Source organism: Streptomyces griseosporeus (genome assembly GCF_014656055.1).
Taxonomy (GTDB): Bacteria; Actinomycetota; Actinomycetes; order Streptomycetales; family Streptomycetaceae; genus Streptomyces; species Streptomyces griseosporeus.
On record NZ_BNBR01000005.1, the window covers coordinates 1 to 455,552 of the forward strand.

398 protein-coding genes, 19 tRNA genes, 1 other RNA gene, 8 pseudogenes and 2 riboswitches (1 of these 428 running past the window's edge) are annotated in these 455,552 nt (G+C 72.4%); of the genes and pseudogenes, 235 read left to right on the forward strand and 191 right to left on the reverse strand.

Going from position 1 to position 455,552, the window contains the following annotated elements; translation table 11 throughout:
• Positions 1–698: 698 nt before the first annotated feature.
• On the reverse strand, positions 699–1,253 hold the full coding sequence (locus IE308_RS23025) for a MarR family winged helix-turn-helix transcriptional regulator (protein ID WP_190219410.1): 555 nt from the start codon (positions 1,251–1,253) through the stop codon (positions 699–701).
• 134 nt (positions 1,254–1,387) lie between these two features.
• On the opposite strand from IE308_RS23025, the gene IE308_RS23030 reads away from it, so the two are divergent.
• A complete protein-coding gene (locus tag IE308_RS23030; protein ID WP_190219815.1) occupies positions 1,388–2,647 on the forward strand; it encodes an MFS transporter in 1,260 nt (419 codons plus the stop codon).
• A gap of 413 nt (positions 2,648–3,060) precedes the next feature.
• Here the strand turns inward: IE308_RS23030 and IE308_RS23035 are convergent, their stop codons facing one another.
• Together IE308_RS23035 and IE308_RS23040 are read right to left on the reverse strand one after the other, a co-directional pair.
• The gene (locus IE308_RS23035; protein WP_110629016.1) at positions 3,061–4,701 is read right to left on the reverse strand and encodes an ATP-binding SpoIIE family protein phosphatase; all 1,641 of its coding nucleotides are present in this window, start codon (positions 4,699–4,701) and stop codon (positions 3,061–3,063) included.
• Between the two features lie 374 nt (positions 4,702–5,075).
• On the reverse strand, positions 5,076–6,476 hold the full coding sequence (locus tag IE308_RS23040; RefSeq protein ID WP_110629017.1) for an NAD(P)/FAD-dependent oxidoreductase: 1,401 nt from the start codon (positions 6,474–6,476) through the stop codon (positions 5,076–5,078).
• A gap of 374 nt (positions 6,477–6,850) precedes the next feature.
• On the opposite strand from IE308_RS23040, the gene IE308_RS23045 reads away from it, so the two are divergent.
• The gene (locus IE308_RS23045) at positions 6,851–7,627 is read left to right on the forward strand and encodes a TetR/AcrR family transcriptional regulator (RefSeq protein WP_110629018.1); all 777 of its coding nucleotides are present in this window, start codon (positions 6,851–6,853) and stop codon (positions 7,625–7,627) included.
• 292 nt (positions 7,628–7,919) lie between these two features.
• The gene (locus IE308_RS23050) at positions 7,920–9,752 is read left to right on the forward strand and encodes a sigma-70 family RNA polymerase sigma factor (protein WP_190219411.1); all 1,833 of its coding nucleotides are present in this window, start codon (positions 7,920–7,922) and stop codon (positions 9,750–9,752) included.
• On the opposite strand, the gene IE308_RS23055 is transcribed toward IE308_RS23050, so the two are convergent.
• Both IE308_RS23055 and IE308_RS23060 read right to left on the reverse strand, forming a co-directional pair.
• Positions 9,739–13,047, reverse strand: coding sequence for an ATP-binding protein (locus tag IE308_RS23055; protein WP_190219412.1), 3,309 nt, complete (start codon positions 13,045–13,047; stop codon positions 9,739–9,741). The two genes, IE308_RS23050 and IE308_RS23055, sit on opposite strands and share 14 nt — an antisense overlap.
• Before the next feature lie 779 nt (positions 13,048–13,826).
• The gene (locus IE308_RS23060; RefSeq protein WP_190219413.1) at positions 13,827–15,914 is read right to left on the reverse strand and encodes an asparagine synthase-related protein; all 2,088 of its coding nucleotides are present in this window, start codon (positions 15,912–15,914) and stop codon (positions 13,827–13,829) included.
• Positions 15,915–16,592: 678 nt separating this feature from the next.
• Between IE308_RS23060 and IE308_RS23065 the strand changes: the two genes are divergently transcribed.
• From IE308_RS23065 to IE308_RS23080, 4 genes are all read left to right on the forward strand, one after another.
• Positions 16,593–18,014 (forward strand): NsdA family TPR-like regulatory protein, encoded by a 1,422-nt coding sequence (locus IE308_RS23065; protein ID WP_110629022.1) that lies wholly within the window; start codon positions 16,593–16,595, stop codon positions 18,012–18,014.
• A 74-nt stretch (positions 18,015–18,088) separates the two neighbouring features.
• Positions 18,089–19,318 carry an L-2-hydroxyglutarate dehydrogenase gene (lhgD, locus tag IE308_RS23070; protein WP_190219414.1) on the forward strand — a complete coding sequence of 410 codons (1,230 nt, stop codon included), beginning with the start codon at positions 18,089–18,091 and terminating at the stop codon, positions 19,316–19,318.
• Between the two features lie 56 nt (positions 19,319–19,374).
• Positions 19,375–20,232 (forward strand): tRNA (guanosine(46)-N7)-methyltransferase TrmB, encoded by an 858-nt coding sequence (gene trmB / locus IE308_RS23075; protein ID WP_190219415.1) that lies wholly within the window; start codon positions 19,375–19,377, stop codon positions 20,230–20,232.
• Between the two features lie 96 nt (positions 20,233–20,328).
• On the forward strand, positions 20,329–21,750 hold the full coding sequence (locus IE308_RS23080; protein WP_190219416.1) for a PrsW family intramembrane metalloprotease: 1,422 nt from the start codon (positions 20,329–20,331) through the stop codon (positions 21,748–21,750).
• Positions 21,751–21,813: 63 nt separating this feature from the next.
• Here the strand turns inward: IE308_RS23080 and IE308_RS23085 are convergent, their stop codons facing one another.
• The 6 genes and pseudogenes from IE308_RS23085 to IE308_RS23110 form a co-directional block, all read right to left on the reverse strand.
• Positions 21,814–22,758: an aldo/keto reductase gene (locus tag IE308_RS23085; RefSeq protein ID WP_190219417.1), complete on the reverse strand. Its 945-nt coding sequence runs from the start codon at positions 22,756–22,758 to the stop codon at positions 21,814–21,816.
• Between the two features lie 237 nt (positions 22,759–22,995).
• Positions 22,996–24,045 carry a M23 family metallopeptidase gene (locus IE308_RS23090; RefSeq protein ID WP_110629026.1) on the reverse strand — a complete coding sequence of 350 codons (1,050 nt, stop codon included), beginning with the start codon at positions 24,043–24,045 and terminating at the stop codon, positions 22,996–22,998.
• An 11-nt stretch (positions 24,046–24,056) separates the two neighbouring features.
• Positions 24,057–24,216: riboswitch (cyclic di-AMP (ydaO/yuaA leader) on the reverse strand.
• A 230-nt stretch (positions 24,217–24,446) separates the two neighbouring features.
• On the reverse strand, positions 24,447–25,601 hold the full coding sequence (locus tag IE308_RS23095; protein ID WP_190219418.1) for a PP2C family protein-serine/threonine phosphatase: 1,155 nt from the start codon (positions 25,599–25,601) through the stop codon (positions 24,447–24,449).
• A gap of 247 nt (positions 25,602–25,848) precedes the next feature.
• A tRNA-Met gene (locus tag IE308_RS23100) sits at positions 25,849–25,922 on the reverse strand.
• A gap of 90 nt (positions 25,923–26,012) precedes the next feature.
• Positions 26,013–26,654, reverse strand: a pseudogene (locus IE308_RS23105) (GTP cyclohydrolase II); the annotation flags it as partial.
• A 138-nt stretch (positions 26,655–26,792) separates the two neighbouring features.
• The gene (locus tag IE308_RS23110) at positions 26,793–27,314 is read right to left on the reverse strand and encodes a MarR family winged helix-turn-helix transcriptional regulator (protein ID WP_190219419.1); all 522 of its coding nucleotides are present in this window, start codon (positions 27,312–27,314) and stop codon (positions 26,793–26,795) included.
• Positions 27,315–27,396: 82 nt separating this feature from the next.
• Here IE308_RS23110 and IE308_RS23115 point away from each other — a divergent pair, with 82 nt between their 5' ends.
• Entirely contained in the window at positions 27,397–28,533 is a 1,137-nt protein-coding gene (locus tag IE308_RS23115) for a dihydrofolate reductase family protein (RefSeq protein ID WP_190219420.1), read from the forward strand.
• 91 nt (positions 28,534–28,624) lie between these two features.
• Here the strand turns inward: IE308_RS23115 and IE308_RS23120 are convergent, their stop codons facing one another.
• The 9 genes from IE308_RS23120 to IE308_RS23160 form a co-directional block, all read right to left on the reverse strand.
• A complete protein-coding gene (locus tag IE308_RS23120) occupies positions 28,625–29,821 on the reverse strand; it encodes an FtsX-like permease family protein (RefSeq protein ID WP_190219421.1) in 1,197 nt (398 codons plus the stop codon).
• On the reverse strand, positions 29,818–30,516 hold the full coding sequence (locus tag IE308_RS23125) for an ABC transporter ATP-binding protein (RefSeq protein ID WP_190219422.1): 699 nt from the start codon (positions 30,514–30,516) through the stop codon (positions 29,818–29,820). The genes IE308_RS23120 and IE308_RS23125 overlap by 4 nt, the downstream gene beginning before the upstream one ends.
• Before the next feature lie 54 nt (positions 30,517–30,570).
• Complete coding sequence (locus IE308_RS23130; protein WP_229909011.1) at positions 30,571–32,229, reverse strand: hypothetical protein; 1,659 nt, start codon at positions 32,227–32,229, stop codon at positions 30,571–30,573.
• A gap of 70 nt (positions 32,230–32,299) precedes the next feature.
• The gene (locus IE308_RS23135) at positions 32,300–32,764 is read right to left on the reverse strand and encodes a hypothetical protein (protein ID WP_190219423.1); all 465 of its coding nucleotides are present in this window, start codon (positions 32,762–32,764) and stop codon (positions 32,300–32,302) included.
• 317 nt (positions 32,765–33,081) lie between these two features.
• A tRNA-Lys gene (locus IE308_RS23140) sits at positions 33,082–33,154 on the reverse strand.
• 118 nt (positions 33,155–33,272) lie between these two features.
• Positions 33,273–34,826 carry an amino acid permease gene (locus IE308_RS23145; RefSeq protein WP_190219424.1) on the reverse strand — a complete coding sequence of 518 codons (1,554 nt, stop codon included), beginning with the start codon at positions 34,824–34,826 and terminating at the stop codon, positions 33,273–33,275.
• Positions 34,827–34,883: 57 nt separating this feature from the next.
• Entirely contained in the window at positions 34,884–37,715 is a 2,832-nt protein-coding gene (locus IE308_RS23150; protein ID WP_190219425.1) for an FG-GAP-like repeat-containing protein, read from the reverse strand.
• A gap of 485 nt (positions 37,716–38,200) precedes the next feature.
• Positions 38,201–40,405: a DEAD/DEAH box helicase gene (locus IE308_RS23155; RefSeq protein ID WP_190219426.1), complete on the reverse strand. Its 2,205-nt coding sequence runs from the start codon at positions 40,403–40,405 to the stop codon at positions 38,201–38,203.
• 869 nt (positions 40,406–41,274) lie between these two features.
• On the reverse strand, positions 41,275–41,625 hold the full coding sequence (locus IE308_RS23160; protein ID WP_110629035.1) for a metallopeptidase family protein: 351 nt from the start codon (positions 41,623–41,625) through the stop codon (positions 41,275–41,277).
• Between the two features lie 122 nt (positions 41,626–41,747).
• Between IE308_RS23160 and IE308_RS23165 the strand changes: the two genes are divergently transcribed.
• The 4 genes from IE308_RS23165 to IE308_RS23180 all read left to right on the forward strand — a co-directional run bounded on the left by IE308_RS23165 (position 41,748) and on the right by IE308_RS23180 (position 43,675).
• Entirely contained in the window at positions 41,748–43,298 is a 1,551-nt protein-coding gene (locus IE308_RS23165; RefSeq protein WP_190219427.1) for a metallophosphoesterase family protein, read from the forward strand.
• Between the two features lie 92 nt (positions 43,299–43,390).
• Positions 43,391–43,463 (forward strand) — tRNA-Glu (locus tag IE308_RS23170).
• Between the two features lie 38 nt (positions 43,464–43,501).
• A tRNA-Asp gene (locus IE308_RS23175) sits at positions 43,502–43,576 on the forward strand.
• A 25-nt stretch (positions 43,577–43,601) separates the two neighbouring features.
• Positions 43,602–43,675: transfer RNA gene (locus IE308_RS23180), tRNA-Phe, on the forward strand.
• A gap of 153 nt (positions 43,676–43,828) precedes the next feature.
• On the opposite strand, the gene IE308_RS23185 is transcribed toward IE308_RS23180, so the two are convergent.
• Positions 43,829–45,001: an RNA-guided endonuclease InsQ/TnpB family protein gene (locus IE308_RS23185; RefSeq protein ID WP_190219428.1), complete on the reverse strand. Its 1,173-nt coding sequence runs from the start codon at positions 44,999–45,001 to the stop codon at positions 43,829–43,831.
• A 231-nt stretch (positions 45,002–45,232) separates the two neighbouring features.
• Here IE308_RS23185 and IE308_RS23190 point away from each other — a divergent pair, with 231 nt between their 5' ends.
• From IE308_RS23190 to IE308_RS23205, 4 genes are all read left to right on the forward strand, one after another.
• On the forward strand, positions 45,233–45,490 hold the full coding sequence (locus tag IE308_RS23190; protein ID WP_373314570.1) for a hypothetical protein: 258 nt from the start codon (positions 45,233–45,235) through the stop codon (positions 45,488–45,490).
• A 94-nt stretch (positions 45,491–45,584) separates the two neighbouring features.
• Positions 45,585–49,529 (forward strand): ATP-dependent RNA helicase HrpA, encoded by a 3,945-nt coding sequence (hrpA, locus tag IE308_RS23195; RefSeq protein ID WP_190219429.1) that lies wholly within the window; start codon positions 45,585–45,587, stop codon positions 49,527–49,529.
• A 92-nt stretch (positions 49,530–49,621) separates the two neighbouring features.
• Positions 49,622–49,696, forward strand: a tRNA-Asp gene (locus tag IE308_RS23200).
• Positions 49,697–49,892: 196 nt separating this feature from the next.
• The gene (locus IE308_RS23205; RefSeq protein ID WP_190219870.1) at positions 49,893–50,129 is read left to right on the forward strand and encodes a DUF6274 family protein; all 237 of its coding nucleotides are present in this window, start codon (positions 49,893–49,895) and stop codon (positions 50,127–50,129) included.
• A gap of 360 nt (positions 50,130–50,489) precedes the next feature.
• Here the strand turns inward: IE308_RS23205 and bldC are convergent, their stop codons facing one another.
• Together bldC and IE308_RS23215 are read right to left on the reverse strand one after the other, a co-directional pair.
• The gene (gene bldC, locus IE308_RS23210; protein ID WP_016905998.1) at positions 50,490–50,696 is read right to left on the reverse strand and encodes a developmental transcriptional regulator BldC; all 207 of its coding nucleotides are present in this window, start codon (positions 50,694–50,696) and stop codon (positions 50,490–50,492) included.
• A 554-nt stretch (positions 50,697–51,250) separates the two neighbouring features.
• Positions 51,251–52,093: a DUF8083 family protein gene (locus IE308_RS23215; protein WP_190219430.1), complete on the reverse strand. Its 843-nt coding sequence runs from the start codon at positions 52,091–52,093 to the stop codon at positions 51,251–51,253.
• 222 nt (positions 52,094–52,315) lie between these two features.
• Between IE308_RS23215 and IE308_RS23220 the strand changes: the two genes are divergently transcribed.
• Both IE308_RS23220 and IE308_RS23225 read left to right on the forward strand, forming a co-directional pair.
• The gene (locus IE308_RS23220; protein ID WP_190219431.1) at positions 52,316–53,416 is read left to right on the forward strand and encodes a Leu/Phe/Val dehydrogenase; all 1,101 of its coding nucleotides are present in this window, start codon (positions 52,316–52,318) and stop codon (positions 53,414–53,416) included.
• 279 nt (positions 53,417–53,695) lie between these two features.
• Positions 53,696–53,947: a DUF3073 domain-containing protein gene (locus IE308_RS23225; RefSeq protein WP_110629042.1), complete on the forward strand. Its 252-nt coding sequence runs from the start codon at positions 53,696–53,698 to the stop codon at positions 53,945–53,947.
• Between the two features lie 87 nt (positions 53,948–54,034).
• Here the strand turns inward: IE308_RS23225 and purM are convergent, their stop codons facing one another.
• From purM to purS, 8 genes are all read right to left on the reverse strand, one after another.
• Positions 54,035–55,099, reverse strand: coding sequence for a phosphoribosylformylglycinamidine cyclo-ligase (gene purM / locus IE308_RS23230; protein WP_190219432.1), 1,065 nt, complete (start codon positions 55,097–55,099; stop codon positions 54,035–54,037).
• A gap of 45 nt (positions 55,100–55,144) precedes the next feature.
• Positions 55,145–56,674, reverse strand: coding sequence for an amidophosphoribosyltransferase (gene purF, locus IE308_RS23235; RefSeq protein WP_190219433.1), 1,530 nt, complete (start codon positions 56,672–56,674; stop codon positions 55,145–55,147).
• 61 nt (positions 56,675–56,735) lie between these two features.
• Positions 56,736–57,197 carry an META domain-containing protein gene (locus IE308_RS23240; RefSeq protein ID WP_190219434.1) on the reverse strand — a complete coding sequence of 154 codons (462 nt, stop codon included), beginning with the start codon at positions 57,195–57,197 and terminating at the stop codon, positions 56,736–56,738.
• Positions 57,198–57,232: 35 nt separating this feature from the next.
• The gene (locus tag IE308_RS23245) at positions 57,233–58,030 is read right to left on the reverse strand and encodes a maleylpyruvate isomerase family mycothiol-dependent enzyme (RefSeq protein ID WP_190219435.1); all 798 of its coding nucleotides are present in this window, start codon (positions 58,028–58,030) and stop codon (positions 57,233–57,235) included.
• Between the two features lie 51 nt (positions 58,031–58,081).
• Positions 58,082–59,341, reverse strand: coding sequence for a hypothetical protein (locus IE308_RS23250; RefSeq protein WP_190219436.1), 1,260 nt, complete (start codon positions 59,339–59,341; stop codon positions 58,082–58,084).
• Between the two features lie 142 nt (positions 59,342–59,483).
• Complete coding sequence (gene purL, locus IE308_RS23255) at positions 59,484–61,742, reverse strand: phosphoribosylformylglycinamidine synthase subunit PurL (protein ID WP_110629048.1); 2,259 nt, start codon at positions 61,740–61,742, stop codon at positions 59,484–59,486.
• Positions 61,739–62,419, reverse strand: a complete 681-nt coding sequence (gene purQ, locus IE308_RS23260; RefSeq protein ID WP_110629049.1) for a phosphoribosylformylglycinamidine synthase subunit PurQ — start codon at positions 62,417–62,419, stop codon at positions 61,739–61,741. The genes purL and purQ overlap by 4 nt, the downstream gene beginning before the upstream one ends.
• A complete protein-coding gene (gene purS / locus IE308_RS23265; protein WP_103783996.1) occupies positions 62,416–62,679 on the reverse strand; it encodes a phosphoribosylformylglycinamidine synthase subunit PurS in 264 nt (87 codons plus the stop codon). Before purS ends, purQ begins: the two co-directional genes overlap by 4 nt.
• Before the next feature lie 268 nt (positions 62,680–62,947).
• On the opposite strand from purS, the gene IE308_RS23270 reads away from it, so the two are divergent.
• From IE308_RS23270 to IE308_RS23305, 8 genes are all read left to right on the forward strand, one after another.
• A complete protein-coding gene (locus IE308_RS23270; protein ID WP_110629051.1) occupies positions 62,948–63,265 on the forward strand; it encodes a histone-like nucleoid-structuring protein Lsr2 in 318 nt (105 codons plus the stop codon).
• Positions 63,266–63,399: 134 nt separating this feature from the next.
• Positions 63,400–63,471 (forward strand) — tRNA-Gly (locus IE308_RS23275).
• Positions 63,472–63,591: 120 nt separating this feature from the next.
• Positions 63,592–63,664: transfer RNA gene (locus IE308_RS23280), tRNA-Gly, on the forward strand.
• Positions 63,665–63,818: 154 nt separating this feature from the next.
• The gene (locus IE308_RS23285) at positions 63,819–64,784 is read left to right on the forward strand and encodes an ABC transporter ATP-binding protein (protein WP_190219437.1); all 966 of its coding nucleotides are present in this window, start codon (positions 63,819–63,821) and stop codon (positions 64,782–64,784) included.
• On the forward strand, positions 64,781–65,569 hold the full coding sequence (locus IE308_RS23290; RefSeq protein ID WP_190219438.1) for an ABC transporter permease: 789 nt from the start codon (positions 64,781–64,783) through the stop codon (positions 65,567–65,569). The genes IE308_RS23285 and IE308_RS23290 overlap by 4 nt, the downstream gene beginning before the upstream one ends.
• Before the next feature lie 30 nt (positions 65,570–65,599).
• Positions 65,600–66,979: a sensor histidine kinase gene (locus IE308_RS23295; protein ID WP_190219439.1), complete on the forward strand. Its 1,380-nt coding sequence runs from the start codon at positions 65,600–65,602 to the stop codon at positions 66,977–66,979.
• A complete protein-coding gene (locus IE308_RS23300) occupies positions 66,976–67,584 on the forward strand; it encodes a response regulator transcription factor (protein ID WP_110629055.1) in 609 nt (202 codons plus the stop codon). Before IE308_RS23295 ends, IE308_RS23300 begins: the two co-directional genes overlap by 4 nt.
• Before the next feature lie 23 nt (positions 67,585–67,607).
• Positions 67,608–67,683 (forward strand) — tRNA-Gly (locus tag IE308_RS23305).
• Positions 67,684–67,798: 115 nt separating this feature from the next.
• Here the strand turns inward: IE308_RS23305 and IE308_RS23310 are convergent.
• From IE308_RS23310 to ffs, 6 genes are all read right to left on the reverse strand, one after another.
• Positions 67,799–68,698 carry a phosphoribosylaminoimidazolesuccinocarboxamide synthase gene (locus IE308_RS23310; RefSeq protein WP_110629056.1) on the reverse strand — a complete coding sequence of 300 codons (900 nt, stop codon included), beginning with the start codon at positions 68,696–68,698 and terminating at the stop codon, positions 67,799–67,801.
• A 98-nt stretch (positions 68,699–68,796) separates the two neighbouring features.
• A complete protein-coding gene (locus IE308_RS23315; RefSeq protein ID WP_190219440.1) occupies positions 68,797–70,308 on the reverse strand; it encodes a N,N-dimethylformamidase beta subunit family domain-containing protein in 1,512 nt (503 codons plus the stop codon).
• A 162-nt stretch (positions 70,309–70,470) separates the two neighbouring features.
• Positions 70,471–72,261, reverse strand: a complete 1,791-nt coding sequence (locus tag IE308_RS23320) for a hypothetical protein (protein ID WP_190219441.1) — start codon at positions 72,259–72,261, stop codon at positions 70,471–70,473.
• A 330-nt stretch (positions 72,262–72,591) separates the two neighbouring features.
• Entirely contained in the window at positions 72,592–73,845 is a 1,254-nt protein-coding gene (purD, locus tag IE308_RS23325; RefSeq protein WP_190219442.1) for a phosphoribosylamine--glycine ligase, read from the reverse strand.
• Positions 73,846–73,953: 108 nt separating this feature from the next.
• The gene (locus IE308_RS23330; RefSeq protein WP_190219443.1) at positions 73,954–76,422 is read right to left on the reverse strand and encodes a DNA polymerase III subunit gamma and tau; all 2,469 of its coding nucleotides are present in this window, start codon (positions 76,420–76,422) and stop codon (positions 73,954–73,956) included.
• Positions 76,423–76,478: 56 nt separating this feature from the next.
• An RNA gene (ffs, locus tag IE308_RS23335) (signal recognition particle sRNA small type) lies at positions 76,479–76,577 on the reverse strand.
• 72 nt (positions 76,578–76,649) lie between these two features.
• Here ffs and IE308_RS23340 point away from each other — a divergent pair.
• A tRNA-Ser gene (locus IE308_RS23340) sits at positions 76,650–76,737 on the forward strand.
• 62 nt (positions 76,738–76,799) lie between these two features.
• On the opposite strand, the gene IE308_RS23345 is transcribed toward IE308_RS23340, so the two are convergent.
• The 8 genes from IE308_RS23345 to IE308_RS23380 all read right to left on the reverse strand — a co-directional run bounded on the left by IE308_RS23345 (position 76,800) and on the right by IE308_RS23380 (position 85,230).
• Positions 76,800–77,198 carry a hypothetical protein gene (locus IE308_RS23345; protein WP_190219444.1) on the reverse strand — a complete coding sequence of 133 codons (399 nt, stop codon included), beginning with the start codon at positions 77,196–77,198 and terminating at the stop codon, positions 76,800–76,802.
• 124 nt (positions 77,199–77,322) lie between these two features.
• Positions 77,323–77,964 carry a response regulator gene (locus IE308_RS23350; protein ID WP_190219445.1) on the reverse strand — a complete coding sequence of 214 codons (642 nt, stop codon included), beginning with the start codon at positions 77,962–77,964 and terminating at the stop codon, positions 77,323–77,325.
• Positions 77,961–79,187 (reverse strand): sensor histidine kinase, encoded by a 1,227-nt coding sequence (locus IE308_RS23355; protein ID WP_190219446.1) that lies wholly within the window; start codon positions 79,185–79,187, stop codon positions 77,961–77,963. Before IE308_RS23355 ends, IE308_RS23350 begins: the two co-directional genes overlap by 4 nt.
• 110 nt (positions 79,188–79,297) lie before the next feature.
• On the reverse strand, positions 79,298–81,166 hold the full coding sequence (locus IE308_RS23360; protein ID WP_190219817.1) for a copper resistance CopC/CopD family protein: 1,869 nt from the start codon (positions 81,164–81,166) through the stop codon (positions 79,298–79,300).
• A gap of 105 nt (positions 81,167–81,271) precedes the next feature.
• The gene (locus tag IE308_RS23365) at positions 81,272–82,033 is read right to left on the reverse strand and encodes an SDR family NAD(P)-dependent oxidoreductase (protein WP_190219447.1); all 762 of its coding nucleotides are present in this window, start codon (positions 82,031–82,033) and stop codon (positions 81,272–81,274) included.
• Positions 82,030–82,503, reverse strand: coding sequence for a cupin domain-containing protein (locus tag IE308_RS23370; protein WP_110629084.1), 474 nt, complete (start codon positions 82,501–82,503; stop codon positions 82,030–82,032). Before IE308_RS23370 ends, IE308_RS23365 begins: the two co-directional genes overlap by 4 nt.
• The gene (locus tag IE308_RS23375) at positions 82,500–83,123 is read right to left on the reverse strand and encodes a GNAT family N-acetyltransferase (protein WP_190219448.1); all 624 of its coding nucleotides are present in this window, start codon (positions 83,121–83,123) and stop codon (positions 82,500–82,502) included. The genes IE308_RS23370 and IE308_RS23375 overlap by 4 nt, the downstream gene beginning before the upstream one ends.
• Positions 83,116–85,230, reverse strand: a complete 2,115-nt coding sequence (locus IE308_RS23380) for a penicillin acylase family protein (protein ID WP_190219449.1) — start codon at positions 85,228–85,230, stop codon at positions 83,116–83,118. Before IE308_RS23380 ends, IE308_RS23375 begins: the two co-directional genes overlap by 8 nt.
• A gap of 95 nt (positions 85,231–85,325) precedes the next feature.
• Between IE308_RS23380 and IE308_RS23385 the strand changes: the two genes are divergently transcribed.
• The 5 genes from IE308_RS23385 to IE308_RS37265 all read left to right on the forward strand — a co-directional run bounded on the left by IE308_RS23385 (position 85,326) and on the right by IE308_RS37265 (position 88,034).
• Complete coding sequence (locus IE308_RS23385) at positions 85,326–86,051, forward strand: siderophore-interacting protein (RefSeq protein ID WP_190219450.1); 726 nt, start codon at positions 85,326–85,328, stop codon at positions 86,049–86,051.
• Between the two features lie 24 nt (positions 86,052–86,075).
• Positions 86,076–86,660, forward strand: a complete 585-nt coding sequence (locus tag IE308_RS23390) for an HhH-GPD-type base excision DNA repair protein (protein ID WP_190219451.1) — start codon at positions 86,076–86,078, stop codon at positions 86,658–86,660.
• A gap of 99 nt (positions 86,661–86,759) precedes the next feature.
• On the forward strand, positions 86,760–87,434 hold the full coding sequence (locus IE308_RS23395) for an HdeD family acid-resistance protein (protein ID WP_190219452.1): 675 nt from the start codon (positions 86,760–86,762) through the stop codon (positions 87,432–87,434).
• Between the two features lie 86 nt (positions 87,435–87,520).
• Positions 87,521–87,859 carry a hypothetical protein gene (locus IE308_RS23400; protein ID WP_190219453.1) on the forward strand — a complete coding sequence of 113 codons (339 nt, stop codon included), beginning with the start codon at positions 87,521–87,523 and terminating at the stop codon, positions 87,857–87,859.
• A gap of 52 nt (positions 87,860–87,911) precedes the next feature.
• Positions 87,912–88,034, forward strand: a complete 123-nt coding sequence (locus tag IE308_RS37265) for a hypothetical protein (protein ID WP_268256491.1) — start codon at positions 87,912–87,914, stop codon at positions 88,032–88,034.
• Between the two features lie 56 nt (positions 88,035–88,090).
• On the opposite strand, the gene IE308_RS23405 is transcribed toward IE308_RS37265, so the two are convergent.
• Positions 88,091–89,677 carry a helicase HerA-like domain-containing protein gene (locus tag IE308_RS23405; RefSeq protein ID WP_190219454.1) on the reverse strand — a complete coding sequence of 529 codons (1,587 nt, stop codon included), beginning with the start codon at positions 89,675–89,677 and terminating at the stop codon, positions 88,091–88,093.
• Positions 89,678–89,783: 106 nt separating this feature from the next.
• Between IE308_RS23405 and IE308_RS23410 the strand changes: the two genes are divergently transcribed.
• Together IE308_RS23410 and IE308_RS23415 are read left to right on the forward strand one after the other, a co-directional pair.
• Positions 89,784–90,080 (forward strand): type II toxin-antitoxin system VapB family antitoxin, encoded by a 297-nt coding sequence (locus IE308_RS23410; protein ID WP_004943146.1) that lies wholly within the window; start codon positions 89,784–89,786, stop codon positions 90,078–90,080.
• Between the two features lie 149 nt (positions 90,081–90,229).
• Positions 90,230–90,850 carry a LytR C-terminal domain-containing protein gene (locus IE308_RS23415; RefSeq protein WP_190219818.1) on the forward strand — a complete coding sequence of 207 codons (621 nt, stop codon included), beginning with the start codon at positions 90,230–90,232 and terminating at the stop codon, positions 90,848–90,850.
• Positions 90,851–90,874: 24 nt separating this feature from the next.
• On the opposite strand, the gene upp is transcribed toward IE308_RS23415, so the two are convergent.
• Positions 90,875–91,510, reverse strand: coding sequence for a uracil phosphoribosyltransferase (gene upp, locus IE308_RS23420; RefSeq protein WP_110636695.1), 636 nt, complete (start codon positions 91,508–91,510; stop codon positions 90,875–90,877).
• Positions 91,511–91,649: 139 nt separating this feature from the next.
• Here upp and IE308_RS23425 point away from each other — a divergent pair, with 139 nt between their 5' ends.
• The 4 genes from IE308_RS23425 (at position 91,650) to IE308_RS23440 (ending at position 93,331) form a co-directional block, all read left to right on the forward strand.
• A complete protein-coding gene (locus IE308_RS23425; RefSeq protein ID WP_110636700.1) occupies positions 91,650–91,871 on the forward strand; it encodes a hypothetical protein in 222 nt (73 codons plus the stop codon).
• 289 nt (positions 91,872–92,160) lie between these two features.
• The gene (locus IE308_RS23430) at positions 92,161–92,700 is read left to right on the forward strand and encodes a tRNA adenosine deaminase-associated protein (protein ID WP_190219819.1); all 540 of its coding nucleotides are present in this window, start codon (positions 92,161–92,163) and stop codon (positions 92,698–92,700) included.
• A gap of 59 nt (positions 92,701–92,759) precedes the next feature.
• Positions 92,760–93,191: a tRNA adenosine(34) deaminase TadA gene (gene tadA, locus IE308_RS23435; protein WP_229909014.1), complete on the forward strand. Its 432-nt coding sequence runs from the start codon at positions 92,760–92,762 to the stop codon at positions 93,189–93,191.
• 55 nt (positions 93,192–93,246) lie between these two features.
• Positions 93,247–93,331: transfer RNA gene (locus tag IE308_RS23440), tRNA-Ser, on the forward strand.
• Positions 93,332–93,403: 72 nt separating this feature from the next.
• Here the strand turns inward: IE308_RS23440 and IE308_RS23445 are convergent.
• Complete coding sequence (locus tag IE308_RS23445; protein WP_190219455.1) at positions 93,404–93,757, reverse strand: MmcQ/YjbR family DNA-binding protein; 354 nt, start codon at positions 93,755–93,757, stop codon at positions 93,404–93,406.
• A gap of 136 nt (positions 93,758–93,893) precedes the next feature.
• Here IE308_RS23445 and IE308_RS23450 point away from each other — a divergent pair, with 136 nt between their 5' ends.
• From IE308_RS23450 to IE308_RS23470, 4 genes are all read left to right on the forward strand, one after another.
• Positions 93,894–94,073 carry a hypothetical protein gene (locus IE308_RS23450; protein ID WP_110629096.1) on the forward strand — a complete coding sequence of 60 codons (180 nt, stop codon included), beginning with the start codon at positions 93,894–93,896 and terminating at the stop codon, positions 94,071–94,073.
• A 19-nt stretch (positions 94,074–94,092) separates the two neighbouring features.
• The gene (locus tag IE308_RS23455) at positions 94,093–94,386 is read left to right on the forward strand and encodes a Dabb family protein (RefSeq protein WP_110629097.1); all 294 of its coding nucleotides are present in this window, start codon (positions 94,093–94,095) and stop codon (positions 94,384–94,386) included.
• Between the two features lie 179 nt (positions 94,387–94,565).
• Positions 94,566–95,396: an RNA polymerase sigma factor SigF gene (locus IE308_RS23460; RefSeq protein WP_110629098.1), complete on the forward strand. Its 831-nt coding sequence runs from the start codon at positions 94,566–94,568 to the stop codon at positions 95,394–95,396.
• Between the two features lie 246 nt (positions 95,397–95,642).
• The gene (locus IE308_RS23470) at positions 95,643–96,695 is read left to right on the forward strand and encodes an RNA polymerase sigma factor SigF (RefSeq protein WP_229909015.1); all 1,053 of its coding nucleotides are present in this window, start codon (positions 95,643–95,645) and stop codon (positions 96,693–96,695) included.
• 451 nt (positions 96,696–97,146) lie between these two features.
• Here IE308_RS23470 and IE308_RS23475 read toward each other — a convergent pair whose 3' ends face one another.
• On the reverse strand, positions 97,147–97,338 hold the full coding sequence (locus tag IE308_RS23475) for a hypothetical protein (RefSeq protein WP_110629100.1): 192 nt from the start codon (positions 97,336–97,338) through the stop codon (positions 97,147–97,149).
• Positions 97,339–97,532: 194 nt separating this feature from the next.
• Here IE308_RS23475 and IE308_RS23480 point away from each other — a divergent pair, with 194 nt between their 5' ends.
• The 4 genes from IE308_RS23480 to IE308_RS23495 all read left to right on the forward strand — a co-directional run bounded on the left by IE308_RS23480 (position 97,533) and on the right by IE308_RS23495 (position 102,013).
• Positions 97,533–98,030: a MarR family winged helix-turn-helix transcriptional regulator gene (locus tag IE308_RS23480; RefSeq protein WP_110629101.1), complete on the forward strand. Its 498-nt coding sequence runs from the start codon at positions 97,533–97,535 to the stop codon at positions 98,028–98,030.
• 97 nt (positions 98,031–98,127) lie between these two features.
• Positions 98,128–100,545 (forward strand): MFS transporter, encoded by a 2,418-nt coding sequence (locus IE308_RS23485; RefSeq protein WP_506005320.1) that lies wholly within the window; start codon positions 98,128–98,130, stop codon positions 100,543–100,545.
• A gap of 123 nt (positions 100,546–100,668) precedes the next feature.
• Positions 100,669–101,490: a YceI family protein gene (locus IE308_RS23490; RefSeq protein WP_190219457.1), complete on the forward strand. Its 822-nt coding sequence runs from the start codon at positions 100,669–100,671 to the stop codon at positions 101,488–101,490.
• A 49-nt stretch (positions 101,491–101,539) separates the two neighbouring features.
• Positions 101,540–102,013, forward strand: a complete 474-nt coding sequence (locus IE308_RS23495) for a PPOX class F420-dependent oxidoreductase (RefSeq protein WP_110629104.1) — start codon at positions 101,540–101,542, stop codon at positions 102,011–102,013.
• On the opposite strand, the gene IE308_RS23500 is transcribed toward IE308_RS23495, so the two are convergent.
• The 8 genes from IE308_RS23500 to IE308_RS23535 form a co-directional block, all read right to left on the reverse strand.
• On the reverse strand, positions 102,010–102,777 hold the full coding sequence (locus IE308_RS23500; RefSeq protein WP_190219458.1) for a TetR/AcrR family transcriptional regulator: 768 nt from the start codon (positions 102,775–102,777) through the stop codon (positions 102,010–102,012). The genes IE308_RS23495 and IE308_RS23500 overlap by 4 nt on opposite strands.
• 189 nt (positions 102,778–102,966) lie before the next feature.
• Positions 102,967–105,177 carry an ArnT family glycosyltransferase gene (locus IE308_RS23505; RefSeq protein ID WP_190219459.1) on the reverse strand — a complete coding sequence of 737 codons (2,211 nt, stop codon included), beginning with the start codon at positions 105,175–105,177 and terminating at the stop codon, positions 102,967–102,969.
• Positions 105,174–106,622 (reverse strand): bifunctional glycosyltransferase family 2/GtrA family protein, encoded by a 1,449-nt coding sequence (locus tag IE308_RS23510; protein ID WP_190219460.1) that lies wholly within the window; start codon positions 106,620–106,622, stop codon positions 105,174–105,176. Before IE308_RS23510 ends, IE308_RS23505 begins: the two co-directional genes overlap by 4 nt.
• 14 nt (positions 106,623–106,636) lie before the next feature.
• Positions 106,637–108,286 carry a sensor histidine kinase gene (locus IE308_RS23515; protein ID WP_190219461.1) on the reverse strand — a complete coding sequence of 550 codons (1,650 nt, stop codon included), beginning with the start codon at positions 108,284–108,286 and terminating at the stop codon, positions 106,637–106,639.
• The gene (locus IE308_RS23520; RefSeq protein ID WP_190219462.1) at positions 108,283–109,023 is read right to left on the reverse strand and encodes a response regulator transcription factor; all 741 of its coding nucleotides are present in this window, start codon (positions 109,021–109,023) and stop codon (positions 108,283–108,285) included. Before IE308_RS23520 ends, IE308_RS23515 begins: the two co-directional genes overlap by 4 nt.
• Before the next feature lie 159 nt (positions 109,024–109,182).
• On the reverse strand, positions 109,183–109,611 hold the full coding sequence (locus IE308_RS23525; RefSeq protein ID WP_229909016.1) for an antibiotic biosynthesis monooxygenase family protein: 429 nt from the start codon (positions 109,609–109,611) through the stop codon (positions 109,183–109,185).
• A 172-nt stretch (positions 109,612–109,783) separates the two neighbouring features.
• Complete coding sequence (locus IE308_RS23530; protein WP_190219463.1) at positions 109,784–110,743, reverse strand: DUF2797 domain-containing protein; 960 nt, start codon at positions 110,741–110,743, stop codon at positions 109,784–109,786.
• 174 nt (positions 110,744–110,917) lie between these two features.
• Positions 110,918–111,631 (reverse strand): BRO-N domain-containing protein, encoded by a 714-nt coding sequence (locus tag IE308_RS23535; protein WP_190219464.1) that lies wholly within the window; start codon positions 111,629–111,631, stop codon positions 110,918–110,920.
• A gap of 159 nt (positions 111,632–111,790) precedes the next feature.
• Here IE308_RS23535 and IE308_RS23540 point away from each other — a divergent pair, with 159 nt between their 5' ends.
• Entirely contained in the window at positions 111,791–112,282 is a 492-nt protein-coding gene (locus IE308_RS23540) for a MarR family winged helix-turn-helix transcriptional regulator (RefSeq protein ID WP_110629112.1), read from the forward strand.
• 123 nt (positions 112,283–112,405) lie between these two features.
• Positions 112,406–113,878, forward strand: a complete 1,473-nt coding sequence (locus IE308_RS23545; protein WP_190219465.1) for an MFS transporter — start codon at positions 112,406–112,408, stop codon at positions 113,876–113,878.
• Positions 113,879–113,946: 68 nt separating this feature from the next.
• Here the strand turns inward: IE308_RS23545 and IE308_RS23550 are convergent, their stop codons facing one another.
• The 4 genes from IE308_RS23550 to IE308_RS23565 all read right to left on the reverse strand — a co-directional run bounded on the left by IE308_RS23550 (position 113,947) and on the right by IE308_RS23565 (position 115,205).
• Positions 113,947–114,264, reverse strand: coding sequence for a hypothetical protein (locus tag IE308_RS23550; RefSeq protein WP_110629114.1), 318 nt, complete (start codon positions 114,262–114,264; stop codon positions 113,947–113,949).
• A 107-nt stretch (positions 114,265–114,371) separates the two neighbouring features.
• Positions 114,372–114,704: a hypothetical protein gene (locus IE308_RS23555; protein ID WP_229909017.1), complete on the reverse strand. Its 333-nt coding sequence runs from the start codon at positions 114,702–114,704 to the stop codon at positions 114,372–114,374.
• Positions 114,705–114,825: 121 nt separating this feature from the next.
• Positions 114,826–114,898: transfer RNA gene (locus IE308_RS23560), tRNA-Arg, on the reverse strand.
• A gap of 216 nt (positions 114,899–115,114) precedes the next feature.
• A tRNA-Ser gene (locus IE308_RS23565) sits at positions 115,115–115,205 on the reverse strand.
• A gap of 172 nt (positions 115,206–115,377) precedes the next feature.
• Here IE308_RS23565 and IE308_RS23570 point away from each other — a divergent pair.
• Together IE308_RS23570 and IE308_RS23575 are read left to right on the forward strand one after the other, a co-directional pair.
• On the forward strand, positions 115,378–115,929 hold the full coding sequence (locus IE308_RS23570; RefSeq protein ID WP_190219466.1) for an SSI family serine proteinase inhibitor: 552 nt from the start codon (positions 115,378–115,380) through the stop codon (positions 115,927–115,929).
• 324 nt (positions 115,930–116,253) lie between these two features.
• Positions 116,254–120,885 (forward strand): PAS domain-containing protein, encoded by a 4,632-nt coding sequence (locus IE308_RS23575; protein ID WP_190219467.1) that lies wholly within the window; start codon positions 116,254–116,256, stop codon positions 120,883–120,885.
• A 15-nt stretch (positions 120,886–120,900) separates the two neighbouring features.
• On the opposite strand, the gene IE308_RS23580 is transcribed toward IE308_RS23575, so the two are convergent.
• A complete protein-coding gene (locus tag IE308_RS23580; RefSeq protein ID WP_190219468.1) occupies positions 120,901–121,479 on the reverse strand; it encodes a TetR/AcrR family transcriptional regulator in 579 nt (192 codons plus the stop codon).
• A gap of 174 nt (positions 121,480–121,653) precedes the next feature.
• Between IE308_RS23580 and IE308_RS23585 the strand changes: the two genes are divergently transcribed.
• Together IE308_RS23585 and IE308_RS23590 are read left to right on the forward strand one after the other, a co-directional pair.
• Positions 121,654–122,826: an MFS transporter gene (locus tag IE308_RS23585; protein ID WP_229909121.1), complete on the forward strand. Its 1,173-nt coding sequence runs from the start codon at positions 121,654–121,656 to the stop codon at positions 122,824–122,826.
• Positions 122,827–122,953: 127 nt separating this feature from the next.
• A complete protein-coding gene (locus tag IE308_RS23590; protein ID WP_190219469.1) occupies positions 122,954–123,844 on the forward strand; it encodes a prohibitin family protein in 891 nt (296 codons plus the stop codon).
• A 163-nt stretch (positions 123,845–124,007) separates the two neighbouring features.
• On the opposite strand, the gene IE308_RS23595 is transcribed toward IE308_RS23590, so the two are convergent.
• The 3 genes from IE308_RS23595 to IE308_RS23605 form a co-directional block, all read right to left on the reverse strand.
• On the reverse strand, positions 124,008–125,675 hold the full coding sequence (locus tag IE308_RS23595) for a long-chain fatty acid--CoA ligase (protein ID WP_190219470.1): 1,668 nt from the start codon (positions 125,673–125,675) through the stop codon (positions 124,008–124,010).
• A 114-nt stretch (positions 125,676–125,789) separates the two neighbouring features.
• On the reverse strand, positions 125,790–126,347 hold the full coding sequence (locus IE308_RS23600; protein ID WP_110629121.1) for a SigE family RNA polymerase sigma factor: 558 nt from the start codon (positions 126,345–126,347) through the stop codon (positions 125,790–125,792).
• Between the two features lie 296 nt (positions 126,348–126,643).
• Positions 126,644–126,970, reverse strand: coding sequence for a hypothetical protein (locus IE308_RS23605; RefSeq protein ID WP_190219471.1), 327 nt, complete (start codon positions 126,968–126,970; stop codon positions 126,644–126,646).
• Positions 126,971–127,346: 376 nt separating this feature from the next.
• On the opposite strand from IE308_RS23605, the gene IE308_RS23610 reads away from it, so the two are divergent.
• Positions 127,347–128,213, forward strand: coding sequence for a bifunctional DNA primase/polymerase (locus IE308_RS23610; RefSeq protein ID WP_190219472.1), 867 nt, complete (start codon positions 127,347–127,349; stop codon positions 128,211–128,213).
• A 104-nt stretch (positions 128,214–128,317) separates the two neighbouring features.
• A complete protein-coding gene (locus tag IE308_RS23615; protein WP_190219473.1) occupies positions 128,318–129,262 on the forward strand; it encodes a PD40 domain-containing protein in 945 nt (314 codons plus the stop codon).
• Positions 129,263–129,334: 72 nt separating this feature from the next.
• Here IE308_RS23615 and IE308_RS23620 read toward each other — a convergent pair.
• Positions 129,335–129,419: transfer RNA gene (locus IE308_RS23620), tRNA-Ser, on the reverse strand.
• Between the two features lie 43 nt (positions 129,420–129,462).
• Complete coding sequence (locus tag IE308_RS23625) at positions 129,463–130,941, reverse strand: S1C family serine protease (RefSeq protein WP_190219474.1); 1,479 nt, start codon at positions 130,939–130,941, stop codon at positions 129,463–129,465.
• 268 nt (positions 130,942–131,209) lie between these two features.
• Between IE308_RS23625 and IE308_RS23630 the strand changes: the two genes are divergently transcribed.
• The 3 genes from IE308_RS23630 (at position 131,210) to IE308_RS23640 (ending at position 133,906) form a co-directional block, all read left to right on the forward strand.
• Entirely contained in the window at positions 131,210–132,037 is an 828-nt protein-coding gene (locus IE308_RS23630; protein WP_190219475.1) for a glycerophosphodiester phosphodiesterase, read from the forward strand.
• A gap of 93 nt (positions 132,038–132,130) precedes the next feature.
• Complete coding sequence (locus IE308_RS23635; RefSeq protein ID WP_110629127.1) at positions 132,131–132,769, forward strand: ATP-binding protein; 639 nt, start codon at positions 132,131–132,133, stop codon at positions 132,767–132,769.
• 171 nt (positions 132,770–132,940) lie between these two features.
• Positions 132,941–133,906 (forward strand): DUF5926 family protein, encoded by a 966-nt coding sequence (locus IE308_RS23640; RefSeq protein ID WP_190219476.1) that lies wholly within the window; start codon positions 132,941–132,943, stop codon positions 133,904–133,906.
• Positions 133,907–134,209: 303 nt separating this feature from the next.
• Here the strand turns inward: IE308_RS23640 and IE308_RS23645 are convergent, their stop codons facing one another.
• Together IE308_RS23645 and IE308_RS23650 are read right to left on the reverse strand one after the other, a co-directional pair.
• Complete coding sequence (locus IE308_RS23645) at positions 134,210–134,857, reverse strand: hypothetical protein (protein ID WP_190219477.1); 648 nt, start codon at positions 134,855–134,857, stop codon at positions 134,210–134,212.
• 57 nt (positions 134,858–134,914) lie between these two features.
• Positions 134,915–135,580, reverse strand: a complete 666-nt coding sequence (locus tag IE308_RS23650) for a bifunctional DNA primase/polymerase (protein ID WP_110629130.1) — start codon at positions 135,578–135,580, stop codon at positions 134,915–134,917.
• A 535-nt stretch (positions 135,581–136,115) separates the two neighbouring features.
• Here IE308_RS23650 and IE308_RS23655 point away from each other — a divergent pair.
• From IE308_RS23655 to IE308_RS23680, 6 genes are all read left to right on the forward strand, one after another.
• Positions 136,116–137,627 carry a PP2C family protein-serine/threonine phosphatase gene (locus IE308_RS23655; protein WP_190219478.1) on the forward strand — a complete coding sequence of 504 codons (1,512 nt, stop codon included), beginning with the start codon at positions 136,116–136,118 and terminating at the stop codon, positions 137,625–137,627.
• 93 nt (positions 137,628–137,720) lie between these two features.
• The gene (locus IE308_RS23660) at positions 137,721–139,181 is read left to right on the forward strand and encodes an aminopeptidase P family protein (RefSeq protein WP_190219479.1); all 1,461 of its coding nucleotides are present in this window, start codon (positions 137,721–137,723) and stop codon (positions 139,179–139,181) included.
• Between the two features lie 111 nt (positions 139,182–139,292).
• Entirely contained in the window at positions 139,293–140,657 is a 1,365-nt protein-coding gene (pdxR, locus tag IE308_RS23665) for a MocR-like pyridoxine biosynthesis transcription factor PdxR (RefSeq protein ID WP_190219480.1), read from the forward strand.
• A gap of 66 nt (positions 140,658–140,723) precedes the next feature.
• Positions 140,724–141,032, forward strand: coding sequence for a trypco2 family protein (locus IE308_RS23670; protein WP_110629133.1), 309 nt, complete (start codon positions 140,724–140,726; stop codon positions 141,030–141,032).
• 22 nt (positions 141,033–141,054) lie between these two features.
• Positions 141,055–145,209, forward strand: coding sequence for a trypsin-like peptidase domain-containing protein (locus IE308_RS23675; protein ID WP_190219481.1), 4,155 nt, complete (start codon positions 141,055–141,057; stop codon positions 145,207–145,209).
• Positions 145,206–145,658, forward strand: coding sequence for a DUF4913 domain-containing protein (locus IE308_RS23680; RefSeq protein WP_190219482.1), 453 nt, complete (start codon positions 145,206–145,208; stop codon positions 145,656–145,658). The genes IE308_RS23675 and IE308_RS23680 overlap by 4 nt, the downstream gene beginning before the upstream one ends.
• A 22-nt stretch (positions 145,659–145,680) precedes the next feature.
• Here IE308_RS23680 and IE308_RS23685 read toward each other — a convergent pair whose 3' ends face one another.
• Positions 145,681–146,133, reverse strand: a complete 453-nt coding sequence (locus tag IE308_RS23685) for an ATP-binding protein (RefSeq protein WP_190219483.1) — start codon at positions 146,131–146,133, stop codon at positions 145,681–145,683.
• 243 nt (positions 146,134–146,376) lie between these two features.
• Between IE308_RS23685 and IE308_RS23690 the strand changes: the two genes are divergently transcribed.
• The 9 genes from IE308_RS23690 to IE308_RS23730 all read left to right on the forward strand — a co-directional run bounded on the left by IE308_RS23690 (position 146,377) and on the right by IE308_RS23730 (position 156,385).
• Positions 146,377–147,210 carry a hypothetical protein gene (locus IE308_RS23690; RefSeq protein ID WP_110629137.1) on the forward strand — a complete coding sequence of 278 codons (834 nt, stop codon included), beginning with the start codon at positions 146,377–146,379 and terminating at the stop codon, positions 147,208–147,210.
• A gap of 164 nt (positions 147,211–147,374) precedes the next feature.
• The gene (locus IE308_RS23695) at positions 147,375–148,121 is read left to right on the forward strand and encodes a YcnI family copper-binding membrane protein (RefSeq protein WP_190219484.1); all 747 of its coding nucleotides are present in this window, start codon (positions 147,375–147,377) and stop codon (positions 148,119–148,121) included.
• A 97-nt stretch (positions 148,122–148,218) separates the two neighbouring features.
• Positions 148,219–148,872 carry an SCO family protein gene (locus tag IE308_RS23700; protein WP_110636709.1) on the forward strand — a complete coding sequence of 218 codons (654 nt, stop codon included), beginning with the start codon at positions 148,219–148,221 and terminating at the stop codon, positions 148,870–148,872.
• The gene (locus IE308_RS23705; protein WP_373314574.1) at positions 148,869–149,336 is read left to right on the forward strand and encodes a copper chaperone PCu(A)C; all 468 of its coding nucleotides are present in this window, start codon (positions 148,869–148,871) and stop codon (positions 149,334–149,336) included. Before IE308_RS23700 ends, IE308_RS23705 begins: the two co-directional genes overlap by 4 nt.
• 14 nt (positions 149,337–149,350) lie before the next feature.
• A complete protein-coding gene (locus IE308_RS23710; RefSeq protein ID WP_190219485.1) occupies positions 149,351–151,408 on the forward strand; it encodes a copper resistance CopC/CopD family protein in 2,058 nt (685 codons plus the stop codon).
• Positions 151,409–151,416: 8 nt separating this feature from the next.
• Positions 151,417–152,691 carry an iron uptake transporter deferrochelatase/peroxidase subunit gene (efeB, locus tag IE308_RS23715; RefSeq protein ID WP_190219486.1) on the forward strand — a complete coding sequence of 425 codons (1,275 nt, stop codon included), beginning with the start codon at positions 151,417–151,419 and terminating at the stop codon, positions 152,689–152,691.
• 103 nt (positions 152,692–152,794) lie between these two features.
• Entirely contained in the window at positions 152,795–153,730 is a 936-nt protein-coding gene (gene pheA / locus IE308_RS23720; RefSeq protein WP_110629142.1) for a prephenate dehydratase, read from the forward strand.
• A 583-nt stretch (positions 153,731–154,313) separates the two neighbouring features.
• Entirely contained in the window at positions 154,314–155,591 is a 1,278-nt protein-coding gene (serS, locus tag IE308_RS23725) for a serine--tRNA ligase (RefSeq protein WP_110629143.1), read from the forward strand.
• Positions 155,588–156,385, forward strand: a complete 798-nt coding sequence (locus IE308_RS23730; RefSeq protein ID WP_110629144.1) for an HAD family hydrolase — start codon at positions 155,588–155,590, stop codon at positions 156,383–156,385. The genes serS and IE308_RS23730 overlap by 4 nt, the downstream gene beginning before the upstream one ends.
• A gap of 194 nt (positions 156,386–156,579) precedes the next feature.
• Here the strand turns inward: IE308_RS23730 and IE308_RS23735 are convergent.
• The 5 genes from IE308_RS23735 to IE308_RS23755 all read right to left on the reverse strand — a co-directional run bounded on the left by IE308_RS23735 (position 156,580) and on the right by IE308_RS23755 (position 160,471).
• A tRNA-Ser gene (locus IE308_RS23735) sits at positions 156,580–156,664 on the reverse strand.
• 296 nt (positions 156,665–156,960) lie between these two features.
• Entirely contained in the window at positions 156,961–157,680 is a 720-nt protein-coding gene (locus IE308_RS23740; protein WP_110629145.1) for an ABC transporter permease subunit, read from the reverse strand.
• Positions 157,681–157,690: 10 nt separating this feature from the next.
• Positions 157,691–158,602 carry an ABC transporter ATP-binding protein gene (locus tag IE308_RS23745; protein WP_190219487.1) on the reverse strand — a complete coding sequence of 304 codons (912 nt, stop codon included), beginning with the start codon at positions 158,600–158,602 and terminating at the stop codon, positions 157,691–157,693.
• Positions 158,599–159,507 (reverse strand): ABC transporter permease subunit, encoded by a 909-nt coding sequence (locus IE308_RS23750; RefSeq protein ID WP_190219488.1) that lies wholly within the window; start codon positions 159,505–159,507, stop codon positions 158,599–158,601. Before IE308_RS23750 ends, IE308_RS23745 begins: the two co-directional genes overlap by 4 nt.
• Positions 159,497–160,471 carry an ABC transporter ATP-binding protein gene (locus IE308_RS23755; RefSeq protein ID WP_110636712.1) on the reverse strand — a complete coding sequence of 325 codons (975 nt, stop codon included), beginning with the start codon at positions 160,469–160,471 and terminating at the stop codon, positions 159,497–159,499. Before IE308_RS23755 ends, IE308_RS23750 begins: the two co-directional genes overlap by 11 nt.
• Positions 160,472–160,743: 272 nt before the next feature.
• Between IE308_RS23755 and IE308_RS23760 the strand changes: the two genes are divergently transcribed.
• From IE308_RS23760 to IE308_RS23785, 6 genes are all read left to right on the forward strand, one after another.
• Positions 160,744–161,589 (forward strand): M24 family metallopeptidase, encoded by an 846-nt coding sequence (locus tag IE308_RS23760; protein ID WP_190219489.1) that lies wholly within the window; start codon positions 160,744–160,746, stop codon positions 161,587–161,589.
• A gap of 37 nt (positions 161,590–161,626) precedes the next feature.
• A complete protein-coding gene (locus IE308_RS23765) occupies positions 161,627–163,381 on the forward strand; it encodes an SDR family oxidoreductase (protein ID WP_190219490.1) in 1,755 nt (584 codons plus the stop codon).
• Positions 163,382–163,565: 184 nt separating this feature from the next.
• Positions 163,566–164,114, forward strand: a complete 549-nt coding sequence (locus tag IE308_RS23770; RefSeq protein WP_190219491.1) for an RNA 2'-phosphotransferase — start codon at positions 163,566–163,568, stop codon at positions 164,112–164,114.
• Positions 164,115–164,170: 56 nt separating this feature from the next.
• Positions 164,171–164,617 carry a hypothetical protein gene (locus tag IE308_RS23775; RefSeq protein ID WP_110629151.1) on the forward strand — a complete coding sequence of 149 codons (447 nt, stop codon included), beginning with the start codon at positions 164,171–164,173 and terminating at the stop codon, positions 164,615–164,617.
• Between the two features lie 92 nt (positions 164,618–164,709).
• Positions 164,710–165,612, forward strand: coding sequence for an LLM class flavin-dependent oxidoreductase (locus IE308_RS23780; protein ID WP_190219492.1), 903 nt, complete (start codon positions 164,710–164,712; stop codon positions 165,610–165,612).
• 76 nt (positions 165,613–165,688) lie between these two features.
• Entirely contained in the window at positions 165,689–166,576 is an 888-nt protein-coding gene (locus IE308_RS23785) for an HAD hydrolase family protein (RefSeq protein ID WP_190219493.1), read from the forward strand.
• A gap of 25 nt (positions 166,577–166,601) precedes the next feature.
• Here IE308_RS23785 and IE308_RS23790 read toward each other — a convergent pair whose 3' ends face one another.
• The 4 genes from IE308_RS23790 to IE308_RS23805 form a co-directional block, all read right to left on the reverse strand.
• Positions 166,602–167,669, reverse strand: coding sequence for a M23 family metallopeptidase (locus IE308_RS23790; RefSeq protein WP_190219494.1), 1,068 nt, complete (start codon positions 167,667–167,669; stop codon positions 166,602–166,604).
• A 128-nt stretch (positions 167,670–167,797) separates the two neighbouring features.
• Entirely contained in the window at positions 167,798–171,328 is a 3,531-nt protein-coding gene (gene cydD / locus IE308_RS23795) for a thiol reductant ABC exporter subunit CydD (RefSeq protein WP_190219495.1), read from the reverse strand.
• 60 nt (positions 171,329–171,388) lie between these two features.
• Positions 171,389–172,393, reverse strand: coding sequence for a cytochrome d ubiquinol oxidase subunit II (cydB, locus tag IE308_RS23800; protein ID WP_190219496.1), 1,005 nt, complete (start codon positions 172,391–172,393; stop codon positions 171,389–171,391).
• 20 nt (positions 172,394–172,413) lie between these two features.
• Positions 172,414–173,922 carry a cytochrome ubiquinol oxidase subunit I gene (locus IE308_RS23805; protein ID WP_190219497.1) on the reverse strand — a complete coding sequence of 503 codons (1,509 nt, stop codon included), beginning with the start codon at positions 173,920–173,922 and terminating at the stop codon, positions 172,414–172,416.
• A gap of 209 nt (positions 173,923–174,131) precedes the next feature.
• On the opposite strand from IE308_RS23805, the gene IE308_RS23810 reads away from it, so the two are divergent.
• The gene (locus IE308_RS23810; protein ID WP_190219498.1) at positions 174,132–174,521 is read left to right on the forward strand and encodes a cyclophilin-like fold protein; all 390 of its coding nucleotides are present in this window, start codon (positions 174,132–174,134) and stop codon (positions 174,519–174,521) included.
• A gap of 116 nt (positions 174,522–174,637) precedes the next feature.
• Here the strand turns inward: IE308_RS23810 and hisC are convergent, their stop codons facing one another.
• The gene (gene hisC, locus IE308_RS23815; RefSeq protein ID WP_190219499.1) at positions 174,638–175,717 is read right to left on the reverse strand and encodes a histidinol-phosphate transaminase; all 1,080 of its coding nucleotides are present in this window, start codon (positions 175,715–175,717) and stop codon (positions 174,638–174,640) included.
• 505 nt (positions 175,718–176,222) lie between these two features.
• Between hisC and IE308_RS23820 the strand changes: the two genes are divergently transcribed.
• From IE308_RS23820 to IE308_RS23830, 3 genes are all read left to right on the forward strand, one after another.
• On the forward strand, positions 176,223–177,332 hold the full coding sequence (locus tag IE308_RS23820) for a LacI family DNA-binding transcriptional regulator (RefSeq protein ID WP_110629160.1): 1,110 nt from the start codon (positions 176,223–176,225) through the stop codon (positions 177,330–177,332).
• 311 nt (positions 177,333–177,643) lie between these two features.
• The gene (locus IE308_RS23825; protein WP_268256492.1) at positions 177,644–178,750 is read left to right on the forward strand and encodes a metallophosphoesterase; all 1,107 of its coding nucleotides are present in this window, start codon (positions 177,644–177,646) and stop codon (positions 178,748–178,750) included.
• 193 nt (positions 178,751–178,943) lie between these two features.
• On the forward strand, positions 178,944–179,816 hold the full coding sequence (locus IE308_RS23830; RefSeq protein WP_190219501.1) for a hypothetical protein: 873 nt from the start codon (positions 178,944–178,946) through the stop codon (positions 179,814–179,816).
• Between the two features lie 143 nt (positions 179,817–179,959).
• Here IE308_RS23830 and thiC read toward each other — a convergent pair whose 3' ends face one another.
• Positions 179,960–181,744, reverse strand: coding sequence for a phosphomethylpyrimidine synthase ThiC (thiC, locus tag IE308_RS23835; protein ID WP_229909018.1), 1,785 nt, complete (start codon positions 181,742–181,744; stop codon positions 179,960–179,962).
• Positions 181,745–182,003: 259 nt separating this feature from the next.
• Between thiC and IE308_RS23840 the strand changes: the two genes are divergently transcribed.
• Positions 182,004–183,374, forward strand: coding sequence for a YibE/F family protein (locus IE308_RS23840; RefSeq protein WP_190219825.1), 1,371 nt, complete (start codon positions 182,004–182,006; stop codon positions 183,372–183,374).
• Between the two features lie 122 nt (positions 183,375–183,496).
• Here the strand turns inward: IE308_RS23840 and IE308_RS23845 are convergent, their stop codons facing one another.
• The 4 genes from IE308_RS23845 to IE308_RS23860 all read right to left on the reverse strand — a co-directional run bounded on the left by IE308_RS23845 (position 183,497) and on the right by IE308_RS23860 (position 185,825).
• Entirely contained in the window at positions 183,497–183,943 is a 447-nt protein-coding gene (locus tag IE308_RS23845) for an SsgA family sporulation/cell division regulator (protein WP_190219502.1), read from the reverse strand.
• A 96-nt stretch (positions 183,944–184,039) separates the two neighbouring features.
• The gene (locus IE308_RS23850; protein ID WP_190219503.1) at positions 184,040–184,903 is read right to left on the reverse strand and encodes an IclR family transcriptional regulator; all 864 of its coding nucleotides are present in this window, start codon (positions 184,901–184,903) and stop codon (positions 184,040–184,042) included.
• Between the two features lie 221 nt (positions 184,904–185,124).
• Positions 185,125–185,337 (reverse strand): DUF5326 family protein, encoded by a 213-nt coding sequence (locus IE308_RS23855; protein WP_110629165.1) that lies wholly within the window; start codon positions 185,335–185,337, stop codon positions 185,125–185,127.
• A gap of 170 nt (positions 185,338–185,507) precedes the next feature.
• Positions 185,508–185,825, reverse strand: a complete 318-nt coding sequence (locus IE308_RS23860; RefSeq protein WP_190219826.1) for a cupin domain-containing protein — start codon at positions 185,823–185,825, stop codon at positions 185,508–185,510.
• Positions 185,826–185,884: 59 nt separating this feature from the next.
• Here IE308_RS23860 and IE308_RS23865 point away from each other — a divergent pair, with 59 nt between their 5' ends.
• The 8 genes from IE308_RS23865 (at position 185,885) to IE308_RS23900 (ending at position 191,692) form a co-directional block, all read left to right on the forward strand.
• Positions 185,885–186,262 (forward strand): phage holin family protein, encoded by a 378-nt coding sequence (locus tag IE308_RS23865; RefSeq protein ID WP_190219504.1) that lies wholly within the window; start codon positions 185,885–185,887, stop codon positions 186,260–186,262.
• A gap of 5 nt (positions 186,263–186,267) precedes the next feature.
• Complete coding sequence (locus tag IE308_RS23870) at positions 186,268–186,759, forward strand: low molecular weight protein-tyrosine-phosphatase (RefSeq protein ID WP_190219505.1); 492 nt, start codon at positions 186,268–186,270, stop codon at positions 186,757–186,759.
• Positions 186,756–187,910 (forward strand): cystathionine gamma-lyase, encoded by a 1,155-nt coding sequence (locus IE308_RS23875; RefSeq protein WP_190219506.1) that lies wholly within the window; start codon positions 186,756–186,758, stop codon positions 187,908–187,910. Before IE308_RS23870 ends, IE308_RS23875 begins: the two co-directional genes overlap by 4 nt.
• Before the next feature lie 231 nt (positions 187,911–188,141).
• Positions 188,142–189,047 (forward strand): LysR family transcriptional regulator, encoded by a 906-nt coding sequence (locus IE308_RS23880; protein WP_190219507.1) that lies wholly within the window; start codon positions 188,142–188,144, stop codon positions 189,045–189,047.
• A 99-nt stretch (positions 189,048–189,146) separates the two neighbouring features.
• Positions 189,147–189,629, forward strand: a complete 483-nt coding sequence (locus IE308_RS23885) for an NUDIX domain-containing protein (protein ID WP_110629171.1) — start codon at positions 189,147–189,149, stop codon at positions 189,627–189,629.
• Between the two features lie 162 nt (positions 189,630–189,791).
• On the forward strand, positions 189,792–190,658 hold the full coding sequence (locus IE308_RS23890) for a GNAT family N-acetyltransferase (RefSeq protein ID WP_190219508.1): 867 nt from the start codon (positions 189,792–189,794) through the stop codon (positions 190,656–190,658).
• Between the two features lie 98 nt (positions 190,659–190,756).
• The gene (locus tag IE308_RS23895; protein WP_190219509.1) at positions 190,757–191,230 is read left to right on the forward strand and encodes a MarR family winged helix-turn-helix transcriptional regulator; all 474 of its coding nucleotides are present in this window, start codon (positions 190,757–190,759) and stop codon (positions 191,228–191,230) included.
• A 9-nt stretch (positions 191,231–191,239) separates the two neighbouring features.
• Positions 191,240–191,692 carry a GNAT family N-acetyltransferase gene (locus tag IE308_RS23900; protein WP_190219510.1) on the forward strand — a complete coding sequence of 151 codons (453 nt, stop codon included), beginning with the start codon at positions 191,240–191,242 and terminating at the stop codon, positions 191,690–191,692.
• Positions 191,693–191,759: 67 nt separating this feature from the next.
• On the opposite strand, the gene IE308_RS23905 is transcribed toward IE308_RS23900, so the two are convergent.
• A complete protein-coding gene (locus IE308_RS23905) occupies positions 191,760–193,145 on the reverse strand; it encodes a serine hydrolase domain-containing protein (protein ID WP_190219511.1) in 1,386 nt (461 codons plus the stop codon).
• A 91-nt stretch (positions 193,146–193,236) separates the two neighbouring features.
• Entirely contained in the window at positions 193,237–194,715 is a 1,479-nt protein-coding gene (gene dnaB / locus IE308_RS23910; protein ID WP_190219512.1) for a replicative DNA helicase, read from the reverse strand.
• A gap of 459 nt (positions 194,716–195,174) precedes the next feature.
• Here dnaB and IE308_RS23915 point away from each other — a divergent pair, with 459 nt between their 5' ends.
• Complete coding sequence (locus IE308_RS23915) at positions 195,175–196,512, forward strand: MATE family efflux transporter (protein WP_190219513.1); 1,338 nt, start codon at positions 195,175–195,177, stop codon at positions 196,510–196,512.
• A gap of 139 nt (positions 196,513–196,651) precedes the next feature.
• Here the strand turns inward: IE308_RS23915 and rplI are convergent, their stop codons facing one another.
• The 4 genes from rplI to rpsF form a co-directional block, all read right to left on the reverse strand.
• Complete coding sequence (rplI, locus tag IE308_RS23920) at positions 196,652–197,098, reverse strand: 50S ribosomal protein L9 (RefSeq protein ID WP_110629178.1); 447 nt, start codon at positions 197,096–197,098, stop codon at positions 196,652–196,654.
• An 18-nt stretch (positions 197,099–197,116) separates the two neighbouring features.
• Positions 197,117–197,353, reverse strand: a complete 237-nt coding sequence (gene rpsR, locus IE308_RS23925) for a 30S ribosomal protein S18 (protein ID WP_003949403.1) — start codon at positions 197,351–197,353, stop codon at positions 197,117–197,119.
• An 81-nt stretch (positions 197,354–197,434) separates the two neighbouring features.
• Positions 197,435–198,019, reverse strand: coding sequence for a single-stranded DNA-binding protein (locus tag IE308_RS23930; protein WP_110629179.1), 585 nt, complete (start codon positions 198,017–198,019; stop codon positions 197,435–197,437).
• 80 nt (positions 198,020–198,099) lie between these two features.
• On the reverse strand, positions 198,100–198,390 hold the full coding sequence (rpsF, locus tag IE308_RS23935; protein WP_003956532.1) for a 30S ribosomal protein S6: 291 nt from the start codon (positions 198,388–198,390) through the stop codon (positions 198,100–198,102).
• Positions 198,391–198,666: 276 nt separating this feature from the next.
• Between rpsF and IE308_RS23940 the strand changes: the two genes are divergently transcribed.
• The 3 genes from IE308_RS23940 (at position 198,667) to IE308_RS23950 (ending at position 201,421) form a co-directional block, all read left to right on the forward strand.
• On the forward strand, positions 198,667–198,978 hold the full coding sequence (locus IE308_RS23940) for a hypothetical protein (RefSeq protein WP_110629180.1): 312 nt from the start codon (positions 198,667–198,669) through the stop codon (positions 198,976–198,978).
• Positions 198,979–199,211: 233 nt separating this feature from the next.
• Positions 199,212–200,330, forward strand: coding sequence for a peptidoglycan bridge formation glycyltransferase FemX (femX, locus tag IE308_RS23945; protein ID WP_110629181.1), 1,119 nt, complete (start codon positions 199,212–199,214; stop codon positions 200,328–200,330).
• 59 nt (positions 200,331–200,389) lie between these two features.
• Positions 200,390–201,421, forward strand: a complete 1,032-nt coding sequence (locus tag IE308_RS23950; RefSeq protein WP_190219514.1) for an alanine racemase — start codon at positions 200,390–200,392, stop codon at positions 201,419–201,421.
• Between the two features lie 91 nt (positions 201,422–201,512).
• On the opposite strand, the gene IE308_RS23955 is transcribed toward IE308_RS23950, so the two are convergent.
• On the reverse strand, positions 201,513–203,039 hold the full coding sequence (locus tag IE308_RS23955; protein WP_373314575.1) for a glycosyltransferase family 87 protein: 1,527 nt from the start codon (positions 203,037–203,039) through the stop codon (positions 201,513–201,515).
• Between the two features lie 146 nt (positions 203,040–203,185).
• Positions 203,186–205,825 carry a transglycosylase domain-containing protein gene (locus IE308_RS23960; RefSeq protein ID WP_190219516.1) on the reverse strand — a complete coding sequence of 880 codons (2,640 nt, stop codon included), beginning with the start codon at positions 205,823–205,825 and terminating at the stop codon, positions 203,186–203,188.
• 362 nt (positions 205,826–206,187) lie between these two features.
• Here IE308_RS23960 and IE308_RS23965 point away from each other — a divergent pair, with 362 nt between their 5' ends.
• From IE308_RS23965 to IE308_RS23980, 4 genes are all read left to right on the forward strand, one after another.
• Complete coding sequence (locus IE308_RS23965) at positions 206,188–206,865, forward strand: PadR family transcriptional regulator (RefSeq protein WP_110629185.1); 678 nt, start codon at positions 206,188–206,190, stop codon at positions 206,863–206,865.
• A 44-nt stretch (positions 206,866–206,909) separates the two neighbouring features.
• Complete coding sequence (locus IE308_RS23970; protein WP_110629186.1) at positions 206,910–207,992, forward strand: inositol-3-phosphate synthase; 1,083 nt, start codon at positions 206,910–206,912, stop codon at positions 207,990–207,992.
• 85 nt (positions 207,993–208,077) lie between these two features.
• The gene (locus IE308_RS23975; RefSeq protein WP_190219517.1) at positions 208,078–209,340 is read left to right on the forward strand and encodes an MFS transporter; all 1,263 of its coding nucleotides are present in this window, start codon (positions 208,078–208,080) and stop codon (positions 209,338–209,340) included.
• Between the two features lie 117 nt (positions 209,341–209,457).
• Positions 209,458–209,973: an LppU/SCO3897 family protein gene (locus IE308_RS23980; RefSeq protein WP_190219518.1), complete on the forward strand. Its 516-nt coding sequence runs from the start codon at positions 209,458–209,460 to the stop codon at positions 209,971–209,973.
• A gap of 115 nt (positions 209,974–210,088) precedes the next feature.
• Here the strand turns inward: IE308_RS23980 and IE308_RS23985 are convergent, their stop codons facing one another.
• Positions 210,089–211,531, reverse strand: coding sequence for a CCA tRNA nucleotidyltransferase (locus IE308_RS23985; protein WP_190219519.1), 1,443 nt, complete (start codon positions 211,529–211,531; stop codon positions 210,089–210,091).
• 257 nt (positions 211,532–211,788) lie between these two features.
• Here IE308_RS23985 and IE308_RS23990 point away from each other — a divergent pair, with 257 nt between their 5' ends.
• The 7 genes from IE308_RS23990 to trxA all read left to right on the forward strand — a co-directional run bounded on the left by IE308_RS23990 (position 211,789) and on the right by trxA (position 221,536).
• Complete coding sequence (locus IE308_RS23990; protein WP_190219520.1) at positions 211,789–214,179, forward strand: DUF6049 family protein; 2,391 nt, start codon at positions 211,789–211,791, stop codon at positions 214,177–214,179.
• 44 nt (positions 214,180–214,223) lie between these two features.
• The gene (gene murJ, locus IE308_RS23995) at positions 214,224–216,503 is read left to right on the forward strand and encodes a murein biosynthesis integral membrane protein MurJ (protein ID WP_190219521.1); all 2,280 of its coding nucleotides are present in this window, start codon (positions 214,224–214,226) and stop codon (positions 216,501–216,503) included.
• 137 nt (positions 216,504–216,640) lie between these two features.
• Complete coding sequence (locus IE308_RS24000) at positions 216,641–218,356, forward strand: protein kinase family protein (protein WP_190219522.1); 1,716 nt, start codon at positions 216,641–216,643, stop codon at positions 218,354–218,356.
• Positions 218,357–218,382: 26 nt separating this feature from the next.
• Positions 218,383–219,108, forward strand: a complete 726-nt coding sequence (gene sigM, locus IE308_RS24005) for an RNA polymerase sigma factor SigM (protein WP_190219523.1) — start codon at positions 218,383–218,385, stop codon at positions 219,106–219,108.
• Positions 219,105–220,016, forward strand: coding sequence for an anti-sigma factor family protein (locus IE308_RS24010; RefSeq protein WP_190219524.1), 912 nt, complete (start codon positions 219,105–219,107; stop codon positions 220,014–220,016). The genes sigM and IE308_RS24010 overlap by 4 nt, the downstream gene beginning before the upstream one ends.
• Positions 220,017–220,186: 170 nt before the next feature.
• Positions 220,187–221,158 (forward strand): thioredoxin-disulfide reductase, encoded by a 972-nt coding sequence (gene trxB, locus IE308_RS24015; protein ID WP_190219525.1) that lies wholly within the window; start codon positions 220,187–220,189, stop codon positions 221,156–221,158.
• A 45-nt stretch (positions 221,159–221,203) separates the two neighbouring features.
• Entirely contained in the window at positions 221,204–221,536 is a 333-nt protein-coding gene (gene trxA / locus IE308_RS24020; protein WP_110629196.1) for a thioredoxin, read from the forward strand.
• Positions 221,537–221,588: 52 nt separating this feature from the next.
• Here trxA and IE308_RS24025 read toward each other — a convergent pair whose 3' ends face one another.
• The 9 genes from IE308_RS24025 to rpmH all read right to left on the reverse strand — a co-directional run bounded on the left by IE308_RS24025 (position 221,589) and on the right by rpmH (position 228,345).
• Positions 221,589–222,206 carry a GNAT family N-acetyltransferase gene (locus IE308_RS24025; protein WP_110629197.1) on the reverse strand — a complete coding sequence of 206 codons (618 nt, stop codon included), beginning with the start codon at positions 222,204–222,206 and terminating at the stop codon, positions 221,589–221,591.
• A gap of 157 nt (positions 222,207–222,363) precedes the next feature.
• Positions 222,364–223,452, reverse strand: a complete 1,089-nt coding sequence (locus IE308_RS24030) for a ParB/RepB/Spo0J family partition protein (RefSeq protein WP_190219526.1) — start codon at positions 223,450–223,452, stop codon at positions 222,364–222,366.
• A complete protein-coding gene (locus IE308_RS24035; RefSeq protein ID WP_110636722.1) occupies positions 223,449–224,522 on the reverse strand; it encodes a ParA family protein in 1,074 nt (357 codons plus the stop codon). The genes IE308_RS24030 and IE308_RS24035 overlap by 4 nt, the downstream gene beginning before the upstream one ends.
• Before the next feature lie 284 nt (positions 224,523–224,806).
• Positions 224,807–225,523, reverse strand: a complete 717-nt coding sequence (gene rsmG, locus IE308_RS24040; RefSeq protein WP_190219527.1) for a 16S rRNA (guanine(527)-N(7))-methyltransferase RsmG — start codon at positions 225,521–225,523, stop codon at positions 224,807–224,809.
• A 117-nt stretch (positions 225,524–225,640) separates the two neighbouring features.
• Positions 225,641–226,147 (reverse strand): Jag family protein, encoded by a 507-nt coding sequence (locus IE308_RS24045; protein WP_110629200.1) that lies wholly within the window; start codon positions 226,145–226,147, stop codon positions 225,641–225,643.
• Between the two features lie 15 nt (positions 226,148–226,162).
• On the reverse strand, positions 226,163–227,461 hold the full coding sequence (gene yidC / locus IE308_RS24050) for a membrane protein insertase YidC (RefSeq protein WP_110629201.1): 1,299 nt from the start codon (positions 227,459–227,461) through the stop codon (positions 226,163–226,165).
• A gap of 3 nt (positions 227,462–227,464) precedes the next feature.
• Positions 227,465–227,818, reverse strand: coding sequence for a membrane protein insertion efficiency factor YidD (yidD, locus tag IE308_RS24055; RefSeq protein WP_110629202.1), 354 nt, complete (start codon positions 227,816–227,818; stop codon positions 227,465–227,467).
• Positions 227,815–228,186 (reverse strand): ribonuclease P protein component, encoded by a 372-nt coding sequence (gene rnpA, locus IE308_RS24060; RefSeq protein ID WP_110629203.1) that lies wholly within the window; start codon positions 228,184–228,186, stop codon positions 227,815–227,817. The genes yidD and rnpA overlap by 4 nt, the downstream gene beginning before the upstream one ends.
• 21 nt (positions 228,187–228,207) lie before the next feature.
• Positions 228,208–228,345 (reverse strand): 50S ribosomal protein L34, encoded by a 138-nt coding sequence (gene rpmH / locus IE308_RS24065; protein WP_003956500.1) that lies wholly within the window; start codon positions 228,343–228,345, stop codon positions 228,208–228,210.
• Between the two features lie 374 nt (positions 228,346–228,719).
• On the opposite strand from rpmH, the pseudogene IE308_RS37605 reads away from it, so the two are divergent.
• The 10 genes and pseudogenes from IE308_RS37605 to IE308_RS24110 all read left to right on the forward strand — a co-directional run.
• A pseudogene (locus IE308_RS37605) lies at positions 228,720–229,157 on the forward strand (chromosomal replication initiator protein DnaA); the annotation flags it as partial.
• An 84-nt stretch (positions 229,158–229,241) separates the two neighbouring features.
• Positions 229,242–230,786, forward strand: a pseudogene (dnaA, locus tag IE308_RS24070) (chromosomal replication initiator protein DnaA); the annotation flags it as partial.
• 861 nt (positions 230,787–231,647) lie between these two features.
• Entirely contained in the window at positions 231,648–232,778 is a 1,131-nt protein-coding gene (dnaN, locus tag IE308_RS24075; protein ID WP_110629205.1) for a DNA polymerase III subunit beta, read from the forward strand.
• Positions 232,779–232,977: 199 nt separating this feature from the next.
• Positions 232,978–233,853, forward strand: a complete 876-nt coding sequence (gnd, locus tag IE308_RS24080; RefSeq protein ID WP_110629206.1) for a phosphogluconate dehydrogenase (NAD(+)-dependent, decarboxylating) — start codon at positions 232,978–232,980, stop codon at positions 233,851–233,853.
• Positions 233,854–233,893: 40 nt separating this feature from the next.
• The gene (gene recF / locus IE308_RS24085) at positions 233,894–235,015 is read left to right on the forward strand and encodes a DNA replication/repair protein RecF (protein ID WP_190219529.1); all 1,122 of its coding nucleotides are present in this window, start codon (positions 233,894–233,896) and stop codon (positions 235,013–235,015) included.
• On the forward strand, positions 235,012–235,605 hold the full coding sequence (locus tag IE308_RS24090; RefSeq protein ID WP_190219530.1) for a DciA family protein: 594 nt from the start codon (positions 235,012–235,014) through the stop codon (positions 235,603–235,605). The genes recF and IE308_RS24090 overlap by 4 nt, the downstream gene beginning before the upstream one ends.
• A 353-nt stretch (positions 235,606–235,958) precedes the next feature.
• A complete protein-coding gene (gyrB, locus tag IE308_RS24095; protein ID WP_110629209.1) occupies positions 235,959–238,046 on the forward strand; it encodes a DNA topoisomerase (ATP-hydrolyzing) subunit B in 2,088 nt (695 codons plus the stop codon).
• 42 nt (positions 238,047–238,088) lie between these two features.
• On the forward strand, positions 238,089–240,686 hold the full coding sequence (gene gyrA, locus IE308_RS24100; RefSeq protein WP_110629210.1) for a DNA gyrase subunit A: 2,598 nt from the start codon (positions 238,089–238,091) through the stop codon (positions 240,684–240,686).
• A 19-nt stretch (positions 240,687–240,705) separates the two neighbouring features.
• On the forward strand, positions 240,706–241,422 hold the full coding sequence (locus IE308_RS24105) for a DUF3566 domain-containing protein (protein ID WP_190219531.1): 717 nt from the start codon (positions 240,706–240,708) through the stop codon (positions 241,420–241,422).
• 99 nt (positions 241,423–241,521) lie between these two features.
• Positions 241,522–241,595 (forward strand) — tRNA-Ile (locus IE308_RS24110).
• Between the two features lie 46 nt (positions 241,596–241,641).
• On the opposite strand, the gene IE308_RS24115 is transcribed toward IE308_RS24110, so the two are convergent.
• Together IE308_RS24115 and IE308_RS24120 are read right to left on the reverse strand one after the other, a co-directional pair.
• Entirely contained in the window at positions 241,642–243,231 is a 1,590-nt protein-coding gene (locus tag IE308_RS24115) for a hypothetical protein (protein WP_190219532.1), read from the reverse strand.
• Positions 243,232–243,451: 220 nt separating this feature from the next.
• A complete protein-coding gene (locus IE308_RS24120; protein WP_229909021.1) occupies positions 243,452–243,856 on the reverse strand; it encodes a DUF6344 domain-containing protein in 405 nt (134 codons plus the stop codon).
• 306 nt (positions 243,857–244,162) lie between these two features.
• Between IE308_RS24120 and IE308_RS37030 the strand changes: the two genes are divergently transcribed.
• A complete protein-coding gene (locus IE308_RS37030; protein WP_003999697.1) occupies positions 244,163–244,291 on the forward strand; it encodes a DLW-39 family protein in 129 nt (42 codons plus the stop codon).
• 88 nt (positions 244,292–244,379) lie between these two features.
• A complete protein-coding gene (locus tag IE308_RS24130; RefSeq protein ID WP_229909022.1) occupies positions 244,380–245,774 on the forward strand; it encodes a hypothetical protein in 1,395 nt (464 codons plus the stop codon).
• Here IE308_RS24130 and IE308_RS24135 read toward each other — a convergent pair.
• Positions 245,738–247,090 carry a serine/threonine-protein kinase gene (locus IE308_RS24135; RefSeq protein ID WP_190219533.1) on the reverse strand — a complete coding sequence of 451 codons (1,353 nt, stop codon included), beginning with the start codon at positions 247,088–247,090 and terminating at the stop codon, positions 245,738–245,740. The genes IE308_RS24130 and IE308_RS24135 overlap by 37 nt on opposite strands.
• A 59-nt stretch (positions 247,091–247,149) precedes the next feature.
• Positions 247,150–247,698 carry a helix-turn-helix domain-containing protein gene (locus IE308_RS24140; protein WP_110629215.1) on the reverse strand — a complete coding sequence of 183 codons (549 nt, stop codon included), beginning with the start codon at positions 247,696–247,698 and terminating at the stop codon, positions 247,150–247,152.
• Between the two features lie 183 nt (positions 247,699–247,881).
• Between IE308_RS24140 and IE308_RS24145 the strand changes: the two genes are divergently transcribed.
• Positions 247,882–247,954, forward strand: a tRNA-Ala gene (locus IE308_RS24145).
• 135 nt (positions 247,955–248,089) lie between these two features.
• Here the strand turns inward: IE308_RS24145 and IE308_RS24150 are convergent.
• Positions 248,090–248,827 (reverse strand): DUF4232 domain-containing protein, encoded by a 738-nt coding sequence (locus tag IE308_RS24150; protein ID WP_190219534.1) that lies wholly within the window; start codon positions 248,825–248,827, stop codon positions 248,090–248,092.
• Between the two features lie 136 nt (positions 248,828–248,963).
• Here IE308_RS24150 and IE308_RS24155 point away from each other — a divergent pair, with 136 nt between their 5' ends.
• Together IE308_RS24155 and IE308_RS37035 are read left to right on the forward strand one after the other, a co-directional pair.
• Positions 248,964–250,343 (forward strand): helix-turn-helix domain-containing protein, encoded by a 1,380-nt coding sequence (locus IE308_RS24155; protein WP_444545359.1) that lies wholly within the window; start codon positions 248,964–248,966, stop codon positions 250,341–250,343.
• 172 nt (positions 250,344–250,515) lie between these two features.
• On the forward strand, positions 250,516–251,220 hold the full coding sequence (locus tag IE308_RS37035; protein WP_229909023.1) for a helix-turn-helix transcriptional regulator: 705 nt from the start codon (positions 250,516–250,518) through the stop codon (positions 251,218–251,220).
• 52 nt (positions 251,221–251,272) lie between these two features.
• Here IE308_RS37035 and IE308_RS24165 read toward each other — a convergent pair whose 3' ends face one another.
• Positions 251,273–252,208: a UbiA family prenyltransferase gene (locus IE308_RS24165; protein ID WP_190219535.1), complete on the reverse strand. Its 936-nt coding sequence runs from the start codon at positions 252,206–252,208 to the stop codon at positions 251,273–251,275.
• 191 nt (positions 252,209–252,399) lie between these two features.
• Between IE308_RS24165 and IE308_RS24170 the strand changes: the two genes are divergently transcribed.
• On the forward strand, positions 252,400–253,866 hold the full coding sequence (locus IE308_RS24170) for an FAD-dependent monooxygenase (protein ID WP_190219536.1): 1,467 nt from the start codon (positions 252,400–252,402) through the stop codon (positions 253,864–253,866).
• 52 nt (positions 253,867–253,918) lie between these two features.
• The gene (locus IE308_RS24175) at positions 253,919–254,311 is read left to right on the forward strand and encodes a PPOX class F420-dependent oxidoreductase (RefSeq protein ID WP_190219537.1); all 393 of its coding nucleotides are present in this window, start codon (positions 253,919–253,921) and stop codon (positions 254,309–254,311) included.
• Here IE308_RS24175 and IE308_RS24180 read toward each other — a convergent pair.
• Positions 254,298–254,837, reverse strand: coding sequence for a cysteine hydrolase family protein (locus IE308_RS24180; RefSeq protein WP_190219538.1), 540 nt, complete (start codon positions 254,835–254,837; stop codon positions 254,298–254,300). The genes IE308_RS24175 and IE308_RS24180 overlap by 14 nt on opposite strands.
• Positions 254,838–254,981: 144 nt before the next feature.
• On the opposite strand from IE308_RS24180, the gene IE308_RS24185 reads away from it, so the two are divergent.
• The 18 genes from IE308_RS24185 to IE308_RS24270 all read left to right on the forward strand — a co-directional run bounded on the left by IE308_RS24185 (position 254,982) and on the right by IE308_RS24270 (position 269,599).
• Positions 254,982–256,190 (forward strand): serine hydrolase domain-containing protein, encoded by a 1,209-nt coding sequence (locus IE308_RS24185; RefSeq protein ID WP_190219539.1) that lies wholly within the window; start codon positions 254,982–254,984, stop codon positions 256,188–256,190.
• Positions 256,191–256,204: 14 nt separating this feature from the next.
• A complete protein-coding gene (locus IE308_RS24190; protein ID WP_110629223.1) occupies positions 256,205–256,618 on the forward strand; it encodes an acyl-CoA thioesterase in 414 nt (137 codons plus the stop codon).
• A gap of 69 nt (positions 256,619–256,687) precedes the next feature.
• Positions 256,688–258,115, forward strand: coding sequence for an MFS transporter (locus tag IE308_RS24195; protein WP_190219540.1), 1,428 nt, complete (start codon positions 256,688–256,690; stop codon positions 258,113–258,115).
• 54 nt (positions 258,116–258,169) lie between these two features.
• The gene (locus IE308_RS24200) at positions 258,170–259,207 is read left to right on the forward strand and encodes a beta-ketoacyl-[acyl-carrier-protein] synthase family protein (protein ID WP_190219541.1); all 1,038 of its coding nucleotides are present in this window, start codon (positions 258,170–258,172) and stop codon (positions 259,205–259,207) included.
• 91 nt (positions 259,208–259,298) lie between these two features.
• A complete protein-coding gene (locus IE308_RS24205) occupies positions 259,299–259,580 on the forward strand; it encodes an acyl carrier protein (protein ID WP_110629226.1) in 282 nt (93 codons plus the stop codon).
• On the forward strand, positions 259,577–260,830 hold the full coding sequence (locus tag IE308_RS24210; protein ID WP_190219542.1) for a beta-ketoacyl-[acyl-carrier-protein] synthase family protein: 1,254 nt from the start codon (positions 259,577–259,579) through the stop codon (positions 260,828–260,830). The genes IE308_RS24205 and IE308_RS24210 overlap by 4 nt, the downstream gene beginning before the upstream one ends.
• Positions 260,827–261,957: a beta-ketoacyl synthase N-terminal-like domain-containing protein gene (locus IE308_RS24215; RefSeq protein WP_190219543.1), complete on the forward strand. Its 1,131-nt coding sequence runs from the start codon at positions 260,827–260,829 to the stop codon at positions 261,955–261,957. The genes IE308_RS24210 and IE308_RS24215 overlap by 4 nt, the downstream gene beginning before the upstream one ends.
• Positions 261,954–262,925 carry an AfsA-related hotdog domain-containing protein gene (locus tag IE308_RS24220; protein ID WP_190219544.1) on the forward strand — a complete coding sequence of 324 codons (972 nt, stop codon included), beginning with the start codon at positions 261,954–261,956 and terminating at the stop codon, positions 262,923–262,925. The genes IE308_RS24215 and IE308_RS24220 overlap by 4 nt, the downstream gene beginning before the upstream one ends.
• Entirely contained in the window at positions 262,925–263,623 is a 699-nt protein-coding gene (locus IE308_RS24225) for an HAD family hydrolase (protein ID WP_190219545.1), read from the forward strand. Before IE308_RS24220 ends, IE308_RS24225 begins: the two co-directional genes overlap by 1 nt.
• A complete protein-coding gene (locus tag IE308_RS24230; RefSeq protein WP_190219546.1) occupies positions 263,620–264,330 on the forward strand; it encodes an SDR family oxidoreductase in 711 nt (236 codons plus the stop codon). The genes IE308_RS24225 and IE308_RS24230 overlap by 4 nt, the downstream gene beginning before the upstream one ends.
• Positions 264,330–264,734, forward strand: a complete 405-nt coding sequence (locus tag IE308_RS24235; RefSeq protein ID WP_190219547.1) for a 3-hydroxyacyl-ACP dehydratase FabZ family protein — start codon at positions 264,330–264,332, stop codon at positions 264,732–264,734. The genes IE308_RS24230 and IE308_RS24235 overlap by 1 nt, the downstream gene beginning before the upstream one ends.
• Entirely contained in the window at positions 264,731–265,204 is a 474-nt protein-coding gene (locus IE308_RS24240) for a 3-hydroxyacyl-ACP dehydratase FabZ family protein (RefSeq protein WP_190219548.1), read from the forward strand. Before IE308_RS24235 ends, IE308_RS24240 begins: the two co-directional genes overlap by 4 nt.
• A gap of 127 nt (positions 265,205–265,331) precedes the next feature.
• On the forward strand, positions 265,332–266,294 hold the full coding sequence (locus IE308_RS24245) for an ACP S-malonyltransferase (protein ID WP_229909024.1): 963 nt from the start codon (positions 265,332–265,334) through the stop codon (positions 266,292–266,294).
• Positions 266,295–266,343: 49 nt separating this feature from the next.
• On the forward strand, positions 266,344–267,888 hold the full coding sequence (locus IE308_RS24250) for an acyl-CoA carboxylase subunit beta (RefSeq protein ID WP_110629234.1): 1,545 nt from the start codon (positions 266,344–266,346) through the stop codon (positions 267,886–267,888).
• Positions 267,889–267,919: 31 nt separating this feature from the next.
• On the forward strand, positions 267,920–268,117 hold the full coding sequence (locus IE308_RS24255) for an acyl-CoA carboxylase subunit epsilon (RefSeq protein ID WP_229909025.1): 198 nt from the start codon (positions 267,920–267,922) through the stop codon (positions 268,115–268,117).
• Positions 268,118–268,145: 28 nt separating this feature from the next.
• Positions 268,146–268,286 (forward strand): hypothetical protein, encoded by a 141-nt coding sequence (locus IE308_RS24260; RefSeq protein ID WP_190219549.1) that lies wholly within the window; start codon positions 268,146–268,148, stop codon positions 268,284–268,286.
• Between the two features lie 6 nt (positions 268,287–268,292).
• Positions 268,293–269,036 (forward strand): 4'-phosphopantetheinyl transferase family protein, encoded by a 744-nt coding sequence (locus IE308_RS24265; RefSeq protein WP_229909026.1) that lies wholly within the window; start codon positions 268,293–268,295, stop codon positions 269,034–269,036.
• A 41-nt stretch (positions 269,037–269,077) separates the two neighbouring features.
• Positions 269,078–269,599: an SRPBCC family protein gene (locus tag IE308_RS24270; RefSeq protein ID WP_110629235.1), complete on the forward strand. Its 522-nt coding sequence runs from the start codon at positions 269,078–269,080 to the stop codon at positions 269,597–269,599.
• A gap of 26 nt (positions 269,600–269,625) precedes the next feature.
• Here IE308_RS24270 and IE308_RS24275 read toward each other — a convergent pair whose 3' ends face one another.
• Both IE308_RS24275 and IE308_RS24280 read right to left on the reverse strand, forming a co-directional pair.
• A complete protein-coding gene (locus IE308_RS24275; RefSeq protein ID WP_190219550.1) occupies positions 269,626–270,450 on the reverse strand; it encodes an NshR family nosiheptide/thiostrepton resistance 23S rRNA methyltransferase in 825 nt (274 codons plus the stop codon).
• Positions 270,451–270,508: 58 nt separating this feature from the next.
• Positions 270,509–271,210, reverse strand: a complete 702-nt coding sequence (locus IE308_RS24280; RefSeq protein ID WP_110629236.1) for a DUF5324 family protein — start codon at positions 271,208–271,210, stop codon at positions 270,509–270,511.
• 252 nt (positions 271,211–271,462) lie between these two features.
• On the opposite strand from IE308_RS24280, the gene IE308_RS24285 reads away from it, so the two are divergent.
• Together IE308_RS24285 and IE308_RS24290 are read left to right on the forward strand one after the other, a co-directional pair.
• Positions 271,463–271,996, forward strand: coding sequence for a peptidylprolyl isomerase (locus IE308_RS24285; protein ID WP_190219551.1), 534 nt, complete (start codon positions 271,463–271,465; stop codon positions 271,994–271,996).
• Positions 271,997–272,101: 105 nt separating this feature from the next.
• Positions 272,102–272,989, forward strand: coding sequence for a rhomboid family intramembrane serine protease (locus IE308_RS24290; protein WP_190219552.1), 888 nt, complete (start codon positions 272,102–272,104; stop codon positions 272,987–272,989).
• 247 nt (positions 272,990–273,236) lie between these two features.
• On the opposite strand, the gene crgA is transcribed toward IE308_RS24290, so the two are convergent.
• The gene (gene crgA / locus IE308_RS24295) at positions 273,237–273,491 is read right to left on the reverse strand and encodes a cell division protein CrgA (protein WP_110629239.1); all 255 of its coding nucleotides are present in this window, start codon (positions 273,489–273,491) and stop codon (positions 273,237–273,239) included.
• Positions 273,492–273,613: 122 nt separating this feature from the next.
• On the opposite strand from crgA, the gene IE308_RS24300 reads away from it, so the two are divergent.
• The 5 genes and pseudogenes from IE308_RS24300 to IE308_RS24320 all read left to right on the forward strand — a co-directional run bounded on the left by IE308_RS24300 (position 273,614) and on the right by IE308_RS24320 (position 277,143).
• Entirely contained in the window at positions 273,614–274,393 is a 780-nt protein-coding gene (locus tag IE308_RS24300) for a DUF881 domain-containing protein (protein ID WP_110629240.1), read from the forward strand.
• 68 nt (positions 274,394–274,461) lie between these two features.
• Positions 274,462–274,658: pseudogene (locus IE308_RS24305) on the forward strand (hypothetical protein).
• Positions 274,655–275,293, forward strand: coding sequence for an aminodeoxychorismate/anthranilate synthase component II (locus IE308_RS24310; RefSeq protein WP_110629242.1), 639 nt, complete (start codon positions 274,655–274,657; stop codon positions 275,291–275,293). Before IE308_RS24305 ends, IE308_RS24310 begins: the two are co-directional and overlap by 4 nt.
• Positions 275,290–276,384, forward strand: a complete 1,095-nt coding sequence (locus IE308_RS24315) for a class E sortase (RefSeq protein WP_190219553.1) — start codon at positions 275,290–275,292, stop codon at positions 276,382–276,384. The genes IE308_RS24310 and IE308_RS24315 overlap by 4 nt, the downstream gene beginning before the upstream one ends.
• A gap of 12 nt (positions 276,385–276,396) precedes the next feature.
• Positions 276,397–277,143: a class E sortase gene (locus tag IE308_RS24320; RefSeq protein WP_229909027.1), complete on the forward strand. Its 747-nt coding sequence runs from the start codon at positions 276,397–276,399 to the stop codon at positions 277,141–277,143.
• Positions 277,144–277,213: 70 nt separating this feature from the next.
• Here IE308_RS24320 and pknB read toward each other — a convergent pair whose 3' ends face one another.
• The 6 genes from pknB to IE308_RS24350 form a co-directional block, all read right to left on the reverse strand.
• Entirely contained in the window at positions 277,214–279,199 is a 1,986-nt protein-coding gene (gene pknB / locus IE308_RS24325) for a Stk1 family PASTA domain-containing Ser/Thr kinase (RefSeq protein ID WP_190219554.1), read from the reverse strand.
• A 169-nt stretch (positions 279,200–279,368) separates the two neighbouring features.
• Positions 279,369–280,853 carry a peptidoglycan D,D-transpeptidase FtsI family protein gene (locus IE308_RS24330; RefSeq protein ID WP_110629246.1) on the reverse strand — a complete coding sequence of 495 codons (1,485 nt, stop codon included), beginning with the start codon at positions 280,851–280,853 and terminating at the stop codon, positions 279,369–279,371.
• Positions 280,850–282,289: an FtsW/RodA/SpoVE family cell cycle protein gene (locus IE308_RS24335; RefSeq protein ID WP_110629247.1), complete on the reverse strand. Its 1,440-nt coding sequence runs from the start codon at positions 282,287–282,289 to the stop codon at positions 280,850–280,852. Before IE308_RS24335 ends, IE308_RS24330 begins: the two co-directional genes overlap by 4 nt.
• Positions 282,290–282,316: 27 nt before the next feature.
• Positions 282,317–283,855, reverse strand: a complete 1,539-nt coding sequence (locus tag IE308_RS24340; RefSeq protein WP_190219555.1) for a Stp1/IreP family PP2C-type Ser/Thr phosphatase — start codon at positions 283,853–283,855, stop codon at positions 282,317–282,319.
• Positions 283,856–283,995: 140 nt separating this feature from the next.
• On the reverse strand, positions 283,996–284,523 hold the full coding sequence (locus IE308_RS24345; protein ID WP_110629249.1) for an FHA domain-containing protein FhaB/FipA: 528 nt from the start codon (positions 284,521–284,523) through the stop codon (positions 283,996–283,998).
• Positions 284,524–284,533: 10 nt separating this feature from the next.
• Positions 284,534–285,397, reverse strand: a complete 864-nt coding sequence (locus IE308_RS24350; RefSeq protein WP_110629250.1) for an FHA domain-containing protein — start codon at positions 285,395–285,397, stop codon at positions 284,534–284,536.
• Between the two features lie 420 nt (positions 285,398–285,817).
• Between IE308_RS24350 and IE308_RS24355 the strand changes: the two genes are divergently transcribed.
• Positions 285,818–285,904 (forward strand) — tRNA-Leu (locus IE308_RS24355).
• A gap of 93 nt (positions 285,905–285,997) precedes the next feature.
• On the opposite strand, the gene IE308_RS24360 is transcribed toward IE308_RS24355, so the two are convergent.
• Positions 285,998–286,489: a YbaK/EbsC family protein gene (locus tag IE308_RS24360; RefSeq protein ID WP_110629251.1), complete on the reverse strand. Its 492-nt coding sequence runs from the start codon at positions 286,487–286,489 to the stop codon at positions 285,998–286,000.
• A 198-nt stretch (positions 286,490–286,687) separates the two neighbouring features.
• Here IE308_RS24360 and IE308_RS24365 point away from each other — a divergent pair, with 198 nt between their 5' ends.
• From IE308_RS24365 to IE308_RS24390, 6 genes are all read left to right on the forward strand, one after another.
• Complete coding sequence (locus tag IE308_RS24365; RefSeq protein WP_190219556.1) at positions 286,688–288,109, forward strand: DUF2252 domain-containing protein; 1,422 nt, start codon at positions 286,688–286,690, stop codon at positions 288,107–288,109.
• A gap of 43 nt (positions 288,110–288,152) precedes the next feature.
• Positions 288,153–288,983 (forward strand): hypothetical protein, encoded by an 831-nt coding sequence (locus IE308_RS24370; protein WP_190219557.1) that lies wholly within the window; start codon positions 288,153–288,155, stop codon positions 288,981–288,983.
• 95 nt (positions 288,984–289,078) lie between these two features.
• A complete protein-coding gene (locus tag IE308_RS24375) occupies positions 289,079–289,408 on the forward strand; it encodes a rhodanese-like domain-containing protein (RefSeq protein ID WP_110629254.1) in 330 nt (109 codons plus the stop codon).
• Positions 289,409–289,509: 101 nt separating this feature from the next.
• Positions 289,510–290,343 (forward strand): DUF5819 family protein, encoded by an 834-nt coding sequence (locus IE308_RS24380; protein ID WP_229909028.1) that lies wholly within the window; start codon positions 289,510–289,512, stop codon positions 290,341–290,343.
• The gene (locus tag IE308_RS24385; protein ID WP_190219558.1) at positions 290,340–291,554 is read left to right on the forward strand and encodes an HTTM domain-containing protein; all 1,215 of its coding nucleotides are present in this window, start codon (positions 290,340–290,342) and stop codon (positions 291,552–291,554) included. The genes IE308_RS24380 and IE308_RS24385 overlap by 4 nt, the downstream gene beginning before the upstream one ends.
• Before the next feature lie 50 nt (positions 291,555–291,604).
• Positions 291,605–292,381 (forward strand): TrmH family RNA methyltransferase, encoded by a 777-nt coding sequence (locus IE308_RS24390; protein ID WP_190219559.1) that lies wholly within the window; start codon positions 291,605–291,607, stop codon positions 292,379–292,381.
• A gap of 2 nt (positions 292,382–292,383) precedes the next feature.
• Here the strand turns inward: IE308_RS24390 and paaN are convergent, their stop codons facing one another.
• Positions 292,384–294,075 (reverse strand): phenylacetic acid degradation protein PaaN, encoded by a 1,692-nt coding sequence (gene paaN / locus IE308_RS24395; RefSeq protein WP_190219560.1) that lies wholly within the window; start codon positions 294,073–294,075, stop codon positions 292,384–292,386.
• 159 nt (positions 294,076–294,234) lie between these two features.
• Between paaN and IE308_RS24400 the strand changes: the two genes are divergently transcribed.
• From IE308_RS24400 to IE308_RS24410, 3 genes are all read left to right on the forward strand, one after another.
• Positions 294,235–295,749, forward strand: a complete 1,515-nt coding sequence (locus IE308_RS24400; RefSeq protein ID WP_190219561.1) for a 3-hydroxyacyl-CoA dehydrogenase — start codon at positions 294,235–294,237, stop codon at positions 295,747–295,749.
• On the forward strand, positions 295,746–296,336 hold the full coding sequence (locus tag IE308_RS24405) for a TetR/AcrR family transcriptional regulator (protein ID WP_110629258.1): 591 nt from the start codon (positions 295,746–295,748) through the stop codon (positions 296,334–296,336). Before IE308_RS24400 ends, IE308_RS24405 begins: the two co-directional genes overlap by 4 nt.
• 119 nt (positions 296,337–296,455) lie before the next feature.
• Entirely contained in the window at positions 296,456–296,599 is a 144-nt protein-coding gene (locus IE308_RS24410; protein ID WP_190219562.1) for a hypothetical protein, read from the forward strand.
• 157 nt (positions 296,600–296,756) lie between these two features.
• Here IE308_RS24410 and IE308_RS24415 read toward each other — a convergent pair whose 3' ends face one another.
• Positions 296,757–297,242, reverse strand: a complete 486-nt coding sequence (locus IE308_RS24415) for an Lrp/AsnC family transcriptional regulator (protein ID WP_110629260.1) — start codon at positions 297,240–297,242, stop codon at positions 296,757–296,759.
• A 187-nt stretch (positions 297,243–297,429) separates the two neighbouring features.
• Here IE308_RS24415 and pdhA (IE308_RS24420) point away from each other — a divergent pair, with 187 nt between their 5' ends.
• The 5 genes from pdhA (IE308_RS24420) (at position 297,430) to IE308_RS24440 (ending at position 303,542) form a co-directional block, all read left to right on the forward strand.
• Positions 297,430–298,575 carry a pyruvate dehydrogenase (acetyl-transferring) E1 component subunit alpha gene (gene pdhA, locus IE308_RS24420; RefSeq protein ID WP_190219563.1) on the forward strand — a complete coding sequence of 382 codons (1,146 nt, stop codon included), beginning with the start codon at positions 297,430–297,432 and terminating at the stop codon, positions 298,573–298,575.
• Complete coding sequence (locus IE308_RS24425) at positions 298,572–299,576, forward strand: alpha-ketoacid dehydrogenase subunit beta (protein WP_110629262.1); 1,005 nt, start codon at positions 298,572–298,574, stop codon at positions 299,574–299,576. Before pdhA (IE308_RS24420) ends, IE308_RS24425 begins: the two co-directional genes overlap by 4 nt.
• Positions 299,576–301,108 (forward strand): dihydrolipoamide acetyltransferase family protein, encoded by a 1,533-nt coding sequence (locus IE308_RS24430; protein WP_190219564.1) that lies wholly within the window; start codon positions 299,576–299,578, stop codon positions 301,106–301,108. Before IE308_RS24425 ends, IE308_RS24430 begins: the two co-directional genes overlap by 1 nt.
• Positions 301,109–301,227: 119 nt before the next feature.
• The gene (locus tag IE308_RS24435; RefSeq protein ID WP_190219565.1) at positions 301,228–302,157 is read left to right on the forward strand and encodes an NTP transferase domain-containing protein; all 930 of its coding nucleotides are present in this window, start codon (positions 301,228–301,230) and stop codon (positions 302,155–302,157) included.
• Positions 302,154–303,542 carry a molybdopterin molybdotransferase MoeA gene (locus tag IE308_RS24440; RefSeq protein WP_190219566.1) on the forward strand — a complete coding sequence of 463 codons (1,389 nt, stop codon included), beginning with the start codon at positions 302,154–302,156 and terminating at the stop codon, positions 303,540–303,542. Before IE308_RS24435 ends, IE308_RS24440 begins: the two co-directional genes overlap by 4 nt.
• A 34-nt stretch (positions 303,543–303,576) precedes the next feature.
• Here the strand turns inward: IE308_RS24440 and IE308_RS24445 are convergent, their stop codons facing one another.
• Positions 303,577–304,692: a potassium channel family protein gene (locus IE308_RS24445; protein WP_229909029.1), complete on the reverse strand. Its 1,116-nt coding sequence runs from the start codon at positions 304,690–304,692 to the stop codon at positions 303,577–303,579.
• 85 nt (positions 304,693–304,777) lie between these two features.
• Here IE308_RS24445 and IE308_RS24450 point away from each other — a divergent pair.
• A pseudogene (locus IE308_RS24450) lies at positions 304,778–305,455 on the forward strand (potassium channel family protein); the annotation flags it as partial.
• 72 nt (positions 305,456–305,527) lie between these two features.
• On the opposite strand, the gene IE308_RS24455 reads toward IE308_RS24450, so the two are convergent.
• Both IE308_RS24455 and IE308_RS24460 read right to left on the reverse strand, forming a co-directional pair.
• Positions 305,528–306,376 (reverse strand): ABC transporter permease, encoded by an 849-nt coding sequence (locus IE308_RS24455; protein WP_190219568.1) that lies wholly within the window; start codon positions 306,374–306,376, stop codon positions 305,528–305,530.
• Entirely contained in the window at positions 306,373–307,368 is a 996-nt protein-coding gene (locus IE308_RS24460) for an ATP-binding cassette domain-containing protein (protein ID WP_190219569.1), read from the reverse strand. Before IE308_RS24460 ends, IE308_RS24455 begins: the two co-directional genes overlap by 4 nt.
• 180 nt (positions 307,369–307,548) lie before the next feature.
• On the opposite strand from IE308_RS24460, the gene IE308_RS24465 reads away from it, so the two are divergent.
• Entirely contained in the window at positions 307,549–308,529 is a 981-nt protein-coding gene (locus IE308_RS24465) for an NAD(P)H-quinone oxidoreductase (RefSeq protein WP_190219570.1), read from the forward strand.
• Between the two features lie 29 nt (positions 308,530–308,558).
• Here IE308_RS24465 and IE308_RS24470 read toward each other — a convergent pair whose 3' ends face one another.
• On the reverse strand, positions 308,559–309,350 hold the full coding sequence (locus tag IE308_RS24470; protein ID WP_190219571.1) for a hypothetical protein: 792 nt from the start codon (positions 309,348–309,350) through the stop codon (positions 308,559–308,561).
• A gap of 162 nt (positions 309,351–309,512) precedes the next feature.
• Here IE308_RS24470 and IE308_RS24475 point away from each other — a divergent pair, with 162 nt between their 5' ends.
• Complete coding sequence (locus IE308_RS24475) at positions 309,513–310,058, forward strand: bacterial proteasome activator family protein (RefSeq protein ID WP_190219572.1); 546 nt, start codon at positions 309,513–309,515, stop codon at positions 310,056–310,058.
• A gap of 84 nt (positions 310,059–310,142) precedes the next feature.
• Here the strand turns inward: IE308_RS24475 and IE308_RS24480 are convergent, their stop codons facing one another.
• The gene (locus IE308_RS24480; protein ID WP_190219573.1) at positions 310,143–311,783 is read right to left on the reverse strand and encodes a protein kinase domain-containing protein; all 1,641 of its coding nucleotides are present in this window, start codon (positions 311,781–311,783) and stop codon (positions 310,143–310,145) included.
• A gap of 336 nt (positions 311,784–312,119) precedes the next feature.
• Between IE308_RS24480 and IE308_RS24485 the strand changes: the two genes are divergently transcribed.
• On the forward strand, positions 312,120–313,709 hold the full coding sequence (locus IE308_RS24485) for a protein kinase domain-containing protein (protein ID WP_190219574.1): 1,590 nt from the start codon (positions 312,120–312,122) through the stop codon (positions 313,707–313,709).
• 39 nt (positions 313,710–313,748) lie between these two features.
• On the opposite strand, the gene IE308_RS24490 is transcribed toward IE308_RS24485, so the two are convergent.
• Positions 313,749–314,765: a phosphotransferase gene (locus IE308_RS24490; protein WP_110636749.1), complete on the reverse strand. Its 1,017-nt coding sequence runs from the start codon at positions 314,763–314,765 to the stop codon at positions 313,749–313,751.
• A 540-nt stretch (positions 314,766–315,305) separates the two neighbouring features.
• On the opposite strand from IE308_RS24490, the gene pdhA (IE308_RS24495) reads away from it, so the two are divergent.
• From pdhA (IE308_RS24495) to IE308_RS24505, 3 genes are read left to right on the forward strand one after another with little or no spacing between them, the layout of a single operon-like run.
• On the forward strand, positions 315,306–316,484 hold the full coding sequence (gene pdhA, locus IE308_RS24495) for a pyruvate dehydrogenase (acetyl-transferring) E1 component subunit alpha (RefSeq protein WP_110629273.1): 1,179 nt from the start codon (positions 315,306–315,308) through the stop codon (positions 316,482–316,484).
• 2 nt (positions 316,485–316,486) lie between these two features.
• On the forward strand, positions 316,487–317,467 hold the full coding sequence (locus IE308_RS24500; RefSeq protein WP_110629274.1) for an alpha-ketoacid dehydrogenase subunit beta: 981 nt from the start codon (positions 316,487–316,489) through the stop codon (positions 317,465–317,467).
• A gap of 10 nt (positions 317,468–317,477) precedes the next feature.
• Entirely contained in the window at positions 317,478–318,884 is a 1,407-nt protein-coding gene (locus IE308_RS24505) for a dihydrolipoamide acetyltransferase family protein (protein WP_190219575.1), read from the forward strand.
• Positions 318,885–318,959: 75 nt separating this feature from the next.
• Here the strand turns inward: IE308_RS24505 and IE308_RS24510 are convergent, their stop codons facing one another.
• A complete protein-coding gene (locus IE308_RS24510) occupies positions 318,960–319,859 on the reverse strand; it encodes a D-alanyl-D-alanine carboxypeptidase family protein (RefSeq protein WP_110629276.1) in 900 nt (299 codons plus the stop codon).
• Between the two features lie 233 nt (positions 319,860–320,092).
• Between IE308_RS24510 and IE308_RS24515 the strand changes: the two genes are divergently transcribed.
• Positions 320,093–320,776, forward strand: a complete 684-nt coding sequence (locus IE308_RS24515; protein ID WP_190219576.1) for a GntR family transcriptional regulator — start codon at positions 320,093–320,095, stop codon at positions 320,774–320,776.
• Positions 320,773–322,098 carry an MFS transporter gene (locus IE308_RS24520; RefSeq protein WP_190219577.1) on the forward strand — a complete coding sequence of 442 codons (1,326 nt, stop codon included), beginning with the start codon at positions 320,773–320,775 and terminating at the stop codon, positions 322,096–322,098. Before IE308_RS24515 ends, IE308_RS24520 begins: the two co-directional genes overlap by 4 nt.
• A gap of 71 nt (positions 322,099–322,169) precedes the next feature.
• On the opposite strand, the gene IE308_RS24525 is transcribed toward IE308_RS24520, so the two are convergent.
• Positions 322,170–322,994 carry a maleylpyruvate isomerase family mycothiol-dependent enzyme gene (locus tag IE308_RS24525; RefSeq protein ID WP_190219578.1) on the reverse strand — a complete coding sequence of 275 codons (825 nt, stop codon included), beginning with the start codon at positions 322,992–322,994 and terminating at the stop codon, positions 322,170–322,172.
• A 204-nt stretch (positions 322,995–323,198) separates the two neighbouring features.
• Here IE308_RS24525 and IE308_RS24530 point away from each other — a divergent pair, with 204 nt between their 5' ends.
• A complete protein-coding gene (locus IE308_RS24530) occupies positions 323,199–323,996 on the forward strand; it encodes a carbon-nitrogen family hydrolase (protein ID WP_190219579.1) in 798 nt (265 codons plus the stop codon).
• A gap of 120 nt (positions 323,997–324,116) precedes the next feature.
• Here IE308_RS24530 and IE308_RS24535 read toward each other — a convergent pair whose 3' ends face one another.
• Together IE308_RS24535 and IE308_RS24540 are read right to left on the reverse strand one after the other, a co-directional pair.
• Complete coding sequence (locus IE308_RS24535) at positions 324,117–324,611, reverse strand: LURP-one-related/scramblase family protein (RefSeq protein WP_190219580.1); 495 nt, start codon at positions 324,609–324,611, stop codon at positions 324,117–324,119.
• Complete coding sequence (locus IE308_RS24540) at positions 324,608–325,612, reverse strand: GlxA family transcriptional regulator (RefSeq protein WP_190219581.1); 1,005 nt, start codon at positions 325,610–325,612, stop codon at positions 324,608–324,610. The genes IE308_RS24535 and IE308_RS24540 overlap by 4 nt, the downstream gene beginning before the upstream one ends.
• A gap of 51 nt (positions 325,613–325,663) precedes the next feature.
• On the opposite strand from IE308_RS24540, the gene IE308_RS24545 reads away from it, so the two are divergent.
• Together IE308_RS24545 and IE308_RS24550 are read left to right on the forward strand one after the other, a co-directional pair.
• Positions 325,664–326,080 (forward strand): cupin domain-containing protein, encoded by a 417-nt coding sequence (locus tag IE308_RS24545; protein ID WP_110629283.1) that lies wholly within the window; start codon positions 325,664–325,666, stop codon positions 326,078–326,080.
• Positions 326,081–326,164: 84 nt separating this feature from the next.
• Entirely contained in the window at positions 326,165–327,283 is a 1,119-nt protein-coding gene (locus IE308_RS24550) for a serine/threonine-protein kinase (RefSeq protein ID WP_190219582.1), read from the forward strand.
• A gap of 17 nt (positions 327,284–327,300) precedes the next feature.
• Here IE308_RS24550 and IE308_RS24555 read toward each other — a convergent pair whose 3' ends face one another.
• On the reverse strand, positions 327,301–327,678 hold the full coding sequence (locus tag IE308_RS24555; protein WP_110629285.1) for a hypothetical protein: 378 nt from the start codon (positions 327,676–327,678) through the stop codon (positions 327,301–327,303).
• Positions 327,679–327,916: 238 nt separating this feature from the next.
• Here IE308_RS24555 and IE308_RS24560 point away from each other — a divergent pair, with 238 nt between their 5' ends.
• Positions 327,917–329,761, forward strand: coding sequence for an NHL domain-containing thioredoxin family protein (locus tag IE308_RS24560; RefSeq protein ID WP_190219583.1), 1,845 nt, complete (start codon positions 327,917–327,919; stop codon positions 329,759–329,761).
• Here the strand turns inward: IE308_RS24560 and IE308_RS24565 are convergent.
• The 3 genes from IE308_RS24565 to IE308_RS24575 form a co-directional block, all read right to left on the reverse strand.
• On the reverse strand, positions 329,749–330,006 hold the full coding sequence (locus IE308_RS24565) for a DUF6458 family protein (protein WP_190219584.1): 258 nt from the start codon (positions 330,004–330,006) through the stop codon (positions 329,749–329,751). The two genes, IE308_RS24560 and IE308_RS24565, sit on opposite strands and share 13 nt — an antisense overlap.
• Before the next feature lie 82 nt (positions 330,007–330,088).
• Positions 330,089–331,384 carry a M18 family aminopeptidase gene (locus IE308_RS24570; protein WP_110629288.1) on the reverse strand — a complete coding sequence of 432 codons (1,296 nt, stop codon included), beginning with the start codon at positions 331,382–331,384 and terminating at the stop codon, positions 330,089–330,091.
• Positions 331,385–331,459: 75 nt separating this feature from the next.
• Positions 331,460–333,286 (reverse strand): acyl-CoA dehydrogenase, encoded by a 1,827-nt coding sequence (locus tag IE308_RS24575; protein ID WP_110629289.1) that lies wholly within the window; start codon positions 333,284–333,286, stop codon positions 331,460–331,462.
• 149 nt (positions 333,287–333,435) lie between these two features.
• On the opposite strand from IE308_RS24575, the gene IE308_RS24580 reads away from it, so the two are divergent.
• The 5 genes from IE308_RS24580 (at position 333,436) to IE308_RS24600 (ending at position 337,986) form a co-directional block, all read left to right on the forward strand.
• Positions 333,436–333,900 (forward strand): SseB family protein, encoded by a 465-nt coding sequence (locus IE308_RS24580; protein ID WP_110629290.1) that lies wholly within the window; start codon positions 333,436–333,438, stop codon positions 333,898–333,900.
• Between the two features lie 87 nt (positions 333,901–333,987).
• On the forward strand, positions 333,988–334,815 hold the full coding sequence (locus tag IE308_RS24585) for a DUF3592 domain-containing protein (protein WP_190219585.1): 828 nt from the start codon (positions 333,988–333,990) through the stop codon (positions 334,813–334,815).
• 120 nt (positions 334,816–334,935) lie between these two features.
• Positions 334,936–335,913 (forward strand): pirin family protein, encoded by a 978-nt coding sequence (locus tag IE308_RS24590; RefSeq protein ID WP_110629292.1) that lies wholly within the window; start codon positions 334,936–334,938, stop codon positions 335,911–335,913.
• Between the two features lie 88 nt (positions 335,914–336,001).
• Positions 336,002–337,033, forward strand: a complete 1,032-nt coding sequence (locus IE308_RS24595; RefSeq protein ID WP_190219586.1) for an AI-2E family transporter — start codon at positions 336,002–336,004, stop codon at positions 337,031–337,033.
• A 269-nt stretch (positions 337,034–337,302) separates the two neighbouring features.
• Entirely contained in the window at positions 337,303–337,986 is a 684-nt protein-coding gene (locus IE308_RS24600) for a hypothetical protein (protein ID WP_190219587.1), read from the forward strand.
• A gap of 88 nt (positions 337,987–338,074) precedes the next feature.
• Here IE308_RS24600 and IE308_RS24605 read toward each other — a convergent pair whose 3' ends face one another.
• Complete coding sequence (locus tag IE308_RS24605; RefSeq protein ID WP_110629295.1) at positions 338,075–340,192, reverse strand: SpoIIE family protein phosphatase; 2,118 nt, start codon at positions 340,190–340,192, stop codon at positions 338,075–338,077.
• Positions 340,193–340,378: 186 nt separating this feature from the next.
• Here IE308_RS24605 and aspS point away from each other — a divergent pair, with 186 nt between their 5' ends.
• The gene (gene aspS / locus IE308_RS24610; RefSeq protein ID WP_110629296.1) at positions 340,379–342,142 is read left to right on the forward strand and encodes an aspartate--tRNA ligase; all 1,764 of its coding nucleotides are present in this window, start codon (positions 340,379–340,381) and stop codon (positions 342,140–342,142) included.
• Between the two features lie 128 nt (positions 342,143–342,270).
• Positions 342,271–343,233, forward strand: coding sequence for an intradiol ring-cleavage dioxygenase (locus IE308_RS24615; protein ID WP_190219588.1), 963 nt, complete (start codon positions 342,271–342,273; stop codon positions 343,231–343,233).
• Here the strand turns inward: IE308_RS24615 and IE308_RS24620 are convergent.
• The 8 genes from IE308_RS24620 to IE308_RS24655 form a co-directional block, all read right to left on the reverse strand.
• On the reverse strand, positions 343,230–343,931 hold the full coding sequence (locus IE308_RS24620) for a hypothetical protein (RefSeq protein WP_190219589.1): 702 nt from the start codon (positions 343,929–343,931) through the stop codon (positions 343,230–343,232). The genes IE308_RS24615 and IE308_RS24620 overlap by 4 nt on opposite strands.
• Positions 343,932–344,014: 83 nt before the next feature.
• On the reverse strand, positions 344,015–344,626 hold the full coding sequence (locus IE308_RS24625; protein ID WP_190219590.1) for a Uma2 family endonuclease: 612 nt from the start codon (positions 344,624–344,626) through the stop codon (positions 344,015–344,017).
• 49 nt (positions 344,627–344,675) lie between these two features.
• The gene (locus tag IE308_RS24630) at positions 344,676–345,542 is read right to left on the reverse strand and encodes a helix-turn-helix domain-containing protein (RefSeq protein WP_190219591.1); all 867 of its coding nucleotides are present in this window, start codon (positions 345,540–345,542) and stop codon (positions 344,676–344,678) included.
• Positions 345,543–346,047: 505 nt separating this feature from the next.
• Positions 346,048–347,766: a methionine--tRNA ligase gene (gene metG, locus IE308_RS24635; protein ID WP_190219592.1), complete on the reverse strand. Its 1,719-nt coding sequence runs from the start codon at positions 347,764–347,766 to the stop codon at positions 346,048–346,050.
• A gap of 126 nt (positions 347,767–347,892) precedes the next feature.
• Positions 347,893–349,530, reverse strand: a complete 1,638-nt coding sequence (locus IE308_RS24640; RefSeq protein ID WP_190219593.1) for a VWA domain-containing protein — start codon at positions 349,528–349,530, stop codon at positions 347,893–347,895.
• A 282-nt stretch (positions 349,531–349,812) separates the two neighbouring features.
• Positions 349,813–350,820: an endonuclease/exonuclease/phosphatase family protein gene (locus tag IE308_RS24645; protein WP_190219594.1), complete on the reverse strand. Its 1,008-nt coding sequence runs from the start codon at positions 350,818–350,820 to the stop codon at positions 349,813–349,815.
• Positions 350,821–350,898: 78 nt separating this feature from the next.
• On the reverse strand, positions 350,899–351,822 hold the full coding sequence (locus IE308_RS24650; RefSeq protein WP_190219595.1) for a sugar nucleotide-binding protein: 924 nt from the start codon (positions 351,820–351,822) through the stop codon (positions 350,899–350,901).
• A 34-nt stretch (positions 351,823–351,856) separates the two neighbouring features.
• A complete protein-coding gene (locus IE308_RS24655; RefSeq protein WP_190219596.1) occupies positions 351,857–352,645 on the reverse strand; it encodes an alpha/beta fold hydrolase in 789 nt (262 codons plus the stop codon).
• A gap of 97 nt (positions 352,646–352,742) precedes the next feature.
• On the opposite strand from IE308_RS24655, the gene IE308_RS24660 reads away from it, so the two are divergent.
• The gene (locus IE308_RS24660) at positions 352,743–354,074 is read left to right on the forward strand and encodes an aminotransferase-like domain-containing protein (RefSeq protein WP_190219597.1); all 1,332 of its coding nucleotides are present in this window, start codon (positions 352,743–352,745) and stop codon (positions 354,072–354,074) included.
• On the opposite strand, the gene IE308_RS24665 is transcribed toward IE308_RS24660, so the two are convergent.
• Entirely contained in the window at positions 353,980–354,897 is a 918-nt protein-coding gene (locus IE308_RS24665; RefSeq protein ID WP_190219598.1) for a hypothetical protein, read from the reverse strand. The two genes, IE308_RS24660 and IE308_RS24665, sit on opposite strands and share 95 nt — an antisense overlap.
• A 221-nt stretch (positions 354,898–355,118) precedes the next feature.
• Between IE308_RS24665 and IE308_RS24670 the strand changes: the two genes are divergently transcribed.
• Positions 355,119–355,631, forward strand: coding sequence for an SH3 domain-containing protein (locus IE308_RS24670; RefSeq protein WP_190219599.1), 513 nt, complete (start codon positions 355,119–355,121; stop codon positions 355,629–355,631).
• Positions 355,632–355,748: 117 nt separating this feature from the next.
• Here IE308_RS24670 and IE308_RS24675 read toward each other — a convergent pair whose 3' ends face one another.
• A complete protein-coding gene (locus tag IE308_RS24675) occupies positions 355,749–356,261 on the reverse strand; it encodes a hypothetical protein (RefSeq protein WP_373314579.1) in 513 nt (170 codons plus the stop codon).
• 236 nt (positions 356,262–356,497) lie between these two features.
• Between IE308_RS24675 and IE308_RS24680 the strand changes: the two genes are divergently transcribed.
• From IE308_RS24680 to IE308_RS24695, 4 genes are all read left to right on the forward strand, one after another.
• Complete coding sequence (locus tag IE308_RS24680) at positions 356,498–357,676, forward strand: PP2C family protein-serine/threonine phosphatase (RefSeq protein ID WP_373314596.1); 1,179 nt, start codon at positions 356,498–356,500, stop codon at positions 357,674–357,676.
• 128 nt (positions 357,677–357,804) lie between these two features.
• Complete coding sequence (locus tag IE308_RS24685) at positions 357,805–358,110, forward strand: effector-associated constant component EACC1 (RefSeq protein ID WP_229909031.1); 306 nt, start codon at positions 357,805–357,807, stop codon at positions 358,108–358,110.
• Positions 358,111–358,114: 4 nt separating this feature from the next.
• Positions 358,115–360,751: a caspase family protein gene (locus IE308_RS24690; protein WP_190219600.1), complete on the forward strand. Its 2,637-nt coding sequence runs from the start codon at positions 358,115–358,117 to the stop codon at positions 360,749–360,751.
• Positions 360,752–360,768: 17 nt separating this feature from the next.
• Positions 360,769–362,151, forward strand: a complete 1,383-nt coding sequence (locus IE308_RS24695; protein ID WP_229909032.1) for an extracellular solute-binding protein — start codon at positions 360,769–360,771, stop codon at positions 362,149–362,151.
• Positions 362,152–362,207: 56 nt separating this feature from the next.
• Here IE308_RS24695 and IE308_RS24700 read toward each other — a convergent pair whose 3' ends face one another.
• A complete protein-coding gene (locus IE308_RS24700; RefSeq protein ID WP_190219601.1) occupies positions 362,208–362,357 on the reverse strand; it encodes a hypothetical protein in 150 nt (49 codons plus the stop codon).
• Between the two features lie 153 nt (positions 362,358–362,510).
• Here IE308_RS24700 and IE308_RS24705 point away from each other — a divergent pair, with 153 nt between their 5' ends.
• Positions 362,511–363,854 carry a helix-turn-helix domain-containing protein gene (locus IE308_RS24705; protein WP_190219602.1) on the forward strand — a complete coding sequence of 448 codons (1,344 nt, stop codon included), beginning with the start codon at positions 362,511–362,513 and terminating at the stop codon, positions 363,852–363,854.
• A gap of 16 nt (positions 363,855–363,870) precedes the next feature.
• Here the strand turns inward: IE308_RS24705 and IE308_RS24710 are convergent, their stop codons facing one another.
• Complete coding sequence (locus IE308_RS24710; protein ID WP_190219603.1) at positions 363,871–364,641, reverse strand: hypothetical protein; 771 nt, start codon at positions 364,639–364,641, stop codon at positions 363,871–363,873.
• 487 nt (positions 364,642–365,128) lie between these two features.
• On the opposite strand from IE308_RS24710, the gene IE308_RS24715 reads away from it, so the two are divergent.
• Complete coding sequence (locus IE308_RS24715; protein ID WP_190219604.1) at positions 365,129–366,100, forward strand: nucleoside hydrolase; 972 nt, start codon at positions 365,129–365,131, stop codon at positions 366,098–366,100.
• Between the two features lie 184 nt (positions 366,101–366,284).
• Here IE308_RS24715 and nicT read toward each other — a convergent pair whose 3' ends face one another.
• From nicT to IE308_RS24730, 3 genes are all read right to left on the reverse strand, one after another.
• Positions 366,285–367,415 carry a Nickel transporter NicT gene (gene nicT, locus IE308_RS24720; protein WP_110636761.1) on the reverse strand — a complete coding sequence of 377 codons (1,131 nt, stop codon included), beginning with the start codon at positions 367,413–367,415 and terminating at the stop codon, positions 366,285–366,287.
• A gap of 28 nt (positions 367,416–367,443) precedes the next feature.
• A riboswitch (cobalamin riboswitch) is annotated at positions 367,444–367,634 on the reverse strand.
• Between the two features lie 124 nt (positions 367,635–367,758).
• Positions 367,759–368,691 carry an LAETG motif-containing sortase-dependent surface protein gene (locus IE308_RS24725; protein ID WP_190219605.1) on the reverse strand — a complete coding sequence of 311 codons (933 nt, stop codon included), beginning with the start codon at positions 368,689–368,691 and terminating at the stop codon, positions 367,759–367,761.
• A gap of 219 nt (positions 368,692–368,910) precedes the next feature.
• Positions 368,911–369,675, reverse strand: a complete 765-nt coding sequence (locus IE308_RS24730) for a DUF4142 domain-containing protein (protein WP_229909033.1) — start codon at positions 369,673–369,675, stop codon at positions 368,911–368,913.
• Between the two features lie 279 nt (positions 369,676–369,954).
• Here IE308_RS24730 and IE308_RS24735 point away from each other — a divergent pair, with 279 nt between their 5' ends.
• The 9 genes from IE308_RS24735 (at position 369,955) to IE308_RS24775 (ending at position 379,198) form a co-directional block, all read left to right on the forward strand.
• Positions 369,955–370,707, forward strand: a complete 753-nt coding sequence (locus IE308_RS24735; protein WP_190219606.1) for an Ig-like domain-containing protein — start codon at positions 369,955–369,957, stop codon at positions 370,705–370,707.
• 118 nt (positions 370,708–370,825) lie between these two features.
• Complete coding sequence (locus IE308_RS24740) at positions 370,826–371,542, forward strand: DUF6445 family protein (protein WP_190219607.1); 717 nt, start codon at positions 370,826–370,828, stop codon at positions 371,540–371,542.
• A gap of 208 nt (positions 371,543–371,750) precedes the next feature.
• Entirely contained in the window at positions 371,751–374,066 is a 2,316-nt protein-coding gene (locus tag IE308_RS24745; RefSeq protein ID WP_190219608.1) for an ATP-binding protein, read from the forward strand.
• A 339-nt stretch (positions 374,067–374,405) separates the two neighbouring features.
• The gene (locus tag IE308_RS24750; protein WP_190219609.1) at positions 374,406–375,302 is read left to right on the forward strand and encodes a M23 family metallopeptidase; all 897 of its coding nucleotides are present in this window, start codon (positions 374,406–374,408) and stop codon (positions 375,300–375,302) included.
• A 92-nt stretch (positions 375,303–375,394) separates the two neighbouring features.
• The gene (locus tag IE308_RS24755; RefSeq protein ID WP_110636770.1) at positions 375,395–375,583 is read left to right on the forward strand and encodes a hypothetical protein; all 189 of its coding nucleotides are present in this window, start codon (positions 375,395–375,397) and stop codon (positions 375,581–375,583) included.
• Between the two features lie 24 nt (positions 375,584–375,607).
• Positions 375,608–376,312, forward strand: a complete 705-nt coding sequence (locus IE308_RS24760; protein WP_190219610.1) for a hypothetical protein — start codon at positions 375,608–375,610, stop codon at positions 376,310–376,312.
• Entirely contained in the window at positions 376,309–377,223 is a 915-nt protein-coding gene (locus IE308_RS24765; protein ID WP_190219611.1) for a DUF6895 family protein, read from the forward strand. The genes IE308_RS24760 and IE308_RS24765 overlap by 4 nt, the downstream gene beginning before the upstream one ends.
• Complete coding sequence (locus tag IE308_RS24770) at positions 377,220–378,137, forward strand: DUF6895 family protein (RefSeq protein ID WP_190219612.1); 918 nt, start codon at positions 377,220–377,222, stop codon at positions 378,135–378,137. Before IE308_RS24765 ends, IE308_RS24770 begins: the two co-directional genes overlap by 4 nt.
• Positions 378,134–379,198 carry a serine hydrolase domain-containing protein gene (locus IE308_RS24775; RefSeq protein ID WP_190219613.1) on the forward strand — a complete coding sequence of 355 codons (1,065 nt, stop codon included), beginning with the start codon at positions 378,134–378,136 and terminating at the stop codon, positions 379,196–379,198. The genes IE308_RS24770 and IE308_RS24775 overlap by 4 nt, the downstream gene beginning before the upstream one ends.
• A gap of 31 nt (positions 379,199–379,229) precedes the next feature.
• Here the strand turns inward: IE308_RS24775 and IE308_RS24780 are convergent, their stop codons facing one another.
• The 3 genes from IE308_RS24780 to IE308_RS24790 all read right to left on the reverse strand — a co-directional run bounded on the left by IE308_RS24780 (position 379,230) and on the right by IE308_RS24790 (position 382,882).
• Positions 379,230–380,615, reverse strand: coding sequence for a carbohydrate-binding protein (locus tag IE308_RS24780; protein ID WP_190219614.1), 1,386 nt, complete (start codon positions 380,613–380,615; stop codon positions 379,230–379,232).
• Positions 380,616–380,761: 146 nt separating this feature from the next.
• Complete coding sequence (locus IE308_RS24785) at positions 380,762–382,402, reverse strand: alkaline phosphatase D family protein (RefSeq protein WP_190219615.1); 1,641 nt, start codon at positions 382,400–382,402, stop codon at positions 380,762–380,764.
• A 36-nt stretch (positions 382,403–382,438) separates the two neighbouring features.
• Positions 382,439–382,882: an ATP-binding protein gene (locus IE308_RS24790; RefSeq protein WP_229909034.1), complete on the reverse strand. Its 444-nt coding sequence runs from the start codon at positions 382,880–382,882 to the stop codon at positions 382,439–382,441.
• Between the two features lie 112 nt (positions 382,883–382,994).
• On the opposite strand from IE308_RS24790, the gene IE308_RS24795 reads away from it, so the two are divergent.
• Positions 382,995–383,831: a helix-turn-helix domain-containing protein gene (locus IE308_RS24795; protein WP_229909035.1), complete on the forward strand. Its 837-nt coding sequence runs from the start codon at positions 382,995–382,997 to the stop codon at positions 383,829–383,831.
• Positions 383,828–384,070 (forward strand): DUF397 domain-containing protein, encoded by a 243-nt coding sequence (locus IE308_RS24800; protein WP_190219616.1) that lies wholly within the window; start codon positions 383,828–383,830, stop codon positions 384,068–384,070. The genes IE308_RS24795 and IE308_RS24800 overlap by 4 nt, the downstream gene beginning before the upstream one ends.
• Here IE308_RS24800 and IE308_RS24805 read toward each other — a convergent pair.
• Entirely contained in the window at positions 384,057–385,589 is a 1,533-nt protein-coding gene (locus tag IE308_RS24805; RefSeq protein ID WP_190219617.1) for a glycosyltransferase, read from the reverse strand. The genes IE308_RS24800 and IE308_RS24805 overlap by 14 nt on opposite strands.
• 81 nt (positions 385,590–385,670) lie before the next feature.
• Here IE308_RS24805 and IE308_RS24810 point away from each other — a divergent pair, with 81 nt between their 5' ends.
• From IE308_RS24810 to IE308_RS24825, 4 genes are read left to right on the forward strand one after another with little or no spacing between them, the layout of a single operon-like run.
• Complete coding sequence (locus IE308_RS24810) at positions 385,671–386,078, forward strand: GntR family transcriptional regulator (RefSeq protein WP_110629325.1); 408 nt, start codon at positions 385,671–385,673, stop codon at positions 386,076–386,078.
• Positions 386,075–386,974 carry an ABC transporter ATP-binding protein gene (locus IE308_RS24815; protein ID WP_190219618.1) on the forward strand — a complete coding sequence of 300 codons (900 nt, stop codon included), beginning with the start codon at positions 386,075–386,077 and terminating at the stop codon, positions 386,972–386,974. The genes IE308_RS24810 and IE308_RS24815 overlap by 4 nt, the downstream gene beginning before the upstream one ends.
• Positions 386,971–387,927 carry an ABC transporter permease gene (locus tag IE308_RS24820; protein WP_190219619.1) on the forward strand — a complete coding sequence of 319 codons (957 nt, stop codon included), beginning with the start codon at positions 386,971–386,973 and terminating at the stop codon, positions 387,925–387,927. The genes IE308_RS24815 and IE308_RS24820 overlap by 4 nt, the downstream gene beginning before the upstream one ends.
• A gap of 45 nt (positions 387,928–387,972) precedes the next feature.
• The gene (locus IE308_RS24825) at positions 387,973–388,770 is read left to right on the forward strand and encodes a class I SAM-dependent methyltransferase (RefSeq protein WP_190219620.1); all 798 of its coding nucleotides are present in this window, start codon (positions 387,973–387,975) and stop codon (positions 388,768–388,770) included.
• Positions 388,771–388,794: 24 nt separating this feature from the next.
• On the opposite strand, the gene IE308_RS24830 is transcribed toward IE308_RS24825, so the two are convergent.
• Together IE308_RS24830 and IE308_RS24835 are read right to left on the reverse strand one after the other, a co-directional pair.
• Positions 388,795–389,769: a phage baseplate protein gene (locus IE308_RS24830; RefSeq protein ID WP_110629329.1), complete on the reverse strand. Its 975-nt coding sequence runs from the start codon at positions 389,767–389,769 to the stop codon at positions 388,795–388,797.
• Between the two features lie 116 nt (positions 389,770–389,885).
• Positions 389,886–391,463, reverse strand: a complete 1,578-nt coding sequence (locus IE308_RS24835; protein ID WP_190219621.1) for a right-handed parallel beta-helix repeat-containing protein — start codon at positions 391,461–391,463, stop codon at positions 389,886–389,888.
• A gap of 244 nt (positions 391,464–391,707) precedes the next feature.
• On the opposite strand from IE308_RS24835, the gene IE308_RS24840 reads away from it, so the two are divergent.
• The 3 genes and pseudogenes from IE308_RS24840 (at position 391,708) to IE308_RS24850 (ending at position 395,837) form a co-directional block, all read left to right on the forward strand.
• Positions 391,708–393,375, forward strand: a complete 1,668-nt coding sequence (locus IE308_RS24840; RefSeq protein ID WP_190219622.1) for a hypothetical protein — start codon at positions 391,708–391,710, stop codon at positions 393,373–393,375.
• Positions 393,376–393,412: 37 nt separating this feature from the next.
• Entirely contained in the window at positions 393,413–394,627 is a 1,215-nt protein-coding gene (locus IE308_RS24845; RefSeq protein WP_190219623.1) for an AAA family ATPase, read from the forward strand.
• Positions 394,624–395,837, forward strand: a pseudogene (locus IE308_RS24850) (vWA domain-containing protein). The gene IE308_RS24845 and the pseudogene IE308_RS24850 overlap by 4 nt, the downstream one beginning before the upstream one ends.
• 22 nt (positions 395,838–395,859) lie before the next feature.
• Here the strand turns inward: IE308_RS24850 and IE308_RS24855 are convergent.
• Positions 395,860–396,081, reverse strand: a complete 222-nt coding sequence (locus IE308_RS24855) for a response regulator transcription factor (protein WP_110629333.1) — start codon at positions 396,079–396,081, stop codon at positions 395,860–395,862.
• Positions 396,082–396,290: 209 nt separating this feature from the next.
• Between IE308_RS24855 and IE308_RS24860 the strand changes: the two genes are divergently transcribed.
• The 4 genes from IE308_RS24860 (at position 396,291) to IE308_RS24875 (ending at position 398,662) form a co-directional block, all read left to right on the forward strand.
• On the forward strand, positions 396,291–396,671 hold the full coding sequence (locus IE308_RS24860; protein ID WP_190219624.1) for a hypothetical protein: 381 nt from the start codon (positions 396,291–396,293) through the stop codon (positions 396,669–396,671).
• A 352-nt stretch (positions 396,672–397,023) separates the two neighbouring features.
• Positions 397,024–397,701 (forward strand): hypothetical protein, encoded by a 678-nt coding sequence (locus tag IE308_RS24865; RefSeq protein ID WP_190219625.1) that lies wholly within the window; start codon positions 397,024–397,026, stop codon positions 397,699–397,701.
• 166 nt (positions 397,702–397,867) lie between these two features.
• Positions 397,868–398,242: a MerR family transcriptional regulator gene (locus tag IE308_RS24870; RefSeq protein ID WP_110629335.1), complete on the forward strand. Its 375-nt coding sequence runs from the start codon at positions 397,868–397,870 to the stop codon at positions 398,240–398,242.
• A 216-nt stretch (positions 398,243–398,458) separates the two neighbouring features.
• The gene (locus IE308_RS24875) at positions 398,459–398,662 is read left to right on the forward strand and encodes a cold-shock protein (protein ID WP_110629336.1); all 204 of its coding nucleotides are present in this window, start codon (positions 398,459–398,461) and stop codon (positions 398,660–398,662) included.
• Positions 398,663–398,737: 75 nt separating this feature from the next.
• On the opposite strand, the gene IE308_RS24880 is transcribed toward IE308_RS24875, so the two are convergent.
• The 5 genes from IE308_RS24880 to IE308_RS24900 all read right to left on the reverse strand — a co-directional run bounded on the left by IE308_RS24880 (position 398,738) and on the right by IE308_RS24900 (position 403,753).
• Positions 398,738–399,649: a TauD/TfdA dioxygenase family protein gene (locus IE308_RS24880; RefSeq protein ID WP_190219626.1), complete on the reverse strand. Its 912-nt coding sequence runs from the start codon at positions 399,647–399,649 to the stop codon at positions 398,738–398,740.
• A gap of 64 nt (positions 399,650–399,713) precedes the next feature.
• Positions 399,714–400,523, reverse strand: a complete 810-nt coding sequence (locus tag IE308_RS24885; protein WP_190219627.1) for an ABC transporter ATP-binding protein — start codon at positions 400,521–400,523, stop codon at positions 399,714–399,716.
• Complete coding sequence (locus IE308_RS24890; RefSeq protein ID WP_190219628.1) at positions 400,510–401,562, reverse strand: taurine ABC transporter substrate-binding protein; 1,053 nt, start codon at positions 401,560–401,562, stop codon at positions 400,510–400,512. Before IE308_RS24890 ends, IE308_RS24885 begins: the two co-directional genes overlap by 14 nt.
• Before the next feature lie 71 nt (positions 401,563–401,633).
• Positions 401,634–402,521 (reverse strand): ABC transporter permease, encoded by an 888-nt coding sequence (locus tag IE308_RS24895; RefSeq protein WP_229909036.1) that lies wholly within the window; start codon positions 402,519–402,521, stop codon positions 401,634–401,636.
• Positions 402,522–402,892: 371 nt separating this feature from the next.
• The gene (locus tag IE308_RS24900) at positions 402,893–403,753 is read right to left on the reverse strand and encodes a helix-turn-helix transcriptional regulator (RefSeq protein WP_190219629.1); all 861 of its coding nucleotides are present in this window, start codon (positions 403,751–403,753) and stop codon (positions 402,893–402,895) included.
• A gap of 154 nt (positions 403,754–403,907) precedes the next feature.
• Between IE308_RS24900 and IE308_RS24905 the strand changes: the two genes are divergently transcribed.
• Positions 403,908–404,972 carry an aldo/keto reductase gene (locus IE308_RS24905; RefSeq protein ID WP_190219630.1) on the forward strand — a complete coding sequence of 355 codons (1,065 nt, stop codon included), beginning with the start codon at positions 403,908–403,910 and terminating at the stop codon, positions 404,970–404,972.
• Entirely contained in the window at positions 404,972–405,271 is a 300-nt protein-coding gene (locus IE308_RS24910) for a putative quinol monooxygenase (protein WP_229909037.1), read from the forward strand. Before IE308_RS24905 ends, IE308_RS24910 begins: the two co-directional genes overlap by 1 nt.
• Positions 405,272–405,287: 16 nt before the next feature.
• On the opposite strand, the gene IE308_RS24915 is transcribed toward IE308_RS24910, so the two are convergent.
• Entirely contained in the window at positions 405,288–408,491 is a 3,204-nt protein-coding gene (locus tag IE308_RS24915; protein ID WP_229909038.1) for an FG-GAP-like repeat-containing protein, read from the reverse strand.
• Between the two features lie 384 nt (positions 408,492–408,875).
• Between IE308_RS24915 and IE308_RS24920 the strand changes: the two genes are divergently transcribed.
• Complete coding sequence (locus tag IE308_RS24920) at positions 408,876–411,026, forward strand: peptidoglycan recognition protein family protein (RefSeq protein WP_190219632.1); 2,151 nt, start codon at positions 408,876–408,878, stop codon at positions 411,024–411,026.
• Here IE308_RS24920 and IE308_RS24925 read toward each other — a convergent pair.
• Entirely contained in the window at positions 411,019–412,308 is a 1,290-nt protein-coding gene (locus tag IE308_RS24925; RefSeq protein WP_229909039.1) for an RNA-guided endonuclease InsQ/TnpB family protein, read from the reverse strand. The genes IE308_RS24920 and IE308_RS24925 overlap by 8 nt on opposite strands.
• A gap of 283 nt (positions 412,309–412,591) precedes the next feature.
• Here IE308_RS24925 and IE308_RS24930 point away from each other — a divergent pair, with 283 nt between their 5' ends.
• Positions 412,592–413,689 (forward strand): right-handed parallel beta-helix repeat-containing protein, encoded by a 1,098-nt coding sequence (locus IE308_RS24930; RefSeq protein ID WP_190219633.1) that lies wholly within the window; start codon positions 412,592–412,594, stop codon positions 413,687–413,689.
• Between the two features lie 14 nt (positions 413,690–413,703).
• On the forward strand, positions 413,704–414,756 hold the full coding sequence (locus IE308_RS24935; protein WP_229909040.1) for a methyltransferase: 1,053 nt from the start codon (positions 413,704–413,706) through the stop codon (positions 414,754–414,756).
• 96 nt (positions 414,757–414,852) lie between these two features.
• Here the strand turns inward: IE308_RS24935 and IE308_RS24940 are convergent, their stop codons facing one another.
• From IE308_RS24940 to IE308_RS24985, 10 genes are all read right to left on the reverse strand, one after another.
• Positions 414,853–415,185 carry a TcmI family type II polyketide cyclase gene (locus tag IE308_RS24940; protein WP_110629344.1) on the reverse strand — a complete coding sequence of 111 codons (333 nt, stop codon included), beginning with the start codon at positions 415,183–415,185 and terminating at the stop codon, positions 414,853–414,855.
• Between the two features lie 19 nt (positions 415,186–415,204).
• Positions 415,205–415,684 carry an SRPBCC family protein gene (locus IE308_RS24945; protein WP_190219634.1) on the reverse strand — a complete coding sequence of 160 codons (480 nt, stop codon included), beginning with the start codon at positions 415,682–415,684 and terminating at the stop codon, positions 415,205–415,207.
• Position 415,685: 1 nt separating this feature from the next.
• Complete coding sequence (locus IE308_RS24950) at positions 415,686–415,943, reverse strand: acyl carrier protein (RefSeq protein WP_110629346.1); 258 nt, start codon at positions 415,941–415,943, stop codon at positions 415,686–415,688.
• Between the two features lie 30 nt (positions 415,944–415,973).
• Positions 415,974–417,224: a beta-ketoacyl synthase N-terminal-like domain-containing protein gene (locus tag IE308_RS24955; RefSeq protein WP_190219635.1), complete on the reverse strand. Its 1,251-nt coding sequence runs from the start codon at positions 417,222–417,224 to the stop codon at positions 415,974–415,976.
• Complete coding sequence (locus IE308_RS24960; protein ID WP_190219636.1) at positions 417,221–418,489, reverse strand: beta-ketoacyl-[acyl-carrier-protein] synthase family protein; 1,269 nt, start codon at positions 418,487–418,489, stop codon at positions 417,221–417,223. Before IE308_RS24960 ends, IE308_RS24955 begins: the two co-directional genes overlap by 4 nt.
• On the reverse strand, positions 418,486–418,905 hold the full coding sequence (locus IE308_RS24965; protein ID WP_190219637.1) for a cupin domain-containing protein: 420 nt from the start codon (positions 418,903–418,905) through the stop codon (positions 418,486–418,488). The genes IE308_RS24960 and IE308_RS24965 overlap by 4 nt, the downstream gene beginning before the upstream one ends.
• Before the next feature lie 53 nt (positions 418,906–418,958).
• The gene (locus tag IE308_RS24970) at positions 418,959–420,083 is read right to left on the reverse strand and encodes a SchA/CurD-like domain-containing protein (RefSeq protein WP_110629350.1); all 1,125 of its coding nucleotides are present in this window, start codon (positions 420,081–420,083) and stop codon (positions 418,959–418,961) included.
• Between the two features lie 167 nt (positions 420,084–420,250).
• Positions 420,251–420,940 carry a class F sortase gene (locus IE308_RS24975; protein ID WP_110629351.1) on the reverse strand — a complete coding sequence of 230 codons (690 nt, stop codon included), beginning with the start codon at positions 420,938–420,940 and terminating at the stop codon, positions 420,251–420,253.
• A gap of 147 nt (positions 420,941–421,087) precedes the next feature.
• Complete coding sequence (locus tag IE308_RS24980) at positions 421,088–421,606, reverse strand: hypothetical protein (protein WP_110629352.1); 519 nt, start codon at positions 421,604–421,606, stop codon at positions 421,088–421,090.
• 205 nt (positions 421,607–421,811) lie between these two features.
• Positions 421,812–423,512, reverse strand: a complete 1,701-nt coding sequence (locus tag IE308_RS24985) for an FAD-dependent oxidoreductase (RefSeq protein ID WP_190219638.1) — start codon at positions 423,510–423,512, stop codon at positions 421,812–421,814.
• 234 nt (positions 423,513–423,746) lie between these two features.
• On the opposite strand from IE308_RS24985, the gene IE308_RS24990 reads away from it, so the two are divergent.
• Together IE308_RS24990 and IE308_RS24995 are read left to right on the forward strand one after the other, a co-directional pair.
• On the forward strand, positions 423,747–424,691 hold the full coding sequence (locus IE308_RS24990) for an RNA polymerase sigma-70 factor (protein ID WP_190219639.1): 945 nt from the start codon (positions 423,747–423,749) through the stop codon (positions 424,689–424,691).
• Between the two features lie 136 nt (positions 424,692–424,827).
• Positions 424,828–426,039 carry an NAD(P)/FAD-dependent oxidoreductase gene (locus IE308_RS24995; protein WP_110629355.1) on the forward strand — a complete coding sequence of 404 codons (1,212 nt, stop codon included), beginning with the start codon at positions 424,828–424,830 and terminating at the stop codon, positions 426,037–426,039.
• A gap of 72 nt (positions 426,040–426,111) precedes the next feature.
• Here IE308_RS24995 and IE308_RS25000 read toward each other — a convergent pair whose 3' ends face one another.
• Complete coding sequence (locus IE308_RS25000) at positions 426,112–427,503, reverse strand: hypothetical protein (protein ID WP_190219841.1); 1,392 nt, start codon at positions 427,501–427,503, stop codon at positions 426,112–426,114.
• Between the two features lie 109 nt (positions 427,504–427,612).
• Positions 427,613–428,296 carry a TetR/AcrR family transcriptional regulator gene (locus IE308_RS25005; RefSeq protein WP_190219640.1) on the reverse strand — a complete coding sequence of 228 codons (684 nt, stop codon included), beginning with the start codon at positions 428,294–428,296 and terminating at the stop codon, positions 427,613–427,615.
• A 97-nt stretch (positions 428,297–428,393) separates the two neighbouring features.
• Here IE308_RS25005 and IE308_RS25010 point away from each other — a divergent pair, with 97 nt between their 5' ends.
• The 3 genes from IE308_RS25010 (at position 428,394) to IE308_RS25020 (ending at position 431,056) form a co-directional block, all read left to right on the forward strand.
• Positions 428,394–428,792 (forward strand): VOC family protein, encoded by a 399-nt coding sequence (locus IE308_RS25010; RefSeq protein WP_190219641.1) that lies wholly within the window; start codon positions 428,394–428,396, stop codon positions 428,790–428,792.
• 105 nt (positions 428,793–428,897) lie between these two features.
• Positions 428,898–429,833 (forward strand): zinc-binding dehydrogenase, encoded by a 936-nt coding sequence (locus IE308_RS25015; RefSeq protein WP_190219642.1) that lies wholly within the window; start codon positions 428,898–428,900, stop codon positions 429,831–429,833.
• Positions 429,830–431,056, forward strand: a complete 1,227-nt coding sequence (locus tag IE308_RS25020) for an alpha/beta hydrolase family protein (RefSeq protein WP_229909041.1) — start codon at positions 429,830–429,832, stop codon at positions 431,054–431,056. Before IE308_RS25015 ends, IE308_RS25020 begins: the two co-directional genes overlap by 4 nt.
• Before the next feature lie 33 nt (positions 431,057–431,089).
• Here IE308_RS25020 and IE308_RS25025 read toward each other — a convergent pair whose 3' ends face one another.
• Positions 431,090–431,566, reverse strand: coding sequence for an SgcJ/EcaC family oxidoreductase (locus tag IE308_RS25025; RefSeq protein ID WP_229909042.1), 477 nt, complete (start codon positions 431,564–431,566; stop codon positions 431,090–431,092).
• A 91-nt stretch (positions 431,567–431,657) separates the two neighbouring features.
• Here IE308_RS25025 and IE308_RS25030 point away from each other — a divergent pair, with 91 nt between their 5' ends.
• A complete protein-coding gene (locus tag IE308_RS25030; protein WP_308440125.1) occupies positions 431,658–432,110 on the forward strand; it encodes a MarR family winged helix-turn-helix transcriptional regulator in 453 nt (150 codons plus the stop codon).
• Positions 432,111–432,126: 16 nt separating this feature from the next.
• Here IE308_RS25030 and IE308_RS25035 read toward each other — a convergent pair whose 3' ends face one another.
• Genes IE308_RS25035 through IE308_RS25045 form a run of 3 tightly spaced genes read right to left on the reverse strand, consistent with a single transcriptional unit; the run spans position 432,127 to position 436,177 of the window.
• A complete protein-coding gene (locus tag IE308_RS25035) occupies positions 432,127–432,777 on the reverse strand; it encodes a response regulator (protein ID WP_190219643.1) in 651 nt (216 codons plus the stop codon).
• A complete protein-coding gene (locus IE308_RS25040; RefSeq protein ID WP_190219644.1) occupies positions 432,774–433,973 on the reverse strand; it encodes a sensor histidine kinase in 1,200 nt (399 codons plus the stop codon). Before IE308_RS25040 ends, IE308_RS25035 begins: the two co-directional genes overlap by 4 nt.
• A gap of 5 nt (positions 433,974–433,978) precedes the next feature.
• Positions 433,979–436,177: an MMPL family transporter gene (locus IE308_RS25045; RefSeq protein WP_190219645.1), complete on the reverse strand. Its 2,199-nt coding sequence runs from the start codon at positions 436,175–436,177 to the stop codon at positions 433,979–433,981.
• A gap of 98 nt (positions 436,178–436,275) precedes the next feature.
• Here IE308_RS25045 and IE308_RS25050 point away from each other — a divergent pair, with 98 nt between their 5' ends.
• Positions 436,276–436,650: a GvpU-like protein gene (locus IE308_RS25050; RefSeq protein WP_190219646.1), complete on the forward strand. Its 375-nt coding sequence runs from the start codon at positions 436,276–436,278 to the stop codon at positions 436,648–436,650.
• 91 nt (positions 436,651–436,741) lie between these two features.
• Here the strand turns inward: IE308_RS25050 and IE308_RS25055 are convergent, their stop codons facing one another.
• The 7 genes from IE308_RS25055 to IE308_RS25085 all read right to left on the reverse strand — a co-directional run bounded on the left by IE308_RS25055 (position 436,742) and on the right by IE308_RS25085 (position 442,297).
• On the reverse strand, positions 436,742–438,274 hold the full coding sequence (locus IE308_RS25055) for a DEAD/DEAH box helicase (RefSeq protein ID WP_229909043.1): 1,533 nt from the start codon (positions 438,272–438,274) through the stop codon (positions 436,742–436,744).
• Positions 438,275–438,496: 222 nt separating this feature from the next.
• Entirely contained in the window at positions 438,497–438,700 is a 204-nt protein-coding gene (locus IE308_RS25060; protein WP_110629364.1) for a cold-shock protein, read from the reverse strand.
• Between the two features lie 559 nt (positions 438,701–439,259).
• Positions 439,260–439,481 carry a hypothetical protein gene (locus IE308_RS25065; protein WP_110629365.1) on the reverse strand — a complete coding sequence of 74 codons (222 nt, stop codon included), beginning with the start codon at positions 439,479–439,481 and terminating at the stop codon, positions 439,260–439,262.
• Positions 439,482–439,484: 3 nt separating this feature from the next.
• Entirely contained in the window at positions 439,485–440,015 is a 531-nt protein-coding gene (locus IE308_RS25070) for an STAS domain-containing protein (protein ID WP_190219647.1), read from the reverse strand.
• 133 nt (positions 440,016–440,148) lie between these two features.
• Positions 440,149–440,994 (reverse strand): RNA polymerase sigma factor SigF, encoded by an 846-nt coding sequence (locus IE308_RS25075; RefSeq protein WP_190219648.1) that lies wholly within the window; start codon positions 440,992–440,994, stop codon positions 440,149–440,151.
• A gap of 81 nt (positions 440,995–441,075) precedes the next feature.
• Entirely contained in the window at positions 441,076–441,525 is a 450-nt protein-coding gene (locus IE308_RS25080) for an ATP-binding protein (protein ID WP_110629368.1), read from the reverse strand.
• Between the two features lie 283 nt (positions 441,526–441,808).
• Positions 441,809–442,297: a MarR family transcriptional regulator gene (locus IE308_RS25085; RefSeq protein WP_229909044.1), complete on the reverse strand. Its 489-nt coding sequence runs from the start codon at positions 442,295–442,297 to the stop codon at positions 441,809–441,811.
• 128 nt (positions 442,298–442,425) lie between these two features.
• Here IE308_RS25085 and IE308_RS25090 point away from each other — a divergent pair, with 128 nt between their 5' ends.
• The 6 genes and pseudogenes from IE308_RS25090 to IE308_RS25115 form a co-directional block, all read left to right on the forward strand.
• Positions 442,426–443,586, forward strand: coding sequence for a PP2C family protein-serine/threonine phosphatase (locus IE308_RS25090; RefSeq protein WP_190219649.1), 1,161 nt, complete (start codon positions 442,426–442,428; stop codon positions 443,584–443,586).
• A 156-nt stretch (positions 443,587–443,742) separates the two neighbouring features.
• Entirely contained in the window at positions 443,743–444,633 is an 891-nt protein-coding gene (locus IE308_RS25095; RefSeq protein ID WP_190219650.1) for an STAS domain-containing protein, read from the forward strand.
• Positions 444,630–445,001, forward strand: a pseudogene (locus IE308_RS25100) (STAS domain-containing protein); the annotation flags it as partial. The gene IE308_RS25095 and the pseudogene IE308_RS25100, both read left to right, overlap by 4 nt.
• A 359-nt stretch (positions 445,002–445,360) precedes the next feature.
• Positions 445,361–445,831 (forward strand): anti-sigma regulatory factor, encoded by a 471-nt coding sequence (locus tag IE308_RS25105; protein ID WP_110629372.1) that lies wholly within the window; start codon positions 445,361–445,363, stop codon positions 445,829–445,831.
• Entirely contained in the window at positions 445,828–446,928 is a 1,101-nt protein-coding gene (locus IE308_RS25110) for an ATP-binding SpoIIE family protein phosphatase (protein WP_190219651.1), read from the forward strand. The genes IE308_RS25105 and IE308_RS25110 overlap by 4 nt, the downstream gene beginning before the upstream one ends.
• Positions 446,929–447,595: 667 nt before the next feature.
• Positions 447,596–449,086: pseudogene (locus IE308_RS25115) on the forward strand (PP2C family protein-serine/threonine phosphatase); the annotation flags it as partial.
• Between the two features lie 4 nt (positions 449,087–449,090).
• Here the strand turns inward: IE308_RS25115 and IE308_RS25120 are convergent.
• Positions 449,091–449,609, reverse strand: a complete 519-nt coding sequence (locus IE308_RS25120) for a MarR family winged helix-turn-helix transcriptional regulator (RefSeq protein ID WP_190219652.1) — start codon at positions 449,607–449,609, stop codon at positions 449,091–449,093.
• 385 nt (positions 449,610–449,994) lie between these two features.
• Between IE308_RS25120 and IE308_RS25125 the strand changes: the two genes are divergently transcribed.
• The 3 genes from IE308_RS25125 to IE308_RS25135 all read left to right on the forward strand — a co-directional run bounded on the left by IE308_RS25125 (position 449,995) and on the right by IE308_RS25135 (position 454,376).
• Positions 449,995–451,332: an MFS transporter gene (locus IE308_RS25125; RefSeq protein ID WP_190219846.1), complete on the forward strand. Its 1,338-nt coding sequence runs from the start codon at positions 449,995–449,997 to the stop codon at positions 451,330–451,332.
• Between the two features lie 202 nt (positions 451,333–451,534).
• Complete coding sequence (locus IE308_RS25130; protein WP_190219653.1) at positions 451,535–453,097, forward strand: ATP-binding protein; 1,563 nt, start codon at positions 451,535–451,537, stop codon at positions 453,095–453,097.
• Between the two features lie 7 nt (positions 453,098–453,104).
• Complete coding sequence (locus IE308_RS25135) at positions 453,105–454,376, forward strand: ATP-binding protein (RefSeq protein ID WP_190219654.1); 1,272 nt, start codon at positions 453,105–453,107, stop codon at positions 454,374–454,376.
• A 45-nt stretch (positions 454,377–454,421) separates the two neighbouring features.
• Here the strand turns inward: IE308_RS25135 and IE308_RS25140 are convergent.
• A tRNA-Gly gene (locus IE308_RS25140) sits at positions 454,422–454,495 on the reverse strand.
• Between the two features lie 539 nt (positions 454,496–455,034).
• Between IE308_RS25140 and dcd the strand changes: the two genes are divergently transcribed.
• Positions 455,035–455,552: the 5' portion of a dCTP deaminase gene (dcd, locus tag IE308_RS25145; RefSeq protein WP_110629378.1), read on the forward strand. 58 nt of this gene lie beyond the right edge of the window; only the first 518 of its 576 coding nucleotides appear in the window; it begins with the start codon at positions 455,035–455,037; its stop codon lies beyond the right edge, outside the window.

Genomic DNA, 455,552 nt, shown 5'->3' on the forward strand with positions numbered 1-455,552 from the left:
AGCACGCCGCCAGCGTTCGTCCTGAGCCAGGATCAAACTCTCCGTGAATGTTTACCGGTAATCCGGTCGACACCACGAGAGCGGAACAGTCAGGCGGAATAGGCCCGACCGTTCACAGCGTCCTCGCTGTGTTTTTTCAAAGGAACCTCGACCATCGGAAACCCGATGGACGGGGTATCAACATATCTGGCGTTGACTTTTGGCACGCTGTTGAGTTCTCAAGGAACGGTCGCTTCCTTTGTACTCACCCTCTCGGGCTTTCCTCCGGGCGCTTCCCTTCGGTCTTGCGTTTCCGACTCTATCAGATCTTTTCTCGATCCGATTTCCTCGGTGCTTTCCAGGTTCCCGCTCTCGCGTTTCCCTTTCCGGCGGTTCCGACTCTATCAGATCCTTTCGGCGTCTGATTCCCAGTCAGAGGGGCTTGTCCTCCCGGCTGTTGGGCCGTTCCGACGTGTCCAACCTTAGCGGATCCGCTCGGCGATGCCCAATCGGGCTACCGAGTCCCTATTCGAATTGAATTCGGGCAAGCCGAAATCAACCCCGTCAGGAGATCTTGCCAATGGTTGTGTGCCGCAGTGCGGCGGAAGGTGCTGTCGCAGAACCGTTACGGCTCCGCGGCAACCCGAAGAACCTTACGGATCGGACCGGGGCGTGTCAAGCGGCCCCTGTCAACATCTTTTGGGCACCGCCGGTCGACGTCAGTCGAGGTCGGTGAGACGGCCGCCGGCGTCGGGCTGGGCGTGCTCCACGCGGCGCAGGAGACGGGTGAGGACCTCGCCGAGGGCGGTGCGCTCTGCGGGGGTGAGGTCCTGGAGGAGGTCCTCCTCGAAGACGGTGGCGAGGCGCATGGCCTCCAGCCACTTCTCGCGGCCCTCGGGGGTCAGCTCCACGATCACGCGCACGCGGTTGGACTCGTCGCGCTCCCGCGTGACCAGGCCCTCGCCGACCATGCGGTCGATGCGGTGGGTCATCGCGGCCGGCGTGAGGCCGAGGCGCTTGGCGAGATCGCTCGGGCCCATGCGGTAGGGAGCGCCGGAGAGGACGAGGGCCTTGAGGACCTCCCACTCGGCGTTGCTGATGCCGAGGGCGGCGGTCTGGCGGCCGTAGGCGACGTTCATACGGCGGTTCAGCCGGGACAGTGCCGACACGATCTTCTCGACCTGTGGGTCGAGGTCCTGGAACTCGCGCTGGTACGCGGCGATCTGCTCTTCGAGTGTCGGCTCGGCGCCGAGTGTGCCGGGGGAGTCGCCCATGGCCGAAGTATCGCACGACCCTCCTTTGCGTTGAAGTCCTTCACTATGTACTCTTTAGATTCGAAGTTTAGCTTCGAAGTCTTCATACCTAACTAGTGAGAGAGGTGAACGTGACCAGGGCGATGGGCGCAGCGATGCGCCGGATCCACGTGGGCAACGCACTCAGCGCGTTCGGGCTCGGCTTCACGGTCCCCTACCTGTACGTCTATGTGGCGCAGGTGCGGGGCCTTGGTGCCATGACAGCGGGGACGGTCCTCGCCGTCTTCGCCGTGGCCGCGCTGATCGTGCTGCCGTTCGCCGGGCGGGCCATCGTCCGGCGGGGCCCGCTGCCGGTCCTGCTCGCCGCCCTGGTCACGGCCGCCGTGGGGGCGCTGAGCCTGGGGCTCGCGGGCAGCGCCGTAACCGTGCTGGGGTCGGCCGCGCTGCTCGGGGCGGGGCAGGCCGTGATGCAGCCGGCGCTGGCGACGATGATCGTGGACTGCTCGACCGCCGACACGCGGTCGCGGGCCTTCGCGATGCAGTTCTTCCTGCAGAACCTCGGGCTCGGCGTCGGTGGACTGATCGGCGGGCACCTGGTGGACACGACGCGGGTGTCGTCGTTCACGCTGCTGTTCGCGATCGAGGCGGCGATGTTCCTGCTGCTGGTCGTGGTGATGACGACGGTGCGGATGCCGCACTCGCCGCGCTTCGAGGAGGCGCCGGGGCGGTCGGCCAAGGGGAGCTGGAAGCAGCTGCTGGGCAACCGGGCCATGGTGCAGCTGTGCGTGCTCGGCTTTGTCCTCTTCTTCGCCTGCTACGGACAGTTCGAGTCCGGGCTGAGCGCCTACGGCGTCGAGGCCGCCGGGATCTCCACGTCCGCGCTGGGCTCGGCGCTCGCCGCGAACACCGGGATGATCGTGATCGCGCAGTTCGTGGTGCTGCGGTTCGTGGAGCGACGCCGCCGTACGCGCGTGATCGCGGCCGTGGGGCTGATCTGGGCCGTGGCGTGGCTGGCGGCGGGGTACGCGGGGCTGGGGCACGGGAGCCGGGAGATGGCGACGGCTGCCTTCGTCTCCACGTACGCGCTGTTCGGGCTGGGTGAAGCGATGCTGTCGCCGACGGTGGCTCCGCTGGTGGCGGACCTCGCGCCGGAGGGGATGGCGGGGCAGTACAACTCGGCCTTCGCCCTGGTGAAGCAGTTGGCGCTGGCCGTGGGGCCGGCGGTGGGCGGGCCGATGGGTGCCTCGCTGCACGCGCCGTACATCGTGACGTTCCTGCTGTTCTCGCTGGGGATCAGTGTCCTTGCGATGCGGTTGGGGCGGGGGCTGACGGTGGCACAGGACCAGCCGTGGTCCGCCCGCAGCCGCGTCGTCACCCGAGGCGGCACGACCCCGATCCCAGCCGAGGCCAGCTGAGCCCCCATTGCAACGCACCCGGCGCTGCAGCTGGGCGGGGGCGGGCGGCGCGACCCGGCGTTGGCGGGGTGCCGCTGCGCCCACCCGTGCCGCCCCAGCGGCACGACTGCCCGCAGCTAAGTCGGCGGGGCGGCCCGGTGCGGCTGCCCGCAGCTCAGCCGATGACGCGGTGCAGCCGCCCGCGGCGAGCAGGGGACGTGTCGGGGGGTGTCCGCCCGCAGCGGGCGCCGGAAAAAGAGGGTGCCAATTTGACCGTACCCAGCGGCGCACCGAGGACGGATACCCCCCGGCGCGGCCCCGACCCACCCCCCACCGGAAGGCGCTAGACCAGCCACCCACGCACCCGCGCGGGCCGCCGCAGGCATATAGGGGCGCGGGGAACTGCGCGACCAGCCGACCACCCACCCGCACCCTCACGACGGCAGAGCGAACTCGCACCACACCGCCTTCCCACCCCCCGGCGTCCTCCGCGACCCCCAGTTGGACGCGATCGTCGCCACGATCGCGATCCCCCGCCCCGACTCGTCCCCCGGCTCCGCCCGCCGCCGCCGCGGCAGGTGGTCGTCCCCGTCCGTGACCTCGATGATCAGCCTCCGGTCGGTGCGCCGCAGCCGCAACCGCATGGGCGGCGTCCCGTGCTGCAGCGAGTTCGCGACCAGCTCGCTCGCCGCCAGCACCCCCAGATCATGCAGTTCCACAGGGAACCGCCAGCTGGTCAGCACGCCGGAGGCGAACGCACGGGCGCGCGGTGCCGCCTCCACCCCGCCCAGAAGCTCCAGCGCGGCGTTCCGGAACAGCTCCCCGTCGGCCCCCGTACGGGCCGGATGCTGCAGCACCAGCACCGCCACGTCGTCGTCGTGGTCGGCGGTGACCCCGGCCGAGCGGACCAGCCGGTCGCAGACGACCTGCGGTGTGCCCGTGGCCCCGGCGAGGGCGCGTTCCAGCGCGGCGATGCCTTCGTCGAGGTCCTCGTTGCGCCGCTCGACCAGTCCGTCGGTGTACAGCACGGCTGTCGAGCCGGGCCCGAGCGGCACCGATCCGGACGCGTGCATCCAGCCACCGGTGCCGAGCGGAGGCCCGGTGGGCTCGTCGGCGCGCAGCACCGTGCCGTTCTCGTCGCGGACGAGGATCGGCAGATGCCCGGCGGAGGCGTACATCAGCCGTCCCTCGTTCGGGTCGTGGATGGCGTAGACGCAGGTGGCGATCTGGTTGGCGTCGATCTCCGTGGCGAGGCCGTCCAGCAGTTGCAGTACCTCGTGCGGCGGCAGGTCCAGCCGGGCGTAGGCGCGCACGGCCGTCCGCAGCTGCCCCATGACGGCCGCGGCGCGCACCCCGCGGCCCATGACGTCGCCGATGACCAGCGCCGTACGTCCGCCGCCGAGGGTGATGACGTCGTACCAGTCGCCGCCGACGGCGGCTTCGGTGCCGCCGGGCTGGTAGGTGGCGGCGATGCGCAGGTCGTCGGGTTGTTCGAGTTCCTGCGGGAGCAGGGAGCGCTGGAGGGTGACCGCGGTCTCGCGCTGGCGGCGTTCGCTGGCGCGCAGTCGTTCGGCGGCTTCGGCGTGGTCGGTGACGTCGGTGGCGAAGACGAGGACTCCGGGGCCGGCGCCGGCGTCTTCGGCGACGGGGGTGCAGGTGAAGGTGTAGGAGCGTCCGTCGGTGGCCTTGCGGGACTTCAGGGTGCGCGGCTTGCCGCTGCGGAGCACCTGGTCGAGCAGCGGCAGCAGGCCGAGTTCCTTCAGTTCGGGGAGGGCCTCGGCGGCGGGCCGGCCGACGGGTCGTGCGCCGAAGGCCGCCGCGTAGGCGTCGTTGATGTGGGCGAGGCGGTGGTCGGGGCCGTGGACGAGGGCGACGAGGGCCGGTACGCGGTCGAGGACTCCGCGGACGGGGAGTTCGTCGACGGCGGGGACCGGCGACGTGTCCTCGGTGATCGGTTGGGTGCGGGCCGCGGGCACCGCGCCGTCGCTCCGCCGGTCCGTGGTGACCGGCTCGGTCCGCGCCGCGGCGCGGCGCTGTGTTCCGGGGAGCCGGGCGCTCCAGCGCGTGAAGTTCACGAATCCTTGCCTCGTGTAGTCGTCGTCGGCCGGCTCCGGGGCCCGGCGTGGGCGCCGGGGTGTGCTCCGGCGGGGGCTCCGGCGTGGGCGCCGGCCGGGGCTTGAACGGCCCGGCGGCGGTGGCCGCACATTGTTGCAGCACCCGGGACATGCAGCACTGGAAAGAAGCGCACTTGGGAACAGCCTCTGGGTTCGCGGACGGGGGGCGGCCCGCCCGGGCTCGGGGACCAGTCTGGCAGGGTGGCCGTCCGGCCCGGCGGGCGCCGGATGCCGTGCGGCCGGGGACCTGGCCGGCGTCCGTACGCCACCGGCCGGTGGGCCGGCAGCCGGTACCCGTCAGACGCCGGGGCGGCCGGTGGAGTTCCTGGGTCCGGTCAGGACGACCCCTTCGGGTCGTCCCTCGGACCGGTCTTCGGATTGTCCGATCCGCCTGAAGGCTTTCCACCGGCAGCCAGTTCGAACTCCGCACGGGGATGTTCGAGCGAGCCGAGGGAGACGATCTCCCTCTTGAAGAGTCCCGCGAGGGTCCACTCGGCCAGCACGCGCGCCTTGCGGTTGAACGTGGGGATGCGGCTGAGGTGGTAGGTGCGGTGCATGAACCACGCCGGGTAGCCCTTGAGCTTGCGGCCGTAGACGTGGGCGACGCCCTTGTGGAAGCCGAGGGAGGCGACCGAGCCGGCGTACTTGTGGGAGTACGACTGGAGGGGCTCGCCGCGCAGGGAGCGGGTGATGTTGTCGGCGAGGACCTTGGCCTGGCGCACGGCGTGCTGGGCGTTGGGCGCGGTCGTGGCTCCGGGCTCGGAGGCGGTGACGTCGGGGACGGCGGCGGCGTCTCCGGCGGCCCACGCGTGCGTGGTGCCCTCGACGGTCAGCTGCGGGGTGCAGCGCAGGCGGCCCCGGGCGTCGAGCGGCAGGTCGGTCGCAGCGAGCACCGGATGGGGTTTGACGCCGGCGGTCCACACGACCGTACGGGTGGGGAAGCGGGCGCCGTCGCTGAGGACGGCGACGCGGTTGAGGCAGGACTCCAGGCGGGTGTTCAGGCGTACGTCGATGTTGCGGCGGCGCAGCTCGGAGACGGTGTAGCGGCCGAGGTCGGCGCCGACCTCGGGGAGGATGCGGTCAGAGGCCTCGACGAGGATCCACTTCATGTCCTCGGGGCGGACGTTGTGGTAGTAGCGCGCGGCGTAGCGGGCCATGTCCTCCAGCTCGCCGAGGGCCTCCACTCCGGCGAAGCCGCCGCCGACGAAGACGAAGGTGAGGGCGGCGTCGCGGATCTCGGGGTCGCGGGTGGAGGAGGCGATGTCCATCTGTTCGACGACGTGGTTGCGCAGGCCGATGGCCTCCTCGACGGTCTTGAAGCCGATGCCGTGGTCGGCAAGGCCGGGGACGGGGAGGGTGCGCGCGATGGAGCCGGGGGCGAGAACCAGCTCGTCGTAGGCCAGGTGCTCGGGCGGCAGGCCCTTCTCGGTGGTGGCGAGGGTGGCGACGGTGGCGGTGCGGGCGGCGTGGTCGACGGCGGTGGCCTCGCCGATGACGATGCGGCAGTCGGGCAGGACGCGGCGCAGCGGTACGACGACGTGGCGCGGGGAGATGTTGCCGGCCGCGGCCTCCGGGAGGAACGGCTGATAGGTCATGTACGGGTCGGGCGTGACGACCGTGATCTCGGCGGTGCCCTCCTTCAGCTCCCGTTTCAGGCTCCGCTGGAGGCGCAGGGCCGTGTACATCCCGACGTAGCCGCCGCCGACAACGAGAATGCGCGCACGTTCCTTCACCATCCCATGACGCACCCGGCGCTGCTGTTTGTCCACAGCCCCGACAATTTGTGTGACCGCGTGCCGGGGATGCGCGGAGTTGGCCGAAACGTCGGAGTGCGGGGAAGGTGTGCAGGTCAGGGGTGTGCGCCGGGGTGCGGGGAGGGGGGCAAAGAGGACGTATGCGCCGCGTACTCCGATCGGGGGGCGCTCCGTGCGGAACCTGCCCCTTCTGAATTGACTCCCTCTCAACTATGTTCGTGTGTCGACGGGGTGTAGGGGGAGGCGCTCATCGGGTCCGCGACGGGCGGGCCCGGGCACGCGAGGCTTGTTCCGCACGCCTGGCATTTCCAAGGGGAGAGTCTCCGGGGGGAGACGTCATTACCGGGGGATCGTTTATGCACATTCAGGACTCTCATTGGTCGTCCGCGTCCGCCCTCGCCACGGGCGGCGGGACACCGATAGCGGCGGCGGGCAACGGACGCGGGGACAGTGCGCGGTCGACACCGCTGCGGGTGGACGCCCAGCGCAATCTGGAGCATGTGCTGCGGGCGGCGCGCGAGGTCTTCGGCGAGCTGGGGTACGGCGCGCCGATGGAGGACGTGGCACGCCGCGCCCGCGTGGGTGTGGGCACGGTGTACCGGCGCTTCCCGAGCAAGGACGTCCTGGTGCGGCGGATAGCCGAGGAGGAGACCTCTCGGCTGACCGACCAGGCGCGGGCGGCTCTGGGCCAGGAGGACGAGCCGTGGTCGGCGCTGTCGCGCTTCCTGCGCACGTCGGTCGCGTCGGGCGCGGGGCGGCTGCTGCCGCCGCAGATACTGCGCGTCGGGGTCGCCGAGGAGCAGACCGGCTCCGCGACGGGCGCGGCGGGCGACGAGGCGCGGGTGCCGCAGCAGCGGAGCCAGCCGGGCGGCGGCGAGCTGCGCTTGGTGCCCGACCAGGGCGCGCCGGCACCGCAGGACGACGCGGGGTCGGCGGAGCTGCTGGAGGTCGTGGGCCAGCTGGTGGAGCGGGCGCGGGCGGCGGGTGAGCTGCGGCCGGACGTGTCGGTGGCGGACGTCCTGCTGGTGATCGCGACGGCGGCGCCCTCGCTGCCGGACGCGGCACAGCAGGCGGCGGCGTCGGCGCGGCTGCTGGACATCCTGCTGGAGGGGCTGCGCTCGCGGCCCGCGTGAGCGTCCCGTGACGGGGTCCGTGACCGGTGATGTCCGGACGAGGTGACGGTGGGGTGTGGGCGGGCTCGCGGCCCGCACCCGACCGCGTCCGCGGTGTCCCCGCCCGCACCCCGACTCTCATCTCCGGGGAGTCAGTTGGTCCTTCCCCGTTCGAGTGAGGGTTAGTACTGAGTTCCGGTGGATCCCCTCGGACGAGTGGATGAGACACTCCGCCGGCTCCTGGCCGAAAGCCGGTGTGGCACTCTGACCCGGTGGTCGGGACGGGTCGGGCAGGCGGCGGGGGCAGAACGCGATGAGCTCTGACGGGGGCGAGAAGTCACTCGGTGACAGCGCGGAGACCGCGGAGACCGGCGACCTGGCCTCACCGCAGGTGCCGGCCCAGCGAGAGTGGCGTGCGGACAGCGTGCTGCCACCGCCGCGCGACATACCGCCGTCCGACGCGGACCTCATCGGGCGGATGCGCTCGGGCGACGACAGCGCGTACGAGGAGCTGTACCGGCGGCACGCCGAGGCCGTCCGCCGCTACGCCCGCACCTGCTGCCGGGACGCCGACACCGCCGACGACCTCACCGCCGAGGTCTTCGCCCGCATGCTGCAGGCGGTACGCGGCGGCTCCGGCCCCGAGTACGCCGTACGCGCCTATCTGCTCACCTCCGTCCGGCGGGTCGCCGCGCACTGGACCCAGTCGGCGCGGCGCGAGCAGCTCGTCGACGACTTCGCCCTGTTCGCCGCGCAGGCCGCGCGCTCGTCGGAGATGTCCGACGACGACACGCTCGAACTGGGCGCGGACGTGCGGGCCATGCACGAGGCCGAGCAGTCCATGGCGATGCAGGCATTCCGGTCGCTGCCGGAGCGGTGGCAGGCCGTGCTGTGGCACACCGAGATCGAGGACGAGTCGCCCAGCGAGGTCGCGGTCCTGTTCGGGCTCGACGCCAACGGCACGCGCGTGCTCGCCAGCCGGGCGCGTGAGGGCCTGAAGCAGGCCTACCTCCAGGCCCATGTCTCCACCACCCTCGCCGGCGACGAGGAGTGCGCCCGCTGGGCCGACCAGCTCGGCGGCTGGGCCCGCCGCAAGCTGCGCACCCGCGCCGAGCGGGGCCTGCGCAAGCACCTGGAGGAGTGCGCCCGGTGCCGGCTGGCCGCCAGCCAGATCGAGGAGGTCGCCGGCTCCATCCCCGCCGTGGTGCCGGTCGCCGTCATCGGCTGGTTCGGTGCCGCCGGGTACGCCAAGGCGCTCGGGCTCATCGCGGGCGGTGCCGGGGCCGGGGCGGCGGGTGCCGCGGGTGCCGCCGCGGCGGCCGGCGGCTCGTCCGGCGGTGCGGGCGGCGGAGCGGTGGCCTCGGAGGGGCTGGGCGCGCCGGTGAAGGCCGGTGTCGCCGCGGGTGTGGTCGCGGTGGCCGCCGCCGCGGTGGCGCTCGCGCTGGCCGGCAGCGACAGCACGCCGAAGAAGCCGGTGGCCGCCCCGCCGTCGTCCGCGCCCGTGGTCCGGCCGGCACCGCCGGCGCCGACGCCCACCCCGACCCCGACGCCGCCCCCGCCCGCGCCGGTGGTGCTGAAGCCGACCCCCACGCCCACGCCGACCCCCAGCCCGACACCGAAGCCGAAGCCGACCCCCACACCGACACCGACGCCGACGCCCACCCCCACGCCGAGCCCGACCCCGACCCCGACGCCCACTCCCCCTCCGGCGCCGGTCGTCTACCAGGTCAGCGAGCTGTCGTACGACGTCGGCGGCGACGGCACCGCGCCGGAGATCCGGCTCGCCGAGAGCAGCTGGGTGTGGCAGCGGTACGGGCTGTCCGTCGCCGACAAGACGTACACGCGCGGCGTCACCGTGCACGGAGACTCCTCCGTCACCGTCGACCTCAACCGCTCCTGCACCTCCTACGACGCCCTCGTCGGCGTCGACGACATGACGCTGAAGCTCGGCAAGGTCTCCTTCTCCGTCTACGCCGACGGCGAGCGGCTGTGGCAGTCGGGGACGGTCAAGGGCGGGGACGCGGCCGTGCCCGTACATGTCGACGTCACCGGCCGCCAGACCGTACGGCTGGTGGTCGAACCGCACAACCACCTCGACACCGTGGCCCTCGGCGACTGGGTGGAGTCGCGGTTCACCTGCTCCTGACCGGGACGGGGTGGTCGCGCACCACCTCGTCCAGCTCGCGGGCGACGGCGTCCGCGGTGAGGGACGCGCCCCGGGCGTACTCGGCGTCGTAGCGCTCCCGCCCGAGGGCGGCGCGGGCGGCGGCCTCGGCGCGCTCGGCGCCCGCGCGCTCGGGCATGGGGCGGGGATGGCCGCCGCGCAGCCGGGTCGCCGCGCCCAGCAGCCGGGCCGCGCGGACGCCGTCGCCGAGGTCGGCGAGCAGGGTCGCGGCGATGTCCACGGGCGCGGAGACGACCGTCTCGGCGCACCGCTTGTCCACCGCCTCGCGGAAGGCGACGACCAGGACCGGCAGGGCGTGCGCCGGACCGGACTCGGCGGCCTCGACCAGGGCGCCCACCCCGTGCGTCCACACCGTGAACTGCGGGGGCGGCGCGGAGCGCGCCATCTCCGACCTGACCTGCTCGTACAGCTCCCGCGCGCGGGCGACGTCCTTGTCGTCCAGGGCCATCTGGGCGCGCATCAGCAGCAGGAACGCCTTGGCGTCCGCCACGCCGTACCGGTCGATGGCGGCGGCCGACTCGTCCAGGGCGGCCCGCGCGGCCGTACGGTCGCCCGCGCGGTAGGCGATCTCGCCGAGCCGGGCGAGGAGGAAGGGCGACTCGGCGTACGCGCCGACCTCGTAGGCGAGGCGGAGCGCCTCCCGGTACTCCCGCTCGGCCTCCGTGAAGCGGCCGCGGGCCATGGCGGCCTCACCGGCCGCGCTGCACGCCTGGGCGCGCATCCAGCGGTCGCCGACGCGGCGGCTGTACGTGCGCAGCTCGGCGAGGTCGTCGTCGATGCCCTCCATGCCGCCCGGGGAGTCGACGATCATGTGGGCGCGGATCATCAGGGCGACGCCGATCTCCCAGTCGCCACCGTGGGCGCGGCAGTGGGCGAGAGCACGGTCGGTGACCGCGCGCAGGTCGGGACCCTCGCCCGGGTAGTAGGCGGTCAGCGGCCAGACGATGCCCGGCATGCGGGCCGCGTGGGGGCCGCCGCGCGCGTAGTGGCCCCGCACCCGGTCGACGTACCGCTGCAGGCGCTCCTCGGCCGGAAGGGAGCTGATCAGGGCCAGCTCGCTGCGGTAGAAGAGGTGCAGCATCCGCAGGTCCATGCGCAGGGCGTGGCGCGGGTGGCGGACCTCGCCGTCCGCAGCGGCGAGGAAGGCCTCCACGATGTCGGACGCGTCCTGATGGTCGCCCGAAGGCCCGTCGTGGTCGATGCCCTCCTCCCCGGCGTCCAGGGCGATGCCGAGCCGCAGGGCGCGGGTGACCCAGGCGAGGCCCTCGCGGCGGTAGTTGCGCAGCCACCAGAACCAGCCCATGGCGACGCACAGCGCCCCGGCCTCCTCCTCGTCGCCGGCGGTCAGGGACCGGTGCAGGGCCGCGCGGATGTTGTCCAGCTCGGTCTCCAGGCGGGCGATCCACGGCAGTTGCTCCCTCGACCGCAGCCGGGGCTCGGCCTCCTCCAGCAGGGCGCGCACCCAGGCGCGGTGGCGGCGCTCGGCGGCGGCGCGCAGCCCGGGGACCTCGGCGGCGCGCTCGACGGCGTACTCGTGGATGGTCTCCAGCATGCGGTAGCGCATGCCGGGGGTGCCGTCCTGCCCGTACGGGGACGTGTACGGGGAGGCGACGACCAGGGACTTGTCGACGAGCGCGCCGACGAGGTCGGCGACCGGGCCGGTGCACACGGCCTCCGCCGCCGCGAGGTCCCAGCCGCCCGCGAAGACGGACAGCTCGCGCAGCGCGGTCCGCTCCGCCTCGTCGAGCAGGTCCCAGGACCAGTCGACGACGGCGCGCAGGGTCTGCTGGCGGGGCAGCACCGTGCGGCTTCCGGAGGTGAGGAGGCGGAAGCGGTCGTCGAGGCGGTCGGCGATCTGCCGGGGGGTCAGCAGCCGCAGCCGGGCGGCCGCCAGCTCGATGGCGAGCGGCAGCCCGTCGAGGCGCCGGCAGATCTCCGCGACGGCCTCCTCGTCGCGGAGCACGTCACCGGCGTCGGGACGGACGGCGGCGGCGCGCTCCGTGAAGAGGCGGTGCGCCTGGTCGGGCTGGAGAGGTTCGACGGGGCGCACGGACTCGCCGGGGACACCCAGGGGTTCACGGCTGGTGGCGAGGATCGTGAGCCCCGGGCAGCGGGTCAGGAGCGTCTCGGCGAGGTCGGCTGCCGCGCCGATGACGTGCTCGCAGTTGTCAAGGATCAGGAGTTGGCTGCGCGGGGCGCAGTACTCGACGAGCAGGGCCACCGGGTCGTCCTGCGGGAGCGCCAGCTCGCTGGCCAGCAGCACGGTCTCGCGCAGACCGAGCGCGTTGACCACCGCGCCCGGCACCGCCTCCGGCCGGTCGAGCGGCGCCAGCTCGACGAGCCATGCCTGGGGGACGCCGGCCGCGGCCTCCTCGGCGAGGCGGGTCTTCCCCGATCCGCCCGGACCGGTGAGCGTGACGAGGCGGGCCCTGTGCAGTTCGGAACGGATGGCGGCGAGTTCGGGTTCCCGGCCGACGAAGGAAGTGAGCCGGGGCCGGAGATTGCCGGTACGGACGGGCGGCCGGCTCGGCGCCGGCGACTCCTCCTGCCTCAGCAACTCGGCATGCAGCGCGCGAAGCTCAGACCCCGGATCAGCCCCCAGCCCCTCGGCAAGAGTGCGGCGGACGCTCTCGTACGCGGCGAGCGCGTCCGCCGTCCGGCCGGTGTCCCGCAGGGCGCGCAGGAGCAGCACGTGCAGGGGTTCGTCGTACGGGTGCGCCGCGGTCAGCTCCGTCAGCTCCGGTACGACGTCGTGGGCGCGGCCCAGCCGCAGATACGCCTCGGCGCGCGCCCGGGACGCCTCCAGGCGCAGCGCCTCGGGGCGGGCGGCGGCGGTGCGGTCGGGGAGGTCGGCGAGGGCGGGGCCGTGCCAGAGAGCGAGGGCCTGGTCGAGGGTGCGGGCGGCGGTGGCGGGGTCGTCGCGGGCGATGGCGGTGCCCTGGCGCACGAGCCGCTCGAACACGTGCAGGTCGACGTCGTCTTCGGTCGCGGCGAGCCGGTAGCCGCCCGGTTCGGAGGCGACGGCGTCCCTGCCGAGGGTGCGGCGGAGCCTTGCGACGAGCGCCTGCAGCGCGGCGGGGGCGTCCTGGGGCGGGTCGTCCGCCCAGACCTCCGCGATCAGCGTCTCCGGGGCGGTGACGCGGCCCGGCCGCAGGGCGAGGGCGGCGAGCAGCGCCCGCAGGCGGGGGCCGCCGGTGTTCACGGCGTGGCCGTGCTCGTCCTCTGCCTGGGTGACGCCCAGAATTCTGTACCGCACCGGGTCATTGTCGCTGGGGGTGGGGGGAGGGGCACGGGGGTTCGATACGGCGGTTTCTCTGACGGGTCGTTCGTCACGGTACGGCACTGCAGCACCGACCTGGACCGACGCACCCGGCGCTGGTGCGGGCCGGGGGTGGGTGGCGCAGCCCGGCGCTAGCGGGGTGCCGCTGCGCCCACCCGTGCCGCCCCAGCGGCACGACTGCCCGCAGCTACGCAGGGATACGGCCCGGCGGTGCGGCTGCCCGCGGCTACGCAGGCCTGCGGCCCTTGTACCGCCGTTGCTGGGTGGGCGCCGGCCCAGCGGTGCGGCCGCCCGCAGCTACGCAGGGAGACGGCCCGGCGGTGCGGCTCCCGCGGCCACGCAGGCCGACGGCCCTCGTACCACCGCTGCCGGGTCGGCGCCGACCCAGCGGTGGGGCTGCCTGCTACCCCAGCGGGGCGGCCCTGCCGCAGCCGCGGCGGCCGGTAGACGCGTACGGCGGGAAGGGGACGTGTCGGGGGGTGTCCGCCCGCAGCGGGCGCCGAAAAGTGGCGGCACGAATTTGACCGTACGCAGCGGCGCACCGAGGACGGATACCCCCCGGCGCGGCCCCGACCCACCCACCAGCACAACGCGCTACACCAGCCACCCACCCACCGAAACGGGCCGCCGCAGGCATTCAGGGGCGCGGGGAACTGCGCGAGCAACCACCCACCCACCCGCACCGGCCGCCGCAGGCACGCCGCGGGGAACTGCGCGAGCAACCACCCACCCACCCGCAGGCGAAGCACAACCCCTCAAACCAGCCTCCGCACCGCCTCCACCTCCGCCACCCCCCGAGCAATCCCCGCCGGCACAGCCCGCGCCCGCGCCGGCGTCCCCGTCCAGCACGTCCCCCGTCGCGCCAGCAGTCGCCGCAGCCACAGCTCCAGGGAGACCAGATCCGCCAGCCCGTCCAGCGGCAACGGCTCCCCCGCCGCCGCCCCCCGCACCGCCTTGCGCACGACCCGCGCCTCCACCAGCCCCGCCTCCGCGAGCAGCGGCGTGTCGAAGAGGTCCAGCAGCGAGTCGGCAGACACCCGCAGCCCCGTCCGCGCGGCCGCGGCCGAGGGCGCGTGGGAGGGGGCGCCCCACCCGGGCGGCAACTCGGTGACCCCGGCCCCCTTCAGCACCGTACGGAGGATCTCCGCCCGCGCCCCGGGCCGCACCCGCAGCGTCTCCGGCAGGGCCCGGCACGCCCGGACGACCTGGTTGTCGAGGAACGGCGCGTGCAGCCGCTGCGAGCGGATCTCCGCCGCCTGTTCCAGGATCCGCAGGTCGGCCGCATGCCGCGCCAGCGCCGCACGCGCGCGGTAGTCACCCGGCCGCTGCCCTGGCCCGACGCCCGACCGCGCCGACGCCTGCTGAAGGCGAACCGATACTTCAGCGAGCGCCTCTCCGGTCAGCCAGCGCGCCGCGGGCCCGGGTCTGGCCCAGGTGAGCGCCGCGAGGGAGGCCCCGACCGCACCGCCGGGCTCGTCGAACCGCTGGTGCAGCAGCCGCTCGGCCAGCACCTCCAGTCCGGCCCGGTAGGGCGTGCGGGCGAGCCGGCGTGCGGCGGCGTACACGCGCGCGGGGACGAGCACGGAGCCGTCGGCCTTGGCGAGCGCGGCGACGGGCCGGACCAGGTGCCGCCGCTTGCGGTCCATCAACAGGTCGGCGAGGCGCGCCGGGTGGGCGTCGAGGACCTGCCGGGCGCCGGAGCCGATGAAGTGGTCGGCGCTGCCGGACATCAGCCGCGCGCGGTGCCGGGCGGCCGTCACCAGGGAGGGCCCGGGCTCGTCGGTGAGCGGCCCGTCCAGGTCGGCGTACGGCAGGACCTCCTCGCCGCCGGTGACGACGACGTGGTGCAGCCGGGGGTTGGCGGCGAGCGCGCCGGCCCGCTCCAGCTCGGCCTCCCGCCCGCTGACGGCGAGGTCGTTGAAGGTGACGGCCAGCAGGCGTTCCCCGGCGCCGGTGCCGTGCCCGAGCAGCGTCCCCGGCATGCCGGGCAGGCCTGCGGCGAGCAGGGCCAGGGTGCCCGAGGCGGGCCCGCCGGAGAGGTCGGCGCCGATACCGGGAACCGGCATCCCGCGCGCCGCGCGGCGTTCGGCGGGTCCCATCCCCGGCACCGGCCCGGGGTCGATGTCCGGCACGTGCCGTGGCGCGGACAGCCGGGCGCGCACCGCCTCGACGAGCGCGTCGCGCACACCGTCCACGGCGCTGTCCGGGTCGGCCGGGGGCGCCGCGACCGCGAGGGAGGCGACGGGCTCGTACCCGGCGATCTCGCGCGCCCCGGCGCGCAGGATCAGCGCATGCCCCGGCGGAATGCGCTGCACGCCGGCGTACGGGGTGGAGTCCTGGACGGCGGCCGGCACGTCGGGGGCGGCGAGCAGTGCGGCGAGGTGTCCGAAGTCGAGGTTGGCCTCGATGAGGTCGGCGAGGGGCAGCGCGGCGGTGGCGTAGGCGGTGCCGCCCGCCCACGGGGTGTAGAACACCGGGCGCGCGCCGGCGAGGTCGCCGCAGACGGTGACGCGGCGGCCGACCTGGACGACGGCGGTGTAACTGCCGGGCCAGGCGGTCAGATGGCGCAGGGCGCCGCCGCGCGCGGCGAACAGGGCGACGCGCAGCTGTTCGTCGCTGGCGCCGCACAGCCCGAGGACGGCGATGCGGGTCTCGGGGTCGGCCTGGACGACGCGGACCTCGTCGGGCCGCCAGTCGCCGACCGCCCACAGCGGGTCGGGGTCGCCCCACAACAGGTGGGAGCCGACCGGGTGCACGGTCTCGCCGTCGTATCCGGTGGCGCCGGCGGAGCCGATCTCGGCGGCCCTCGCGGCGGTGCTGCTCCATCCCACCAACCACCGCATCGACGCCTCCACAGGTTGTGGACAACCCTGCACCGTAGGAACGGTTCACATGCTGCCACGAAGAACGCGTCTCAGAGAGGCGGCGGAGCCGCTCGCGCGTCGGCGGGTCCGCCCGCGCACCGAAGCCCCGGCGATACGAATGCGCCCCCGATACGCTCCCCCAGAACGCCCTGTGCGCCCTCAACTCCCGTGGTGGGAGCGGGTATCGGGCCTCGCAACAGGGGGTCGACTTTCGGCCAAATCGGCGGCCGGTGACGTTCGCCGGTACGCGCGCGCGTGCGGCACGCACACGCTCCGTACACATCTGGCGAGGGCTCAACGGAGGCCGGAACGCGCGCAGTCCGGGAGACGTGGCCGCCTCCCGGACCGTTCCGCCGCCCGCGGGGATGAAGGCGGCGGTGTCCCCCAGCCCACTGGATCCAGTACAGCGGGCCGACCCACGCACCGCCCATGGAACCGCTCCCCCGATGGCCGGAGAAGAGCGCACGCACGGGCGCACGGCCACACACCGGGAGCGCGCCGCAACGGTGCGTGCAGGGCCCCGTACTTCCGTACGGGCCACAATCCCGCCATCCGGAACAAAGCCCCTTAACGCTTGGGATCCGGCGAACTACGCTGGGTTTACGAATGCCGCATGGTTATGCCAGCGCGGCAGCCGTCTGTGTCGAGGGGTGGCGCATGTCCAGGGAGCAACGCGGGCCGAACGAAAAACTCGGCGCCGTTCTCGCCCTCGCGGGAATCAGCAACGCAGGACTCGCCCGGCGCGTCAACGACCTTGGCGCCCAGCGGGGACTGACTCTTCGCTACGACAAGACGTCGGTGGCGCGCTGGGTGTCGAAGGGCATGGTGCCGCAGGGTGCGGCGCCGCACCTCATCGCCGCGGCCATCGGCCAGAAGCTCGGCCGTCCCGTGCCGCTGCACGAGATCGGCCTGGCGGACGCGGACCCCGCGCCCGAAGTGGGCCTGGCCTTCCCGCGCGACGTCGGGCAGGCGGTGCGGTCGGCGACCGAGCTGTACCGCCTCGACCTCGCCGGGCGCCGCGCCGGCTCCGGCGGCATCTGGCAGTCGCTCGCCGGGTCGTTCGCAGTGAGCGCATACGCAACGCCCGCCTCGCGCTGGCTGATAACCCCGGCCGACAGCTCGGTGGCGCGCGAGGCCGGCCCGGCGGAAGGCTCCGGCGCACCGATCAAAGTCGGCCACAGCGATGTGCAGAAGCTGCGGGAGGCCGCAGAGGACGCCAGGCGCTGGGACTCCAAGTACGGGGGCGGCGACTGGCGTTCGTCGATGGTGCCGGAGTGTCTGCGCGTGGAGGCCGCGCCGCTGCTGCTCGGCTCCTACTCCGACGAGGTCGGCCGGGCCCTGTTCGGCGCCGCGGCCGAACTGACCCGGCTGGCCGGGTGGATGGCGTTCGACACGGGCCAGCAGGAGGCCGCGCAGCGGTACTACATCCAGGCGCTGCGGCTCGCCCGCGCGGCGGCCGACGTCCCGCTCGGCGGGTACGTGCTGGCGTCGATGTCCCTGCAGGCGACCTACCGCGGCTTCGGCGACGAGGGCGTCGACCTGGCGCAGGCCGCGCTGGAGCGCAACCGGGGCCTGGCCACCGCGCGGACGATGAGCTTCTTCCGCCTCGTCGAGGCACGCGCGCACGCCCGCGCGGGGGACGCGCAGGCGGCCGGCGCGGCACTGAAGGCGGCCGAGAGCTGGCTGGAGCGCGCCCGGCCCGGCGACAACGACCCGTCCTGGCTCGGCTTCTACTCCTACGACCGGTTCGCCGCGGACGCCGCCGAGTGCTACCGCGACCTGAAGGCACCCCGGCAGGTGCGCCGCTTCACCGAGCAGGCCCTGTCGAAGCCGACGGAGGAGTTCGTCCGCTCGCACGGGCTGCGGCTGGTCGTCTCCGCGGTCGCCGAGCTGGAGTCCGGCAACCTGGACGCGGCCTGCGAGCAGGGCGTGCGGGCGGTGGAGGTCGCGGGCCGCATCTCGTCGGCGCGCACCACGGAGTACGTGAAGGACCTCCTGCACCGGCTGGAGCCGTACGGCGACGAGCCGCGGGTGGTGGAGCTGCGGGAGCGGGCGAGGCCCCTGCTGGCCCCGGCCTAGCCGGGCACGCCCCCGGGCGGGGCGCCGCCTCCCGCCGCGTTTGAAGGCGATGTCAGTGGCGCAGTGCACTATCGATGCGGGAGGTGGTGCACGTGCGGCAGCAGGGCGCGTACGACGGGGACGTGCTGGTCGTCGGCGGCGGCATCGTCGGGCTGTCCACCGCGTACGCGATCACGCGCGCCGCGCCGGGCACCCGGGTGACGGTGCTGGAGAAGGAGCCGGGCCCGGCCCGGCACCAGACGGGCCGCAACAGCGGCGTCATCCACAGCGGGATCTACTACCGGCCGGGCTCGCTGAAGGCGCGGTACGCGGTGCGGGGCGCCGCCGAGATGGTCAAGTTCTGCGCGGAGTACGGCATCGCGCACGCCGTCACCGGCAAGCTGATCGTCGCCACCGACCGGGACGAGCTGCCCCGCCTGCACGCCCTGGTCCAGCGCGGCCGGGAGAACGGCATACCGGTGCGGGAGCTGGGCGCCGCGCAGATCGCGGAGTACGAGCCGGAGGTGCGCGGCCTGGCCGCGATCCACGTCGGCACGACCGGGATCTGCGACTACACGGCCGTGGCCCGGCAGCTCGCCGAGGCCTCCGGCGCGGACATCCGGTACGGGGCGCGGGTCGTGCGGATCGACCGGCGGCCGGAGCGGGGTGTCGCCGTGCGGCTCGCGGACGGCGACATCGTCCGCGCGCGGGTGCTGGTGAACTGCGCGGGGCTGTACTGCGACGAGATCGCGCGGCTGACCGGGGACGACCCACAGGTGCGGATCGTGCCGTTCCGCGGCGAGTACTACGAGCTGGCGCGGCCCGAGCTGGTGCGGGGCCTGGTGTACCCGGTGCCGGACCCGGCGTTCCCGTTCCTCGGGGTGCATCTGACCCGCGGCATCGACGGCGGCGTGCACCTCGGGCCGAACGCGGTGCCGGCACTGGCCCGGGAGGGGTACGGCTGGGGGGTCGTACGGCCGCGGGAGGCGCTTGCGACGGCGGCGTGGCCGGGCTCGTGGCGCATCGCGCGGCGGCACTGGCGGTACGGCGCCGGGGAGCTGCGCCGGTCGCTGTCCAAGGGGGCGTTCACGGAGGCGGTGCGGCGCATGCTGCCGGCGGTGCGGGAGGGGGACCTGGTACCGGCGCCGGCGGGGGTGCGGGCGCAGGCCGTGCTGCGGGACGGCACGCTGGTCGACGACTTCCTGATCAAGGAGGGGCCCCGCACAGTCCATGTGCTGAACGCGCCCTCACCTGCGGCGACGGCGTCGCTGCCGATCGGCAGGGAGGTCGCGCGCAGGGCGCTGGCGGCCCTGGGGGCGGCATGAGGGGCGGCGGCGGGCGTCTCCGCGCGGCGGACGTTCGCCGTAAAATCGATCCCACTGTGTCTGATTCCCTGAGCACCCCCGACGCCCCCCAGCCCGCCACCGGCGGTGAGTGGTCCTCCCATCACCCCGGTGTGTCCGTGCGGCACACCCGGGCCAAGGGGGAGCCGCGGTTCCCGGACGGGCCGAAGGCCGATCCGGCCGGGTCGCACTTCGAGCGGCGGATCCGCAGCTTCCAGCCGCGGCGCAGCCGGGTGACGGCCGGGCAGGCGGACGCGCTGCAGCGGCTGTGGCCCAAGTGGGGGCTCGACATCGACGGGCAGCGCACCCTGGACCTGCCGGAGCTGTTCGGGAACGACAACCCGGTCGTGCTGGAGATCGGCTTCGGCATGGGCGAGGCCACCGCGCAGATGGCGGCGGCCGACCCGGGGACGAACATCCTCGCCGTGGACGTGCACACCCCCGGCCAGGGCAATCTGCTGAATCTCGCCGACCAGGGCGGCATGGCGAACGTCCGGGTCGCCAACGGCGACGCGATCATCCTGCTGCGCGAGATGCTCACCCCGGACTCGCTCGACGGGCTGCGCGTCTTCTTCCCCGACCCCTGGCCGAAGAAGCGGCACCACAAGCGGCGGCTCATCCAGCCGGAGTTCCTCACGCTCGCCGCGACCCGGCTGAAGCCGGGGGCGATCGTGCACTGCGCCACCGACTGGGAGCCGTACGCCGAGCAGATGCTCGAGGTGCTCACCGCGCACCCGGACTTCGAGAACACGCAGCCCGGCGGCGGTTTCGCGCCACGGCCCGAGTTCCGGCCGCTGACCCGTTTCGAGGGGCAGGGCCTGGACAAGGGACATGTCGTGAACGACTTGCTCTTCCGTCGCGTACAGCACCACAACCACCCTCCCACCAGCGCCTGACCGCCCGCGCGTGCCCCGCGCGTGCCGCCCGTGCCCCGGGCCGGCGGCGCGATACGCCGTCACGGGCGGCGTACCTACCTCGTTAGGGTCGATGCCGTGGCCAGCCATCTCCCGCACCCGACGCAACCGCCGTACCCGCCGTACCCGCCGCACCCCGGCGAGGGCGCCGGGCCGGCCGGCGGGGCGTTGCGGCACGCGCACTGGTGGCAGCGCAGCTGGGTCCGTTACGGGGCGCTGATCACCCTGCTGGCGCTGTCCGGGCTGGTCATCCTGGCGCTGGTGCGGGAACAGACCGGCACGGAGGGCTTCCTGGTCGGTCTCGGGCTGGCCGTGCTGCCGGTGCCGCTGCTCATCGCCGCGTTCCGCTGGCTGGACCGGGTGGAGCCGGGCCCCTGGCGGAACCTGGTGTTCGCGTTCGCCTGGGGGGCGTGCGCGGCGGCACTCATAGCCATCGTCGCGAACAGCTTCGCGACCAGATGGATAGCGACCTCCACCGCCGACCCCGTCGGCGCGGACACCCTCGGCGCCACGGTCGTCGCGCCGATCGTGGAGGAGTCCGCCAAGGCCGCCGCGGTCCTGCTCCTCTTCCTCTTCCGGCGGCGGGACTTCACCGGGCTCGTCGACGGCGTGGTGATCGCGGGGATCACCGCCACCGGCTTCGCCTTCACCGAGAACATCCTCTACCTGGGCACCGCCTTCGGCACCGACCAGGACACCGGCTACAGCGGCATCGCCTCCGTCACCGCGGCGACCTTCTTCGTGCGCATCGTCATGTCGCCGTTCGCGCACCCCCTGTTCACGGTGCTGACCGGCATCGGCTTCGGCGTCGCCGCGCTCTCCGGCGAGCGCCAGCACGTGCGGCGCGTCCTGCTCCCGCTGTCCGGACTGCTCCTGGCGATGGGCATGCACGCCCTGTGGAACGGCTCGGCGACCTTCGGCCCGCTCGGCTTCTTCGCCGTGTACGGCGCGTTCATGGTGCCCGCGTTCGGGCTGCTGACCTGGCTGGTGATCTGGACCCGGCAGCGCGAGCTGCGCACGGTCCGCGAGGAACTGCCCGCGTACGTGGTGGCCGGCTGGCTGACCCCGGGCGAGCCGTACGCGCTGGGCTCGATGAAGGCCCGGCGGATGGCCCGCGAGTACGCGCGGCGGCACCTGGGCAAGCCGGCCGCGCGGGCGGTGGCGCAGTACGAGGCGTTCGCGACGTCCCTGGCGTTCCTGCGGCACCGGGGGCGGCGCGGGCGGGCGAGCGCCGACTTCGTCGTACGGGAGCGGGAGCTGCTGCACGAGCTGTGGGCGCGGCGGGACGTGGCCCGCCCGGCGCTGGAGTACGCGGCCCGGGCGGCCGCACCGGCGTGGCCGGCGATGCCGTACGCCTACGGGCCGGTGCAGTGGGCCGGGCAGGGCCCGGGACACGCGCCCGGACACGGCCCGGTCCAGATGCCCGCGGGGCCCGTGCACGGGCCGGCGCACGGGCCGGCGATGCCGTACCACCCCGCGTACAACCCGTACCGGATGTAGCCGGGAGCGGTCCGGAGGCGGGTCGGGGCGCTCCGGCACCGCCGAATCTTTCGGGTACGGCGGTTACGCCGACGCCTCCGTCAGCCGCGTCAGCTCCGCGTCCGTCAGCGTCAGTTCCGCCACCCCCAGCAGCGCCGGCAGCTGCTCGACCGTACGGGCGGAGGCGATGGGCGCGGCGACCGTGGGCCGGGCGGCGAGCCAGGCGAGGGCCACGGTGGCGACCGGGGCGTCATGGGCCTCGGCGATCTCGTCGAGGGCGGCGAGGACCTTGCGTCCGCGCTCGGTCTCCAGGTGCCGCGCGGCACCGCCCGCCCGCGCGCTCCGCACCGTCGTACCGGGGCGGTACTTGCCGGTGAGGAAGCCGGAGGCCAGCGCGTAGTACGGCACGGCGGACAGGCCCTCGCGGTCGGCGAGGTCCTGCAGGGCGCCCTCGTAGGTGTCGCGGGAGACCAGGTTGTAGTGCGGCTGGAGGGCGACGTACCGGGCGAGGCCCTCGCGGTCGGAGAACTCCAGTGACTCCCGCAGACGCTCCGCGGAGATGTTGGAGGCGGCGATCTGCCGCACCTTGCCGGCCTTCACCAGCTCGTCGAGGGCGCCGATGATCTCCTCGACCGGCACCTCGGGCTTGTCGTAGTGGGTGTAGTACAGGTCGATGTGGTCGGTGCCCAGGCGGCGCAGCGAGGCGTCGGCGGCGGCCTTGATGTTGGCGGCGCTCAGGCCCTGGAACTCGGGGTGCTGGCTGACCTTGGTCGCGACGATCACCTCGGAGCGGTTGCCGCGGGCCTTGAGCCACTTGCCGAGGATGGTCTCGGACTCCCCGCCCCGGTTGCCGTCGGCCCACGCCGAGTAGACGTCGGCGGTGTCGACGAAGTTGCCGCCGGCGGCGGTGTAGGCGTCGAGGACGGCGAAGGAGGCCGCCTCGTCGGCGGTCCAGCCGAAGACGTTGCCGCCGAGGGCGAGCGGGAAGACCTCGAGGTCGGAGGAGCCGAGCTTGCGCAGAGAAGTCATGCTCCCTTACAACCCGCGCGCCCCGGGCGTGCATTCCTCGCGCACGGGTACAAGGGAAGAACTCCCGGCGGCACGAGGAACCGGCAGCCCTGACGTCGGGGGGTTGCCGTCAGGACCGCCGGGGATCGCGGAGCCGTGCTCGGGCGGGAGGGCTGGGACGCCCTCAGATCGAGGGCTGGGACACCCTCATGTCGAGGGCCGGGACACCCTCATGTCGAGGGCCGGGACACCCTCCGGTCAGGGAGTGAGGCCCTTGTCGCGCAGCCACGCCATCGGGTCGATGCCGCCGGCCTGGCCGTCGGGGTGGACCTCCAGGTGCAGGTGCGGCCCGGTGACGTTGCCGGTGGCGCCCACGCGGCCGATGACATCGCCGGTGGCGACCTTCTGGCCGACGCTGACGCTGATCGACGACTGGTGGCAGAACCACAGCTCGGTGCCGTCGTCGAGGGTGAGGATCGTGCGGTAGCCGTAGGAGCCGGCCCAGCCCGCCTCGGTGATGGTGCCGGTGTGGACGGCCTTGATGAGCGTGCCGGTGGGGGCGGCGAAGTCCAGGCCGGTGTGGTAGCCGGAGGACCACATCGAGCCGGCCTGCCCGAAGGTGGAGGTGATGGTGTACGAGGAGGTCGGCAGCGTGTACTGGCGGGCCAGTTCGGCGAGCCGCTCGGCCTCGGCCTTCTTCGCGGCCTCCTCCTCCGCCGCCTTCTTCGCGGCGGCGGCCTCCTCGGCGGCCTTCTTCTCGGCCGCGGCGGCCGCCTCCTGCGCCTGCTTGGCGAGGGCGGCCTCGGTCGCGGCCTGCGCCTTGGTGTCGACCTGGACCTGCTGCTGCTCGGCCTGGGCCATGATCCGGGTGCGCAGCGCCTCACCGGCGTCGGCGGTGGTGGCGGTGCCGGTGTCCTCGCTGTCGGCGGCGACGGCGGTGCCGCCGATGTCGCTGAGCGGGGTGGCGGCGGTCTCGGCGGCGGGCTCGTCGTCGGAGATCAGGGAGCCGACGTTGGGCAGGTCGGGCAGCGAGATGGAGACGGGCGGCTTGCCGGTCTGCGCGCTGGCCATGCCGCCCGCGCCGACGGCGGCGATGACGCCGACGCCGAGGACGGTGGAGCTGCGGGCGAGTCCGCCGCGCTGCTTGGCGACGCGGTGCCGGCCGCGGACGGGACGGATGGACTCCTCGGTGGGGTTCCATTCCTCCCACGGGCCCTCGTCGGTGCGGTAGCTGCCGTAGCCGAAGGTCTCGGGTTGCTGCTGGCTCGGCATGGACGGGGCTGCGGGGGCAGGCCGGTTGGACGCCACGCGGGCGTACTCCTTTCCTTCCGTCTCGCCTACCGGGTTAGCTGACGGGTTCGGAGCAGGAAGGTCTCCTACGCGCGTACACGGGAGCCGTCGAAGGACGGCGGCATACGCGCGATTCACCCCAGAAACGGTGGTTCCCCGGTTCCCAATGGGATTCGGCGCGTGAGCACGGAGCCGCCTCTTGTGACGGCTGGGACGACCGCGCTGCGTTATCGAACGTTAATAGACCCGGAGGTCGGATTCCAAGCCGTTCGGCTTGATCATTAACTTTTCCGGCCAGGACTTACGTGCCATGACGGTCGCAAACCGGGCGAGTTGACCCCGCCTCAGACACGGCCCGTGAACTGACGGTGTGTCAGTTGTTATGCGCAGGGCGGTTGTCCGTGCACACACAGTGACCCTCACGGTCGTCGTACGGCGAGCAGCGCCATGTCGTCGGTCAGGTGACCACCCGAGTGCCGGCGTACGTCCCGGGAGACGGCGGCGAGCAGGGCGCGCGGGTCGCGGAAGGTGCGGCCCTCCAGCCGCTCCTCCAGGTCATAGAACCGGCCGTGCGGGTCGCGGGTCTCGGTGACGCCGTCGGTGTACAGCAGCAGGGTGGCACCGCCGGGGAAGTCGGCCCGGTCGGCGTGGTCGGGCCAGGCGCCGAGTTCGGCCATCCCGAGCGGCAGCGCGGGCCGGCTGGACAGCAGCGGCCGTACCGTGCCGTCGGCGTACAGCAGCAGGGGCGGCGGATGGCCGCGGTTGAGGACGCGTACGGTGCCGTCGCCGTGCGGAAGCTCGGCGAGGACGGCGGTGGTGAACCCCTCGAAGGCGTCGATGCCGTCCCGCCGGGTGCCCTCGCGGGCCAGCGCCCGCTCCAGCCGCTGGGCGACCGCCTCCAGCGTGGCCTCCTGCTCGGCGGCCTCCCGGAACGCGCCGATCACCACGGCCACGGCGGCCACCGCGCCCATGCCCTTGCCGCGCACGTCCCCGACGACGAGCCGGACGCCGTGCGGGCTGTCCTGCACCGTGTACAGGTCGCCGCCGATGAAGGCGTCGGCCTGGGCGGCCTCGTACCGCGCCGCGATCTGGAAGCCGCCGATGCGCTCGGCGGGCTCGGGCAGGACGGCGCGCTGCGCGGCCTCGGCGATCTCGCGGGCGGAGGCGAGCTGCTCGCTGCTGCGCCGCACCAGGGAGTTGATCAGCACGGCGAGCACGGACACGGTCGAGACGGTGACCGTCTCCGTGATCGCGTCGGCCTCGCCGATGATGCCGAGCCGGAGGTGGACGAGGACGACGAGGACGACGGTGACGACGCCGGTGAGGATGGTGCCGCGGCGCGAGTAGAGCGGCGCGGCGACCAGGGGCGCGGCGGTGAAGAAGGGGGCCGCGGTGAACGCCGACGGGGTGGTGGAGTCGTAGACGGCACCGGCGACGAGCAGCAGCGCGGGGAGCAGCCGTACGAACGTACGGGCGTAGGAGATGCGCCGGCCCTCGTGCTCGGCGGGCGGCGGGGCGTGCGGGGGCGGGCCGGGGACGGCGGGATCGGTGCCGGGCGGCCCATCGTCCGTCATGTCATCAGGCCGCACGCTCGTCTCCATGGATTCCGTCCCGTCCGTCCAGGGTTCCGGGAGCGGGGGCGGGAGGCGAGCGGGGAGGGCCGAGCGGATGACGGACGCGGGGCGCTCAGGACGCGACCGTCCCGGTCAGGCGAAACAAACCGAGGACCGTAAAAAACACCCGAGGGCCGTAAAAACAACCGAGGACCGCAAAAACAACCGAGGGCCGGAAACCTTTCGGTTTCCGGCCCTCGGCCTTCAGTAGCGGGGACAGGATTTGAACCTGCGACCTCTGGGTTATGAGCCCAGCGAGCTACCGAGCTGCTCCACCCCGCGTCGTTGTGACTCCAGTGTACGCCATGCGCGGGACTGGTCGCGAACGGGTTGAATCAGGGGCGCGGCGACGGGCTGCGGGACCTGGCCGGACAGGCCGGTGAGCGGCAGGTCGGCGAGCGGCAGGGTGTGCTGGGTCTGGAGGACCTTGGCGCGCAGGTAGCGGACGTTGTGCGGGGTGGTGAAGACGCCGGTCGGAACGCGGTCGCGCACGTCGATGCCGAGGCCGCGGAGCTGGTCGGCCTTGTCGGGGTTGTTGGAGAGCAGGTCGAGCCGGTCGATGCCGAGGGCGCGGAGCATCTGGGCCGCCGCGGTGTAGTCGCGGGCGTCCTCGGGCAGGCCGAGGGCGGCGTTGGCCTCGTAGGTGTCGAGGCCCTGGTCCTGGAGGGCGTACGCGTCGAGCTTGTTGTAGAGGCCGATGCCGCGGCCCTCCTGGCGGAGGTAGAGCAGGACGCCGCCGTGGTCGGCGATGCGTTCGACGGCCTCGCGGAGCTGGGGGCCGCAGTCGCAGCGGGCGGAGCCGAAGACGTCGCCGGTCAGGCACTCGGAGTGGAGCCGCACGAGGGGGACGGCGCCGTCGGGCTCCCCGAGGACGACGGCGAGGTGTTCCTGCCCGTCGACGAGGCCGTGGAAGGTGACGAGGTCGGCGTCGACGCGGTAGCCGTCGGCGAAGCGCAGCGGGACCCGGACGCGGGCGCGCGGCGTGGCGGCGGGGACATCGAGGGGGTCGGCCATGCGGGTTCTCCGGCTTCCGTGTCGTCCTGCTTCTGCTGCGGACTCGCCTGCTTCAGATTTGAAGCAGATCCATGGAAAGCACCCTACTCATGCTTCAAAGTTGAAGCAATGAATGAGAGGAAGCTCACGAACGGGAGTTCAGGAACAGGGGGGCGGCGAGGACCGGCGCCGCCAGGGCACGTCATCGGCGGCCGGCCGGGCCCCGTCCTCCCCCTCCAGCGCCCGCGTGATCCGCCCGCAGATCTCCTCCAGCTGCCCGACCTGCTCCTCGCTCAGATGGTCGAAGAGCGCGGCGCGTACGGTTTCCACATGGCCGGGAGCCGCCCGCTCCACCTCGGCCATGCCCTCGTCGGTCAGTACGGCGATGCTGCCCCGCTTGTCCGACCGGCAGCTCTCGCGCCGCACCAGACCGTCCTTCTCCAGCCGGTTCACGGCGTAGGTGAGCCGGCTGCGGGTGATCTTCAGCGCTTCGGCGAGGTCGGTCATCCGCAGCTGCCGTCCGGGTGCCTCGGAGAGGGTGGCGAGGATGGAGTAGTACAGGTGTGGCATGCCGGCGTCCTGCTGGAGCTGCCGGTCCAGCGCGTCCTCCAGGAGGTGCGTCGCGGCGATGTACGCGCGCCAGGCGCGCTGCTCCTCGGGCGTGAGCCAGCGGGTCGTCATGCCGCCAGTGTAAGTTTGTTTCAAACTTGAACCAAGCCCGGCCAAGTCACCGCCTCTGTAGCCCTGTGAGTGGAGCGCGCCGATGCCGTACCCGTACGTCCTGCTGTCCGCCGCCGTCTCCCTCGACGGCTACCTGGACGACACCGGCCCCGAGCGCCTGCTGCTCTCGAGCCCGGCCGACTTCGACCGGGTCGACGAGGTGCGCGCGTTGGTCGACGCCATCCTGATCGGCGCCGGCACGATCCGCGCCGACAACCCGCGCCTGCTGGTCAACTCGGCCGAGCGACGCGCCGCCCGGATCGCGGCGGGCCGCCCCGAGTACCCCCTGAAGATCACCGTCTCGGCCTCCGGCGACCTGGACCCGACGGCGAACTTCTGGCACACAGGCGGCCAGAAGCTCCTCTGTACGACGGACCAGGGCGCCGAACGGGCCGCCCGCACCGGCATCACCGACCACGCGGACGTCGTCCCCCTCGGCGCCGAGCTGGACTGGCGCCGCCTGCTGGAACACCTGCACGACGTGCGGGGCGTACGGCGGCTGATGGTCGAGGGCGGCGGCACGATCCACACCCAACTGCTGCTGGAGGAACTGGCCGACGAACTCCACCTCGTCCTCGCCCCCCTCCTCGTCGGCGACCCGAAGGCCCCCCGCCTCTTCGGCCCCGGCGCCTACCAGACGGGCCGCCTGCGCCTGCTGGAGACCCGGCGGATCGAGGACGTCGTCCTCACGCGCTACGTACCGACCGCCCCCGGAAAGGCCGACCGGGTCACCCCCGCCGACCGCCACTGGCTCGCCCTCGCCTGCGACCTGGCCGCCCTGTGCCCGCCCTCCGACACCGCCTTCAGCGTGGGCGCGGTGGTCGTCGCCGCCGACGGCACGGAACTGGCCCGCGGCCACTCCCGGGAGGCCGGCGACCCGGTGGTCCACGCCGAGGAGGCGGCCCTGGCGAAGATCGCCCCCGACGACCCCCGCCTGCCGTCCGCCACCGTCTACAGCAGCCTGGAACCCTGCGCCCACCGCGCCTCCCGCCCCCTGCCCTGCGCCCGCCTGATCCTGGCGGCCGGCGTCCGCCGCGTCGTGACGGCCTGGCGCGAACCGGACACCTTCGTACCCTCGGCCGACGGCACCGGAACACTGACCGCCGAGGGCGCGGAGGTCGTCGTACTCCCGGAGTACGAGGAGCGGGCGAAGGCACCGAACGGGCATCTGCTGGGCTGAGAACCGGGCAGCCCGACAGGTGGGATCCCGGACCGCGCTTCCCCGGGCCTCTGCCGGACCGCGCTTCCCGGGACCGAAGTTCCCGGATCGTTCAGCCGTGTGCTCGTGCGGTGAGGTAGGGGTCCTGGCGAAGGACTTCGCGGCTGCCCAGCAGCGTGCCGGCCGCCAGGCCGACCGCAGGCAGCACGAGCGCCGCGAAGGCCCAGGCCGGCCCCGGCAGGGCGTCCGAGAGGGTGATCGGCAGTCCGAGCGCATCGCTGAGCGGGCGGGCCAGGGCGAGGGAGACGGCGGTGCCGACGGCGACGCCGGCCACGCCTGCGGCGGCGCCGGTGAGGGCGGCTTCGCCGAGCAGGACCCGGCGCAGCTCGGGCCGGCCGGAACCGAGGATGCGCAGCACGGCGAACTGGCCGATCCTCGCCCGCGTGCTGTCCGCGGCCCGGACCATGCCGAGCCCGGCAGCGGCCAGGGCGAGGACGAGCACCCCGACGCGCATGCCGAGATCCGCGGCGCCGAACAGACCCGGCAGCGAGCGGACCCGGTCGGACACCGGAGAGGCCGAGAACCCGTCGGCCTGCAACGCCTCGGTGACACCGGCCACCTGTTTCTGGTGCGCCACCACGACGACGGCGGACTGCGCCCCTCCCCTGTCACGGAACACGCCGGGATCCTGGCCCGCCCGGGCCGCGGCCAGCAGGGCGGCCGTGCCCTCGGCGAGGTAGGCCACGCCCGGCCCGTCGGCCTGCCAGGCGGGGTCGTACAGGGCGGCGACCTTCAGGGTGATCGCGGCGGTCGTCCCGGACGCGGCCCCTGTCGCCTTGGTGTACCCGAAGGTGACAGACCTGCCGAGCAGGGGTGTGAAGTCGGTTCCCTGCGCTGAGGCGGGCAGGACGACCTCGTCCGTGCCCAGCTCCGCGGGGATCCTGCCGCGGGTGACCGGCAGGTCGTCAGCCGGGGTCAGGGTATGGCTGGTCAGGTCGTACGTCCCGTCCTCCTTGGCGTACAGCACGGACGAATAGTCGGCGACGACGCGACGGACGCCCGGCACGCTGCCGGCCGTACGCAGGGCCGCGGTGGTCAGCGGGCGGACCGAGGCATCCCCCTCGAAGGACGAGAGCTCGATCTGGGTGAGTCCGCCCGACCTCAGCACGTCCCGCTCGACGGCCCCCGCGGCCCCCGCCGCCACACCGGCGGAGGTGGTCAGCAAGGCGGCCAGCACAGTGAGGGTCGGCAACGCCCGGCGCAGGGAACGTCCGTCGCGCTTCCAGGTGTGCAGGCTCCAACCGCTCATCCCAGGTTCTCCTTGCGCGCGTTCTCCTTCGGCGTCGCTGACAGCACTCCCCCGTCCAGCAGGAACCGCCGGTCGCAGGTCGAGGCGATCGCCGCGTCATGGGTGACGAGCAGCACGGCCGCGCCCCGGTCGGCGCAGGAACGCAGTGAGGTCATGACGGCCTGGGCGGTCGCGGGGTCGAGGCCGGAGGTCGGTTCGTCGGCCAGGATGAGCACCGGCTGCTTGACGGCTGCTCGCGCGACGGCGATCCGTTGCCGCTGACCGCCGGAGAGTTCGGTCACCGGGGAGTCGGCCAGGTCCTTCATTCCGAGGTCGCCGAGCAGGTCACGGGCCGTCGTCCGGTGCCGGCCGAGACGAGGCCCGAAGGCGGCGGCGACGTTCTCCCAGGCGTTGAGGAACGGCAGCAGCCCCAGGTCCTGCAGGACGATGCCGATCGAGCGGCGCCGCAGAAGGTCACGCTCGGCAGGGGTCAGCGAGCGGGTGTCCGTCCCGGTGATGTGCAGGGTGCCCGCGGTGGGCGAGAGGATCAGTCCGAGGAGGGCGAGCAGTGTGCTCTTGCCCGACCCCGACGGGCCCTCGACGGTGGCCGTCTCCCCCGCTTCGAGGGTGAGGTCCGCGCGCGTCAGGCCGCTGCCGGACGCGTAGCGGAAGGACAGGCCCTCGGCTGCGGCCGCGGGCGGGGAGGCGGTGTTCATGGGGCGTGGGTCCTTCCGGGCGGGAGGGGAGACTGCGGGCCGGGTCGGGGCGGTTCAGGCAAGGAGGTAGTACGCGGCTCTGGTGCCGTCGGCGGTGGCGGCGCCGCCCGGGGAGGTGGCGTACAGGTCCGGATGCCGGGCATCGCGGTAGCGCTCCAGCAGGCGGGGGATGGCGTCCCACAGCGACTGCGGGATGTTCTGGGCGGAGGCGAGGGCCGCCTGGACCGCGTCGGACGCGGTCAGCAGGTCGCCGTCCTCCAGCGCCTTCCGTGCCCGGGCGGCGAGATCGGCTCCCATGGTGAGCCTCTCCGCCTGAGCGGCACAGCCCGCGTCGGCCAGAACCACCACGACACGCAGCGCACGCGGGGAGAGCGTGCCGGCCCTTTCCTCCGGCAAGTCGACGGATGTGCGCGGGCAGCCCAGGCCGAACTCCGCACGCGCCGCCATGGCGCCGTACCAGGAACGCTGGTTGCCGGTGTTGAGCCGGGCCGGTACCTCGAGTCGCGCCGCCTCCTTCGCGCCTTTGTCGGCCTGTGGCCCGCATGCCAGGGCTAGGCGGTGGCAGGCCATGGCGAGCAGGATCCGGTCGGAGGGCTCGATGGCGGGGTCCCGGCCCAGGCGCCGCAGGCTCTTCTTCAGCCAGGCGGGGGTGCGGTCCTGCTGCGCGGCGGCGGTGAGGGCACGGGCGGCGTTGTACGTGGCGGTGAGCGTGCCCAGTTGGGCCGGTGACTTGTCGACGAGTCCGTCGGCCCGGATGTCGCCCCGTGGGGCGGGCAGTTGTCGCGACGCCTCCGGGCCGGCCTGTCCGTGCTCGGCCAGATGCGCGGGGGAGGTGAGCGCACGGCGGACCATCCAGCGGGTCTGGGGGTCGGAGTCGCGCAGTGAGGGCAGCAGGCACGCGCGGGTCCGCTCCGGCACTTGGCCGCGCAACAGGGCCAGTGCGGCCCGTTGCAGGGGGTCCAGCCGCTCACAGTCAGCGTCGCCGAGGAGCGCGCCGGCGTCCCGCAGGGCCCGCGTCGCCTGGGCCCGGACGCCGACGGCCCGCAGTGCGTCGACGGCGTTCAGCACCGGTACGGCTTCGGCGGTGCGCGCCGTGTCCGCCGCGAGACGGTCCAGGCGGGCGCGGTCCACCTCGTGGTCACGGTCCAGGCAGGTCAGCGTCTGCAGGAAGGCGGCCCGCGTGGCGAGCGAGGTCGGCGGATCGTCCCCGGGATCCGGGGCCCGCAGATAGGCGAGGGCCTCGCTCTCCGCCTCCTCCCGGATCCCGGCCCGCTCCAAAACCTGTGCGGCGTCGGCAGCGACGACCGCATCGGGCTCTTTGGCCGCCCCCAGCGCGAGACACACGTAGTACGCCCGCCAGGCAGGGGTGTCGAGTCCATCGGTACGGGCGAGATCCGCCAGCGCGTCGGCACGGACCGCGGGAAGCGCGTCGACGCGGTGCCCGACGGAGAGCGCTGCCTCCAGGCGCCCGTACGCCGTGGGATACAGCGCCGGATCGTGTCCGACCTCGGTACGGGTCGCGCGGACCAGGTCGTTCGCCCCGCGCAGGGCGTCAAGTTGCTCTGCCAGGGCGCCGCCGGGCGGGGTGGGCCGGTCCACCGACCCGCCGTTGGTCATCACGACGCCCAGGGCCGCCGCGGCGATCGCCACCGCACCGGCCGTCATCAGGCGGCCTCTGCGGCCCGGCCGCTCAGGGCGAAGGCTGAGATTCATACGGTTCCTCGAGCACTGGGCGCGGCGAGGCCGCCCCCACAGGCGTCGTCCCGCCACGACGGTCCGCCGTTCAGTCGTTGGCGCACGCCGAAGCGAACGCCTTGACCCCGGACTTGAAGGCTCCGCCGTCGGAGCAGGTGGTGATGCTGGTGTTGAGCGAACCGCCCGGATCGGCGATGCCACTGATGTCGGCGATCCACGTGTTCTCGTTGGTCCAGGACACCTGGCGGGAGTTCTCGCTGACGTACGTCCCGCTGGGGCTCAGGGAGAGCGTGGCCTGCCAGCCGTTGGCCTTCACCGTGGCCGTATTGGTGATCTTGCTGACGTTGTACGCCTTGCGGCCCTTCATGACCTTGGTGGACGTCTTGAACGAGCACTTGTCTGCGTAGACGTTGCAGTGCCAGGCGTTGACCACGACCTTCGCGCGCGTGCCGGGCAGCGGCGTCGACGCGGTGTCCGAGATCGCCATGGTCGGCATTGCCGATCCCGCCACCAGAACCGTGACGAGCCCGGCGGTCAGCAAGGTCTTCTTCACTTGTCTCTCCCCGTATCCATGGCAGCGACACCCGGGTCGCATGTCCCCCAGCAAGGACTGCTGACCCTAAATGCCGAGCCAAGCACGGAGAGTGACCAAAAAGTGCGCGTCGACGGCGGTCCGGACGGCCGCGATCACAGAAGCGAGACGTTACGCCTTCGCCGGTCATGCCCGGCACGGACCGCTGGAAGGCTCCGATCCAGCCACCCGGGAGCCGTCCCGGTTCACTCGTAAGCAGGTACCGGACTTACCGCGCCGCCCCGGAAACGACACAGCGCCCGAGCCGACCGAAGTCGGCCCGGGCGCCGGGTGGAGCGTAGGCCCTGTGGGACTCGAACCCACAACCAATGGATTAAAAGTCCACTGCTCTGCCAATTGAGCTAAGGGCCCAGGCGATGTTGCCTCCCCGAGCATAGCCGGACGAGGCCGTGTCGCCGATCGGGTATCGGGGACACGGCCCGTCGGATGCCCGGAAGGCGGAGGAAAGACGGGGAAGGCGGTGTACGGGTCAGGAATCCGCCGGTTCAGGTGTTCCGCGGGCCGCCTCCCGGGACCTCGCGCGGGCGGGGTCGGGGTGGAGGAACCAGTGGCGGGCCGACGTCAGCCACCAGGCTCCGGCGAAGGCGAGGACGGCCAGGACGGCGACCGGGGCGTAGTTGAACGTCTCCCAGGTGACCGGGGATACCTGGGGGAGCATGAACAGCACGGTGATGGCCGCGACCCAGGCCACCGACACCACCCCGACCACTCCCGACCAGCGGCCCAGGTGCCAGGGCCCCCGTTCGAAGGACGCGCCCTTGCGCACCCGCAGCAGGGTCGGGACGACGTACGCGATGTAGAGGCCGATGACCGCGATGGAGGTCACGGCCGCGTACGCCGTGACGTTGATCAGGTAGGGCAGGCCGAGGGCCAGCGCGCCGCCCGCGGCCAGCCAGACCGCCGCGACGGGCGTGCGGGTGCGGGGGCTGACCGTGTGCCAGACGCGGGAGAAGGGGAGCGCGCCGTCGCGTGAGAAGGCGTAGATCATGCGGCTGTTGGCGGTGACCGACGCCATGCCGCAGAACAGCTGCGCGCCGATCACGACGAGCAGGAGCAGCTTGCCGGCCGTGGCGCCCAGGGCGTCCAGCAGGATCTGCGCGGGCGGCGCGCCCGTCGGGGACGCGAGGGCGCCGTCGTAGGACTGGATGGCGAACGTGAAGCCGAGCAGGAGGACGAACCCGGCGATCCACGACGTCCAGATGGAACGGACGATGCCGCGCGGGCCGGCGGTCGCCGCGTCGTGCGTCTCCTCGGTCATGTGGGCGGAGGCGTCGTAGCCGGTGAAGGTGTACTGCGCCATGAGCAGGCCGAGGAGGACGACGTACGGGCCGCTGCCCCAGCCCGTGTTGTTCACGAACTCGCCGAACACGAAGGACGCGGACTGGTGGTGGTCGGGGACGAGGGCGAGCGCGCCGACGATGACGGCGACGCCGAGGACGTGCCACCACACGCTGACGCTGTTGAGGAGGGCCACGATCCGCACGCCGAAGGTGTTCAGCAGGCCGTGCAGGAGCAGGATCGCGGCGAAGAGGAGGATCGTGCGGCCGGGGGTGACCCGGAACCCGAACTGCAGGTTCAGGTACGCCCCCAGGAAGCTCGCCGCGCCGAAGTCGATGCCGGCGGTCACGGCGACCTGCCCGAGGACGTTGAACCAGCCCGTGAACCACGCCCACGCGGCGGCGCTGCGCGGCGGTGCCAGCCGGTGCGCCCAGAAGTACAGGCCGGCCGAGGTCGGGTACGCCGAGCAGATCTCGGCCATCGACAGGCCGACGAAGAGGGTCATCAGGCCGACCGCCACCCAGCCCCAGGTGATCACGGCGGGGCCGCCGGTGTTCATGCCGAAGAGGTAGAGGGTCAGGCAGCCCGACAGGACCGAGATGATCGTAAAGGAGACCGCGTAGTTGGCGAACGCGGACATACGGCGGGCCAGCACCTGGGTGTAGCCGAGCTGGGCCAGCCGTTCCTCGTCGGACAGACCTGAAGGTGGACCGCTCGCGTCGCGACTGCTCGCATCCTTTGTCATGCCCCCAGCGATTCCCTCGCCGGGGGCGTGACATGCGTCACAGTCTGGCCAACGCGGCTAGAACAGGCCCTTGTACCCCTGCCAACCGGTCCCGATCTGGACCCGGGCGCCGAAGGAGCCCCGCCCGTTCCCGGCGTTGCAGAAGAGGTTGCCGGCGCTGTCCCGCTCGACCAGGTCGTCCCGGCCGTCACCGGTGATGTCGCCGACCCCGACGATGGCGTTGTAGCCGTTGCCCCACTTGGTGAAGACCTGGACGCGGTCCTTCAACAGGCCGTTGCCGAGGCCGTCGTACCGCCACAGCGTGCCCGCCCTGTCGCGGGCGAGGACGTCGCCGCGGCCGTCGCCGGTCAGGTCCCCGGCGCCGACGACGTGCGTGTAGCCCGTCCACGCGGTGCGGATCGTCCTCGGCCAGGCCAGCGTGCCGTCGCTCTTCGCCGCGAAGAGGTGGATGTCACCCGTGGAGGACTTCCTGGCCAGCAGATCGGGCCGGCCGTCCCCGGTCAGGTCCCCGGGCGAGGTCAGCACGTTGTACTGCCCGTACCCCGTACCGATCTTCACGTACGGCATCGTCGGCGCGGGCGCCTTGCCGCACGGCACCTTGTAGCCGCGCAGCGAGCCGTCGGGCATGCGGACGAGGACGTCGCTGCAGAAGTCGCCGTTGAGGTCCCCGAAGGGAACGGCGACGGTGGACGTGGACCAGCCGCCGGCGGTCACCTTCCAGCCGAAGGTCCCTGCCCCGGTGCCCTGCTGGAAGGTGAGGCCGCCGGAGGAGTTGAGGGTGAGGAGGTCGCCTATGCCGTCGGGCAGGGACGAGCCGCCGACGTGATCGCGCCACACCGCCGTGCCGCCTGTGAGGCGTACCGTGCCGGACTGCACCAGAGCGCTGCCCTGGCCGTCCTGCGGCTGGGCCGTGAGCCTCCAGGTGTAGGAGCCGTTGGGCAGAAGCGCACCAGCCGCGTCGCGGCCGTCCCACGTCGTGGCGATCGAGTAGACGGCCGCACCGCCCGCACGGGTGGCCACCGCGCGGCCCGTGGCGCGGTCGAGGATCTCCACCTTCCAGGAGGCGGCCGGCTCGGACAGCCACCACTCGGCGCGCCAGGGAACGGGCGTCGCGTCCGAGTCCACCACCGAGGACACATACCGGTACGGGGAGCCCAGCGGCGCCACCGGCCGGCCGGTCCGCAGCACGCGCACGATCTGGTCCGGCCGGTGGAACGCGAGATCACCGGTGCGAGGATCGAACGCCGACATCACGTTGCCCGCGGCGGACCACTGCCGGACCGCCGTCCCGGACTGCAACCCGTAGACGGCCAGTTCCTCCGGGGACGACTCGACGAGGACGCCGTCGCCGAGATGCACCTGCCCGCTGTCGGGGACCGGGGTGTTCCGCTTCGACTGGAGGTCGTAGACACCCGAGACGTACGGGGTGTTCGTCACGTAGCACCGCCAGTACAGCCACCGGCCGACGGATTGCAGGTCGATCACCTGACGGCACGCGTCGCCCACCCGGAACGACGTCAGCGCCGCCCCGGTACGGGCGTCCTCGGCGGTCACCCGGTCGCCGTCCGACGTCCACAGGGTCGTTCCCCAGATCGTGCCGAGCCGGTACGGCTCCTTGTGCACGACCCGTCCGGAGTCGATGTCGACGACGCGCAGCTCCTTGCTGCCGCCCACTGGCGTTCCCGCCACCAGCAGCAGGTTCTCGGAGACCCCCACGATCCGGCTCTGGTCCGCGCTGTCGTTGTAGGAGTCCTGGAGCCCCGTCTCCACCGGGGTACCGGGGAATGTCCCGCCCTTGCCGACGACGTACATCTCGGGCCGCCACTGATCGCCGACACGCGTCATCCCGCGGTACACGGTCCGGCCGTCTCCCGTGGCATACAGCTCGGGGCACAGCGGCTCGATGCTGCTGCACTCGTGGTACGGGACGTTCAGTCCGCCCACCTGCGACCGATCGCCGTATCCCGGCCCGTCCGCGGTGAGGGGGCGCACATACCCATACGTGGCGCCGTCGCCGTACTCCAGGGTCCGCACCGTGCCGTGATCCACCGTCAGCCGCTGCACCAGCATCGGCACCGGCGGGAGGCGGAGCACACGCCGGGTGTACGGACTGCCGTCCGGCCCGGCGGTGATGGACTGGTAGCCGTAGTCCTCCGCGGACTGGCCGCCGACGATCTGGACGCCCCCGTCCGGCCTCACGGCGACCTGGTCCACGGCCGCCCGGGCCAGAAGCGTCCTCTCCTGGGAACCGTCGAAGGGGACGGCCACGACCTTCCACACCGAGGCCGAGTCGGACCGCTGCCCGAGCGTGGCGTCGTAGCGCCCCACGACGAGGGCATCGCCGACCACGCCCAGGATCCTCGCGCCGTCCTTCAGACTGACCTGGACCTCTCGCACCGGCGCGTCGAACCGGCCCTGCTCATAGAGGCGTACGCCCCCTGCCTGCGGAGTGACCAGATGAAACGCGGTCACCGCCGAGTTGGCGTACACCGTGCCGAGCGGCAGAGGCGTGGCCTCGGCCGTCTCGAAATCGATCCAGGCGAACTGGACGGAGGGCTGCTCGGGCACAGACACGCGCAGGAGAGCCCCGTGTACGCCGGCATCGGGATTGCCGTGGAAGTAGGCACCGTCAGGGAAGCCCGTGACACGGCGGTCCACCGTCGTCCCGTTCTCACCGGTCAGCAGATGCAGCTCGCTGTAGGTGAACCCGTCCGGACGCTTCCCGCCGAGGGCCAGCACCGTGCTTCCGACGGTCTTGTCGTACCTCTGACCGACCGGGACAGTGACCTTGGTGGTCTCGTCGGTGGCCATGTTCCGCAGCAGGACGTCGCCGGTACCGCTCACGGGCGGCATCGCCACCACGTCCGATGCCGCGCCGTAGTAGCCCATCCGGCCATAAGGCTCTGTGCCTGGAAACGTGCGCGTCGAACCGTCCGCCCCCGTCCACACCATCCCCGTGGCGCGGACGTAGTGCAGAAACCCGGACGAGCCGGCGGTCGAGAGCCTCCCGTCACGTGGCGTCACCTGCATGGTCGCAGGGATGGTGATCTCGCTGTACGTCCCCGGGTCGGCCGACGCCACCCCCGGGGCCGCAGGTCCGATGAACTGCGGCAGAGACACCGCTGCGACAACGGCGACGCCCCTTAGACGTCTGAACGCACGACGAACCGTTTGACGAGCCAAGAAGACCCTCCCCGGAGAAAGAGACGGACCGGACTCTCCCGCCCTGCGGGTCCCCGGCCCCCCGGCCGCCCCGTCCGTCTCGCAAGTCGGCTGATCTTACAGGGTCTTCACAGGTGCGCCGACGCCCGGAAACGGCGAAGCGCCGTGACCCCGAACAGGGTCACGGCGCTTCGCACTGCTACGCCTTCGCGTCAGCCGTTGCGCTTCCAGCGCGGCTTGTCCTCGCGGCGCCCGAAGGAGCCGCCACCGCGGTGGTCGTCACGGCGGCCGTACGGACGCTCGTGGCCGCCGGAGCGGAAGCCGGGACGGTCGTCACGGCGGTCGCGGTTGAACGGACGGTCGCCGGCGCGGTGACCACCACGGTCGTCACGGCGGAAGCCACCCCGGTCGTCGCGACGCTCGAAACCGCCACGGTCGTCACGGCGCTCGAAACCGCCACGGGCACCACGGTCGCCGTCACGACGGTCGGTACGGTCGTCACGGCGGAAACCGCCCCGGTCGTCACGACGCTCGAAACCGCCACGGGCACCGGACGCGCCACGGTCGTCGCGGCGGAAACCGCCACGGTCGTCACGGCGGTCGTCACGACGCTCGAAACCGCCACGGGCACCACGGTCACCGGCACCACGGTCGTCGCGGCGGAAGCCACCACGGTCGTCACGGCGGTCGTCACGACGCTCGAAACCGCCCCGCGCGCCACGGTCACCGTCACGACGGTCGTCGCGGCGGAAGCCGCCACGGTCGTCACGGTCCCGGCGGAAACCGCCACGGTCCCCGCCCCGGTCACGGTCGCGGTCACCCCGGTTGAACGGACGCCGCTCGTCACGGTCACCCCGCTCCGCACGGTCCACGTCCGCCGCGGCCGGCTGCTCCGGCACCGAGATCTCCACGGCCTCCGCCGCCGCCTCGGCAGCCGCCTCGACCGCCACGACCGGGTCCTCGCCCCGCTCCCGCGCGACCCGCGCGACCAGCCGGTCGGCCTCCTCGCGCAGCTCGGCGGCGCGACGCTGCGCGCGCTCCAGCTGCTTGGCGAGCTGGGCCACCTCACGCTCGGCCTGCGTGGCGGCGTTGCCCGCCGACTCGGCCTGCACCTCGGTCATCGAACGGGCGCCGGTGATCTCGGCGACCTCCGGGTCGAAGGCCGCGCCGCCCTGGATGATGTGCCGGGCCGCGTCGACGCCGGCGTCCTCCATCAGGCGGAAGATCTGACGCCGCTGGTGCGGCAGGGACAGGGAGACGACCGTGCCGGTACGGCCCGCGCGGGCGGTACGGCCGGCGCGGTGCAGGTAGTCCTTGTGGTCACCGGCCGGGTCCACGTTCAGCACCAGGTCGATGCCGTCGACGTGGATACCGCGGGCGGCGACGTCGGTGGCGACCAGGACGTTGACGTAACCGTCCTTGAAGTCCGCCAGCGTCCGGGTACGGGCGCCCTGGGTCATGCCGCCGTGCAGCGCGTCCGCCTTCACGCCCGCGTCGCGCAGCTGCTCGGCGACACGGTCGGCGCCCAGCTGGGTGCGGACGAAGATGATGGTGCGGCCCTTGCGGGAGGCGATCGCCGCGGTGACCGGCGCCTTGTCCTTCGGCTTCACGATCAGGATGTGGTGCGACATGGTCGTCACCGCGCCCTGCGCCGCGTCCACCTCGTGGCTGACCGGGTCGTTCAGGTAGCGGTCGACCAGGGTCTTGATCTCGTTCTCCATGGTCGCGGAGAACAGCATCCGCTGACCGCCGGCCGGGACCTGGTCGAGCAGCTCGGTGACCTCGGGCAGGAAGCCCAGGTCGGACATCTGGTCGGCCTCGTCCAGGACGGCGACCTCGACGTCCTCCAGGGAGCAGGCGCCGCGGTTGATGATGTCGCGCAGCCGGCCCGGCGTGGCGACGAGGACGTCGACGCCGCGCTCCAGGGCGTAGATCTGGTTGCCCATCGACGTACCGCCGCAGACGACCTTCATCTTCAGGCCGAGCTGGTCGCCGTACGGCTGGAGCGCGTCCGCGACCTGCATCGCCAGCTCACGGGTCGGCGTGAGGATGACCGCGCGCGGACGGTGCTTCTCGGTGCGGCCGCCGGCCAGCCGGGCCAGCGTCGGCAGACCGAAGGAGAGGGTCTTGCCGGAGCCGGTACGGCCACGGCCCAGGATGTCCTTGCCGGCCAGGGCGTCCGGGATGGTCGCGGCCTGGATCGGGAAGGGGGTGGTCACGCCGTTCTGCGCGAGCTTGCGCACGACGCCCTCGGGCAGACCGAGGTCGGCGAAGGTGATCTCGGGGGTCTCCTCGACGCCCGCGGCCTCGGCGGCCTCGGACTCGAAGCCCTCGACCGTCTCGACGGCCTCGACGGCCTCGACGGCCTCGGTGGTCTCCGCGACCTCGACGACGTGATCAGTGCTGGAAATGGACATGCGTAAGCGAAACCTTCCGGAGTCTCGTCGGCACGCGCCCGTCAACTCCGTGTTCGCATTACGACCGCCTCGATGCGGTTCCGCCACGGCAAAGGAGAGTACGCGCCACACGGCGCGCTCTGCGTTGGCGCCGGGCAAATGGGATCAAACGATCTACCACCATACGCACCCACCACCCCTGAACGCAAACCGGCCCCCTGACCAGCAGCGAAGCACCCACCCCGGAGCAGCTCACACGCCGTGAACGTCACGCCGGCGCCCCCGCCGCCGGAGCCGGCTCCCGCTCGGTCAGCTGCGGCCCCGGCTCCCCGTGCGCCGACGACGACGGCTCGGCGGACGGCGCCGGCGGCGACACCGACGGCTCCGGAGAAGCCGGCGGGGGCGGCGGCTCCGGCGACGGCTCCGCCTTCGTCGGCGACGGCTCCGCCCGGGTCGGCGACGGCACCCCCGGCCGCGGCGACCCGCCCGGCCGCGCCACGGCCGACGCACTCGCGCTCACCCGCGCCGACGGCGACACCGACGGGGACGCCGACTCCCCGCCCTTGGCATCCTCACCGTCCGCCCCACGCCCGTGCGCGTGCCCGCCCCGGCCCCCGGCACCCCCCGACCCGACCGCACCACCCGCGTCCGCCGGCCCGCCGTCGGGCTCCGCACCGCCCCGCTCCCCCGCCGAGTGCGACGGCCGGGCCTGGCTGCCGTCGTCCCCCACACTCATACAGCCGGCGGCCGCGGCGACGGCCATGACCGTGGCGGCCAGGCGGACGGGTACGTACAAGGGGCGCACGAGCCACCTCCGGGAGTGAGAAAGAGTCGACGTGCCCAACTCCCGCCGCCCGCAAGAGGACACGCGCCCCGCGTTCACACCCCCGTCAGCCGTACCCCAGCGCGTGCAGCCGCGCGTCGTCGATCCCGAAGTGATGCGCGATCTCGTGCACCACGGTGACCTCCGTCTCCGCGACGACGTCCTCCCGCGTCTCGCACATGCGCAGCGTCGGACCCCGGTAGATCGTGATCCGGTCCGGCAGCACACCCGCGTACCACTCCCCGCGCTCCGTGAGCGGAGTCCCCTCGTACAGCCCGAGCAGCTCCGGATCGTCGGCGGGCGGTTCGTCCTCGACGAACACCGCCACGTTGTCCATCAGCCGCGTCAGCTCCGGCGGGATCCGGTCCAGCGCCTCGGCGACCAGCTCCTCGAACTCCTCGCGCGTCATCTCCAGCACACCGCCATTGTCCGGTACTCAACCGCCGTACGAGCCGCAACAGCCGTACAGAGACATACAGAGACATACGGCCGTCCGCATCCCCACGCATGCCCCCACACCCACCCGGGCATACGGCACCAATGGCCCGCGTCCCCGTCGCAGCCCGGAACCGCATGACCGCACTACGCAAGCCCCGCACGACAGGCAAGGCAGGCAGGACACTCACCCTCACCCCACGCCCCCACCCCCTCGCCCACGCCGGCGGACTCGTCGCCGTCGTCCTGCTGGGCGCCTGGCTCGGCCTGCTCATCGTCGGCAACGTGCGCGTCCCCGTCGGCCCCATGGACACGACGATGACGCTACGGCCCTCCCTCACCGGCGGCACGAAGATCAACGTCTCCCCGCTCGGCGCCCTCCACCTCGACAGCCACGTCGCCCCGGTCCGCCTCGACGTCAACGTCGACCAGCTCGACCCCACCCGCTCCCAGGCCCTCGTCGACCACCCCGAACGCCTCGCCGGCCTCCAGGACGAGGTCACCCGGGACGTCGAACACGGCACCCTCGACCTCGCCCTGCGCTCCTGCGCCGCCGTCGTCACCGGCGCCACGGCCCTCGGCCTCGCCGTCTACCGCCGCCCACGCCCGGCCCTCGCCGCAGGAGGCCTGGCCCTCACCCTCCTCGCAGCGTCCGGAGCGACGGCGTACGCCACCTGGAACCCCAAGTCCGTCCTCGAACCCCGCTTCTCCGGCCTGCTCTCCTCCGCCCCCTCCCTCGTCGGCAACGCCCGCAGCATCGTCACGGAATTCGACGTCTACCAGAAGGAACTCGCCCGCCTGGTCACGAACGTGACCAAGCTGTACGACGTCACCTCCACCCTCCCCGCCTACCGCCCCGACCCCACCACCATCCGCGTCCTGCACGTCTCCGACATCCACCTCAACCCGGCCAGCTGGAAGATCATCGGCTCGCTCGTCCAGCAGTACGACGTCAACGTCATCGTCGACTCCGGCGACACCATGGACCACGGCACCGCCGCCGAGAACGGCTTCCTCGACCCCATCCCCGACCTGGGCGCCCCCTACGTCTGGGTACGCGGCAACCACGACTCCGCCCTCACCCAGCGCTACCTCCAGGGCCTGAAGAACGTGCACGTCCTCGACGACGGCCACGCCGTCACCGTCGCCGGAGTGCGCTTCGCCGGCATCGGCGACCCCCAGTACACCCCCGACCGCTCCACCGTCCCCGGCGGCGACGCGGCGAACGAACTGGCCGGACTGCGCCTGGCCTCCGCCCTGCGCGACCAGAAAGCGGCCGGCACCCCCGTGGACATCGCCGTCGCCCACGAACCGGCGGCCGCCCGCCAGACCGACGGCGAAGTCCCCCTCGTCCTCGCGGGCCACATCCACCACGAGGACATGGAGGTCATGGAGCACGGCACCCGCCTGCGCGTCGAGGGCTCCACCGGCGGCAGCGGACTGCGCGCGGTGGAGGGCAAGCACCCCGACCCGATCGAGGCGTCGATCCTCTACCTCGACCGCGACACCCGCCGCCTCCAGGCCTGGGACGAGATCCGCCTGGGCGGCCTCGGCCTGACAACAGCCGAGGTCAGCCGCCACCTGGTCCAGGAGAACCAGCCCGGCGCGACCCCCTCGCCAAGCCCTTCCTCCCCCTCCCCGAGCCCCTCACCCTGACCGCCCCCGTAAACCGTTTTGGCGATACCTCCCGCCATCCCATATGCTTCTCACGTCCCCGACGCGCTGAGAAGCGCCCAGGCGGGCCGATAGCCCTCATCGTCTAGCGGCCTAGGACGCCGCCCTTTCAAGGCGGTAGCACGGGTTCGAATCCCGTTGGGGGCACGCGTGACCGTGTGCGACACTGTCGTACACAACAGCTTGGTCCTGTGGAGCAGTTTGGAGTGCTCGCCACCCTGTCAAGGTGGAGGCCGCGGGTTCAAATCCCGTCAGGACCGCGAAGGCCTTGCAAAAGGCCTTTACGGCTGGGTAGCTCAGTTGGTACGAGCGTCCGACTGAAAATCGGAAGGTCGCCGGTTCGACCCCGGCCCCAGCCACAGCAAAGGCCCCGATCTTCGGATCGGGGCCTTGTTGTTTGTGTGTGGTGGGTCATGCTCGCGTACGAGCGATCGCGTCCGCTAGCCGAGAGCTGGCTCTCCGGCTTGCAGCTCGCCTGCGCCGATGGCTTCGGCGGGGCGGCGCATCCAGCCCTACGCGAGAAGCGTGAGGGCAGGGACCTGTGACTCGGCCCCGCGGGCCCACGTCGCCCAGCCGCGCCGGCCGATGACGTGGGACGCGTTCAGGTCCGCGTGCTCAACGAAGCCGCAGTTCCTGCAAGTGAAGATGGCCTGGCTGGGCCGGTTGCGTTTGTCGATGTGGTGGCAGCGGGAGCACTCCTGGCTGGTGTACGCCGGACTGACATGCACCAGGGGTACTCCGGCCCGGCGCGCCTTGTAGGTGATGAAGGCGGCTAGCTGGCCGAAGGCCCAGGAGTTGATCGTGACGCGTTGGGGCTTTTTCAGCCGGGCCCGTTCGCGGATGCCGCTCAGGTTTTCGAGGGCGATGCCGCGGCCGGTGCGTTGAGCCTCCGCCACGATGTGCTTGCTGATCTTGTGGTTGATGTCTCGGGTGCGTCGGGCTTCCTTGCCGGCGTGCCGTTTGGCCCGGCGTTTCGCGGACCGTGTGCCTTTCTTCTGGAGCCGGCTGCGCAGGGTGCGGTCGTTTTCGCGGGTGCGGTTGAGGCGGCGTCCGCTGTGGCGGTTGCCGGTGGAGGTGGTGGCGATGTTGGCGATGCCGAGGTCGACGCCGATGAAGCCGCTGGGGGCGGGGTTCTCAGGGGCTTCGGGGATGTCGAGGGTGGCGAGCAGGTACCAGCTGCCGTTGTGGTGGGTCAGGTCGGATTCGCCCTGGCGGTATTGGGCGAGCAGTCGCAGTTGGTCGTCCTGGCCGGTGTAGGGGAGGCGTTTGATGCGGCCTGTGACGGTCCAGATGGAGACGGTCCGCTGTGGTGTCTGCCAGGAGAGCATGCGGTCGTCGTAGGGCTGGGCGGCGTCGGCGCGGAAGGTGATGGGTTTGCTGGTGGCCTGGTGGTGTCGGCGTGATCCGGGACGTCCCAGGTTTCCGGCTTTGAGGTTGCCTTTGAGGGCGGTGTAGGCGTCGCTGGTCTTTTTGATGCAGTGCTGGGCTGCCTGGGCGCCGAGTCGCCATGTTTGCTTGATGCCGGTGTAGGTGAGGGTGCGCAGTTCGCGGTTGTTGGTGGTGCCGGTGGTGAAGGCGACGGCGGATACCTCGTTGGCGGCCGCGTTGCAGGCGTGCAGGGTTGCGTGCAGTGCCGAGGCCTGTTCTGGCGTGGGCAGCAGTTTGACCCGTACGACGATCTTCACGAACGAGGACTCTAGGTTCGGACTGGCGTTCTCCCGATGGTTATGCCGTTTGTTCACCTTTTTGAGTGATGTGATCGATCCGGTGTTCGGCGTGCACGGGGAACTGTTCGGCCCGGTAGTTTGGCGGCCGTTGTCGGACGGGGATCGGGGGACGTCGTGGGGCGTAGTGAGGCTCGGGGTGGACGGGGCGGGGACGTCGAGCGGCAGCGGGCTCGATATGGGCTGCTGGCTGTGCTCGGGAGCAATCTGGCGATCGTGGTGGTCGCGGTGTTCGGGGTGTGGCAGCTCGGTGGGGACAAGGCGGTGATCGTGGGCGTGTTGACCACTGCGTTCACCGCGATCAGTGGGGTGACCACGGCGTATCTGGGGATCAAGGCCGTGTCCAACACCGCGCAGAACATCGCGCTCGGTAGCGGGCCGGGGCGGCCTCAGGGAGTCGGGGTCGACGCGGTGCCGGCTCAGCGGGGGCCTGAGGCGTCGGGCGGCTGAGGGCTGAGGCGTCGGGCGGCTGAGGGGTGAGCGGCTGAGGGGTGGGCAAAAGCGTTCGCCAGGGATTTGGCGGGGATGAGATCCTGGATTGCGTATGTCTACGCACCCTGCCCCCGCCCTCGGCGCCCTCGCCCCCCGTCTGACCGAGTTGTCGTTGCGTGATGCGCATCGGCTCGGGCGGAGGCTCGAAGGTGCGCGCAAGATCCGTAAGCCGGAGGCGCGTGCCGCCGTTCTCGCCGAGATCGAGGCGGAGATCGCCAAGGGCGAGGAGCGGATGAGTGCCCGGCGTGGCCGGGTTCCGGCCGTGTCCTATCCGGAGCAGTTGCCGGTCAGCCAGAGGAAGGACGCGATCGCGGAGGCCATCCGTGATCATCAGGTCGTCATCGTCGCTGGTGAGACCGGGTCCGGGAAGACCACGCAGATTCCCAAGATCTGTCTGGAGCTGGGGCGCGGTGTGCGCGGGATGATCGGGCACACGCAGCCTCGGCGGATCGCCGCGCGTACGGTCGCGGAGCGGGTCGCGGAGGAGTTGCGGACGCCTCTCGGGGAGGCGGTCGGCTGGAAGGTGCGGTTCACCGATCAGGTGGACCCGGAGGCCACGTTCATCAAGCTGATGACGGACGGCATCCTGCTCGCCGAGATCCAGACCGACCGTGAGCTGCGCGCCTACGACACGATCATCATCGACGAGGCGCACGAGCGGTCCCTGAACATCGATTTCCTGCTCGGGTATCTCGCCCAGCTGCTGCCCAAGCGGCCGGACCTGAAGGTCGTCATCACCTCGGCGACGATCGATCCGGAGCGTTTCTCGCGGCATTTCGGGGACGCGCCGATCATCGAGGTGAGCGGTCGGACGTATCCGGTGGAGGTGCGGTACCGGCCGCTGCTGGAGGAGGACGGGGACGACGCCGACCGGGACCAGATCACGGCGATCTGCGATGCCGTGGAGGAGCTGCAGGCGGAGGGGCCGGGGGACATTCTCGTGTTCCTCTCCGGTGAGCGGGAGATCCGGGACACGGCGGACGCGCTGAACAAGAAGCAGTACCGGTTCACGGAGGTGCTGCCGCTGTACGCGCGGTTGTCGCACGCGGAGCAGCACCGGGTGTTCCAGCCGCACACGGGGCGGCGGATCGTGCTGGCGACGAACGTGGCGGAGACGTCGCTGACCGTCCCGGGTATCAAGTACGTCATCGACCCGGGTTTCGCCCGGATCAGCCGGTACAGCCATCGCACCAAGGTGCAGCGGCTGCCGATCGAGCCGGTGTCGCAGGCGAGCGCCAACCAGCGCAAGGGCCGCTGCGGGCGGACGAGCGACGGTATCTGTATCCGGCTGTACAGCGAGGAGGACTTCCTCGCGCGGCCGGAGTTCACGGATGCCGAGATCCTGCGCACCAATCTGGCCTCGGTGATCCTGCAGATGACCGCCGCCGGTCTCGGTGACATCGAGAAGTTCCCCTTCATCGATCCGCCGGACCACCGCAACATCCGCGACGGTGTGCAGTTGCTGCAGGAGCTGGGCGCGCTGGATCCGGCGCAGAAGGACCCGCGCAAGCGGCTCACCGACACCGGCCGGAAGCTGGCGCAGCTGCCCGTGGACCCGCGGCTGGCCCGGATGGTGCTGGAGGCCGACCGGAACGGCTGTGTGCGTGAGGTCATGGTGATAGCCGCCGCGCTGTCCATCCAGGATCCGCGGGAGCGTCCGGCCGAGAAGCAGACGCAGGCGGATCAGCAGCACGCCCGGTTCAAGGACGAGACGAGCGACTTCCTCGCGTATCTGAATCTGTGGCGGTACGTCCGGGAGCAGCAGAAGGAGCGCGGGTCGAGTTCCTTCCGGCGGATGTGCAAGCAGGAGTATCTGAACTTCCTGCGGATCCGTGAGTGGCAGGACATCTATACGCAGCTGCGGACCGTCGCCAAGCAGATGGGCATCCATCTGAACGAGGACGACGCCCCGGCCGACCGGGTGCATGTGTCCCTCCTGGCCGGTCTGCTGTCCCACATCGGGATGAAGGACGTCAAGGACGGCAACAAGAACGAGTACCTGGGTGCCCGCAACGCCAAGTTCGCGATCTTCCCGGGTTCGGCGCTGTTCAGGAAGCAGCCGAAGTTCGTGATGTCGGCGGAGCTGGTGGAGACGTCGCGGCTGTGGGCGCGGGTCAACGCGAAGATCGAGCCGGAGTGGGTGGAGCCGCTCGCGCAGCACCTGGTGAAGCGGACGTATTCGGAGCCGCACTGGGAGAAGGACCAGGCCGCGGTGATGGCGTACGAGAAGGTGACGCTGTACGGCGTGCCGATCGTGGCGCAGCGGAAGGTGAACTACGGGCGGATCGACCCGGAGGTCAGCCGTGAGCTGTTCATCCGGAACGCGCTGGTGGAGGGTGACTGGCGGACGCACCACAAGTTCTTCGCGGACAACCGCCGGCTGCTGAGCGAGGTGGAGGAGCTCGAGCACCGGGCGCGGCGGCGGGACATCGTCGTGGACGACGAGACGCTGTTCGACTTCTACGACCAGCGGGTGCCCGAACACGTCGTGTCGGGTGCGCACTTCGACTCCTGGTGGAAGCGGAAGCGGCAGGAGCAGCCGGAGTTCCTGGACTTCGAGCGGGAGATGCTGATCCGTGAGTCGGCGGAGGCGGTCACCAAGGCCGACTATCCGGACTCGTGGCGGCAGGGGCAGCTGAAGTTCCGGGTGACGTACCAGTTCGAGCCGGGTGCGGACGCGGACGGTGTGACGGTCCATGTTCCGTTGCAGGTGCTGAACCAGGTCACGGACGAGGGGTTCGACTGGCAGATCCCGGGGTTGCGGGAGGAGCTGGTCACGGAGCTGATCCGGTCGCTGCCGAAGCCGATCCGGCGTAACTATGTGCCGGCGCCGAACTTCGCCAAGCGGTTCCTGGACGCGGCGGTGCCGCTGCGGGAGCCGCTCACGACGGCCATGGCGCGTGAGCTGAAGCGGATGGTGGGGGTGCCGTTCGAGGCGGAGGACTTCGACTGGGCGAAGGTCCCCGACCATTTGAAGATCACGTTCCGGATCGTCGACGAGCGGCGCCGGAAGCTGGCGGAGGACAAGGACCTGGAGGCGCTGAAGCTGCGGCTGAAGCCGAAGGCGCGCAAGGCGCTGTCGCAGGCGGCCGCGGCGACGGCGTCCCGGGAGGGCGGGGAGTCGCTGGAGCGCCGGGGGCTGACCGACTGGACGATCGGCACGCTGACGCGGGTCTTCGAGACGCGTCGGGCCGGTCAGCCGGTGAAGGCGTACCCGGCGCTGGTCGACGACGGCGACACGGTCTCCGTACGGCTCTTCGACACGGAGGCCGAGCAGGCGGAGGCGATGTGGAAGGGCACGCGGCGGCTGATCCTGCGGAACATCCCGGTCAACCCCGCGAAGTTCGCGTCCGAGAAGCTGACGAACGCGCAGAAGCTCGCTCTGTCGGCGAATCCGCACGGTTCGATCCAGGCGTTGTTCGACGACTGCGCGATGGCGGCGGCGGACAAGCTGATCGGTGACTTCGGCGGGCCGGCGTGGGACGAGGAGTCGTACCGGAAGCTGTACGACAAGGTGCGTGCGGAGATCGTCGACACGACCGTGCGGACGGTGGGGGCGGTGCAGCAGGTGCTGGCGGCCTGGCAGGCCTGTGAGCGCCGTCTGAAGGCCGTACGCAGCCCGGCGCTGCTGCCGAACCTGACGGATGTGCGGCAGCAGCTGGACGCGCTGGTGAAGCCGGGCTTCGTGACGGAGGCGGGGATCGGGCGGCTGCCGCATCTGATGCGGTATCTGGTCGCGGCGGACCGGCGGCTGCAGCAGATGCCGACGGGCGTCCAGCGGGACACCACCCGCATGGAGAAGGTCCGGGAGATGCAGGACGAGTACGCGTGGCTGCTGGAGCAGCTGCCGCCGGGGCGGCCGGTGCCGCAGCAGGTGCTGGACATCCGCTGGATGATCGAGGAGCTGCGGGTCAGCTATTTCGCGCACGCGCTGGGTACGGCGTATCCCGTGTCGGACAAGCGGATCGTGAAGGCGATCGACGCGGCCGCGCCGTGATCATGTCGGCACGGAGGGTGAGTTCGACCAGGGGGCTCACCCTCCTGTACAGTCCTTCTCGCAGCGCAACGCAGGAAAGCGCCGCAGCTCCTGGTCCTGTGGAGCAGTTTGGAGTGCTCGCCACCCTGTCAAGGTGGAGGCCGCGGGTTCAAATCCCGTCAGGACCGCAGTGAGAGAGCCCGGATCGGATGATCCGGGCTCTCTTTGTGTGTGCGGCGCTGTCAGGGCGTGTGGAGGGGCGTCAGGGCACGTGGCGCGCCGTGGATGCGCCCCCGGTGGCGTCGGGCCGTCTTGACGGCGTCACATTCGCCCAGTACCCCAGAAGCAGGGCCCGCTCCCCCTCAGGCCCGCCGGAGGTGGCGTATGGCGGCATCGGTCAGGCACGAGACGCGGGCGTTGCTCCGCGCGCATCTGTCGGCCGCGTCGTCGTACGGGCATCTGACCCGTCACTGTCCGATCTGCCGGCACCTGCTGCGGCTGGCGATGGACGCGCCTCCGCAGACGCAGCAGCCGCCGCAGACGCAGCAGACACCGCAGGCGCCGCAGACACCGCAGAGCGCGCCGGCGGCCGAGGGCGCCGCGGAGGACCAAGGTCATTAGCGCACGGCGGCGGAACGCAACAAGGACTCTGGCATGTGACGGGAGTCACCGCATGAGTTTTTGAAAGCGGGGTTCTTACCGCGTTCCTACAACTGGTCGATTTAATATGTGCAATTGCACCCCTGTCAGGCGTGCTCCCCAGACTCCGACAAGGCCGCTCACAGGGGCGCCCCAGCGACCACCCCGGGCACACAAAAAAGATCGCGCTGGACCCGGCGGAGTCCAGCGCGATCGACGACGCACCCTGTGTCGCTGTGCGGGCGTGGGGCCTGTTGGGGCAGTCCCCGCGTCGCTTGGAGCTGTGGTTTCGGGCTGCTACGGCTGGTTGGGGGACCTGCCGCCGGCCCGGCTATTGAGTTGTCAGGCCTCGCTGCGCTGCTGCGGAATGCCCGCGAGCAGGGCGCGGACCTCGGCCTCGCGGTAGCGGCGGTGGCCACCGAGCGTGCGGATCGACGTGAGCTTCCCGGCCTTCGCCCACCGCGTGACCGTCTTGGGGTCGACGCGGAACATGCTGGCGACCTCAGCCGGGGTCAGCAGCGGCTCGGCTTCAGGGGTGCGAGCGGTCATGAGCGGCCTCCTCGGGAGAACCGAACCTTCTCGGTTCTTTCCTCTAAATTCTGCACCTTGACCCGCGTTGCCCGAAATGGCGGACGCGAGTCGAGTCGGTTATAGGACGAACGGCTTGTCCTCGGCACTACAACTACACCATCTGTCCAGCCGCGTCGGCCAAACCGATGGAATTGCCCTCCCAGGTGTTCATCAGCGACGGAAGCCGATGGACCATGCCATAGCGGACAGTCACGCCACTGTGACGATCAGTCACAGGACAATCAGGAGCCACCAGACCCCCCAAAGCGTGCAATGCTGAGATTCCGCCCACAGCGGAGCATAGTTGGGCGGACAGAGCCCTCCCCGGACTCCTTGTCCTATTTTGGCACGAGGAGGGGCAAGACATGCAAGGTGCCCGTACGTGCGGTCTGTCACGCTTGACGCAGCTTGACTCAAACGCCCGGATCGGGACCTACGCCCCATCAGCTCCTCGAAGTGCGGTAGACCGTACGCGGTTACGGGCGTCCCAGGCCGTGACCTACATCACTCCCGTCACGGGCTCTGGCGGATCGTCAGTTCGCCGACCGCAGGTCCCGCACCGCGCGCCAGCGCTCCACCAGCCGCCCGTACGCCTCGCCGGCCGCCACCCCGTCGCCGTGCCGCAGCGCCTCGATGCCCTCGGCCACGTCGGCCGCCGAGTGGTCGTCCTCCAACGCCCCCGCCGGCAGGGCGTGCACCAGGCCGCCGTAGTCCAACTCCACTACCGAGCGCGGGTGGAACTCCTCCAGCCAGCGCCCGACGTCCACCAGGCCCTCGATCAGCGGCCCCTCGTCGACGGCGTCCTTCAGCGTCCTGAGCGCCCGCGCGACCCGGCGCCGCGCCTGCACCATCGGGGTGCGGTAGCGCAGCATCGGCGGGATCTCCCCGGAGCCCTTGTCGAACCGCCGCTCCGCGTCGGAGACCAGCACGAACCAGTTCAGCGGCACCTGCCAGGTCGCCGTCCTGATCCACGGCCGCGCGTCCGGGTTGCGCTCCAGCCAGCGCTCGTAGTCCTGCGCGGTCTGCCGGCGCACCACCTCCGGCAGTACGGCGTCCAGCACCGGCCCCGGCAGTTCGTCCGCCAGCTCCCCGAGCGCCTGCCAGCCGCGCAGCCGGGTGCGCCACGGGCACACGCACAGCACCCCGTCGGCCTCCAGCACGAAGGCGTCCCCGCTCTCGTGCACCGGCACGGCCACGGGCGGGGTGGGCAGCAGGTCGGCGAGTGAACGGCGCAGCTCGTCCTGGTAGGAGGGCAGGTCGCGGCGGCGGGCGTAGCGCGCCCAGTGGCCGCGCTCGGGCTCGGCGAAGGCGGCCAGCGGCTCGTACACGCGCAGATAGCTCGCGTACGGCACGATCACCGAGGACACCTTGGGCACGCCTGCTCCCTCCCCCGCCGACCGCCGGGGAAACCTGCCGGGCCGTCCGGCCGCCGGGCCGGAAATCTGTGCAAATCGTCGCACGGCAGTCCCCCGTGAGGGGGTGATCCCCACCACTGCTCGGCCGGCGGCCGGAGCAAGGTCTACTCTCATGCCACGGTCCCCGCCACCCGCACGGGGAGCCGCTCCCCACCCGCCGCTACTTACTCAGGAGTCACCACAGTGACCGACGTAACCGGCGCATCTGCTGATGTCCTGCACACCCTGTTCCAGTCGGACCAGGGGGGCCATGAGCAGGTCGTGCTCTGCCAGGACCGCGCGAGCGGCCTGAAGGCCGTCATCGCCCTCCACTCCACCGCCCTCGGCCCCGCGCTGGGCGGTACGCGCTTCTACCCGTACGCGACCGAGGCCGAGGCCGTCGCCGACGCCCTGAACCTCGCGCGCGGCATGTCGTACAAAAACGCCATGGCCGGGCTGGACCACGGCGGCGGCAAGGCCGTGATCATCGGTGACCCCGAGCGGGACAAGACCGAGGAGCTGCTGCTCGCCTACGGCCGCATGGTCGCCTCGCTCGGCGGCCGGTACGTCACCGCCTGCGACGTCGGCACCTACGTCGCCGACATGGACGTCGTGGCCCGCGAGTGCCGCTGGACCACGGGCCGCTCCCCGGAGAACGGCGGCGCCGGCGACTCCTCCGTGCTCACCGCCTTCGGCGTCTACCAGGGCATGCGCGCCTCCGCGCAGCACCTGTGGGGCGACCCGTCGCTGCGCGCCAAGCGGGTCGGCATCGCCGGTGTCGGCAAGGTCGGGCACCACCTGGTCGAGCACCTGGTGGCGGAGGGCGCCGAGGTCTTCGTGACCGACGTGCGCGAGGAAGCGGTGCGCCGGATCACCGAGCGCCACCGCGACGTGATGGCCGTCCGCGACACCGAGGCGCTGATCCGGGTCGAGGGCCTGGACATCTACGCCCCGTGCGCGCTCGGCGGCGCGCTGAACGACGCCACCGTGCCGGTGCTGACCGCGAAGGTGGTGTGCGGCGCCGCCAACAACCAGCTCGCCCACCCGGGTGTGGAGAAGGACCTCGCCGACCGCGGGATCCTCTACGCGCCGGACTACGTGGTGAACGCGGGCGGTGTCATCCAGGTCGCCGACGAGCTGCACGGCTTCGACTTCGACCGGTGCAAGGCGAAGGCGTCGAAGATCTACGACACCACGCTCGCCATATTCGCACGTGCGAAGGAAGACGGGATTCCGCCGGCCGCCGCGGCCGACCGGATCGCCGAGCAGCGCATGGCCGACGCGGCCGCGGCACGCACGCGCTGACCCTCCGCGGCGGTACCCGCCGGTCGCCGGTTAGAGAGAACTCTCACTTCGACCGGCGGGTCGTCCGCCAATAAGTGGTTAAAATCGCCACTGACCAGCGAGGACAGGGCGCCTCGAGGGTCCTGTGCACACGCGGCTCCTGCGGGCGACGTACCGTATGGGCGCGGGCTCAGGTACCGTGGAAGCCCTACGGACGGGCTCTCTATGGAGAGACCGTTCTAGATCATGAACGCGTGTCAACCTGGGGCCGTCGAGCCCCGTCGTTGAGGGGGTCGAGCCATGGGGCGCGGCCGGGCCAAGGCCAAGCAGACGAAGGTCGCCCGCCAGCTGAAGTACAACAGCGGTGGGACGGACCTCGCACGCCTGGCCGAGGAGCTGGGCGCATCGACGTCGAACCAGTCGCCGAACGGCGACCGCTTCGAGGAAGATGAGCACGACGACGACTTGTACGCACGGTACGCCGACCTCTACGACGAGGACGACGACGAAGACGAGGACGAGGATTCCTCTCGACACCGTCGCGGCGCGTGATGCCAGCGGCTTAGCCGAGTCTTCACCCGGTCCGGTTCACCACCGGACCGGGTTTCGTGCTGCCCGCACGGGCCTCCGGCCCGCCGGTTACGCGTAGTCGCCGACCAGCTCGGCGCCGGTGGTGTGCTCGCCGCGGGCGGTGATCTCACCGGCCACCCAGGCGTCCACACCGCGGTCCGCGAGGGTGGTGAGGGCCACGTCCACCGACTCCTCGGGGACGATCGCCATCATGCCGACGCCCATGTTGAGGGTCTTCTCCAGTTCCAGGCGCTCGACGCTGCCGGTGCGGCCGACGAGGTCGAAGACCGGGGCGGGGGTCCAGGTGGAGCGGTCGACCACGGCGTGCAGGCCGTCCGGGATCACCCGGGCGAGGTTGGCCGCGAGGCCGCCGCCGGTGATGTGGCTGTACGCGTGCACGTCCGCCGTACGGGTGAGCGCCAGGCAGTCCAGGGAGTAGATCTTCGTGGGCTCCAGCAGCTCCTCGCCGAGGGTGCGGCCCAGTTCCTCGATGTGCGCGTCGAGGGCGAGACCGGCCTGGTTCAGCAGGACGTGCCGCACCAGCGAGTACCCGTTGGAGTGAAGACCGGAGGACGCCATCGCGATGACGGCGTCGCCCTCGCGGATGCGGTCCGGGCCGAGCAGCCGGTCGGCCTCCACGACGCCCGTACCGGCGCCGGCGACGTCGAAGTCGTCCGGGCCGAGCAGGCCGGGGTGCTCGGCCGTCTCGCCGCCGACCAGGGCGCAGCCGGCGAGGACGCAGCCCTCGGCGATGCCCTTGACGATGGCGGCGACCCGCTCGGGGTGGACCTTGCCGACGCAGATGTAGTCGGTCATGAACAGCGGCTCGGCGCCGCACACCACGATGTCGTCCATGACCATGGCGACCAGGTCGTGGCCGATGGTGTCGTAGACGCCCAGCTGCCGTGCGATGTCGACCTTGGTGCCGACGCCGTCGGTGGCGGAGGCGAGGAGGGGGCGCTCGTAGTTCTTCAGCGCGGAGGCGTCGAAGAGGCCGGCGAAGCCGCCGAGGCCGCCGAGGACCTCGGGGCGCTGCGTCTTCTTCACCCACTCCTTCATCAGCTCGACGGCGCGGTCGCCCGCCTCGATGTCGACGCCCGCGGCTGCGTAGCTGGCACCAGTTGTCTCAGACATGGCTAAGGAGAACTTTCGTGTCGTACAGCAGGTATGGCGGGCTGACTAGGGGCGGCGGATCGCGTCGGCGGCGGCCGTCGCGGCCGGGCCGGCGGCCAGCTCGGTCTCCAGCAGCTGCTTGCCGAGCAGCTCCGGGTCGGGCAGCTCCATCGGGTACTCGCCGTCGAAGCAGGCGCGGCACAGGTTCGGCTTGGCGATGGTGGTCGCCTCGATCATGCCGTCGATGGAGATGTACGCCAGGGAGTCGGCGCCGAGCGAGGTGCCGATCTCCTCGATGGTCATGCCGTTGGCGATGAGCTCGGCGCGGGTGGCGAAGTCGATGCCGAAGAAGCAGGGCCACTTCACGGGCGGCGAGGAGATCCGGATGTGGACCTCGGCGGCGCCCGCCTCGCGCAGCATGCGGACCAGGGCCCGCTGGGTGTTGCCGCGGACGATGGAGTCGTCGACGACGACCAGGCGCTTGCCCTTGATGACTTCCTTCAGCGGGTTCAGCTTCAGGCGGATGCCCAGCTGCCGGATGGTCTGCGAGGGCTGGATGAACGTACGGCCGACGTACGCGTTCTTGACCAGGCCGGCGCCGAAGGGGATACCGGAGGCCTCCGCGTAGCCGATGGCGGCCGGGGTGCCGGATTCCGGGGTCGGTATGACGAGGTCCGCCTCGACCGGGGCCTCCTTCGCCAGGCGGCGGCCCATCTCCACGCGGGAGAGGTACACGTTCCGGCCGGCGATGTCGGTGTCCGGGCGGGCCAGGTACACGTACTCGAAGACGCAGCCCTTGGGCTTCGCTTCCGCGAATCGAGAGGTGCGCAGGCCGTTCTCGTCGATGGCGACGAACTCGCCCGGCTCGATCTCGCGCACGTAAGAGGCGCCGCAGATGTCGAGGGCGGCGGACTCGGAGGCGACGACCCAGCCGCGTTCCAGACGGCCGAGGACCAGCGGGCGGATGCCCTGCGGGTCACGGGCGGCGTAGAGCGTGTGCTCGTCCATGAAGACGAGGCTGAAGGCGCCCCGGACCTGCGGCAGGACCGCGTGCGCGGCCTCCTCCACGGTCAGCGGCTTGCCGTCCTCGTCGACCTGGGCGGCCAGCAGGGCCGTCAGCAGGTCGGTGTCGTTGGTCGCCGCGACCCGGCCGGAGCGGCTGGGGTTGTCGTCCGGCAGCTCCGCGACCATCTCGGCGAGCTGGGCCGTGTTGACCAGGTTGCCGTTGTGGCCGAGCGCGATGGAGCCCTGCGCGGTGGCGCGGAACGTCGGCTGGGCGTTCTCCCACACGGAGGCGCCGGTGGTCGAGTAGCGGGCGTGTCCGACCGCGATGTGACCCTGGAGCGAGCCGAGCGAGGTCTCGTCGAAGACCTGGGAGACCAGGCCCATGTCCTTGAAGACGAGGATCTGGGAGCCGTTGCTGACCGCGATTCCCGCGGATTCCTGGCCCCGATGCTGGAGGGCGTAGAGCCCGAAGTACGTGAGCTTGGCGACCTCTTCGCCCGGAGCCCAGACACCGAAGACGCCACACGCGTCCTGGGGGCCTTTCTCGCCGGGGAGCAGGTCGTGGTTGAGTCGTCCGTCACCACGTGGCACGCCACCGAGTGTAGGCGAGATCGACCACTGGTCCGAATTGGGGACGGCGGCCGGTAAAGGATCACTTCCGCGGCACGGCTTGGATGATCGTTCCGTTTGCGCAGGTCAGGGTGAGGGTGTCGTGCTGGATGCGGTACTTGAGCGCACTGTTGAAGACGCCGAGCAGGGTCCGCTCGGTGCGCATGAGTGAGGCGTCGCACATCATTCGGGTCGTGGTGGGCGACCCGAGGGTGATATGTCCGTCGCGGACGGTGGCGGTGGCGCTGAAGTGGTTGCAGCCGAGCCGTCCGCCGGCCTTCCCGGTGGCGGGGTCGAGGCGCAGACGGGCGGTGCCGGCGGGGTGTTCGGTGCCGGCGTGGGTGGTGATGCTGTCGATGCGCCAGTCGGTGCCGGTGAGCTGTGGTTCGGGGCTGACGGTGCCGCTGCCGGGGCGCTGTCCCGCGTGCTCGCTTCCGCAGGCCGCCACCAGCGGGACGAGCACGGCGGCGGCGACGAGGGCCTTGCGCTGCTGATGCCTGTCCATGCCCCTTGGACGGGGCGGTGGAGCGGGAGGTTCCGTCAGGCCAGCAGGGGCAGCAGCGCGCTGAGGTCGGCCCGCTCGCCACTGGCGCTGACCTTCGCCTGTGCGACGGCCTCCTGCCAGGTCAGCCGGCCCGTCGCCAGCCGGATCCAGGTCAGCGGGTCGGTCTCGACGACGTTGGGCGGGGTGCCGCGGGTGTGCCGGGGGCCCGCGACGCACTGCACGACGGCGTACGGCGGGATCCGCACCTCGGTGGCGCCGCCGGGCGCCTTGGCGGCGAGGGCGTCGGCGAGGAGCCGGGTGCAGGCGGCAAGGGCCTGCCGGTCCAGGGGGACGTCCAGGCCGGGCACGGCGGCGTTCAGGTCGTCGGTGTGGACGACGAGTTCGACGGTCCGGGTGACCAGGTAGTCGTCGAGGGTCAGCGCGCCCCCGCTGGTCGCGAGCAGCCGGGTGCCGGGGTGGGCGGCCAGGTCGGCGGTGAAGCGGTCCTCGGCGGCGGCGAGGTAGGCGTCCGGGTCGGGGTGCTCCTCGGCGAGCCGGCGGGCGAAGCCGGCGATGTCCGGCGCCTCGGCGGCGATCGCGGCCGGCCAGGCGGCCAGGGAGCCGTCCGCCTTCGCGGGCTCGGGCAGCTCGACGAGCCGGGACAGCGCCCGCAGCACCATGCCGAGGTGCGCCACCAGGTCCCGCACGGTCCAGTCGCCGAGCCGGGTGGGCAGCGCGAGTTGCTCGGGGCCGAGGGTGCGGACGGCGTCCCGCACGTGCCCGAACTGGGCGTGGACGGCGGTACGGGTCTTGGCGGGGTCGTAGCGGCGGGGGCGCTTGGCGGCGGGCGGCATGGGGGTGACCCTAGCGTCCGTCTCCGGCGCGTTCGTGCCCGCCGTACGCGGTCAGCCGCCGGTGGTGCCGTCGCGGTCCGGCCGGAAATCCGCGGCGGGAGGGAAGGTCACCTGGGTGCAGCCGCGGCGTTCGACCACGTCGTCGACGTAGGCGCGGAAGACCTTCGCCATCTCCGGTGCCATCAGCCGGTCGTAGCTGTAGGCGATGGTCATGGAGTGGATCTGGGGCTGCCCGCGGCAGACGGACGAGGCGAACCAGACGGGTTCCTCCCTGCTGCGGCCCGCCTTGCCCGGTTCGGCGGGCTCGGGGGCTTCGTCGAAGTCGGTGGACGTCAGCTGCACGTGCTTCGCGTCCTCGCCGGAGTAGGTGTGCAGGGAGACGAACCACTGGCCCGGGCGCCTCGGTTCCACGGGCAGGTCGTGGTCATCGGCGCTGGACAGGTACAGCCCCGAGGCCCGGCCCTCGCTGAGCACCAGGGCGCACCTCTCGTCCCACAGCCGGGCGTCGGTGCGGCTCTCCAGGACCAGGTCCGGGTAACGGCTCTGCCGGGCGTAGCCGGCCTTCCCGTACCAGGCACAGGTGCCCTGGGCGCGGGCGGCCGGGACGGGCCCTTCGGTCAGGGCCGGGACGTGTTCGGGCGCCGGGGGCAGACGGTCGGCGCACCCCAGCCGTCCGGCGAGGTTGTTGGCGGTGCGTACGGCCGTGTCGGCGAGGACGTCCCGGTCGTGGGCGCTGAGCTGGCCCTTGTCGGTGAAGGGCGGGCCGGGGTCGTACAGCTCGGCGCGCGCCCACAGGGCCTTGACGGGCCGGCCGCTCGCCCTGCCCTCGGGACAGGGCAGCTGGACCACGACGCCGGAGTCCGTGACCAGGCCCGCGATCCCCGAGCCGAGCGGCTGGGCGGGGTAGGTCCGGTGGCCGAAGGGGTCGACGAGTTCCTGCCACGGGTCGTCGGCGACCGTCGCGGACTCCGGCGGCAGCACCCCGACCGCGCCGGTGAAGAACCAGCGCTCACCGCTGTCGGTGCCGTACTTCTCCCCGGCCTCGCTGCTGAAGATCTCGCAGTCCTGGCCGGCTGCCAGGTCGTTCAGCTGGATGGTGCCCTCGTCGGCCTGCCGGTGCTCGATGGTGCCGCCCGCCGGGGACAGCGCGAGCACGCGTCCGGCCGGCACGAGGCCCGCGCAGGCCTCGTCTATCTGCCGTCTGGCGTCCCAGACCTGCCAGATCACCCGGCCGCTCCAGACGGTGCCGACCACGGCCGCGAGACACAGCAGGACGTTCACCGATGTGCGTACGCCGTCCGGGATCCGCACCGCTCCCCCTCGACTCCCGCCGCCGTGGCGGCTCGTGCCGCCGTCCGCCGCTGACCGTCGTCGAAGGTATCAACCGGCCCGGTCGCGCACGAAGGCCCCGCCCGTCGGAACGGGCGGGGCCTTCGGTGTCGTACGAGCGGCGTTACTTCAGCAGCGCCGGGATCGTCTCCTCGTGGGCCGTGCGCAGCTCCTCCAGGGACAGCTCGAACTCGCCCTGCAGCTCGACGCTGTCGCCGTCCACGACGCCGACGCGGGTGGCGGGCAGGCCGCGCGCACCGCACATGTCGTTGAAGCGGACCTCCTCCGAGCGCGGCACCGCGACGATCGCGCGGCCCGCCGACTCGGAGAACAGGAAGGTGAACGCGTCCAGACCGTCCGGGACGATCAGGCGGGCGCCCTTGTTCCCGAGCAGCGCCGACTCGACCACGGCCTGGATCAGACCGCCGTCGGACAGGTCGTGCGCGGAGTCGATCATGCCGTCGCGGGAGGCGGCGATCAGGATCTCGGCGAGCAGCCGCTCGCGCTCCAGGTCGACCTGCGGCGGAAGGCCGCCGAGGTGGTCGTGGATCACCTGGGACCAGGCCGAGCCGCCGAACTCCTCACGCGTGTCGCCGAGCAGGTAGAGGAGCTGGCCCTCTTCCTGGAAGGCGACCGGCGTGCGGCGGGCCACGTCGTCGATGACGCCGAGGACCGCGACGACCGGGGTCGGGTGGATGGCGGCCTCGCCGGTCTGGTTGTACAGCGAGACGTTGCCGCCGGTCACCGGGGTCCCCAGCTGCTGGCAGCCGTCGGCGAGGCCGCGCACGGCCTCCGCGAACTGCCACATGACCGCCGGGTCCTCCGGCGAGCCGAAGTTCAGGCAGTCGGAGACGGCGAGGGGCTTGGCGCCGGTGGTGGCGACGTTGCGGTACGCCTCCGCCAGGGCCAGCTGCGCGCCCGTGTACGGGTCGAGCTTGGCGTACCGGCCGTTGCCGTCCGTGGCGATCGCCACGCCGAGGCCGGTCTCCTCGTCGATGCGGATCATGCCGGAGTCCTCGGGCTGGGCGAGGACGGTGTTGCCCTGCACGAAGTGGTCGTACTGGGACGTGATCCACTTCTTGGACGCCTGGTTCGGGGAGGCGACCAGCTTCAGGACCTGGTCCTTCAGCTCCTCGCTCGTCGCCGGGCGGGGCAGCTTGTTCGCGTCGTCGGCCTGCAGTTCGTCCTGCCAGGACGGGCGGGCGTACGGGCGCTCGTAGGTCGGGCCCTCGTGGGCGACCGTGCGCGGGTCGACGTCGACGATCTTCTCGCCGTGCCAGAAGATCTCCAGGCGGTCGCCGTCGGTCACCTCACCGATGACGGTGGCGATGACGTCCCACTTCTCGCAGATCTCCAGGAAGCGGTCGACCTTCTCCGGCTCGACGACGGCGCACATGCGCTCCTGCGACTCGCTCATGAGGATCTCCTCCGGCGAGAGCGTGGAGTCGCGCAGCGGTACGTCGTCGAGGATGACGCGCATGCCGCCGGAGCCGTTGGACGCCAGCTCGCTGGTGGCGCAGGAGATGCCGGCCGCGCCCAGGTCCTGGATGCCGACGACCAGCTTCTCCTTGAAGGCCTCCAGGGTGCACTCGATGAGGAGCTTCTCCTGGAAGGGGTCGCCGACCTGGACGGCCGGACGCTTCGAGGGCTTCGCGTCGTCGAAGGTCTCGGAGGCGAGGATGGACGCGCCGCCGATGCCGTCGCCGCCGGTGCGGGCGCCGTACATGATGACCTTGTTGCCCGCGCCGGACGCCTTGGCGAGGTGGATGTCCTCGTGCCGCATCACACCGATGCAGCCGGCGTTGACCAGCGGGTTGCCCTGGTAGCAGGGGTCGAAGACGACCTCGCCGCCGATGTTGGGCAGGCCCAGGCAGTTGCCGTAGCCGCCGATGCCGGCGACGACGCCGGGCAGGACGCGCTTGGTGTCGGGGTGGTCGGCGGCGCCCATGCGCAGCGGGTCGACGACCGCGACCGGGCGGGCGCCCATGGCGATGATGTCGCGGACGATGCCGCCGACGCCCGTGGCCGCGCCCTGGTAGGGCTCGACGTACGACGGGTGGTTGTGCGACTCGACCTTGAAGGTGACCGCGTAGCCCTGGCCGACGTCGACGACGCCGGCGTTCTCGCCGATGCCGACGAGCAGGGCGTCGCTCTCGGGGGCCTTCTCGCCGAACTGGCGGAGGTGGACCTTGGAGGACTTGTACGAGCAGTGCTCGGACCACATGACCGAGTACATGGCCAGCTCGGCGCCGGTGGGGCGGCGGCCGAGGATCTCGACCACGCGCTCGTACTCGTCCTTCTTCAGGCCGAGTTCGGCCCAGGGCAGCTCGACGTCGGGGGTCGCGGCCGCGTGCTCGACCGTGTCCAGAGGCGTCCGGCTCATGCGTTGACCAGCTTCTTGAGGATCGAGGTGAAGAAGGGGAGACCGTCGGTGCGGCCGGTGCCGATGAGCGGCTCCACGGCGTGCTCCGGGTGCGGCATCAGGCCCACGACGTTGCCGGCCTCGTTGGTGATGCCGGCGATGTCCCGCAGGGACCCGTTGGGGTTGAAGTCCAGGTAGCGGAAGACGACCCGGCCCTCCGCCTCCAGCATGTCGAGGGTGCGCTCGTCGGCGACGTACCGCCCGTCCATGTTCTTCAGCGGGATGTGGATCTCCTGGCCCTGCTCGTAGTCCACGGTCCAGGCCGTGTCCGCGTTCTCCACCCGCAGCTTCTGGTCGCGGCAGATGAAGTGCAGGTGGTCGTTGCCGAGCATGCCGCCGGGCAGCAGGTGGGCCTCGGTGAGGATCTGGAAGCCGTTGCAGATGCCGAGGACCGGCAGGCCGGCCTTCGCCTGCTCGATGACGGTCTCCATCACCGGCGAGAAGCGGGAGATGGCCCCGGCGCGCAGATAGTCGCCGTAGGAGAAACCGCCGGGCAGGACCACGGCGTCGACCTGGTGGAGGTTCTTGTCCTTGTGCCACAGGGCGACGGGTTCGGCGCCCGCGAGGCGGATCGCGCGCTGCGTGTCCCGGTCGTCGAGAGATCCCGGGAAAGTGACGACGCCGATACGAGCGGTCACTTCGCTGCCTCCGCGACTTCCTCGACCTTGACGGTGAAGTCCTCGATCACGGTGTTGGCGAGGAAGGACTCCGCAAGATCGTGAATGCGGGCGAGGGCGGCCTCGTCGACCGGACCCTCAACTTCCAGTTCGAATCGCTTTCCCTGGCGGACGTCCGAGATCCCTTCGAAACCCAGACGCGGCAGCGCACGCTGGACCGCCTGGCCCTGGGGGTCGAGGATCTCCGGCTTGAGCATGACGTCGACTACGACGCGTGCCACTGGCACTCCCGGTGTGTGGTGCTGAGCAGGTTCCTTCAGACTACCCGCACAAAATTTCTACGCGCGTCGACTTGTAGGAAACTACGTGAGTGGCGTCACGATCAGGCATCGACGGCGGTGTTCACGGAAATTTCCGGGAAAGATCCGTGATCGGTGCCCCATACCTATTGCGCGAGGGACACGCGGGGAGATTTAGTCGAGCTTCACTTTGCATTGGCGGGCACTGTACAAATGAATTGGAACGTGCCGTACGAAGGGACCGATATTCGTGGCGCAGAAGGTCGTGGTCACGCTCTTTGACGACATCGACGGCTCGGAAGCGGCGGAGACGATCGCCTTCGGACTCGACGGCAAGTCGTACGAGATCGACCTGAATGAAGCCAATGCCAGGAAACTCCGCACGGCGCTCGCGCCGTACGTGGAGGCCGGCCGCAAGCGGTCGAAGTCCGGCAAGGCGTACCAGCAGACGGAGGTCGCCCCCGACCCGGCGGCCGTCCGCGCCTGGGCCCAGGCCAACAAGATGGACGTCCCGGCCCGCGGCCGCATCCCCAAGAAGGTCTACGAGGCGTTCGCCGCGGCCCGTTGAGACCCCGGGAGCCTGCCCCCAGGGAGCGTCAGAGGGCCCTGGGGACAGGCGACTTGCGCAACCCCCCTGCTGATCGGCTAATGTCTGGAGCACGCCGCCGGGCGGGGCCGAAAAGCCCAGGCCACGGAGGTTGTGCGGGTGTAGTTCAGTAGTAGAACAGCCCCCTTCCAGGGGGAAGGCGCAGTGTGCGATTCCTGTCACCCGCTCCGCACCGCCGGTCCGGACCACTCATGGGGGGTCCCCCCTGCTCGAGCTTGTCGAGAGCTTGGGGGAGGATCAGGTAGGCTGGTGCCCGCACCGATCGGTGGGAGCCGGTCGGCGGCAATGCGGACGTAGCTCAGTTGGTAGAGCGCAACCTTGCCAAGGTTGAGGTCGCGAGTTCGAGCCTCGTCGTCCGCTCGGGAATGAGACCCCGGTCCTCAGGGACCGGGGTCTTTTCGTTGTGCCGTGCCCTGTCCGGCCCGGCTTTGCGCTGCGGCTTTCTGACATTTGTCATGAGCGGCGATGACAGCGCGCACTGCCGCCGCCCGTCGGGCGCCGGGACGCTGGAACCATGAACGCGAACGAACACGATCACGTGATCGAGGTCACCGACCTGCGGCGTGTGTACGGGGGCGGGTTCGAGGCGGTGCGCGGCATCACGTTCCACGTGAAACGCGGCGAGGTCTTCGCGCTGCTCGGGACGAACGGCGCCGGCAAGACCTCCACCGTGGAACTGCTGGAGGGGCTGGCCCGGCCGGCCGGGGGCCGCGTCCGGGTCCTCGGGCACGACCCCTTCACCGACCGGGCCGCCGTACGGCCGCGCACCGGGGTGATGCTGCAGGAGGGCGGCTTCCCCGCCGAGCTGACCGTCGCCGAGACCGCGCGGATGTGGGCGGGGTGCGTCAGCGGGGCACGGCCGTACGCGGACGTGCTGGACCTGGTCGGGCTGGCGGGGAAGGCCGGCGTGCGGGTCAAGCAGCTGTCCGGCGGTGAGCGGCGGCGCCTCGACCTCGCGCTCGCCCTGCTCGGCGACCCCGAGGTGCTGTTCCTGGACGAGCCGACGACCGGGCTGGACGCCGAGGGCCGCCGGGACACCTGGGAGCTGGTGCGGGCCCTGCGCGACGCGGGCACCACCGTGCTGCTGACCACGCACTACCTGGAGGAGGCCGAGGGCCTCGCCGACCGGCTGGCGATCCTCCACGAGGGGCGCATCGCCGCTTCCGGCACCCCGGCCGAGGTCACGGCGGCTCAGCCGGCCCGGATCTCCTTCGAGCTGCCCGAGGGGTACTTCGTCGGGGACCTGCCGCCGCTGGACACGCTGGGGGTCCTCACGCACGAGGTCGACGGCCGCGTCGTACGGCTGCGCACACGGGAGCTGCAACGCGCGGCGACCGGGGTGCTGGTGTGGGCCGAGCGGGCCGGGGTGGAGCTGCGGCGGCTCGATGTGCGGTCGGCGTCGCTGGAGGAGGCGTTCCTGGGGATCGCGCGGGAGGCGTCGGCCGAGGCCGACGCGCGCGGAGAGGCGGTGGCGGCATGAGCGCCGGGACGATCGGCCGGGGCACCACGCCGGCGGGCCGGATGGCCGCGCTCGCGCGGGCCGAGGTCACCCTGCTCGGGCGGAGCAAGGGCACGTTGTTCGCGGCGATGTTCGTGCCCCTGGCGCTGCCGTTCAGCATGCGCTCGGCGGCCCAGGAGATGGACCTGCGGGGGGCCGGGCTCAGCGTCGGCACCGTCGTACTGCCGGCGGCGCTCGGCGTCTCCCTGCTGTTCGCCGTGTACGCCACGCTGGTCGGCGTCTTCGTCGCCCGCCGCGAGGAACTCGTCCTCAAGCGGCTGCGCACCGGCGAACTGCGGGACGTTGAGATCCTCGCCGGGTCGGCGCTGCCCGCGGTGGCGACGGCGGTCGTGCAGTCGGCGGTACTGGCCGCCGGCTGTGCCGTCCTGCTCGACGTGCACGCGCCCCGGGCCGCGTACTACGTCGTCCCGGGCTATCTGCTGGGCGTGGTGATGTGCGCCGCGCTCGCCGCGGTCACCGCGTCCTGGAGCCGCAGCACCGAGAGCGCGCAGGTCACGACCATGCCGTTCATCCTGCTGTCGCTGACCGGCTCGGGGCTCGTGGTGCCGCTGGAGGTGATGCCGGACCGGCTCGCCTCCGTGTGCGAGGTGCTGCCGCTGACGTCGGTGATCACGCTGCTGCGGGGCGGCTGGAACGGCAGCCTGACCGCGGGCGATGCGCTGACCGCGCTGGTGACGGCACTGGCCTGGACGGCGGCCGCGGTGTTTGCTGTACGGCGGTGGTTCCGGTGGGAGCCCCGGCGCTGACCACGCCGACAACGAGCAGGGGAGGACGCGGTGTTCGGCCGGATACGGGGGTGGCAGCGGCGCCACTGGCGGGAGCGCAGCAAGGCCGAGCGGGTGGAGCTGCAGTCCCTGATCACCTGGTACTGCACCACCTGGTTCTTCTACGGCAGCTGGCTGGTGCTGCCCGCGGTCGGCGGGGTGCGGCACACCACCGGCGCGCTGGTCCTCGGCGGGTTGCTGGTGGCGGTGGGCGCGCTGCAGTGCGTGTGGGCCAACCGGCTCACACGGCCCGCGCTCGACCACTACCTCGGCCGGCGGAAGCTGCCCGCACGGCAGCTGACCGTCCCGACCGTGCTGCTGGGCCTGGCCCTCGCGCTCCTCGTGGCCCTGCAGGCGACGGACTCGGCCGACTTCGTGGCCTGCAGGCTGCTGCTGGGAGCCGTCCTCCTGGCGTACGGCGTGGTCTACGCCCTCCTCGTGCCGATGCCGGTGGCCCTGCGGCGGGGCGGCGTGCTGTGCGGGGTGTGCATGGCCCTGTCCGCTCTGACCGGAAGCGCTGCCGTCGAGGTGCTCCTGACCGGTGTCGTGGCCGCCTTCGGGGTGCTGTTCTCGCTGCTCGCCGCGCGCTGCGGGGCCTGGACGCTGTCCGTGCTGTGGGAGGCCGAGCACGCCCGGGAGGTCGAGGCGCGGCTCGCGGTCGCCGAGGAGCGGCTGCGGTTCGGGCGGGATCTGCACGACGTGATGGGGCGCAACCTCGCGGTCATCGCGCTCAAGAGCGAGCTGGCCGTGCAGCTGGCGCGGCGGGGGCGGCCGGAGGCCGTGGAGCAGATGATCGAGGTGCAGCGGATCGCGCAGGACTCCCAGCGGGAGGTCCGGGACGTCGTACGCGGCTACCGGGAGGCCGACCTCGGAGTCGAACTCGCCGGTGCGCAGGGCGTGCTGACGGCCGCGGGGATCGACTGCGAGGTGGCCGGGGAGACGGCCGGGCTGCCCGCCGAGGTGCAGTCGGCGCTGGGCTGGGTGGTGCGCGAGGCGACAACCAACGTGCTGCGGCACGGGGACGCGCGGCGCTGCACGGTGGGGCTGACGGTGCATGAGGGGCATGCGGTGCTGACGGTGGAGAACGACGGGGCGGACGCCGTCGTCGGGAGCGGCGGTTCGGGGCTGGTCGGGCTGCGGGAGCGGCTCGCGGCGGTCGACGGGACGCTGACCGCGGGTCCGGTCGGGGACGGGGGGTTCCGGGTGGTGGCGGAGGTGCCGGTGGCTGTGGTGGTGGAGGGGGCTGGGGGGTCCCGGGTGCGGACGGGGAAGGCCGGGGTGCCTGCCGGGGACGCAAGGAGGCGGGTCGGCGAGGCCGGGGCAGGGGTGCCTGCCGGGGACGCCGGGACGCGGGCCGGTGACTCCGAGGTTCCGTCGGGGGCCGTCATATGACCGTGCGGGTGTTGCTCGCCGACGACGAGCACCTGATCAGGGGCGCGCTGGCCGCGCTGCTCGCGCTGGAGGACGACCTGGTGGTCGTCGCGGAGGCGGCGAGCGGGCCGGAGGCGCTCGCGATGGCACGGGCGCACCAGCCGGACGTCGCCGTGCTCGACCTGCAGATGCCCGGCGCGGACGGTGTGAGAGTCGCCACATCCCTGCGGGCCGAACTGCCCGGCTGCCAGGTGCTGATCGTGACCAGCCACGGCCGGCCGGGGCATCTGAAGCGGGCCCTCGCGGCCGGTGTGCGGGGGTTCGTCCCCAAGACGGTCAGCGCCCAGCGGCTCGCGGAGATCATCCGGACCGTCCAGGCCGGAAACCGCTACGTCGACCCCGAGTTGGCGGCCGACGCGATCTCCGCCGGGGACTCGCCGCTGACCGCCCGTGAGGCCGAGGTGCTGGAACTCGCCGCCGACGGCGCGCCCGTCGCGGAGATCGCCGAGCGGGCCGCGCTGTCCCCGGGGACCGTGCGGAACTACCTCTCCTCGGCCGTGTCCAAGCTGGGCGCGGAGAACCGGCACACGGCAGTGCGTCTCGCGCGCGAGCGAGGTTGGGTATAGTTGCTCTCGCGCCACGGCGCAGTGCGGACGTAGCTCAGTTGGTAGAGCGCAACCTTGCCAAGGTTGAGGTCGCCGGTTCGAGCCCGGTCGTCCGCTCCAGAACGAAAGGCCCGGTCGATACGACCGGGCCTTTCGCATGCCGTTCGCGCATGCCGCATGCCCTGTGTCCGCCCGTCGGGCCCCCGGTCGGTGCCGGGGGCCTTTCGTGTGCGGGTCACGACCAGGGCGTGCCCGTCAGACGCTCGTACGCCTCGGCGTACTTGGCGCGGGTCGCCTCGACGACCTTCTCCGGCAGAGGGGGCGGGGGCTGCTCGCTCTTGCGGTCCCAGCCGGACTCGGCCGACGTCAGCCAGTCACGGACGTACTGCTTGTCGTACGACGGCTGGGCGCGGCCCGGCTGCCACTGGTCGGCCGGCCAGAAGCGGGAGGAGTCCGGGGTGAGGACCTCGTCGGCCAGGACCAGCTGCTCGCCCTCGAAGCCGAACTCGAACTTGGTGTCCGCGAGGATGATGCCGCGGTCGCGGGCGATGTCGCGGGCCCGGGAGTACACGGCGAGGGTCGCCTGGCGCAGCTGGGCGGCGGTGTCGGCGCCGACCTGGCGGGCGACCTCCTCGTAGGAGACGTTCTCGTCGTGCTCGCCGACCTCGGCCTTGGTGGCCGGGGTGAAGATCGGGGCGGGCAGCTCGGAGCCGTCGACGAGGCCTTCGGGGAGGGCGAGGCCGCAGACCGTACGCGACTCGTCGTACTCGAGGAGGCCGGAGCCGGTGAGGTAGCCGCGGGCGACGCACTCGACCGGGACCATGTTCAGCGACTTGCAGACCAGGGTGCGGCCGGCCCAGTCGGCGGGGGCGCCCGGGGGCAGCTCGGTGGACAGGACGTGGTTCGGGATCAGGTCGGAGAGCCGGTCGAACCACCACAGGGAGAGCTGGGTGAGGATGCGGCCCTTGTCGGGGATCTCGCTCTGCAGCACCCAGTCGTAGGCGGACATGCGGTCGCTGGCGACCATCACGAGGTCGCCCGCCTCGTTGCGGTACAGGTCGCGCACCTTGCCGGTGTGCAGATGTACCAGGCCCGGCACCTGGATCGGTTCGGGCTTTTCGACGAATCCGGACACGGTTCCTCCCCGTGGTTCTGTCCAATGGCTCGATTCTCCCGTATGCGGAGCATCGGCGTCGGTCCGGGGTCGTCGGTGGGCCGGGGGCCCGTCCGCGGTCAGTCGCGTTTGCAGATGCGGTCGAGGAGGTTGGCGGTGGCGCGCTGGATCCTCAGGTCGACGTGGCCGGGCCGGTCGAGGGCGGGCGACCAGGCGAACGTTCCGGACGCGAAGACCCAGGCGCCGGACGGGGCGCGGTAGAGGGAGGTCTCCTGGTGGCGGAGGGCGCCGTCCGCGTCGGTGTACGGGGAGTGGGCGAGCAGGATGCGCTCGTCGTGCTCGGGCAGCGGGGCGCGCGGGAAGTAGCGGTCGGCCTCGCCCGCGACCAGGCCGTCGATCTCGTCGCCCTCGTGGGCGCCGGTGGCGTCCCACAGCCAGTGGTCGGCGTTGCGGACGATCAGCGGGTGCGGTTCGGGCACCTGGCCCTGGTACTGGATGCCGACCAGCTGCTGCTCGGGGCGGTCGATCTCGCGCCAGAGCACGGGCTTGCCGGGGCCCCTGCGCTTGCGGCAGGTCAGCAGCCGATCCGGCACGCCGGACGGGGAGGGGGCCAGCTCCACCTGCCAGTACAGGGTGTTGGCGGAGAGGAAGACCAGGGAGGTGCCGTGGTCGCGGGCGCGTTCGACGGTGCGACGCATCGCGGTCGACCAGTACTCGTCGTGCCCGGGGAAGACCAGGCCGCGGTAGCGGGTGGGGTCCACGTGGCCGCCGTGCAGGTCGCGGGCGTCGGCGTAGGCGAGGTCGTAGCCGTAGCGCTCGGCCCAGCGGATGAAGTCATAGGCGTGGCCGACGTGCAGCGGCAGGCCCGCGCCCGCGTAGGGGCGGTCGAAGGAGACGGTGGTCGCGGCGTCGCGCTCGCCGAGGAGGCGGCCGTCGTCGTCCCAGGCGTGGTAGAGGCTGGCGCCGGTGCGGCCGTCCTCCGGATAGAGGTTGTACGCCTGCCAGGTGACGTCGGGCAGGAGCAGCAGCAGGTCGGCCGGGCGGTCGTCGCGGACGGTGAAGGGGATGTGGGAGCGGTAGCGGCCGTCGGCGGTGGTCAGGACGGCGACGTAGGCGCCGATGGACCAGTACGAGGGGACCTGCAGCCGCCAGGACAGCCACCAGTGGTGGCAGGAGACCGTGCGGTCGGCGGCGAGCGGGGGCGGCTGGACGATGCCGGAGAGCCGCGGACTGGTGATGATCTTGGTGGCGCCGTCGCCGCCGTAGTGGCCGATGCGGTACACGTCGACGGTGAACTCCTGCGGCGGATTCACGGTGACGTGGAAGTCGACGGCCCCGCCGGGGGCGACCGCGCCGGTGGAGATGAAGCCCTTGATCTGCTGGTGCACGTCGTCGGCGGAGCGCAGGCCGCCGCCGGTCGCGCCGGCGCCGCGGGGGGCGGGGACGCGCGGGGTGCGGGGTCCCTGGCCGGGGTCCGGGGCAGGGTCGACGTACCAGGGGACGACCTGGCCGGTGTCGTCGAAGTACGTCTCACCGCCGCGCAGCCAGGGGACGGGGCCCTGCCCGAAGGGGTCCGTCACGGCGTGCGCCAGCGCCCCCGACTCCCAGCGGCGGATCTGCTCCGGACCCATGGTCGCTCCCCTCCCTCACGCCCCCGTGTCCTATGTCGTCAGCCCATGCCATGCGCGTGAACGGTCCAAGCACATCACATTACGCACGCATGCTGTCACTATTCGTTGCGAATTGGCCGAAAGTGGAAGCGCCAGCTCCGGTCTCCGGTGTCCCGGCCCTGGTCAGACCAGGCGGACGGGCTTCTCCGGACGTATGCCCGAGGCGGTCAGCCACTCCCGCAGCGGGGACGGGTCGCCGTCCTCGGTCAGGCTGAGCACCCGGGGGGTGAGATCGGCGGCGCGTTCCCCGGCGAGCAGCAGGGTCGGGCCGTCGAGCCAGTCGAGGCCGGGGGTGGCGCCCGCGGTGTCCATCGCGGCGCAGCACACCATCGCCGTCACATGGTCGGCGAGGATCTCGCGCGGGGTGCGCGGCGGCTGGAGGGGGAACAGCGGCAGCGCCCCGTCGTCCCACAGCTCGCTGCCGGGGCCGGCGTCCCCGCCGCCCGGGCGGGCGGCCGGCGCGGCGGCCTCCTCGCGGGCCAGCTCGGCGCTGAGCCCCTCGGCGAGGGCGGCGGCGCGGGGGTTCTCGGCGTGCGGCGCCGGCGGGCCCGACAGGTGGGCGAGGACCCGGGCGAGGGTGGGGGCGGCGGGGTCGGGGGCGGTCTCGGGGGCGGCGGGGCCCGTGCCGTGGAGGGGGCCGGGTGCGGCCGGGTCGGTCCTGCCGCCCGTGCTGTGGCCGGTGGTGTCGCGGATGCCGAGGGTGTCCAGGACGCGGTGCAGGCGGGCGGCGTCGCTGCGCCACTTGCGGTCGACGACCTCCTCCGGATAGTCGTCCCAGTCCACCGGCGCCCAGTCCGGGCCGGCCTCCGCCGGTCCGCCGTGGAAGAGGCGGGCGGCCAGCAGCGAGGCGGCCTCGTCGACCAGGCCGGGCTCCTCCAGCAGATCGCAGGCGGGACGCTCGCCCAGCCGGGAGGCGAACCCCTCGGCCAGCCGGTCCCGGCGGGACAGCTCGGTCAGCGCCGCCACCACGCCCGCGTCCAGCCGGGCGGGCCAGCGGCCCATCCGCCAGGCGGGCAGCGCGACCCGGGTCAGCAGCCGGTCCCAGCCCGCGTACGCCAGCCCGACCTGCTCCTGGGCGACGATCCGCAGGCCGTAGTCCACGGCCTGTGCGCGCTCCGCGGCCGCCGCCGCGACCCCGCGCTCCATCTCCGCCGCGTGCTCCCGGCAGCTGCGCAGCAGCAGCCGGGCCACCCAGCCCAGCCCCGCGCACACCGTGCGGGTCAGCACGCAGCGGCCGGGCGCCGAGGCCACCGCCACCGTGGCGTCCAGGCCCCGCACGAAACGGCGGGCGGCCGCTATGTCCGGGTGGGCGGACGGGCCCGTACCGGCGACGACCGGGGCGAGGACCGCGCGCAGCTCGCCGACGCGCATCCACCACAGGAAGGGCGAGCCGATGACCAGCACCGTGGCCGCCGTACGGCGGTGGGGGTGGCCGCGGCCCAGGGAGGCGAGGTCACCGCCGGGGGCCCGCTGGTCGTGGGGCGTCCTGGCCGGCGGGCCGTGCGGCGGGTGGGTGCGGTCCTCCAGCCAGCTGTCGCAGTCCGGGGTGAGCGCTATGGCGGAGGGCGCCGGGACGTCGAGGCGGTCGGCGAGGTCACGCACCATCCGGTACAGATCGGGGGCCGACTCCTCGCTGACCGGGACCGTCGGACTGACGGCGGGCCGGGCCCGCGCGACCACCAGGGCGACGCCCGCGGCGGCCAGCAGGACGAGCAGCGCGACCCCGGACACCACCCAGCGGGCGGCATCCCAGCCCGGGCCCACGAGGTGCCCGGTGCTGCCGCCGGCCAGCAGGATCACGGCGGCGGCGGCCGGCAGCAGCGCCACGGCCAGCGCCCGTCCGCGGATGCGCAGCACCGCCAGCGCCCGGGACCGCGCGGCGTGCGCGCCCGCCTCCACACCCATACCGGTCATGACCGGACCTCACCCCCTCCCCCGTGTCCTGGTGCTGCCTGTCCTGGTCTTGCTCACTCCCCCACTGTGGCACCCGCCACTGACATCGCAATGCCGGTGGGCCAAGTGCCGGAACGCTGCGCCGCACCCTAGTTGGGGCCCCGGCCCCCGTCAGCCGGATGGACGATCGGTCACTCGATGGAATGGCTTTGGTCAGAGGTGGATGACGGACGGCAAGGATCAGGCCCCGGTTCCGGAACGGATACGGCCCCGGTTCCAGGAACGGACCAGGCCCCGGTTCCTGAGACGGATCCGGGGCCTGGGGGGTTCAGTCGGGGCGGGCTCGGGGCGTCAGGCGTCCGCCGCCGCCTTCGCCGCGATGTCCGTGCGGTGCTGGGAGCCGTCGAGGCGGATGCGGCCGACCGCGGCGTACGCCCGTTCCCGGGCCTGGGTGAGGTCCTTGCCGGTGGCGGTGACGGACAGGACGCGGCCGCCCGCGCTGACGACGTCGTCGCCCTCGCGGCGGGTCCCGGCGTGCAGCACGTAGGCGTGCGGGGCGTCCTGGGCGGCGACCTCGTCGAGGCCGGTGATCGGGTCGCCGGTGCGCGGGGTGCCCGGGTAGTTGTGGGAGGCGACGACCACGGTGACCGCGGCGTCCTCGCTCCAGCGCAGCGGCTCCAGGTCGGCGAGGGTGCCGGTGGCGGCGGCCCTCAGCACACCGGCCAGCGGGGTCTTCAGACGGGCGAGGACGACCTGGGTCTCGGGGTCGCCGAAGCGGGCGTTGAACTCGATGACCCGCACGCCGCGCGAGGTGATGGCGAGGCCGGCGTAGAGCAGCCCGGAGAAGGGGGTGCCGCGGCGGCGCAGCTCGTCGACGGTCGGCTGCAGGACCGTCTGCAGCACCTCCTCGACCAGCTTGGGGTCGGCCCAGGGCAGCGGCGAGTACGCGCCCATGCCGCCGGTGTTGGGGCCCTCGTCGTTGTCGAGGGCGCGCTTGAAGTCCTGCGCGGGCTGGAGCGGGACGACTGTCTGGCCGTCGGTGACGGCGAACAGGGAGACCTCGGGGCCGTCGAGGAACTCCTCGATGACGACGCGGTCGCAGGCGGCGGCGTGCGCCTTGGCGGCCTCCAGGTCGTCGGTGACGACGACGCCCTTGCCGGCGGCGAGCCCGTCGTCCTTGACGACGTACGGCGCCCCGAAGGCGTCGAGGGCCTCGGCGGCCTCCTCGGCGGTGGTGCAGACGTAGGAGCGGGCGGTGGGGACACCGGCCGCGGCCATCACGTCCTTGGCGAACGCCTTGGAGCCCTCCAGCTGGGCGGCCTCCTTGGACGGGCCGAACACCGGGATGCCCGCCTCGCGCACGGCGTCGGCGACACCGGCGACCAGCGGGGCCTCCGGGCCGACGACGACGAGGTCGGCGCCCAGCTCCGTGGCCAGCGCGGCCACCGCGGCACCGTCCAGGGCGTCGACCTGGTGCAGCTCGGCGACCTCGGCGATGCCGGCGTTGCCGGGCGCGCAGTGCAGCGCGGTGACGGCGGGGTCGAGGGACAGAGAGCGGCACAGGGCGTGTTCGCGGGCGCCGCTGCCGATGACGAGGACGTTCACGGGGTCAGCCTAACGGGAGCGGGCGGCACGGGATTGTGCGGGCTTCCGAAGGGGCCGGGGCCGGGCTGTCGTACGTTCCTCCGAAACCGGCTCCGGGCGGGCGTCCCGCTACTCGTTGGTGAACTCCTCCACGACCGTCGCGCCCAGCTCCCGCACGATCAGCTCGTGGCCGGAGAGGGCCGACTCGTTGAGGTCGGGGTCGTCGTCCTCGGGGGTGTCGTCCTCGGGCGCGACGGCGTACGACGGCTCGGGGGCGGCCGGCTGCGGAGCCGGGGACGCCGGGGCGGGCGCGGAGGCATGCGGGGCCGCCGTCGGCGCGGAGGCGCCGTGCGGGGCGGAGGGCGCGGGTGCCGCCGGGCGGGGCGCGGCGGGGGCGGCGACACCGCCGCCGTACCCGGAGGCGCCCGGGGAGCCGCCGTGGCCGGAGGGGCCGCCGTAGCCGCCGCCTCCGCCGAAGCCGCCGGACGGGGCGGGGGCCGAGCCGCCGGACGGGTCGACGACCGCCTCGATCTTCCAGTGCACGTTGAACTGCTCGGCCAGCGCCTGCCGCAGCACGTCCTCGCTGCCGCTGCCCGAGAAGTTGTCTCGGGCGCCGGCGTTGACGAAGCCGAGCTGGAGGGTGGTGCCGTCGAAGCCGGTCACCTGGGCGTTCTGGCTGAGCAGGATCCAGGTGAAGCGGCGGCGGTTCTTCACCGCCTCCAGGATGTTCGGCCACAGGGAACGCGGGTCCAGGCCGCCGGAGGGGGCGGGCGCGGGGGCCGAGGGTGCCGCGGCGGGCGCGGGGGCCGGAGTGGGCTGGGGACGGGCGGTGCCGGCCCCGGCCGAGGCCGGAGGGGTCGCGGAGGGGGCGGGGGTCCCGGGGGTCCCGGGGGCTCCGGGTGCGCCTGGGGTGGTCGCGGGGCGGGCGCCGCCGCCGCCCGCCGGGGCCGCCGTGGGCCAGCCGCCGGGGCGCCGGCCGCCTCCCGCGGGGGCGGCGGTGGGCCAGGCGCCGGGGGCGGCAGCGGCAGCTGTGGGCTGTTCGGCGACGGGGGCCGGGGCGGGCGCGGGGGCAGGCGCGGGCGCGGGCGCGGGGACGGTCGTACCGCCGCCGCCCGGACCCTCGGGGGCGGCCGGGACACCGACGGGCGCCCCGGAAGGCGCACCGCCAGGCACTCCACCGGGGCCCGCGCCGGGACCCCCGGCAGGCACTCCGCCGGAGCCGGTGCCGGCGTCTCCGCCGGGCGCACCCGCCCCGCCCCCGGACGACCGCACGGCGGCCCGGGCCGCGGCGGCTCCGCCGCCCGGCGGGACCGGCGCGCCCCCGGCGGCGGCGGGAGCGAAGCCACCGGCGGCGGGGCCGTGCGCGGCGGGCGCCGGGCCGTGGGCCTCGGGGCCGGGCACGTACCCCATGGCGGGCAGGCCGGTGCCCGCCGAGAAGTGCACGCCGCGCTCGATGCGGTCGAGGCGGGCCATGACGGAGCGCTCGTCGCCGTAGGCGGCGGGCAGCAGCACGCGCGCGCAGATCAGTTCGAGCTGGAGGCGGGGCGAGGTGGCGCCGCGCATCTCGGTGAGGCCCTCGTTGACCAGGTCGGCGGCGCGGCTCAGCTCGGCCGCGCCGAAGGACCGCGCCTGGGCCTGCATCCGCTCGATGACGTCGGCGGGGGCGTCGATGAGGCCCTTCTCGGCGGCGTCCGGCACAGCGGCGAGGATGACCAGGTCGCGCAGCCGCTCCAGCAGGTCGGCGACGAAGCGGCGCGGGTCGTTGCCGCCCTCGATGACGCGGTCGACGACCTCGAAGGCGGCGGCGCCGTCACCGGAGGCGAACGCCTCGACGACGGAGTCGAGCAGGGAGCCGTCGGTGTAGCCGAGCAGGGCGGTGGCCATGGCATACGTCACACCGTCCTCGCCGGCGCCGGCGAGGAGCTGGTCCATGACGGACATGGAGTCACGCACGGACCCGGCGCCGGCGCGCACGACGAGCGGCAGCACGCCGTCCTCGACGGGGATCTTCTCCTTCTGGCACACCTCGGCGAGGTAGTCCCGCAGGGTGCCGGGCGGCACCAGCCGGAAGGGGTAGTGGTGGGTCCGCGACCGGATGGTGCCGATGACCTTCTCGGGCTCGGTGGTCGCGAAGATGAACTTCAGATGCTCCGGGGGCTCCTCGACGACCTTCAGCAGCGCGTTGAAACCGGCCGACGTGACCATGTGGGCCTCGTCGATGATGTAGATCTTGTACCGGCTGGAGGCGGGGCCGAAGAAGGCCTTCTCCCGCAGCTCACGGGCGTCGTCGACACCACCGTGGGACGCGGCGTCGATCTCGATGACGTCGATGGAACCCGGCCCGTTGCGCGCCAGGTCGCGGCAGGACTGGCACTCGCCGCAGGGGGTCGGGGTGGGGCCCTGCTCGCAGTTCAGGCAGCGGGCCAGGATGCGGGCGCTGGTCGTCTTGCCGCAGCCGCGCGGACCACTGAACAGGTACGCGTGATTGACCCGGTTGTTCCGCAGCGCCTGCTGCAACGGGTCGGTGACATGCTCCTGCCCGATGACCTCGGCGAACGACTCCGGGCGATAGCGGCGGTACAGCGCGAGAGACGACACGCTTACGAGGTTATAGGCGCCCACTGACAATCCGGACGGCCCGGAACGTGACCCGGAACGCAAGCGCCCCCCACGCACCCGCCAGAGCCGACCTACCCTTGCTGCCTTCCGGCCCTGGGGGAGTTCAGTCAGATAGCGCCGCGTGAGGGGCTTCGCACAGCCTACCCGATCCCGACCGGGGGGATCGAGTTCGCGAGCACTCCCCTCGGTCATGTAATGTTTCCGGCGGAGGATTCGCCTAGAGGCCTAGGGCGCACGCTTGGAAAGCGTGTTGGGGGCAACCCCTCACGAGTTCGAATCTCGTATCCTCCGCCAGCCCTGAGGGCCGGACCACATCGGTGGTCCGGCCCTCAGGCGTTTTCCCCTCCCGCTTCGCGCTACTTGAAGTTGACCACCTGCGGGGTGCCGGTCGCCGGCTTCTGGACCTTGAACGACTTCGTGTACGTGTGGATCTCGTCGTCGCTGTCCACGCAGGCGATCTTGGCCGTGGCGTTGACGCCGTTCTTCGGGATCCCGGTGACCTTGAGCCCGTACTCCTCGACCGGGTCGTCCCCGGGCAGGTCGTCCGAGCCGGCCTTTCCCTTCTGCGGCGTGACCGTGATCTTGTCCGGGACGACGTCGTCGCCGAACCGGGCACAGCTCACGGTTCCCTTGAGGTTCACTTTGGTCGCGGCGTGGGCCGTGCCCGTCGCCACGACAGGGGCGGCGAGAGCCAGTGAGGCCACGACCGCGACCGAGCCGAGTGTCTTCTTCCTGCTGCTGCTGAGATTGCGCATGGCGGACTCCCACTCGCCGGCGCCGTCTGGCGACTTCACGAGTTTCGGGCGTTATCGGGCGATTCCGACACTAGTCAGCTCATATCACTCTGTCCACTTGTGCACCAGTCATCCCAACCAGCACTCAGGTCACCAGCCGCCGCTCCTTCGCCACCGCCACCGCGCCCGCCCGGGTGTCGACGCCGAGCTTGTCGTAGATGCGGCGCAGGTGCGTCTTGACGGTGGCCTCGCTGATGTGGAGTTCGCGGGCGATGTCCCGGTTGCCGAGGCCACGGGCGAGGTGGGTGAGGATGTCCAGCTCGCGCGGGGTGAGCGCGGGCAGCGGGCTGCGCATCCGGGCCATGACCCGCCCGGCGACCGGCGCCGACAGCGCCGTACGGCCCTGCGCGGCGGCGTGGATCGCGGCGAACAGCTCCTCCGGGCGCTCGGCCTTCAGCAGGTAGCCGGTCGCGCCCGCCTCGATGGCGCGGGTGATGTCCGCGTCGGTGTCGTAGGTGGTGAGGACCAGGACGTACGGGGCGGGGTGTCCGGCGGTGAGGCGGCGGGTGGTCTCCACGCCGTCGATGCCCTCGCCGAGCTGGAGGTCCATCAGGACGACGTCGGGGCGGAGCTTGCGCGTCATGGCGATGGCCTCCTCGCCGCTGCCCGCCTCGCCGACCACCTCGATGCCCGGCGCGCTGCCGAGGAGGGCGAGCAGGCCGGCGCGGACCACGGCGTGGTCGTCGCAGAGGAGGATGCGGACGGGGGCGGCGGGACGCTCTGTCATGAGGGGGGCTCCAGGGGGATGGCTGCCGAGACGACCGTGCCCTCGCCCGGCGCCGACTCCACGGTCAGCGTGCCGCCGAGCTGGCGCAGCCGGGCGCGGATCGCGGGCAGGCCGTGGCCGCGGCCGGCTGCGGACGGGGCGGTGGCGGCACCGGTGCCCCGGGGATCAGCGGGGTCGAAGCCGCGGCCGTCGTCGGCCACGTCCAGCACGATCTGGTCGTCGAGGCAGGTCAGGGTGACGGTGGCGGTGCTCGCGCCGGCGTGCTCGCGGACGTTGGCGAGGGCGCCCTGCGCGATCCGCAGCAGCGCCGACTCCACCAGCGCGGGCAGCGGCGCGGCCGGGCTGCCCTCGGTGTGGACGCGGACGGTGAGGGTGCCGCTCGACTCGCGGTCGGCGACCGCCCGCAGCGCCTGCTCCAGACCGCCGCCCCCGGCCAGGTCGGCGGGGGTCAGGTCGTGCACGAACCGGCGGGCCTCGGCGAGGTTGCTCTCGGCGATCGACGCCGCCGTGCGGACGTGGGTGCGCGCGGCCGCCGGGTCGCTCTCCCACACGCGGTCGGCGGCCTGGAGCAGCATGCGCTGGCTGGACAGGCCCTGGGCGAGGGTGTCGTGGATCTCGCGGGCGAGCCGTTCGCGTTCGGCGAGGGTGCCCTCGCGGCGTTCGGTGGCGGCCAGGTCGCGGCGGGTGCGGACCAGGTCGTCGATCAGCTCGCGCTGCCGGTGCGCCTGGCGTTCCATGGCCACGAACACCGCGGTCGCCACCGCCGCCACGGCCGGCGGCGCCAGCAGCACGTTCGGGTCGGCCCAGCCCGCCAGCTCCAGCTGGGCGGCGACGGCGAGCGCGGTGAGCAGGGCGACGAGGGCGACGGCGGCGCGGGCGGGCAGGGTGCGCAGACCGGTGTAGAAGAGGGGCACCGCGCTCCAGGCGAAGCTCGGCGCGAGCACGACGAGGACCGCCCAGCCGGCGACGACCGCGGCCAGCCAGGCCAGGCGGCGGGCGGTGAGGCGGGCGCCGAGCGCGGGGCCGAGGACGTACAGCGCGGCGAGCAGGACGCTGAGCGCGACCACCCAGGGAGTGCGGGGCTCGCCGGGATGGCGGAGCAGGAAGCGGGCCAGGGAGGCGCCGAGCAGCACGAAGAACGCCGTGTGCATGATCACTGCGAGGGTGCGGCGGTCGTCCCGGGTGCGGCGGTCGTCGCCGTCGCCGTCGTGGGGCGCGGTCATCTGTCCTCCCCTCCCGCGGCAGCTGCTGAACTGGGCAAACACCCTCATTGTTCCCTGGCCGCGGGGGGTCGGGGGTCATCCGATCGGCTGACCCCGGCAGTCGGACCGGTTCAGGGCGCGATGCGGACCGGCCGGGTCACGCTCACCTGGTCCACCTCCGACACGCGCACGGTGACCTTCATGGTCCAGGTGCCGGGCAGCGGCAGGGTCACGGCGTCGGCGGCCCAGTAGCCGCCGCGGTCGGTGACGCGCGCGTCGAGCGGGCCGAGCTGCCGGTCCGGCAGGGTGAAGGAGACCCGCAGCTCGGGCACGGTGGCGAAGCCGCCGTCGGGGCCGTAGACCACGGCCTCGACCGCGTTGTCGCCGGTACGGCCGGGGGTCAGCGTGACCTGCACGGTGCCGCGGGCGCCCGCCACGGCGAACGGGACGCGGGTGACGGAGGCGCCGGGCAGCGCGCCGGCGGGGGCGGTGGTCGCCGCGGCTTCCGCTTCCGCGCGGCCCGGCAGGGTCGTGGTCAGGACGGTGGTGATCACGAGGACGAGTACGCCGATCAGCGTCTCGGCGACGACGGAACGCCTCAGGGCGGTGGCGGCCGCCGGTCGCCGCCCCTGGGCCGGGGCCGCGCCCGGGGGTGTCGGTCCTCGGTGCGCCGCCGGTTCGGCGGGGCGGGCGGGGCGGGCTCCGCCGGGCGCGTCCCCTTCCCGCCGTGCGCGGCTGCCGGCCGCCGTGAGTTCCGGTTCCGGGTGTTCCTCCGGTACGGCGTCGGCCGGCGCCGCCCGTTCCTGGTGTTCCTCCGGTGCCACCGACCCCCGGGTCTCCGCCGCTACGGCGTCGGCCGACGACGCCAGCCGTGCCGTCCACCCACGGGACAGCGCCGCCACCGTCAGCAGCAGCGCGACCGCCGCCAGCTTGGCCAGCAGGATCCTGCCGTACGCCGTACCCGTGAGAGCCGGCCACGAGCCCAGGCCCCGCCAGGACTGGTAGACGCCGGTCACCGCCAGGACGGCGACGCAGGCGAGGGCGAGGCGGGAGAAGCGGGCCGGTACGACGGCCGGGATCGGACGGGCCGGGTGCAGGAGCGTCAGCAGGCACACCAGGCCGCCCAGCCACACCGCCATGGCCAGCAGGTGCAGTACCGCCGACGCCATCGCCACCGGCACCTGCGGCCCCGCCGACGCGTGCTCGGCCGACGCCCAGGTCAGCGCCAGCGCGACGGCGAGGACCGGGCCCGCCGTCCGCAGCGCGCGCGGGCGGCGGGGCAGGAGAGCCACCGCGCCCAGCAGCGCCAGCCGGGCCGCGAGCGCCTGGCCGGGGCGGGTGGTGAGAGTGCGGGCGAGGCCGCCGGGGTCGAGCGCGGCCGACGGGCCCTCGCCGGTCTCGTAGGGGGCCCGCAGCAGCAGGAGCGCGGTGGTCGCGGCCAGCAGCAGCCACCAGCCGGTGCGCGCCACGCGCCGCAGGACGGGCTCGGCGGTGTCCGGTGGGCGGCACACCGCGAGGAACACCGCCGTACCGATGAGCAGGGCCGCTCCGCCGTACGCCGTGTAGCGGGCGAGGTCGAACAACGTGCCGGTGGCCGGGTCCTCCGCCGGTGCGGTGGCGGGGGCCGCGACGGCCGGGCTGGGGGCGCCGACGGAGAAGGTGAAGGCGCCGGAGACCGGGTGGCTGTCGGCGGAGACGACGCGCCAGGCCACGGTGTACGTGCCCCGGCCGAGCGTGGCGGGCAGGGTGACGCGGGCGGTGTCCGCGCGGCCGTCGGCGTGACCGGGCGGGCCGGTGCGCAGGCGGTGGCCGTCGGGGTCGTAGACGCGGAAGGAGCCGTCGAGCAGGCCCACGGACTCGGTGAAGGTGAGGGTGAGGGCGCGGGGAGCCGTCCTGAGGACGGTGCCGTCGGCGGGGTCCGTGGCGCGCAGGGCCGCGTGGGCCGAGGCGGGGGCGGCGCCGCCGAGGAGGAAGAGGACCAGCAGGGTGCCGAGCAGCACCAGTCGCGGAAGCCGGTGTCCGTCGTCCCGTCGTGCCACGTCACTTCCCCGCTGTCGCCCGCCGCTGCTCCCCTTCCATACGGACGCGGGGCGGCGGTTGCTCACTCACCACGTCGGCCGGGCCGACACCCCTCCGTCCACCACCAGGTCGTGGCCGCTGACCCAGGACGCGAGCGGTGAGGCGAGGAAGACGCAGGCGTCGCCGACGTCCCGGGGGCGGCCCAGCCGGCCGAGCGGGGCCGCCCGCTGCCAGCGGCCCACCCCGTCGGGCCAGTCCTCGGCGAGGCCGTCCCGTTCGATGAGGCCGGGGGAGACGGTGTTGACGCGGATGCCGTACGGCCCGTACTCCAGCGCCGCCGCGCGGGCGTGCTGGACGACGGCCGCCTTCGCGGCGGCGTAGTGGGCGTGCCCGGGGGCGGGTTGGCGGGCCTCGATGGAGGCGATGTGGGTGATGCTGCCGCCGCCGGTGTCCCGCATGAGCGCGGCGGCGGCCTGGGTGCAGGCGAAGACGCTGGTCAGGTCGGTGTCGACGACGTGCCGCCAGGCGTCGGCGGTCATGCCGGGCAGGTCCTGCACGGGCTGGACGCCGGCGTTGTTGACCAGCGCGGTGAGCCGTCCGCCGGCCCAGTCGGCGGCCTCGTGCACCAGCCGGTGGCAGGCGTCCTCGTCGGTCAGCTCGGCGCGCAGGACGACGGCCCGGCCGCCCGCCTCGTGGATCGCGGCGGCCGTCGCCCGCGCCGGCCCGACCGCCGTACGGCAGTGCAGGGCGACGGCGGCGCCCTCCTCGGCCAGGCGCAGGGCGATGCCGCGGCCGATGCCGCCGCCCGCGCCGGTGACGAGGGCGGTCTGTCCGTGCAGGAGCGTCATGGACGGCACAGTTCCATGATCCTGGCCGCCTGTCCGGGATAGCGCGCCGTCAGCTCGGCCGCGTCGCCGTGCTCGTAGTCGGCGTAGGTGAAGCCGGGGGCCATGGTGCAGCCGAAGAAGGTCCAGGCGCCGCCGTCGGCGACCCGCCCGCCCATCCAGGTCCCGGCGGGCACCGTGTACTGGACGTGCTGTCCGGCGCGCGGGTCCGGGCCGAGCACGGCGGTGCGGGCGGTGCCGTCGGGGGCGAGGAGCAGCAGCTCCAGCGGGTCGCCCAGATAGTGGTGCCAGATCTCGTCGGTGGGCAGCCGGTGCAGGGCGGAGAAGTCGTCGGCGGTGAGCAGGACGACGATCGCCGAGCCCGCGGGCCGTCCGTCCGGCCCCTCGGGGCCCGCCCAGGTACGGCGGAACAGCCCGCCCTCGCGGGGCAGGGGCTCCAGGGCGTAGTGCGCAACCAGCTCCTCCGGGGTCACGCCGGAAAGGCTACCTCCCGGCGCAGGAAGGCGAGTTGGGCCTGCTTCTCCGGCAAGTACACGTCCGGCAGGTCGATCTCGGGCAGGACGACGCGGGGGCCCTTCTCGAAGCCCTGCCGCAGCATGCGGGCGATCGCCTTCTCGTTGCGCACGTCCGGGTCGACGACGATCCGCCGCCGGCCCAGGCCGAGCAGGACGTGCGTGGCGATGACGGTGATCAGGGCGGCCGTCCAGCCGGGCCGCGGGCCGTCCGGTCCGGCGGGGGCGAGGAGCAGGTGGATGCCGAGGTCGCCGGGCTGTACGTCGTAGCACTCGCCGACGCGGTCGGCGGCGGGCTCGTACGTCTGGAGCAGGGCCGCGGGTTCGCCGTCGCGCTCGACGAGGAAGGCGTGGTGGGTGTCGAGGGTGTCCAGGTGGGCGTATATCTCCTCCACTTGGGCGCGGGTGAGGCCGTTCATGCCCCAGAACGCGGCGCGTTCCTCGCTGACCCAGCGGTGGACCACGCCGGCGTCGGCGTGCGCGTCCAGCGGCAGGACGCGGACGGTGCCGAAGCCGTCGACGGCCTGCTCGTGGACGGGGGTGCGGGCGGCGGGGCCCTCGGGGGTGCGGGGCTCAGACATCGGTCTCCTTGACATCGGTCTCCTTCGTGAGCTGGTCCCAGTCGGTGACGACGGGCACGAGTTCTCCCGCGAGCCACAGCGGGAGCTGGTCGTGGTGGTGCGGTGAACGGGGGTCGCCGGCCGCGCCGAACGGCACGATCCAGCGGCTGTTCGCGCGGTCGGCCAGGTCCCACACGTAGCGGGCGGCGGGGCCGCGCGCGGCGCGGTCGGTGACGCCGGGCACGGCGGAGGTGCACAGCACGCAGTCGTGGTCGCCGGAGAGCGCGGGCGGCTCGTGGCAGGGGTCGCCGGCGGAGGGCGCCTGGTCCGCGGGCCGGCCGGCGAGGGCCCGCCAGGGGGCGAGGCGGTGGGTGTCGCCCCAGGGGCCGGGCGGGGCGGCCGCGGCCACCTCCTCGACGGCGGCGCGGATCTCGGCCCGGCGGTCGATGCCGTACAACTCGTCGGCCCTCAGCAGGTGTTCGAGGGCGAAGCCGATACGCGGGGTGAGGGCGAGCCAGGGCTGGAAGACCTCGGGGTGGGCGGGCGGGGTGGTGAGGGGGGCGAAGGCGGGGTGGGCGGCGAGGCGGCGTACGACGGCCGAGCGCACCGCCGCGTACAGCGCCGCGTCCGCGCTGTCCGCGTCCATCCGGCGGTCCCAGGCGAGCAGGCGTTCCCTGATCCGGGTGGCTGCCGGGCCGAGGCCGTCCAGGGCGGCGAGGTGGTCCAGCAGGGGTGCGCAGGAGGCCAGGTGGGTGTCGGTGTGGACGGCGGCCATGGCGTCGGCGGACCAGGTGCGTCGCGCGTCGAGCAGGGCGCGGATGCGGTCGGCGCGGTGGGGCGGGGCGAACTCGACGCCGAGGGGGGCGGCCGGGCCGCGCTGGTTGGCCATGACGGCGAGGCCGTCGGTGAGGCCGGCGCGGGGCATCTCGTGCCAGCCGGTCCACTCGTGACCGGGCTCCCAGGCGGGCACGGGGTGGAGCCGGTTGGCGCGCGCCCGCGCGGGCACCTTCCCGGCGACCCGGTGCAGGAGGCCGCCGTCGGTGTCGGCGGCCTGGACGACGTTGACCGGCTCGGCCCAGCGGTCCAGGGCGCGATCCACGTCGGCGACGGTGCGGGCGCGCAGCAGCGGCAGCAGCGCGCCGAAGCCGAGGTCGGCGGTGACGCGGGGCGGGGTGCGCAGGCTGAGGGCCTGGGGAGTGCCGTCATCGAGGCCTTCGGGGCCGCCGGAGACGATGGGGCCGCGGTCGGTCTCGATGACCTCGACCTCGACGGGTGCCTCCCCGGCGACCTGGACGGTCTCGGTGTGGCGGGTGGCGCGGTGCCAGCGTCCGTCGGGGCCGAGCGCCTCGACGCCGGCGCCGGTGCGGCGCAGCCGCTCACGGTAGAGGTCCTGGTAGTCGGCCATGGCGTTGGTGATGGCCCAGGCGACGGACCCGGCGTGGCCGAAGTGGGCGAGGCCGGGGACGCCCGGGACGGCGAGGCCCACGACGTCGAACTCGTCGCAGGCCAGGCGTATCTGCTGGTAGACGCCGGGGTCCTCGATGAAGCGGTGCGGGTCGCCGGCGATGACGGGCTGCCCGGTGGTGGTGCGGTCGCCGGCCAGGAGCCAGCCGTTGCTGCCGGAGGTGCCGGGGCCGTCGGCGGCGAACAGGCCGGCCGCCCGCGGCCCCAGGTGCCGTATCGCCTCCTCGCGCCAGAGCTTGGCGGGGAACCCGGCGAACAGGATGTGCGCGGCGAGCCAGACGCCGAGCGGAATCCACGGCTCCCAGCGGCCCGGGGCGAGGCCGGTCGCGGCGAACTCGGGGGCGTCGGTGTGCGGGAGGGCGTCGTTGACGCCGTCGACGTAGGCCCGGACCCAGTCGGCGGTCTCGGGGTCGTTCTCCCGCAGGGCGGTCCAGCAGCGGCGTGCGGTGTCGGCGAGCCGGGCGCGGCGGGCGAAGCGGTCCCAGGGCAGGGCGCCGGGGCCGAGGAAGGCGGCCGAGGTGCCCTGCAGGCGGTGCCGTTCGACCTCCAGCTGCCAGGCCCGGTCGCGGGCGGTCACCAGGCCCTGGGCGTGGGCGAGGGAGCGGGCGCTGTCCGCGCGCAGGTGCGGGATGCCCCAGGCATCGCGGTGGATCTCGGTGGTCACCCTGTACTGCCCCTCTGTGCTTTCACGTGCGCACGCCTTTAGGTTAGGCTCACCTAACTTTTTTCGGGATGGTACTTGAAGCGTGAAGGAGCGCCATGGGGCAGGGGCACGGTTGGCAGGGCACGGTCCTGAAGCTGCTGCGGGCGAAGGACTTCACCTTCACCGTCACCGGCGGCGAGGACGTCACCGCGGACTACCGCCGGTTGCACCTCACCGACGGCGGCATGCTCGCGGCGACCGGCGTCCACCCGACGATGTGGGTCCGGCTCTGGTTCGACCACGACGGCAAGCCGCACCAGCGGGCCTACACGCTCGTCGACCCCGACCCGTCCGCCGGCACCTTCAGCCTGGAGTTCGCCCTGCACGAGGGTCGCGCGAGCGACTGGGCTCGGACGGTACGGCCCGGCGACACCATCGAGGCGACCGTCCACGGCACGGGCTTCGAACCCCCCGAGCCGGCGCCCTCCCACCTGATCGCGGCAGGCGACCCGGCGTCCCTGCCGGCGGTCAACTCCCTGCTGGACGCGTTCCCCGCGACCCCGGCGACGGTGTTCTTCGAGGGCGACCCGGCCGGCCTCCCCCTGCGCACCGACCCGGCCCGGCACGACGTACGGCCCGTGCCGCGCCAGGACGCCGGAGCGCACCTGGTGGCCGAGGTGAGGAAAGCGCTCCCGGCCCTGCTCACCGGGGCGGGCCCGGACCCGTACGTCTGGATCGCCTGCGACACCGCCACCACCCGCGCCCTGACCGCGTACGTCCGCAAGGAACTGGGCGTCCCCAAGCACCGGCTGCACGCCCTCGGGTACTGGCGCGCGACCTGAGGCGGGGCGCGGGATCATCGACGCATGGACGTCACCCTGCACCTCGCCCAGGATCCCGCCGCCGACGAACTGCTCGGCCGGTCACCGCTCGCCGCGCTGGTCGGGATGCTGCTCGACCAGCAGATCCCGATGGAGTGGGCGTTCAAGGGCCCCCGCACGATCGCGGACCGCATGGGCGCCGACGACCTCGACGCCCACGACATCGCCGCGCAGGACCCGGAGGCCTTCGCCGCGCTGCTGTCGGAGAAGCCGGCCGTGCACCGCTACCCCGGGTCGATGGCCAAGCGGATCCAGCAGCTGTGCCAGTACCTCGTCGAGCACTACGACGGCAACGCCGAGCTGGTCTGGAAGGGCGTCGACGACGGCCGCGAACTCCTCCGCCGCCTGGAGGCCCTCCCCGGCTTCGGCAAGCAGAAGGCCCAGATCTTCCTCGCCCTCCTCGGCAAGCAGCTCGGCGTCCGCCCGACGGGCTGGCGCGAGGCGGCCGGCTCCTACGGCGACCCCGGCTCCCACCGCTCGATCGCGGACATCACGGGCCCGGACTCCCTGACGAAGGTCCGCGCGCACAAACAGGAGATGAAGGCGGCGGCGAAAGCGAAGAAGGGGTAGGCGGGGGCGGGGTGGGTCGCGCCGCCCCGGGTCGGCTCCCCGGCACCGAACGGCCCGCCCCGGCTGGCGCCCCCGCCCCGCGCGGTTTCAGCTGGTCGCATGACCGACGTCCCCACCGGCTCCCCCTGGGGCCCGGACCACGACGACCGCCGGATCCACGAGCAGCAGCACACGGCGACCCAGCACAGCCCCCGCGAACCGGAACCCGCTTTCGAGGGCCCCCTGCACGCCCTCTCCCGCGCCGCCTGGCAGGTCGTGCTGCTCACCGGCATCGCCTCGCTCGTCCTGGGCGTCCTGGTACTGGTCTGGCCCGGCGCTTCCCTCCTCGCCGCAGGCGTCCTCTTCGGCGTCTACCTCGTGATCAGCGGCGTCTTCCAGCTCGTCGCCGCGTTCGGCACGCACCGCACGACCTCCCTGCGCGTCCTCGCCTTCATCAGCGGCGCGCTGTCGATCGTCCTCGGCCTGTTCTGCTTCCGCGGGCCCATGCAGTCGGTCCTGCTGCTCGCCCTGTGGATCGGCATCGGCTGGCTGATCCGCGGCATCACCCAGACCCTGGCCGCCGCCTCCGACCCGGCCATGCCCGCCCGGGGCTGGCAGATCTTCCTCGGGATCGTCTCCGCCCTCGCCGGCATCGTCCTGATCGACTCCCCCTTCGAGTCGGTCGCGGTCCTCACCCTCGTCGGCGGCATCTGGCTGATCGCGGTCGGCGTCGTCGAGATCGTCACGGCCGTACGGATCCGGGGCCGGGCCCGGCAGGTCCCGCACCAGCTGTGACCGGCGCCCCGACCCCCCTGGTCCGAACGGGCGTATTCCCGGCGTGGCACGCCACCGCCGCGCCGCCCGCGGGGAGATGACCTGACGTGAGCCGCGTACCACGAGCCGTACCGCGCAGCCGGACCTGGCTGCGGGTGCTCGTGCTGCTGCTCGCCCTGCTGGTGCCGGGCGCACACGCGGGCCTCACCGCCGCGGCGCCCCTCGCCGCCCCGGCCCCGGTCGCCGAGACCGCCGAGCACGACCTCACCGAGACCGTCGCCCTGCGCACCCCCGCCCGCCCGGCACCCCGCACCGCCGCGCCCCTGCGCCCCTGCCCGCTCCCGGCGGCCCCGGTTCCCGACGGCACCGGCGGCCGCCGTACGGCCGTACCGTCCCGTGCCCCGCACGCCCCGCCCGCGCCGCGCTCCGTGGTCCTGCGCTGCTGACCGACGCCTGTTCCCCCAGGTCAACGGTCCGTACGACGCAAGGAGCAGCACCATGCCCACCGACCCCTACGCCGTCCTGCGCGCCCTCCTTCGCGCCGAGGCCCAGCGCAGCGTGCCCAAGCCGGACTCCGCACCCAAGCCGCAGGAGCAGCCGCGGCAGGACCACGAACGCTGAGGCACCCCGGCGGAGGCGGTGGCCCCCACCGCCTCCGCCGCCTACCCCTCCGCCGCCTACCGCCTGCGCCGCCGGGCCGTGCCGAAGAGCGAGCGGGTGATCTCCCGGCCGAGCTGCATACCTACCGACCGGGCCAGCGACTTGAACATGCCGCTGCCGACGACCTGCTCGACGACCGAGGGACGCTCCTCCTCCCGGCCCTCCGGCCGTGCGGCCTCCCGTCTCGGCGGAGCCGGCGCCTCCCGCGCCTCCCGCGCCTCCGGCGTCTCCTGCGCTGCGCGCGCCGTCAGCTTCTCGTACGCCGATTCCCTGTCCACAGCCTGTGCATAGCGCGCGTACAGCGGCGACGACCGCACCGCCCGGTCCAGCTCCGCCGCGTCCACCGGGGCCATCAGGGACGCGGGGGCGCGCAGCCGGGTCGCGGCGACCGGCGTCGGGGCGCCCTTCTCGCTCAGCACCGTCACCACGGCCTCGCCCGTGCCCATCCCCGTGAGCAGTTCCTCCAGGTCGTACGGGGAGTCGGGGAAGGTCCGCACGGTCGCCTTCAGCGCCTTCTCGTCGTCGGGCGTGAAGGCCCTGAGCGCGTGCTGGACGCGGTTGCCGAGCTGGCCGAGGACGTCGGCGGGTACGTCCTTCGGGGTCTGCGTCACGAAGAACACGCCGACCCCTTTCGAGCGAATCAGCCGGACGGTCTGCGTCAGGGACTCAAGGAACGCCTTCGACGCGCCGTTGAACAGCAGATGCGCCTCGTCGAAGAAGAACACCAGCTTGGGCTTGTCGAGGTCGCCGGCCTCGGGCAGGTCGTGGAAGAGGTCCGCGAGCAGCCACATCAGGAACGTCGAGAACAGCTGCGGCCTGTCCTGCACGGCGGGCAGCTCCAGCACCGACAGGATCCCGCGGCCGTCGGGCGCGGTGCGCAGCAGCTCGGCGGTGTCGAACTCGGGCTCGCCGAAGAACGCCCCCATGCCCTGCGCCTCGAAGGCCGTCAGCGACCGCAGGATCACTCCGGCCGTCGCGGAGGACAGGCCGCCGATGGACTTCAGTTCCGCCTTGCCCTCGTCGGAGGTGAGGAAGGCGACCACCGCGCGCAGGTCCTTCAGGTCGACCAGCTCCAGGCCCTTGCTGTCGGCGTAGTGGAAGACCAGGCCGAGGGACTGCTCCTGGGTCTGGTTGAGCTGGAGCACCTTCGCCAGCAGCAGCGGTCCGAAGCTGGTCACGGTCGCCCGGACGGGGATGCCGTGGCCGAGCCCGCCGAGCGCGTAGAACTCGGCGGGGCAGCCGGCGGGCGCCCACTCCTGGCCCACCTCGGCCGCCCGCGACCTGACCTTGTCGTTCGGCAGGCCGGGCGCGCTGACGCCGGACAGGTCGCCCTTGATGTCGGCGAGGAACACCGGCACGCCGTGCGCCGAGAGCTGTTCGGCGATCAGCTGGAGCGTCTTGGTCTTGCCGGTGCCGGTGGCGCCCGCGACCAGGCCGTGCCGGTTGAGCATGGGGAGGGGGATACGCACCGGTGCGCCGGGATGGCACGTTCCGTCCCAGATCAGGGCGCCGAGGTCCAGGGCCGGACCGGTGAAGCGGTAACCGGAGGCGATCCGCTCGATGATCTCTTCGGGCTGCCCGCCGGGCCGCTCGCTGCCGCTCATGAACCGACCCCTCTTTCCGGTTTGCCCCGCTTGCTGGCGACTTTTCCAGCGTCGCACTCCGTCTCCGCGGCTGCGCCCGGAAGCCCTTGACCGGTAGGCTTTCCGTGTGATCTTCAAGCGCATCGGAAACGGCCGGCCGTACCCCGACCACGGCCGGGAGAGCACCCGGCAGTGGGCGGACGTCGCGCCGCGCCCGGTCCGCCTCGATCAGCTGGTGACCACCAAGCAGCAGCTCGACCTGGAGACCCTGCTCGCCGAGGACTCCACGTTCTACGGCGACCTCTTCGCGCACGTCGTGAAGTGGCAGGGCGACCTGTACCTGGAGGACGGGCTGCACCGGGCGGTCCGCGCCGCGCTCCAGCAGCGCCAGGTGCTGCACGCGCGCGTGCTCGAACTGGACTGAGCCGCCCCGACCGAGCCGGACCGGACCGTGCCCACGGGTAACGGTTTGGCCCTTTCGGGTTCTCTCGGGCGCCGTCGAATGATCATCTAGTAGGCACGGCCGCCCGGGCGCACTACGCTGCGCCCATGAGCATGCTGACTCCCCCCGGCATGGGCGGGAAGTACCGGATCACGGGGGACAAGTACCCGCGGATGCGCCGCCCCCGACGCCGCGGCAGGCTCGTGCTGCTGACCGTGGCCTGCGTCGCCCTCCTCGGCGTGATCGGCTGGGGCACGCTGCAGCTCATCGACGTCTTCACCGGCGACGGACGGAAGGCCTCCGCGGCCGGTTCCACGGCCGGCTGCATCACGAAGACCACGGCCTCGTCCACCGCGCCCGCCGCCGCGCCGCTCGCGCCGGGCCGGATCACCGTCAACGTCCTCAACGCCACACCCCGCGCCGGCCTGGCCAAGCAGACCGCCGACGAACTGAAGAAACGTGGCTTCCGGATCGGTCAGGTCGGCAACGCCAGCAAGGAGTACGACAAGAAGGTCCCCGGCACGGGCGTGCTGCTCGGACCCGCGTCCGCCCTCGGCACCTCGCTGCCGGTGCTCGCCACGCAGCTGCCCGGCGCCGAGCGCCGCACCGACGCCGCCCGCAAGGGCGACGCCGTCGACCTGATCATCGGCACCGGCTTCAAGTCCCTGGCCGCCAAGCCGGACGCCGACCGCGCACTGGCCCTGCTGGCCCGTCCGCAGCCGACGCCGACCGCCCAGAAGAAGAGCTGCTGAGGCCCGTAGGAGACCTCTGAGGGGTTACTCGGCGGCGCCGTAGAGGCGGTCGCCCGCGTCGCCCAGGCCCGGGATGATGTAGCCGTGCTCGTTGAGGTGGTCGTCGACCGCCGCCGTGACCACGGTGACCGGCGTGCCGGCCAGCTCCCGCTCCATCACCTCGACGCCCTCCGGCGCGGCGAGCAGCACCACGGCCGTCACGTCGTCCGCGCCCCGCTCGATCAGCTCGCGGATCGCCGCGACCAGCGTGCCGCCCGTCGCCAGCATCGGGTCGAGCACGTAGACCTGGCGTCCGGACAGGTCCTCCGGCATGCGCGTGGCGTAGGTGGAGGCCTGCAGCGTCTCCTCGTTGCGGATCATGCCGAGGAAGCCCACCTCGGCGGTCGGCAGCAGCCGCATCATGCCGTCCAGCATGCCGAGCCCGGCGCGCAGGATCGGCACCACCAGCGGGCGGGGACGGGCCAGCTTCACGCCGGTGGTCCGCGCGACGGGCGTCTGGATGTCGACGGCCTCGGTGCGCACGTCCCGCGTGGCCTCGTACGCGAGCAGGGTGACCAGCTCGTCGGCGAGACGGCGGAAGGTCGCGGAGTCGGTGCGCTGGTCGCGCAGCGTGGTGAGCTTGTGGGCGACCAGGGGGTGGTCGACGACGTGGAGACGCATGTCCACAACAGTAACCGGGCCGGATGGGCCCGGCGTCCCCACACAGCGTGAGCCCTTCCGCATCGATCTGGACATTCGGTGGCGTCGAACCGCCCATCGGAGGGAAGGTGGTGGGGACGGAGCGGGGGTGGTGTGCCTGATGCCTGACCTGTCTGATCGAGATGTCCCGGACCGGGGCGACGACGCCGGCCGCGGAGCCGGCGGCCCGCCCCAGGAGAGCGACGCCGAGCGGCGGCGCCGCCGCGCCCGGTTCCTGCGGGAGCTGGCCGAGGCCCGCGCGCTGCGCGACCGGGTCCAGCCGCGACGCGCCAAGACGGCCCGGCTGCGCCACGCGATGCGCATGCGGACGTTCCGCTGGTAGGTGTCGCACGGGCGGACGTGCGGGGAGGCGGCAAAACCCGCGTACGATCCGCAGGTGGCGGCGACGAGTTGTGCTGGTGGGTCGGCCGCGGGCGTGCGCGGCGTGTGGTCGCAGCTGTCGTTCACGTCCGGGCAGAACTGCCGGACACAGGGAGCCGAAGACGTCCCCTGAACGCCTTGTTTCTGCCACGATTCCGAGTGGGTGGGGCTCGGAGCCCGAGCTTTCCCACCCGCAACCTCCGCCGGGGGGACCCCCAACCGGCACGCCTATGACCAGTGGGAGAGTCACGGTGTACTTCGCCGCACTGCTCGCGCGCACCGAAGACGGGTGGGAAGCGAGCGACACAGAGCTCGACGATGTGGAGACCCTGTCGGATCTGGCCGACCTGGCCCGGGAAGCCTCTCCCGACGAGGACACGGTGCTCGTGCTGATCGAGCAGGAGGACGCCTGGTTCGGCGTCGTCCGCGTGGACGGCGAGGAGGACCCGCGGGTCTTCGTCTCGAACGCCGCCGTCGCCGCCCGTAGCTCCTACGGTGAGCTGCTGCTCACCGACGAACTGCTGGGCCGGGAGCCCGGCGACGACGACGCCGCCGACCTGGACTCCCTCGACCTCGACGGGACCGAGGACGGCGAGCCCGAGGACGGGTCCGAGCCCGCCGACGGCGACCTGGACGGCGGCACCGAGGTGCCGCACGGCCCGGTCGGCGACCGGCAGATCCTCGACGACCTCGGGGTCAGCGAGAAGGACCTGCTGGCCCTGCAGGGCGACGCGCTCTCCGAGATCGCCGACGCGCTGGGCGCCTCCGACATCCTGGAGGCCGTCCGCTGACCGTCCCGGACACCCCCAGCAGCCCACCGGACCCGGTACGCGACCGCTGGCGGGCCGCGATGCGGCTCGCCCTCGACCAGGCGGCGCTGGCCGTCCGGGGCGGTGACGTGCCCGTCGGCGCCGTCGTCCTGGCCCCGGACGGCACCACCGTGCTCGCCTCGGGGCACAACGAACGCGAGGCGAGCGGCGACCCGACCGGACACGCGGAGATCCTCGCGATCCGCCGGGCCGCCGAGAAGACCGGCGAGTGGCGGCTGACCGGCTGCACGCTCGTCGTCACCCTCGAACCCTGCACGATGTGCGCGGGCGCGATCGTGCAGTCCCGGGTGGACCGGGTCGTCTACGGCGCCCGCGACGACAAGGCGGGCGCGGCCGGCTCCCTCTGGGACGTCGTACGCGACCGCCGGCTCAACCACCGGCCCGAGGTGATCGAGGGCGTCCTCGCGGACGAGTGCGCCCGCGTCCTCACCGACTTCTTCCGCACCCGCTGACGGGCCCCGGATACCGATTTCGAACCAGGGCCCGGCGTGCTGTAAGGTCTCCCTCGGTAGCGTGTCCGAGCGGCCGAAGGAGCTCGCCTCGAAAGCGAGTGTGGCGCAAGTCACCGAGGGTTCAAATCCCTCCGCTACCGCTTGGACGAAGGGTCCGGTTCCTCGAACCGGGCCCTTCGTGCATGAGGCGTCGCCTTCCCCGTCAGTCCCCGTCAGTCCCCGTCCGTGCCGAGGTGCGCTCGCGCGACCGACACCGGTACGCACATCCGCCACGCGTCGGTGACCAGCTCCGCCAGTTCGTCCGCGCCCAGTGCGGCCAGGCGGGCCTCGGCCCAGTGGTAGCGCAGGTCCGAGGCGCGGCTGGGCAGGGAGAACTTCTCCGGGGCCGAGGCGACCAGGGCGGCGCGCTCCTCCTTCGGGAAGGCGAAGCCGAGGACGGTCTCGTCGCGGGAGAGGGCGAGGTAGACGATGCGGCCGATGCGGAACTTCACGCGGTCGTGGATCAGGTGCTCCTCGGTGCGGGGGAGCGCGAGCGCGAGACGGCGTACGTCGTCGACGGTGGCCATGGGTTCACCGTACGCGGGGTGGCCGCTCGCGAAGGGCCCGGCCCTGAAAAGACCTTGAGGCATGGATCATTGGTCCTTAAATAGCACTGGTCGTTACACTCGCGGCCGGTAGCCGGGCAGAACAGGGGAGGCCGCAGTGGCGGTGAACGCGAAGAAGATCGCCGTCTATGTGCTCGTGGTCTTCGCTCTGTACGTGATCATCACCGACCCGGCCAAGGCCGCCGACTACGTCCAGATAGGGTTCGAGGGCATATCGGACGCCGCCAAGGCCATCGGCGACTTCATGACGTGGATCGCCGACGGGGGCAAGAGCTGACCCTGACCCGGGAGTACCCATGATCCGCCACCTCGTCCTCTTCAAGCTCAACGAGGGCGTCGACCGCGACGACCCGCGCGTGCAGAAGGGCTACGAGGCCTTCCGCGCCCTTCCCGGCAAGATCGACGAGATCCGCCACTGGGAGCTGGGCTGGAACTTCAGCGACCGCCCCATCGCGTACGACTTCGCCATCAACTCCGCGTTCGAGGACACCGACGCGCTGCGCCGCTACGTGGAGCACCCCGAGCACCAGGCGGGCGTCGCCCTGTGGCGGGAGTTCGCCACGTGGGTGATTGCCGACTACGAGTTCTGACACCCACGCGTTTCCCAGGCCGGCAGCGCCGCAGCCCTCCGCCGTGACGGCGGAGGGTTTTTTCTTGCTCTACAGGCGCCTTTGTACGTCAACACGTTGTTTTGCGGTGCTTGCACACAGTGCACATGTCTTGTGATGCTATGACCGCTTTTGACGGATGAGTTGACCGATCGAATGAGGTGGCGTTGACCGTGTCGGCCAGTACTGCGCCGCCCCAGGAGGCCGCGGCGACCACCCCGCAGCGCAGCCGCGGCGCCGACACCCGGGCGCTCACACAGGTGCTCTTCGCCCAGCTCAAGGAACTCCAGCCGGGTACGCCGGAGCACAACCGGGTGCGCGGGGCGCTGATCGAGGCCAACCTCCCGCTCGTGCGCTACGCCGCGGCCCGCTTCCGCTCCCGCAACGAACCGATGGAGGACGTCGTCCAGGTCGGCACCATCGGGCTGATCAACGCCATCGACCGCTTCGACCCGGACCGGGGCGTGCAGTTCCCGACCTTCGCCATGCCCACGGTCGTCGGCGAGATCAAGCGGTACTTCCGGGACAACGTCCGCACGGTCCACGTCCCGCGCCGGCTGCACGAGCTGTGGGTGCAGGTCAACAGCGCGACCGAGGACCTCACCACGGCCCACGGCCGCTCCCCCTCGACCGCCGAGATCGCCGAGCGGCTGCGGATCAGCGAGGAGGAGGTGCTCTCCTGCATCGAGGCCGGACGGTCGTACCACGCCACCTCGCTGGAGGCCGCGCAGGAGGGCGACGGGCTGCCGGGGCTGCTGGACCGGCTCGGCTACGAGGACCCCGCGCTGGACGGCGTGGAGCACCGCGATCTGGTCCGGCATCTGCTGGTGCAGCTCCCCGAGCGGGAGCAGCGCATCCTCCTGCTGCGGTACTACAGCAATCTGACCCAGTCTCAGATCAGCGCCGAACTCGGCGTCTCCCAGATGCACGTGTCGCGGCTACTGGCGCGTAGCTTCCAGCGGCTGCGATCCGCAAACAGGATCGACGCGTAACCGCTGCGAGCGAATCGCTCACCAGGGTCTTTCTCGGCGGTTCAGGGCTGATAGACCCTCAGACCCCCTTCTTCCAGGGCGGATTCGCGTCTTGGATGTCGACATGTCACTACAGCGTGTTGCCGACATGTGACATTCTGCCGGAAGTGCGTTTGCCGTGGCTCCGGCTCCGGTATTCAGGTGAAGGCTGGCGTTCCTCCCGTGGGGGCGTTCGCCACGACCGTCCCGCGACCCAGAGGGGGTGGCATGTCCGCAGACCAGGGCAGCTCGAAGGTGGTGCTCACGCTCACGAAGGGCGAGAGCGCGCCGGAGACGCTCGACGCTCTCGACTCCATCGACGAGGTCTCGGCCCTGGCGGCTCCGCCGGCCCCGGCCGCCCCGCCCGCCGTCGAGACCATCGCCGAATCCGCCGCCGAAGCCATCGTCGAGACCGCGGCCGAGGCCATCGTCGAGACGGCCGCCGAGGCCATCGCCGAGAGTGCCGCCGAGGCCATCGCCGAGAGCGTCGCCGGGGCGATCGCCGAGAGCGTCGCCGGCGCCATCGACACCCGCACGCTGTCCCGCTCCCTGTTCCTGCGGCTCGCCGCGCTCGACGAGGACAGCCCCGAGCGGGCGTACGTCCGTGACACGCTCATCGAGCTGAACCTGCCGCTGGTGCGGTACGCCGCCGCGCGGTTCCGGTCGCGCAACGAGCCGATGGAGGACATCGTCCAGGTCGGCACCATCGGGCTGATCAAGGCGATCGACCGGTTCGACTGCGAACGGGGCGTGGAGTTCCCGACGTTCGCGATGCCGACCGTCGTCGGGGAGATCAAGCGGTTCTTCCGGGACACGTCGTGGTCGGTGCGGGTGCCCCGGCGGCTGCAGGAGCTGCGGCTCGCGCTGACCAAGGCGAGCGACGAGCTGTCGCAGAAGCTGGACCGGTCGCCGACCGTCACCGAACTCGCCGCCGTGCTGGGCGTGTCCGAGGAGGACGTCGTCGACGGGCTCGCCGTGGGCAACGCCTACACCGCGTCCTCGCTGGACTCGCCCGCGCCGGAGGACGACGGCGGGGAGGGGTCGCTGGCGGACCGGCTAGGGTACGAGGACACGGCCCTGGAGGGCGTGGAGTACCGGGAGTCGCTGAAGCCGCTGCTGGCGAAGCTGCCGCCGCGGGAGCGGAGGATCATCATGCTGCGGTTCTTCGCGAACATGACGCAGTCGCAGATCGGGGAGGAAGTCGGGATCTCGCAGATGCATGTGTCGCGGCTGCTGACGCGGACGTTGGCGCAGCTGCGGGAGGGGCTCATCTCGGACTGAGCATTCTCTGTTTCTTCGGGTGCGGGTGGGTGGGGGGCTGGTCGCGCAGTTCCCCGCGCCCCTATATGCCTGCGGCAGCCCGTTGCGGTTGCGTTGTGGCGTGCGTAGCGCCTACGGCGGGTGGTGGGGTCGGGGCCGCGCCGGGGGGTATCCGTCCTCGGTGCGCCGCTGCGTCGGTCAAATCCGCACCGCTTCTTTACGGCGCCCGCTGCGGGCGGACACCCCCCGACACGTCCCCTTCCCGCCGTACGCGTCTACCGGCCGTCGCAGCTGCGGGCAGCCGCTCTCCGACTTAGCTGCGGGCAGTCGTGCCGCTGGGGCGATGGGGGTCCCCCCTGCTCGAGCGAAGCCGAGAGCTTGGGGGAGGGTGGGCGCAGCGGCACCCCGTTAGCGCCGGGCCGCGCGACCCACCCCCGGCCCGCACCAGCGCCGGGTGCGAAGGTGGTGTCGGTTACTTCAGGGCCAGCCAGGCCACCGCTGCGATGATCGCCACGGCGGCCACCACGCCCACGATCAGGCCGACGCGCGGGCCCGAGGAGGTCTGCTGCTGCGGGGTCTGGGGGGCCTCGTCGACGAAGGCGCGGAACATCTGGGTGCTGCCGGCGGGGTCGTAGTTGCCCTGGGGGCCCTGGGTGTTAGCCATGGCCCGAGACACTAGCGAATCCGGCGGTGCCGCCCAAGTGCGGGGCGGACCCCTGCCGTACCTGTGCCCACCTGGGTGTTTACGGTCGCAATACTTGCCTTTGCCAAGTTTTTAGGCCAAGGGCTTCCCGGATATTTGCCTGCGGCAACCAAACACCTCTATGGTTGCCCTAAGCAACAAACACGGGAGGCGTGATGGCCGCACAGGCGCAGTACGAGGAGCTGATCCGTCAGTTCAGCGCCTTCGGTGCCGTGAAAAGGGAGATCGGACGCATCCTGCCGTCCGACTGCCCGAGCGGCTCCGCGGCCGTCCTGACGCTGCTCGGCCGTTACGGCGACATGCGCATGAGCAAGCTCGCCGACCTGCTGGCCGTGGACATGTCGGTCACCAGCCGCCATGTCGCCCACGTCGCCGAGCGGGGCTGGATCGAACGCTCCCCCGACCCGGCGGACAAGCGCTCACGCATCGTGCGTCTGACACCGGAGGGCGAACGCAAGCTCGACGAGATGTCCCGGGAGACGACCCGGCTCCTCTCCGAGCGGCTCGCCGACTGGAGCGACGAGGAGGTCGCCCAGCTCACCCGGCTCATGACCCGGCTGCGCGCCAGCTTCGACGACTGCCGCGACCGCGGCCCCCTGCGGCCGCCGCCTCCCGGACTCGTACCGACCACCCGTACACCCGCAAGCACGTAAGTAAAGGAAGCCCATGGCAACGACCACACCAGCCGGTGTGCGGGCTCATGCCAAGCACGGGGGAGGCTCCCACGGCTCCGCCGGCGGCCACGCTCCGATGACGCACCGGCAGATCATGGAGGCGCTCTCCGGGCTGCTGCTCGGCATGTTCGCCGCCATCCTGTCCTCCACGATCGTCTCCAACGCCCTGCCCGAGATCATCACGGACCTCGGCGGCGGACAGAGCGCGTACACCTGGGTCGTGACCGCCGCGCTGCTGGCGATGACGGCCTCCACCCCGCTGTGGGGCAAGCTCGCCGACCTGGTCAGCAAGAAGGCGCTCGTCCAGATAGCCCTGGTCATCTACATCGCGGGCTCGGTCGTCGCCGGTCTCGCGCAGAACCCGGGCATGCTGATCGGCGCCCGTGTCATCCAGGGTCTCGGCGCCGGCGGTCTGACCGCGCTGGCCCAGATCATCATGGCCGCGATGATCTCGCCGCGGGAGCGCGGCCGTTACTCCGGCTACCTGGGCGCCACCTTCGCCGTCGCCACCGTCGGCGGCCCCCTGGTCGGCGGTGTCATCACCGACACCGACTGGCTCGGCTGGCGCTGGTGCCTGTACGTCGGTGTGCCGTTCGCGCTGATCGCCCTGCTGGTGCTGCAGAAGACGCTGCACCTGCCGGAGAGCAAGCGCAAGGTGAAGGTCGACTGGCTGGGCGCGTTCTTCATCACCGCCGCGGTCTCCCTGCTGCTGGTCTGGGTGACCTTCGCCGACGACAAGTACGACTGGCTGTCCTGGCAGACCTACACCATGGTCGGCGGCGCGCTCCTGCTGGCGCTCGTCTTCCTGTTCGTGGAGAGCAAGGCCGCCGAGCCGATCATCCCGCTGCACCTGTTCCGGAACCGCACCATCGCGCTGGCCTCCGTGGCCTCGCTGTTCGTCGGTATCGCGATGTTCGCGGGGACCGTGTTCTTCAGCCAGTACTTCCAGCTGGCCCGGGACAAGTCCCCCACCATGTCGGGCGTCATGACCATCCCGATGATCGCCGGCCTGTTCGTCTCGTCGACCGTGTCCGGCCAGGTCATCACCAAGACCGGCAAGTGGAAGGCCTGGCTGGTCACCGGTGGTGTGCTGCTGACCGCCGGTCTGGGGCTGCTCGGCACCATGCGGTACGACACCGACTACTGGAAGATCGCCCTCTTCATGGCGGTCATGGGCCTCGGCATCGGCATGATGATGCAGAACCTCGTCCTGTCCACGCAGAACCAGGTCGCCCCGCACGAACTCGGCGCCGCCAGCTCGGTCGTCACCTTCTTCCGCTCCCTCGGCGGTGCGGTCGGCGTCTCCGCGCTCGGCTCCGTGATGGCGACCCGGATCGCCCACTACGCCAAGGACACCATCGGGCAGCTCAGCCCGCAGGAGCAGATGGCCGCCGCCAAGGCGTCCGGCAGCAGCCAGCTGCCCGACATGGACGCGCTGCCCACCGGCATCCGCAACTGGCTGGAGAGCGCCTACGGGCACGGCATCGCCGACATCTTCCTGTACGTCGCCCCGATCGCGTTCCTCGCCTTCCTCGTGACGCTGTTCATCAAGGAGGTCCCGCTGCGCACCACCGGCGCCCTCGCCCAGGCCGCCGAGGCCAACGCCGAGGCCGCGGCCCCCGCCGCGCCCATTCCCGCCGAGGCCGCCGTCACCCCGGCCGCCGACAAGACCCCCAGCTGGGCCACCGCCGAGCCGGAGGCCGCCGACGAGGAGGGATCCGTGCCCGCAGGTTCCGGCATCCCGGTCCGCGGCTTCGTCCGCGGCGCCGAGAGCGCGCCCGTCCCGCAGGCCGCCGTCACGCTGATCTCGCTGACCGGCCGCCAGCTGGGCCGCTCGGTCGCCCAGGCCGACGGCTCCTACGCCGTCGACGCGCCGGGCGCGGGATCGTACGTCCTGATCGCCTCCGCCGACGGCTTCCAGCCGCAGGCCTCGACGATCGTCGTGAACGACGAGCCCGTCGCGTACGACGTCCTGCTCAGCGGCACCAGCGGCCTGACCGGTGTCGTCCGCGCCGCCGAGTCCGCGCAGCCGGTGCAGGACGCGATGGTCATCGTGACCGATGTGCGCGGTGATCTGCTGGCCACCGGCAGCACCGGTGAGCAGGGCGAGTTCGCCTTCACCGAGCTGGTGCCGGGCACCGTCACCGTCGCGGTGAACGCCGCCGGCTTCCGGCCGCGGGCCCTGCCCGTGGAGATCGGCGGCACCGGTGTCACCCGCGTCGAGGTCGACCTCGACGCCGGCGCCCAGGTGCAGGGTGTCGTCCGGGCGCCGCACGGCCCGCTGGCCGACGCGCGGGTGACCCTGGTCGACGCCGCCGGCAACGTCGTCGGCACCGCCACCACCGGCGCCGACGGGGCGTACGCCTTCACCGACCTGGACAGCGGCGAGTACACCGTCATCGCGACGGGCTACCCGCCGGTGGCCACCGCCCTCACCGTGGCCGGCCGTGGAACCGACGGCCACGACATCGAACTCGCCCACCCCGGCGAGTAGTTCCGACCCCGGCCCGTGGCGGGCAGGCGCGCTCTGAGCGGAGGGCGCGCCCCCGCCGCGGGCCGGATCCATACGACCGGTTTATCACCCCTTCACGGGGCCTTCGCAGGGAGAGAAAACGGGATGGGACTGACCGCGAGGATCCGCACCCAGGACGGATGGGCCGTGTCGCACGCGGTCGTCACGGTGACCGACACGACCGGCACGCAGGTGGTGCGCGCCGAGGCCGACGCGGAGGGCGCCGTACGGGACACCACGGAGCTGGCGCCGGGCGCGTACACCGTCATCGTCACCGCCGTGGGCTACGCACCGGCCGCCGCCGGCGCGCTCGTCACCGCGAGCGGCCGCGCCGAGGTCGGCACGGTCACCCTGGCCCGGCAGGGCGGCACCGAGCTGCCCCCGCCCGGCCCCTGGACCGTCGACCCGGCCCACTCCACGGTCGGCGCGGTCGCCCAGCACCTGGGCATCTCCAGTGTGCGCGGCCGGTTCACCGACTACACCGCGTCGCTCGAGATCGCCCCGGACGACGTCACCAAGTCCCGTGTGGAGGCGGTGATCCGGGCCGCCTCCATCGACACCGGCAACGGTATGCGCGACGAGCACCTGCGGTCGGCCGACTTCCTCGACGTGGAGCGGTTCCCGGAGATCACCTACCGGTCCACCGGCCTGACCGCCGTCGGCGCCGACCGCTGGACCGTCCACGGCGAGCTGGGCCTGCACGGCGTCGTACGGCCCGTCGACCTCGACCTCGCCTACCTCGGCACCGGCGCCGACCCGTGGGGCGGCACCCGCGCCGCCTTCCGGGCCACGACCGAACTCCACCGCGACGACTTCGCCATGAACTACAACCAGGTCGTCCAGGCGGGCATCGCCGCCATCGGCACCACCCTCAAGGTCGAGCTGGAGATCCAGGCCGTGCAGGGCGGGACACTCCCGCAGGCGTAGGCACCGCAGGGTCAGGCAGCGGCGGCCGGGGACGCCTAGGCTGCGGTGCATGGCACCGAACATCGCGACGAACACCCGCGTATCGCTCGACGAGCTGCTGGACTTCGTACGCCCCCGGCACCGGGCCCTGCTGCTGACCCGGCGGGCCGACGGCAGCCCCCAGGCCTCCCCGCTGACCTGCGGGGTCGACGACTCGGGGCGGATCGTCGTCTCCACCTACCCGGAGCGCGCCAAGACCCGGAACGCCAAGCGGGACGCACGGGTCGGCATCGTCGTGCTGAGCGACGAGTGGAACGGGCCCTGGGTGCAGATCGACGGGACCGCCGAGGTCATCGACTCCCCCGACTCCGTCGAGCCGCTCGTGGAGTACTACCGGAACATCGCCGGGGAGCACCCCGACTGGGACGAGTACCGCGCGGCCATGGTCAAGCAGGGCAAGTCGATCATCCGGATCACGCCGGAGCGGTGGGGGCCGGTGGCCACCGGAGGCTTCCCGGCGCGGCTCGTCGAGAACGAGGGCTAGCCTCGCTCCACCATCGCCTCGATGCCCGCCACCAGCAGGTCCAGGGCGTAGGCGAAGTCCCGTTCCATCATCTCCGTGACCGTGTCACCGCCGCGGGCCTCCATGATCGCCCTGGACTCCTGGAGGACCTCGGCGGTGGTCGGCGCCTCGGTCGCCACCGCCATCGCGTGCCGGAAGTACTCGTCCCTGGTCATCCCCAGGGCCGCGCTGCGCGTGTTGAAGTGGCCCTCCAGCGTGCCGTAGCCGTACACGAACTGGAAGACGGCGGCGATCGCGCTGGTGATGCGGTGGGCGGGGATCCCCGTGCGGCGGACGACCTGCTGCACCACCCGGGAGAACGCCAGGTTGTTGGGCCCGATGCCGAGGAACCTGCCCATCAGAGGCGACACCCACGAGTGCCGCGCCAGCACCCGCCGGTACTGCGTCGCCAGATCCCGCAGCTGGTCACGCCAGTCCTGGCCGGCGGCCTCCGGGTCGGGCAGCTTCAGCTCCCCGAAGACCGCGTCGAGGGCGAGTTCGAGCAGGTCGTCCTTGGTGTCGACGTACCAGTACACGGACATCGCGGTCACGTTCAGCTCGGCCGCCAGCCGGCGCATGGAGAAGCTGTCCAGGCCCTCGGCGTCCAGCAGCCGCACGGTCACCTCGGTGATCCGTTCCCGGTCCAGGCCGGAGGGCTGTCCGCCGCCGCGTCCCCGCCGCGCCCTGCCCTCCAGCCAGACGCTGGTCCGGGCGCTCTTCGTGGCCCGCCGGCCTGACGTGGACATAGGCACAACCTTCCTCGGCTTCTCAACGACGATCATGCCAGCGCCCCGGGGGGCCGACCGCATACGGCCGCAGCCGCACGACTACCCAGCCCCGCGGCCCGTTAGGCGGCCCGCTCCGCCCGTTGACGCGGTGAGGAGCGGGCCGGCGATGTCGTCCATCAGCACGGTGAGTCGTACACCGTCCGTGTGTCAGCCGGTCGCCTTCCGTGTGAGGTCGTAGAAGGTGGCCGAGCCGGCCGTCACCTTCTTGAACGTGGCCTCCGCCCAGGCGGTGATCTGCGCCGATGTGCCGTTCCCTGCGCCGCCCATGCCACCGCCGCCGGTGCCGCTCGCGATGAAGTAGTGGATCTTCCCTTCCTCGACGTACTTCTTGAACTGGGCCAGGGTCGGCGACGGGTCCGTGCCGTTGAAGCCGCCGATCGCCATGACCGGCTTGCCGGTGGAGAGCTGGTAACTCGCCGCGTTCTGGCTGCCGATGGCCGCCGCGGCCCAGGTGTAGTCGTCGGCGTCCGTGCTCACGAGCTTCTTGGCCTGCGCGTCGACGCTGGCGCCGTTGAGGAGACCGCCCATGCCGCCGGCGCGACCCATGCCGCCGCCCTCGCCGGGGGCGCCGCCGGGGAAGCCCTGGGCACCTTGGCCCTGCTGGCCCTGCTGGCCTTGCTGGCCCTGCTGACCCTGCTGGCCTGGCATGCCTCCGCCGGGGAAGCCGCCCGTGCCACCAGTGCCACCGGTTCCGCCGGTTCCGCCGGGGAAGCCCTGCTGCCCCTGCGCGTTGCCGTTGCCGCCGTTCTGCTGCCCCGGGAAGCCGTTGCCGCCGCCCGGGAAGCCGCCCCGCATGCCGCCGCCGGGGCCGCCCCGGCCGCCCATCATGCTCGCGCCCGCCGGACCGGCGGTGACGATCGACCCGCTGTGGCCCTCCGCCAGCGTGCTCAGGGTGTACGCGGTCGGACCGGCCAGCGCCGCCGCCACGCTCACGGCCGCCGCGGCGAACGCGAGCTGCCGGGTGATCCGGCCCGCGAAGACCAGCCCCAGCGCGCCCACCAGACCGCCGACCAGCACCAGCCACCTCAGCCAGGGCAGATAGTCCGGGGTGCGGTTGAGCAGGACGTATCCCCAGGCCGCGGCGGCCACCGCGGACGCGGCGAGGGCGAGCGCGGCCCATGTCTCCTTCCGCTTCTCCCACAGCAGCCCGGCGCCCATGCCGACCACGGCGGCCAGGTAGGGCGCGAGGGCGACGGTGTAGTACTGGTGGAAGATGCCCGCCATGTAGCTGAAGACGACGGCCGTCATCAGCAGCGAGCCGCCCCACACCAGGAACGCGCCCCGCGTCACCGACGTACGGCGCGCCTTCCGCGTCGCCCACAGCGCCGCCGCCAGCAGGATCAGCGCGGCCGGCAGCAGCCAGGAGATCTGGCCGCCGATCTCGGAGTTGAACATCCGGTCCCAGCCGGTCTCACCCCACTGGCCGCCCCCCTGGCCGCCGCCACCGCCGCCGACACTGCCGGTCTCGTCGCCGTTGAGGCGGCCGAGGCCGTTGTAGCCGAAGGTCAGCTCCAGGAAGGAGTTGTTCTGCGAGCCGCCGATGTACGGGCGGGACGAGGCCGGCCACAGCTCGACGATCGCGACCCACCAGCCGCCCGCCACGACCAGCGCGACGGTGGCCAGGGCCAGTTGGCCCAGCCGCTTCCGCACGGGCACCGGCGCGCAGACGGCGTAGACGAGGGCCAGCGGCGGCAGGATCAGGAACGCCTGGAGCGTCTTGGCGAGGAACGCGAAACCGATCGCCACCCCGGCCCACACCAGCCACTTGGTCCGGCCGTCCTCCAGCGCCCGGACGACGAGGTAGCAGGCGGTCGCCATCAGCAGCGCCAGCATCGCGTCCGGGTTGTTGAAGCGGAACATCAGCGCCGCGACCGGCGTGAGCGCCAGCACGGCACCGGCGAGCAGTCCGGCGCCCGCGCTGAACCGGCGCCGTACCGCCGCGTAGACGACGGCCACCGTGGCGACGCCCATCAGCACCTCGGGGACGAGGATCGCCCACGAGTTCAGGCCGAAGAGCCGCACCGACAGCGCCATCGGCCACAGTGAGGCCGGGGGCTTGTCGACGGTGATGGCGTTGGCCGCGTCCAGCGAGCCGAAGAAGAACGCCTTCCAGCTCTGGCTGCCCGCCTGCACGGCCGCCGAGTAGAAGGAGTTGGCGTAGCCGGAGGCGCCCAGGTCGTACACGTACAGCAGCCCGGTGACGAGCAGCAGGGCGAGCAGCGCCGGGCGCGCCCAGCGGGGGTCCTCGGGCCGGCCGCGCCACAGCCGTCCCGGCGCGGTCCGCCGGGCGGCCGGGTCCGCGGGGGGCGCGGTGGGCGGCGGACCCCAGCCGGCGGTCTGGTCGACGTGGGTGGTCATCGCGTTTCCCTCGGGTCGGTGTCGTGCGGGCGCACCGGCTGCAGGTGCAGGGTGCTGTCCCGCCAGGCGGGGTCGTGGGGGGCGGAGGAGCTGTGGGCAGTGCGGCAGGGAGAGCCGTACGAAGCGCCGTACGACGTGCTGTACGGGCTTTGCGCGACGACGGTGGGGCGGGGCCCGGGCTCCGGGTGCCGCCGGTCGCCGTCCTCCCGGCGCTCCGGGAACACCCAGGCGCGGAAGAGCAGGAACCGCAGGACGGTCGCGGCGAGGTTTGCGGCGACGAGGACCGCCAGCTCGGTGGAGTGCGCGGGGTCGGCGGTGGCCGCGTCCAGCGCGGCGAGCGAGCCGCTGGTCAGCGCGAGGCCGATACCGAAGACGACCAGGCCCTGCGCCTGGTGCCGGACGGCCCCGCCGCGCCCGCGCACACCGAAGGTCAGGCGCCGGTTGGCGGCGGTGTTGGCGACGGCGGAGACGAGCAGGGCGAGCGCGTTGGCGGTCTGCGGGCCAGCGAAGGAGCGGAAGAGGCTGTAGAGCAGCAGGTAGAAGAGGGTGGACAGGGCGCCGACCACGCAGAACCCGACGAGCTGGCGGGCCAGTCCGGTCGGTACGTCCTTGATCTCGCGATCGCGCGGGTCGTCGCCGAAGGGACGCGCGAGCCGGTCCAGCGGCAGCGAACCGGTGGCCAGGGCCCTGCCGACCCGCCACACGCCCTTGAGGTCGTCGGTGGCGGTGCGGACGATGTGCACGGTGGAGTCGGGGTCGTCGACCCAGTCGACGGGCACCTCGTGGATCCGCAGGCCCGCGCGTTCGGCGAGCACCAGCATCTCGGTGTCGAAGAACCAGCCCGTGTCCTCCACCAGCGGCAGCAGCACCTGGGCGACGTCCTTGCGGATCGCCTTGAACCCGCACTGGGCGTCGGAGAAACGGGCCTGGAGCGAGCCGCGCAGGATGAGGTTGTACGAGCGGGAGATGAACTCCCGCTTGGCGCCCCGCACGACCCGGCTGCTGCGGCTGAGCCGGGAGCCGATCGCCAGGTCCGAGTGGCCGGAGATCAGCGGCGCCACCAGCGGCAGCAGGGCGTTGAGGTCGGTGGACAGGTCGACGTCCATGTAGGCGAGGACCGGCGCGTCGGAGGCGGACCACACCGCCCGCAGGGCGCGGCCCCGGCCCTTCTGCTCCAGCCGGACGTGGGTGACCTCGGGGATCTCCGTCTCCAGCCGCGCCGCCACCTGCGGCGTGGTGTCCGTCGAGGCGTTGTCCGCGATGGTGATGCGGAAGGGGTAGGGGAAGGTGCGCGCGAGGTGCTCGTGCAGGCGGCGCACGCACGGCTGGAGGTCCTTCTCCTCGTTGTAGACGGGGACCACTACGTCCAGAACAGGCGTACCGGCTGCCGCGGCCGGGAGGTGCTCCCGCGCCGGCAGGGTGCCGGGAGAAGAGTCGGTTCGCATGCGAACGACTGTCGTCAGACGCCCTGTTGCACCCATGTGGTGGCGCTGTGCTGTGCCTGTGAGTCGAGGAGCCGGTGCGTCAGGGGCCGGTCCGTCAGGGTCGGGAACTGGTGGTGGGCCACGGGCGCGAGCGCGGGCAGGTGCACGGTGAACACGGTCCGGCCGGGCACGCTGTCGACGGTCACGGCGCCGCCGTGGGCGCTCGCCACGGCCTGCACGATGGCGAGGCCCAGCCCGGTCGAGCCGGTGGCGCGCGAGCGTGCCGAGTCGCCGCGGGCGAACCGTTCGAAGACGCGCGGGAGCAGGTCGGGCGGGATGCCGGGCCCGTTGTCCTCGACGTCGACGCACAGCCACGGCCCGCCGGTGCGCACCCGCGCGGTCACGGTCGTACCGGGCGGGGTGTGCGTGCGGGCGTTGGCGAGCAGGTTGACCAGCACCTGCTGGAGCCGGGCCGCGTCCGCGCGGACCGGCGCGGGCTCGTCGGGGATCTCCAGCCGCCACACGTGGTCGCGTCCGGCGGCGCGCGCGTCGCTGACCGTGTCGATGACGAGGGGGACGAGGTCGGTCTCCTCGAACTGCAGCGGACGGCCCGCGTCCAGCCGGGCCAGCAGCAGCAGGTCCTCCACCAGCAGGGTCATCCGCCCGGCCTCGGACTCGATCCGCCCGAGGGCGTGCCGGGTGTCGGGGCCGACCTGCTCGCGCCCGCGCCGGGTCAGCTCGGCGTACCCGCGGATGGAGGCGAGCGGGGTTCTCAGCTCGTGGCTGGCGTCGGCGACGAACTGCCGTACCCGGGTCTCGCTCTGCTGGCGGGCGTGCAGCGCGCCGTGGACGTGGTCGAGCATGCGGTTGAGCGCGGCGCCGACCTGCCCGACCTCGGTGTGCGGGTCGCACTCGGACTCCGGGACGCGCTCGCTGAGGTTCACCTCGCCGGAGTGCAGGGGCAGTTCGGAGACGCGGGTGGCGGTGGCCGCGACCCGGCGCAGGGGGCGGGTGGCGACGCCGACCAGCACGTACCCGGCGATGGCGGCGGCGACCAGGCCGGCGGTGGTGACGCTGACCTCGACGAGGACGAGGGTGGAGACGGTGCTGGTGACGTCGTCGGTGGGGAGGGCGACGTAGTACGACTCGGCGCCGTCGGGTGTGGTGACGTACTGGGCCTGGTACGCGCCGAGTCCCGGCACGTCCACGGAGTGCGGGCGTTCGTCCTTCGGGACGGAGGCGATCGCCGTCTTCTGCGCGGCGGTCAGTGCGACGGCGTCCATCTTCTTGAAGGCGCCGTTGCTGTCGTTGGTGCGCTCGGCGACGGCCGCGCTGGTGATGCCGCCGCTCTCGACGTAGGCAGCGATGGTCCTGGGCAGCGTCGGCCCCTGGGTGACGAGCCGGTCGATCTTGTCGTCCGCCGTCAGGGCGGTCTGTCCGAGGCCGTCCGGCCGGTCCATCATGTGGCCGCCCGCCGCCCGCATGGCGACATCGTGGACCTTCTCGTTCAGCTGGTCGATGAGGTGCTGCCGCAGGGCGAGCGTGGTGACCGTGCCGATCACCGTGCACACGACGGCGATCAGCGTCACGGCGGCGACGACGAGCCGCGTCCGCAGCGTGCGCGGCTGCCGGCTCCGCGCTCGCGTGTGCCCTCCTCGCGTACGCGGCCGTCGTCGTCCGCTCATGACACGGCGGGCTTGATGAGATATCCGGCGCCGCGCCGGGTGTGGATCATCGGCTCGCGCCCGGCGTCGATCTTCCGCCGCAGGTAGGAGATGTACAGCTCGACGACGTTGGCCTGGCCGCCGAAGTCGTAGGACCACACGCGGTCGAGGATCTGCGCCTTGCTGAGCACGCGCCGCGGGTTGCGCATGAGGAAGCGGAGCAGTTCGAACTCGGTGGCGGTGAGGTGGATGTTCTCACCGCCCCGGGACACCTCGTGACTGTCCTCGTCGAGCATGAGGTCACCGACGACGAGGACGGAGTCCGAGCGCCGGTCGGCCGCCCCGGACCGCCGGATCAGCCCGCGCAGCCGCGCGACGACCTCTTCCAGGGAGAACGGCTTGGTGACGTAGTCGTCCCCGCCCGCGGTGAGCCCGGCGATACGGTCCTCGACCGCGTCCTTGGCCGTGAGGAACAGGACGGGCACGTCGGGCAGCTCGCGGCGCAGCCGCCCGAGGACGGTCAGGCCGTCCATGTCGGGCAGCATCATGTCGAGCACGACGGCGTCGGGCCGGAACTCCCGCGCGGTCTGTACGGCACCGTGGCCGTCCCCCGCGGTGCGGATCTGCCAGCCTTCGTACCGCAGCGCCATGGACAGCAGCTCGGTGATCGACAGCTCGTCGTCCACCACAAGCACCCGGACGGGGCTCCCGTCCGGCCTCAGCAGTTCGGTGCGCCCCTGGGGCGAGGTCGTGGTCATGCTCGACACGATGTCCGGGGGCTCTGAGAGGAGGCTTTCGGCAGTCTGTGATTTCCCTGAGAAACACACAGGCTCTTCTCAGGCGGCTCCTGGGAAGCGGAAGCGACGCCTGGTCGGTCAGGTCCGGTCGGTCACGCCGGGTCGGTCACGCCCGGTCGGTCACGCCGTCGTGGGCCTGCGGAAGGTGTGGCTGTGCTCGACGCGGGCGATGTGCAGGGAGTACCGCTCGTACCACTGCTGCCGGCCGCGCTCCTTGGCGGCCACGTGCTCGGCGTCCCGCCGCCACCGCTCGATCCCTTCCAGGTCCCTGAAGTAGGCGACGCTGATGGCGAGCCCGCCGGGGGTACGGGCAGAGTCCTCGCCTATGTACCCCGGGATGTCCCGCACCAAGGCGCCGAGACGGTCGGCGGTTTCGGCGTAGCCGGACTGGTCGGGGGTGGGGAGGGAGGTGAACACAGCGACGTAATAAGGGGGTTCGGCGGCCGGGACGGGGGTGGGGGTGGTGACAGGGGTGGTGACAGGCGTGGAGACAGGGGTGGGGACATCGGCCGTGATGGAAGTGGGGACGGTGATCGGGTGATCGCTCATGACGCCAACGGTGGCCGGTGACCGGCGGCCGGATCCAGGGTGATTGCCGAAAGGGATCCGTGCGGGATCCAAGTCTTTACCCGGGGGTGGTCGGCGCGCGCTCGCTGCCCGGGCGGGCGGACGCCAGGGGTGCTCGGCGCTCGCCCGCTGCCCGGGCGGGGGACTCGCGGTCTCAGAACAACTCGTCCTGCGCATGGGCGGCGGGAGCCGGGAACGGCCGTACGGGAAAGGCGACCCGCCCGCCCGCCACGGGGCCACTCACCGGACCGCTCACCGAGCCACTCATTGGCCCGCTCACCGGGCAGCTCACCGGTTCGCTCACCGGGACGATCCCCCACCCGGTCATCAGCCGCGTGTCGAGGACGACGACGGAGCCGTCCCCGGTCCGCAGGTGTAGATCCGGCCCGGCGACGGCGACGAGCCGTCCGCTGACGGCACCCCCGGCGACCAGCTCGGTGATCTCCCCCACGGCGGCGGGGGCGGCGTCCAGCCCGAAGGCACGGAGGTGATCGACGGGCCGGAACGGCTCCGGCGCGAGCGACTCGGGCCAGCCGGCGAGAGCGACGGCGCGGCCGTGCAGCGTGCCGATCTCCGCCGCCCGCTCTTCCTCGGTCGCGGGCAGCGCGGCCCGTACGGCACGCTTCTCGGCGTACGGGATCCGGTCGGGTACGCCGAGCGCCGCCCGCAGCATCTCCTCGGCCCGCCGCGCCGCCATCAGCGGGCCGACCCCGAGCCAGCTGAAACAGACGGCGCCCTGTTCCAGGAGCCGGGCGGAACCGCGCTCCAGGGCGGTGATGCCGACCTTGACCAGGCCGGGACCGAACCAGGCGAGGTACACGTGGTACGGCCGCGGGTCGTCGGCCACCGTGTCGGCGGCCACGGAGTGGGCCCGCTCCAGCCGGGCGCACTCCTCGCACCGCGCGCCGGTACTGCGCGCCGACACCTCGACCCGCCGGGGACAGGCATGCCCACGGGCCCCGACACACACCCGTCGGCCCCCGTCCTCCACCCCAAAGGTGACGGTCTTGCCCCAGGTCAGTGGGGTTTTCCGCGCCCCGTTCCAGACCAACTCGGGCCTCACGGTTTCGCCCGCGGACCATCGCAGGCCAGTGCAGTGCCATGTCTGTGCCATCACTCGTGAGGGTAGGGCGTGGCACTGACAGCGCCGGCGGTCGGCGAAGCCGGTGTAGATTGCCGAACGGCCCGAAGCCGCAAGTTTGAGTTGCGACTTCGGGCCACCAGCGTCTGGTCTGCCGGACCCTCCGGCTTCCTCCCTCGCTACGGCAGCGTGTACACCGCCGCACCGTCATCCGCGGGAGCGGTCGGCCACGCGGTCGAGGGTGTCGGCGATGCGGGTGAGGGCGTCGGCCATGGAGGACTGGAGGTCGTTGCTGCGGCGCAGAGACTCCGTGCCACGCTCAAGATGCTCTGTGGCTCGCTCCATCAACGCGATGCGCCTCGCCTGCGCCGCCACGAGTTGCTCGTCCGCCCGGATGTTCCGCTCCTCCAGCCGCACGATCACATCGACGGCCTCCTGCGGCATGACGTAGGCCGTGCCACCGCCCGGCGGGGGCTGCACGGGGGCGGGGTCGAGGCTGTAGGAGCCGTCGCGCTGGAGGGTGGCGATGACGTCGGAGACCCAGGCCTTGAAGGGTGCGCATTCGGGCTTGGTGCACCCGTTGACGAGCTGGATGAGCCCCTTGAGGTTCACCATCTTCATCGACCTTTGTAGCCGGTGACCTGCAAGTTTGCTCAAGGTGTCGCTCCTAGCGACACCTTGTGCAATCTCGTCCAGCCGGGATTGCCAGTCTGCAGCCACCCGCTTTCGCAAAGCGTCCCGCGTGTTTGCGTAGCCGAGATGGCCCGCCACATCCACCGCCGGAAACCAGTGCTCCCCATCCGGCAGAGTCAGCCTCCGCACCCGCGCCCCCGTCGCCGCGAACACGAAGTCGTTCACGTCGATCGCGTCCTGCCGCTGCGCCGCCGATCCGTTCGGCGGCATGTTGTTCTGCTCGTACATCGAGCATCACCTCCTGCGCCGGAAGCTAGGGACGCGGTACCCCAACTGCCCCACACATCCGGCACATTCACTCGAAAGTGAACAGAAGTATCGATTCACCACCGCCACTCTCCCCCGGAGACGATCCGCAACCGAACGAGGTCCCCCTATCCTGAAGGCATGACCGCCATGTCCCCCGACCGCATCGAACCCGACCTCTCCTTCCTCCTCGACCGTACGAGCCACGTCCTGCGCACCCGGATGACCGCCGCCCTCGCGGTGATCGGCCTGACCCCCCGCATGCACTGTGTCCTCGTGCACGCCATGGAGGAGGAGCGCACGCAGATCCAGTTGGCGGAGATCGGCGACATGGACAAGACCACGATGGTGGCCACGGTCGACGCCCTGGAGAAGGCCGGCCTGGCCGAGCGGCGGGCGTCGAGCGCGGACCGCAGGGCCCGGATCATCGCGGTGACACCCAAGGGCGCGAAGCTCGCCAAGCGCAGCCAGGAGATCGTCGACCGGGTGCACCGGGAAGCGCTGGACGCCCTGCCCAAGACGCAGCGCGAGACGTTCCTGAAGGCGATGAACCGCCTGGTCACGGGCCACCTGGGCACTCCCGTGGAGGCCCCGCCGCAGGCGGCGCGCCGAAGGCGCCAGCGAGCGAAGTAACCCCTCCTCCCCGCACCGCCCGCCAGGGCGGCAGTCCGCAATTATCGTCTACAACAAAACTATCTGCTACGGTCGTTACCGCTGGCTCCACTGCCGGCCGCACTCGGACAGGGGGACGACCGCATGTCTGCGACGACGCACGGACAGAGCACCAGGACCACGGATACCGACAGATCACGGAACGCCGAGGCGAACGCCCGTGATCACCGCGACCACCGCACCCTCGCCCTCGCGGTCATAGCCACGGGGATGCTCATGATCATCCTGGACGGCAGCATCGTGACCGTCGCGATGCCCGCCATCCAGCAGGACCTCGGCTTCACCCCGGTCGGCCTGAGCTGGGTCGTCAACGCCTACCTGATCGCGTTCGGCAGCCTGCTCCTGCTGGCCGGCCGCCTGGGCGACCTGCTGGGCCGCAAGCGCATGTTCCTCGCGGGCACCGCGGTCTTCACGGCCGCGTCCCTGCTCGCCGGGGCGGCGACCTCACCCGCCGTCCTGATCGGCGCCCGTTTCCTCCAGGGCGTGGGCAGCGCCATGGCCTCGGCGGTCGGGCTCGGCATCCTCGTGACGCTCTTCCCGCAGCCGCGCGAACGGTCCCGGGCGATCGCCGTGTTCAGCTTCACCGGCGCCGCCGGGGCGTCGATCGGCCAGGTCCTGGGCGGGGTGCTCACCGATGCGCTGAACTGGCACTGGATCTTCTTCATCAACCTGCCCATCGGCGCGGCGGCCCTGGCGATCGGCGCGGCCGTCCTGCCGGGCGATCGCGGACTGGGTCTGCGGGCGGGCGCCGACGTCCTGGGCGCGCTGCTGGTGACGGCGGGCCTCATGCTCGGCATCTACACCGTCGTACAGGTCGAACACACCGGCTGGACCAGCCCCCGCACCCTCACCCTCGGCGCCGTGGCCCTGCTCCTGCTCGCCGCGTTCGTCGTCCGCCAAGCCAGGGCGCGCACCCCCCTGATGCCCCTCCGCCTGCTGCGCTCCCGCAACGTCGTCGGCGCGAACCTGGTGCAGATGCTGATGGTGGCGGCGCTGTTCTCCTTCCAGATCCTGGTCGCGCTGCACCTCCAGAAGGTCCTCGGCTACGGCGCGGCCAAGACGGGTCTGGCGATGCTCCCGGCGGCGGTCGTGATCGGCGCGGTATCCCTGGGCGTATCGGCCCGCCTGAACGCCCGCTTCGGAGAACGGCGCGTCCTGCTCGCGGGCCTGCTGCTCCTCTCGGCCCTGCTGGCCCTGCTGACCCGCCTCCCCGCGAACGCGCACTACCTCACGGACCTGTTCCCGGTCTTCCTGCTCGCCGCCGGCTTCGGCCTGGCCCTGCCCGCACTGACCTCGCTGGGCATGTCCTCGGCGAGCGAGGACGACGCGGGCCTGGCGTCGGGCCTGTTCAACACGACACAGCAGATCGGCATGGCGGCGGGCGTGGCGGTCCTCTCCACCCTGGCGGCCGCCCGCACCGACCACCGCCTGACCGAGGGCCACTCCCTCCCCACGGCCCTCACATCCGGCTACCACCTGGCTTTCGCCACCGGCACGGCTCTCCTCCTCGCCGCGTTCACCGCGACCTGGACGATCCTGCGCACCGGGGGTCGCTAGGCAGCCCACCTGGCTCCGGAAGTGACCGACCACTGGGAGGGGTTGTTCGAGCTACCCCTCCCGGATGGTCATTCCGCCGCTTCGGCCCCGCCCTCCGCGAACGCGACGCGGCACCGCTCCACCTGGTCGGCCACCTGCTCCATGAACCAGCGCATGATCTCGTAGGGCACGACGCGCTCCTCGGAGCCGCAGACGCGGACGGTCGGCTCCAGCCCCGGATCCTCATCCGGGACGAGCGCTGCCAGCAGAGCCGCACCGGGCAAGTAGTCCATGCCCGCCCCAGGCACAGCCTCGCTCAACTCCACGGCCCACGCATCGTCGGGCAAGGCGTAGTGGAACAGGACGGCATAGTGACGCCCCGCGTGCTCCCGCAGCTCCCATGGCATAACGGCAGGCTGCCACACCGTCCGCACGGGAGTCGTCCGGGTGCCCCACTCCCACCCGGCCACCCGGCCACCCGGCCACAGCTCGCCCTCGCCTCGCGGGACATCTCTCAGAACGTGATCCAGTCGGCCCACCCGAAGGTGAACCTGTACGCGGCCCGCGCCGCGCCCCACCCCCGCCTGCCCGCCAGAAAAGCCCCAGCCAGAGCGACGACGAACAGCGCGGCGAAGGCTCCGGCGATGATCACCCCGGACTTGGGCGACCAGACCACCCCCACAAGCACACTCGCCAAGGCCACAAGTGCCAGGCCCATGTGCGCGATGGGCAGTTCCGCCCGGAACACCTCCCGTGCCGCGGCACGTGACGCCCGCAGATCCGCGTGGTAGCGGTCTCTCGCCGCATCAGGATCGGCGTGCGGCCCTTCCGGCCATTGCTGGATCACCGGCACCCACCTCCGGCACCACGGATCGCCATCACGAGTCCATGCTGACTGCTACACGGCACTGGCGGAACGCCCCTGCAACGCAAGAGGCCCCGGATCTCTCCGGGGCCTCTGCTCTGTGTGCACTCGGCAGGATTCGAACCTGCAACCTTCTGATCCGTAGTCAGATGCTCTATCCGTTAAGCTACGAGTGCTTGTTTTCTGTTTTTCTGCCTTCGCTCCCGGCCCTTCCGGCCCGCTCGCGGCGACAGGAAGAACATTACATGACTGCCGTCGACATGTGAAATCCGATTCCGCCAGGCCGTCTGACCTGCGAAAACACCGATTCGAGGGGTGGGGGCGGAGGGAGCGGGCGGAGAGGGGAACGACGAAGCCCCGGTCCTGGGGACCGGGGCTTCGGGGATCTCGCGCGGAGGCGGAGGGATTTGAACCCTCGATGGGCTTTAAGGCCCAAACCGCATTAGCAGTGCGGCGCCATAGACCGGACTAGGCGACGCCTCCAGCACAGCCGCTCGCGCGAGCGCGAGTGGTGCGTGCAGATGATGACACAGTCGAGCGTCGTGCCACCAATCGGCTCCCACGGTACTAGGCAGGCAGCCCTCAGGGCAAAGCCCTTCGCTGGTGGGCGGGGGGCGTGGCGCAACGTCCGGGGGCGGGGAGCGTTAGGCAGGGCATGCCTCATATCCGCAGCAATGCCCCGCGCCGTCCTGCCCGCGCCCCGCGGCCGGTACGCCGGCTGATCCTCGGCACCGCCGCCTCCCTCGTCTCCGCAGCCTCGCTCGTCACGCACCCGGCCCTCGCCGCCGCTTCCACCGCGTCCCCCTCCGCCGCTCCCCTCGCGCCGCCGCCCGTGCGCGACGAGGACCGGGCCGCCGGCGATCACCTGGTCGTGCGGGTCGAGCACGCGGGGGAAGGGAGGGACGGGGTGTATGAGGTGTACTGCAACCCCATGGGCGGCAGTCACCCCGACCTCGCCGGAGCCTGCCGGGCCGTGGAGCGGAACACCCGGTGGGGCAGCGAGCCCTTCGCGCCCGTGGCCGACGGCAGCGTCTGCACCATGCAGTACGGCGGTCCCGCCACCGCCCACGTCACCGGGACCTGGGCCGGGCGGCCCGTCGACGCGGCGTTCGAGCGGGGCAACGGGTGCGAGATCGGCCGCTGGGACCGGTTCGTGCCGCTGCTGCCCGACCTGGACGGCGCCGCCCCCGGCGCACAGACGGCGTGAACCTGCCGTAACGGCCACGCGCCTGCCCCGTACCGGCGGCCACGCACCTGCGACGCATCCGTCCCGCACCTTCCGCGCACCTGCCGCTTCCGGCCGCGAGGGCGCCCGCACCGGCGGCATGGGAGTCCGCACCGGCGGCGTGGGCGCCCGTATCGCCGTAGATACGGTCACACGTTCTACGTCACTTCCTCGTGCGACCTCCCTCGCATCCACCGCCCCGGGCACAACCGCTGCGCTTAGACTCCCTCGCGTGACACGTCGCGGGCCGGTTGGCAAGATGGCCCGAGCGGTCGGCAAAGTGCGGTAACAGGGAGGAAGCGTCTCGTGAGCAGCAGGCCACCCCGAGGCGCTGCTCGCCTCGCAGCCATACTCGACGCGCTCCCCGACGCGTTGGTGCTGGTCAACGCCAACGGGACCGTCGTCAACGCCAACGCCATCGCCCTGGAGGCCTTCGAGGCGCCGGGCACCGCGCTCGTCGGGCGCGGGCTGCTGGACCTGTTGCCGCAGTTCGACTCCAAGCTGATCCCGGGTTCTATGCGGCGCCCCGACCACATCGACCCCCGCGCCCGCACCAAGCCGACCCGCATGATCGCGCGGCGCACCGACGGCACCGAGTTCCCCGTCGAGGTCACCAGCGCCAACCTGGAGAACAGCCAGCAGACCTACGACTCCTACGGCTACAGCGGCGACGAGCTGCTGATGCTCGTCGTCCGCGACCTGTCCGGCACCATCGACACCGAGGCCGAACTGGCCCGCTCGCAGCGGCAGACCGAGATGATCCTGCGGGCCGCCTCCGAGGGCGTCGTCGGCACGGACACCGACGGCCGGATCGTCCTCGTCAACCCGGCCGCCGCGCAGATACTGGGCTACCGGGCCAGCGACCTCGGCGGCAAGGAGCTGCACACCCTCGTCCTGCACTCGCGGGCCGACGGCTCGCCGTTCCCGTACGACGATTCCGCGCTCGCCGACACCCTGCGCTCCGGGCGCAAGCACCGGGTGCGCGGGCAGGTGCTGTGGTCCAAGAGCGGCGACAAGGTGCCCGTCGACCTGACCACCGCGCCCGTGCGCGACGGTGACCAGCTCGTCGGCGCGGTCATGACCTTCCTCGACCGGCGGCCGTACGACGCGGTCGTCGAGGAGAAGGAGGCCGCGGAGAAGCGGCACGCCGAGGAGCTGGAGCGGCTCTCCGAGGAACACGCCTCCGACCTCACCGCCCTGCGTCAGCAGCACGTCACCGAGCTGGAGGAGCTGCACGAGAAGCACGCGGAGGAGATCGCCGCGGCCGACGAGCGCTACGCCGCGCTCGGCGAGCGCGAGAAGGACCGCTACGAGGCGCTGGCCGCCCGGCACGAGCAGCTGCTGACCCTGCTCGGCACCTCCCTGCGCGGCCCCCTCGACGAGCTGCGCCGCGAACTGTCCGCGCTCGCCGCGGACGACGCCGGGCAGCTGTGGCCCGAGGCCAACCAGGTCCTGCACCACCTGTCGGCCGGCTACTCGCGCATCACCACCCTCATCGACAACGTCCTCGCCTACCAGCGGCTCGACGCCGACGGGCAGGCGGTCTCCCGGGCCAGGGTGATGCTGGACGCCGTCGTCGCCGCCGGCGTCGACGGGGCCGTGGAGCTGATCGGTCCCGGGCGGGTGCAGTTCGCGGTGCACGCGCCGCCCATCGAGGCCGAGGTCGACCCGCAGCGTCTCGCCGTCGCCCTCGCGCACCTCGTCGCGGACGTCGCCGGCGTCGACGCGACCGGCAACGCGCCCGTCTCCGCGGGCGGTTACATGGACAACACCGTCGTCGTCGCGGCGGCGCAGCGCGGCGAGGTCGTCCGCATCGAGGTGCGCGGGCCGTACGCCGGCGGGGACCCGGTGCACCAGCCCATCGTCCGCGGGATCGTGCGGGCGCACGGAGGTGTGCTCCAGACGCACGAGGTGCCGGGGATGAGTGGCAGCGCGTACGTCCTGGAGGTGCCGATCGGCGGGGGCGCCGGGGCCGTCACGGCCGAGGCCGCCGCGGACGGCGCGGTCGCCGCCGGGACTCCCGTCGAGGCTCCGGCCCACGGCTCCGAGGGCGGCGAGGCCGGCGGACGGCGGCGGGCCAGGCGGGCATCCGTGGACGCCTTCCTCGACAGTGATGAGCAGGGTGGGACTGCCGGTACCGGTGATGCCGCCGGTTCCGGTGGTACGGCCGTCGAGGCCGCGCCTCCCACCGGTCGCCGTCGGCGGCGGGCCGCCGCCCCGGCCGCGGAGTTGCCGCCCGAGGCTCCTGAGGCGCCCGAGGCCCCTGAGGCGCCGGCCGGCACCGAGGTGGCCGTCTCCGGTGGTACGGGACGCAGGCGCCGCGCGATCGAGCCCGCCGCCCCCGCCGCCCCGGGGGCCCCGGCGGAGGGCGCCGTCGTCACCGCCGACGAGCACGCCGCGGGTGCCGCCGCGGTGGGTACGGGGCTGGGCGGGACCGTTCCGCCGCAGGGGGTGCCCGCGTCCGGCGGACGCCGCGCCCGGCGCGCCGACGGCCAGGCCGTGGACCCCGCCGGGCAGCAGCACGCGCTGCCGCCCGCACTGCCCGCGCCGGGCGCGGAGGGCGCGGAGGGCGCGCCGGCGTCCGAGCAGTCCCAGCCGACGGGGCGTCGCCGGCGTGCGCTGGCCGCCGCGGCGGAACGCGCCGCCGCGCAGGAGGCCGGACCGCGCACCGTCTTCGCCCTGCCGCCGGCCGACGCCGACCGGCCGGTGGGTGCGGGGGAGGCGACCGGGGCGGATGCCGTCGGGGTCGTCGGTGAGACGTCCGGTGCCGGTACGGCGACCGGCGCGGTGCCCGTGCCGGGGGCGCCGGGCGCGCCCGCCATGCCGGGTGCCGGTCCTGCCGCACCGGGCCCGAGTCCTGCCGTACCGGGAGCGCCGGGCATGCCAGGTGCCGGTCCTGCGGCACCGGGAGTGCCGGGCGCGCCCGCCATGCCAGGTGCCGGTCCTGCCGTACCGGGAGCGCCGGGCATGCCTGTCGCGCCGGGCGCGGGTCCCGCCGTACCGGCTCCCGGTCCCGCCGTACCGGCTCCCGGTCCCGCCGTGCCAGGTCCGGGTCCCGCCGTACCGCCTTCCGGGGCGCACGGTGACCCCGCCGCCGACCACGGCCGCCATGACGCCGTACCCCACGACCAGAGCGCGGACCACACCCCACCGCAGCCGCATCCCACCGCTGCGCCGACCGGGCGGCGGCGGCGTGCCGTGGCCGGTGGGCCGGGGGAGGTGCCGCAGGCCGGGGTGGTTCCGACGGTTCCGGCGCAGGGGGTGGCCGGGCAGCAGGCGGGTGCGTCGCTTCCGGGGCAGCAGGTCGTCATGGCGCCGGGGCAGCCGATCGCCCCCGTGCCGGGACAGCCTTCCGTACCCCTCGCCGCGCAGGTCCCGGCGCAGGCCGGTGCGCCCGCGCAGGTGCCGGGTCCGCAGCCGGTGCCCGCCCAGGGTCTGCCCGCGGCTCAGGCCGCGGCACCGCAGCCTCCCGCAGCTCAGGCCGCCGCACCGCAGCCGCCCGCAGCCCAGGTCGGGCCCCCGCCCGCCCCCGCCGAGCACCCCTCCGGGCACGTCCATGTGCCCCCGCAGGCGGGCGTACCCGGGCCGCTCCCGCAGAGTGGCGCGCCCGGTCCGCTCCCCCTCCCCGCCGAAGCGCCGGCGGCCCCGCCGCAGGGCACGTCCGCCCCGCTGCCGCCGACCAGCACCCCGAGCACGGGCACGCCTCTCCCCCCGGAGAACCCGATGCCCGCCGGGTCCCGCCCCGCGCACCCGCTGCCCACCGAGGCGGCCGGGGCCGCGGCGGACCCCGGTTCGACGCAGGGGCGGGCGATCAGCGTGCGGACGCTGGGGCAGGGCGTGCCGTTCACCCGGCAGGCCGCCCAGGTGCAGCAGCCCGGCCCGGCCGGGGCGACCCCGCCCCCGCAGACGCCGGGCGGCGGCGGACGGCGGCGCAAGCTGGGCACGCCCCCGGACCCGGCGGCCCGGCCGCACCCGTCCGCCGAGCAGACGCCGGCCGCCGCCCAGCCCTCCCCGCAGCAGCCACCGCAAGCCCAGCCCGCGCAGCCCTCCCTCCCCGGTCAGCTGCGGCTCGCTCCCGGGACCGAGGGGGCCGGACGGTCGTACGCCATAGGGGCTCCGGACGAGAACGCGGCCGAGGGGCCCGAGCCGCTCGACGGGCCCGGCGGTGCCGTGGAGGTCGCGGATACCCCGCGCCCGCAGCCGATGGACGACGAGCTGCCGCCGGAGCCGCTGGACAATCCGCGCCGGCTGCTGGTGTGGCCGGCGCCGGACGTGAGCACGCAGCAGGCGCTCAGCGACCGCGGCTACCGGCCGGTCATCGTGCACTCGCGCGAGGAGGTCGACGCGCAGATCGCGGCGTTCCCGGCGGCGCTCTTCGTGGACCCGCTGACCGGGCCGATCACGCGGACCGCGCTGCAGTCGCTGCGGCAGGCGGCGGTCGCGGCCGAGGTGCCGGTGATGGTGACGGCCGGGCTGGGGCAGGCGACGCGGGAGGCGGCGTACGGCGCCGATCCCGCCGTGCTGCTGAAGGCGCTGGCGCCGCGCGACAGCGAGCAGCATCCGCCGCGGGTGCTGCTCATCGAGGAGCACGCGGAGATCGCGCTGGCGCTGACGGCGACGCTGGAGCGGCGCGGGATGCAGGTGGCGCGGGCCGCGAGCGACGCGGACGCGGTGGCGCTGGCGGGGCAGTTCCGGCCGAACCTGGTCGTGATGGACCTGATGCAGGTGCACCGGCGGCGGGCCGGGATCGTGGACTGGCTGCGGGCGAACGGGCAGCTCAACCGCACCCCGCTGGTCGTCTACACGGCGGCCGTCGACCCGGCGGACCTGCCGCGGCTGGCCTCCGGCGAGACGGTGCTCTTCCTCGCCGAGCGGTCGACCAGCCCGGAGGTGCAGGCGCGGATCGTGGATCTGCTGGCCCGCATCGGCACGAACTGAGATACCGGACTGCGCCTACGTGGCGACCAGCCGGCGGGCCGCCTCCTTCACCGAGGCGCGCAGCCGGCTGCGGTCGGTGTCGTCCGGGCCGACCAGGATGCGGCTCATCTGCGGCACGACGGCCGTCCAGTTGGCCACCGCGATCAGCAGGAACAGCAGGTCGCCGGGGGCGAAGGCGTCGGTGATCACGCCGCGTTCCTGGGCGTCGCGGACGGCGGCGACCTTGCGGGCGTAGTGGTCCTGGCGGGCGGCCTCGTCGGGGAGGTCGGCGGTGCCGTACTCGATGCCCTCCCAGAAGAGCAGGCGCAGGAACTCGGGGTGGGCGGCGTGGTAGTCCATCAGGCGGTCGATCCAGCCCTCGATGTCGTCCGGGTCGACCGGGACGGAGGCGGCGAGGTCGACCAGGCTGCGGCCGAGGACCTGGGTGAACAGCTCCTGCTTGTTGCCGAAGTAGGCGTAGATCAGCTGCTTGTTGGCCTTGGCCTGGCCCGCGATGCGGTCGATGCGGGCGCCCGCGATGCCGTGGCGGGCGAACTCGGCGACCGCCGCCTCGAAGATCCGGGCCTTGGTGGCCTCGGGGTCTCTGACTGCCATGGGAGCAGCGTACCGCCGTAACCAACCAACTGTTTGGTTGACAGGGAATCGACGGGCGGCGCAGAGTGTTGGGCCTATCACCAACCAACCAGTTAGTTGCTAGAGCCGGCTCGAAGGAGTCCGTCACTCATGCCGTCCCCAGCCCCGTCCCGAGCCACGACCAGGACCCCGGCGATGACCGTCGCCGCGCCGCAGCGGGCGGACCGCCGGTCCACCCTCTTCCTCCTCCTCATCGCCGTCTGCACCGCCGTCACGGCCGCCAACATCTACCTCGCGGCGCCGCTCCTCCCGCTCATCGCCCGGGACAACGGCACGACCGCCTCGGCCGTCGCCTGGATCGCCTCGGTCGCGCAGCTCGGCTACGCCGTCGGCCTGCTCTTCTTCGCCCCGCTCGGCGACAGCGCGAACCGGCGCCGGCTGGTCGGCGGGCTGACCGTGGTCACCACGGTCGCGCTGGTCGCGGCGGCCGTCGCGCCGGGTACGGGGGCGCTGGCGGTGGCGGTGTTCGTGGCCGCCGCGGCGACCGTCATCCCTCAGCTGCTCGTGCCGCTGGTCGCCCAGCGCGCCCCGGCCGAGCGCCGGGCCCGGCATGTCGCCGCGGTCATCGCCGGCCTGTTCACCGGCATCGTCGCCGCCCGGGTGGTCGGCGGGCTGGCCGGGCAGGCGTTCGGCTGGCGCTGGGTCTTCGCGGGCTCGGCCGTCCTCACCCTCGTGCTGGGCCTGGCCACGGCCGTGGTCCTGCCCTCCGAGCACCGCCCGCGCACGGGCTCGCTGCTCTCCGGCATCGCCGCGCTGCCCGGCCTGATGCGCCGCTCGCCGGACCTGTGGCGGGCGTGCCTGCGCCAGGCGGGCATGTTCGGTGCGTGGAGCGCGCTGTGGACGTCGCTGGCGCTGCTGCTGACGGGTCCGGCGTACGGCCTGTCCACCGCGACGGCCGGCCTGTTCGGCCTGTTCGGCCTCGCGTCGAGCGCCGTCGCTCCGCTGGCCGGCGGTCTGGTGGACCGGTTCGGCGCGCAGAAGGTCGTACGGTCGGCGTATCTGCTGGCCGCGGTGTCCGTGCCGCTGTTCTGGCTGGGCGGGCACGTGATGGCGGCGCTGTGGGTGGCGGCGCTGGCGATCCACGCGGCGCTGGTCGCCTCCCACGTCGCCAACCAGACCCTCGCCCTGACGACCACCTCCACTCCGGCCGCCGCCAACACGGCGTACGTCGTCAGCGGCTTCGCGGGCGGCGCCCTCGCCTCCCTGCTCGCGGGGCCGGCCTTCGGCCACTTCGGCTGGGGCGGGGTGTGCGCGGTGGCGGGGCTGTGGCTGGTGATCGGATGGGGGGCGACCGCGGTACGACGGTGAGCCGAGACCGAACTGCCGCACGGACGCCGCCTGTCGGCTACCTGGCCGGAACCGGCCGCCCATAACATGCGCTGCGCGCGCCGCCCGGGGAGGCGGCGCGCGGTCCGTTCATGAGGGGGGTTCTTCCGTGTTCGTCCTGTCCGTGCTGCTGCTCATAACGGCGGTTGTGCTGTTCGTCGCGGGCCGTGGCCGCACCCCGGCCAGAAACTGGCGGCTGTGGGCCTGGGTCAGCGCCGCCGGGGGGCTGCTGGCGGGGCTGTACGCCTGCGTGTACGTGGTGAGCGCGTACGAGGTCGGCGTGCCGGTCACGTTCGGGAAAATCGGTTCACCACTGCCGTCGGGGGTCCACTTCAAGTCACCGTTCACCGACGTCACGTCCTTCTCGACGCGCCCGGTCGACCTGAACCTGAACGACAAGGAGACGGTCGAGGTCCGCTCCTCGCAGGGCGGGGTGCTGTACGCGGACGTCACCATCAAGTGGGCCGTGGTGCCGGCGAAGGCGGTCGCGCTCTACCGGCTGGCGGGCAGCCAGGACGCGATCGAGCAGCGGCTGGTGCTGCCGGACAGCCGCGAGATCGTCCGCAACGTCTTCGCGCGCCACACCAGCGAGGAGGGCTATGCCTCCGCGCGTGAGCGGATCGGCGCGGAGATCGAGAGCGCGGTCAAGGAGCGGCTGGCGTCGCGGGGGATCGACGTCACGGCCGTGAACCTGCGCAATGTGAAGCCGTCGGAGAAGCTCCAGGAGCAGATCGACAAGAAGATCCAGCAGGAGCAGGCCACCGAGCGGGCCGTGGAGGCGTCCCGCACGGCCAAGGCGGAGGCGGAACGCAAGCGCATCGAGGCGGAGGGCACGGCCCGCGCCAACGAGATCGTCGCCAGGTCCCTCACCGACAAGGTCCTCTACAACCAGTGCCTGGAGGCCTACCGCGAGGCCGCCAGATCCCACCCGGTGTACGCGGTGCCGTGCGGGACGGGGGCCGGGGGGACGCCGGTGATCGTGGACGGCACGAAGAACTGAGGCGGGGTCGGAGCGAAGGTTGCAGGCGGGGGACGCTCGCCTGGGCCTTTGCGCGGCCCGGGTGAGGGCTTCGCTCCGATCACCGCGCTGCGCTCCGGCTCACCTCCGCAGGGCGAACGGCCCCCGGCAGTCGCCAGGGGCCGTGCCGCCGTGGACGCGGGCGTCAGAGCTGTGTGACGTCCAGCGTGCCCTCCGCGTACTTCCTGCGCAGCACCTTCTTGTCGAACTTGCCCACCGACGTCTTCGGCACCGCCTCGATCACCGTCCAGCGCTCCGGCAGCTGCCACTTGGCGATGTGGGCCTCGTCGGCGAGGAAGGCGCGCAGGGCGGTGAAGTCGGTGGTCGCGCCCTCCTTCAGCACGACGGTCGCCAGCGGGCGTTCGCCCCACTTGTCGTCCGGGACCGCGACGACCGCCGCCTCGGCCACGTCCGGGTGGGACATGAGCGCGTTCTCCAGCTCGACCGAGGAGATCCACTCGCCACCGGACTTGATGACGTCCTTGGCGCGGTCGGTGAGGGTGAGGAAGCCGTCGGGGGAGATGGTGCCGACGTCGCCCGTCTTCAGCCAGCCGTCCTCGCTGAACTTGTCGGCGGGGCGCAGCGGTTCGCCGTCGGGGCCGTTGTAGTACGCGCCCGCGATCCACGGCCCGCGCACCTCCAGCTCGCCCGCCGACTCGCCGTCCCAGGGGAGGCGTTCGCCGCCGGGGCCGGTCAGCCGGGCCTCGACGCCGGCGGGGAAGCGGCCCTGGGTGAGGCGGTAGGCGAACTCCTCGTCGGTGCCGACCACATGGGCCGGCGGGCGGGCCACCGTGCCGAGCGGCGAGGTCTCCGTCATGCCCCAGGCGTGGCAGACCCGCATGCCGAGCTTGTCGAACGCCTCCATCAGCGACGGCGGACAGGCCGAGCCGCCGATGGTGACCTGGGTCAGGGAGGAGACGTCGCGGGGGCGGGCGGTCAGCTCGCCGAGCAGGCCCTGCCAGATGGTGGGGACGGCCGCGGCGTGCGTGGGCCGCTCCTTCTCGATCATCTCGGCGAGCGGCGCGGGCTGCAGGAAGCGGTCCGGCATCAGCAGGTTCACGCCGGTCATGAAGGTCGCGTGCGGCAGGCCCCAGGCGTTGACGTGGAACTGCGGTACGACGACCAGCGAGGTGTCCTGGTCGGTCAGGCCCATCGACTGGGCCATGTTGACCTGCATGGAGTGCAGGTAGATCGAGCGGTGGCTGTAGACCACGCCCTTGGGGTCGCCGGTCGTGCCGGAGGTGTAGCACATGGCCGCCGCCTGCCGCTCGTCCAGCTCGGGCCAGTCGTACGCGTCGGGCTTCCCGGCGAGCAGGTCCTCGTACTCGTGCACCTGTACGGTCGCGTCCGCCAGCAGCGCGCGGTCGCCGGGGCCGGTGACGACGACGTGCTCGACCGTCTTCAGGTGCGGCAGCAGCGGGGCGAGCAGCGGCAGCAGCGAGCCGTTGACGATCACGACCCGGTCCGCGGCGTGGTCGACGATCCACGCGAGCTGCTCGGCGGGCAGGCGCAGGTTGAGGGTGTGCAGGACCGCGCCCATGGAGGGGATCGCGAAGTACGCCTCGACGTGCTCGGCGTTGTTCCACATGAGGGTGGCGACGCGGTCGTCATCGCGGACGCCCAGGTCCTCGCGCAGGGCGTGGGCCAGGCGGGCGGCGCGGGCGCCGATCTCGGCGTAGGAGCGGCGGTGCGGCTCGGCCTCGCCCGTCCAGGTGATGACCTGCGAGGTGCCGTGGATGCGTGACCCGTGGGTCAGGATCCTCGAGATCAGCAGCGGTACGTCCTGCATGGTGCTCTGCACGGCGTCCTCCATGGCGACATTGCCTACGCGGCGGTAGCGGGTTGCGCTGATTCTGCGCACATACCGCGCGGTATGTCACTAGGGAGCGATGATCGATCACCGCACATCAAGGGGCACGAAGGCCCACTACCGAACAAGCCCCAGCTCAGGGTCGTCTCTCAGCTTGCCCAGCGCGCGCGACACCGCCGACTTCACCGTGCCGATCGACACGCCGAGCACCTCCGCCGTCTGGGCCTCGCTGAGATCCTCGTAGTAGCGGAGCACGACCATCGCCCGCTGCCGGGCCGGCAGTTTCATGATCGCCCGCCACATCGCGTCGTGCAGCGCCTGTCGCTCGGCGGGGTCGCCCTCGCCCGGCACCGGCTCCGGCTCGGGCAGCTCGTCGGTGGCGAACTCGTCGACCTTGCGCTTGCGCCACTGCGAGGTGCGGGTGTTCACCAGCGCGCGGCGCACATAGCCGTCGAGGGCCCGGTGGTCCTCGATCCGCTCCCAGGCGACGTACGTCTTGGTGAGCGCGGTCTGGAGCAGGTCCTCCGCGTCGCTGGCGTTCGCCGTGAGCGTGCGGGCGGTCCGCAGCAGCACCGGCCGGCGGGCCCGGACGTACGACGAGAAGGACGGGTAGGGGCCGTTCCGCGTCGCCGGGGCAGCGGCCGTCGAAGCGCTGGTGCAGACGGGTGTGGTCATGGCTCCACGCTAGGAGCGGGGGGCCGGGCCGGGGATCGGCCGCAGGTGCCGAAGCGGCGTCCGCCTCAGGTTGTAGGGGTGGGGCTGGCTGCACCTCCTGTAGGTGGAGGAGGAGCCGGGGCGTACTGCGGGTTTACCCCTGGGGGTGTACCGGGCGGGGCGCCGGACGGGTACCCACGACGGCTGAAGCCACCGCACACGCCCGCGCGGCGGCGCCGAAGCACCGCCGCGCGGACTGTGATTCCCTTGTCACCCCACAGAGCGCACCTCGCGGAGTAGGTTCCCCTCCTTTCGCCTCACCACCACAGCGGCGAGAAGCTGACCGCCACGTTCTCGTTGCCCTGGTTGACGGCCGTGAAGGCCGAGCCGTTGACCTGCGCGGTATTGCTCTGGTTCGAGGCTCCCGAGCCGACCGCCTGCTGTTGTGTGGTCGACGAGTTGCCGTTGTTGGCTCCGCCGACGCCGCTGCCGACGATGCCCTGGGCCGCGTTGGTGACGGTCGCGCTCGATCCGTTGTCCGCGAACGCGCCGTTGTCCGCCGTGGCGACACCGGAGAAGAGCGCGGCGGCCAGCGGGAGGGCGGAGACGGTGGCGAGAACGCGGGCGGTACGGATGCTTGCCATGGTGTGTTCCTCCAGAACCAGTCACTCACCGGCTTGGTGAGCCGGCATCGTCAAGTACGGCTGTTTCCGAGGCAGTTGGCCGACCGCCTCGGTTCCTCGGTGCTGTGCACGACGTCGCGAGACCAGAGTTGCCCACCGAATCCCCGGCGAACCACCCCGGAAGCCGCAATTCGCCCTCAAGCGTGAGGACAAGTCGATAAACCCCTTTGCGCGGCATTGCGCCACCGGAACCCCCGACTCAGGACAGGTGGGCCGGATCGGCCCAAGGGCCGCAAGGGGTGAACCGTTCCGGCACATTTCCGGCCAATGTCCCCGCCCCGGCGTGCCGCGCCCGCCACCTCTTCCCTTCTTCGAACAGGCGTACGAAAATATCTCCATGGCCACCACCGACCGGCAGGCCAGGACGCTGGCCCTCGCCCACGCGCTGTCAGCCGCCGAGCGCGGCCTGGCCGTCATCCCCCTGTCCCGGACGAAGCTCCCGGCCCTGCGCTCCCCGCACCGCGACGACCCCGACGCCCCGCTCTGCCACGGCGAGTGCGGCCGCTTCGGACACGGCGTGTACGACGCCTCCACCGACCCCGCGCGGATCAGGGAACTGTTCGCCGCCGCGCCCTGGGCCACCGGCTACGGCATCGCCTGCGGCCTGCCCCCGCCCCATCTGATCGGCGTCGACCTGGACACCAAGTCCGGCACGGACTCCTCGGCGGCCCTGCGCGAGCTGGCGCTGCGCCATCTGTTCACCATCCCGCCCACGGTCGTCGTCCTCACCCCCTCCGGCGGCCGGCACCTGTGGCTGACCGGCCCGGCGGACACGGCCGTCCCCAATTCCGCCGGTCGCCTCGCTCCCGGCATCGACATCCGGGGCGCCGGCGGCTACCTCGTCGGCCCCGGCTCCCGCACCGCCCACGGCGTGTACACCACCGCTCCGGGTACGGCCCACCTCGCCCCGGCGCCCTGCCCGCCGTCCCTGCTCCGGCTGCTGCTGCCCCCGCCGCGCGCGGAGCACCCCGCCCGCCCGTCCACGGCGGTACACGGCCAGGGTCTCGTCCAGTTCGTCCTCGGCGCGCACGAGGGGCAGCGCAACACCCGCCTGTTCTGGGCCGCTTGCCGCGCCTACGAGAACGGCATCGGCCCCGCCCTGCTGGCCCCGCTGATCGACGCGGCCGTCGACACGGGCCTGACGGAACGCGAGGCGAGGGCGACGATCGCCTCGGCGGCCCGCCTGACGGGCCACCGTCCGTGAGCCGGGCGGGGGCGGCGTTCACGCCGGTGTGACGTTTCTTGATCTTCCCGCGCTCCTGCACCGGGGCCGGAACCGCCGGCCCCGCGCACCCCGGGAGGACCCAAGTGCTTCTGAAACGTGCCGTGTTGACGGCCGGGATCGTCATGGCGACCGCCCTGCCGGCGGCCGGGACCGCCATGGCCGGACCGACGGCCACGGCCGGCCACATCACCGCCACCGACTCCTCCACCGGCGCCCCCGCGCTGGTCGCCCTCGACCCGGCGGACGGCACCGTCGTCGCGACCCTCGCGCAGAACGCCGAGGACGGCGTGCTGTCCCCGAAGGGCTCCTCGGTGGCGTACGTCCAGCGCGCCACCACCTGCGTCCCGCAGACCGAGGGCTGCGTGTACCCCCGGGACCTGGTCCTCGCCAAGGCCGACGGCAGCGACCGGCACGTCCTGGTCCAGGGCATCGCCCCCGAGACCGGCGAGGCCCCCTACGTCGGCCACCCCGACTGGTCCCCCGACGGCAAGCGGCTCGTCTACGACAGCCCGCGCGGCCTGGAGTGGATCAACACCGACGGCACGGGCCAGGAGGTCCTCACCCCGGCGGCCGGCCCGGGCACCTTCTCCCCCGACGGCAAGAGCATCGCCTTCGTCCGCACGACCTCGTACGAGACGGCGGACGGCGGCTGGGAGCAGTCCCGGGACGTCTGGACCCTGGACACCACCACCCGCGCCCTCCGCCAGATCACCACGACCCACGACGCAGTACAGGCCCCGGTCGACTGGTCCCCCGACGGCACCCGCATCGCCTACGCCACCACGAACGGCCTGAGCGTCGCGGACGTCCCCTCCGGCACGACCACCCCCCTCCAGCCCACCTGGACCACCCCGCTGACGGGCGTCCGGTCCCCGGTCTTCTCCCCCGACGGCACCCGCATCGCCTTCTCGGCCACGGACACCTTCACGTACACGACGAACACGTACACCACCGCCGCCACCCCCACCGGAACCCCCCAACTCCTGCGCTCCCCGTCGGCAACCCCGACGGACTGGCTGAACAGGTAGCCGCCGCCCCCGGACACACGAACGGCCCCCGACCAGACTGCTGGTCGGGGGCCGTTCCCACTGCCGATCACGCGGTGGGTGTGGGATTTGAACCCACGGTGACTCGCGCCACGACGGTTTTCAAGACCGTTCCCTTAGGCCGCTCGGGCAACCCACCTCGCCCCGCGCCCACCAGGGACGGAGCGGGTACAGCGTACCGGTCAGTTGTCGCCCGTGCGGGAGCCGAGGGTCAGTTCCACGGTGTGGGTCCTGCCCGCGCGTTCGTAGGTGATGGTGACCTTGTCGCCGGGCTTGTGGGTCCAGATCTCGCCGATCAGGGTCGGGCCCGAGTCGATGACGTGGTCGTCGAGCTTGGTGATGACGTCGCCGGGCTTCAGGCCGGCCTGGGCCGCGGGGCCGCCGGGCTCGACGGAGGCGGCGCCGCCCGCGCCCTGCTCGGTGATCTTCGCGCCGCCGGAGGACTCCTCCAGGGAGACCGACGCGCCGATCTTGGCGTAGACGGGCTTGCCGGTCTTGATCAGCTGCTGGGCGACGTACTTGGCCTGGTTGATCGGGATGGCGAAGCCCAGGCCGATCGAGCCGGACTGGCCGGAGCCGAGGCCGCCGCTGCCGGTGGACTGGATCGCCGAGTTGATGCCGATGACATTGCCCTGGGCGTCCAGCAGGGGGCCGCCGGAGTTGCCCGGGTTGATCGAGGCGTCGGTCTGCAGGGCGCTCATGTACGACGCCTGGCTGCCGGAGCCGTCGCTGGAGGCGACCGGGCGGTTCTTGGCGCTGATGATGCCCGTCGTCACCGTGTTCGACAGGCCGAAGGGTGCGCCGATCGCGATGGTGCTGTCGCCGACCGCGACCTTGTCGGAGTCGCCGAGGGTGAGCGGCTTGAGGTTCGACGGCGCGTTCTTGAGCTTGATGACCGCCACGTCGTACCCCTGCGCGTGGCCGACGACCTCGGCGTCGTACTTGCGGCCGTCCGGGAACGTCGCCGTCAGCTTGCCGCCGTCCACGGCGTCCGCCACCACGTGGTTGTTGGTGACGATGTGGCCCTGCTTGTCGAAGACGAACCCGGTGCCCGTGCCGCCCTCGCCGTTGGTGGACTCGGCCTCGATGGTGACCGTGCTCGGCAGGGCCTTCGCCGCGACGCCGGCGACCGTGCCGGGGTCGCGCTTGACGTCGCCGCCGCTGGTCGACGCGGAGACGGTCGTGGAGCCGCTGTCGTCGTTGCCCTTGGCGAGCTGGTAGCCGATGCCGCCGCCCAGGCCGCCCGCGACGAGCGCGGCCACCAGGACCGCCGCGACGAGTCCGCCGCGGCCGGGCTTCCTGGGCGCGGGCTGCGGCGCGTACGACGCTCCCCAGCCGGTGCCCGCGCCGGAGCCGCCGTCGCCGTACGCGGGCGTGCCGGGCGGCGGCGGGGGCGGCCAGGCCCCGTGCGGGGCGGGGGAGGGCGAGGGGGTGGTGGCGGTCGCGGGGGCCGGCTGGGCGTCCGGGCCCGGCGGCGTCCCGTAGGCCGGCTGGTGGGGCTGCTGCGACTGCTGGTCCGCGCCCGCCTGGGCGTGCGTCGCGTCGGACGGCTGCTCGGGTCCGGCGGTGGGCTGCTGCGAGGGCGTTGCTTGAGAGGCCACCGGCACGGGGGGTGCGGACGGGGCCTGGGGTACCGCGGTGCCCTCGTTCTCGGTGCTCACAGCTCTTCTCCTCGATCCACGGCTGTCGTTGTCGGTCGCACTCGGTCACGCTCGTTCACGCTTGTCGTCGACCCGGCGCGCTGCAGCTGTGCATGTGCTTTTGTATGCCGTCAGCTTTTCCCACGGGCCGTCAGAGCACCATAAGCGGTGCCTGTGGGTCCGCGGGCATTCTTTATATAGGATCTTTGCCGCATATCGGACGCACCTCGTGGTGCGTCAGCACCCCCTCGGCCCCACGCCTGCCCGCTCCCGGTGGCACCATGACGCGGTGACCCACGCACGACAGCACCACATCCAGGTCGTCGCCCACCGGGGAGCCTCCGAGGACGCCCCCGAACACACCCTGGCCGCGTACCGGAAGGCGATCGAGGACGGGGCGGACGCCCTCGAGTGCGACGTACGGCTGACCGCGGACGGCCACCTCGTGTGCGTGCACGACCGCCGCGTCAACCGCACCTCCAACGGCCGCGGCGCGGTCTCCGCGCTGGAGCTCGCCGACCTCGCCGCGCTCGACTTCGGCTCCTGGAAGACGCGGGAGGCCTGGCGCGGCCGCGACGAGGAGCCCGACTGGGAGCACCGGCCGGAGGACCTGGAGGCCACCTCCGTCCTCACCCTGGAGCGGCTGCTCGAACTCGTCGCCGACGCCGGGCGCCGCGTGGAGCTGGCCATCGAGACCAAGCACCCCACCCGCTGGGCGGGACAGGTCGAGGAGCGGCTGCTGCACCTGCTGAAACGGTTCGGGCTGGACGCGCCCGCCTCGGCCGCCCGGTCGCAGGTGCGGGTCATGAGCTTCTCGGCGCGCTCGCTGCACCGCGTGCGTGCCGCCTCGCCGACGCTGCCGACGGTCTATCTCATGCAGTTCGTCTCCCCGCGGTTGCGCGACGGGCGGCTGCCCGCCGGGGTGCGCATCGCGGGCCCGTCGATCCGGATCGTGCGCAACCACCCGGCCTACGTCGAACGCCTGAAGAAGGCGGGGCACCAGGTGCACGTGTGGACGGTCAACGAGCCGGCCGACGTGGACCTGTGCGCCCGGCTGGGCGTCGACGCCATCATCACCAACCGCCCGCGCGCGGTGTTGGACCGGCTCGGCCGCTGACCCCACACAGGCCCCGGCGGTCACCCGGGCATCACCTGTCACGCGGTCACACGGGGTGCTCCGGCGCGTTCGAACCGTAAACGATCGGTGTGAATGCGTCACCCAGCGTGCATTGGCCGGTTTCCGGTACAGGCCAATGGGGCATCGACCCATTGGCGTGGGGCGAAGGAGGTCTCGGGGGTGGCGTTGGTGGTGGCACAGGAGGTGCCCACGTCGTCGAGCATGGCCGTACCCCATGGCCCTGCGGGCGTGGGGAAAGCAAGACACCGGATGCGCGATCAGTTGCGCAGGAACGGCGTGGCGGAATCGGTCATCGACGATGCCGTACTGATCCTTTCCGAACTCTTGAGCAATGCGTGCAAACACGGCCGTCCGCTGGGGGACGCCCTCGCCGGGGACGGCGACGTCCGGGCCGCCTGGCGCGTGGACCCGACCGGCAGACTCGTCGTCGAGGTGACGGACGGTGGCGGGCCGACCCGCCCTGCCCCGGCCACCCCGTCGGTCACCGCGCACGGCGGGCGCGGGCTCAGCATCGTCACGGCACTGGCCGACGACTGGGGGGTACGGGACGACGTCCACGGCGAGGTCACGGTGTGGGTCGTCGTCCACGAGGACGTGTACGACCCGGACGCGGGCCACCGGCGCCATGACTTCGCCGCCCGTGTGGCGGCCCCGTCGGTGGCGTCCATGCCGGACCTGGACTTCACGGACGCCTTCGACGACCTGGACTGAGCCGCGGAACGGGACCGGACCCACGGACCCGGACCGACCCACGGACCGGTCCGCACCCAGGGCCACGGCGTTGTCCACAACCCGTGCCCCGTCCACAGGTTCCCGTCGACCCTGGCCGGAACGGCTAGGCTCCCGCCGTACCAGACGAGCCGTACCCGGGAGACACCCACGATGGCCAAGAAGCGACCCCAGACGAAGGCCAAGCGCCCGCAGATCACGGACGGGGAGATCCCGGTCGTCGGCGCTCGCGAGCCCTGCCCCTGCGGCAGCGGCCGGCGGTACAAGGCATGCCACGGCCGGGCCGCGGCACAGGCCGCGACCGAGCTGGTGCACCGTCCGTTCGAGGGGCTGCCCGGCGAGTGCGACTGGGTGGCGCTGCGCGAACTCGTCCCCGCCGCCACGGCCGAGCTGACCCTGAAGGACGGACTGCCCGAGGGCGTGCCGTCGGTGACGCTCGCGACCGTGCTGCCGATGGCCTGGCCGGCGCTGCGCCGCGACGACGGCTCGGTCCTGCTCGGCCTGCAGAACGACACGGCGTCGGGCGACATCAGCCGCGACCTCGCCGACACGCTCCAGCGAGCGCTCACCACGGAACCGGGCACTCCGGTCCAGGGCCGGCGCGCTCCGGCCGACGGTCCGCGGCTGCAGGACCTGATCGACCTGGACAGCGCTTTCGAGCCAGTTGTGCACAGCGGCTTCGAGTTCTGGGTCCCGGACGCGGAGAACGCGACGCCGGAGGTGACCGCCTCCCTGGAGCGGGCCAACGCCGCGGCCATCCCGACCGTGCGGCTGACCGGTGTCGACGCGGCCTACTGGTGCGAGACGCCGGACAAGAACCACCTGCGCTGGGTCATGCCGCACCCGGAGGAGCAGCTGCTGGACGCCCTCGCGCGGCTGCACGCCGCGGGCACCTCCAGCCTCGGCGAGGGCACCCGGCTGGTGGGCTCCTTCCGGGCGCACGGGCTGACGGTGCCGGTGTGGGACCTGCCCGGTTCGGTCGGCGCGGAGGAGATCGAGAAGCCGGCGGCCGAGTTCGCCGAGCGGCTGGCCGCCGCCCTGGCCACGGACGCCCCGCTGACCCCGGACGAGCGCCGGGCCCGCGGCGGCCTCACCAACCGGCAGGTCACGCTCAGCTGACGGCCGCCCGCTCCCGGCTGGTCCTCCGGGCGTCCCGATGACGGGGCGACCGGTCGGTTTCGGCGCCCCTCAGAAGGTGACTCCGGTCACAACTCGCTTGCTTCACAAGGGAGTCGGTGACCGGAGAACTCCGGCGCCACCCCCTCGGACGGTGTCCGAATAGGCGGGGGAGACATGAGATCGAATTTGCATGGGGCCGATCTCTTGTTACCGTTCCAGTAGCCCGGTTGCTGGTGCATCCCCCGTCGCCAGCAACCGGGTCTTTTCATGCCTGGGCTGACCTTTACAGAGTGACGTGAAGTGTCAACTGCCTGTGTGCGCCGGTGAATTGCTGCCGACCCGCAACAGCAGCGGTCCGCTCCCGCCGGCCTCCGCGAATTCGGTGATCGCCGTGTACGCGTCCGGCCGCCCCCGTGTCGGCTCCCGGGGCGTGTCGCACACCTCCGGCTCGTCCTCCGCGGCGACCGCGCAGCGCATCTGCACCGTCCGCCCCTGCGGCTCCATGAGGCTGAGTACGGCGTCCAGGGCGCGGCCGGTCGCGTTGCGGTAGTAGGTGCGCGCCCAGGTGTCCGTGCCCTGCGTCAGCACGCAGGTCTGCGCCTCGATGCCGTCGGGCGAGGTGAGTTCCGGGCCGCAGCGGGCGGCGGTGGCCAGGCCCAGGCCGAGCAGGTAGGGGGAGTCCGAGCCGGCCGGCGTCGGGGCGGAGGGCTGCCGGGCGGGCGGCTGCCCGGAGGACGGCTGCCGGGCGGGCGGCTGGCCCGAGGACGGCTGCCGGAGGGACGGCCCGTCCGAGGAGGCCTTCTCGTCCCCGTCGCCGTACACCCCGCTGCGCCCCGCCGCGGGCGCCACCGTGCGTTTCTCGTCGCCCGGCTGCCCCGCGGAGGCCACGGCCAGTGGCAGGGCGACAACGCAGGCCGCGGCGCCCGCGAGGGCGAGGAGGCGAAGGTTCATGGCAAGGGAAGATAACGAGCGCGCGCACGGCAGCCCTTCCGTGCGCGCCCGACACCCCTACAACTCGGGCGCGCTCACACCCGTACGAGTGAGGGCCTCGACGACCGCGTCCACCACGGCCTCCACATCGGGCACCCACGGCGAGGCCGAGCCGGGCAGCGGTGCGCGTTCCCAGCGGATGGTGCCGAGGCCGGTCTCGGACGGGGGCAGCGCGAGATAGCCGCCCTCGCCGTGGAAGCGCAGGGAGCCGGGCACGAAGTCCTGGGCGTACAGCAGTTCGCCCAACTGCTCCATGGAGTAGGGGCGCACGAGGATCGACCAGCGTGCCGGTGTGGCGACGACCGGGCCCAGGCGCATGCCCTTGCGGTCGAGCGCGGCGAGCGCGCGGGCGGCCGGCAGGGCCGGCAGGCTCACCGCGCACGGCGCCGTGCCGCCGGTGGCGAGGATGATCGGCGCCGTCGGCCGGTTGGTCCACCACCAGCGCACCATGCGCTCGTCCGCGGTGGCGGCGAGGAGGCCGGGTTCGAAGGGGTGGGCGCCGGGGACCGTGCACTCCGGGTCGGGGCAGCCGCAGCGGGAGTGCCCCTGCGGGTCGGCCGCCACACCGGGCAGTACGGGCCATCGCCACTGCGTGGCGAAGGTGAGGGCCGCGCTGATCAACTCAGGCCCGCCGCCCTTCCGCTGGGACAGACGCCTGCGTCGCCTTCCGAGGATCTCGCGCATGAGCGCTCGTTCCTTTCCGTTGCACGCCTGGCAACACCGTGGGTCCACATCACACCATGTGTCGATCACTTCACTGTGCGTACCTGTTGGCGCATCACACCCCCGCGCCGGGCAGGGGGAACCCCTCATGGGTCGAGCGTTGCAGCTCCCGCGGCCGCTCGGCCCTCGTGCGTCTCTCGCTCAGTCAATGGTGCTTCTGCCCGAGCATGGGCGTGGCGTGGGGTGGCGAAGTATGGCGTTTTGCTGTCGCGCGTACTTCTCTTCGCCTCCGCCACGGGAGGATGGGGCACGGTCGTCGGTGGCTAGGACGCCCGGTTCGGTCACCAGGTTCCGGGTGGCCCCAACCACCCCTGGTCCTCACCGAGTACGTACCCATCACGACCGTTGTGACGCTCCGTGGAGCAAGCCCAGTCGACCGCAATCACCCGTTACCCGAGGCAGTTTTAAGCCAACTTTGCTATTCCGCAAGGGGTTACCGCCGGGAGCCTTGAAACGTCCCGACCGCCCCACGGACACCAGGAATCCCAGCAGGACAATGCTGGACATCCCCTCACGAGTGCGTGTACATGTGGAGACACTGCTAGCGGCGCAGAATGACATGGGGGTTTGCGATGCTTTTGAGCAATACGCACCGGTCGGAAAGCCGGACGCCATGAATGCCCCTCACCCTTCGAAAGTGGCCGGAATCGATTCAACGGTGCCCGCCCCCGCCCACACTGTCGCGCCCGCGACGACCGCGCCCGCAGGTTCCCCGGTCCCCCCGCCGCACGCCCCCGGCGCCCTGCTCCAGGACCGTCTCGCCGGCTGGGTCTCCGACCTCACGACCCTGCACGAACTCACCGAACGCCTGGCCCGCACGGACGCGCTCGACGGCGCGCTCCAGGAGGTGCTGCGCGCCGGAGCCGCCCTGGTCGGCGCCCGCCGCGGGCTCGTCGTCCTGGAACCGGCCGACGGGCTCGGCCCCGACACCACCATCGGCCTCGGCCTCGCCCGCGCCGACCTCGGCCACATCGAGACCGTCCCGCGCAGCGCCCTGTCCTACGGCCGCATCCTGGAGGGACTGCCCGGCTGCGACGGCGCCGTCGCCGAGCCGGACCTGTTCGCCGCGGACGGGCTCGACCCCCGCCACCGCGAGGTGGCCGCCCGCCTCGGCTACGCCGCCAGCTACGCCCTCCCGCTGACCACCGGGACCGCCGGCCGCCTCGGCGCCGCCGTCTGGCTCTACGACGAGCCCGCCGAGCCCAGCGAGCGCCAACAGCACCTGATCGGTCTGTACGCCCGCCACGCCGCCGAACACCTCGCGCGCCTGCTGGAGGTGGAGCGCACGCGCGCGTCCATGCGGACGATGAGCGAGGAACTGCTGCCCTCCCGGCTGCCCCGCGTCTCCGGCATCCAGCTCGCCGCCCGGCACCGCACCGGGCCGCGCGGCGGCGGCGACTGGTACGACGCGCTGCCGCTGCCGGACGCGGCCCTCGGCCTCGCCGTCGGCGCGGTCACCGGCTCCGGCCCGAGCGCCGTCGCCGCGATGGGCCGGCTGCGGGCGTCGCTGCGGGCGTACGCCGTGATGGAGGGCGAGGACCCGGTCGCCGTCCTGTCCGACCTGGAGCTGCTGCTGCGGCTGACCGAGCCGGCCCGCTCGGCGACCGCGCTGTTCGCCTACTGCGAGCCCGCGCTGCGCAAGATCACCCTGGCGGGGGCCGGGCACTGCCCGCCGCTGGTCGTGGGTGAGCGGCGCACGGAGTTCGTCGAGACGTCCGTGTCCGCCCCGCTGGGCATGCTCGCCTGCTGGGAGGCGCCCAGCGTGGAGCTGACGGCCGAGCCCGGCGAAACGGTGCTGCTCTACACCGACGGGCTGCTGCACCGTACCGGCGACCCCGTCGACCGGGCCTTCGCGCGGCTGCACGCCGCGGCGGCCGGGGTGCCGAGGGCGCTCAGGCAGGACCCGGACGCGATCGCCGGGCACGTGCTGCGGACGGTGCTGCCGGACGGGCTGGACGCGGCGGACTCCGAGGAGGACGTGGTGCTGCTGGCGGCGCGGTTCGAGTAGCCGAGGTGTCGGAGATGTAACAGGCCCTTCGCCCCGGTGCCCCCTTCTGTACGACCGTACGATGGACGTGGTCCAGTGCCGTACCCAAGGAGGATGACCGTGGCGGAAGAGCTCCCGGAGACCCCGGAGACCTCGGAGGAAGAGCCGATCAAGCAGCGGAAGAACGGACTGTACCCGGGCGTGTCCGACGAGCTTGCCGAGAACATGAAGTCCGGCTGGGCCGACACCGAGCTGCGCGACCTGCAGCCGATCGCCCAGGCCGCCGAGACCGCCGCCCGCCGCGCCGCGCTGTCCGCGCGCTTCCCCGGCGAGCGCCTGGTGATCCCCGCGGGCAACCTGAAGGTGCGGTCGAACGACACGGAGTACCCCTTCCGTGCCTCCGTCGAGTACGCGTACCTCACCGGCAACCAGACCGAGGACGGCGTCCTCGTCCTGGAGCCCAAGGGCGACGGCCACGAGCCCACGATCTACCTCCTGCCCCGCTCCGACCGGGAGAACGGCGAGTTCTGGCTCTCCGGCCAGGGCGAGCTGTGGGTCGGCCGCCGCCACTCCCTGACCGAGGCGGAGAAGCTGTACGGCATCCCCGCCTCCGACGTGCGCGAGCTGCCCGGCAAGCTGCGCGAGGCCACCGGCCCGGTCCGCGTCGTGCGCGGCCACGACGCCGGCATCGAGGCCGCGCTGACCGACAAGGTCACCGCCGAGCGAGACGAGGAGCTGCGCGTCTTCCTCTCCGAGGCCCGCCTGGTCAAGGACGACTTCGAGATCGGCGAGCTGCAGAAGGCCGTCGACTCGACCGTGCGCGGCTTCGAGGACGTCGTGAAGGTCCTCGACAAGGCCGAGGCGACGAGCGAGCGCTACATCGAGGGCACGTTCTTCCTCCGCGCGCGCGTCGAGGGCAACGACGTCGGCTACGGCACGATCGCCGCGGCCGGCCCGCACGCCTGCACGCTGCACTGGGTGCGCAACGACGGCCCCGTCCGCTCCGGCGACCTGCTGCTGCTGGACGCCGGCGTCGAGACGCACACGTACTACACCGCCGACGTCACCCGCACCCTGCCGGTCAACGGCCGGTTCAGCGACATCCAGCGGAAGATTTACGACGCGGTGTACGAGGCGCAGGAGGCCGGCATCGCGGCGGTCAAGCCGGGCGCCAAGTACCGGGACTTCCACGACGCGGCCCAGCGGGTGCTCGCCGAGAGGCTCGTCGAGTGGGGCCTGGTCGAGGGGCCGGTCGAGCGGGTGCTGGAGCTGGGCCTGCAGCGCCGGTGGACGCTGCACGGCACCGGTCACATGCTCGGCATGGACGTCCACGACTGCGCCGCCGCGCGGACCGAGACGTACGTGGACGGCGTCCTGGAGCCGGGCATGTGCCTCACCGTCGAGCCGGGGCTGTACTTCCAGGCCGACGACCTGACCGTGCCGGAGGAGTACCGGGGGATCGGCGTGCGGATCGAGGACGACATCCTGGTGACGGAGGACGGGAACCGGAACCTGTCCGCCGCGCTGCCTCGCCGTTCCGACGAGGTCGAGGCGTGGATGGCGTCGCTGCGGTAACGCTGACGTCGTGAGTGATGGCCGGGTACCGGTGGGGTGCCCGGCCTTTCGTCGCGGGCTGACGGGTGCCGGGCCGTTCGTGCGGTCTCCGCGCCCCTGGGGGGAGTCGGTGTGGACCTGCATGTCGAGCTGGACGGGGCCGACGGCCGGCGGGCCGGGCTGGAGCGGGCCCTTCGGGAGGCCGTGCGGGACGGGCGGCTCGCGCCGGGTGAGCGGTTGCCGGCGACGCGGGCGCTCGCCGTCGAGCTGGGGATCTCGCGGAACACCGTGAAGGCGGCGTACGACCAGCTGGTCGCCGAGGGATACCTGACCGCCCGGCAGGGCTCGGGCACCCGGGTCGCCTCGCTGCCCGCCGAGGACGCCGCGGCACCACAGGCGGCGGCACGCGCGCGTGCCCCGCGTTTCGATCTGCGGCCCGGCAGCCCGGACGTCGGGGCGTTCCCGGCCGCTGCCTGGGTGCGGGCGCTGCGCCGGGCCATCGCGGCGGCCCCCTCACTGGCGTACGACTACGGCGACCCGCGCGGGCGCCTCGAACTGCGGCAGGCGCTGTCGGGGTATCTGGGGCGCGCGCGGGGTGTCATCGCGCCCCCGGAGCGGATCGTCGTCACCTCCGGGTACGTGCAGGGGCTGGCGCTGCTGACCCGGGTGCTGGACGGCGCGACCGTGGCCATGGAGGACCCGGGGCTGCCCTTCCACCGGGAGGTCGTCCGGCGCAACGGCGGCACGGTGGTGCCGGTGCCGGTCGACGAGCGGGGCGCCCGCGCCGAGGGGCTGGGGGAGGCGTCGGCCGTCGTGGTCACGCCCGCGCACCAGTACCCGACGGGCGTGACCCTGCACCCCGAGCGGCGGCGGGCGCTGACCGACTGGGCACGCGCGCGTGGCGGGCTGATCGTCGAGGACGACTACGACGGGGAGTTCCGTTACGACCGCCAGCCCGTCGGCGCGCTCCAGGGCATGGCGCCGGGGCAGGTGGCGTACCTGGGGACGGCGTCCAAGACGCTCGGGCCGGGGCTGCGGCTGGGCTGGATGGTGCTGCCGCCGCACCTGGTCGACGCGGTCGCCGACGCCAAGCTGCACAGCGACCACCACACCGAGTCGATCGGCCAGCTGGCCCTCGCCGAACTGATCGACAGCCACGCCTACGACCGTCATGTGCGGGCCTGCCGGCTGCGCTACCGGCGCCGCCGCGACCAGCTCCTGGACCGGCTCGGCGGCCGGCGGGGCGTGCGCGGTGTCGCGGCCGGGCTGCACGCGCTGGTGGAGGTCGCCGACGAGAAGGAGGTCCTGGCCCGGGCCGAGGCGGAGGGGCTCGCGCTGGGGTGCCTGGGGGAGCACTGGCACGCTCCGGGCGGGCCCGGCGCGGAGCGTCCGCAGGGGATCGTCGTCGGGTACGGCACGCCGCGGGAACGGGCGTACCCGGAGGCGCTGGAGGTGCTGGCACGGGTGCTGAACTCGGCCGCCGGTTCCTCGTCCTGACTGCGGATCACGGTCCGACTCCCTAGAATCGGGGCCACACGAGGGTGTGGTGACGGGGGGTTCGGTGTGGCACGCGACGGGCACGACGAGAGTTTCCTGGATCTGGCCGACGCCATCGACGTGCTGCGCGCCCAGTTGTCGGAGGCCCAGCGCCGGGGCCAGGACTCGCCGTTGCGGTTCGTGCTCGGGGAGATCACCGCGGAGTTCGAGGTCGAGCTGGTGCGCTCGCGGAACGGCGGCGGGGCGCTGCGGTTCGGGGTCGTGGAGGCCAACGCCCGCGGCGAGCGCAGCGCGCGGTCGGTGCAGCGGGTGACGCTGCGGCTCAACCCCGAGCAGCGCGGCGGCGGTTCCGTGGCCGTCGGCGACACCGAGTGAGCCGGGCGTCCGGGGCGGGCCGATGCAGGAGCAGCAGGTCGTCAAGGTCCGCGGGACGGGCTTCGGCAGCGGCTATCTGATCGCGCCGCGGCTGGTGCTGACCGCCGCCCATCTGGTGCCGGAGGTGGCCGGCGAGGCGGAGGTCGTCCTTCCCGAGACGTCGGCCCGGGTGGCCGCGGTCGTACGGTGGCGCCGGCTCGACGCGGACCATGTCGTGGACGCCGCGCTGCTGGAGATCCCCGCCGGCCGGGACTGGCCCGTGCCCCCGTCGCTGCGCGGCGCGTACGGCCGGCGGCCGCAGCGCTGGGGGCGGTGCGTGACGGGCGGCACCGAGCTGAGCGTCGTGGCGACCGGCTTCCCCCGGCAGCAGCGCGCCCGGGACGAGCGGAACCCCGAGGTGGTCGTCCGGGACCGGGAGGAGCTGAAGGGGCGGATCCGGCCGCACGGAGGCGCAGGGAACTTCGAGATCCTCGACGACATGGGCCTGCTGGCCTTCGACACCGCGGAACTCGACGCGGCCACCGCCGCCGGGACCACCGCCTGGTCCGGGATGTCGGGCGCGGCCGTCTTCCCCGAGAAGGAGGACCTGCTGCTCGGCCTGGTGACCGAGGACCGGCGGCCGGGTCAGGGCACCCGGCTGCGCTACACCCGCAGCGAGGACCTGCTGGCCTGCGACGCCTTCCGGGCGGTGGTCCACGAGGTCACCTCGGTCGAACCGCAGTGCGAAGCGGTGGAGCTGGCGCATTTGCTGGAGCCGGCGCCGCCGCAGCGCGCGGTGGCCTCGCCCAGCATGCTGCTGCGCGCCGACGCCGAGGTGGTGTCCTTCCACGGCCGGCAGGACACCCTCGACGACCTGACGCGCTGGTGTCTGACGGACCCGGACGGCCTGCCCGCGGTGTGCGTGCTCACCGCGCCCGGCGGGCAGGGCAAGACCCGTCTGGCGCGGCGGCTGATGGCGCAGCTGCGCGGGCGCGGCTGGGTCGCCGGACAGGTGGTGCGCGAGCCGGGCGACCTGCGGGTGCTGCGGACCGTCCAGCATCCGCTGCTGCTGGTCGTCGACTACGCGGAGACCCGGCCCGAGTTGGTGGGGCGGCTGGAGGAGCACGCCCGGCACATCCGGCACCCGGTGCGGCTGCTACTGCTCGCCCGCTCGGCCGGCTCCTGGCAGGACACGGTACGGGCCCGGGTGACCGGCTCCGTCCACACCATCCGCCTGCACGCGCTGAGCCCGGACGCCGGCGAGCGGGAGCGGGCGTTCCGGACGGCGGCCCGTGACCTCGCCCGCCGGCTGGCCGAGGTGACCGGCAGGGCGGACATCGACTGGTCCCGGATCGCCGAGACCGTCCCGGCGCCCCGGCGGCGCGGGGCCACCGGCGCGGAGACGGCCCTGACGCTGCAGATGGAGGCCCTGCTGGCGCTGCTGCGCCAGGTGCCGGTCGACCGGTCGGGCGACGACACGCCCGAGGACCAGCTGCTGCGGCACGAGCACCGGTACTGGCAGGACACCGCCCGCGGCATCGGCCTGGGGCCGCGCGTGGACCGGGTGCTCGCCCCGGCCGTTGCGGCCGCCGCGCTGTGCCCGGCGCAGGACGAGGACGAGGCCTGCCGGACCGTCACCCGTCTGCTGCCCGAGCCGCTGCGGGAGGTGGCCGGGGACCTCGCCTTCTGGCTGTGCGAGCTGTATCCCCCGTCCGACGACCGCTACTGGGGGCCACTGGAGCCCGACCGGGTCGCCGAGCACCATGCGTCCGCGCTGATCAGGCAGGACGCGGGGCTGCTGCGGAGACTGTTCGGCGGGGCTCCGGACCACCAGCGCGCCCACACGCTGACCGTGCTGGCCCGCGCGGCGGTGGCCCACGCCAACGACGGTCACGCCGACCGGGCGCAGGCCGTCGTCGGCCGGCTGCGGGAGACGCTGCGCACGGTCCCCGCCGAAGCGCCGCTGACGGTCGGTCTGCTGCGCGGGCACGCCGACACGCTGCCGGAGCAGTCGCATCTGCTGCGTGAGTACGCGCTCGACGTGGCCCGCGAGCTGGACCGGCTGTGCGACGGGGCGCCGGAGGACTCCCCGCGAGCCCGGCGTGACCGCGCCTGGGCCCGGCACCATCTCGCCCTGCGGCATCTGGCCGTCGGGAACTGGGAGGAGGCCCGGCGGGCGGCCGAGGACGCGGTGGCGCTGTGCGAGCGGGCGGCGGCCGACGGGGCGACCGGCACCCGGACCGAGTGGGCCGACGCGCTGCTGGTGCTGTCCGAGGCCTGCCTCAAGGCCGGGCACCTGACCCAGGCGCACCGCACCGGGGAGCGGGCGCTCGGCCTGTACCGCGCGCTGGTCGAGGAGGACGGGCCGGAACAGGAGCGCCGCGAGCACGGGCTGGTGCGGGCGCTGGTGAACCAGTCGTACGTCGTCTGGCAGCTCGACCCCGACTCGGTCTCCTTCGACCAGGTCGGCAGGTCCGACGAGCACACCGAGGAGGCGGTGCGGCGCGCCCGGGAGCTGGCGGACCGCCACCCCGACCTGGACCCGCTGCTGCTGCACAAGACGCTGGTGGCGCGCGGCACGAACCTGTGGCGTTTCCGGCGCGGCACCGAAGCCCTGACGATGAGCGAGGAGGCCGTCGACAACGCCCGCAGGCTGGCGGCGGAGAACCCCGACGCCTACACGGCGGACCTCGCCCGGGCCCTGATGGGCCTGGCGGTCGACTACAACGCCGCCTCCCGGCCCCGGGGCGAGGCCATGGCGCTGGAACGCGAGGCGATCGCACTGCTGGAGCCCCTGGCCCGGGACCTCCCCGGCGTCCACGGCCCCAACCTGGCGCAACTGCTGCTCAACGTCTCCCACGACCAGCGCGCGGACGACCCCGAGGGGGCCCGGGCGTCCATCGAACAGGCGATCACGATCCGGCGCTCGCTGGCCGACGGCACGGCGGAGGCGGTCCGGGTGAGGGGCACCGGCGAGGCCGGCGGCCTCCCCGAGTCCGCGCCGCCGAGCGGTACCGGCCTCCCCGAGCCGGGCAGCACCGGCACCGGCACCGGCACCCCCGAGGGCGTACCCGCCGGTGGTGTCGGTGTGCCCGAGCTGGCCCGGGCCGTCAGCGCGCTCGGCTATCTGGAGGCGGACGCTGGGAACGACCTGGAGGCGGTGGAGCACTTCGAGGAGGCGCTGCGGCTGTACGCGCTGGCACCGCTCCCGCTCAGCGCGAGCGCGCTGCACGCCCGCTCCGGCACCGCGTCCGCGCTCGCGCTGGCCTACGACGCGCTGGACCGCCCGGCGCGGGCGCAGGCCGTCCTCACCCAGGCGCTCGACATCCGGCACCGCCTCTTCGAGTACGCCCCCAGCCTCTACACGCAGGGGTACGCCGCCACCCTGCACGACGGCTCCGACCTGTACCGCCGGCACGCCCGGCACGCCGCCGTCCGCGTCCTGCTGCGCCAGGCCCTGCCGCACTACCGCCGGCTGGCCCGCGAGGACGCCGGGGACGACCGGGACGGCGCCGAGGGCCGCGAGGGGCTGGCGTTCTGCCTGCACGACCTGGGCACGAGCTACCTGGCGGGCTGGGGGCTGACGGCTCCCCGGGCCGTTCCGCTGCTGCGCGAGGCGTACGAGCTGCGGCGGGACCTGGCCGCCGAGGACGCGCGGCACGAGGTCTTCCTGGCCGACACCTGCGGGCAGCTCGCCCGGGCCCTGACGTTGACGAGCCGCTTCCGGGAGGCCGTACCCGTGGCCGGACACGAGGTGCGCCTGCGGGAGAAGCTGCTCGTCACGGACCGGGCAGGCCAGGAGAAGGCCCACTGCTTCGCCCTGCTCCGGCTGGCCGAGTCCCGGGCCGCGGCGGGGTACGCAAACGCCGCCTGGCGCACCGCGCTGGCGGCGGAGAGGGCCTGCCGGGCGCTGACGGACCACCCCGGTCTGTCCCCCGCGCAGCGGGCCGGCCTGCTCCACGGGCTGGCCCGGGCACTGCACCTGTGCGGGCGCGGACACTGGCACCGGGCCGTGCGCGCGGTGGAACCGGCGCGGCGGGCCGTCGACATCCGCCGGGACCTGTGGGACCGCGACCCGAGCAGTGACGACAGCGGGCTGCGCTGGTCGCTGCGGTTGCTCACGACGATCCTCGACAGCGTCGGCCGGCACGACGAGGCCCGCGCCGCCGTTCTCGCACAAAGGAGTGTGCCGTCATGACCTCACCCGGCCAGGAGGAGCGGACCGAGTCGCCGGAGGACATCCGGCGCGAGGAGGAAGAGGCCGCCCGCGCGGAGGAGTTGTTCTACGGGAACGTCAACGAGTTCGTCACCGAGCGGCTGGCGTACCTGCTGACCCCGCCCACCCCGGCATCCGGCCGGGCGTGGTGCCCGGAGTGGTACCGGCACGCCCAGGCGCTGTCCCGGCTGGACGCGCTGTGGCGGGCCTGGGAGATGCTGCGCTTCGACTCCGCCCTCGGCATGTCGAACTGGTGGCTGCACCACGCGGACCCGCACTGGCGTGCCCTGACCGACCCGGTCACCGGTCCGTTCGCGCACTGCGCGGACGGCCACCGCGATCCCGAACCGCTGCCGCTCGCGACGCCGCCCGACGGACTCTTCGTCGACCAGCGGCGGTCCGAGGCCCGCGACCCCTTCGCCCTCGACTGAGCGCCCCCGCGACCAGGGGGTGTCACACCGCCACGAGCGGCGCGTCCTCGCGCCACTTGAGGATCTTGTCGAAGCTCACCACCGCGCCGCCCCGGCCCCCCGGCCGGCTGGCGATGTGGACGTGGTCGGCGAGCTGGCGGATCAGGTGCAGGCCGCGGCCGTGCTCGGCGTCCTCGTGCGGGGCGCGCGTGCCGCGCGGGTCGGCGGGGGCGAAGCCCGGGCCGGAGTCGGTGACCTCGATCCGGCACATCTCGCCGTCGAGGTAGGCGGTGACGCGGTAGGCGCCGGCGCCGCCGGACGCGGTGCCGCCGCCGTGCTCGACGGCGTTGGCGCAGGCCTCGGTGAGGGCGACGGAGAGGTCGTAGGAGATGTCGGGGTCGACGCCCGCCGTCTCCATGGTGCCGAGCAGCAGGCGCCGGGCCAGCGGCACGCTCGCAGCCTCGCGCCGCAGATGGAGTGACCACCAGATGCTCATGCTCCAGCCTCCTGGCCGCGGCTCGACATACCGTTACGTATTGCCGCCCGTACCCTTGCGTAAGCCCGGAATTGACGTGATGCCGCCCATATGGGGGATGCGCCGACCGTGGCAAACGGTGTATGTGGTGCGGGAATGGGCCAGGCGGGTGCCGGTCGTACCAGAACATGATCTTCCGGTCGTACGGCAGTTCGCGGACCTGCCGCCCGGGGCCGGGGCGGGCAGTGGGATGATGGGGCCGCCATGACTGCCCCCCACGCACGTCCGTGCGCGCGCTCCGCGCGCGCGGGACGCGAACTGCGCCTGCTGCGGGCCGCGGTGTTCGCCGCGGTCTGCGTCGTGCTGGCCGCGTGCGGGCACACGCTCGCCTCCTGCGCCACGGTTCCGCTGTGGTCGCTGGGCGCGGGCTTCCTCGGGGCCCTGGTGGTCGTGGTGCCGCTCGCGGGACGCGAGCGGTCGCTGCCCGGGATCGTGGCGCTGCTCGCCCTCGGTCAGACCGTGCTGCACGCGCTGTTCGGGCTGGGCCAGCACACCGCCGGCACGGCGGGATCCGCGGGCACGGCGGCGGCCTCCGCCTCCGACGGCTCGCTCGTCGCGCAGGCCGCGCGGCTGGTGTGCGGGGCCACCGCCGCGCAGCTCAGCCCGGTCCAGGCACAGCGGATCCTCGCCGACGCGCGCGTGACGCCGACGGCGATGCACCATCCGGCGGACGCCCTGTCCACCAGCCCGGACTCCATGGCGTCCCTGCTGCCGTCCCTGCCGATGCTGCTCGGCCACGTCCTCGCGGCGCTCGCCGCGGGCTGGCTGCTGCGCCACGGCGACCTGGCCCTGCTGCGCCTGGCCGGTCTGGCCGCGCTGTCCGCGCGGGAGGTCGCCGACGGGGCGCTCGTACGGTCCCTGCGCGCCGCGCTCGCCCTGGTGCGCGCCCTGCTCGCCGGGCTGCCGGCCGCGCCGCAGCACGGGCCGCGCCTGCCGCGCACCGAGTGGCTCGCGCCGCGCAGACCGGCCGCCGCCGCACTCCAGCACACGGTGATCCGGCGCGGCCCGCCGGCCGCCGCCTTCGACCTCGCCGCCTGACGCGCCGCGACCACCGCACCGAGAGAGCCGAAGAGGACTCCAGGGGGCCGCGCCGTTGTGCGGCACGCGCGTGTGCGTGCGTATTCCTCCACGCGTCGTGCGTATCCCTACAGCAGTCCCCAACTGACCAAGTCGGACTCACTCGAAGTGGAGTGCTGCCTTCCATGAAGGTTTCCCGTCTCGCCGTCACCGGCGCCCTCGCCGCCACGGCCGTCCTCGCGCTGTCCTCCCCCGCCCTCGCGCACGTCTCCGTGCAGCCCGAGGGAGCGGCCGCCAAGGGCGGTTACGCCGTCGTCGACTTCAAGGTGCCCAACGAGCGTGACAACGCCTCGACGACCAAGCTCGAGGTGACCCTCCCGACCGACCACCCGCTGGCCTCGGTGATGCCGCAGCCGGTCGACGGCTGGAACGTCGAGGTCACCAAGTCGAAGCTGGCCAAGCCGCTGGAGATGCACGGCGAGAAGATCACCGAGGCGGTGTCCAAGGTGACCTGGACCGCCACCGGCAAGGGCATCCAGCCGGGCTACTTCCAGAAGTTCCCGCTCTCCGTCGGCAAGCTGCCCGAGGACACCGACCAGCTCGTCTTCAAGGCGATCCAGACGTACGACAACAAGGAGGTCGTCCGCTGGATCGAGGTCCCGCAGGAGGGCCAGGACGAGCCGGAGAACCCCGCCCCCGTGCTGACCCTGTCCGCGGCCGCCGACGACGAGCACGGACACGGCGCCGCCGGGGCCGAGGACTCCTCCGGCAAGGACTCGGACGACGCCGCGAAGACGTCGGCGACCACCGAGGCCGCCGAGGACGACCACACCGACACCACCGCCCGCGTCCTCGGTGTCGTGGGCATCGTCGCCGGCGTGGCGGGCGTGGCGTACGGCGTCCTCGCCGGCCGCCGCCGCAGCGCCGCCTGACGCCTCCCGCCCCGGCCGCGCGCAGGGGCCGTACCGCCCGCTCGACGGGCGCGGCCCCTGCGCGCACCGGATCCGCACCTATCTGGGACTTTTCTCCATGCGCAAGAAGACGTTCGCCGCGGCGGCCCTGCTCGCCGCCGCCTCCCTCACCCTCTCCGCCTGCGGCAGCGGCGGCGACGACTCCGGACCCGTCGCCGTGGTCTCCGAGGAGTCCGACTCGGGCAAGGCCGTCACCGTCCTCGACCGGCCGTTCGAGAAGCCGGACCTGGTCCTGACCGACACCCAGGGCAAGAAGTACGACCTCCGCAAGGAGACGCACGGCCGGCCCACCCTGATCTACTTCGGATACACCCACTGCCCCGACGTGTGCCCGCTGACGATGAACAACCTCGCCGTCGCCAAGAAGCACCTGCCGCAGGCCGAGCAGGACAAGCTGCGGATCGTGTTCGTCACCACCGACCCCGAGCGGGACACCCCCGCCGCGCTCGGCACCTGGCTGAAGGGCATCGACTCCCAGGTCGTCGGCCTCACCGGCGACTTCGCCACCATCCAGGCCGGCGCGCGCACCCTGGGCATCACCATCGAGGCGCCGCACAAGGACAAGAACGGCAAGATCGTCTCCACCCACGGCACGCAGGTCATCGGCTTCTCCCCGAAGACCGACGGCGGCTATCTGCTGTACGGCGAGGACGCCACCGTCGAGGACTACACCCACGACCTTCCCCTGATCATCAAGGGAGAGAAGCCGTGAGGCGTACGGCCGCCGTGAGGCGTACGGCGGCCTCCGCCGCGGCCCTGGCCGGGGCACTGCTGCTCGCGGGCTGCGGCTCCGGCGACGACGGCGCGGCCGACCTGTCGGTCAGCGGCGCCTACATGCCGCAGCCGGTCTCCGACATGGCCGCGGGCTTCCTGACCGTCGCCAACGACGGCGGCGCCGCGGACCGGCTGACCTCCGTCACCAGCGACGTCGCGGGCAGCGTCACCCTCCACGAGACCGTCGGCACCTCGATGCGGGAGGCGGCCTCCCTGGAGGTGCCCGCGCACGGCCGGCTCGTCTTCCGCAGCGGCGGCAGCCACCTGATGTTCGAGATGCTCAAGCGCAAGCCGAAGCAGGGTGAGACCGTCGACGTCGAACTGCACTTCGCCGAGTCCGGCACCGTGAAGGTCGCCATACCCGTCAAGCCGGCGACCTACCGGCCGGCCGACGGCCACTGAGGGAGGGGACCCACGTGACGCAGACCATCGCCCCCCGCGCGCGGAACCTGGTGCTGCTGCTCCTGGCCGTCGTCGGCGCCCTGCTCGCCGCCGCCGCGCCGGCCTCCGCGCACGCCGCGCTGACCGGCAGCGACCCCCGGCAGGGGGCGGTGGTCCAGCGGGCCCCCGAGCAGGTCTCCCTGACCTTCTCCGAGAAGGTCGCCATGGGCGACGACTCCCTGCGCGTCCTCGACCCCAAGGGCACCCGCGTCGACGCCGGCGACCCCACCGAGGTGAGCGGCACGACGTACGCCGTGAAGCTGCACGGCGGGCTGCCCGACGGCACCTACACCGTGACCTACCAGGTCGTCTCCGCGGACAGCCACCCCGTCGCGGGCGCCTACACGTTCTCCATCGGCGCCCCCTCCGCCACCACCGTCACCGTCACCGGCCAGGAGGCCGGCGGCGGCCTGGTCGGCGGGCTCTACGGCTTCGGGCGGTACGTCTCCTACGCCGGGTTCATCGTGCTGGTCGGCGGCGCCGCCTTCGTGCTCGCCTGCTGGCCGGCCGGGTCCGGCGTGCGCGCCGTGCAGCGGCTCGTCGTCTCCGGCTGGGTCGCGCTGACCGCCGCCACGCTGTGGCTGCTGCTCCTGCGCGGCTCCTACACCACCTCCGGCAAGGCCGCCGACATCCTCGACCTGGACCTCCTCGGCCAGGTCCTGCAGACCAAGACCGGCGCCGCCCTGGTCTCCCGGCTGCTGCTGCTCGCCGCGGCCGCGCTGTTCATCGCCGTGCTGTTCGGCGCCTGGGACAAGCGGGAGGCCGAGGAGAAACGCGACCTCACCTTCGGGCTCGCCGTCGGCGGCGGGGTGGTGGCCGCGGGGCTCGCCGCCAGCTGGGCCATGGCCGAGCACGCCTCGACCGGCCTCCAGCCCGGCATCGCCATGCCCGTCGACGTCCTCCACCTGCTCGCCGTCGCCGCCTGGCTCGGCGGACTGACCGCGCTCCTCGTCGCCCTGTACCGGGCGCCCGCGGGCACCCCGGTCGCCGCGTCCGCCGTACGCCGCTTCTCCGCCGTCGCCTTCGGCAGCGTCGCCACCCTCGCCGCCACCGGCGTCTACCAGTCCTGGCGGCAGCTCGGCTCCTGGTCGGCCTTCACCGGCACCCGCTACGGCCAGCTGCTCCTCGTCAAGATCGGGCTGGTGGCCCTGCTCGTCGGGATCGCGTGGATCTCCCGGCGGTGGACGGCGCGGCTGCGGGACGGGGGGCGCGAGGAGGTGCCGGCCGAGGGGGACGCCGACGCCGACGCGCAGGCAGACACCGGGGACGAGACGGTGGACGAGGCTGTGGCCGCGCGTTCCGGCAGCCGGAACGGTGCCGTGGGCGGCGGCACCCAGGGCAAGGCCGCGCCGGCGGGCTCGGGAACGGAGGGCGGTCCCGTCACGGCGGGCAGGGACGCCGAGGGCGGTCCCGCCACCGGCCCCACCGCGGCCACCGGCGCCGACGACCCCCGGCGTGCCGCCCAGCTCGCCCGGCAGCGAGCCGCGATGGACGCGGCACGGCAGCGCCGGGAGCGGGACGCGGATCCCGACCGGTCCGGGCTGCGGCGCTCGGTGCTCGCCGAGGCGTGCGTCGCCGTCGTCCTGCTCGCCGTCACGACCGCGCTGACGCAGACCGAACCGGGGCGCACGGAAGAGGCCGCCAAGGCGGCGACCTCGGCGGCTGCCTCCTCCTCGTCCGGTGTCGCCTCCGGCGCGCTCACCCTGGACATGCCCTTCGACACCGGCGGCCAGGACGGCAAGGGCGTCGTCAGCATCGACCTCGACCCCGCGCGCGTGGGCGCCAACGAGATGCACGTCTACGTCACCCGCCCCAACGGCCGTGCCTTCGACGTCCCCGAGGTCAAGGTCGCCTTCACCCTCGAAGCGAAGGACATCGGGCCGCTGCCCGTCGTCCCCGACCACATCACCACCGGACACTGGTCGGCGAGCGGAGTGCAGCTCCCCGTCGCCGGCGACTGGAAGGTCGCCGTGACCGTACGGACCTCCGACGTCGACCAGGTGACCGTCGCCAAGAACGCGCAGATCGGCTGAACCGCACCATGACCGAACAGTCCGTCCCCGAGGCCCGCACCCCCGCCGACGCCGCCGCCGACCGCGCCCCGCAGGGCGTGTCCCGGCGGGCGCTGCTCGGCACCGCCGGCGCCACCGGGCTCGTGCTCGGCGCGGCCGGTGCCGCCGTGGGATACGCCGCCGCGCCCGCGTCGGCCACGCCACTCACCTCGCTGGGCTCGGGCCGGGCGATGTTTCACGGGAAACATCAGCCCGGCATCACCGACGGCCTCCAGGCCCACGGCCATCTCGTCGCCTTCGACCTGGCCGCGGGCGCGGGCCGCAAGGAGGCAGCCGCGCTGCTGCGCCGCTGGTCGCAGACGGCCGAGCGGCTGATGGCGGGTGAGCCGGCCCCGCACGGCGACACGGACGTCGCCCGGGACGCCGGCCCGTCGTCGCTGACGATCACCTTCGGGTTCGGGCACAGCTTCTTCGCCCGGACCGGGCTGGAGAAGCAGCGGCCGCTCGCCCTGGATCCGCTGCCGGACTTCTCCTCCGACCGGCTCGACAAGGCCCGCAGCAACGGTGACCTGTGGGTGCAGATCGGCGCGGACGACGCCCTCGTCGCCTTCCACGCGCTGCGCGCGATCCAGAAGGAGGCGGGCGGGGCGGCCCGGGTGCGCTGGCAGATGAACGGCTTCAACCGGTCGCCGGGCGCCACCGCCCACCCGATGACCGCGCGCAACCTCATGGGGCAGATCGACGGCACCCGCAATCCGAAGCCGGCCGACGCCGACTTCGACCGGCGGATCTTCGTCCCGGAGAACGGCGAGCCCGCCTGGATGGCGAACGGCTCCTACGCCGTCGTACGCCGCATCCGCATGCTTCTCGACGACTGGGAGCGGTTGCCGGTCTCCGAGCAGGAGAACGTCATCGGGCGCCGCAAGTCCGACGGGGCGCCGCTGTCCGGCGGGACCGAGACGACCGAGATGGACCTGGAGAAGACCGACGCCAACGGTGACCTGGTCGTCCCGGTCAACGCGCACGCCCGGATCACCCGGCCCGACCAGAACGGCGGTGCGGCGATGCTGCGGCGGCCGTTCTCGTACCACGACGGCATCGACGCCGACGGGACGCCGGACGCGGGGCTGCTGTTCATCTGCTGGCAGGCCGATCCGCTGCGCGGCTTCGTGCCGGTGCAGCGGAAGCTGGACCGGGGGGACGCGCTGTCGCGGTTCGTCCGGCACGAGGCGAGCGGGCTGTTCGCGGTGCCGGGCGGCGCGGCGGAGGGGGAGTATGTGGGGCAGCGGCTGCTGGAGGGGTGAAACGACACGGCGGTGTGCGTCCGCCGCCGTTCCAAACCACCCGGTCGAGTGGCTCTGCCGGGACACGCGGGCCGTGCGTCCGTGGGCCCATTAGGGTGAAGCCATGCCAGCGAGCTATGCGTACCTCGGCCCCGAGGGCACCTTCACCGAAGTCGCCCTGCGCACCCTTCCCGAGGCGGCCACGCGGGAGCTGATCCCGTACGTGTCCGTGCAGTCCGCGCTGGACGCGGTGCGCGTCGGGGAGGCCGAGGCCGCGTTCGTGCCGATCGAGAACTCCGTCGAGGGCGGTATCACCACCACCCTCGACGAGCTGGTCGCGGGCGCCCCGCTGATGATCTACCGCGAGGTGCTGCTGTCGATCACCTTCGCGCTGCTGGTGCGGCCCGGCACCAAGCTGTCGGACATCAAGACGGTCTCCGCCCACCCGGCCGCCCAGTCGCAGGTGCGCAACTGGCTGCGCGCGCATCTGCCGGACGCGGACTGGGAGTCGGCCGCCTCGAACGCGGACGCGGCCCGGCTGGTCCAGGAGGGCCGGTACGACGCCGCGTTCGCCGGTGAGTTCGCCGCCGCCCGGTACGGACTGGAGGCGCTGGAGACCGGCATCCACGACTTCCCGGAGACCGCGCAGACCCGGTTCGTGCTGGTGGGGCGTCCGGCCCGGCCCGCGGCGCCGACCGGCGCGGACAAGACGTCGGTCGTGCTGTGGCAGCGCGACGACCACCCCGGTGGGCTGCGCGACCTGCTGGGCGAATTCGCCACCCGCGGGATCAACCTGATGCTGCTCCAGTCCCGCCCGACCGGCGCCGGCATCGGGAACTACTGCTTCTGCATCGACGCCGAGGGGCACATCGCCGACCGCCGGGTCGCGGAGGCGCTGATGGGGCTGAAGCGGATCTGCCTGGAGGTGCGGTTCCTCGGCTCGTATCCGCGCGCGGACGTCCGGCCCGGGGAGACCGAGCCGCCGCGGCCCGGGACGTCGGACGAGGAGTTCGTGTCGGCGGCGGACTGGGTGGCGCGCTGTCAGGACGGCCGTTTCTAGCCATCCGGGGCGTCGCGGCGGCCTGTCCTACCTGCATATTTAAGTTATCCACAGGAGTTATCCACAGGCGACTGTCTCGACCTGGGGACAAGTCGACTCAGAAGCGCGAGTCAGTCGACAAATCGCCCCTCAGGCCCTCGATGCGCCCCTCGCCCCGCAGGTCACACTTCGTCCACCTGTTTCCTTTACTCCATCCTTTGGAGCGAACGCTTTCCACTCGAAAGTGCGGATAAAAGAGGTTTGCGCCGGGAATCCTAAGGACCCGACTCGATCGCGGAGTGATCAATTCCGCAATCCACAGATCTTTCTCACACCCTGTGGATAACTTCTCGGAAGCTGTGGAACTCTGTGGACAACAGCGAGCCCAAGTCCCGTTCTCCACAAGGAAATCGAGTCAACGCGCGGCCTCGGGCATGCCCCGTCCCAGGGAGTGGGACACTCTCCCTTGACCGGCCCGCCCCCGTCCCGTGCACGGTCGGCAATTCCGTCATAACGGTCCGTACGGGGTGACTCCGGTAAGCCGGCCGTGGCGTCGCGAATAGGGAGTCGTGAGCGCGGACGCCGCACCGGTAGCCTTGACCGCGTGATTGACCTTCGTCTGCTCCGTGAGGACCCCGACCGTGTGCGCGCGTCCCAGCGCGCCCGTGGAGAGGACGTCGCGCTCGTCGACTCCCTCCTGTCTGCCGACGAGCGGCGCAGGTCCTCCGGCGTCCGCTTCGACGAGCTGCGCAACGAGCAGAAGTCGCTCGGCAAGCTCATCCCCAAGGCCTCGGCCGAGGAGAAGGCCGACCTGCTCAAGCGGGCCGAACAGCTCAAGGCCGACGTCAAGGCCGCCGAGGCCGAGCGCGACGCCGCCGACGCCGAGACCCAGGAGCTGCTGCTCCAGCTCGGCAACCTCGTCCACCCCGACGTCCCCGTCGGCGGCGAGGAGGACTTCGTCACGCTGGAGACGCACGGCGAGATCCGCGACTTCGCCGCCGAGGGCTTCGAGCCCAAGGACCACCTGGAACTCGGCACGCTGCTCGGCGCGATCGACGTCGAGCGCGGCGCGAAGGTCTCCGGCTCCCGCTTCTACTTCCTCACCGGCGTCGGCGCCCTGCTGGAGCTGGCCCTGGTGAACGCGGCCCTGGCCCAGGCGACGGCCGCCGGCTTCACGCCGATGCTCACTCCGGCGCTGGTGCGCCCGCAGTCGATGGCCGGCACCGGCTTCCTCGGCCAGGCCGCGCAGGACGTCTACCACCTCGACAAGGACGACCTGTACCTGGTCGGCACCTCCGAGGTGCCGCTGGCGGCCTACCACATGGACGAGATCCTCGACGCCGACCAGCTGCCGCTGCGCTACGCGGGCTTCTCCCCCTGCTTCCGCCGCGAGGCCGGCTCGCACGGCAAGGACACCCGGGGCATCTTCCGCGTGCACCAGTTCGACAAGGTCGAGATGTTCTCGTACGTGAAGCCCGAGGACTCCCAGGCCGAGCACCAGCGGCTGCTGGAGTGGGAGAAGCAGTGGCTGACCTCGCTGGAGCTGCCGTTCCGCGTGATCGACGTGGCCTCGGCCGACCTCGGCGCCTCGGCCGCCCGTAAGTTCGACTGCGAGGCGTGGATCCCGACGCAGGGCAAGTACCGCGAGCTGACCTCGACCTCGGACTGCACCGAGTTCCAGTCCCGCCGGCTGTCGATCCGCGTCCGCGAGGACAAGAAGGTCCGCCCGCTGGCCACGCTCAACGGCACGCTGTGCGCCGTACCGCGGACGATCGTGGCGATCCTGGAGAACCACCAGCAGGCCGACGGCTCGGTGCGCGTCCCCGAGGTGCTGCGGCCGTACCTGGGCGGCCGGGAGGTCCTGGAGCCGGTGGCCAAGTGAGTTTCCCGTACGGGCTCGTCGCCACCGACCTCGACGGGACGCTCCTGCGCTCCGACGAGTCGGTCTCGCAGCGCACCCGTGAGGCGCTCGCCGCGGCCACCGCGGCGGGCGCCGCCCACATCGTCGTCACCGGCCGCGCGGCCCCCTGGACCCGGCACATCCTCGACGACCTCGGCTACGACGGACTCGCCGTCTGCGCCCAGGGCGCCCAGGTGTACCACGCCGGGGAGCGCCGTCTGCTGACGTCGGTCACCCTGGACCGGCAGCTGGCCGGCGTGGCCCTCGCGAAGATCGAGGCGGAGGTCGGGCCGCTGTATCTGGCGGCGAGCCGGGACGGCCTGGACGGCGAGGTCCTCGTCGGCCCGGGGTACGCGCTGACCGGTGCGCTGCCCGCGACCCCGTTCGCGGACGCGTCCGATCTGTGGAGCGCCCCGCTGAACAAGATCTACATCCAGCACCCCGAGCTGTCGGACGACGAGCTGGCCGAGGCGGCCCGCCGCGCCGCGGGCGGTTTCGTGAGCGTCGCGATGGCCGGCGCGGGCATCGTGGAACTGCTCCCGCTCGGCCTGTCGAAGGCCACGGGACTGTCCCTGGCGGCACGCCGCCTGGGCATGAAGGCCGCCGACACGATCGCCTTCGGCGATATGCCGAACGACATCCCGATGTTCGCCTGGGCGGCGCGGGGGGTGGCCATGGCCAACGCCCACGAGGAGCTGAAGGCGGTCGCCGACGAGGTCACGTCCTCCAACGAGGAGGACGGGATCGCGGTGGTACTGGAGCGGTTGCTGGCGTAGCCGGGGTCGCGCCGTGGGGCGTATGGCCGTTGCCGGGTGCGGGTGAGTGGTGGGCTGGTCGCGCAGTTCCCCGCGCCCCTTACGGCACCGCAGCCCCGTCGGCGGCAAGTGGACCAGCCACCAACCCACCCGTACCCGACAACGCACCGCACCCCAACGGCGCGCCCCCACCCAGCCCCAGTGGCAACGTCTCGCGGAGGATGCACGGATCGAACGTGCGCGGGGTCACCCCCGACCACGGCTTAGCAAGCCGGTGCCTTACCACTCGGCCAATCCTCCGGGTGGGCGGCCCACGCGAGAGCGACATCGCGTGCTCGAAGCGGCCGCCCCGGGCAGCTCCCCGTGCGGGGCGGGCTCCACGGAGAGGTAACGGCTACTCCGGTGCCCGCCGCGGGCTGCCCTGTCGGGAGCTGGACGTACTGCCGTGCATGGACATCGTCCCGCTCCTCTCCCAGTCGGTGACGCCGGGCCGCGGGGCCCGGCGGGTGGACACCGGTAACTGTGCCGGTACGACGCCTTGGACGCCACCGAATTTCGAGCAGCCGTTCGGACGCGACCGGGGCAGTCGAGCCCCGTCACTCCTCCCCGGCCAGCGTCAGCGACCGCAGCCGCTGCCCCGCGTACCACGTGGCCAGTACCGTCACCGCGACCAGCAGCACCGTCGCCGTCGTCAGGCCCACGTCGGAGGTGACGAGGTCCCCGCCGGCGACCTTGTGGGCGACCGCGAGGGACCACTGCTGGACGCTGAGGGTGCGCGCGCCGGCCACGAGGGAGCCGAACAGCGCCTCCCAGACCAGGGCGTAGACGAGCCCGAAGACCACCGCGTGGCGGGAGACCGTGCCGAGGAGCAGGAACAGCGCCGCGTAGGCGATGGACGCGACGAGGGCGGCCACCGTGTAGGCGACGGCGATCTGCTGGCCGTTGCCGTTCAGGATCAGCCCGGCGATCAGCGTCGGGACCGCCGAGAAGGCCATCGTCACGCCGATCGCCACGATCAGCTTGGTGAAGATGATCGTCGGCCGCTTGACCGGCTTGGACAGCAGGTACACCACGGAACCGTCGTCGATCTCCGGCCCGATCGCGCCGGTGCCCGCGATGACACCGATGATCGGCACCATGGTGGCGAGCGCGAACCCGCCGAGGACGTTCACCGCGGTCTGGTCGTCGGCTCCGGTCAGCCCGCGCACCGCCACGGCGATCACGACGAGCAGCAGCGGCAGCGCGCCGAGGATGAGGGCGCGGCGACGGCCGAGCAGGGCCCGGTAGGTGAGCCGGGCGACAGTGGGGTCGTACATCTTCGGCCTCCTACGCCGCGACCAGATACGAGAACACGGATTCGAGGGACTCGTCGGACGGCGAGACCGTCAGCAGCCGGATGCCGTGGGCCTTGGCGACCCGGGGCAGCAGGGCGGTGAAGCGGGCGAAGTCGACGGCCTGGACGCGCAGCGCGCCCTCGGCGTGGTCGACCTCGATGCCGGACGTCGACGGGTCGGCGATCAGCGCGGCGGCGAGGGCCCGGTCGTCGCTGGAGCGGACCAGGTAGCGGTGCGGGCGGTCGGTCATCAGCCGGCGGATCCGCCGGAAGTCGCCGCTGGCGGCGTGCCGGCCGGCCACGATCACCTCGATGTGCCAGGCGAGCTGCTCGACCTCCTCCAGGATGTGCGAGGAGAACAGCACGGTACGGCCCTCGTCGCCCATGCGCCTCAGCAGCTCCATCAGCTGCATGCGCTGGCGCGGGTCCATGCCGTTGAACGGCTCGTCGAGCAGCAGCAGCGACGGGTCGTGCACGAGGGCGCTGGCCATCTTCACGCGCTGCCGCATGCCCTTGGAGTACGTGGCGATCTTGCGGTCCTGGGCGTACTCCATCTCGACCGTCGCCAGGGCGCGTTGGGCGGCGCGGGCGTCGAGGCCGTGCAACTCCGCGTTGGCGACGACGAATTCGCGGCCGGTGAGGAAGTCGTACATCGCCTCCCGCTCGGGGACGATGCCGATGTGCTTGTAGATCTCCTCGTTGCGCCACACGGGCTGCCCGTCGAGGGTGACGGTGCCGGTGGAGGGGGCGAGGAAGCCGCCCATCATGTTGATGAGGGTGGACTTCCCGGCGCCGTTGGGGCCGAGCAGGCCGGTGACGCCCGGGCCGATCGTCATGGTGATGTCGTTGACGGCGACCACGTTGCCGAACCAGCGGGAGACATGGTCGAGAGAGAGCGTGGTCACAGTCCCACCTTCTTGTAGCGGCGCAGCAGCAGGCCGTACGCCGCGGCGATCAGGCCCAGGACGACGAGGACGTACACGGCCCCCTGCCCGTCGGACGGGGCCTGTCCGCCGGGGAAGGCGGAGTGCGCGCCGAGGAACGCCGACTGCACGCCGTCGATGAGCGTGACCGGCGAGAACAGTCCGAGCCAGGCGATCGCGCCGGTGCTGTCCTGCTCGTAGGCGATGGCCTGGACGACGGAGACCGCGCCGTAGGAGATGGTCAGTACGGCGATGACGGCGGCGATGCCGAAGCCGCGCCGCGGGGTGACGGAGGCGATGACCAGGCCGATGCCGGCGAAGAGCAGCGAGAGCAGTGCCACGGAGACGAGTCCCTGTGCGAATCCCTTGGTCTGGTCGGCGAAGTCGAGCTTGGCGAGCAGCGCGCCCACGTACAGCACGACCAGCGGCGCCCCGGTGAGCAGGAACATCGCGGAGGCCAGCGCGGCGAACTTGGCGCGGACGTAGTCGGCGGTCTCGATCGGCCGGGAGAAGTACAGCGGCACGGTCTTGAAGCGCAGGTCGCGCGAGACGGACTGGGGTGCCTGGGAGGCGACGTACAGGCTGATGACGGCCTGCATGATGATCGCGTAGCGCGTGTAGTCGACCGGCAGGTCCTTGGCCTTGGTGGCGACGGCGACCGCGACCATGATGGCCGCGGGCACGCACATCACCACGAACAGCAGCATCGGCAGCACCTTGGACTTCACCGAGCGGCCGAGGCCGTAGGCGCCGCGCAGTGACTGCGAGTACAGCGAGCGGCGGGCGTAGGCGCGGCCGAGGCGGGGGCCGTCGTAGGTGCGGTAGCCGATGTCGTGGATGCGGGTCTGGTCTCCCGGCCCGGTGGCCAGGTACTGCTCAACCGCCATGGACGGCCTCCTCCTTCCGCTGCTCGTCGCGCCGGTCGTCGGCGCTGGTGAAGACTTCCGCGATGTGGTGCCGGCGCTGCTCCATGCGGACCAGGCCGAGGCCGAGGTCGGCGACGAGGTCGCGGACCAGGTCGTAGGTCTCCTCGCCGTCCGCGGTGAGCAGCAAGGTGTGGCCGGCGCCGGGCAGGCCGCTGCCGTCCTGGACGGTCACCCCGCGCGCGTGCAGCGCCTCGCGCATCGCGCGGGTGCCGTCGGGGTGTTCGTCGGTGTCGGTGACCTCGACGGCGAGGGTGGTGGTGGTCTGCGTGAAGTCGGTGGTGGAGCTGGAGCGCAGCAGCTTGCCGCCGTCGATGACGACGACGTGGTCGCAGGTGCGTTCCAGTTCGCCGAGCAGGTGCGAGGTGACCAGCACGGAGATGCCGAAGTCGGTGTGGATGCGGCGGATGAGGCCGAGCATCTCGTCGCGGCCGACGGGGTCGAGGCCGTTGGTCGGCTCGTCCAGGAAGACCAGTTGCGGGTCGTGCACGAGGGCCTGGGCGAGCTTGACGCGCTGCTTCATGCCGGTGGAGTAGCCGCCGATGGGGCGGTAGCGCTCCTCGTACAGGCCGACGTGGCGCAGGGTGTCCGCGGTGCGCTCGCGGGCCGCGGCGGGCGGCAGGCCGGACATGCGGGCCATGTGCACGACGAACTCGGTGGCCGAGACGTCGGGCGGCAGGCAGTCGTGCTCCGGCATGTAGCCGACCCGCTCGCGGATGGCGGCGCCGTGGCCGGCGACGTCGAGTCCGAGCACCTCGGCACGGCCCTCCGAGGCCGGGGACAGGCCCAGCAGGATCTTGATGAGGGTGGACTTGCCGGCGCCGTTGGCGCCGACGAGTCCCGTCACACCGGGTCCGATGTCCACGGACAGCCGGTCGAGTGCGGTCACCCGGGGGAACCGCTTGCTCAGGCTTTCGGTCGCGATCACAGTCACGTTCTCGAAGGTAGTGACGCACGCCACGGAAATCGTCAGACCGGAGAGCCGTCTTGGCCTCACTCTCCGGTCGTACGGGGCCCTAGGGGATGCCGTACCCGAGAGTTACGGAGCCCCGTTCCGACCGCCCTCCCGAGCCCCGTTCCGAACTGCCCTCCCGAGCCCCGTCCCGACCGGCCTATTGACGACGCGTCTAACAACTGCCACATTCGCTGAAGTCAAGTTACGGGCGCGTAGCGCAGTCGGCGAGACAGGTGGGCGTGGGTATGACGACGGCAGTGGCAGGGGGGCGGGCCTCCGCGGACCTGGCGGGGTTCCGGCGCGTACAGCGCCTCGCCTACGAGTGCGCCAAGGCGGTCGCGGCCCGCCTGCGTCCGGGCGTGACCGAGCGGGAGGCGGCCCGTATGCAACGCGAATGGCTGCGCGAGCGGGGCGTGAGCGACTGGTTCCACATGCCGTTCGCCTGGTTCGGGGACCGGACGGCGTTCGTGGACTTCCGGGTGCCGCTGCAGTTCTTCCCGACCAGCCGGCGGCTGGAGCCCGGAATGCCGTTCATCCTGGACATGGCCCCCGTGTACGAGGGGTACACCGCCGACATCGGCTACTCGGGGTCGCTCGGCCCGAACCCGCTGCAGCACCGGCTGATGGCCGACCTGGAGGCGCACCGCGAGCTGATCCTGCGCGAGGTGCGCGAGCGGCGGTCGCTGCGCGAGATCTACGAGGACGTGGACCGGCTCATGGTGCGCCAGGGGTACGCCAACCGGCACCGCGCCTATCCGTTCGGGGTGATCGCGCACAAGGTCGACCGGGTGCGCGAGCGACGCTTCTCGCCCCGGCTGTTCGGGTTCGGCACGCAGGCGCTGAAGGGGCTGGCGAGTGACGCGCTGCACGGCCACCGCGAGGGCTGGTCGCCGCTGTGGTCGCCGTACCGCTTCTCCGACCATCCGCCGCGGCCGGGGCTGTGGGCGGTCGAGCCGCACCTCGGGTTCCGGGGGACGGGCGCGAAGTTCGAGGAGATCCTCGTCGTCACCGACTCGCGGGACCCCGAGGAGAGCGCCTTCTGGCTGGACGACGACCTGCCGCACGTACGGCGCTGGGCGGAGGACGAGTGACATGGATGGGTACGGGAGTGCGCGGGACGGAGGGCCGATGACGCTGCAGGGTGCGCGCGAGCGCTGGGTGCGGACCGGTGGGGTCGAGCTGTGCGTCGCCGAGCTGGGCGATCCCGCGCGGCCGACGGTGGTGCTGGTCCACGGCTACCCGGACAGCAAGGAGGTGTGGTCGGAGGTCGCCGCCCGGCTGGCCGGCCGGTTCCACGTCGTCCTGTACGACGTCCGGGGCCACGGCCGCTCCTCGGCGCCGCGGCCGCTGCGCGGCGGTTTCACGCTGGAGAAGCTGACGGACGACTTCCTGGCCGTCGTGGACGCGGTCAGCCCCGGCCGGCCGGTGCATCTGGTCGGCCACGACTGGGGCTCGGTGCAGAGCTGGGAGTTCGTGACGGTCAAGCGCACCGAGGGCAGGATCGCCTCCTTCACCTCCATGTCGGGGCCGTCCCTGGACCACTTCGGCCACTGGATCAACAAGCGCGTGCAGCGGCCCACTCCGCGCCGCGTCGGCCAACTCCTCGGCCAGGGCGCCAAGTCCTGGTACGTCTACCTGCTGCACACCCCCAAGCTGCCCGAACTCGCCTGGCGGGGACCGCTCGGCAAGCGCTGGCCGCGCCTGTTGGAGCGCGTGGAGAAGGTGCCCCCCGGCGACTACCCGACCTCCTCGCTGCCCGAAGACGCGGCGCACGGCGTTTGGTTGTACCGCGACAACGTCCGAGCCCGGCTGCGCAGGCCCCGCACGGACGCGTACGCGCACGCGCCCGTGCAGCTCATCACGCCGGCCGGGGACGCGTTTCTGTCGGAGCGCCTGTACGACGAACTGGAGCTGTGGGCTCCCCGGTTGACTCGTCGGACGCTCCCGGCCGGGCACTGGATCCCGCGGACCCGGCCCGACCAGGTCAGCGCCTGGATCGAGGAGTTCGTGACGAGCGTGGAAGGCGGCCGGCCCCGACCCGAGGCGTCCGGGCGGTACTCCGACCGCTTCGGCGGGCAACTGGTGCTGGTCACCGGGGCGGGCAGCGGCATCGGGCGGGCCACGGCGTTCGCCTTCGCCGAGGCCGGAGCGCGCGTGGTGGCCGTCGACCGGGATCCGGAAAGCGCCGTCAGGACCGCCGAGTTGGCCCGCCTGCTCGGCGCGCCCGAGGCCTGGGCGGAGACGGTCGACGTCACGGACGAGCAGGCGATGGAGAAGCTCGCGGAGAAGGTCCGCACCGAACTCGGCGTCGTCGACGTGCTGGTGAACAACGCGGGCATCGGCCTGTCCGGCGGTTTCTTCGACACGACGACGGACGACTGGCGTGCCGTCCTCGACGTCAACCTGTGGGGGGTCATCCACGGCTGCCGCGTCTTCGGCAAGCAGATGTCCGAGCGTGGCCAGGGCGGCCACATCGTCAACATCGCCTCGGCGGCGGCCTATCAGCCCTCCCGCGCGTTGCCCGCGTACAGCACGTCGAAGGCGGCGGTGCTGATGCTGTCCGAGTGCCTGCGCGCCGAACTCGCCGGTGAGGACATCGGAGTTACGGCGCTCTGTCCGGGACTCGTCAACACGAACATCACCTCGACGGCACGCTTCGCGGGCGTTGACTCGGAGGAGGAGGCCCGCCGCCAGAAGCGCACCGCCCGTCTCTACGGACTGCGCAACTACCCGCCGGAGAGGGTCGCTGACGCCGTCCTGCGGGCCGTCGTGCGCAACGAGGCCGTGGTGCCGGTGACGCCGGAGGCGCGTGCGGCGCATGTGCTCTCGCGTTTTTCTCCAAGGGTCTTGAGGGCGCTGGCGCGGATGAGGCCCCCGGTGTAGCTGAGTTGGCGCGTCACTGCTGAACTGATGTGGCGTCAGGGAGACTTGACGAACTTCCTTGTGTCGGCGGCCGGTTGTCCACAGTTGCGCCAACTCGGCTGTGGATAACCGCTGTTGTTTGTGGACCAAACCTTCGACCCAAAACAAAATGCGTGATCCTCGTCTCTCCCCTCATGCTGAGGGGATGGACGAAAGACGCACCGTGAAGGTGTCGAAGTACCTCTCGAAGCATCTGCGTCACCAGCCGGACCGGATCGGGATCACCCTCGACGAGGGCGGCTGGGTCGAGATCGACACCCTGATCGCGGCGGCCGCGTCCCACGGCTTCCGGTTCGCCCGGGAAGAACTCGACCACGTGGTGGCCACCAACGACAAGAAGCGGTTCGCCGTCGACGGCACCCGGATCCGCGCCAGCCAGGGGCACAGCGTCGACGTGGACCTGGGCCTTCCGGCGGCGACCCCGCCGCCGTATCTCTACCACGGCACCGTCGCCCGCCACCTGGACGCGATCCGCGCCGAGGGGCTGCGGCCGATGAACCGGCACGCCGTGCACCTGTCCGCCGACCGGGAGACCGCCACCCGGGTCGGCGCCCGCCGCGGGCGGCCCGTGGTGCTCGCCGTGGACGCCGGGGCGATGCACCGCGACGGCCACGTGTTCCACGTCAGCGCCAACGGGGTGTGGCTGACCGAGGCGGTGCCCGCGCGCTACCTGCGCTTTCCGGGGCCGCACTGAGTCGGGGAGCAGAAGGGGGCTACAGCGGGGATCCGCTGTACGGCAGGATCAGTGGTATGGACCATTTGCCCAGCACCGAGGCCGCCGTCACCGCCCTGCGGGACCTGGCCCGCGCATACGCGCGCGAGATCGAGGTCAGCCATGACATCGGCGCCGATCTGACCTCCCGCCGCAGCGCCGCGGGCGTCGGCGTCGTCAGCGACCCCGACGGCTCGCTCCCGCACGAGGCCTACGTCGAGTTCGGCGGGCTCCCCCGGGTCAGCGTCCGGCTCTACCCCGACGACGACGCGCTCATCACCGTCGAGGGCGTCGAGTGCCCCGACGTGGCCCGCGACGACGTGCCCGCCTTCCTCCGCTCCCTCTTCGACGGTCTCGCCTTCGTCCGGGGGCGCCGGTTCCCGCCCGGCTACTTCCTCGTCGTACCGCTGCCGGGGGACCGGACGCACAAGGAGTACGTGCCCGCGGTCACGCTCACGCCGTGGCTGAGCGGCCGCGTACGGTGACGAGCGAGCGCGCACGGTGACGGGCGGCCGCGTACGGTGACCAGGCGGGCCGTGTTTCACGTGAAACACTTTCGGCCGCTTACGCTCGATGCATGAGTCTGCGTCTGAGCACCGTGATCCTGCCCTACCGCCGCTGGCACGAAGGCGCCCGTTCGGCCTGGATGCGGGCCGAGCAGCTCGGCTTCCACACGGCGTACACCTATGACCACCTCACCTGGCGCAGCTTCCGTGACGGGCCCTGGTTCGGCGCGATCCCGACGCTGACGGCTGCGGCGTCCGTGACCGAGCGGCTGCGGCTGGGCACGCTGGTCACCTCGCCGAACTTCCGGCACCCGGTGACCCTCGCCAAGGAACTGATCTCCCTCGACGACATCTCCGGCGGCCGCATCACCCTCGGCATCGGCGCGGGCGGCACCGGCTTCGACGCCACCGCGCTCGGCCAGGAGGCGTGGAGCCCGCGGGAGCGCGCCGACCGGCTGGCCGAGTTCGTTCCGCTGCTGGACCGGCTGCTGACCGAGGACACGGTGTCGCACGAGGGCTCCTTCTACTCGGCGCAGGAGGCCCGCAACGTCCCCGGCTGCCTGCAGCGGCCCCGGCTGCCCTTCGCGGTGGCCGCCACGGGTCCGCGCGGGATGCGGCTGGCCGCCCGGTACGGGCAGGCGTGGGTGACCACCGGTGACCCCAAGCTGTACGAGGAGGGCACCCCCGAGCAGTCCGTCGAGGCCCTGCGCGGGCAGCTCGGCAAGCTCGCCGACGCGTGTGCGGCGATCGACCGGGACGTGGCCGGCATCGACAAGATCCTCCTCACCGGTTTCACCCCGGACCGCGGGCGCCCGCTGGAGTCCCTGGACGCGTTCGTGGACTTCGCCGGGCGCCACAAGGAGCTGGGGTTCACCGAGATCGTCATCCACTGGCCCATCCCCGACTCCGTCTTCGCCGCCGACGAGAAGGTCTTCGAGCGGATCGCCATGGAGGGCCTCGCGCAGCTGGGCTGATCCGGCCGGGTCCGGTCGGGTTCGGCTGTGGGGTAATCCCTCAGATGTGCGGACTTCCGCACGGGCGTGCAGGCATATGCGGGAGAATGGCCGGGTGACCTCAGCGACTCGACAGCCCGAGACCCCGGCCTCCACTGTTCCGCCGCGACTGATCGCCACCGACCTGGACGGCACCCTGCTGCGCGACGACAAGTCGGTGTCCGCGCGCACGGTCGCCGCACTGGCCGCGGCGGAGGAGGCCGGTATCGAGGTCTTCTTCGTCACCGGCCGCCCGGCCCGCTGGATGGACGTCGTCAGCGACCACGTCCACGGCCACGGCCTGGCGATCTGCGGCAACGGCGCCGCCGTGGTCGACCTGCACGGCGGCCCCGGCGCCCACCGCTTCGTGAAGGTGCGCGAGCTGGCCAGGGAGAACGCGCTGGACGCCGTACGGCTGCTGCGCGACGCCGCACCGGGCACGGTGTACGCGATCGAGCAGACGTACGGCTTCAACCAGGAGCCGGACTACCCCAAGCTGCACATGGAGGTCCCGGACATCCTGCTGTCGGCCGAGGAGCTGCTGGGCCCCGACGGGCCGCTGCCCGACGAGCCGGTGCTGAAGATCCTCGCCTACCACCCCACCCTCGACCCGGACGCCTTCCTGACGCTGGCCCGCCTGGCCCTCGGCGACCGCGCCAACGTCACCCGCTCCAGCCCCAGCGCCCTGCTGGAGATCAGCGGCCCCGGCGTCTCCAAGGCGAGCACGCTCGCCCTGTGCTGCGCCGAGCGCGGTATCTCCCACGAGCAGGTCGTCGCCTTCGGGGACATGCCCAACGACGTCGAGATGCTGACCTGGGCCGGCCGCTCGTACGCCATGGGCAACGCCCACCCGGACGTCATCGCGGCGGCCTCGGGGCGGACCGTCGCCAACAACGAGGACGGCGTGGCGGTCGTGATCGAGCGGCTGCTGGCGGAGCTGCCGTAGCCGGCCGGTGGCGGCCGGCCGTCGGTCAGCCCACCTGCACACCGCGTTCGGCCAGCCAGGGCAGCGGGTCCAGCGCCGAGCCCATCTCGGGCGTGACCCGCACCTCGAAGTGCAGGTGCGGTCCGGTGGAGTTGCCGCTCGTGCCGGACTGCCCGACCCACTGCCCGGCCAGCACCCGCTCCCCCTGGTCGACGGTGACGGCGGCGAGATGGGCGTACTGCGTGTAGTAGCCGCCCGGGTGCTGCACCACGACCTCGATGCCGAAGGCGCCCCCGCAGGACACCCGCACCACGCGGCCCGCGCCGACCGCCCGCACGGGCGTGCCGATCGGCACGGCGAAGTCCTGCCCCGTGTGCCGGTGCGCCCACCGGGCACCTCCGCTGCCGAAGCCCGCCGACAGCTCGTACGACTCCACGGGCGCCACCCACGCGCGCGTGCCGTCGACCGGCGGCTGGTCGAGCCGTACGGCGCCCCGGCAGCTGCCCGCCGCGACGGAGACGTCGGCCTGCCCCTGCAACTGCCGGCGGGCCTGCTCCAGCTTGTCGTCGATCTCCTGCTTCAGCACGGTGAGTTCGGTGTTGTGCCGCTCCAGCGCCTGCCAGGCGGACCGCGCCTTCGCCTGGTCTGCCCGGAGCCTCGCCTCGGCCCGCCGGCTCTTGTCGATGGCGTTGTTCACGGCCAGCTGCGCCTGCGAGAAGACCTGCCGGCCGCGCATCAGCTGGTCGGGGGTGTCGGCGAGGATGATCTGCGCGGTCAGCGGCAGTCCGCCACCGCTGCGGTACTGGGCCCGCGCGATCCGTCCCAGGTCCTCGTGGAGCGCGGCGATCTCCCTCCGCTCGCGCTCCAGCAGTCCCTCGTAGCGCTCGGCCTGCGCCCGCTGCACCTCCGCGTCCCGCCGCCCCGCCTCGTACCGCTGCGTCGCCACCTCCGCGTCCCGGTACAGCCGCGCCACCTGCGCGCTGATGCCCTCGCCCGCCCCGTCGCCGGGGCCGTCGCCCGGCTCGCCGTCGGCCGACGTGGGGCGCGCCGCCAGGAGCGCCAGCGCGCACAGCAGTGCCGGAACGAGCAGGGGATGACGGCGAGATGAGCGCATGTCAGCGATCGTGGCCCCACTCGCCCGGCCGGGTCCTGTTCGAGTCGTACGCACGGGGGACGCGACGCCACGGATGGCGCAAAAGTGTGCCTGGTCGGCATGTCTGACGATCCGTCGGCCGGGTGCGCTCAGGCCACGAGCAGTCCTTCCGCCTCCGCCTCGCGCTCGGCCATCCGCCGCAGGGGCCCGTCCACGGCCGACAGCTCGGCGTAGGAGCCGCGCTGCACGATCCGCCCCGCGTCCAGGACCAACACCTCGTCCACTGCTTCAAGCCCCGCCAGCCGGTGCGTGATGAGCAGGGTCGTACGGCCCTCCGTCGCGGCCAGCAAGTCGGCGGTGAGCGCGTCGGCGGTCGGCAGGTCGAGGTGCTCGGCCGGCTCGTCCAGCACCAGGACGGGGAAGTCCGCGAGCAGCGCCCGGGCCAGCGCGAGCCGCTGCCGCTGGCCGCCCGACAGCCGGGCCCCGTGCTCGCCGACCAGTGTGTCCAGCCCGTCCGGCAGGCTGTCGGCCCACTCCAGCAGCCGGGCCCGCGCGAGCGCCGCGCGCAGCTCCTCCTCCGTGGCGTCCTTCTTCGCCAGCAGCAGGTTCTCGCGCACCGAACTGTCGAAGAGGTGCGCGTCCTGCGCGCACAGCCCGACCAGCCGCCGCACGTCGTCGCCGTCGAGCGCGTCCGCGTCGACGCCGCCCAGCGTGTAGGTGCCGGCGTCCGCGTCCAGGAAGCGCAGCAGCACCTGCGCGAGCGTCGTCTTGCCCGACCCCGACGGCCCGACGACGGCGACCCTGCGGCCCCGGGTGAGGGTCAGGTCGACGCCGGCGAGGGCGTCGCGCTCCTGCCCGGCGTGGCGGGCGGTCAGCCCCTCGACGACGACCGGGAAGGGCACCGCCGGTGCGGCGCCGGGCCGCGCCGGTTCGCGTACCGGCTCGGGGGAGTCCAGGACGTCGTACACGCGCTCCGCGCTCTTGCCCACCCGCTGCCGGTACTGCGCGGCGAGCGGCATCCCGAGCACGGCCTCGAAGGCGGCCAGGGGAGTGAGCACGACGACGGCCATGAGGACGCCGTCCAGCCGGCCATCGGCGACCGCCCGCGCCCCGACCAGCGCGGCCGCGGCGACGGTCAGGCCCGAGACCAGGGCGGTGAGGCCGTCGCCGAGGGCGGTGGCCGTGGCGGTGCGCGAGGCGATCCGGGTGAGCGCGGTGTCGGCGCGGCGCGCCTCGGCGGTCCGCGCGGACAGGGCGCCCGCGACGGTCAGTTCGGCGGTGCCCGTGAGCAGGTCGGTGACCCGGGTGGCGAGACTTCCGCGGGCCGGGGCCAGCCGGCGCTCGGCACGCCGGGCCACCGCGCCCGTCAGGAGCGGTACGCCGGCGCCGGCCGCGAGCAGTCCGGCCGCGAGCACCGCTCCGGCCTCGGGCAGCAGCCATGCGGTGAAGCCGACGGACGCGGCGGAGACCACCACGGCGGCACCCGCGGGCAGCAGCCAGCGCAGCCAGTAGTCCTGCAGGGCGTCGACGTCCGCCACCAGCCGCGACAGCAGGTCGCCCCGACGGGTGCCGCGCAGCCCCGCGGGCGCTAGCCGCTCCAGGCGGCGGTAGACGGCCACCCGGGTGTCGGCCAGCATCCGCAGCACGGCGTCGTGTGAGACGAGCCGCTCGGTGTAGCGGAACACGGCCCGCCCGATACCGAAGGCCCGCGTCGCCGTCACGGCCACCATCAGGTACAGCACGGGCGGCTGCTGCGAGGCACGCGAGATCAGCCAGCCGGAGGTGCCCATGAGCCCCACCGCACTGCCGAGCGCGAGGCTCCCCAGCAGCAGCGCCAGCACCAGCCGCCCGCGCCGCGCACCGGACATGGCCCGGACCCGGCCGAGAACACCGGAGGCGGCCAGGAGGGGAGCCGGGGTGGACTCGGGGGCGCGGGCAGGTTCCGGTGCGGGGGTGGCCCGCTCTGCCGAGGGCGCCGGGGCGGGGACGGCCGCGGTGGGAGCGCCGGACGCGTGCGCGGCCGTGACCGTCGCCGTGGCCGCCGGTGCCTCGGCGCCCGTCAACCGCACGACCCGGTCCGCCGCCGCGAGGAGCGCCGGGCGGTGCACCACGAGGAGGACCGTGCGGCCGACGGCCAGCCGCCGGACCGCCTCGACGACCTCCGCCTCGGTCCGGCCGTCCAGCGCGGCGGTCGGCTCGTCGAGGAGCAGCACCGGCCGGTCCGCGAGGAACGCACGGGCCAGCGCCAGCCGCTGCCGCTGACCGGCGGACAGCCCGGCGCCGTCCTCGCCGAGCACCGTCCGCGCGCCCTCGGGCAGCGCGTCGACGAACTCCAGCGCTCCGGCGTCCGCGAGGGCCTGCCGTACGGCGGTGTCGTCGGCGTCGGGACGCGCCAGCCGTATGTTCTCCGCGATGGTCCCGGCGTACAGGTGAGGGCGCTGCGGCACCCAGGCGATCCGCGACCGCCACTGCTCCAGGTCGAGGTCGGCGAGATCGGCTCCCCCGATGCGCACCCGCCCCTCGGCCGGCCGGACGAAGCCCAGCAGCACGTGCAGCAGCGTCGACTTGCCGGCGCCGCTGGGGCCGACGAGTGCCACCGTCTCCCCCGGCTCCACGGAGAACGACGCCTTCGTCACCGCGTCCGCGGACCGGCCGGGGTAGCGGACCGTCACGCCCTCGACGGCGATGCCGCCCGTGGGCACGGCGGCCGTGCCCGACTCCGGCAGGGGCGCCTCCAGCACGGCGAAGATCTCCTCCGCCGCGGCCAGTCCCTCGGCCGCCGCGTGGTACTGCGCGCCGACCTGCCGCAGCGGCAGATACGCCTCGGGCGCCAGCACGAGGACGACCAGTCCGTCGTAGAGGTCCATCTCGCCATGGACGAGCCGCATGCCGATGGTCACGGCGACCAGCGCCACCGAGAGCGTGGACAGCAGCTCCAGCGCGAAGGAGGAGAGGAAGGCGATCCGCAGCGTGCGCAGGGTGGCCTGGCGGTACTCGCCGGTGATGCGACGGATCGACTCGGCCTGCGCCTTGGCCCGCCCGAAGACCTTCAGGGTGGGCAGCCCCGCGACCACGTCGAGGAAGTGCCCCGAGAGCCGGGAGAGCAGCCGCCACTGGCGGTCCATCCGGGCCTGGGTGGCCCAGCCGATCAGCACCATGAAGACGGGGATCAGCGGCAGCGTGGCGACGATGATGGCGGCCGAGACCCAGTCCTCGGTGACGATCCGCGCCAGCACCGCCACCGGCACGACCACGGCGAGGCCCAGCTGCGGCAGGTAGCGGGAGAAGTAGTCGTCCAGCGCGTCGATGCCACGGGTGGCCAGGGTGACCAGGGATCCGGTGCGCTGGCCGCTGAGCCAGCCCGGGCCCAGCCGGGACGCCCGCTCCAGCAGGCGGCCGCGCAGCTCCGACTTGACCGCGGCGCTGGCCCGGTGGGCGGCGAGTTCGGTGAACCAGGCGACCAGGGCACGGCCGCCGGCGACGGCGACCAGAAGCAGCAGGGGAGTGCGGAGGGCGGAAACCGACAGGCCGTGCTGGAAGGCACCGACCACGACCTCGGCGATCAGCATGGCCTGCGCGATGACCAGGCCGGCACCGAGCGCGCCCAGGCCGACGACCGCGGCCAGGAAGAGGCGAGTGGCGCGAGCGTGGCGGAGAAGGCGCGGGTCGATCGGTTTCACGTGAAACAGGCCCTTCGGTCCAGAGGGGTGTGTTTCACGTGAAACACACCCCGGTCGGACTCAGTGTGCGGCTTCGGCGATGTGCTGCGTACCGATGCGCTTACGGAAGACCCAGTAGGTCCAGCCCTGGTAGAGCAGCACCAGCGGCGTGGCGATGCCGGCACACCAGGTCATGATCTTCAGGGTGTACGGGCTCGACGAGGCGTTGGTGACCGTGAGGCTCCACTCCTCGTTCAGCGTAGACGGCATGACGTTCGGGAAGAGCGTCAGGAACAGCATCGCGACGGTGGCCACGATGGTGATGCCGGACAGGGCGAACGACCAGCCTTCCCGCCCGGCCTGATTGGCCGCCAGGGCGGCGACCAGCGCGGCGACCGCGACGACCAGCGCGACCAGGCTCTTGGCGTCACCGCTGTCGAGCTGCGTCCAGCCCAGGAACAGCAGCGCCAGCACAGCGGTGGCGAGGCCGACCTTGAACGCCAGCGTCCGCGCCCGCTCCCGGATCTCCCCGACGGTCTTGAGCGCCGTGAACACCGCGCCGTGGAAGGTGAAGAGCGTCAGCGTCACCAGGCCGCCGAGCAGCGCGTACGGGTTGAGCAGGTCCCAGAGGTTCCCGACGTACTCCAGGTTCCGGTCGATCTTGACGCCTCGCACGAGGTTGCCGAAGGCCACGCCCCACAGGAAGGCGGGGATGAGCGAGGACCAGAAGATCGCCGTCTCCCAGTTGCGCTGCCAGTTCTCCTCGGGCCGCTTCGCCCGGTACTCGAAGGCGACACCGCGCACGATCAGGCAGACCAGGATGACCAGCAGCGGCAGGTAGAAGCCGGAGAAGAGCGTGGCGTACCACTCGGGGAAGGCGGCGAAGGTCGCGCCGCCCGCGGTGAGCAGCCAGACCTCGTTGCCGTCCCAGACCGGGCCGATCGTGTTGATCAGCACGCGCCGCTCGGGCCGGTTGCGGGCGAGCAGCCGGGTGAGGACGCCGACCCCGAAGTCGAATCCCTCCAGGAAGAAGTAGCCGGTCCACAGGACGGCGATCAGGACGAACCAGACGTCGTGCAGTTCCATGACTGTGCAGCTCCCTCGGCCTAGTACGAGAAGGCCATCGGCTTGTCGGCGTCACGGGTGTCGCCGCCGATCTTCGTGGGCGGGTTCAGGTCGGCCTCGGTCAGCTCGGGCGGGCCGGCCTTGACGTACTTGGCGAGCAGCTTGACCTCGACGACCGCGAGGATCGCGTACAGCGCGGTGAAGACGAGCATCGAGGTGAGGACCTCGCCCTGGGAGACACCGGGGGAGACCGCGTCGCGGGTCTGCAGGACGCCGTAGACGACCCACGGCTGGCGGCCCATCTCGGTGAAGATCCAGCCCCAGGAGTTGGCGATCAGCGGGAAGGCCAGGGTCCAGATCGCGATGCGCCAGTACCAGGTGGTGAGCTTCGGGCTGAGCGCCTTGTTCTTGAAGAGCACCAGGTGCGGGATCTCGTCCTCAGCGACCCGCAGGTGCTGCGGCAGCAGGAACTTCTTGCGGGTCAGCCACAGTCCCGCCATGCCGATGGCGAAGGACGCCATGCCGAAGCCGATCATCCAGCGGAAGCCCCAGAAGGTGACCGGGATGTTGGGCCGGTAGTCGCCGGGCCCGAACTTCTCCTGCTCGGCCTTGTTGACGTCGTTGATGCCGGGGACGTACGAGGTGAAGTCGTCGTTGGCGAGGAAGGACAGCAGGCCGGGGATCTCGATGGCCACGCTGTTGTGGCCCTTCTCGACGTCGCCGTAGGCGAAGATCGAGAACGGTGCGGGCTTCTCGCCGTCCCACAGGGCCTCGGCCGCGGCCATCTTCATCGGCTGCTGCTTGAACATGACCTTGCCGAGGACGTCCCCGCTGACCGCGGTGAGCAGGCCGGCGACGACCACGGTCACCAGGCCGAGCCGCAGCGAGGTCTTCATCTCCCGGATGTGCTTCTTGCGGGCCAGGTGGAAGGCGGCGATGCCGACCATGAAGGCGCCGCCGGTCAGGAAGGCCGCGGAGAGGGTGTGGAAGGCCTGGCTGAGCGCGGTGTTCTGGGTGAGCACCGCCCAGAAGTCGGTGAGTTCGGCGCGCCCCTTCTCCTGGTTGATCCGGTAGCCGACCGGGTGCTGCATCCAGGAGTTCGCCGCGAGGATGAAGTAGGCCGACAGGATCGTGCCGAGGGAGACCATCCAGATGCAGGCGAGATGGATCTTCTTCGGCAGCTTGTCCCAGCCGAAGATCCACAGGCCGATGAAGGTCGACTCGAAGAAGAAGGCGATCAGGGCCTCGAAGGCGAGCGGCGCCCCGAAGATGTCGCCGACGAAGCGCGAGTAGTCCGACCAGTTCATGCCGAACTGGAACTCCTGCACGATGCCGGTGACGACACCCATCGCGATGTTGATCAGGAAGAGCTTGCCCCAGAACTTGGTCGCCCTGAGGTACTTCTCCTTCTCCGTGCGCACCCACGCGGTCTGCAGGCCAGCGGTGAGGGCGGCGAGGGAGATGGTCAGGGGGACGAACAGGAAGTGGTAGACGGTGGTGATGCCGAACTGCCAGCGCGCCAGTGTCTCGGGCGCCAAAGCCAGGTCCACGTCGTCTCTCCTTACCTCGCCGTGGTGCAGCGGCAGCTTTGCCCCTTATGTCACACACAACTGCGGATCAACCGGGACACGATTGTGAACGCGTTCACATTCACAAGCCATTATGACGCACTGATTTTCGGCCCTCGAAGGGGGGTCCCCCCTTGACCTTCCCGGCACCCTCTTGGCAGCAAGTTCAACATCTTGTTGAATTGCGCGGCATGCAGACGCACAGCACACGCATCCGGATCTCCTGGCCCGCGGGGCACCTCACCGCGGCCCTCGACGACACCCCGACCACCCAGGCGCTCGCCAAGGCGCTGCCGCTGGTCTCCGTCGCTCGCACCTGGGGAGAGGAGGTCTACTTCGACACCGGCGTCGCCGTTTCACGTGAAACCGACGCCCGTCAGGTCGTCGAGCCGGGCACGGTCGCCTTCTGGACCGACGGCGACGCCCTGGCCCTCCCCTACGGCCCCACGCCGATCTCCCGCGGCGACGAGTGCCGCCTCGCGAGCCCCTGCAACATCCTCGGCCGGCTCGACGGCGACCCCCGCCTGCTGGCGACGGTCCGCGACGGGGATCCGGTGCGGGTGGAGCTGGTGACGGACTGAGCCGGTCCGTCACGCGCCCGCCGTGCCCGCGGACCCCGTGAAACGACCGACGGGCCCCACGCCGTACCCGTGGAGCCCGCCAGTGCCGCGCATGCCGCGGAGAAGCCGGTGAAGCGCTAGAGGTCCTTGCGGAAGCCCTCCGCCGCCTTCAGGAAGATGTCGTTCGCCTCGGTCTCACCGATCGTGACCCGCACACCCTCGCCGGGGAACGGCCGGACCACCACACCTGCCTGCTCACACGCCTGAGCGAAGGCGACCGTGCGCTCCCCCAGCCGCAGCCACACGAAGTTGGCCTGGGTGTCGGGCACCGTCCAGCCCTGCGCCCGCAGCGCGTCCACCACCCGGGTGCGCTCGCACACCAGCGAGCCGACCCGCCCGAGCAGCTCGTCCTCCGCGCGCAGCGAGGCGACCGCCGCGTCCTGCGCCAGCTGGCTCACACCGAAGGGCACCGCCGTCTTGCGCAGCGCCGCCGCCACCGGCTCATGGGCGATCGCGAAGCCGACCCGCAGCCCGGCGAGGCCGTACGCCTTGGAGAACGTACGCAGCACGCAGACGTTCGGGCGGTCCCGGTACAGCTCCACACCGTCGGGCACCTCGGCGTCGCGGACGAACTCGCGGTAGGCCTCGTCCAGCACGACCAGAACATCACTCGGCACCCGGTCCAGGAACCGCTCCAGCTCGGCCCGCTTCACGACCGTTCCGGTGGGGTTGTTGGGGTTGCAGACGAAGATCAGGCGCGTCCGGTCGGTGACGGCGTCGGCCATCGCGTCGAGGTCGTGCACATCACCCGAGGTCAGCGGCACCTGAACCGACCGCGCCCCGCTGATCTGCGTGATGATCGGGTACGCCTCGAAGGAGCGCCAGGCGTAGATGACCTCGTCGCCCGGGCCGGCGGTCGCCTGGAGCAGCTGCTGGGCGACGCCGACCGAGCCGGTGCCGGTGGCGAGGTGGGCGAGCGGGACGCCGAAGCGCTCCGACAGCTCGTTCATCAGGCCGGTGCAGGCCATGTCCGGGTAGCGGTTGAAGTCGCAGGCCGCCGCGCTCACGCTCTCCAGCACGCCGGGCAGCGGCGGATACGGGTTCTCGTTGGAGGACAGCTTGTACGCCACCGGCCCACCGGCCGCGGCCGGCTTGCCCGGCTTGTAGGTGGGGATCCCCTCCAGCTCGGCGCGCAGCTTGGGGCTCGTCTCGCTCACCGCAGTCCTCCTCGCGACCCCCGGCGGCCCCGTCACCGCCGCCGGCATTCCAATACTGCTCACCTTATGAGGATTCGGCTCTCCTGCGTACAGGTGCGCGGAAAACCCGGCGCCCCGGCGACCGCCCGGGCCGCCTCGGATCCCCCTCAGCGGTCCGTCGGCGCCTCGTCCGCAGACAACCTCATCCGCCCCACTGACATCAGGGGCAACACCGTATGAAGCCACACGAAGGCGTGGGAATCGGGGGGCGCGCCACACATATATCTACGCGCCGGTGGCTCACGCCGTGGCGCGCATCCCTCGTGCAGGTGAGTTGAGACCTCTTCGAGACATCGGGCACTTGGCAGGCCCATGCGCGCGGACACGCCACGTCCGAGCATAAACCGGCACAAGTTCCTTGTATTCAGAGGTATTTGACGGGCCAACACCTTGCAGAAACGTGCCTGTCAACGCCTGCATATGCGTCCGCCCTACCCCACCGCATGAGCCCTACTATCGGCTCGCCATGACAGCAGCAGGGAAGCATCAGGTGAGCCGCGCGGAAACCTCACGCCGAGGAAGCCGGCCGGGACGAGCGGGCATCAGGGACGTGGCCGCCGCCGCCGGAGTGTCCATCACGACCGTCTCGGATGCCCTGAACGGCAAGGGCCGGCTCCCTGATGCCACCCGACGCCATGTGCGGGAAGTCGCCGACCGGCTGGGCTACCGCCCGTCGGCGGCGGCCCGCACCCTCCGTACCGGCAAGTCCGGCCTCATCGGCCTGACCGTCACGACGTACGGGGATGAACCTTTCACCTTCACCGAGTTCGCGTACTTCGCCGAGATGGCCCGGGCCGCCACCTCCGCCGCGCTCGCCCGCGGCTACGCGCTGGTGATCCTGCCCGCGACCTCGCGCCACGACGTGTGGTCGAACGTCGCGCTCGACGGCACCGTCGTCATCGACCCGTCCGACCAGGACCCGGTCGTCAGCGAGCTGGTCCGCCAGGGTTTACCGGTCGTCTCCGACGGCCGCCCGGCCGGCTCGCTCCCGGTCACCGCCTGGGTCGACAACGACCACGAGGCCGCCGTCCTCGGCATCCTCGACCACCTCGCCGAGGCTGGCGCCCGCCGGATCGGCCTGCTCACCGGCACCACGACGGACACCTACACCCACCTGTCGACCACCGCCTACCTGCGCTGGTGCGAGCGGGTGGGCCAGGACCCCGTCTACGAGGCCTACCCGGCGCACGACCCCTGCGCGGGTGCCGTCGCCGCCGACCGGCTGCTCGCCCGGCCCGACCGGCCCGACGCCGTCTACGGCCTGTTCGACCCCAACGGCACCGACCTGCTCGCCGCCGCCCGCCGCTACGGCCTGCGCGTCCCCGACGACCTGCTGCTGGTCTGCTGCAGCGAGTCCACCGTGTACGCCAACACCGAGCCGCCGATCACCACCCTGTCGCTGAAGCCGCGGCGCATCGGCACGGCCGTGGTGCAGCTGCTCATCGACGCCATCGAAGGCGTGGAGTCGGACCAGCCGGTCGAGCAGGTGATACCGACGGAGCTGATCATCCGCACGTCCTCGCAGCGCCGCCCGCCCCGTACGACGGTCAGCCCGCCGCGCACCCCGGAGCGGTAGGAGCGGTTCCCCGGCAGAAACCGGGGAGCCGGGGGTTTGGCGCGGGGAGCCGGGCCGGCAAGGGCGGCGCCCGGGTGACATCGCGGCGCCGGGGCGACCGGCGGGCCGGGCGGCCGGTCAGCGGGGTCAGCAGGTCGTCACCCGAGAGGGAAAGCCCTTCCCAAAAGGGGCGAATGCCGCGGTGAACTGGAGTCTTGCTCCGATTCACCACCCCTGGGTCATCACACGGCACGATCCGCATTCCTATGATGGGCCCACGACACCGCGGGCCGCTGCGACCAGGCAGTCCGATGCGGTGCAGATGCGGCGCGATGGTGGAGGGGTCGATGACTCAGGGGGCCGGTCAGGGACCCGAGGTGGAGCGGACGGCGACGCTGCGCGACTTCCGGGTGCCCGCGTACGTCCACGAGACCGGTCCGTACGCCCACAGCTCCCTTCCCGGCGAGCCCGTCAGGCCCGTCGAGGAGCCGGGGGACCTCCCGGAGGGGTACACCCCCACCCAGCGCGATCTGCCCGTCATCAATCGGGGTGACACGGTCCAGGTGACGGTGGACCCCGCCACCGCCCCCGCCGCGCCGGCGCCGCAGCCGGCCGCCGGTCCGGGCCCCCTGTTCGTCGTCGGCGATGTGCACGGCTACCTGGACGAGCTGATCGCCGCGCTCCAGGAGAAGGGGCTCGTCGACGCCTCCGGCCAGTGGTGCGCGGGCACCGCCCGGCTGTGGTTCCTCGGCGACTTCACCGACCGCGGCCCCGACGGCATCGGCGTCATCGACCTCGTGATGCGGCTGTCCGCCGAGGCCGCCGCTGCGGGCGGCTACTGCAAGGCCCTCATGGGCAACCACGAGCTGCTGCTGCTGGGCGCCAAGCGGTTCGGCGACACTCCCGTCAACTCCGGCGCGGGCACCGCCACCTTCCAGGCGGCCTGGCTGCTCAACGGTGGCCAGAAGACCGACATGGACCGCCTCCAGGACCACCACCTGCAGTGGATGGCCCGCCTGGACGCACTCACCGAGACCGACGGCCATCTGCTCGTCCACTCGGACACCACCGCCTACCTCGACTACGGCAGCTCGATCGAAGAGGTCAACGACACCGTCCGCGAGACTCTCACCCGCAACGACGCCGACGAGGTCTGGGACCTCTTCCGCAAGTTCACCAAGCGCTTCGCCTTCCGTGACGAGGGCGGCGCCGACGCCGTGCGCTCGCTGCTCGACACCTACGGCGGCACCCGCATCGTCCACGGCCACAGCCCCATCCCGTACCTGCTCGGCGAGGTGGGCTCCGAGGACGGCGAGGACGGCACCGGCCCGGTCGTGGAGGGCCCGCACGTCTACGCCGACGGCCTCGCCATCGCCATGGACGGCGGAGTGACCATGGCCGGAAAGCTGCTGGTCCAGCAACTTCCGCTGGATATCTGAGCGTTCACCGGGCGGGCATCTCCCCGCCCGGAGCGATCACCGGCGGTGCAGGCCCGGGGCGAATTTGTGGAAACCCCCTGTCACGGCACGGCGTGACCGCTCTACCATCGGCTTATCCGTAGCAGGCTCCCCTCCGTTTCTGCCCGACGGCTCGTTCGTCATGCGAGCCCCAAGCCCTACGGAGCATCGGGGGATGCACATGAACAGCGTTCCGCAGCACCTGCTGAGTGAGGACCGCCAGGAGTACGAGCGGCTCCTCGACAAGGCGCTGCGCTCCGCACCACACCGCCCGGAATTGGCCGCCGTCGGACAGCGGCTCAACTCCGAACAACTGCGCACCATGGCACTCAACGCCACCGCCCTCATCACGGTGGCCGCGGCGACCGAGTACCAGCACTACGTGAAGGTCCGCGAGGAACTGCGCCACCCGGCGCCGGCCGCCCCCTCGTCCCCTGCCACGTCCGACTCCGCGGAGCCGGGCGCGGGCGGCGCGACCGTCCTCGCCGCCACCGTGGGCGAGGTCGCCGAGACGGCGGGCGCGGGCGCCGTGGCCGTCGTCGCGGTCCTGGCACCGGTCCTCGCCGGAACCGCCGCGGCGATCTTCCTGCTCGTCGGCTACATCCTGAAGATGCTCGACCCGCAGCCGGCCTTCGCCCGGACCATGCTCACCGCCGGCTGGGCGTTCGGCGCCCTGACCGCGGCCTCGATCCTCGTCGCCACGGTCGGACTGCTGATCACCGCCCTACGCAACCGGCCCCCGCTCGACGCCGGACCCTACGGCGAACTGCACGAGGAGGTGGCCCGGGCCAGGGACGCCTGGCGGGAGGCCCTGCTGGAACGGGGCATCATGCCGTTCCTGCGGGAGGCCCTGGCCGACCCCGGTACGACGCCCACCGCGCACCGTACGACCCCGTCCGTGCCGAACAACCGCATCCCGCGCCTGGGCTACGACCGCCCGGGCTTCACCAGTCCCGACGACGGCCCGGCAGCGGGCCCTCGCCCGAGCTTCACGAGCCCCGACTACAGCGGTCCGGGCTTCGGGGGGCCGGAGCACCAGCCGGAATAGCCCCTCGGCTTGCGCCCCCGCTCATGGAGAGCGCAGGCCGGGTGAACCACCGCCCCGCACGCGACTGACCGGGCAGCGAACCGGCAGCCGCGTGAGCGGCGGGGCAGGGACTACGGCCTGACAGCGGATCAGTTGCCGCTGGGTCAGTCCGCTATGGGCAGATACACGCGGTTGCCCGCGGCCGCGAACTCCTTCGACTTCTGTGCCATGCCCTCCTCGATCTCGTTCTTGGTGGAGCCGTGCTCGCGGCGGATGTCCTGCGAGATCTTCATCGAGCAGAACTTCGGCCCGCACATCGAGCAGAAATGGGCCGTCTTGGCCGGCTCCGCCGGCAGGGTCTCGTCGTGGAACTCCCGTGCCGTGTCCGGGTCCAGCGCGAGGTTGAACTGGTCCTCCCACCGGAACTCGAACCGGGCGTCGGACAGCGCGTCGTCCCACTCCTGCGCACCTGGGTGCCCCTTGGCGAGGTCGGCTGCGTGGGCGGCGATCTTGTAGGTGATGACGCCGGTCTTGACGTCGTCACGGTTGGGCAGGCCCAAGTGCTCCTTGGGCGTGACGTAGCAGAGCATGGCCGTGCCCCACCAGGCGATCATCGCGGCACCGATGCCGGAGGTGATGTGGTCGTACGCCGGCGCGACGTCCGTGGTCAGCGGGCCGAGCGTATAGAACGGAGCTTCATCGCAGATCTCCTGCTGAAGGTCGATGTTCTCCTTGATCTTGTGCATCGGGACGTGACCGGGGCCCTCGATCATCGTCTGTACGTCAAAACGCCTGGCGATCCGGTTGAGTTCCCCGAGCGTGCGCAGTTCCGCGAACTGCGCCTCGTCGTTGGCGTCGGCGATCGAACCGGGCCTGAGGCCGTCACCGAGGGAGTAGGTGACGTCGTAGGCGGCGAGGATCTCGCAGAGTTCCTCGAAGTTCTCGTACAGGAACGATTCCTTGTGGTGGGCCAGGCACCAGGCCGCCATGATGGAGCCGCCGCGCGAGACGATGCCGGTCTTGCGGTTGGCCGTGAGCGGCACGTACGCCAGACGCACGCCGGCGTGGACGGTCATGTAGTCCACGCCCTGCTCGGCCTGCTCGATGACCGTGTCCTTGTAGATCTCCCAGGTCAGCTCCTCGGCCTTGCCGTCGACCTTCTCCAGCGCCTGGTAGAGCGGGACGGTGCCGATCGGCACGGGGGAGTTGCGCAGCACCCACTCGCGGGTGGTGTGGATGTTGCGGCCGGTGGACAGGTCCATGACCGTGTCGGCACCCCAACGGGTCGCCCAGGTCATCTTCTCGACCTCCTCCTCGATGGAGGACGTCACGGCCGAGTTGCCGATGTTGGCGTTGACCTTCACCAGGAAGCGCTTGCCGATGATCATCGGCTCGATCTCCGGGTGGTTCACGTTCGCGGGAAGCACGGCCCGGCCCGCCGCGATCTCCTCCCGGACGACCTCCGGAGAGACGTTCTCCCGGATGGCCACGAACTCCATCTCGGGCGTGATCTCCCCGCGGCGCGCGTACGCGAGCTGGGTGACGGCCTTGCCGTCGCGGCTGCGGCGGGGCTGGCGCGGACGCCCGGGGAAGACGGCGTCGAGGTTGCGCAGTCCGCCACGCGGCGAGGTGTGCTTGATCCCGTCGTCCTCGGGACGGACGGGACGACCCGCGTACTCCTCGGTGTCGCCGCGGGCGACGATCCAGTTCTCCCGCAGCGGCGTCAGGCCCCTGCGGACGTCGGTCTCGACGAGTGGATCGGTGTACGGGCCTGAAGTGTCGTACAGCGTGACCGACTGCCCGTTGGTGAGATGCACCTGACGGACCGGCACCCGAACGTCGGGGCGTGAGCCCTCGACGTACGCCTTGTGCCAGCCGATGGACTTCCCGGCCTCCTGGGACTTCTCGTCCTGAACGGAGGCAGGCGTGCGTGCGTCCTTGTTGGTCATGAGACCTACTCCCTACGCCGGCATTACCCGGTAACAGGTTCGGCGGTCGACGCAGCGGTTTCCGTCTGCCGACGTTTCGTGGGGAACGTCACTCGTTTCCGGTGATGTTCCACGTGAAACATGGCTGGGACGGAGGTCAGCGCCCTCTCAGCCCGGTGCTCCGAGCTCCCGCGTGTGCAAAGGTGCCTCCACGCTAGCGTCAATTCGGGCGCGGTGAACAGAGGGCCCCCCTCGTTCTTGCGATGATCGGTCGGTGACCATGCCACACCAGCCCCCGTATCCCCCTGCCGAGCCGACCCACCAGGAAGCGGGCTCGGGCGGCCACAGCCACGGTCACTCCCACAGTCATGGCCCGGCCGCGCCCGTCTCCCGGCATCTGCGCAAGGTCATCGCGGCCGTGCTCATCCCGTTCGCGGCGGCGGTGCTGATCGGGCTCGCCGTGCTGTGGCCCGGAGGAGCGCCCGCGCACGAGCGCACCGGTGTCGGCTTCGACCGTCAGACGCAGCAGGCGACGGTCACCCGGGTCGACGAGGTGAGCTGCAGCTCCGTCAACGCCTCGGGCGCCACCCCGACCGGCGACACCTCCACCGCCGAGGGCTCCTCCGCCCAGCAGCAGGCCAACGGCACCTGCAAGAAGGTGACGATCCGGGTCGACACCGGCAAGGACAAGGGCCGTACGTTCACCGAGATCGTGCAGCCGGACCAGACCCGTCAGCTGCACGAGGGCCAGAAGGTCGTGGTCGCCTACGAGCCCTCCGCGCCGAAGGACCTCCAGTACTCGGTCACCGATGTCGACCGAGGCTTCCCGATGGCGCTGCTGGCCGGCATCTTCGCGCTCGCCGTCGTGGTGGTCGGGCGGCTCAGGGGCGTGATGGCGCTGGTCGCGCTGGCCATCAGCTTCCTGGTGCTCAACTTCTTCATCCTGCCGGCGATCCTCCAGGGCTCGAACCCGCTGATCGTGGCGGTGGTCGGGGCGAGCGCCATCATGCTGATCGCCCTGTACCTGTGCCACGGTCTGTCGGCCCGTACATCCGTGGCCGTGCTCGGCACTCTTGTCTCGCTGCTGCTGATCGGTGTCCTGGGTTCGCTGTTCATCGGCTGGGCGGCCCTCACCGGCAACACCGACGACAACACCGGCCTGATCCACGGCCTGTACCCGTCGATCGACATGAGCGGTCTGCTGCTCGCCGGCGTCATCATCGGCTCGCTCGGCGTGCTGGACGATGTGACGGTCACCCAGACCTCCGCGGTATGGGAGCTGCACGAGGCGAATCCGTCGATGGGCTGGCGGGGGCTGTACCGGGCGGGCATCCGGATCGGGCGCGACCACATCGCGTCCGTGGTCAACACGCTGGTCCTGGCCTACGCGGGCGCGGCGCTGCCGCTGCTGCTGCTCTTCTCGATCGCGCAGAGCAGCGTGGGGACCGTCGCCAACAGTGAGCTGGTCGCGGAGGAGATCGTCCGCACCCTGATCGGCTCGATCGGTCTGGTCGCCTCTGTGCCCGTCACGACGGCGCTGGCGGCTCTGGTGGTGTCGGCCGACCGTCCGGGTCCGGACACCCCGGGCACGGCAGCGGCCACCGGCCCGGCGCCCGCGCGTGGTGGCCGGGGGCGTCGGCGCAAGCGCTGACCAGACGCCGGACCGCCGCCACCGGCTTCACGTCTCCACCTCTGGCGCGCCCGGGGAAAGAAGCGTTCCTGCTTCCTCGCACCTGCGAGGAAGCGTTACGCCAGCCGTCCTGCCGTAACGCTTCAGCCCGCGCTCTGCTCCTCCGCCAGGATGCGGTCCAGCGCCTCGTCGAGGTGGGCGTCGAAGTCGGCGAGGGCGCCCTCCTGCCCGAGCGGCACCAGCTTGTCGGTGCGGTCGAGGAAGGCCACCAGCGGGGCCGACGAGGAGCGGAAGAGGGCCTGGTCGCTGCCGACCTGAAGCCGGATCAGCACCTCGCTCAGGGCGTCGGGCTCCACGGGTGACACCCGCACATCGCCCTCGCCGCAGGGCCGCCCCAACCCGTCGATCAGCAACTCGCGCCCGAACGCCCAGGTCACCGGGGCGTCACCGGGCAGGTGGAAGGTCAGCCGCACGGCGTAGGGATCACAGATCTCGTAGCGCAACTCCACCGGGATACGGAAGGAGAGCTCCTCGGAGACGAGGAAGCTCATCATGACCTCTGCCTGGACTGCCTGTGCGGACTCGCGCATCGCTACCCCGTCATTTGCCGTCGACTGGCGGGAAGAACCCCTTGACACTACGGGAATCTTGCTGAAAGTACACGAGAGATCACAAGGAGTGAGTTTTCAGATACTGATAGAGATCGCGATCGTGCCGAGCAGCCGTCCCACTTCGTCCTGCAACGCGCGGGCGGCGGGCAGCAGTCGGTCGGCCTGGTCGTAGGGCAGGGAGATCGCCATCGTCGCCGCCGTGGTGCCCACGGTGAGGGGGATGGCCGCGCACGCGGTCCCCACGGCGTACTCCTGCCGTTCGATCACCGGCTCCATCCGCCGCATCCGCGCCAGACGCCGCAGGAACGTGCCGTTGTCGGACACGGTGTACGGGGTGATGGCCTGGACGGGATACCGGTCGAGGTGGTCACGGCGCGCGTCCTCGTCCAACTGGGAGAGCAGGCACTGGCCGATGGCGTGCGCGTGGCCGGTCTCCCGGAAGTCTGCCCACTCCTCGACCGCCGGGTTGCCCGGCGTGTCCGAGACGCACATGACCTCGATCTCGCCCTCCCGGTACTGGGCGTAGTAGACGGGGACACCGATGGAATCCCGCCAGTGCGCGAGTGCCTCGACCAGCGTGCTGCGACGTTTCTGCGCCGCCGCGTCGCTGCTCAGCCGCTCGGCCGCGTCACCGAGGAAGAACAGGCCTTTCTCCCGGCGCAGATAGCCCTCGTGGACGAGGGTGCGCAGCAGGTGGTAGGCCGTGGGCAGGGCCAGTCCGGTGGTCCGGGCCAGGTGTTTGGCGGTGGCGCCGTGCTCGTGCGCGGCGACGGTCTCCAGCAGGCGCATCGCCCGCTGGACCGAGCTGATCAGGGTCGTCGCGGCGGGCTGCTGCCCGGCGGGGTCCGAGGAGGCGCTCCGCTGCTGTGGGGGTGCGGAGCCGAACGGCTGCGCGGGGGGTGCGTGCCGTTCCGCGGGGGCGGTGTCGACCGTGGCCAAGGGTCACTCCCGGTGCGAGGGGGGAGCCCGTGCGGGGAACACGGGTGCGGGGGTGTACGCCGCGCGGGGCGTCCTCCCCGCGTCGGGTTCCGGACTTTAACCGTCCCCCGCCGCTTCCAGCCCGCCTGTCCGGAAAACTTCCCCCGGCCGAGGGACCCAGTGCTCGCTGTCGCTGATCAGCGGTCAGCGAGCGCACCCACGCGAGCCCCTGCGAGCGAACCTCACCAGTCGCTGCGTGACGCGGAGTTCGAGGTGAACTTCCGCACGATGTAGATCAGTCCGCCGACCAGGGCGACGAAGACCAGCGCCTTGAACAGCAGGCCGATCACGAAGCCCACGACGGTCGCGATCACGCCCCCGAACACGACCAGAGCGATGACCGGCACCGCGATCCACTTCACCCACCACGGCAGTCCCGCGAAAATCTCCCGCATCGCCCTCGCCCAACCTCTCCGCCCGTGCTGTGCCGGGCCACCGAACCCGGCACCGGCCGGGCATCGTTCATGTCCTGCCTCCGATGCTAGGGCGGGGGCAGGGGCCGGCGGGGGCCTCGCATCCCTTGTCTCCCCCTGACCGAACCCCTAGGGAACCCCGAGACCCCGGGTCAGCTCTCGGGCGGAGAGAACACCACGAGGACCCTGAGGTCCTCGCTGATGTGGTGGAACTTGTGGGCGACGCCGGCGGGCACGTAGACCACGCTGCCGCGCGCCACCTCGGTCGTCTCCAGTCCGACGGTGAGCGAGGCCCGGCCGCTGACGACGACGTACACCTCGTCCTGCTGGTGCGGCTTCTGCGGGTCGTGGTCGCCGGCGTCGAGCGCGTACAAGCCGACCGACATGTTCCGTTCCCGCAGGAACTGCAGATAAGCACCGTCGTTGGCGGCGCGCTCCGCCTCCAGTTCGTCCAGCCGGAATGCCTTCATTCCTGTTTGCCGCCCTCGCTCACTGCTCATGGCCGATTTCGTCTGCCACGATCAGACACATGAAGAATTTCGTAGTCAAGACGATCGCCAACGCGGGTGCTCTGGCGGTCGCCGTATGGCTGCTCGACAAGATCACCCTGACCGGGGACAGCACCGGCAAGAAGGTCGGCACGCTGATTCTCGTCGCCCTCGTCTTCGGCCTGGTCAACTCCGTGGTCAAGCCGATCGTGAAGGTGCTCACCTTCCCCCTGTTCATCCTCACGCTGGGCCTGTTCACCCTCGTCGTGAACGCGCTCATGCTGCTGCTGACCTCGTGGGTGTGCGACAAGGCCGACCTGAGCTTCCACGTGGACGGCTTCTGGACCGCCGTACTCGGCGGCCTGATCATCTCGATCGTCTCCTGGGCCCTCAACGTCGTCCTGCCCGACGGAGACTGAACCTCATGACCTACCGCGTCTGCTTCGTCTGCACCGGCAACATCTGCCGCTCCCCGATGGCCGAGTCCGTCTTCCACGCGCGCGTGGTGGAGGCCGGACTCGGCGGCCTGGTCGAGGTCGACAGCGCCGGAACCGGCGGCTGGCACGAGGGCGAGGGCGCCGACCCGCGCACCGTCTCCGTCCTGGAGGAGGCCGGTTACGCCATCGACCACACCGCCCGCCAGTTCCGGCCGTCCTGGTTCTCCCGCCTCGACCTGGTGATCGCGCTGGACTCGGGCCACCTCAAGGCGCTGCGCCGGCTGGCCCCCACCGAGGAGGACGCGGCGAAGGTGCGTCTGCTGCGCTCCTACGACCCGGTGGCCGGGGCCGACCTCGACGTGCCCGACCCCTACTACGGGGGCGTGGACGGCTTCGAGGAGTGCCTTGAGATGGTGGAGGCGGCGAGCGCAGGTCTGCTCGCCGCGGTACGCGAGCACGTGGAAGGACGAGCGGCATGAGCGACACGACGCCGGGCGACGGCAGCAGCGGTACGGGAGAGGGCACGCGCGCGGTACGGGCCGGGCTGCCCGAACCGGTCAAGCACGAGCCCACTCTCCCGGGCCCGGTCTTCGCCGCGCACTTCCACCTCCCGGGCGACCCCACCGGCCCCTACACCTACGGCCGGGACGAGAACCCGACCTGGACGCTGCTGGAGCAGGCGATCGGCGATCTGGAGGCCCCCGGGGCGGACGGCGTCGAGACGCTGGTCTTCGCCTCCGGCATGGCCGCCATCTCCTCGGTGATCTTCTCCCAGCTGCACGCCGGTGACGCGGTCGTCCTGCCCAGCGACGGCTACCAGGTGCTGCCCCTGGTCCGCGCCCAGCTGGAGGCGTACGGCATCGAGGTGCGCACCGCGCCGACCGGCGGCGACGCCCAGCTGGAGGTCCTGGACGGCGCGAAGCTGCTGTGGATCGAGTCCCCGTCCAACCCGGGGCTGGACGTCTGCGACATCCGGCGCATGGTCGAGGCGGCCCACGCGCGGGGCGCGCTCGTCGCCGTCGACAACACGCTCGCCACCCCGCTCGGGCAGCGGCCGCTGGAGCTGGGCGCCGACTTCTCCGTGGCCAGCGGCACCAAGCAGCTCACCGGGCACGGGGACATCCTGCTGGGGTACGTCACCGGCCGCGCGGGCGAGGCCATGACGGCCGTACGCCGCTGGCGCAAGATCATCGGGGCGATCCCGGGTCCCATGGAGGCCTGGCTCGCACACCGGTCCATCGCCACGCTCGCGCTGCGCGTCGACCGGCAGGACGCCACGGCGCTGAAGGTGGCGGAGGCGCTGCGGAGCCACCCGGACGTCACCGGGCTGCGCTACCCCGGGCTGCCCGACGACCCCTCCCACAAGATCGCCTCGCAGCAGATGCAGCGCTTCGGCTGTGTCGTCTCCTTCGTGCTGCCCTCACGGGAACGCGCCGACGCCTTCCTCGACGCGCTGCGGCTGGTCGACGACGCCACGAGCTTCGGCGGGGTGCGTTCCACCGCCGAACGGCGCGGACGCTGGGGCGGTGACGCCGTGCCGGAAGGCTTCATCCGGCTGTCGGTCGGTGCGGAGGACCCCGAGGATCTGGTGGCCGACGTGCTGCGCGCGCTCGAGGAGTCCGCGCTCTGACGGCCTCCCGGACGCCTCGCAGGGGTCCGGCTACGCACATCGGACGGTCCGAGCCTCCCCCCTCGTGGCTCGGACCGTCCTGCGGTTCCGCGCGCGAAGAACCGCGCGAACAAGGCTAGTTGACTCTGTGTCAGTGTCCAATCACAGTAGCGACAGAGACCTATCGACTTATTTATAGTTGGGCACGGCCGGGGGGCCTGGGGGAAAGGCGGCGAAAGGGGAGGGCCTGCCATGGATCTGGCCTTGCTGCGCACCTTCGTGACCGTGCACCGGGCCGGCTCCTTCACCCGCGCCGCGGCCCTGCTCGGGCTCTCCCAGCCGGCCGTCACCTCCCAGATCCGCACCCTGGAGCGGCAGCTGGGCCGCCCTCTCTTCCTGCGGCAGGCCCGCGGAGTGACCCCGACGACCATCGGCGACGAACTCGCGCACAAGGCGGCCCCTCATCTGGACGCACTGGTGGAGATCACCGAGACCGGCCTCGACGAGGAGTCCTCCTCACGGACGCTGCATCTGGCAGGCCCGCCCGAGTTCACGGCCGAGCGGGCACTGCCCGTCCTCACCGAACTGACCGGCGACGACGGCCGGCGCCTCACGCTGCGCACCTCCTTCGGCACCGCCGAGGAGACGCTGGAGGGTCTGGCGGCCGGACATCACGACCTGGTCATCAGCACGGCACGCCCCCGCGGCACCCTGCTCACCGCGACCGCCCTGTGCGACGAGGAGCACGTCCTGGTCGCCGCCCCGCACTGGGCCGAGCAGCTCGGCGCCACGAGCTTCCCCTGCAAGGACATACCGTCCCTGGAGAACGTCCCCGTCGTCGAGGTGCACGAGTCGCTTCCATTCGTCTCCCGCTACTGGGCGTCGGTCTTCGACTGCCGGCCCACGGCCTCGGGTGCCGTCATCGTTCCCGACCTGCGCGCCGTTCTGGCGTGCGCGGTCGCGGGCGCCGGGCTCGCGGTACTGCCGCGCTATCTCTGCGCCGCGGCCCTGGAGCGCGGGGACATCGTCGCCCTGCATGATCCGGCGGTGCCGCCGCTGCGCACATACTTCCTGGTGGTGCGCACCGGCACCCTCGCGCTGCCACACATCGCCCGTGCCCACGACTGGCTGCTGCACGCGGCGGCCGACTGGTGCTGACGCCGTCACGCGACGAGCTCGTCCGGTCACCTTTCGCGACGTTTCACGTGGAACATGCCGGGATGTTTCACGTGGAACCTGAGGGGCCACATTTCTCCCATGACCGTCCGACCCGTGGTCAAGCGCACCGCGCGCGCCGTTCTGCTGGACGGCAACGACCTCATCCTGATCAAGCGCACCAAGCCCGGAGTGGATCCCTACTGGGTGACGCCCGGTGGCGGGGTCGAGCCGGGAGATCCCACCGTCGTCGACGCCCTGCACCGCGAGGTGTACGAGGAACTGGGCGCCAAGATCACCGATGTCGTGCCCTGCTTCGTCGACACCGTCGAGCACATCGGTGAGGACGGCGGTGCGACCGGCGTCAAGGTCCAGCACTTCTTCGTCTGCCGACTGGAGTCCATGGACCCATCCCTGCGCCACGGCCCCGAGGTGGACGAGCCGGCGGGCGAGTACGAGATCGTCCGGGTGCCGTTCACCCGCGTCGGAATCGCCTCCGTCCACCTGGTGCCCCTCTCGCTGCGTCACTACCTGGACGGCAACATCGAGGGCGTCCGCGCCATGCACGCCCCCGACCTCGGCTGAACGTCCTCCGCCTTGGGCTGACCGCCCCCGGGCCGGTGTTTCACGTGAAACGTCCGGTACCTGGCCACCGGGTGTGCGCAGGGCCACGGCATGGCCAAAAGCACGTGTCTCTCTCCGGAAACAGGTGGACGCCGAGGGTCCTCGTCGGACAGCCTGACCTGCGTGCCGACTGCTTCCCCCGCCGCTCTGCCCATCCGCCGTCTGACGCTTCGCGATCTCACCGCCTGCGCGGACCTGTCCGAAGACCGAGGATGGCCGCGCGAGGAACACAAGTGGGGATTCCTCCTCACCTCAGGGACGGGGTACGGCATCGACGATCCGGCCGGCGGACTGGTCAGCGCCTGCGTCGTCACCCGGTACGGCCCGCAGGAGCGGCCTGACCTCGGCGCCATCGGGATGGTGCTGGTCGCCGAGCGGTACGCCCGCCAGGGCATCGGCCGTCGCATGATGCGCCAGGTCCTCGCCGACCTGAGCCCCACACCCCTGACCCTGCACGCCACCCCGTACGGCCGCCCGCTGTACGAGGAGCTGGGCTTCAAGGTCACCGGCCGGGCGGAGATGATCCGAGGGCACTTCACCCCGGACGGCAGCGAGGCGGGCGTGGCCACCCGGGCCGCCACCGCCGAGGACCTGGCCGCGATCCTCCGCCTCGACGAGGAGGTCGTCGGCACCGACCGCACCCACATCGTCACCCGGCTGCCCGCCTTCGCCGACCTGCTGCACATCGCCGAGGAGGACGGCCGGGTCACCGGCTACGCGGCCGCCTGGCCCAACATGGACACCCATGTCGTCGGCCCGCTGATCGCCCGGGACACCCGCACCGCGAAGGCACTGCTGACCTCGCTCGCCGCCCGTACCGACCGGCCGCTGCGCACCGACATCGACGTACGGCACGAAGAGCTGCTGAGCTGGGCGAAATCCCGCGGTCTGGAATCCGTCGCCTACAACGCCGTCATGGCCTACGGCATCACGGAACTGCCCGGCGACTGGCGGCGGCGGTTCGCCCCGGTGACGGTGGCGGCGGTCTGACACCCGCGCTGCTTGCGCGCGCATGCTATATGCCACCGCCGTTTATTGCGTGACTGCTCTACCCTGGATGTCAGCCGCTCCGGGACGAAGGAAACGCCATGACAGCGACGGACCCCGCGCTCACCGCCCTCGCCCAGGGCTGGTGCGCCCTCTCCCTGCTCCACGGCAGGATCGAGGCGCACATCGAACGCGCCCTCCAGGCCGGACACGACCTGAGCGTGCGCGAGTACTCCCTGCTCGACGTGCTCAGCCGCCAGCACGACGGTGACGGCGGCCACCTGCAGATGAAGCAGGTCGCCGACGCGGTCGTCCTGAGCCAGAGCGCCACGACCCGGCTCGTCACGCGCCTTGAGGACCGCGGTCTGCTGGAGCGGTACCTGTGCCCCACCGACCGCCGCGGCATCTACACCAACGTCACCGAGGCCGGCCTCAAGCTCCTCCAGGAGGCGCGGCCCACCAACGACCGGGCGTTGCGCGAAGCCCTGGACGAAGCGGCCAAGGACCCCGAACTCGCCCCGCTCGTCAGGGTGGTGGAGTCCCTGGACGTGCCCGCCCGCAAGGTGCCCGCATAGGGTGCGGGCATGGGAGACCTTGTCATACGTCCGGCCACCGACGACGACATCCCGGCGATCGTCGCCATGCTGGCGGACGACCCACTCGGCGCGCAGCGCGAGTCACGGGACGACCTGACGCCGTACCGTACGGCGCTGAAACGGCTCAGCGGTGATCCGCACCAGCACCTGGTCGTGGCGGTACGGGGGGACCGCGTCGTCGGCACCCTCCAGCTCACGATCATCCCGGGGCTGTCACGGCGCGGCTCCACCCGGTCGATCATCGAGGGCGTCCGGATCCACGCCGACGAGCGGGGCAGCGGGCTGGGCACCCGGCTCATCGAGTGGGCTGTGGAGACCTCCCGTAGCGAGGGCTGCCGGCTGGTGCAGCTGACCTCGGACAAGACCCGCACCGACGCCCACCGGTTCTACGAGCGTCTTGGCTTCGAGGCCTCGCACCTCGGCTTCAAACTCTCGCTCTGACGGCGCCCCGTTCTGATCACGTCCGAAGGGGCTGTTTCACGTGAAACAGCCCCTGCCGTCCTGCGGTCTATCCGATGCCCCGCCATCCCGCAGGGTCCACGCCGCCGGGTACCGCGGCCCGGTCGTCGTAGGGCTCCCGTGTGAAGACGAAGGTGCCCAGGTCGAGGTGGTCCACGGTCCCGTCGTCACGCCGGACGACTCGCAGCAGCTCGCCGGCGAAGTAGCCCTCCAGCCCCGTCCAGGTGCCGTCGCCGTTGGGCTGCAGCCGCGTCCGCCGGCCGGTACCGGACAGCGGTTCCAGGGAGAACAGACCGTCGGCGGTCAGGCGCAGAGCGAACCCGTTCGTGCCCCAGTACCAGGGGCCCGCCAGCTCCAGCGTGGCCGGATCGACGTCCCGCAGCGGCCGCCACGGCTCGGGGATACGGGGCTCGGCATCGGCGACGATCCGCACCAGATCGGCGGCGACCGTGAACACCGGGCATCCGGAGGTGCAGTTGGTCAGCACCACCGCCGCGACATCGTCCTCCACACCGATGATCAGGCCCGCCAGGAAACCCGGCACCGAACCGCTGTGGCCGACGAGCAGGCGCCCGTCGCGGTGCAGGATCTGCATCCCGAGGCCGTAGGTCGCGCCGTCGCCGAGGTCCGCGGCCTCGGCGGGTGCCGCCGGCGTCCGCATCTCCCGAACGCTCCGCTCACTCAGCACCCGGTCGTCCCCCCGGGCCAGGAAGGCGGCGAAGCGTGCCAGGTCACCGGTGGTCGACCAGAGCTGACCGGCCGGCTCCATCCGCCCGTAGTCCTCGGTGGGCTCCGGCAGCATCACATCGGCCCACGGGTGCACCGCCCAGCCACCCGCGTGCGGCGCCTGCGGTCGCACGCTCGTGCGTTCCAAGCCCAGGGGTTCGAGCACTTCTCGCCGAAGTACCTCCTCCCAGGGCGCGCCGCGCAGCTCCTCGACGAGGGCTCCCAGCAGGGTGTAGCCGGTGTTCGAGTAGTGGAACCGGCGGCCGACCGGATGCCGGTGCGGCTGTTCACCCAGGACGTCCGCCAGCTCGGGGCGGAGCGTGCCGGGTGTGCGCTCCCACCACGGTCCCGTCGACTCCGCCGCCAGACCACCGGTGTGCGCGAGCAGGTCGGCGATGGTCGCCTCCCCCGCGCCGGTGCCCGGCAGATGCTTCTTCAGCGGATCGCCGAGGTCGATCAGCCCCTCGTCGCGCAGTCGCAGCACGAGCACGGCGGTGAAGGTCTTGGTGATCGAACCGATCCGGTACTGCGTGTTCTCGTCCGGGGCGTGCCCCTCCACCGACGTCCGCGCACCGTCCCACACCCGCTGCCCGCCCCGTACGACGGCCGCCGCCAGCGACGGGGTGCGCCCTTCGCTCTGGGCCACGGCGACTCGGTGCAGCAGCGCACGGCGGGTGGCGGGAAGCAGCTCTTGCTGAGAAGTCGTCATGGGCCCAGTCCACCCTGGTCCGTGCCCGCGCGTCGAGCGCATTCCGCCCGCCGCGGCCGCGGCGGTGGCCGCTCGGCCACCGGCCCGGGCGTCAGGTCTGCGCCATGTCCACGAATCGGGAGTAGTGGCCCTGGAAGGCCACGGTGATCGTGGCCGTCGGGCCGTTTCGGTGCTTGGCCACGATCAGGTCGGCCTCGCCCGCGCGCGGTGACTCCTTCTCGTAGGCGTCCTCGCGGTGCAGCAGGATGACCATGTCGGCGTCCTGCTCGATGGAGCCGGACTCACGCAGGTCCGAGACCATCGGCTTCTTGTCCGTGCGCTGCTCGGGGCCACGGTTGAGCTGGGAGAGCGCGATGACCGGGAGCTCCAGCTCCTTGGCGAGCAGCTTGAGGTTTCGGGACATGTCCGAGACCTCCTGCTGGCGGCTCTCGGCGCGCTTGGAGCCGCCGGACTGCATCAGCTGGAGGTAGTCGATGACGACGAGCCGCAGGTCGTTGCGCTGCTTCAGACGGCGGCACTTGGCGCGGATCTCCATCATCGACAGGTTCGGGGAGTCGTCGATGTAGAGGGGGGCGGCGGAGACGTCCGGCATCCGGCGGGCCAGACGCGTCCAGTCCTCGTCGGTCATCGTGCCCGAGCGCATGTGGTGCAGGGCGACGCGGGCCTCGGCGGACAGCAGACGCATCGCGATCTCGTTGCGGCCCATCTCCAGCGAGAAGATGACGCTCGGCAGGTTGTGCTTGATCGCCGCGGCTCGCGCGAAGTCCAGCGCGAGCGTCGACTTGCCCATCGCGGGGCGGGCGGCGATGACGATCATCTGGCCGGGGTGCAGGCCGTTGGTGAGGGAGTCGAAGTCGGTGAAGCCGGTGGGCACGCCGGTCATCTCGCCGCTGCGCGAGCCGATCGCCTCGATCTCGTCGAGGGCGCCCTCCATGATGTCGCCGAGCGGCAGGTAGTCCTCGCTGGTGCGCTGCTCGGTGACGGCGTAGATCTCCGCCTGGGCGCGGTTGACGATCTCGTCGACGTCGTCGTCGGCGGCGTATCCCATCTGCGTGATACGCGTGCCCGCCTCGACCAGCCGGCGCAGGACCGCGCGCTCGTGCACGATCTCCGCGTAGTACTCGGCGTTGGCGGCGGTCGGCACGGTCTGGACGAGGGTGTGCAGATACGCGGCGCCGCCGACCTTGTTGATCTCGCCTCGCTTGGTCAGCTCGGCGGCGATCGTGATGGGGTCGGCCGGCTCGCCCTTGGCGTAGACGTCGAGGATCGCCTGGAAGATCGTCTCGTGGGCGGGCTTGTAGAAGTCGTGGTCCTTGAGGATCTCTACGACGTCGGCGATGGCGTCCTTGGACAGCAGCATGCCGCCGAGGACCGACTGCTCGGCTTCGAGGTCCTGCGGCGGGACACGCTCGAAGGCGGACCCTCCGCCGTCCCATGCGCCGCTCTCCCGGCCGCGGTCGTGCTGCTCGTCGCGGCCCCGGCCGCCGTCGCCGCGCCGGCGGGAAGCGGGCAGACGATCGCTGGGACCGCTGTCGGCCCACGGGTCGTCCAAGGGCTCGGAAATGCTCACCGAGCCACCTCCTCCCGTCCGCCGAGCGGACCTCGCCGCGCCCCTCTTTTCTACGGCACGGCACTGACAAATGAGAGGCCCAACTCCGGTTCGGCCGCGCCGGTTTTGCGACGTTTGGAAAACCGGCGCACGGAGCGGGCGCCGGACCACGGTAGGCCCGCGGGCACCGTCAGCCAATCTGGTTATCCACAGGGCATGTGGACGACGGCCCGGATGCTGTGGAGAACTCCGCAAAACCTGTGCACGACCCGGTGGACAGCGCTGTGAACAAGCTCGCTCGCCTCCTGAGAAAGCGCCGCTGACCTGCGCTTTCAACATCCACCGGCTGTGCAGAAGAAAAAGTTTCCCGGTCGGCTCAAGATCACTTCGAGCACTGTGCACAAGGACACGCACACAGAGGCGAAGTAAGGGTCACTTAGCAGTTGCACGTCTTACCTGTGGATGGATAGATTGGTGCTCATGACACAGGCTCCCGCGACCCCCAAAGCTGCCCGGCGACGGCACGACCGCGAGATCGTCGCGCTGGCCGTCCCGGCCTTCGGCGCGCTCGTCGCCGAGCCGCTCTTCGTCATGGCCGACAGTGCGATCGTCGGCCATCTCGGCACCGCCCAGCTCGCCGGGCTCGGCGTCGCCTCCGCCCTGCTGACGACCGCCGTCAGCGTCTTCGTCTTCCTCGCCTACGCCACCACGGCGGCCGTCGCCCGCCGCGTCGGCGCCGGCGATCTCCCGGCCGCGATCCGCCAGGGCATGGACGGCATCTGGCTCGCCCTGCTGCTGGGCGCCGCCGTCATCGCCGTCACCCTGCCCGCCGCCCCCGGCATCGTCGACCTCTTCGGCGCGTCCTCCACAGCGGCTCCGTACGCCACCACCTATCTGCGGATCTCCTCGCTCGGCATCCCGGCCATGCTCGTCGTGCTCGCGGCGACCGGCGTCCTGCGCGGACTCCAGGACACGAGGACACCGCTCTACGTCGCGATCGCGGGCTTCGTCGCCAACGCCGCGCTCAATGCCGTCCTCGTCTACGGCGCCGACCTGGGCATCGCGGGCTCGGCCTGGGGCACGGTCATCGCCCAGTGCGGCATGGCCGCCGTCTACCTCACGGTGGTCGTACGCGGCGCCCGTCGGCACGGCGCCTCGCTGCGCCCCGACGCCGCGGGGATACGCGCCTCCGCACAGGCCGGCGTACCGCTCCTGGTCCGCACGCTCTCCCTGCGGGCCATCCTGATGATCGCCACGGCCGTCGCCGCCCGGCTCGGTGACGCCGACATCGCCGCCCACCAGATCATCCTGTCGCTGTGGAGCCTGCTGGCCTTCGCCCTCGACGCCATCGCCATCGCGGGACAGGCGATCATCGGACGGTACCTGGGGGCCGGTGACACGCAGGGCGCCCGAGACGCCTGCCGCCGCATGGTGGAGTGGGGCGTCGCCGTCGGCGTCGTCCTGGGCGTCCTCGTCGTCCTCGCCCGGCCGCTGTTCCTGCCGCTGTTCACGAGTGACTCCGCGGTGACGGACGCGGCACTGCCCGCCCTGGTCATCGTGGCGCTCTCCCAGCCGGTCTCCGGCATCGTCTTCGTCCTCGACGGCGTCCTCATGGGCGCGGGCGACGGGCCGTACCTCGCGTGGGCGATGCTGATCACGCTGGCCGTCTTCACCCCGGTCGCCCTGCTCGTGCCGACGCTGGGCGGCGGGCTGACCGCCCTGTGGGCCGCCATGACGCTGATGATGCTCGTACGGATGGTGACGCTGTGGCTGCGCAGCCGCTCGGGCCGGTGGCTGGTCACGGGGGCGACGCGCTGACCGTTCCTCACGGGCGACCCGCTGACCGTTTCACGTGAAACACGACGCGGGCACAGGAAGCTGACACGAAAAGGGGCCGCATCCCGGAAGGATGCGGCCCCTTTCACTGGCTCAAGCGAGCGCAGCGATCACGCGGCGGTCAGGCCGCGACGACCTCGATGTTGACCTTGGCGGCAACCTCGGGGTGCAGACGCACGGACGTCTCGTGGGCGCCCAGGGTCTTGATCGGCGCGCCGAGCTCGATGCGGCGCTTGTCGACCTCGGGACCGCCGGCGGCCTTGATCGCGGAAGCGACGTCGGCCGGGGTGACGGAACCGAAGAGACGGCCGGCGTCGCCGGAGCGAACGGCCAGACGGACCTTCACACCCTCGAGCTGGGCCTTGATCTGGTTGGCCTGCTCGATGGTCTGGATCTCGTGGATCTTGCGAGCACGACGGATCTGCTCGACGTCCTTCTCGCCACCCTTGGTCCAACGGATCGCGAAGTTCCGCGGGATCAGGTAGTTGCGAGCGTAGCCGTCCTTGACGTCGACGACGTCGCCCGCGGCACCGAGGCCGGAGACCTCGTGGGTGAGGATGATCTTCATGAGTCGGTCACCCTTCCCTTAGCGCGCGGTGGACGTGTAGGGCAGCAGCGCCATCTCACGGCTGTTCTTGACGGCCGTGGCGACGTCACGCTGGTGCTGCGTGCAGTTGCCGGTCACGCGGCGGGCACGGATCTTGCCGCGGTCGGAAATGAACTTCCGCAGCATGTTCGTGTCCTTGTAGTCCACGTACGTGACCTTGTCCTTGCAGAAAGCGCAGACCTTCTTCTTCGGCTTGCGCACAGGCGGCTTCGCCATGGTGATTCTCCTGTGTGATCAAGAAGTTTGGGTACGACCCGCCCTCGACCGTGCCGGGCCCGGAACACCGGGCCGGTGGGCCTAGAAGGGGGGCTCGTCCGAGTAGCCGCCGCCACCGCCGCTGCCGCCGGAGCCACCGCCCCAGCCGCCGCCCTGGTTGCCACCGGCGGGAGCGCCGGTCGCCCAGGGGTCGTCGGCGGGAGCGCCGCCGCCCTGCGGGGCACCGCCGGGGCCGCCACCCCAGCCGCCGCCCTGCTGGCCGCCACCGCCACCGCCGCTGTAGCCACCCTGGCCGCCGCGACCGGCGGTCTTGGTGACCTTGGCCGTGGCATTGCGCAGGCTGGGGCCGACTTCCTCGACGTCCAGCTCGTAGACCGTGCGCTTGACGCCCTCACGGTCCTCGTAGGACCGCTGCTTCAGCCGGCCCTGCACGATGACGCGCATGCCTCGCTGGAGCGACTCGGCGACGTTCTCCGCCGCCTGACGCCAGACCGAGCAGGTCAGGAACAGGCTCTCGCCGTCCTTCCACTCGTTGGTCTGACGGTCGAAGGTGCGGGGAGTGGACGCGATACGGAACTTCGCGACCGCCGCACCGGAAGGGGTGAAGCGCAGCTCGGGGTCGTCGACAAGATTGCCGATGACCGTGATGACGGTCTCGCCTGCCATGGGGGAACCTCTCGGCGGGTTTGCTGCTGGCTGCTGGTGGTGCTGCTACTCGAGACCCGAGATCAGCTGAGCGGGGAAGCTCAGTGGGTCTCGGGACGGAGGACCTTGGTCCGGAGGACCGACTCGTTCAGGTTCATCTGGCGGTCGAGCTCCTTGACGACCGCAGGCTCGGCCTGCAGGTCGATGACCGAGTAGATGCCCTCGGGCTTCTTCTTGATCTCGTACGCGAGACGACGACGGCCCCAGGTGTCGACCTTCTCCACCTTGCCGTTGCCCTCACGGACGACGGAGAGGAAGTTCTCGATCAGGGGGGCGACAGCGCGCTCCTCCAGATCGGGGTCGAGGATGACCATCACCTCGTAGTGACGCATGTGGAACCCACCTCCTTTGGACTCAGCGGCCACGGTCGTTCCGTGGCAGGAGGGTTGTGATGCGTACGCAACGGTATCGGCCACCACTGACAATCGGGGGGCTCCGCGGGGATTCCCGTCGGGATCCCCCTCCGTGGCCTGGGCAGACACCGGTGCAGACGGTACAGAGTACCCGCACACCGGCTTCCGGTTGAAATCCGGCCCCCAGGACCGTCAATCTGTACACATCGGGTGTGTATGGCGCTACGATGCGCCGCCTTCCGCAGGAGGTGCCCTATGGCACAGGCATTGCGACCCAACACCGCCGGAGGCCTCTTCGCCACGGACGGCAAGCCCCATCCCCTCCAGGACGCCCTGCTCGCGGTGACCCTGGTGCTGGGCATCACGTCCTTCGTCACCGCGATGTTCCACAGCCTGCACCTGCTCAGCTCCTGGACGGGGCTGGTGGGCATCCTCACGGGTGCGTACGGCCAGTGGATCTCGGAGACGACCCGCGAACGCTTCGGCCTCATTCTGGGCCTCGGTGCCTCAGGGGTCGGCTTCTTCCTGGGCATGGCGCACGGCGGCCTCTTCGGCGGGCTCTTCTGACCCACCAGGGCCCCACCAGCACCCCACGAAGACCCCACCAGGACCTCACCGGGGTCCCCCGGGCGGCCCACCATGACCTCCCCCGGACCCCACCGGAACCCGCCCGGCCGCCCGGCGACCGGGCGAAGGTTCCGTCCGCCCAGTCGGGGCGCGCGCACGGCGCAGTAGGCTTCGGCGCGAGAGCCGGAGCCCCTGAACCCATGGGGACACACCAGCCCGAGGAGCGCCCCGACATGAGTCTGACCCTGAGGACCATCAGCCGTGAGCAGCATCTGGCCTACATCCAGAGCCTGCCGTCGGCGAGTCACATGCAGGTCCCGGCCTGGGCGGACGTCAAGGCGGAGTGGCGTTCGGAGAACCTCGGATGGTTCGACAAGTCCGGCCAGCTGGTCGGCGTGGGCCTGGTCCTCTACCGGCAGCTGCCGAAGATCAAGCGCTACCTCGCCTACCTGCCCGAGGGCCCGGTCATCAACTGGTTCGCGCCGAATCTGCAGGAATGGATCGAGCCGATGCTGGCGCACCTGAAGCAGCAGGGCGCCTTCTCCGTGAAGATGGGCCCGCCGGTGATCATCCGGCGCTGGAACGCCGACACCATCAAGAAGGGCATCCAGGACCAGGACGTGAAGCGCCTGCGCGACCTGGAGGCCGACTTCATCGAGCCGCGCGCCTTCGAGGTGTCCGACAAGCTGCGCCGTATGGGCTGGCAGCAGGGCGAGGACGGCGGCGCCGGCTTCGGCGACGTGCAGCCGCGCTACGTCTTCCAGGTGCCGCTCGCCAACCGGTCCCTGGAAGAGGTCCACAAGAACTTCAACCAGCTGTGGCGGCGCAACATCAAGAAGGCCGAGAAGGCCGGCGTCGAGGTCGTCCAGGGCGGCTACCACGACCTGGAGGAGTGGCAGCGGCTGTACGAGATCACGGCCGTGCGCGACCACTTCCGGCCCCGCCCGCTGTCGTACTTCCAGCGCATGTGGACGGCCCTCAACAGCGAGGACCCCAACCGCATGCGGCTGTACTTCGCACGGCACAACGGCGTGAACCTCGCCGCGGCGACGATGCTGGTCGTCGGCGGCCACGTCTGGTACTCCTACGGCGCCTCCGACAACATCGGCCGTGAGGTCCGCCCGTCGAACGCCATGCAGTGGACGATGCTGCGCGACGCGTACGCGCTCGGCGCCACCGTCTACGACCTGCGCGGCATCTCCGACTCGCTGGACGAGACCGACCACCTCTTCGGCCTGATCCAGTTCAAGGTCGGCACCGGCGGGCAGGCGGCCGAGTACCTCGGCGAGTGGGACTTCCCGCTGAACAAGCTGCTGCACAAGGCGCTCGACATCTACATGTCGCGTCGCTGAGCCGTCGCACTCCCTCACCTCCCTAGACCGCTAAGACCAGAAAGGTTCCAGGTCCGGCCATGGCGCTCACGCTCTACGTCGACACCGCGCGCTGGCGGGCGCACCACAAGCACGTGCAGGAGCAGTTCCCCGGGCTCGTCCCGGTCTGCAAGGGCAACGGCTACGGCTTCGGGCACGAGCGGCTGGCCGAGGAGGCCACGCGGCTGGGTGCGGACCTGCTCGCCGTCGGCACGACGTACGAGGCCGCCCGGATCAAGGACTACTTCGGCGGCGACCTGCTGGTGCTGACGCCGTACCGGCGCGGCGAGGAGCCGGTGCCGCTGCCGGACCGGGTCATCCGCTCGGTGTCGTCGATCGACGGCGTGTACGGCCTGGTCGGTGCCCGTGTGGTCATCGAGGTGATGTCCTCGATGAAGCGGCACGGCATCAGCGAGCAGGACCTGGCGCAGCTGCACGCCGCCATAGAGAACGTGCGCCTGGAGGGCTTCGCCATCCACCTGCCGCTGGACCGCACCGACGGCTCGGACGCCGTCGAGGAGGTCATCGGCTGGATGGACCGGCTGCGGGCCGCCCGGCTGCCGCTGCACACGATGTTCGTCAGCCACCTCAAGGCCGAGGAACTCCACCGGCTCCAGCAGCAGTTCCCGCAGACCCGCTTCCGCGCCCGGATCGGCACCCGGCTGTGGCTCGGCGACCACGAGGCCACCGAGTACCGCGGTGCCGTCCTGGACGTCACGCGCGTCTCCAAGGGCGACCGGTTCGGCTACCGGCAGCAGAAGGCGGCCTCCGACGGCTTCCTGGTGGTCGTGGCGGGCGGTACGTCGCACGGGGTGGGCCTGGAGGCCCCGAAGGCGATGCACGGCGTCATGCCGCGCGCCAAGGGCGTCGCCCGCGCCGGCCTCGCGACGGTGAACCGGAACCTGTCGCCGTTCGTCTGGGCGGGCAAGCAGCGCTGGTTCGCCGAGCCGCCGCACATGCAGGTGTCGATCCTGTTCGTGCCGTCCGACGCCGAGGAGCCGAAGGTCGGCGACGAGCTGGTGGCCCATTTGCGGCACACCACCACGCAGTTCGACCGGATCGTGGACCGCTGAGCGGACGCCGCACAGCGCGAAGGCCGTACTCGGAGACCTCCGGGTACGGCCTTCTGCGTCGGGCTTCTACGACGCCACGGACGCTGTTCGCTCAGAGCGAACGGCCGCTCGATGTGCCGGTGTCCGGCAGCGTGCCCTTCTCCTGGCCGCCCCATTCCACCTGGGGGCCCTCGTAATGGGCCGCGTGCCGGGGCGGATGGGCCGCGGCACCGAGCACGAACCTGTCCTCCGCTCCGTCGAGGACACCGCCCGAGGGGTCGTCGTCCCCGGCCCGGCGGACCACGTCCCGCTCCGGCATGAGGATGTCGCGCACCACGACCGCGCACAGGTACAGCGTGCCCAGCAGATGCACGCCGATCGCCCAGTGGTAGCCGTCGGTCGGCAGTCCCTTGTGGGCGTCGCCGCTGGTCGTGTAGGCGAGGTACATCCAGATCCCGAGGAAGTACGCCACCTCACAGGCCTGCCAGATCAGGAAGTCCCGCCACTTGGGCCGGGCGAGCACGGCCAGCGGGACCATCCACAGCACGTACTGCGGCGAGTAGACCTTGTTGGTGAGGATGAACGCCGCCACGATCAGGAAGGCCAGCTGGGCGAAGCGCGGCCGGCGCGGCGCGGTGAACGTGAGGACGGCGATGCCCACGCAGCACAGCAGCATCAGCAGTGTGGCGAGGGTGTTGACGGTGTCCGTGGTGAGCGGGTCGCTGGAGTTCTGGGCGAGGATCAGCCAGAAGGAGCCGAAGTCGACGCCCCGTTCCTGGCTGAAGCGGTAGAACTTCGACCAGCCCTCGAACGCGAAGAGCATCACGGGCAGGTTCACCACGAGCCACGCCACGGCCGCGCCGGCGACCGCCTTGCCGAAGTCCCGCCACTTGCCCGCACGCCAGCACAGCACGAGCAGCGGGCCGAGCAGGAAGACGGGATAGAGCTTGGCGGCCGTGGCCAGGCCCAGCAGGACGCCGAAGGCGAGCGAGCGGCCGCGGGCCCACATCAGCATCGCCGCGGCCGTCAGGGCGACCGCCAGCAGGTCCCAGTTGATGGTGGCGGTGAGCGCGAAGGCAGGCGCAAGGGCGACCAGCAGACCGTCCCAGGGGCGCCGGGCGTGCGTGCGGGTGACACAGACCGCGATGACGGCCGCGCAGGCCATCAGCATCCCGGCGTTGGCCATCCAGTACCACTTCTCCTGGTGCTGGATGCTGCCGCCGTCGGGGGTCAGCCAGGCGGCCACCTCCATGAACACACCGGTCAGCACCGGGTACTCGAGGTAGTCCATGTCGCCGGGCAGCTTGTCGAAGTACGGCACGAGCCCGTCGGCGAAGCCACGCCCCTGGTACAGGTGCGGGATGTCCGAGTAGCAGGCGTGCGTGTACTGGGAGCTGGCGCCGAAGAACCAGGCGCCGTTGTAGCAGGGCGCCTTCTGGACCAGCCCGAGAGCGAACACGCCGATCGCCACGAGCGCAATGATCCGCACGGGCGTCCACCACGACGTCCCGGTCAGGGCGCGCCGCCCGAGGGGACCACCGATCAGCTCACTGCCGGCCGCGGCCACCGCATCGTCCGTGGTGGGCCGCACCGGTTCGGACTCCTGCACGCGCATCGGCGTCGATTCTGCACTGGGCATGGGGCACATCCTGCCGTACGAGGCTGGGAATACGCCGAGGGCCGCCGCACCGAAGTCGGTGCGGCGGCCCTCGTTTCACGTGAAACACGCAGATGCTCCGCGTCCAGATGTTTCACGTGAAACACCCATGGGGGGCGACAAGGCGCCTATCCGGTCGATCCTCCGAAGAGGCCGCCGTTGCCGTTGCCCTTGGTACTGCCGTCGGACGCGGTCGGGCTCGGTGAGGTGCTCACCCCGCCGTCCGTGCCTCCGGCGTCCGTACCGCCGGTGTCCGTGCCGCCGGTCGTGGTCGGGTCCTCACACTTCCAGGACCAGCCGCTGCACGTCTCGCTGGCCGACGGTTCGGGCTTGCCCTTGGTCGCGCTCGGCGTCGGGGTAGGCGAGGGGCTTTCCTCCTCCTCCGACTCCGTGGCGGAGGGAGTGGGCGTCGGGCTCGGCGAGGGGTTGATGATCTCGCCGAGGGGTTCGGCCTCGGGGAAGGGCTCCGGGTCGCCGTAGCTCTCCTCCGCCTTGACCATGTAGTCCCTCCAGACCTGCGCCGGGATGTCACCACCGTGGATGGAGGGGACACCACCGGTGCCGTTCATGGAGAGCAGCTCGCCCTTGGCAGGGTCGGTGCGGAACAGGGTGACGGCCGTCGACAGCTCGCGGGTGTAGCCGACGAACCACGCCGACTTGTTCTTGTCGGTCGTACCCGTCTTGCCGGCCACCGGGAAGCCGATGTCGGAGATCTTCTCCTTGGCCGTGCCGTTCTTGACCACGTTCTCCAGGACGTCGGTCACATTGTTGGCAATGTTGGCTTCCAGAGCTTGGGAGCCCTTGGGCTTGTCGAAGCCGGGCTGCGGCACTCCGTCCTTCTCGACCTTCCAGACCGAGTACGGCTCGAAGTGCTCGCCTTCAGCCGAGAAGGTCGCGTAGGCGTCGGCCATGCGGATGGCGCTGGGGGTCGAGGTGCCGAGCGAGAAGGACACGTTGTTGAGGTTGCCCTTGTCGAAGGACTCCTCCTTGATGCCGATCGCCTCTGCCGTCTTGCGGGTCTTGCTCAGACCCACGTCGATGCCGAGCTGGGCGAACGGCGTGTTGATCGACTGCTCCATGGCCTTCTTGAGCGTGACCATGCCCCAGGCCTTGGTGCCCTCGTTCTTCTGCCGGAAGGGCTTGCCGTCGTTGCCCATGATCGGGTCGCCCTGCTGGTTCTTGATCACCACCAGGTCGTTGCCGTTGTACCGGGCCATGGGCGACAGCGGCTCGCCACCCGTCTGGTAGGTGCCGTACTGCATGGCGGAGGCCAGCACGATCGGCTTCCAGGTCGAGCCGACCGGGACACCCGTGGTGTTGGCGTTGTTCGTGTAGTGGCCCTTGTCGAAGCCCTCACCGCCGTAGAGCGCGACGATCGCACCGGTCTTCGGATCGACGGACGCGGCGCCGAACTGGACGTACTTGTCCAGCTCCGGACGTTCCTTGAGGTCGAGGAAGCTCTTCTGCGTCTTCTTGACGGCCGCCTCGAGCTGCTGGACCTTCTTCTTGTCGAAGGTCGTGTAGATCCGGTAGCCGCCCCGATCGAGCTGGTCGGCCGTCAGGCCGAGCTTCTTCGCCGCGTACTCCTTGGCGATGTCCACGAGGTAGCCGGTCTGCCCGGTCAGGGAAGAGCTCTTCGGCTTGAGCTTCGGGAACGTCGTGATCTTGGCGCGCTCGGACTGGGGCATCCGGCCCACCTCGACCATGCGGTCGAGGATCCAGGTCCAGCGTTCCTTGGCTCGCGCGGTATTCGCCTCAGGGGTGGCGTTGGAACCGACACCGCCGTCGGGGTTGTAGAGGTTCGGGCCCTTCAGGACAGAGGCGAGGAAGACACACTGCTCGGGGGTCAGGTCCTCGGCGTCCACACCGAAGTACGCCTGGGCGGCGGCCTGGATTCCGTAGGCGTTGCGGCCGAAGTAGGCGGTGTTCAGATAGCCCGCGAGGATGTCGTCCTTCTTCATCTGCGAGCCGACCTTGATGGAGATGAACAGCTCCCGGAACTTCCGGGTGACCGTCTGCTCCTGGCTCAGGTACGTGTTCTTCACGAACTGCTGGGTGATGGTGGAGCCACCCTGCGTCTCCCCGCCCCGCGCCATGTTCGTCAGGGCCCGCGCGATGCCCATCGGGTCGACGCCCTTGTCCGTGTAGAACGAGGCGTTCTCGGCGGCGACCACGGCGTTCTTCATGGTCTTCGGGATCTTGTCGTTGGTGACGATCTGACGGTTGGCCTGTCCGCCCGTCGCCGCCATCTGCGTCTTGTCGGACCAGTAGAAGACGTTGTTCTGCGCCAGCGCCGTGTCGTTCGGGTTGGGCACGGTCACCATCGCGTACCCGATCCCCGCCACCGCCACCAGGCTCCCGATGAAGCCCAGGAACAGGCCAGAGACCAGCTTCCAGGACGGCATCCAGCGGCGCCAGCCGTACTTGCCCGCGCGCGGGTAGTCGATGAACCGCTTGCGGCCGGGCGCCGCGGCACCGCGTCCCCGTCCCGCGGGCGGGGCGCCGCGCCGGCCCCCGCGTCCCGGGTCCGCCGCTCTGCGGCGGCCGCCTGCGCTCCTCTGTGCCGCGCGCCGGGCTTCGGCCCGGCCGCCGTACGGGCGCTCCTCGCCTCCCGGCTCGTAGGAATCCGGCCCGTACGAGCCGGACGGAGACCCGGTGGCGCCTCGCGGTGCCGCACGGCGGCCGGAGGACGAGCCGGACTGGCCACGTCGGGCCGCGGCACGTCCGCCTCCCTGCGGCTGCGGCGGTTTGCGACGGTGCTCGCTCATCGAACGATTACTCCTCGGGCAGGCGCACCCTTGCGCGCCTGGAAACGGCGGCTGGTTTCCGGTCCCCCCGAAGTACGGATGCGGCTGGACCCGCACTCACCCGTACTGCACCGAGGACGAGGACGTCCTCGTGTGTCACTCGGTTCCCGGTGGTGTGCATGGCCCACAGACTACGCACCGCCAAAACCCGCCGAGCCCAGAAGTTCACCCCAAATCAGGCAACTTGCCGCCGACGAATCGGTGATGTGATCCCGTTCACCGGTCTCCCTCTTGTCGCACCCGGAAGGCCGTTCTATCGTCGTGATGTATCGAGTCGATACATCAGCGCGAGATAAGTGTGGGCGAGACGAGAGGAGGCGACCATGAGCCGGCGATCCGGGATCCTTGAGTTCGCCGTACTCGGCCTGCTCCGCGAATCTCCGATGCACGGCTATGAGCTGCGCAAACGACTCAATACGTCACTGGGCGTGTTCCGCGCGTTCAGCTACGGGACGCTGTACCCCTGCCTCAAGACGCTGGTCGCCAACGGCTGGTTGATCGAGGAGCAGGGCACCGGTCCCGAGGCCACCGCTCCGCTCGCGGGGCGGCGTGCGAAGATCGTGTACCGGTTGACAGCGGAAGGTAAGGAGCACTTCGAGGAGCTCCTGTCCCAGACGGGGCCCGACGCGTACGAGGACGAGACCTTCGCCGCCCGCTTCGCCTTCTTCGGGCAGACCTCGCGCGACGTGCGCATGCGCGTGCTGGAGGGCCGCCGCAGCCGGCTGGAGGAGCGGCTGGAGAAGATGCGTGCCTCGCTGGCACGCACGCGTGAGCGCCTCGACGACTACACGCTCGAGCTCCAGCGCCACGGGATGGAGTCCGTGGAGCGCGAAGTGCGCTGGCTGAACGAGCTCATCGAGAGCGAGCGGGCCGGCCGGGACCTGAAGGGTTCCGCCACCGGGGGGCCCGCTCAGCAGGACACCACAACTGGAGCGACGGGCGTCCTGCCCCGGCCCGGGGACGATCCCCGGCCGGATACGCCCGACGACACCGCCACGTGAGCGCCCATTCAGGGCCTCACTCGTACACACAGGGAGCAACCGGAATGGGTTCGGTTCGCGTAGCCATCGTCGGCGTGGGCAACTGCGCCGCGTCGCTGGTACAGGGAGTCGAGTACTACAAGGACGCCGACCCGGCGTCCAAGGTGCCGGGCCTGATGCACGTCCAGTTCGGCGACTACCACGTCAAGGACGTCGAGTTCGTCGCGGCCTTCGACGTGGACGCCAAGAAGGTCGGCCTCGACCTCGCGGACGCGATCGGCGCCTCCGAGAACAACACCATCAAGATCTGCGACGTCCCCACCACCGGTGTGACGGTCCAGCGCGGTCACACCCTCGACGGCCTCGGCAAGTACTACCGCGAGACCATCGAGGAGTCCGCCGAGGAGCCGGTCGACGTCGTCCAGGTCCTGAAGGACAAGCAGGTCGACGTGCTCGTCTGCTACCTGCCCGTGGGTTCCGAGGACGCGGCGAAGTTCTACGCCCAGTGCGCCATCGACGCCAAGGTCGCCTTCGTCAACGCCCTTCCGGTCTTCATCGCCGGCACGAAGGAGTGGGCGGACAAGTTCACCGAGGCGGGCGTCCCGATCGTCGGTGACGACATCAAGTCGCAGGTCGGCGCCACCATCACGCACCGCGTGATGGCGAAGCTGTTCGAGGACCGCGGTGTCATCCTCGACCGCACCATGCAGCTGAACGTCGGCGGCAACATGGACTTCAAGAACATGCTCGAGCGCGAGCGCCTGGAGTCCAAGAAGATCTCCAAGACGCAGGCCGTCACCTCCCAGATCCCCGACCGGGACCTCGGCGAGAAGAACGTCCACATCGGCCCGTCCGACTACGTCGCGTGGCTCGACGACCGCAAGTGGGCCTACGTCCGCCTGGAGGGTCGCGCGTTCGGCGACGTCCCGCTGAACCTGGAGTACAAGCTCGAGGTGTGGGACTCCCCGAACTCCGCGGGTGTCATCATCGACGCCCTGCGCGCCGCGAAGATCGCCAAGGACCGCGGCATCGGCGGCCCGATCCTTTCGGCGTCCTCGTACTTCATGAAGTCCCCGCCGGTGCAGTACTTCGACGACGAGGCCCGCGAGAACGTCGAGAAGTTCATCCGCGGCGAGGTCGAGCGCTGACCGCGCGCTGAACGCTCCTGCCAGGGCTGAGAAGGTCCCCGGGGTTCATGCCCCGGGGACCTTCCCGTATGTGAGGCTGTGCCGCATGGCCGTCGTCCGCGATCTTCGTGTCCTGCTCCGCTTCCGGGACTTCCGGCGGCTGCTCGTGGTACGGCTGCTCTCCCAGGGCGCCGACGGCGTCTACCAGGTCGGCCTCGCGACCTACGTCGTCTTCTCCCCGGAGAAGCAGACGTCCCCGGCCGCGATCGCCTCCGCGATGGCGGTGCTGCTGCTGCCGTACTCACTGGTCGGGCCCTTCGCCGGAGTCCTGCTGGACCGCTGGCGGCGCCGGCAGGTCCTCGTGTACGGCAATCTGCTGCGGGCCCTGCTGGCGACGGTGACGGCGGTGCTGATCGCCGCCCAGGTTCCCGACTGGCTGTTCTACGTCTCCGCGCTGTGCGTCACCGCGGTCAACCGGTTCGTCCTGGCGGGCCTGTCCGCCGCGCTGCCGCGGGTGGTGGACGCCGAGCGACTGGTGATGGCCAACTCCCTGTCGCCGACGGCCGGGACACTCGCCGCGGTCGCGGGTGGGGGCCTGGCCTTCGTGGTACGGCTGCTGGTCTCGGACTCCGACGCGGCCGTGGTGCTGCTGGGAGCCGTCCTGTACCTGTGCGCCCTGCTGGCCTCCCTGCGCATGGCGCCCGGACTCCTCGGTCCCGACCGGGCGTTGGTACGGCCGCGGATGGCGGACGCGCTGCGCGGCACCGCCCGGGGTCTGGCGGGCGGCGTACGGCATCTCGCGGAGCCGGCGCGGCGGCAGGCCGCCTGGACGCTGGCCGCGATGACGCTGATGCGGTTCTGCTACGGCGCCCTGACCGTCCTGCTGCTGATGCTGTGCCGCTACGCCTGGTCGCACGACACAGAGCGGGGGCTGGCGCTGCTGGGCCTCGCGGTGGGCGTCTCCGGGGCGGGGTTCTTCGCGGCGGCCGTGGTGACCCCGGCGGCGGCCGGCCGGCTCGGGCCGGTGCGCTGGATGGTGGTGTGCGCCGCCGCCGCGGCAGTGCTGGAGCCCGCGCTGGGCCTTCCGTTCGCCGAAGTGCCGGGTCTCGTGGCGGCGTTCGTGCTGGGGATCGTCACGCAGGGCGCGAAGATCGCCACCGATACGGTCGTGCAGGCATCGGTGGACGACGCCTACCGCGGCCGGATCTTCTCCGTTTACGACGTGCTGTTCAACGTCGCCTTCGTGGGCGCCGCCGCGGTGGCCGCCGTCATGCTTCCGCCTGACGGACGCTCAGTCGCGCTCGTCGTCGGGGTCGCCGCTGTTTACGGAGCGATTGCCCTGACTTTGGCACGTTTTGATCCTCGGTGAGTGTCACATCAGGGCCACAGAGTTGCGACGGGAAAGCAAAGTGGCAGGAGGGACCCAGTAACTTACGTGGGTCTTATTTCGCGCCATGCGCACCCACGTTCTAGGGGGACCCCCGAAGTGACCACTCCGCCGACCCAGGGCCAGAACCCGTACGGCCAGACGCCTCCCCCGCCCGCGGGCTACGGCCAGCCGGCAGTCCCCCCGCAGGGCGCCCCCGCTCCGTACGCCCCGTTCCCGAACCAGGGCGCCCCGATGGGCGGCGCGCCCGTCCCGCCGGCGCCTCCGGCCCGCCGGGGCGGCAAGAAGGTCTTCAAGGTCCTCGCGGGTGTCGTCGTCGCCGTCATCGTCGCGCTGCTGAAGTTCGGCGGCATCTTCGGCATCACCTGGTTCGCCAGCCGGGACGACGCGGAGACCACCTCCGTGGGTTCGTGCATGCACAACAAGGGCAACGACAGTGACCCGGACCTCGAAGAGGTCGACTGCTCCGCCAGCAACGCGCAGTACAAGGTCGTCGAGAAGTTCAACTTCACCAGCGACAGCAGCAAGTGCGAGACCGTCAAGGACGCCACGATCTCCTACTACCAGAGCGGCGGCGGCCACAGCGTCGTGCTCTGCCTGAAGGAAGTCAAGTAAGGCCTGCACTGAACGGCTGAGGGTGGTGTTTCACGTGAAACACCACCCTCAGCCGTTCTCGAAACCGCGCACCACGGGGTCATGTTTCACGTGAAACATGACCCCGTTTCACACCTCAGCTCTGCTCCGCCCACCACTCCTTGAGCGCCGCCACCGCCTGGTCGTGCTCCATCGGCCCGTGCTCCAAGCGCATCTCCAGCATGTGCTTGTACGCCTGGCCGACCAGCGGGCCCGGACGGAGGTCCAGGATCTCCATGATCTGGTTGCCGTCGAGGTCGGGGCGGATGGAGTCGAGCTCCTCCTGCTCCTGGAGCTGGGCGATGCGCTCCTCCAGGCCGTCGTAGGCGCGGGAGAGCGCGGCGGCCTTGCGCTTGTTGCGGGTCGTGCAATCGGAACGGGTCAGCTTGTGCAGGCGGTCCAGCAGCGGGCCCGCGTCCCGGACGTAGCGGCGGACCGCGGAGTCCGTCCACTCACCCGTGCCGTAGCCGTGGAAGCGCAGGTGCAGCTCGACGAGGCGCGAGACGTTCTTGACCAGTTCGTTGGAGTACTTCAGCGCCGTCATGCGCTTCTTGGTCATCTTCGCGCCGACCACCTCGTGGTGGTGGAAGGAGACCCGGCCGTCCTTCTCGAAGCGACGGGTGCGCGGCTTGCCGATGTCGTGCAGCAGGGCGGCGAGCCGCAGGGTGAGGTCGGGGCCGTCCTCCTCCAGCGCGATCGCCTGCTCCAGGACGATCAGGGTGTGCTCGTAGACGTCCTTGTGCCGGTGGTGCTCGTCGCTCTCCAGCCGCAGCGCCGGCAGCTCGGGCAGCACCCGGTCGGCGAGACCGGTGTCGACCAGCAGGGTCAGGCCCTTGCGGGGGTGGGCGGAGAGGATCAGCTTGTTCAGCTCGTCCCGGACCCGCTCGGCCGAGACGATCTCGATCCGCTCGGCCATCTCCGTCATCGCCGTGACGACCTCGGGCGCGACCTCGAAGTCGAGCTGGGCGGCGAACCGCGCTGCCCGCATCATCCGCAGCGGGTCGTCGGAGAAGGACTCCTCCGGGGTGCCAGGGGTGCGCAGTACACGGGCCGCCAGGTCGTCCAGGCCGCCGTGCGGGTCGACGAACTCCTTCTCGGGCAGCGCCACGGCCATCGCGTTGACGGTGAAGTCGCGGCGGACCAGGTCCTCCTCGATGGAGTCGCCGTAGGACACCTCCGGCTTGCGCGAGGTGCGGTCGTAGGCCTCCGACCGATAGGTGGTGATCTCGATCTGGTAGCCCTGCTTCTGCGCGCCGACCGTGCCGAAGGCGATCCCGACCTCCCAGACCGCGTCCGCCCAGGGCCGCACGATCTTCAGGACGTCCTCGGGGCGGGCGTCCGTGGTGAAGTCCAGGTCGTTGCCGAGCCGGCCGAGCAGCGCGTCGCGGACCGAGCCGCCGACGAGGGCGAGTGAGAAACCGGCCTGCTGGAAGCGGCGGGCGAGGTCGTCGGCGACAGGGGCGACCCGCAGCAGTTCGCTCACCGCGCGCTGCTGCGCCTGGCTCAGGGCAGTGGGAGTGTCTTCATTGGCGTTCGGCACAACAGAAGAGGGTACGTGCCCCGCACGGGGTGGGCTTCCTCATATAAAGACGTACGGACACCTGCGCCGATAGGTCCACAAGGGCAGCGCTTGCCCCGTACGCCACCGCTCCTCTTTATAGGGGCACATACGGGACGGGCCGCCGAGCGCCCCGATCTTGTGGCACGGTCCGCGGCACTTCCCCTCAGCGCGCATCGTTACCATGCGTGGACGCACATTCCGACGACCACTGACGACGACGAGGGACGGGCGAGCGCGTGGCCGAGGCGGCAGACTTCCAGGGGACGAGTCCCTCACCTGCCCGCCGGTGGCTCCGGCGTACCGGAGCACTGCTGGCCGGCGCACCCCTGCTCGCCGGGCTGCTCCAGCTGCCCGCCGCCCCGCCCGCCGACGCCGCGGGCCCGAGCGCCGCGCAGGCCGTCAGCGGCTCGCGCACGGTGTCGGTCGCTGTGGACTCGCTCACCCCGAGCGTCCTCGGTGAAGGCGACACCCTCACCGTCTCGGGCACGGTCACCAACAACGGCAAGCGGCCCGTCACCGACGCCCATGTGGGCCTGCGGGTGGGTCCGGAGCTCGACACCCGCTCGGAGATCGACTCCGCGTCCGAGCGCAGCGGCTACGTTCCGGGTGCCGACGGCCCGGAGGTGGGCGGCAAGTACGTCGCGAAGATCGCCAAGCTCACTCCGGGGGTCGCGCAGCCGTTCAGCATCTCCGTCCCGGTGGACAAGCTGGACCTCGGGGACGACGGCGTATACCAGCTCGCCGTGTCGCTGTCCGGCCAGACGTCCGCACAGCAGTGGGAGCAGGTGCTCGGCATCCAGCGGACCTTCCTGCCCTGGCACCCCGACGAGGCCGACACCAGGACGAAGACCACCGTCCTGTGGCCGCTGATCTCCACCGTCCACATGACGGCCGAGACGGGTCCCGGCGAGCAGCAGACGCCGGTCTTCCTCGACGACGACCTGGCCACGGAGATCTCCCCGGGCGGCCGGCTGGACCAGATGGTGTCGCAGGGGCGGGACCTCGACGTCACCTGGGTGATCGACCCGGACCTGCTGGCCTCGGTCGACGCGATGACGCGCAACTACCGGGTGCGCAGCGACGGCGACACCACGGCAGGCACCAACCAGGCGGTCGCCAAGCGGTGGCTCGCCGCGCTGCAGCAGGCGGTGGCCGGCAAGGAGGTCGTCGCGCTGCCGTTCGCCGACCCGGACCTGGCCTCGCTCGCCCACCACGGCACGAGCGTCACGGGCTCGCTCAGCCAGCTCAAGGCGGCCTCCGACGTCGCGGCCGTCACCGTGGAGACGGTGCTGCACGTGACTCCGAGCACCGACTTCGCCTGGCCGGTCGAGGGCGCCGTCGACCCCTCCATCGTCAAGGTCGCGACCTCCGCCGGAGCCGACAAGGTCATCGCGCGCAGCGACAGCCTGAAGGAGACCGGCGGGCTGACGTACACGCCGTCGGCGGCCCGGCCCATCGGCGGCGGCACCACGGCCGTCGTCGCGGACGCCCGGCTGTCCACGGCGTTCCAGGGCGACCTGACGACGGCGTCCGCCGCCACGCTGGCCGTGCAGAAGTTCCTGGCGCAGAGCCTGGCGCTGAACCTGCAGACGAGCAAGCAGCGCAGCATCGTCGTCGCCCCCCAGCGCATGCCGACCGGCGAACAGACCCAGGCCTTGGCCAGCGCGCTGACCGCCCTGGAGGGCGGCGGCTGGTCGCAGGCACAGGGGCTCACCGCCGCGGCCAAGGCGAAGCCGGACCCGGACGCCACCAGGAAGGTGCCGTCCGGCTCGGCGTACCGTTCCGCGCTGCGCAAGCAGCAGCTGCCGCGGTCGGCCTTCCAGCAGATCGCGACGACGCAGGACAAGCTGCAGAACTTCCAGCAGATCCTCACCGACGAGTCCCGGGTCGTGACCCCCTTCGGGCGGGCCATGAACCGTGAGATGTCCACGTCGTGGCGGGGCCGCTCCACCGACGCGAGCGCCTTCCGCCAGGATGTGGAGACGCACCTCGGCACACTCGCCGACCAGGTCGGGCTGATCCCGAAGTCCGACACCAAGCTGTCCGGGCGCACCGCCACCATCCCGGTCACCGTGCAGAACAACCTGGTGCAGGGCGTGGACCACCTGGTGCTGCGGCTCACCTCCACCAACTCCACCCGCCTGAAGATCGGCGGGAACGCCTACCAGGAGCAGCAGATCGCGGTCTCCGGCGGGCACGCCCAGACGGTGAAGTTCACCACGTCCGCCAACGTCAACGGCCAGACCACGGTGATCGCCCAGCTGTACACGGAGGACGGCCGGCCGTACGGCGACCGGGTCACCTTCGACGTGAAGGTCACCGAGATCACGGCCGCGGTGATGCTGGTCATCGGCGGCGGTGTCCTGCTGCTCGTCCTCGCCGGCTTCCGTATGTACACCCAGCGCAAGCGCGCCGCCGCCCGCGAGGCCGAGGGCGACGGCGGCCCCGAGGGACAGGGCGAGGCCGTGAGCGCCCCGGAGAACCGGGAAGAGCCCGGAGACCGTCCCGATGAGGAGTCCGGCACGGACGCGCGGGCAGGCGACCCGCAGCAGCCGAGTGACCCGGCGCCGGACACCGCAGCGGAAAGCGCCGACCCGTCCGGCACGGGTGAGAGAGTGGACCGTTGAGGATGTCGTGGCCGGACGGCCCGGGACGATGAGGTGGGGTAACCATGAACGCGCCGTACGACGGTGACCGCGGCCAGGCCGCGGGCAGCTCGGGCTACCCCGAGGGCCCGCCGCCCGAGCAGGGCCAGGTACCGCCGCAGCACCCGGCGGACATGTACCTCCAGGACGCCTTCGACCAGGACCCCTACCGGGCGCAGGACCTCTCCGCCCAGGACCCGGTCGCCGAGGCGCTCTACGACCGCGCCGCGCACCCTCCGCCGCCCCCGGGCACCTACCCGCCGCCGCAGGCGCTGTACGGGCAGCCCGCGCAGTCGCCGTACGCACCGGACCCGCAGGTGTGGGCGCAGACCCCGGCACCCGAGCCGGACGGCGCCACCCAGTACCTGCCCTACGGCGACGACCCGCGGACCACGCAGTACGTGGGCGTCGACGACCTGGTCAGCCAGGCGGGCGAGGAACGGCACGAGCCGGACGCCTTCGCGCACCTCTTCCGCGACCAGCAGCAGTCCGGCACCCGCCCGGTACCGGACTCCCCGCAGGTCCCGGGCCCGGCGGCGGCCCCCGGCGGGCCGGAGCAGGTGCCCCAGCACCAGGTCCCGCCGCCCGTGGACGACCGGACCATGAACCTCGGCACCGTGGAGAGCGCGGACCCGGCGGCCTCCGCCGCACCGGCCGCTGCCGCGCCGAAGAAGGCGGGACGCGCCGCAGGCCTGCTGAAGTCCAGCGCGGTGATGGCGGCCGGCACGATGGTCTCCCGCCTCACCGGCTTCATCCGCTCCGCGCTGATCGTCTCCGCGCTCGGCGTCGGCCTGCTCGGCGACACCTTCCAGGTCGCCTACCAGCTGCCGACGATGATCTACATCCTCACCGTCGGCGGCGGCCTGAACTCGGTGTTCGTGCCGCAGCTGGTGCGCGCCATGAAGGAGGACGAGGACGGCGGCGAGGCCTACGCCAACCGGCTGCTGACGCTGGTGATGGTGGCGCTCGGGCTGCTGACCGTCGCCGCGGTCTTCGCCGCGCCGGTCCTGATCCGCCTGCTGTCGGACTCGGTGGCCAGCGACCCGGCCGCCAACGAGGTCGGCGTCACCTTCGTCCAGTACTTCCTGCCGTCCATCTTCTTCATGGGCGTCCATGTGGTGATGGGGCAGGTCCTCAACGCGCGCGGCAAGTTCGGCGCGATGATGTGGACGCCGGTCCTGAACAACATCGTCATCATCGTGACGCTGGGCATGTTCATCTGGGTCTACGGCACCGCCGCCGACTCCGGCATGAAGGTCACCAGCATCCCGCCGGAGGGGCAGCGCCTCCTCGGCGTCGGCGTGCTGCTCGGCCTGGTCGTGCAGGCCCTGGCGATGATCCCGTACCTCCGGGAGACCGGCTTCCGGCTGCGGCTGCGGTTCGACTGGAAGGGCCACGGCCTGGGCAAGGCCGTCACGCTCGCCAAGTGGACCTTCCTCTTCGTCCTGGCCAACCAGGCCGGCGCGCTGGTCGTCTCCCAGCTGTCCACCTCGGCCGGCAAGGCGTCCCCCGTCGACGGCACCGGCTTCGCCGCCTACGCCAACGCCCAGCTGATCTGGGGCCTGCCGCAGGCCATCATCACGGTGTCGCTGATGGCGGCCCTGCTGCCGCGGATCTCCCGCTCGGCCGCCGAGGGCGACGCGGGCGCCGTCCGGGACGACATCTCGCAGGGCCTGCGCACCACGGCCGTCGCGATCGTGCCCATCGCCTTCGGCTTCGTCGCGCTCGGCATCCCGATGTGCACGCTGATCTTCGGCACCTCGGGCACCAGCGAGGCCACCAACATGGGCTACATGCTGATGGCCTTCGCCCTCGGCCTGATCCCCTACTCCGTGCAGTACGTCGTCCTGCGCGCCTTCTACGCCTACGAAGACACCCGCACCCCCTTCTACAACACGGTCATCGTGGCCGCGGTGAACGCGAGCGCCTCGGCGCTGTGCTACTTCGTGCTGCCCTCGCGCTGGGCCGTGGTCGGCATGGCCGCCGCCTACGGCCTGGCCTACGCCATCGGTGTCGGCGTCGCCTGGAACCGCCTGCGCAAGCGGCTCGGCGGCGACCTGGACGGCGCCCGCGTCCTGCGCACCTACGCCCGCCTGTGCATCGCCTCCGTGCCGGCCGCCGCGCTCAGCGGCGCCGCCTGCTACGGCATCGGGCACACCCTCGGCCAGGGCGTCGCTGGCTCGTTCGCCGCGCTGCTGGTCGGCGGGGCGCTCCTGCTCGGCATCTTCTTCGTGGCCGCCCGCCGTATGCGTATCGAGGAGCTGAACTCGCTCGTCGGCATGGTGCGCGGCCGTCTGGGACGCTGAGAGGGGGGCAGGCGCACAACCAACGACCGCACTCGCGTGTCGTGCAGAGCGGCGGACTGTGGGCACAATTGGTTTCGGCGTCGGACGGCGCGCTAGGTGTCGCACGGCGCGCAATGGATGGGGAGGCAGGAACGACGGTGGCGGAACGGAGTACGGCTGCCGTCGACGTGGCAGACAACAGCGGCGACGAGCCGCTGACCGCACAGGCGGACCAGTCCACGGCCGACGGGGTGGCCAAGAACCGGGAGCGGGACACGGACAACGACGAGGCACAGGGGAGTGGCGGGACGCAGGGTCCCGGGAAGGCCTCACCGCCCGAGCTGCACAGCGGCCACAAGCTCGCCAGACGCTACCGGCTCGAAGAGTGCGTCACCCGTCTGGACGGATTCAGCAGTTGGCGCGCGGTCGACGAGAAACTGCGGCGCGCCGTCGGCGTCCACATCCTGCCCGCCGACCACGCACGGGCCCGTACCGTGCTGGCCGCCGCACGCTCCTCCGCGCTGCTCGGCGACCCGCGGTTCGTGCAGGTGCTGGACGCCGTCGAGGAGAACGACCTCGTCTACGTCGTCCACGAGTGGCTGCCGGACGCCACCGAGCTGACGACGCTCCTCGCGGCCGGGCCGCTGGAGCCGCACGACGCCTACCAGATGGTCAGTCAGCTCTCCGCCGCCATGGCCGCGGCCCATCGCGAGGGTCTGTCCCATCTGCGGCTGAACCCCAATGCCGTACTGCGCACCTCCACCGGCCAGTGGCGCATCCGCGGGCTGGCCGTGAACGCCGCGCTGCGCGGTGTCACCTCGACCAGCCCGCAGCGCACCGACACCGAGGCGATCGGCGCCCTGCTGTACGCGGCGCTGACCCAGCGCTGGCCGTACGAGAACGACGCCTACGGCCTGTCCGGCCTGCCGAAGGACCTCGGCCTGATCCCGCCGGACCAGGTCCGCGCCGGAGTGCACCGCGGACTGTCGGAGCTGGCGATGCGCGCGCTCGCCAACGACGGCGCCACCGCCTCCCGGCACGAGGCGCCGTGCACGACGCCGGAGGAGCTGGTGAAGGCGATCGGGGAGATGCCCCGCATCCGCCCGCCGGAGCCGGCGTTCACCGCGCCGCCGGAGTACCAGCGCACCACGTACCAGCAGGGCACCTACGGCCGTCCCGCGCCGCACCCCGGGGTCACCCAGCCGGTGCCCGCCCCGCCGCCCCCGCTGCAGAGCCGCACCGGCAAGGCGCTGAAGTGGGCCGTCTCCGCGCTGCTCATCGCCGCCCTGGGACTGGGCAGCTGGCAGCTCGCCGACGCGCTGATGGACCAGGGCAGGTCCGACGACACGAATCAGACGCAGACGACGGACGGCAACGACAAGAACGGCGACCAGATCCGCCCGGCCAAGCCGATCTCCATCCAGAGCGCGCAGGAGTACGTGGCCGAGGGGTCCGCGCAGGCCCCGGAGGACGTGGGCAACACCTACGACGGCGACAGCTCCACGTTCTGGCGCACCAAGCGGTACAACGAGGGTCCGAAGCTGGCGCCCTACAAGCCCGGCGTGGGCATCGTCTACGACCTCGGCTCGCCGCAGGAGGTCTCGGGCGTGTCGATAGGGCTCAGGTACCCGGGTGACCACACGACGGTCCACCTGTACGCCACGGACTCCCTGTCGCCGTCGTCGCCCGTCGACTCCGCGAAGGAGATCGGAACCGCCACCACGAGCGGAACCTCTCTCACGGTGAAGGCGTCGAAGAAGCTCAAGACGCAGTACGTGCTGCTGTGGATCACTGATGTGCCGCAGGCACCCCAGGACGACTTCAGCAGCGCCGGTTACAAGCAGGCCGTCACCGACGTGAAGTTCACGGGCTGACATCTCACCGAAGGGGGAGGGGGCCGATGGCGGAGGGCGCCGGACACGACGGGCTGAGCGATCAGGAGCTGCTCGCCCGGCACGTCGACGGGGATCCCGACGCCTTCGGTGAGATCGTCCGGCGTCACCGCGACCGGCTGTGGGCGGTGGCGCTGCGGACGCTGGGGGACCGCGAGGAGGCCGCCGACGCGGTGCAGGACGCCCTCGTCTCCGCCTACCGGGCCGCCCACACCTTCCGCGGTCAGTCGGCCGTCACGACCTGGCTGCACCGCATCACGGTGAACGCCTGCCTCGACCGCGCCCGCAAGGCCGCCTCCCGCAAGACCTCCCCCGTCGACGACACCGAACGCCTGGAGCAGTTGCTGGAGCCGCACGAGTCGGCCTCCGCGCCGGCCGAGCGCAACGACCTCCACCGCCAGCTGCTGGAAGCGCTCGGCACGCTCCCGCCGGATCAGCGGGCCGCCCTCGTCCTCGTCGACATGCAGGGCTACCCGGTCGCCGAGGCCGCCCGTGTCCTCGATGTGCCGACGGGCACCGTCAAGAGCCGCTGCGCCCGGGGCAGAGCCCGGCTGCTGCCACTGCTCACCCATCTGCGGCCGGAAAGCACCGGAGAGACGGACCGAACGGGCGAAGAACGGAACCGGGCGCAGGGGACATCCGTCCCACCCGCAGCGGGACCGCACGACACAGGTCCCCGCGATCCAGGACCGAACGACTCAGCTGCAGTCAAGGGCGGAGGTGGGCGAGCGTGACATCGACGACGGACATGGCCGGGCACCCGGACGTCACCGAGATCTCCGACCTCGCCGAAGGGCTGCTCCCACCGTCCCGCACCGCCGATGTACGGCGGCACCTGGACGCCTGCGAGCTGTGCGCGGACGTCCACGCCTCCCTGGAGGAGATCCGCGGGCTGCTGGGCACCCTGCCGGGCCCGCCCCGGATGCCGGACGACGTCGCGCACCGCATCGACGCCGCTCTCGCCGCGGAGGCGCTGCTCGACGCCACCGCTCCCGGACCCGCGGAGCCCGCGGACACCGCTCACGAGGCGGTCAGCGCCGCCGCCGTGGGTGACCGCGCTCATGTTTCACGTGAAACATCGGCCCCGGACCGCCCCTCGGGACGCCCCCGCACCGCCGGCACCGGCCCGGGTCGCAAGGAGCGGACCCGGCGCGGGCGCCGGAAGGTCGCCGTTCTGAGCACCGTGCTCGGTGCCGCCGCAGTGGGCCTCGGGACCGTGCTGGTCACCTCGCTGACCGGTGGTGGCTCCGGCACCGCCAAGGCGCCGCAGACGACCACCGCGGACACCTTCGCCCGGGGCACCCTCCAGCGTCAGGTGACCGACCTCCTCGCGCAGAACGCGGAAACCGGCGGCTCTCGCGCCCCCCGCAGCCTCGGCATCGAGTCCGACACCGGCGGTCCCCGGGTCTACCGGCAGCTCACCGTTCCGGAGTGCGTGCAGAAGGGCATCGGCCGCAAGGACGCGGCCCTCGCCACCGAGGAAGGCACCTACCAGGGCACCGACGCCCTGCTCGTCGTGCTGCCCGAGACAGGGAACAGCGGCCGGGTCACCGCCTACATCGTGGACGCGACCTGCGTGAAGGATCCCTCCTCGGCCGACAGCGCCAAGGTCCTGCTGAAGAACTCCTACCCGCGTCCCTGAGCGTCACAGGCGTGGTCACCGCACGGCGTGGTATCCCGTACGGTGACCGTCCGCCGTGTGCCCGGACACAGTGGGAATGCGCGCCCCTTAGGATCCGTTGGGTGGGGTGAGAGTTCTGACAGGGGCTCCCACCGGCCGTACGACGCAGTCCAGAGACGAGGAATCAAGCCGTGAGCGACGTCCGTAACGTGATCATCATCGGCTCCGGGCCCGCCGGGTACACGGCGGCGCTCTACACCGCGCGCGCGTCGCTGAAGCCGCTGGTCTTCGAAGGGGCGGTCACCGCGGGTGGCGCCCTGATGAACACCACCGAGGTGGAGAACTTCCCGGGCTTCCGTGACGGCATCATGGGCCCCGAGCTCATGGACAACATGCGGGCGCAGGCGGAGCGCTTCGGCGCCGAGCTCGTCCCGGACGACGTCGTCTCCGTGGACCTCACCGGTGAGATCAAGACCGTCACGGACACCGCCGGCACCGTCCACCGCGCGAAGGCCGTGATCGTCACGACCGGTTCCCAGCACCGCAAGCTCGGTCTGCCCAACGAGGACGCGCTCTCCGGCCGGGGCGTCTCCTGGTGCGCGACCTGTGACGGCTTCTTCTTCAAGGACCAGGACATCGCCGTGATCGGCGGCGGCGACACCGCGATGGAGGAGGCCACCTTCCTCTCCCGCTTCGCCAAGTCCGTCACCGTGGTCCACCGCCGGGACACCCTGCGCGCCTCCAAGGCGATGCAGGAGCGCGCCTTCGCCGACCCGAAGATCAAGTTTGTCTGGGACAGCGAGGTCGCCGAGGTCCAGGGCGACCAGAAGCTCGCCGGTCTGAAGCTGCGCAACGTCAAGACGGGCGAACTCTCGGACCTGGCGGTCACCGGCCTGTTCATCGCGATCGGCCACGACCCGCGCACCGAGCTGTTCAAGGGCCAGCTGGACCTGGACGAGGAGGGCTACCTGAAGGTCGCCGCTCCCTCCACCCGGACCAACCTCACCGGTGTCTTCGCCGCGGGTGACGTCGTCGACCACACCTACCGTCAGGCCATCACCGCGGCCGGCACCGGCTGCTCCGCCGCCCTCGACGCCGAGCGGTTCCTCGCCGCTCTGGGCGACAGCGAGCAGCAGGCCGAGCCCGAGAAGACCTCTGTCTGACCCCCCCCCAACCCGCCCCACGCACCAACAGTTAAGGAGCCCGCCGTGGCCGGCACCCTCAAGAACGTGACCGACGACACCTTCGAGCAGGACGTCCTGAAGAGCGACAAGCCCGTCCTGGTGGACTTCTGGGCCGCCTGGTGCGGTCCGTGCCGTCAGATCGCGCCGTCCCTGGAGGCGATCGCCGCCGAGTACGGCGACAAGATCGAGGTCGTCAAGCTGAACATCGACGAGAACCCGGGCACGGCGGCCAAGTACGGCGTGATGTCCATCCCGACGCTGAACGTCTACCAGAACGGCGAGGTCGCCAAGACCATCGTCGGCGCCAAGCCGAAGGCCGCGATCGTCCGCGACCTCGAGGACTTCATCGCCGAGTGACGTTTCACGTGAAACACGAAGGGGCCGACCCACCCGGGTCGGCCCCTTTGCGTTACAGCGGTCGCAGGGCCGGCTCCTTCTGCACCGCGCCCAGCAGCCGGTCCAGCGCCATCTCCACGTCCTCCTTCCAGGACAGCGTGGAGCGCAGCTCCAGCCGCAGCCGGGGATGGACGGGATGCTGGCGCACCGTCTTGAAGCCCACGGCGAGCAGATGGTCGGCGGGCAGCAGACAGGCGGGCTCCTTCCATCGGGCGTCGCCGAACGCCTCGATCGCCTTGAAGCCCCGGCGCAGCAGATCCTTCGCGACCGTCTGCACCATCACCCGGCCCAGTCCCTGCCCCTGGTAGCCCGGCATGATGAAGCCGGTGATCAGCTGCACGGCGTCCGGTGAGACCGGGCTCGTCGGGAACGCCGCCGAGCGCGGGACGTAGGCGGGCGGTGCGTAGAGCACGAAGCCGACGGGGACGTCATCGACGTAGACGACCCGTCCGCAGGAGCCCCAGTCCAGCAGGACGGCGGAGATCCAGGACTCCTTCTCCAGTGCCGATGTACCGGCCTTGATCGCGGCTTCGCCGCTGACCGGGTCCAGCTCCCAGAAGACGCACGCGCGACAGCGCTGGGGAAGGTCCTCAAGGTTGTCCAGCGTGAGCGGTACGAGCCGACGGCCCATGAAGGCTGTTCCTCGCTTCCCTCGCCCGCTGTTCTGCGGGCGGCTGTCAGAGCACCCGATCGCATCGTATCCACGAAGCGATTCCCTCCATACCCGCTGAAAGCAAAGAGCGGGCCGTGTTCCGGTACACACCGGACACGGCCCGCTCCGGCCCGCATCAGTCGTCGGAGTCGTCCGGCCCCGAGTCCTTAAGGGTCTGCAGGACCTGGCCCTCGCCCGGGGCGAGGGTGCTGAGGATGCGCTCCAGGTCCTCCACCGACGCGAACTCGACAGTGATCTTGCCCTTCTTCTGTCCGAGGTCGACCTTCACCCGCGTCTCGAACCGGTCCGACAGCCGGGACGCCAGGTCGTTGAGGGCGGGGGAGATCCGGGCACCGGCGCGCGGCTTCCTGGTCCGGGGGGCCTTCTGCTCCCGCGACCCCATCAGGGTCACGATCTCCTCGACCGACCGCACGGAGAGCCCCTCGGCGACGATCCGCTTGGCGAGCCGGTCCTGCTCCTCCGGGTCCTCGATGCCGACCAGCGCCCGGGCGTGCCCCGCCGACAGCACGCCGGCGGCGACACGGAGCTGGATCGTGGACGACAGCTTCAGCAGCCGCAGCGTGTTGCTGATCTGGGGGCGCGACCGGCCGATGCGCTCCGCCAGCTGATCATGCGTGCAGTTGAAGTCCTTCAGAAGCTGGTCGTAGGCGTTCGCCTCTTCGATCGGGTTGAGCTGCGCCCGGTGGAGGTTCTCCAGGAGCGCGTCCACGAGCATCTTGTCGTCGTCCGTGTGCCGGACGATCGCCGGGATGCTCTCCAGCCCCAGCTTCTTGCAGGCGCGGAAGCGGCGCTCGCCCATGATGAGCTCGTAGCTGCCGGGCTGTACCTGGCGGACTACGACCGGCTGGAGAAGCCCGAACTCGCGGATGGAGACGATCAGCTCTTCCAGGGCGTCCTCGTCGAACACCTCACGCGGCTGATGCGGGTTGGGCGCGATGGCGTCCAGCGGGACCTCGGCGAAGTGGGCCCCCACGGGAGGTGCGGGCACTGCGGGAGCCGAGGGCTCCTCTGTTTCACGTGAAACAGGCGCCAGCGTGGCCACCTTCGCCGCGGCCACCCCGCGTTCGGCCGTCAGCGTCGGAACGCCGGACGGAGACGTGGACGCTCCGCCTCCCAGCGCCGTCGCAGCCGGGGTCTTCTCTGTCGGGGCAGCGGGAATCAGTGCGCCAAGACCTCGACCCAGCCCCCTCCGTCGCTCACTCACTGGATCCCCTCCACCATGTTCGGGTTGCTCTGTGCGCCGATATGGGCGTGGAGCGCGTCATAGCTGACGCCGACGCCCTTCAGCGCGATCTCTCGTGCGGCCTCAAGATAGGAGAGGGCGCCGCTCGATCCTGGATCGTAGGTCAGCACCGTCTGCCCGTAGCTCGGCGCCTCGGAGATACGGACGGAGCGGGGAATGCTCGTCCGCAGCACCTCGTCACCGAAGTGGGTGCGCACCTCTTCCGCGACCTGGGACGCCAGACGCGTCCGGCCGTCGTACATGGTGAGCAGGATGGTCGACACATGCAGTGTGGGGTTGAGGTGCCCCCGCACCAGGTCGACATTGCGCAGCAGCTGGCCCAGGCCCTCCAGCGCGTAGTACTCGCACTGGATGGGGATGAGCACTTCCTGGCCCGCCACCAGCGCGTTGACCGTCAGCAGGCCGAGCGAGGGCGGGCAGTCGATGAGGATGTAGTCCAGCGGCTGCTCGTAGGCCTGGATGGCCCGCTGGAGCCGGCTCTCGCGGGCCACCAGGGACACCAGCTCGATCTCCGCACCCGCCAGGTCGATCGTGGCGGGGGCGCAGAAGAGGCCCTCGACGTCGACGACCGGCTGGACGACCTCCGACAGCGGCTTGCTCTCCACCAACACGTCGTAGATGGACGGAACTTCGGCGTGGTGGTCGATACCCAGAGCGGTGGAGGCATTGCCCTGCGGATCGAGGTCGACCACCAGGACCCGGCTCCCGTGCAGGGCCAGGGAAGCGGCAAGGTTGACGGTCGTCGTCGTCTTGCCGACACCGCCCTTCTGGTTGGCGACCACGATGATGCGGGTCTGCTCGGGTCGCGGGAGACCCTCGCCGGCGCGGCCCAGTGCCTCCACCGCGAGTTGGGCCGCACGACCGATCGGGGTGTCGTCCATCGGGGGCGGTGTTTCACGTGAAACATCCTCCCCCGTCGACTCGGTACGGGGACCGGGGACCGGATCGGTCATCGGTCCCGCGATGTTGGCGTCGGACCGCAAGGATTCACTCTCCTCGACTTCAGGCTCGCAATGAACAGAGCCTCGCATGTCTTCGGGGTCGTGAGCCAGTGAGCCCTTGTCTTCTGTGGAGAAATCCACCTCTGTGGACAACTCCGTGCCCCTCATGGGGGACGGAGACTCCGCGTCTGACGCCCGATCAAGGGAGCCGAGGGGCTTACGGTCGCGGGGGTCGGCCGCGGCGCGGCCCCGACTGATGATGCCGTGCAGCAGTGAGCGACGTTTCACGTGAAACACGATGCACAGCAGCCGAGGCCGAACTGTCGCGACACTCCGTCATGCGTAGGTTGGGCAGCTTATGTGGAGTACGACGCTCAGCGACGGCGCCGAGCCCGGCCCGTCCGGGCCGCCTTGGCCCGCTTGGCCGCGAAGCGCACACCGCCGGGGCTCTCCCCGACCTCGACCCGCACGACCGTGGACTGCGGATCGACCACGCCCTCCCCGACATGCAGGATCGACGTCTCCACCGCCCCCAGCTTGCTCAGCGCCGTCGCCGCGGCCTTCAGCTCCTCCTCGGCCGTGTCGCCCTTGAGGGCGAGCATCTCGCCGTAGGGCCGCAGCAGCGGGATGCCCCAGGTGGCCAGCCGGTCCAGCGGTGCCACCGCGCGCGCCGTCACCACATGGACCGGGGGCAGCTTGCCCATGACCTCCTCGGCACGGCCGCGGACGACGGTGACATGGTCCAGCCCCAGCAGCTCCACGACCTCGGTGAGGAAGTTGGTGCGGCGCAGCAGCGGCTCCAGCAGCGTGATCTTCAGGTCCTCGCGGACCAGGGCCAGGGGGATGCCGGGCAGACCGGCACCGGAGCCGACATCGCACACGGTGACGCCCTCGGGGACGACCTCCGAGAGCACCGCGCAGTTCAGCAGGTGCCGCTCCCACAGGCGGGGCACCTCCCGCGGGCCGATGAGCCCGCGCCGCACTCCCGCCTCCGCCAGGAGCTCGGCGTATCGGACCGCATCCGTGAAGCGATCACCGAATACGTCGCGCGCCTGCTCGGGCGCAGGGGGAAGCTCCGCTGCCTCCGTCACGGGGACCGTCCTTCCGTACCGCATCAGCGCGTTGCGCGCCGACCACCAGAACTACAGGCTGACAAAGTTCGGCCCCGCCTGCGCAACAGACGGGGCCGGGGATGACTACGTACCGAATCAGTTGGGCAGCACGACGACGAAGCGCTGCGGCTCCTCGCCCTCGGACTCGCTGCGCAGCCCCGCGGCCTTGACCGCGTCGTGCACGACCTTCCGCTCGAACGGGGTCATCGGCTTGAGCCGCTTGGGCTCACCGCTGCTCTTGACCTCGGCGGCGGCCTTGGCGCCCAGCTCGGACAGCTCGGAGCGCTTCTGGGCGCGGTACCCGGCGATGTCCAGCATCAGCCGGCTGCGGTCACCGGTTTCCCGGTGCACGGCGAGCCGGGTCAGCTCCTGCAGCGCCTCCAGCACCTCGCCGTCCCGCCCGACCAGCTTCTGCAGGTCGCGGCTGCCCGTGTCGCTGATGATCGACACGGAGGCACGGTCGGCTTCGACGTCCATGTCGATGTCGCCGTCGAGGTCGGCGATGTCCAGCAGACCCTCGAGGTAGTCCGCCGCGATCTCGCCCTCCTGCTCCAGGCGGGTCAGGGTGTCTGCACCCTCGGCGGAGGTGGTGCCTTCCGTCACGGGATGGGCTCCTTCTTACTTCTTGGACGGGGACTTGGGGCGCTGCGGACCGCCCTTGCGCTGGCCGGACTGGGCCTTGCTTCGGGTGCCGTTGCCGGGCTTCTTGTCGGCGGCGCCGGGCTTGGCGTCCTGGGGCTCGTCGGACTTGCTCAGCGACGTCGGGGACGACGCGGACGAGGCCGACGAGGCGGCGGTCGAGCCGGTGCCGCCGGGGGTGGTGCCCGACTGGCGCTTGGACTTCGGCTGGCGCTTGGGCTGCTGGCGCTTCGGCGTCCCGGCCGTGGTGGTCGGCGTACCGTCCTCGGTCTGCACGGCGGCCTGGGTCTCGCTGCGGATCACGGAGCCGTCGGCCTGGGCGGCCAGGCCGGCCTTGTTCAGGCCGTTGATGAACTTGCGCTCGAACTCGTTGCGGTCGCGGCCCTTGGCGACGATCGCCTTGATGATCGTGCGCTCGCTGCGCTTGCGCGCCTTGCCGTGGTGCGTGACGTGCTTGTACAGGCGCTCCAGGTAGGCGGCCTGAGCCTTGGAACCCGGGGTCGGGTTGTTGCGGATGACGTACATCTGCTGGCCCATGGTCCACACGTTGGTGGTCAGCCAGTAGACGAGGACACCGACGGGGAAGTTGATGCCGAAGACGGCGAAGATGACCGGGAAGACGTACATCAGCATCTTCTGCTGCTGCATGAACGGCGTCTTCACGGTGGTGTCGACGTTCTTCGTCATCAGCTGGCGCTGGGTGAAGAACTGCGACGCCGACATCAGGACGATCATGACGGCGGTGACGACGCGGACGTCGGTCAGCGTGGCGCCGAGGGCCTCCACCTTGGCCTGGCCGTCCATGAACTTCGCGGCCAGCGGGGCACCGAAGATGTGGGCCTGCCGGGCGCTGGCGAGCAGCTGATCGTCGATGACGCCGATCGTCTTGCCCGTCGCGATGCCGTTGAGGACGTGGTACAGGGCGAAGAAGAACGGGGACTGCGCCAGGATGGGAAGGCACGAGGAGAGCGGGTTGGTGCCCGTCTCCTTGTACAGCTTCATCATCTCTTCGGACTGGCGCTGCTTGTCGTTCTTGTAGCGCTCCTGGATCTTCTTCATCTCCGGCTGGAGCGTCTGCATCGCGCGCGTCGCCTTGATCTGCTTCACGAAGAGCGGGATCAGGCAGATGCGGATCAGGATCACCAGAGACACGATGGACAGGCCCCAGGCCCACCCGGTGTCAGGGCCGAAGATCGCGCCGTACACCTTGTGGAACTGGACGATGACCCATGAGACGGGCCAGGTGATGAAACTGAAGAGGCTGGCAATCGTGTCCACTAATCATGCTCCTTGGGCATGGGACGAGGTCTCTGCGGCCGGGCTCGAAGGGATCTCCCCGTCGGTGGCCGGTTCGGCGGCACAGGGCCCGCCCCTGCGTGCACGCCAGGCGTCACGCAGCATTTCGTGCCACCGCGGACGCTTGCGCGGCGGAACATGGTCCACACCGCCCGGCGACCACGGGTTGCACCGCAGAATGCGCCAGGCGGTAAGTGCTGTCCCCTTGATCGCGCCGTGCCGGTCGATCGCCGTGTAGCCGTAGTGGGAGCACGAGGGGTAGTACTTGCACACCGGCCCGAGCAGTGGACTGATCGTCCACTGGTACAGCTTGATCAGAGCCAGCAGCGGGTACTTCATCGCGCGCCCCCTCCCAGCAGCCGCCCCAGGGCGGCATCCAGGTCTCGGGCCAGCTGTCCGTGGTCGGCGTCACCCGCACCGGGCAGCGCTCGTACGACTACCAGGCTACCGGGGGGCAGCCGGTCGATCCGGTCCCGCATCAGGTGACGCAGTCTGCGCTTCACCGTGTTGCGGACGACGGCACCTCCCACGGCCTTGCTCACGACGAAACCCGCACGCGTCGGGGGAGCGCTCTCCCCTGGCGCGTGCGGGTCCGTGGCACCGCTACGAAGGTGGACGACGAGGAGCGGGCGGCCGGCCCGGCGACCCCGTCGTACCGCGGTCGCGAAGTCCTCGCGCCGCCTCAGCCGGTTCTCGGTGGGCAGCACGACGTCATGACCTGACCGGGATCAGGCGGACAGACGGGCGCGACCCTTGCTACGGCGGGACGCGAGAATCGCGCGGCCGGCACGGGTGCGCATACGCAGCCGGAAGCCGTGGGTCTTCGCGCGACGACGGTTGTTCGGCTGGAAGGTGCGCTTGCTCACTCGGGGGCTCCAGAAGAAATCGGTGGTGGCGGGGTGCCGTCCTGGCTGTCACCGTGCGCCCACGAGTAGCTCGCAGTTACGCCCGAGTGCACCGCTTTCCGATCACCTAGAGCGATCTGTGCCCATCGGAGGCAGGCGGCAGCAGCCATCGACAACTCGACCTGGTTACGGTACGCGCGGCTACGCCATCCGGTCAAACCAGGGGTCACCGGGAGACACTATCCACAGGCTGGGGACAACAACTTGAACCCTACCCGCCGCGCTGACTACCGTGGCTGAACTCCGATTCGTTCCCTTGTCCCCAACCACCCGATTCACATCCCGACCCCATCCCCGAACCACACGTTCGAGGGACCTGTGAGAGAGCGTGCCCTGTGGCTGACGTACCTGCCGATCTTGCCGCAGTGTGGCCACGCGTACTGGAGCAGCTTCTCGGGGAGGGCCGCGGCCAGGGGGTCGAGGGCAGGGACGAGCACTGGCTGCGGCGCACCCAGCCGCTCGCGCTGGTCGCCGACACGGCCCTGCTCGCCGTACCGAACGAGTTCGCGAAGGGCGTACTGGAGGGCCGGCTGGCGCCGGTCGTCAGCGACAGCCTGAGCCGTGAGTGCGGGCGTCCGATCCGCATCGCGATCACCGTCGACGACTCGGCGGGCGAGCCCCCGGCCCCGCCCGCGCCCCCGGCCCAGCAGTCCCCGCGCTACGAGGACCAGCAGCCGCGGTACGAGGAGCAGCCGCCGCCGCGCTACGAGGAGCAGCCCGAGCTGCCCTCGTACGACAGCCCGTACGAGGGGTACGGCCGCCACCGCGCCGAGCCGCTCCCCGGCCGCGACGACCGTCCCGGCCCCCGGCAGGAACGGGCCGAGCGGCCGGACCGTCCCGACCTGCCCGGCGGGCGCGGCGACCAGCTGCCGACGGCCCGGCCGGCCTACCCGTCGGAGTACCAGCGCCCCGAGCCGGGCGCCTGGCCGCGCACGCAGGACGACTACGGCTGGCAGCAGCAGCGCCTGGGCTTCCCCGAGCGCGACCCGTACGCCTCCCCGTCCTCGCAGGACGGCTACGGCGACTCCTACGGCCCGCAGGACTCGTACACCCCCGCGCCGGACTACCGCGCGCCGTCGCCGGAGCGCGCCGAGCGCCCGCCGTACGAGCAGCAGCGCCCCGACTACGACACCTCACGCGGTGAGTACGAGCCGCAGCGCGGCGACTACGACAAGCGGGACTACGAGCCGCGTGACTACGACAAGCGGGACTACGACCAGCGGGACGGCGCCCGCCGTGAGCTGCCGGAGCCGCCGGGCGGTTCCGGGCAGGTGCACCGCGGCGGCCCCGTCGGCCCGAACCTGCCCACCACGGGTGCGCCCGGTCCGCTGGCGGCACAGCCCGCGCCGGCGACCGGACCCGGTGAGCCGACCGCGCGGCTGAACCCGAAGTACCTCTTCGACACGTTCGTCATCGGCGCCTCCAACCGCTTCGCGCACGCCGCCGCGGTCGCGGTGGCCGAGGCGCCGGCGAAGGCGTACAACCCGCTGTTCATCTACGGGGAGTCGGGGCTCGGCAAGACGCATCTGCTGCACGCCATCGGGCACTACGCGCGCAGCCTGTACCCCGGCACGCGCGTGCGGTACGTGAGCTCGGAGGAGTTCACCAACGAGTTCATCAACTCCATCCGCGACGGCAAGGGCGACAGCTTCCGCAAGCGCTACCGCGAGATGGACATCCTGCTCGTCGACGACATCCAGTTCCTGGCGGACAAGGAGTCGACGCAGGAGGAGTTCTTCCACACCTTCAACACGCTCCACAACGCGAACAAGCAGATCGTGCTGTCCAGCGACCGGCCGCCCAAGCAGCTGGTGACGCTGGAGGACCGGCTGCGGAACCGTTTCGAGTGGGGTCTGATCACCGACGTGCAGCCGCCGGAGCTGGAGACGCGGATCGCGATCCTGCGCAAGAAGGCGGTGCAGGAGCAGCTGAACGCCCCGCCGGAGGTGCTGGAGTTCATCGCGTCGCGGATCTCGCGGAACATCCGTGAGCTGGAGGGCGCGCTGATCCGGGTGACGGCGTTCGCCTCGCTCAACCGGCAGCCGGTGGACCTGGGCCTGACGGAGATCGTCCTGAAGGACCTGATCCCGGGCGGGGACGACTCGGCGCCGGAGATCACCTCGACGGCCATCATGAGCGCCACCGCGGACTACTTCGGGCTGACGGTGGAGGACCTGTGCGGCACCTCGCGCGGGCGGGCGCTGGTCACGGCCCGGCAGATCGCGATGTACCTGTGCCGTGAGCTGACGGATCTGTCGCTGCCGAAGATCGGCGCGCTGTTCGGCGGCCGGGACCACACGACGGTCATGCACGCGGACCGCAAGATCCGCAATCTGATGGCCGAGCGGCGCTCCATCTACAACCAGGTGACGGAGCTAACCAACCGCATCAAGAACGGCTGACACGCGCGCGATACGGCTCTGAAGGCGCCCTCGGGATCCGTCCCGGGGGCGCTTTTCGTCGCCGGGGCGGGCTCCCGCCGTGCACACGCGTGCCATCCGCTGTTCGAATAACTGCCGGGTTACGGCCTCTCTCCACAGATTCGGCGACTTTCTCGCGTCCACAGACTGGGGACCGCCGAGTTGTCCAGACGGGCGTCCACAGGGGCAGGCAGCCGGGGCCGTCCGGGCAGGTCAGAGGGGTGTGGATTCGTGGACGAACGATCTCCACAGACTGTGGACAACGCCGTGATCCACAAGCTGTGCACGGAGTTGTCCACGGGCAACCCACAGGTTCGGGCCGCTTGTCCCCAGTGATCGGCGACTTCTCCACATGACTGTCCACTGTTCGGCAACGCGACGCCCCCGGTCACCGGGCCGAGTGAAAGCCGTCACACGAGGGTGCCGGATTGGGGTGTGGGAAACGTGGGTAAACCTGGGGACGCAGCTGGGGAGAACTGCCCTCGACCTGTGGGCGGTGTGTGCAGAACTTTCCGTTCTCCACAGAGACCCCGGGTTGTCCACCGGCTCCGCCCACAGGGGCAGTGGACAAAATTCCGGCGCTGAGCTGGGCAAACGTGGTTATCCACGGTATCCACAGGCCCTACTACTACGAACAACTAGAGAGAGCCCGGAAATCGTTTGGAAGCGGGTCCTGTGCACAACTCGGCGCATCGGGCCCGGCTGCCCCTTCGAGCGACTTGACCCCGACAGGCACCTACTGTCAGTGCGGTGCGTCAGACTGGTCCCCGGTGTTCTTCCCGTCCCAGGAGGCGGTGACACCGAGTCGGAGGACTCAGTAGCAACAGCAGGAGGCGGCTTACGGTGAAGATCCGGGTGGAACGCGACGTACTCGCGGAGGCAGTGGCCTGGGCGGCACGCAGCCTCCCGGCCCGTCCGCCGGCGCCTGTGCTCGCCGGCCTCCTGCTGAAGGCCGAGGACGGCCAGCTGAGCCTGTCCAGCTTCGACTACGAGGTCTCCGCGCGGGTCAGCGTCGAGGCCGAGGTCGAGGAGGAGGGCACGGTCCTGGTCTCCGGCCGCCTGCTCGCCGACATCTCGCGGGCGCTGCCCAACCGTCCGGTGGAGATTTCCACAGACGGTGTACGGGCGACCGTCGTCTGCGGGTCGTCCCGGTTCACACTGCACACCCTCCCTGTGGAGGAGTACCCGGCGCTGCCGCAGATGCCGAACGCCACGGGCACCGTCCCCGGCGAGGTCTTCTCCGCCGCCGTCCAGCAGGTGGCCATCGCCGCCGGCCGCGACGACACGCTGCCGGTGCTGACCGGTGTGCGCATCGAGATCGAGGGCGACACGGTCACGCTCGCCTCCACCGACCGCTACCGCTTCGCGGTCCGCGAGTTCCTGTGGAAGCCGGAGAACCCGGAGGCGTCCGCGGTCGCCCTGGTGCCCGCCAAGACGCTTCTGGACACCGCCAAGTCGCTGGGCGCCGGTGACAGCGTCACGCTGGCGCTGTCGGGCTCCGGCGCGGGCGAGGGCCTGATCGGTTTCGAGGGCGCCGGACGGCGGACGACGACCCGGCTGCTGGAGGGCGACCTCCCGAAGTACCGGACGCTGTTCCCGACGGAGTTCAACAGCGTGGCGACGATCGAGACGGCGCCGTTCGTCGAGGCCGTCAAGCGTGTGGCGCTGGTCGCCGAGCGGAACACCCCGGTGCGGCTCAGCTTCGAGCAGGGCGTGCTCATCCTGGAGGCCGGCTCCAGCGACGACGCACAGGCTGTGGAAAGGGTCGACGCGCAGCTGGACGGCGACGACATCTCGATCGCCTTCAACCCGACCTTCCTGCTGGACGGTCTGAGCGCGATCGACTCCCCGGTGGCCCAGCTGTCGTTCACGACGTCGACGAAGCCGGCGCTGCTGTCCGGGAAGCCGGGCGTGGACGCCGAGGCGGACGAGGCGTACAAGTACCTGATCATGCCGGTGCGGCTGAGCGGCTGAGCCGGTTCGCGCGGTTCCCGCCGGTCCACAGGCTGTGGACCGGCGGGGCGGTGAATCCCCAGGTGAGCGGCCACGTTTGAGCGCGTATGCCCACAGCTGTGCGGGACCGTCCGGGTTTAGGCTCGGGCAGGGGTACGAGGGTGCCCCGGGGGTGCCACGGCGCCCCGTACGCCACACAGCGACCTAAGGAACACAACTGATGGAGCTCGGTCTCGTCGGCCTCGGCAAGATGGGCGGCAACATGCGCGAGCGGATCCGCCGCGCGGGCCACACCGTCATCGGATACGACCGCAACCCGGACGTCGCGGATGTCCACAGCCTGGAGGAGCTTGTGGGCAAGCTCTCCGCTCCGCGCGTGGTGTGGGTGATGGTCCCGGCCGGCGAGCCCACCCAGTCCACGATCGACCGGCTCGCCGAGCTGCTGGAGCCCGGTGACGTGGTCGTGGACGGCGGCAACTCCCGCTGGACGGACGACGAGAGGCACGCCGAGGAGCTGGCCGCCAAGGGCATAGGCTTCGTCGACTGCGGCGTCTCCGGCGGCGTGTGGGGCCTGGAGAACGGCTACGCGCTCATGTACGGCGGCGACGCGGAGAACGTCGCCAAGGTGCAGCCGGTCTTCGACGCGCTCAAGCCGGAGGGCGACTTCGGCTCGGTGCACGCGGGCAAGGTCGGCGCGGGCCACTTCGCGAAGATGGTCCACAACGGCATCGAGTACGCGATGATGCAGGCCTACGCCGAGGGCTGGGAGCTGCTGGAGAAGGTCGACTCCGTGGAGAACGTCCGCGAGGTCTTCCGCTCCTGGCAGGAGGGCACCGTCATCCGCTCCTGGCTGCTCGACCTGGCGGTGAACGCCCTCGACGAGGACGAGCATCTGGACGCGCTGCGGGGTTATGCACAGGACTCGGGTGAGGGACGCTGGACTGTGGAGGCCGCGATCGACAACGCGGTGCCGCTGCCGGCGATCACCGCGTCGCTGTTCGCGCGGTTCGCCTCCCGTCAGGAGGACTCGCCGCAGATGAAGATGATCGCGGCGCTGCGGAACCAGTTCGGCGGCCACGCGGTCGAGAAGAAGTAATCGGCACACGAAGGACATGGGTGGAGGTCGGCGTACGACCATGCACGTCACGCATCTGTCGCTGGCCGACTTCCGCTCCTACGCCCGGGTCGAGGTCCCGCTGGACCCGGGCGTCACGGCCTTCGTCGGCCCGAACGGGCAGGGCAAGACCAACCTCGTCGAGGCGGTCGGCTATCTCGCCACCCTCGGCAGCCACCGCGTCGCCTCCGACGCCCCCCTGGTCCGCATGGGCGCCGACCGGGCGGTCATCCGGGCGCAGGTCCGCCAGGGCGAGCGGCAGCAGCTGATCGAGCTGGAGCTGAACCCGGGCAGGGCGAACCGCGCCCGCATCAACCGGTCCTCGCAGGTCAGGCCCCGGGACGTACTGGGGATCGTACGGACCGTGCTGTTCGCGCCGGAGGACCTCGCGCTGGTCAAGGGCGATCCCGGGGAGCGGCGGCGCTTCCTCGACGAGCTGATCACCGCCCGCTCCCCGCGCATGGCGGGGGTGCGCTCGGACTACGAGCGGGTCCTCAAGCAGCGCAACACCCTGCTGAAGAGCGCGGCCCTCGCCCGCCGGCACGGTGGCCGCTCGATGGACCTGTCGACGCTCGACGTGTGGGACCAGCATCTGGCCCGCGCGGGCGCGGAGCTGCTCGCGCAGCGGCTCGATCTGATCGCGGCGCTGCAGCCGCTGGCCGACAAGGCGTACGAGCAGCTGGCCCCGGGCGGTGGCCCGGTCGGGCTGGAGTACAAGCCGTCGGCGCCCGGTGAGGCGCACACCCGCGAGGAGCTGTACGGGCAGCTGACGGCGGCGCTCGCCGAGGCCCGCAAGCAGGAGATCGAGCGGGGCGTGACGCTGGTCGGCCCGCACCGGGACGACCTGGTGCTGAAGCTGGGCCAGCTGCCCGCCAAGGGGTACGCCTCGCACGGCGAGTCCTGGTCGTACGCGCTCGCGCTGCGGCTGGCCTCCTACGACCTGCTGCGCGCCGAGGGCAACGAGCCGATGCTGGTGCTGGACGACGTCTTCGCGGAGCTGGACGCGCGGCGCCGGGAGCGGCTGGCGGAGCTGGTGGCGCCCGGCGAGCAGGTGCTGGTGACGGCCGCGGTCGACGACGACGTACCCGAGGTGCTGGCCGGGGCGCGGTACGCGGTGTCCGGCGGGACGGTGGAGCGCGTATGAGCGGTGACGAGACGGGACGCGGCAAGGCCCCCGGCGCCGCGGGCGGCCGCGGTGAGGCCTCCGACTCCGCGGCGGGACGCGGCAGGACCCCCGAGCCCTCCGGTGTCGACCTCGCGCGCGTGGCGCTGCGGGCGGCGAAGGAGGCGGCACGCGCGCGTGGGGACGCGGCGCAGCAGAAGAAGCAGGCGTGGCGCGGCGGGCTGCGCTCCGGCGCGCGCGCGGACGGGCGCGACCCGATGGCGCTGGGCGCCGCGATCAACCGGCTGATCACCGAGCGGGGCTGGGAGGCGCCGGCCGCGGTGGGCGGGGTAATGGGCCGCTGGCCGGAGATCGTCGGCGAGGACGTGGCCAAGCACTGCGAGCCGGAGCGGTACGACGAGGACGAGCGGGTGCTGGTCGTGCGCTGTGACTCCACGGCGTGGGCGACGAACCTGCGGCTGCTGGCGCCGACGCTGGTCGCGCGGCTCAACGAGGACCTGGGGCACGGCCGGGTCCGCATGATCAAGGTGCAGGGGCCGGGCGGCCCGGTGCGCCGGTACGGGCCCCTGCGGGCGCCCGGCAGCGGTGGGCCCGACGACTCCTACAGGTGACGTACGTCACGTGCTGCGGGGTGCCGTGACGGGGGTCGTCGCACGCCCGTACAAGCTGGCGAATCCCGACCTGACTCCCAAGTAGCAAAGGGTTGACAGCTCGAAGCGCTGAGTGCCGCTGTGAGCCTCTTGGAGCCCCCATCCGCATATCGGGAGTCGGCCGAGACCGGTTCAGGGCGCCACATGCGGACTCAGGTACCGGCAAACCCCCATCAGTGTCAGTGCTACCGGTAGACTGGAAGACAATCCCGCCCCAATGTGGGGACCGCCCGGGAAACGCTGAGCAACGCTGATCAAGGCTTACCAACGCACCATGCCGCAGCCGCTCCGGCAACCGCCGACGAGCCCGGCTCGTGCTGTGCCAGAAAGGGCGCTTCGTGGCCGATTCCGGCAACCCCAACGAGAACATCCCGTCCACCGACGAAGGCGCGACCGCCGCGAGCGACACCTCGAACAACGAGGTCGCGGCGGCCTCGTACGACGCCAGCGCCATCACCGTCCTCGAGGGTCTGGACGCGGTCCGCAAGCGACCCGGCATGTACATCGGCTCGACCGGCGAGCGCGGACTGCACCACCTCGTGTACGAGGTCGTCGACAACTCCGTCGACGAGGCGCTGGCCGGTTACGCGGACACCATCGACGTGACGATCCTCCCCGACGGCGGGGTGCGCGTCGTCGACAACGGCCGTGGCATCCCCGTGGGCATCGTGCCCTCCGAGGGCAAGCCGGCCGTCGAGGTCGTGCTGACGGTGCTGCACGCGGGCGGCAAGTTCGGCGGCGGTGGGTACGCGGTCTCCGGTGGTCTGCACGGCGTGGGCGTGTCCGTCGTGAACGCCCTGTCCAGCAAGGTGGCGGTCGAGGTCAGGACCGACGGCCACCGCTGGACGCAGGACTACAAGATGGGCGTCCCGACCGCGCCGCTGGCCCAGCACGAGGCGACGCAGGAGACCGGCACCTCGGTCACCTTCTGGGCCGACCCCGACATCTTCGAGACCACCGAGTACTCCTTCGAGACGCTGTCGCGGCGTTTCCAGGAGATGGCGTTCCTCAACAAGGGCCTGACGATCAAGCTCACCGACGAGCGCGAGTCGGCGAAGGCCACGGCCGGGGCGGACGAGGCGGGCGCCGACGAGAAGGACGAGGCCAAGACCGTCACGTACCACTACGAGGGCGGCATCGTCGACTTCGTGAAGTACCTCAACGCCCGCAAGGGCGACGTCGTCCACCCCACGATCATCGGGCTGGAGGCGGAGGACAAGGACAAGAGCCTGTCCCTCGAGGTCGCGATGCAGTGGAACAGCGGCTACAGCGAGGGCGTGTACTCCTTCGCCAACATCATCCACACCCATGAGGGCGGCACCCACGAAGAGGGCTTCCGCGCCGCGCTGACGTCCCTGATCAACAAGTACGCGCGCGACAAGAAGCTGCTGCGGGAGAAGGACGACAACCTCACCGGTGACGACATCCGCGAGGGCCTGACCGCGATCATCTCGGTCAAGCTGAGCGAGCCGCAGTTCGAGGGCCAGACCAAGACCAAGCTGGGCAACACGGAGGCGAAGACCTTCGTGCAGAAGGCGGTCTACGAGCACCTCAACGACTGGCTGGACCGCAACCCGAACGAGGCCGCGGACATCGTCCGCAAGGGCATCCAGGCGGCCACCGCGCGCGTGGCGGCCCGCAAGGCGCGCGATCTGACCCGCCGCAAGGGCCTGCTGGAGACGGCGTCCCTGCCGGGCAAGCTCTCCGACTGCCAGTCCAACGACCCCACCAAGTGCGAGATCTTCATCGTCGAGGGTGACTCCGCCGGCGGCTCGGCCAAGTCCGGCCGCAACCCGGAGTACCAGGCGATCCTCCCGATCCGCGGCAAGATCCTCAATGTCGAGAAGGCGCGCATCGACAAGATCCTGCAGAACCAGGAGATCCAGGCGCTGATCTCCGCGTTCGGCACGGGCGTGCACGAGGACTTCGACATCGAGAAGCTCCGCTATCACAAGATCATCCTGATGGCGGACGCCGACGTCGACGGCCAGCACATCAACACCCTGCTGCTGACCTTCCTGTTCCGCTTCATGCGGCCGCTGGTCGAGGCCGGGCACGTGTTCCTGTCGCGTCCCCCGCTGTACAAGATCAAGTGGGGCAAGGACGACGTCGAGTACGCCTACTCCGACCGCGAGCGCGACGCGCTGCTGGAGCTGGGCCGCCAGCGGGGCAAGCGGGTGCGCGAGGACTCCATCCAGCGCTTCAAGGGTCTCGGTGAGATGAACGCCGAGGAGCTGCGCGTGACGACGATGGACCAGGAGCACCGGGTCCTCGGCCAGGTCACCCTCGACGACGCCGCGCAGGCCGACGAGCTGTTCTCGGTCCTGATGGGCGAGGACGTCGAGGCGCGCCGGCAGTTCATCCAGCGCAACGCCAAGGACGTCCGCTTCCTCGACATCTGAGTCGGTCTCAGCTGACCGCACAGGGAAGGATCTTCACCAGCAATGACCGACGAGAACACTCCCGTCACGGCCGAGGGCGACGGCGCCATCGCCCAGCGTGTCGAGCCCGTCGGGCTCGAGACGGAGATGCAGCGCTCCTACCTCGACTACGCGATGTCCGTCATCGTCTCGCGTGCGCTGCCCGACGTCCGGGACGGCCTCAAGCCCGTCCACCGCCGGGTGCTGTACGCGATGTACGACGGCGGCTACCGCCCCGAGCGCGGCTTCTACAAGTGCGCCCGTGTCGTCGGCGACGTCATGGGCAACTACCACCCGCACGGCGACTCCTCGATCTACGACGCGCTGGTGCGCCTCGCCCAGCCGTGGTCGATGCGGATGCCGCTGGTGGACTCCAACGGCAACTTCGGCTCCCCGGGCAACGACCCGGCGGCGGCGATGCGCTACACCGAGTGCAAGATGGCGCCGCTGTCGATGGAGATGGTCCGCGACATCGACGAGGAGACCGTCGACTTCACGGACAACTACGACGGCCGCTCCCAGGAGCCGACCGTCCTGCCGTCGCGCTTCCCGAACCTGCTGATCAACGGCTCGGCCGGTATCGCGGTCGGTATGGCGACGAACATCCCGCCGCACAACCTGCGCGAGGTCGCCGCCGGCGCCCAGTGGTACCTGGAGAACCCCGAGGCCTCGCACGAGGAGCTGCTGGACGCGCTCATCGAGCGGATCAAGGGCCCGGACTTCCCGACCGGCGCGCTGGTCGTCGGCCGCAAGGGCATCGAGGAGGCCTACCGCACGGGCCGCGGCTCGATCACCATGCGCGCGGTGGTCGAGGTCGAGGAGATCCAGAACCGCCAGTGCCTGGTGGTGACGGAGCTGCCGTACCAGGTGAACCCCGACAACCTGGCGCAGAAGATCGCCGACCTGGTGAAGGACGGCAAGATCGGCGGCATCGCCGACGTCCGCGACGAGACGTCCTCCCGCACGGGCCAGCGCCTGGTCATCGTCCTCAAGCGGGACGCGGTCGCCAAGGTCGTGCTGAACAACCTGTACAAGCACACCGACCTGCAGACCAACTTCGGCGCCAACATGCTGGCGCTGGTCGACGGCGTGCCGCGCACGCTGTCCCTTGACGCGTTCATCCGCCACTGGGTGACGCACCAGATCGAGGTCATCGTCCGCCGTACGCGCTTCCGGCTGCGCAAGGCCGAGGAGCGGGCGCACATCCTGCGCGGCCTGCTGAAGGCCCTGGACGCCATCGACGAGGTCATCGCGCTGATCCGGCGCAGCGACACCGTCGAGATCGCGCGTACGGGCCTGATGGGCCTGCTGGAGATCGACGAGATCCAGGCCAACGCCATCCTCGAGATGCAGCTGCGGCGCCTCGCGGCCCTGGAGCGGCAGAAGATCGTCCAGGAGCACGACGAGCTCCAGGCGAAGATCAACGAGTACAACCAGATCCTCGCCTCGCCGGTCCGCCAGCGCGGCATCGTCAGCGAGGAGCTGGCCGCGATCGTCGAGAAGTACGGCGACGACCGCAAGACCATGCTGGTGCCCTACGACGGCGACATGTCCATGGAGGACCTGATCGCCGAGGAGGACATCGTCGTCACGGTCACCCGCGGCGGTTACATCAAGCGGACCAAGACCGACGACTACCGGGCGCAGAAGCGCGGCGGCAAGGGCGTGCGCGGGGCAAAGCTGAAGGAAGACGACATCGTCGACCACTTCTTCGTCTCCACCACCCACCACTGGCTGCTGTTCTTCACCAACAAGGGCCGGGTGTACCGGGCGAAGGCATACGAGCTGCCGGACGCCGGCCGGGACGCGCGCGGTCAGCACGTGGCCAACCTGCTGGCCTTCCAGCCGGACGAGGCGATCGCCGAGATCCTCGCGATCCGCGACTACGAGGCGGCGCCCTACCTGGTCCTGGCGACCAAGGCGGGTCTGGTGAAGAAGACGCCGCTGAAGGACTACGACTCGCCGCGCGCGGGCGGTGTCATCGCCATCAACCTGCGTGAGCGGGAGGACGGCAGCGACGACGAGCTGATCGGCGCGGAGCTGGTCTCGTCCGACGACGACCTGCTGCTGATCAGCAGGAAGGCGCAGTCGATCAGGTTCACCGCCACGGACGACACGCTGCGGCCGATGGGCCGCGCCACCTCGGGTGTCAAGGGCATGAGTTTCCGTGAGGGAGACGAACTGCTCTCGATGAATGTGGTGCGACCCGGTACGTTCGTGTTCACTGCCACCGACGGTGGGTACGCGAAGCGGACCCGCGTCGACGAGTACCGCGTCCAGGGCCGCGGCGGCCTCGGCATCAAGGCCGCCAAGATCGTGGAGGACCGCGGGTCACTGGTCGGTGCGCTGGTGGTCGAGGAGACCGACGAGATCCTCGCCATCACACTCTCGGGCGGTGTGATTCGTACGCGAGTCAACGAGGTCAGGGAGACGGGCCGTGACACCATGGGCGTCCAACTGATCAACCTGGGCAAGCGCGATGCCGTCGTCGGTATCGCCCGTAACGCCGAGGCGGGCCGCGAGGCGGAGGAAGTCGACGGCGATCTGGCCGTGGACGACACCGACGCCGAGGGTGCCGCTGCCACCGGCACGGACGAGGGTGAGGCGCCCTCGGCCGAGTAGCACCGAGGAGTGAGTCAACGTGAGCGGAGCCACGGGCGCCGGACCGGCCGGTACCAGTACGGGGACGGACGGCGGCGGCCGTGGCTCCGCCGCGCAGGCCACACCTGCGAGCGACCCGCACACCACCAATCTGAAAGCGGTCAAGCCGTCTGCGGCCGACTCGCCTGACACGCATGGATCCCAGGGGGGAACTGTGACGGACACCCGAGGCCAGCAGGCGCAGGCGGCGTCGCCCCTGCCGGGCGAGCGCCAGCCGCAGCAGCCGGCCGGGCCGTACCACCCGCCGCAGGCCTACCCGGCGCAGGAGGGCCAGGCACAGACCGGCACCGTGCGCCGGCCGCGCACCGGGGCCCGTACGACGCCCCGGGTGCGCAAGGCGCGCCTGCGGGTGGCCAAGGCCGACCCGTGGTCGGTGATGAAGGTCAGCTTCCTGCTCTCCATCGCGCTGGGCATCTGCACGATCGTCGCGGCGGCGGTGCTGTGGATGGTCATGGACGCCATGGGGGTCTTCTCCACGGTCGGCGGCACGATCTCGGAGGCGACGGGCTCGAACGAGTCGAACGGCTTCGACCTCCAGTCGTTCCTGTCCCTCCCCCACGTCCTGATGTTCACGACGATCATCGCGGTCATCGACGTCGTCCTCGCGACGGCGCTGGCGACGCTCGGCGCGTTCATCTACAACCTCTCCGCCGGCTTCGTCGGCGGCGTCGAGCTGACCCTCGCCGAGGACGAGTGAGCCGGCCCACGGGCCCCGGGGGTATCGATTTTGGGACTGACGGTCCCGTGCGCTAATCTTCAGGAGTCAGCGCGCGGGACACACACCGCAGAGCGCGGCGGGGCTATAGCTCAGTTGGTTAGAGCGCATCCCTGATAAGGATGAGGTCACAGGTTCAAATCCTGTTAGCCCCACAGCCTGAAAGAACCCCGGTCCTGTAGGACCGGGGTTCTTTCGTGTTCAGGTGCGGCGGCGGCGTATTGCCAGCAGGGTCGCGCCCAGGGTGACTGCTGCGGCGGCTGTTGTGGCCAGCAGGGGGGTGGCGGGGGTGCCCGTGGCGGCCATGGAGCCGGTCGGCGGGGTCTCGCCGGGGGGCGTCGACGGGGTGGGGGCCGTGGTGGGCGTCACCGACGGGGACGGGGTCGAGGTCGGGGTCGGGGACGGAGACGGCGTGGGGCTGGTGGAGGGGGTTGGGGTGCCCGTGATGTCGGCGGTGATCGGGGCCGTGTTGTTGGTCAGGTCCGGGTCCTTCAGCTTGTCGTCCGGGTAGACGAGCTTCGCCGAGCCCTGCGCGCCCTCGACCTTCTTGTCGAAGCGGACCCGCAGGTACGCCCAGTCGTGGATGCGGCAGGTGATGGTGTGGCCGTCCGCCGCGTAGTTGCAGAGGTCTTCCTCGGTCTGCTCGCCCGGTTGTGTCGGGTAGAGGCTGACGCCCTCCGGCAGGGTCACCTCCACCCGCATCTGCCGCTCCAGGTCCAGCCCGTCGGCGCCGTCGTACAGCTCCCATGGGTTGTCCGGGCCGAGGCTCTGCGGGTAGGGCACCCGTATCTCGGTGACCTTGCCGAGCTTGCCCTTGAGCGTGATCGGCTGCTGCTTCCAGTCGGTCTGCCAGTCGCCGGCGGAGATGAACGGCAGGGAGCCGTAGGGCTGCTGTGCGGCGCTCGCGGGGACCGGCTTCAGGCCGAGGACGCGGCCGGTGCCACGGGTGCCCTTGTCCCAGTCGCGGGGCGGGTTGCCCAGCGGGAAGAGGGCGTAGTAGTAGCGGCCCTTGACCCGGCAGCAGGGGTCCGTCGCGCCGCTGAAGACGCCGTCCGTGGTGTAGGCGGTGCCGGGGGCCAGGTCGGTGTCGAACCAGCAGTAGGCGGAGGCGCCGGCGCCGATGTAGGTGCGGTAGTAGCAGTTGCTGTACCGCTCCCCCGTGAAGTCCTGGTCGGAGAGGCCGACGTGCAGCAGGACGCCGTCCGGCACCGGGACCTGGCCGACGTTGCCGATCACCGGCGACAGGTCGGGGAACCGGCCGCGCTCGGAGTCCGGGATGGTGTACGACGCGTGCGCGCCGTAGCGGGGCTCCGGCTTGCCGTTGAAGACGCGGCGGGTGTGCTCCGCGGAACCGGCGTTGGAACTGGTGACGCTCTCCTTGATGCTGCCGATCTCGCCGAGCGGGACGCCCTTGGCCGAGCGCAGGAGGAAGGGTCTGAGCAGGCCCGAGCCGGTGAAGTCCTGGTGGGCGCAGGTGACGACCCAGTCGGTGCGGTGACAGTCACGGTCCAGCCGGTCGACGGTGACCTTGTCCTTCAGCGAGGAGAGGTCGTACACGATCTCGACGTCGCGGACCTCGGCCCCGACGGAGTCCACCCTCAGCTCGGTCACGTAGTCGTTGGACGTGTTCTCCGCGCCGTCCGGGGGGAGGAAGTAGAACTCCCTGGGGTTGTCCACCTGGAGCTTGAGTTGCGGTGCGTCGGCGGCGACCGCCGTTCCCGTGGCCGCCGTACCGGCCGTGGCGAGCAGCCCCGCGGCCGCCGCGGATATGAGCGTCCGTCTGAAACGCACTGAAGCGTCCCCCTGTTCGGCCCTGTGCCGGGCGATCGGTGAGTCCTTCTGCCACGTACAGGGACTGCTGGGGTCCGCGAGAAGTTGTAGAGGGCCGACGAGGCGAGGAAGAAAGGCTGGACACACGGCGACGGCCCGGCTGCTCGGGTGAGCTGCCGGGCCGTTTTCCGCGTGCAGGACTGCTGTACGCAAGTCGCCGTCCGGGGTGCTGGGCGCTGCCTCAGCGCTGGAGCGGGACTCTGGGCGCGGTCGCGGTGAGGGTGTCGCAGGGGGCGTCGGGCGCCGGGGCGGCGTCGTCGGCGGGGACGGTCGCGGTGGCCGCGTCGGCGTCGGGGAGCGGACGGTGCCGGCAGCTGGGGGACTTGCCGTGGGCCTCCGCGTGGATGCGCTGCTTCATCGTGGGGGGCAGGGCCCGGGCGTGGGACCAGGGGGACCGGGACCAGGGGGACTGGGCCGGGATGGTCACCTGTGGACTCTCGGCCTCACCGGTGCCGCTGTTGCGGGCCGGCTCGGTCTGCGCTACCGCCGCGGTGGCGGTCGTGGTGATCAGTCCGAGCGCCGTGCACAGCGCGAGGAAGGCGGTGACGATGACGGTCCACAGCTGCTTGACCTGGTTCCGGGCCATGATCCCCTCACTTTCGGGTTGGGCGATTTGCGTACTTTCCTCATGATGTGTATGGGGGTCGCGAAGTGGGGGACCGACGCTCGTGGCGCGTCGATGTTCCGATGAACACCACTCGGATGGACGTACAGGCCCAAGAGAGCCGCCGATGGAGGGGTCCTGAGCAGGGCCGGAGGGATTTGGTCCCCTTCTACGGCGGTGAGGAGAGGGGCAGTTGGAGCTCGGATCCCAGGTCACCGTTGGATATCGGCCGGTGTGTATAGTCGGGCGCCAGAGGTCCCCTACGTCAAGGAAAGACGAGGTCGCGCGGTGAAGAAGCTTCTCCTGGTCGCACTGGCCGCCATCGGCGGGCTCCTCGTGTACCGCCAGATCCAGGCGGATCGCGCCGAGCAGGATCTGTGGACGGAGGCGACTGACTCCGTGCCCACGGGTTCGTGAGTACCGACACCAGAATCTGAAACAGGCCCCGACCGCCGCAGCGGTCGGGGTTTTGTGCAGCTTCGGCCGGGACGAGGGGGTGCGCGTCGTGGGGCGGTACAGGGCGAACGCGGTGGTGCGCGGGGGCGTGGCGGCCGCGGTGGCGGGAGCGCTGGTGGCCGGAGTCCCGGCGTCGGCGGGCGCGGCGGGTCCCGGCGGGTACGGCTTCGATCCGGCCGGCCGCCGGCTGAGCGCCGCGACGACCACCTCCGCCGCCGGGCTCCTCGAACCCGGCGGGACCTACCGCTCCTCACTGCCGACCGAGGGCAGGACGTACTACCGCCTCGCCCTGGACGCCACGTCCACCGCGTACGTCGCCGTCACCGCCGTCCCCCCGTCCGGCGCCGACGTCGCCGTCACCGACGGCATCCGGGTCGCCCTCCAGGACGCCGACGGGCACTACTGCTCGACCGACACCGCGAGCGTCGGCGCCGCGCGCAGCCCGCGGCCGGTCACGGCGTGGGGGACGCGTGAGGCGGGCAACGGCAGGCCTGCCTGTCAGGACGCGGGCACGTACTACGTCGTCGTCGAGCGTCTGCGCTCGTCTTCCTCCTCTTCCTCCTCATCTCCCTTTTCCTCTTCCGCCTGGGAGCTGGAGCTGACCGCCGCCGTCGAGGCGCCGCTGAAGGAGGCCGGTCCGACGACCGCGCCCGGGACGGAGGCCTCCGCCTCGACTCCGCCCCTGGCGGGGCCGGCCCGGAAACGGCCGGGCGGGAACGGCTTCGCCGGGGCGGCCGTCGTCGGCCAGGGCGTCTGGAGCGACACCCTCACCACCGGCCGGACCCTCTTCTACAAGGTGCCCGTCGACTGGGGACAGCGGCTCTCCGTCACCGCCGAGCTGGGCAGCGCGCCCGACGACGCGAGCGGGCTGGTCGCCGGAGCGCTGGGTCTCTCCCTCTACAACCCGGCGCGCGTCCCGGTCGACGACGCCACGGTCTCCTACGGCGGCAGCCAGAAGTCCGCCGCGCTGGACGACCTGCCGCCGGTGCGGTACCGCAACCGCTACGCCGTCCACGACGAGGTGAGCGGCATGCGCTTCGCCGGCACCTACTACCTCGCCGTCCATCTGTCCGAGCGGGTCGCCGAGCGGTTCGGCGCCGGCCCGTTCGACCTGACCCTGCGCGTGCGGGTCGCGGGCGCGGAGCGGCAGCCGGGGCCCGGGTACGCCGGGGAGTCCACCCCCGCCGACACCTTCCGGGTCACCGACGAGGAGCGCCGGGCCGCCGCGCTCGGGGGCGGCGGCTTCGCGGGCGGCGTGACGGGCGGGTCCTCGGGCGGGGCGGACGCGGGTGGGGGTACGGCGATGAAGGCGCTCGCCGCGGGCGGGATCGGCGCCGGGACCCTGCTGCTGGCGGTGCTCGGCGGGTGGACGCTCGTGGCCCGGCGCCGGGCCGGCTCCGCGGCGGCTCAGACCCGGGTCAGCGCCCAGAACCCGACGGCGTAGCAGGCCAGCGCGAGCAGCAGCAGCGGCACCGCGATACCGGCGGGCGGCCCCGGCCGGCGCCTGCGGGCGTGCGCGGCCCGGGGCGTCTGCGCGGGCGGATCCTGAGGTGTGCCGGGCGTGCCGACTGGGCCGGGCGTGGGGGGTGCCTGGAGCGGCGCGGGCGGCACGTACGGGTTCGGGGCCGTGTACGTCGCCGTGGAGGCGCCGTAGGTGGGGTGGCCGCCGTACGCGGGATGGGCGCCGTAAGGGGGTGCCGGTGGGGCGGACGGCGGCCGAGGGGTGGGGGTCGGCGTGGGCGGCGGGGTCGGGGCCGGCGGAGGCGCGGGCGCGGATGGGGACGGGGTCGGGGAGGCGGGGTCCGCGGCGGCCCCCTGGGGCGCGATGCGCTGCACGTCGGTCGGCCCTGTCCCGTCGCTCCGCGCGCCGCGGGCCGCATTCTCCGGTCCGTCCGGGCCGTAGCCCTGCGGTAACGGGCCGATCTGGTCGAAGATCTCGATCAGTTCGTCGTCGGGGCCCGGCTCCGGGAGGAGTTCGACGGCCGCGGCGAGGGCCTTGCGCGCGCCCGTCGCCGTACGGAAGCGGGCCGCCGGGTCGGGCTGGAGCAGGGTGGCCACGACCTGCCAGAGCGGCTCGGGTATGCCCTTGGGGGCGCCCGGGGTGCCGTGGTCGGCGAAGTACTGGATGAGGGCCTTGGCGTCCGGGCGGGCGCCCTCCAGCAGGTACAGGGCGACCAGGCCGACCGCGAACAGGTCGGCCGGGAAGTCCGGTTCGGCGCCCAGCAGCTGCTCGGGGGCGAGGTAACCCGGCGTCCCCACCACGAGGTTGGTCTCGGTCAGGCGCGGTTCGCCCAGCCGCATGGCGATGCCGAAGTCGGAGAGCCGCAGCCGGGGGCGGCGGGTTCCGGTGGCTTCCAGCAGCACGTTGGCGGGCTTGATGTCGCGGTGGACGACGCCCTCGGCGTGTACGGCGGCCAGGCCCGCCAGCAGCTGGTCGAGGAGCGTGCAGACGAAGAGCGGGGGCAACGGGCCGTAGTCGCCGACGAGATGGACCAGTGAGCCGCCGGTGACGAGGTCCATGGTGAACAGGACCTTGTCGTCGTCGGCGGCCCAGCTGGCGGGGGCGAGCACGTGCGGGTGGTCGATGCGCAGGGCCTGCTCGCGGACGAAGCGCAGCAAGGAGTGCGCGTCGCTCTGCTGGAGGACCTTGGCGGCCACGTACCGGCGGCGGCGGTGGTCCCAGGCGCGCCAGACGGCGCCGACGCCGCCGCGTCCGATCGGGTCGACCAGTTCGTACCGGCCGGCGAACACCTCACCCATCGCTGTGCGCTGCTCCTCCCCCTGCGACAGCCGCCGGCCCCCCGGCCGGCGGCCCCGGTTCAGCTCTGGTGGGACTGGTAGTGCGCCACCGCGTCGGAGGTGCGGCCGGCGCCGTACACCCGGAGGAACTCGGCGAGTTCGGGGTGGGTCGGGGCCAGGGTGTCCGCGGCCTGGAGGATGTCACCGGCGGCGGCCACCGACCGCAGCAGCGACTGGATCTCGCGGACCACCCGCTTGACCGTGGGCGCGCCCGAGCTGTTCGTCGTGTGGGTGGTGTTGCTGAGCACCGAGCCGCCCTGCGACCGCTTGATCTCGTCCATCCGCTCGGTGGCCTCGGCCGCGCTCACGCTGCCGTCCGCGACCTGTGCCGCCAGCTCCTGGAGCAGCTGCACCCGCTGCACCACCGCCGGATTGCCGATCTTGGCCCGCTGACCGCTCATCAGCTGGGACAGCATCGGTGCCGACAGTCCCAGTACCCCCGCCAGACGCGCCTGGTTGAGCCCCAGGTCGTCGATGAGCTTACGGAAGAGCGCCCCCAACGGCTCCCCGTACCAGTTCCGCTGCAGTTCCCGCGCTCTCGCGGTCGCTTCCTGCTGTGCGGCGTCCATTGCGTCTCCCCATCGCTTCCCCAAAAACCGTGGCTTCGCTGTAGCGAACCACGCCGTGCATCTTACGGAGCGTGGTCGTGTGCGGGGACCCCCAATCTTTTTGTGAGATACGGGGGGCGACCGGGTAGTCTGGTCCGAGGCAGCCGCCGGGACAGGGTTCTTCCCGGCGGACACTTGCCTTCCGGGGCCTTAGCTCAGTTGGTAGAGCGCCGTCTTTGCATGGCGGATGTCAGGGGTTCGACTCCCCTAGGCTCCACACCCCTTGAACGCCCTCTGACCTGTGGAAAACGGGTTCAGGGGGCGTTTTTGCTGCCTCCTGATACCTTCACCAAGGAAGAAACATCCTCAAAGAAGAGGCTTCGGGTGCCGGGTCGTCTGTGGCGGGCGGACGTCACCACGTGAGGGCGTCGTCCAGGTCCTGCTGCCAGTACGTGACGCGGAGCGAGTCGTCGACGAAGACGCCCTGCGCGGGCAGCGGCGGGGTCGCCGCCGCACCGACGCTGCCGGAGCCCGACGGTCCGTAGAAGTGGACGCTCAGGGACTTCTCCGTGTGCCCGTGGGCGCCGCTGCCGTCGGCGGCGGACAGCAGCACGGCCGCGTAACCGGACTCGCCCGGCGCGAGCGTGACGACGGCCTGCGGGTGGGACTCCTCGACGACCGGCGGTACGGCCTGCGCCTCGCCGAAGCGGACGGCCGGGTAGGCGTAGAGGTGGCAGGGGCTGGATCCCGTGTTGGTGACCGTGAGGAGCATGTGGTTCACGGGCCGGTTCAGCGGGGCGGCGACCGTCTTGAGGGTGGAGCCCTCGCACGTGACGGGCTTGCCCGCGGAGGCCGGGGGCTTGGCCGGGTTCTTGGCCGCGGGCTCGGACGGGTGCTGTGCCGTGGGCTTCGAGGCGGGCGCGGAGGCGGAGGAGCCGGTGCCCGTGCCGGTGCCGGTGCCGGACGACGAGGGCGCGGTCGGGGCCGACGTGGTCGGGGCGGTCGGCGTCGGCCTGGAGGCGCTCGGGGCGGCGCCCTCGTCGGTGACGCCCGTGCCGTCGCCGTTGCACGCGGTCAGGGTCAGCGCGGCGAGGGCGACGCTCGCGGCGGCGGTGAGAAGTCGGGTGCGGGAGTTCCGGATCGTGGACATGAAGTCGAGCCCTTTCGGTGTTCCGTTGCTGGGAATGCTTGGATGACCGGAGCTTGTGACGTGATCCGTCCCAGCCGCCACAGCCGGCCGGCAATCAGGGATGCTGGAACGCTGAAACAGGCTCTGACCAGGGGAAATGACCGTCCCCTGGAACGCCGGACTGGGACGCGGGGGGATGGAGGACATGGTGTCCGGGGGCTTGGAGGACGGGTTCGCCGCGCTGCTGCGGGAGTTGAAGGACCGTTCGGGACTCAGCTACGGGGCGCTCGCCAAGCGGCTGCACATGAGCACGTCGACGCTGCACCGGTACTGCAACGGCGCCGCCGTACCGAACGAGTACGCACCGGTCGAACGCCTCGCCCGGGTGTGCCGGGCGACGCCCGAGGAGCTGGTGGAACTGCACCGCCGCTGGGTGCTCGCGGACGCGGCACGGGGGCGGGGCGCGGAACGGACCGAGCCGAGCCGGCCGCCGGCGCCGACCGGGACTCCGGTCCCGCCCCAGCCCCCGGCCACTCCAGAGCCAGTGGCCCCGGCCTCGGACCCTGCCCCGGACACCCCCGTTGTCGAGACGACCCCGTCTCCCGCGTCCCCGCCCCGGCGTCGTCGTCCCGTCTGGCTCGCCGCCGCCTCCGCGGTCGTCGTGCTGGGTGCCGTAGGACTGGCCCTGCACCCGTTCGCCGGACCGGGCCGGGGCGATGACGGTGACCGGCAGGCGGCCGGCGCCACAGCCGGTGCCGCCCCCGGTTCCCCCGCCGGTGGCGCCGGTACGGCCGGATCCCGGACGCCGTCGCCGTCCGCCACCCCCTCGCCGTCCCCGTCGGCCGGCGGCACGAGCCGCGGGCCGTCCGCCCGGCCCTCCGCCTCCGCCGCCGCCTCGGCCCCCGCCTCCCCCTCCGCCGGAAGCGCGGGGGACACCACCGCCGTACCGCTCGCCGTCGGCGTGCGCCCCTACGTCTACGTCAGCCCCTGCAGCCAGCACTTCCTCGTCGACAGCGAGCCCCAGCAGGTCGGTCCGCCCGCCGGCGAGCAGGACGCCAGGCGCTTTGCCGACGCGTACGGCGCGGTCTCCTCCGATGAGCAGCGGATCGCCGTGACCGTGCAGGGCACCGGGAAGGACACCGTCGTGCTGCAGGCCCTCCATGTGCGGGTCGTCGCCAAGGGCGCGCCGCTCGCCTGGAACGACTACTCGATGGGCGTCGGCTGCGGCGGCGACGTCCAGACCGAGTCCTTCGACATCGACCTCGACAGCGGCAGCCCCACGGTCGCCGTCGGGAGCGCCCGCCGGGACTTCCCCTACAAGGTCAGCGAATCCGACCCCGAGGTCTTCTACATCACCGCCCGCACCAGGGCGCACGACGTGCGCTGGGAACTCGCTCTCGACTGGTCCAGCGGCCCCCGCCACGGCACGATCCGCATCGACAACCGGGGTGTCCCGTTCCGTACGAGCGCCGGTGCCGGCAGGCCGGGTTACGACTATCCGCTGGGCGGCGGCGAATGGATCCCCCGCGTGCAGTGACACCGCTCACAGCCAGCGTCAAGATCACTTAATGTCCTTGGTACTCGCTGGGCTGGAACGGTTCCCCCCGCTACTTTTGAGGCTGCCGCTTCTGGCCCGGCGGTGCGCCGGAATGCGGTGTCTTCGGTGTAACTGCCCCGTTCGTTGCGGGGGGCACGTAGGAGGGGGACCAGTGCCTTATCCGGCTGCAGCGCAGTTTCTGCGAACAGCGATTCCCGACATCATCCGCGCCTATCAGAGCGCACTCAGGGCCGTCCGCAGTCCGCTGGCCACACGCAAGGAAGCGTGGCCGAAGTGCCGGGACCAGGCGCAGGCGATCGTCGAGGACTGTGTGATCGCCCTGACCGGCAAGCAACCGCCGGCGCCCGCCGAGGCCCGGCGCTATTCGCATCTCGTCGGCGTCGACCGGGCCACGCAAGGGATCGCCGTGGCGGAATCCGTCCGCGCGGTCGACATCCTGTGGAGCGCGATGCAACCCGCCGTCCGCAGCGCGGTGCAATGCGAAGCGGCGGCCCGGCGGACTGCCGCGCTCCTGCTGATCAGCACGGTATTCCGGGCGAGTTCGGGAAGCCGGCTCTACGCCGGTGCCGTCGGCTACGGCGACGCCGTGCCCCGGCTGTCCGAGGACGTTGCGGACGAGAACGCCGGTGCCGAGGCCACGGGCGAGACGCCGGTGGAGTCGCCGGCCTGCGCGGGGCTGTCGCAGCGCGAGAAGCAGGTGCTGGAGCGGGTCGCGCGGGCGATGACCAACAGTCAGATAGCGCGGGACCTCGGCATCGAGACGGCGACCGTGAAGCGGCACCTGAACAACATCTACGCCAAGCTCCAGGCGGACTCCCGGATCGACGCCATCAACAAGGCCTACGGCCGGCGCTGAGTCACCGGCCGGGGGCGCCGTCGTGCACCGCGCGGCGCCCCCTCGGCCCGGCTCAGGCCGGCCAGCGGTCCAGCAGCAGCACGGCCACCATCACCAGGTTCGCCGTGTACTGGGTGCGCATGAAGGCGCGGTAGGCGCTGCGCCGGGTGCGCTTGTCGGCGTTGTCGACGCGGGCCGTGCGGACGATCTGCGTCACCACGCACACCGCGCCCACCGCCACCGGGACCATCGCGACGAGGATCGACTGCGCCCACAGCAGCGCCGCCAGGACCGCGGCCGTACCGACGCTGAGTGCCCCCGCCGCACCCAGCGCCCGTGCCGGCCGTGCCCCGTACCGCACCGCGACGGTACGGCGGCCGCCGGTGGCGTCCCCGTCCACATCGCTCAGGTCCTTGACCACCGAGCCCACCATCGCCATCCACGCGCTCATCACGGTGGCGAACACCAGCCCCGCCGTGTCCAGTTCACCTCCGGCGGTCGCGGCGCCGCCCGCGAACGACGTCCAGCCGAGGCCGAACACCACCAGCGCGCACGCGGTGCTCCAGCGCTTCGCCGGGAAAGGCGGCGCGGAATAGATCCAGCCGAGCAGCAGGAAAGCGGCGATCCAGAGGGTGAGGCCGGGGACGAATTGTGCCAGCGCGAGAGCGCCCAGTGCCGTGCCCGCCGTGATGAATGCCGCGGGTCTTTCCGGCAGATCTCCCCGCGCGATCGGACGGACGGAACCGTTCGCGCGGTCCTCCTTGACGTCCATCACGCCATTGATGAGATAGGCGGCGATCACGGCGAGCCACCAGGCGAGGGTTCCGGCGGCCAACTGGGCCGGGCTCGCGCCGTGCTGGCGGGTGGAGAATGCGGCGCCCAGTGCGTACCGCAGAAGAAAGACGATCTGAACAGTAGGTCGCGCCTCGATCAGGGAAAGACGTGCATAACGAAAGATGAAGTGAGGCTGCGCCTTGGGAATGCGTATTCCGTTCGTTATCTCGGCCACGGCCGTCACATTACGAGGCCGCCCGGCGCCCGGCGGGGCCTCTGCACCCTAGGGTGCATCCCCCGCAATACCTCCCCCGGTCCTCCTGTGGTCCTTTGGGTGCAGTGGGGCCGCCACAGCCCCGGTCCCGCCCCTCGCGGCCGTAACCATGACGGCATGGCAACCGGCGAAGACCCAAGGGGAGGTGGGCCATGGTGGACGTGATCGTCGCGGGCGGCGGCCCGGTCGGACTGATGCTGGCGTGCGAGCTGCGGCTGGCCGGAGTGGACGTGCTGGTGCTGGACCGGCTCGCCGAGCGCGTACCGCACTCCAAGGCGCTCGGCATGCACGCGCGGACCCTGGAGGTGCTGGACCAGCGGGGCCTCGTGGACCGCTTCCTGGAGGGCCACAAGCGGGCGCCGGCCACGCACTTCGCCGGGCTGCGGCCGCTGGAGTTCGACGCGTCCGACACCCGGCACCCGTACATGCTGCTCATCCCGCAGGCGCACACCGAGCGGCTGCTCGCCGAGCGGGCCGCCGAGCTGGGCGTGCGGATCCGGTACGGCACCGAGGTCACCGGCCTCGCCCAGGACGCCGACGGCGTCGACGTCGAGGTCGCGGGAGGTGAGCGGCTGCGGGCGCGGTTCCTGGCCGGCTGCGACGGCAGCCGCAGCACCGTGCGCCGGGTGCTCGGCGTGGGCTTCCCCGGCACGCCGGCCACGGTCACGGCGATGATCGCCGACGTGTCCCTGGACGAGCCCCCGGCCCAGCCGAGGCTGCTGGCCCGCTTCCCGGGCGGGCAGGCCGGGGTGCTGGAGTACGCGCCGGGCCGGTACCGGGCGATGACCATCCAGTACGACACCCCGTACGACCCGGTGGCCGACGGGGACAACCCGGTGACCTTCGAGGAGTTCCGGGAGGTCTTCCGGGCCATCGCCGGCACCGACCACGGCATGCGGGACCCGCTGTGGGTCTCCCGGTTCGGCGACGCGGCCCGGCAGGCCGACCGCTACCGGGTCGGCCGGGTCTTCCTGGCGGGCGACGCCGCGCACATCCACAACCCGTCCGGCGGGCAGGGCCTGAACCTCGGCATGCAGGACGCGGTCAACCTCGGCTGGAAGCTGGCCGCGGTGGTGCGCGGGCAGGCCCCGCAGGAGCTGCTGGACACGTACCACGACGAGCGGCACCCGATCGGTGCGCGCGTCCTGCAGAACACGCACGCGCAGGTCGCGCTGAGCCGGCCCGGGCACGCGGTGGACGCGCTGCGCGAGCTGTTCGCCGAGCTGATCCGCATCGACGAGGTGAACGACCGGCTCACCCGCATGATCAGCGCCCTCGACGTGCGCTACCCGGTCGCCGGCGCCCACCCGCTGACCGGGGCGCGCATGCCGGACGTGGACCTCAAGACGGCCGACGGTGACACGCGCCTGTACCCCCTGCTGCACTCCGGCCGGGGCGTGCTGCTCGACCTCGCCGACGACGCGGCGCTGCGTACGACCGCCCGCGGCTGGGCCGACCGCGTCGACCTGGTGCCGGCGCACGGCGCGGACCCGCGGCTGGACGGGGTGGCGGCGGTGCTGGTGCGGCCCGACGGCCATGTGGCCTGGGCGGCCCCGACCGACGTGACCTTGCCGGACGCGCTGACGACCTGGTTCGGCCCGGCGCGCGGGGCGCGGTGATGGCTCCGGTCCCCGAAGGCTGCCTCATGGACCCGTCCCCGGAGGCCACCTCATGAGCCTCATCCCCGAGAGCCACCTGGACCTGCTCCGGCGGCCCCTGTTCGTCCACCTGGCGACGGTCCGTCCCGACGGCGGTCCGCAGGTGAACCCGATGTGGTGCTCCTGGGACGGCACGCACCTGCGCTTCACCAGCACCAGGACCCGCTTCAAGTTCCGCAACGTGACGGCCGATCCGCGGGTCGCGGTGTCCGTGCACGACCCCGACGAGCCGTACCGCTATCTGGAGATCCGCGGGGTCGTCGAGCGGATCGACGACGACTCCTCCGGCGCGTTCTTCTTCCGACTGGCCGAGCGGTACGGCCGGGAGCTGGGCGGGCGGCTGCCGCCGGACGTGCGGGAGCGGGTGGTGTACGTGGTCCGGCCGACGGCCGTCAGCCACCAGTGACGAGCCCGGCCAGCACCTCGTCCACCGTCCGTACGGCGGCCCCGGCTCCCGCCAACTCGCCGAGGACCGCGTCCTGTTCCGCGGCCGTGACCGTGGCCGTGGCGTCGGAGACGACGGTGACCGCGAGGCCCGAGGCGAGCGCCGTCCGGGCGGTGGCGGCGACGCCGTGGGCCGTGGACAGGCCGGCGAGCACCACCCCGGTGACGCCGCTCGCGGCGAGATGCGCGGCGAGGCCGGTGCCCTCGAAGGCGTCGAGGCCGTGTTTGGTGACCAGCAGGTCGTCCGGGCCGGGCGCGCACCGCTCGTGCAGCTGGTTGGCCGGCGCGTCCGGTCCGCCGTCGGCGCCGTCGGCCCGCAGATAGCGCACGTGGATCACAGGGGCGAAAGCCGCGCGGAGCCGGGCGCAGGCGTCGACGACGTCGGACGCCGGCCGGGGCTGCCAGGCGTGCATTTCCAGAATCCAGTGCTGCAGGTCGATGAGTATCAGCGCGGTGCGTGAGTCCGCAGTGAACTGTGCGTCCGTCATGGGCCCGGACGGTAGCAGAAACACGTCCGGAATCGGCCACTGCACCCTTGGGTGCAGTTCCGTTCCGGGCCCCCGGAAGTCCCCCTACGGTAGTTCTCGCGGTCGACGAAAACGCGTACCGAACCCGGAAGGAAAAGAACACGTATGAAGCTCAGGGCGGATCGTCTGGAACGGCTCGGGAATTACTTTTCCCGGCTGACGGACGAGGGAAAGATTCCCGGCTGGTCGGCCATGGTCTCGCAGCACGGAGAGACGGTCCACGAATCGTCGGGCGGAATGGCGAACATCGCCGCCGGAATACCGATGACGGCGGACAGCATTTTCCGCACCTGGTCGCTGAGCAAGCCGATGACCTCGGTGGCGTTCATGCGGCTCGTCGAGGAGGGCCTCGTCGGCCTGAACGACCCGGTGGCGGACTACCTGCCGGCCTTCCGCGACCAGCGGGTCTACCGTGCCGGACTGCCGGCGGCCCCGATCACCGAGGGCCTGGTCGAGCCGATGCGGATGTGGCACCTGCTGACCCACACCGCGGGCCTCGGCTACGGCGCCCACCAGTCGCACGCCGTGGACACGCTGTACGTCAACGACGGCTACACGGTGGAGCCCCCGGCCGGCACCGGCCTGGCCGAGGCCGTCGAGAAGTGGGCGGCCTTCCCGCTGCGCTTCCAGCCCGGCACCGCCTGGAACTACGGCGTGAGCACGGACGTCCTCGGCCGGGTCATCGAGGTGGTGTCCGGCAAGCGCCTCGACGAGTACATGCGGGAGTCGTTCTTCGAGCCGCTCGGCCTGAAGGACTCCGGCTTTTGGGTGGAGGCGCGCAACAAGGACCGGTACGCCGAGATCTACACCCCCACCGCCGACGGCGGCATCGAGCACAACCCGGCCGCCAGCGCGTACCCGACCGAGGCGCCGCTGTTCCTGTCGGGCGGCGGCGGCATCTACACCACGGTCGCCGACTACATGAAGTTCCTGAACATGCTGGCGAACGGCGGCCGCGTCGGGCACGGCTCCGACCACTACCTGTCCCCGCTGACGGTGGAGTCGATCCGCAGCAACCACCTGCCGCGGAACGTCACCCTCGGCTCCGGCTTCGGCAGCTGGGGGGTGCCCGCGGTCAACGAGCTGATGCCGGCGGCCGGGTTCGGACTGGGCTTCATGACCGTCCAGCAGCCGCAGGAGGCGCATCTGCTGACGCGGGAGGGCGAGTTCTTCTGGCTCTCCATGAGCAGCGCCAACTTCTTCGTCGACCCCGCGTCCGGCGTCTGCGCCCTGGTCTCGCCCCAGCTGTACCCCTCCCGCACCCTCCCGATCACCAACCGCCTGCGGCAGTTCGTCTACCAGGCCTATTGCTGACCCGAGGTGAGCCGATGACTACGAGCACCATGCCGATGCCGGTCGAGGTCTCGCTCAGATGGGGCGACGTGGACTCCTACGGCCACGTCAACAACTGCGAGATCGTACGGATTATCGAGGAAGCCCGGATGCGGTGGCTCATGTCGAGCGGCGTGTTCGACGGGGAGACCGCGGTGGTCGCGGCCCATGAGATCGGATATCTGCGACCGCTCCGGTACTCGCTCGACCCGGTCGATGTCGAGGTGTGGACATCGAATGTCCGGCGGTCCAGCTTCGAGTTCAACTTCAGGATCCTGAACAGCGACCGGCAGGTGAGCGTCAAGGCCGTCAGCCGGATGGTGATGTTCGACCTGGAAAAGCAGGAGAGCTACGCCATCGGCCCGCGCCTGCGCGGATTTCTGACCGCGGCCTGCGGCGAACGCCTCTGATGCCTGCCGGTGAATTCCCCGGCCCTTCCCTTCCCCCCCTTCCGAGCGAGAAAGTCGAAGGAATCCTCCATGTCGACCGTGGTTTCGAAAGCACCCCCACGCGAAGCGCAATCGACCATGGGCACGCTGGGGCTGACCATCGTCCTGGTCACCGCGGCGCTGACGATGATCGACGCGGCCATCGTCAACGTGGCCCTGCCGTCGATCCAGGCCACCCTGCACACCGACGCCTCGGTGTCGCAGTTCGTGGTCAGCGGCTATGTCATCGCCTACGCCATCCTGCTGGTCCTGGGCGGCAAGCTCGGTGACCGCCACGGCCGCCGGCGCCTGCTCCAGATCGGCGTCCTGGCCTTCACGCTGACCTCGCTGGCCTGCGGGCTCGCCCCCAGCATCGAGTTCCTGATCGTCGCCCGGGCCCTGCAGGGCGCCTCGGCCGCGTTCCTGCTGCCGCAGGCGCTGTCGACGATCCAGACGTCCCTGGCGGAGTCGGCCAAGACCCGGGCCATCGGCCTGTACGGCGCGATCGGCGGCCTGTCGGCCGCGGCCGGGCAGCTGCTCGGCGGCGTCCTGGTCTGGGCGGACATCGCGGGCCTGGACTGGCGGCCCATCTTCCTGGTGAACGTGCCGCTGGGCATCCTGGCGCTGATCGGCGCGCAGACCCACGTCCCCGACACCAAGGCGGCCGGCGGGCAGTCCATGGACGTCGGCGGCACGGTGCTGCTGGGCGTTGCGGTGCTCGCGCTGCTCATCCCGCTCAGCGTCGGGCGGCAGGCCCACTGGGCGCTGTGGTGCTGGCTGCTGATCGCGGTCGCGGTGGTCGCCGGGGTGGCGCTGTGGCGCTACGAGCGCCGGCTGGAGCAGCAGGGCCGCACCCCGCTGATCCCGCCCTCGCTGGTGCGGATGCGTCCGGTCAACCGCGGTCTGCTCATCCTCGGTGGCGGGTTCCTGGTCTTCAGCGGCTTCTCCTTCGCGGTGCCGCTGGCGCTGCAGGACGGCAACGGCATGAGCGCGGTGGAGTCGGGTCTGTCGGTGGCCCCGCTGGCGGTGGGCGCCTTCCTCGGTTCGCTGCGCGCCCCGAAGCTCATGGCGAAGGTCGGCATGCGCACCGTGCAGGTCGGCGCGGTCGTCCAGATCGCCGGTCTGGCGCTGCTGATCGCGGCGGCCCGGCTGTGGTGGCCGCACATCCGCTTCTACGAGCTGGTCGTCGCGATGTTCCTGGTCGGCGTCGGCAACGGGCTGTTCATCCCGCCGGTGTTCCGCACGATCCTGTCCTCCCTGCCGCCGGACCAGGCAGGCGCCGGCAGCGGCATCATGTCGACCACCCAGCAGACCTCGGTCGCCGTCGGTACGGCGGTGCTCGGCCAGGTGTTCATCACCTTCGCCTCGGGCGGCGACATGAACCTGGGCTTCGTCGCGGTGACCGCGACCTACCTCGTGGTCGGCGTGCTGATCTGCCTCTTCGGCGGCGCGGCCCTCACCCAGAAGACCGGCGACTGACCGGTCCCTCCTTCACCCCCTAGGCCCCACGGCCAACGGCAGGAAGAGACAGCCATGTTGATAGGCGACCTGTATCTCAACGGGTGCGCGGTGTCCTACCCGACGACGCGCGTCCCCGTGAGCGAGGCCCTGGCGCGGGGCCTGATCCGCGACGCCGACGAGACCCTCGGCGACCCGGCGGTGCCCGTCTTCGAGGAGAGCGCCCCGGCCGCCGACCTCGCCGTCGACGCCCTGCGCCGGTCGCTGAAGTCGACCGGCACGGACGCGGCCGACGTGGACGTGCTGATCCAGTGCGGGTGGTGGCACCAGGGCTACGACATCTGGAGCGCGGCGCACTACGTCGCGCACCAGGTCGGGGCGCTGGGCGCCGTACCGATGAACCTCTCGCAGGGCTGCAACGCCCCCATGGCGGCGCTCGAACTGACCGTGCGGGCGATGCGGGCCGACTCCGCGATCCGGGTCGGTGCCGTCACGACGGCCGACGCCATGCGGTTCCCGCAGGTGGACCGCTGGAACCTCAACTACGGCTGTGTGCACGGCGACGCGGGCACCGCGTGGCTGGTGGCGCGCGAGCCGGCCGGACCGCACGCCTTCCGCGTCCTGTCGGTCGCCAGCAAGGCGGCGCCCGAGCTGGAGATGATGAACCGCGCCGGGCTCGCCCCGACCCCCGGCCCCGCGCTGCGCGAGGGCGGCACGGTCGACCTGAAGGCGGCCAAGAAGGCGTACCTCACCGAGTTCGGCATGGACGGCTTCATCGGCCGCTCCCGCGACTGCCTGACCGGCAGCGTGCGCCAGGCGCTGGACGAGGCCGGGCTGGACGGCAGCGAGCGCCGTATCCGGGCGGTGTCGGTGCCCCGGCTCAGCGGCAAGATCTTCGAGACCGTCTACCGGGCGCAGCTCGCCCCCTTCTTCGGCGAGGACAAGCTGCGCTGGTGGGGCGACCGCACGGCACACCTCGGGGTCGCCGACGTCGGCGCCAACATCGAGGACACCGCCGCCGAACTGCCCCTGGAGCCCGGCGACATCACCGTCGTGGTGAACGCGGGCGGCGGCTACACGTGGTCCTGCCTGGTCCTGGAGCACGCCGCCTGAGCCGGCCCGCACAGGGCCCCACGTACCACCCCTCCCTCCCCATCACCGTAATCACTCGGAATCACTCGAAACAACCCAAGGAGACAGCATCATGACGATCACCCAGGTGTCTGACGAGACCGTCCGTACCACCACCCTCGACATCATCGTCGACGAGCTGGAGCTGGACGTCGAACCGGAGGAGGTCGACCTCAAGGCCGACCTGATCGAGGTGTACGGCGCCGACTCGCTCGGCCTGATACAGGTCCTCGCCCGCGTCAACAAGCAGCTCGGCATCCGCGTGCCCCGCGAGAAGGCCGTCGACCTGCGCACGGTCGAGCTGCTGATCCAGCAGATCCTCGACATCCGCGACGGCAAGGACGGCGACCAGTGACGCGCGCACGCCGGGTCGTGGTGACCGGCCTCGGCTGCGTGAGCAGCATCGGCACCGGGGTCCAGGAGTTCACCGAGGGCATCAAGGCCGGTCTGAGCGGCATCTCCGAGATCACGTCCTTCGACAGCGGCGACTTCCCGGCCCGGCTGGCCGGTGAGGTGCAGGGGTTCGACCCCGCCGGGATCGTCCGGAACATCGACGTCGAGCAGTGGGGCCGTACCGCGCACTTCGCGGCCGCGGCCGCCCGGCTGGCGCTGGACGACTCCGGTCTCGAACTGGACGAGGAGAGCCGGGCGACGGCGGGCGCGATCATCGGCACCACCAACGGGGAGGCGCCCTCCGTCGACACCCTGACCCAGCAGTGGCTGGACGGCGGCCCGAGCACGCTCTCCGCCGACCTGGTCCGCAAGGTCCCGGCCGGCAACATCGCCGCCGCGGCCGCCGAGGAACTGGGCCTGTACGGCGAGACCGTCGTCATCCCGACGGCGTGCTCGGCCGCCAACTACGCCATCGGCAGCGCCGCCGACAAGATCATCGCCGGTGAGGCGGACGTGATGGTGGCCGGCGGCGCGGACAGCGTGAACCGGTTCACGCACGCCGGGTTCCTCAGCCTCGGCGCGGTGGCCGACGGGGTGCCCCGGCCGTTCGACCAGGACCGTTCGGGCATCGTCACCGCCGAGGGCGGCGCGGTGCTGGTCCTGGAGGAGCTGGAGCACGCCCGGGCGCGCGGCGCGCACATCTACGCCGAGCTGCTCGGCTACGGGCTCAGCTGCGACGCCCACCACATCGTGCACCCGGACGCCGAGTCCATCGCGACCTGCATCCGCCGGGCGCACACCAACTCGGGCATCGTCGCCGAGGACGTGGACTACATCTGCGCCCACGGCACCGGCACGCCGACCAACGACATCACCGAGGTCACCGCGACCCGGCTGGTGTTCGGCGACGAGCACCCGCCGATGAGCTCCATCAAGTCGATGCTCGGGCACACCATGGGCGCGGCCAGCGGCTTCGGCGCGATCGCCTGCTGCAAGGCGATCGAGGACGCCTTCCTGCCGCCCACCATCAACCTGCGCACCGTCGACCCGGCCTTCGGCGAGGGCATCGACTTCGTCGGCGGCGGGGCGAAGGCGGCCGCGGTGCGGGTGGCGCAGAACCACGGCTTCGCGTTCGGCGGCAACAACGCCATCACCATTTTCGGCGCCTATGCCGACCGCGAGCCGGTCGGCGCGGGGGAGGGACCGCGATGACCGTCACGCAGCAGCCGTACGACACCGGGCAGCCGGCCGGCACCGGGGAACTGCGGATCTCCGGGGTGTCCGTGCTGTCCGCGGCCGGCGTCGGCCTGGACGCCCTGCGCGACCGGCTGCGCGGCCCGGAGCCGGTCCTGGGCGGCGACGAGCCGTGCGCCTCGGACGCCGCCGACTACGCGGGCCTGCCCGGCCGGGTCGCGGCGGTGCCCGACTTCAAGATCACCGACTATGTGCCGCGCAAGGGCACGAAGAACCTGGACCGCACCACCCGTCTCGGCCTCGCCGCCAGCACCCTGCTCAAGCGGGAACTGAGCGAGCGGACCGAGATCCCCGAGGCGTCCTGGGAGGCCACCGGGATCGCCATGGGCACGGTCGTGGGCAGCCTGCGCAGCAGCGTCGAACTGGACGTCGACATCCTCCAGGGCCAGGGCACCGACCTGGTCAACCCGGCGGTCTTCCCCAACACCACGATGAACTGCTGCGCCAGCCAGATCGCCATCTGGCACACCTTCCGCGGCCCCAACTCCACCCTGGCCAACGGCACCGTCAGCGCGCTGTCCGCGCTGCGGTACGCGGCCCGGCTGATCCGCTGCGGGCACGCCGGGCGGATGCTGGTCGGCGGCGTGGAGGAGCTGTCGCCGCACACCGCGTGGGGCACCCGGCTGAAGAAGGAGGTGCAGGAGTCGGTCCCGGTCGGCGAGGGCGCGGCGCTGGTCGCGCTGGAGCCCGCGGGACCGGACGCGCCGCCCGCGCTGGCCACGGTGACGGCGTGCGAGGTGCTGTTCGCCCGGGAGCGCACGCAGGCCGGGTACGCCGAGGCGCTGGGCCGTGCCGTCGACCGGGCGCGGCAGGCCGCCGAGGCCGCCGGGACCGGCGTCGAGCTGGTCCTGCCCGGCACTGTCGGAACGTTCCTGCAGGGTGCGGAGGAGTCGGTCCTGGACCGGTTCGACGCCGAGCGCGTGGACGTGCGGGCCGCGGTCGGCGAGTGCGGCGGCGCCCTGGGCGCCATGCAGCTCGCCGCCGCGGTGGCCCTCGGCCGGCCCGGCACGGGCGTGCTGATCACCGGCATCGACGAGTCCGGGGCGGTGGCCGCTGCCGTGCTCACCATCGGGGAGCGCGCATGACCACCGCGACCACGGCCACCGCGGCCGACGTGACCGCGACCGCGGGGACCCGGGTGCGCCGGGACCTCGTCCACCGTGCCCACGAGCAGGAGGTCCTGGTCTCCCCGCCCTGGCGGGAGCCGGACGGCGGCTACGGCAGCAGGACCGTCACCGCCGGCATCAGCGACTACTACCGCGACCACCCCGTCCCGCACCGGCTGGACGCCCTGCTGCTGATCGAGGCCTGCCGCCAGGCGGCGCTCAGCGCGGCGCACGCGTTCGAGGGCCTGTCGGAGAACATCGCGTTCTTCTTCAACTCGATCGACATGGAGATCACCGATCCCGGGCAATTGGCGGCGGCCGACGAGGAGCTGACGATCCGTTCGGAGTTCGAGCGGCTCCGGCTGCGCGGCGACGGCTCGCCGAAGCAGATCACGTACACCCAGTACGGCACCGACACCTCGGGCCGGAAACTGGTGCGGACGTCGATGGCGGTGCAGGGCCTGCCCAAGGACCGCTACCCGGAGCTGCGGGCCTATCAGCGCGGCGGCTCCCCCGCGCCGACGACCGCGGCGCTGCGCTCCGGCCAGGTGCGGCGCGCCGACCTCGGCGCTCCGGCCAGTGTGGCCCGTACCCGCGTCGAGAACGTGGCGATCGCCGGGGTGCGGGCCGAGGCCGGGGTCCGCGTCGCGGACCTCGCACCGGACCTGGCCAACGCCGCCCTCTTCGACCACGACTACGACCACTTCCCGGCGATGGTCCTCATCGAGGCGGGCCGCCAGCTGGCGCTGTCCGGCACGGACCGGCCGGCCGGGCACGTGGTGACCGCGGTGCGCGCCGCCTTCGAGCACTTCGCGGAGCTGGACGCGCCGATCCGGCTGGAGGCCCGGCAGGGCGAGCGATGGGTGGACGTGGACTGCGTCCAGGACGGCCTGGTCGTCACCCGCATGGCGTTCGCTCTCTCGCCGGCCCCCGCGGGGGAGGCGTGATGCGGCCCGCGATCTGGACCGACTTCCGCGGGGTGCTCACCCCGCCCCTGCGGGAGGGGCTGCGCGCCTACTGCGTGGGCAAGGAGTTCACGCCCGCCCAGCTCGGGCAGTGCCTGCGCGCGATCGCCGACCGGTACGGCTGTCCCGACGGGATGGCCGTGCTGGACTCCGGGATCCTCTCGGAGCGGCAGTGGGCGGCGGAGATCGAGCGGGAGCTGGCCGGCCGGTTCGGCCTCACCGCCGACCTCTCCCGCCTCGGCTCCGAGTGGTGGAGCGACCGCCGGGTCGACAGCGTGTGGCTGGCCGCGCTGCGCCGGTGGCGGCAGGCGGGCGCGTTCGTCGGGCTGGTCTCCAACCTGCCCGTCGACTGGAAGCCGTACTTCACCGCCTTCCTGGACTGGGACGGGCTGTTCGACGACGTCCTGCTGTCCTGCGACACCGGGGCCCGCAAACCCGACGCGGCCCTGTTCCGCCTCGCCGAGTCCCGCACCGGCCTGCCGCCCGAGGCCCACGTCCTCGTCGACGACCTCGACGCCAACGTGACCGGCGCGCGGCGGGCCGGCTGGACCGGTGTGACCGGCGGCGGTGAGCACACGCCGGCCGCCGTCGAGCGGATCGACGCCCTGGTGGGCGCCGCCGCACCCCGAAACCACCCCCCGGTGCGCATCGGCGCACCCCACCAAGGAGCAGGACGATGACGAGTCGATCGGTGTTCGTGACGGGAGCCAGCCGGGGCATCGGCGAGGCCATCGCGAAGGAACTGAACAAGCAGGGATACCGCGTGGTGGGCACCGCCCGCACCACCCGCCCGGAGCTGGAGGGCGTCGAGTTCGTCGCGTGCGACGTGCGCGACCCGGAGTCCGTGCGCACGGCGGTCGAGCAGGCCCGGGAGATCCTCGGCGAGATCGACATCGTCGTGAACTGCGCCGGCATCATGAACGACGGCCCGCTGCTCACCCAGACCCAGGAGGGCGTGCAGAGCGTCCTCGACACCAACCTCAACGGCTCCATCAACGTGGTCCGCGAGACCGTGCCGGACATGATGGCCAACAAGTGGGGACGCCTGGTGTTCGTCTCCTCGATCGTGGCGCTGTGGGGCTCGCCGGGCCAGACCAACTACTCGGCGTCCAAGAGCGGCCTGATCGGCCTTGCCCGCTCGCTGGCCTGGGAACTCGGCCGCGCCGGGATCACCTCTAACGTGGTGCTGCCCGGCCTGATCGAGACCGACATGATCTCCGGTCTGACCGAGCGGCGCCGCAAGGAGATCATCTCCCAGACGGCCCTGCGCCGCACCGGCACCCCCGAGGAGGTGGCCGCCCTGGTCGCCTTCCTCGTCTCGGAGGAGGCCGGGTTCATCACGGGCGCGTCGATCCCGATCGGCGGCGGCGTCGGCATGGGACTGTGATGAGTACGACGACCTATCCCGTACGGCCCGGCGCGCGCCGTATGCCCCTGGTGGCCGTGGACGACGTCCGGGCGGCCGGCAAGGGCTTCGTCGGCCGCAAGACGATCGACCCCGGTGACCCCTATCTGCGCGGTCACTTCCCGTCCCTGACGGTGTATCCGGGGGTGTTCCTGGTCGAGAGCCTCCAGCAGATGCTGGAGGTGCACCTGGACGGGGCGCTCGGCGGCGTCGAGCTGGTGGAGCTGGGCTCGGTCCGGTTCAGCCGGCCGGCGCTGGCCGGGGACGAGGTGGTCATCGAGGCCGAGGTCGACGGCGACCGCGACCGGCTGGTCACCAAGGCCACGTGCAGCAGCGGCGGGCAGCGCCTCGCCCGCATCACGGCGACCTGGCGGTGCCGGCCATGACGACCACGACGTATCCCGACCCCGCCGACCTGCTGCCCTACGGCCACCCCGCGCTCCAGGTCGACCGGATCGTGCGGCACGAGCCGGGCGCGCTGGAGGCCGTGAAGGCCGTGACCTACCACGAGCTGGACGCCCACGTCGGCGACTCCCGGCCGGGCCGGTTCCCCGCCAGCCTCACCCTGGAGTCGTTCCTCCAGGCCTGCGGGCTGCTGCTGATGCGGGAGACGGCCGACGCCGGCCCGGACGCCCGCCCGCTGCTGATCTTCGGCTCGGCGCGCGGGGTCCGGGTCACCGGCGCCGCCCGAGCCGGTGAACTGCTCGTCCACTCGGTGGAGTTGGTCGACCGCGACGAGGAGACGGCCACCTTCACGGGCGTCTCCCGGGCCGGGGACGGCCGCACGGTCGTGGAGGTCGACCGTGCCATCACCCTGCTGCGCCCGGCCGGCTCGCTCGACGGCACCGGCCGCTGAGCGCCCCCTTCTTCCGCGTGCCCCCTCGCGCACGCCCCCAGGCGCGCTCCTCTTACGCGCGCGCCCCAACGTGCGCCCCTCTTACACGCGCGCCCCCCACACGTGACGGAACGAAACGGAGGATTCCGTGGTGCACCACTTTGTCGTGACCGCCCCCGGCCAGGGCGTCCAGCGGCCGGGGATGCTCGACCCCTGGCTGGACGCCGTCCCCGGGGCCCGGGCCCTCGTCGACGACTGGTCGCGGGCCGCCGGCCTGGACCTGGTCGAGGCCGGCCGGGATGCCGCGCTGCTCGCGGACACGGCCGTCGCCCAGCCGCTGATCGTCGCCGCCTCGCTGCTCGCGCACCGGCTGCTGCGCGAGCGGCTGCCGCTCGCCGCCGACGAGGTGCTGTTCGCGGGCCACTCGGTCGGTGAGCTGGCCGCGGCGGCCGGTGCCGGCTACCTCAGCCCGCGGGACGCGGTGGCCCTCGCCCGGGTGCGCGGCGCGGCGATGTCCGCGGCGTGCGCGCTCGCCCCGACCGGCATGGCCGCGGTGATGCCGGGCCGGCGGGCGGGCGCCTCCGACGAGGAGATCGTCGCCGCGGTCGCCGCGGCCGGGCTGACGGTGGCCAACTTCAACGGCAGCCACCAGTTCGTCGCGGCCGGCCCGGCGGACCGCGTCGAGGCGCTCGCCGAGGAGCCGCCGCCCGGCACCCGGGTCGCGCCGCTCAACGTCGCGGGCGCCTTCCACACCGAGGCGATGGCGCCCGCGGTGGAGACGTTCGCCCGCGCCATCGCCGGGGTGCGGATCGCGCGGTCCGCCTCCGCGATGGTCGCCAACGGCGACGGCGCCCTGCTGACCGGCCCGGAGGACCTGCGGCGCCGGCTGATCACGCAGATCACCTCGCCGGTCCGCTGGGACCTGTGTACGGAGACGATCGCCCGCCTGGCGCCGGACGCCCTGCACCTCGAACTGGCCCCGGCCGGACCGCTCACCCGGCTGCTGGGCCGGGCCCGGCCCGAGGCGCGGGCCGTGGCGCTGGGGCTGCCGGAGGACATCGACCGGGCGGTGGCCGAGGCCGCCGAGCGTCCCCTGGCGGGCGCGCGATGAACACGCCGGACGGGAACGGGCAGGGACGGACAGGAACGGGGAGCACCGCATGCGCAGCGCCGTCGAGGAGCTGACCAGCCTCAAACGCGAGATCACCGAGGGCCCGGACGCCGCCGCCACCCGGCGGCAGCGCGACAAGGGCAAGCTGACCGTGCGGGAGCGCATCGCACTGCTCCTGGACGAGGGGTCGTTCCACGAGGTTGAGCCGCTGCGCCGGCACCGCGCGCAGGGCTTCGGCCTGGAGCGCCGGCGCCCCCACACCGACGGTGTGGTCACCGGCTGGGGCACGGTCGAGGGCCGTACGGTCTTCGTCTACGCGCACGACTTCCGCATCTTCGGCGGCGCCCTCGGCGAGGCGCACGCCGAGAAGATCCACAAGATCATGGACATGGCCATCGCGGCCGGGGCGCCGCTGGTGTCGCTGAACGACGGCGCGGGCGCCCGCATCCAGGAGGGCGTCACCGCCCTCGCCGGCTACGGCGGCATCTTCACCCGCAACACCCGGGCGTCCGGAGTGATCCCGCAGATCAGCGTGATGCTCGGCCCGTGCGCGGGCGGCGCCGCCTACAGCCCGGCGCTGACCGACTTCGTGTTCATGGTCCGGGACACCTCGCAGATGTTCATCACCGGCCCCGACGTGGTGAAGGCGGTGACCGGCGAGGAGATCAGCCAGAACGGCCTCGGCGGCGCCGACGTCCACGCGGAGACCTCCGGCGTGTGCCACTTCGCGTACGACGACGAGGAGACCTGCCTCGCCGAGGTGCGCTACCTGCTCTCCCTCCTCCCGCAGAACAACCGCGAGCGTCCCCCGGCCGCACCATCCGGCGACCCGGCCGACCGCCGCTGCGAGGAACTGCTCGACCTGGTCCCGGCCGACGGCAACCGGCCGTACGACATGCGCCGGGTGATCGAGTCGCTCGTCGACGACGGGGACTACCTGGAGGTGCACGAGCGCTGGGCCACCAACGTCCTCGTCGCCCTGGCCCGGCTCGACGGGCAGGTCGTCGGCATCGTCGCCAACCAGCCGCAGTCGCTGGCCGGCGTGCTGGACATCAACGCGTCGGAGAAGGCCGCGCGTTTCGTGCAGATGTGCGATGCCTTCAACATCCCGATCGTGACGCTCCTCGACGTCCCCGGCTTCCTGCCGGGCGTCGACCAGGAGCACGGCGGCATCATCCGGCACGGCGCGAAGCTGCTCTACGCCTACTGCAACGCCACGGTCCCGCGCATCCAGCTGATCCTGCGCAAGGCGTACGGCGGTGCCTACATCGTCATGGACTCCCGCTCGGTCGGCGCCGACCTGTCGTACGCCTGGCCGACGAACGAGATCGCCGTCATGGGCGCGGAGGGCGCCGCGAACGTCATCTTCCGCCGCCAGATCGCCGGCGCCGACGACCCGGAGGCGATGCGGGCACGGATGGTCAAGGAGTACAAGGCCGAGCTGATGCACCCCTATTACGCCGCCGAGCGGGGCCTGGTCGACGACGTGATCGACCCCGCCGAGACCCGGCAGGTGCTGATCCGCTCCCTGCACATGCTGCGGACCAAGCACGCCGACCTGCCCTCCCGCAAGCACGGCAACCCGCCCCAGTGAACCTGCCTCCCCCTGAACGGAGTTGATCCCGGTGACTTCCGCGACCCCTCTGGTCCGCGTGGAACGCGGCCATGCCTCCGACGACGAACTCGCCGCCCTCACCGTCGTCCTGCTCTCCCGTACGACCGCCCCCGCCCCCGCCGCCGGGCCGACCGCCCCGGCCGTCCCCCTGTGGGACCGCCCGGAGCGCAACGCTCCCTACCGCCCGCCGGTCAGCTGGCGCCGCTAGCCGCGCGGGGAGAGGGAGGGAGACGGACATGGACGGTACGCACCACGGGCGCCCGGCACCGGCCGGCCCGCACCGCACACCCCCCGAGCAGCCGGGACCCCCGCGCGCGCTGCTCGCCGGGGAGGAGGAACGCGGCGACGAGCCGCACATCGAGCGCGGAATCGACTGACCGGCGATGACGGCCCGACAGCACACCGACGTCCTGCCCCGCCCGTCCCCCGCCACCGCGCTGATGGCCTCCCTGCTGCCCGCGCGGGCGGTGGCCGCGGAGGCCTTCGGGGACGGGCACGACGAGGACTGGTTCGGGCAGCTCCTCCCGGCCGAGGCGCGGCTGATGGCGGGTGCGGGGGAGAAACGGCGACGGGACTTCGCGGGGGTACGGGTGTGCGCCCAGCGCGCGCTGCGCACCCTCGGGCACGCACCGGTGCCCCTGCTGCCCGGACCGCGCGGCGAGCCCCGCTGGCCGGACGGGGTCGTCGGCTCCCTGACGCACTGCGCCGGCTACCGGGCGGCGGTGGTCGCCCGCCCCGGACCCGGCCTGGCCGGGGTGGGCATCGACGCCGAGCCGCACGCCCCGCTGGACGCCGACGTCCTGGAGATGGTCGCGAGCCCCGCCGAGCGGGCCCACCTGGCGCTGCTCGCGCGCACCCGGCCGGGGGTGCACTGGGGCCGCCTGCTGTTCTGCGTGAAGGAGGCCGTCTTCAAGGCGTGGTACCCGGCGGCCCGCTGCGAGCTGGGCTTCCTGGAAGCGGACGTGAGATTCACGGCGGACGGCCCGCACAGCGCGGACGGCAGGTACGGCACCGACGGCATGCACGGCATCGTCACGGCCACGCTGACCCGGGCGGGCCCGTTCGCCACGGTCTCCGGCCGCTGGCGGGTCGCCGGGGGAGTGATCGCGACGGCGGTCGTGATCTGACCCGGCACGAGAGCAACACCGACGATGGAGGAAGAAAAGAAATGCGTCTTGCCGACAGCCCCGGCGTGGAGTGCGCGGCGGAGATCGCCGCCGACCCGCAGCGCGTGTGGGAGCTGGTCTCGGACATCGCCACCTCGGCCCGGCACAGCCCCGAACTGCAGGAGGTGGAGTGGCTGGACGGGGCCGACGGGCCGGCGGTCGGCGCGTGCTTCGCCGGCCGCAACCGCAACAGCGGACTGGGCGAGTGGCGCACGGTCAGCCGGATCACCCGGATGTCACGGCCGCACGTCTTTGAGTGGGAGGTCGTCCACTACAACGACCGCCGGCACGGCGAGCCGCTCGCGGTGTGGACGTACACCCTGGAACCCCTCGCGGACGGCTCCGGCACGCTCGTGCGGCACGGGATGCGCATCGGCTCCGCCCGCGGACCGCTGCACGACGTGGTCGAGCTGCACCCGGAGCGGGAGGAGCAGATCGTCACCGGCCGGCTGGCCCTGCTGCGCGCCGGCATCCAGACGACGCTGGCAGGCCTCAGGGCCGAGGCGGAGGGACGGCTGGTGTGAACCCCGGGGGACCCCGGGGGGTGTCCTCAGGCCTGTGCGGCGGCGCGCCGGACGGCGAAGTTGCGGGCCGAGCGCTCGTGCAGGGCGATGCCGACGGACACCGACACGTTCAGGGACTCCGTGGAGCTGAGCATCGGGATGGACACCGTGCCCGCCGACGCCTCCTGGAACAGGCCCGACGGGCCGCCCTTCTCGCTGCCGAAGACCAGCGCCATGCGGTCGGCGCGGTCCCCGAGGTCCTTCACCCCGAGGTCGCCGTCGGCGTCCAGCACCATCAGCGCGATGTCGTTGTCCCGCAGGAAGGAGACGGCCTCCTCGCGGTCGGCGAGGACGACGGGCAGGGAGAAGACGTAGCCGCGGCTCGCCCGCAGCAGCCGCCGGTCGGCGATGGTGGCGAGGTCGCTGTCGACCAGGACGATGCCCGCGGCGCCGAGCGCCAGCGAGGTCCGCACGATGGCGCCGATGTTGCCGACGATCTTCACACCGTCGAGGACGACGACGTCGCCGCCGCGCTCGGCGATGTCCGCCAGCCGGGCCGGCCGCGGCACGCGCGCGATGCCGAAGACCTTCGCCTTGCGCTCGGCCTTGAACAACTGGTTCACGATCGACACGTCGATCAGCCGGACCGGGATCTCCCGCTGCCGGCACAGGTCGAGCAGGGCGGGGTCGAGCGGCGTACCGCTGGAGCCGTACACCTCGATGAACTGCACACCGGCCCTGATGCACTCCATCAGCGGCTCGGTGTCCTCGATCAGCGTCGTCTTGATGCTGGCCCGCGAATGCTTCGTGACGTCGATGATTCTCTGCACCGCGGGGTCAGAGGCATTCGTGATGATGGCGGGCTCAGTCATGCGCGCAGTCTAGTGGCCGGGAGCCTGCGCCCCCGGCCACCAGAGCGGCGGTGCGGTGTCAGGCCTGGTCGTCGCGCTTGGCCGCCTCCTCGGCGGCCTCCTTGGCCTGGACCTCCGGGTCCAGTACGGCCTCGGCGCTGCCGTCGACCGAGGTCAGACGGCCCGACTCAGGCACTTCCGTGGCCTCCGGCGGCTCGACGAGCCAGTCCGGGTTGGCCTGCTTGTCCCACCACTTCCATGCGGCGAACGCCCCGCCCGCGACCAGACCCAGCACGGCCAGCATCCGCACGGCGCGGCCGGTCCTGGCCCGCCGTTCGTGCTTGCGGACCAGCTTCTGGATGTCCTCGGCGGTCACCTGGCCGCGCAGGGCGACCAGAGCGGCGGCGGCACGTGTGGCGGCCTCGTCACGGACGGGTCCGGCGGCGGCCACCGCCTGCTCGATCATCGGCCGGGAGTAGTCGGCGGCCTGCCGTGCGGCCTTGCGGGTGCGCAGGGCCGCCTCCTGTGCGGCGAGCTCCACCTTCGGCGGCACATGGGTGCGGGCCTGCTCCAGCCGGGGCGCGAGATGGGCGCCGTACTGGACGCGGGCCTGTTCGGCGGCCAGCGTCACCTTGGGCGCAAGCCGTACGCGTGCCTCGTGCGCGTAGTGCGCGGCCCTCTCCTTGGCCGTGTCGGCGTAGGGCGCCACCACTTCCGCGGCGTGCAGCACGCTGTCCTTCGCCGAACCGGTCGCGGCGCGCACGCTGTCGATGCGGGTCACGGGTTCCTCCTCCTCGGTGGCGTACGGTAATTCGACTTTCCACCCTTTTGCGGATCATGCCTGCACCGGAGCCGCGGGGCATGCGGGGAGGGGCATACGGGTGCAGACGGGTCATCAAGGTGCTTGTCGTCGACAATGCCACGGATCGGCCCCGCGCGCCCCCGTCCCGGGCCGACTCGTCCGCGCTTTCCGCCGACCGCACGACGGCGTGCGAGGATCGGGGGATCACAGGAGGACAACGGAAGGCACATCGTGGCCGAGCAGCTCTACGCCACTCTGAGGACCAACCACGGCGACATCCGGATCCGGCTCTTCCCGCACCACGCGCCCGCCACGGTCCGGAACTTCGTCGAGCTGGCGCAGGGGGAGCGGGAGTGGACCCACCCCGCGACCGGCGCGAAGACGACGGCTCCGCTGTACGACGGCACGGTCTTCCACCGGGTGATGAGCGGCTTCATGATCCAGGGCGGCGATCCGCTGGGCAACGGCACCGGCGATCCCGGCTACCAGTTCAAGGACGAGTTCCACCCCGACCTGCGCTTCGACCGGCCGTACCTGCTGGCCATGGCCAACGCCGGGCCGGGGACCAACGGCTCGCAGTTCTTCATCACCGTCGCTCCCACCGCCTGGCTGAACCGCAAGCACACCATCTTCGGCGAGGTCGCGGACGCGGCCGGGCGGAAGGTCGTGGACGCCATCGTCTCCGTCCCGACCAACCCACGCACCCACCGTCCGGTGGAGGACGTGGTGATCGAGTCGGTGGCCGTGGAGACCCGCGAGGGCTGACCCGGTCCGCCGGGGAACCATTTGCCCCGCTCGTCCGTAAGGACGGTGGGGTGCCTCCTCTTGCCGGACGGCGCCCCGTGACCACCGACGACCTGGGGGGATCTCATGGAGCAGGCTCCCGGCGGCAGCCGGCCGGAGGCGCGGACGCCGCCTACCTGCTACCGCCACCCGGACCGCGAGACGGGCATCCGCTGCACGCGCTGCGACCGCCCGATCTGCCCGGAGTGCATGGTGAACGCCTCGGTCGGCTTCCAGTGCCCGGACTGCGTGCGCGGCACCTCGGGCGGCGGCCCGTCCCCGGCGGCGGCGCGGCCGCGCACGATCGCGGGGGGCTCGGTGAGCGCGGATCCCCGCCTGGTCACCAAGGTCCTCATCGGGATCAACCTCGCCGTCTTCATCGCCGTGCAGGTCAGCAAGACGGTGCTGAACGACGTGGTGCTCATCGGCGCCTGGCCGCCTGCCCCGTTCCACCCCACCGAGGGGGTGGCCGGCGGGGAGTGGTGGCGGATGGTGACGAGCATGTTCGCCCACGAGGCCGTCTGGCACTTCGCCTTCAACATGCTCGGCCTGTGGTGGCTGGGCGGCCCGCTGGAGGCGGCGCTCGGCCGTGCCCGCTATCTCGCGCTGTACTTCACCTCGGGCCTGGCAGGCAGCGCGCTCACCTATCTGCTGGCCTCGCCCAGCTCGGCCACCCTCGGCGCCTCCGGCGCCATCTTCGGCCTCTTCGGCGCGACGGCCGTCCTCATGCGCCGCCTGAACTACGACATGCGGCCGATCATCGCGCTGCTGGTGATCAACCTGATCTTCACCTTCGGGTGGTCGATCATCGCCTGGCAGGCCCACATCGGTGGCCTGGTCGCCGGCGTGGTCGTGGGCTACGCGATGGTGCACGCCCCGCGTGATCGGCGCGCGCTGGTGCAGTACGGCACCTGTGCGCTGGTGCTCGCCGCGGTCGTTCTGGTCACCCTGTTGAGGACGGCCCAGCTCACCTGAGCGGCCCGTTGTCCACAGGCCGTGGCGAATCTTGTGCACAGCGTGCGGGAACAGGTGTGCCCCCTGCCGACGAGCCGCGTTTCCGCAGGTCAGGCAGGGGGCGAACAAGCTTTCGAGTGGGGCGCCCGATCGGTACTTCCGTCACACCGGCGTCAACCGCCGAGAGGTTATCCACAGATCGTCGTTCTTTTATCCCCATGGTGTGGACGGGATCTGTGGATAACTCAGCGCATACCCCTGGGCAGGGCTACTTCCACTGCGTGGAGACACCGAATCCGGCGGCGATGAAGCCGAAGCCGACCACGATGTTCCAGTTGTTCAGGCTGTCGATGGGCAGAGAGCCGTCGGTGACGTAGAAGACGACGATCCAGGCCAGACCGATCAGGAACATCGCCAGCATGACCGGGGCGACCCAGCCGCGGTTCTCCAGCTTGATCGCGGCCGCCTGCTTGGCCGGCGGCGGCGTGTAGTCGGCCTTCTTGCGGATACGTGACTTCGGCACGAGGGTCTCTCCTGTCGATGCGCTGCGTGGCCGCGCAGGGAACGGGGTCGGGGGACACTGAGCACTCCCCCGGGCGTCCGTTAGCGTAGTGCTTCCGTGGCGCCGAAGGAGATAAGGGTACGTTGAGCAATTCTGCCGACTCCCCCCAGCCGGGATCCAGTGCCGCCCACCGGGGCGGCTTCCGTCCCGTCCGCGTGCTCACGGTGGCCGTCTTCGCTCTCGCGGGCCTCCTTTTCTTCACCAGTTTCCAAACGGCCAAGGGCACCAATATCCGTACGGATACGTCCTTGTTGAAGCTTTCCGACCTCATCCAGGAGCGCAGCCGCAAGAACAAGGAACTGGACGACTCCAACGCCGTGCTCCGCGACGACGTCGAGGCCCTCGCCGGACGCGACAACGGCAGCACCAAGGCCGACGACGACCGGCTCACCGCCCTGGAGAAGAGCGCCGGCGCCCGGAAGCTCACCGGCGAGGCGATCACGGTCACCCTGAACGACGCCCCGCCGAACGCCACCGCCAAGCTGCCCGGCTACCCCGAGCCGCAACCCGACTACCTGGTCATCCACCAGCAGGACCTGCAGGCCGTGGTGAACGCGCTGTGGCAGGGCGGCGCCAAGGGCATCAAGGTCATGGACCAGCGGCTGATCTCCACCAGCGCCGTGCGCTGCGTCGGCAACACCCTGATCCTCCAGGGCCGCGTCTACTCGCCGCCGTACAAGATCCAGGCGGTCGGTGACCCGGACCGGCTCCAGCAGGCGCTCGCGGACTCCCCGGCGATCCAGAACTACATGGTGTACGTGAACGTGTACGGCCTCGGCTGGAAGGTCACCGAGGACGGCACCGTGACCCTGCCCGGCTACACCGGCACCCTGGACCTGCACTACGCCCAGCCCGTGCGGTGACACCCCACCCACCCTGTGGACACAGGCCAACGGAAGGCGCCGCGCCGTTAGTCTGGTGGCGGTACGGCGTGAGTGTGGTGCCGTGGGCTACGGAAGGGACGGCATGTACGGCTGGATCTGGCGGCATCTGCCGGGAAACGCCTGGATCAAGGCGCTGACCTCGATCGTGCTGGTCCTGGCCGTGGTCTACGTCCTGTTCCAGTACGTCTTCCCGTGGGCCGAACCGCTGCTTCCCTTCAACGATGTGACGGTGGACAACTCGTGAGCGCGCGCATCCTCGTCGTCGACAACTACGACAGCTTCGTCTTCAACCTGGTCCAGTACCTCTACCAGCTCGGGGCCGAGTGCGAGGTCCTGCGCAACGACGAGGTGTCGACGGCCCATGCCAACGACGGCTTCGACGGCGTCCTGCTCTCGCCCGGCCCCGGCAAGCCGGAGGAGGCGGGCGTCTGCATCGACATGGTCCGCCACTGCGCCGCCACCGGCGTCCCCGTCTTCGGCGTCTGCCTGGGCATGCAGTCGATGCAGGTGGCGTACGGCGGTGTGGTGGACCGCGCGCCGGAGCTGCTGCACGGCAAGACCTCGCTGGTCGAGCACGAGGGCCGGGGCGTCTTCGCCGGACTGCCCTCGCCCTTCACCGCGACCCGCTACCACTCCCTGGCCGCCGAGCCGCCGACCGTGCCCGCCGAGCTGGAGGTCACCGCCCGCACCCGCGACGGCATCATCATGGGCCTGCGCCACCGCGAACTCCCCGTGGAGGGCGTGCAGTTCCACCCCGAGTCGGTGCTCACCGAGCACGGGCACCGGATGCTGGCCAACTGGCTGGCCGAGTGCGGCGACGAGGGTGCCGTGGCGAGGTCTGCGGGGCTCGCCCCGGTGGTGGGCAGGGCCACGGCGTGACCGCGCTGCGCCCCGAGCGCGAGGACTCGTACGGCCCGACGCCGTACGAGCCCTACGGCACGACGTCGTACGGGGCGCAGGACGGGACGTACGGCGACGAGGCGTACGGGGACGGGACGTACCCGGACGAAGAGCACGGCGACGGGACGTACGACCCGTATGTGCCCCCCGCCGACGACGAGACGATGGCGCTGCGGGTGCCGCCGCCCCCCGGCAGCGGCTCCATAGCCGCCTCTGACGCCCCATCCGCCTCAGCGGCCACCGGAGTCACCCCCGGCGGCCGTGCGGCCCGCAGAAAGGCCGCCAAGCGCCGCCGCGGCCGTCACGGCGGCCCCGCCCAGGCCGACCCGCCGGCGGAGGAGAAGCCACCGGCCCCCCTCTCCCGGGTCGAGGCCCGCCGGCAGGCCCGGGCGCGCAAACCCGGCGCGGGGGTCGTCGTCAGCCGGGCCATCGGCGAGCTGTTCATCACGACCGGCGTGCTGATGCTGCTGTTCGTCACCTACCAGCTGTGGTGGACGAACGTGCGGGCCCACGCGCAGGCCGGCAAGGAGGCCAGCGACCTCCAGCAGGAGTGGGCGGACGGCCGGCGCAACCCGGGGGTGTTCGCGCCCGGGCAGGGCTTCGCCATCCTGTACATCCCCAAGCTCGACGTGGTGGTGCCCATCGCCGAGGGCGTCAGCAACAAGAAGGTCCTGGACAAGGGCATGGTCGGCCACTACGGCCAGGATCCGCTGAAGACCGCGATGCCCGGCGACAAGACCGGGAACTTCGGCCTGGCGGGCCACCGCAACACCCACGGCGAGCCGTTCCGCTACATCAACCGGCTCCAGCCCGGCGACGAGGTCGTCGTCGAGACCCAGGACACCTACTACGTCTACAAGACGACGTCGACGCTGCCGGTGACCTCGCCGAGCAACGTCTCCGTCCTCGACCCCGTCCCCAGGGGCTCCGGCTTCACCGCCCCCGGCCGCTACATCACCCTCACCACCTGCACGCCGGAGTTCACCAGCAAGTACCGGCTGATCGTCTGGGGCAAGATGGTCGAGGAACGGCCGCGCAGCAAGGGCAAGCCGGATGCGCTCGTCAGTTAAGGGCAGATAACAGTGGCAGCGACCGCAGAGGACACCGACACGTCCCCTCCCCCCTCCCCCCGGCGCCGCCGCGGCACCGGCCGGATCGCGATGACCGTCAGCGTCCTCGGTGAACTCCTCATCACGGCGGGCCTGGTGCTCGGCCTGTTCGTCGTCTACTCCCTGTGGTGGACGAACGTCATCGCCGACCGGGCGGCAAACCGGCAGGCCGACAAGGTCCGCGACCACTGGGCGCAGGGCGACGGCGGCACGGGCGGGCCGGGCGCCCTGGACACCAAGGACGGCATCGGCTTCCTGCACGTGCCCGCCATGAAAAACGGCGAGGTCCTGGTCGAGAAGGGCACCTCCACCAAGGTCCTCAACGACGGCGTGGCCGGCTACTACACCGACCCGGTCAAGGCCGTCCTGCCCACCTCGGGCAAGGAGGGCAACTTCTCCCTCGCCGCGCACCGCGACGGCCACGGCGCGAAGTTCCACAACATCGACAAGCTGAAGAAGGGCGACCCGATCGTCTTCGAGACGAAGGACAAGTGGTACGTCTACAAGGTCTACGCCGTCCTTCCCGAGACCTCGAAGTACAACGTGGACGTCCTCGCCCAGGTCCCGAAGGAGTCCGGCAAGAAGAAGCCGGGCCACTACATCACCCTGACGACCTGCACCCCGGTCTTCACGAGCCGCTACCGGTACGTGGTCTGGGGCGAACTGGTCCGCGTCGACCAGGTCGACAGCGAGCGCACCGAGCCGGCGGAACTGCGCTGAGCCGAGCACGACGGAGCCCCGGCATCCTTGGACTGGATGCCGGGGCTCGGTCGTGTGCGCGGGGCGCCGGTCAGCCGAAGAGGCCGCCGCCGTTGTCGCCGTTGTTGTTGCCGCCGCCCCCGCCGAAGTCGACGGTGGTCAGCGTGACCGTCTGGCTCGCCGGGTCGGCCGGCGTGCCGCCCTGCGGGTCCTGGTTGATCACGATCGCCTTGTCGTCCTGGCTGCCGAGCACGTTGATGTTGTTGAAGCCGGCGTCCTGGAGGGCCTTCCGGGCGTCCTTCAGCGGCTGGTTGCGGACCGTCGGGACGGGCGTCTGCTGCTGCTGGAACTTGCCGACCTTGATCTGGACCTCGGAGCCCTTCTTGACCTCCGTGCCCGGGGACGGGTCGGTGCCGATGACCTTGCCGTCCTGGTCCTGACTGGTGACCTGGGTCTCGACGCAGGTGCCGACGAGATCGTTGGCGACCATGCGGGCCTTGGCGTCGTCACAGGACAGGCCGTTGGAGACGTCCGGCACGGTCGTGGTGGCCGGGGCCACCGCCACCGTCAGGGTGATCTTCGAGCCCTTCTCCAGCTCGGTGTCGCCCTTGGGGTCCTGGTCGATGACGACACCGGGCGTCTGGTCGGACTCCTCGGACTTCTTCTCGACCTCGAAGCCCTTCTCCTCCAGCCGGGCCTTGGCCTTCTCGAAGGACAGCCCCTGGACGTCCGGCACGGGCAGCTTGGGAGCGCCCGTCGACACCGTGAGGGTGACCGTGTCGCCCTTCTTGACCTCCGTCTTGAAGGCGGGGTCCTGCTTGCAGACGTTGTTCAGGGGCTGGTTCTCGCAGGGCTCCTTCTTGATCGTCACCTTCAGGTCGGAGTTGACCGCCTGCTTCCGTGCGTCGTCCACGGTCAGGCCCACGAAATTCGGCACCGGCACGGTGTCGTTGCCCGCACCCCCGCCGCTGGTGATCCACTTGCCGATCAGCACCGCGCCGACGAGGACCAGGACCGCCGCCACGACCAGCAGGATCGTGGAGGCGTTGGACTTCTTCTGGCGGCGCCGGTCGGGGCGGTCGTCGTAGCCGTAGCCCCCGTCGTCGGGGTTCATCGGCGGCAGCATCGTCGTCGCCCCGGCGGCCGCGCCCGGCTCCGCGCGCAGGGCGGTCGTCGGCTGGTCGTCGGGGTAGCCGCCGTAGCCGACCGAGCCCATCGCCGCGGCCGCGCCGACCGGCTGCCCGTCGAGGCACGCCTCGATGTCGGCGCGCATCTCGTCGGCCGACTGGTAGCGGTAGTTGGGGTCCTTGACGAGGGCCTTCAGCACGATCGCGTCCATCTCGGGCGTGATCTCCGGGTCGAAGACCGAAGGCGCCTGAGGCTCCTCGCGCACGTGCTGGTAGGCGACCGCCACCGGCGAGTCGCCGACGAACGGCGGGCGCACCGTCAGCAGCTCGTACAGCAGACAGCCCGTGGAGTACAGGTCGGACCGCGCGTCCACCTGCTCGCCCTTGGCCTGCTCCGGGGAGAGGTACTGGGCGGTGCCGATGACCGCGGCCGTCTGGGTCATGGTCATGCCGGCGTCGCCCATGGCGCGGGCGATGCCGAAGTCCATCACCTTGACCTGGCCGGTGCGCGTCAGCATGACGTTGGCCGGCTTGATGTCGCGGTGGACGATGCCGTTGCGGTGCGCGTACTCCAGGCCCTGGAGGATGCCGATGGTCATCTCCATCGCGCGCTCGGGCAGCAGCTTGCGGCCGCTGTGCAGCAGCTCGCGCAGCGTGGAGCCGTCGACGTACTCCATGACGATGTACGGGATCGAGACCCCGTCGATGTAGTCCTCGCCCGTGTCGTAGACCGCGACGATCGCGGGATGGTTGAGCGAGGCGGCCGACTGGGCCTCCCGGCGGAACCGGGCCTGGAAGGACGGGTCGCGCGCGAGGTCCGCACGCAGGGTCTTCACCGCCACCTGGCGCCCGAGGCGGGTGTCATGCGCGAGGTAGACCTCCGCCATGCCACCACGGCCGAGCACCTGGCCCAGCTCGTACCGGCCGCCGAGGCGACGCGGCTCTTCCATAGCTTCCTACCAGCCCTCTCCGTCGGTCCCGGCCGACACGTGTGTGCGGCCGGAGGCTGCCGTCCGGGCATACCGTACCCGGCTCCGTTTGTGTGACCTGGCCAAGCCCGTCACCCGATACAGGACCGGTATCGCAACGTGCATCGATGTGGAGGTGACGTGAGCGGTCTCACTTCTTGGCGTTGATCACCGCCTGCATCACCTTCTTCGCGATCGGGGCCGCGAGACCGCCACCGGAGATGTCACCGCGGTTGGCGTTCTCGTCCTCGATCACGACCGCCACGGCCACCGGCGAGCTGCCGTCGGCCACCTTGGCGTAGGAGATGAACCAGGCGTAGGGGTTCTCGCTGTTGTCGACACCGTGCTGGGCGGTACCGGTCTTGCCGCCCACCGTGACGCCGTCGATCTGGGCCCTGGTGCCCGTGCCCTCCTTGACGACCGTCTCCATCATCGACTGCAGGATCTGCGCGTTCTTCGAGGACAGCGGCTGGCTCAGCTCCTGCGGCTCGGTCTGCGCGACGGTGTCGAGGTTCGACGACTGGAGCTTGTCGACCATGTACGGCTTCATCAGCTTGCCGTCGTTGGCGACCGCGGAGGCGACCATGGCCATCTGCAGCGGCGTCGCGGCGGTCTCGAACTGGCCGATGGAGCTGAGGGCGGTCTGCGGGCGGTCCATCTTCTCGGGGAAGACGGAGGCGCTGGAGCGCACCGGCGTGAACTGCTCGGCGTTGAAGCCGAACTTCTCCGCCTCGGCGATCATCTTGTCCTTGCCGAGGTCCGAGCCGATCTTGCCGAAGACCGTGTTGCAGGACACTCGCAGCGCCTCCCGCATGGTGGCGTTCTTGCAGGGGATGTTGCCCTCGTTCTTCAGCTCGGTCGTGGTGGTCGGCAGGGTCCACGGCAGCGGCGAGTCCGTCGCGGTGTCCGCGTCCGGGTAGAGGTTGTTCTCCAGCGCCGCGGCGGCCGTGACCACCTTGAACGTCGAGCCCGGCGGGTAGGTCTCGCGCAGCGCCCGGTTCAGCATCGGGTCGTCGGGGTTGTACTTCTTCTGCAGCTTCTTCCAGGCCTCGGCGTCGTCGTTGGAGTTCCCGGCGAACACCGACGGGTCGTACGACGGGTAGGAGGCCAGCGCCAGGATCTTGCCGGTCGACGGCTCAAGGGCGACGACAGCGCCCTTGGCGCCCCGGGCCTTCAGGCCGTTGTACGCGGCCTTCTGGGCGTCGGCGTTCAGGGTGGTGACGACGTTGCCGCCCTGCTTCTGCTTGCCGGTGACCATGTCGAGGGTGTTGCGGAAGAACAGCCGGTCGTCGTTGCCGGTGAGGATGCCGTCTTCCAGGTTCTCCAGCTGGTTGGCGCCGAAGGCCTGCGAGGCGTACCCGGTGACCGGCGCCCACATCGCGCCGTCCTTGTAGGTGCGCTTGAACTCCAGGTCGTTCAGGCCGGACTTGCTGGTCTTGGCGGACCCGGTGACCGGGTCGCCGTCGACGACGATGTCGCCGCGCGGGGTGGAGTAGCGGGCGATCGTGACACGGCGGTTGTTGTCGTCCGTCGCCAGGGAGTCGGACTTGACGTACTGCAGCCAGTTGTCCCGCAGGAGCAGGGTCAGGACCAGCAGGCCGCAGAAGATCGCGATCCGGCGCAGGGGCTTGTTCATGACGGGCGGACCACCTGGGTCATCTCGGCGTCGGGGTTGGTGGCGGGGGCGGGGGCCGGGCGGCGCGCGGTGTCGCTGATCCGGATCAGGATGCCGACCAGGGCCCAGTTGGCGATGACGGAGGAACCGCCGTACGCCAGGAAGGGCATCGTCATACCGGTGAGCGGGATGAGGCCCATCACACCGCCGGCGACGACGAACACCTGCAGCGCGAAGGCGCCCGACAGGCCGATGGCCAGCAGCTTGCCGAAGGGGTCGCGGGCGGCGAGGGCGGTGCGCACGCCGCGCTCCACGATCAGCCCGTAGATCAGCAGGATCGCCATGATCCCGGCGAGGCCCAGCTCCTCGCCGAAGGTGGCGAGGATGAAGTCGGAGTTGGCGGCGAACCGGATCAGGTCGGAGTGGCCCTGGCCGAGGCCGGTGCCCAGGGTGCCGCCGGAGCCGAACGCCCACAGCGCCTGCATGGCCTGCTCGGAGTGGCCGGGGATGCCCTGCCGGGAGAGCGTGTACTCCTTCATCGGGTCGAGCCAGGCGTCCACGCGCTGCTGGATGTGCGGCTCGAAGGAGGCCACGCCGACGGCGCCGGCGGCGGACATCAGCAGACCGAAGACGATCCAGCTGGTCCGCTCGGTGGCGACGTACAGCATGATCACGAACATGCCGAAGAACAGCAGCGAGGTGCCGAGGTCGGTCTCGAAGACCAGGATGAGGATCGAGATCGCCCAGACGACCAGGATCGGGCCGAGGTCACGGCCGCGCGGCAGGTACAGCCCCATGAAGCGGCGGCTGGCGAGCGCGAGCGCATCCCGCTTCACCATCAGGTAGCCGGCGAAGAAGATCGCCAGGACGATCTTGGCGAACTCACCGGGCTGGATGGAGAAACCGGCGACGGAGATCCAGATCTTGGCGCCGTAGATGTTCTGGCCGAGGCCCGGCACGAGCGGCAGCAGCAGCAGGAACAGCGCGCCCACCATGGAGATGTAGGTGTAGCGCTGCAGGACCCGGTGGTCCTTGAGGAAGATCAGCACGGCGATGAACAGGGCGATGCCCATCGCGGTGTACATCAGCTGCCGGGGCGCCGCAGTGCCCGCCTGCTTGATCGACTGCAGCAGCTTGGACTGGTCGAGGCGCCAGATGACGACGAGCCCGAGCCCGTTGAGCAGCGTGGCCAGCGGCAGCAGCAGCGGGTCCGCGTACGGCGCGAACTTGCGGACGACGAGATGGCCGACGCCGGCCAGCAGACCGAGGCCGAGGCCGTAGGCCAGCAGCCCGGAGGGCACCTCGTCGTTGATGGCGAGCCCGACGTTGGCGTAGGCGAAGACCGGGATGGCGACGGCGAACACCAGCAGCGCGAGCTCGGTGTTGCGCCGGCTCGGCGTGCCGATCGAGCCGATCGTGGACGTGTGGTGCGTCGGCGAGTTGGTGGTACTGCTCATCGTGTGACGGGGCCTCTCACGGCTTGCCTACTGCGTACCGCAGTTCGAGACGACCTTCTGCTCCTCCTCCGAGAGGGTGGGGCCGGGGTTGGGCGTCGCGGTCGGGGACGGTGAGGTGGACGGGGACGACGGGGTCTTGGGGGTCGCGCTCACCGACGGGCTCGGTGATGCCTTGGACGTGAGGGAGGCGGGAGTGGTTCCCGTGGTGCCTCCGGCCTGGCCCTGGCCCGTCTGGGCGTTCTTCTCGTTCTCCGCGGTGCGCCGCTCGGCCTGCTTGCGGCAGGCGGAGGCCTGCACGGCGAGGTCGTCGATCTTCCGCTGCGCGGTGGCGAGGTCGCCCTCGGCGATCGTGTTCTTGACCTGCTTCTGCCAGTACGGCGGCAGGTACTTGAGTTCGATCTCGGGGTGGTCCTTCTCCAGCTCCGACAGCGACACCCAGGCGAGGTCCTGGCTGATGCCGCGGTAGAGCGCGACATGGTCGTCGTTGGTGCCGACGTAGTACTGGGTCCGGGTCCACCGGTAGCCGCCGTAGAGCCCGCCGCCGACGACGGCGAGCACGAGGGCGGTGTACAGCGATCTCTTCAGCCACTTGCGGCCGGTCCGCGGCTTTTCGAAGTCCTCGTCGGAGTAGGCGCCGAAGCTGCCGGCCGGGATGAAGCCGGTGGTGTCGCCGGAGCCGGGCGGCCCGAACTCGCCGCCCCCGCCGCCCTGGCGGCCGAGGCCGGAGGCACGGCCGGCCGGGGTCTGCATGATGCCGTTGTCGTGCGGCTGGTGCTGGTTCTCGGCGACCGCGCCGACCACGACCGGGGTGTCGGACAGCTGCCCGGCGAGGGTGTCCCCGGTGTCCAGGTCGAGGACGTCGGCGACGATCACGGTGATGTTGTCCGGGCCGCCGCCGCGCAACGCGAGCTGGATCAGCTCCTGCACGGTCTCCTGCGGACCCTGGTAGCTGGCGAGGGTGTCCTCCATCGTCTGGTGGGAGACGACCCCGGACAGCCCGTCGGAGCAGATCAGATAGCGGTCGCCGGCCCGCACCTCGCGGATCGACAGGTCGGGCTCGACGTGGTCGCCGCTGCCGAGGGCCCGCATGAGCAGCGACCGCTGCGGGTGCGTGGTCGCCTCCTCCTCGGTGATGCGGCCCTCGTCGACCAGCCGCTGCACCCAGGTGTGGTCCTGGGTGATCTGGGTGAGGACGCCGTCGCGCAGCAGGTAGGCGCGCGAGTCGCCGACGTGCACCAGGCCGAGCCGCTGCCCGGTCCACAGCAGCGCCGTCAGCGTGGTGCCCATGCCCTCCAGCGAGGGGTCGTCCTCGACCATCTGGCGCAGCTGGTCGTTGGCCCGCTGTACGGCGGTGCCGAGCGCGGTGAGGATGTCGGAGCCGGGGACGTCGTCGTCGAGGGCGACGATGGTGGAGATCACCTCGGAGGAGGCGACCTCGCCGGCGGCCTGGCCGCCCATGCCGTCGGCGATCGCGAGCAGCCGCGGCCCGGCGTAACCGGAGTCCTCGTTGCCCTCGCGGATCATCCCCTTGTGCGATCCGGCGGCGAAGCGCAGTGACAGACTCATGCCCACCTCGCCCGTCGGCTCCGCATGCAGCCGGTCGTGTCGAGCCACACTGCCCACCCTCCGGTCGGGAGCGCGCCGGGGTGCTGGGTGTGGCCCGCCTCCGCGTGCTCGCTCCGCTCGCGCTCATTCATGACGTAGCACTACTTCCGCAGCTCGATGACGGTCTTGCCGATGCGGATCGGCGCGCCCAGCGGGATCGGCGTGGGAGTCGTCAGCCGCGTTCGGTCGAGGTACGTGCCGTTGGTGGAACCGAGGTCCTCGACGATCCACTGGCCGTCGCGGTCCGGGTAGATCCTGGCATGGCGGCTGGAGGCGTAGTCGTCGTCCAGCACGATCGTGCTGTCGTGCGCCCGGCCCAGCGTGATGGTCTGGCCCTGCAGCGCGACGGTGGTGCCGGTGAGGGTGCCCTCGGTCACGACGAGCTTGGTCGGCGCGTTACGGCGCTGGCGGCCGCCGGCCGGCTGCTGGCGCTGCGGCGGCGGCGCCTGCCGCGCGGCGGTCTGCTGCTGCGGGCGTCCGGCGTCCCGGCGTCCGGCCCGCTGCGCTGAGCGCTGCGTGACACGCGTACCGAACAGGTCGCTGCGGATGACCTGCACGGCCACGATCACGAACAGCCACAGGACGGCCAGGAAACCCAGCCGCATGACCGTGAGGGTCAGCTCTGACATTGCCCCCGCTTCACCCTTCGGCTTGCCTATAGATAACGGTGGTGCTGCCCACGACGATCCGCGAGCCGTCGCGGAGCGTAGCGCGGGTGGTGTGCTGCCCGTCCACCACGATGCCGTTGGTGGAGCCGAGATCCTGGATCGTCGAGGGCGTTCCGGTCCGGATCTCGCAGTGCCTGCGGCTCACGCCGGGGTCGTCGATCCGCACGTCGGCGTCGGTGCTGCGGCCCAGCACCAGCGTCGGGCGGGAGATCTGGTGGCGGGCACCGTTGATCTCGATCCAGTAGCGGGTGCGTCCGCCGGGCATCGGGCCGGGCGGGGGGCCCGCGGGGGGCCGCTGCGGGGCGGCCGGCTGCGGGTAGCCGTAGCCGCCCGCGCCGGGCGGCGGCGCGGCGGGCATGGGCGGGGCGCCGGCGGGCGCCGCGGCGGGCGGGTAGCCGTAGCCGCCGGGCCGCGGGGGTGCGGCGGCCGGTCCGGCGCCGGGCGACGCCTGCTGGTTGGTGGAGGAGGCGAGCGTACGGCTGCGCACGCGGTACAGGCCGGTGTCGAGGTCGTCGGCCTTCTCCAGGTGGACCTTGATCGGGCCCATGAAGGTGTACCGCTGCTGCTTGGCGTAGTCGCGCACCATGCCGGCCAGCTCGTCGCCGAGCTGCCCGGAGTAGGGGCTGAGCCGCTCGTAGTCGGGCGCGCTCAGCTCCACGATGAAGTCGTTGGGGACGACCGTGCGGTCGCGGTTCCAGATGGTGGCGTTGTTGTCGCACTCGCGCTGGAGCGCTCCCGCGATCTCCACGGGCTGGACCTCGGACTTGAAGACCTTGGCGAAGGTGCCGTTGACCAGACCTTCGAGACGCTGCTCGAATTTCTTCAGGACTCCCATGGGGCACCTCCTCCGTCGATCCTGCCGTCCTGCTCCCCGCGGTGCGGGTACTGCCTTGCCTGGTACTGCTTACTGATCGTATCCACGCGCCGGTGAATCGGCTGGTTCCCCCTGCCCGGCCCGGCCGACGGGTGTCGACGCCCTCTCACGTACCCCCTTGCGCGTACTTCTGCCCAGGATCGTAGAGGCGGCCGCAAACCAGTGTCCCGCACCTGACTGTGGACCTGGTCCGGCTCCCGGGGGGACGGCCGGGAACGGTACGAGGTTGATACGCGGCCGGGGCGGGGCCGAGACGGTCGGGACCGCCCCCGCCTGCGGGGGGCGGGGGAAGGGATGTGAATCCACCCCGTCCGGCGTGCTAATGTTCTGCATGTCGGAAGGCGCCAGCCCCCCAGGGGAAGCCCGGAAGACACACCCAATGCGCGGGTGGCGGAATAGGCAGACGCGCTGGATTCAGGTTCCAGTGCCCGCAAGGGCGTGGGGGTTCAACTCCCCCCTCGCGCACCAGCCGGAAGCCCCCAGGTCTCGGACCTGGGGGCTTCCGCGTTGTCGGGCCCCCCACCTGAGCGCTGTTCAGACCCCGGTGGTGTGAGGCATTTCTCAGTCGGCCAGGGCGATCCGCTCCACGCGCGGCTCGGCGATCGTGCGGTAGTCCTCGGTGTTCAGGGCGAGGGAGCGGTCGAGGCGGGCCGCGTTGAAGAAGAACTCCTCGTGCGTCAGCAGCTCCGGGTCGACGATCAGCTCCAGCCGCTCGTCGAAGGAGAACGGCAGGATCGTGCCGCTGGCCGAGCCCGCCAGGTCCTCGGCGATCTCCTGCGAGGCGAACGCGGCGTACGTGCCGCCGTACAGCGCCTTCACCGCGGCCAGGTCGACCCGCTTGTCGCCGGGGACGACGACCAGGGCGAACCGCTTCTCCTTCTTGCCGATCTTGACCATCGCGACGATGCACTTGGCCGCCTGCGCCAGGTCGTGCCCGCGCAGCCGGCTCACGGCCTCGGTGGCGCCCTCCGGGGCGTGCTCGACGACCCGGTAGGCGGCGCCGCGCTCGTCGAGGAGGGCGAGCAGCTTGTCGTAGGTCTCGTGGTCGGGCATGCGGTTCCCCTGCTGAGTGAGGTCGGCTCCGGGCGGGTCGACCCTATCCGGCCCGCGGGCGGCGGGGTTGTCCCCAACCGGGGGGTTGTCCACAGCGACTGACGTGTTTCGGCCACCGGCGGTACGGTCGGCACGCGTCGATGTTCGTCCCGGTGCGCGGGCACGTGTGCGCGGGTGAGTGCGGGGGAGGCGGTCCTGATGGACGAGGTGCAAGCGGGGCCTGTGACGGGCGGGCGGCTGCCCAGGGTGCGGGGCTTCGCCGCGTGGCCGGCCGGGGCGGGCGCGTCGCCCAAGGAGGAGGGCAAGGCGCTGCGGCGCCGGGTGCCGCGGCGGGCGCACGCCGGGCTCGACCTCGACACCTCGCGCCCCGACGCGGTGAGCGCGGTCGAGGAGTCCGGCCGGGGCCGGCTGCCCGAGCTGACGCCGATCCGGGTGGGCCGGATGGCGGCGACGCCGTTCGCGTTCCTGCGCGGCTCGGCGGGGCTGATGGCGTACGACCTGGCCCGCACCCCCGTCACCGGGATCCGCGCCCAGATATGCGGCGACGCCCACGCCGCCAACTTCGGTCTGTACGGCGACGCCCGCGGCGGCCTGGTCATCGACCTGAACGACTTCGACGAGACGGTGCCCGGCCCCTGGGAGTGGGACCTCAAGCGGCTCGCCGCCTCCCTCGTCCTCGCGGCCCGTGAGGCCGGCGCCGACGAGGACACCTGCCGGGCGGCGGCGTACGACGCGGTCGGCGCCTACCGGCGCACCATGCGGCTGCTGGCCAGGCTGCCGGTGCTGGACGCGTGGAACGCGATCGCCGACGAGGAGCTGGTCTCCCACACCGACGCGCACGACCTGGTGGGCACCCTGGAGCGGGTCTCGGAGAAGGCGCGGGCCAACACCAGCGGCCGGTTCGCGGCGAAGTCGACCGAGCCCACCGAGGACGGCGGCCGCCGCTTCGTCGACGCGCCTCCGGTGCTGCGCCGGGTGCCCGACGAGGAGGCCGCGGCGGTGGCCCGGTCGCTGGAGGAGTACGTCGGCACGCTGCCGGAGGACCGCCTGCCGCTGCTCGCCCGGTACGCGGTGCACGACGTGGCGTTCCGCGTCGTCGGCACCGGCAGCGTCGGCACCCGGTCGTACGTGGTGCTGCTGCTCGACCACCGCGGTGAGCCGCTGGTGCTCCAGGTGAAGGAGGCGCGGCCGTCGGCGCTCGTGCCGCACCTGGCCACCGCCGGCTTCGACGTGCCGTCCGTCGGCCACGAGGGCCGGCGGGTGGTGCTCGGGCAGCAGACGATGCAGGTCGTCAGCGACACCCTGCTGGGCTGGACGACCGTCGACGGGCGCCCCTTCCAGGTGCGGCAGTTCCGCAACCGCAAGGGCAGCGTCGACCCGGCCGCGCTGGCCGCCGACCAGATCGACGACTACGGCCGCATGACCGGCGCCCTGCTGGCCCGCGCCCACGCGCACAGCGCCGACCCGCGCCTGATCGCCGGCTACTGCGGCAAGAACGACGAACTGGACGAGGCCGTCGCCGCCTTCGCCGTCGCCTGCGCCGACCGCACGGAGGCGGACCACGCGGACCTGGTGAAGGCGGTGCGGGAGGGACGTATCGCGGCGGAGGCGGGGGTGTGACGGCGCTTGCCGGGGTGGTCCGGCCGGGGCTTACGCTGATCGGATGACGACCCCGGACAGTGAGCGGCCGCGGCCCGAGGAGCGGCTGGAGCGGGCCGTGCGGGCCGCCGAGCAGGCGCTCATCGAGTACGAGATCGCCGTGGAGACCTTCCGCGTCGAGGTGGAGAACTTCTCCCGGCTGCACCACCAGAAGCTCGGCCCGATGTACGCCCGGCTGGAGGAGCTGGACGCCCGGATCGCGGAGGCGCGGGCCGCGCGCACCGGCGACCCGGAGGACCTGCGGCGGGCCGAGGAGCTGCGCGCCCGGCTGCTGCCGATGCCGGAGGTCGAGGAGCTGTTCCACGGCTGGATGGACGGCGAGGGCCTGTTCCCGGAGGCCGCGGCGATGCTCACCGAGCAGCCGGTGCGGCCCCCGCAGCGGGTCCGGCCCAGCGAGGAGGCCCGGCGGCTCTACCGGGACCTGGCCCGCAAGGCCCACCCCGACCTCGCGCAGGAGGAGGGCGAGCGCAAGCGGCGCGAGGAGTTCCTCACCCGCGTCAACGCCGCCTACGCCCGCGGCGACGAGGCGGAGCTGCGGGAGCTGACCGAGGAGTGGGCGGCGGGGCCGGCGCCGAAGGAGACCGGGCCGACTCCGACCGAGGAGCTGTACGCCCGTCTGGAGTGGCTGGACCGGCGCAAGGAGCTGCTCACCACCGTCCAGCGGGAGCTGGAGGAGAGCGCCATCGGCTCCATGCTGCGGCTCGCCCCGGAGGACCCCGACCGCCTGCTGGAGGAGATCGCGGAGAAGCTGCTCGCCGACGTCTCCGCGCGGGAGGCCGAGCTGGCGGAGCTGGTGGGACAGGCGGGGCAGTCGGGAGAAGCGGGACAGGCGTAGGACGGGCGTCGGACCGGCTGGTGCGGGCTTGCGGTGTGCGGCCCGGGGCGGGCGGTGCGTCCGGTAGCGTCGGGGGCATGGTTTTCGGAGCTGGTGTGCCCACGGTCGCGGTCGACGAGGTCAAGGACGACGACTTCCTGCTGGACGTCCGCGAGGACGACGAGTGGCAGGCGGGCCACGCCCAGGGGGCGCTGCACATCCCGATCAGCGAGTTCGTGGCCCGGTACGGCGAGCTGACCGAGGCGGCGCCGCAGGACGGCCGTATCCACGTCATCTGCCGGTCCGGCGGCCGGTCCGCGCAGGTCACGATGTACCTGGTCCAGCAGGGCATCGACGCGGTCAACGTCGACGGCGGCATGCAGGTGTGGCAGGCGGCGGGCCGCCCGGTGGTGACCGACGAGGGGCAGCCCGGGCACGTCCTGTAGGCGCCCGCCGACGCCGTGACCGGCCCGGGGGTGTGCCGGACGCGCGAGCCTGAGTACCGTGCCGTGCGCAGGACGAGACCGGAATCGGGGAACGGGGCGGAATGGACGCGTACGGCGGACACGGCACGCAGGACGGAGGCGCGGAGGTCCCCCGGCCGGACCCCGCACCCCGCCCGGGACCGGGAGGCGCCGCTCCGGCGGACGCGGCCCCCGTGACGGAAGAGGCGCCCACCGCACCGGCCGAGGCGCCCCCGTCCCCGCCCCGCACGGGTGTCGCCGCGCTCTCCCCGCGCTACCAGATCGGCGCCGCCGTGGCGCTCGCGGTCGTGGCGGTCGCGGTGTGCGTGCACATAGGCATGGTGTTCCTGCACGTCGCCCCGTCGAACACGGTCACCAAGGCGCACGGCGAGGCGATCGACGAATGGATCTACCCGGAGTTCGAGCAGAACTGGAAGCTGTTCGCGCCCAACCCGCTCCAGCAGAACATCGCCGTCGAGGTCCGCGCCGAGGTGCGCACGGCGGACGGTGAGACCCGCACCACCGGCTGGTACGACCTGTCCGCCGAGGACGGCCGCGCCATCGACGGCAACCCGCTGCCGAGCCACACACAGCAGAACGAGCTGCGCCGCGCCTTCGACTTCTTCACCAACACGCACAACGCCGACGGCCGCCCGGTGGGCGTGCGCGGCACGCTGTCCGAGACGTATCTGCGCCGGATCGTGCTGCTGCGCCTGGACCGCGACGGCGCGGCCGGCCCCGGCGGGGACGTCCGGCGGATCCAGGTCCGCTCCCGCTCGACCGCCGTGCCGCCGCCCTCGTGGAGCCGTGAGCGGGTCTCGCTGAAGCCGGTGTACCGGACGATGCCCTGGTGGGACGTCCCCGCGGCCGGGAACACGACGCAGGCGCGGGCGGCAGCCGCGGGGGGTGCGCGGTGAACCGGTTCTCCCTGACCCTCTCCACCGCCATCGCCCGTGTCACCGAGGCGGCCCGCGCGCCCTACCAGTCGGCCGTGATCCGCATCGGCTTCGCGACGACCTGGCTGCTGTTCCTGCTGCGCGAGTTCCCGCACCGCGCGGAGCTGTACGGCCCCGACGGCCCGTGGAGCTGGGACCTCGCCCAGCAGCTGCTCGGCATGAACCACGCCTTCACCGTGCTGATGTGGTCGGACAGCCGCATGTGGTTCGAGACGGTGTACGCCCTCGCCGTGGCCGCCGCCGCGCTGCTGGCCCTCGGCTGGCGCACCCGCACGGCGTCGGTGCTGTTCATGGTGGGGGTGCTGTCCCTGCAGAACCGCAGCGTCTTCATGGGTGACGGCGGCGACAACGTCCTGCACCTGATGTCGGTCTACCTGGTCTTCACGCGCTGCGGGCAGGTGTGGTCGCTGGACGCGCGCCGGGCGCGCCGGCGGGACGCGGCACGCGCGCGGGGCGAGCTGGCCGTGGACCGGGTGGGGCCCGCGCTGTGGGCGGCGTCCGGGGTGGTGCTGGTCGCGGCCACGGCGCTGGGCCGGTTCGACGGGCAGGAGTGGCTGGTGCCGTCGCTGCTGTGGGCGGCGTGGGCGGCGCAGGCCGCCTGGTGGCTGGCCGGCCGGTTCCGCCGCAGCCCCCAGCCGCGGATCCTGCTCGACGTGATCACCAACATGCTGCACAACGGCGCCCTGCTGGTGATCATGGCGGAGGCCTGTCTGATCTACGCGACGGCCGGCTGGTACAAGATCCAGGGCTCGCGCTGGCAGGACGGCACCGCCGTCTACTACCCGCTCCACCTGGACTACTTCTCGCCCTGGCCGGCGCTCGGCGACCTGCTGGCGGCGAGCGGGATCATGGTGATGCTGGTGACGTACGGCACGGTCGCCGCGCAGGTCGCCTTCCCGTTCACGCTGTTCAACCGGCGGGTGAAGAACGTCCTGCTGGCGATGATGATGGTCGAGCACGCGGCGATCGCGGTCGTCCTCGGGCTGCCGTTCTTCTCGCTGGCGATGATCGCGGCGGACGCGGTGTTCCTGCCGACCCCGTTCCTGCGCCGCCTGGGTTCGCTGGCGGCCCGCGCGGCCGGCCGTGTGTCCGGGCGGCCCGGTACGGCCAGGGTCCCCGGCCCGCGCGCCCCGCAGCCGGCCGAGCAGCCGCAGGTGGGCTCGCCCATGTGAGCCCCGGCTCGCCTGCGTGAGCCGCGGCCGCGCTCCGTAGGCTGCACGGCATGACCGACCCCGTACGCGACGGGCAGCGCGATCCCGTGAACGTCTGGCGGCGCCTCGCCGGCACCGCGGTGCTGCTCGACGGTTTCCACGCCCTCAAGCACGCCCTGCGCTTCGGCGCCGAGGTGCCGGTGGCGGTCGCCGTCGACCGGGACGCGGCACTCGCCCTCGCCGACGAGCTGGCCCCCGACGTGCGCGAGGCGCTTGAGGCGCTGCTGACCGAGGTGCCGCAGGCCTCGTACGCCGCCCTGGTGCCGCGTCCGCACCCGACCGGGGTGGCCGCGCTCGCCGTACGGCCCTCCCGTGAGGCGGGGCTGGCGCGGCTGCGGCGGCTGCCGCGCACCGCGCCCGTCGTCGTCCTGGACCAGCCGCGCAACCTCGGCAACGCGGGCGCGGTGATCCGGCTCGCGGCCGGCTTCGGCGCGACCGGCGTCGTCACCACCGGCACCCTCGACCCCTGGCACCCCACCGTGGTCCGGGGCGGCGCGGGCCTGCACTTCGCGACGGCGGTGGAGCGCCTGGACGTCGCGGAGCTGCCGCCCGGGCCGGTGTTCGCGCTGGATCCCGAGGGCGAGGACATCCGGGGCGTGCGGCTCCCGGACGACGCGCTGCTGGCGTTCGGCAGCGAGCGCAGCGGTCTGTCACCCGAACTGCGGGCCCGGGCCGACCACTTGCTGTCGCTGCCGATGCGCCCTCAGGTCTCCAGCTACAACCTGGCGACGAGCGTGGCGATGACGCTCTACCACTGGAGCCTGGCCGGGGCCCGCCCCAGGGCCTGAGGTCAGGCTTCCCGGCGCACCTCCACCACACGGAAGCGGTTGGCGACGAACGCCCCGTCGCACAGCGCCGCGTTGGCCGCCGGGTTGCCGCCCGAGCCGTGGAAGTCGGAGAAGGCCGCGGTCTGGTTGACGTACACCCCGCCGGTGAGGTTGAGGGACAGCTGGGCCGCCTCCTCCAGGCAGACCTCCTGCACGGCCTGCTCGACGTCCTCGTCGGTGGTGTACGCGCCGACCGTCATCGCGCCCTTCTCGCGGATCGTGCGCCGCAGCAGCTCCACCGCGTCGTTGACGGAGTCGACGGCGACGGCGAAGGAGACCGGGCCGAAGCACTCGCTCATGTAGGCGGCCTCGGCGTCCGGCTTGGCGCCGTCCAGCTTGACGATGACGGGCGTGCGCACGACCGCTCCCGGGAACTCCGGGTTGGTGATCTCGCGGGAGGCGAGCGCGACCTCGCCGAGCCCGGCGGCGGCCTCCAGGCGGGCCTTGACGTCGGGGTTCACGATCGCGCCGAGCAGGGCGTTGGCGCGGGCGTCGTCGCCGAGCAGCCCGTCGACCGCCTTCGCCAGATCGGCGGTCACCTCGTCGAAGGTCTTCGGGCCCTGGTCGGTGCGGATGCCGTCGCGGGGGATGACCAGGTTCTGCGGGGTGGTGCACATCTGGCCGCTGTACAGCGACAGCGAGAACGCCAGGTTGGACAGCATGCCCTTGTAGTCGGCCGTGGACTGCACGAGGACGGTGTTGACGCCGGCCTTCTCCGTGTACACCTGCGCCTGGCGGGCGTTGGCCTCCAGCCAGTCGCCGAACTCGGTCGAGCCGGTGTAGTCGATGATGCGGATCTCGGGGCGGGTGGCGAGCGTCTTGGCGATGCCCTCGCCGGGCCGCTCGACGGCCAGCGCCACCAGGTTCGGGTCGAATCCGGCCTCGGTGAGCACCTGGCGGGCGACCTGCACGGTCAGCGCGAGCGGCAGCACCGCGCGCGGGTGGGGCTTGACCAGGACCGCGTTGCCGGTGGCGAGGGAGGCGAACAGGCCCGGGTAGCCGTTCCACGTCGGGAAGGTGTTGCAGCCGATGACCAGGCCGATGCCGCGCGGGACGGGCGTGAACTGCTTGGTCATGGCGAGCGGGTCGCGCTTGCCCTGCGGCTTGGTCCACTCCGCGGTGTCGGGGGTGCGGACCTGCTCCACGTACGCGTACGCCACCGCTTCCAGGCCGCGGTCCTGCGCGTGCGGGCCGCCCGCCTGGAACGCCATCATGAACGCCTGGCCGGAGGTGTGCATGACCGCGTGCGCGAACTCGTGCGTGCGGTCGCTGATGCGCTTGAGGATCTCCAGGCAGACCACCGCGCGGATCTCCGCGCCCGCGTCCCGCCAGGCCTTCTGGCCCGCGCGCATGGCCGGCAGCAGCACGTCGAGGTCGGCGTGCGGGTACTCCACGCCCAGCTCGATGCCGTACGGCGACACCTCGCCGCCGACCCAGTCGTCCGTGCCGGGCTGGCCGAGGTCGAGACGGGTGCCGAGCAGGGCGTCGAAGGCGGCCTTGCCCGCCGCCGCGTCCAGGCTGCCGTTCTCCCCGTAGGCCTTCGGGTGCTCGGGGTGCGGGGACCAGTACGCGCGGGTGCGGATCGCCTCCAGCGCCTGGTCGAGGGTGGGCCGGTGCTTGGCGATCAGCTCGTGGGCGGTCAGTTCGGCGGCCATGCGGGACCAACTCCTCGTCTTGCGAACTCTCCGTCGAGTTCATGACCTGGGCGAATGATGGGCAAGAACAGCCAGTCAGAGTTAGAGTAACCGAACGATCGGTCGGGACAAGGGGGCCTGCCGCATCTGTGGAAAACCCCGTGCGGGAGGATCGCGGACATGACAGCACTCGACCTCAGCAGCCCCGTGGCCGTCGTCGGCACCGGCACCATGGGCCAGGGCATCGCCCAGGTCGCGCTGGTCGCCGGTCATCCCGTACGGCTGTACGACGCCGTCCCCGGGCGGGCCCGTGACGCGGCCGACGCGATCGGCGCCCGCCTCGACCGGCTCGTCGAGAAGGACCGGCTCACCGCCGCCGACCGGGACGCCGCCCGCGCCCGTCTGACCCCCGCCGGGTCCCTCGCGGAGCTGGCCGACTGCGCCCTGGTCGTCGAGGCCGTCCTGGAGCGGCTGGACGTCAAGCAGGAGCTGTTCCGCGAGCTGGAGGACATCGTCTCCGAGGACTGCCTGCTCGCCACCAACACCTCCTCCCTGTCGGTCACCGCGATCGGCGGCGCGCTGCGCCACCCCGGCCGCTTCGTCGGCCTGCACTTCTTCAACCCGGCGCCGCTGCTGCCGCTGGTCGAGGTCGTCTCCGGTTTCGCCACCGACGTCACCTCCGCCACGCGCGCGTACGAGACCGCCCGCGCCTGGGGCAAGACGCCGGTCGCCTGCGCGGACACCCCGGGCTTCATCGTGAACCGCATCGCCCGGCCCTTCTACGCCGAGGCGTTCGCGGTGTACGAGTCCCAGGGCGCCGACCCCGCCACCATCGACGCCGTGCTGCGCGAGTGCGGCGGCTTCCGCATGGGCGCCTTCGAGCTGACCGACCTGATCGGGCAGGACGTCAACGAGTCCGTCACGCACTCGGTGTGGCAGTCCTTCTTCCAGGACGTGCGTTTCGCCCCCTCGCTCGCCCAGCGGCGCCTGGTGGAGTCCGGCCGGCTCGGCCGCAAGAGCGGGCAGGGCTGGTACGACTACCGCGACGGCGCCGAGCGGCCCGAGCCGCACACCGCGGAGAAGCGGCCGGCGCCCGCGTACGTCGTCGCCGAGGGCGACCTCGGACCGGCGGGGGAGCTGCTCGCGATGGCCCGGGAGGCGGGCGTCCAGGTCCGCGAGGAGGACGAGGACAACGGCACCCGTCTGGTGCTGCCCAGCGGCGGCGAGCTGGTCCTCGCGGACGGGCAGACCTCGGTGGAGTTCCGCGACGTCGTCTACTTCGACCTCGCCCTGGACTACCGCCGCGCCACCCGCATCGCCCTGTCCGCCTGCCAGGACACCTCCCCGCAGGTGCTCGCCGAGGCCATCGGCTTCTTCCAGGCCCTCGGCAAGGACGTCAGCGTCATCGGGGACGTCCCCGGCATGATCGTCGCCCGTACGGTCGCCCGGATCGTCGACCTCGCGCACGACGCCGTCGCCAAGGGCGTGGCCACCGAGGAGGACATCGACACGGCGATGCGGCTGGGCGTCAACTACCCGCTGGGTCCCTTCGAGTGGAGCCGCCGGGTCGGCGCCACCCGGGTGCACGACCTGCTGGAGGAGCTGAACCTGCGCGACCCGTCGGGCCGTTACGCGCCCTCGCTCGCGCTGTACCGCCACGCGCACGCCGCCGACCCGCGGGAGGGCACCCCATGACCACCGCCAAGCGCGACACGTACACCCCGGAGACCCTGCTCTCCGTCGCCGTGCAGGTCTTCAACGAGCGCGGCTACGACGGCACCTCCATGGAGCACCTGTCGAAGGCCGCCGGCATCTCCAAGTCGTCGATCTACCACCATGTGGCGGGCAAGGAGGAGCTGCTGAAGCGGGCCGTCAGCCGGGCGCTGGACGAGCTGTTCGCCATCCTCGACGAGGAGCCCGCGCGCGTGGGACGCGCCGCGGACCGCCTGGAGTACGTCGTGCGGCGCATGGTCGAGGTGCTCATCGCCGAACTGCCGTACGTGACGCTGCTGCTGCGGGTGCGCGGCAACACCGGCACGGAGCGGTGGGCGCTGGACCGGCGCCGGGACTTCGACCACCGCGTGGCGGAGCTGCTGAAGGCCGCCGCCGCGGACGGGGACGTCCGCGGGGACGTGGAGGTGCGGCTCGCCACCCGGCTGGTCTTCGGCATGATCAACTCCATCGTGGAGTGGTACCGGCCGGACGGCCGCGGCATGAGCGAGCGGGAAGTGGCCGAGGCGGTGGCCCACCTGGTCTTCGGAGGGCTGCGCAGGGCTTCCTAGAGGGCTCTGGGGGGCTGCGCAGGGTGTCCTGGAGGGCTCTGGGTGTGAGTACGCGCGCGTGGCCGGTCTGAGTACGTCCGCCGATGTGCCGGCCGGCCCGCCGGTGATGGGCTGGGCGCATGATCCGGACCGCCGAACGCCACGCCACCTGGTGGCGGGCCCCCCTCGTCGCCTCCTCGCTCGCCGTGCCCTTCCTCCTCCTGGAGTACCGCTGGTTCGCCTCCCAGGGGGAGAGCGGCGCCTTCGGAGGCCTGCTCTACTGATCCTTCGGGCTGCTCGCGTTCTCCTGGCTGCTGCCGCACCGCAGGTCCCTGCGGGCCCCGCGGATGCTGGCCGCCGGCGTCGCGCTCGGTCTGTCGCTGCTGCCCATGCTGTGGGTGATGGTCGCCGTCGCGGTGCTGCCCGCCGACGCCTGACGCCTCAGCCCTGCGGTTCCAGGTCCTCCTCCTCGAAGACCAGCAGCGTGCGGGTGCTCAGCACCTCGGGGATGGCCTGGAGACGGGTGAGGACCAGTTCGCGCAGGGCGCGGTTGTCGCTGGTGTGTACCAGCAGGAGCACATCGAAGTCGCCGCCGACCAGGGCGATGTGGGAGGCGCCGGGCAACTGGCGCAGCTGCTCGCGGACCGTGCGCCAGGAGTTCTGGACGATCTTCAGGGTGATATACGCGGATGTGCCCTGACCTGCGCGTTCATGGTTGACGCGGGCGCTGAAACCGCGGATGACCCCGTCCTCGATGAGGCGGTTGATCCGCGCGTAGGCGTTGGCCCGGGAGACGTGCACCCGCTCGGCCACCGACCGTATCGACGCGCGGCCGTCGGCCTGGAGCATCCGCAGGATGTCCTCGTCGATCGCGTCCAGCGGGCGCGGTGCGGGCAGCGGCGCGCCGCCGTCCGGGCCCTCGGCCATTTGTTCAGATGCCACGTCCCCCCGCCTCTCTCCCATGGACGTCCTGCGTTCATTGCAGGCTGTGGAGAACCGTTTGTCCACAGCCTGAGGCCGCCTGTAGCCAAAATGTGCCGACGACCGAACAATCGGTAGGTGAGGCGCATCACAGACGCTGCGCCTTCAGCCGCTCCCACCAGGAGGTGCCGTCATGACGGTCATGGAGCAGCGCGGCGCTTACCAGCCCGCGCCGCCGCCCGCCTGGCAGCCCCGCACGGACCCCGCGCCGCTGCTGCCCGACCCCGAGCCCCACCGCGTCCTCGGCACCGAGGCGGCGGCCAAGGCCGACCCCGCGCTGCTGCGCACCCTGTACACCCAGCTGGTGCGCGGCCGTCGCTACAACGCGCAGGCCACCGCCCTCACCAAGCAGGGCCGCCTCGCCGTCTACCCCTCCAGCACCGGCCAGGAGGCCTGCGAGGTCGCCGCCGCGCTCGCGCTGAAGGAACAGGACTGGCTCTTCCCCAGCTACCGGGACACGCTCGCCGCGGTCGCGCGCGGCGTGGACCCGGTGGAGGCGCTCACCCTGCTCCGCGGTGACTGGCACACCGGCTACGACCCCTACGAGCACCGCGTGGCCCCCCTCAGCACGCCGCTCGCCACCCAGCTCCCGCACGCCGTCGGCCTCGCCCACGCCGCCCGCCTCAAGGGCGACGACGTCGTCGCGCTGGCCATGGTCGGCGACGGCGGCACCAGCGAGGGCGACTTCCACGAGGCGCTGAACTTCGCCGCCGTCTGGCAGGCCCCCGTCGTCTTCCTCGTGCAGAACAACGGCTTCGCGATCTCCGTGCCGCTCGCCAAGCAGACCGCCGCCCCCTCCCTGGCCCACAAGGCCGTCGGGTACGGCATGCCGGGCCGCCTGGTCGACGGCAACGACGCCGCGGCCGTGCACGAGGTCCTGACCGACGCCGTGCGGCACGCGCGTGCGGGCGGCGGACCCACCCTGGTGGAGGCCATCACCTACCGCGTCGACGCGCACACCAACGCCGACGACGCCACCCGCTACCGCGGCTCCGCCGAGGTCGACGCCTGGCGCGACCACGACCCGATCCTGCTGCTTGAGCGCGAGCTGACCGAGCGCGGCCTGCTCGACGAGGACGGCGTCGCCGCCGCCCGCCAGGACGCGGAGACCTTCGCCGCCGCCCTGCGCGAGCGCATGAACCAGGACCCGGTGCTCGACCCGATGGATCTCTTCGCCCACGTCTACGCCGAGCCCACGCCGCAGCTGCTGGAGCAGCGGGCGCAGTTGCGCGCCGAGCTGGAGGCCGAGCAGACCGACCGGGAAGGGGCCCACGGATGACGACCGTCGCCGTCAAGCCGGCCACCATGGCGCAGGCGCTCACCCGCGCCATGCGCGACGCGATGGCCGCCGACCCCGCCGTCCACGTGATGGGCGAGGACGTCGGCACCCTCGGCGGTGTCTTCCGCGTCACCGACGGCCTCGCCAAGGAGTTCGGCGAGGACCGCTGCACCGACACCCCGCTCGCCGAGGCCGGCATCCTCGGCACCGCCGTCGGCATGGCCATGTACGGGCTGCGCCCGGTCGTGGAGATGCAGTTCGACGCCTTCGCCTACCCGGCGTTCGAGCAGCTCATCAGCCATGTCTCGCGGATGCGCAACCGCACCCGCGGCAAGATGCCGCTGCCGATCACCGTCCGCGTGCCCTACGGCGGCGGCATCGGCGGCGTCGAGCACCACAGCGACTCCTCCGAGGCGTACTACATGGCGACTCCGGGGCTCCATGTCGTCACGCCCGCGACCGTCGCCGACGCCTACGGCCTGCTGCGCGCCGCCATCGCCTCCGACGACCCGGTCGTCTTCCTCGAACCCAAGCGCCTGTACTGGTCGAAGGACTCCTGGAACCCCGAGGAGCCCACGCCCGTCGAGCCGATCGGCCGCGCGGTGGTGCGCCGCACGGGCCGCAGCGCCACGCTGATCACGTACGGCCCGTCGGTGCCGGTCTGCCTGGAGGCCGCCGAGGCCGCCCAGGCGGAGGGCTGGGACCTGGAGGTCGTCGACCTGCGCTCCCTGGTGCCGTTCGACGACGAGACGGTCTGCGCGTCGGTGCGGCGCACCGGGCGCGCGGTCGTCGTCCACGAGTCGGGCGGCTTCGGCGGCCCCGGCGGTGAGATCGCGGCACGGGTGACCGAGCGCTGCTTCCACCACCTGGAGGCGCCGGTGCTGCGCGTGGCCGGGTTCGACATCCCCTACCCGCCGCCGATGCTGGAGAGGCACCATCTTCCCGGCGTCGACCGGATCCTGGACGCCGTGGCGCGTCTGCAATGGGAGGCCGAAGGCTGATGGCACAGGTGCTGGAGTTCAAGCTCCCCGACCTCGGGGAGGGGCTGACCGAGGCCGAGATCGTGCGCTGGCTGGTGCAGGTCGGTGACGTCGTCGCCGTCGACCAGCCGGTCGTCGAGGTCGAGACGGCCAAGGCGATGGTCGAGGTGCCCTGCCCCTACGGCGGTGTGGTCACCGCCCGCTTCGGCGAGGAGGGCGAGGAACTGCCCGTCGGGGCGCCCCTGCTGACGGTGGCGGTCGGCGCACCGGCCGACGGCGGGCCCGGCCTTCCGGACGCCGGCACGGGCACGGGCACGTCCACCGCTGCGGGCACGGGCGCCGGGACACCGGCTCCGGGCAGCGGCGCGGGCAAGGGCTCGGCGGAGGGCTCCGGCAACGTCCTCGTCGGCTACGGCACGGGCGCGCCCCCGGCCCGGCGCCGCCGCGTCCGGCCCACCGCGCTCACGTCCGCCGCTTCGGGCACGCCCGGCGCGTCGGCGGGCGGCACCTCGGGTGCGGCGACTTCGGCCAACGGCAGTTCCCCTGCCGCCACGGCCCCCGCCGCCCCCGCCGCGCGGGTCACCGCCCCGGCGCCGGCCACCGTCGGCACCGCGCCCGGCGAGGGCCCGGTCCCGGTGATCTCGCCGCTCGTGCGGCGGCTCGCCCGCGAGAACGGCCTGGACCTGCGCGAACTGCACGGTTCGGGACCCGACGGGCTGATCCTGCGGGCGGACGTGGAGTACGCGCTGCGGGCCGCCGCGGGCCGCGCCCAGGCCCCGCAGCCCGCCGCCGCGCCCGCCGCGCACCCGGCCCCGCAGCCGCAGCCGTCCGCTGCCGCGGCCCGGCCGTCCTCCGCCCCCACGGGCGGCGTCCGCGTGCCGCTCAAGGGCGTCCGCGGCGCCGTCGCCGACAAGCTGTCCCGCAGCCGCCGGGAGATCCCGGACGCCACCTGCTGGGTGGACGCCGACGCGACGGAACTGATGCGCGCCAGGACCGCGATGAACGCCGCCGGGGGACCGAAGATCTCCCTGCTGGCGCTGCTGGCCCGCATCTGCACGGCCGCCCTGGCCCGCTACCCCGAGCTGAACTCCTTCGTCGACACCGAGGCCAGGGAGGTCGTCCAGCTCGACCACGTGCACCTCGGGTTCGCCGCGCAGACCGAGCGGGGCCTGGTCGTGCCCGTCGTCCGGGACGCGCACGCCCGCGACGCCGAGTCGCTGACCGCGGAGTTCGCCCGGCTCACCGAGGCCGCCCGGGACGGCCGGCTCACCCCGGCCGAACTGACCGGCGGGACCTTCACGCTGAACAACTACGGCGTGTTCGGCGTCGACGGCTCCACGCCGATCGTCAACCACCCCGAGGCCGCCATGCTCGGCGTCGGCCGCATCGTCCCCAAGCCGTGGGTGCACGAAGGCGAGCTGGCCGTCCGGCAGGTCGTCCAGCTGTCGCTCACCTTCGACCACCGGGTGTGCGACGGCGGCACCGCCGGCGGGTTCCTGCGCCATGTCGCGGACTGCGTCGAACAGCCGGCGGTGCTGCTGCGGACCCTGTGAGGGCCGTCCGGCCTGGTGAGGGCCGTCCGGCCCGCTGAGTCCGGGCCGCCGCTGCCTCCGCCGCTTCCCGTCCGTGCCCCCGCATCACGTCCGATCGCGGGGGCACGCATACTCGGGGGGTGACCTCGCCCGCGCCCCCGGATCCCGCCGGCCACGACGACGCGTCCGCCTACGACGCCGTCGTCCTCGCCGGCGGTGGAGCCCGGCGGCTCGGCGGCGCGGACAAGCCCGCCGTGCGGGTGGGCGGCCGGGCGCTGCTCGACCGCGTCCTCGCCGCCTGCGCCGACGCCGCCACCACCGTCGTGGTGGCCGCGCCCCGCCCCACCGCCCGGCCGGTGCGCTGGACCCGCGAGGAACCGCCCGGCGGGGGCCCGCTCGCCGCCCTCGACGCCGGCCTGCGGCACACCACCGCCGAGCGGGTCGTCGTCCTCTCCGCCGACCTGCCCTTCCTCGCCGCGCCGACCGTACGGCGGCTGCTGGCCGCCCTGGACGCCACCGGCGCCGACGGCGCGCTGCTCACCGACGGCGACGGCCGCGACCAGCCCCTCGTCGCCGCCTACCGCGGCCCGGCGCTGCGCCGGGGCCTCGCCGCGCTCACCGCGGAGCACACCGCACTGACCGGCCTGCCGCTGCGCCGGCTGACCGCCGGCCTCGACCTCACCCGCGTCCCGGACCCCGTGGCCTCCTTCGACTGCGACACCTGGGACGACATCGCCACCGCCAGGCAACGCATCAGGGAGCATGGGCACGTGCTGGATGAATGGATTTCCGCAGTCAAGGACGAGCTGGGCATCGACCTCGACGTCGACACCAAGGTGCTGCTCGACCTCGCCCGGGACGCCGCCCACGGCGTGGCCCGGCCCGCGGCCCCGCTGACCACCTTCCTCGTCGGGTACGCCGCCGCGCGCGCCGAGGGCGGCCCCGAGGCCGTCGCCGACGCCGCCCGCAAGACCGCCGCGCTCGCCCGGCGCTGGGCCGAGGAGTCCGCCGCCGCCAAGACCGACGCGGCCCCCGACGCCACGCCCGACACCCGTCCGGACGCCGGATGACCGCCCCGGACGTCCGGGGCGGCCAGGACGCCGGGGACTTCGACGTCGAGGAGGTGCTCGCCCTCGTGAAGGACAGCCGTGCGCCCGCCGGCCGCCGCACCCCCGGTGACCCCGGCCCCGCCCCGGCCCCAGCGCACCCCGGCACCGGACACGCGGCTTCCGGGCCCTCCCACGAGCGCCACCGCGCCACTCCCTGGCCCGAGGCCCGGGCCGTCGCCGCCCGCGCCGGACGCCGGCGCGCCGCCCACCGCGCCCCGGTCGCCGTGCCGCTCGACGCCGCCCTCGGTCTCACCCTGGCCGCCCCCCTGGCCGCGCTCACCGACCTGCCGTCCTTCGACACCTCCGCGATGGACGGCTGGGCCGTCGCAGGACCCGGTCCCTGGACGGTCCGGGACGCCGGGGTGCTCGCCGGGCACGCGGCGCCCGAGCCCCTCGCCGACGGCGAGGCCGTCCGCATCGCCACCGGCGCCCGCATCCCGCCCGACACCACGTCCGTCCTGCGCAGCGAGCACGGCCGCACCGACGACGCCGGCCGCCTGCACGCCACCCGGGACGTCGGCCACGGCCAGGACATCCGCCCCCGTGGCCAGGAGTGCCGCAGCGGTGAACACCTGCTGCCCGCCGGCACGCTCGTCACCCCGGCCGTCCTCGGCCTCGCCGCGGCCGCCGGATACGACACCTTGACCGCCGTACCCCGCCCCCGCGTCGACGTCCTCGTCCTCGGCGACGAACTGCTCACCGAGGGCCTGCCGCACGACGGGCTCATCCGCGACGCGCTCGGCCCCCTGCTGCCGCCGTGGCTGCGCGCCCTGGGCGCCGAGGTCACCGCCGTCCGCCGGATCGGTGACGACGCCGACGCCCTCCACCAGGCCGTCACCGGCTCCACCGCCGACCTGGTCGTCACCACCGGCGGCACCGCCGCCGGTCCGGTCGACCACGTCCATCCGATCCTCGGGCGCATCGGTGCCGAGCTGCTGGTCGACGGGGTGAAGGTGCGTCCCGGCCACCCCATGCTGCTCGCCCGGATCGACGACGACCGCCACCTTGTGGGCCTGCCCGGCAATCCCCTCGCCGCCGTCTCCGGCCTGCTCACGCTCGCCGAGCCCCTGCTGCGCGCACTCGCCGCGCGCCCCGCGGCGGAGCCGTACGCGCTGCCGCTGAAGGAGGCGGTGCACGGGCACCCCTACGACACCCGGCTGATCCCCGTCGTCCTGCGCGGCGGCCGGGCGGCCCCGCTGCACTACAACGGCCCGGCGATGCTGCGGGGTATCGCGGCGGCGGACGCCCTCGCGGTCGTACCGCCGGGCGGGGCCCGGCCGGGTCAGGAAGTGGAACTTCTCGACCTGCCGTGGGCATCGGCCGGGCCCGGCGCCCGTTTCACGTGAAACACCGCCATCCGGGCGTGTTTCACGTGAAACATCACCCCTCGTCGGGCGTCACCGCCCGGGTCACGGTGATGACCCGGTCCCCCGGCCGCAGTTCGGTCAGCCGGGGATCGGTGTAGTCCAGCAGTCGCATGTCGCGGACCACGGCGACCACCAGGTCCGCGCAGGCGCGCGGCGACTGCCCCGCCTCCTCGGCGGTCACCGGGCGCTCGACCAGGTCGAGTCCGGTGCCGAGGGTCATGAGGTCCTCCAGCGTCCGGGCCACCGTCGGGCTCACCATCGACACCCCCAGCAGCCGGCCGGCCGAGCTGGAGGTGGTGATGACGGTGTCGGCACCGGACTGCTTCAGCAGCGGCGCGTTCTCGTCCTCCCGGACGGCGGCGGCGATCGTGGCCCGCCGGTTGAGCTGACGGGCGGTGAGCGTGACCAGGGTCGCGGTGTCGTCGCGCTGCGGAGCGACGATGACGCGGGCGGCGCGCGGCAGTTCGGCCTTCAGCAGGGTCTCGGAGCGGGTGGCGTCGCCGGTCACCGAGACCAGCCCGTCGTCGGAGGCGGCCGTCGCCGTCTTGCGCTGGGCGTCGACGACGACGATCCGCTCCCTCGGGATGCCCTGTCCGACCAGGGTCTCGACGGCATGGCGGCCCTTGGTGCCGTAGCCGATGACCACGACATGGTCCTGGATGCGGGCCCGCCAGCGATGGATGCGGACCTGCTGGCGGGTGCGCTCGGTGAGCACCTCCAGCGTGGTGCCGACCAGGATGATCAGGAACAGCACGCGCAGCGGGGTGATGACGAGGATGTTGGTGAGCCGCGCCGCGTCACCGACCGGGGTGATGTCGCCGTAGCCGGTGGTGGAGAGGGTGACGGTGGCGTAGTAGGCCGCGTCGAGCAGATCGACCGAGCCGTCGGAGCTGTCCCGGTAACCGGCGTGGTCGGCGTAGACGATGGCCGTGGTGGCGACCAGCACGAGCAGGGCGAGCGCCAGGCGCCGCAGCACCTGCAGCAGCGGCGGGGTGGCCGACTGTGTCGGTATCACGATGGAGCGGCCCGCCTCGACGTCGTCGCGGGCCTCGCTGCGCGAGCGGTACCAGACGGACCGCAGCGGGGAGATCCTCCCCACGCCCTGCGCCGGTCGCTGCTCGTCCTTCATCGTCGTGGCCCCCTGCCGTGTGATCCGTGCGGACGGCACCATGGTTGCCGACGGAGACCGCTCCGTCGGGACACAACACATCGGGAGGTCCACTGTGCGCGACCACACCGTCGTCGTCGGCTTCGGCACCAAGGGCCGGTCCGCGACCCGTGCCGTCTGCGCGGCGGGGCTGCGCAAGGACCGCATCGTGGTGGTCGACCCGAGCGCGAAGACGGTCGAGGCGGCGACCGCCGAGGGCTACACGGGCGTGGTCGGCGACGGCACCCGCACCGACGTCCTGCGGCGGGCCGAGGTGCACCGGGCGGGCCGGGTCATCATCGCGACGCAGCGCGACGACACGGCCGTCCTGGTGGCCCTGACGGCCCGCCAGCTCAACGCCGAGGCGACCATCGTGGCCGCGGTGCGGGAGGAGGAGAACGCGCCGCTGCTGAAGCAGTCCGGCGCCGACGAGGTCATCACGGGCGCCGGGGCGGCCGGACGGCTGCTCGGGCTGTCCGTCCTCAGTCCGTCGGCAGGCCTGGTCATGGAGGACCTCATCCAGCAGGGCAGCGGGCTGGACCTGATCGAACGCCCCGTCACCAAGGCGGAGGCGGGCCGCAGCCCGCGCGAGACGGCCGACCTGGTGGTGAGCGTCGTCCGCGGGCACCGGGTGCTCGACTACGACGACCCGGCCGTCGGCGTCCTGGAGCCGACCGACCGGGTGATCGCGATCGTCCGGGCGCCGGAACCGGAGCCGCCGCGGCCAGGTGTCACCCTGTCCTGAGCGCCTGCCGCGGGCCCTGCTTCCGTGCAGGGGCGCGCCTCCGTGCAGGGGTGTGCCTCCGTGCCGCGCGCCCTACTTCCGGTTGTACAGCCGCATCGTCACCGGCCCGAACACCACCACGAACAGCCCGGCCCACCCCAGCGACCAGGCGACCTCGTCGGCCGGCCAGTCCCCGGCCATCAGCCCGCGCACCGCGGACGACAGATGGGTCACCGGGCTGTTGTTGACGAACGCCTGCAGCCAGCCCGGCATGGTGCGCGGGTCGACGAAGACGTTGGACAGGAAGGTCAGCGGGAAGATCACCATCATGCTGACGCCCATCACCGACTTCTCGGTGCGCAGCAGCAGCCCGAACATCGTCCAGATCCAGGAGAACGCGAACGAGAACAGCACCAGCAGCGCGATCCCGGCGAGGACCCCGCCGGCCCCGCCGCCTGGCCGGTAGCCGAGGACCAGACCGACGCTGAGCATCACCACGGACGCGATCGTGTACCGCAGGGCGTCGCCGAGGAGATAGCCGACCATGGGCGCCGGCCGCCACACGGGCAGGCTGCGGAACCGGTCGAAGACGCCCTTCTCGATGTCGGTGTTGACGGAGACTCCGGTGTACATCGTGATCATCACGACCGACATCACCAGGATGCCCGGCAGCAGGAACTGGATGTACTCCTTCGGGGAGCCGGCCAGGGCGCCCCCGAACAGGTACGTGTACATCAGCACCATCATGATCGGGAACGCGGTGACGTCGAAGAGCTGCTCGGGGACGTGCTTGATCTTGAGGACGGCCCGCCAGCCGAAGGTGAGGGACGCCGAGAGCGCGCTCGGCCGCGGCGGCCGCTCGCCGGCGACCAGCAGCGCGGCGAGCGACTCGGCGCTGACGGGGGCGAGGTCCTTGGTCCCGGTCGTGGCCGTGGTGCTCACGCCGCCACCTCCTCGGAGTCGTGGGTGCCGTGTCCGGTGAGGGCGAGGAAGACCTCGTCCAGGCTGGGCTGGCCCAGCGAGAAGTCGTCGACGGTGATCCCGGTCGCGGCGAGTTCGCCGAGCGCGCGGGCGGCCTGCCCGGCCGCGCCGTCGTCGCCCGCCGCCGCCCCGAGCCGGGCCGTCAGCGCCACGGGGTCGGGCTCCTCCTGCACGGCGGCGCCCAGGGCGCGGCGCAGCACCTCGGCGGCGCGGGGCCGTTGTGCCGGGTCGCGCAGCCGCAGATGGACCGAGCCGGCGCCCACGGACGCCTTCAGCTCGCCCTTCGTGCCCTCGGCGATGACCCGCCCCCGGTCGATCACGGCGATCCGGGACGCCAGCCGGTCCGCCTCGTCGAGGTACTGCGTGGTCAGCAGCACCGTCGTGCCCTGGGCGACCACCGCGCGGACGATCTCCCACACCTGGTTGCGGCTGCGCGGGTCCAGACCGGTCGTCGGCTCGTCGAGGAAGAGCAGGTCGGGCGTGTTCAGGATCGACGCGGCGATGTCCAGCCGGCGCCGCATGCCGCCCGAGTAGTGCTTGACCTGCCGGCCCGCCGCCTCAGCCAGCCCGAACGCCGCCAGCAGCCGCTCACCGCGCGCCCGGGCGCCCTTCTTGCCGTGGCCGAGGAGCCGGCCGAGCAGCACCAGGTTCTCCATGCCGGTGAGGTCCTCGTCCACGGAGGCGTACTGCCCGGTCAGGCTGACCCGGCCGCGGACCTCGTCCGCCTCGCGCACCACGTCACGGCCGAAGACGTGCGCCTCGCCGGCGTCCGGCCGCAGCAGCGTGGCGAGCATCTTCACGGTGGTGGTCTTCCCGGCCCCGTTCGGACCGAGGACGCCGTACACCGTGCCGGCCGGCACGGCCAGGTCGACGCCGTCGACCGCGCGCGTCGCGCCGAACGTCTTCACCAGGCCCGCGGTCTCGATGGCCAGGTCGGCGGTCTGCTGGCTCATGGCAGGTGTCCTTCCGGCGTGCTCATGGCGTGCTCCCGGGCTCCGGGCGATGCTCCGGCCGGGCGGGGAGGCAGTGCTCCGGCCGTGTCCGGCACTCGCAGGGGAAGACCTTCACCGTCGCGCGAAATCATCGGTGATCGCACACCTTTTTCACCCGGCGCGAGGGGTAGCGTCACGCACATGCATGCGATCACGATTCCCGAACCCGGTGGTCCCGAGGCGCTGGTGTGGGCGGAGGTCCCCGACCCGGTGCCCGGCGAGGGAGAGGTCCTGGTCGACGTGGCGGCCAGCGCCGTCAACCGGGCCGACATCCTCCAGCGGCAGGGCTTCTACGACCCGCCGCCCGGCACCTCCCCCTACCCCGGCCTGGAGGTCTCCGGCCGGGTCGCCGCGCTCGGCCCCGGCGTCTCCGGCTGGGCCGTCGGCGACGAGGTGTGCGCGCTGCTCTCCGGCGGGGGCTACGCCGAGAAGGTCGCCGTCCCGGCCGGGCAGCTGCTCCCCCTGCCCAAGGGCGTCGGTCTCGTCCGCGCGGCCGCGCTGCCCGAGGTGGTCTGCACGGTCTGGTCCAACGTGTTCATGGTCGCCCACCTGCGCCCCGGCGAGACGCTGCTCGTGCACGGCGGCTCCAGCGGCATCGGCACGATGGCGATCCAGCTCGCCAAGGCCGTCGGCGCCAAGGTCGCCGTCACCGCGGGCACGAAGGAGAAGCTGGCGTACTGCGCCGAGCTGGGCGCCGACATCCTGATCAACTACCGGGAGCAGGACTTCGTCGCCGAGCTGATGAAGGCCACCGACGGTGCCGGCGCCGACGTCATCCTGGACAACATGGGCGCCAAGTACCTGGACCGCAACGTCCAGGCGCTCGCCGTCAGCGGCCGGCTGGCCATCATCGGTATGCAGGGCGGGGTGAAGGGCGAGCTGAACATCGGCGCGCTGATGCGCAAGCGCGCCGCGATCAGCGCGACGACGCTGCGGGCCCGCCCGCTGGAGGAGAAGGCGGCGATCGTCGCGGCCGTCCGCGAACACGTGTGGCCGCTGCTCGACGCCGGGCACGTCCGCCCCGTCGTCGACCGCGAACTGCCGATGACCGAGGCCGGCGAGGCCCACTCGGTGGTGGAGGCCAGCGGCCACGTCGGCAAGGTCCTCCTGGTCACGCCGTAACACCGCGTCGGCCCCGGCCCTGCGGCGCGTCACCCGCGCCGCAGCCGCAGACCCGCGAACGCGCAGGCCAGGCCGAGCCCGATCAGCACCAGTCCGCTGCCCAGCGGCAGGATCCGCAGCACGGGTTCGGCGGCCTGCCCGGCCGGTACGGCGGCCTGCGGTGCGCGGGTCGGCGCACCGGACCCCGGCGGCTGCGCGGGCTGGGAGGGCTGCCCGGAGGGCACGGTGTCCGCGCCCTGCGGCTCCTCGCCCTCCCCCGCCTCGTCGGCGCGACCGGGCTCGTCGGCCTCGTCGGCGGCACCGCCACCGTCCTCGGCCTCCTCGTCCGGCACCTGCTCCTCGTCGGCGGGGGCCGGTTCCTCCGACGCCGGACGTCCCGGCCGCAGCCGGCCCTCGCCGGCCCGGCTCCCGGCGCGGGAGGGCTCGGCGGAGGGCCCGGGAGGCGCGGGCCTGCCGGGATGCGAGGAGCCGTACGCCGAGCCGGAGCCGTACGACGACTCCGAGCCGTGCGACGACTCCGAGCCGTGCGACGCACTGGCGTCGTGGGAGGGCGCTCCCGGGCGGCCGGCGTCCTCGCCCCGCGGACGGGACGACTCGGACCGCTCCTCGGCCCGGCCCCGTTCCTCCGTCCGGCCCCGCTCGTCGCGGTCCCGGTCACCGTCCTCCGAGGCGCGCACCGGCGCGTCGTACACCGCCACGGCCACAGCCGGAGCGGCGGAGTACGCCGTCTGTACCCCCGTCAGCATCAGCGCAGCCGCCCCCAGTGCCGCCGCTCTCGGCAGCACGAGCCCTGTTTTCCGCAGCCGTCGTGTGGGTGCCACAGGACAAGGCTCACACTCCCTCCCTCTCCCGGCATTCCGGACTCCGCCGACAGGGCGAGGATCCCGGCGACCGTGACATGAACGTGCCGTACGAAAACGGTGGATCAGCCGCCGCCGGGGGCACCACGGTGATGAGGTACAGGGGTGCGAGAGAATGTGGGCATGGAGATGCCGAGGAACGAACGGTCGCCGGAGAACCCCCAGAGGATCCTGGTCGTGGGCCAGGACGGCATGGCACTCGGTGGCGTCGATGGCGACGAGGACTCCCACGAGACGCCGCTGACGGAACAGGTCGAGCAGCCGGCCAAGGTCATGCGGATCGGCAGCATGATCAAGCAGCTGCTCGAAGAGGTCCGCGTGGCTCCGCTCGACGAGGCGAGCCGGGTCCGGCTCAAGGAGATCCACGCCAGCTCGGTGAAGGAGCTGGAGGACGGTCTGGCCCCGGAGCTGGTGGAGGAGCTGGAGCGGCTGTCGCTGCCGTTCACCGACGACGCCACCCCCTCCGACGCGGAACTGCGCATCGCGCAGGCCCAGTTGGTGGGCTGGCTGGAGGGGCTCTTCCACGGGATCCAGACCACGCTGTTCGCCCAGCAGATGGCCGCGCGCGCCCAGCTGGAGCAGATGCGCCGCGCCCTCCCGCCCGGCGTCGGCTCCGACGGCCAGGACGACCCGCGCGCGGGCGGCCGCCAGGGCGGCCCGTACTTGTAAGCCGTACGCGGGCCTCGCGGAGGCAGGACACACGAAGGGCCCGGCGGATTGCCGCCAGGCCCTTCCGTATGACCGGGGCCGGGGTCAGGCCGGCGGGTTGCCCGACGACACGCTGACCTGGATCTCGACGTCCTGCGGGTCGACCTCCGTGCCGGGCTTCGGGAACTGGTTGATGACCGCGCCCTCGCCGTAGACGTTCTCGTCCACGGTCGTCGTCTTGATCTTCCAGCCAGCCGCCGACATGCACGCCTTGACCGAGGCGATGTACTTGTACCGGAAGTCCGGCACCTCGATCTTGTCGGGGTCGTCGTACCCCTCCTTGGGCTCGGAGCACTCGCTGGTGTCGATCGTGCGCGAGGTGTCCGGGCCGCGGTAGCCGGCCGCGTGGGACGCCGATGGGGAGGCGTTGTCGGAGCCCGCGTCGGAGCCGCCGTCGTCGCCGCGCATCGACAGGGCCGCGATCAGGCCGACGACCGCGATCACCGCGACCACGGCCGAGCCGACGATCACCGGCCGGCTGCTGCGGCCGCCGCCCTGCGGGGACGAGGGCCCGGGCTGCGGGTTCAGGGTGTACGGCGGCGGGGTGGCCGCGCCGCCCTGCTGGGCGTACTGCGCCGGGCTCGGCGTCGGGTAGCCGCCCTGCTGCGGGTAGCCGTAGGCCGGCGAGGGCGCCGGCGCCGGGGTGCTGTACGGGTTCGGGGCGGGCGCCGGGGTCGGCTGGTACGGCGTCTGGACGCCCTGCTGTGGCGGGTGCGTGGTCTGGCCGACCGGCGGGAACACCGCCGAGCCGACGCCCGAGCCGCTCTGCGTGGGCGCGCCGGGCACGATGCTCGGCGGGGCCGCCTGGAAGGAGGCCGCCACGCGCAGGCACTCGTCGCGCATCGACTCGGCCGTCGGGAACCGCTCGTTCGGGTTCTTCTTCAGCGCGCGGGCGACCAGCGCGTCCACCGCCGGCGGCAGCGAGCGGTTGATCGAGGAGGGGACCGGCGGCTCCTCCTGCACGTGCGCGTACGCGATCGCCAGCGGGGAGTCCGCGTCGAACGGCAGCCGCCCGGTGACCAGCTGGAACAGCATGATGCCGACGGAGTAGAGGTCGCTGCGCGCGTCCACCCCGCGGCCGAGCGCCTGCTCCGGCGAGAGGTACTGCGGGGTGCCGACGACCATGCCGGTCTGCGTCATCGACGTGACACCGGACTGCATGGCGCGCGCGATGCCGAAGTCCATGACCTTGACCACGCCGCGCTTGGTCATCATCACGTTGCCCGGCTTGATGTCGCGGTGGACCAGCCCCATCTCGTGGCTGATCTCCAGCGCGGCGAGCACGTCCGCGGTGATCTTCAGCGCCTTGTCGGCGGGCATCGCGCCCTGCTGCTGGATGTCCTCGGCGAGCACCGAGCCGAGCGGGCGGCCCTCGACGTACTCCATGACGATGTACGGCATCGTCGAGCCGTCGAGGTCGTCCTCGCCGGTGTCGAAGACGGACACGATGTTGGTGTGCGTGAGCTTGGCCACGGCCTGCGCCTCGCGCCGGAACCGCTCGCGGAAGGCCTGTTCGCGGCCGAGTTCGGTGTGCAGCGTCTTGATGGCGACCTGCCGGTCGAGCACGGCGTCGTAGGCGAGGTGCACCGAGGCCATGCCGCCCTCGCCGAGCAAGTCGCGCAGCTGGTAGCGGCCGTTGGCCAGCGCCCGCCCCGCATACCGGCCCTGTGCGCCGTCCTGGCTCATCTTCTGCGTCCCCCATCGGCCGGCCGTCAGGCGCTTGCTGGCGTTGATCGAAAGTGCTATTCCCGGCCAAGTCTGCCGGAGGGCACTGACACGTCAAGCTCGGTGCCCGTTCCGTGACCGTACGCGAAAGAAGCGTCGCGGAAGCGTTACAGCGGGCGTACGGCCGGTACACGGAATTTGCACGAGTGGAGGCCTTGACGCTTTGATGGCCGGTCCGGCTCCTGTCCGGTCCGGGCACCCTTCCCGCACCGGCGCCTTGCGCGGAGGCTGTAGCGTGGCCGACGGAGACCGTAACAACACCGCGCGCACCGCGGGCAGAAACGACGGCGAGGACTGATGGCACAGCAGCAGCGCGCTCAGGGCCCGTCCGACCCCGAGGCGACTGGCGGCGGGATGTCAGACGCGCCGGAGATGTGGGGTAACGGCGGACTTGTCGGGGACGGCCGGTACCGGCTCACCGGCAGACTCGGCCGGGGCGGCATGGCCGAGGTGTTCGCGGCCGAGGACGTACGTCTCGGCCGCACGGTGGCGGTGAAGCTGCTGCGCGCCGACCTCGCCGAGGACCCGGTCTCCAAGGCCCGCTTCACGCGCGAGGCCCAGTCGGTGGCCGGCCTCAACCACCACGCGATCGTCGCCGTGTACGACTCCGGTGAGGACGTCGTGGGCGGCCAGAGCGTGCCGTACATCGTGATGGAGCTGGTCGAGGGCCGCACCATCCGCGACCTGCTGATGAACGCCGAGGCGCCGGGGCCCGAGCAGGCCCTGATCATCGTCTCCGGTGTGCTGGAGGCGCTCGCCTACTCGCACCAGCACGGCATCGTGCACCGCGACATCAAGCCGGCCAACGTCATCATCACCAACACCGGCGCGGTGAAGGTGATGGACTTCGGCATCGCCCGCGCGCTGCACGGCGCGTCGACGACGATGACGCAGACCGGCATGGTGATGGGCACCCCGCAGTACCTCTCCCCGGAGCAGGCGCTCGGCAAGGCCGTCGACCACCGCTCCGACCTGTACGCGACGGGCTGCCTGCTGTACGAACTGCTCGCGCTGCGGCCGCCGTTCACCGGCGAGACCCCGCTGTCGGTGGTCTACCAGCACGTCCAGGACATCCCGACGCCGCCCTCGGAGGTCTCCGACGGCTCCCCGCCGGAGCTGGACGGCCTCGTCATGCGCTCCCTCGCCAAGGAGCCCGACGACCGCTTCCAGACGGCCGAGGAGATGCGCGGACTGGTCCAGTACGCGCTGCAGATGCTCTACGAGGCGGGCGGCCACACCGGCACCTGGAACACCGGCCCCGTCGACATGCACGACGGCCGGCACACCCCCGCCGCCGGTTTCGCCGGCACGCAGGTGCTGCCGCACCCCGGCGACGGCGCCGGTACGACCGCGATCCCGCAGCCGATCCTGCCCGCCGGGTACGGCAGCGGCGACGACGGCGGCTTCGAGGGGCACGGCAACAAGGGCAGCGGCCGGGGCAAGCTGTGGATCCTCGCCGTCCTCGCGGTGATCGCGATCGCGGCGGGCGTGGCGCTGGCGCTGAAGGACTCCGGCGGCCACGGCGGCGGCCCGAAGACCACCCCGACGCCCACGGTCTCCCGCTCCACCGCCGAGGAGTCGCCGACTCCGACGCCGAGCGACGAGACGGCCGACCAGAACACCGGCGGCTCGACGGACGACGGGTCCGGCTGGGGCGACGAGAACACGTGGACGCCGTCGCAGGAGCCGTCGTACACGCCGTCCCCGTCGTACACCGAGCCGACGGACGAGCCGACGCGCACCCAGCCGACCGACACGGAGCCGACGGACACCCAGCCGACCGACACCGAGCCGACGGACACCCAGCCGAGTGCCAGCCAGCCGACGGACGGCGGCGGCACTCTGGAGGGCGTCACCAACGGCGGCGCCGACGGCGGCGCCCACTAGCCGGGCCCGCCGCCTCCCGGCCCGCCTCCCCGTCCCGGCTCACTCCGCGAACGCGGCGCACACCGCGTCGTACTCCCGTGTCCACCACACGGCGAGCGCGGAGGCGGCCGGGAACTGGCAGTCGGCGCGGGTGTCGCCGCGTTCGTAGTGCCAGCGCAGCATCCAGAAGTCGTTCAGGCGTTCCCACCACACGCGGTGCACGGCCGCGGCCAGCTCCGAGGGCGTGGCCCCGGCCGCGCGCCGGTACGCGCGCGCGTACGCCCGTACCTTCGGGAGGTCGAGCGTGCCGGAGGGCCGTACGAAGAAGATCGCGGCGGCGCGTACGGCCTCCTCGGCGCGGGGCTGTACGCCCAGCCGGTCCCAGTCGACGATCGCGGCGGGGGCGTCGTCGCGGTACAGCAGGTTGAACGGGTGGAAGTCGCCGTGCACCCAGCCCACCGGACCGCCGCGCGGCGGCCTGCGGTCGGCGTGCCGTTCCAGCAGGTCACGGCGTTCCAGCAGCCGGTGCCTGGCCAGGTCGTCGAAGGCGTCGGCCGGGTGGTGGCGGCGGACCCGGGCGAGCAGGTCGTCGATGAGCGCGAAGGTGTCGGCGGGGTCGGCGCTCTCCACGGGATGGGGGCTCGTGGCGGGCCGGGTGCGCCCCTTCGGCGGCATCACGCGCTCCAGGCAGGCGTGCACGGCGCCCAGGAGCGCCCCGAGGCGCGCGCTCTCCCCGCGGGTGAGCTGGCCGCCGTGGCGGTGGCGGCCGTCGATCCACGGGTGCAGCGCGTAGGCGTGGCCGCCGACGACGGCGACCGTGCGGCCGTCGCGGTCGGCCAGCGGCGGGGCGACCGGGACGCCCAGGTCGGCCAGGCGCTGGGTGGCGCGGTGCCGGCGCTCCAGGGCGTCCGGGTCGGCGCTGTCGGGGTCGACGTGGTGTTTGAGGAAGTAGCGGCCGCGGGTGGTGCACAGGCGGTAGCCGCGGTTCAACAGCCCCTGGTCGACGGGTTCGCAGGTGAGTGCGGAGCCGGCGGCGTACCGGCTCAACAGGGCGCCTAATGGGGGCGCGTGAGGCAGAGGGGGTGGTACACACGGTCGCGGCACGCGCCCGATGCTAGGGCACGATTCGAGGCCCTGAGCTGGGCGTTGTCACAGGCAGTCATAACCGATCGCAGAACGTGCTCGAACCGCCGTCGAAGGCCCTCACCGAGGCCCCGCCGCCTCCCGAAGAAAAACAATGATTTATGCCCTCACGCGCACGCGGTCAGTGTCACACAGCTCCTGTGACCGCGCTCTCGGTGACCTTTCGGCGGACTCTTCCCGTGACCTGGTTCACCGGGATAACGTGCCTTTGCTCCGGCCCCCTGCAAGGCTGTGACCAGGAAGAGTTCCCGCAGATCTCGATTTACTTGGAAATCCAAGCAAAATCGCAGGTCAGGTGGGGTTTCACAGAAATGTGGAGCACTGGGTAACGTGCCTTTTGCAGGGCGCTCGCCGGGGCACCTGTCACGCCTGTTTCCCGACCGAGCCGCACCCACCCCGTGCGCCCCAGGGCAAGCAGGTGAGCCGCACTGGCACCCGGCGAACCCGGGATGCCGGACCGACGGAGGAGCACACGTGACCGTGGAGAGCACTGCCGCGCGCAAGCCGCGACGCAGCGCCGGTACCAAAAGCACGGCCGGCAAGCGCACGACCGCGAGGAAGCCGGAGAACAGCGAGCCGGAGCTCGTACAGCTGCTGACGCCCGAGGGCAAGCGCGTCAAGAACGCCGAATACGACGCCTACGTCGACGGCATCACCCCCGATGAGCTGCGCGGCCTGTACCGCGACATGGTGCTCACCCGCCGCTTCGACGCCGAGGCGACCTCCCTCCAGCGCCAGGGCGAGCTGGGCCTGTGGGCCTCGCTGCTCGGCCAGGAGGCCGCCCAGATCGGCTCCGGCCGGGCCACCCGCGAGGACGACTACGTCTTCCCGACCTACCGCGAGCACGGCGTCGCCTGGTGCCGCGGGGTCGACCCGACCAACCTGCTCGGCATGTTCCGCGGCGTGAACAACGGCGGCTGGGACCCCAACGGCAACAACTTCCACCTGTACACGATCGTCATCGGCTCCCAGGCGCTGCACGCCACCGGCTACGCGATGGGCGTCGCCAAGGACGGCGCCGACAGCGCGGTCATCGCCTACTTCGGCGACGGCGCCTCCAGCCAGGGCGACGTGAGCGAGGCGTTCAACTTCGCCGCCGTCTACAACGCGCCGGTCGTGTTCTTCTGCCAGAACAACCAGTGGGCGATCTCGGAGTCCAACGAGAAGCAGACCCGCGTCCCCCTCTACCAGCGCGCCCAGGGCTTCGGCTTCCCCGGCGTCCGCGTCGACGGCAACGACGTCCTCGCGTCCCTCGCGGTCACCCGCTGGGCGCTGGAGCGGGCACGGCGCGGTGAGGGGCCGGCCCTGATCGAGGCCTGGACCTACCGCATGGGCGCCCACACCACCTCCGACGACCCCAGCCGCTACCGCGGTGACGAGGAGCGCGTCGCCTGGGAGGCCAAGGACCCGATCCTGCGGCTTCGCCGGTACCTGGAGGCCTCAAACCACGCGGACGAGGGATTCTTCGCGGAACTCGAGGCCGAGAGCGAAGCGTTGGGCAAGCGAGTGCGTGAGGCGGTCCGTGCCATGCCGGACCCGGACCACTTCGCCATCTTCGAGAACGTGTACGCGGACGGGCACGCGCTCGTCGACGAGGAGCGCGCGCAGTTCGCCGCCTACCAGGCGTCGTTCGCCGACGCAGAGGGGGTCTGATCATGGCAGCGGAGAAGATGGCCCTGGCCAAGGCGATCAACGAGTCGCTGCGCCGTGCCCTGGAGACGGACCCGAAGGTCGTCGTCATGGGCGAGGACGTCGGCAAGCTCGGCGGTGTCTTCCGGGTCACCGACGGTCTGCAGAAGGACTTCGGCGAGGAGCGGGTGATCGACACCCCGCTCGCCGAGTCGGGCATCGTCGGCACCGCGATCGGCCTGGCGCTGCGCGGCTACCGCCCGGTGGTGGAGATCCAGTTCGACGGCTTCGTCTTCCCGGCGTACGACCAGATCGTCACGCAGCTCGCGAAGATGCACGCCCGCTCGCTGGGCAAGGTCAAGCTGCCGGTCGTCGTGCGCATCCCCTACGGCGGCGGCATCGGCGCCGTCGAGCACCACAGCGAGTCCCCGGAGTCGCTGTTCGCGCACGTGGCGGGCCTGAAGATCGTCACCCCGTCGAACGCGTCCGACGCGTACTGGATGATGCAGCAGGCCATCCAGAGCGACGACCCGGTGATCTTCTTCGAGCCGAAGCGGCGCTACTGGGACAAGGGCGAGGTCAACACCGAGGCGATCCCCGGCCCGCTGCACAAGGCCCGGGTGGTCCGCGAGGGCACCGACCTGACGCTCGCGGCGTACGGCCCGATGGTGAAGCTCTGCCAGGAGGCCGCGGACGCGGCCGCCGAGGAGGGCAAGAACCTGGAGGTCCTGGACCTGCGCTCGGTCAGCCCGCTCGACTTCGACTCCCTGCAGGCCTCGGTGGAGAAGACCCGCCGCCTGGTCGTGGTGCACGAGGCGCCGGTGTTCTTCGGCTCGGGCGCGGAGATCGCCGCGCGTATCACCGAGCGCTGCTTCTACCACCTGGAGGCCCCGGTGCTCAGGGTCGGCGGCTACCACGCGCCGTACCCGCCGGCGCGGCTGGAGGAGGAGTACCTGCCCAGCCTGGACCGGGTGCTGGATGCCGTCGACCGCGCTCTGGCGTACTGAGGAGAGGGTCGTGACGACGATGACGGACGCGTCCGTACGCGAGTTCAAGATGCCGGACGTGGGCGAGGGGCTCACGGAGGCGGAGATCCTCAAGTGGTACGTGCAGCCGGGTGACACCGTCACCGACGGCCAGGTGGTGTGCGAGGTCGAGACGGCCAAGGCGGCCGTCGAACTGCCCATCCCCTACGACGGTGTGGTGCGCGCCCTGCACTTCCCCGAGGGCACCACCGTCGACGTGGGCACGTCGATCATCGCGATCGACGTGTCGGGCGGCTCGGCCCCGGCGGCCGAGGAGCCGGCGGCTCCCGCCCCGGCCGTGGAGGAGCCGGCGGAGGAGGCCCCGCAGGGCCGCCAGCCGGTCCTGGTGGGCTACGGCGTGGCCGCGTCCTCCACCAAGCGCCGCCCCCGCAAGACGGCCCCGGCCGCGCAGGAACCGGCGGCGGCCGCCGTCCAGGCGGAGCTGAACGGGCACGGGCACGCCCCGGCGCCGCTGGAGGACCGTCCGCGCCCGCTGGCCAAGCCGCCGGTGCGCAAGCTGGCCAAGGACCTCGGCGTCGACCTGACGACGGTCGTCCCGACCGGCCCGGACGGCATCATCACCCGCGAAGACGTCCACAAGGCGGCGGCCCCGCAGCAGGCCCCGGCGCCCGAGGCCCCGACGGCACCCGTCACCCAGCCCGTGCCCGCCGCCGCTCCCGCCGCGTCGTACGACACCGCGCGCGAGACCCGCATCCCGGTCAAGGGCGTGCGCAAGGCGACGGCGGCGGCGATGGTCGGGTCGGCGTTCACCGCGCCGCACGTGACGGAGTTCGTCACCGTGGACGTGACGCGCACGATGAAGCTGGTCGAGGAGCTGAAGCAGGACAAGGAGTTCGCGGGCCGGCGCGTGAACCCGCTCCTGCTGATCGCGAAGGCGCTGCTGCTGGCGATCCGCCGCAACCCGGACATCAACGCGTCCTGGGACGAGGCGGCGCAGGAGATCGTGGTCAAGCACTACGTGAACCTGGGCATCGCGGCGGCCACCCCGCGCGGCCTGATCGTCCCGAACATCAAGGACGCGCACGCCAAGACCCTGCCCGAGCTGGCCGACGCCCTGTCGGACCTGGTCGCGACGGCCCGCGAGGGCAAGACGTCCCCCGCGGCGATGCAGGGCGGCACGGTGACCATCACCAACGTCGGCGTCTTCGGCGTCGACACCGGCACGCCGATCCTCAACCCCGGCGAGTCGGCGATCCTCGCGGTCGGCGCGATCAAGCTCCAGCCGTGGGTCCACAAGGGCAAGGTGAAGCCCCGCCAGGTCACCACGCTGGCCCTGTCCTTCGACCACCGCCTGGTCGACGGCGAACTGGGCTCGAAGGTCCTGGCCGACGTGGCAGCCATCCTGGAACAGCCGAAACGCCTGATGACCTGGGCGTGACGCCCGGGCAACGAACGGGGCCCGCCACCGTGGTTCAGCCACGGTGGCGGGCCCCGTCGTCGTCCCGTTGCGGGATCAGCCCAGGCGGGCGAAGCCGTAGTTCAGGAGCTTGGTGGCGTCTGTGGCTCGCTGGGTGGTGGAGGTGGAGGCGAGGACCGTGCCGATGACCGTCTTGCCGTTGCGGGTCGCGGCGAAGACCAGGCAGTACTTGGCCTCGGGGCCGGAGCCGGTCTTCACGCCGATGGCGCCGCTGTAGCTGGACAACAGGGTGTTGGTGTTGGTCCAGGCGCCCATCGTGCGGGTGCTGCCCGTCTTGGTGATGGTCTTCGCCGTGTACTTCTTCGTCTTGACGATCGTGCGGAAGGTGGAGTTCTTCATCGCACTGCTCGCGATCTTCGTCAGGTCGCGCGGCGTCGAGTAGTTGGAGCCGTTGCCGATGCCGTCGAAGGAGTCGAAGTGGGTGTTCTTCAGGCCCAGGCTCCTCGCGGTGGTGTTCATCTTGCCGATGAACGACTTCACGCGCGCGGCCCGCGTGGTGCCGGAGCCGAACTTGTCGGCGAGGGCGTACGCGGCGTCGCAGCCGGACGGCAGCATCAGGCCGTACAGCAGCTGGCGGACGGTGACCTTGTCGCCCACGATCAGGTGGGCCTGGGAGGCGTTCTTCGACACCACGTAGTCGCTGTACGCCTTCTGGATGGTGACCTTGGCGTCCAGGTTGAGGTTCGGCTGCGACAGCACGACCTTCGCGGTCATGATCTTCGTCGTGGAGCCGGTGGAGCGGCGCGTGTCGGCGTACTTGGTGTACAGCGACGCGCCGTTGGCGTCGTTCATGACGTAGCCGCCCTTGGCGGCGATGGACGGCGTCGTGACGGCCTGCGCGGGCGCCGCGGCGACGGCGCCGGTGGCGAGCATCGCGCCCGCGGTGAGGGTGACCGCGGCGGCTCTGCGCAGACGTGCGCCCTGGGTGCCGTACATGGCATTAATCAACGGAGTTACCCCGATTTGAGTCGAAATGCCCCTGAAAAGCGGCCCAGTTGAGGGGAAGGCTGGTCGGGCCGCATGTGTGTGACTCGTATCCGGCGCGGATGGTTGCGCTGGGAGACCGGGGAAATCAAGGGAATCGCGGAAGATCGCCGGGGCGGGTGAAACGACGTCCGTATCGTGGACGGGCATCGCTGATGCGTACGTGTTGTATCTATGCTGTCGGCATGCCAGCAGCCGCCCCGACCGCACCCGCCGACCGGCCCGCCCCCGTGAAGCAGCCCCCCGCCGCCGACCGCGTCTACAGCCACGTCAAGCAGGGCGTCCTCGACCGCCGCTACGAGGGCGGCACCCTCCTCACCGAGGGCGAGCTGGCCGAGGCCGTCGGCGTCTCCCGCACGCCCGTGCGCGAGGCGCTGCTGCGGCTGGAGGTGGAGGGGCTGATCAAGCTCTACCCGAAGAAGGGCGCCCTGGTCCTGCCCGTCTCCGCGCAGGAGATCGCCGACGTCGTCGAGACCCGCCTGCTGGTCGAGGAACACGCCGCCCGCAAGGCCGTACCCGCCCCCGCCGGGCTGATCGAGCGCCTGGAGGAGCTGCTCGCGAAGCAGAAGGCGCAGGCCGCCGCCGGTGACCTCGCCGCCGCGGCCGTCACCGACCGCTGCTTCCACGCCGAGATCGTCCGCAGCGGCGGCAACGAGATCCTCTCCCGGCTCTACGACCAGCTCCGCGACCGCCAGCTGCGGATGGGCGTCGCCGTCATGCACTCCCACCCCGACCGCATCGCCAAGACCCTCGCCGAGCACGAGGAGATCCTCGCGGCGCTGCGCTCCGGCGACGCCGAGGCGGCCGTCGGCGTCGTCCACCGGCACGTCGGCTGGTTCTCCCACCTGGCCCGCGGGGAGGTGCGATGAGCTCCGCCTCGTCCGCCCCGTGCGGCGCCCTGCCCGGCGATCCGCCCGGCGGCCGGCGCGCGATCGCCATGTGGGGCATCGGCGTCTCGGTCTACTTCGTCGCCGTCATCTTCCGGACCTCGCTCGGCGTCGCGGGACTGGACGCCGTCGAGCGCTTCGACGTCGGCGCCTCCGCCCTGTCCACCTTCTCCATCCTCCAGCTGCTGGTCTACGCCGGGATGCAGATACCCGTCGGCCTCCTCGTCGACCGGCTCGGCACCAAGAAGGTCCTGGCCCTCGGCACGGTGCTGTTCACGGCCGGCCAGCTCGGCTTCGCCTTCTCCCCGTCGTACGGCACCGCCCTCGCCTCCCGCGCGCTGCTCGGCTGCGGTGACGCGCTGACCTTCATCAGCGTGCTGCGGCTGGGCGGGCGCTGGTTCCCGGCCCGGCGCGGCCCGCTCGTCGCCCAGCTCGCCGGGCTCGTCGGCATGGCCGGCAACCTCGTCTCCACGCTGCTGCTCGCCCGGCTGCTGCACGGCGTCGGCTGGACCGCGGCGTTCGGCGGCAGCGCGCTGGCCGGGGCCGTGGTGCTGGTGCTGGTGTTCCTCTTCCTGAAGGACCACCCCGAGGGCCACGAGCCCGCGCCGGTGCCGCACCAGGGCGCCGCGTACGTACGGCGGCAGATCGCCGCCTCCTGGCGGGAGCCGGGGACGCGGCTGGGCCTGTGGGTGCACTTCACCACCCAGTTCCCGGCGATGGTGTTCCTGCTGCTGTGGGGCCTGCCGTTCCTCGTCGAGGCGCAGGGGCTGAGCCGGGCCACGGCCGGTGAACTGCTCACCCTGGTCGTGCTGTCCAACATGGTCGTCGGCCTCGTCTACGGCCAGATCGTCGCCCGGCACCACGAGGCCCGGCTGCCGCTGGCGCTCGGCACCGTGGCCGCCACGGCGCTGCTGTGGGCGGTGACGCTCGGCTGGTCCGCGCTGGCCTCCGCCGACCGGGCGCCGATGTGGCTGCTGCTCACGCTGTGCGTGGTGCTCGGGGCGTGCGGGCCGGCGTCCATGATCGGCTTCGACTTCGCGCGGCCCGCGAACCCGCCGGAGCGGCAGGGCACCGCGTCCGGGATCACGAACATGGGCGGCTTCGTCGCCTCCATGACGACGCTGTTCGCGGTGGGCGTGCTGCTGGACGCGACCGGCGACGACTACACCGTCGCGTTCTCCGCCGTGTTCGTGCTCCAGGCGGTCGGCGTCAGCCAGATCCTGCGGCTGCGCCGGCGGGCGGCCCGCAGGGAGCGGGAGCGGCTGGTGGCGAGCCGGGTGGAGACGGTGCACGTCCCGGCGTAGGCGAGGCGGCAGGTCGCGCCACGGCGACACCGAGAAGCCGGTCGGCCGGTACCGGTCGGCCGGTCAGCCGGTCACGGCGTCACCGTGAAGTTGCGCAGGATCGCCGACGTCAGGTCCGGGTCGCCCTCCACCTTCAGCCGGTCCGCCGCCTGGTCCGGGGTGATACGGCCGCACGCCAGCCGGACGTACGTCTCCCAGTCCATGGTGAGCGCGGCCGCCGGGCCGAGCGCGGGGGCCGTCTCCAGCGTGCCGCGGCCCTGGAAGTCGATGCGGATCGTGCGCAGGAACTCCACCGGGCCGTGCACATCGAAGACGACCGCCGAACTGCGGGGCGCCTGCGCCCGCTCGGCCACCACGTGCGGCAGGGCGTCGAGGAGCACGTCCCGCGCCACGTGCGCGCCGGGGGAGTCGAGGTTGCCCGGACGGCCGAGAGCGGTGCGCAGGTCCTGCTCGTGCACCCACACGTCGAACGCGTGGTTGCGCATCGACTCCTCCAGCGTCAGCTCGGTGCCGAGCGGGCCGCGCACCTTGGTGCCCGGGTCGCGGGAGTCGTTCCGCAGCTGGCGGTTGCGGCGGATGATCGTGTACTCCAGCTCGGACGTCATCTCCGGCGCCGTGTGGTGGCGGCGCACGTCGACCTGCATCTCCATGTAGCGCTGGTGGTCGTTGGTGACGTGGAACAGGTCCCGCGGCAGGGTGTGGATCGGGCGCGGGTCGCCGAGCATCTCGCAGTCCAGGCCGATGACATGCGACACGATGTCGCGCACCGACCAGCCCGGGCACGGCGTACGGCGGTTCCAGTCTGCCTCGACCAGCGGCTGCACCAGCTCGGATATCGCTTCGACGGAGTGGGTCCAGGCATCGGCGTAGGGCTGGAGAGTGGGATGCAGACTCACGGAACGGGACCCCTCGGCGGTCGGTACACGGGCAGGTTGTGGCGGCGTTGCCAGCGGGAGGCGGCACACTCGGCGGGTGTCTCGAAACGCTAAGTTACGCTGCTCTGAGGCACCCCGGCAGTGCTTTCGTGTGACGATCGTAGGCCTGTGTGGACATCCGTGTGGACGCCCTCGGGGACGGTTCGAGGCCAGGACGGTGGTACTGTGCGCGCTTCCCTCATCCAGATCGCCGTAAGCGAGGACGAATCGGTCGACTCGCGGCGGGAGCGGGCCGCCGCGCTGGTGCGGGAGCAGGCGGGGTCGGCCGACCTCGTCGTCCTGCCCGAGCTGTGGACCACCGGGGCCTTCGCCTATGAGCAGTTCGGCGCGGAGGCGGAGCCGCTGCGGGGGCCGACGTACGAGGCGATGGCCGGGGCGGCCGCCGATGCCGGGGTGTGGCTGCATGCCGGGTCCGTTCCCGAGCGGGACGCCGAGGGGGCGCTGTACAACACGTCGCTCGTCTTCTCTCCTTCCGGTGAGCTGGCCGCCTCCTACCGCAAGATCCACCGCTTCGGCTTCGACAAGGGTGAGGCCGTGCTGATGGGGGCGGGGCGGGAGCTGGTGACGGTGCGTCTGCCGTCGACGACGCTGGGACTGGCCACCTGTTACGACCTCCGTTTCCCTGAACTCTTCCGTGGGCTTGTCGACGGTGGTGCCGAGGTGCTGGTGATTCCGGCGGGGTGGCCGGAGCGGCGGCGGGGGCACTGGACGCTGCTGGCCCGGGCGCGGGCGGTGGAGAACCAGGCGTTCGTCCTTGCGTGTGGAACGGCTGGGACGCATGCGGGAGTTCCGCAGGCGGGTCACTCGATCGTGGTGGATCCGTGGGGGGAGGTGCTGGGGGAGGCCGGGGCCGGTGAGGAGGTGCTGCGGGTGTCCTTCGACGCCGGGAAGGTGGGGGTGACGCGGGAACAGTTCCCGGCGCTGAAGGATCGGGTGTTGGGGGTCGCGGCGCCGCGTCGGTGACGTGTGCCGGTCGGCGTCGGTGCGGGCCGGGGGTGGGTCGCGCGGCCCGGCGCTACGGGGTGCCGCTGCGCCCACCCGTGCCGCCCCTGGCGGCACGACTGCCCGCAGCTACGCAGGCGATCAGTCGTCCTCGTCTGATTTTTCCGCCAGTTGGATGACGCACACCGCCACCGCGATCAGCAGCGCCGGGTCCGCGTCGTCGCGGACGACGTCGAGGCCGTAGGTGTCGCGGACGTGGAGCCAGCGGCGGGAGATGACGGCGAGGAGTTCGCCGTCGTACTCGATGGCGAACTCGCGGTCGAGGATCTTGCCGCTGACGTCGAGTTCCGTGCCGTCGACGAGGGAGACGCGGTAGTGGTTGCGGAGCAGCGAGAGGCGTTTGCGGCGGATCCGCGCCAGCGGCTCCCCGTCCCGCTCGATGACCATGGTGTCGCGCAGCGCGAACATCTTCTGGTGGACGTCGATCAGCACGCGGCCCTGCGTGTCCTTCAGCTCGAAGGTGTCCCGCAGCCGCATCGCCTTGCCGTCGACGAGGAACACCTTCTCGCCGCGGTCGTCCTCGATCCAGTAGTCGTCGCCGATGCCGAGAAGCCGTTCCCGTACGAGGTATCTCATGGATTCACCGCTTCCCCGGCGGCCGTGCCGAAACGCCGCCGGTAGGCCGACGGGCTGAGCCCCGTCTCGCGGCGCAGCCGCGCCCGCAGGTTGGCCGCCGTACCGAGGCCGCTGCGGGCCGCGACCACGTCGAGCCGTTCCTCGCCGCGTTCGATGAGCCGCCGGGCGAGGGTGACACGCTCGCCGATCAGCCAGGCCAGCGGCGTCGTACCGAGCTGGGCGCGGAAGCGCCGGTGGAGCGTGGCGGGGCTGACCCGCGCGCGGGCCGCCAGGTCGGCCACGGTCAGCGGCTGGTCGAGGCGTTCCTGCGCCCAGGACAGCACCGGCCCCAGCGACTCGTCCCGCACCTCGGGCACCGGCCGCTCCACGAACTGCCGCTGCCCGCCGTCCCGGTGGGCGGCGAAGACCAGCCGGCGGGAGACCTGGTTGGCGATCTCGGCGCCGTGGTCCTGCCGCCAGATGTGCAGCCCCAGGTCGAGCGCGGCGGCGCTCCCGGCGGCGGTCAGCACGTCGCCCTCGTCGACGAACAGCACGTCCGGTTCCAGCAGCACCTTGGGATGCAGCTCCCGGAAGTCCTGCTCCCAGCGCCAGTGCGTGGTGGCCCGCCGCCCGTCCAGCAGCCCCGCCTCGGCGAGCGCGAACGTGCCGGTGCAGAAGCTGACGACGCGTGCGCCCCGCGCGTGCGTGCGGCGGATGGCGTCCAGGACGGCGGGGACGCGCGGGACGACGTTGTCGGGCCGGCCCGGCACGACGAGCGTGTCGGCCTCGTCCACGGCGTCCAGAGAGGGCACCCCGGTCAGGGTGAAGAACCCGTGGTTCATCCGCACCACGCCGTCCGGCGCGCACAGCGTCACCTCGTACGCGGGCCGCTCCAGGCCCAGCTCGGGGCGGGGCAGCCCGAACAGTTCGGTCGCGACACCGACCTCGAACGGGTTGGTCCCCGTGTCGACGATCACCGCGACCCGGTGGGTGCGCGCCGGTTGAGAGGATCCTTGCGGCATGTGCGATTTCTAGCACTCGTCCGCCGGGCGCGCCGCCCCCAGGATGGCGGCATGAACAGCGAACCGCACTCCGGGCCGGTCTCCGAGCCGATCTCCCTGGCCTCCGCGCTCGGCTCCTTCACCGAGCAGTGGAGCCCGCGCATCGTCACCGCCGTCAACGACTACGACGTCCGCGTCGCGAAGGTCGAGGGCGACCATGTCTGGCACGTCCACGACCACACCGACGAGTTCTTCCTGGTCCTGAGCGGCGAGCTGCGCATCGGCCTGCGGGAGGCGGCCGGTGAGCGCACCGTCGTGCTCCCCCGTGGCTCGGTCTTCACCGTCCCCCGCGGCACCGAGCACAAGCCGTACGCGCCCGTGCCCACCGAGATCCTGCTCTTCGAACCCACCGGCACGCTCACCGTCGGCGACCGCCACGAGGACGTGCCCGACCACGTGGACGCGACGACCGGTCATGCGCTGACCTGAGCGTGGTGAACATGGCGGAACGGGGCGGGCGATTGACGTGATCGTGGATTGTGCTGCCGCCTGGGCTGCCGTGACATAGACGGCATGGAAAGCCCAAGCCCCCGTTTAGAGCCCGAGGACGCCTCCGACGCCGCCGAGTTCGTCGAGCTGATGCGGGTGGCGAAGGAGCGGTCCGGACTGACCTACCGGGAGCTGGAGGCCCGGGCGGCGGCCCACGGTGACGTCCTGGCCAAGAGCACGCTCGCCAACGCGCTGGCCCGGGACGCCCTGCCCCGGGCCGACCTCGTGGCCGCCTTCGTACGGGCCTGCGAGGGCGAGGACCGGGTGCCCGCATGGCTGGCCGCCCGCGACCGCCTCGCCCTGCCCGCCCGGCTCGTCGCGGGCCCGGCGGGCAGCCCAGGCACCGCTGGCACCCCGGGCACCGCGGGTGCTCCGGCCGCCCCCCGCACGGCCGGAGCACCCGGCGGTGACCCCCGCCCGGGCGGTGCGACCGGACCCTCCCCCGAAGATCCGGCCGCACGTCGCACACCGCGACTGCCGCCCCTGCCGCGGTTGTGGCGCCGTATCCCCCGAGCCTGGCGCCTGCCGCTCGCCGCCGTCGCCGTGGTCACCGGCCTCCTGCTGGCGGCACTCGGCGCGCGGGAGCTGACGGACCCCGGCACCACGGCGACGGCCGGCGCGGCCCGCGGCACGGCGAGCACGGCCCCACCCGTGCTGCCGCGCGGCCCAGTGCGGATCCGGCCGGTCCGCTCCCCCGCGCTGTGCCTGACCGACGGCTTCACCCGGGACGGCCGCTACGACTCCCAGGTGGCCGTGCACCGGACCTGCGCGCAGGCCGTGCCGCCCGTCACCGAGCTGGTGCCGGCCGGCGACGGCACGTACCGCCTGAGCTTCCGGCACCCGAAGCACGGCGTCGGCTGCCTGGCCGAGCTGACCGGCGAGCGGCTCGCGGGCCTGCTGGAGCCGCGGAACGACTGCTCCTCCGCGACCCGCTTCCGCGTCCTGCGGGCCGCGTCACCGTCCCCCTCGTCGCCGGCGACGCCCTCCTCGTCAGCCGCCCCCCAGTCGTACGTGCTCACCGTCGACACCCACCGATGCCTGGGAGCCGCAGACCCGGACGCGGGACCCGGCACCGAGGCGGTCGTCCAGACGTGCGACGGCTCGGCGGCCCAGCGGTACCTGATCGCTGCCGCGAAGGGCTGAGCCGCCCCGACGGCAGGTCAGCAGCGGGACGTGGCCCCGCCGTTGCTGAGATAGGCGTCGTAGATCCAGCCCAGGCTGCTGCCGTTGGCGTCGCGCACCCAGGTCCAGGTGTTGCCGTAGTCGTTGACGACGTAGCAGTCGTAGGTGACGCGGGCGCCCTCGGACACGTATCCGACGGTCGTGCAGGCTCCGTACGGGCCCGTGTGGACGGCGGCGCTGCCGGACTTGGTGACGGTCCCGGAGCCGGAGTCGTAGTCGTGGTGCGGCCAGTACGCGTTGCCGCAGGTGACCGCGGCGGCCCCGGACCCGGCCGCCTGGGCGGCGGGTGCGGCGAGGCCGCCCACGACGAGGGCCGCGCCGGCGAGGGTGCCCAGCAGGGCATGACGAACACGCATGCGTTCACTCCTGAAGTCGCTGTTATGGACTGCCCCGGACCGGATCGGTCGGAACGGACTGGATCGGTCGGACCGGACCGGATCGATCGGACCGGTCGGCCGGGGCGCCCCAGACGCTGCCAGCGCCCCGCCACCCCCGACAACGGATTCCCCGTGTCCCGGACAGTCCCGGACAACCACGGCCCGCCCCACCTGCGAGGACAGCCCGGCGCCCCGCAGGGGCTGGCACCCTTGACCCATGACCCGCCCCACACCCCGCCGCGGCGCCCGCGTCCGCGCCCCCGGACTGTCCGGCACAGGCGGCTGGCTCAACACGGGCGGCGAGGAGCTGACGCTCGCCGGGCTGCGGGGGCGGATCGTCGTACTCGACTTCTGGACCTTCTGCTGCGTCAACTGCCTGCACGCGATCGACGAGCTGCGCGAGCTGGAGGCGAAGCACCCGGACACCGTGGTGGTGATCGGCGTGCACTCGCCGAAGTTCCCGCACGAGACCGAGCACGCGGCGGTGGCGGACGCCGTGGAGCGGTACGGCGTCACGCACCCGGTGCTCGACGACCCGGAGCTGGCGACCTGGCAGCAGTACGCCGTGCGGGCCTGGCCGACGCTGGTCGTGGTGGACCCGGAGGGGTACGTCGTCGCCCAGTACGCCGGTGAAGGGCATGTGCCCGCCATCGAGCGGCTCGTGCGGAAGCTGGAGGCGGAACACGCGGCCAAGGGGACGCTGCGGCGCGGCGACGGGCCGTACGCGGCGCCGGAGCCCGCCCCGACCACCCTGCGCTTCCCCGGCAAGGCGGTCGTCCTGCCGTCGGGGACCTTCCTGGTCAGCGACACCACCCGGCACCAGCTGGTGGAGCTGGAGGCGGACGGGGAGAGCGTCGTACGGCGCTTCGGCTCGGGTGCGCGCGGGTTCGCCGACGGGCCGGCCGACCGGGCCTCCTTCAACGAGCCGCAGGGCCTCGCCCTCCTCGACGACGGCTCGGTCGTCGTCGCCGACACCGTGAACCACGCCCTGCGCCGCCTCGACCCCGCGAGCGGCGAGGTGACGACGCTCGCAGGCACCGGCCGCCCGTGGCGGCGGGGCAGCCCGACGTCCGGGCCCGCCCACCGGGCCGACCTGTCCTCGCCGTGGGACGTGGCCTGGTGGCAGGGGCGGGTGTGGATCGCGATGGCGGGCGTGCACCAGCTGTGGGCGTACGACCCGGGGGAGCGGACGGTCGCCGTCACCGCCGGTACGACCGACGAGGGGCTGGTCGACGGGCCGGGCGCCGAGGCCCTGTTCGCGCAGCCCTCGGGGCTCGCCGCGACGCCGGAGCGGCTGTGGCTCGCCGACTCGGAGTCGTCCGCGCTGCGCTGGGTGGAGCCCGACGGCAGCGTCCGCACCGCCGCCGGCACCGGCCTGTTCGCCTTCGGACACCGCGACGGCACCGCGGGCCAGGCGCTCTTCCAGCACCCGTTGGGGGTGACGGCGCTGCCCGACGGCTCGGTGGCGGTGTGCGACACCTACAACCACGCCCTGCGCCGGTACGACCCCGCCACCGGCGAGGTGACGACCCTCGCCACGGATCTGCGGGAGCCGAGCGACGCGGTGCTCGTCGGCGGGGACATCGTGGTCGTGGAGTCGGCCCGGCACCGGCTGACCCGCCTGCGGCTGCCGGAGGAGGTGCTGAGGACGGCGGCGGTCGCCGGCCGCACCCGGTGCGAGGTGATGGAGGTCGCGCCGGGCAGCAGCCTGCTTCTGGACGTGGTCTTCCACGCGCCGCCCGGTCAGAAGCCGGACACCCGGTACGGCCCCGCGACGCGGCTCCTGGTCTCCGCCACGCCGCCCGCGCTGCTGCGCAAGGGCGAGGGCGCGGGCATCGATCTCGCCCGCGCCCTCGAACTCGACCCCGCCGTCGGGCGGGGCGTCCTGCATGTGTCGGCCGTGGCCGCGTCCTGTGACGACGACCCCGACGCCGTGCACCCGGCCTGCCGCCTCCACCGTCGGGACTGGGACGTCCCGGTCCGGCTCACCGAGGGTGGCGCGGACCGGCTGCCCCTGGTCCTGGCAGGTGGAGACGGCCGGGGGTGGGGTCAGACGCCGTAGCCGTCGCTGTACCCGTCCCGGGTGTGATGGTGGTGGGTCCGCTCCTCTTCGATGACCGGCGTGGCGGGCGGCACGACGACCCGGCGGCGCCGGGCGATGCCGCTGAAGGTCGCGACGCCGATCAGGCCGACGGCCATCAGGATGACGCCGACGAGGGTGACGTTGACTCCCTCCACGTGCCAGTCGGTCGCGAACGCGAGGATGGCTCCCACGGCGATGAGAAGTATGCAGCCGCCGAGGCCCATGAGTAGTCGCCTCCCTGTCCGGTCTTAGCGGTGCAACCCGTGTACCCGGCCGGACAGCTCCCATGCAGGCGCCGCGGGTTGACTATCCCTCCAGGAACGCCACCAGCGCGTTCGCCAGCAGATGCGGGTCGTCCACGCCGCACAACTCCCGCGCGCTGTGCATGGAGAGGATCGCCACGCCGATGTCGACCGTGCGGATGCCGTGCCGGGCCGCGGTGATGGGGCCGATCGTGGTGCCGCAGGGCATGGAGTTGTTGGAGACGAAGGACTGGAAGGGCACCTGGGCCTTCTCGCAGGCCGCCGCCCAGATCGCGCGGCCCGAACCGTCGGTCGCGTAGCGGTTGTTGACGTTGACCTTGAGGATGGGGCCGCCGTTGACGCGCGGGTGGTGCGTCGGGTCGTGCCGCTCGGCGTAGTTGGGGTGGACGGCGTGCCCGGTGTCGGAGGACAGGCAGACCGTGCCCGCGAAGGAGCGGGCCCGGTCCTCGTAGGTGCCGCCGCGCGCGAACACCGAGCGGGTCAGCACGTCGCCGAGGAGCGGGCCGTCGGCGCCGGTGTCGGACTGCGAGCCGTTCTCCTCGTGGTCGAAGGCGGCCAGGACCGGGATGTACGGCAGGTCGTCGCGTCCGGCCACCGCGGCCAGCGCCGCCACCGCCGCGTGCACCGACAGCAGGTTGTCCATGCGCGGACCGGCGACGAGTTCGCGGTCGCGGCCCAGGTGGGCGGGGGGTTCCACGGAGTGGACCATCAGGTCCCAGCCGGTGACCTCGCCGGACGGCAGCCCGGCCTCCTCCTCCAGGAAGGCGATCAGGTCGCCGTCGCGCACGTCGTCGCCGAGGCCCCACACGGGCTGGAGGTGGCGCTGCTTGTCGAGCTTGAGGCCCTCGGCGGTGACCGAGCGGTCCAGGTGGATGGCGAGCTGCGGCACGCGCAGCAGCGGCCGGTCGACGTTCACCAGGCGGGTGGAGCCGTCCCGCAGGGTGAGCCGGCCGGCCAGGCCCAGGTCGCGGTCGAGCCAGGAGTTCAGCAGGGGCCCGCCGTAGATCTCGACGGCGACCTGACGCCAGCCGTGCGCCCCCGCGTCGGGCAGCGGCTTGACGCGCAGGTTGGGGGAGTCGGTGTGCGCGCCGACGATCCGGTACGGCGTGTGGGGGGCGGCGCCCTCGGGGACGTACCAGGCCACGATCGCGCCGCCGCGCAGCACGTACTTGCCGCCGCTCGTCCCGTCCCAGGCGTCCGTCTCGGCGACCTGCCGGAACCCTGCCTTCTCCAGCCGCTGCGCGGCGTTCGCCACGGCGTGGTACGGCGACGGGCAGGCCGCCAGGAAGGTCATCAGGTCGTCGGTGTGGCCGCGGTCGAAGCGGGCTGGTTCGCTCATGGGGTTCACCTTAACGACGGACGAGGGCCCGCTCCCGGCCGTGGGAGCGGGCCCTCGTAAGAAGAGTGTGGAGGACTAGAACGCGGCCTCGTCCAGCTCCATCAGGTCCAGGTCGACGCCCTCGGCGATCTTGCGGGCGCAGGTGACGCCGGGCAGGACGTTCGCGGCGAAGAACTTGGCCGCGGCGATCTTGCCGGTGTAGAAGACCTTGTCCTTGGCGGAGGCCGTCGGCAGCTTCTCGGCGGCGATCGCGGCGCCCTTGAGCAGCAGGTAGCCGACGACGACGTCACCGGAGGCCATGAGCAGACGGGTGGTGTTCAGGCCCACCTTGTAGATGTTCTTGGTGTCCTGCTCGGTGGCGGCGAGGTCGGTCAGCATCACACCGACGATCGCCTCCAGCTCCACGGCGGCCTTGGCCAGGTGCTCGCGGGCGCCCGCCAGCTCCTCGCCGCCGGTGCCGAGGGCGAGGAACTTCTTGATGTCCTCGGCGAGGGAGTTCAGGGCCGCGCCCTGGTTGCGGACGATCTTCCGGAAGAAGAAGTCCTGGCCCTGGATGGCCGTGGTGCCCTCGTACAGGGTGTCGATCTTGGAGTCGCGGATGTACTGCTCGATCGGGTACTCCTGCAGGAAGCCGGAGCCGCCGAAGGTCTGCAGCGACTGGGCGAGCAGCTCGTAGGCCTTCTCGGAGCCGTAGCCCTTGACGATCGGCAGGAGCAGGTCGTTCAGCGCGTGCTCGGTCTTGGCGTCCTCGCCGTTCGCCTCCTTGATCTGGATGGCGTCCTGGATCGAGGCGGTGTACATCACCAGGGCGCGCATGCCCTCCGCGTACGCCTTCTGCGTCATCAGGGAGCGGCGCACGTCGGGGTGGTGGGTGATGGTGACCTTGGGCGCGGTCTTGTCCATGAAGTTGGCCAGATCCGGGCCCTGGACGCGCTCCTTGGCGTACTCCAGCGCGTTGAGGTAGCCGGTGGACAGCGTGGAGATCGCCTTCGTGCCGACCATCATGCGGGCGAACTCGATGATGCGGAACATCTGGCGGATGCCGTCGTGCTTGTCGCCGATCAGCCAGCCCTTGGCGGGGTGCTTGTCGCCGAAGGTCATCTCGCACGTGTTGGAGGCCTTCAGGCCCATCTTGTGCTCGACGTTGGTGGCGTAGACGCCGTTGCGCTCGCCCAGCTCGCCGGTCTCGAAGTCGAAGAGGTACTTCGGGACGAGGAAGAGGGACAGGCCCTTGGTGCCGGGGCCGGCGCCCTCGGGGCGCGCCAGCACGTAGTGGAGGATGTTCTCCGACATGTCGTGCTCACCGGAGGTGATGAAGCGCTTCACGCCCTCGATGTGCCAGGAGCCGTCCTCCTGCTGCACGGCCTTGGTGCGGCCGGCGCCCACGTCCGAGCCGGCGTCCGGCTCGGTGAGGACCATGGTGGAGCCCCACTGCTTCTCGACGGCGATCTTGGCGATGTGCTTCTGGACCTCGTTGCCCTCGTCGAAGAGGATGCCGGCGAACGCCGGGCCGGAGGAGTACATCCACACGGCCGGGTTGGCGCCCAGGATCAGCTCGGCGTAGGCCCAGATCAGGGAGCGCGGCGAGGTGGTGCCGCCGATCTCCTCGGGGATGCCGAGGCGCCAGTACTCGGAGTCCATGAAGGCCTGGTAGCTCTTCTTGAAGGACGCGGGGACCGGCGCGGTGTTGGTCTCCGGGTCGAAGACCGGCGGGTTGCGGTCGGCGTCGGTGAAGGACGCGGCCAGCTCGTTCTCGGAGAGGCGGGTCAGCTCCTCCAGGACGCTCTTGGCGGTCTCGACGTCCATCTCCTCGAACGGACCCGAGCCGTAGACCTTGTCGCGGCCGAGTACTTCGAAGAGGTTGAACTCGATGTCGCGGAGATTCGACTTGTAGTGCCCCATGGCGACGGCTCCCGGCTCCGTAGAGAGATCGGCGAGGCACTGGATCCTCGCGCTAGTTCACGTACCAACAAGTAGCTACGATGATGCTACCCGTCAGTAATAAGACGCAACCCCGAACCGGCCATCTGTGACTCGTTACTCTTTGGGCCATGTACGGCTACGAACAGAACGTCGGTGCTCAGCAGCAGTACGCCGCGCCCCAGCAGCCGATGTCCGGCGGCTACGGGCAGCAGCCGCCGCTGTACCCCGAGCCGTCCCCGCCCTCGCTCGCGGACGCGGTGCGCGCCTTCACCACCGGTCAGATGTCCGCCGAGGACTTCCAGCAGATCTTCGCCACCTCGAAGGTGTACTGCCCGCGCGGTGACACCCCCGGCTTCCTCGCCCTGCACAACACCCAGCAGCCGGTGATCCCCATGTTCACCTCGCTGAAGGAGCTGCGCCGGTACGCGGGCAAGGAGTCCAAGTACTTCGTGATCACGGGCGCGGAGGTCATCGACCTGCTCCCGACCGGGTACGGCTTCGTCCTCGACATGGAGGGCGAGCACCGCATGGTCTTCGATGCGAAGGCCGTCGAGCAGATGGTCGAGTTCGCGATGCGGCGGATGTACGGCTGATCCCTTGCAGGGCTGACGCCGTGTAGGGCTGATCACAGCAGGTCGGAAGGCCTGCTTCCGGTCGTTGCCGGCGCCTAGGGTGCGCGCGTGACCTCGATCGACACGCTTGCGGTCCTCCGCGGCCGGTGGCGTTCCGCCGCCCGGCTCACCGCCGGTGGCGAGCTGCTGCTCGACGCCCCCGCGCTGCGCCGCCGTATCCCGCTGACCGCCGTGGACCGGGTGGGCGCCGACGGCCCCGCCGGCCGCACGCTCACCGTCGTCCTGGCCGCCGAGCCGGGCCGGCCGCCGGTGGCCCACTCCCTCCCCGCGCGGAATCCCGCCGCCGTCCGGGCCTTCGTCGACGCCGTGCGCCAGGTGCTGCCCGCGCGGCCGTCGGACGGGCCCGGGGCGGTGACCGAGGAGCGGCCGAAGCGGCTGACCGCCCCGCGCCGGCCGCTGTGGTGGTGGCTTGTGGCGGCCGCGTACCTGCTGGTCGCCGCCGGTCTCCTGGCCCGGGGGCGCGACGCGCTCGCCGGCTGGCTGCTGAGCCCCCTGGTGCTCGCCCCGGGAGGGGTGGCCGTGGTGGGCGGCGTGGAGCTGGCGCGGCAGGGCTGGGGGCTGCGGGTGCGTGGCCGGACCACCGAGGGGCGCCTGGTGCGGTCGTACGCCGTCCATGGCGCCGACGAGCCGTCCGAGCTGCACGTCTACCACTACGTCGACGAGCAGGGCCTCGCGCGGGAGTGGCGCGGGCCGGGCAGCGGCGCCCAGCGGGTGGAGATCCGCTACGACCCCAGGGAGCCCGGCGTCGCGGTCCTCGGCCGGTCGGGGACCGGGCGGCTGCTCGGGGGAATCGCGTTCGCGCTGGTGGTCGGGGGTGCGCTGATCGGCATCGGCGCGGCGATCGCGTCACCGGCGCTGTGGGCCGTGGTCGGGTGAGGGGCCGGGCCGGGCGGGCGAAAGTGCGCGGCGGCCCGGGAATGTACGGGCACCCCTCCTCGTTGGGGTGACAAGAAGTTCAACGCTCAACTAAACTGGGCGTAGACCGAGGAGGTACCCATGCCTGCAGTGACCGTCGAGAACCCGCTGACGCTGCCCCGCGTGACCGCACCCGCCGACGCCGTGGCACGTCCCGTGCTCGCGGTCACGACCGCGCCGGGCGGCTTCGAGGGCGAGGGATTCCCGGTGCGCCGGGCGTTCGCCGGGATCAACTACCGCTACCTCGACCCGTTCATCATGATGGACCAGATGGGCGAGGTGGAGTACGCGCCGGGCGAGCCCAAGGGCACCCCCTGGCACCCCCACCGGGGCTTCGAGACCGTCACCTACATCATCGACGGCGTCTTCGACCACCAGGACTCCAACGGCGGTGGCGGCACCATCACCAACGGCGACACCCAGTGGATGACGGCGGGCGCGGGCCTGCTGCACATCGAGGCCCCGCCGGAGCACCTGGTCGTCTCGGGCGGCCTCTTCCACGGCCTGCAGCTGTGGGTGAACCTCCCGGCCAAGGACAAGATGATGGCCCCGCGCTACCAGGACATCCGGGCCGGCAGCGTCCAGCTGCTCACCTCCCCCGACGGCGGCGCGCTGCTGCGCGTCATCGCCGGCGAGCTGGACGGCCACCAGGGCCCCGGCATCACCCACACGCCAATCACGATGATCCACGCGACGCTGGCACCCGGCGCGGAGATCACGCTGCCGTGGCGGGAGGACTTCAACGGCCTCGCGTACGTGCTGGCCGGCCGCGGCACGGTGGGCGCCGAGCGGCGCCCGGTCCAGCTCGGCCAGACCGCGGTCTTCGGCAACGGCGGCTCGCTGACCGTCCGCGCGGACGAGAAGCAGGACTCCCACACGCCCGACCTGGAGGTCGTCCTCCTCGGCGGACAGCCCATCCGGGAGCCCATGGCCCACTACGGCCCGTTCGTGATGAACACCAAGGACGAGCTGATGCAGGCCTTCGAGGACTTCCAGAAGGGCCGCCTGGGCACGATCCCGGCCGTGCACGGCATGACGGAGGCGGGCCCCGAGGCCTGACCCCCGCCGCGCCGCGGTCCTGACGCGGCGTCACCCGAGCGGGCTGTCCTGCCAGGACAGCCCGCTCGGCGCGTGATCGGCTGGAGCCGTGCAGCTCCTCCCCGACCCCGCCCGCCGTCTCGCCGCCTGGTGCGCCCTGCTGCTGCTCGTCGCCGGGGTCGGCTGGGTCGCCGTCCGGCTGTGCGCGGAGCTGCGTACGGCGGTGACGCCGGTGCTGCTCGCGCTGCTCGGCACGGCCCTGCTCGGGCCGTTCCACCGGCGGCTGGTCAAGGCCAGGGTCAACCGGTCCGTCGCGGCGGCCGTGACCTGCGTGGCCGTCGTCGCCGTCGTCGGCGGCGCCGTCTACATCGTCGTCGCCGCGCTCGTCGACACCGGCGATGAGATCGTCAGCTCGCTGAAGGACGCCGCCGACGCCGTCGCCGAGCACTTCGGGGCGGCCGGCACCTCCCTGCACGACGTCGCCTCCAACGCCCGGGAGCTGCTCGGCAAGTTCGGCGGGACCGCCGCCTCCGGTGTCCTCAGCGGCGTCAGCGTCGTCGGCGAGACCATCGCCATGGCCGTCCTCGCGCTGCTGCTCGTCTTCTTCTTCCTGCGGGACGCCGACAAGGCCGCCGGCACCCTGCGCGCGTTCGCGCCCGGCGGCTCCGCCGACACCCTGGAGGCCATCGCGCGGCGCGCCTTCCACGCCGTCGAGGGCTTCATGCGCGGCACCACCCTCATCGCCCTCATCGACGCCGTCTGCATCACCATCGGCCTGCTCGTGCTGCGCGTGCCCGGCGCGGTCGGGCTCGGCGCGCTCGTCTTCGTCGGCGCCTACATCCCCTACCTCGGAGCCTTCATCTCCGGGGCCGTCGCCGTGCTCGTCGCGCTCGCCGACCGCGGCTTCGTCATCGCCCTGTGGGCGCTGGGCGTCGTCCTCGCCGTGCAGGTGCTGGAGGGCCACGTGCTCCAGCCGGCCATCCAGAGCCGCACCGTGCAGATGCACCCGGCGGTGGTGATGCTGGCGATCACCGCGGGCGCGTCCGTCGCCGGCATCCTCGGCATGCTCCTGGCCGTACCGGTCACGGCGGCGGCCTTCGGCGTCGTACAGGAACTGCGGGAGCGGGCCGGGACGGCGTAGACGCCGTATTCCGGGGCGGGCGGGGCGGGCGACGAGGCGGGAGACCAGTCCTGTCGCCCTTGGACGTTTCGACCCTGCCTGAAAAGCGTGTCCGAGGAAGAGGCGGGGAGGCAGCCTGTCCGTGCCACCGGTACCGGGCTGCCTCGACCGAGGGAGGCAGCCGTCGACGGCACGACCCCTGCCGACCCGGCGGAGGGTCACCACCTCGCAGGGATCGACCACTTCACGAGACGAGGGGATCAATCATGCGTAGAGCAAGACCTCTGTCAGTGCTTCTCGCAGCCGGCGCGGTCGTGGCGCTGACCACCACCGCGGCGTCGGCTGCCGGCAGCCCGGTGACGCACACCAGCACGCAGCCGACCGCGGTCTCGGCCGCAGTGGCGCCGACGGCACAGCGCGACGCGAGCGCGCCGTTGTCGCGCGCGGCGGTCCTCGGCGTCGGCAGGGCGGTCCACCCCGTGGTCGACACCGGCATCTACTCCGGTCCCGGCCTGAGCACTCCCCGGATCGGCACCGCCTGGGCCGGTGACAACGTGGCCGCCATCTGCCAGACCCAGGACAGCAACGGCAAGCGGATGGTGCTGGGGATCGAGCGGCCCGGGCGCAACGGGATCCAGTGGGCCAACACCGCCGGCTACCTGTGGGACGACGACATCCGCGAGTACACCGGCGACCTTCCGGGCTGCGCCGGTTACGGCCGGTCGGTCCATCCCGTGGTCGACACCGGCCTGTACTCAGCTCCCGGCCTGAGCACTCCCCGGATCGGCACCGCCTGGGCCGGGGACGATGTCGCGGGGGTCTGCAAGATCACGGACAGCAACGGCAAGCGGATGGTGCTGGGGATCGAGCGGCCCGGGCGCAACGGGATCCAGTGGGCCAACACCGCCGGCTACGTCTGGGACGGCGACATCCGCGAGTACACCGGCGACCTGCAGGACTGCGGCCTGTCGTAGCCGGTAGGGGGTGTCGTCGGTCAGGCCGGACCGGCGAACCGCGTCCGGGCAGGAGCCGGCCGGGGCGGACGGGGGCGGGAACAGCTGTTCAGGGCGCCGCCTCCGTCAGCTCGAACCAGATGCTCTTGCCCTCGCCCCGCGGTGCCACCCCCCAGGAGTCCGCGAGCAGCTCGATCAGGACCAGGCCGCGGCCCGAGGAGGCCAGTTCGCCCGGGCGGCGCACGTGCGGCAGGTCGTCGCCGGCGTCGGTGACCTCCACGCGGAGTCTGCGGGCGCCCGGCTCGCCGGTGACCTCGGCGACCAGGAGCGCGTCGGCGTCGGTGTGCACCAGGACGTTGGTGAGCATCTCGGAGACCAGCAGCACCGCCGAGTCGACCTGGTCGGGGGAGGACCAGTCGTGCAGCAGGTCCCGCAGCTGCTGCCGGCCGGTGGCGACCTGCTCCGGCTCGGCCTGCGCGACGGTGAGCATCGTGCGCCGCACCCGCGTCCGTACGGCGGCGCCGCCGCCCGGGCCGCGGCCCTCGCCCTGCCGGCGCAGCAGGAGCAGCGCGATGTCGTCCTCGCGGCGGTCGGCGAGCGGGCCGGTCGTGTGGTGCGAGGACGGCCCGTGCACGGCCCCGACCAGGGCGTCGGCGAGCCCCTCCAGATCACCGCCGCGATGGTCCTCGAGGACGGCCCGGATGCGCCGCCAGCCGGAGTCCAGGTCGTGGCCGCCGGTCTCGACCAGGCCGTCCGTGCACAGCAGCAGCGTCTCGCCGGGCTCCAGGGCGAGCCGGGTGGTCGGGTAGTCGCTGTCGGGGTCGATGCCGAGTGGCAATCCTCCGGCTGTCGCCCGCAGCATCACCGTGCCGTCCGGCATCCGCACCGCCGGGTCCAGATGCCCGGCCCGGGCGGTCTCCACGGTGCCGGTGGCCGGGTCGACCTCGACGTACAGGCAGGTCGCGAAGCGCAGGGCGGCCAGGTCGTCGTCGCCGTGCGTGATGCCGTAGAAGAAGCGGGAGGCGCGGGTGAGCACCGCGTCGGGCCGGTGGCCCTCGGCGGCGTACGCCCGCAGGGCTATCCGCAGCTGGCCCATCAGCCCCGCGGCCCGTACGTCGTGCCCCTGCACATCGCCGATGACCAGCGCGAACCGGCCGCTGGGCAGCGGGATCATGTCGTACCAGTCGCCGCCGACCTGCAGACCGCCGCCGGTCGGCACATAGCGGGCGGCGATGCCCATGCCGGGGATGCCCTCGCCGAGCTGGGGCAACATCGAGCGCTGCAGGCCGTCGGTCAGCTCCCGCTCGGTCTCGGCGGCCCCGGCGCGGGACAGGGCCTGCGCGAGCATGCGCGCCACCGTCGTGAGCACGGACCGCTCGTCGGGCGTGAAGGCGACCGGATAGGTGAAGGCGGCCATCCACGCGCCCATCGTGCGGCCCGCCACGGTCAGCGGCAGGAAGGCCCAGGACTGCCGGTTGAAGCGCTGGGCCAGCGGCCAGGTCAGCGGGTAGCGCTCCTTGTACTGCTCCGGCGACGACAGGTACACCGCCCGCCCGGTGCGCACCACCTCCGCGGCCGGATAGTCCGTCGTCAGGGCCATCTGGGCGAACGGCCCCTCGTCGCCGGGCCGCTGCCCGTGGTGGCCGATGATCGTCAGGCGGTCGCCCTCCACGCCGAACACCGCGAGGCCGTCCGGTGAGAAGCCCGGCATCGACAGCCCGGCCGCGACCCGCAGCACCTCCGCCGTGGACCGCGCCTCCGCCAGCGCCCGGCCCGCGTCCAGCAGGAACGCCTCCCGGGAGCGCCGCCAGTCGCCGGTGACGGCGTTGTGCGCCGCCGGGGTGCCCGGGGCGGGCTCGGTGACCTCCTGGAGGGTGCCCGTCAGCTCGTAGGCGCGCTTCACCGGATCGAACGTCGGCTTGGACCGGCTGCGGACGACCCGCACGATCCGGCCCCGCTCGTCCATGATCCGGATCCGTACCTCGGCGAGGGTGCCCTCGGCGACCGCCAGCTGCACGACGCCGGTGATCTCGTTCCAGTCGACCGGGTGCAGCCGGGCACGGACCTGGGCCTCGGTGAGCGTGACCTGCTCGGCGGGCAGCCCGAGCAGCCGCGCCGCCTCCGCGTCCACGGTGACCAGCCCGGATGCGGTGTCCCAGTGCCACAGGCCGGTCGCGAGGGCGGCGAGGACATCCCCCACGGCGGGCAGGGGCTCACCAGTGCGCATTGCCCCACTTTAAGAAGATCTGTTCGGAAGATGCCACCGAGGGCGCTTCCGAGGGCGCTTCCGAGGGCCCTCCCGAGTGCCGCCTCCGTAATGGTGGGGAGGTGATCCTGGCCTGCCCGGTACCCTTGAAAAGTCCGGGCACCGGGCCCCGGAGATTCCCGATCCGCGAAGACTGGATGAACGACGATGCATCGGTACAGGTCCCACACCTGCGGCGAGCTCCGCGCCTCTGACGTCGGCACCGACGTCCGGCTGAGTGGCTGGCTGCACAATCGGCGCGACCTGGGCGGCATCCTCTTCATCGATCTGCGCGACCACTACGGCATCACGCAGCTGGTCGCCCGCCCCGGCACCGAGGCGTACGAGGCCCTGGACAAGGTCTCCAAGGAGTCCACGGTCCGTGTCGACGGCCGCGTTGTTTCACGTGGAACCGAGAACGTGAACCCGGACCTGCCCACCGGTGAGATCGAGGTGGAGGTCGGCGAGGTCGAGCTGCTCGGCGCGGCCCAGCCCCTGCCCTTCACGATCAACACCGAGGACGGGGTCAACGAGGAGCGGCGCCTGGAGTACCGCTTCCTCGACCTGCGCCGCGAGCGCATGCACCGCAACATCATGCTGCGTACGGCGGTCATCGGAGCCATCCGGCACAAGATGACGGCGCTCGGCTTCAACGAGATGGCCACGCCGATCCTGACGGCCACCTCCCCCGAGGGCGCCCGCGACTTCGTCGTGCCCTCCCGTCTGCACCCGGGCAAGTTCTACGCCCTGCCGCAGGCCCCGCAGCAGTTCAAGCAGCTGCTGATGATCTCCGGCTTCGACCGCTACTTCCAGATCGCGCCCTGCTTCCGCGACGAGGACGCCCGCGCCGACCGCTCGCCGGGCGAGTTCTACCAGCTCGACGTCGAGATGAGCTTCGTCGAGCAGGAGGACGTCTTCCGGCCGATCGAGCAGCTGATGACGGAGCTGTTCGAGGAGTTCGGCGGCGGCCGCCATGTGACGTCCCCCTTCCCGCGCATCCCCTTCCGCGAGGCGATGCTGAAGTACGGCTCCGACAAGCCGGACCTGCGGGCCCAGCTGGAGCTGGTGGACATCACCGACGTCTTCGAGGGCTCGGAGTTCAAGGCCTTCGCCGGCAAGCACGTGCGCGCGCTGCCGGTCCCGGCGGTCCAGGACCAGCCCCGCAAGTTCTTCGACCAGCTCGGTGAGTACGCCATCGCGCAGGGCGCGAAGGGCCTGGCCTGGGTCCGCGTCGGCGAGGACGGCCAGCTGTCCGGCCCGATCGCCAAGTTCCTCACCGAGGAGAACGTCGCCGAGCTGACCAAGCGCCTGTCGCTGGCCCCGGGCCACGCGGTGTTCTTCGGCGCGGGCGAGTTCGACGAGGTCTCGAAGATCATGGGCGCGGTGCGCGTCGAGGCGGCCAAGCGCGCCGGTCACTTCGAGTCCGACGTCTTCCGCTTCTGCTGGATCGTCGACTTCCCGATGTTCGAGAAGGACGAGGAGACCGGCAAGATCGACTTCTCGCACAACCCGTTCTCGATGCCGCAGGGCGGCATGGACGCGCTGGAGAACCAGGACCCGCTGGACATCCTGGCCTGGCAGTACGACATCGTCTGCAACGGCGTCGAGCTGTCCTCCGGCGCGATCCGGAACCACGAGCCGGACATCATGCTCAAGGCCTTCGAGATCGCCGGCTACGACCGCGAGACCACCGAGCGCGAGTTCGCGGGCATGCTCCGCGCCTTCCGCTTCGGCGCCCCGCCGCACGGCGGCATCGCCCCCGGTGTCGACCGCATCGTCATGCTCCTCGCGGACGAGCCGAACATCCGCGAGACGATCGCCTTCCCGCTCAACGGCAACGCCCAGGACCTGATGATGGGCGCGCCGACGGAGCTGGAGCCGGCGCGGCTGAAGGAACTGCACCTGACGGTGAACAAGCCGCAGCCGAAGTAAGGCGGAGGCTTCGCGCTTCGGCGCAGGCGCCCGGGACCGCGACGGTCCCGGGCGCCTTCGTGTGCACTGGGCTCCTGCCCAGCTCTCCCTCATGCTCCTGACAGGGGCGGTCGCTACGTTCCCCACCCATGACGGACAAAGAAGTGGCCCAAGGGCCGCAGCACAAGCGGGATCTGACGCGCCGTAAGGTGCTGGTCGCCGGTGCCGGCGCGGTGGCGGCGGTGGGCGTCGGCGGCACGTTCGCGGCGGGCGCCTTCGCCGACGAGGAGCAGCAGGGCACAGGTGCGGATACCTGCTACCGACTCACCTCGGAGACGACCGAAGGGCCCTACTACATCGACGCGGACAAGCTCCGCCAGGACATCACCGAGGACCGGGAGGGCATCCCGCTGACCCTCCGCATCAAGGTGATCGACTCCGAGACGTGCAAGCCGGTACGGAACGCAGCCGTGGACGTCTGGCACTGCGACGCGCTGGGCATCTACTCGGGGTACGAGAGCCTGTCGACGGGCGGCGGAGGCGGCACCCCTCCGACGGCCGCCCCCTCGGGCACCCCGACGGCCGCCCCCACGGGCGCCCCGACCGATGCCCCCTCGGGCACTCCCACCGGTGAGCCGCCCTCGGGGGCGCCGACCGGCGGTCCCGGAGGCGGGGGCGGAGGCGGCGGGCACGAGGAGCCGACCGACGACAAGCGCTACCTGCGCGGCACCTGGCGGACGGACAAGGCAGGCTTCGTCACCTTCACGACGATCTTCCCCGGCTGGTACCGGGGACGCTGCGTGCACATCCACACCAAGGTGCACGTGGGCGGCACCTGGACGGACGCCGGCTACGAGGGCGGGCACACCTGCCACACCGGCCAGTTCTTCTTCGCCGAGGAGGCCGTGCTCGCGGCGGCGGAGGTCGCCCCGTACTCCACGTCCACGACCGAGCGCACCAAGCTCACCGAGGACACGATCTACGACCAGAGCGGCGCCCAGGGCGGCCTGCTCACCCTCAAGTACGACAAGAAGAACATAGCGAGGGGCGTGCGCGCGTCGATCACGGTGGGCGTGGACCCGGACAGCACGCACGAGGGCACCCAGGCCTAGAGGGTGTCCTCGTCCTCCTCCACGCCTGCGTCGGGGGACGCCCCGTCCTCCAGCAGGCGCTCGGCGATGTCCGTCGACCAGTGCTGGGCCCAGGCGCGCAGGTCGGTGATCTGGGCTTCCTCCAGGCCGTAGCGGGTGAAGGCGTGGTCGGGGTACCAGTCGGTGCCGGTGAGGCGGGACTGGAGGGTCGGCAGGTCGAAGGGGTCGTGGGCGTGGCGGCGGCCCAGGTCCTCCAGGTCGGGGAAGGAGAAACGGGCGGCGGCGGCGCGGGCGTCGATCAGGTCGACGGCGGCGCCCCGGTCGTACAGGGCCCTGATCTTCGTACCGACCGCGTCCTCCAGGCTCAGCGCCGGGCCGTACTCCGTGAGGACCGGGGGCTGCCAGAACGCCTCCTTGTGCAACGCCAGCTCGCAGGGTTCCCCGCTGTCCGGCTCGGTGACCGTCAACTGGGCCGACAGCGGGGTGACCGTGTGCAGGACCACCGTCTTGCCGCCCGCGCGGAGGGCCGTCGCGAGATGGGCGGCGACGGTGTCCGTCCCCTCCGGGCTCTCCGTGGCCATGTCGACGTTGGCATGCGGACGCTCGACCAGCCCGTGCGCCTCCAGGGCGTACCCGCCCGCGAGGACGAGCAGATGGGGGCTGCCGAGAGCGGCGACATCGGCGATGAGCCGGCGGTGGACGACGGAGAGGTTCCTCACGGGTGCAGCACTCTGCCAGAGAGGGGCGGGGGGTGGGGTCAGCCGCGCCGGGGCGTGCGACGGTGCGCGCGGCCGGGGCCTCCTTACTCCTGCCCGCCGTCCTCACTCGCGTAGCGCGGCAGGCCGTCGGTAGGGATGGTCCAGTCGGCGATGGTGACGTCCTCGCCGTAGACGAAGTCCTTGCGGGTGGCGTAGCGGGGGCCGGAGGGGGTGGTGTGGATGTCGGTGAAGACGGCGCCGGTTCCGGTGCGGGGGTCGAAGAGGGCGTAGACGGGGATGCCCATCAAGGGGTAGTCGCGGAGCTTGGTGACCCAGTCGTTGTCGGGGTTGGACTTCGATACGACTTCGATGGCGGCGATGACGGTGTGAGGGTCGATGGATCCCTCGACGTTCAGGTCCGTCCACGCGATCACCACCACATCCGGATGCCGCATGATGCCTTCGGGCTCGTCCTCGACATCGGGCGTGCCGGTGTGCGCCAGGAGATCGTCCGGCATGGCCTTCTCCAAACGGCGGCTGACGTGCGCGGCCGTGACCTCGTGAGGCCCTCCCGGCGACATCATGTCGAGGACGATTCCTTCCTTGGTGATCTCGAACTTTCCGGGGAGGGAGTCGTCCACGGTCTGCACGAAGTCCCGCATGGCCCGGTAGACGGGGGAAACGCTCTGCCGCGCGCTGTCCGGTGCGGTGGTCATGGCGCTCGCTCCTCGTCTGTGCCCAGGGGCAAGGATCGTCGCTTTCATGCTAGGTGGCCTCCGGTAGACCGGTGCGGCAGTCGCGGCAGCGGCCGGGCAGCGGGGCGCGGAAGGCGCGGTCGCAGCCTTCACAGTTCTGCAGGCGATGGCGTGGCTCGGGGACCGGTGACGCCGGGGGCCGGAACGGTGGTGGGGGTGGCAGTTGGGCGGTCAGGCGGTGGGCGAGGAGAGCGGCCGGGCGGATCAGGGGTTCCGTCGGCAGGTTCTCGGTCAGGGCGTGGCGTACGGCGGTGGGGGTGACGTCGCGTTCGAGCCAGGTGGCGACACCGGGGGCGAGGTGTTCGGCGTCGGTGGCGGAGAGGAGCAGGCGGGGGTCGTGGCGGCGCAGGCCCGCGAGGAGGTCGACGGCGGTCTGGAGGAGGGCGGGCGACGGGTACGACGGCTGGGGTACGGCTGGGAGGCGCTTGCGGGGCGCGGGCTCGTCGGGAGGCGTGCGGCGGGCGGGCCCGCGGGGGGTCGCCTCGCGGGCCGCGTGGTGACCGGGCCGGTTGCAGGACACCGTGCGGGTGATGATGCGGCCGGTGGCGGTGCGCTCGCGGTTGCGGCGCAGGTAGCCGTGCGTTTCGAGTTCTCGCAGGGCCGCGGCGATACGGGTCGGGCCCTCGGGGAAGCGGGCGGCGAGGGTCTTGATGTCGACGGCTGTGCCCGGCCGGACCGACTGGATGTAGCAGGCCAGGCCGATGGCGAGAAGGGACAGCTCACGGTGCTGGGCCAGGTCGTTGCCGATCACCGTGAAGTTCTCCGTGTGGCGGACGTGATCGTGGACGACGCCGGCGGTGCGCTGCCCGTCGGGGTGGTTTTTGCGCCGGAGGCGGGACTGGGCGAGCGCGGGCGCGTTAGGGTTTTCGGTATCCATCGGGAAGGTTTCCTCTTCCTCGGTGGTCAGGCCCTCGCAGTGGGATGGCAGTCCCCGCGAGGGCCGTCGCATGTCTGGGATGGGTGTGTCTGCGTGCTGCTGGCGTTGAGCGTAGGGCAGACAACCCGTCCCGAATCCAGCCCAGTTGGCATATTCACTCCACGGAGTGAGTTTGCCCGGCGGGAGGGAGGGGTGGGGCTTGGTGGGGTGCTTTATGCCCGGTGGGTAGTGCATAGGGAGCGCAGGGCGGACCGGAGACCGGGCGGTCAGGTCGCGGTTGCTGTCACGCTGCCCTGAGGGCGCCGGAGCAGGTAGCCGGGTACCGTGCCGAGGCTCTCGTCGTCGGCTGCGCTGACGAGTGCTGGTCCAGCAACACAGGCAACGTCGGTCGTCCCCGGGCCGGTTTCGCCGATGCCCGCGACGAGGGCCGTAGTTCCCACCGGGCATGGAACCGCCCCCGGCTGCGGGTGTGCAGGCCGGGGGCGGCTGATGCTCAGGGGGCGGATTACGCGGCCGGTTCGCCGCCGAAGCGCTCCTTGTAGGCCGCCAGGTCGTCGTCCGTCAGCTTGGCGAAGAGGACCGGGGGGACCGTGAAGGGGGTGCCGGCGGGGACGGCGGTGAGGGCGCGGGCCTCGTCCGGGGTCACCCAGGTCGCCGTGTCGGCGGGGAGGGCGAAGGCCTCGCGCATCGCCTTCGCGGTCGCCGGGATGAACGGTTCCGAGACCACCGCGTACAGGTGGATCAGGTTCATCGCCGTGCGCAGGGTCAGCGCCGCGCCGTCCTTGTTGGTCTTGATCTCCAGCCAGGGGGCCTTCTCCTCCAGGTAGGAGTTGCCGGCCGACCACAGGGCGCGCAGGGCCGCGGCCGCCTTGCGGAACTGGAGGGCCTCCATCTGGGCCTCGTACTCCGCGAGGAGCTCCGCGATCTGCTCGCCGAGCCTGGTCTCCGCCTCGCCGGGCTCGCCGCCCGCCGGGATCTCCTCGCCGAAGCGCTTCTTGGAGAAGGACAGCACGCGGTTGACGAAGTTGCCGAGCGTGTCGGCGAGGTCCTTGTTGACCGTCGCCGTGAAGTGCTCCCACGTGAAGGACGAGTCGTCCGACTCGGGGGCGTTGGCGATGAGGAAGTAGCGCCAGTAGTCCGCCGGGAGGATCTCCAGGGCCTGGTCGGTGAAGACGCCGCGCTTCTGCGAGGTGGAGAACTTGCCGCCGTAGTACGTCAGCCAGTTGAAGGCCTTGACGTAGTCGACCTTCTTCCACGGCTCGCGGACGCCGAGCTCCGTGGCCGGGAACATCACCGTGTGGAACGGGACGTTGTCCTTCGCCATGAACTCCGTGTAGCGGACCTTGTCGTCCGCCTCGTACCACCAGGACTTCCAGTCGCGGTTCTCCGGGTCCTTGTCCGCCCACTCCTTCGTCGCGCCGATGTACTCGATCGGCGCGTCGAACCACACGTAGAAGACCTTGCCCTCGGCCGCCAGCTCCGGCCAGGTGTCCGCCGGGACCGGGACGCCCCAGTCCAGGTCGCGCGTGATCGCGCGGTCGTGCAGGCCCTCGTTCAGCCACTTGCGGGCGATGGAGGAGGCGAGCTGCGGCCAGTCCGCCTCGTGGCGGGCGACCCACTCCTCGACCTCGTGCTGGAGCTTGGACTGGAGGAGGAAGAGGTGCTTGGTCTCCCGGACCTCCAGGTCGGTGCTGCCGGAGATCGCCGAGCGCGGGTTGATCAGGTCCGTCGGGTCCAGGACGCGGGTGCAGTTCTCGCACTGGTCGCCGCGGGCCTTGTCGTAGCCGCAGTGCGGGCAGGTGCCCTCCACGTAGCGGTCCGGGAGGAAGCGGCCGTCGGCCGGGCTGTACACCTGGCGGATCGCCCGCTCCTCGATGAAGCCGTTCTCGTTCAGCTTGCGGGCGAAGTGCTGGGTGATCTCTACGTTCTGCGGGCTGGAGCTGCGACCGAAGTAGTCGAACGCAAGTGCGAAGCCGTCGTAGACCGCCTTCTGGGCGTCGTGCGCCTGCGCGCAGAACTCGGCGACGGACAGGCCCGCCTCCTTGGCGGCCAGTTCCGCCGGGGTGCCGTGCTCGTCCGTCGCGCAGATGTACAGGACCTCGTGGCCGCGCTGGCGCAGGTACCGGGAGTACACGTCCGCCGGGAGCATGGACCCCACCATGTTGCCCAGGTGCTTGATCCCGTTGATGTACGGAAGGGCGCTGGTGATGAGGTGTCGAGCCATGGTTTGGCTGCTCCCGGGTCGGTTGTTTTGCGAACCTTGAAATCGTAGCCGAGGTGGGTGGGCCGCCCGCGATGCGTTTCGGGGGGTGGGAAACGCGGGCCGCGGGCAGCGGGCGGCTTCGGGTCCTTACGGGCGCCAGGCGGCGAGGACGCCCTCGTACAGCTCCTTGTCCGTGAGCTCGCGGGGGGTCGGGCCCGCGTGGAAGAACGACGTGTTGTCCGTCTTCAGCTTGCGGAGGTAGTCGAACGCCTTGTTGTCGTGCTCGCCGAAGGCGACGAAGGAGAAGAAGACGGTGGGGTGGTTCGCCGCGGCGTCCGTGAGGGACTGGGTGGCGGGGGTCTTCGCGTCGGGGGCGCCGTCCGTCTGGAAGATCACCAGGGCGGGGGACGTGGGGTCGGCCGACTTCTGGTGCTGGGCGATCACTTCCTGTACGGCCACGTGGTAGCTGGTACGGCCCATGCGGCCGAGGCCCGCGTGCAGCTCGTCGATCTTGTTCTCGTGGTCGGTGAGGGTCAGCTCGCCGGTGCCGTCCAGCTCCGTGGAGAAGAAGGTGACGTGGACCGTGGCCTCGGGGTCGAGGTGCGCGGCGAGGGCGAGGGTCTGCTCGGCGAGTGCCTGCGCGGAGCCGTCCTTGTAGTACGGGCGCATGCTCGCGGAGCGGTCGAGGACGAGGTAGACCTTGGCTCGGGTGCCGGTGAGGTCGTTCTTCTTGAGGGCGGCGCCGGCTGCCTTGTAGGCGGTGGTGAGGGAGGGGGCGCGGGTCTTGAGGCGGGTGAGGGGCAGGGCGGGGGTCTGGGGCGCCTCGGCTTCGCCTTCGGCGGGATCGTTCCCACCCGCACCACCCGTGCGGGATTCGTTGTCCGGTGCGGGTGGCCCCTGTGGGGCGTCCTCGCCGTCGGCGGCTGCGGGCTCGTGGGCCTCGGGGGCGGCTTCGGATTCCGGCTTGGACGTGGGCTGCGACTCCACTACCGCCTCCGCCTCCGGCTCAGGCTCCGTCACCGCTTCCGGCTCCGGTTCCGGTTCCGAGGCTGCCAGGGGCTGGGGCTCCGGCTCCGGCACCAGGTCCGGCTCCGCCTGCTGCTCGGGCTCTGCCGCAGCATCCGGCTCCGGCTCCGCCTGCTGCTCCGGCTCCGGGTCGGACACCGGCTCTGCCGCAGCTTCGGGCTCCGATGCGGGCTCGGATGCTGCCTCAGGCTCCGGCTGCGGGGCGGTTTCCGCCTCCGGTGCGGCCACCGTCTCCGGCTCGGGGTCCGCCACCGTCTCTGGCTCGGGGTCCGCCGCCGTCTCCGGCTCGGACTCCGCCACTGCCACCGGCTCGGGGTCCGCCGCCGCCTCCGCCTCGGGGGCCGTCGCAGCCTCCGGCTCGGGCTCTGCCTGCTGCTCCGGCTCCTGTGCGGTCGCCGCTTCCCGATCCGGGGCCGTCGGCGTCGGTTCCTGGGCCTCCGTCGGCGATGCCTGCTTCGGGACCGTGATGTTGTCGAAGGCCGCTGCCACCAGCTCGTGGGCCTCGTCGCGCGGGGTCGGGACCTCCGCCGCGGGGGAGGTGGTCACGGTCCGTGTCGGCTCCGGCTCCTTCGGGAGGGTCGGCTCCGGCTCCGGCTCCGGCTTCGTCGCCGTGGCCGGTTCCGGTGTCGGCTCCGGGGACGGGGTCGGGAGGGTCGGCTCCGGTGCCTGCGTGGGCGTCGGAGCCGCACTCTCTGCTTCGGCCGTTTGTCCCTTGCGTGACCGGCCGAACGCGTTCCGCAGGAGAGTGAGAATGCCCATGTGCGCAACCCTTCGCGTGAGTTGTAGCCCGTCAAACCCTGGCCAGGACGGACACGTAAGGTTAGCGGTCCGAGGTCTTGATCTTCGGTAGGGGTGAGTGGCGGGACGTCCTGACTGTCAACACCCTTGCGGAGCCTATTGGTTCACTCCATTCACTCCCCCTTCGGATGTGCGCCGCCCTTTCGCCGCACATGTGTGCCCCTCGCGTCGCGCTGACATCACGAGTCAGGTCAAAGGGGCGCAAGAGGAGTGCAAAGGTGCGAAGCGAACGCTGCTGCGGTGTCAGCGACGGGCGTGCAGGGTCACGTCCGCCAGCAGGGCGCGGTGGTCGGTGTCCGGGAGGTCCAGGAAGCGCGTCGCTGTCACGGAGAAGTCCCGGGACAGCAGGACGTGGTCGATCTGGGCGCCGATCAGGGGGGTCGTGCGGGTCGGCCAGCTCGGGGTGCGGGGCTCGTCGGTGAGGCGGGCGGCGTCCTGGAGGCCCGTGTCGAGGAGGCGGCGGAAGGCGGCGTGGTCCTGGGAGGCGTTGAAGTCGCCGGCCAGGACGGTGGGGGTGGTGCGGTCGGCGGCGGCGAAGTCGCGCAGGGCGCCCAGCTCGCGGCGCCACAGGCCGAGCTGGTGGGGCAGCGGGGGCATGGGGTGGGCGAGCTGGAGCCGTACCCGGTGGCCGCGGACGTCGGCGACGGCGCCGGGCATGCCCATGGTGCCGGGGACGCCCGCGGTGGCCGTCAGGGGGAAGCGGCTGAGCAGCACGGAGCCGGCCGAGCCGGGGGACTCGACGGCCTGCCGGTGCGGGTAGGCGGCGGTCAGCTCGCGCCGCAGGACCGGGTCGCAGCGGGCGCTGTCGCACTCCTCGACGAAGACGACGTCCGGCCGCTCCCGGCGTACGGCGGCGACGAGGGCGTCGGTGGCGCGGCCGAACTCGACGTTGGCGGTGAGGACGCGGAAGGAGGCGACGGGGGCGCCGGACGGGTCGTGGGCCCGGCCGTACGGCTCGATGAACCAGGCCAGGAGGCCCAGGAGGACCACGCCCCAGACCAGGCCGGTCCAGAACCGGGCCAGCAGGGCGAGGAACAGGGCGGCGGCGGTGGGGGCGAGCAGCCAGGGGAGGAAGGCGAGGAGCTGGGGGACGGGGGTGATGCCGTCGGTGTCGGCCGTACGGCACCCGACGACCACACTCACCCCGGCCAGCAGCAGCCCGGCGCACCAGTCCGCGACCCGCCTTCCCGCCCGACGCCGGCCGGGCCGGGCGTTGCCGGCGGTCGTGACCTCGGCAGCCGCAGTGTCCACGCGCCCTCCCCCGGTTCCTGTAAGGCGCCGGGTCCGCGGCCGGTGCCCACAACTCCAGGATGCAGGGTTCGTGGGCTTTCAGGGGGCAGTGAGACGGGGCGCCGTCGTCAGGAACTCCCGCGCCCCCCGCAACCGCGTCCCCAGCCGGCTCTGTGTGGCGGTGCTGTTCAGGCGGAGGGTGAGCGGGCCGGGGCGGGGGCTGTCGGCGTGGTGGCCCGGGAGTAGGCGGGTGGGGTCCAGGCCGTCGCGGTGGGCGATGAGGACGCCGAGTTCGTGGCGGGTGACGGCGTCGGGGCCGGCCAGGTGGTGGATGCCGGTCGCCCGGGAGTCCGCCAGTTCCAGGAGCGCGGCGGCGAGGTCCGTGACGTGCACCGGGCAGCGGACGACGTCCGTGAAGAGGACGCCCGTGCGGCGGCCGGTGGCCAGGTCGTGGACGTGCCGTTCGTGCACGGAACCGCCGTCGCCGATGATGAGGGAGGTGCGGGCGATCACCGAGTCCGGGACGAGCAGGCGTACGGCTGTCTCGGCCGCTGCCTTCGCGGCGCCGTACGGGGTGATCGGGTCCGGCAGGCATCTCTCGTCGTAGTCGGGGCGGTCGCCGGAGAAGACCGCGTCGGTGGAGACGTGCAGCAGTCGGCAGCCGTGCCGTGCGGCGGCCGCCGCCACGCGGATCGCGCCGTCGGCGGTGACGGCCCAGTCGGCGTGGCCGCTGGAGGCGTTGACGACGGTGCAGGGGGCGAGGTCCGCGATCAGCCGGTCGACCGCGTCGACCCCGCCCACCCCGTCGACCCCGCCCACCCGGTCGACTCCGCCCACCCCGTCGACCCCGTAGGGCTGTCCGGCCTCGCGCAGATCCAGGCGGTACCAGCGGTCGGCCGGGGCGTCGCCGGGCCGGGTCGCGTACGTGGCGACGACCTCCCGGCCCTCCCGTTCCGCCGCCACCGCCTGCCGGATCAGCTCGCCGCCCAGGAAACCGCTGCCGCCGATGATCAGCAATTTCATGACGGCCACCGTACGACGGCCCCCGGGCCCCGGCTCAGGCCGGCCGGGCGTCCACCGCCCTCAGGAACGCCCCCAGCGCCGCGTTGAACTCCGCCGGTCGTTCCAGGTTCGGCATGTGGGCCGCGTGGTCGATCACGTGCAGGGTGGAGTCGGGGAGCAGGGCGTGCATCGCCTCCGCGTCCGCCACCGGCGTGTACTCGTCGTCCGTGCCGACCACCACCAGGGCCGGGATCGTGACCCGGGACAGTACGGGCCGGTAGTCGGGGCGTTCGGCGCGGCCGCGCAGGGCCGCGGCGGCGCCCTCGGGAGGGGTGGCCGTCATCATGCGGTGGACGTGGGCCTTGACCTCGGGTGCCGCGTACGGCGCGACCATCTTCTCCAGCACCTCGTCGGCGTAGCCGCGCATCCCCTCCCGCAGCAGGCGGTCGGCCATCGTGTTGCGCCACGCCCTGCCCTCGTCCGTCTCCGGCGTGGGGAAGGTGTCGGCGAGGACCAGGCCGCGCACCCGGTCGCCGAAGCGGTCGTAGCACTCCATCGCGATCTGGCCGCCCATCGACAGGCCCGCCAGGACGAACGTGTCCACCTTCAGCTCGTCCAGCAGCGCCTCGATGTCCGCCGCGAAGTCGGCGAGCGGGGTGATGCCGGGGACGACCGGGGAGGCGCCGTAGCCGCGCAGGTCGGGGGCGACGACCCGGCGTTCGCGGGAGAACTCCTCCAGCTGCGGGGTCCACATCGTGCGGTCGAAGGGGTGGCCGTGGACGAGGACGAGAGGGGTCGCGGAGGTATCGACGCCTTTGTCCTCGTATGCGAGGAAGGGGCTCATGGAAGCGACCCTAGGCGGGCCCAACTCCTCGGAGCAATAAGATCTTTGCGCTCGGTGCAATCCGGTTCGCGGACGGCAGGAGCGGCCAGGGGGACTCGTGGACGACTACCGGCGGATCGCCGACCGGATCGCCGCCGACATCGACGCGGGACGGCTGCGGCCCGGCCAGCAGCTGCCCCCGCAGCGGCGGTTCGCCCGCCGGCACGGCATCGCCGCGTCCACCGCCGGGCGGGTGTACGGCGAACTCGTGCGGCGCGGGCTGGTGGTGGGCGAGGTCGGACGCGGGACGTTCGTGCGCGCCGCGCCGCCGCCCGACGGTGCCCTCGCGCTGGTCGAGCGGGCCGGGCCCGCCCCGGTGAACCTCCAGCTCAACTACCCTTCCGCGCCCGGGCAGCCGGAGCTGCTGGCCGCCGCGCTCGCCCCGCTCACCCGGCCCGACGCGCTCGCCGACGCGCTGCGCCCGGCCGCCGCCACCGGCACCGCCGCGGCCCGCGAGGCCGCCGCCGCGCTGCTCGCCGCCGGCGGCTGGCGGCCCGACCCGGGGCAGGTGCTGTTCGCCGGGAACGCCCGGCAGGCCGTCGCCGCCACGCTCGCCTCGCTGGTCCGGCCGGGCGGCCGGGTCGGCGTGGAGGAGCTGACGTATCCGCTGGTCAAGGAGATCGCCGCGCGGATCGGGATCACCCTGGTGCCGCTGCCGGCCGATGCGGGCGGCCTGCGCCCGGAGACCGTCGCGGCGGCCCACCGCGGCGCGCCGCTGTCCGCGCTGTACGTCCAGCCGACGCTGCACAACCCGACCTCGGTGACGGCGACGGCCGAGCGGTGCGCGCGGATCGCCGCCGTGGCCGACGAGTTGGGGATCGCCGTCGTCGAGGACCGCATCTGGTCGTTCCTGCGGTCCACCGAGCCGCTCGCCGTGCACGCCCCGCACCTCACCCATGTCGTCGACGGGCTGTCCAAGCGGGTCGCGCCGGGGCTGACCGTCGGCTTCCTCGTCGTACCGCCGGAGCGGGTCGCGGCCGTCGCCGCAGCGCTGCGGTCGGGCGGCTGGTCGGCGGGCCGGTTCGCGCTGGAGGCGGCCGTGCGGTGGATCGGGGACGGGACCGTGGCGCGGCTCGTCGAGGCCAAGCGGGCGGACGCGGCGCGGCGGCAGCGGATCGTGCGCGAGGAGCTGGCCGGGTTCGCCGTACGGGCCGACCCGGGCGCCTACTTCGCGTGGTGGGAGCTGCCCGCGCCGTGGCGGGCGGACACCTTCGCCGCGGCCGCCGCCGCGCACGGCATCGCCGTCACGCCGGGCACCGCCTTCGCGGTCGACCCGCGCCGCACGCCGGACGCGGTCAGGCTCGGGCTCGCGAACGCGGCGGAGCCGGATCTGGCGCGGGCGCTGCGGACTCTGGCGCGGGTAGCGGCGGGCGGCCCCGGCGGGCCGTGAGACGGGTGGCGAGGGTGACGGTCAGGGCGACGGCCAGGCCGGCCGCCAGCAGCAGCCAGGCCGTGGTGCGCAGGGTCGCGGTGAGGGCGTCGTAGACCGCGCCCGCGGCCGGTTCGGAGACCTCGGCGGGCAGGTCGCCCAGGGTGAGCCGCCGTCCGACGGCGACCGCGAGGCCCAGCAGCGCGCCGCCGAGCGCCGTGCCGAGGGCGGTCGCGGTGACCGCGCGGCGGCGGCAGGCGGCGACCGCGATCCCGGCGGCGGCGAGGACGAGCGAGCTGACGGGCAGCCAGAAACCGGCGACTTCGAGCACGTCGTACCCCTTGCGCAGGCGGGCCAGTTCGCCGGGCGGCAGCAGCGCGACCTCGGTGTGCCGCACCGGGATGCGGTGGGCGAACGGCACGTTGTCGGCGGCCAGTTGCTCCTTGAGGCCGGCGGTGACGGGGCCCAGGTCGATGGTGACCGGCTGGCCGTCGCCCTCGCGCAGGGAGCGCAGGACGGCGTCGTGGGCGGCCCGGTTGGCGGTGTCCCAGGTGGTGCGGAAGGCGTCGGTGCGGGTGAAGGAGCGCACCGCGTCGTGCACGAACGGGCCGAGCGCGCCGTGCGCCGGGCCCGCGTCGACGTGCCGCAGGATGCCGGAGCCGACGGTGTCGGCGATCTGTCCCTGCACGGCCGGGTCGGAGGCGAGGGGGCCCATCGTGGTGACGTAACGCCCGGTGTCCGCGAGGCCGTACGCCACCCAGGCCGCGAGTGCGCCGAACGGCACGAGCAGGCAGGACAGGGCGATGAGGACGGCCGAGGCGGCGGTCCGCAGGCGTCGGGACACGCCTCCAGGCAACGGCGCGGGGGGTCGGGGCGCGAGCGGGCGGGGCCGTTCGGGTGGTCTCGGCGGGGAAAGAGGGGGAGGAATAGGGGGAGGAATATGCCAATTGCATAGGTCATCCCTCGGTCCGGCGCTCCCACCCGCTCCCACCTGCCCCTTCCGCTCTCCGGTGGAGGGTTCACCCGAACGGGTGTTTCCTGGTGCTGGGGAGAAGGAGGCCGATCATGCGCACCACTCCGGCCCTGCGGATCCTGGCCGCGGCCCTGCTCACCGGTGGCACCCTCGCCGTCTCGGCGGCGGGCACCACAGCGGCGGCAGCCCCGCCGACCTTCGCCGAAGGACACGAAGGACACGGTGGCGGACACGGCTCCGGTCCCGTATGGGGCACCATCGTCTCCCGCACGGACCTCAACGTGCGGCAGCAACCCACCACCCACTCGCCCGTCGCCGGCTCGCTCGCCCCGGGCAGCCAGGACCGCGTCGAGTGCAAGGTCCGCGGACAGAGCGTCAACGGAAACCCGTACTGGTACTGGCTCGCCGGCGCCCAGGCATGGGCCAGCGCCGCCTTCGTCGACACGGGCGGGGCGCGGGTGCCGACCTGCGCCGACCCGTGCCCGCAGTGGAAGGACGGCTGGCGCAACGCCGACTGGTCCGACCCCGAGTGGAACGAACCCTGGGCCGTCACGGCCACCGTGTCCGTCACCGTCAGCGGTTCCTGGAGCTGGACGGTGTCCTGAGACCTCGTCGGTCGGCCGGGGCGGACGGTCCCCGGACGTACCGGTGAGTGGAGGGATGAGGGAAAACGTGGGCCCCGGTGCACGAACACCGGGGCCCACGCCGTGTCCCCGTGGGGGTCAGCGGATGCGGTTCCCTTCCGCGTCCTCCCGCGTGTAGTAGCGGTAGAAGAACACGACGAAGATCGCCGCGCCGACCACCGCGCCCATGGCGATGGACCGCAGGACGGGTGCGCCGCTCTGGCTGTAGAGGAAGCCGACGGCCGCGCCGGCGAACGCCGACTTCACGGCCGAGTGCAACTCGCGCTGGAGCTTGGGCGCCCACAGCGCCACGGCGATGCACAGCACGATGAAGACGACCGCGGTGACGAACCCGAACAGCAGGTTCCAGCCGGTGATGGGGCCGCCTCCGCGCCGGTTGGCCGCCGCCCAGTAGCCGTAGACCAGGCCGAGGACGACCGGGACGCCGAACCGGGCCATCGTGTGCACGCGCTCGCTGAAGACGTCGGGCATACGTGTGGTGCCCGGCCGCTTGCCGGTCTTCGGCCGCCCGATGCGCAGCGGGCCGTCGGGACGCCCGGCGGACGGACCGTAGGGACTGCCGGCGCCGGGCGCCGGTGCCGCATGAGCCATGAGAGCACTCCTCTCTCTCCTCGCCCCCGCCTACCAGAGCACACCTGGCGCGGACGGCTGGCAAGTCGGTGAGTGCCCTGGACGCCGTGGGTGAATCGGGGGCCCTGCCGCCCACCCGCTCGGCGCCCCGGGTTCATCCGCCCCCGCCCGCTGATGCGAACCCGCAAGCGGCGTGTTTCGCTGGGCGCGTGGGAAGCGGTGCCGGACGGGCGGGCGGTGGAGACCGGCCCGCGGTGGTGGCAGGAGGCGGGCGGCAGCGGCTGCTCGACCGGTACCCGTACGCCGGGCGCCGGGACGTCGTGCGCCGGCACGAGCTGCTGCGCGTCCGGGGCCGCAGCGTGGCCTGGGTGCCACCGCTGCTGCTGCTCGCCGCGATCGCGGTGGCCGACATCAACACCCCGCCGTCGTTCCGGATCGTCTCCTGGATCGTGCTGGTGCCCGGCATCGCCGCCGCGATCTGCGGGGTGTGGGGCACCGCCGTCTTCGCGGTGCTCGCGCTCGTCACCTACGTCGGCGTGGACAGCGGCTGGGGCGAGGGCGACCACGCCGGGCTCAGCGACTTCGTCCTCGTCGCCATCGGCGGCGCCCTCGCCACGCTTGCCTGCGTGGTCCGGGTCCGCGAGGAGCGGCGGATGCTGCACATGACGCACATCGCCGAGACCACCCGCCGCACCGTCCTGCGCCCGCTGCCGCCCGGCTGGGGCGGCCTCGACCACGCCGCCGTGTACCTCGCCGCGGACAGCGACGCGCGCGTCGGCGGCGACTTCTACGACATCCAGCCCGGCCCGCACGGCACCCGCGTCCTCCTCGGCGACGTGCAGGGCAAGGGCCTGGGCGCGGTGGAGGCGGCGGCCGCGCTGCTCGGCACGTTCCGCGAGGCCGGCTACCACGAGCCGGACCTGGCGACGGTCGCCGCCCGTCTGGAGACCCGGATGGTCCGCCACCGCGGCCACCTCGCCGCGCTCGGCCGGGAGGAGGACAGCGACCGCTTCGCCACCGCCGTGCTGGTCGGCTTCCCCGCGGACGAGCCCGGCGTGGTCGAGATCGCCGGCTTCGGCCACGAGCCGCCCCTGGTGGTCGGCCCGCGCACGGTACGGCCCCTGCCGCCCGGCGACGGGCTGCCGCTGGGCCTCGGCGACCTCACCGGCGGCACCCTGCCCGCCGTGCGCCGGGTGCCGCTCGCCCCCGACGAGACGCTGCTGCTGGTCACCGACGGCGTCACCGAGGCCCGCGACGGCGAGCGCGTCTTCTACCCGCTCGCCGACGAGGTGGCCCGCGCCGTCGCCGCCGACCCGCGCGCCGCCGACCCCCGCCGCCTGGTCGCCCTCGTCCGTGACGGCACCCTGCGCCACTGCGGGGGCCGTCTCGGCGACGACACCACGGTGTTCGCGGTCCGCCGCGCCGCCCGGCGCTGACCGCGCGCCCGCTCGCGCCGGGCGCGTCCGAGGTCTCCCTTCACGCCGGGGGCGGTGCCATGATGTGGACCATGGCGGAGGGGGATGCAGTGGCCGGCTTAGGCGTACGGGTCCGGTTGGACGGGAACGTGAGCGGCAGCGACGTCGGTGCCCTGAAGAAGTGGCTGGAGCAGGAGCAGCCGCTGGCGGAGCTGATCCGCGAGCACCGGGTGAGCGTCGAGGAACGGCACCGCACCGACGGGCCCGCCGGGCACATGGGGCTCGGCACGGAGATCCTGCTGGTCATCGTCGAGACGGGGACCACGGTGACCGTCGCGTCGCTGACCCAGCACGTCGAACGGGCGGTGCGGGCCTGGCTGGCCAACCGCCGCCGGGTGGAGAGCGGGGAGCCGCCCCGCCCGCAGATCACCGATCTGGACTCCGACGAGAGCTAGCCCGGTGAGCGGCTACGACCCGAGCGGCGGAACCAACCGGGCGCTGCTGGTCGGCGTGTCCGAGTACGACCATGTCCGGCCGGCCGACCGGGAGGGCGTGCCCGGCCAGTTGCCGGGCGTCCTGCACAACCGCAGACAGCTGCGGGACGCGCTGCGGCGGACCGGGCTGTTCGACACGGGCCGGATCGAGGTGTGCCCGTCGCCGCCGCACGACGCCTTCAACGAGGCGCTGCGGCACGCCGCCCGGGAGACCAGCGGGCTGCTGCTGTTCTACTTCGCCGGGCACGGCATCGTGCCCAAGGCGGGCGACGAGCTGTTCCTGCAGATGAGCAACGCGCGGGTGGTCGCGGGCGAGCAGGACGCCTTCCCGAACGCGGTGCCTTTCACCGAGGTGCTGGCCCAGCTGATCGGCAGCCGCGCCGAGCGGGTCGTGGTCGTCCTGGACTGCTGCTATGCGGGCAACGCGGCGGCCATCTGGCACCGCTTCGACCACGTCAAACGGCAGAAGACGCTGCTGCTGATGAGCGTCCAGGCCAACCGCCTCACCGACGCCGGCGACGGCGGCAGAGCGACCCCGTTCACCCACGAACTCGTCCAACTCCTCGACGACGGCAGCGGCGAGGAGTTGTGGCTTTCCGGGCTGTACACGCGACTCAAGGAGCGGATGGCGGCGGCCGGCTACCGCACCGCGCTCGACGACCCGCAGAACCCGCAGGGCGTGTGGGAGCCGGGGGAGGACGTGCTGGTACGGCCGGGCGAGGAACCGGCGCCGGAGCCCGTCCCCGTACCCGTCCCGACGCCCACCCCCGTACCCACCCCGACACCCCTTCCCCCGAAGCCCCCGCCCCCGAAGCCCCCGCGCACCCCCTTCTGGTCCGCCCTCCTGCGCCGCCTGCTCACCCCGGCCCGCCGTGTCGCCGCCCGGCTGCGCGGCCTGCGCCCCCGTGCCCTGCTGCTGCTCGTGCTGGCCGTGCTGGTCGCCGGGTTCGGCGGGTACGGCGTCAGCCGGGTCGTCGGCACCGTGGTCGGCGACGACCGGACCTGTCTGCCCGCGCTGGAGCTGCGGGTGCTCACCGACCCGGAGCTGGAGCCGACGGTCCGGGCGGCGGCGGACGCGTACCTGACGTCGGACGCCAACACCGACCACGGCTGCCGCCGCACCGGCATCACCGTCTACAGCGCGGGGGCCGCCGACGCGGTGACCGCGCTGCGTGAGCGGACCGACTCCTGGCAGGAGCCGCGCGACGAGGACGACGACCCGCAGCGGGACGTCGGCCCGCAGCCGGACGTGTGGATCCCGGCCACCGCCGCCGACGTCCCGAGGGTCGTCCTGGACCGGGACGTGCGGGCGTACGCCGACCTGGAACCGGCCTCCGAGCCGCTGGCGTACTCGCCGCTGGTGCTCGCCGTGCCGCAGGGCCTTTCGGCCGGTGCCGACGGGCGCACCGGCCGTCCGCTGGCGGAGCTGGTGGCCGCGCTGCGGCAGCGGCACCCGCAGGCCGAGGTGCGCCGCCCCGACCCGGAGTACACCGACACCGCGCTGCTCGCGACGATGGGCCTGTACGGCGAGGCGGGCGGGGCGCGCGCCGCCGAGCAGCGCCTCGCGCAGCCGGGCCCGCCCGCGCCGACCGCCGCCGAGCTGCTGTGCGCGCTGCCGCAGGACGAGGCGGTGGACGAGCGGACGGCGGCGCTGGTGCCGGAGTTCCTGCTGAAGAGCGGCGTCGGCTGTGCCCGGGCGGCGCGGGCGCCGCGCGTGGCGGAGTACCCGGCGGACGTGCCCGCGCTGGAGCCGGCGTTCGTGCGGGTGCGCTGGCGGGACGGTGACCGGGACGCCGCCGCGCGGGACGACGCGGTGCGGTACTTCCAGGACTGGCTGTACGCCGCGGAGGGCGGGCAGAAGGTGCTCGGCGCGGCGGGCTTCCGCTCGGCGCGCGCCGGGCATCCCCTGCTGGACGCGAAGCCCGGCACCGGTGTCCTGCCGGCGCTGCCGGCGGGCCTGCGGGGCGCGGCGGAGCCGTCCGCGCTGACCGCGGCACTCGGCGCCTACCGCAGCGCGAACGGGCCCGGCCGGGTGCTGTTCCTGCTGGACAGCTCCGGCTCGATGGGCAGCCTGTGGAAGGGGGCGAGCGGCGGTCCGGGCCTGCTCAAGCAGTCCCTGGGCGGGCTCGGCGCGCAGGACGAGTACGGGGTGTGGGCGGTGTACGGCACCACCGGCAAGGGGTACGCGCCGCTGCTGCCGTTCGGCCGGCACAAGCGGGCCGACGCCGAGAAGGTGCTGGGCGACGGCGACCGCACGCGGGTGCACGACGCGGAGGCCGACCCGCACCGGGCGCTGCTCGCGGCGCTGGACGACATGGCGGGCCGGGGCACCGACGACGACCGGCCGCAGCTGATCGTGCTGCTCACCGACGACGAGGACGGCAACCGGCTGACCGGCGGCAACCTCACCGCCGTACTGGACCGGGCGCGCGCCGCGGGCGTGCCGGTGGCGGTGGCGTCGCTGGCGAGCGGCGGCTGCGACCGGGGCCGGGCGGACGCGCGGATCGCGGAGACGAGCGGCGGCCGCTGCCTGGACGCGGCCGACGACCTGGGCGCGGGGCTCCACGACGAGGTGGCCCGCACCGGGACGGGGGAGGAGTGACGGGACACGGGACAGCGGTGAGGACGTACGGCGGGGCGCGGTGGCTGCTCGTGCTTCTCCTGCTGCTGGTGACCGCCTGCACCGGCGGGCAGGGCGGCGGCCCCGGCGGCGGTCCGCCCTCGCCCTCGGAGACGTCCGGGGAGATCGTCGTGGCCAGCGGCCGGGACGTCACCGGCAAGAACGGCATCCGGCAGCAGCTCATCGACGCCTGGAACGCCCGGCAGGGCGTCTCCGGCTGGACCGCCCGCCTGGTGGAGCTGCCCGGCTCGGCCGACGAGCAGCGCAGCCAGCTGCTCGGCGCGCTCCAGTCGGGCAGCGCCCGCTACGACGTGGTGAACCTGGACGTGACGTGGGTGCCGGAGTTCGCCGAGGCCGGGCTGATCCGTCCGCTGGGCGAGGAGGCGGTGGCGGACCCCGGGGACGTGATCCCGTCCGTGGCGGGTACGGCGGACTGGCGCGGGGAGCGCTACTCGGTGCCGTTCAACAGCGACGTCGGGCTGCTGTACTACCGGCGTGACTACCTCGCCGCGGCCGGGGTGCGGCAGACGGACCTGAGCCGGGGCGTCGGCTGGGAGGAGCTGCACGAGCTGATCGACCAGGTGGACCGGCACCGGCCGAAGGGCTACGAGGCGGGCTGGACCACCCAGCTCGCCGGGTACGAGGGCCGGACGGTCAACGCGATCGAGGCGTTCGCGTCGGCGGTGCCCGGCCGGACGCTCACCGACGCCGACGGCCGCTACCGGGCGAGCGAGGACGATCTGCGGGCCGGGCTGACCGAGCTGTGGAGCCGTACCGCGGACGACACCCTGGAGGACGCGTTCACCTCGGACGAGGCGGCCACGCTCAGCGACTTCGCGGACGGCCGGACGGCGTTCCTGCGGCACTGGCCGTACGCCTACCGCACCCTGCACCAGACCTTCTCCGACCGGCAGCTCGGCGTGGCCCCGCTGCCCGGGGCGGCGGTGCTCGGCGGGCAGAACCTGGCGGTGACGTCGTCCTCGCCGCGGGCCCGCAAGGCGGCCGAGCTGATCCGTTTCCTCACCGACGCCGACAGCGAGCGCTGCCTGCTGGACGCCGGGTTCGCGGCGACCCGCGTCTCCGCCTACGACGACGACCACCGCAGGTGCACCCATGTCGCCACGGCGTCCGCGGCGCCGTCGGCGACCGGCGAGAGCACCGACCGCATGCCGCGCGACAAGGCAGGCCGACCCCGCTACGCCCGGGACATCCTGCTGCCGGCGCTCACCCACGCGGTACAGCGTCCGCGCACCCCGCTGTACGGCGCGTTCACCCAGACCTTCTCCACCGAGCTGGGCGCGCTGTTCACCCGGCGCACCCCGCCGGACCAGGCCCTGGTGCGGGACCTGGACGAGGCGCTGCGGGGTGCCCTGCCGGACTGAGGCGACGGGAGTGCCCTGCAGGACTGAGGGCGGCCGGAGTGCTCGCCGGCCCGGCTCTACGGCTGCTGTGCCGCCCCCGCCACGGGACCCGGCTGCCCGGCGGCTCGCGCGGGCCCCGCGTTGGCGGCGGTGACCAGCGCGGCGACGGCCAGGACGGCGGCGGCGACGGCACGCGCGACCGGGACGGAGGGGCGTCCGTGGCGCACGGAGGGGCGTCCGAGCACGGCAACCTCGCAGGGCGGGCAAGAGCGGTCAACGGCTTTCTCAAGAACGGTTAAGCACGCTTAATCCGCCGTTTAACCTAGGGGCTCACGACGGGCAACGGCAAGAGGGCCCAGGGGAGTTGGGGGCGTGGGGTGGTGGGTGAGCGGGACGAACCCGAGGTCATCGGGCGCCGGGTGCAGCGGCTGCGCGGACAGCGCGGGCTGACCCAGCGGCAGCTGGCGGAGCCGACGTACACACCGGCGTACATCTCCACCCTGGAGGCCGGCCGGGTGCGGCCCTCGGACGCGGCGCTGCGGCACATCGCCGAGCGGCTCGGCGTCGCCGTGGAGGAGCTGGCCACCGGCCGCCCGGCCCGGCTCGTCACCGACCTCAGGCTGCGGCTGACCGAGGCGCAGCGCACCCTCGCCACCGGCGAGGCGGAGCACGCGCGCGAGCAGTACGTGGCGCTGCTCGCGGAGGCGGACGAACACGACCTGGACGAGGTGCGGGCCACCGCCCTGCTGGGACTCGGCGAGTGCGCGCTGGACACGGGCGATCTCTCGGACGCCCGGCGCCACTTCGAGGGCGCGGAGGAGATCCTCGCCGGGCAGCCGCTGCCGGCCCGGGTGCCGGCCCTGCGCGGCCGCGCGGTCTCCCACTACCTGGCCGGTGAACTCCGCTACGCCGTGTACCTCCTGGAGTCCGCCCTCGACGACCTGAACCGGGGCGGCCTGCACGACCCGGACGCGCTGCTGCTGCTCTACGCCTCGGTCATCGGCCCGTACATGGACATGGGCGCGCACGCCCGCGCGGCGCAGGCGGCCGAGTTCGCGCTGGCCCTCGCGCCGAGCGTCGGGGACCCGGCGCTGGTGGCGCGGATGCACCGGTCGGTCGCCCGGACCCTGCTCGCCGAGGGCCGCCTCACCGAGGCGGACGCCTCCCTCGCCAAGGCGGCCGAGCTGTACCGGCAGCTGCAGATCCGCACCGAGCTGGCCAACTGCCACTGGATGCGCGGCTATGTGTACGCCCAGGGCGGCCGGCTGGACGAGGCCGAGGCGGAACTGCGCGAGGCCCTGACGATGCTCACCGCCAAGCGGGCCGGGCTGTACAGCAGCCAGGTCGCGGTCGAGCTGGCGGACGTACTGCACCGCCGGGGCAGGTCGGGGGAGGCGTCCGCGCTGCTGCACGGCGTCCTCGGCGACCTGTCCTCCGAACGCGGCGCGGTCCATGCCGCCGCCGCGCACCGGCTGCTCGGCATCATCGCCGAGGACACCCGCGACACGGAGGCGGCCGAGGAGCACTACGTCCGCGCGCTGAGCCTGCTGGAACGGGCGGGCGCGGCGGGGGACCTGGCCGACCTGTGCCGGCTGCTGGGCGACCTGCTGCGCCGTACCGGCCGGGTGGAGGCGGCGCTGGACGCGTACCGCACGGGCCTGGGCCACCGAACGGCCCCCGGCACGACGACCCTGGGCCCGGCTCCCGCGCAGCCGCCCCTGTGAGCGCCGACGGTTCTTCCTAGACGAGCACCCGCGCCTGCCTGCGCACGTCGGCGAGGCGCTGGGCGCCGACCTGTACGGCGGTGAGGGTGGCGTCGGTGGGGAGGTTGCCGAGGCTGCCGTTGCTGACGGCGAAGGCGTCGTCGCCGACGCGGACGACGGCGAGGTCCAGGGTGAGCACGGTGGCCTCCCCGGTGTCCTCGGCGACGGGCCCGGTCAGGCTGACCCGCAGCCCCTGCCGGTCGTCGCCGACCGGGGGCAGGGAGTAGTCGAGGACCTGCACGTTCTGCACCCCGGCGCGCATCGTCGTGGCGGTGAACCGGGCGCACTTCTGCGGCAGGGAGCGCAGCCAGGCCAGGGTGCGGTCGACGTCGGCGCGGGGGGCGGCGGTGACCTGGTAGCGCAGCTGTGCCTCGGTGTCGAAGTCGTCGAGCCCGACGAGCGCGCGGGCGTCGGGGCCGAGGACCTCGTCGGCGTACAGCACGTCCAGCAGCCGCTGGCAGTCGCGGTCGGCGGTACCGGCCTTCAGCAACGCGTCCCGCCAGACCGCGGCGCCGCGGGTCGGCCCCCAGTTGCCGCCGAGATCGGCGGGGGTGACGAGGGCGGCCTGCGCCTGCGCCGGGGTGAGGGCGGGCACGGCGCTCGGGGCGGGGGCGCTGCTCTTCCCTGCCGTGGAGCCGGCGCTCGGGGTGTCCCGCTCCTGCCCCATCTCCAGATACGCACCGGAACACCCGGCGACGCCCACGAGGATGACCGAGACGAGCAGAACACGAACACGGGGCCGGGGCATCGGGGCTCCTTGGCGGCGGTGGGATGCGTTTCTCCAGGTCAGCAGCCGTTGCGTGGGCGTGCCAGCGGGGTGGCCCTCTCGGGTGATCAGCACCCGGCGCTGGTGCGGGCCGGGGGTGGGTCGCGCACCCGGCGCTACGGGGTGCCGCTGCGCCCACCCGTGCCGCCCCTAGCGGCACGACTGCCCGCAGCTAAGTCGGATGGCGGCCGGTAGACGCGTACGGCGGGAAGGGGACGTGTCGGGGGGTGTCCGCCCGCAGCGGGCGCCGGAAAGTGACGGCGCGAATTTGACCGTACCCAGCGGCGCACCGAGGACGGATACCCCCCGGCGCGGCCCCGCCCCCACCACCCGCCGTAGGCGCTACATCAGCCACCCACCCACAGCCACGGGCCGCCGCAGGCATTTAGGGGCGCGGGGAACTGCGCGATCAGCCCCCACCGGCCCGCAGACGCATATCGTCGGTACGACCGGAAAGAGAGGCGCCCCCGTGAGCAGCCAGCCGCAGCCCCGCACCCCAGTGATCATCGACTGTGACACCGGCGTGGACGACGCCCTCGCCCTCCTCTTCGCCGTGCGGCACCCCGCCCTCGACGTCCGCGCCATCACCTGCGTCGCCGGCAACACGGACGTGGACGGCGTCGTCCGCAACACGCTCACCGTGCTGGATCAGGCGGGCGCCCCCGATATCCCCGTGGCGCGCGGCGCCGAGCGTCCCCTCATCGAGCCGCCCCGCACCGCGCCCGTGCACGGCAGCGACGGCATGGGCGACCTCGGCCTGCCCGCCCCCGCCCGCCAACCGGTCGACATGGACGCGGTCACGCTGCTGCGCCGCGAGATCCTCGCCTCACCGACCCCCGTGACGCTGATCCCCACGGCCCCGCTCACCAACATCGCCCTGCTCCTGCGCACCCACCCCGAGGTCACCCGCAACATCGAGCGGATCGTCTTCATGGGCGGCGCGGTCGAGGTCGGCAACGCCACTCCGGTCGCCGAGTTCAACGTCTGGCACGACCCGGAGGCCGCCGCGATCCTCCTCACGGCAGGGGTGCCGACGACGATGTACGGCCTGGACGTGTTCACCCGCGTCGTCGTCCCGGCCCCCACGGTGCACCGCCTGCGCGAGAGCCGCGACCCCGGCACCCGCCTGGCCGGCGACCTCCTCGCCCACCGTCCCGCGATGCCCGGCAGCAGCCCGGACGACTCGGAGGCCGGCGGCCTCGGCGACGCGGGCGCGGTCTGCGCGGTCGCCGACCCGGCCGGTATCACCACCCGCCTCCTCCCGGTCGAGGTCTCCCTCGCTCCGGGCCCCACCCGGGGCCAGACGATCGTCGACCGCCGCCCCCGCCCGGGCGAGGCGGAACACCACGGCGAGGCCCGTACGACGCCCCTGGTGGACGTGGCCGTCGACGTGGACGTGGACCGCTTCGTGAAGCTGTACCTGGAGACGGTGGAGCGCTAGGGCGTGTCCGCAAAGTCCCGTCTGCCGCCCGACGCCCGGCACGCCCTCTCGCCGCACCGGCCGGTCTCCCGCGTACAACCAGTACGCGGGCGCCCGTCCGGCACGGCGAGAGCACGCACCGGACGCCGCTCGGCCCGCCCTCCGGGCGGACGACGCGCCTTTGCGGACACGCCCTGGACCTGGACTAGTCGTCAGCGACGCCGGCCCCCGCCGTCCACCGCTCCTCCACCTTCGCCACGTGCCAGTACCCGATGGCCGCCGCCCACACGACCACGAACAGCGCGACGATGAGGTAGCCGACGTTGTCCAGGTCGAGGCCGGCGATCCACTCGGTCACCGCGTCGGAGAGGGCGAGCTTGTCGTGCAGGACGCCGACGAGTTCGATCGTGCCGATGACGAACGCGACCGCGATGGACAGGCCGGTGATGGTGAGGTTGTAGAAGACCTTGCGGACGGGGTTGGAGAACGCCCACTGGTAGGCGAAGTTCATGAACGTGCCGTCGAGCGTGTCGAACAGGCTCATCCCCGCGGCGAACAGCAGCGGCAGGCACAGGATGGCGTACCAGGGCAGGCCGGCCGCCGCGCCGGAGCCCGCCATCACCATCAGCGTCACCTCGGTCGCGGTGTCGAAGCCGAGGCCGAAGAGGAAGCCGAGCGGGAACATCTGGCCGGGCCGGGACACCGACCGGGTCAGCCGGCCCAGGATGCGGTTCATGAACCCGCGGGAGTCCAGGTGCTCTTCGAGTTCCCTCTCGTCGTACGTCCCCGCCCGCATCGCGCGGAACACGCGCAGGATCCCGACCAGCGCCACCAGGTTCAGCGCGGCGATCAGATAGAGGAAGGTCCCGGAGACGGTCGTACCGAGGACGCCCAGCACCTGGTGGGTGCGGGAGTCCTCGTTCATCACCTTGCCGGCCAGCTGGGTGCCGCCCGCGATGAGCAGGGACAGCAGCACCACCACGCTGGAGTGGCCGAGCGCGAACCAGAACCCCACCGACACGGGCCGCTTGCCGTCGGCCATCAGCTTGCGGGTGGTGTTGTCGATGGCGGCGATGTGGTCGGCGTCGAAGGCGTGCCGCATGCCCAGCGTGTAGGCGGTGACGCCGAGTCCGACGCCGAAGGCCTTGGTGCCGACCTCGTAGTGGCCGGGCACGACGAGGAGGAAGAGGATGCCGAAGGCGACGACGTGCAGGAGGGCGATCACCCCCATCAGCCCGGCCGTCTTCAGGGTGTCCTCGCGCCGCCAGCGGAAAGCCGCGGCGGTCGCCGTACCCGTGGTCGCACCCGTCGCCGTATCGGTCGCAGGCTCGGTCATCCGGTCACGCTCCAGCACCTCGTGGATCACTTCGTGAGATGCCGCGGCCGGTCTCCTGGCTGACGGGTGCACACGTCGCCGTCCCTGCCTTCCCAGCCGTCGTACGACGCCCAGTGGCCCGGTGGTCAACCGGACGGAACGGAAACTCCCCGATCACAGTGGCGAGGGCCGCGCCGGTCTCCCACCGGCTTCCCGAGCACCACGGCCTGCCCACCGTAGGTGGGGGCGGGGGGTGTTGCCCAGCGGAGCGGGGAACGGGTTGGAAAGATCACAGACAGGGAGAACCAGAACCGGGAGCCGGTCACGACGGACCGGCTCCCGACAACCACGCACCGCGCCCGGGCTACGCCCGCTTGCGCCGCGCCGCCACCATGACCGCCGCGCCGCCCGCGAGCAGCACCGCCGCACCGGTCACCAGCACGCCGGTGTTGTTGCCACCACCGGTCTCCGCGAGGTCACCGCTGCCGCCGTTCGGCGAGGGGGAGGCGACGGCACCCGCCGGCACGGACGCCGACGGCGAGGCCGGCTCGGCGGGCGCCGACGGCTCGGGCGAGCCGGCCGGCGGTGCGGACTCCGCCGGCGCGGACGGCTCCGACGTGCCCGAAGGCGTCCCGGACGGCGTGCCCGACGGGGTCTGCGACGGCGTACCCGACGGCGGCTGCTCCGCCGTGCAGTCCTTCGTCCCGCCGTTCCACGCGGCGATCAGCTTGTCCTTGATGACGGGCCGGTCCGGCCCCTTGGGCAGCTCGCCGTGGACGAGCCCGTCCTGCGCGTCGAGCACGCCGTCGAACTTCACGGCGCCGCGGTACAGGTCGACCTGCGCGAAGCAGCCCGCGTCCGGCACGGCGATGTCGAGGGTGTCCGTGGCGCCCGGCTTGACGGTCACCGTGTCGAAGTCGACGAAGACCTGCTCGCCGGAGGTGGCGAAGCTCGCGCCGTGGGCGAGGTAGGAGGCGAGCGAGGCCGTGCAGGACGCGGCGTCGTCGGCGGCGCGGACGGTGACGTGGACCTTGCCGTCCCCGGTCGGCTTCAGGTTCTGGTCGTCGACCTTGACGGAGTCGTAGAAGTGGCTGCCGTCGAGGGAGAACTGGCAGCGGTCGGTCCCGGTCTCCGTCCCCGCGCCGGTGCCGGGCCGGTACTGGCCGCCGGCCTTCCAGCCGTCGCCGCCGGGCGTGCCGGTCGCCCAGGCGCCGGAGGCGGAGGCGGCGCACAGGGCGAGCGCCGCGGCGCCCGTCCCCAGAAGGCGCCGCGCGGTGACACGTCTCGCTATGGACATGTGCATCCCATCTTGCAAGTGCAGGGGTGAGGGGGCACGGATCCGCACGCAACGCGCAGGCGCGCGTCGGCCCCCGTGGTCATGGTCGATACGTCAGGGCACCGGGCTCAGTGGTCAACTGCCGCCCCAGTGCCCGCACATGTTTGACCGGTGATCAAACCCCTGTCAACCAGCGGCGCAGCAAAGAAAGTTCAACTTTCATTCAGCCTTCACGGTCCGTCATCGCACCGTCGGCGACGGTGAGGGTGCCGCCGGGTCCCCGGGCACCGGTACCGGTGTCGAGGTCGCGTTCGGCGGGGGCGTCAGCACCACCTGGGGCTGGCCGACGGCCGGCGGCGGCGGGGTGACGTCGGTGTCGGGGAGCTTGGGCGGGGCGGTCTGCTGGAAGAGGGCTTGGTCGAAGTTGACGAGGCCGGTCTTCTCCATGACCGTGATGTGGTCCAGGACGGTGTCGTTGGCCTGGTCGGCGAGCGCCCGGACCAGGCTGTTCTTGGTCGTGGACCGGATCTTCGCGACGGTGTTGAAGATCGAACCGTGCGTGATCCGCAGGATGTTGGCGAAGTCGGAGTCGAACTGCCGCCCGCTGTCGGCGTTCAACTGCGCGACGAAGCCCTGCTGTTGGGGGCTGGCCAGGTTGGGCAGCGTGATGTTCAGCATGGGCGCGATCTTGCGGCAGGTGGTGTCCAGCGCGGCGTGCCCGTCGATCAGGTGCTGCCCGGCGGTGACGACCTCCTTGCTGGTGCCCTTCTGCACGGCCATCTGTCCGACCGGGTACTCCCACAGGCCGGCCGCCCGCACCTTCACCACGAAGTCCCGGTCGGCCTCGGTGAGCGGCCCCCACTGGGTCTGCGCGATGATGCGCGAGGTGTCCGTCGACACCGTCTTCACGCCGAGCATCGCGGGATAGGCGAGCGCGGCCAGCGTCAGGCTCAACGCCCCGCCCACGAAGAGGGTTCCCGTCGCGTTCCGCGAAAACCGCACCATGCCTCCTGCCCGGTCGGGGGACCGCCCCGAGGGGCGGATCGGACACGGGGAAGTACGGACACGGGACGCGCCGGAACCTTTTGGTTTGGCAAAGAATCCCGGTGGCCCGTCGGTGGCCGCTGCCGGGACCGGCCCCCACCGCCCAGACGGGTGGCCCTGCCCGACGCCTTCGCCCATGTGGTCGAACGGCGCGCGGCAGGAGGCGGGCGGACCGTGAGAATCGAACGGGGGTGCACGACCCAATGTCCCGACGTCGTACGCCGTACAGGGAGTCACCCGATGAGAAACCCGAGATCACACCCGAGGAGGACGGCCGCCTTCGTCCTCTGCGCCGCGGCCGCGCTCACCGCGGCCCTCCCGGCCCCGGCCGGCGCGGCCGATGCCGCCCGCAGCCGCGAACTGTGGGGCTCGGTCACGATCGTGCCCGGCCGCGAGGGCGTCCTGGAGGTCACCGGGTACGCCGGATCCGCGCCCGGCGCCGGATCCCGGCTGACACTGACCGCGCCCGGCACCGCCCGGGTCACCGCCGTGCCCCTCGCCGACACCGGCTACCGGGGCGCTGTCGCCGCCGACCGCGCCAGCGCCACGTACACCTTCGCGGGAGCGGCGCCGGAGGTCCGCCCCTGGCAGGGCCGTACGTTCCCGTTCGTGCTGTCGGTGCCCGCGAGTGCCGTCCCCGGCACCCGGCTGCCGGGCTGCGCCCTGCGCCTCACCGACGCGCGGGGGACCGCCCTGGACGAGGGCACCTGCACGGTCACCGTCGGTCTGCCCGAGCCGACGCTGCACACCCCGCTGTCCGGCGTGCCCGGCGGCAGCCGCCCGCAGACGGCCGGGACGGCCTACCCGGGCGCCCAGGTCAGCGTCCGCGACCAGGACGAGAACGAGGTGTGCTCCACCACCGCGGGCGCCGACGGCACCTGGTCCTGTCTGCCCGGCGTCGACCTGCCCGCGGGCCCGGTCCGCCTCCAGGCGACCGCCACGCTGAACGGTGTGACGGCGGCGAGCGAGCAGGTCCACATCACGGTGCGCTGAGGGGCGGCGGAACGGGCAGGTGCGCCGGACGGGTTGGCGAAGGATTGACCGTTCCCCGGCCGAATCCGGACCCTTTCCCGGGAGAGTCGATAGGGACCTCCGCCCTAGATTCGGCCGCATGCCCCCACAGCCTCCTGGGCCCCCGTACGCCCCGCGGCCCCCGCGCGTCCCGGCCGCCCTGCCCGTCCTCCCCTACCGCAAGCCCACCCGGGGTCGCGACTACTGGGTCCTGGACGACGTCCTGCCCGACGTCGACGCGGTGCGGGAGCGCTGCCTCGCCAAGGACGAGGACGACTGGGTGAAGGGGCACCCCTACACCTCCGAGACCTGGCCGGGACTGCGCACCATGCCGGGCCTGGAGCCCGGTGAACTGGCCCGCGTGGAGCGGCTGGTGCGGCAGGCGACCGGGGCGAGGGAGCTGTGGGTGCAGCGGGCGCCCGGCGGCGGCACCCTCAACCACAACTGCGTGCAGGTCGTCGGGGAGGGCGAGAGCGAGCCGCGCCCGCACACCGACTCGCGCGCCCTGTGCCGGTACGCGGCCGTGCTGTACCTCAACCCGGGCGTGCCCAAGGACTGCGGGACGAGCTTCTACCGCCAGTCCCTGCCGGGCGGGCGGCTCGGCGGCAACATCGTGCAGGCCCCGCACACCAACCTCGTGGAGGCGCTGGGCACGCGGTTCGTCGCGCCGGACGCCTTCGAGGAGGACGTCCGCGTCCCGCACCGGTACAACCGGCTGCTGCTGTACCACGCCAACCTGGTGCACAGCGCGACCGGTTACTTCGGCCGGACGCCGGCGGAGAAGCGGATGACAGCGGTGTTCTTCTGGATGGCCTGAACCCGCCCGTCGCAGGGGTGGCCTGAACCCGTCCGGCCGGATCCCGGCGGCGTAAGCCGATGTCCGCCTCTCACCCCCCGTGCGGGTGTTCGGCCTTCCGTCCCCGTGCGGGTGATACCTCGGTAGGCGCCCCTGGACGCCATTCACGCAGGGGAGTCGTATGCCTACGCTGTGATGGTCGAGTGCGTAGGGCGTACGGGGGCGGAACGTGGGATTCGGCTTCGGGCAGCGGCGGGGCGGTCACCTGCCCGCGGAACTGACCAGCTTCGTCGGCAGGGCGGGCGAACTCGCCGTGATCCGCGAGGCGCTGGCGGGGACGCGGCTGGTCACCCTGGTCGGCCCCGGCGGCGTGGGCAAGAGCCGTACGGCGCTGCGGGCGGCCGCCGAGGCGCAGGGCCGCTTCACCGACGGGGTGCGGCTTGTGGAGCTGTCGGCGCTGCACGACGCCGAGCTGGTCCCGGCGGTGCTGGCCGGGGTGCTGGAGCTGCCCGAGCAGTCCGGCATGAGCCCGCTGGACGCGGTGGTGGAGCATCTGCGCGGGCGGCGCCTGCTGATCGTGCTGGACACGTGTGAGCACCTGGTCGACGCGTGCGCGATGCTCTGCGACATCCTGCTGCGCGAGGCGCCCGGCCTGAGCGTCCTCGCCACCAGCCGGCAGCCGCTGGACGTGCCCGGCGAGCACTGCGTGCCGATCGCCCCGCTCTCCCGCGACGACGCCGTCGACCTGTTCCTGCAGCGGGCCGCGGCCGTCACCGGCGGCCTCGGGGTGGGCGACGACGACCGGGAGCGCACCCTCGCCCTGGTCGACCGGCTCGACGGGATCCCGCTCGCGCTGGAGCTGGCCGCGGTGCGGCTGCGGGCGGTGCCGCTGGCCGAGCTGGTGGCCCGCCTGGACCGCCGCTTCGAGGTGCTGACCGGCGGCCGGCGCACCGCGCTGACCCGGCACCAGACCCTGCGCACCGCCATCGACTGGTCGTACGACCTGTGCACCGCGCAGGAGCGGCTGCTGTGGGCGCGGCTGAGCGCGTTCGCGGGCCCCTTCGACCTGCGGGCCGCCGAACGGGTGTGCGCGGGCGGCGAGTTACCCGCGGAGCGGGTGGTGGAGGCGCTGATCGGGCTGGTGGACAAGTCGGTCGTGCAGCGCATCGGCGAGCAGGGCGACCGCTACCGGCTGCTGGACACGATCCGCGAGTACGGCGCGGACCGGCTGGCGCCGGCGGACGACCGGGCGGACGTCCTGGCCCGGCACTTCGCCCACTACGAGGAGCTGGTCGGCCGTTTCTGGGACGAGTTCACCGGCCCCTCCCAGGTCGCCCTGCACCGCGCGGTCCGGCGGGACGCGGCCGATGTGCGGGCCGCGCTGGAGTACGGCTGCGCGACCGAGGGGCGGGCGGTGGACGCGCTGTGGCTGGCGGCGCGGCTCGGGCCGTACTGGCGGGCGGCGGGCACCCTGTCCGAGGGCCGGTACTGGATCGACAAGGGGCTGGAGCGCACCCCGGGGGACTGCCCGGAGCGGGCCTGGGGCCTGTTCATGACGGGCGTGTTCGCCATCTGGTCGGGCGACCTGGACACCGCCATGGAGCGTTTCCCGGAGGCGCACCAGGTGGCCCGGCGGGCCGGGGAGCGGCGGGTGGAGCTGTTCGCGGAGGCCTACCTCGGCGCGCTGACCGCGCTGGGCGGGGCCGTCGAGGAGGGGCTGGCCGCGCTGGAGGACGCCCGGCGGCGGATCGTCGCCTCCCGCGACGGCCTCGGCATCGGTGTCATCCACTACGAGGCGGCGCTGCTGCGGGCCGTGCTCGGCGATCACGTCGGCGCGCTGGAGCTGTGCGCGACGGGGCTGTCGTATCTGGAGGGCACGGGCGAGCGGCAGTTGTACGCCTCCACGCTCGCCGTGCAGGGGATGATCCTGGCGCTGACCGGGGAGCACGAGGAGAGCGCGGAGCTGTTCGGGCGGGCGCTGCGGGCCGCCGGGGAGATCGGCGAGGTGCTGGTGGCGGCGCTGGCCTGTCTGGGTCTCGCCTGGTACGAGGCGCGGCGGGAGCGCTGGGTGCGGGCGTGCTGGCTGCTCGGGTACGCCGAGCACGCGCGCCGGCTGGGCGGTGACCCGGTGGCGATGCTGCCGCGGCTGCTGGAGGAGCAGGAGGCGGTGCAGAAGGCGGTCCGGGCGGCGCTGGGCGCCGGGGAGTTCGAGCGGTGGCGGGACGCGGGCGCGCGGATGTCGGGCCGTCAGGTGCTGGAGGCGGTGGAGGCCGACCTGGACGTGCCCGGCGAGCGGCGGGCCCCGGAGCGCGCGGTGCTGCCCCGGCAGGGCGCGGTCCGCTCGGTGGACGTCCTCACGCGGCGCGAGCGGGAGGTGGCGGCGCTGGTCGCGCAGGGCCTGTCCAACCGGGAGGTCGCCGAACGCCTCGTCATCTCCAAGCGCACGGTGGACGCCCACGTGGAGCACATCCTCGCCAAGCTCGGCATCACGTCCCGCACGGACATCCCGGCGCCCACCGGCCCCGCCGGGGCGGGCCATACGTAGGTAGCCGGGTCGCCCGGCAGGCGGGGAGTACGTGTACGGATCTTCCGCGGACCGTGATGCGCGGGAGCGGGCCGGCAGGGCAGCCTGGTGGTGCCGCCCGGGGGACGAGCAGTTCCGGGTGCCGACACCGTGCACTGGAATCCCCCCACGGCTGTCGTGGCAGGCACCCGGCACCGAGCCTCCCCCTGGCGGCGCACAGCGGGGCTGCCCCTGGTCGGCGGGGCAGCCCCGCTCAAATCCGGCGGAAGCGGGGGCCGTACTGCGCTGAACGGAGGAACGCGCCGACGTGCGCGGCCCGTTCGCGGCGGGTCGGCGGCCGTACGGGCCGACCATCGGGCAATGCGACGAGAACGAGCCCTCCTGCGGGGCGTCTTGGTGGCGGCGACCGCGTTCCTGGTCGTCCTGCTCCCGCCTCCGCTGCACGCTCCCGCGCCCGCCCCGCCCGCCGTCCGGGACGACGGCCGGCCGCCCGCCCCTCACGCCGACCGGTTCGACCGGGTGCTGCGGGACGCGGCCCGGCGGACCGCCGAGCACGAGAAGGCCCGCGACCGGGCGGACCGGCTGCGGCGGGAGGTGGAGCGGCTGCGGGCCGAGGCGAAGGCCGGGGAAGGGGCCGGTGCCGGGGAGCGTGCCGGCCGCGTCACCCAGGCCGACGTGGAGCGGGCCGTCGCCGAGCTGCGGGCCGCCGAGCGGCGCCGGAAGGGCATCAGGGACCGGCTGTGGCGGGAGCTGGAGGAGGCCCAGCCGGGGTTCGCCACCGCCGGTCCGGACGGCTGTGACCTGGGACGACGCAGTAAACCGCCGCGCAAGCGCCCCGCGGGCTGGGTGTCGCCCGCCCAGGGGCACCGGCTGACCGCCGGTTGGGCCGCGCGCGGTGAGCGCTGGCGCTCGCGGCACACCGGCCAGGACTTCGCGGTCCGCGCGGGCACCCCCGTGCGGGCCGTCGGACCGGGCACGGTCCGCGTCATCGCCTGCGGTGACGCCTACGGCAACCAGGTCCTCGTCCGGCACGCCGACGGCTACTTCACGCAGTACGCGCACCTGTCCCGGATCGACGTCCGTCCCGGTCAGCGGGTCGAGGCGGGCCAGCGCCTCGGCACGGCGGGCGCCACGGGCAACGCCACCGGCCCGCATCTGCACTTCGAGGTCCGTGTCACCCCGTACCTGGGCTCGGCGGTGCCGCCCCTGCCGTGGCTGCGGCGGCACGGCGTCCCTCTGAAGTTGAAAAAGGGATAAAAACTGATTTAGGCGATATGTGCATACTCCCGTGGCGGGTGGCAACTTGAGTGACAGATGATCCGACAAGCCACCACAGGGAGATGGTGCACATGACCGCCAAGGAGTGGACGATCGACGAAGTCGCGGCAGTGCGCGAAGTCGATCTCGAAGAAGCGCTGGACCCCGCCGAGCCCGACGGCGTCTACCGCGACAGCAGGCAGTGCGCGGCGCTGGCCCTCCAGTCCGGGTCGACCACGCTGCTGCTCTCCCCGCCGACCCCGCGGCCCAAGAAGGGCTGACGGAGCGACCGACGGGAGCATCCCATGGAGCAGTCAGGTACTTCGGCCCTTCTGCAGGGCGTGGTGCAGGACCTCGCTTCCGGTGTGGCCGCCGCCCTCCGCGGCGGCGGCCCCGCCGTCTTCCCCGGCGGGGTCCCGCCGGAAGAGCCGCCGGACGGCATCCTGATCGCCGCCGTCCGGGTGCTGGGAGCGGACCTGCTCCTGCCGCACGTGCTCTTGCACACCCCACCCGCGGAACGCGAAGTGACGCTGCTCCGCAGGGCCGTTGACGCCTTCACGCCGGCGGCCGACGCCGCCCCGACCGTGCGCTGGAGCCACTGGGGCATGTCCCGTGGCCTGCACACCGCCGGGGTACGGTACGGCCCGGCCGGCGGCGGACCGGGCGCCGAACCCGATGCCGGGTGGCTCGACGAGACCTCCTGGCAGGCCCTGACACACCGATTGGCGGTCCTCGCCGCGCTCGCCGTGCCCGGCGAGGACTGCGCCCTCGCCCGGGGAGCCCAGCGCCGCGTCGTCGACGTCAGCCGCGGCTTCGTCCGGGCGGTACGCCGCCGTGACTGGCGGCAGGCCGCCGGGGCCGGACGCTGGCTCGCCGTCCTGGACGGCGTCCCGGAGACGCTCGGCCTGGGCTCCGGGCTCGACTTCGTGGAACTCATGGGCGGCACCGACCCGGTCGTCGACCTCCAGGTGCGGGCGGCCCGCCTGATACGCGCCGGAGTCCCCGTATGACCCCGGACCTCGTCCGTGACGTGGCCGTCACGTCCCTCGCCTGGCTCGGCGCCCGCCGCAAGCGCTTCGTGCTCGGCACGGAGGCGCTGGAGGCGGCCGGAGCCGTCAACTCCACCTGGAAACCCCTCGGCGAACTCGCCCAGGTCTGCTCGACGGTCCTGCGGCACACCGACCCCGCCGACCCGCTGCACGCCCGCGCGACCGACCTGCTCGCCTTCGCCTGGGACCAGACCGACCAGGGCGAGCTGCTGGTCCGTCAGCAGCGCCGGGAGCCCTTCGCGACGTACCCGCTGGAGGTGTACGCGGCGTTCGCCTCCGCCGGGCTGCGGAACGACGCCTTCGCCGAGCTGACCTCGGCCGTCGCCCGCGCCCGGGGCCGGCAGCTGGTCGAGCAGGTCCCGACACGGCGGCTCGGCGTGCTCTTCGCCGAGCGGCACTGCGGCCGGGACACCGGCGCGTCCGTGCCGGAGGTGGTGGACCGCACCTGGCTGGGCGGCCTCGCCGAACCCTGGACCTTCGAACGCCTGTCCGGGTACGCGCTGACCCACGTCGTCTTCCACCTCACCGACTGGGGCCGCGGCGGACCGGGCGTCCCCCCGCATCTCGCCACCCACCTCACCCTGTGGCTGCCGCCCTGGCTGGACACCTGCCTGGACGCCGGCCACTGGGACCTGACCTGCGAGCTGCTCGCGGTCGCGGCGAGCGTCCCGGACCCGCCGGACGCCGCGCCCGACCCGGGCACCCTCGCGGCGGCCTGGGAGCGGATCGCCGCCGCCCGCTGCCCCTCCGGCGCGATCCCCGAGGAGGAGGAGATCCGCGCGGGGGCGGACGACGAGCCCGAGTTCACCTGGACCTACCACTCCACCCTGATGGCGGCCTTCGCCGCCGTGCTGCAAGGAGCACGCACATGACCGGCCCGCGCCTGCTGCACACCGTCGGGGTCCGTGCCATCGAGTGGCTGTGGGCCCACCGCGACGGCTTCCGCCTGGAAACGGACGTGGACCCGGAGGTCGGGTTCCTGGAACGCTTCAAACCGATCGGCGAACTCGCCCAGGTCTGCAAGGTGCTCTTCCGCGAGGGCGTCGCCGGGTCACAGCAGTCCCGCCTGGCCCGGCAGCTCCTCGACCACGTCTGGCGCGAGACCCTGGACGGCGGCCTGATGCTGGTGCGCGGACAGCGCACCGAGCCCTTCTCGCCGGTGCCGTTCGAGGTGTACCTGCCGTTCCGGGAGCTGGGATACAGCCAGCCCGGGATCGAACGGGCCGCCACGCTGAACCACCGGCTGCTGAGCTGCGCCGCCTTCGAGACTACCGCCACCCGCAGGCTCGGCATGTCGGCGTTCCAGCGCCGCTTCGGACTGACGCCCCGCCCGCCGGAGGCGGAGTCCTACGCCCGGACCTGGCTGGCCCGCACCCCCGAGCCGTGGACCGTGGAGGGCCACACGGCCTACGACATCACGCACGCCGTCTTCCACCTCACCGACTGGGGCGAACACCCGGACCGGCTGCCCGCCGACGCCGCCGCCTATCTGGAGACGTGGCTGCCGGTGTGGATCGACGACTGGACCGACCTGAGGCGCTGGGACCTGCTCGGCGAGCTGCTGGTCGTCGACGCCTGCCTGCCCCGCCCCACCCTCGACGAGCAGGCCTGGCAGGCCTTCGCCGCGGCCCAGCAGCCCGACGGGGCGATGCCCGCGGTGCGGGAGATGCCGACGGGCGACCCGGACGAGGTGTTCGACATCGTCTACCACCCCACCCTCGTCGCCGCGTTCGCCTCCACCCTGGCGACCTCCCGGTCCCTGAGCGACCTGGCGGCCGCCTCATGAGCGCCCGCACCGACGTGCTGCTCGCCCCCGCCGCCGACGCCGCGCTGCGGGAGCGGCTGGCCGAGGCGGTGACGGGAGCCGACGCGCCCGACGCGGTGTTCGCCGTGTCCCGGCACGGCCGGCGGATCGTCCACAGCGGCGGCCATGGCCCCGCTCCCGCCGTGGCCCGCGAGAACCTGCGCTACGAGATCGGCTCGGCGACCAAGACCTTCACCGGGCTGCTGCTGGCCCGGCTCACCGAGCGCGGCGTCCTGACCGGCGCCGAGTCCGCCGCCGCGTGCCTCGCCCGGACCGGACGGAGGACGGCCCGGGCGGCCGCGGCGGCCCGCACCGCGCCGGTGACGCTGACCCACCTCGCCACCCACACCGCCGGACTGCCCGCCCTGCCCGCCGGCTTCTACCCCCGCGCGCTGCCCGCCTGGCGCACCCACCCCTACGCCCGCTACCCCGCCGACCGGGTCGTCGACGCGTTCCTGCGCCACCGCCCCCGGCACCGCCCCGGCACCCGCTGGCACTACTCCAACTTCGGTGTCGCCGTCCTCGGCCACGCCCTCGCCGCGGCGACCGGCACCCCCTGGGAGGACCTGGTCACCGCCGAGGTCCTGCGCCCGCTCGGCCTCGGCGCGACCGTCCTGCGCCCCGGTACGGCGCCCGGGGACGCCACCGGCCACACCAAGGACGGCCACGCCCCCACCGAGCCGTTCGACCCCGGGGGCTTCCAGGCGGCGGGCGCCGTCCGGGCCACCCCGCACGACCTGCTCACCTTCCTGGAAGCCCACCTGGACCCGGCGGCCACGCCGCTGCCCGGGGCGCTGCGGGCCGTGCGCGTCCCCGTGCTGCGCCGCGGCCTGGACCACCGGCACGTTCACACTCTGACGTGGTTCCAGCACCCCACCGACGGCGGGCCGATGTACTTCCACAGCGGCGCCACCCTGGGCCAGCAGGCGTTCCTCGGGTTCCGGCCCGACACCGGGACCGCCGTCGCGGCGGTGTGCACCCGCCGGTTCCGGGCCCGCGACCCGTTCGTGGCGACGGCGTACGCGCTGCTCTTCGACGGCTGACCCGGCGTGCGGCACTGGCCTCCGGGCACGGTCACAGCCGCTGCCACAGCGCCGGCGTCAGCTCCGGGGACCACGCGCTCTGCGCCTGGTGGTCCTGGAGGCACCGGTAGCGGACCTCCCCGTACGTCACGGTCGCCCCGGCGTCGTACACGCGCCCCTTCACCCAGGCGTCCAGCGCGTGGGTCTCCGGCGCGGGGACGGTGGAGTCGGCGGTGGCGGTCTTCAGGGTGAGACCGAGGTCGTTCAGTGTCGCGGTGAGCGGCTGGAAGAAGGTCGTCCCGCCGCTGGTGCAGTCGCCGGAGCCGCCGGAGGTCGTGCCCTGCCCCTGGGCACCGGAGACGTACGGCCCGCCCGAGTCGCCGGGTTCGGCGCACACGTCGGTCTTGGTCAGGCCGTCGACCTGGCCTTCGGCATAGCGGACGCTGACGTTCTCCTGCTGGATGGTGCCGCAGTGCCAGCCGGTGGTGGAGCCGGACCGGCACACCGACGCGCCGACCAGCGCCCGGACGGAGCCGCTGACCTGCACGAGGTTGCCGCCCTCGCCCTTGACCTGCGGGGTGGCGGTCCAGTCGCTGTTGACGGCGACCCAGGACATGTCCTTGCCGGGGAAGACGGACGCCTGGAAGGTGCCCTGGTCGGCCATGTTCGACCCGGCCGTCTTGGAGCCGGGCTTGCCGCAGTGGCCGGCCGAGGCGAAGCCCTGCTTGTCGTCCTTGGTGACGGAGAAGCCGATGGAGCAGCGGGCGGAGCCGTCGATGTAGTAGGCGTCGCCGCCGACGATGTCGGCGAGGGCCCGCGGCCGCTCGTCGGACACCTGGACGCTGACGCGCTGGTCCTTGTCGACGCCGGCGGCCTTCAGGAAGCGGTCGGCCGCCACCTTGCTGGTGCCCTGGAGGACGACGCGGTTGCCGCGGACGTCGACGTACCAGACCGGGGTGTCCAGGGCGACGGCCCGGTTCCGGTTGCGGATGGCGGCGGCGTCCAGTTTCGCCTTGACGGCCTTGAGGACGCTCAGCGAGGAGCCGACCACGTTCGCCTTGGCGCCCTGGGCGCGGATGGCGGCGGTGTCGTCGGCGGAGGTGGTGGCGACGGTGAGGTCGGCGGCCGTCTTCCCGCTCACCCAGGCGCCGGCGAACCGCTCGCCGAGGGCGTTGCGCAGCAGGCCGGCGCGGGTGCCCGCCTCGGCCTCGTTGACCAGGCGCTGCGCGGCCTCGGCGGCGGTGAGCCTCAGGTCGCGCTGCATGGCGCGCAGCACATCGGGGGCGGGCCGGTCCGCGCCGAGCGTCTGCGCCGCGGTCGGCGCGGGACCGGCCGCCGGGCGGGGCTCGGCCGCCGCCGCGGCGTGCGCGCCGGCGAGGACGAGGGCACCGGCGGCCACCAGGGCGGCGCGGCGTCTGGTGGTGGGGGTGGGAGCCATGCGGGGGAGCCTCCTCGGCTGGACGGTGATCCTTCGTGATCCCAAGGCCTAGCCGCGCCGAGGTGCGCCGATTCACTCCCGCGAGGGGTTTCCCGCGATGGGGGACGGCGGGGGCGGCATGTGCAGTACGCGGGCCGCCGACCAGGTCACGCGGGTTTCAGGCCGGGCGCGCCCGCCTCGGTGACGAAGGACGCGGCCGTGCCGACCGGCGCGCCGGGCGTGGTGACGGCGGAGACGGTGCGGAAGTCGGCCCGCGTGGCGTCGCGGCCCAGCTCGATGCGGACGTAGCCGCGGCGGCCGTTGTAGAACTTCATGTGCGGGTTGGCCTTCATCTGGGTCTCCCAGTTGCTGGGCTTGTCCGTGCCGTTCCCGCCGCTGGCGATGGAGGTGGCCGTCAGCTCGGTGCCGACCGTCTTGGAGGCCGGGTCGTCGAAGTTCTCCTTCAGGTCGAACGCGTACGCCACGTGCATGTCACCCGTGAGGACGAGCCAGTTCTTCAGGCCCACCTCCTTCGCCCCGTCCATCACCCGCTGCCGGGACGCCGAGTAGCCGTCCCAGGCGTCCATGGAGACCGTCGAGTCGGCGTTGAGGTTGAACTTGCGCTGGGCGAAGCAGACCTGCTGCGGCATCACGTTCCACAGGGCTGTGGACGACCGCCAGCCGTCGATCAGCCAGCGCTCCTGCGCGTCGCCGGTGATCGTGCGGGCCGGGTCGGTGCTCTCCGGCCCCGGCACGTGCGGCCGGTCCCCGTAGGCCTGGTCGTCGCGGTACTGCCGGGTGTCGAGGATGTCGAACTGGGCGAGGTTGCCCCACATGAGCCGCCGGTAGAGCTGGGCGTCAGGACCGCTCGGCAGCTGGGCGGCCCGCAGCGGCATGTTCTCCCAGTACGCCCGGTAGGCGGCGGCCCGCCGGATCAGGAACTGCTCGGGCGGCGAGCCGTTCTCGTCGTGGTCGCCGGCGTAGTTGTTCTCCGTCTCGTGGTCGTCCCACGCCACGACGAACGGGTGCGCGGCATGCGCGGCCTGGAGGTCGGCGTCGTTGCGGTAGAGGGCGTACCGCAGCCGGTAGTCCGCCAGCGTCATGGTCTCGTGGTTGAGCGCCGCCGGCAGCTTCACATCGGTGTACTGGCGCTTCCCGCCGACCTCGTTCACCGCGTACTCGTAGATGTAGTCACCCAGGTGGAAGACCATGTCGACGTCCTCGGCGGCGAGGTGCCGGTGCGCGGTGAAGTAGCCGTCCTGGTACGCCTGGCAGGCGACGGCCGCCAGCTTCAGCCCGCTGGTGTCCGCCCCGGCGGCGGGCGCGGTGCGGGTACGGCCGACGGGGCTGACCCAGGCCCCGACCCGGAACCGGTAGTAGAACACCGTCGACGGGGTCAGCCCCTGCACGTCGATGTGCACGCTGTGCCCGTAGTCGGGGAAGGCGATGGCGGTCCCCGCGCGCACCGGGGCCGCGAAGCTCTCGTCCAGCGACAGCTCCCACAGCACCGCCACGCTCTCGTCCCCGAGCCCGCCGCCCTCCTCCAGCGGCTTCGGCGCGAGCCGCGTCCACAGCACCACCGAGTCCGGCAACGGGTCGCCCGAGGCCACGCCGAGCGTGAACGGATCCTCGGTGATCCGTCTGGGCTTCTTCATCGGGGCGGCCATCGCCCCCTTCGCGGGCAGGTTGGTCGTGAAGGCGAGCGCGGCGGCAGCGGCCGTGACGGTGAGGAACCGGCGGCGGGCGAGGTGGGGCGCGGCTCGGCGGAGCGTGGCGTCGTGGCGGGAGGTGTGGCGCACGAGCGGCATCTGACGTCCTTTCAGAACAGGGAGGCGCCACGCATGCTAATCGGACAAAATGCTGAAAACGGGTCGCCGTGCCGCGTGCCACGCGAACTCGCACCACACCACCTTTCCGGGGTCCCGCTCCCCGACGCCCCACTTGTCCGCCAGCGCCGCCACCAGCAGCAGACCCCGCCCGCCCTCGGCGGCCTCCCCCGCCTCCTCCGGTATCGCGGGCACCCCGTCCCCGCTGTCGTGCACCTCCACCCGCAGCACGCCCTCGTACGGCAGCAGCCGCAGCAGAAAGCCCCGGCCCGGCGGTACGCCGTGCAGCAGCGCGTTCGTCGCCAGCTCGCTCACGCACACCAGCACGTCGGCCGCCCTGCGCCCGTCCACGCCCCAGTCGTCCAGCGCCTCCCCGGCGAACGCGCGCGCCCGCGGCACGGACCGGCGTTCGCGACGGTAGAAGCGCTCGCGCGGGGACGGGAGTTGAGTTTCGGCATTCACGGGACGAGAGTCACGCTCCGTGCCCATCATGAGACAGTGCGTGCACTCGTACAGCTTCTTTGTACGGGTGCACGAGGGTGAACGTACGCGCGCGCCTGGGGAGTTCGACCGCATGAGCACCACGACGACCCGACGGTCACGGGCACGGAGGAACGCCTCGGCGATGAAGATGGTGGGCGCGCTGCTCGCCGTCTTCCGCGAGGCGGAGGGGTACACACAGCGGTCGCTCGGGGCGGTCTTCTGCGTCAGCGAGCAGACGATCGCGTCGATCGAGCAGGGCAGACGGCCGCTGAAGTCCGACCTCGCCGAGCAGCTGGACGAACTGCTCGACACCAAAGGGGCGTTGAGCGCGGCGGTGCGGAACATGCCGGAGGTGGATCTGGTCCCGATGTGGGCGGAGGAGTATCTGGACCGGGAGCGGGAGGCCATCGCGATCTCCTGGTACGAGGGCCTGGTCATCCCGGGCCTGCTCCAGACGGAGGCGTACGCGCGAGCGGTGTTCCGGAGCCGAGTGCCGGTCTACGACGAGGACGAGACGGAGCAGTTGGTCGCGGCGCGCATCGAGCGCAGGGACATCCTGCACCGCAGGGTGCCGCCGTCTGCGAGCTTCGTGATCTGGGAGGCCGCGCTGCGGGACCGCCTGGGCGGGGACGAGGTGCACGTCGAGCAGGTGCGGCACCTCCGGGAGTACGCCGAGCTGCCAGGGGTCACGGTCCAGGTGCTGCCGCTGGGTCGTACCTCGCACGCCGGGCTGGACGGGCCGTTCATCCTGTTGGAGACGCCGGAGCACCAGCGGCTCGCGTACAGCGAGACCCAGCGGGGCAGCACCCTGATCGCCGACCCGGACGAGGTGGCGATGATGACCCAGAAGTATGCGATGCTGCGAACGCAGGCCCTCAACACCGAGGACACAAGGGCCCTGTTGGACCGTCTTCTGGGAGAGCGATGAGCGGCACCGCACTTGAGTGGTTCAAGTCCAGCTACAGCGGCAGCGAGGGCGGCGCCTGCGTCGAAGTCGCCTTCGACTGGCGCAAGTCGAGCTACAGCGGTGATGAGGGCGGGAACTGCGTCGAAATGGCCGCCCAAGCCACCTCCATCCACATCCGCGACTCCAAGACCCCCGACGCCCCCCACCTCACCGTGACCCCCACCACCTGGTCGGCCTTCCTCGCGCTCACCGCCAGGTGATCAGCGTCGCCGTGCCCAGCGAACCGGCCGTCGGCATCCTCCGTACGGTCGGCTCGTGGCGGCCGATCAGCCGGGTCAGCTCCGCGCGGCCCGGCTGGAGCCGCCCCCGCTCGTAGAGCACCAGCGTGACCCGCGTGCCCTCCGGCGCGCCCCGGTACTGCCCGTAGGTCACCGCGTCGCACCCCGAGTACCAGCCCGTCTCCGGCTCGTACCCGGTGACGACCAGACAGGGCCCGTCGCCCCCGGCCAGCGCCCGCGCCACCGGCACCGTCGACGCGCTCTGCCGTACCGGATCCGGCATGGCCCCGTGGGCCACGACCTGTGCGGTGCCGCCGACGGTCAGCACCGCCAGCCCGGCCACCGCCGCCAGCGCCGTACGCCACCGGCCCAGCGCCTCCACGCCGAGCACGGTCAGCAGGACCACCGGCAGGAACACGAACCTCGGCTCGCCGTCGGTGGCCAGGCCGAGGACGACGAAGACGAGCACGGACGCGAGGCCGAGGAAGCGGCGCCGGGCGTCGCGCCCCCGCGCGGCCAGGACCAGGCCCGCCACCATCAGCACCGCGCCCAGGTCCCCGGCCAGCCGGTAGGGGAAGATCGCCAGGTAGTAGAGCAGGCCGTCACCGACGTAGACCCGGTTGGCCTGCTCGGTGGCCGACAGGACGAGGCCGAGCGGGGAGCCGGTGACCTCGGTCGCGTACACGAAGTGCGGCAGCAGGCCGGCCGCCAGCACCAGCCCGGCCGCCGCGAGCCGCCGCCGTACCCGCCACCACGCGCCCGGCCCGTAGGCGACGACCGCCGCCGCCGCGATCGCGACCAGGTTCCCCACCACGCCGTACCGCAGGTAGAACGCCATCACGGCCACGCCCGCCGCGAGCGGCAGCGACCACGACCGGCGTACTGCCTGCGCCCGCGTCAGGAGCCACACCACCAGCAGCAACAGGCCGGTCGCGCCGATGTCGTTGAGGAACTCCGGCACGCGGCGCAGGAAGCCGAGGCCCGACAGGACCACCAGCGCCACCACCGCGCCCCGCCTCGGGGTCGTCCAGCGGGCCGCGACCAGATACGTCACCGTCAGCGTGAACAGGACCAGGACCAGGCCCGTCGCGCGCAGGGCGCCCACGTCGTCGTGGACGGCGAGGGCGACGCGGCCGAGGGCGGGCAGGCCGGGCGGGCGGTAGGTGCCCCAGCCGGCCGCCGGGGTGCCGTCGGCCCAGGCGCGGGCCTTGCCGGCGTACACCGCCTCCTCGTGGCCGATGTACGGCTCGTACGGCTGGAGCCAGGCCCAGACGCCCGCCGCCAGCGCCAGTACGGCGATGCCGTACACCGGCCCGGGTATCGCCCCCAGCCGCCGTACGCCCACACCCGACCGTTCCACCGGCCGCCACCTGCCCCGCGCCCACCACCACGCGGGCGCCGCGAGCAGCAGGAACGGCCAGGGCTGCCAGCCCGGCAGGAGGCTTCCGTACCCGGCGAGCAGGAGCAGTTGCTGGGCCACCGCCGCCCCGGTGCAGGCCACCGCGACCACCAGCCCCGCTGTTCTCCCGTTTGACAACCCGACCCCCCGCTTCCATGCTTGTGCTAATTCATTAATGGAACCATGGAAGGTGACGTGGTCGAGTACCGGATCGACCGTGGCAGTGGCGTCCCGGCCTATGTGCAGATCGTCGAGCAGACCGAACGGGCCCTGCGGATGGGCACGTTGCGGGTCGGCGACAAGCTGCCCACGGCCAAGGAGGTCGTTGCCGCCTGCGCGATCAACCCGAACACCGTGCTGCGGGCCTACCGGGACCTGGAACAGGCCGGACTGGTCGAACTGCGCCGGGGGCTCGGGACGTTCGTCACGCGCTCGCTGGCCAGCCCGGCCGCCGAGGACGACACGCTCCGCGCGGACCTGGCCGACTGGACGGCCCGCGCGCGGGCCGCGGGACTGGAGAGGGCGGACATCCTCGCCCTGGTCGCCGCGGCCCTCGACCACCACGAGCAACAGCAACAGGAGGACGCATGACCGGGGCCGACGCCCCTGCCGCCGCCCTGCGCGCCGCCGGACTGGGATTCCGGTACCGGGCGCGCGGCGGCTGGGCCCTGCGGGACTGCGGGTTCACCGTGCCGAGGGGCCGGATCACCGCCCTCGTCGGACGCAACGGCGCCGGCAAGAGCACCCTGCTCCACCTGGCCGGGGGCCTGCTGCGGCCCCGCACCGGGGAGATACGGGTGCTGGACGCCGTACCGGGCACGCCCGAGGCGCGCGCCCGGGTCGCGCTGCTCACCCAGGACAAGCCGCTCTACCCGCGCTTCACCGTGGCCGACACCCTGCTCATGGGGCGGCGGCTCAACACGGTCTGGGACCAGGCGGCGGCCGAGGCCGTCGTCCGGGAGGGGCGCATCGGACTCGACGCCCATGTGGGGGAGCTGTCGCCCGGGCAGCGCACCCGCGTCGCCCTCGCTCTCGCCCTCGGCAAGCGGCCCGAGCTGCTGCTGCTCGACGAGCCGATGGCCGACCTCGACCCGGTCGTGCGCGGCGAGATCATGGCGGCGCTGATGACCGAGGCCGCCGAGCGCGGCACCAGCATCGTGCTCTCCTCCCATGTGCTGCCCGAGCTGGAGCAGACCTGCGACTGGGTGCTGATGCTGCGCGAGGGACGCGTCGAGATCAGCGAAGACGCCGACACCCTGCGCGAGGAGCACCGGCTCCTCACCGGGCGGGCCGATCTGCGCGGCAGCCTCGACGGGCACACCGTCGTCACCGAGCGGACCGCCGGACGCCAGCTCACCGCCCTGGTGCGGGCCCGTGGCCCGGTCGACGGGGACTGGCACGTGGAGCGGCCCTCCCTGGAGGCCGTCCTCGTCGCCCACCTCCAGGCGGCCGGTGCCACCGCCGCCGCCGAGGAGGCCGCCGCGTGAAGGGCTCCCTGTGGCTGGCCTGGCGCCAGCAGCGCGTCCTCGTCGGCTGCGCCGCCGCGCTCGCCGTCGTCGCCTGCGCCATCGCCGCGTACTCCCGCTCCGGCATGCTCGACGAGCTGCGCACCGGCCTGTTCGACACGTGCGAACCCGGGCCGCTGTACTGCTGGCCCGACGGGGCGAACGGGCCCCTGTTCCTCGACATCACCCCATTGCAGTACCTGGGCGCGCTGAACATCGCGCTGCCCGTGCTCATCGGCGTCTTCTGGGGCGCCCCGCTGCTCGGCCGCGACCGGGAGCTGGGCACCCACCGCACGGTCCTCGCGCAGGGCGTGAGCCGCGGCCAGTGGTTCGCCTCCCGGTACGCCCTCGCCGCCTGCTGTGCCGTCGTGCTGTCCGGGCTGCTCGCGCTGCTGTTCCGCTGGTGGTGGGAACCGGCCGCGGACCACTCGTACGGCCTCTTCTGGTACGAGACCACCGCGCTCAGCGGCTCCGGCCCGCGCACGGTCGCGGGCGCCCTCTTCGGCCTCGCCGCCGGCACGCTGGCCGGCCTGCTCGCCCGCCGCGTGCTGGCCGCGATGGGCTGGACGCTGCTGGTCACGGCCGTGGTGACACTGGCCGTGGAGTGGACCCACAAGGCGCGCGTGTTCGTCCCGCCGCACCGGTACGTCAGCCAGGGCATCGCCCCCAAGCCGCCCATGGGCGAGAAGTGGTCCACCGGCACCTACGGCCTGATCACCGCCACCGGACGGCGCGACGACGTCCTGTCCTGCCCCTACCCGTCGGGCGCCGAGCTGAAGGCCTGCATGGCACGGCACGGCTATGTCGCCCGCTTCTACGAGGCCAACCCCGCCGGTGACTGGTGGTCCTTCCAGTGGACCGACACCGCGCTCCTCGGCGGCCTCGCGCTGCTGCTCACCCTCGCCACGGTGCTGCTGCTGCGCCGCCGCGTCTGACGCGTCACCCTGAACCCGAGACACCCGTACGGAGGTCGCTCCGCCATGCCCGCAGACGCCCGCTCACCGAAGAAACTGCGCAGCAACCGCGCCAGCCTCACCCACAAGGTCGGCTACGCCCTGCGCCACCCCGGCCGCGTCGCCCCCTACGTCCGCCGCGCCGCACGCGACGCCTACCTGCGGATGAAGCACCCCGACCACGTCGGCTACTACCGCGCGGTGATGGCCTCCGACACCCGGCGCAACCCGGAGGCCGCCGTCGGCAGCCGCACCCACGACCGGTGGCTCGCCCTCGGGCAGATGCAGTTCGACTACCTGATCGAGCACGGGCTGCGGCCCGAGCACCGCATGCTCGACATCGGCTGCGGCAACCTGCGCGGCGGCTGGCGGTTCATCGACCACCTGGAGCCCGGCCACTACTACGGCATCGACATCTCGCCCGACATCCTCATCGCCGCGAAGAAGACGCTCGCCGACCGCGGCCTCCAGGACAAGCTGCCGCACCTGACCATCACCGGCGACCTGACCTTCGACTTCCTGCCCGACGCGCACTTCGACGTCGTCCACGCGCACAGCGTCTTCTCGCACTCCCCGCCGGCCGTCATCGACCAGTGCCTGGCCCACGTCGGCCGCATCCTCGCCCCGGACGGCTTCTTCGACTTCACCTTCGACCGCACCGAGGGCGAGGAACACGTCGTCCTCAACGAGGACTTCTACTACCGCACCGAGACCCTTCTCGCCCTCGCCCGCCGGCACGGCCTGCGCGCCGAGTTCATGGAGGACTGGGAGCGCCGCCCCCACGGCCAGTCGAAGATACGGGTGCGCCGCGGGGACAGCGCGTAGTCGCGAAGGGATCCCGGGGAGGGCTCAGACCAGGTCGTTCTTGTAGAAGATGCTGGAGCGGCGGTCGCCCTCCACCCCGCTGGCGAAGCCCAGGAACAGCCGGGACTCGCCCGCGTCCGTGCGGTAGATCGCCAGGCCCTCCGGCTCCCGGTACACCAGCGTCGAGCCGGCCTTGGTCAGGGTCGGGCCCTGCACGATCTGACCGGTGTTGACGTTGATGCTGTACAGGTAGGTGTTGCCCGGGTCCGGGTTGGTGGAGGAGTAGGCGTTGCCCGTCAGGAAGTACATGTACGAGCCGTAGAGCGTGTAGCCCTGCGCGGTGCCGGAGATCGACGGCTGCGGGAAGTTCGCCAGCGGGTTGCTGAAGTCACCGGCGTTGGCGTCCGCCAGGTTGTAGACGGCGATGTGCTTGGCGCCGTTCATGTGGTAGCGGACGATCATTCGGTTGTACACCGGGTCGATCGAGCAGGTGTACTCGCTGGCACCGGCGATCGGCGCGTACTTCACGATGCTCGCGTCGGAGGAGTCCAGCGTCGTGCCGGCCACGTACTTGATGCGGGCCAGCTTGGTGCCGTACCCGTTGGCGTTCGCGTCGGCCTCCACCCACAGGTAGCTGCTGCTGCCGCTGGGGGAGACACCGAAGGCGACGCCGTGGCCGAAGCCGTTCAGGTGCATGTACGAGATGTAGTTGCCCTGGAAGTCCAGGTGGCTGATGCACAGGTCACCGGCCTCCTCGGCGGAGCCGGACCGCTTCGCCGCCACGAACAGCCGCTTGTTCACCGAGTCGAAGGCGAAGCTCTGCTGCACCCGCACGCTGTGCAGCGACTTGTCGCGGAACAGGTCGTACGAGGGCTGCGACAGGTCGAACCGCGCCGTCTCGCTCACCGCCGCCGCCGCGCTCTGGGCGCCGTAACCGAGACCGACCACGGCGAGGGAGGCACCGGCCCCGGCACGCAGCAGACCACGACGGGTGAGGGGGGTACGGAGGGGGTTTTCCAAGGCACGACTCCTTGTACGGCATGAACGGAACAACAGATTCCCCGCACCCTACGCAGCGGCCCGGCCCCCACTGAAGGGGGGCCGGGCCACCGGCAGGCACCGCACAGGTCGGTTGGCTACGGATTGACCACGTTTCCGCCGAACGTCACCACCAGCTTGCCGTCCGAGGCGAACGACCAGCCGAGCGCGCCGGAGTAGGAGGAGCAGCGGGAGCCGTTCGTGCCGGTCCAGAACTGGTTGGAGCCGTCGGCGTCACCGACGGTCTTGTCGTTCGAGCCGCTGACCGTGAAACGGCACGAGGTGTTGGAGCGGAACACCGACGTCCCGGCGTCCCAGGAGAAGTTGCGCTGGGCGTTGTCGATGCCGACGTTGCTCGTCACCTTCATCGAGCCGGGGTTGCTGTTGTAGGTGAAGCCGTGCTTGCCGTTCTTGTAGGCGATGCTGTGCTGCACGACGTGGTCGACCGGGATGCTCTCGCCGCCCAGCTTGTAGCCGTTGCGGTCGCCGTTGGTGTTGACCGTGCCGTTCGTCAGCGTGCCGTTGTTGTACGACAGCGCGTACTCGATGGTCACCGGGCCGATCGCGCCCGTGTCGCTCTTGGTGTACAGGTCCCAGCCGTCGTCGATGTTGTTGTGCGAGACGGTATAGCGGAACACGTTGCCGGTGCCGGTGGTCAGCTTGGCCGCGAAGCCGTCCGCGTCCTCGCCGTCGGAGTCGGCGTTGTCGTGCGACTCGGCGCTCAGGATCAGGTTGTCCGAGGGCCACTGGCTCGCCGGGGTGGTGGAGGCGATCCGGCCGAGCTGCAGGCCGGTGTCCCGGTTGAACCGGGTGACCGTGCGCTCGATGACGTTGTGGCTGCCGCCGACGTAGATGCCGTTGTCCCCGGCCCGCTCGACGACCAGGCCGTACACCCGCCAGTAGTTGCCGAAGACCTGGAGCCCGCGGTTGGCGGGACTCTCCGTCTGCGCCGAGAAGTTCAGCACCGGCGTCTCGCCCGGGTACGCGGACAGCGTGGTGCGCGCGGCGGCCGTGCCGTTGTTGCCCTCGGGGATGGTGACCGTGGACGAGTACGCGTACGTCCCGCCCCGCAGGTAGATCGTGCCGCCGGGGGCGATCCGGCTGATGGCCGAGGTGAGCGTGGTCGGCGCGGACTGGGTGCCGGCCGCGCCGTCGGTGCCGTTCGGCGCCACGTACAGGGCGTTCGCGGTGGGCGGGGTGGTGGTGCCCGACGTCGTCACGTCGGCGTAGTCGACGTTGGGCAGGCCCGCGGAGGTCGTCGGGCTGAGCCGGATCGTGTTGCTGCCGGCGTTCAGACTGACGGACAGCGTCTTGGTCGCCCAGGTCGTCCACGCGCCGGTGCCCTCGAAGGACGGCGTCTGCACGGCCGTGCCGTTGACGACGAGGGAGGCGGGGCGCGCGGTGGTGGTGCCGTTGGCGAACCTCAGGTCCAGAGTGGCGGTGCCCGAGCTCGCCGCGTTCACCGTGAACTGCACGTACCCGCTCGTGGAGTTGGCGCCGTTGCAGTAGCCGCTGCCGGAGTAACCGGCCCATTCGGTCTCCACGGCACCGCTGCACACCGCGGGGGAGCTCTCCGCCTCGTACCGGGCGGTCGCGGCCTGCGCGCTGGTGCCGGAGAGGGCGACGAGGGTACCGGCGAGAAGGCCGACGGTGGTGAGGACGGGTCTCACGTCCATGGGAATCCCTTCGGAAAGCGCTTTCGGGTGCCAGTTTTCGGTGACGGTAGGGGTGGTGCCGTGTACGCGTCAATAGACGTGTACGTGATTGCTGTTCAGAAGGGTGAACCCGTAAGGGTGCCGAACTCCCCTGCCGGCGGCGGAAATTGGGTGGTGCCGAGCGGCGCGGGGCGCTACGCTCCCCGGCGATGACGACTCACTCCACTCACAGAATGGGGGTCCCGTCCGCGCAAGGTGAGTGCTGATGGGCACCCCTGAGACCGCGAACGAGGACTACTCCCGCCTCTCCCTCTGGCTGCGCGTGCGCCGGTACGCCGTGCCGCCCTCCGTGATCGAGACCGCGACCGCACGCCGCCGCACCGGCGACTGGGGCGGCGCCTGCGCCGCCGCGGGCATCGACGTCGACCTGCGCCTGCGCTCCGTGGCGCACACCCACGGCCGCGACCTCGCCGCCCGGATCCGCGCCGACCTCCGCCATCTCGCCCCCGACCTGCTGCGCTGGCACATGCCGAGGATCGCCCCCGACGGCCTGCTGAGACCGGGGCTGACGGTGACGCTGGCGCGGTACGAGCCGGACGGCGGCGGCCCACCGGTACACCTGGTCGTCCGCACCCCACCTGCCTGGGCGGATGCCGGGCAGCGCATGAGCCTGGCGGTGTGGGACGGGGGGCGTGCCGGTTCCGGCGCCTCTGCCGGTGAGCGGGGGCATCCGCACCCCCACCCCAGCCGCCGCTTCCGCCTCGACCTGCACCGGCATCTGTGGGATGCGCGCAGGGCGGGGGAGTTGGGGGTGAGGGCGGGCGGCGCGCCGTCTGACGGGCCGGGCGCCGACGGGGTGTCCGGGGGCGGTGGTCGGGTGCCTGGGGGTGCCGACCGGGTGTCCGGGGGCGGTGGTCGGCTGACGAGGGCGTTCGGTGAGGGGCCCGGCGCGGGCCCCGGTCGGCCGCCGGTCGGGTGTGACGGCGGGCTGCCGGAGGCGCCGGGTGCGCTGGGCGGTGCACTGGGTGTCGACCTGGCGTCCGTTGGCGGTCGTACGGGCATTAACTGGTCATCCTGGAGCGGCAGTTGGCTGCCGGATGCCTTCGCCGACGGGCTCGCCGTCGAGCGGTGGGCCGATGAGGCGCTGCTCGTCCTGCGGGACCGGGGGCGGGTCGCCGGGCCGGTCCTCGTGCGGCTCGGCGCGGGGCGGCGCCTCGTCCTCGACGTCGGCCCGGCCGGACAGTTCGTGGACGCCGTGCCGTGGGCGTCGTACCGCGGGCACTCCGCGCTGCCCGTGCTGCCCGACGCCGCCGTCCGCGTGCTGCCCGACCTCGAACTGCTGCGGGCCGGACTCCTCGACGCCGGGGACCTGCACCCGCTGGTCGCCGAGGCGCTGCTGCCGGGACACCGGGCGCCCGCCACGCGGCGCGAGCCGGACGCGCCGGGCGGGCCGCGGATCGTCGACTGCCGGGGCGCCCGGCACCGGATCGGCCTGGTCGACGGGGTGCTGAGCGCGCTGGACCACACCCCGGAGGAGATCCGCCGCGAGGACCTCCTCGTCGCCCTCGGCGGACCCCCGCTGCCCTGCCTCCAGGCCATCGACGACGCCCACCGCCGCCCCGACTGCCTCACCGGCGTCCGGGAACGCCTCGACCACGGCGACCTCACCGGCGCGCTGGCCGTCGTGGAGGGCCTGCTCGGTCCCGACGCCGTCCTGCGCGGCGGCGCGCTGCGCGACGAACTGGAGACGGCGGCGCAGCGTCTCGTCGCCTACGGCCTGTTCCGGGCCGGGCTCGCGGACCCGCCGGGCCCGGTACCGCACGCGGACCCGCGCCGCACGGGCGCCCGGCGCTCCGGCTCGGGCAAGCAGGCCCGTTCCCGCTCCCTGTCCCGCGTGCGCCACGCCCACCACGCCCAGCGCGTGAACCGCTGACGCGCGCCCTCCCCCGACTCACTCACAGGTGACCCTCATGACTTCTGCGCTCTTGCCCACCCCTGCCGACCAACTGGCCGTAGCCGCCGATCTGTTGGCCCTGCTCGCCGACACCACCACCGAACCGCGCCCCGACCCGCAGCTGGAGGCCCTGACCCTGGCCGTAGCCGCCGACCTGCCGGTGCTGCTGTGGGGCGAGCCGGGCATCGGCAAGACCGCCGCGCTCACCCAGCTCGCCGAGGAGCTTCAGCTGCCGCTGACGACGGTCATCGCCAGCGTGCACGAACCGTCCGACTTCGCCGGGCTGCCCGTCGTCGGCGACGACCCCGCCACCCAGGGCGTGCCGATGGCCCCGCCCGACTGGGCCGTCCGCCTGGTGCGGGCCGGGCGCGGTCTGCTCTTCCTCGACGAACTGTCGACCGCGCCGCCGGCCGTGCAGGCGGCCCTGCTGCGGCTGGTGCTGGAGCGGCGGGTCGGCGCGCTCGAACTGCCGCCCGGCGTACGGATCGTGGCGGCCGCCAACCCGCGCTCCTCGGCGGCCGACGGCTGGGAGCTGAGCGCGCCGCTGGCCAACCGGTTCGTGCACCTGCGGTGGGCCCACGACCACGAGGTCGTCGTACGGGGCCTGGGCGGCACCTGGCCCCGGGCGACCCTGCCCCGCCTCGACCCGGAGCGGCTCGCCGAGGCCGTGGACCTTGCCCGGCGCGCGGTCACCGGGCTGCTCGCGGTACGGCCCGCCCTCGTCCACCGGCTGCCCGGCAACGACACCCAGCGGGGCGGGGCCTGGCCGTCGCCCCGCAGCTGGGAGGCGACCGTCCGGCTGATCGCCTTCGCGACGGCGGCCGGCTCCTCCCGGGACGTGCTGTCACTGCTGGTCAGGGGCGCGGTCGGGGACGGCCCCGGCCTTGAGCTGCTGGCCGCGCTGGACCGGATGGACCTGCCCGACCCGGAGGACCTGCTGGCCGACCCGGCGGGCGCCGAGCTGCCGGAGCGGGGCGATCTGCGGCAGGCGGCCCTGGACGGCGTGGTCGCGGCGGTACGGGCCCGACCGGACCGGGCCCGCTGGGACGCCGCCTGGGCGCTGCTGGTCCGGGCGCTGGAGACGGGCGCCCCGGATCTGGTCGTCGTACCCGCGACGACGCTCGCCTCGCTGCGGCGGGAGGACTGGGACGTACCGCCGGCGATCGAGCGGCTGGCCGGGGTGGTGAACCTGTCGCAGCGGGCGGACCGGGCGGTGGCGGGGCGGCGATGAAGGGGACGGTGGGTGAGCTGGACCTGGAGAAGCTGTACGCGGCGCGGCTGCACGCGGTGCGGGTGCGGCCGTACCTGGCGACGGCCCTGTTCGCGCTGCACGTGGTGGAGTCGCGGGACGTGCCGACGATGGCGGTGGACCGGCACTGGCGCTGCTATGTCTCCCCGGCGTTCGTGGCGTCGATGACCGTGGCGGACCTGGCCGGGGTGTGGGTGCACGAGGTGTCCCACCTGCTGCGCGACCACCACACCCGCAGCGACCGGGTCGCCCGGCAGCGGGGCCTGACCGGCGCGGGGAAGCGGCTGCGGATGAACATCGCCGCGGACCTGGAGATCAACGACGACGTGTACGGCGACGGGCTCGCCCGCCCGAAGGGCGCCGTCGTCCCCCGCATGCTGGACCTGCCCGCGGGCGAGCTGATGGAGGACTACCTGCGCCAGTTCCGGCTCGGCCCGGGCACGGAGGGCCTGGCCTGGCTGGACTGCGGCAGCGGCGCCGACGGACTGTCCCGGCACTGGGACCTCGGCCCCGACGGGGCGCGGGGGCTGAGCGAGCAGGAGCGGGACGGGGTCCGCTTCCGCGTCGCCCAGGCGATCACCGGCCGCCCCGGGACCGCGCCGGAGGGCTGGCGGCGCTGGGCGGAGGAGGCCTTCCACCCGCCGCAGCCCTGGCGGGAGCTGCTCGGCGCGGCGCTCCGCTCGGCGGCGGCCGCCTCCGGCGCGAGCGACGACTACAGCTACGGCCGTCCCTCGCGTCGCGCGGCGTCCGTGCCGGGCGCGGTCCTGCCGAGCCTGCGGCGCAGGCCGCCGCGGGTGTGCGTGGTGATCGACACGTCCGGTTCGGTCAGCGACGCGGAGCTGGGCAGCGCGCTGCTGGAGGTGGCGGCGATCGGGCGGGCGGTGGGCGGCCGGCGCGACCAGGTGAGCGTGGTCTCGTGCGACGCGGCGGCCGGCTGGCCAGGCCCCTGTGCCAGGCGGAGGGCATCGAGCTGATCGGCGGGGGCGGGACGGACCTGCGCACCGGCTTCGACCAGGCCCTGCGCACCCGCCCCGACGTGATCGTGGCGCTGACCGACGGCCAGACCCCGTGGCCGCGGCGCCCGCCGTGCCGGACGGTGGTGGGCCTGTTCCCGCGCCCGCCGCGCGAGACGGAGAGGGACGGCTGGCGGGCGGGTCCGCCGGAGTGGGCGCGGGTGGTTCGGATCGGGTAGCCCCCCTTCCTGCGGGCCCAGCTCACAGGCCGAGGGCGATGGCCACGCGGGTCAGCTCGGCGGTGGTGGTGATGTCGAGCTTGGCGCGGATACGGCGCAGGTAGGCGTCGACGGTGTGCTTGGACAGGCCCATGTGACGGGCGGTCTGGAGGTAGGTCCGGCCGGCGGCGATGTGCCGCAGGGTCTCGCGCTCACGGGGGGCGAGGGCGGTGGCGGGGGCGGCGGGGGTGAGGGTGAGGCTCATGGGAAACTCCGGCGGGCGTCGAGATTCGGCGGTCGGCGGGGGAGCGCTGCCCACACCCTCGTGAGCAGAGAGGGAAGCTGTCCGGTGCGGCTGCCTGCGGCGGCTGTCCGTTTCGGGATGCTTTGACCTCGTATGAATAGATTGGCTGCCGGACTTCATGACGGTGTCCGCCGACTGTCACAGGCGCGTCACAGGGGAGGGGAAGGGGTTTGGCCGGTATCGAGGACGTCATGGACTTCCTGGTCGACCACCGGGCGGCGAACGTGCCCCCCGGCTATGTCGCCGAGCAGCTGGAGTCGATGGCCTGGATCGTCGACATCGCCTCCGGCGTCCGGCTGCGGGAGGTCGCCAGGCAGTGGATGACCTGCGGCGATCCCTTCCGGGTGGCGGTGGCGGCGGCCCTGTCGGAGGGCACGTACCTGTACGAGACGTTCGAGGAGCTGGCCGAGCTGGCGGCTCCGCTGAAGGAGCGCTTCCCCTCGATGGCGGCCGACCTGGACGCCTGGCTGGCCCGGGCGCGGGAGTCGTACGAGCGGCGTGAGAACGGGACCTGGTGGGAAACGGGCGGGGTCGACCGGACGGCCGGGTGAGGCGCCCGGGGGTGGGCGGTGCTTCCGCACCGGAAATCGGCGCTGTGGCATGCGGATGAATCGCTTGAATCGCTGATTCCAGCGGACGGAACAGCGGCGGCAATTCCACTTCGGATACGGAATTCGCCTGCCTGTCTCGACGAGCCATGCCCCGCCGCGCGTCCCGTCCACCGAAAGAGTCGCTCCGCCCCGCCGGATTGACCGGGGCCCGCCGGGACGGCCGTGGCCGGGTGGCCCGGGAGTACCGTGAAGGAGCCGGGGACCTTCCGCGCGGCGGTTCCCCACCGCCGCCGCCCCCGGTGATCGACGACGCCGGGCCGGACCCGTCCGCGCCCGGGGGCAGGTCAGTCCCATGAGCGTGCATGTGCCCGTCCCGCAGGAACGGGGGCCGTCGCCGCTGCGCGCCGAGCAGGTCCTCCCGCTCAACCGGCGCCGGCTGGAGGACCGTATGCAGGACCTCGGCGACCTGTACGCGGCGACGCAGGGCGGCCCGTCCTGGGAGGTCACCCGGGGGCGCCTGCTCTTCCAGCGGCGCCTGGCGGCCGACGCGCGGCGGCCCGGCTTCGCGCTGCTGGTCGCCGAGATGTGCGGGACACAGGACGACACGCCGGCGGGCGGGACCGTCCAGGCGGCGGCGGGGACGCGGGGCGCCGCGGTGCTCACCGGCTGCGCCTACGGCTTCCCGGTCACCGGCCACGCCTCCTGGTGGCGCGGCCTCGACCGGTACCTGCCCGCCGACCTGGCCCGGCTCGGCGCGCAAGGGCGGCTCTTCGCCGTCGCCAGGATCCTCGTCGCGCCCGAGGTGTGCACCCGGCACCGCGACGCCGACTGGAACCTCGCCCGGCGCCTGCAGACCCGGCTGCTGGCCGACCACGGCGCCGCGGCCGGGGTGACGCTGGTGGACCGCACCGACACCGCCACGCTGACGGCCCTGTGCGGGTGGGGGTGGCGGTACGTCGAGGAGGACACCGCGCCGGGGACGGCCCTGCCGGCGTTCCCGTGGCGGGTCCTGACACTCGTCACCCGTTGAGCCGCCCGCCGGTCCGGTGACACCGGGATCCGTGCCCGCCGTCGGCGCGACCCGCCGGTATCTCCCCCCGCCGCGGGAGATTTTCCGCGCGGGCGACTAGGGTTTTCCTGCGGGGTGCCCACCCCGCGGCGGGCCGTCCGGAAAAGCGGCCCGCGGGAAGGTGTGCATGTCCTCGGAGAACCGACTGCCGGAGAGCCGGCCCGGCGACGGACGTCCCGACGCCGGCGACCTGCTCGACGACGACGATTTTCCCGCTTACACCATGGGCCGGGCAGCGGAGCTGGTCGGCGCCACGCCCGGCTTCCTGCGCGCGCTCGGGGAGGCCCGGCTGATCGTGCCGAGCCGGTCGGAAGGCGGCCACCGCCGCTACTCGCGGCACCAGCTGCGGCTCGCCGTACGGGCCCGGGAACTCGTCGACCAGGGCACCCCGATCGAGGCCGCCTGCCGGATCATCGGCCTGGAGGACCGGCTGGCCGACGCCGAGCGCGCCAACCGGGAGCTGCGGCGCACGGCCGGGGAATCAGAAGAATCCGGAGCCTGAAATCTGTCACCGCCGGAGCAGGTTTTCGGCGGCATTTTCACTGTGGCTCGCCTCTCCTTTTCCTTCCCCACCGTCCGTGTTTTTCCGTGCTAGGGTCGATAGCAGTTGCAGTTGTGGTTGCCGTTTTATGTCACTGGGTTTCCAGGCAGGTGATCATCGCAGCGATGAGGAGGCCCGCGAGGTGCGGGTCTCCAGCACTGCCTGAGGAGAAATGACATGGCTACTGGCACTGTCAAGTGGTTCAACGCCGAAAAGGGCTTCGGCTTCATCCAGCAGGACGGCGGCGGCGCCGACGTCTTCGCCCACTACTCGAACATCGCCACCCAGGGCTTCCGTGAGCTCCAGGAGGGCCAGAAGGTGACCTTCGACGTCACGCAGGGCCAGAAGGGCCCGCAGGCGGAGAACATCATCCCCGCCTGATCCCTGGCTCAGCGCCTGAAAATGCCCCGCACACCTCGTGTGCGGGGCTTTTTCCGTGTACGGATCCTGTACGGATCACGCCGTGCCGCGCGGCTTCACCGGCCCCACCGGCACGTCCCCGCGCAGGGTGATGCGGTGCATGACCCGGTGCTGGTCGCCGTAGTCCCGGTTGGCGTAGTGGGCCGTGCTGCGGTTGTCCCACAGGGCCACGTCACCCGGCTGCCAGCGATGCCGTACGACGTGTTCCGGCTTGGTCAGGTGGGCGTACAGGATGTCGAGCAGGCCACGGCTCTCGTGCTCGGAGACACCGACGATGTGCGAGGTGAAACCCGGGTTGACGAACAGGCCCTTGCGGCCGCTCTCCGGGTGCACGCGCACGACCGGGTGCTCCACCGGCGCCAGCTCGGTGAACACCTCCCCCTCCCACACGTTCCCGCGGCCCTGCCGGCGCTGGGCGAGGTAGTAGCCGAACTCGCGGGTGCCGTCGTGGACGGCGGTGAGGGTGTCGATGTGGGCGCGCAGGCCCGGTGACAGCGACTCGTAGGCCAGCTGGCTGTCCGCCCAGTTGGTGTCGCCTCCGGTGGGCGGCAGCACCACGGCCCGCAGCACGGAGACGGCCGGCGGGCGGCGGACGAACGTCACGTCCGTGTGCCACACGTCCGCGAAGCCGTTGTCCTGGCTGTCCAGGGAGTACACCTCGGGCGGCACGTCACCGGAGTCGTGCACCGGGTGCCCGGCGGTGATCTCGCCGAGCCGGCGGCCGAAGTCGATCTGCGCGGCGTCGTCCAGGCCGTGCTGGCCGCGGACGAACAGCACCTTGTACCGCACCAGCGCCGCGCGGAGCGCACGGACCTCGTCGTCGGTGACGCGGGCGAGGTCGATGCCGTGGATCTCGGCGCCGAAGTGCGGGCCGAGTTCGACGAGGGGCAGGCGGGGCAGGGCGGTGGACGTGGAAGGCGCGGTGGCGGAGGCAGTGGTGGTGGTCATGGGTTCGGTCCTTTCGTCAGGGGTGGGGGTACGCCGGGCCTGTACGGCGGGTCGTACGGCGGGGTCAGGGCGCCGCGGCCGACTTCACCGCGTGCGCGACCCGGGCCCGCAGCTCCGCGAACTCCCGTGACTCCCGCAGCTCGTCGGCGTCGACGCCGTCCCGGGGCAGCGGGACCGGCAGGTCCAGGGCCACCGTCCCGGGCGCCTTGGTCAGCACGACGATGCGGGAGCCGAGGAACACCGCCTCGTCGGCCGAGTGCGTGACGAACACCGTGGTGCGGCCGGTCTGCGCGGCCACCCGGCGGACGTCCTCCTGGAGCCGCTCCCGGGTCAGCGCGTCCAGCGCCGCGAACGGCTCGTCCAGCAGCAGGAGCGGGTGCTCGGCGGCGAGGGCGCGGGCGATGGCGACGCGCTGCTGCTGCCCGCCGGAGATCTCCCAGGTCCGCCGCCCTTCCGTACCCTCCAGGCCGACGCGGGCCAGCAACTCCGCCCGGTGCGCGGCCCGGTGGGCGCGTTCGACGCCCGCGTACCGCAGCGCGAGGTCGACGTTGCCCCGCACGGTCCGCCAGGGGAACAGCCGCGGGGACTGGAAGACCACCCCGGCCGTCCGCCCCGGCCGGGGCTCGTCGCCGGACACGCGCACCGAGCCCTCCGTGGGCCGCTCGAACCCGGCGATCAGCCGCAGCAGCGTGCTCTTGCCGCAGCCGGAGGCGCCGACGAGGACGAGGAACTCGCCCGCGGGCACGGTCAGGTCGACCGGACCGACGGCGGTGACCTCGCCGTACCGGTGGACGACCCGGTCGAGGTGCACGGCGGCCCGCGGTGCCGCTGCGGAGCGCTCGGCGAGCTTGCCGGGGGCCTCACTTGAGGACATCGGGCAGCCCCTTCAGGTGGAAGGCCTTGCGGACGGCGTCCGGGGACGGAGCCGCGTCGATCTGGCGCTGGCCGGCCAGGAAGCGGCCGGTGTCGGTGACGTACGACAGGAGCCGGCCGGGAGTGCCGTCGGTGCCCAGCCAGTCGGCGGAGGCCACCTGCTCCGGGGTGAGGAAGACGCCCTGGTCGAGCTGGGCCCGCGCGTCGGCCGCGGGGATGTTCAGCTCGGCGGCGACGTCCCGCACCGCGCCGTCGGGGTCGGACTTCAGCAGCCGCAGCGCCTCGGCCTGCACCTTCCGCCAGGTGTCGATCACCTGCGGGTCGCGGGCGATCAGGTCGTCCGAGACGACGGCCAGGTCCAGCGTCGGCCTGCCCGCAGCGCCGATCTCCTTGCTGCTCGCCAACTGCGTGCCGTCCTTGCGGAGTTCGTCCAGGGTGGGCAGCCAGACGTAGGCGGCGTCGATGTCCCCGCGCTGCCAGGCGGCGAGGATCGCCTGCGGCTGGAGGTCGACGAGCTTGACGTCGGAGGCCCGCAGACCGGCGCGTTCCAGCGCCGCCAGCAGGCTGTAGTGCGAGGTCGAGGCGAACGGGGTGGCGACCGTGCGGCCCTTCAGGCCGGCGACGCCGGTGATCCCGGTGTCCTTGCGGGCGACCAGCGCCTCGTTCTCGCCGGCCACGTCGAGGATCCACGCCACCTTGTACGGGATCGGGGAGGAGCCGGAGATCCCGCGGGCGAACGGGCTCGACCCCAGGGCGGCGATGTCCAGCGACCTGCCGAGGAAGGCCTGGTTGACGCCGGCACCCGAGTCGAACTTGATCCAGCTGACGTCGTGCTCCGGCAGGGCCTTCTCCAGCAGCTTTCTCCGCTTCACGATCAGGTCGCCGCTGGGGAAGGCGAAGTAGCCGATGCGCAGCCGTCTCCCGCCGCCGGCGGAGGCCTCGCTGTCGCTGGAGCAGCCTGTGACGGCCGTGGAGAAGGCGGCGGCGAGGGCACCGGTGAGCAGGAGGCGACGGGAGGGGGCGGGCAGCGGACGGGACATGACGGGTCCGTTTCTGTTCGGGGGTACGGGAGGGTGTGCGCGGGGGGATGGCCGGCGGGGCGGCTCGCGGGTCAGGTGCGTCCGCGCCAGGGGACGGCCGCGCGTTCCAGCCGCAGCAGCAGGCCGTCGATGATCAGGCCGGAGACGCCGATGGCGATGATGCCGACGAGCACGACGGGGGTGTTGTTGTAGTTGGCGGCGTCCTTGACCATGCCGCCGATGCCGGGCAGGCCGTTGACCAGCTCGGCGGCGACCAGGGACGAGTAGGCGACGCCCACGGCCAGCCGTATGCCGGTCAGTGTCTCCGGCAGGGCGGAGGGCAGGACGACGTCCCTGACGACGTCCCGCCGGGAGGCGCCGAGGGCCCGGGCCGCCTCCACCAGGCTCCTCGGTACGGCGGCCACGGCCGTGGTGGTGGACACGGCGACCGGCGGGAAGGCCGCCACTGCGAGCAGCGTGACCTTCGGCTCCTCGTTGATGCCGAGCCAGATGACGAGCAGCGAGAAGTACGCCAGCGGCGGCAGCGTCCGCAGGAAAGTGATCCACGGCTCGAACAGCGACCGCAGCGGGCCGACGGTGCCCATGAGCAGGCCGAGCAGCACCCCGGCCGCGATGCCGAGGCCGGCGCCGAACGCTATGCGGCGCAGGCTGATGCCCAGGTGTTCGACGAGTGTGGTGCCGTTGTAGCCGCGGACGCCGTCGTGGGTGGTGGAGACGTCGACGAAGGCGTCCCACACCTTCGCGGGCGGCGGCAGAAGCGTCTCGCTCCAGGTGCCGCCGGCCGCGGCGAGCTGCCACAGGGCGAGGAAGAGCAGGAGTGAGGCGAGGGGGAGGGCGCTGCGGCGGACCCGTGCGGTGAGGCGGGCGAGGAGGCGGGGACGGCGTCGTTCGGCCGGTCCGCCGGGCGGGGGCGGGGCGGTGGGGGAGTCGGGCGGGGACAGGGAGGATGGCGAGGACACGGGCGGCCTCCAAGAAGCGCCGGAGGGCGGGGAAACGCGGGTCGGCAGGACGGACGACGACCCTGGGGACACCGCTGGAAGCGGGGACGGGAAACCGCCGCAGGACAACGCCGCCGCGCGCGGCAGACGTCAGCGGTCCGCGCGTACGGCGGTCAGCGGCAGGAGATCAGCGGCAGAAGGCGGCTGGGGATCAACAACACGCAGCCGGGCGTCGGCACAGGTCGATGACCAGGCGTCGCACCAAGGGCTCGTGATTCATGGGGCCCATTTCTACAGCAGCCGCCGCGCCCGGCCAACAGCCGTCCCACTTGCTGGAACACCGCGTGGGACGAGGCGGCGAGGGGCGAGGGGGTGCGGGGCGGGCGGGGCGGTCAGCCCGTCGGCACCGCGCGCTCCGCCCAGCTCGCCAGCAGCCGCAGCCGGGTCTCCGACGGGGAGTTCTCCTCGACCGTGTGGGCGATGAGGGCCTGGTCGGGGTCGTCCGGCAGGCGCAGGGTCTCGAAGCCGAGGTCGAGTTCGCCGACGACGGGGTGCCGGTAGACGTACCGGCCGTGGGTCTTGTCCTTCAGCCCGTGTTCGTCCCAGGCCGCGCGGAACTCCTCGCTCACCTCGACGAGTTCGTCGACCAGGCGCGCGGTGCGCGGGTCGCCGGGGTGGCGGGCGGCGTCGAGGCGGAGGTAGGCGGCCACGTCCCGCAGCTTGCCGGGGTGGTCGGCGTACAGCTCGCGCATGCCCTCGTCGAGGACGACCAGCCGGGCGAGGTTGCGCATGCGCGGCGGCAGCGCGCCGAAGTCGGTGATCAGCGCGGCGGCGAGCCGGTTCCAGGCGAGGACGTCGGTGCCCCGGCCGACGATGTACGCGGGCACCTCGGAGGAGTCCAGCAGGCGCCGCAGCCCCGGCCGTACCTCCTGCGGCGGGGCCGGGTCGGTGCCGGGTTCGGGGCCGGACCAGGGGCGGGCCAGCCGGTGCAGGTGCGCGCGCTCCACCTCGTCCAGCCGCAGCGCGCGGGCGACGGCGTCCAGGACCTCGGCGGAGAAGTGCAGGGTGCGGCCCTGCTCCAGCCGTACGTAGTGGTCGACGCTGACGCCGGCCAGGCGGGCCAGCTCCTCGCGGCGCAGCCCCGGCACGCGGCGGCGTCCCCCGTAGTCCGGCAGCCCCAGCTCCTCGGGCCGCAGCCGGGCCCGTCGGGACCGCAGGAACTCCCCCAGTTCGGCACGCCGGTCGAGTGTCATGCGCCCAGTATCGACGCCCGCCCCGCCCCGCTGCCTGGTCATGCCGTGCCCAGGCACGGGACGGCACTGGGTGGGACCGCAGGACGCGACCACAGTGGTGGTCACCGGGGCCGTTCGGCGCCCCGGACCCCGACTCCCGCAGGAGCACAGCCACATGGCCACGCACCACGACCACCCGATCCCCACCCTCCCCCTCGGCACCACCGGCATGGACATCTCCCGTGTCGGCTTCGGCTCCTGGGCGGTGTCCGGGTCCAACTGGACGTTCGGCTGGGGCGACACGGACGACGACGAGTCCGTCGCCGCGATCCGGCACGCCGTCGCCTCCGGCGTCAACTGGATCGACACCGCCGCCGTGTACGGGCTCGGCCACTCCGAGGAACTCGTCGGCCGGGCGATCGCCGGGCTGCCCGCGTCCGAGCGGCCCTACGTCTTCACCAAGGTCGGCCTCGTCTGGGACCCGGCCGACCCGACGGCCGCCCCGCGGCGGATCATGAAGCCGGAGTCCGTGCGCCGTGAGGTCGAGGACTCGCTGCGCCGCCTCGGCGTCGAGCACATCGACCTCTACCAGGTGCACTGGCCCGACACCGGCGAGTCCCTGGAGTACGTCGGCCAGGGCTCCGGCGCGGTCTCCCCCAACGCCACCCCGCTGGAGGAGTACTGGCAGGTGATGGCCGACCTCAGGGCCGAGGGCAAGGTCCGCGCGATCGGGCTGTCCAACCACACGCCCGACCTGCTGGACCGCGCCGAGAAGGTCGCGCACGTCGACGCGGTCCAGCCGCCGTTCTCCGCGATCAACCGCTCGGCCGCCGACGAGATCGCCTGGGCCGCCGCGCACGGCACCGGCGTCATCGTCTACTCGCCGCTCCAGTCCGGCCTGCTCACCGGCACCTTCTCCGCCGAGCGCGTGGCGAGCCTGCCCGCCGGCGACTGGCGTACCGCCCACGCCGACTTCACCACCCGGCTCGACGCCAACCTGCGCCTGGCCGAGGCGCTCAGGCCCGTCGCGGCCCGGCACGGCGCCACCGTCGCGGAGGTCGCCATCGCCTGGGTGCTGGCCTGGCCGGGCATCACCGGCGCCATCGTCGGCGCGCGCAGGCCCGCACAGGTCGACGGCTGGACCGGTGCGGGCGCGCTGGAACTGACACCGGCCGACCTCGACGAGATCGCCGCCGCCATCACCACGTCCGGCGCGGGCACGGGCCCGGCCCGCCCGTAGTGGCGCCGACGCTGACGGTCCTCGCGGAGTACGTCTCCGCCCCCGGCCGCGAGGACCGCCTGCGCACGGCCCTGGAGGCGATGATCGAGCCCTCCCTGGAGGAGCCCGGCTGCCTCGCCTACCGGACGTACGCCGACCCCAACCGCCCCGCGCACATGCTGACCCTCACCGAGTGGACCGACCGCACGGCCCTGACCCACCACACCACGACCCCGCACCACCGCCATCTGACCCGGGTCCTGGAACTGGTCCTGGCGGAGCCGGTGCGGGAGGGGGTGGTGCGGGTGTTGGGTGACTAGGACGGGGCCGCGCGGGTCACATCACGGCCGTATAGGCCTGCCATCCGGTGGCGATCCGGGTGCGGCCGCCGAAGGACCCCTTCCCGTTGCCGTTGTTGCGCCACAGGGTGCCCGAGGTGTCCCGGGAGACCAGGTCCGCCCGTCCGTCGCCGGTGAAGTCACCGACGCCGACGACGGCGTTGTACGTGGCCCCCCAGTCGTCGAAGACCTTCACCCGGGGACGGAAGCCGCCCGTGCCCGTGGGGTTGGCGTCGTAGCGCCACAGCTCGTTGGAGGTGTCCTGGACGAGCAGGTCGCCACGGCCGTCACCGTTCAGGTCGCCCGCGCCGATGATCTTCTTGTAGCCGGTCCAGTGCGTGGCGAGCCGGACGGGTGCGGCGAGCTTGCCCGTGGACGCACCACGGAAGAGGTGCATGTCGCCGGTGGACTTCTGGCGGGTGACCAGGTCCGGCAGGCGGTCGCCGTTGACATCGCCCGGCGAGGTCAGCACGTCGTACTGGTTCCAGCCGGTGCCGAGCGAGGTGTACGGCGTCGCGGGCGTCGCCGCCTTGCCGCAGCCCGGCCGGTAGGCCCTCAGCTCGCCGCTGCTCAGCCGGACCAGCAGGTCGTTGCACCGGTCACCGCTGAGGTCGCCGTACGGCACGAACCGCGCACTGGTCGGCCAGCCCGCACCCGACACCTTGCCGCCCAGCGTGCCCGTGCCGGTGCCCTGCTGGACGGTGAGGCCGCCGGAGGAGTTGAGGGTGACCAGGTCGCCGACTCCGTCGCTGCCCGCGTAGTCGCGCGGTGCGGCGGATCCGGCCGTCACCCGGACCGTGCCGGACAGGGACAGCGCGGCGCCCTGCCCGTCGGCGGGCTGGGCGGTGAGGGTCCAGGTGTAGGTGCCGTTGGTGACGAGGCGTCCGGTCGTGTCCTTGCCGTCCCAGGCCGCCGTCAGCAGACCGCGGGCCGAGGCGCCGGTCAGCGTGCGGACGGTGGCGCCGGTCGCCTTGTCCCGCACGGAGAGCGTCCACGCCCCGGCCGGCTTGGACAGCCACCAGGTGCCGGAGAAGCCCGCCGTCCGTGCCGTGACCGCGCTGTCGATCGCGGTCAGCGCGGAGGTGGGGACGCCCGTCGGCACGATGTGGACGCGCTGTTCCTCGTCGGCGTAGGCGACGGCGCCGCCGAAGCGGTCCACCGTCCAGCCGGTGCGTACCTGGCTGTACCCCCAGGGGAAGTGCAGCTGGGTCCAGCCGGCGAGGAGACGGCTGGGCAGGTCGGCCTGGTCGCCGGTGGTCGGCAGGCCGCCGTGCAGGTCGATGAGCTTGAGGCCGCTGACGGACTGGGTGCCGGGCACGTACTGGACGAGGTAGCCGTCGCCGAGGAGGACCGGGCCGCCGGGGGCGGTGGACGTGCGCCGGGTCGTCCGGTCGTACACGCCCGAGCCGAGCCCATCGCCCCAGGTGTCCTCGCACGACCAGTACACCCAGCGGCCCACCGCCTGGAGTGTGGACGGGGTGCAGCCGTTGCGGGTGGTGAAGGACTCGACAGCGGTGCCGGCGGGCAGCCGGGTGGCGGTGACCGTGCCGCCGGCCGTGGCGCCGCTCCACAGGGTGTTGCCCCACACGGCGGCGGCGACCCGGGTGCGCTGCTGGAGCACCTTCCCGGGTGCGCCGGTGACGAACTCGCCGATGTACTGCTTGCCGGAGGTGACGCCGTCGACGATCGCGTAACGGCCGCTGAGGTCCTTCAGCGCGGGCCCGCTGTCACCCGTCTCCAGGGTGGGGCCCCAGCCGGTGGTGCCATTGGCGCGCAGCATCGTCGCGTCCTGCTCGGTGGCGTTCTCGCGGCCGTGGCGGCCGGTGCCGTCGGCGAACATCCGGATGCAGCGCGGGGTGGACTCGTTGGTGCAGAGGTCGCCGTCCCGGCCGCTGACCAGACCGTCCACGCTGCGGCCGGTGACGCCGGGCGTGCCGCTCGTGGTGAGCCAGGTGCTGCGGTAGGCGCCGATGATGGTGGCCGGTGCGTAGGCGGTGCTGTTGTCGGCCGTGGTGAGGATGCCGCTGCCGAGGGACAGGCCGTGGATCTGTGCGGGCATCGGCTGGACGGTGGTCAGCCGGCTGCGGGTGACGGTGCCGTCGGCGGCCTGGGCGACGCGGTACACGCCCCAGTCGAGGTCGCCCTGCTCGACGTACTGCGCGGCGCCGGCGACGAGGACGGAGCCGTCGGGTGCCTGGACGAGCTGGTGGGCGGCCGGGTCCATGACGGTGGTCAGCTGCGTGCCGGTGCCGTCGGGGGTGAGGGCGAACAGCGGCTGGCCCCGGTAGCGGTCGTCGCCCGGGGACATGGGCTCGACGCCGAGCAGGGTGTGGCCGGCGACGCCGTACGCGGCCTGGTACGTCAGGGAGCTGGTCTCCAGGGTGCGGGGCGCGGCGGTGAGGTCGGCGCGGTCGTACAGGTCGGCCTTGCCGCGTCCGGGGCGCAGCCGCAGCACCGTGGTGGCGCTCAGCTGGAAGCCCTGCACCTCCCAGGAGTCGGCGGGGGCGGTGTCGGGCAGCGGGGTGTAGGCGCCGGTGGCGAGGTCGACGAGGCCCCAGTGGTGGGTGGTCTGGTCGTCCTGGCCGGTGGTGTAGCGGAGGATGACGGACCGTGCGTCGCCGTCCTCCACGGCGGAGAAGCCGGTCACGTCGGCCGGTACCCCGGTGATCGGTGTCTCGGTGACGCCGCCGTCCTGGGCCCGCCACAGGTGGTAGTCGCCCAGGCGCCGGGTGAGGACGGTGTCGCCGAAGGTGCCCGCGTACTCGTGTCCCTCGGGCACCGGCACCACGGTGGTCCCGCCCGAGGTGCCGGCCCCCTTCTGCAGGGTGACTTCGGCGTTCTCCTCCGAGTAGAGGGCGACCGTGTCGGAGCCGCGGCCGTAGTAACCGGTCCCGTACGAGGCCGCGTTGTAGGTGCCGCCGTCCTGGATCCGGTAGGTGATGGACACATCGAGCCGCTGCTGCAGCGCCGTAGTGGTGCCTGTGGCGTACTCCGTCCACAGGAACCGGTCGTCGCCCTCCTGGGTCCACAGGAAGCCCGTGGTGCCCGCGTCGAGGATTTGCGTGTACCGGGGCACCGCGCGCGGTGCGGCGGGCAGCACCAGTTCGCCCGCGGCGGTGGCGGCCGTGGACGGCGCGGCGGTGAGCGGGACGAGGGGCAGGCTCAGCCCGAGGGCCGCGGCGACGACGACCGCCGTGCGCACGGGACGTGAATGACGGACCGGTCTGGGCCGGCGTCGGCGGAGTCGGGCCACCGTTCCTCCTGGAGACGAGAAGAGGGCATGGCGGGACCCTGCGGCTGTGCGCCGCGCCTTCTCACTCCGGCCCCCCGGCCGTTCCCCCCACGCGCGTGACGGCGAGCCTAACAGCATGTTCATGACCGACGCGGAAGTGATCTACGCCACTGAAGTGCCGTTTCCCGTGACGTGAGGCGCCCTTGTGGCGCTGAATACGGTGAGCCACCCCTGTGAACGGTGTGGCCCGTGTGGCACCGGTGTGCCTCTTCTGACCTTTCTCTGTGGGCCGTGACGGCCCTGTGCCGGGGTGGATTTGTCGTGAGTCGTCGTACGTCGCATGCGTACAGACCGTTGAGCTTCAAGCGCCGGGCGTGGCTGACGCTCGGGGCGGTCGTCCTCGGTGGTGGGGGAGTGGTCTCCTACGCCGTGGCCAGCCCTTCCTCCGACGGGGACGCCGTGGGACAGGCCAAGCGGCCGGTGAAGGTTTTCAGCCTCGCCCTCAAGGGGACCGCGGCCGGCAAGCGGGAGCTGCCGCGCACCGAGACCCAGCAGTTCTCGCTCGTCGGCGTCACCTGGACGGGTGTCACCCGCAAGCTCGACGGCCGGGCGCAGGTGCGCACGCGCAGCCTGGAGACCGGTGAGTGGAGCGCCTGGCGTGACCTGGAGGTGGACACCGACCCGCTGGAGGACCCGGAGCCGGGCATGCGCGGCGCGTCCGAGCCGCTGTGGGTCGGACCGTCCGACGGCATCGAGGCGCAGGTGCTGCACGAGGACGGCAGTGCCGCCGCGCTGCCGCCGGGGCTGAAGACGACCCTGGTCGACCCGGGTGTGGTGACCAACGCCGAGGCGAAGGCCGCCGCGGCCGAGCCCGCCGGGTTCGTCGCCGAGCCGGCCGCGTTCGCCGCCGACGTGACGCCCTCGCCGACGCCCACGCCCACGGCGACCGCCACCACGCCGACCCCGCGGCCGTCCACCGTGCCGAAGCCGGACATCGTCTCGCGCGCCCAGTGGGGTGCCGACGAGTCGCTGAGCCCCGACCCGTCGGAGTACAACGCCGACGTGAAGGCCGTGTTCGTGCACCACACGGACGGCGCCCCCTACGAGTGCACCGACTCGGCGGCGATCGTGCGCGGCATCTACGCGTACCACACCACGCCGGTCGACAAGGGCGGCAACGGCTGGAACGACATCGGCTACAACTTCCTCGTCGACAAGTGCGGCACGATCTTCGAGGGCCGCAAGGGCGGCGTCGACCTGCCCGTGCTCGGCGCGCACACCTACGGCTGGAACCGGGAGTCCGCCGGTGTCGCCGTCCTCGGCGACTACGCCACCGCCGGTGCGTCCAACGGGGCGCTGGCCTCCGTCGCCCGGATCGCGGCCTGGAAGCTCGGCCAGTACAACGCCGACCCGGCCACCACCGTGCAGCTCAAGTCCGGTGCCACGCAGACCAACTACATGAAGGCCAGCTTCACCGCCGGGAACCTGTACACCTTCCAGCGGATCTCCGCGCACCGCGACGGCTACAACTCCGAGTGCCCGGGTGACGGCCTGTACGCGCAGCTGCCGACCATCCGCGCCTGGGCGTCCGGCCCGGTGCAGGGGCTGAAGGTGGCCTCGGTGGGCGGTGCCGCGCTGTCCGGGTCGACGTACTACACCAAGGGCGCGATCAGCGTGAAGTGGTCCGCCACCACGCCCGGCTCGCTCATCAAGAGCTTCGACCTGCTGGTCGACGGCAAGGTGGCGGCGACCGCCGCCGGTACGGCGACCTCCGCGAGCGTGACCCTGCCGGCAGGCAGCCACAGCGTCGCCGTGCAAGCCGTGCACCAGTCGGGCAAGACCACGGCCACCGCCGCGCTGACCGTCGTCGCCGACACCACCGCGCCCGTCTTCACCGCCAACCCGACGCTGTCCCTGCGGACCGGCACCGTCAACACGACGGCCGTGCCGGTGACGCTCGGCTGGAAGGCGACCGACGACAAGGCGCTGAAGGAGACGCGGCTGACGTCGCCGCAGACGGCGGTGTTCGGGCCGACCTGGACCGCGAACAACCGCACGTCGAACTCGGGTACGGCCTCCACCTGGTCGCTGACGGCGTACGACGTCGCGGGCAACTACCGCACCGCGTCCGCCGCCTACACGCCGGTCATCCTCCAGGAGACCTCCGCGGTGAAGACCGGTACGTGGACGGCCCGTTCCTCCACCAGCTACCTGGGCGGCAAGTCGTACTCCAGCGGCTCCAAGGGGGCCAGCCTGAGCTGGACGTTCACCGGGCGTTCCGCCTCCTGGGTGGTCTCGCGGGCGTCGACCTCGGGGCAGGCGTACGTGTACGTCGACGGGGTGAAGGTCTCCACGATCGACCTGAAGTACTCCAGCACCCTGTACCGGCAGGCGATCTGGACGAAGACCTGGTCGAGCAGTGCCAAGCACACGGTGAAGATCGTGGTCGTCGGCACCAGCGGCCGGCCCACCATCACGACGGACGGCCTCGTCTACATCAATTGACATGCTCCTCGCCCTGAAGGGCGAGGATTCTGGCCTTCCCGACCGGTTCCTGTGCCGCGCCAGCGGCACGGTTTCCGGTCGGGAATCCGTGGCTTCCTGTTTCTTCGCGCTGTGCCGGGATTACTCCGGGTCTTACCGGCGCTCCGCAGGCCGATACCGCCAGTCCGGCGGCCGTCTTCACATTGATCGCGGCATTGGTGTCCCGGTCATGGACAGCGCCGCAGCCGCTACAGGTCCACTCCCGCACGTGGAGAGGTTTGGGTCCGTCCACGGCGCCGCAGGTGGAGCAGGTCTGGGAGGTCGGTGTGAACCGGCCGGCCTTCACCAGGACGCGGCCGTACCGGGCGGCTTTGTACTGCAGCATGCTGAGGAACTGGGCCCAGCCGGCGTCGTGCACGGACTTGGCCAGCTTCGTGCGGGCCAGTCCCGCCACCGACAGGTCCTCCACGGCGATTGCTTGGTTCTCGCGGATCAGCTTCGTGGAGAGCTGGTGGTGGAATTCACGGCGCGCGTCGGCGACCTTGGCGTGGGCGCGGGCGACCTTCAGGCGGGCCTTCGCTCGGTTCTTCGACCCCTTCTGTTTGCGGGACAGTTCCCTTTGGGCTTTCTTCAGCTTCTTCTCCGCGCGCCGTAGAAAGCGCGGGGAGCCAATCTTCGTGCCGTCGGACAGGACGGCGAAGTGGATGAGGCCGAGGTCGATGCCGACGGTGCGGTCGGTGGCGGGCATCCCTGCGGTGTCGGCGGCGTGGTCGGTGTCGACGACGAAGGAGGCGAAGTACCTGCCCGCCGCGTCCCTGAGGACGGTGACGGAGGTCGGGGTGGCGGGCAGGGTGCGGGACCACCGCACTTTGACCGCGCCGATCTTCGGCAGGTTCAGACGGCCACTGTCGGTAATGCCCCAGCGGGCATTGGCGGTGAACCGGACCGACTGCCGGGCGTCCTTGCGGGACTTATAGCGAGGCGCGCCCACTTTCGGGCCCTTGCGGGTGTCTTTGAGGGAGGCGAAGAAGTTTCGGTATGCGCTCTCGGCGTCCCGCAGGGACTGCTGGAGCACCACCGCCGAGACCTCACCCAGCCAGGACCGCTCTTTCGTCCGCTTCGCCTCGGTGATCAGCTTCCGGGACAGCTCACCGGCCGTCGGAAACGGCTGCCCGGCCTTTCGCGCATTCTCACGGGCGCGGACCGCGTCGTTGAACACGACGCGAGCGCACCCGAACGCCTTCGCCAGCGCGGCCTGCTGAGCGGCGTCGGGGTACAACCTGAAGGCGTACCGCAGCTGCATGACGATGATGCTAGGAACGTCGAACCCGCGTCGTCATCGGGAACATATGAGCGATCCATCACCTTCACGGGCAGGGGCCGACTCCGCCGGAACGCCACCGGGACGCTCCGTGTCGCGACCACGGGACTCGCTTCACCCCGGCCTGACGGCCAGGAGCACAGCCATCCCGGGTAGCGGCAAGAGCGTGAGCGACGGGCCCCGTGCCGCCGGAAGGCGCACGGGGCCCTTGCCTTGGCGGCGTGGTGCAGCCAGAGCTGGACAAAGCGGGCATAACGTGCCTGATATGACGAAGCGACTACTCGCCTATCTGCTCTGCGGCGCGGCGCTCCTCGCCGGCGGCCTCGGCGCCGCCGCCCCCGCCAGCGCGCGGCACTCCGTCCACCTGGTCCACCCCGGCCAGTCGATCCAGCAGGCGGTCGACGCCGCCGAGTCCGGCGACACCGTCCTCGTGCTCCCCGGCACCTACCGGGAGAGCGTGACGGTCACCACACCCGGCATCACCCTGCGCGGCACCGGCCGGGAGACCGTGATCCGGCCCGGCAGCACGCCCGTCACCCAGACGGCCACCGGCACCCGCGCCCCCCGCGCCACGGTGAGCTGCGCCGAGAGCGGCAACGGCATCTGCGTCATCGGGACGAAGGACAAGGACGTCGAGGACGTCACCGTCGCCGCCCTGACGGTCACCGGCTTCGCCCGCTCCGGTGTGTTCGCGATGGCCAGCGAGGGCCTGACCGTTCGCAACGTGACCTCCGTGAAGAACGGCGTGTGGGGCATCTCGGTGGAGCGCTCGGTGCACACCCTGATCCGCCACAACACCGTCCGCGACAACGGCGACGCGGGCGTGTTCCTCGCCAACACCATCAAGGCCGAGGAAGGCGCCGCCGACACCCACGGCACGCTCGTCGAGCGCAACCGCCTCGAAGGCAACCGCATCGGCGTCACCGTACGGCGGCTGCGCAACCTGACCGTCGCCGCCAACCTCCTCACCGGCAACTGCGCGGGCGTGTTCGTCGTAGGCGACGAGAACAAGCCGAAGGCCGGCGCGCTGACCGTGCGCGACAACCAGGTCCTGCGCAACAACAAGTCCTGCCCGAAGACCGACCGGCTGCCCGCCCTGCAGGGCTCCGGCATCGTCCTGACCGGCACCGAGAAGGTCCTCGTCACCGGCAACGACGTCCGGGAGAACGCCGGCGCCTCCCCGCTGTCCGGCGGGATCGTGCTGTTCAAGAGCTTCGTCGGCGTCACCGGCGACGACAACCGGATCAGCGGCAACCGCCTCGCGGACAACGCCCCGGCCGACCTCGTCAACACCGACACCGGCCTGCACAACACCTTCGAGGGCAACACCTGCCGGGCCTCCCGCCCGGCGGGGATGTGCTGACGGGAGCCCGTCCCATGACGACGACCACCCCCACCCCGCAGACGGCCGCACCCGCCGGCCCGCCGCCCGCGATGCGGCTGCGCGAGCTGGTGTTCGGCGCGGCCGGTGCCGCCGCCCTGCGCGCCGCCGCCCGGCTGAAGGTCGCCGACGCCCTCGGGGACACGCCGCTGAGCGCGGAGGCCCTCGCCGCCGCGGTCCGCACCGAGCCGAAGCCGCTGCGCCGGCTGCTGCGCGCACTGGCCTGCCGGGGCGTGTTCACCGAACGGCCCGACGGCACGTTCGCCCACACCGACATGTCCCGGCTGCTGCGCGAGGACGACCCGCACAGCCTGCGCGACATCGCCCTGTGGTGCACCGAGCCGTGGACCTGGGACGCCTGGCCCCTGCTCGACGAGGCGGTCCGCACCGGCCGCAACGTCGTCGAGGGCCTGTACGGCAAGGAGTTCTTCCCCTGGCTGAACGAGGACGCGCCCGAGTCGGCCGACGTCTTCAACCGGGCCATGACGACGTCCAGCACGCAGTCCGCGCTCGACGTCGCCGCGTTCCTCGACCTGTCGGGCGCCTCCTCGGTCGCCGACATCGGCGGCGGCCAGGGACATGTGCTCGCCAGCCTGCTGGAGAAGTACCCCGCGATGACCGGGGCGCTGCTGGACCTGCCGCGGGTGGTGGAGAACGCCGACGCGCGGCTGCGGCCGGGCGGCGCGCTCGCCGACCGGGTGCGGATCGTGCCCGGCGACTGCCGGGAGGCCGTACCGGTGCGCGCCGACGTCTACGTCATCAAGAACATCCTGGAGTGGGACGACGACTCCACCGCGCGCTGCCTCGCCAACGTCATCGAGGCGGGCGGCCCGGGCACCCGGGTCGTGGTCATCGAGAACCTCGTCGACGACACGCCGTCGATGGGCTTCAGCACGGCGATGGACCTGCTGCTCCTGCTCAACGTCGGCGGCGCCAAGCACACCACGCAGAGCATGTCGTCCCGGCTGACCGAGGCGGGCCTCGTCATCGACGCCGTGGGTGCGGTCAACCCGTACCTGCACGCCTTCGACTGCACGGTGCCGGCCTGACGGCCCCGCACAACGGCACCGACCGCCGGGCCCGCTTGTGCGCGCGGGCGGGGCGGTCGGTGCCGTAGGGAGGGTCAGGCGTGCCGTAGGGGAGGGTCAGGCGGTGCCGTCGCGCTCCCAGCGGTAGAAGCAGTGCGCCATCGCGTCCTTCGGGGACCGCCAGGTCTCCGGGTCGTACGCGCTGACGTAGGCCGACAGCCGGTCGCTGACGTCCCGGAACTCGGGGTGTCCGGCCGCCTTGGCGATGGCCGGGCCCGGGTCCCGCTCGGACTCGATGAGGTGCAGGTAGACGTCCTGGAACTGGAAGAGGCTGCGCCGGGAGACGCCCACCAGGTGCGGCAGTTCGCCCCGGTCGGACTCGGCGAAGATCTTCGCGATGTCGGGTGCCGCGCCGGGGGCCATCCGGGCGACGATCAGGGTGTGGTGCACGGTTCGTCCTCCGTCCCGCTCAGCGGCTCAGGCCGGGCGTGCGGCCCTGCTCGGCGGCGGCCTTCTCGACGCGGTCCCGGATCAGGGCCATCTGCACCTTGGAGTTCCGGTTGATGTTGTCGGTCATCCAGTCGTCGTCGACCGGGGCGTCCGGCTTCATCGCGAAGTCCTGCGTCCACACCATGCGGGTGCCGCCCGGCACCTCCGCGTAGGTCCAGCGGATGTTCATGTGGTCGAACGGGCCGGTCTCCACGCGGCGGGCCCGCACGGTCAGCGTGGCGCGGTCGGTCTCCCGCTCGGAGACCCAGCTCCACACCTTGCCGTTCTCGTCCGGGTGCATGGTCAGCCGGAAGGTGACCTTGTTCCCCTCCTGGGAGAGGATCTCGGCGGAGGCGTACTCGCTGAACAGGTTCGGCCAGTTCGCCACGTCGTTGGTCATGTCCCAGACCAGGTCGAGCGGCGCCGCGATGGTGATCTCGTTCTCCGTGTGCCCGGCCATGTCACGCCCCCGCCACGAGAGCGCCGTTGACCATGTCCAGGAACTGCCGCGGCGTCTTGCACCGTTCGGCATCCGGGGGGAGCGCGGCGCCGTAACGCTTCTCCAGCTCCCCGACGACGCCCAGCAGCCCGAGCGAGTCGATGCCGAGGACGTCGAACGTGGTGTCGTACTGCTGCTCCAGCTCCTCGGGGTCGACGGTGACGCCGGCCGCCTTCTTCATCAGCTCGGACAGCTCTTCCAGGGTGATGCGGTCACTCATAGGGTCTCTCTCCTTGCGTCGCTTCGGGGTTTACGCCTCTCCGTCGGCCGCGCGCCGCAGCACGAGCGCCGAGTTCGACCCCATGAGCCCCCGGCTGAGGACGAGGACCGTGCGCAGCTCGGCGGGCCGGGCGCGCACGGTCACGAGGTCGAGGTCGTGGCTGACGTCGAAGACGTTCGGGGTGGGCGGGATCAGGCCGTGCTCCATCGCGAGCACCGCGGCGGCGGTGTCCAGCACGGACGCCGCGCAGAAGCCGCGCCCGATACCGGTCTTGGGGGCGGTGACGGGGATGCGCGCGCCGTGCGCGCCGAGCGCGTCGGCGATCGCCAGCGCCTCGGCCCGGTCGGCCGCGGGCACGCCGAGCGCGTCGGCGAACACCGCGTCGACCTCGCCGGGCGCGCACCCGGCGTCCTGCAGGGCGCCCGCGATGGCCCGGGCGAGGCCCTGCCGGGACTCCTCCCAGCGGGAGGCGCCGGTGAAGGTGGCCGCGTGCCCGGCGATCACCGCCCGGACCCGCGCCCCTCGCGCGCGGGCCGCGCCCTCGTCCTCCACGACGAGCATCCCGCCGCCCTCGGCCGGCACGAACCCGCAGGCCGCGTCGGTGAAGGGGCGGTAGGCGCGGTCCGGGTCGGCCTCGGTGGACAGCTCCTCGTAGCCGAGCTGGCACACCATCGAGTACGGCGCGAGGGGGGCCTCGGTCGCGCCCGCGACCAGCACGTCCGTGCCGCGCTTGACGGCCCGCGCGGCGTGCGCGAGGGCGTCCAGGCCGCCCGCCTCGTCGGCGGCGACGACCGAGCAGGGGCCCTTGTAGCCGCGGCGGATGGAGATCTGGCCGGTGCTGGCGGCGTAGAACCAGGCGATGGACTGGTAGGGGCCGACATAGCGGCTGCCCTTGCCCCACAGCTGTTCCAGCTCCCGCTGGCCGAACTCGCCGCCGCCGGAGCCGGCCGCGGTGACCACGCCGACGGAGAACGGGTCCTGGTCGGTGTCGGCCCGGCCGAGCCGGGCGTCCTCCAGGGCCGCGTCGGCGGCGGCCAGCGCGTAGTGGGTGAACCGGTCGGTCTGCACGAGAATGCGCTCCTCGACCGCCGTGTCCGCCGCGAAGCCGCGGACCTCGCCGGCCACGCGCAGCGGCAGATGGCCGCAGCCCTCACGGGTGATGCGGTCCAGGACGCTGAGGCCTTCCTGGGTGGACTTCCAGAAGGACTCGGTGCTGGTGCCGTTGGGCGCCACCACACCGATGCCGGTGACGGCGGCGCGCCGCGGATGCGGTTCGCTCATCGTGTCCTCTCCCTCGGCCGGGTCAGGACCACCGCGGACTGGAAGCCGCCGAACCCGCTGCCCACGGAGAGCACGGTGTCCAGCCTGCGCTCACGCGCGGTGCGCGGCACGTAGTCCAGGTCGCACTCGGGGTCCGGCGTCTCGTAGTTGGCGGTGGGCGGGACCACCTGGCGGTCGAGGGCCAGCACGCAGGCGGCGACCTCGATCGCGCCGATCGCGCCGAGGGAGTGCCCCACCATCGACTTGATGGAGCTCATGGGCGTGGCGTAGGCGTGCTGCCCCAGCGCCCGTTTCACCGCGGCGGTCTCATGGCGGTCGTTCTGCTGGGTGCCCGACCCGTGCGCGTTGACGTAGTCGACGGCGGTGGGGTCGAGGCGGGCCCGGTCCAGAGCGGTCTCGATGGCGCGGGCCATCTCCAGGCCCTCCCGGGTCAGGCCGGTCATGTGGTAGGCGTTGCCGAAGGTGGCGTAGCCGCCCAGCTCGGCGTAGACCCGGGCGCCCCGGGCGCGGGCGTGTTCCAGTTCCTCCAGGACGAGGACGGCGCCGCCCTCGCCCATGACGAACCCGTCGCGGTCGGCGTCGAAGGGGCGCGAGGCGTGGGCGGGGTCGTCGTTGTTGGGGGAGGTGGCCTTGATCGCGTCGAAGCAGGCCATGGTGATGGGGGAGATCGGCGAGTCGGAGGCGCCGGCGATGCACACGTCGGCCCGGCCCTCGGCGATGGTGTGGAAGGCGTAGCCGACCGCGTCCAGGCCGGAGGTGCAGCCGGTGGAGACGGTCTGCACCGGGCCTTGCGCGCCGAACCGTTCCGCCACCGCGGAGGCGAGGGTGCTCGGCGCGAACGCGCGGTGCAGATGCGGCTCCGCCTCACGCGGGTCGACGTCCCAGCGCTGCCCGCCGTGGCTGACGAGCACGTAGTCGTGCTCCAGCCGGGTGGTGCCGCCGACCGCGGTGCCCAGGGACACCCCGACCCGCCACGGGTCCTCCCGGGCCAGCTCCAGACCGGCGTCGCGGACCGCCTCCTCCCCGGCGACCAGCGCGAACTGGATGTAGCGGTCGCAGCGTGCGATCTGCTCCGCGTCCAGCCCGTGCGCCGCCGGGTCGAAGTCGCACTCGGCGGCGATCCGCGATCTGAGGCCCGCCGGGTCGAAGAAGGTGATGCCCCGCGTCGCGGTGCGCCCGGCCGCCAGCAGGTCCCAGAAGGCCGCGGTGCCGATGCCGCCCGGGGCGACCACGCCTATGCCGGTGACCGCCACACGCCGGGTCATGACCCGGCCACCACGACGCGGTCGGCCTCCTCGGTGCCCTCCGTGTCGACGTGGCCCTGCGGCGGGGTCGGCGCGAGGGGACCGAGGTGGAAGACGAGGCGCGCCTCCACCTTGCCGACGTTGCGGAAGCGGTGCCGCATGCCGATGGGGATCATCAGCCCCTGCTCCGGCTGGAGCGGGTGCGGTTCGCCGTCCAGGTCCACCTCCAGCTGCCCGCACAGGACGTACACGAACTCCTCGGAGTACGGGTGGTAGTGCTCGCCGATGCGGTCGCCGGGCTGCACGATGGCCACGCCCATGAAGCCGCTGGTGGAGCCGACCGTGGCGGGAGTGAGCAGGGCGCGCAGGTCGCCGCCGCGCCGGGTGTTGGGCTCGATCTCGCTGAGATCCACGATTCTGGGACGGGAGGTGATCACGACGTTGCTCCGATCGCGTGTGGGGGGTTTCGGGCGCGGGTTCCGAGGGGCCGTCAGGCCTCGGGGGAGCGCCGGTCGGTGACGGGCGTCATACGGGCCCGCTCCAGCAGGTCCGCGAGGCGGCCGTCGGCCGGCAGTTCGGTCAGCTCGGCCACCCGCGCCGGGTCCGTCAGGCCGAGCGCGCGCGCCGGGTCGGCGGCGGGCAGACCGCCGCGTACGTCGATCAGCCGGACCACGACGTCGTCGCGCTGGAAGATGGTGCTGCGCAGCACCGGGCTGGCCGGGTCGTCGGCCGCGGCCTCGTCCTGCTGGGCCAGCAGCTCCGCCAGCCGCATGCCCTGGCCGGGCCGCGCCGGGTAGTACAGGGCGTGCCGCTCGGCGTGCGGGTCGTCCTGCTCGGCGGTGACGTGGTGCACGGCCGGCAGCGCCGCCCGGGTGAAGAAGACCCGTGCGGACTCGGGGTCGTCGAGGTCACGGTCCTGCTCCAGGTAGGGGTTGATGGCCTCTTCCACCGCGCGCACCTCGGGCTGGCGGGCGACGTGGCGCAGGGCGGCCAGCAGGTCGCCGCGCACCTCGATGGCGCGGACCACCCGGTTGCCGTGCATGAACAGGGAGGTGCGGCACAGCCGGGTGGTGTCGTCGACCTTCGGCTCGGGGGAGGCGTAGTCGGCGAGGATCTTCGCGACGGTGTCCTCGCTGCCCGGCTTGACCGTGAAGGTGAGGGCGTGCCGGATCAGTCCGTCGCCGATCCGCGGGGAGGCCTGCAGGCGGCGGGTCGCGGCGTCGGCGGCCTCGGCGGGGCCGCCGGTCTCGCGGACGATGTGGAAGCGCAGCGAGCGGGTGTCGCGGACGCAGCTGTGCAGCGGCTCCACCATCCGCACGTGCTCCTCGCTGTTGACCCAGGCGAGGAACGGCGGGGCGGACTCCCACTCGCTGGTGATGAGCCACTGGGAGGGGTTCTCGATGGACTGGCACAGCTGGTCGCTGACGTGCCCGGGCACCGACGCGACCTGGTTGCACAGCTGTTCGTAGGCCTCGAGGAACTGCTGCTGTGCCCCGTCGTAGACGTCGACCAGCAGGACGACACGCAGGCGGGAGCCGTCGAACACGGACTGGGAGACGCGCTGCGAGATCTGCCGGGTCAGCAGCTCCGAGGCGGGGGCGGACGTGGTGGTCATCCTGGGGACAACTCCTTCGCGGGGGGTGGCAGGGGCCGGCCGCGGTGCCGCGGCGGTCGCGTGGATCGATCGTGTGCCCGTCCCCGGAAGCGCGCGACTCGTGGGAACTACGCGGGTGACCGGGCGGGTGGGCAGGGCCGTACGAGGGGACGCCGTCCGGCCGAGCGTCAGACGAGGTGGGCGAAGACGACGAGGTTCTCCGTGTAGTCCCGCACGGCGTGGTCGTAGTCACCCGCACAGGTGATGAGCCGGACCTCCGCCCGGGGGGCGTCGGCGTACACCCGTTCGTCGGGGAAGGCGTCCTTGTCGAAGGTCTCCGTGTCGTCGACGACGAACGACGCGGTACGGCCGTCGGCGCGCTGGATGCGGAAGACGTCGCCCGCGCGCAGCTCGTCGAGCCGGGCGAAGACGGCGGCGGACGTGGCGGTGTCCACGTGCCCGGCGACGACCGCGGTGCCGGTCTCGCCCGGGGAGGCGCCCCCGGCGTACCAGCCGACGAGGTTGGTGTCGGCGGCGGGCGGGGGCTGAAGCTGGCCGGTGGGCCCGAGGGAGAGCGTGGTGAAGGGCGCGTCGACGGAGATCTTCGGGATGAGCAGCCGTACGGGCGCCGAGCGCGGCAGGTGCTTGCCGGCCTCCGGGTCGGCGGGGGCGGCGGGGGCGCCGGCGGAGGGGACCGCGGCCTGGGCGGCGGCCGGGGGCTGCGCGGCGGAGGTGCCGTTGTCCGAGCCGTGGCCGCTGAGCTGGAGGGCGGCGATGACCAGCAGGCCCGCCGCGCACACGGTGGTCAGACCGGAGCGGGAGCGGCGCTCGGCCGGTTCACCGGTGCCGCCGGGGGTGGGGGGAGCGGGGGCTGCCATCGAGGACCACCTCACTTGGACACGGCAGCGGGGGTGACGCACGGGCCGGGCGGGCGGCACGCGCGGTCACGGGTGTACGGGGGGCCGGCCGGGCCGCCACGCGGCGCGCGCGGGTGGCGGCCACGGCGGCTATGTCGGACGGCATGGTCAGGCCATGCCCGCTGCGGACCTCTTGCGGCGGGCGGCGTACAGGCCGGCGCCCGCGACCGCGACGACGGCCAGGCCACCGGCGGTCACCGTCGGACCGGCGAGCGCGCCGCCGCCGGTGTGCATGCCGCCGCGCGGCGACTCGTGCTTGCCGCCCCAGGAGTCCTGGCCGCTGTCCGAGCCGGAGCTGTCCTTCTTGTAGGTCTCCGGGTCCTGCTTCGGGTCGCGGGCGGTGCCCCAGTCGTCCTGGTTGACGAGGGTCAGCGCGCCGCCGCCGGTGTGCATGCCGCCACGCGGCCCGTCGTGGCTGTAGCCCTCGTCCTTGCCGCCGTGCTCCTTCTCGTAGCCGGAGCCGTGCTCCTTGCCGTGCTCCTTGCTGTACGAGGAGTCCTGCCGGCCGGAGCTGGAGGAGGAGCCGTCCTGCTGGGAGTCGCCGCCGGCCGCGTAGGCGCCGCCGGCGCCGAGCGCGAGGGCGGCGGAGGCCGCCGCCGTGGCCAGGAGGATACGAGCTGAACGCATCTGATGGTCCTTCCACCGTGAGCCGGGCAGCTGCCTGTGTGTCAGCTGTGGGAACCCGGCCCCGATGTGAACCACCGTCAGGCAGGCCACCGGCCGCCACCACTCAGGGCGCTCACGCGGGTGACGGCCGTACGGGCCGGACGGGTTCGGAGCCGGTCCCGGGCCGGGGTTCCGGGCGGCCTCGGGACCGGTCTCCGAACCGGGTTCAGCGCAGGTCGAGCACGGTGGTGAGGACGTGACGCAGCGTCGGCTCCGCGCCCTCCTGCGGTGCGCCGGCCGACCGCCAGGCGACGAACCCGTCCGGGCGTACGAGGACTGCTCCGGCGCGGGTCGTGCCGTGCCGCTCGGCCCAGTCCGCGCCGTCCTCGGCGACCAGCCCGGCGACGTCGTCCAGTGCGCCGAACCGGTGGGAGACCAGCGGCACGGACAGCTCCTCGGCGAGCCGCAGCGCCGCCCGGTGCCAGTCCGGCCCCTCCTGGGCGTCGCTGAGCAGGACGAGCGACTTCTCGTACAGGTCGAGCGTGGAGCGCCGCTCGTCCTGGTGACGCACCCACAGGTGCGGGGCGCGGGTGCCGGGTTCGCCGGAGAGGCCGAGCTTCTCCGGGACGACCGGGGCGGAGGTGTCGGCGCCGAGGACGGCGCCGTGCGGGTAGCGGTAGCCGAGGGCGACGTTGAGGATGCCGCGCTGCGGGCCGCCGCCGCCGGTGCCGGGCGGCGGGGCGAAGCCGGGGTGGCTGTGCTCGGCCGACCGGGCGGCGGCGCGGGCGCTGGTGGCCTCGGCGACGGGGCGGCGCTCGGCGTCGTAGGACTCCAGCAGCCCGTCGCCGGCCCAGCCGCCGAGGACGGCGGCCAGCTTCCAGGCGAGGTTGTGGGCGTCCTGGATGCCGGTGTTGGAGCCGAAGGCGCCCGTGGGGGACATCTCGTGGGCGGAGTCGCCGGCCAGGAAGACCCGGCCGGAGCGGTAGCTGCGGGCGACGCGCTGCGCGGCGTGCCAGGGGGCGCGGCCGGTGATCTCCACGTCCAGGCCGAGGTCGCCGACCGCGCGGCGGATGTGGTCGGCGCACCGCTCGTCGGTGAACTCCTCCAGGGTTTCGCCCTGTTCGGGGTGCCAGGGGGCGTGGAAGACCCAGTGCTCGCGGTTGTCCACGGGCAGCAGGGCGCCGTCGGCGCCGGGGCTGGTGAGGTAGCAGACGATGAACCGGCGGTCGCCGACGACGTCGGCGAGGCGGCGGGAGCGGAAGGTGACGCTGACGTTGTGGAACAGCTCGCCCGGCCCGCTCTGCCCGATGCCGAGCTGCTCGCGCACGGGGCTGCGGGGCCCGTCGGCGGCGACGAGGTACTCGGCGCGGATCCGGGTGTGCTCACCGGTCTCCCGGCTCTTGACCAGCGCGGTGACGCCGTCCGGGTCCTCCTCGAAGGACAGCATCTCGGTGGAGTACCGCAGATCGCCGCCGAGCCGGCCGGCGTGCCGGAGCAGGACGGGCTCCAGGTCGTTCTGGCTGCACAGGCACCAGCCGGTGGGGCTGAAGCGGGCCAGCCCGCCGCCGGGGTCGATCTCCCGGAACAGCCACTCGCCGGCGTCCCCGACGAGCGTGGGCGTCTGCAGGATGCCGTGGTTGCCGGCGAGGGTCTCGGCGGCGCGGTGGATGTCCGGCTCGGTCCCGGCGACCCGGAACAGCTCCATCGTGCGGACGTTGTTGCCACGCCCGCGCGGATGGATGGAGGTGCCGGAGTGCCGCTCCACCAGGGTGTGCCGTACCCCCAGCCGGCCGAGGAACAGCGAGGTCGACAGCCCGACCAGGGAACCGCCGACGATGAGGACGGGCACGTGGTGGGTGGCGCTGCCGGCGGTCTCGGACGGGTCGGCGGCATCGGCGCGTTCGGCGCGCGCGGCGGGTTGTCTCATCACTGGCCTCCAGGCGATCGCGGACATGCCCCCGGCCGCACGGGACCGGGGATCCGGGGATGTTCATGCATGCCCCGCCGCACGTGGCGCCGCCTCACGGGGGCATGGGCTTCCCCGGTTCGGGGGAAGGAGGACGGTGCGCTGTTCGCGTCGGGCGGGCGGGCCCGCTTCCCCCACCGCCCGGCACCCCCCGCCGCCCTCCGGCCGCGGGCTCCCCGGAGTTAGGATCCAGCCATGGGGCTGACCATGGAGGACGTCGACCGGTTCGAGGCGGCCAGGCCGCGGCTGGAGGCGATCGCGTACCGGATGCTCGGCTCCGCCAGTGAGGCCGAGGACGCCGTGCAGGAGACGTTCCTGCGCTGGCAGGCCGCCGACGTCGAGCGGGTCCAGGTGCCCGAGGCCTGGCTGACGAAGGTGCTCACCAACCTGTGCCTCAACCAGCTCACCTCGGCCCGCGCCCGCCGTGAGACGTACGTCGGGCAGTGGCTGCCCGAGCCGCTGCTCGCCGGGGACCCGATGCTCGGCCCGGCCGACACCGCCGAACAGCGCGAGTCGGTGTCGTACGCCGTGCTCGTGCTGCTGGAGCGGCTGTCCCCCAGCGAGCGGGCCGTGTACGTGCTGCGGGAGGCCTTCGACTACCCGCACCGGGAGATCGCCGAGATCCTCGACATCAGCGAGGCCGCCAGCCAGCAGATCCTGCACCGCGCGAAGAAGCACGTCGCCGAGGGCAAGGCCCGCACCGAGATCGACGAGGCCACCGCCCGGCGCATCGTCGAGGAGTTCCTCGCGGCCGCGACCAGCGGCCGTACCGAGCCGCTGGTCCGGCTGCTCACCGAGGACGCCGTCTCGATCGGCGACGGCGGCGGCAAGGTCCCGGCCCGCGCCAAGGCGTTCGAGGGCGCGATCGCGGTGGCGAAGTTCCTGCGGGGCCTGTTCCGGCCCACCGAAGCGAAGCGGAAGATCGTCGGCGGCTCCCCCGACGTGTACGCCACGACCGCCAACGGCGAGCCCGCGGCCGTGGTGGTCGTGGACGGCCGGGTCGTCGGCGTGATGTGCCTGGAGGTCACCCCCGAGGGCATCGTCGCCGTCCGCAACCAGGTGAACCCGGACAAGCTGGAGCGGGCGACACGGCTCTGGAACTCCGTCGAGCACGGAGAACCGCTGGTCAGGGCCTTCTGACCGGCCTGCTCCACCCGGTGTGAGCTGGTTCACATCGGAATTTCTCGGATTCCTGTCAGGGAACCGGGCGCTGCCCGGTTCAAGGGTCGACACCGCGCACGACAAGGGGCGGACCCGCGCAGACAGGAGTCAGACCATGCAGCACCGCATCATCGTCCTCGGAGCCGGATACACCGGAGCCACCGCCGCCGGGCGCCTCGCGAAGCGGCTGCACCGCGACGACGTCGCCATCACCCTCGTCAACGCCGAGGAGGACTTCGTCGAGCGCGTCCGGATGCACCAGCTCGCGGCCGGCCAGGACCTGACCCCCCGTCCGTTCGCCGAGATGTACGCGGGCACGGGCGTGGAGCTGAAGCTCGCGAAGGTCACCGCCGTCGACGCCGACGCGCGGACCGTCGCGGTGACGGCGGCGGACGGCACGGCGCAGACCCTGGAGTACGACACCCTCGTGTACGCCCTCGGCAGCGGCTGGGACGACCACGGCGTCCCCGGCGTCGCCGAGCACGCCGAGCAGATCGCGAGCCGGCCCGGAGCGCTGCGGCTGCGCGAGCGGCTGGCCGGCCTCACCGCCGGGCAGCCGGTGGTGGTCGTCGGCGGCGGCCTGACCGGCATCGAGGCCGCGACCGAGATCGCCGAGGCCCGCCCGGACCTCGACGTCGCCCTCGTCGCCCGCGACGGCCTCGGCGACTGGCTCTCCGACAAGGGCCGCGCGCACCTGCGCAAGGTCTTCGGGCGGCTCGGCATCACCGCGCACGAGCACACCGAGGTCGCGGCCGTGGAGGCCGACCGGGTCCGCACCGGCGACGGTACGGCGATCCCGGCCGCCGTCACCGTGTGGACCACCGGCTTCGCCGTCCACCCGATCGCCCGGGCCACCACCCTGGAGGTCGCGGACAACGGCCAGATCGTCGTCGACCGGACGATGCGCTCGGTCTCGCACCCGGACGTGTACGCCATCGGTGACGCGGCCCTCGCGATGGGCCCCGGCGACAAGCCGCTCCGCATGTCGTGCGCCTCGGGCGTCCCGATGAGCTGGCAGGCCGCCGACGCCATCGCGGCCCGCCTCACCGGGCGGAAGGTGCCGACCGTGCCGCTGCGCTACTTCAACCAGTGCATCTCGCTGGGCCGCCGGGACGGTCTGATCCAGTACGTCACCGCCGACGACCGCGCGGTCCGCGCGGCCCTCACCGGCCGCCTGGCCGCCCGCTACAAGGAGATCATCTGCAAGGGCGCGGCCTGGGGTGTCGCCCACCCCGTGATGGGCCCGGTCCGCCGCCACCGGGTCGTGCGGGCCGAGGGCCGGGCGGCGACGGAGACGGCCGCGGCGCCCACCGAGGTGGCGGCCTGAGCCGCGCCGCCCAGGGGGCACCCCTCCGGGGGAGGGACCGGGCCGGGACAGCACCCGGCCCGGTCCGTCGGCTCAGCCCGCGACCGTGAAGTAGTAGTCGTACGAGGCCAGTTCGATGCCCGAGGCGGTCGTCGCCCGCACGGTGAGGTAGCACCAGCCCTCCGTGTCGGGCGTCCACTCGACGGCGGCCCCGTGGTGGGCGCCCGCGTCGACCGTGACCTCGTCGCCGCCGTTGAAGGAGTACGTGTAGCTCACGACGTCCTTCACCTTCGGCAGGAACGTGAAGGTGCCGGGGACACCGACCCCGCCGCCCGTGCCGTTCTCGGGGTACGTCTGCGAGGTGACGGTGGGCGTGGTGTCGTAGGTGATGCTCCACGACGCCGCGTCGCTCACCCAGCCGTTCGCGCTCCTGCCGCTCACCTCGACGCGCTCGCCGTAGATGCCGTCGAGCGTCAGCTCCACGGACGCGGTGCCGTCCGCCTCCGCGGGGACCTCGACGGTCCGCCCGCCGTCCTGGCCGCCCAGCGTCCGCACGGAGTACGCGACGACCGGGCTCTTCGCCTGGAGCGCCGGGTTCGGCCGGAGGCGGAACGTGGCCGGCTTGCCGAACTCGGGTGACGGGCCGGCCGGGGTGACGGTGGGGGCCGTGGAAGCCACCCGGAAGGTGTAGGAAGCGGCCGCCGAGACGTTGTACGCGCGGTCCAGGCTGCGCACCCACAGGGTCATCGGACCGGAGCCGCCCGGCGGGATCAGGCTCAGCGTGGCCGGGCCGCCGAGGGAGTCCGCGCGCACGAACCAGCGGGTGTCCGCGTACGGGTCGGTGGGCTGCGGGATCCCGTGGTCGCCGATGTTCGTGCCGATCACCGGGAAGTCCTGCTGCCAGGAGAACTCGTAGCCCTCCACGTCACCGGCGCCGCCCGCGCCGAGCGTGAACCGGACCGGCTCGCCGCCCTGGTTCCAGGTGTCCGCCGGGTAGTTGGGCGAGGAGACCGCCGGCGCGTTCGCGGGCCGGGTGTTGTCGACGGTGACGTAACAGGGCGCCGACCAGTCGGAGGCCGCGTCCCCGGCCAGGGTCTGTGCCTGCCAGGCGTAGGTCTGCCCGTCGGCGAGCGCCTCGGCGGGCAGTGTGGCGGGGGACTCGAACCCGGCGGTGGCGGACGTCCGGGTGACCGTCGTGGCCTGCTCCGGGTGCCCGGCCGGCCAGACCTGGTAGCGCACGCCGACCCGGGTCCAGCCGGTGGGGTCGGTGGTGGTGGGGATGCCCTCGACGACCAGGCCGCTGCCGGCCCAGACGTACGTGGGCCGGTCCGCGTCGGTGGAGCAGTGGCGGTAGGCGTTGAACAACTGCGTGGGCGTCAGGGGTACGCCGTCGGCCGCGCTCGCGGGCGACACGGCACCGCCCAGCGCGAGCCCGAGGCCTCCCACCGAGGCGAGAACGGTACGCACCCGCGCACCGAGGGACATGGTCAAGTGGATCCTCCTGTCGAGCCGCCCGCACAGCGCTCCCGGATACGTACGGGTGTGCGAGCGGCGAGGGGATCGTAGGGGTGTGCCGTGACCCGCCGCAGGTGATTTACGGGACGCTGGACAACAGTTGGGGCGCGTGGGGGTCGGCGGCCACCGCGTAGTCCGCCAGGGCCGGCTCCAGCAGGCCGAAGGCGCGGTCGGCCTCCGGGGCGACGGTGGCGGCGATCCGGTCGGCCGGCCGGCCGTCGAGGGTCAGCTCCTGAATGCGCTGGAACAGCACGCGGTGGACGGCGGCCAGCACCCCGGCCGCGGTGCGCACGGTGACGTCCTCGGGGTGCGTGCCGGTGGCCTCGGCGAGGGCCTCGGCGAGGCGGTGCTCGCGCTGGTCGTGCAGGCCGCGCAGGCAGGCGCTCAGGGTGGGGCTGTCGGCGACCATGCGGGCGAAGTCCCGGCCGGAGAACCCGGCGACCGGGTCGCGCTCCGCCACCGCGTCGGCGAACGCCCGGCGCAGGGCGGCCAGCGCCGACTCGCCCGGCCGGCGCCCGGAGACCGCGCGGGCGAGGGAGGCGGCGAAGTCCTCCTGGTGGTCCAGGGCCAGGTCTTCCTTGCGGGCGAAGTAGTTGGTGACGGTCTTCTTCGCGACGCGGGCGGCGGCGGCGATCTCGGCGATGGTCGTCCGCTCGAAGCCCTGGGCGATGAACAGCCGGGTCGCGTGGTCGGAGATGAGCTGCCGGGTCTCCTGCTTCTTCGCCTCGCGGAGACCGGCGGGGGCGGGGGTCGGACTGGGCATGGAGGAATCTTACGCCGGTCGTAAGTTTACGTTGACACCCCGGGGGTATCCCTGGCTAAAGTTACGACGGACGTAAACTTACCCCGAGGGGATCCCTTTGCAGTTCACCGCCTCCACCGTCTCCCTGACCGTCGACGACGTCGCCGCCTCCCAGGAGTTCTTCACCGCCCACCTCGGCTACACCGTCCGCCACGCCGCCGACGGCTTCGCCTCCCTCACCCGCGACGACGCCTTCGACGTCGTCCTGCTCGCCCGGGGCATCGAGGTGCTGCCGCCCGGGCAGCGCGACCAGCGGGCCGCCGGTCTGATCCTCGCCTTCACGGTCGCCTCCGGCCTGGAGGCGAACGAGAAGCGGCTGCGCGAGGCGGGCGTGGAGATCACCATGCCGCTGCGCGAGGAACCGTGGGGCGAGCGCCTGTTCCAGATCACCGACCCCAACGGGGTCGTCGTCCAGTTCGTCGAATGGACCGGGGAAGGCCAGGGCGGCCAGGGCTGACGCCGCGTCGGACCGCGGCCGTCACCTGGGGCGACAACGGGTGGTTGTCGGTCTCGACCGGTCGTTGTTGGATCACCGGGCGGGCCGGGCGGTTGCATGGCCGGCATGCGACGACTGATTCCCACGGGGAACGCGGCCCGCCCGGTCGCCTTCGCGGAGGCGCCCCAGCCGGTCCCCGAACCCGGCGAAGTCCTGGTCAAGGTCGAGGCGTTCGCGCCGAACCGGGGCGAGACCTTCCTGCTGGAGCGGCCCCGGCCCGGACTGCTGCCGGGCAAGGACGTGGCGGGGCTCGTGGTGCAGGCCGCCGCCGACGGCACGGGCCCCGGCGTCGGCACCCGCGTGGTCGGGCATCCCGCATCCGGCGGCTGGGCCGAGTACGCCGCCGTCCCCACGCACTCCCTCGCGGTGCTGCCGGACACCCTCGACCACGTCCGGGCCGCCGCCCTGCCGCTGGCCGGCATCACCGCGCTGCGGCTGCTGCGCACGGCCGGTTCCCTGGCCGGCCGCCGGGTGCTGCTGACCGGCGCCTCGGGCGGCGTCGGCCACTACGTCACCGAGCTGGCCGTCGGCTCCGGCGCCGAGCTGACCGCGGTGACGGCCACCCCGGAGCGCGGCCGGCGCCTCGCCGAGCTGGGCGCGACGGTGGTCCACGAGGTCGCCGCGGCCGACGGCCCCTTCGACGTCGTACTGGAATCCACGGGCGGCCCCGCGCTGCCGGCCGCTCTGGCCAGGACGCGACCGGGCGGCACGCTCGTGTGGTTCGGGCAGGCCGGCCGTACGCCGGTCACCCTCGACTTCTTCGACCTGCTGACCGGGCCCGAACGCGTCACGATCCAGCACTTCCACTACGCCGGAGCGCCCTACGGCCCCGACCTCGCCGCCCTCGTACGCCTCGTCGGGCAGGGCCGGCTGCACCCGGAGATCAGCCGCACCGCCGACTGGACGCACACCGCCGACACCCTGGTCGACCTGCGCGAGCGCCGCATCCGCGGCAAGGCCGTCCTGACGATCGACAAGGAACGGGAAGGGGACCACCGATGACCACCACCGACCGGCCCACGGACCCGACGGCCATCCAGGCCGCGGCCCCCGCCGCGGACGCCGCGGACCTCGCCGCCGCCCACGCCGCGGACCCCGCCGACTTCGCCGCCGCCGAGGCCGCGGACGCCGTCGTCGGCCTTGCTGCCGCCCAGGCTGCGGACACCGCCGCCCACGCCGCGGGCCCCGCCGCCCACGCCGCGGACCCCGCCGACTTCGCCGCCGCCCAGGCCGCGGACGCCGTCGCCGACTTCGCCGCCGCCCAGTGGACCCGGGCCACCGGCGCGGGCGTCGATCCGCACGAGTACCGCCGGGTCACCGAGGGCCTGACCTCCGTCGCCGACTGGGCCCCGGCCCTGCGGCGGGCCGGGCGCGCCCACCTGGACCGCGCCGAGCGGGCCGGCTCGCCCGTCTCGGCGGGCACGCACCTGCTGACGGCGGCCCGCTGGTTCCACCTCGCCACCCTCGCCCACGACGCGGAGGCGCCGTACGCCGCCGCCGAGGCGGACGACGCGCTGGGCCGGGGCCTCGCCCTGCTGGAGCCGGGCGCGCGGCGCGTCTCCGGGGAGGGGTTCACCGGCTGGCTGCGCGGCCCCGCCGACGCGCCCGGCACCGTGGTCGTCGTCCCCGGGCTGGACTCGGCCAAGGAGGAGTTCCTCGACCTGGCGTCCGCGCTGCTGGCGCGCGGGCTGGCGGTGTTCGCGATGGACGGCCCCGGCCAGGGCGCCCTCGCCGCGACGACGGCGCTCCGCCCGGACTACGAGCAGGTCGTCGGCCGTGTCGTCGACGCGCTCGGCGTCGCCCGCGTCGGCGTGGTCGGTCTCAGCCTGGGCGGCTTCTTCGCGGCCCGCGCCGCGGCCCTCGAACCGCGCGTCGCCGCGGCGGCCACGGTCAGCGGCCCGTCCCGCCTCGACTGGGACGCGCTGCCCCCGCCCGTACGGCACATCCTGACCCTGCGCACCGGAGGCGCCGACGCCGCCCGCGCCTTCGCCCGGCAGGTCGACCTGACCGCCCTCGCGCCGCGTATCGCCGCCCCCCTCCTCGTCGTCGACGGAGGCCGGGACGTCATCCCGGGCGTGACCGACGGCGCCCCCCTGGCCCGCCTCGCCCCCCACGGCACGTACCTCTCCGTCCCCCACGGCGACCACCTCCTGGGCAACGCCCGCCCGGACTGGCTGCCCCACCTGGCCGACCACATGGCCGGCACGCTGACGGGGGCGCGGTGAGACGAGCCGGGCGGGATCCGGCCGGGCGGACGGTCAGGGCCGTCCCGCCGGCCGGGTGGCCGGCTGGAGCCGGAAGGACACGGCCTCCATCAGCCGCCGCCGCTGCGTCTTCTGGACGGCGGCGATCCGCCACCGGCCGTCGGGCCGGCGTACGACGGTGTACGTGGCGAGCTTGCCCAGGCGTCGCGGCCGGCCCTTGCCGACGTCGCCGCGGGTGACGACGACCGCGGTGTCGGGGCCGTGGAAGCGCAGGTCGGTGATGTCGAGGGCCAGGCGGGTGCCCTTGAGGAAGCCGTCGAAGAGGGCCTGGTGGGCGCGGCCGATCTCGGGGCCGCCGCGGTAGACGGTGCCGACGAAGGTGACGTCGGTCGCGTCGTCGGTGAAGCAGGCGCCGTACGCGGCCCCGTCACCGCGGTCCCACGCCGCGCGGCTGTCCTCCAGGAGTTCCCTGATCGCGGCGGTGTCGGCGGCGCGGGCGGGGTCCGCGGGGATACGGGTCCGGGTCGTCACGGCTGGCCTCCGTCGTGGTAGCTTCAAAGGAGCAGTATCTGCTTTGAAGATTTCTCTTCTCTAAGGAAGAGATTAGGGAGTGGAAGAGACCGTGTCAACGCCCCCGATGCGCTCCGACGCGAGCGAGGTCTACCGCCGTTACCTGAGCGCCGTGATGCTGCACGGCCACGCCGGCGCCCGCGCGTGCGACCTCGGAGCCACCGACCTGTACGCGCTCAACATCCTCCAGCTGTCCGGAGCCATGTCCCCCGGCGCCCTCTCCGACCGCACGGGCCTGACGACCGGCCCCACGACCCGGCTCATCGACCGGCTGGAGCAGGCCGGTTACGTCCGCCGCGTCCCCGACCCCGACGACCGCCGCAAGATCGTCGTGGAACCGGTGGCCGGCCCCGCCGACCTGGACCGCGTCATGGCCCCCGCCCGCGAGAAGATCGGCGAGATCCTCCGCGGCTACGGCCCGGAGCAACTCGACGTCCTCTTCGACTACTTCACCCGAGCGACGGCCGCCTACCAGGAGGCGGCCGAGGACCTGCGCGCGATGTGACGGACCGGCACCCGGCTCAGCCCGGGGCCCCGGGCCCCGGCAGCAGCCCCCGCTCCATCGCCACCACCACCGCCCGCGTCCGGTCGTTCACGTCCAGCTTGGCGAACAGGCGCAGCAGATGCGTCTTCACGGTGGCCTCGGCGATGACGAGCCGGCGGCCGATCTCCGCGTTGGTCAGGCCGTCGGCCACCGCCGCCAGGACGTCCGTCTCCCGCTCGGTCAGCGGTTCCTGGGCCGGCCGGCGCATCCGCGCCACCAGCTTCGCGGCGACCCGCGGGGCCAGCACCGTCTCGCCGCGCGCCGCCGCGTGGACGGCGTCGACGAGCTGCTCGCGGGTGGTGTCCTTCAGCAGATAGCCGATGGCACCGGCCTCCACGCCCCGCTCGATGTCCGCGTCCGTGTCGTACGTCGTCAGGATCAGCACCCGGGTGCGCGGGTACCGGGCGACGATCTCGGTCGTCGTCGCCACCCCGTCCAGCACCGGCATCCGCAGATCGACCAGGGCGACATCGGGGTCGTACCGCTCCACCAGGTCCAGCGCCGCCCGGCCGTCGCCCGCCTCGCCGACGATCTCGATGCTCCTCTCGTCGGCGAGCAGCGCGACGACCCCGGCCCGCATCACGGTGTGGTCGTCCACCACGACGACCCGCAGCGGCCCCGCGCTCATGCGTCCCCCTCGTCCGCCACGGGGATCACCGCGAGGACCCGTGTCCCGTCGCCCACCGAACTCGTCACCGTGAGCCTCCCGCCCAGTTCCGCCAGTCGTTTGCGCATGCCGTCGAGGCCGAAGCCCGCCGACTCCTCCACCACGAACCCGCATCCGTCGTCGGTGATCTCCAGCTCCACGCCGTACGGCCGCCGCACCAGCACCACGCCGACGGTGGACGCGCGGGCGTGCTTGCGCACGTTGGCCAGGGACTCCTGGGTGCAGCGCAGCAGCGCGATCCGGGTCCGCTGGTCGCAGTCGAGGTCCGCCAGATCGGCGTCCACGGTGAGCTGGGTGTCCTCGGCGAAACGGTCCAGCGTGCGGCGCAGCGTCCGCGCCACCGAGCCGGACCGCTCGCCGCCGGGCCCCGGCTGCCCGGCCGAGGCGACCAGCTCCCGCGCCTCGGCCAGGTTGTCCCGGGCGGTCGACTCGATCGAGCGCAACTGCCGGGCGCTGCGCCCCGGATCGTCGGCCAGGCCCGCCCGCGCCGCCTCCGCAAGGACGATGATCGACGCGAAGCCCTGCGCGAGCGTGTCGTGGATGTCCCGCGCGATGCGCTCCCGCTCGTCCGCCGCGCCCTGCCGCTGGTGCGCCTCCGACAGCCGCGCCTGCGTCCGCTCCAACTCCTCGATCAGCCGGGCCCGTTCGGTGCTCTGCTCGACGACCGAGTGCGCCCACAGCCCGATCAGGACACCCACCGCGACCACGATCAGCGTGGAGACCGTGGTCTCGCCGAAGAACTCCGCCGACCAGCCCTGCCGGAGCAGGCTGCCGGCCAGCGTGGCGCCGGTGGCGAGCCCCAGGAACACCATCGAGGCCCGCGGGGTGCGCCCGAACATCCAGTAGTGCGGCAGCGTCACCATGAACAGCGCCGCATAACTGCTGCCCAGGTACGCCAGCCCGCCCAGCCCGAGGACCAGCACCGCGAGGTAGACGTGCGGCCGTACGACGGGATTCGACGGGAAGCGGTCGAGCACCGCGTGGCAGAGGACCACGCAGCCGAGCAGGGCCAGCGACTGGTACTTGCTCCCGCCGGGCGGGGCCGTCGTCACCAGCCCGACGGCCATCGCACCGAACAGCACCCGGCACACCGTGTTCCACCGGCGCAGCGACGTCGCCCAGAAGGTGTCGGCCAGGGGAGCGGTCAGAGCGGTCATGACGCTCAACGTACGTCGGCCACCGGCCGCTCGTCGGCCGTTTTCCCCGCCGCGGCCACCGCCCGCACCGGCGCCTTCCCGGGCCACCAACTGGCCTCCCCCAGCAGCAGCATGGCCGACGGCAGGATCATGATGCGGACGACGAAGGCGTCCAGCAGCACGGCCGCGGCGAGGACGAAGCCGATCTGCTTCATCTCGATGATGTGCAGGAAGACGAAGCTGACGAAGACGGTCGTCATCACCACCGCCGCGCTCGTCACCACGCTCGCCGACCGGCGGATCCCCTCCAGCACGGCCTGCCGCGTCGGCACGCCCGCGAGCACGGCCTCCCGGATCCGGCTCACCACGAACACCTGGTAGTCCATCGACAGCCCGAAGAGGATCACGAACAGGAACAGCGGCACCCGCGACCCGATCGACCCCGTGGAGTGGAAGTCCAGCAGCCCCTCCGCCCACGACCCCTGGAAGACCAGCACGAGCAGCCCGAGCGAGGCGGCCGCGGACAGCAGGTTCAGCCCCACCCCGATGACCCCCAGCACGACGGACCGGAACGCGAACGCCGTCATCAGGAACGTCACCAGCAGCAACGCCCCCAGCACCAGCGGCAGTCTGCTGTTCTGGTGGGCGGGGTAGTCGGTGTACCGGGCGACGTCCCCGCTCACCCCGTACTCCGCCCCGGCGACCCGCCCCACGGTCGCGGGCAGATAGCGGTCCCGCAGGTGGTCGAGGGAGTCGTGGGCCTGACCGGAGTTCCCGAGATACGGCACCTTCAGTTCGAGCGTGCTGATCCGCCGGTCCGCGGAGGTCCGCACCGCCGACGCCCCGGCGAACAGCGGATCGGCGTCCGCCCGCCGGGCCAGCTCGCGCAGCGCCCCCGCGACCTCACCGGTCCGCGCGGCATCGGCCCGTACGACGACCTGGTGGGTGACCCGGTGCTCCGGGAACGCCGCGTTGAGCCGGTCGTACACGCGCATCGCGGGGATGGCGCGGGAGTGCGTGTCCCGGCTCATCTCGGTGATCTTCAGCCCGGCCAGCGGGGTGACGAGCGCGAGCAGCGCGAGCACGGACACGCACAGGGTCGCGAGCGGGTGCCGGCTGGCGGGCCGCAGCAGCGCGCCCCACACCCGGCCGCCGCCGTCGCCCCGCGCCCGCCGGACCGGCCTGCCGCGCTCGGCACGCCGCCGCGCCCTGCGCTCCTGCCGCTGCCCGAGCTTGACGAGCAGCGCGGGAAGCGCGGTGAGCGAGCTGGCCACCGCGACCAGGACGACCACGATCGTGCCCGTCGCCAGCGACGAGAAGATGACGTCGGAGGCGAGGTACAGCGTCGCGGTGGAGGCCACCACCGCGCACCCGGACACCACGACCGCCCGGCCCGAGGTCGCCGCGGCCAGCTCCACCAGCGCCCCGGAACTCAGCCGGCCGCCCGAGCGGGCCCGTTCCTCCCGCTCCCGCTTGAGATAGAAGAGGGTGTAGTCGACGCCGACCGCGAGCCCGATCATCAGGATCACGTTCGTACCGACCCCGGCGTCCGGCGACACGTGCGAGACGACCATCGACAGCCCGACGGCCGCCGCGATCGACGACAGCGCGAGCAGCAGCGGCACGCCCGCCATGGTCACCGACCCGAACACGACGAGCAGGGTGACCAGCGTGATCGGCAGCGTGATCTTCTCGGACAGCGCCAGATCGTCCCCGCGCTGCTGCTCGACACCCTTGCTGATGGAGGGACTTCCGGTCTCCTGCACCAGCAGCCCCGGATACGCCGCGCTCACGGCCTCGGTCTGCGCGAGCAGCGCGTCCACCTTGTCCTTGGCGTCGCGCTCCTCGCCCTTGAGCGTGACCTCGACCATCACGACCGAACGGTCCGCCGACAGCACGGGCCGCGCCACACCCGCCACCTCGGGCAGCCGCCGCATCCGCTCGCCCAGTTCCCGCGCGGCGGCGTCGGCCGCGCCCCGGTCCAGGGCACCCGACCGGGCCGAGATCAGCACCTGCTCGCTCGACAGCCGCTCCAGATGCCCCTCGGCCGCCATGGCCTCCGCCCGCCCGGCCTCCCCGACCCGGTAGTCGGCCGTCGTGGCGCTCCGCGTCCCGACGGCACTGCCGACCCCCACGCACAGCACCACGAACACCAGCCAGCCGACCATGGCCCACCAGGGGTGCCGGGCACTCCACCGGGCCGCGCGCACAGTCAATGAATTCATGCCCACGAGCCTCGCGGGCGGGGCACACCGGCAGACAGAGGTGACGGGTTGAACCTCGGGTCCACCGATCGGTGGACGCGCCGCATAAGCTCTGCCTCATGTCGAACCCTGATGAGCTGCTCGTCGCCATCGCCGCCACGGTGGAGGCGGAGCGAAGCAATCAGATGTCCCTGACCGTGGTCGTCGGCGGTGCCGTCATCACCGGGCGGCTGGCTCCCGAGGCCGTGTGGCGGGAGCGGGTGGCGGAGGTGCTGAAGGACTCCGACCGGCTGGGCCCGTTCTCGGACGTCTTCGCCCGCGGTTCCCTGGCGAAGCGGCCCGCGCGCGGCGAGGCACCCACGCATCTGCACTTCCACCTCGCCCGGATCCTCCAGGGCAGCCTCGGGATCCCGGAGACGGGCGGGATGTACCGGGTCGCCATCAAGGACATCAGCGCGTGGACCGTGGGCGATCTCACCTATTTCGAACAGTGAGCCGGACGTGCGCGGCCCCCGCCGCAGAACGACGGGGGCCGCGCACATCAACATCAGGCCGGGAACTTCGCCATAAGGCCTGCCATAAGGCCTAGGCGGCCGACTCGTTGCCCGGGCGCCGGCGTCGTCCCTGGGACTGCGACTGGCCGTTCTGGCCCGTGCGGGCCTGGCCGGTACGGGGCTGACCGGTGCGCGCCTGACCGCCGCGGCTGCCGCGGGAGCGGCGGCTGCGTGACGGGGCCGAGGTGCGGCGGGGGCTCTCGGCGACCGGCACGGTGATCACCACGGGGACGCCGGACGGCGCCTGCGCGCCGGTGATGCGGCTCAGCTCCGCCTCGCCCGAGCGGACCGGCGTGATCCGCGGGGTGATGCCGGCCGACGCCATCAGCCGGGCCATGCCGCGCCGCTGGGCGGGCGTCACCAGCGTGACCACGCTGCCCGACTCGCCGGCCCGGGCCGTACGGCCGCCCCGGTGCAGGTAGTCCTTGTGGTCGGCGGGCGGATCGACGTTGACGACCAGGTCGAGGCTGTCGACGTGGATGCCGCGCGCGGCGACGTTGGTGGCGACCAGGACGGTGACGTGCCCGTCCTTGAACTGCGCCAGCGTCCGGGTGCGCTGCGGCTGGGAGCGGCCCCCGTGCAGGGCGGCGGCGCGGACCCCGCTGTTCAGCAGGTGCTTGGTCAGCCGGTCCACGGCGTGCTTGGTGTCCAGGAACATGATGACCCGGCCGTCCCGCGCCGCGATCTCCGTGGTCGTGCGGTGCTTGTCCGCCTCGTCCACGTGCAGGATGTGGTGCTCCATGGTGACGACGGCACCGGCCGACGGGTCCACGGAGTGCACCACCGGGTCGCTCAGGTAGCGGCGGACCAGCAGGTCGACGTTGCGGTCCAGGGTGGCGGAGAACAGCAGCCGCTGACCGCCGGGCCGTACCTGGTCGAGCAGGGCGGTGACCTGCGGCATGAAGCCCATGTCGGTCATCTGGTCGGCCTCGTCGAGGACGGTGACGCCGACGTCGTCGAGCCGGCAGTCGCCCCGGTCGATGAGGTCCTTCAGCCGGCCGGGCGTCGCCACGACGACCTCCGCGCCGGCGCGCAGCGCACCGGCCTGCCGGCCGATGGACATGCCGCCGACGACGGTGGCCAGCCGCAGCCGCACCGAGCGGGCGTAGGGCGTGAGCGCGTCGGTGACCTGCTGGGCCAGCTCCCGGGTGGGGACGAGGACCAGTGCGAGCGGCTGGCGCGGCTCGGCGCGCTTGCCCGCCGTGCGGGCGAGGACGGCGAGGCCGAAGGCGAGGGTCTTGCCGGAGCCGGTCCGGCCGCGGCCGAGCACGTCACGGCCGGCCAGGGAGTTCGGCAGGGTCGCCGCCTGGATGGGGAACGGTACGGTCACCCCTTCCTGGCCGAGCGTGGTCAGCAGCGGCGCCGGCAGGCCGAGGTCGCCGAACGCCTCGACGGCGGGCAGGGCCGGCGTGACCGTCTTCGGCAGCGCGAACTCACCGCCGACGGGCTGCCGGCCCGCGGGGACGGTGGAGCGGCGACGGGACGAACCGGCGGAGCCGGAGCCGGAGCGGTCGTAGGTGCGCGTCGCACGCGGGCGACCGCCGCTGGTGCGGGTGCGGTTCATGGGGAACCTTCCTTGATGCGGCACGTATCAAGGAATTTCCGCGGCAGAATGAGCAGCGCAGGGAATCGCGAGAACGAGCCGGAGAATGTGGCGGGGCGGAATCGCCCCGGGAAAAGCGAATTACCGGAGGTGCCGGTAATGGGTGATGCGGGGACAAAGCGAACTGGGGCCCGCACCCAAGGTGCGGGCCCCAGCTGCCAAGTGCGCGTCGGCGCAGGTGCGTCAGGCGGGAACGATGTTCTCGGCCGTCGGGCCCTTCTGGCCCTGAGCGACGTCGAACGTCACCTTCTGGCCTTCCAGCAGCTCGCGGAAGCCCTGGGTGGCGATGTTCGAGTAGTGGGCGAAGACGTCGGGGCCGCCGCCGTCCTGCTCGATGAAGCCGAAGCCCTTTTCCGAGTTGAACCACTTCACAGTGCCAGTAGCCATTGTTTTCTCCTTCGGGGGACGGTGTCAGGAATGCACACCGTGCGCATTCCGTGTCGCCGTTATGATCAGCCGTCGGAAAAACCGTCTGGCAACCACACCTGCAACTGACGTCGACACTAGCACGTCGGTGTCGGCCACGCGCGGAAAATACCCCCGCGCAGCCTGCGGTTTCGGGAATATGTCTGTCTCGTCGCACCGATTTCTAATGCGGCGACCACAGATATCGGTTTCCGCGAGGTGCGGTCCGGCCGTCGGGCGTGAGCGCCCGCAACGCTATGACCTCGCGCGACGGCCCCGGCCCGGCCGCTCCCCTCGTCCCGCCGGCGCATCGCCGACGAACGGCCCCGGGTCGGAAGGGAGAGGAAGGTCACAGTCACTCGTGTCGTCCTCCGCGAAGGCGGGCGCCCGGAAGGGGTCCGTCGCGGGAGGCGGCGAGGGTGCGGCGGTGCGGAGGGGTTGTTCGTCCGGTGCGGAGAACAGCGGCGTCGGGATCAGAGGAGCTCTCTCTCGTCGCAGGCCCCCGGTCAGGGGGCCTGGTGTGTGACCAGGAGCGGTGCTGCTACAGCTTGGTCATCTTGGCGTACGGGCTCAGGACCCGCACCTGCGCCGAGCCGAAGTCCACGAGTGCCGCGATGCCGTCCTCGATGCCGATCACCCGGCCCAGGCCGTACACGTCGTGGGTGACCTGGTCGCCCATGGCGAAGTGCTTGGGAGCGGGTGCGACCGGCGCCTTGAAGGGGCTGGTGGCCAAGTGGCGCTTCGGTGCAGCGTGTTTTGTCATGGCTCAGTATGCGCCCTCGCGGCCCCCTGGCGGGAGCCCCGTCTCACGAGGGCCTGCCCGCAGCTCCCGCTCCAGCGCCAGCAGACGCCGTACCGCGGGGGGTGCCTGGCGGACCTCGGCGGTGCGGCCCTCGCCCTGCCACAGGGCAAGTGCCCCCAGCAGCGCGGAGTCGCAGAACGACACGTCGGCGCAGTCCAGGACGAGGCGGGTACGGCCGTCCGCGGCGGCGGCCGTGAGGATCGCGCGCAGCGGGGCGGCGCTGAAGTGGTCGATGTCACCGCGCAGCCGGACATGGAGGGTGTCCCCGCCGGGCGGCGTACGGGAATCCCCGCCGGGCGTCTTGCGCGAGCCCTCACCGGGCGTCTTGCGCGAGCCCTCACCGGGCGTCTTGCGCGAGCCCTCGCCGGGCGTCGGGTACGGGCCCTCGCCGGGCGTCGGGTACGGGCCCTCGCCGGGCGTCGCGGGGGAGTGGCCGCTTATGCCGCAGGGCGCGGGCGGGGCGGACAGTATCGGGCTGGAGCCGGAGGTATGCACGCCAGGGGCAACGGCCGCACCGCCCGCCGGCCACGGGTGGGGCCGGTGGATCACTCCTCGGGCGTCCGAGGATCCCCGATGCGAGGGAATCCCGCCGCCCGGCCGCTACCCGCGTTCCTGTCCGCCGCGGGCGTCACCCCGTCGTGAGCATGCCCTCGCGCAGCCGGGCCACGATCCGCGACAGCAGCCGTGAGACGTGCATCTGGGACATGCCGAGCCGCCGGCCGATCTCCGCCTGGGTGAGTTCCTCCACGAACCGCAGGTGCAGGATCAGCCGGTCGCGCTCGGCGAGGCCGGCGATGAGCGGGGCCAGCGCGTGGAAGTTCTCCACGAGTTCCATGCCCGGGTCCTCGGCGCCGATGAACTCCGTCAGCGCCGCGTCGTTCTCGTCGGCGTCCGTGCGGACGGCCGCGTCCAGCGAGGTGGACGTGAAGCCGTTCGCGGCGACCTGCGCCTCGACGACCTCCTCCTCGCTGAGGTTCATCAGCGCCGCCAGCTCCGAGACCTTCGGGGACCGGCCGAGCCGGGTGCTCAGCTCCTCGGTGGCCTTGGTGAGTTCGGTACGGGCCTCCTGCAGCCGCCGCGGCACGTGCACCGCCCAGGAGGTGTCACGGAAGAACCGCTTGATCTCCCCGACGATGTACGGCACCGCGAAGCTGGTGAACTGCACCTCGCGGGAGACCTCGAAACGGTCGATCGCCTTGATCAGCCCGATGACGCCGACCTGGACGATGTCCTCCATCGTCTGGTTGCCGCCGCTGCGGAACCGGCTCGCCGCGTACCGCACGAGCGACATGTTGATCTCGATGAGCGTGTTGCGGGCGTACTGGTACTCGGGCGTGCCCTCCTCCAGTACGGCGAGACGTTCGAGGAAGACCTTGGTCAGCGTGCGTGCGTCCTGCGGGCCGACCTTCTGCGGCTCCGCGATCTGGGGCAGTTCCGCCTCGGTCCGCGTCACCGTGTCGACCTTCGCCGCCATCACACAGCCCTCCCTGTCGTCCCGGCCCGCCCCGTGCTCCGGCGAGCCGCCTTGAAGGGCCGATGCCCCGCATCTCACCGCTCATGCCCCCGCGGTGAAGGAAATGTGAGCAGCGCCACTCGGCGGGGGCAGTGCGAGCGAGGCCTCCACCGCCTTGCCGTGCGGTCCCTTCCGCACCCGTACCCGGGACGCGAGCCGGAGGACCATCGGCCATCCGAAGCCTCCCGGCTGGCTGACCGGTGTACGGCGCCGGTGCGGCGGCCGGGGGCTCGCGTCCGCCACGGTCACGGTGATCGCCTCCGGGTCGGTGCGCAGGCCGAAGCCGGTGACGCCGCCGGCGTGCCGGATCGCGTTGGTGACCAGTTCGGAGACCACGAGCAACGCGGCGTCCGTCACCTCCGGCTCGCCGGGGGCGACCTCCGCGAGGAACGCGCGGGTCAGGTCGCGGGCCCGGCCCGCCGACTCCGGGACGGCGGGCCGGCGCCGCGGGAAACGCCCCCGGCGCTGAGCCTCGTCGAGGGAAGGACGCACACGCCCACCTCCATCGCTAGCCGTTCGTGCCTTTTGCTCCGTTTACCCGAGCCGGTGATGATCAGACGCATCCGGCGCGTACTCCGAGAGGTTCGCCACAACGGCACAGGTCCCGCCGGCTCGGGGAACACGGGTGGGAGACGGTTGCCGTTTGCCGAGCGTCCGCGCGGCAAAAAGGGATGTCGGCCGTACACGTGCGGTCGTACACCGCGGTCGTACACCGCGGTCATGCACCGCGGTCGTCCCGTGCCGGGATGCGCACGAGGAAGGAGCTGGGAATGTGTCAGGCCGTCCGGTCGCCGGTCTCCGCCGCGCCCGCGTCCTGTATGCGCAGCGCCGCCGCGTCGCAGAACGCCTCCAGGCCCTCCAGCAGTGCCGTCCGCTGCGCGGCGGGCATCAGGGCCAGCACCGCCTGGAGCTCCCGCTCCCTGCGGATACGGAGGTCGGCCAGGAAGGCGCGCCCCCGGCTGCTGAGGTGCAGCCGGACCTCGCGCCGGTCGGCGGGGCTGACGGCGCGCTCGACGAATCCGGCGGCCTGGAGCCGGTCGCACAGGCGGCTGGTCGACGGCGGCGTGGAGGCGAGCGAGTCGGCGAGCGTGCCCAGGTTGATGCCGTCGTGGTGTTCCAGGATGAGCAGCAGGCGCAGCTGGGACGCCGAGGCGGGCGCGGTCGAGGCCCGGCCCCAGAGCACCTCCAGCAGCTCCGCGGCCGTGGAGGTCACACGGGCGACCTCGGCGGGCTGTGGGCGCGGGCGGAAGGCAGTCACGGTCACACTCTCGCAGGAACCGGGGCGGCCGTCAGCGTACTAGGCGGACGGCCTCGGCGACCGGCGGCGGACGGCCCGCTTCCCACCGGGCCGGGCCACGGGAGTCCGGCGTAAGGATTGGTGTTTTTCTCATCGTGAACAGATTTGTGACCGCCGAGCGCGCCCTGCGCACGGCGGCACCCCACGAGTTGCTCGACGCCGTCCGGCGCGTACTGGTCGAGCAGTACGCGGCGGAGTCCGTCGAGCTGTTCATGGCCGACTACGGCCTGAGCGTGCTCCAGCCGGTGTCCGTGCTGCCCCACACCACGGACCCGGTCCCGGTGCACAGCAGCCCCGCGGGCCGTGCCTTCGGCGCGCAGGAGCCGTACGTGGAGTCCGTACCGGGCGGCAGGGCGCGCACGCACCTGCCCGTCACCGTGCGCGGCGACCGGCTCGGCGTGCTCACGGTGACGATGGCCGACGCCGAGCACGCCCGCAAGCATCTCGACGAGCTGGCCGACGTCGCCCAGGTGCTCGCGCACGAGGTGGTCGTCGCCGAGCGGGACACCGACATCTACCTCCAGGCCCGCCGCAGGGACCGGCTCACCCTCGCCGCCGAGATGCAGTGGCAGCTGCTGCCCGGCCGCTCCTGCACCCGCCCCGAGTACGAGCTGGGCGCCCAGCTGGAGCCCGCGTACGCCATCTTCGGCGACAACTTCGACTGGTCGGCGACCGCCGACAGCCTGACGCTGTACGTCACCAACGGCATGGGCGAGGGCACGGAGGCGTCCCTGCTGACCAACCTGGCCGTCAACGCCCTGCGCAACGCCCGCCGGGCCGGCCTCCCGCTCGCCGACCAGGCGGCCCTGGCCGACCAGGCCGTCTACGCGCACTACCGGGGCCGCAGCTACCTGTCGGTGCTGATGCTCGACTTCGAGCTGGCCACCGGCCGCGCCCGGGTGGTGGACGCGGGCTCCCCGCAGATGCTGCGGCTGCGCGGCGGCACCGTGGAACGCGTCGGCTTCGACGCCCAGCTGCCGCTCGGCATGTTCGAGGAGACCGACTACGTCGCCCAGGAGTTCCAGGCGGAACCCGGCGACCGGCTGCTCTTCGTCAGCGACGGGGTGTACGCCGTCGCGTCGCCCGAGGGCAAGGCGTACGGCGACGAGGCCCTGACCCGGGCCATCCACGCCACACGCCTGCTGCCGGCGGCCGAGGTGCCGCGGGCCGTCCTGCGGGAACTGACCGGTCACCGCGGCCGGCCGGCGCCGGACGACGACGCGCTGGTGGTCTGCCTGGACTGGCACGGACGCTGACCGGGCAATGGTCCGGAAGAGGGGTCTTCGGGGTCCGTCCACGGGCCTCGGGCGCTTGTTGTTCGCGCTACACCCCACCGCTAATGTTTGTCACACGGCAATTATTCGGCCGGGGCCGGCCGACGCACGGCCGCGGAACCTGTACCGAGGGAGACGATGCGGGTGGCGGAGCAGGACAGGACCCACGGGGCGGCACAGGAGCTGAGCGGCTTCCTCCGGCGGCGCCGCGAGCAGATCGCCCAGCGCTGGGCCGACACCCCGTTGTTCCGTACGGTCTTCACCGTCTCCCGCGACGAGGCGGTGGACGCGGGCAAGGCCGTCGTCGACGCCCTGGCGGAGGTCGCTGCCGGCGGCAGGCTGGAGGACATCACCGCGCCCGGCTTCGGCGCCGTCCGCGACCAGCTGGGCCGTACCGCCGCCGCACGGGCCCGCACCGGGTCCACCCCCGCCCAGATCGCCGACGAGGTCGCCGACCTGCGGGTGTCCGCCGCCGAGCTGCTGCGCGCGGAGTACAGCGACCCGGCGGCACGGGAGGCGCACGAGGCGGCGCTGACGCTGGCCGTCCTCATGGGTACGCTGCGGCTGGTGGTGATGGAAACGGCGCTCAACGCCGGCGCCGAACTGATCGAACGTCAGCGGCAGCAGCTGATGGAGGTGGCCACGCCGGTCATCCAGCTGTGGGAGGGCATCGTCGCCGTACCCCTGATCGGCACGCTGGACAGCGCCCGCAGCCAGGTGGTCATGGAGAGCCTGCTGGAGGCGATCGTCGACCAGCGCGCCGCGTACGCCATCCTCGACATCACCGGCGTGCCCACGGTCGACTCGCTCGTCGCGCAGCACCTGATGAAGACGGTGGCGGCGGCCCGGCTGATGGGCGCCGAGTGCATCGTCTCCGGCATCCGGCCCGCGATCGCGCAGACCATCGTGCATCTCGGCATCGACCTGGGGTCGGTCGTCACCCGCGCCGGGCTCGCCGACGCGCTGGCGTACGCGCTGGCCCGGCAGGGCATCGTGGTGCCGGCCGCTCCCGGGACGATCCCCTCATGACCGCCCCCTATCCGGGAAGCCCCCATGTGCCGGTGCTGGCGCTGGGGGACGTCCTGCTGGTCACCCTTCAGGGGGAGTTGCACGACGGGACGGCCGAGCAGCTCCAGCAGGACATCGTCGAGCGCATCGCGCGCAGCGGTGCCTCGGGTGTCGTGATCGACATCTCGGGCGTGGAGATCGTCGACTCGTTCCTCGGCCGCGTGCTCGCCGAGATCGCCGCCAGCGCCGCGCTGATGGCGGCCCGCACGGTCCTGGCCGGGATGCGCCCGGCCGTCGCGATCACCCTCGTCGAGCTGGGCCTCACGCTGCCCTCGCTGACCACCGCGCTGGATGTGGACCGGGCGATGGAACTGCTGTCCGCCCCGACGGCGGACCGCACGCGGGCGGTGGACCGCGCGCAGGCGGTGAACCGGGCCCGGGCGGGGAACCGGACGAGGCCCGCCCTCGGACCGCGACCCGTACAGCCCGCCACCGCACGCCCTGCGGGCGGGCTGTCGCCGGTAGGTGGTGGTACGGCGCCCGTGGGCGGTGCGTGGCCGGTGGGTGGTGCGGCGTCCGTGGGCGGTGCGTGGCCGGTGGGTGGTGCGGCGTCCGTGGACGGGATCCCGCCCGTGGGCGGTACGGCGTCCGTTGACGGCGCCCCGCCCGTGGGCGGTACAGCGTCCGTGGACGGGACCCGGCCCGTGGACGGTACGGCGTCCGTGGACCGTACGAAGGGGGGCCCCTGATGGCCGAAGAGCCCCGGCCCCCGGCCTCGATCAGCCTGCCCATCGACACGGACGCCGACCTGGCCCGGATCCGGCAGCAGGTGCGGCAGGCCGCGACCGACCTCGGATTCGGACTGGTGCAGCAGACCAAACTGATCACCGCGGCCAGCGAACTGGCCCGCAACACCCTCGTGCACGGGGGCGGCGGCGTCGTGGAGATCACCCGGCTGCACGAGGGCCACCGCACCGGGCTGCGGCTGTGCTTCGTGGACCACGGCCCCGGCATCCGGGACGTGGACCTGGCCATGACGGACGGTTACACCAGCGGCGGCGGTCTCGGCCTCGGCCTGAGCGGGTCCAAGCGGCTGGTGCACGAGTTCGCCCTGGACACCGAACCCGGGCGCGGCACCACCGTCACCGTGGTCGCCTGGGCCTCCGGCGTGCCCGCGCCCCGCTCCGGCGCGGGCTCGTTCCGACCGGGGGCCGGATGAACAGGGCGTGGGACGTTCCGGTGCACGACTCCACCCGGGTACGGGACGTCCGGGTGGCGGCCGAGACCGCGTGCCGGGACGTCGGTCTCGACGCGCGCCGCACCGCCAACGCCGCGCTGGTCGCCACCGAGCTGGCGACCAACCTGCTCAAGCACGCCGGCGGCGGCCGCGTCGTCGTCAACCTCGTCGACGCGCCCGAGCCGGGCGGCCGTACCCCCGCGGTGCAGCTGGTCTCGCTCGACCACGGTCCCGGCATCCCCGACGTCGCCGCGGCCCTGCGGGACGGGTTCACCACGGCCACCACGTCCCTCGGCGCGGGGCTCGGCACCTGCCGGCGCATCGCCGACGGCTTCGACCTGTACAGCGTGCGGGGCCGCGGGACGGTCGTCCTGGCCCGCATCGACCCCGCGCCCGCGGCCGTACCCGCGGCCGTACCCGCACAGGCCCCCGCACCCGCCCCCGCACCGCGGCGGGCGGCGGCCCGCGCCGGCGGCGTCAACGTCCCCCTCGCCCCCGCCGAACACTCCGGCGACGCCTGGACCTGGGCCCGCTCCGGCCCGCTGCTGACCTTCATGCTGGCCGACGGCCTCGGCCACGGCACCAAGGCCGCCCACGCCTCCGCCACCGCCGTCGACACCCTGCGCCGCTCGGCCCATCTGCCGCCCGCCGAGATCCTCCGCCGCCTCGACACGGCGCTACGGCCCACCCGCGGCGCCGCCGTGGCCGTGGCCCAACTGGACCACGACGACGCCCACCTGAGCTTCGCCGGGGTCGGCAACGCCGGGGCCCGGCTGCGCACCGGCGACCGCTGGCACCACCTGGTCTCCCACCCCGGCATCGTCGGCGCCGCCTTCCCGGCCAACGTGCCGGTGCAGCGGGCGCCCTGGACCGCCGGCAGCCTGCTCGTCCTGCACAGCGACGGCCTGCCCAGCCGTTGGACACCCCCCGACGAGCCGCATCTGCTCACCCGCGACCCCGCGCTGATCGCCGCGGCCGTCCTCCGGGACGCCAGCAGCGCGGCCAGCCCCGCACGCGACGACACCAGCGTGGCCGTACTGGCCCCCGAGTGCCGGACCGAGGCCCATGAACGCCCATGACATCTGGACCATCCGCTCCGTGGCCGACGCGGCCCGCGCACGCACACTCCTGTCCCGCGTCACGGCCGAGACCGGCCTGCCGGCCGTGGAACGCGCCCGCTTCCTGACCGACATCACGGCACGCCTGCGGGAGGGCCTGGCGGCGGGGGGTGCGGAGGTACTGATCGACGGCTGGGAGCCGGGGTCGGGGCCGGAGCGGGAGCCGGGGCCGGACGCGGGCGCGTCGTGCGCGGACTCCGCGGAGGACGCTTCCGGCGCGGGTGCCGCTGACGCGGGGGCCTCTGACGCGGGTGCCGCTGGCGCTGACGGTGCCGAGGGGGGCGTTTCCGGCGCGGGGGCCTCTCACGCGGATGGTGCCGAGGGGGGCGTTTCCGGCGCGGGGGCCTCTGGCGCTGACTGTGCCGAGGGGCACGCTTCCGGCGCGGGGGCCTCTGACGCGGATGGTGCCGAAGGGGGCGCTTCCGGCGCGGATGGTGCCCAGAGAGGCCCTTCCGGCGCGGATGCCTCTGACGCGGACGCCCCGGCCCCCGCCCCGGCCGCCGACAAGGACGCCCCGCACGACGGCACCACCCCCCGCCTGCGCATCGTCGTACGACCGCACGGCGCGCCCCCGGCCCGCTACACCCTGCCCCGCCCCCGCCGCTCCCGCCGCCCCACCCGCGAGCCGTCCCCGTCACGGCAGGCGACCGCGGCGCCCACCCACCGGCCGGAGCGCGCAACGCCCGCCCACCCGGCGGACGCTGCCACGCCCGCCCACCCGGCGAAGGTGACCACCGACGACCTGGCCGAAGCCGTCCTCGCCTGCGCCGAGGACACCGCGGCCCTCCTCGACCTGCTCGCCGAGCAGGAGGAACTGGTCCGGTTCCACCGGGAGGAGCTGCACCAGACCAACCAGGGCGTCCTCGCCCTGCACGCCGAGCTGGAGGCCGCCGTACAGGCGCAGCACGACCTGCTCGACGCCGAGCGGGCCGCGCGCGCGGACGCGGAGAAGTCGCGCCGCCTGCTGACGTTCCTCGCGGACGCCAGCGCCGCCGTGACCGCGTCCCTCGACCCCGAGGACATCCTGCGCCGCCTGCCGGAGCTGCTGATCCCGGACTACGCCGCCGAGGCCGACATCTGGCTCTTCGACGAGGAACCCGGCGAGGGGCAGGCGCCCCGCAGGACCGACCGCCCGGCCGCCGCCGTGACCGCGGCGCGCACCGGACGGCCCCAGCACGCCGCCCCGCACCCCGGCGGCCTGCCCGGCGTCGACGATCTGCCGCCCTCGGTGCTCTTCCCGGACCGCCCGCTGCTCTGCATCCCGCTCACCGCGCCCCGCCTGCTGGGCGTGCTGACGCTGACCGCGCCCGGGCCCCGCTTCGACCCCGACACCGCCGTGATGCTGATGGAGCTGGCCGGCCGGCTGGCCATCGCCCTGGACCACGCCCGGCGCTACGAGCAGCACCGCGACGTCGCCGAGGCGCTGCAGCGCGCCCAGCTGACCGAACTGCCCCTCACCGAGGGCGTGGACCTGGCCGCCCGCTACCTGCCGGCCACGCGCGGCCTGAACATCGGCGGTGACTGGTACGACGCGTTCGTGCAGCCCGACGGCAGTGTGCTCGCGGTGATAGGGGACGTCACGGGGCACGGCCTGAACGCGGCGGTCATGATGGGCCAGTTGCGCACCGCGCTGCGCGCCTACGCCGTCGAGGACGACAGCCCCGCCCGCATCCTCACCCGCCTGCACCACATGCTCTGCCACCAGCAGCCGACGCTGTACGCGACGGCGGTGATCGCCCGTTTCCGCCCCGGTGACCCGACGCTGGTGTGGGCGGCGGCGGGCCATCCGCCCGCGGTGGTCAGGTCCCCCGACGGAACGGTCCGCGTCCTCGACGCGAGACCGGGCATCATGCTGGGCGTCCCGCTCCCCTTCACCTACGAGGACCACACGCTCCCCCTGCACCCCGGCTCGACGGTGGCCCTGTACACCGACGGCCTGGTCGAACGCCGGTCCCAGGGCATCGACCCCGGCATCGAACGCCTGGCCCAGGCCATGGGCGCGCTCAGCGGCGCGGACCTGGAGGACCTGGACGCGTCGGCGGAGGCCCTGCTGAAACCACTCCTGCACGACTCGGAACGCGACGACGACGTCTGCCTGCTGCTGTGCAGGACAAGGTAAGGGATCAGGACTCGCCGGACGGCGGGGGCGCCGAGGCCCCCCGCACCGCGGCGAAGGCCCGCAGCCCCCGCCGGAGCGCCTCCCGGTCGTCGGGCTCCATGGCCCCGAGCACGTCGGCGAGGGCCTGGGCCCGCCGCGCCGCGACGTCGTCGAGCACCCGCCGCCCCCGCACGGTCAGCCCGAGCCGCACCTCGCGCCGCCGGTGCGGATGCAGGGCCCGCTCCAGCAGCCCGGCGGCCTCCAGCCGGTCGCACAGCCGGCTGGCGGTGGGCAGCCCTATCTCCAACTGCTCGGCCAGTCCGGTCAGATTCAGCCCGGGAGCGGCCTGAAGCACCCGCAGCGCCCGCAACTGATGCGGCGACAACCGCAGTACGGCGGCCTGCGCGGCCAGCGACCAGAGAACCGCCAGACTCTCCACGGCCCCGGCGACGTCCCACGCGACGTCCCACGCGACGGTCTCCGCCCCGTCCTCGTCCCCGAGCCTGTCCGCACGCTCGCCGCCGGTCCCACCGAGCCGGGTCACGAACACATCACTCTCACTGCACTCCACGCACGCCAGCCGTCCCCCTCACCCCCACGCTGTACCCGGCAACGCGAGGGGCAAGCAGACGTGGATGCCATGGGCACCTTCTCCTCACGCCGCCCGGCGCGGCCCGCGCGTCCGGGGCATCCGGCGGGGCTTCGGGGGGCTCACCCGCGAGGGGTGAGGCGACCTCCCCGGGGGTGCCGAAGACTGGGTGGGCACGGAGCCGTGACGACCCTGAGCAGGGGGCCCATGTGAACCGGTACACGTCTGTGGCGCCCGATGAAGAGCCACGAGGACACGGGCGGGAGCGGCGCCGGTGACCGGGAGGGCCGGGACCGCGGGGACGGCCGGGACGACGAGGCAGCCGACGCCGCAGCGACACGTGCTGGCCGCCCTCGCGCTGGCGCAGTTCATCTGCAGCTTCGCCGGCTCCAACATGAACGTGATGATCAACGACATCAGCGAGGACCTCGACACCACCGTCCAGGGCGTCCAGGTGGCCATCACGGCCTTCCTCCTGGTGATGGCCGCGCTGATGATCCCCGGCGGCAGACTCACCGACCGCTACGGCCGCAAACGCTGCTTCCTGACCGGTCTGATCGTCTACGCGATCGGGGCCCTGCTGAGCGCGGCCGCCCCGGGACTCGGTGTCCTGATCCTCGGCAACTCGATCCTGGAAGGCATCGGCACGGCGCTGCTGATCCCCCCGGTCTACATCCTCACGACCCTCCTCTATCCGGATGTCACCTCCCGGGCCCGTGCCTTCGGGGTCGTCATGGCGCTGGGCGGCATCGGAGCGGCGGCCGGGCCGCTGATCGGCGGCCTGATCACCACCGCGATCAGCTGGCGCGCGGCCTTCGTCTTCCAGGCCCTGGTGATCGCGGTGATCGTCCTGCTCAGCCGCCGTATCGACGACCCGCTGCCGCCGGACCCGACCCGCTCCTTCGACACCGTCGGCGCGGTGCTCTCCGCGGTCGGCCTGGTCCTCGTCGTCATGGGCATCCTGGCCACGGACGACAACGTCTGGCTCATGATCGCGCTGCTGGTCCTCGGCGCCCTGGTGCTCGGCTGGTTCTTCCGCTCCGCCCGCGCGAAGGAGGCCTCCGGCCGGGAGCCGCTGCTCTCCCTGAGCCTCTTCCGCAACCGCCCGTCCAACCTCGGCCTCGTCACCCAGAACATCCAGTGGCTGGTGCTCATGGGCACGTCGTTCACGGTCGCCGCCTACCTCCAGGTCGTGCGCGGCTACGACGCCATCCAGACCGGCGTCGTCTTCACGGCGGCCACCTCGGGCCTGCTGGCCTCGTCGCTGTCGGCGGAGCGGCTGGCCCGCCGGTACGCCCAGCGCACGCTCATCATGTCCGGCTTCGTCGTGTCCATCGCCGGGATAGTGATCCTGATCATCCTGGCCAGGGCCTACTCCACCGCCTGGGCGTTCGTCCCCGGCCTCGTCCTCATCGGTCTCGGTCTCGGCGTCATGCTGACCCCGTCCGTCAACGTCGTCCAGTCGAGCTTCCCCGAGGAACAACAGGGAGAGATCTCGGGCCTGTCCCGCAGCGTGTCCAACCTCGGCTCGTCCTTCGGCACCGCCATCGCGGGCACCATCCTGGTGGCGGGCCTCAGCAAGGGCGCCTACGCGGCCGCGATGATCACCCTGGCGGCGACAGGCCTCATCGGCCTGACAGCGGCCGCCCTCCTGCCCCGCGCCTCCCGCACCTCCTAGAGTGCGGGGCAACTGATGCCCCGTGGCGGAACCGCCAGGCCGAATGCTCCGCCGACGCCGCCTCGTCCCGCCCTCGTCCGCCCCGAAGCCGAACCGGCTGGGCTCCCCACCCGGCCCGAGCCAGGAGAAACCGCCGAAGGGGCATCCCGCGTGCCCTTGGTCGACGTACGATCCGGGAAAGTCGGCTCGCTGAGAGGCGTACGTGGCCAGCACTCACAACCAGCAAGTCCTCGCTGAGCACAAGGCGAAGTTCGAGCGGAGGGTCCTCGGGGGGCGGGAGTTCAACAAGCTGCTCCATGAAATGGGCGCGGAGCCCTACCGTTTCGTGGAGGACCAGAAGGACGGCCGGCGCTGGTGGATCTACATCACCTTGCCGGAGAACGTCCGGGACACCTTCGACCTGCACCTTGAGGTGCTGTGTCTGTCGGCCTCCTACGAGCGGGTGGAGCCGCGCACGCTCGACACGATCGCAGAGCGCTTACGCAGCAGAGAGGCACGGCTGGATCCCGACTTCGCGATCCTCCTCACCCCGGACGCGGGAGCGGAGAAACTCGTCCGTCGCCGCCGCGGCCAGCTCCCGATTCTCACCATCGACTCCAACGAGCTTCTGGGAGACGGGCGCCGGATAAGCCTGCGCGAGCGCCTCGCGCAGATCATGGTCACCCATGACCACTACGACCTGACCAAGCCCATCACCGAACCCACGGCGTTCTACGGGCGCCGTGCCGAGGTGCGAGAGCTCGACTTCGCCCTGGACCGGGGCCAGTCCGTGGGCATCTTCGGGCTGCGCAAGGCCGGGAAGACCTCGCTGCTCAACTATGTGGAGAAGCATCGCGCGGAGGAGGGCAAGCCCGTCGTCCGGCTGGACATCAGCGGACTGACGGCCGAGCAGTTCCAGCTCAGCCTGCTGGTGGAGTGCCACAAACTGCTGCGTACCCGGCAGGGAATCGCCCCCCGGCTGACCTCGCTCACCCGCGACGGCCGCCCTCACCCCGTGGCGAACATCTCCACGCACTGGATCAACGACCTGGACATCATGCTGGACGCCTTGGACAGCCGCCTGGAGCTGTTCGTGGACGAGATCGACCAGGCCTGGCCCGGCCGCTCCAACCTGGAGGAGGACGAGGCGCGAGCGTTGTTGCGCTGCCTCACCCAGCTGCGCGGCGTCATCCAGCGCCGCGAAGCCGAGGGGAAGGACGGCATCGGCATCGTGTGCGCAGGGGTGGACCCCGCGATTTTCGAGCGCCCACTCGTCGGCGGGCGGGACAATCTCCTCTACAAGTTCGTGCGCCTGTCTTTCCTCTCGCCCATGAAGAAGGACGAGATGCAGGAGATGGTGCGCAGCCTCGGCAAGCGCATGGGGCTGCGCTACCGGGACCCCGCGACCATCGACTTCCTCTTCCGCGAGTTCGGCGGTCACCCCCTGTTGACCCGCAAGGCGTGCTCCGCTGCGGCCCGCAGGCGCCCCGACGACGTCATCCCCTGGCACGTTCCCCTGGAAGCCCTGGAAAGCGCCCTGCAGCTGCGCGGGCCCAACACGCCGCGCTCCGAGGTCGCGGACGTACTGAAGTCGTTCACCGACTGGTTCGGGGACGAGGCGGCCATGCTGCCGCTGCTGTGGTCGGAGGACCCGGACGAGCAGCGGGACGCGCGCGAATGGGCCGAGAGCGAGCCGGACATGGCCGCGCACCTGGTGTCGTACGGCATCACCGACGAGACCTGGGCTCCGCGGATCCACGCCATGCGCGACCTGGTGCTGAAGTGAGGTTCTGATGCGGCTCTTACCCACCCAGCGGCGCTGGGTCGACCAGGTCTGCGAGTACCTCATAGACGGGGAGACGGTCATCGTCCGGGGCGTTCCGGGCTCCGGCAAGACCGTCCTGCTGGAGGCGGTGGCGCGCGAGCTCGGGGAGACCAGCGTGTGCACCTGGGGGCGTGACTACACCGACGACAACCAGCAGGAACGCACCACTGCGTTCCAGGAGGGCGTCCGAAAGGCACTGGACCGGCACGGCGCCGCCCATCTGCTCTTCGACGACTATCCCCACGCCTTGCGCAACACGCACGGCCTACGGCTCCAGCGGCAGCTGCTTCAGCTGCTGGTCGACGGCGAGCAAGCGGTCGACACCGGCGCCCTTCTGACCGGCCGGTGGGGCCGCAGCATGCACCTGGTCTCCAGTGGTTCCCCCCTGGTGGCCCGCGCCCGCGTCGTGGCGCTGCCGGTCGCCCGGGAAGCGGACTTCGCGGAAGTGGGTTGCGCCGGCTCGGCTGACGCCCTGGAGGCCGTCGGCGGTAACGCCGCGCTGCTGGGCAAGGTGGTGCCTGTGCTGGGGCGCGCTGCCCTCCACCAGGTGCGCGACACCGCCGAGGCGCTCGCGCCCAAGTGGATCCAGGACGTGCCGTGGGAGGCAGCCAGCTGGATCAAACGCGTGGTGCGTGGAGGGCCGGCCGCCCTGCCCGCGGACGACTCCGCGATCGAGGCGCTGGCCCCGTTGCTCGTTCCCGCAGGCGAGCGGCGCGACGGCACGCCTCGGTACGGGGTGGTGCGCGCCCTGCATGCGGACGCGGCTCGCGCCACGCTGGACGGCCGGGCACCCACCTGGCCGGCCACCTGGCAGGCGTCCGTGAAAACCTTCTGCGGATTCCTGTCGGGAGTCCCGGAGGCCGTCTGGGTGGACCGGTACATGGCTGCCAAGCCGGCGCAGCTCTTACGTTTCGTCGGGGCCGTACGTGCCGTCTGCCGAACTCCGCTGCGGCTGCTGATCGCCAAGAACCCCAACGACACCGCGTTGACAGCCGCCGATGTCGCCGCCTTCGCACGGGAACGCTGCCAGGTCAGGATCATGCATCCCGGCGACCGCAAGCAGCTCCACGACCGCCAGCTGATCTTCCTGGGCGATCTGGAGGGCGGGGTGGTGCTGCCCACCGCTCGCGTCCTGATGTCCCAGGACCCGCCGGGTTCGGCGGTCGCGGTACGAGCCCCGACTCTCGACCGCAAGTTGATACTCGACGCCTGGGGTCGCGCCCGACCGCCGGCGGTTTGAGCAGCCAACAAACAAACCCCAGGCCGTCGGCCTGGGGTTTCTCTCTGGAGCGGGTGACGAGAATCGAACTCGCGCTCTCAGCTTGGGAAGCTGATGTTCTACCATTAAACTACACCCGCGTAAGTCACCGGCGCCCCCGCGAGGGCGGTGCCGGAACCGTCGCCCACTGTACCGCATCCCAGGCTCCCGGTGTTCAAGGCCGGGGGCCTGGCGCGTTTCCGGGGGTGGGGGGATCCGGGTGCGGGCGGCGAGAGTTGGGGCGTACGGTGGGGGTGTGGGGGAGGGCTCCGGTGGGTCGGAGTGCCGCCTGGAGGGGCGTCCCTTTCATCCCGTAATGTGGGGCTTCGTCGTCACGGCATTCCCGCCCGATGTGACGCGGCTCTTGGGGAAGGGACTCTAGGACTTGATGGAGCGCACCGTCGTCCGTTGTGCCGATGGGCACGTGTTCACCACCGCTTCGTTCCCGATGCAGCAGGCCGAGCGACTCGGGCCCGGCCGGCTCGTGCGGTGTCCTCGGTGTGCCCGGCTCCGCAGTGCGGTGCCGGTGCCGGTGGCCTTCGAGAAGCGGTAGCGGCAACACGCGGCGAACCGGAAGATCGCCCGGCGTGCGGAGTCGTCCCGATTGGGGGGCTCCGCACGCCTTGCGTATCCTCGGGGAGTGCTTCTCTCAGACAAGGACATCCGGGCCGAGATCGACGCCGGGCGGGTTCGGATCGACCCCTACGACGAATCCATGGTGCAGCCGTCGAGCATCGACGTGCGTCTCGACCGGTTCTTCCGTGTTTTCGAGAACCACCGCTACCCCCACATCGACCCCTCCATCGAGCAGGCCGACCTCACGCGGCTGGTGGAGCCCGAGGGGGACGAGCCGTTCATCCTGCACCCCGGGGAGTTCGTGCTCGCCTCGACGTACGAGGTGATCACCCTGCCCGACGACCTCGCCTCCCGGCTGGAGGGCAAGAGCTCCCTCGGCCGGCTCGGGCTCGTCACCCACTCCACGGCCGGCTTCATCGACCCCGGCTTCTCCGGGCACGTGACCCTGGAGCTGAGCAACCTCGCCACGCTCCCCATCAAGCTCTGGCCCGGCATGAAGATCGGCCAGCTGTGCATGTTCCGGCTCAGCTCGCCCGCGGAGTTCCCCTACGGCAGCGAGCGCTACGGCTCCCGCTACCAGGG

Excerpts from the sequence above, each read along its gene's own strand:
- IE308_RS23025 (WP_190219410.1), bottom strand. The coding sequence starts at position 1,253 with ATGGGCGACTCCCCCGGCACACTCGGCGCCGAGCCGACACTCGAAGAG.
- IE308_RS23030 (WP_190219815.1), top strand. The coding sequence starts at position 1,388 with ATGCGCCGGATCCACGTGGGCAACGCACTCAGCGCGTTCGGGCTCGGC.
- IE308_RS23040 (WP_110629017.1), bottom strand. The coding sequence starts at position 6,476 with ATGGTGAAGGAACGTGCGCGCATTCTCGTTGTCGGCGGCGGCTACGTC.
- IE308_RS23045 (WP_110629018.1), top strand. The coding sequence starts at position 6,851 with ATGCACATTCAGGACTCTCATTGGTCGTCCGCGTCCGCCCTCGCCACG.
- IE308_RS23050 (WP_190219411.1), top strand. The coding sequence starts at position 7,920 with ATGAGCTCTGACGGGGGCGAGAAGTCACTCGGTGACAGCGCGGAGACC.
- IE308_RS23060 (WP_190219413.1), bottom strand. The coding sequence starts at position 15,914 with ATGCGGTGGTTGGTGGGATGGAGCAGCACCGCCGCGAGGGCCGCCGAG.
- IE308_RS23065 (WP_110629022.1), top strand. The coding sequence starts at position 16,593 with ATGTCCAGGGAGCAACGCGGGCCGAACGAAAAACTCGGCGCCGTTCTC.
- lhgD (WP_190219414.1), top strand. The coding sequence starts at position 18,089 with ATGCGGGAGGTGGTGCACGTGCGGCAGCAGGGCGCGTACGACGGGGAC.
- IE308_RS23085 (WP_190219417.1), bottom strand. The coding sequence starts at position 22,758 with ATGACTTCTCTGCGCAAGCTCGGCTCCTCCGACCTCGAGGTCTTCCCG.
- IE308_RS23095 (WP_190219418.1), bottom strand. The coding sequence starts at position 25,601 with ATGACGGACGATGGGCCGCCCGGCACCGATCCCGCCGTCCCCGGCCCG.
- IE308_RS23110 (WP_190219419.1), bottom strand. The coding sequence starts at position 27,314 with ATGACGACCCGCTGGCTCACGCCCGAGGAGCAGCGCGCCTGGCGCGCG.
- IE308_RS23115 (WP_190219420.1), top strand. The coding sequence starts at position 27,397 with ATGCCGTACCCGTACGTCCTGCTGTCCGCCGCCGTCTCCCTCGACGGC.
- IE308_RS23120 (WP_190219421.1), bottom strand. The coding sequence starts at position 29,821 with ATGAGCGGTTGGAGCCTGCACACCTGGAAGCGCGACGGACGTTCCCTG.
- IE308_RS23125 (WP_190219422.1), bottom strand. The coding sequence starts at position 30,516 with ATGAACACCGCCTCCCCGCCCGCGGCCGCAGCCGAGGGCCTGTCCTTC.
- IE308_RS23130 (WP_229909011.1), bottom strand. The coding sequence starts at position 32,229 with ATGAATCTCAGCCTTCGCCCTGAGCGGCCGGGCCGCAGAGGCCGCCTG.
- IE308_RS23145 (WP_190219424.1), bottom strand. The coding sequence starts at position 34,826 with ATGACAAAGGATGCGAGCAGTCGCGACGCGAGCGGTCCACCTTCAGGT.
- IE308_RS23150 (WP_190219425.1), bottom strand. The coding sequence starts at position 37,715 with ATGGGCTACTACGGCGCGGCATCGGACGTGGTGGCGATGCCGCCCGTG.
- IE308_RS23155 (WP_190219426.1), bottom strand. The coding sequence starts at position 40,405 with ATGTCCATTTCCAGCACTGATCACGTCGTCGAGGTCGCGGAGACCACC.
- IE308_RS23165 (WP_190219427.1), top strand. The coding sequence starts at position 41,748 with ATGGCCCGCGTCCCCGTCGCAGCCCGGAACCGCATGACCGCACTACGC.
- hrpA (WP_190219429.1), top strand. The coding sequence starts at position 45,585 with ATGTCTACGCACCCTGCCCCCGCCCTCGGCGCCCTCGCCCCCCGTCTG.
- IE308_RS23205 (WP_190219870.1), top strand. The coding sequence starts at position 49,893 with ATGGCGGCATCGGTCAGGCACGAGACGCGGGCGTTGCTCCGCGCGCAT.
- bldC (WP_016905998.1), bottom strand. The coding sequence starts at position 50,696 with ATGACCGCTCGCACCCCTGAAGCCGAGCCGCTGCTGACCCCGGCTGAG.
- IE308_RS23225 (WP_110629042.1), top strand. The coding sequence starts at position 53,696 with ATGGGGCGCGGCCGGGCCAAGGCCAAGCAGACGAAGGTCGCCCGCCAG.
- purM (WP_190219432.1), bottom strand. The coding sequence starts at position 55,099 with ATGTCTGAGACAACTGGTGCCAGCTACGCAGCCGCGGGCGTCGACATC.
- IE308_RS23240 (WP_190219434.1), bottom strand. The coding sequence starts at position 57,197 with ATGGACAGGCATCAGCAGCGCAAGGCCCTCGTCGCCGCCGCCGTGCTC.
- IE308_RS23245 (WP_190219435.1), bottom strand. The coding sequence starts at position 58,030 with ATGCCGCCCGCCGCCAAGCGCCCCCGCCGCTACGACCCCGCCAAGACC.
- purL (WP_110629048.1), bottom strand. The coding sequence starts at position 61,742 with ATGAGCCGGACGCCTCTGGACACGGTCGAGCACGCGGCCGCGACCCCC.
- IE308_RS23285 (WP_190219437.1), top strand. The coding sequence starts at position 63,819 with ATGAACGCGAACGAACACGATCACGTGATCGAGGTCACCGACCTGCGG.
- IE308_RS23290 (WP_190219438.1), top strand. The coding sequence starts at position 64,781 with ATGAGCGCCGGGACGATCGGCCGGGGCACCACGCCGGCGGGCCGGATG.
- IE308_RS23300 (WP_110629055.1), top strand. The coding sequence starts at position 66,976 with ATGACCGTGCGGGTGTTGCTCGCCGACGACGAGCACCTGATCAGGGGC.
- IE308_RS23315 (WP_190219440.1), bottom strand. The coding sequence starts at position 70,308 with ATGGGTCCGGAGCAGATCCGCCGCTGGGAGTCGGGGGCGCTGGCGCAC.
- IE308_RS23320 (WP_190219441.1), bottom strand. The coding sequence starts at position 72,261 with ATGACCGGTATGGGTGTGGAGGCGGGCGCGCACGCCGCGCGGTCCCGG.
- IE308_RS23345 (WP_190219444.1), bottom strand. The coding sequence starts at position 77,198 with ATGCGCAATCTCAGCAGCAGCAGGAAGAAGACACTCGGCTCGGTCGCG.
- IE308_RS23350 (WP_190219445.1), bottom strand. The coding sequence starts at position 77,964 with ATGACAGAGCGTCCCGCCGCCCCCGTCCGCATCCTCCTCTGCGACGAC.
- IE308_RS23355 (WP_190219446.1), bottom strand. The coding sequence starts at position 79,187 with ATGACCGCGCCCCACGACGGCGACGGCGACGACCGCCGCACCCGGGAC.
- IE308_RS23365 (WP_190219447.1), bottom strand. The coding sequence starts at position 82,033 with ATGACGCTCCTGCACGGACAGACCGCCCTCGTCACCGGCGCGGGCGGC.
- IE308_RS23375 (WP_190219448.1), bottom strand. The coding sequence starts at position 83,123 with ATGTCTGAGCCCCGCACCCCCGAGGGCCCCGCCGCCCGCACCCCCGTC.
- IE308_RS23385 (WP_190219450.1), top strand. The coding sequence starts at position 85,326 with ATGGGGCAGGGGCACGGTTGGCAGGGCACGGTCCTGAAGCTGCTGCGG.
- IE308_RS23390 (WP_190219451.1), top strand. The coding sequence starts at position 86,076 with ATGGACGTCACCCTGCACCTCGCCCAGGATCCCGCCGCCGACGAACTG.
- IE308_RS23395 (WP_190219452.1), top strand. The coding sequence starts at position 86,760 with ATGACCGACGTCCCCACCGGCTCCCCCTGGGGCCCGGACCACGACGAC.
- IE308_RS37265 (WP_268256491.1), top strand. The coding sequence starts at position 87,912 with ATGCCCACCGACCCCTACGCCGTCCTGCGCGCCCTCCTTCGCGCCGAG.
- IE308_RS23405 (WP_190219454.1), bottom strand. The coding sequence starts at position 89,677 with ATGAGCGGCAGCGAGCGGCCCGGCGGGCAGCCCGAAGAGATCATCGAG.
- IE308_RS23415 (WP_190219818.1), top strand. The coding sequence starts at position 90,230 with ATGGGCGGGAAGTACCGGATCACGGGGGACAAGTACCCGCGGATGCGC.
- upp (WP_110636695.1), bottom strand. The coding sequence starts at position 91,510 with ATGCGTCTCCACGTCGTCGACCACCCCCTGGTCGCCCACAAGCTCACC.
- IE308_RS23425 (WP_110636700.1), top strand. The coding sequence starts at position 91,650 with ATGCCTGACCTGTCTGATCGAGATGTCCCGGACCGGGGCGACGACGCC.
- tadA (WP_229909014.1), top strand. The coding sequence starts at position 92,760 with ATGCGGCTCGCCCTCGACCAGGCGGCGCTGGCCGTCCGGGGCGGTGAC.
- IE308_RS23445 (WP_190219455.1), bottom strand. The coding sequence starts at position 93,757 with ATGGCCACCGTCGACGACGTACGCCGTCTCGCGCTCGCGCTCCCCCGC.
- IE308_RS23455 (WP_110629097.1), top strand. The coding sequence starts at position 94,093 with ATGATCCGCCACCTCGTCCTCTTCAAGCTCAACGAGGGCGTCGACCGC.
- IE308_RS23470 (WP_229909015.1), top strand. The coding sequence starts at position 95,643 with ATGTCCGCAGACCAGGGCAGCTCGAAGGTGGTGCTCACGCTCACGAAG.
- IE308_RS23475 (WP_110629100.1), bottom strand. The coding sequence starts at position 97,338 with ATGGCTAACACCCAGGGCCCCCAGGGCAACTACGACCCCGCCGGCAGC.
- IE308_RS23480 (WP_110629101.1), top strand. The coding sequence starts at position 97,533 with ATGGCCGCACAGGCGCAGTACGAGGAGCTGATCCGTCAGTTCAGCGCC.
- IE308_RS23485 (WP_506005320.1), top strand. The coding sequence starts at position 98,128 with ATGACGCACCGGCAGATCATGGAGGCGCTCTCCGGGCTGCTGCTCGGC.
- IE308_RS23490 (WP_190219457.1), top strand. The coding sequence starts at position 100,669 with ATGGGACTGACCGCGAGGATCCGCACCCAGGACGGATGGGCCGTGTCG.
- IE308_RS23495 (WP_110629104.1), top strand. The coding sequence starts at position 101,540 with ATGGCACCGAACATCGCGACGAACACCCGCGTATCGCTCGACGAGCTG.
- IE308_RS23500 (WP_190219458.1), bottom strand. The coding sequence starts at position 102,777 with ATGTCCACGTCAGGCCGGCGGGCCACGAAGAGCGCCCGGACCAGCGTC.
- IE308_RS23505 (WP_190219459.1), bottom strand. The coding sequence starts at position 105,177 with ATGACCACCCACGTCGACCAGACCGCCGGCTGGGGTCCGCCGCCCACC.
- IE308_RS23510 (WP_190219460.1), bottom strand. The coding sequence starts at position 106,622 with ATGCGAACCGACTCTTCTCCCGGCACCCTGCCGGCGCGGGAGCACCTC.
- IE308_RS23515 (WP_190219461.1), bottom strand. The coding sequence starts at position 108,286 with ATGAGCGGACGACGACGGCCGCGTACGCGAGGAGGGCACACGCGAGCG.
- IE308_RS23520 (WP_190219462.1), bottom strand. The coding sequence starts at position 109,023 with ATGACCACGACCTCGCCCCAGGGGCGCACCGAACTGCTGAGGCCGGAC.
- IE308_RS23525 (WP_229909016.1), bottom strand. The coding sequence starts at position 109,611 with ATGAGCGATCACCCGATCACCGTCCCCACTTCCATCACGGCCGATGTC.
- IE308_RS23530 (WP_190219463.1), bottom strand. The coding sequence starts at position 110,743 with ATGGCACAGACATGGCACTGCACTGGCCTGCGATGGTCCGCGGGCGAA.
- IE308_RS23535 (WP_190219464.1), bottom strand. The coding sequence starts at position 111,631 with ATGTACGAGCAGAACAACATGCCGCCGAACGGATCGGCGGCGCAGCGG.
- IE308_RS23540 (WP_110629112.1), top strand. The coding sequence starts at position 111,791 with ATGACCGCCATGTCCCCCGACCGCATCGAACCCGACCTCTCCTTCCTC.
- IE308_RS23545 (WP_190219465.1), top strand. The coding sequence starts at position 112,406 with ATGTCTGCGACGACGCACGGACAGAGCACCAGGACCACGGATACCGAC.
- IE308_RS23550 (WP_110629114.1), bottom strand. The coding sequence starts at position 114,264 with ATGCCATGGGAGCTGCGGGAGCACGCGGGGCGTCACTATGCCGTCCTG.
- IE308_RS23570 (WP_190219466.1), top strand. The coding sequence starts at position 115,378 with ATGCCTCATATCCGCAGCAATGCCCCGCGCCGTCCTGCCCGCGCCCCG.
- IE308_RS23580 (WP_190219468.1), bottom strand. The coding sequence starts at position 121,479 with ATGGCAGTCAGAGACCCCGAGGCCACCAAGGCCCGGATCTTCGAGGCG.
- IE308_RS23585 (WP_229909121.1), top strand. The coding sequence starts at position 121,654 with ATGACCGTCGCCGCGCCGCAGCGGGCGGACCGCCGGTCCACCCTCTTC.
- IE308_RS23595 (WP_190219470.1), bottom strand. The coding sequence starts at position 125,675 with ATGGAGGACGCCGTGCAGAGCACCATGCAGGACGTACCGCTGCTGATC.
- IE308_RS23600 (WP_110629121.1), bottom strand. The coding sequence starts at position 126,347 with ATGACCACACCCGTCTGCACCAGCGCTTCGACGGCCGCTGCCCCGGCG.
- IE308_RS23605 (WP_190219471.1), bottom strand. The coding sequence starts at position 126,970 with ATGGCAAGCATCCGTACCGCCCGCGTTCTCGCCACCGTCTCCGCCCTC.
- IE308_RS23610 (WP_190219472.1), top strand. The coding sequence starts at position 127,347 with ATGGCCACCACCGACCGGCAGGCCAGGACGCTGGCCCTCGCCCACGCG.
- IE308_RS23635 (WP_110629127.1), top strand. The coding sequence starts at position 132,131 with ATGCGTCACCCAGCGTGCATTGGCCGGTTTCCGGTACAGGCCAATGGG.
- IE308_RS23640 (WP_190219476.1), top strand. The coding sequence starts at position 132,941 with ATGGCCAAGAAGCGACCCCAGACGAAGGCCAAGCGCCCGCAGATCACG.
- IE308_RS23645 (WP_190219477.1), bottom strand. The coding sequence starts at position 134,857 with ATGAACCTTCGCCTCCTCGCCCTCGCGGGCGCCGCGGCCTGCGTTGTC.
- IE308_RS23650 (WP_110629130.1), bottom strand. The coding sequence starts at position 135,580 with ATGCGCGAGATCCTCGGAAGGCGACGCAGGCGTCTGTCCCAGCGGAAG.
- IE308_RS23655 (WP_190219478.1), top strand. The coding sequence starts at position 136,116 with ATGCTGGACATCCCCTCACGAGTGCGTGTACATGTGGAGACACTGCTA.
- IE308_RS23660 (WP_190219479.1), top strand. The coding sequence starts at position 137,721 with ATGACCGTGGCGGAAGAGCTCCCGGAGACCCCGGAGACCTCGGAGGAA.
- IE308_RS23675 (WP_190219481.1), top strand. The coding sequence starts at position 141,055 with ATGCAGGAGCAGCAGGTCGTCAAGGTCCGCGGGACGGGCTTCGGCAGC.
- IE308_RS23680 (WP_190219482.1), top strand. The coding sequence starts at position 145,206 with ATGACCTCACCCGGCCAGGAGGAGCGGACCGAGTCGCCGGAGGACATC.
- IE308_RS23685 (WP_190219483.1), bottom strand. The coding sequence starts at position 146,133 with ATGAGCATCTGGTGGTCACTCCATCTGCGGCGCGAGGCTGCGAGCGTG.
- IE308_RS23690 (WP_110629137.1), top strand. The coding sequence starts at position 146,377 with ATGACTGCCCCCCACGCACGTCCGTGCGCGCGCTCCGCGCGCGCGGGA.
- IE308_RS23695 (WP_190219484.1), top strand. The coding sequence starts at position 147,375 with ATGAAGGTTTCCCGTCTCGCCGTCACCGGCGCCCTCGCCGCCACGGCC.
- IE308_RS23700 (WP_110636709.1), top strand. The coding sequence starts at position 148,219 with ATGCGCAAGAAGACGTTCGCCGCGGCGGCCCTGCTCGCCGCCGCCTCC.
- efeB (WP_190219486.1), top strand. The coding sequence starts at position 151,417 with ATGACCGAACAGTCCGTCCCCGAGGCCCGCACCCCCGCCGACGCCGCC.
- pheA (WP_110629142.1), top strand. The coding sequence starts at position 152,795 with ATGCCAGCGAGCTATGCGTACCTCGGCCCCGAGGGCACCTTCACCGAA.
- IE308_RS23740 (WP_110629145.1), bottom strand. The coding sequence starts at position 157,680 with ATGTACGACCCCACTGTCGCCCGGCTCACCTACCGGGCCCTGCTCGGC.
- IE308_RS23750 (WP_190219488.1), bottom strand. The coding sequence starts at position 159,507 with ATGGCGGTTGAGCAGTACCTGGCCACCGGGCCGGGAGACCAGACCCGC.
- IE308_RS23760 (WP_190219489.1), top strand. The coding sequence starts at position 160,744 with ATGACGACGGCAGTGGCAGGGGGGCGGGCCTCCGCGGACCTGGCGGGG.
- IE308_RS23765 (WP_190219490.1), top strand. The coding sequence starts at position 161,627 with ATGACGCTGCAGGGTGCGCGCGAGCGCTGGGTGCGGACCGGTGGGGTC.
- IE308_RS23770 (WP_190219491.1), top strand. The coding sequence starts at position 163,566 with ATGGACGAAAGACGCACCGTGAAGGTGTCGAAGTACCTCTCGAAGCAT.
- IE308_RS23775 (WP_110629151.1), top strand. The coding sequence starts at position 164,171 with ATGGACCATTTGCCCAGCACCGAGGCCGCCGTCACCGCCCTGCGGGAC.
- IE308_RS23780 (WP_190219492.1), top strand. The coding sequence starts at position 164,710 with ATGAGTCTGCGTCTGAGCACCGTGATCCTGCCCTACCGCCGCTGGCAC.
- IE308_RS23785 (WP_190219493.1), top strand. The coding sequence starts at position 165,689 with ATGCGGGAGAATGGCCGGGTGACCTCAGCGACTCGACAGCCCGAGACC.
- IE308_RS23790 (WP_190219494.1), bottom strand. The coding sequence starts at position 167,669 with ATGCGCTCATCTCGCCGTCATCCCCTGCTCGTTCCGGCACTGCTGTGC.
- cydB (WP_190219496.1), bottom strand. The coding sequence starts at position 172,393 with ATGGAACTGCACGACGTCTGGTTCGTCCTGATCGCCGTCCTGTGGACC.
- IE308_RS23810 (WP_190219498.1), top strand. The coding sequence starts at position 174,132 with ATGCAGACGCACAGCACACGCATCCGGATCTCCTGGCCCGCGGGGCAC.
- IE308_RS23820 (WP_110629160.1), top strand. The coding sequence starts at position 176,223 with ATGACAGCAGCAGGGAAGCATCAGGTGAGCCGCGCGGAAACCTCACGC.
- IE308_RS23825 (WP_268256492.1), top strand. The coding sequence starts at position 177,644 with ATGGTGGAGGGGTCGATGACTCAGGGGGCCGGTCAGGGACCCGAGGTG.
- IE308_RS23830 (WP_190219501.1), top strand. The coding sequence starts at position 178,944 with ATGCACATGAACAGCGTTCCGCAGCACCTGCTGAGTGAGGACCGCCAG.
- thiC (WP_229909018.1), bottom strand. The coding sequence starts at position 181,744 with ATGACCAACAAGGACGCACGCACGCCTGCCTCCGTTCAGGACGAGAAG.
- IE308_RS23840 (WP_190219825.1), top strand. The coding sequence starts at position 182,004 with ATGCCACACCAGCCCCCGTATCCCCCTGCCGAGCCGACCCACCAGGAA.
- IE308_RS23845 (WP_190219502.1), bottom strand. The coding sequence starts at position 183,943 with ATGCGCGAGTCCGCACAGGCAGTCCAGGCAGAGGTCATGATGAGCTTC.
- IE308_RS23855 (WP_110629165.1), bottom strand. The coding sequence starts at position 185,337 with ATGCGGGAGATTTTCGCGGGACTGCCGTGGTGGGTGAAGTGGATCGCG.
- IE308_RS23860 (WP_190219826.1), bottom strand. The coding sequence starts at position 185,825 with ATGAAGGCATTCCGGCTGGACGAACTGGAGGCGGAGCGCGCCGCCAAC.
- IE308_RS23865 (WP_190219504.1), top strand. The coding sequence starts at position 185,885 with ATGAAGAATTTCGTAGTCAAGACGATCGCCAACGCGGGTGCTCTGGCG.
- IE308_RS23870 (WP_190219505.1), top strand. The coding sequence starts at position 186,268 with ATGACCTACCGCGTCTGCTTCGTCTGCACCGGCAACATCTGCCGCTCC.
- IE308_RS23875 (WP_190219506.1), top strand. The coding sequence starts at position 186,756 with ATGAGCGACACGACGCCGGGCGACGGCAGCAGCGGTACGGGAGAGGGC.
- IE308_RS23880 (WP_190219507.1), top strand. The coding sequence starts at position 188,142 with ATGGATCTGGCCTTGCTGCGCACCTTCGTGACCGTGCACCGGGCCGGC.
- IE308_RS23885 (WP_110629171.1), top strand. The coding sequence starts at position 189,147 with ATGACCGTCCGACCCGTGGTCAAGCGCACCGCGCGCGCCGTTCTGCTG.
- IE308_RS23895 (WP_190219509.1), top strand. The coding sequence starts at position 190,757 with ATGACAGCGACGGACCCCGCGCTCACCGCCCTCGCCCAGGGCTGGTGC.
- IE308_RS23900 (WP_190219510.1), top strand. The coding sequence starts at position 191,240 with ATGGGAGACCTTGTCATACGTCCGGCCACCGACGACGACATCCCGGCG.
- IE308_RS23905 (WP_190219511.1), bottom strand. The coding sequence starts at position 193,145 with ATGACGACTTCTCAGCAAGAGCTGCTTCCCGCCACCCGCCGTGCGCTG.
- IE308_RS23915 (WP_190219513.1), top strand. The coding sequence starts at position 195,175 with ATGACACAGGCTCCCGCGACCCCCAAAGCTGCCCGGCGACGGCACGAC.
- rplI (WP_110629178.1), bottom strand. The coding sequence starts at position 197,098 with ATGAAGATCATCCTCACCCACGAGGTCTCCGGCCTCGGTGCCGCGGGC.
- rpsR (WP_003949403.1), bottom strand. The coding sequence starts at position 197,353 with ATGGCGAAGCCGCCTGTGCGCAAGCCGAAGAAGAAGGTCTGCGCTTTC.
- IE308_RS23930 (WP_110629179.1), bottom strand. The coding sequence starts at position 198,019 with ATGGCAGGCGAGACCGTCATCACGGTCATCGGCAATCTTGTCGACGAC.
- rpsF (WP_003956532.1), bottom strand. The coding sequence starts at position 198,390 with ATGCGTCACTACGAGGTGATGGTCATCCTCGACCCCGATCTGGAGGAG.
- IE308_RS23940 (WP_110629180.1), top strand. The coding sequence starts at position 198,667 with ATGGCACAGGCATTGCGACCCAACACCGCCGGAGGCCTCTTCGCCACG.
- femX (WP_110629181.1), top strand. The coding sequence starts at position 199,212 with ATGAGTCTGACCCTGAGGACCATCAGCCGTGAGCAGCATCTGGCCTAC.
- IE308_RS23950 (WP_190219514.1), top strand. The coding sequence starts at position 200,390 with ATGGCGCTCACGCTCTACGTCGACACCGCGCGCTGGCGGGCGCACCAC.
- IE308_RS23955 (WP_373314575.1), bottom strand. The coding sequence starts at position 203,039 with ATGCCCAGTGCAGAATCGACGCCGATGCGCGTGCAGGAGTCCGAACCG.
- IE308_RS23960 (WP_190219516.1), bottom strand. The coding sequence starts at position 205,825 with ATGAGCGAGCACCGTCGCAAACCGCCGCAGCCGCAGGGAGGCGGACGT.
- IE308_RS23965 (WP_110629185.1), top strand. The coding sequence starts at position 206,188 with ATGAGCCGGCGATCCGGGATCCTTGAGTTCGCCGTACTCGGCCTGCTC.
- IE308_RS23970 (WP_110629186.1), top strand. The coding sequence starts at position 206,910 with ATGGGTTCGGTTCGCGTAGCCATCGTCGGCGTGGGCAACTGCGCCGCG.
- IE308_RS23975 (WP_190219517.1), top strand. The coding sequence starts at position 208,078 with ATGGCCGTCGTCCGCGATCTTCGTGTCCTGCTCCGCTTCCGGGACTTC.
- murJ (WP_190219521.1), top strand. The coding sequence starts at position 214,224 with ATGAACGCGCCGTACGACGGTGACCGCGGCCAGGCCGCGGGCAGCTCG.
- sigM (WP_190219523.1), top strand. The coding sequence starts at position 218,383 with ATGGCGGAGGGCGCCGGACACGACGGGCTGAGCGATCAGGAGCTGCTC.
- IE308_RS24025 (WP_110629197.1), bottom strand. The coding sequence starts at position 222,206 with ATGGGCCGTCGGCTCGTACCGCTCACGCTGGACAACCTTGAGGACCTT.
- IE308_RS24035 (WP_110636722.1), bottom strand. The coding sequence starts at position 224,522 with ATGCGAGGCTCTGTTCATTGCGAGCCTGAAGTCGAGGAGAGTGAATCC.
- yidD (WP_110629202.1), bottom strand. The coding sequence starts at position 227,818 with ATGAAGTACCCGCTGCTGGCTCTGATCAAGCTGTACCAGTGGACGATC.
- gnd (WP_110629206.1), top strand. The coding sequence starts at position 232,978 with ATGGAGCTCGGTCTCGTCGGCCTCGGCAAGATGGGCGGCAACATGCGC.
- recF (WP_190219529.1), top strand. The coding sequence starts at position 233,894 with ATGCACGTCACGCATCTGTCGCTGGCCGACTTCCGCTCCTACGCCCGG.
- IE308_RS24090 (WP_190219530.1), top strand. The coding sequence starts at position 235,012 with ATGAGCGGTGACGAGACGGGACGCGGCAAGGCCCCCGGCGCCGCGGGC.
- gyrA (WP_110629210.1), top strand. The coding sequence starts at position 238,089 with ATGACCGACGAGAACACTCCCGTCACGGCCGAGGGCGACGGCGCCATC.
- IE308_RS24120 (WP_229909021.1), bottom strand. The coding sequence starts at position 243,856 with ATGGCCCGGAACCAGGTCAAGCAGCTGTGGACCGTCATCGTCACCGCC.
- IE308_RS24135 (WP_190219533.1), bottom strand. The coding sequence starts at position 247,090 with ATGGGTGAGGTGTTCGCCGGCCGGTACGAACTGGTCGACCCGATCGGA.
- IE308_RS24140 (WP_110629215.1), bottom strand. The coding sequence starts at position 247,698 with ATGGACGCCGCACAGCAGGAAGCGACCGCGAGAGCGCGGGAACTGCAG.
- IE308_RS24150 (WP_190219534.1), bottom strand. The coding sequence starts at position 248,827 with ATGTCCACGATCCGGAACTCCCGCACCCGACTTCTCACCGCCGCCGCG.
- IE308_RS24155 (WP_444545359.1), top strand. The coding sequence starts at position 248,964 with ATGACCGTCCCCTGGAACGCCGGACTGGGACGCGGGGGGATGGAGGAC.
- IE308_RS24170 (WP_190219536.1), top strand. The coding sequence starts at position 252,400 with ATGGTGGACGTGATCGTCGCGGGCGGCGGCCCGGTCGGACTGATGCTG.
- IE308_RS24175 (WP_190219537.1), top strand. The coding sequence starts at position 253,919 with ATGAGCCTCATCCCCGAGAGCCACCTGGACCTGCTCCGGCGGCCCCTG.
- IE308_RS24180 (WP_190219538.1), bottom strand. The coding sequence starts at position 254,837 with ATGACGGACGCACAGTTCACTGCGGACTCACGCACCGCGCTGATACTC.
- IE308_RS24185 (WP_190219539.1), top strand. The coding sequence starts at position 254,982 with ATGAAGCTCAGGGCGGATCGTCTGGAACGGCTCGGGAATTACTTTTCC.
- IE308_RS24190 (WP_110629223.1), top strand. The coding sequence starts at position 256,205 with ATGACTACGAGCACCATGCCGATGCCGGTCGAGGTCTCGCTCAGATGG.
- IE308_RS24195 (WP_190219540.1), top strand. The coding sequence starts at position 256,688 with ATGTCGACCGTGGTTTCGAAAGCACCCCCACGCGAAGCGCAATCGACC.
- IE308_RS24200 (WP_190219541.1), top strand. The coding sequence starts at position 258,170 with ATGTTGATAGGCGACCTGTATCTCAACGGGTGCGCGGTGTCCTACCCG.
- IE308_RS24205 (WP_110629226.1), top strand. The coding sequence starts at position 259,299 with ATGACGATCACCCAGGTGTCTGACGAGACCGTCCGTACCACCACCCTC.
- IE308_RS24215 (WP_190219543.1), top strand. The coding sequence starts at position 260,827 with ATGACCGTCACGCAGCAGCCGTACGACACCGGGCAGCCGGCCGGCACC.
- IE308_RS24220 (WP_190219544.1), top strand. The coding sequence starts at position 261,954 with ATGACCACCGCGACCACGGCCACCGCGGCCGACGTGACCGCGACCGCG.
- IE308_RS24225 (WP_190219545.1), top strand. The coding sequence starts at position 262,925 with ATGCGGCCCGCGATCTGGACCGACTTCCGCGGGGTGCTCACCCCGCCC.
- IE308_RS24230 (WP_190219546.1), top strand. The coding sequence starts at position 263,620 with ATGACGAGTCGATCGGTGTTCGTGACGGGAGCCAGCCGGGGCATCGGC.
- IE308_RS24235 (WP_190219547.1), top strand. The coding sequence starts at position 264,330 with ATGAGTACGACGACCTATCCCGTACGGCCCGGCGCGCGCCGTATGCCC.
- IE308_RS24240 (WP_190219548.1), top strand. The coding sequence starts at position 264,731 with ATGACGACCACGACGTATCCCGACCCCGCCGACCTGCTGCCCTACGGC.
- IE308_RS24250 (WP_110629234.1), top strand. The coding sequence starts at position 266,344 with ATGCGCAGCGCCGTCGAGGAGCTGACCAGCCTCAAACGCGAGATCACC.
- IE308_RS24260 (WP_190219549.1), top strand. The coding sequence starts at position 268,146 with ATGGACGGTACGCACCACGGGCGCCCGGCACCGGCCGGCCCGCACCGC.
- IE308_RS24265 (WP_229909026.1), top strand. The coding sequence starts at position 268,293 with ATGACGGCCCGACAGCACACCGACGTCCTGCCCCGCCCGTCCCCCGCC.
- IE308_RS24270 (WP_110629235.1), top strand. The coding sequence starts at position 269,078 with ATGCGTCTTGCCGACAGCCCCGGCGTGGAGTGCGCGGCGGAGATCGCC.
- IE308_RS24275 (WP_190219550.1), bottom strand. The coding sequence starts at position 270,450 with ATGACTGAGCCCGCCATCATCACGAATGCCTCTGACCCCGCGGTGCAG.
- IE308_RS24290 (WP_190219552.1), top strand. The coding sequence starts at position 272,102 with ATGGAGCAGGCTCCCGGCGGCAGCCGGCCGGAGGCGCGGACGCCGCCT.
- pknB (WP_190219554.1), bottom strand. The coding sequence starts at position 279,199 with ATGGAAGAGCCGCGTCGCCTCGGCGGCCGGTACGAGCTGGGCCAGGTG.
- IE308_RS24330 (WP_110629246.1), bottom strand. The coding sequence starts at position 280,853 with ATGAACAAGCCCCTGCGCCGGATCGCGATCTTCTGCGGCCTGCTGGTC.
- IE308_RS24335 (WP_110629247.1), bottom strand. The coding sequence starts at position 282,289 with ATGAGCAGTACCACCAACTCGCCGACGCACCACACGTCCACGATCGGC.
- IE308_RS24340 (WP_190219555.1), bottom strand. The coding sequence starts at position 283,855 with ATGAGTCTGTCACTGCGCTTCGCCGCCGGATCGCACAAGGGGATGATC.
- IE308_RS24345 (WP_110629249.1), bottom strand. The coding sequence starts at position 284,523 with ATGTCAGAGCTGACCCTCACGGTCATGCGGCTGGGTTTCCTGGCCGTC.
- IE308_RS24350 (WP_110629250.1), bottom strand. The coding sequence starts at position 285,397 with ATGGGAGTCCTGAAGAAATTCGAGCAGCGTCTCGAAGGTCTGGTCAAC.
- IE308_RS24360 (WP_110629251.1), bottom strand. The coding sequence starts at position 286,489 with ATGCCCGACCACGAGACCTACGACAAGCTGCTCGCCCTCCTCGACGAG.
- IE308_RS24365 (WP_190219556.1), top strand. The coding sequence starts at position 286,688 with ATGGACGAGGTGCAAGCGGGGCCTGTGACGGGCGGGCGGCTGCCCAGG.
- IE308_RS24370 (WP_190219557.1), top strand. The coding sequence starts at position 288,153 with ATGACGACCCCGGACAGTGAGCGGCCGCGGCCCGAGGAGCGGCTGGAG.
- IE308_RS24380 (WP_229909028.1), top strand. The coding sequence starts at position 289,510 with ATGGACGCGTACGGCGGACACGGCACGCAGGACGGAGGCGCGGAGGTC.
- IE308_RS24390 (WP_190219559.1), top strand. The coding sequence starts at position 291,605 with ATGACCGACCCCGTACGCGACGGGCAGCGCGATCCCGTGAACGTCTGG.
- paaN (WP_190219560.1), bottom strand. The coding sequence starts at position 294,075 with ATGGCCGCCGAACTGACCGCCCACGAGCTGATCGCCAAGCACCGGCCC.
- IE308_RS24400 (WP_190219561.1), top strand. The coding sequence starts at position 294,235 with ATGACAGCACTCGACCTCAGCAGCCCCGTGGCCGTCGTCGGCACCGGC.
- IE308_RS24405 (WP_110629258.1), top strand. The coding sequence starts at position 295,746 with ATGACCACCGCCAAGCGCGACACGTACACCCCGGAGACCCTGCTCTCC.
- IE308_RS24410 (WP_190219562.1), top strand. The coding sequence starts at position 296,456 with ATGATCCGGACCGCCGAACGCCACGCCACCTGGTGGCGGGCCCCCCTC.
- IE308_RS24415 (WP_110629260.1), bottom strand. The coding sequence starts at position 297,242 with ATGGCCGAGGGCCCGGACGGCGGCGCGCCGCTGCCCGCACCGCGCCCG.
- pdhA (WP_190219563.1), top strand. The coding sequence starts at position 297,430 with ATGACGGTCATGGAGCAGCGCGGCGCTTACCAGCCCGCGCCGCCGCCC.
- IE308_RS24425 (WP_110629262.1), top strand. The coding sequence starts at position 298,572 with ATGACGACCGTCGCCGTCAAGCCGGCCACCATGGCGCAGGCGCTCACC.
- IE308_RS24430 (WP_190219564.1), top strand. The coding sequence starts at position 299,576 with ATGGCACAGGTGCTGGAGTTCAAGCTCCCCGACCTCGGGGAGGGGCTG.
- IE308_RS24440 (WP_190219566.1), top strand. The coding sequence starts at position 302,154 with ATGACCGCCCCGGACGTCCGGGGCGGCCAGGACGCCGGGGACTTCGAC.
- IE308_RS24445 (WP_229909029.1), bottom strand. The coding sequence starts at position 304,692 with ATGAAGGACGAGCAGCGACCGGCGCAGGGCGTGGGGAGGATCTCCCCG.
- IE308_RS24460 (WP_190219569.1), bottom strand. The coding sequence starts at position 307,368 with ATGAGCCAGCAGACCGCCGACCTGGCCATCGAGACCGCGGGCCTGGTG.
- IE308_RS24465 (WP_190219570.1), top strand. The coding sequence starts at position 307,549 with ATGCATGCGATCACGATTCCCGAACCCGGTGGTCCCGAGGCGCTGGTG.
- IE308_RS24475 (WP_190219572.1), top strand. The coding sequence starts at position 309,513 with ATGGAGATGCCGAGGAACGAACGGTCGCCGGAGAACCCCCAGAGGATC.
- IE308_RS24480 (WP_190219573.1), bottom strand. The coding sequence starts at position 311,783 with ATGAGCCAGGACGGCGCACAGGGCCGGTATGCGGGGCGGGCGCTGGCC.
- IE308_RS24485 (WP_190219574.1), top strand. The coding sequence starts at position 312,120 with ATGGCACAGCAGCAGCGCGCTCAGGGCCCGTCCGACCCCGAGGCGACT.
- IE308_RS24500 (WP_110629274.1), top strand. The coding sequence starts at position 316,487 with ATGGCAGCGGAGAAGATGGCCCTGGCCAAGGCGATCAACGAGTCGCTG.
- IE308_RS24510 (WP_110629276.1), bottom strand. The coding sequence starts at position 319,859 with ATGTACGGCACCCAGGGCGCACGTCTGCGCAGAGCCGCCGCGGTCACC.
- IE308_RS24515 (WP_190219576.1), top strand. The coding sequence starts at position 320,093 with ATGCCAGCAGCCGCCCCGACCGCACCCGCCGACCGGCCCGCCCCCGTG.
- IE308_RS24520 (WP_190219577.1), top strand. The coding sequence starts at position 320,773 with ATGAGCTCCGCCTCGTCCGCCCCGTGCGGCGCCCTGCCCGGCGATCCG.
- IE308_RS24535 (WP_190219580.1), bottom strand. The coding sequence starts at position 324,611 with ATGAGATACCTCGTACGGGAACGGCTTCTCGGCATCGGCGACGACTAC.
- IE308_RS24540 (WP_190219581.1), bottom strand. The coding sequence starts at position 325,612 with ATGCCGCAAGGATCCTCTCAACCGGCGCGCACCCACCGGGTCGCGGTG.
- IE308_RS24545 (WP_110629283.1), top strand. The coding sequence starts at position 325,664 with ATGAACAGCGAACCGCACTCCGGGCCGGTCTCCGAGCCGATCTCCCTG.
- IE308_RS24550 (WP_190219582.1), top strand. The coding sequence starts at position 326,165 with ATGGAAAGCCCAAGCCCCCGTTTAGAGCCCGAGGACGCCTCCGACGCC.
- IE308_RS24555 (WP_110629285.1), bottom strand. The coding sequence starts at position 327,678 with ATGCGTGTTCGTCATGCCCTGCTGGGCACCCTCGCCGGCGCGGCCCTC.
- IE308_RS24560 (WP_190219583.1), top strand. The coding sequence starts at position 327,917 with ATGACCCGCCCCACACCCCGCCGCGGCGCCCGCGTCCGCGCCCCCGGA.
- IE308_RS24565 (WP_190219584.1), bottom strand. The coding sequence starts at position 330,006 with ATGGGCCTCGGCGGCTGCATACTTCTCATCGCCGTGGGAGCCATCCTC.
- IE308_RS24570 (WP_110629288.1), bottom strand. The coding sequence starts at position 331,384 with ATGAGCGAACCAGCCCGCTTCGACCGCGGCCACACCGACGACCTGATG.
- IE308_RS24575 (WP_110629289.1), bottom strand. The coding sequence starts at position 333,286 with ATGGGGCACTACAAGTCGAATCTCCGCGACATCGAGTTCAACCTCTTC.
- IE308_RS24580 (WP_110629290.1), top strand. The coding sequence starts at position 333,436 with ATGTACGGCTACGAACAGAACGTCGGTGCTCAGCAGCAGTACGCCGCG.
- IE308_RS24590 (WP_110629292.1), top strand. The coding sequence starts at position 334,936 with ATGCCTGCAGTGACCGTCGAGAACCCGCTGACGCTGCCCCGCGTGACC.
- IE308_RS24605 (WP_110629295.1), bottom strand. The coding sequence starts at position 340,192 with ATGCGCACTGGTGAGCCCCTGCCCGCCGTGGGGGATGTCCTCGCCGCC.
- aspS (WP_110629296.1), top strand. The coding sequence starts at position 340,379 with ATGCATCGGTACAGGTCCCACACCTGCGGCGAGCTCCGCGCCTCTGAC.
- IE308_RS24615 (WP_190219588.1), top strand. The coding sequence starts at position 342,271 with ATGACGGACAAAGAAGTGGCCCAAGGGCCGCAGCACAAGCGGGATCTG.
- IE308_RS24625 (WP_190219590.1), bottom strand. The coding sequence starts at position 344,626 with ATGACCACCGCACCGGACAGCGCGCGGCAGAGCGTTTCCCCCGTCTAC.
- IE308_RS24630 (WP_190219591.1), bottom strand. The coding sequence starts at position 345,542 with ATGGATACCGAAAACCCTAACGCGCCCGCGCTCGCCCAGTCCCGCCTC.
- metG (WP_190219592.1), bottom strand. The coding sequence starts at position 347,766 with ATGGCTCGACACCTCATCACCAGCGCCCTTCCGTACATCAACGGGATC.
- IE308_RS24640 (WP_190219593.1), bottom strand. The coding sequence starts at position 349,530 with ATGGGCATTCTCACTCTCCTGCGGAACGCGTTCGGCCGGTCACGCAAG.
- IE308_RS24650 (WP_190219595.1), bottom strand. The coding sequence starts at position 351,822 with ATGAAATTGCTGATCATCGGCGGCAGCGGTTTCCTGGGCGGCGAGCTG.
- IE308_RS24655 (WP_190219596.1), bottom strand. The coding sequence starts at position 352,645 with ATGAGCCCCTTCCTCGCATACGAGGACAAAGGCGTCGATACCTCCGCG.
- IE308_RS24670 (WP_190219599.1), top strand. The coding sequence starts at position 355,119 with ATGCGCACCACTCCGGCCCTGCGGATCCTGGCCGCGGCCCTGCTCACC.
- IE308_RS24675 (WP_373314579.1), bottom strand. The coding sequence starts at position 356,261 with ATGGCTCATGCGGCACCGGCGCCCGGCGCCGGCAGTCCCTACGGTCCG.
- IE308_RS24710 (WP_190219603.1), bottom strand. The coding sequence starts at position 364,641 with ATGCCCCGGCCCCGTGTTCGTGTTCTGCTCGTCTCGGTCATCCTCGTG.
- nicT (WP_110636761.1), bottom strand. The coding sequence starts at position 367,415 with ATGACCGAGCCTGCGACCGATACGGCGACGGGTGCGACCACGGGTACG.
- IE308_RS24725 (WP_190219605.1), bottom strand. The coding sequence starts at position 368,691 with ATGTCCATAGCGAGACGTGTCACCGCGCGGCGCCTTCTGGGGACGGGC.
- IE308_RS24730 (WP_229909033.1), bottom strand. The coding sequence starts at position 369,675 with ATGGTGCGGTTTTCGCGGAACGCGACGGGAACCCTCTTCGTGGGCGGG.
- IE308_RS24735 (WP_190219606.1), top strand. The coding sequence starts at position 369,955 with ATGAGAAACCCGAGATCACACCCGAGGAGGACGGCCGCCTTCGTCCTC.
- IE308_RS24740 (WP_190219607.1), top strand. The coding sequence starts at position 370,826 with ATGCCCCCACAGCCTCCTGGGCCCCCGTACGCCCCGCGGCCCCCGCGC.
- IE308_RS24750 (WP_190219609.1), top strand. The coding sequence starts at position 374,406 with ATGCGACGAGAACGAGCCCTCCTGCGGGGCGTCTTGGTGGCGGCGACC.
- IE308_RS24755 (WP_110636770.1), top strand. The coding sequence starts at position 375,395 with ATGACCGCCAAGGAGTGGACGATCGACGAAGTCGCGGCAGTGCGCGAA.
- IE308_RS24760 (WP_190219610.1), top strand. The coding sequence starts at position 375,608 with ATGGAGCAGTCAGGTACTTCGGCCCTTCTGCAGGGCGTGGTGCAGGAC.
- IE308_RS24765 (WP_190219611.1), top strand. The coding sequence starts at position 376,309 with ATGACCCCGGACCTCGTCCGTGACGTGGCCGTCACGTCCCTCGCCTGG.
- IE308_RS24770 (WP_190219612.1), top strand. The coding sequence starts at position 377,220 with ATGACCGGCCCGCGCCTGCTGCACACCGTCGGGGTCCGTGCCATCGAG.
- IE308_RS24775 (WP_190219613.1), top strand. The coding sequence starts at position 378,134 with ATGAGCGCCCGCACCGACGTGCTGCTCGCCCCCGCCGCCGACGCCGCG.
- IE308_RS24780 (WP_190219614.1), bottom strand. The coding sequence starts at position 380,615 with ATGGCTCCCACCCCCACCACCAGACGCCGCGCCGCCCTGGTGGCCGCC.
- IE308_RS24785 (WP_190219615.1), bottom strand. The coding sequence starts at position 382,402 with ATGCCGCTCGTGCGCCACACCTCCCGCCACGACGCCACGCTCCGCCGA.
- IE308_RS24795 (WP_229909035.1), top strand. The coding sequence starts at position 382,995 with ATGAGCACCACGACGACCCGACGGTCACGGGCACGGAGGAACGCCTCG.
- IE308_RS24800 (WP_190219616.1), top strand. The coding sequence starts at position 383,828 with ATGAGCGGCACCGCACTTGAGTGGTTCAAGTCCAGCTACAGCGGCAGC.
- IE308_RS24810 (WP_110629325.1), top strand. The coding sequence starts at position 385,671 with ATGGAAGGTGACGTGGTCGAGTACCGGATCGACCGTGGCAGTGGCGTC.
- IE308_RS24815 (WP_190219618.1), top strand. The coding sequence starts at position 386,075 with ATGACCGGGGCCGACGCCCCTGCCGCCGCCCTGCGCGCCGCCGGACTG.
- IE308_RS24825 (WP_190219620.1), top strand. The coding sequence starts at position 387,973 with ATGCCCGCAGACGCCCGCTCACCGAAGAAACTGCGCAGCAACCGCGCC.
- IE308_RS24835 (WP_190219621.1), bottom strand. The coding sequence starts at position 391,463 with ATGGACGTGAGACCCGTCCTCACCACCGTCGGCCTTCTCGCCGGTACC.
- IE308_RS24840 (WP_190219622.1), top strand. The coding sequence starts at position 391,708 with ATGGGCACCCCTGAGACCGCGAACGAGGACTACTCCCGCCTCTCCCTC.
- IE308_RS24845 (WP_190219623.1), top strand. The coding sequence starts at position 393,413 with ATGACTTCTGCGCTCTTGCCCACCCCTGCCGACCAACTGGCCGTAGCC.
- IE308_RS24855 (WP_110629333.1), bottom strand. The coding sequence starts at position 396,081 with ATGAGCCTCACCCTCACCCCCGCCGCCCCCGCCACCGCCCTCGCCCCC.
- IE308_RS24865 (WP_190219625.1), top strand. The coding sequence starts at position 397,024 with ATGAGCGTGCATGTGCCCGTCCCGCAGGAACGGGGGCCGTCGCCGCTG.
- IE308_RS24870 (WP_110629335.1), top strand. The coding sequence starts at position 397,868 with ATGTCCTCGGAGAACCGACTGCCGGAGAGCCGGCCCGGCGACGGACGT.
- IE308_RS24875 (WP_110629336.1), top strand. The coding sequence starts at position 398,459 with ATGGCTACTGGCACTGTCAAGTGGTTCAACGCCGAAAAGGGCTTCGGC.
- IE308_RS24880 (WP_190219626.1), bottom strand. The coding sequence starts at position 399,649 with ATGACCACCACCACTGCCTCCGCCACCGCGCCTTCCACGTCCACCGCC.
- IE308_RS24885 (WP_190219627.1), bottom strand. The coding sequence starts at position 400,523 with ATGTCCTCAAGTGAGGCCCCCGGCAAGCTCGCCGAGCGCTCCGCAGCG.
- IE308_RS24890 (WP_190219628.1), bottom strand. The coding sequence starts at position 401,562 with ATGTCCCGTCCGCTGCCCGCCCCCTCCCGTCGCCTCCTGCTCACCGGT.
- IE308_RS24900 (WP_190219629.1), bottom strand. The coding sequence starts at position 403,753 with ATGACACTCGACCGGCGTGCCGAACTGGGGGAGTTCCTGCGGTCCCGA.
- IE308_RS24905 (WP_190219630.1), top strand. The coding sequence starts at position 403,908 with ATGGCCACGCACCACGACCACCCGATCCCCACCCTCCCCCTCGGCACC.
- IE308_RS24925 (WP_229909039.1), bottom strand. The coding sequence starts at position 412,308 with ATGCAGCTGCGGTACGCCTTCAGGTTGTACCCCGACGCCGCTCAGCAG.
- IE308_RS24930 (WP_190219633.1), top strand. The coding sequence starts at position 412,592 with ATGACGAAGCGACTACTCGCCTATCTGCTCTGCGGCGCGGCGCTCCTC.
- IE308_RS24935 (WP_229909040.1), top strand. The coding sequence starts at position 413,704 with ATGACGACGACCACCCCCACCCCGCAGACGGCCGCACCCGCCGGCCCG.
- IE308_RS24945 (WP_190219634.1), bottom strand. The coding sequence starts at position 415,684 with ATGGCCGGGCACACGGAGAACGAGATCACCATCGCGGCGCCGCTCGAC.
- IE308_RS24950 (WP_110629346.1), bottom strand. The coding sequence starts at position 415,943 with ATGAGTGACCGCATCACCCTGGAAGAGCTGTCCGAGCTGATGAAGAAG.
- IE308_RS24955 (WP_190219635.1), bottom strand. The coding sequence starts at position 417,224 with ATGAGCGAACCGCATCCGCGGCGCGCCGCCGTCACCGGCATCGGTGTG.
- IE308_RS24960 (WP_190219636.1), bottom strand. The coding sequence starts at position 418,489 with ATGACCCGGCGTGTGGCGGTCACCGGCATAGGCGTGGTCGCCCCGGGC.
- IE308_RS24970 (WP_110629350.1), bottom strand. The coding sequence starts at position 420,083 with ATGACCACCACGTCCGCCCCCGCCTCGGAGCTGCTGACCCGGCAGATC.
- IE308_RS24975 (WP_110629351.1), bottom strand. The coding sequence starts at position 420,940 with ATGGCAGCCCCCGCTCCCCCCACCCCCGGCGGCACCGGTGAACCGGCC.
- IE308_RS24980 (WP_110629352.1), bottom strand. The coding sequence starts at position 421,606 with ATGCGTTCAGCTCGTATCCTCCTGGCCACGGCGGCGGCCTCCGCCGCC.
- IE308_RS24985 (WP_190219638.1), bottom strand. The coding sequence starts at position 423,512 with ATGAGACAACCCGCCGCGCGCGCCGAACGCGCCGATGCCGCCGACCCG.
- IE308_RS24990 (WP_190219639.1), top strand. The coding sequence starts at position 423,747 with ATGGGGCTGACCATGGAGGACGTCGACCGGTTCGAGGCGGCCAGGCCG.
- IE308_RS24995 (WP_110629355.1), top strand. The coding sequence starts at position 424,828 with ATGCAGCACCGCATCATCGTCCTCGGAGCCGGATACACCGGAGCCACC.
- IE308_RS25000 (WP_190219841.1), bottom strand. The coding sequence starts at position 427,503 with ATGTCCCTCGGTGCGCGGGTGCGTACCGTTCTCGCCTCGGTGGGAGGC.
- IE308_RS25005 (WP_190219640.1), bottom strand. The coding sequence starts at position 428,296 with ATGCCCAGTCCGACCCCCGCCCCCGCCGGTCTCCGCGAGGCGAAGAAG.
- IE308_RS25015 (WP_190219642.1), top strand. The coding sequence starts at position 428,898 with ATGCGACGACTGATTCCCACGGGGAACGCGGCCCGCCCGGTCGCCTTC.
- IE308_RS25020 (WP_229909041.1), top strand. The coding sequence starts at position 429,830 with ATGACCACCACCGACCGGCCCACGGACCCGACGGCCATCCAGGCCGCG.
- IE308_RS25035 (WP_190219643.1), bottom strand. The coding sequence starts at position 432,777 with ATGAGCGCGGGGCCGCTGCGGGTCGTCGTGGTGGACGACCACACCGTG.
- IE308_RS25040 (WP_190219644.1), bottom strand. The coding sequence starts at position 433,973 with ATGACCGCTCTGACCGCTCCCCTGGCCGACACCTTCTGGGCGACGTCG.
- IE308_RS25045 (WP_190219645.1), bottom strand. The coding sequence starts at position 436,177 with ATGAATTCATTGACTGTGCGCGCGGCCCGGTGGAGTGCCCGGCACCCC.
- IE308_RS25050 (WP_190219646.1), top strand. The coding sequence starts at position 436,276 with ATGTCGAACCCTGATGAGCTGCTCGTCGCCATCGCCGCCACGGTGGAG.
- IE308_RS25055 (WP_229909043.1), bottom strand. The coding sequence starts at position 438,274 with ATGAACCGCACCCGCACCAGCGGCGGTCGCCCGCGTGCGACGCGCACC.
- IE308_RS25060 (WP_110629364.1), bottom strand. The coding sequence starts at position 438,700 with ATGGCTACTGGCACTGTGAAGTGGTTCAACTCGGAAAAGGGCTTCGGC.
- IE308_RS25065 (WP_110629365.1), bottom strand. The coding sequence starts at position 439,481 with ATGACAAAACACGCTGCACCGAAGCGCCACTTGGCCACCAGCCCCTTC.
- IE308_RS25075 (WP_190219648.1), bottom strand. The coding sequence starts at position 440,994 with ATGGCGGCGAAGGTCGACACGGTGACGCGGACCGAGGCGGAACTGCCC.
- IE308_RS25095 (WP_190219650.1), top strand. The coding sequence starts at position 443,743 with ATGCGGGTGGCGGAGCAGGACAGGACCCACGGGGCGGCACAGGAGCTG.
- IE308_RS25105 (WP_110629372.1), top strand. The coding sequence starts at position 445,361 with ATGGCCGAAGAGCCCCGGCCCCCGGCCTCGATCAGCCTGCCCATCGAC.
- IE308_RS25110 (WP_190219651.1), top strand. The coding sequence starts at position 445,828 with ATGAACAGGGCGTGGGACGTTCCGGTGCACGACTCCACCCGGGTACGG.
- IE308_RS25135 (WP_190219654.1), top strand. The coding sequence starts at position 453,105 with ATGCGGCTCTTACCCACCCAGCGGCGCTGGGTCGACCAGGTCTGCGAG.